Here is a 390,896-nt window from a genome sequence, read left to right as displayed (position 1 = left end):
GTTTAAGACTAAGACGTTGATAGGCTGGGTGTGTAAGTGCAGCGATGCATTGAGCTAACCAGTACTAATGACCCGAGAGGCTTAACCTTACAACACCAAAGGTGTTTTAGATTGACTCTGTGCAGACCGAGATTTTTCAGCTGATTGTTCCGAGATTGGTTCGTAGTGCAAGCCTGAGAGAGGGTGAGCGGTATGAATGAAACAGAATTTGCCTGGCGGCAGTAGCGCGGTGGTCCCACCTGACCCCATGCCGAACTCAGAAGTGAAACGCCGTAGCGCCGATGGTAGTGTGGGGTCTCCCCATGCGAGAGTAGGGAACTGCCAGGCATCAAATTAGTTCCTTTTCCCCTGACAAGGAAAATAACAGGAACAAACTTGTATCAGACGATTGCTGATATGAGTGAAAGAACCGGTGGAGCGGTAGTTCAGTTGGTTAGAATACCTGCCTGTCACGCAGGGGGTCGCGGGTTCGAGCCCCGTCCGTTCCGCCACTAATTGCATAGACCCTGAATCGAAAGATTCAGGGTTTTTTGCATTTTTAAAATCTGTAAAAAATTGGGTGTTATACGTACTGGATTTCTTATTTAAAGATTTTTTATCGGGTTGAAAACTCTGTGTGATATTTTAAATCAATCGATTAACTTTCTGTTGAAGATTAATCTATATAATCACTGTTCTTATTTTATGAGAATAATAATGTTTTCCCAATTTAACCCATTATAATTTCGCTGACTTTAATTTCATAAAAACCTCAGATGCTATTTCCCACTATAAAATTAAGATTTATCAGATATGTATTCTGGTCGGTAATATCTAAATTGTTGTAAAAATAACTAAAAGACATCATTCAGCGCAATAGCCTGTCAGATTACTGATGCAACTTTTAATAAAATATCATAAAGTCTTAATTCGGAAGATTCGCGAAGATTAATCATTATGAAATTCTCACTGGATATACTTGACTGGCAGGCGGTTGCTCCTGGTATCAATAATTGTGCCGATTGGATCCAATGGGCGCAATGTTCCGGTGTGGATGCATTTTCAGGTGAAATCCCAAAGAGCGCGCAGATCCCAATGATGGCTGCGCGTCGTATGAGTATCGGAAGTCGTTTTGCCGTCGATGCCGGTTTGTCCTTACTTACGAAACATCAGGTTGATGCCGCAATTTTTACCAGCCGCCACGGTGAACTTGAGAGAACGGGGCGCATTTTACATGCGCTTGCAGAAGACGACGCTATTTCCCCCACCGAATTTTCGATGTCTGTCCATAATACCGCCGCTGGCTGGTTAACCATTATCAGTAAAAATACACTGCCGGTGACCTCACTGGCCGCCGGTACGGACAGTTTTCAGCAAGGTCTGCTGGAAGCGCAATCTATGCTGGCAAGCGGTGCTTCGCGCGTCATGCTGGTCGATTTTGATGGCGAAATTCCCTCCCTTTATGCTGAATCGGTAAATTCCGAGTTTCTGCCTTACGCGATGGCAATAATATTGGCGGATGGCGATACTTTGCAGTGCCAGCGCATTTCAAAAAACGGCGAAATCGATCCGCTTGCTCTTTCGCAGGGTTTGCAATTCCTGCGGGGTTATCTGTCCTCATCACGTTCATTTATTGTCAGTGCTGATAGTCGCCATCACTGGCAATGGACGCGTGCATTGTGAGGAAAGAATCTGCCTTAATGGAAGACGTTTCCTCTTTGCCGGACCGGATGTGGCGATGGTCTGTTACAGGCATGTTTTTTGCGCTTTTCGGAATTGGCGGACTGCTGCTTTCTTTGTTCTGGTTTACTCTGTTGCGGTTAATCATACGTCAGCCGGAAAAATTGCATCGGATGACACTGAACAGCATTCGTAATAGCTTTCGACTTTTCCTCGGAGGATTACGACTTTTTGGTGTGATGGATTACAGGTTCGTCGGCGATGAAAAGTTTCAGGAGGATACCGGATGCCTGATTGTTGCGAACCATCCCAGCCTTCTTGATTATGTCATTCTGGCTTCACGAATGCCGCGCTGTGATTGCATCGTCAAACAGGCGTTGCTGAAGAACCCATTTTTGGCCGGCGTCATCAAAGCAGCCGGATATCTGGTGAACTCAGGGTCTGATGAGTTGCTTCAGGCTTGTGAGGCGCGCCTCAAGGCAGGTGGAACGTTGCTGGTCTTCCCTGAAGGGACGCGTTCTTTGCCTGAGAAACCGATAACGCTACAGCGTGGTGCAGCAAATATCGCGCTGAGAGCCGGTTGTGATGTACGGATTGTTCATATTTCCTGCCAGCCACCCATGCTGACCAAACAGGGGAAATGGTACGAAATTCCGCGGGTAAAACCTCAGTTTGTCATCACTGTTGCCGATAAGGTAAAGGCTGAGGATTTTTTTGATGAACAGGATCTTTCGCCTGCGTTGGCAGCAAGGCGTCTGACACAGCATTTGCGCTCTGAACTGATGCACGGTAATACTCAAAATAACGAGAAATAAGTCATGGATTCATTAAGTAACGACATTAAAGAACTTATCATCGCGACGCTCAATCTGGAAGGAATGACGCCAGACGAGATAGATACGCAAGCGCCTCTTTTTGGCGACGGGTTGGGGCTGGATTCTATTGATGCCCTTGAATTAGGCCTGGCATTGAAAAAGCAATACGGCGTGATCCTTTCGGCTGAAAGTCAGGAAATGCGTGAGCATTTTTATTCCGTTGAAAGTCTTAGCCAGTTTATATCAGTTCAGCGTGGTTAAAGAGATTCCTATGCAGAAGCAAGAAATTTATCAGCAGATTAGCGCGTTATTAATCAAGCTATTTGAAATTGATGAAAGTGATATCAGCCCTGATGCCAAACTTTACGAAGATTTGGAATTAGACAGTATTGACGCTGTGGATTTGGTTGTTCATCTGCAGAAATCGACGGGCAGAAAAATTAAACCTGAAATGTTCAAATCAGTACGAACCGTTCAGGATGTTGTTGATGCCATCGATGAATTACTTAACACGCCAGCGCAATAGTTGCTGTGTCTGAAACCCGGTGCTTTTCCCTTCAGCTTGTCGCAGCGTTCGCTCGCTGGGCAATGCCCGTGGCGATTATTGCTTATCCGGTAGCGGTCTGGTGTGGCTTAAAAAATTGGGGAATGAGTATTCTTGCTCCCCTTCTGATTATTGCGTTTATTCTGCGGTTGCTCACCTTTCGCGGAAAATTAAATCAGCTCACTTTTTTCGGTAAAGCGATGGCCGTCGCTGGCATTGTGCTGGTCATCACCAGCGTTTTACTGCGCGAAACGTCGATGCTGTTGTATTACCCGGTGGCGGTGAATTTCCTGCTTCTGAGCCTGTTTTTTAGTTCATTGTTCGCCCGGCAATCACTGGTTGAGCGCCTTGCCCGGCTGAACGAGCCCGACTTACCGTCCGAAGGGGTTGTCTATACGCGACGCGTGACACAAGTCTGGTGCCTGTTTTTTGTTTGTAATGGATCTTTTGCTTTATATACCTGCCTGAAAGGCGATGTGTCTTTGTGGGCGCTTTACAACGGCGGGATCAGTTATCTGCTGATTGGTTTATTAATGGGTATTGAATGGATAGTCAGAAAGCGTCTGCGCAAGCCGTGACGCTGCCAATGTGCCAATGGCTGGGCACGGAAAGAGCAGACGATCATCTGGTTGCCTGGAGTGCAACCCGTGAGTACAGGCAGCGCGACTTCCGTCGGGATGTCGCGACGCTGTTTGCCAGTGTCAGTGTGACTCCCTGTTCGCGCTGGGCGCTGTGTCTGGAAGATAACTATTCGTTCGCTGTGGCTTTACTGGCCGTTCTTTACAGCGGGAAAACCCCTGTTTTGCCCGGACATTTTCGTCAGGCTCAGCTCTCTGAGCAATGCGATGAATTCGATGCGCTGATTACCGATCTGCCGTTGCAGCTCAATTGTCCTGTTCTCCGCTTCCCGTTTGTTACCCTTGAACCGCTTTCCGTTTTACCTGCATTTCCGGAAAATGCATCGCTCGTCCTCTTCACGTCCGGATCAACCGGAAAACCGCAGAAGATTATCAAACCAGTCTCTTGTCTTGAACGTGAAAGCCAGTGGCTCAGTGCGCAATGGGGCGCAGAACTGGCCGGTTCCCGGTTCGTCGCCACGGTCGCGCCTCATCATATGTACGGCCTGAGCTTTGCGTTCATGTTGCCGCTGTCACTTGGCCTGCCGTTTGCGGCCACCAGCGTCCAGTATCATGAGCAGCTGCATTCACTCGCAGTAAAAACCCCGCTGGCGTTTGTCAGCAGCCCGGCCTTTCTCAAACGTCTGGACTCCACATTAGCGCCGGTCACGCTGCGTGCAGTTTTTTCCGCAGGCGGCCCTCTGGAAAGCGATGCAGCGCAATCAGTGAAAGCAACATGCAGTTGCCTGCCAACAGAGATTTATGGCACCACCGAAAGTGGCATTATCGCATTTCGCCAGCAAACCCGGCCTGGCGAAGCCTGGGCGTTGTTCAACAATGTAGATTTACGCCCTCAGCCCGATGGCAACATTGCAGTGATTTCTCCGATTATTCCGCAGCCGGAAGGCATTGCTCTTAGTGATGAGATAAAACTGTCGTCTGACGGTTCACGTCATTTTGACCTTCTGGGTCGTAAAGATCGGATCGTTAAAATTGCTGAACAGCGGATCTCGCTGGATGAAATTGAGCAACGCTTGTGTGCGCTCGATCTTCTGGCTGACGCCTGCGTTCTGACGCTCGAAAAACAGGGCAGGGTTTCGGTTGCGGCATTGATTGTACTGACCCCGGCGGGCGATGCGCTGTTGCAGGTCGAAAACCGCAATGTCCTGTTTGGGCAGATCCGCCATGCTTTGCGGGAATGGGTATCTCCGGTGTCACTGCCGCGATACTGGCGTATTGTTCCGGCGATCCCTCTCAATCAGCAAGGTAAGCGCGCAGCCGCTGAATTACAGGAAATGTTTTTATGATGAAGCCTGAAGTCCTGAGCATGCATAAAAGCAGCGACACCAGCCTGATCCTCGAATTGCGACTCTCAGCGGATTTAGTCTGGTTTCGCGGACACTTTCCCACGTATCCGCTGCTTCCGGGTGTCACGCAGGTGAACTGGGTGATGGAGTATGCGGGGGAGATTTTACGGCTGGATAAGGCTTTTTCAGGGATGGAAGTGGTGAAGTTTCAACGGCCACTTTTGCCGGATGAAACTGTCAGTCTGCACATTGACTGGCTGAAAGAAAAACACCGGCTGGTTTTCCGCTATGCCCTGGGCGAAACCATTGCCAGCAGTGGAAAAATCACATTATGTCCGTAATATCCTCAGCGCTGTTTTCGCCCTGTCTGATTATCCCGTGTTACAACCACGGGCCGATGATGGCCGGTGTGCTGGATAAACTCCGGTCTCTCGGATTGCCGTGCATTGTGGTTGATGATGGCAGCGAGGCACAAACTGCGGATGAATTACAGCGTCTGGCGCAGATCACGCCGTGGATGAGCCTGACGCGCCAGTCGCCAAACCAGGGAAAAGGTGCCGCCGTCATGGCCGCCTTACGGCTGGCTGCGGAAAAAGGGTTTACCCACGCCATGCAGGTTGACGCAGACGGTCAGCACCAGCTTTCCGACGTTCCTCTCATGCTGGAGGAAGCGCGAAAACACCCGGATTGCCTGATCTCCGGTCAGCCGGTGTATGACGAAAGTGTGCCGAAATCGCGCCTTTATGGCCGTTATGTCACGCATTTTTGGGTCTGGGTCGAAACCCTGTCATTTTCCCTCAAAGACAGCATGTGCGGATTTCGCGTTTATCCTTTGCAGGCTTGCCTGAGTCTGATTGACAAACAGCCACTGGGTTTACGCATGGATTTCGATACCGAAATCATGGTGCGGCTTTACTGGCAGGGGACGCGCAGCCGATTCCTGCCGACGCGCGTCACATACCCGCAAGACGGCGTTTCGCATTTTGATGCGATGAAAGACAACATTAAAATCTCGTGGATGCATACCCGCCTGTTCTTCGGCATGTTGCCGCGCATTCCTTTTTTGCTGCGCCAGAGACAAACGCTGCAAAGCGATCCGCACTGGTCGGTAACGCGCGAACGTAAAGGGCTGTGGGGCATTCATCTGATGCTGAAGATTTATCGCGTGCTGGGCTACCGCGCTTTCCAGTTACTGCTTTATCCGGTGATTGGTTACTTCTGGCTGACGGGTGGAAAACAGCGCAAGGCGTCGGCCGCGTGGCTTGAACGCGTCCGCGACGTTGCAGCTCAGCGCAAAATCGCGTTGCCTTATCCGTTAAGTACATTCCGGCATTTCATGCGGTTTGGCGAATCGATGCTGAGCAAACTGGCGAGCTGGCAGGGCGATAAAACTCTGAATGATGCGGTGCTGGTGAATCCCGACGTCTGCGAAGCGCATATTGCCTCCGGGCACGGCACGCTGATCCTCGCCTCGCATCTTGGCGACATCGAATCCTGCCGTGCTATTGGTGCGGTAAATCACCGGATCACCGTGAATGCGCTGGTTTTCACCGAACATGCCGAACGGTTTAATCAGGTGATGAAAGAAATTAACCCGCAGGCGCTTGTGAATCTGATTCAGGTGAGCCAGATGGGGCCGGACACCGCCATGTTATTGCAGGAAAAACTCGATGCCGGCGAATGGGTGGCAATTGTGGGCGACAGAACGTCCGCCAGCCGTCATCAGCGCGGTGAGCATTCCCGCGTCATCTGGAGTGATTTTCTCGGTAAACCGGCGGCTTTCCCACAGGGACCTTTTATTCTGGCCGCCGCCCTGAAAGCGCCGGTGATGCTGATGTTTGGCATCAGACAGGAACGGCGTCTGCATATTTACTGTGAATCTTTTGCCGATCCGCTGATTCTGCCCCGCGCAAATCGTCTGCCTGCACTGCAGGAAACCGTCGACCGCTACGCTGCGCGCCTTGAATACTACAGCCTGCTGGCGCCTCACGACTGGTTCAACTTTTATGATTTCTGGCAGCATCCCGCAGATGACGCCTCTGACAGGAAACCTGACTGATATGACTTCCAAACTTGATCCGCGCTTTAACGACCCGCGCTTTTCCACCGTGGTGGAAATCACCGTGCCTTTTCATGATGCCGATGCCATGGGCGTTGTCTGGCATGGCAATTATTTCCGTTATCTCGAAGTTGCGCGCGAGCAATTGCTGAAACAGTTCGATTATGGCTATCGTCAGATGGAAGCCTCCGGTTATGTGTGGCCGATCGTGGATACGCGCGTGAAATATATTGCGCCCGTCCTGTTCGAACAGCGCATTGCCGTTCACGCGCAGCTGGAAGAAATCGAAAATCGTCTGCGTATCGGCTATCAGATCTATGATATTGAAACCGGAAAACGGACAACGACGGGTTACACGTTACAGGTCGCCGTGGATGCTGAGACCAAAGAGATGTGTTTTGTCTCGCCGCAGGTTCTTTTCGATAAAACCGGAGTCAGCCTGTGAAATCACTTCTGTTTGTTTTACTCGCCGCGTTCAGCGTTGCTGCCCAGGCCGTGACGCTCGATGATTTGCAGCAGCGCTTCAGCCAGGTACCGGTGTTGCGCGCTGAATTCGCCCAGCAGAGAACCATTAGCGGGATGGCTCAGCCGCTGAACTCCGGCGGAAATTTACTGATTGCGCAAAAACAGGGGCTTTGGTGGCAGCAGGAAAAACCGTTCCCTCTGACGTTACTTCTGACGGAAACCCGCATGGTGCAAATCATGGCGGGCCAGCAGCCGCAGGTGATTACGGCCAGCAATAATCCGCAGATGTTCCAGTTCAACTCCCTGCTGAGCGCGCTGTTTCATGCAGACCGCCGCGTGCTGGAAGAAAACTTCACGCTGGATTTCGCAGATAAAGGGCAGGGCGCCTGGACGCTGGTGCTGGTGCCAAAAGTCTCGCCGCTGAACCGCCTTTTCCGCCGCATTACACTCAACGGGGAAACCTTCCTGAACAAGATTGATATCGATGATATGCAGGGCGACGCGACGCATATCCGTTTCTTTAACCAGAAAACGACGCCCGCTGAACTGACTGACGCCGAGAAACGCCATTTTGCATCCTGATCTTCACCGCCGGCTGGCGCAAATCTGGCTGCTGATTATTGTGTTGCTCATCGCCGCGCTGGTCTGGTTACTCCCGCGCAGCCAGATTAACAGCAGCGTGCTGGCGCTTTTGCCGCAGCAACAGACGGCGGGTCTTCCTCCGGCGATTTCTGACGGCTTTACTCAGCGGCTTGACCGCCAGTTAATGTGGCTGGTCAGCCCGCCGGAAGGCGCGGGAACAAAACCTCTTGAAGACTGGCTGAAACAGCTGCGATCGCTTCCTGCGCTGAGTCAGGTGGAAGGGCCGATGGATGAGGCGCGTCAGCAGGAATGGGGCGCGTTCTTTTTCAGGCATCGTAATGCTTTCCTTGATGACGCCACCCGTCAGCGCCTGAACGCCGGTGCTGAACAGCAAAGCCAGTGGATCATGGGGCAGGTTTATTCCGCCTTTGCCGGTGTCAGCGGAAAAGAGCTGGCTAACGACCCTCTGTTGCTGGTGCGTGCCTCACAAATGGCGCAGCAGCAAAGCAGCGGCGGCATGAGCCTCGATCAGGGCTGGCTGATGACGCGAGATCCGCAAGGGCGCAGCTGGTATTTACTTCACGGCGAGCTGAATACGTCGTCCTATGACATCACCAGCGCGAAGCACACTGTCGCTGAGCTGAATGCGGCGAGGCACGCTTTTGAAGTGCGCTGGCCGGGCGCGAAAGTGCTTGAGCGCGGTACGATTTTTTACAGCAATTATGCCAGCCAGCAGGCTGAACATGATTTATCTACCATTGGCGCGGCTTCGGTTATCGGCGTCTTTCTGCTGATTTTACTGATGTTCCGCTCCGCGCTGCCGTTACTGCTCAGCCTGCTTTCAATCGGTATTGGCGCGCTGTCGGGCACGGTATTTACCCTGTGGGTCTTCGGTGAAATACACGTGATGACGCTGGTGCTGAGCGCCAGCATTGTCGGGATTTCTGCCGACTACACCCTCTACTTCCTCACTGAACGCCGCGTTCACGGTGAAACCAGCACGCCGCTCGAAAGCCTGAAAAAGCTGTTCCCGGCGTTGTCTGCTGCGCTGCTGACAACGGTCGCGGCTTACCTGATGCTGCTGATTGCGCCGTTCCCCGGTCTGCAACAGCTGGCGGTTTTTGCCGCCGCCGGGCTGAGCGCCGCCTGTATCACCGTCATGTGCTGGTATCCGTATTTATCGGCGCATTTGCCGGTCGGTCCGACGCCCGGGCTGGCGCTGATATTGAAATGGTTGCTGGCATGGCGCAGCCGTAAACCGGTTCGAATCGGGCTGCCGGTTTTGATTTTCATGCTGGCGGCGGGCGGAATTTATCAGCTTAAAATCAATGACGATATTGCCGATTTACAAACGCTGCCGGCAGATTTACAGCAGCAGGAACAACAGATTGCCGCGCTGACCGGACAAACCAACGATCAGAAATGGCTGATCGTTTACGGCGATACGGCGGAGCAGACGCTTCAGCGTCTTGAAGCTTTGCGTCCAAAACTGGAGCAGGCGAAAACGGATGGCGTGATTGCCGGTTACCGGGCGCTCAGCCTGCCGTCGCAATTACAGCAACAAAAAGATCTCTCGTTACTCCGCCAGCGTGCGCCGCAGATTATTGCGCAGTTGCAGCAGTCAGGGGTTTCAGTCGCCATGCCGGATCTCAACCCGCAAACGGTTGATGTCCCGCTCTGGTTAAACAGCGTGGTCAGTCAGGGCTGGCGCTTACTGTGGTTGTCTTTGCCGGACGGACGCAGCGCGACGTTAATCCCGGTCAATGGCGTTCACGACACCGCTGCCGTGGCGGCGCTGGCGGCGGCGTCTCCGGGAACCGGCTGGATTGACCGCAAGTCTGAATTCAGTGAGCTGTTTTCTCAGTACCGCGTTTACCTCACTTATCTGCTCGGGCTGGCGGTGGCGGTGATTGCCGCGATTTATCTCTGGCGTTTCCGTCTGCCGCACGGGCTGATTTGTCTGGTGCCGACGCTGCTTTCGCTGGGAATGGGCATCGCCGCGCTCGGTTACAGCGGTCACCATCTCAACCTGTTTTCATTGCTGGCGCTGATTCTGGTTCTGGGGATTGGCATCAACTACACCCTGTTTTTCACCAATCCGCGCGGCACGCCGACCACTTCGATGTTTGCCATTTTTATGGCTGTCGCGACCACGTTGCTGACGTTCGGTATGCTTGTATTCAGCTCCACGCAGGCGATCAGCAGCTTTGGCATTGTGCTGAGTTCCGGCATATTGACGGCGTTTTTACTTTCGCCGCTGACGTTGCCCGCTAAAAAAAGAGGACGTAAGAAATGATCCGCTTCACGCTGCCGGTTCTGGCACTGCTGATTTTGATGTCTGGCGGCTGCGCCTCGCGCCCTCCAGCCCAAACGCTGCCTCAGGCGTGGCTGAAACCGGGCGTACAGGTGAAATTACCCGCGCCGGTGCTGGCAGCACCGGTCAGTCAGCAGCAATTGCTAACGGCAACGGTCAACGGAAAACAGCAGTCTTTGCTTGTGCTGCTTAACGCCGACGGCAACTCTCTACAGCTGGCGGGGCTCTCGCCATTGGGGATCCGTCTCTTTAAAGTGGTCTACGATCAAACCGGCATCCATACTGAACAGGCAATAAAGATTGAGGGTTTGCCTCCAGCAAATCAGGTTCTGGCCGATATTATGTTCAGCTACTGGCCGGTGGGAAGCTGGCAGCCGCTGTTGCCGCCGGGCTGGACGCTGAAAGACCAGCCTTTACGCCGTACGTTATCGGATGACAAAGGCAACGCGATCACCCGGATTGACTATCTGCCAGAAGGCAAATCACGACGGCCTGTTTCGATTACGCAGATGGCGTTCCATTACCAGATCACTATCCAGAATGTCGGTGAATAACATGATTTACTTTTCGGCCGTGGGCATGGTTAACGCGCTGGGAAACAACAACGCGCAGATTGCTGCCAGCCTGACGGCGGGTGTTTCACCGGGCATGTTTGTGCAGGAAGGCTGGCTGACGGAAAATCGCCCGGTCTGGCTGGGCGCTGTCACGGGCTATTTACCGCCGGTCCCGGAATCGCTTTCCGTGCACCGCAGCCGCAATAACCAGCTGCTGCTGGCCGCGCTGGCGCAAATTGAAACGCCGGTCAGCGAGGTTATTGCCCGCTATGGTCACGAACGCGTTGCGGTGATTATGGGCACCAGCACCTCCGGCATTGCCGAAGGGGAAGACGCGGTGCGCCATCTGCATCAGCAGGGGACTTTCCCGCAAGGCTATGACTATCAGCAGCAGGAACTCGGCGATCCTTCGCAATTTATGGCGGAACTGCTGGAGCTGACAGGACCGGCATACACGTTATCGACGGCGTGTTCATCCAGCGCGAAAGCCATTATCAGCGGGATGCGCCTGATTGAGTCCGGCCTGGCTGATGCGGCAATTGTCGGCGGGGCAGACAGCTTGTGTCGGATGCCGGTCAACGGTTTCAACAGCCTTGAGTCGTTCTCCCGTGGCCGCTGTACGCCCTTCGGACAGGATCGCGATGGCATTAATATTGGTGAAGCGGCGGCGCTGATTTTGCTGACGCGTGAACCGGCGGATGTCGCGTTGCTGGGCACCGGTGAGTCTTCCGATGCCTGGCATATGTCCGCGCCGCATCCGGAAGGGGCGGGCGCAGAGCGGGCAATCCGCATGGCGCTGCAACAGGCCGGACTTGAGCCACAAAACGTCGGCTACATCAATGCGCACGGCACGGCAACACCGCTCAACGATCAGGTGGAATCGGCGGTGATCCACCGCGTATTCGGCAGCCAGATCCCGTGCAGCTCGACCAAACATCTTACCGGTCACACGCTGGGCGCCGCCGGTGCGACAGAAGCGGCGCTGAGCTGGCTTATTCTGACGCAAAATCTCAATCTGCCACCTCAGGATTTCAGTATTACGCCACGTGATGCCAGTCTGCCGGATATCCGGCTGGTTGATGCACCACAAAGGCTGGAACGTCCGGTCATCTTGTCCAACTCATTTGCCTTTGGTGGCAACAACGCCAGCATTGTGATCGGGAGGCCGTCATGAGCATTCTGACCGCCGCCGGTTATTTACCGCACGACACGCCGATGGTGTTGCTGGAAAACGTCGTCAGCGTAACGGAAGAAACCGCGATCTGTGACGTTGTCGTCTCACCTGACGGCGTGCTGGCGCCTTTTCTGAATGCACGCGGCGCATTGCCCGCCTGGTACGCCCTTGAACTTATTGCACAGACCATCGGCGTCTGGAGCGGCTGGCACGGTGCGCAATCCGGACAGCCCCCGCAGGTTGGCATGTTGCTGGGCGGCCGTGCGATAAAATGCAACGTGCCTGAATTTGTGGCAGGCAGTGAATTGCTTATCAGCGTTTCAATGGTATTACGCGATGAAAAACTCGCGAGCTTTGAAGGTGTTATCAGTATTAAACAGGAAAAAGACAACCTTCAGGTTGCTCAGGGAAGGCTGAACACGTATCAGCCAGCAAAGGACGAACTTATTACGCTCACACAGGGGAAAAAGGAATGACGCGTTCGGTATTAGTGACCGGAGCCAGCAAAGGGATCGGTCAAGCGATAGCCTGCCAGCTGGCGACGGACGGCTTTGAGATTGTCGTTCACTATCACAGCGATAAAAGCGGGGCAGAGCACACGCTGCAACAAGTGCGGGCATCTGGCGGCAGCGGTCGCCTGATTCAGTTCGATATCAGCAACCGCCCGCAGTGCCGCGAAGTGATTGAGGCCGATATTGAAGCGCATGGCGCTTACTACGGCGTCGTCAATAATGCCGGTATTATCCGCGACGCCGCGTTTCCGGCGCTGACGGATGAAGACTGGGACGGTGTGATCCACACCAATCTCGACAGCTTCTACAACGTATTGCAGCCCTGCATCATGCCGATGATCGGTCTGCGCGCGGGCGGACGCATTATCGCGTTGTCTTCGGTTTCCGGCTTGACGGGCAACCGCGGGCAGGTGAATTACAGCGCGGCTAAAGCCGGAATTATTGGCGCATGCAAAGCGCTGTCCCTGGAGCTGGCGAAACGCAAAATTACCGTCAACTGCATCGCGCCGGGGCTGATTGATACCGGCATGCTTGATATAGAAAAACCGGCGCTGGACGCTGCGATGAGCATGATCCCGCTGAAACGTATGGGCAGTGCGGAAGAAGTGGCCGGGCTGGCGAGCTATCTGATGTCCGACATCGCGGGGTATGTCACCCGTCAGGTGATCTCCATTAACGGAGGCATGGTATGACTCAGCGTGTTGTTATTACGGGTATGAAAGGCATCACGGCGTTCGGCAACCACTGGGATGACGTGAGTGCGCGTCTGCAACAGGGCAAAAATGCCGTCCGCCACATGGATGAATGGCTGATTTATCAGGGGCTCAATACCCATCTCGGCGCGCCCGTTGATGATTTCGAATTGCCTGCGCATTACACCCGAAAACGCATCCGCTCGATGGGGCGCGTTTCCCTGCTTTCGACCCGCGCGACCGAACTGGCGCTGGAACAGGCCGGTTTGCTGGATGATCCGATCCTGACCAACGGCGAAACGGGCATTGCTTTCGGTTCCTCCACCGGCAGCACCGGACCGGTCAGTGAATTCGCCACCATGCTGACGGAAAAACACACCAACAACATTACCGGCACGACGTATGTGCAGATGATGCCGCACACGACAGCGGTGAACGCCGGACTGTTTTTTGGCCTGAAAGGGCGGGTGATCCCGACGTCGAGCGCCTGTACGTCTGGCAGTCAGGCCATCGGCTATGCGTACGAAGCCATTAAGCACGGCTACCAGACCGTAATGGTGGCAGGCGGCGCAGAAGAACTTTGCCCGTCGGAAGCGGCGGTATTCGACACACTGTTTGCCACCAGCCAGCAAAACGATCGCCCGGAATTATCGCCGCGTCCGTTTGATTCGCAGCGCGATGGTCTGGTGATTGGCGAAGGTGCCGGGGCGTTAATTCTCGAATCGCTCGAACATGCGCAGGCGCGTGGCGCAAAGATTTACGCTGAAATCACAGGTTTCGCGACCAACTGCGACGCGGCGCATATCACCCAGCCGCAGCAATCCACCATGCAGATTTGCATTGAAAAAGCGCTGAAAAATGCCGGGATCCCGGCGGCTGAAATCGGGTATATCAGTGCGCACGGCACGGCAACTGACCGTGGCGATATTGCTGAAAGCCATGCAACGGCTGCCGTGTTTGGCAATCAGACGCCGATTTCGTCGCTGAAAAGTTATTTCGGTCATACGCTGGGTGCCTGCGGCGCGCTCGAAGCCTGGATGTCGCTGGAAATGATGCGTGAAGACCGCTTTGTGCCGACCATTAACCTGACTCAGCCAGATCCGCTTTGCGGCGATCTGGACTACATCATGGGGGAATCGCGTCATATTCAGACCGAATTTATCCAGTCGAACAACTTTGCGTTTGGCGGCATTAACACGTCGCTGGTTTTCCGCCGCTGGCCGTAGATGACCAATTCTGCGCGCATTATCACCGCGTCGCTGGACGACACTTTTCCGCTGTCACGGCTGCCCGCAGAACTGCTGGCGGAAAGTGAAAACCTGCATCCTGCCCGCCGCCAGCAATGGCGTGCGGGCAGGGCGCTGCTGGCCGAAGCGTTGTTTGCTTTCAGCGGACAGGAAATGCTGCCAGAAATGCAAATTTCCGCGCGGGGTAAACCGTCTTTTACCGATCCTTCATTGCCCCATTTTTCCCTCAGTCACAGCGTTAACAGCCTGCAACTGGTGCTGTGTGCCGCGGGAGAAACGGGCGGTGACGTCGAACAGATACGGCCACGGGCGCGGTATCTGGACGTGGCGAGGCAGGCATTCAGCGAAACCGAATTTTGCTGGCTGACGGAACAGGAAAACCCGCTAAATGCGTTCTGGCAATTATGGTGTCTGCGCGAAGCCTGGCTGAAACAGCAGGCCGGAAGCGTGTGGCAGATGGAACGGATCCGGCTGGATCCCGCTGCCGGGCAATTTTCCCCCGAATCCGCAACGGACAGCAAACTGTGGTGGGCCGCAGGAGAAACCGTTATGTCGGCAATGGCATTGCCTGCCTGCGTGACGACATGTGAAGAGTATATTTTCGATGCCCGCAACGGGTCTATTATCCCGCAGCTTATTCCGCGAATCCCCCGCCGCTGGTCTTGTTATTCGCTGGCCTGATTATTGTTTTTAAAGCAAAAGTCTTGTAGCAAACCTGTCGTTTTTATCCATGAAAAGCCGGTCCATACTCTCCCGCATTGCTGACCTTTTAAAAACAAAGAGAGAATATGATGAGCATTCCTGCATTCGGTTTGGGTACGTTCCGTCTGAAAGATGACGTGGTAAAAGCATCGGTGAAAACCGCAGTGGAACTGGGCTATCGCGCGATTGATACGGCGCAAATCTATGATAATGAAGCAGCGGTTGGCGACGCGCTGGCGGAAAGCGGCGTCCCGCGTGAAGAACTCTATATCACGACCAAAATCTGGATTGAAAACCTGGCGGCAGACAAGCTGATCGACAGCCTTAAAGAGAGCCTGTGCAAACTGAAAATGGATTATGTTGATCTGACGCTGATCCACTGGCCGTCTCCGGGACAGGCCGTCAGCGTGGCAGAAACGATGCAAGCGCTGGTTGAAGCGAAGAAAATGGGTCTGACCCGCGAAATAGGTATTTCCAATTTTACCGTCGCACTCATGCAGGAAGCGATCGACGCCGTCGGCGCTGATCAGATTGCGACCAACCAGATCGAACTTTCTCCGTTCCTGCAAAACCAGACCGTCGTCGATTTTGCCCGTGAAAACGGCATTGCGGTGACTTCCTACATGACGCTGGCTTACGGCGAAGCGTTGAAGGACGCGACGATTATCGCGATCGCCGAACGTCACAACGCCACGCCAGCGCAGATCGTTCTGGCCTGGGCGCTGCATCTGGGTTACGCGGTGATCCCGTCATCGACGAAACGTGAAAACCTGGCGAGCAACCTGCTGGCGCAGAAACTGGTATTGTCCGATGCCGACATGCAGGAGATTGCTGCGCTTGAGAAAAATGGACGATTAGTCAGCCCTGAGGGCCTGGCGCCAGCATGGGATTGAGCACCTTCCGGTAAGCTGGCGGTGCTGGACGGAGATGATTTCGGTTTTTCACTTGCCGTGAGGGCTGGACCGTGAATATTTCGGTTTCTCAAGAACAGTGATCACCCGGCTTTTCAACACGCGCTGTCGCTCGAACGATGGACATGTTCTTGAGAAAGCCTCTGGCCGCTTCAGAAAGTTTGCTGAGTGAGTGTTTCGAGGCCCCAGGCTCGAAGACCGACACGAAGGGACCGCGCAGCGGCAAGCTTTCGCGGCAATAGCATGAGTTTCTGAAACATAGCCAGCGAGCGACAGCGCGCAGTTAAAAAAACGCAGGATTCCAAAGGGTTTCGTTTAAAACCCTTTGGGCCAGTTTGGGCGGCGAGCCCAGGGTCTTGACCTGATTGAAGCGATCACTGCACGTGAGAAACCGAAACTCTCTCGATCAGGATTAACTCTGGGCTTGCCCTAATTTTTCGCTCAGAAAATCAATAAAACACCGAATCCTCGTACTCACCGTCTGATCACTGTAGTAAACCGCATGCAACGGCATCGCAATCCGCATGACATCCGGTACCAGCAACTTCACCAGTTCGCCGCGATGTACATCCTCGTCAGTCATGAAATCAGACAAACAGGCGATACCGTTTCCCTGCAAACACAGTCTGCGCAGGGTTTCGCCGCTGCCTGAGCTGATAAACGGTGTGACCGTCAGTTGCTGGCCGTCAGCACACAGCAGCGGCCATTTGTTCAGTGCGACCACTTCGTTAAAGCCCAGGCAGCGGTGTTTCAGCAGCTCATCGGCGGTTTTGGGCGTGCCCCATTTTTTAAGATATTCCGGCGACGCCAGTACGTTCCGGTGGCTCAGCATCAGTTTTCGTGCCCGCAGGCTGGAATCTTCCAGTTCCCCTACCCGGATTGCCACGTCCACTTTATGGTCGATCAGGTTGATGTTGCTCTCGGACGAAAACAACGCCAGCGACATCTTCGGGAAACGTTCGGTAAATTCAGCCACCAGCGGAGAAATGACGTGCAGGATCACCGGCGTTGCGGCGTCGACGCGCAACAGACCCTGCGGATCGTCACGATTCTCCAGCAGATCGTCTTCGGCTGCCGCCATTTCATGCAGGATTTTTTGCACACGGACGAAATAGCGCTCGCCTTCGTGCGTCAGGTTGATCTGACGCGTGGTGCGGTTGAGCAGGGTGATGCCCAGTTTTTGCTCCAGACGTTTCAGCGTCCTGCTGACCACAGAATTATCCTGCCCCAGCTGTTCTGCCGCGCGGCTGAAACTGCCACTTTCCACTACCGTGACAAAAGTGATCAACTCTTCAGAACTGGCTCGCATTGTTGTTACTCCAGCATAAATGATTTGATACTTTGGTTATTTCTGTCATTTAAGCACAAGCCGATAATAGCCGCCATCAAATCGAAATTCATTGTGGAGTAAAGGTTATGCCGCTTGCACTATTAGCACTGACCATCAGTGCGTTTGCTATAGGAACGACAGAGTTCGTCATCGTGGGCCTGGTGCCGACAATCGCCGAACAGCTGGGCGTCAGCGTCCCGTCAGCGGGTTTACTGGTATCTATTTACGCACTCGGCGTGGCGATTGGCGCACCGGTGCTGACGGCGCTGACAGGGCGTGTACCGCGTAAAGCGCTGCTCATCGGCCTGATGGTGCTGTTCACGCTGGGCAATCTGCTGGCGTGGCAGTCACCGAATTACAACACGCTGGTCATCGCGCGTTTGCTGACCGGGCTGGCGCATGGTGTGTTCTTCTCGATTGGCTCGACGATTGCCACCAGTCTGGTGTCAAAAGAAAAAGCCGCTTCGGCCATTGCGCTGATGTTCGGCGGGCTGACCGTGGCACTGGTCACCGGCGTGCCGTTGGGGACATTTATCGGGCAGCATTTTGGCTGGCGTGAGACGTTCCTCGCGGTATCAATGATTGGCGTGATTGCCATTATTGCCAGCGCGATCCTGGTGCCAATCAACATCAAAAACAAACCGTCGGCGCGTATTTCCGATCAGGTTAAAGTGCTGATGAACCCGCGCCTGATGCTGATTTACGCCATCACCGCACTGGGCTACGGTGGCGTGTTCACTACATTTACGTTTCTTGCCCCGATGATGCAGGAGCAGGCCGGTTTCTCCGCCAGCATGGTGAGCTGGATCCTGCTTGCCTACGGCGTTTCAGTGGCCATCGGTAATATCTGGGGGGGAAAACTGGCTGACCGTCATGGTGCAGTCAAAGCGCTGACCATTATTTTCGCCGCCCTGGCCGCGCTGTTACTGATTTTCCAGTTCACTTCAGGTTTCGGTATTCCGGCGTTAATCACGCTGCTGGTGATGGGGATTTTCGCCTTCGGCAATGTACCGGGATTGCAGGTTTATGTGGTGCAGAAAGCCGAGGAAGTGACGCCTAATGCCGTCGATGTGGCGTCTGGTCTGAACATTGCGGCGTTTAACGTCGGTATCGCCTTAGGTTCTGTGATTGGCGGGCAGGTGGTTTCCACGATAGGGCTGGCGCAAACACCGTGGATTGGCGCAGTGATTGTCCTCGGCGCGCTGCTGCTGATCCGCCTCAGTGGTCATCTGGACAGAAAGTTAAAACCTGCTGTTGCCTGAACTTAGCAACATTTACTCTCTGCACGGCTCGCCTCTGGCGGGCCGTTTTTGTTTTTATGCTAGCCTGTAGATGTGACCGGGTTGTATACCAATGTAAACAGATTTGGCCTCAGCGCCTGCGGGCGTATACTGAACTTTCGCTGTGAGAAACTCTCTCATATAGCATCGATACAACGGGTAACAGGCGATTAGCGTGCGGAAAAAAACATATGCAATGAGGTATGTCGCAGGTCAGCCCGCAGAGCAAATCTTCCCTGGGGTCCTCGCACATTTAGGGCCGGATTTGCCGCCGGGTGCTGCGCTACCCAATTCGAATACTTTGCGCGTCATGGTGTGGAATATCTTCAAACAGCAGCGGGCTGACTGGTTGTCAGTTCTGCGTGATTACGGTAAAGACGCGCAGCTGGTGTTACTTCAGGAAGCGCAGACGACGCCAGAACTGATACGTTTTGCCACATCCAACTTTCTGGCGGCCGATCAGGTGCCGGCGTTTATGCTGCCTCAGCACCCCTCTGGCGTGATGACACTCTCTGCGGCGCATCCGGTTTATTGCTGCCCGCTGCGTGAGCGTGAGCCGCTTCTGAGGCTGTCTAAATCGGCATTAGTGACAGTCTATCCGCTTCTGGACGGTCGTTTACTGATGGTGGTGAACATTCATGCGGTGAATTTCAGTATCGGTATCGACGTTTACAGTAAGCAGCTTGACCCGATTGGTGAGCAGATTGCCAACCACAAAGGGCCGGTGATTATGGCGGGGGATTTCAACGCCTGGAGCAAGCAACGCATCAATGCGCTGTTCGGCTTTGCGGGGAATATTCAACTGGAGGAAGTGCGTTTCCCCTCCGATTACCGCAAACGGGCATTCGGCAGGCCGCTGGACTTTATCTTCTACCGCGACCTGAGCGTGACCAACGCATCGGTGATGGAAACACGCGCCTCAGATCATAACCCGTTGCGGGTGGAATTTATGGCCAGCAAACCGCTGACGTTGTAGCGCTTAATTTTTTCATCAAAAGAACCTCCGCCATAAAACGCAGATATAAAAAAAGCACCCGGAATGTTCAGGGTGCTTTTTTATTGCCGGTACCGGTCAGAATCAGGTATCAGGACTCATCTTATTGCTGACGAACAACGTTAACTTGTTGCCCGGTTGCAGGTTGTCCGCATTCGTGTTCCAGCGCATCACATCTTTGATGTTGACGCCGTGACGTTTGGCAATGCTCGACAATGAATCGCCTTTACGCACCTGATAAGTGATGCTGCCACCGCTGACACTGGTATCGCTGACGCTGTTATCCGCCACTTGCAGGGTTTGCCCAACTTTTAACGCGCCTGCTGAGCGCAAATTGTTCCAACGCTGTAAATCACGGGTTTTCACATTCAGCCGGGCTGCAATGCTGGACAAGCTGTCGCCGGAGCGAACCTTGTACGCCTTTGCACCTGACGGAGTGTTGCTGGCCAGTTTCGTTTCCTGCACTGCGGCAATATCGCCATCAGCCAGAGAATCTTTCAACTGGTCGGCATGCGCCTTCGGCAGAACAATGTAATGCGGGCCATTCGGCGCGGTCACATTCTTCTTGTAGCCAGTGTTATACGATTTCAGCTTCGTCAGGGACATCCCGGCCATTTCAGCGGCCTGGGTCAACTGCATCTGCTGACCGACTTCAACACGCGCCAGGGCTCGGTCTTCACTCGGTTGCGGCAGGCTGATACCGTATTTCTTGCTGTGCTTTAAAATATCGCTCAGCGCTAACATCTTAGGCACGTAAATTGACGTTTCACGAGGAAGCGCCAGCGCCCAGAAGTCAGTCGAGCGACCTTTTGCTTTATTAGCTTTCACCGCTTGCATCACGCGGCCTTCACCACTGTTGTACGCGGCAATGGTCAGTAACCAGTCACCACCAAACATTTTGTTCAGGCGTTGCATCATATCAAGCGCAGCGGTCGTCGACGCCACAACATCACGGCGTCCGTCATACCACTGGTTTTGTTTCAAACCATAGTTGCGACCCGTCTGTGGCACGATCTGCCACAACCCGGCAGCGTTAGCTGATGAGGTTGCTTTTGGGTCAAAAGCGCTCTCCACTATGGGTAGCAGTACCAGTTCCATCGGCATATTACGTTTCTTAATCTGCTCGGTGATCCAGTACATGTACGGCTCTGCCCGTAATGTTACATCGTGGAGATAGCTCTTATTTTTTAAATACTTAACTCTTTGTTCGCGGATCCGGGGGTTATCCGGAACCTTCATCTTCAGCTCGTCGCCTATGAAGTTCCACAGATTTTGTTGGGAGACGGCGTCGTTTCCATCCAACCATCCCCCAGAGGCCGCTCGGCCATCATCTGTGTACTGTCCTGCTTCACTTTGACTTGCCGAAGACAAACTCTGTGCATGTTGCTCGGGTACCTTCACGCCCTGCCTGGACGCCTGGCAACCTGTGAGCAACATGGAGGCGATTATTAGGATCGCGTTTGCCTTCATGTGTGTGTCATAGTTGCTTAAAAGACGAGCGATAATACTTTGCTTCGAAAAAAAACACAACCTTTGGGTCTAAAAGCTGTCCTTGAGTGCCCTTAAATGGGCGAAAACCTGTGAGCCTGTCTTTAAGGGATCGTTAAGGTTTAATTTGTTTTGTAAATCAACATCATCGCAGCGTAAAAAGACGTTAATTTTACGCTCAAGACCCAGGGTTGAAGGCAGGGAAGATTGTCCCTTTTCCCGCATTTGTTGCACTTTGTGCTCATGAGAATGAATATCATGATCCTCCGGTAAAATAGAGCGTGCAAACTTAAGATTTGAGAGAGTGTACTCGTGCGCCGCACAGACTAATGTTTCGTCAGGTAGCGCCGCTAACCGTTGAAACGACTGGTACATTTGCTCCGGCGTTCCTTCGAACAGACGGCCACAACCGGCGGAAAACATCGTGTCTCCGCAGAAAAGATAAGGTGCGCTATAGTATGAAATGTGACCAAGCGTGTGGCCGGGCGTAGCAAAGATCTGCCATTCCAGACCGCCAATTACCAATTTATCGCCGTTTTTAAGACTAATCTGACTAAATTTGTTCTCAGTTTCGTGAGGTCCGTACACTTTCAGACCCGGAAAATGGCCGGAAATTTCATTTACGCCGCCCACATGGTCGTGATGATGATGCGTCAGAAGGATGGCGGTAGGCGTTAAATTCGCCATTTTCAGTGCGGCTAAAACAGGCGCCGCTTCGCCGGGATCCACAATCAGACAATGGCCTTTCTGGTCATCGAGCATCCAAATGTAATTGTCCTGCAGGGCAGGAATACTGATAAGATTCATGGCAACCTCTCTTTGGCAACTGCTTGAAAGAAGATAATAAAATATGCGACCAGCCCGCGCCCGTAAGACCATTGTTGCACCGGCATCCTGGGAAGATATTCCCTGCGGCGACTATTACCGTGCCGCGCTTGAGCAACAACTGCAACCCTGGTGGGGAAAACTCTATGGTTTTCACCTGCTGAAAATCGGCGCATTAAGTGCCGAAATCAACGCGGAAGCATGTCCTATCTCGCATCAGGTCAATTTCGCACCGGAAGGCGAAGGGCTGCATGTCAGGGGCGAACCCTACTATTTACCGTTCTCCGCGAAATCGGTCGATGCCTGTCTGCTGAGCCATACGCTGGCGTATGCTGATGACCCGCACCGCATACTGCGTGAAGTTGACCGCGTGCTGATTGATGACGGCTGGATGGTGCTGAGCAGCTTTAATCCGCTGAGTCTGTTAGGTATCGGGAAACTGATGCCGTTCTTTCGCAAACGTCAGCCCTACAGCAGCCGTCTGTTTACACAGATGCGGCTGCTCGACTGGCTGTCGTTGCTCAATTACGAAGTGATGGTTCACCGGCGTTTTCATGTGCTGCCGTGGAAAAAGAATGGCGGCAAATTGCTGAGCACGCATCTGCCTGCGCTGGGCTGCATGACGTTAATTATCGCCCGCAAACGCACGTTCCCGCTGACGCCTACGGCGAAAAAAGTTCACGCGCAGAAACAGAAAATACAGCAGGCCGTCGGGGCGACAAAAAGCTATCGGGAAGAGCATCGGGACTGAGTGTGCCCGATGCGCGTCTGTTTAACTCTCTGCCTGATAACCCACATCTTCCAGCGTCGGATTGCCCGCCGCTTCTTTTGCCAGCACGTCGCAGCGTTCGTTCTCAGGATGACCTGCATGGCCTTTTACCCACATCCAGTTCAGCTGGTGAGTCTGAATTGCGGCATCAAGACGCTTCCATAAATCGACGTTTTTCACCGGTTTTTTATCCGCAGTTTTCCAGCCACGTTTTTTCCAGTTATGGATCCAGGTGGTAATGCCCTGGCGCACATACTGACTGTCGGTGCTTAACGTGACTTCGCACGGTGTGGAAAGGGCTTCGAGCGCAACAATGGCGGCCATCATTTCCATGCGGTTATTCGTGGTCAGGCGGAAACCCGCGCTGAACTCTTTTTCGTGTTGCTTATAGCGTAAAATTGCACCGAAACCGCCGGGGCCGGGGTTGCCGAGGCAGGAGCCGTCGGTGAAAATTTCTACCTGTTTGGTCATCTCTGGCAGGCTCTTTCATCAAATATAAAAACCAAGTCTGACATAAACCATCCTGCCGGGCACAGTAATATCTTGGGGTGCAACTGTCTGAAAGCGGGGTACTGAGGTACCTTTGTAACAGGTTTGACCGTCACTAATGACTCTTTTGGCTGGAGAGCGCTGTCTTTTGCAATATAATAGGAAAAGGCAGAGTGGCAGTTCAAAACTCTGAGTGAGTTCCGTCTTTCATGGTTTTTTCACTGCAAATTTTTCAATGCTTTAAGGATGTCTGATGAGAAATGTAACGGTTTCTGCAACACAAATGAGCTGCAGCTGGGATTTGGAAAAGAATATTGTTAATGCCGAAAAACTGGTTCGCGAGGCACATTCCAAGGGCGCGCAAGTCATTCTGATTCAGGAACTTTTTGCCGCACCGTACTTCTGTATCGATCAGAGCCCGGAACACTACGGCCTGGCGCAGGAACTGACTAACAGTCCGCTCATCCGTCATTTCTCAGTACTCGCCAAAGAACTGGAAGTGGTGCTGCCGCTGAGCTTCTTCGAGAAGTGCAACAACGCTTATTACAACTCGCTGGTCATGATTGATGCTGACGGCAGCGTGCTGGATGTTTACCGTAAAACACACATTCCGAACGGCCCTGCCTATCAGGAAAAACAATTCTTCATTCCCGGCGATACCGGTTTCAAAGTCTGGAATACCCGTTACGCAAAAATCGGCGTAGGGATTTGCTGGGATCAGTGGTTCCCGGAAACCGCACGTTGCCTGGCCTTACAGGGTGCAGAAATTATCTTCTATCCGACGGCGATTGGTTCAGAGCCAGCGTATCCGGAAATCGACAGCCAGCCACACTGGACCCGCGTTCAGCAAGGCCACGCAGCGGCAAACCTGGTGCCGGTGATTGCGTCGAACCGCATCGGTACGGAAAAGAGTAAATTTATCCCCGATTATGAAATGACCTTCTACGGTTCTTCATTCATTGCGGATCAGACCGGCGAACTGGTAGCTCAGGCCGGTAAAACAGAAGAAACCGTGCTGGTTCATACTTTTGATCTGGATGCGATTGCCGCGCAGCGCGCGTCATGGGGCCTGTTCCGCGACCGTCGTCCTGAAATGTATGGCGCTATCGCCACATCCGACGGTTCAACAAGGAAATAACTGATGTCTTCAATTGATATCAATCCTCAGGCTGAAGGTTTTGCGATGCCCGCTGAATGGGCACCGCAGCAGGCTGTCTGGATGATCTGGCCTTACCGTCAGGACAACTGGCGTTCAAACGGACGCCCTGCGCAACAGGCTTTTTCTGCCGTTGCGGCGGCTATTTCCAGCACCACGCCGGTCATTATGGCTGTCCCTGCTGCGGAAATGGAGAAGGCCCGTGGCCTGATGCCTTCGCAAATTACGCTGGTGGAAATGGAAAGTGACGACGCCTGGATGCGCGACACCGGCCCGACCATTGTGGCCAATGCAAAAGGTGAGCGTCTGGCGATCGACTGGACGTTTAATGCGTGGGGCGGTCTTAATGGCGGCCTGTATTCCAGCTGGGATCGTGACCAGCTCGTTGCCCGTCAGGTGGCGAACTATCATCACATACCTTACCTTTCCACAAGTCTGGTACTTGAGGGAGGTTCAATCCATGTCGATGGCGAAGGTACGCTGCTGACCACGGCGGAATGCCTGCTTAATCCCAACCGCAATCCGGATCTTTCGAAGTCAGAAATTGAAGCGAAATTGCAGGAATATCTGGGCGTTAAGAAAATCATCTGGCTTGAAGAAGGCGTGTTCAACGATGAAACCGACGGTCACATCGATAACATGTGCTGCTTTGTTCGTCCGGGTGAAGTAGCGCTCCACTGGACTGACGATCAGAACGACCCGCAGTACGCGCGTTCTGTTGCCGCTCTGAAAGTGCTGGAATCGTCGAAAGATGCGCAGGGGCGCAGCCTGAAAGTCTGGAAAATGCCGTCGCCGCCGACGCTGTTTGCCAGCGCGGAAGAGACCATTGACGTGTTGCCGGGAACGGCGATTGAACGCCACGAAGGTAACCGCCTGGCGGCGTCTTACGTCAACTATCTCATCAGCAACCGGCACATTATCTTCCCGCTGCTGGATCCGCAAACGGATAAACAAGCCGAAGCGGTATTCGCTGAAATGTACCCTGATTTCAAAGTGACCGGCGTTCCGGCCCGCGAAATCCTGCTGGGCGGTGGCAACATTCACTGCATCACTCAGCAAATCCCCGCGTAAGATAAAATGCCCGTAGCGCGATGCTGCGGGCTCATCAACTTCTCCGGCGAAATGACTTGAGCCTCCACCTGATGGTATTCTGTGACGCATTCACGATATCTCTATCGTCCGGGTTTCGTTTCAAAATGATCGGCAGGGTTGGGTAAATAACCATGGATTTACAAAACACATCTAACAGGATCGTCGTTCTCGATACCGAAACCACCGGTATGAACAAACTCGGCGTCCATTACGAAGGGCACCGGATTATCGAAATCGGTGCTGTTGAAGTAATTAACCGCCGTCTGACAGGGCGCAATTTCCACGTTTATCTCAAACCCGATCGTCTGGTCGACCCTGAAGCTTTCGGCGTTCATGGGATCAGTGACGAATTCCTGGCCGACAAACCGGTGTTTGCCGACATCGCCGACGATTTTATCGAATACATTCGCGGTGCAGAATTAGTCATTCATAACGCAACGTTCGACATCGGCTTTATGGATTACGAGTTCGGCATGCTTGGCCGTAATCTGCCGAAAACCGAAACCTTCTGCAAAATCACCGACAGTCTGGCGATGGCGCGAAAGCTGTTTCCCGGCAAGCGTAACAACCTCGATGCGCTGAGCGATCGCTACCTGATCGACAACAGCAAACGAACGCTGCACGGCGCATTGCTCGACTCCGAAATTCTTTCAGAAGTTTATCTGATGATGACCGGCGGGCAGACCAGTATCAAATTCACTCACGAAGGTGAGCAGAATACCGGGGCAGACGGGTTGGGGATCCAGCGCGTGGCGCGTCCGGTGTCCGGGTTGAAAGTCATTACGGCTTCAGAGCAGGAGCTGGCGTGGCATGAAGAACGGTTAGATTTAGTGGTGAAAAAGGGCGGCAGCTGTTTATGGCGTTCGTGATGCGTATTTTCTGCAATTTGTATTGAAAATATCCGGTGTGTGGAAAAACTGTGCAGTCGGTAGAAAATATCAGGAAAAGCATTGACGTAATGGCGGGTATTCCTTAATATCCGCCTCGTTCTTAACCAGAACAAAACGCGGAGCGGTAGTTCAGTTGGTTAGAATACCTGCCTGTCACGCAGGGGGTCGCGGGTTCGAGCCCCGTCCGTTCCGCCACTATTCAGAAGCCCTGAGTGAGAAATCACTCAGGGCTTCGTCGTTTCAGCCTTCCTGGCTTTTTCCCCTGTTACAACGATTTATTCCACTTCTGTTTTCATATAGCCCATTGCGTTACCTGTCGCGCGGTCATGACGGGCGATATAGCGATAAAAACCGCCCGCCAGAAATGCCCCGATGAACCAGCTGAAATTCGCCACCTGATGCAGGCTCGGCGTAAAGCTGATGACCAGACCAATCAGCACCGCAGGCACCAGCGCGCCGATGGCTTTCGGGTTGAACCCGTTGCGGTACCAGTAACGGCCGGAAGGGGAGGCGTTAAAAAGCGCATTGACATCCATATGACCGCGTTTGATCAGGTAATAATCAGCCAGCAGAATGCCAAACAGCGGCCCGATGAATGCCCCGAGAACATCGAGCGTGTAGTGGATCAGCTCCGGTGACTGGAACAGGTTCCACGGTGTCAGTAAAACAGAGCCGACGGCGGCAATCATCCCACCGGTACGGAAACTGATTTTCTGCGGCGAACAGTTAGAGAAATCGAACGCCGGTGATACGAAGTTCGCCACAATATTGATACCAATCGTCGCGATGATCATGGTCAGTAGCCCGAGTGCCACGGCTACGCTGTTACCCACGCGGCTGACCGTTTCAATCGGGTCAGTAATCATCTGGCCAAACAGGGATTGTGTACCGGAAACAATCACCACGGTCACAATCGAGAACAGCAGGAAGTTAAACGGCAGGCCCCAGCGGTTACCGCGACGGATTTCGCTCATGCTTTTGCCGTAACGTGAAAAGTCACCGAAGTTGAGCAGCGGGCCGGAGAAATACGAGACGACCAGCGCCGTGGCGGTCAGCATTTCCCAGCCCTGCTGGCCGACGGTCAGCGTTTTTGTCGACAGTGTGAAAGAGATATTGCTCAGCCCGGTTTTATACAAAATCCATCCGGCCAGCATCAGCATCACGACATAAACCGCCGGTCCCGCCACGTCGATAAAGCGCTTAATTGCGCTCATGCCGTGCCAGAACACCATCGCCTGCAACACCCACATAATGCCGAAGCAAATCCATCCCAGCGCAGATAAGCCCAGCCAGTGCGGCACGGTCAGCGGCGTCAGGGACGGGAAGAATTTGAGCAGCACCAGCATTAACGCGCTGGCCGCCAGATAGGTCTGAATGCCATACCACGCGAAGGCGATCAGCCCGCGGATCACCGCCGGAATATTCGCCCCGAACACGCCAAATGCCTGACGGCAAATCACCGCGTATGGCACGCCAGCCTGCTGGCTCGGCTTCGCCACCAGATTGGCACAAATCTGCACGATACAAATCCCGCACAATAAACACAGCAGCACCTGCCAGCTGGTCAGCCCGAGCGTGAAGAAACTCGCTGCGACCACATAGCCGCCCATACTGTGTACGTCGGACATCCAGAAAGAAAAAATGTTGTACCAGCTCCAGTTTTGGTCACGAGTGGGAGCTAAATCATCATTACACAGCCGCGGGCTGTAATAAGGTTTGATGATCCCGGCGCCTTGTTCGGATGACGCCGTGGCGGAGGTGATTTCCTGATTTGGCATAAATCGTGCTCCTGTCATTAACAACATGTAAAAGTCGGAAGCCGGTGACCGGCTGCCCAAAGGTGAAAAGCAGTCACAGGAGCACTGCACGAATCAGGCCATATTTCATTTTTGTATACAAAAAATAATTTTCATGTATACGATTAATCTATCGAACGGTATACGGAGTAACGGCAATGACCAGTTGGAGCGGGCTGAATACGGCCTATTTTACCGAGGATAAGGACGACCACATTTACAACGCGCTGGTGAAATCGATTGTTGAACACCAGCTTTTGCCGGGCAGTAAATTGCCGGAAGAAGCGCTGGCTGAAGTTTTTTCTGTCAGCCGGACGGGCATCCGGCGCGTGTTGCAGCGCCTTGCCGCAGTGCAACTGGTCACGCTGTTGCCCAAGCGTGGTGCGCATGTCACCACGCCGGATGCAGAAGAATCCCGCGACGTTTTCACCACCCGAAAAATTCTTGAATGCGCCAACCTGCCGCTGGTGATCGCGCATTGCCAGTCCACGCATCTGGTGGCGCTGAAAAAACTCGTACAGGAAGAAAAGCGCGCCCACGACGAACGTAATGGCCCGGCCGCAATCCGGCTTTCTGCTGCTTTCCACGTCCAGCTTCAGGCGATTTCCGGCAACAAAGTGCTGACCGAATCGGTTTCTCAGCTCACGCTGCGTTCTTCACTGGCGATTGCCGCCTGGGGCGCGCCGTGGCAACAGGGCTGCCGGTGTCATGATCACGATGATTTACTGGAACTGATGAAAAAGCGGGACGTTGCCGGGCTGACGCAAAGCATGTCGCATCACTTCGACAGCATCGTTTCCAGCCTGCGTTTTGAGCAAAATAAAGGGCAGGTGCCTGATTTCGCGAATATCTTTTCCTCTCATCTTCTGGTCGCCGGAAAGGAGCCAGAGTGATGACAAAACCGCTTTGTATACAATTGATCAACCCGAACACCAGTCTGGCGATGACAGAAGTCATGGCGCAAACCGCGCGCTCTGTTGCTGCCGGGGATACACAAATTGTGGCGGTTTGTCCGCAGGAAGGCGCGCCGTCGATTGAAGGGCATTTTGATGAGGCGATTGCCACGCTCGGTGTTTTGCAGCAGGTGAAAGCCGGGCGCGAAGCCGGCGTGGACGGCCATATCATTGCCTGTTTTGGCGATCCGGGCTTACTGGCCGCGCGTGAGCTGGCGCGTGCGCCGGTCATCGGCATTGCCGAAGCGGCCATGCATCTGGCCACGATGCTGGCGACGCGTTTTTCCATCGTCACCACTTTGCCAAGAACCCTCACTATTGCCCGCCATTTACTGCATCAGTACGGTTTCGAGCGTCATTGCGCGGCGCTGCATGCGATCGATCTTCCGGTGCTTTCGCTCGAAGACGGCAGCGGGCTGGCGCAGCAGAAAGTGCGTGAACAATGCATCGCCGCGAAAAAATCGGATGGCAGCGGGGCGATTGTGCTGGGCTGCGGCGGCATGGCCGATCTGGCGCAGGAACTGACGCTGGAGCTGAATATTCCGGTGATCGACGGCGTCAGTGCGGCGGTCAAAATGGTCGAGTCGCTGGCCGCACTTCGCCTGACCACCAGTAAGCACGGTGATCTGGATTATCCGCTGGAAAAACCCTTGTCTGGCCGCTTTGCCGGACTGAATCTGAGAGATAACCATGCCTGAATTCGATAACGGTTTTACTGAAAATTATCCGCGCGACCTGATTGGCTATGCCGGTCGTCCGCCACACGCAAACTGGCCGGGTAATGCCCGGATTGCGGTGCAGTTCGTCCTCAACTATGAGGAGGGCGCGGAAAATAACGTCCTGCACGGCGACGCCGGTTCGGAACAATTTCTCTCGGATATTATCGGTGCAGCCAGTTTCCCTGATCGCCATATGTCGATGGATTCACTGTATGAATACGGCTCACGCGCCGGTTTCTGGCGGATCCACAATGAATTCCAGAAGCGCGGCCTGCCGCTGACCGTTTTCGGTGTCGCGATGGCGCTCGCGCGTAACCCGGAAATCGTCAGCGCCATCAAAGCCGCGGATTACGACGTCGTGAGCCACGGCTGGCGCTGGATCCACTATCAGAACATGAGCAAAGCCGAAGAGGCGGAGCACATGCAAAAAGCCATCACTGTACTTCGCGACCTGTTCGGTAAAACGCCATCCGGCTGGTACACCGGCCGCGACAGCCCGAACACCCGTCAGCTGGTCGCCGAATCAGGCGGATTCCAGTACGACAGCGATTACTACGGCGATGACCTGCCGTTCTGGACGCCGGTAAAACTGGAAAATGGCGAAACGAAACAGCATCTGGTGATCCCGTACACGCTGGAAACCAACGACATGCGGTTTGCCTCCCCGCAGGGTTTCAATACCGGCGAGCAGTTCTTTACCTATCTCAAAGATACTTTTGACGTGTTGTACGAAGAAGGCGAAACGTCACCCAAAATGATGTCGGTCGGGATGCATTGCCGGATCCTGGGTCGCCCCGGGAGATTTCGCGCTTTACAGCGGTTTCTCGATTACGTGGAATCGCATGATCGCGTTTGGGTGTGTAAGCGGCAGGACATTGCCGACCATTGGGTTAAACATTTCGGTGTTTAATCTCGAAATTCAAATTCAAATTCAAATTCAAATTTAAAATCAAATTCAAAACCTTGGGCTCGCCGCCCAAACTGGCCCAGAGGACGCGTAAGCGCGCGCCCTCTGGACTCCCGCGCTTTTTCACTGCGCGCTGTCGCGGGCACGACGGACATGTTCTGTTGCTTTAGTGGGTGGCGAAAATCCAGGTGCTTCGCACTACCTTCTCTCGGTCTTCAAGCCATAGGTCTTGAAGCCGCTCCGTTCAGCTGAATTTTGAGCACGCCAATCCACTTTTCTAAAAGATGAAAAACAGTCTGCCGTTAATTTTAAGATGGTGCGGGCGATTCAGAAATCTTGCTGAACGGAGCGGCCTGAAGACCTGAGGCTTCAGGACCGAGAGAGGGAACCGCGTAGCGGCAAGATTTCCAGCCTGTCACTGCGGTTGCTGAAACATAGCCAGCGAGCGATAGCATGCAGTTAAAAGACGTGGGAGATCCAAGAGGGGCCCGTCCTGGCCCCTTTTGGGCGGTTTCGGCGCAGCGTGAAAAGTGATCGCTGTTATTGAGAAACCGAAAATGTCACCGTTCAGATTTCCCCTCGGTGGGAACCGAAAATTCCACAACTCATTTTTATCCCGGTTAAACCGAAAAAGGTTTCCTCAGCTTTCCAAAGCTGAACCGCCCAATGGTTCGGTCAAACCATCAGACTCACATGGGCGGCCACAATCTTCCATCCGCTCGCCATTTTCACCCATGTCTGCTGCTGACGCCCGATTTTGTCCGTGCCTTCACGGCGAAACTCCGTGCTGGCGACGGCCATGTCATCACCAAATGTGGTGATGGTCGTATTGACCAGTTCCCTGTCTAACCCTTGCGCCGATCGCGCTGAGCGAAATGCCCGGATGGCTTCGATGCCGTAAAGATTTTCTCCCGCGCCAAAGCGCACGGTGCGCGGGTCGTGCCAGAACAGTTCGTCGAGGACGGCGGTATCGTTGGTGATCAGCGCCTGTTCATAGCGATAAAAGGCCGCATTCATTTCGGCAAGGATCGCCGGGCGGTCGATATGTTCAGTTTTCATGATTCGTCTCTTTACTCTTTTGCTTCACCCTGGAAAACGGGATGCAGGTTGTTACGCGGGCATCACCGGAGAACTGCTGACTTTCACTATGCCCTGAAGTTCGAGCGCCCGTGCTGCACGCAGACACAGGTCTTCGCGCCACGGCGGCGCAATCAGTTGTAATCCTATTGGCAGGCCGGTCGATGTCGTGACCGGCACCGTCACTACCGGTAAACCGAGGAACGAAATTGGCTGCGTCAGCATACCCATATTGGCACGTGTCGGCAGATCCTGACCGTTAATTCTGATGGTGTCCTGACCAATCAGCGTTGCCGGGCATGGCGTGGCAGGGGCAATCAGAATGTCCCAGTGATCAAACAGGGGCAAGATTTGTTCCTGAAAATGCTGACGAAAACGCTGTGCCTGCACGTACCATGCCGCCGGGATCATCGCGCCGGCCAGTAAACGCTCGCGCGATAACGGTTCAAACTGTTGCGGGATACTGCGCAGTTTTGGCAAATACTGATTGCCGCCTTCAGAAGCACTGATGATAAATGCCGCTGAACGCGCCAGTTCGGCCTGCGGCATTTCAACTTCTTCCTGCGCTTCAAGAGCCTGAGCAATCTGGCGCACGGCAGCTTTAGCGTGGTCGTCGCACCAGGTAGCAAAATAGCCGCCCAGCACCGCAGTACGCAAACCCTGCTGGCCGCGTCCGAGCTGAGAAAAAGTGGCAGTCACGGGTTTATCTGCCTGGAAGTGATCTTGAGAGTCTGTGCCCTGAATCGCGTCATAGGCCTGCGACAGATCCTCGCTGCACCTCGCCATCGGACCGATGTGATCAAGACTGGCGACAAACTGCTGGCTGCCGCGGCGGGAGATCCGTCCGAAGGTCGGTTTCAGGCCGAGAATACCGCTCAATGATGCAGGCACGCGAATGGATCCGTTGGTGTCGCTGCCGAGCGTAAAATGCACCAGACCGGCAGCGACGGCAGCAGCAGAACCGCCGGACGATCCTCCGGCGACGCGTGCCAGATCACGCGGGTTACGGGTGGCACCATAATGGCTGTTTTCGGTAGTGAAACCGTAGGCGTAAGCATCCATGTTCAGCATGCCGGAAAGCATCGCGCCCTGTGCGGCGAGGCGTGAAACGGTCCAGGCATCATGACGTGCGGCGGCGTTGCTGCTGTTGAGGCTCGCACCCGCCAGCGTAACTTCACCGGCGACGTCCAGCAGGTTTTTCACCGCATACGGAATGCCTGCCAGCGGTGCCAGTGCGGTTCCGCTGGCGCGGGTTTTATCCACTTTAGCGGCCTCACTCAGCATGCGTTCGCGGGTGATATGCGTATACGCGTTGATGACCGGATTGGCCTGTTCAACGGCGTCCAGCGTGGCGCTGGCAATTTCTGTGGCTGAGATTTCACCCTGCGTAATGGCCTGATGAAGCTGATTAATCGTGAAATTATCAAACGATTTCATGCTCTGTACACCCCGGCGATTTCCAGTCGCGAATCGAGCGGTAAATCCATCAGCGGTTGCGCCATTTGCGCGATACGGCTGAACTGCACCAGCAGTTCCTGACGGCGTACATCGTCGAGTTCCAGCGCCAGAACGGACTCCATCTGGCGGATGTAAGCGGCCCAGTCTGTGGCCGCAGGCGTATTTTTCATGATCAGTTCCTCAGTTTAAAAACCGGCCGCGCTGCCGTTGCTGCGCGGGTCGGAAGCGCCTTCAAACATGCCGTTGGTGTGGCGGACAATGGCTCCGGCATGGCCGACGGCTTCACTGAAATCCGGCAACAGTTCGACATCGTGACCGCGCTGTCTCAGTCCGGCCTGCGTCGGATAGGCGAAACGGCCTTCCAGTTTCAGGGAGTCCGAGCTTTCCCCCCATGTACGACCCAGCAGCCAGCGCGGCCCGCTGATCGCCTGCTGCAAGGATTGTCCCTGCACCACATGGCGGATAAACACCGCAGCCTGCGTTTGCGGCTGACCGTCGCCGCCCATCGAACCGTAAACCATGGTGCGCCCGTCGTATAAACGTGCGGCGGCAGGATTCAGGGTATGAAACGGTTGTTTACCCGGCGCCAGTGCCAGTAAATGGCTGGCATCGAGGCTGAATGAGGCGCCACGGTTTTGCCACAGCACGCCACTCTGGGGCAGAACGACGCCACTGCCGAACTCATGATAGATGCTCTGAATAAACGATACCGCCAGCCCGCTGCTGTCCATCACGCCCATCCAGACGGTATCGCCCGGACCTTTACCTTTGCCCCAGCCGGCGGCGCTGTGCGGTTTGATGCGGGTGGCGAGGGCGTCGAGATACTGCGGATCCAGCAGGCTTTGCGCGTCCTGCGTCATCATGCGCGGATCGGTGATATAGCGGTCGCGCAGGCCGAACGCCAGCTTGGTAGCTTCGACAATGCTGTGTATCGTCGCGCTTTCATCCATGGTCTCGAGCGGCAGACGGTCAGTCAGACCGAGGATCGCGAGTGAAACTAACCCCTGCGTCGGCGGTGTCAGGTTGTATATTTCGCCTTTGCTGTGTTTGAGACGCAGCGGCACGCAGCGCCGGGGCTTGTAAGCGGCCAGATCGGCACGGGTGACCGGCATGCCGAGCCTTTCCATGTCGGCGGCCATATTGTCGGCCAGTTCACCGCGATAGAAACTGTTCAGCCCGTCTTCGCACAGCATGGATAACGTCTGTGCCAGCTGCGGCTGGGTGAAGCGGTTACCGGCGCGCGGCACTTCGCCGTTCGGCATAAAAACGTCGGCAAAAGCGGGCAAGTCTTTCAGCTCATGTTGTTTGGCACGGGTGGCGGCTTCCTGAGAAGCCGTTACCGGAATGCCATCCGCGGCGTAACGGATGGCATCGCGCAGCAGGCGTGAAAGGGGTTTTTGATCGCCGCCAAATTCAGCCGACACATTCAGCGCTTCCTGCCAGCCACCGACCGTGCCTGCGACCGTCAGTGCCGCTTTCGGCCCACGGTGCGGAATATGCGATTCCCCGGTGTAGAAATCGAGAGAGGCCAGCGAGCCGGCGGCACCGCTGGCGTCTATCGCCACCGGATTGCCCTGCGGCGGCACAATCAGCCAGAAGCCGTCGCCGCCCAGTCCGTTCATGTGCGGATAGACCACCGCAATTGTTGCGGCTGCGGCCACCATCGCCTCGATGGCATTACCGCCTTCCCTCAGTACCGCAAGCGCACTCTGGCTTGCCAGATGATGAGGTGTGACCGCCATGCCCAGCGGCGCGCTGTTACTGTTAATCATGCTATGTCCTTTTTTGAGACGCTTTTTTATGCTGCCCGCGCTTGCAGGGTTGTGGGCGCGTAGGGATAGAATTAAGCAAGAGGTGTTCCACATCGGCAGAGTCTTGCGTTTTTCACGCTAATTTCTATTGCACTGGCAAGCATAGTGCATGGTATGTTCCGATGAAACATTGGTTACAAAAGGGCCAGAGATGAAACAGATTGATGAGCGTCTGCGTGACCATTACGCAGAGCTGACACCGCAGGAACAGCGGGTGGCCGACTTTATTTTTGCCAGCATCGACGACCTGATGAGTTACAACAGCGCAGAGCTGGCGCGGCTCAGCGGCGTGTCGAAAGCCACGGTCAGCCGCCTGTTCAAACGTCTCGGTTACCCGAGCTATCGTGATATGCGCGATGAAATGCGCACCCTGCGCCAGAGCGGAATGCCGCTGACCGACAGCCGTGACGCGGTGCAAGGTAACACCTTGTTATCACGGCACTATAAGCAGGAAATGGCGAATCTTACGCAGTGGATTAACCAGATTGATAGCGCTCAGTTTGGTGCGCTGATTTCAGCGCTGAGTCAGGCGCGACAGGTGCGCCTGCTGGGCTTTCGCAACAGTTATCCGGTGGCATTGCATCTGCGCCAGCAACTGATTCAGGTGCGGGCAGGAGTACTGATGATGCCGCAACCGGGGCAGACGCTGGCGGAAGAACTGGTGGATCTCACCGCGCAGGACGTGGTGATTTTCGTGGCCTTCCGCCGCAGGCCGCGCATGGCGAAGGAAATACTGACGCAGTTACAGTCAGCTGGCGTACCGGTGCTGCTGATTTGCGAGCCTCAGGCGCAGACGCTGACCCCGCTCGCCACCTGGCATCTGGCCGCGCCGCTCGACAGCGTTTCGGCGTTTGACAGCTACTCTTCTGCCATGAGTCTGGCGAATTTACTCAGCAATGCGTTGTTGCACGATATGCTCGCGTCAGGCCGTCAGCGTATTCATCAGATAAGCGATATGTATAACGCGCTGGATGAGCTGGAGCAGCGCTGATTCCCGTTTACAGAACAAACTGAGCGCTTTTCTGGTGCTTTCGCACAATTTTAGTGCGTATGTGTTTTCATAGACTCCCATTTTTTGCCCTGATTCAGGGCAAAAAAACCACTTCTGATCCCGCGAGCATTTTTATAATCCCTTGTCATACCGTGACTTTGCGCACATTTTTTCTGCGGCGTTGCTTTTGGCACATTCGTTGCAAAGTTTTAAATATAAGAATCTATCGTTCCAAAAACTTTTCACCGGAGATAATCTATGAACATGAATAAACGGCTGTTGGCTTGGGCAGGTGCGGCAATGCTGGTGCTTCAGGCATCCGGCGTGATGGCCGATCAGTTGCAGGATATTCAGAAGCGCGGCGTGCTGCGCGTGGCCGTACCGCAGGATTTCCCGCCGTTTGGTTCGGTAAGCAAGGATTTGCAGCCGGAAGGTTATGACATCGACATGGCGCATTATCTGGCCGATAAGATGAAACTTAAGTTGCAACTGGTGCCGGTCACCAGCGCCAACCGCGTGCCTTATCTGCAAACGGATAAAGTCGATCTGGTCATTTCCAGTCTCGGCAAAAATGCTGAGCGCGAAAAAGTGATCGACTTCAGCAACGCTTACGCACCGTTTTTCCTCGGCGTGTTTGGCGCGCAGGGGGACAAACTGGCGGATCTGAAAGAACTGTCCGGTAAAACCATCGGCGTGACCCGCGGGGCGGTGGAAGATCTGGCGCTGACCGATGTGGCACCAAAAGATGCCAAAATACAGCGTTACGAAGACAACAATACTACGCTGTCGGCATACCTGTCCGGTCAGGTGGAATACATCGCGACGGGTAATCTGGTGGTGGCGGCGGTGGCCCGTATGAATCCGGCCAAAGCTCCGGTATCGAAAGTCATGCTGAAAGATTCGCCGTGCTACGTCGGGCTGCGTAAAGACGAAACGGCGCTGAAAGACAAAGTGAATGAACTGATCGCCGAAGGCATTAAAGATAAGACGCTGAATACGCTGTCTGAAAAATGGATGAAGGCACCGCTGCCGGCTTCCATCGGCGCGTGATCAGGGTTTTGACGGAGATCATTCATGACCTATCAGCTTAACTTTAGCGCGCTGTGGCCTTACATGCCGGAACTGCTGGCCGGATTATGGACCACCATTGAGCTGACGGTACTGGCGACGGTTGGCGGTGTCGCAATAGGAATTTGCGGCGCAGCCATCCGCTGCGGCAACCATAAAATTCTGCGGACCGTCTGGGGCATGTATGTCGAAGCCATCCGTAATACGCCGTTTGTTGTGCAGTTATTTTTCATCGTCTTTGGCCTGCCTGCCATCGGCCTGAAGATGACCGCAGGTGAAGCGGCGTTGCTGGCGATGCTGATTAACCTCGGGGCTTACAGCACCGAAATTATCCGCGCCGGTATTCAGGTGACGCCGAAAGGCCAGTGGGAAGCCGGACGCGTGCTGGGATTAACCCGCAGCCAGACATTCCTGCGCATCGTGCTGCCACCGTCGCTGAAACGTATTTATCCGTCGCTGGTCAGCCAGTGCATTATCGTGATGCTCGGATCTTCCGTGGTATCGCAGGTGTCCTATGAAGAACTGACGTTTGCGGCGAACTTAATTCAGTCGCGCACTTTCCTCAGTTTTGAAGTGTATCTGGTCACCACGTTATTTTATTTGTTGTTATCGGTTGCGATGCGTCAGCTGTTGCTGCTGGCCGGACGCCGGGTCTTTGGGAGTGAAAACTGATGATGACTTTCACCGACTGGGACATTGTGCGCAATCTCCTGCTGGCGGCCCGCTGGACCTTGCTGCTGTCGCTGACCGCATTTATTGGCGGTACGCTGGTGACCTTGCCGCTGCTGTTGCTGCGCCTGACTAAACGCCGCTGGCCGACGCGTTTTGTGCGTCTTTATTCCGAATTGTTTCAGGGTACGCCGCTGCTGATGCAGTTGTTCCTGGCGTTTTTCGGGCTTGGCCTGTTTGGTATCAACGTCAGCCCGTGGACGGCCGCCGCGCTGGCGCTCACGCTCTACACCAGCGCCTATCTGGTGGATATCTGGAGTGGCAGTATTGCCGCGTTACCGAAAGGCCAGTGGGAAGCGTCGCGCTGTCTGGGTCTGAATTTCGGCCAAACGTTATGGCGTGTTATCACCCCGCAGGCGCTGCGGATTGCCATCGCGCCAACCGTCGGGTTTTCCGTGCAGGTGGTGAAAGGCACCGCGCTGGCCTCAATTATCGGTTTTGTCGAGCTGACCAAAGCCGGAACCATGCTCAACAACGTGACGTATGAGCCGTTCAAAGTGTTCGGATTAGTGGCGCTGGGCTACTTCCTGATGTGCTATCCGCTGTCGCGTTACAGCCAGCATTTAGAAAAATCATTGCGTGGAGAGAAACAGTAATGCCACTGATCACCATCAATCAGGTTCAGAAGTTTTACGGTCAGAACCACGTGCTGAAAGGCGTGGATCTGGATATCGACAGCGGCGAAGTGATTTCGATTATCGGCCGCAGCGGTTCAGGGAAAAGCACGCTGTTGCGCTGCATGAACGGGCTGGAAGGCTATCAGGAAGGCAGTATCAAACTGGGCGGAATGACCATCACCGACCGCGATTCTCAGGCGCGCGATATCAGCCGTTCCGTCGGCATGGTGTTCCAGAGCTTTAATCTGTTCCCGCATATGACTGCGCTGGAAAACGTCATGCTGGCGCCGCGCCGCGTGCTGAAAAAGTCCGCCGCCGAATGCCGGGAACTGGCCGCGCAGATGCTGGCGAAAGTCGGACTGGCAGATCGTATGGATTATTACCCGTCGAATCTTTCCGGCGGCCAGCAGCAACGCGTGGCCATTGCACGCGCACTGGCGATGAACCCGAAAGTGCTGCTGTGTGATGAAATCACTTCCGCACTGGATCCGGAATTAGTCGGCGAAGTATTGAAAGTGCTCGAGCAACTGGCGAAAGAAGGCATGACGCTGGTGCTGGTGACGCATGAAATGAATTTTGCCCGTGAAGTGGGCGACCGCGTGGTGTTTATGCATCAGGGCACCGTGTGGGAACAGGGCGAAAGCCGCGCGCTGTTTGCTAATCCGCAAACTCCCGAGTTAAGACAGTTTATCGCCTCCGTACGCGGCCTGAATGAGGCTGCTGCAAGCTAACAGTGTAAAGGATTAACTATGTCAGATTTCATCTCTCCCGGACAAATCAACCCGCCAACCCGTCTGCTGATGGGGCCGGGGCCAATCAACGCCGATCCGCGCGTGCTGCGGGCGATGGCGAGCCAGCTGGTCGGGCAATATGACCCGGTGATGACCGGCTACATGAACGAAGTGATGGCGCTGTACCGCGCGCTGTATAAAACCGAAAACCCGTGGACCTTACTGATCGACGGCACTTCACGCGCCGGTATCGAAGCCGTGCTGCTTTCCGGTATTCGTCCGGGCGACAAAGTGCTGGTGCCGGTGTTTGGCCGTTTCGGACATCTGCTGTGTGAAATCGCTCGCCGGTGCCGCGCCGAAGTACATACGATTGAAGCGCCCTGGGGGGAAGTGTTTGACCCGCAGCAAATCGAAGATGCGATTAAATCAGTAAAACCGCGCTGGCTGCTGACCGTGCAGGGCGACACGTCTACCACCATGCTCCAGCCGCTGGAACAACTGGGTGAAATCTGCCGCCGTCACGGCGTACTGTTCTACTCCGATGCGACGGCGTCGTTTGGCGGTAACCCGCTGGAAACCGACGCGTGGGGTTTAGACGCGGTGTCTGCCGGTTTGCAGAAATGCCTCGGCGGCCCGTCCGGCAGCTCGCCGGTCACCATCAGTCCGCGCTTTGAAGAACAAATCCGCCGCCGTAAATGTGTCGAAGAAGGGATCCGCACCGCCGATCACGCCGACGGCGATGAAGAGATGATCTACTCCAACTATTTCGATCTGGGCATGATCATGGATTACTGGGGCCCGGAGCGTCTGAATCACCATACCGAAGCCACCAGCATGCTGTTTGCCGCCCGCGAGTGCGCGCGCATCATTCTGGAAGAAGGGCTTGATAACGGCATCGCCCGCCACAAACTGCACGGCGGCGCGCTGCTGGCGGGGATTCAGGGGATGGGGCTGGAAGTGTTCGGTGACCTTAACAACCGCATGAACAACGTGCTCGGCGTGGTTATTCCGCAGGGCATCCACGGCGAACAGGTGCGCCAGATGATGCTTAACGATTTCAGCATTGAAATCGGCACGTCATTTGGTCCGCTGGCCGGGAAAATCTGGCGTATCGGCACCATGGGTTATAACGCGCGTAAAGACTGTGTGTTGCAAACGCTGGTGGCGCTGGAAGCCGTGCTTAATCGTCTGGGCTTTGCGTCGAAATACGGCGCAGGGGCGCAGGCTGCCTGGGATCATTACGCAGGAGGTCAGTAATGGCAGAAGCCTTTACGCTGGCTGCGGTTTCCGAAAGCGCCAAACTGGCTGCTGAGCGGGTGATGGCGCGCTGCGACGCACTCGCCGCCATCAGCGAAACACCGGGACAGCTGACCCGCGTCTATCTTTCCGCCGAACATTTACAGGCCAACCGTCTGGTGGGCGAGTGGATGGAAGCGGCCGGTATGCGCGTCTGGCAGGACAGCGTGGGTAATATTTGCGGACGTTATGAAGGGCGTGATCCGTCGGAGCCAGCCATCCTGCTCGGTTCGCATCTCGACAGCGTGCGTAATGCGGGAAAATATGACGGTCCGCTCGGCGTGCTGACGGCGCTGGAAGTTGTGGCACATTTGCATCAGAACGCCATCCGTTTGCCGATGGCGGTGGAAGTTGTCGGCTTCTGCGACGAAGAAGGCACGCGCTTTGGCATCACGCTGCTGGGCAGTCGCGGGCTGACCGGCACATGGCCCGCTGACTGGCTGGAGCGTGAGGACGCGCAGGGTATTTCGGTGGCGCAGGCCATGCAGAATGCCGGGCTGGACCCGCTGAAAATCGGCGCGTCACAGCGTACGGTCAGCGATTTCTGCGCGTATCTGGAATTGCACATCGAGCAGGGGCCGTGCCTGCAATCGGCAAACGTACCACTGGGTGTGGTGACGGCGATTAACGGTGCGCGACGTCTTAATTGCGAATTTACCGGTCACGCCGGTCATGCCGGAACCGTGCCGATGGGACAACGTCAGGACGCCCTGACCGCCGCCGCGGAATGGACGCTGGCGATTGAAAACATCACCACGGCCACAGGCCGCAATCTGGTGGCGACAGTAGGCACACTGGAATGCCTGCCGGGCGCGGTGAACGTCATTCCGGGGCAGGTGAAACTGTCTTTGGATGTGCGCGGTCCGCGCGATGATGATCTCTCTGCGCTGCTGGAAACGCTGCTGACGAAAGGCCGGGATATCGCCACACGGCGCGGGCTGACGTTTACCGCCGAACAGTTTTACGGCATCAGCGCGACAGAGTGCGACGAAAGTTTGCAGCACCGCCTGAGCCAGAGCGTTTTGCATTTACAGGGGCAGGTGATGTCGCTGCCAAGCGGCGCCGGGCACGACGCGATTGCTATCGCCGGATGCTGGCCAGTCGGCATGCTGTTTGTGCGCTGCAAAGACGGCATCAGCCATCATCCTGATGAATCTGTTACTACCGGCGATGTGGCTTACGCGGTGCAGGCGTATATCAATACGGTGCTGAGTTTCGACGGAGGCCATCTGTGACGCCTGAGGAATTTAATGCGCTGTCTGAATTTGAAGCCGTGGCGCTGTTACGCCCGCTGGTGAATATTCCTGCCTGGGCGAAAACGGTCAGCGACGGGCGGCCTTATTCATCTGTGGAAGACGTGCTGCAAGCTGCCGGATCCGCCTGCGAAAACTGGCGGCCTGAAGATATTGCTCAGGCACTGTCAGCGCATCCGCGTATCGGCGAACGGGCGAACGGCAACGGTAAAGAAGCGCAGCTTTCCCGTGGCGAACAGGCCACACTCGATATCAGCCAGCAGTCTGTTATTGATGCGCTGTATGACGGCAATCAGCGTTACGAACAGCGCTTCGGGCGGGTATTTCTGATCCGTGCCAGAGGGCGCAGTTCAGAAGAAATTCTTGATAACTTGCAAAGACGTCTGAAGAATTCGCCGGATGCAGAAGATCACGAAACGGCGCAACAACTCAAAGAAATTACCCTGCTGCGTTTAAAGGAGATATTCCAGCCATGACCCGCATTACCACACATATTCTTGATACGTCTCTGGGCCAGCCCGCGGCTGACGTGCGCGTCTGGCTGGAAAGCCTCGACGGGCAGAAAATCACGCGTATCAGCGAAACCCAAACCGACGCCGACGGGCGCGCCGCGAAATTAACGCCGGAACCGGTGGCGTCCGGGCATTACCGTTTGTGTGCTGATATCGGCGCCTATTTTAAAGCAACAGGTCGCGAGACGCTTTACCACACGGCGATCGTTGATGTGATGATCGACGGTGAGCAGGATCATTACCATCTGCCGCTGCTGATCAGTCCGTATTCTTATTCAACGTATCGCGGCAGTTAGATCTTTGTGTTATTCAGCCCATCAGCAGGTGCGGATGCTTTAACCGCACGCTTTGGGTCAGCGCCGCGTGGCTGACATCCCGGTCACGATTGCCCTGGCGCACCTGTTGCAGGAACGCCATCAGCAACGGATTCGGGCGCTCGCGGCGCGACATCAGTTCCGGTTGTCCCTGAACACCCATAAAGAACGGATGATTATTGAGTTCCACCGCCTGCGCCTGTAGCCCGCTTTCGTCATAACCTGAAATCAGTAATCCCGAACTTTCCAGTTCCGCCAGTAAATGCGGATTCAGATAGCGGCGCTGGTTGTAACGCAGCGTAAATTCCTCACCCATTTTATTCGCCAGCAGACTGCCGCTGCGGGTGACGACCGGATGATTTCCCAGACGCGGCTGCGCGTGCTCGGCGAGCGGCAGCCCGGTTTGCAAACTGCCCAGCATGGACGGGCCGTGCATCACCACGCTGTCCTGCCCGAGTGTTTTCTGACCCAGCGCCGTCACCATCTGATGCATACCCTGATTGATGCCCAGTACCGGCGTTGCGTTATCCAGTGCCCAGCGGGCGGTCGCCAGCGGGCTGGCCTGGTGATCGCCCGGCGTTAATGTTGCCCCCGGTAAAATAATGCCATCGACGTCGAAAAGCGTGCAGTCGAGCTGGCTGCCCATTAACCCCGCTGTCACATAAACTACGTCAATGTTCATTGCCAGTGCATCGGCGGCGTCTCCCAGTGCAGCGAGCATCGCCGGATAGCTGTCGCGCTGCTCACAAAAATCGCCAACTATCGCCACGCGCAGGGTCTTTCCGGCGCGCATTACCGGCTGTGAAACCGAGCCGAGCGCCCAGCGGCCAAACGCATCGCGTCCCCAGCCGTTACTGCGAATTTTACCGGTATCGCAGTCTTCGAGTTGAAATTTATCCTGATTGCGGACCACGTTTAATGACTCAACGCCGATGCCGTGTCCGGCGATTTCGGCGGCCACCGCCGGGGATAACGGTTCGCGCAGCGGCACCACGACATCCTCCTTAAGTGCCCGATAAATCAGTGATTCCAGACCAGACTCTTCACCCGCACCGCGCCCGGTCAGGCGCTCCAGCCAGACCAGCCCGCTGGTCAGTGCGTGCCCCTGCGCCGTGACGTGCTGACGGGCATTCGGATAACGTTGTGCATCATGACTGACGGGAAAGTGACACAGCGGCAAAGCGCGTAATTCAGCAAGTATCGCTGCCATCGCGCCGTACAACGCAGGTTCGGGCGTGGAGTGTGCAATAAAGGTGATGGTCATCAGGTATCCTCTGTCAGATGTTTTTTGCGGGAGTATTGAATGCAAGAAGCGATCCACCCCGGCCTGCGTTTACATGCTTTGACAAAAAGGGCGCGGTAAGTCGCAAATGCGAATTTAAGCCGCCACGGACTACTACAAAACGCCACGCTGTTTAGACCATAACGCGCTAATGTATCGCCGGTTGTTCTAACCCCATTCATTAAGGAAGCATCATGTCAGCATCTCTGTATGGCAGTACGGCGGCACAGTTTGTTCGTGGTTTAAAGAATCTTTCAGCATTGCTGGAGAAGGGCGCGGCATGGGCAAAGGAAAACGGAAAATCGGAAGAAGAAGTGCTGAATACCCGTCTTGCCGATGATATGTATCCGCTGGCGCGTCAGGTGCAAATCACCAGCGATATGTCAAAAGGCGCGATCGCCCGTCTGTCCGGTGTGGCAGCACCGGCGATGGAAGACAATGAAGTGACGTTTGCCCAGTTGCAGGAACGTATTGCCAAAACCCTGCGTTTTATCGAAAGCGTGGATGTCGCGAAACTGGAAGGCGATGAATCCCGTGAGATCGTGGTGAAAGGTAAAAATCATGAACTGAAATTCACCGCGCACAGCTACGTCACCACATTTGCGGTACCGAACTTCTACTTCCACGTCACCACCGCCTACAACATTCTGCGCCATCTGGGCGTGAATATCGGCAAGTTTGATTTTATCGGGCAGGTTTAAGTCCGGTTTTATTTAATTACCTGAATCGCTAATTAAATATCCGCCCTGAAATATATAATTCAGGGCGGTATTGTGAAATGTATATTCATCAAAATTATAACAAAATTAATTCCTCTCTGAATATATTCAGATTTATAAAATAAACCCGGTGCCATCGCTGGCACAACACCTTCCGTTTCTTTAATACAGATGAATTTGTCACGATGCAGTCTCTTTAATTCCGGCGTGTTTATAAAATCACGTTTCGCGAATTACTGAATCTTAATCAATACACTTAATCTAACGGAAGGAATTAATATGTGTAATTGCAACTGTGATTCATTAAAAGCCACAGCGGTTAAAGCGGGCGAAACGTATGTGACCGTCGAAGCGGCGGCCACTGCTGCGGCAGAACAGGCGCTGGTGGCCTATTGCCAGAATACATTCAGCGTCGGCGGTGTCATGCTCGATGCCAGCGGTAATGTGCTGAATGCGATTAATAATAACGTGGTTAAAAATAATATGACCAGTGATCCGACGGCTCATGGTGAACGTCAGTTAATTGACTGGTATTACGCGCAAATTGAAGCAGGCGAGGAAATGCCGCCACCATCTGATATTACCATCGTGACGTCGCTGGATCCGTGCTGCATGTGTACCGGTTCGATTATTACCGGCGGATTTAACGTTATTTCTGCCGCTTTCGATACTTATTCAGGTATTAACTGGGATACGCAGGCGGATTTCCCGACGCTTTCGCCTGAGCTGGCTCAGGTGGCAAAAAATACTTTCAGCTATCCGGCAGTTAACGGGAATAACTGTTTCACCCGCGACGCCAGTTCAGCGCCGGTGCCGGCTTTCTTCGCCGACGCCGTTATGGATGTTCAGACGGTAGCACTGTGCGAAACGGCTTTTGACGCCACGCTGACACAGGTTAAAGCCAGCATCAACACAGATTTAACGCCGGATCAGCTGAAAGATATCAAAGATTTGCCTGCCGGTGATCCGGTTGTGGTGGCATTAAAAGCCCTTTATCCGGACGCGCTTAGCTACACCGCGCCATCCCGCGGTCAGCCGGATGAAGGGCTGGCACCTTATCTGATTGCAGCCGCAAATCAGGATATTGCACAGGGCGGCACAGGGAATGCCGTGGCGTTTCTCGATTATTACGGCAACCTGCTGATGTGTTTGTCGGGTAACGAAAAAGCCTCGCTGATTCAGACGGCGTTTTTACTGGTCACCCGTAATTATGCGCAGCTGCGTTATAACCTGCGAAGCAGCCTGAGTGACGATGAAGTGTTGCCTTATCTCGCTCACCCTAAATACGGCACATTTGTATTTGCGCATGGTCCGGATGAGTCTTCGCACAGCCTGATTGAACTCGGTGCCTACGGTTCCACCATGGAAGGGGCCTTGCCGCCGGATAATATGAATTCATTCCAGTATGGTGTGCCGACAATTGCACAGGCCGATCTGGATGCCTATTGCCAGAAATTGCCACCGTTATACAGTTCGGAGATCCAGGTTCATCCGCAGCAGGTGACGAACTCTGATCTGATCAACGCACTGATCGCCGGTTTGCCGAAACCGTAATTTTTTTTATCATCATCAATAATTAAAAGCCCACCCGCTGCAAATACAGCGGATGGGCTTTCTGATGTTTATGCGTTGCCGCTTTCTTCAATCGTGAAGCAGGAACGTATCGGAATCACGCCACGCCGGGAAGGCTTCGCGATAATCCTGTAACGCTTCAAGAGACAGTTCGGCGTCGATAATCATCGCTGAGCCTGGCTCGGCGCGCGCCAGCTCTTCGCCCTGCGGATTAATAATCAGGCTGTCGCCGCTGTAGTGATGGCCGTTATCGTCATCCCCGACGCGGTTGCATCCGGCGACGTAGGCCTGATTTTCAATTGCACGCGCGGTCAGTAACGTTTGCCAGTGATGGCTGCGGCGCGCAGGCCAGTTGGCGACGTAGAGCGCGAGATCGTAATCCTGTTTATTGCGCGAATAGACCGGAAAACGCAGGTCGTAACAGACTTGCGGCAGAATACGCCAGCCGCGCCATTCGACGATTTCACGGCGTTTGCCCGGCACGTAATAATTATGTTCGCCCGCCATGCGGAACAGATGGCGTTTATCGTAGGAATGCACTTTGCCCTGCGGCTCGACCAGCAGGAAACGGTTTACCGCGCCTTCCGTCGTGCTCAGCGCCACGCTGCCGCCAATCATTGCACCGAGTTTTTTCGCCCACTGATGCAGCCATTCCACCACGCGTGACTGTGGCAGCGCGCTGCCCGGCGCCTGCATGGCGAAACCGGTGGTGAACATTTCCGGCAGAATAATCAGGTCGCGGCCGGTCAGTGAACCCAGCAGACCGTCGAAATGCGCGAGATTGGCCTCGCCGTCCAGCCACACCAGTGGTTGTTGCAATACGCACAGTTTTAAAGTTGACACAGGCGCTCCGCAGCAGCGTCCAGCGTGGCTTCCTGTTTGGCAAAGCACAGCCGGATCAGTTTATGTGGGAAGGGCGCGGCGCAGAATACCGACATCGGAATGGCCGCAACGCCCACATGTTCAGTCAGCCAGTGGCAGAATGCAACATCGTCCAGATCCGAGACTTCGCTGTAATCCACCAGCAGGAAATACGTGCCCTGGCTCGGCAACACTTTCAGACGGCTGTTCGCCAGCCCTTGCGCCAGACGGTCACGCTTGGCCTGATAAAATGCCGGTAATTCCTGCCAGTGTTCCGGCGCTTCACGCAGCATATCCGCCAGTGCCAGCTGAACCGGTGTGGTGATCGAAAACGTCAGATACTGGTGAACTTTGCGCAGTTCTGCGCTGATAATCGCCGTGGCGATACAATAACCCACGCGCCAGCCGGTCATGTGATAAGTCTTGCCGAACGATGACACCGCAATCGCACGTTGGCGCAGTTGCGGGTGGCGCAGCACGCTGGCATGGCCTTCCGGCGCAAAGCAAATGTGTTCATATACTTCGTCGCTGAGCACAAAAATGTGTTTATCAGCAATGGTTTGCCAGAGCTGCTCAACGTCGCTGTGGCTCCAGACCGTGGCCGACGGATTGTGTGGCGTGTTGATGATGACAAGTTTCGTGCGGTCGGTTATCTGATCGGCGAATTCCGCCCAGTTAACCTTGAATTCCGGCGGCTGCAGCTGAATGCGTTTCATCACGCCGCCCGCCAGTTCTACCGCAGGCGCGTAGCAGTCGTAGCTCGGGTCAAACGCAATCACTTCATCACCTTTCGACACCAGCGCGGTGATGGCGATGTACAAAGATTCGGTGGCGCCGGCGGTGATCGTGATGTCGGTATTGGCGTCAGGCGCGTAGCCGTAAATATGTTCAGTTTTTGCGGCAATCGCTTCACGCAATGGCGCGGTGCCGGTCATCGGCGCGTACTGGTTCGCGCCCTGACTGACGTGATACGCCAGACGGTTGCGCAGATACTCGGGGCCATCGAAATCAGGGAAACCCTGAGACAGGTTAATGGCGTTGTGCTTTTGCGCCAGGGCACTCATCTGAGTAAAAATGGTGGTGCCGAGGGAAGGAAGCTTACTTTCGGGGATCAGTGCGGCTGTGCTCATGGCGGGTCAATACTCCTGGACCGGTACAGATAGCGATGTTGCTCACAATATAACACGATGTTAATATTTGGCAATCGAGACGCTTAGATGGCTAAATGCTAATTCAATCTAGGCCATATCAATTATTTATATATCGCGGTTTTCACTCCGAACTCAGGCCCTCAACGCACGATTTTTCAGGATTACGATGACAGAGAATTTGCAACTGGGCGCGCTGCTGGCGGCCTGTCACTGGATTGGTCAGAAGGGCTGGAGCCCGGCGACAGGCGGGAATATGTCTGTTCGCGAAGGTGATGCTCATTGCCTGATCACCGAATCAGGAAAAGACAAAGGATCGCTGACCGCAGAAGATTTTCTGCTGGTTGAACTGGAAAGCGGACTGGCACCCAGCGGTCGTCGTCCTTCCGCTGAAACCGGCCTGCACACCATGCTGTATTCCCGCTATCCTGAAACAGGGGCGGTGCTGCATACACATTCGGTGAATTCGACCGTTTTGTCCCGCGTGGAACGCAGCGGCGCGCTGGTGCTGGAAGGCTACGAAATGCAGAAATCGCTGAGCGGCCAGACGACGCACCTCGATCAGGTGGTGATCCCGATTTTCGACAACAGCCAGGACATCTCAGCGCTGGTGCAGAAGATTATTGCCAGCTCGGAACACGCGCCGTTGCAGTATGGTTTTTTGCTGCGCGGCCACGGTCTGACCTGCTGGGGACGGGATGTGGCGGAAGCACGCCGCCATCTGGAAGGACTGGAATTTTTATTCCAGTGTGAACTGCAACGTCGCCTGCTGGAGGCTAAATGATCCGCGCCATCGTCACTGATATTGAAGGCACCACCACGGATATCCGTTTTGTGCATCAGGTGTTATTCCCGTATGCCCGTCAGCGTCTGGCCGAATTTCTGCGTCATCAGCACGAAGAGCCCGAAGTGGCGGCTGCGCTGAACGCTTTGCGAGCCGAAATCGACCGCCCGCAGGCCAGCGTCGAGGCCCTGATTGAGCAACTTTTTACCTACATGGACAACGACGTCAAATCGACGTCGCTGAAAGTCTTGCAGGGTATTATCTGGCGCACCGGTTATGAGAACGGTGATTTCCGCGGGCATTTGTACGCGGATGTTGCGCCGCAGTTAGAAGCCTGGAAAGCCGACGGTTTGCAGCTTTGCGTGTATTCTTCCGGTTCCGTTGACGCGCAAAAACTGCTGTTCGGCTACAGCGATGCGGGCGACCTCACGCCGCTGTTCAGCGGATATTTCGACACCCGCGTTGGTGCCAAGCGTGAAACAGAGTCCTATCAGAACATCGCCGAACAGCTGATTTTACCGCCCGCTGATTTACTGTTTTTATCGGACATCCGTCAGGAACTGGATGCCGCGCGCCTGGCGGGCTGGCACACCTGCCAGCTGATCCGTGACGACGCTGACGAACTCAGCGACCACCTGCAAGTTAATCGTTTTGATCAGATAGCCTTAGAAACATTCTTATAAGAGGGTTGACCATGAGTGCATTGACGATTTTTAGTGACCAGGATCCTTCCGCGCCAGTTTGGGAAAGCCGGGACGGCGACGCCATCGCCGCAGAGCTGAGCAAAATTGATGTACGTTTCGAGCGCTGGCAGGCCGACCGTGATTTAGGCGAAAATCCCCAGCCGCAGGACGTGATCGCCGCCTATCAGCATGAAATCGACAAACTGGTCGAAGAAAAAGGCTACCAGAGCTGGGACGTGATCAGCATGCGTCCGGATAACGAACAGCGCGACGTGCTGCGCACTAAATTCCTCTCCGAGCATACTCACGGTGAAGACGAAGTGCGTTTCTTCGTCGAAGGCGCCGGGCTGTTTTGCCTGCATCTGAACGGTAAGATTTTCCAGATCCTGTGCGAGAAAAACGATCTGATTTCTGTCCCCGCCAATACCCGCCACTGGTTTGATATGGGCGGATCTCCGTCGTTTACCGCGATCCGCGTGTTTGATAATCCGGAAGGCTGGGTGGCGCATTTTACAGGCGACGGTATCGCGGATAAGTACCCGAGGATGGGGGAGTAAGCCTTTTAGAAAGGCTCCAAAGGTGATAGGTCAAGACCTTGGGCGCGCCGCCCAAACTGGCCTCAAGGGACGCTTAGCGTAAATTTCGGTTTTTCATATGCGGTGATCGCTTAGCGGCTCGCGCCGAAACCGACCAAAAGGGGAAAGTGCTTTTCCCCTTTTGGATTTCCCCACGCTTTTTCAACACGCGCTACGCTCGCTGGCCATGTTTCAGCAACTCCGGTTAGTGCCGCAAACGCCGCCGCTGCGCGGTACTCTCACTTCAGGTTCGAACCTGCTTGAAAAAAGACTCTCGCTGTTTCTCACCGTTCATTCGACGTCGTTTTGAAAGCGGCCAGGGGCTTATCTAAATTCAAAAGCAGAATGGTTTATCTTTTAAAAAAGCCTCCAGCCGCTTTCAGAAAGCTTGCCGAGCTAAGTGTTTCGAGACCTGTGGCTCGAAACCGAGTGAGGGTACCGCGCAGCGGCAAGTTTTCGCGGCAATAGCGCTGGCCCCTGAAACATAGCCAGCGAGCGATAGCGCGCAGTTAGAAAGACGCGGAGATTCCAAAGAGGCCCCGTCCTGGGCCTCTTTGGTCGGTTTCGGCACGAGCCGCTAAGCGATCACCGAACATGTAAAACCGAAATTTCCGCAATACCGCCTTAGCGCTACATGTTGCACATGTAAAATCGAAATTTCCGCAATACTGCCTTAGCGCTACATGTGGCACATGTAAAACCGAAATTTCCGCAATACCGCCTTAGTGCTACATGTTGCACATGTAAAACCGAAATTTCCGCAATACCGCCTTAGCGCTACATGTTTGCACATGTAAAACCGAAATTTCCGCAATACCGCCTTAGTGCTGCCCGCGGCTCAGCCCAGCCGCCAACGAAGCCGTGAAGACCCCTTCGCGCACCTGCGCTGGCGTCACCACGCCCACATCCAGCACCCATCCGCTGATCAACTCCGCAGGAGTGACATCAAACGCCGGATTGTAAACTTTCGCATCAAGCGGAGCCCACTGCACGGAACCAAAACTGCCGGAAACGCCGGTGACTTCTTGGGCGTCGCGTTGTTCGATAGGGATCGCAGCGCCGTTCGGACAATGCGGATCGTGCGTGGTGTGCGGCGCGGCGACGTAGAACGGGATGCCGTGGTATTTCGCCAAAACCGCCAAGCTGTAAGTGCCGATCTTGTTGGCGACATCGCCATTCGCTGCGATGCGGTCAGCGCCGACCCAGACGGCGTCAACGCGTTTTTGTGCCATCAGGCTGGCGGCCATCGAGTCGCAAATCAGCTGATACGGAATGCCCAGTTCGCCCAGTTCCCACGCGGTGAGACGGCCACCCTGCAATAACGGGCGCGTTTCATCGACCCAAACCTGTTCGACATTCCCCTGTTCATGCGCACGGCGGATTACGCCAATGGCCGTGCCGACGCCAGCTGTCGCCAGCCCGCCGGTGTTGCAGTGGGTCAGCAAACGGCTGCCCGGTGTCACCAGCGTAGCGCCGTGCGTCGCAATGCTGTCGCACAGCGCGCGGTCTTCATCCACCAGACGCAGCGCTTCAGCCGTCAGCGCGGTGACGAAATCGGGCTGCTGCAACGCGGCTTTCATCCGGTCGAGATTGTTCATCAGATTGACGGCGGTCGGGCGTGAAGCACGCAGTGTTTCCAGCGCATGATGCAATTCATCCTGCGCCATTCCACGTTCGGCCAGCAGCGCCAGCAGCAGGCTGGCGGATAAACCAATCAGCGGCGCACCGCGCACGCGCAGGGTGCGGATATGATCCACCAGTTCGCTGACGTCGCGGCATTCGCGCCAGTCAGATTGCTGCGGCAGGGCCTGCTGATCGAGGATCCACAGTTGGTTTTCGCGGATACGTAAACTGGTGGTTGTGAGGCTTTGCATTGTTGGTTAAATCCTTGTTGCCCGGTTGCATCTGTTCACTTATTCTGCCAACATGTTTTATGGATGTATAGACGTCTAAACACTTTTAAGGCTAAAAGAAAATTTCGAGAGGTCAGGATGTCGCGCTACTACACATTTACCGCCGAAGATGCTGTTGAATATGCCCGTAAATACGGTGGCGTAGCAGATCCGCAATCTCTGGTCACCGCCGATGAAATCGGTGACGGAAACCTGAATCTGGTTTTTAAAATCCGCGATACCACGGGCAAAAGCCGCGTAATCGTGAAACAGGCTTTGCCGTACGTGCGCTGCGTCGGGGAATCCTGGCCGCTGACGCTCGACCGCGCGCGCATCGAAGCGGAAACGCTGATTATTCACGGTCAGTATTGCCCGCAGCATACGGTGCAGGTGTTGCATCACGACGCCGGACTGGCGGTGATGGTGCAGGAAGATTTGTCGGATCATCAGATCTGGCGCAGCGAGCTGGTGCAGGGAAAATACTTCCCGCAGGCCGCCAGCCAGCTGGGTGAATACCTGGCGCAGACGCTGTTTCATACCTCGGATTTTTTCCAGAACGCGCAGACCAAAAAAGCCGAAGTATCCCGTTTCACTAACCCTGAACTGTGTCAGATCACCGAAGATCTGTTTTTCACCGATCCTTATGTCGATCACGAACGGAATAATTTTGACCCGGTTTTGCAGCCGGAAGTCGATGCGCTGCGTGCCGATAAACCGCTGCGTCTGGCGGTGGCGGCGCTCAAGCACCGTTTCCTGAGTAAAGCCGAAGCGTTGCTGCACGGCGATATTCACAGCGGTTCGATTTTTGTGGCCGAAGGCAAGCTGAAAGCCATTGATGCCGAGTTCGGTTATTACGGCCCTGTCGGCTTTGATCCGGGCTCGGCTATCGGTAATTTGTTGCTGAACTATTGCGGTTTGCCAGGGCTGGTGGGCGTGCGTGAAGCCGCCGACGGTCGCGAGCAGCGCCTGAAAGATGTGCGCGAACTGTGGCTGAGCTTCTCCGAACGTTTCCTGCAACTGGCGCGTGAAAAATCACAGGATCCGACGCTGGCCGAGCCGGGCTACGCCGACGTTTTCTTGCAGGAAGTCTGGCACGACGCGGTAGGTTATTGTGGCGCGGAACTGATCCGTCGCACTATCGGGCTGGCGCACGTAGCCGATCTCGATACCATTAAAGATGCTGCGATGCGTGCTGACTGCCAGCGACACGCGCTGAGTCTCGGAAAATGGCTGATTCTGACAGCGTCGCGAATCAGTGATGTGGAATCCTTTATCGCGCGCATCCGCCAGTTCAGCTAATTCTGTCGGTTTCTTGTATAATGCCCGCCTTCGAGGTGCGTAGGGGTAAACCCGGTGGCATTTCCTCGGTTTACTTTTAACAGGAATACAGAATTATGATGCATAACCATGTCTTGCGCAGCGTGCGCTACATGCTGGATTTGAGCGAAGGTCAGTTGATTGAAATCCTCAAAACCACCGGCACGCCGGTCAGCCCTGAAGTGATGTCCCGTTATCTGAAAAAAGAAGACGAAGAAGGGTATATGGAAGTGCCGGACGAAGTCATGGCGAACTTCCTGAACGGGCTGATTGTGTTCAAACGCGGTAAAGACGATCGTTTCCCGGCACCGGAAGTGGAAAAACGTCTGACCAACAACATTATGCTGAAAAAGCTGCGTGTGGCATTTGAGCTGAAAACTGAAGACATGATTGCCGTGCTGACGGCGGCAGATTTCAAAGTCTCCGAAGGCGAACTGAGTGCATTCTTCCGCAAGGAAGGGCACAAAAACTATCGTCCGTGCGGCGATCAGGTTCTGCGCTATTTCCTGAAAGGGCTGACCGCGAAAATTCGTCCTAAGAAAAGCTAAGCTTTAAACATTTGGCTGATAAATATATTCGGCGCAATGTATATGAAATGAATAATAAGCGGGGTGCTGAGAATGTCAGTGCCCCGTTTTTATGTTTATTGGTTTTGTAAGGATGAAATTTCGTTATTACAGTTTTACTTCACGTTTCCCCGCTTTATTTTTGACAGTTTATTCGGCCAGAACCTATCTTCATTTCTCATTATGAAATCTCCGGGCACTATTTTAATAAAAACAAAACAACGTCGTTAATTTATATCGATGGTTTGATTTTGTATTGAAAAGGATATCGTAATTATGAGAAAGATTAAGACGCTGGCATTATTAGTGGGGATCGCCGTGTCGGGTTCTGCGATGGCAGCAGGCTCTTCAGCCAGTCTGGAAGCCCGTATGGCACAGCTTGAAGAGCGCCTTCAACAAGCGGAAGCGCGCGCAGAATCGGCTGAAAAACAAATTCAGCAGCTGAAAAAACAAGATGTGAAGCGGGAACAGTAAATTGCCAGCGTGAAAGAATCCACGCCGGTAGAAGTAAAAACAGACGGTATCTCGAAGGATAAACTTTTAACGCTTAATGGTTTCGATAATCTCAAATTATACGGTGACGTAGAATTTAACGTCGACGGCGCAAGCCGCAGCGGGCAATTAATTTCGGCCAAAAGTGGCGATGATAATAAATGGAATGGCGGCAATGAACGCTGGGATGTCAATGGCCGTTTACTGATCGGGCTGGATGGTTATCGCCGGAATGATAAAGGGCAATTCTCCGGGTTCTCCGTTCAACCTACTGCCGATTTAAATGGGACGATGGGTGTCGATGATGCGGCCTTCTTCTTCGGGGAAGAAAAAGACTGGATGGCGAAAATCGGACGCTTTGAAGCCTACGATATGTTCCCGCTTAATCAGGATACCTTCATCGAATATTCCGGCAATACTGCCAATGACCTCTACGCTGACGGCTACGGTTATGTCTACATGATGAAAGAAGGGCGCGGACGTAGCGACAGCGGCGGTAATATTCTGCTGAATAAAAATATCGGTAACTGGTATTTCGAACTCAATACTCTGCTTGAAGACGGCACTTCGCTGTTTGCCGAAAATAACTATCACGGAAACCATCTTGAACAGGATAAAAACGTCGCGTATCTGCGGCCGGTTATTGCCTGGAAAGGCGAGGCGTTCTCCGTCGCTGCGGCGATGGAAACCAATATCGTCAACAATGCTTACGGATACAAGAACGATCAGGGCGAAACGATTGATCAGTCCAAACGTAACGGTTACGGCATGACCATGACCTGGAACGGGCAGAAAGCGGATCCGGAAAACGGCATCGTAGCGAACCTGAGCACGGCGTACATGGACGCCTCCGACGAGAAAGATTTCACGGTCGGCACTAATGCCCTGTGGAAAAACTTCGAACTGGGTTACATCTACGCGCATAACCGCATTGAAGAGTTTAATGCCAACGGTTTACGGCCAATGAATAACGAAAACGCCGGTGATGACTGGTTCAGCGAGCCGGGGAGCTACGATATTCATACGATCCACGCCAGCTATCTCATCCCGAACGTGATGGACATGAATAACTTCAATGTCTATCTGGGCGCGTACGTGTCGATGCTGGAAGCGGATAAACATTACAGTAACGATAATGACAGCGATCAGCGCTATGGCGGGCGTGTAAGATTCAAGTATTACTTCTGATTACCCGTTATCCAGAAAAGAAAAAGCCTGAGTGCGTAAACACTCAGGCTTTTTTTAACCGTAAATTTTAAGAATTAAGCGGCTTCGGTATGGCGCGGTTTGGCGTCATCCTTTTTTGCGCTTTCTTCCTCCACGTCCTGCTTTTTCGCGGCCAGTTCGTGTGGCTCAAAATCATCGACGTTAATAGAACGCAGGCGGCTTTCTTCCGCACGGCTGAGAATGCGCGCATCATCGGCGCTCAGGTGACAGGCATCCAGACCTTTTTGCGCCAGAATATCCAGACGAGTGAACGGCAGTTTTTTACCCATCGCGTCGCACAGGCGTTTATGCACCGGTTCGGCGGCCAGAATATCCAGTAACGCTTCTTCCAGCAGCCCGACCGGGTTGTGCTCGCTTGGCGTCAGATACTGACCGCGACCAATGCGGCTGCGGGTCGCAGAAGGCACCTGAAGAATACGCGCCAGTTCATGATCAAGACGATCTGACGGTGCCGCGTGTGAACGGCCCAGCGGGAAAATCACCAGGCGCATCACGCCCGCCACAAACGCATTCGGGAAGTTACGCAGCAGGTCGTCGATAGCCACTTCGGCCTGATGCAGACAATCCTGCACGCCCCAGTGAACCAACGGTAAATCAGCCTCGTTGCAACCTTCTTCATCAAAGCGTTTCAGGGTCGCCGTCGCCAGATACATCTGGCTGAGGATATCGCCGAGCCGGGCGGAAATACGTTCGCGACGTTTCAGGCTGCCGCCCAGCACGCCCATGGACACGTCAGCCAGCAGCGCGAGGTTAGCGCTCAGACGGTTAATGTGCTGGTAATAACGCGCGGTTTTATCGTTAACCGGCGTATCGCTGGTGCGGCCGTTGGTCAGACCGAGCCAGAAGCTGCGCACTTTGTTGCTGCCGACGTGGCCGATATGCCCGAACAGCGCACGGTCGAAATCGTCCAGATCATTTTTCTCAGCCGCCGCCATTTCACGCAGAACGTAAGGATGGCAACGGATAGCGCCCTGACCGAAGATGATCATGCTGCGGGTCAGAATGTTGGCGCCTTCCACGGTAATCGCAATCGGCGCGCCCTGATAGGTACGGGCCACGAAGTTGCTTTTACCGAGCATGATGCCTTTACCGCCGGTGATATCCATCGCGTCCATGACAGCGCGCTGACCACGGTGGGTACAGTGATATTTCACAATCGCCGACAGCACTGCCGGTTTTTCACCGAGCATAATGCCGTTGGTGATGAGTGTTGCAGCGGCGTCCATCACATAAGCGTTACCGGCAATACGCGCCAGCGGTTCTTCGATGCCTTCCATTTTACCGATAGGCAGTTTGAACTGACGGCGAATGTACGCGTAAGCGCCGGTCGCCATCGCAAGTGATTTCAGGCTGCCGGTGGAGTTAGACGGCAGGGTAATGCCGCGGCCCACGGACAGACATTCCACCAGCATACGCCAGCCCTGACCGGCCATTTTCGGGCCGCCGATGATGTAATCGATCGGAACGAAAATATCGTTACCGCGGGTCGGACCGTTCTGGAATGGCACGTTCAGCGGGAAGTGGCGGTGGCCAATTTCCACGCCCTGGGTGTCCGTAGGGATCAGCGCACAGGTAATACCCAGATCCGTTTCACTGCCGAGCAGATGGTCGGGGTCTTTCAGTTTAAACGCCAGACCGAGCACGGTGGCGATAGGTGCCAGCGTGATGTAACGCTTGTTCCAGGTCAGGCGCATACCGAGCACTTCTTTGCCCTGCCACTGGCCTTTACAGACGATACCGAAATCCGGAATTGCGCCGGCATCAGACCCGGCTTCCGGGCTGGTCAGGGCGAAACAAGGGATTTCCAGACCTTGAGCCAGACGAGGCAGATAGTGGTCTTTCTGTTCTTCGGTGCCGTAATGTTGCAGCAATTCGCCCGGACCGAGGGAGTTCGGCACGCCGACGGTGATCGCCAGAATTCCGGATACACCCGCCAGTTTCTGTAACACGCGGGCCTGAGCGTAAGCGGAGAATTCCAGACCGCCGTACTCTTTCTTAATGATCATCGCGAAGAAGCGGTGCTCTTTCAGATACGCCCACAACTCCGGCGGCAAATCAGCCAGTTCGTGCGTGATCTCAAAGTCGTTCGCCATGCGACAGGCTTCTTCAACCGGGCCGTCGATAAAGCGCTGCTCTTCTTCGGTCAGGTGTTGTTCAGGGTAATCCTGCAATTTTCTCCAGTCCGGCTTACCGCCGAACAGATCGCCTTCCCACCAGGTCGTACCGGCTTCAATCGCTTCTTTTTCGGTACGCGACATGGCGGGCATCACTTTACGGAAGGTGCGAAGTGCTGGCGCGGAGAACAATGCGCGGCGCAGTGCGGGCACATTGAACGGCAGCAGAATAATCGCCAGTGGCAGTAACAGCCACAACGTCCAAAGATGAATGGCGCCCATGGCAGCGGTAAATGCCAGTAAAATCAGGCTGCTAAAGGCAAGATTGACCTTGTGATAGAACAACGCACCAAGGATCACGACAAATGCAACAATGCTAAGAACCATCATAGTAAAGCTCCTGAGTAGTAGGAGGTCTGACCTGTTGTAGGGATACAATGGTTTTAGTTCATGCTCATTTCTTTATCAATGTGTTTACATACTAATTACAACACAGCTCACAAACCGGCCGCACGAAGCGTCAAAAACGGAAACTATAAGAATCATTACCGCTTCTTGGCTTCTCGCTGTTTCGGCTTTCCGTTAAACTGCTCAGCGGAAAGTTTTATTGCTATCGGCCAGCTACAGCTGGCTGCAAATGGACATAAAAGAGGCTGCTATGTACCAGGATATTATCCGTACTGAACTGAACGAAGCTGCTGCTACGCTGAATAAATTCATCGGCGATCCGGCAAATATTGAGTCTATTCAACGTGCAGCAGTGCTGCTGGCCGATTCATTCAAGGCGGGCGGGAAAGTGATTTCCTGCGGTAACGGCGGTTCACACTGTGACGCCATGCACTTTGCAGAAGAACTGACCGGCCGCTACCGTGAAAACCGTCCGGGCTACCCGGCGATTGCGATTTCTGACGTCAGCCACATCTCCTGCGTGGGCAACGATTTCGGTTACGAATATATCTTCTCCCGTTATCTGGAAGCCGTGGGTCAGAAAGGCGATGTGCTGTTGGGCATCTCCACATCCGGCAATTCCGGTAACGTGATCAAAGCGATTGAAGCCGCGCGCGCCAAAGGTATGAAAGTTATTACCCTGACCGGAAAAGACGGCGGTAAAATGGACGGTTCTGCTGACGTGGAAATTCGCGTGCCACACTTTGGCTTCGCTGACCGCGTGCAGGAAATCCACATTAAAGTGATTCATATCCTGATCTTATTAATCGAAAAAGAGATGGCGAAGGCGTAATGCCTTTGCTGTAAAGGAGGCGGAAGATGTGCGAATTGCTCGGGATGAGCGCTAACGTTCCAACTGATATTTGCTTCAGTTTCAGTGGATTAGTGCAGCGCGGTGGCGGGACAGGCCCGCATAAAGACGGCTGGGGCATTACCTTCTACGAGGGGAATGGCTGTCGTACTTTTAAAGATCCGATGCCGAGTTTTAATTCGCCTATTGCCCGCCTTGTTCAGGATTATCCGATCAAATCCTGCGCGGTGATTTCCCATATTCGTCAGGCTAACCGTGGCGAAGTGGCGCTGGAGAATACCCATCCGTTTACCCGCGAACTGTGGGGCCATAACTGGACTTACGCGCACAACGGCCAGCTTCGCGGTTATCGTCAGCTGGATACCGGTACGTTGCGTCCGGTCGGGCAAACCGACAGTGAATACGCATTTTGCTGGTTGCTGCATAAACTTACGCAGCGTTATCCGCGTCGTCCGGCCAGCTGGCCGCCGGTGTTCCGGTATATTGCGTCGCTGGCAGATGAGTTACGGCAAAAGGGCGTGTTTAATATGCTGTTGTCGGACGGGCATTTTGTGATGGCCTATTGTTCGACCAATCTGCACTGGATCACGCGGCGGGCGCCTTTCGGAAAGGCAACGTTGTTGGATCAGGATGTGGAAATTGATTTTCAGCAGCAGACGACACCGGATGATGTCGTCACCGTGATTGCCACGCAACCGCTGACGGCAAACGAAACCTGGAACAAAATTGCTCCAGGTGAATTCGCATTATTTCACCGGGGCGAACGCCAGCTGTGAAGGCAGCGGGATGTTTGACAACGGTTGCAGCACTTCATATTTCCCATTAGTCACCACAACGTTCGGTGGCTGATGGTGCTTCTCAAAGTACGCAAAGCCCGGTTGTAGCTGACGCCAGAACGTGATGTAGCTTGAGTTTTTGTGCGACTGCATGTTGGCATCGGTCATTTTGAACGGATAAATGCTGATCTGCACGTTGCGCTGGCCGAACTGGAAGGCCGCCTGCACGTAGGTGAAGATTTCATCCATATAACCGTCAGTCATCGCGTAGCAACCAATAGATTTGCAGTTGCCGTGGATCATCAGATACTTACCTGAATAACCTTGCGAGATGTCATAGGCGTTGGGGAAACCGATGTTGATGGCGCGATAAAAGCGGCTGTCTGGTTTCAGGTGGTGAATATCCACGTTGTAGAAACCTTCCGGGCTTTTAAAATCACCTTCACGACGTTTATTTCCTAAACCGCCAGAAAAATCGCAGATGCCGTAACTGCCGATCAGACGATATTCGCCGTCGAGCTGAGCATACAATTCGAGTTTACGTTCTTGTTTGAAAATCTGGATATAAACGGGAGCACCTAACAATTGTTTTTTAAGTGCCGCGTTAACCGGGACAGCATCGCTGGCCACGGCGTAATTTGCTGTAAATAAAGGCAAACTGAGGAGCATCGCAAGAAACAGCGCGATTCTGATCATTCTAAGTCCTGCTCGATAATAATTTTGATTATTTTGTCTACAGATGAACTGCCTGTAAGACCGCCACTGATTTTCTTCTTATGTACTGCCTGTCTGAAACGTTGCCATATTAATACTGATTAATTTTTTAGCAATCACCAAATATTGAATTCTCGCTTCAGGAAATGTAAATACTTTCTGATGCCATTAATGGTGATTAATTAAGCCAAATTAACCGTCATTTTCTGTGTTTGAAATCTCCTGATTCAACTGTATACTTATACAGTCATTGGGGGAGGGCTATGCGCAAAATCATTCATGTGGATATGGACTGCTTTTTCGCGGCCGTCGAGATGCGCGATGATCCTTCCCTGCGCGACATTCCTATCGCCATCGGTGGCAGCCGTGACCGGCGTGGCGTCATCAGCACCGCCAATTATCCGGCACGCAAATTCGGCGTACACAGCGCGATGCCGACCGGAATGGCGCTCAAACTTTGCCCGCACCTGAAAGTGATTCCCGGCAGAATGGAAGCGTATAAAGAAGCGTCCAACCATATTCGTGAAATCTTCGCGCGTTATACGCCATTAATCGAGCCGCTGTCACTCGACGAAGCTTATCTGGATGTTTCAGAATCGACCCAATGCAATGGCTCCGCGACGCTGATCGCCGCTGAAATCCGTCAGGCCATTTTTGAGGAAATTAATCTGACGGCCTCAGCGGGCATTGCGCCAATCAAATTTCTGGCAAAAATTGCCTCAGACCTGAATAAACCCAACGGCCAGTTTGTGATTACGCCAGACAAGGTCGAAGCTTTTTTACTGGATCTGCCGCTGAGTAAAATCCCCGGCGTTGGCAGAGTCACCGCCCAGCGATTGCAGGAGCAGGGGCTGATCACCTGTGGCGATGTGCAGCGCTATGATTTAGCGAAATTGCTCAAGCGTTTCGGGAAGTTTGGCCGCGTGCTGTGGGAGCGCTGTCAGGGCATCGACGACCGTGAGATTTCAGCCGAGCGGCTGCGGAAATCTGTCGGCGTGGAACGCACGCTGGCGGAAGATATCCACAGCTGGGAAGAGTGCGTGGCGCTGATCGAACGCTTATATCCTGAATTACAAACGCGCCTGAGCCGTGTCAGCCCGAATTTACGCATCGCGCGTCAGGGCGTGAAACTCAAATTCCATGATTTCCAGCAGACGACGCAGGAACATGTCTGGCCGGTGCTCAATAAAGAAGATTTACTGAAAGTCGCGCGTGAAGCGTGGGAACAGCGGCGCGGCGGGCGGGGAGTCAGGCTGGTGGGGTTGCATGTCACGTTGCAGGATCCGCAGATTGAGCGGCAACTTCTTCTTCCCTGGGAGTAATCCCCGTCATCCTTCAAACTGTCTCTGCGTTGGCTGCCTTCGCAAATTCCGGTCACCTACTTGTGTATGCTCCCGGGTATTTACTCAATTGCCGCCTTGATACAGCCCGAATGATTCAGGGGATTGAACGAGTATTAACCGCGTTCAGGAATCGCTTTCAGCAGAGCTGTCAGCAGTTTCCAGTACAACTCAACGCTGGCGATTTCAACCTGCTCGTCCGGCGAGTGTGGCCCGGTGATGGTTGGCCCGATGGAAACCATGTCCATGTCCGGGTACGGTTTTTTGAACAGACCGCATTCCAGACCGGCGTGGATCACCATGATATTCGGGGTTTTGCTGAACAGCGTTTCGTAGGTTTCACGCACCAGCGTCATCACCGGAGAGCTTGGTTCAGGTTTCCAGCCAGGATAGCTGCCTTTTGCCAGACTTTTCGCGCCTGCCAGTTCGCTCAGCGACTTCAGCATGCTAACGACGTATTCTTTGCCGCTGTCGATAAGGGAACGGATCAGGCTGTTGATCGCGACTTCGTCATCTTTCATGGTGACAACGCCGACGTTCAGGGAGGTTTCTACCACGCCTTTGACGTCATCGCTCATGCGGATCACGCCGTTTGGCGTCGCGTTCAGCAACGCAATGAATTTGCCCTGGCTGTCTTTGCTCAGCGCTTTCGCAGTACTTTCTGCTGCTTCCACGACAAAAGCGATTTTCTTCTCAACCGCAGACAGCTCGAACTGAATCGTTGCCAGGAATTCCTGTGCAGCGGCTTTCAGTGCGTCTGCTTTATCGGCTGCAATCGCCAGTGTGGCGATGGCTTCGCGGGGAATGGCGTTACGCAGCGTACCGCCGGTGAAATCCAGCAGGCGCAGGCCGAGGGTGTCGGCGTGTTCTGACAGGAAGCGCACCAGCAGTTTGCTGGCATTGCCCAGACCGAGGTGGATATCCGCGCCGGAGTGGCCGCCTTTCAGTCCCTTCAGGGTCAGTTTCAGCGTGGTGAAACCGGCCGGAACCGCTTCGCGGCTCAGTGGCAGAGTGGCGGTAAAATCAATCCCGCCGGCGCAACCCATGTAGATTTCGCCTTCGGTTTCAGAATCGGTGTTGATCAGAATTTCAGACTGTAACCAGTTTGGTTGCAGGCCGAATGCGCCCGCCATGCCGGTTTCCTCGGTCATGGTCAGCAGCACTTCCAGCGGCCCGTGTTCTACGCTTTCATCAGCCAGAACCGCCAGTGCAGAAGCCAGGCCAATACCGTTGTCTGCGCCCAGCGTGGTGCCGCGGGCTTTTACCCAGCCGTCTTCAATGAACGGCTGAATCGGATCTTTAGTGAAATCGTGAACAGTATCGTTGTTTTTCTGCGGCACCATATCGAGGTGAGCCTGCAGGGCAACGGCTTTGCGGTTTTCCATGCCTTTGGTGGCCGGTTTGCGCAGCAAAATGTTGCCAACTTCATCACGCTCAGCGTGGATACCCTTTTCCTGAGCCCATTCAACGATGTGTTTTGCCAGCGCTTCTTCATGATAAGAAGGGTGCGGAATTGAACAGATTTTGGCAAAAATATCCCACAACGGTTGTGGCGAAAGCTGAGACAGTTCAGACACTATAAGTCTCCTGTAACAGTCAGCTCATTCAGGCTCCATTTGCAGGGGAACTGATTGAGATGCTGTAGGTTTAAGGTTAAGTAATCCCCGCCAGACTGTGTGGCGAGTGGCCTGACAGAATATCACTTAATCTTAACCTGTGCGCGGGCGGGGGGATAAATTCCGGTTTTTTTGGGCCCCTGAGGCCAGATAATCGCTGGTTTTTGTGAGCCGGACTCACTATAATCTCGCGCAACCTTTTTCCCCGAATACACCCGTCATACTTCAAATTGCAGATGCGTTGGCCGCGTTCGCTCACCCGAATCACTGACTTATGTCAGCTCATCGGGATTCGTTCACTTGCCGCCTTCCTGCGATCCGAATTATTTAGGGTTTAAATTTTTAGAAGCCGTTAATTCACTGGCTGGGACACCTTTATGAGCGAAAAATACGTTGTAACCTGGGACATGCTGCAAATCCACGCCCGCACGATGGCTAAACGTCTGCTGCCGGCAGAACAATGGAAAGGCATTATTGCCGTCAGCCGCGGCGGTCTGGTTCCGGCAGCGTTACTGGCTCGCGAACTGTGCATCCGTCATGTGGATACCGTATGTATCTCCAGCTACGACCACGACAATCAGCGTGAAATGCAAGTGCTGAAACGCGCAGAAGGTGACGGTGAAGGTTTCATCGTAATCGACGATCTGGTCGATACCGGCGGTACTGCAAAAGCGATCCGCGAAATGTATCCGAAAGCGCATTTCATTACGATCTTCGCCAAACCGGCCGGTGCGCCGCTGGTTGACGATTACGTGGTTGATATCCCGCAGAACACCTGGATTGAACAGCCGTGGGATATGGGCGTGGTGTTCGTCCCGCCATTGGTCGGTAAGTAAATCCTCGTCATCCTTCGCGCCGCCTTTGCAGCACGAAGGATTTAGGGGATGCAATGACCCCCTTTTAACGCCTGGCTAATTGCCGGGCGTTTTGCTTTTGCTGACTTGAAATCCTTTCCGCTTGACCTCACTCCTGTCTTGTCGCAACGTGGGCGGGTTATAATCCCTGCCTGAAACGTTCGCCTGCGGGCGAAAAGCTGCTTGCTAACGGAGGATCTTGCATCATGGCTCCAGCCAATCTCACGGAAAAACTGTTCAAACCGTCATTCAAATATCCGGAAACTTCGACACTGGTTCATCGCGTTCATCATCACAATACGCACCCGCCGATGCACTCAGCGCTGGAAGGGGATACCGTGAATTGTTGGTACCGGACAATCAACCGTCTGATGTGGATGTGGCGCGGCGTTGATCCGCTGGAAGTGGAAGAAGTGCTGTCGCGCATTGCCGTATCTCAGGCCGAACACAGCGACCCGTTATTGCTGGATACCGTCATTGGCTATCGCAACGGTAACTGGATTTATGAATGGTCCAATCAGGCCATGCACTGGCAGCAAAAAGCCGCCGATGAAAAAGACGCCAATCTTGCCAGCGAATACTGGCTGAAAGCCGCGAACCTTTACAGCATTGCCGGTTATCCGCATCTGAAAGGCGATACGCTGGCAGAGCAGGCGGAAGCGCTGGCTAATAAAGCGTTTGAGAAATCCTCCGAACATTCGCCGTATGATCTGAAAGAGCTGGAATTCAAAATTCCGGGCGGTGCTCCCATCACCGGTTTCCTGCATCTGCCGAACGAAGGCAAAGCGCCGTTCCCGACGGTCATGGTTTGCGGCGGTCTGGACACGTTACAAAGTGACCATCAGTGCCTGTTCCGCTCTTATCTCGCGCCGATGGGCATCGCGATGCTCACCATCGACATGCCGTCGATCGGTTTTTCCTCTAAATGGAAACTGACGCAGGACACCAGCTTTCTGCATCAGCAGGTCCTCATGCAGCTTTCTGATGTGCCGTGGGTAGATGCGAGCCGCGTGAGCTTGCTGGGTTATCGGTTTGGGGCGAACGTCGCCGTGCGGCTGGCGTATCTCGAACCGCGCCGCGTACGGGCTGTGGCGACGCTGGGCGCGCTGGTGCATTCGCTGCTGAGCGACCCGAAATGTCAGGAACAGGTGCCGGATATGTACATGGACGTGCTGGCGAGCCGCATCGGAATGTCGACGGCGTCGGACTCCGCGCTGAAAACCGAACTTAATCGATATTCTCTGAAAACGCAGGGATTATTAGGGCGCAGAACACCGACGCCAATGCTTGCCGCCTACTGGGAAAGCGATATCTTCAGCCCGAAGAGCGAAGCCAGGCTGATTGCGGATTCCTCCTCCGAAGGCAAGATTCTGACCATCAAAAGTGAGCCGCTTTATCAGCACTTTGACAGCGCGTTACACGAAATTTGTGAATGGCTGGAAAAGCATATGCGTTAACTTAACAGTTGCTAATTCCTAACGTTTTGCTAAAAAGGATCGTCTTTCTATGGAGGTTGTACTATGACGTTACCAAGTGGTCATCCTAAAAGCAGGCTAATGAAACGTTTCGGTACGCTGGGGCCGTACATTAGAGAAGGGAAATGCGAGAACGACCGCTTTTTCTTTGACTGCTTAGCTGTTTGTGTGAACGTGAAGCCCGCACCGGAGAAGCGTGAATTCTGGGGCTGGTGGATTGAGTTGCAGGCTGAAGACGAGCGTTTTACCTATGTTTATCATTTCGGTTTGTTCGATAAAGATGGCATCTGGAAAGCGCAAAACATTAAAGATGCTGAAGTACGTGAGAAGCTTGAGACGACGTTGAAAGGGTTCCACAAGAATCTCAACAAGATGATCGAAGAGATGTCCCTCAGACTGGAGCCTGCTGATGATTTCAGCGAGGAACCGGTAAAGCTCTCCGCCTGACACCTTCTGTACTACCCATTCCCACGATGAATACTGCTATTATAGCGTTATGCCGGTTGGCATAACGCTTCTCCCCTGTTACAAAGACAACGAAGCATTTCTTATTTCACCTTAATGGAAAGACTAATGAGTGGCAGTCAGACACTGGTTGTAAAACTGGGCACCAGCGTGCTCACTGGCGGTTCACGCCGCCTCAACCGTGCTCACATTGTTGAGCTTGTCCGCCAGTGCGCGCAACAACATGCGGCAGGGCACCGGATTGTGATTGTAACGTCGGGCGCGATTGCCGCCGGGCGTGAACATCTTGGCTACCCCGAACTCCCCGCCACCATTGCTTCCAAACAGCTGCTGGCTGCCGTCGGGCAAAGCCGTTTAATCCAGCTCTGGGAGCAATTGTTTTCGATTTATGGCATCCACATTGGTCAGATGCTGCTGACGCGTGCCGATATGGAAGACCGTGAGCGTTTCCTTAACGCCCGCGACACCATGCACGCGCTGCTCGATAACCGTATCGTACCGGTCATTAACGAGAATGATGCGGTGGCGACGGCGGAGATCAAAGTCGGCGATAACGACAATCTTTCCGCGCTGGCTGCCATTCTGGCCGGTGCCGATAAACTGCTGCTGCTGACTGATCAGAGCGGGCTTTTCACCGCCGATCCGCGCACCAATCCAGAAGCCGAACTGATCCGCGAAGTCATGACGATTGATGACGAACTGCGTGGCGTGGCGGGCGACAGTGTTTCCGGTCTGGGCACCGGCGGTATGGCGACCAAATTGCAGGCCGCGGATGTCGCGTGCCGTGCGGGTGTCGACACTATTATTGCTGCGGGCAGCCTGCCGGGCGTGATTGGCGATGTGATTAACGGCGTTTCCGTCGGCACGCGCTTCCACGCAATGGAAACCCCGTTGGAGAACCGCAAACGCTGGATCTTCGGGGCACCCCCTGCCGGTGAAATCACCATCGACGACGGCGCGGTTTCCGCCATGATGGAGCGCGGCAGTTCCCTGCTGCCAAAAGGTATCCGCGAAGTGAAAGGCGATTTCTCGCGTGGCGAAGTGATCCGCATCCGCAACCTGAACGGGCGTGACCTCGCGCACGGTGTCAGCCGCTACAACAGCGATGCGATGCGCATGATTGCCGGTCATCACTCTCAGCAGATCAGCGAAATTCTCGGTTACGAGTACGGCCCGGTTGCCGTGCATCGTGACGACATGATTGTCAGTTAAGGAGTAATACATGCTTAACGAGATGGGCAAGGCCGCGAAAGCCGCGTCCTGGCAGCTCTCCACCCTCAGCACTGCGCAGAAAAACCGTGCCCTGATGCTGATGGCCGATATGCTCGAAGCCAACAGCCAGAGCATTATTCTTGCCAACGAACTCGACATGGCCGCCGCACGTGAAAGCGGGATGAGCGAGGCATTATTAGACCGCCTGCTGCTTACGCCCGCGCGCTTATCAGCGATTGCCAGCGACGTGCGTGATGTCTGCCGCCTGAGCGATCCGGTCGGGCAGGTGATTGATGGTTCGCAGCAGGACAGCGGTTTACGTCTCGAGCGCCGCCGTGTACCGCTCGGCGTGATCGGCGTGATTTATGAAGCCCGCCCGAACGTGACTATCGACGTTGCCAGCCTGTGTCTGAAAACCGGTAACGCCGTTATTCTGCGCGGCGGTAAAGAAACGCACCACACCAATCAGGCGACGGTTAACGTCATTCAGATGGCGCTGGAAGAGTGCGGATTGCCGAAAGCGGCCGTTCAGGCGATTGAAAGCCCGGATCGCGCACTGGTAGCGGAACTGCTGCGTCTGGATAAATACGTCGACATGCTGATCCCACGCGGTGGTGCGGCGCTGCACAAACTGTGCCGCGAACAGTCCACTATTCCGGTGATCACCGGCGGTATCGGCGTGTGTCATACCTTTGTGGATGAAAGCGCTGATTTCGACAAAGCGCTGACCGTGCTGGAAAGCGCGAAAGTACAGCGTCCGAGCGCCTGTAACAGCCTGGAAACCGTGCTGGTTCATCAGGCGATTGCAGAACGTTTTCTGCCGGAGCTGAGTGGTCGTATGCACCGTGCGGGCGTCACGCTGCACGCCAGCGAATCCGCCATGCCGCATCTGCAAAACGGCCCGGCGAAAGTGCTGGCGGTGACCGAAGAAGATTACTCGGATGAATGGCTGTCGCTGGATCTGAACGTTACCGTCGTCGCCGATCTGGACGCCGCCGTGGCGCATATCCGCACCTACGGCACCGAACATTCGGATGCGATCCTCACCCGTTCCATCAGCAGCGCTGACAGATTCGTACGTGAAGTGGATTCTTCGGCCGTTTATGTCAACGCCAGCACCCGTTTCACAGACGGCGGACAGTTCGGTTTAGGCGCAGAAGTAGCGGTCAGCACGCAAAAACTGCACGCCCGCGGCCCGATGGGATTAGAAGCCCTGACGACGTATAAATGGATTGGTTATGGCGACGATTTAGTGCGTCCGTAACGGTCAGCACCGGTGGATTTTTAGTCATGAAGCCGGTGCTAAATCCCTATTTCGCATAGGGTGACGAGAAAAACAGCAAACGCACTTCAGGGGGCTTGACGGCAGCGTCAGATTTCACTAATTTAGCACCCCGTAGTTCCCCGGTAACACTTCAAAAAGCCGACTTAGCTCAGTAGGTAGAGCAACTGACTTGTAATCAGTAGGTCACCAGTTCGATTCCGGTAGTCGGCACCATTTTTAAGATCCTAATCCCAGAAATATCAAAACGTTAATATTCTACGCTCCGGCGATGTCCTGCTGTTATCAGCCCGCTTTTTCACGCCAAAATAAACTCAATATCCATAACGTGCGCAGGGTGATTAAGATCTCACCAAACGTTCTGTCAGAGCCTTGACGGGCGCCGTCGGTAAGGAATAAGTTGTCACTCCGTAGTCTTCCGGCAATCCCTCAAAAAGCCGATATAGCTCAGTGGGTAGAGCAGCGCATTCGTAATGCGAAGGTCGTAGGTTCGACTCCTATTATCGGCACCAATTAGTGTTCCAGATTATCCCTTCAGGAAATAAAGGTTAGCTCCGACATTATGTTGATCAAAAGACTCAAGGAAGCGCGTCTGCGTTCGGGACTTTCTCAGTACAAACCTGGTGTACTCGCGGGGCTCGATGAAGCTTCTGAATCAATATGAGAAGGGCAAGCATCAGCCCGATCAGGATACGGTGAGCCGAATCGCCAAAGTATCAGATGTGCCCGTTGCCTATTTTTATGCAGAGTAAGACGAGCTGGCTGCGCTGATTATTGAATTTCATGAAAGTAAAAAGCCGTCTGATACTGTTCAATCTTAGGAATCACCGGCTATCAGCCAGAAACTGTAAGCCTTTGCCCGGCTATGTACAAAAGGCAAAATTTCATTGCCTGACTGTTTTCCTGGCAGGGCATATACAAGCGGCAGATAGAAATCTCTGCCGTTTCTAACCCCGTCGCTCATTCCCCCTAAACCGTCAACTCCCTCGCATAACGAATAAAATCCGCCAGAGCTTTATTTTTTTGGTGTCGCTGCCAGCTCAGGGTCAGGGTGGATGTCGCGCCTGAGTCGGTCAGGAAGCAGTAGTTCACGTCGGGGATCATCACCGATCTCTGCGTTTCCGGCACCAGCGCGACGCCCATTCCCATTGAGACCAGCCCGATAGCCACTGACACATCCCGCGTAAACTGAATTTTCTGGGGGACAAATCCGGCTTTCTGGCAGGCGTTCATCGCGGACCACCCAAGGCCGACGCCGGGCGGATCTCTCTGGATAAGGAAAGGGCATTCGGAAAGTGAGGAAAGGGCGATTTTTTGATCGGAAGCCAGCGGATGATTGCGCGGGAGAACGGCAATCAGCGGGCGGGTTGCGACGTCAAGATATTCCAGTTCCGGGTACTTCGGTACCGGCGAGCGGACGAGGGCGATATCAAGTTGATAATTGAGCAGAAGTGTTAGCTGCTCGTGAACGTTATGTTCTTCAATAACGATCTCAATATCCGGTTTTTTCTTGCGGTAACCATTAATTAACAGCGCCAGCGCCGGATCCAGAATCGACGATCCGACGTAGCCGAGCTTCAGCTGTCCTTTAAAACCCTGCCGTAAACTGCGCGCATTTTCGAGAAATTTCTCGTAATGGTTGATGGCAATCCGCGCTTCTTCTACCAGCTGCTGCCCCTCGAAAGTCAGCGCCACATGGCGCTTGTCGCGGGTAAAAAGCGGTATCCCCAGTGACTGTTCGAGCGCCTTGATGTGCTGGCTTAATGCGGGCTGCGCGATGTTGAGTTGCAGGGCGGCTTTACCAAAATGCAGCACTTCTGCCAGCACCACAAATGAGTGTAATTGTCGGTAATCCATACGTTCTCCGTGTCGTTTTTCTCATAGTAATCCCTTATCAAAGAGCCGGGTAATGTTATTGGACTCTTATCACCGATTCTTTGCAAACTGACCGGGCAGCGGCAAAGAAGCACATTCCGCTGCACCCCCGATTACCTGACTTTAAGGGCCATTGAGATGTCTGAAGAACAAAAAAAAGTGACTGATCTCCGTTCCGCACTGGAGGTCTTAAGCCAGTACGACGACGAACTGATCTACACCGATGAACCCGTGGATCCGATCGCGGAATTATCTGGTGTATACCGCTACGTAGGCGCCCACGGCACCGTTAAACGTCCGACCCAAATCGGTCCGGCAATGATCTTTAATAAGGTCAAAGGCTATAACGACATGCGGGTGCTGATTGGCCTGCTGTCTTCACGCAAACGCGTGGCTCGTCTGTTCGGCACCACACCGGAAAATCTGGCGTTTATGCTGAAAGATTCCGTGTCGAATCCTATCGCGCCCATCGTTATTCCACGCGAAAAAGCGGTGTGTCAGGAAGTGGTTCATCTGGCGACTGACCCGGATTTCGATATTCTGAAAATCCTGCCAGCGCCGACCAATACGCCGGAAGATGCCGGTCCGTATTTCACCCTCGGCATGTGCTACGCCTCCGACCCGGAAACCAGTGAGCATGACGTCACCATTCACCGCCTGTGCGTGCAGAGTAAAGATGAAATCTCCATGTATTTCGTGCCGGGCCGTCATCTGGACGTGTTCCGTCAGAAAGCCGAAGCGGCCGGTAAACCACTGCCAATTTCAATCAGCATCGGTGTGGATCCGGCGATTGAAATCGGTGCGTGCTTTGAGCCGCCAACCACGCCGCTGGGTTTTGACGAACTGTCCATCGCGGGAAGCCTGCGCAATCAGGCCGTAGAACTGGTGGATTGCCTGACCGTGAATGCGCGTGGTATCGCTAACGCCGAAGTTGTGATTGAAGGCGAACTGCTGCCGAACTACCGGGTTCGCGAAGACCAGAACACCAATACCGGCAAAGCGATGCCTGAATTTCCGGGTTATACCGGTGCCGCGCAAGCCGAAGTGCCTGTGATTAAAGTGAAAGCGATCACTCACCGCCGCCATCCGATCCTGCAAACCTGTATCGGGCCGAGCGATGAACACACCAATATGGCGGGCATTCCGACTGAAGCCAGTATTTTGCAGATGGTTGAACGCGCGCTGCCGGGCTTTGTGCAGAACGTTCACTGTCCGTCACCGGGTACCGGTAAATACCTGGCGGTATTGCAGGTGAAAAAACGTTTTGCGGCTGACGAAGGTCGTCAGCGTCAGGCGGCACTGCTGGCGTTCTCAGCGTTCTCCGAGCTGAAACACGTCATGCTGGTGGATGAAGATGTCGATATCTTTGATCTCAATGACGTTATCTGGGCGATGACCACCCGCTATCAGGGCGATGTCAGCACCATCTTTATTCCGGGCGTGCGCTGCCATCCGCTCGATCCGTCATCCGATCCGGCTTTCAGCCCGTCGGTGCGCGACCACGGTATTGCCTGCAAAACCATTTTCGACTGCACAGTACCTTATAACCTGAAAGCGAATTTCCACCGCAGCGAGTTCCTCGAAGTGGACGTAAACCGCTTTATCCCGGGTTTTACTAAAAAGTGATCAGTAATAAACAATAAGGAAACAGCATGTCAGGGTCTGCATTAAAGGCACCACAGAAACCCCGCGTTATCGTCGGGATCAGTGGCGCGTCCGGGTTCTCTTATGGCGTTCAGGCGTTGCGTTACCTGCGCCAGCTGGATGTGGAAACGCATCTGGTGATCTCCCCGGCGGGGCACCTCAACCGTGAGCACGAAACCACGCTGACTGAAACGGATGTGGCGGAACTGGCGGATGTGGTTTATCCCTTCCGCGCGGTGGGGGCGGCGATTGCCAGCGGGTCATTCCGCACGCTCGGCATGCTGGTGGCGCCTTGTTCGATGCATACCCTGGCGGCTATTTCGACCGGCCTGACGGATAATCTGCTGACGCGGGCGGCTGATGTCGTATTAAAAGAACGGCGCCGGTTGGTACTGATGGTGCGTGAAACGCCGCTGCATGCGGGGCATCTGCGCAACATGCAACAGGTGACGGAGTCCGGCGCAATTGTTTTTCCGCCGGTGCCTGCCCTGTACGCAAGGCCGACAACTGTTGAAGAAATTATTGCGCATAGCGTGGCGCGCGCGCTGGGTCTGCTGGATCTGGACTGTGCCGATTTGCCTCGCTGGGGTGAAAACATGAAGTTAATGACCAGGAGTAAAGACTCATGATTATCGGACCTTATATCAACGGCTCCGCCGTATTGATTGGCGGCATTGTCGGCGCGGTGCTCAGTCACCGCCTGCCGGAGCGCATCCGTACGTCTATGCCCTTGATTTTCGGCGCGGCGTCCATGTGTATGGGCGTCGTTCTGGTGGTAAAACTCAGCCATATGCCGGTGATGGTGCTGTCGGTGATCCTCGGCGCGCTGCTCGGTGAACTGTGTTATCTGGAAAAAGGCATCGGCAAACTGGGCAGTAAAGCCCGCAGTCTGGTTGAGGTGTTTGTGAAATCCGATCCGGGCGATCAGGAATCTCAGGAGAAATTCCTGCAAAGCTACGTGGCAATCATTGTGTTGTTCTGCGCCAGCGGCACCGGGATTTTCGGGTCGATGCACGAAGGCATGACCGGCGACACCAGCGTGCTGATTGCCAAATCGTTTCTGGATTTGTTCACTGCGGCGATCTTTGCCACCACGCTCGGTTTTGCCGTCGCCGTGGTGGCGGTTCCGCAATTAATCATCCAGCTGCTGCTGGCGTACGGTGCGGTGTTTATCCTGCCGCTGACCACGCCCGCCATGCAGGCCGATTTCTCCGCCGTTGGGGGTGTACTGATGTTCGCGACCGGTTTTCGAATCTGCGGTATTAAGATTTTCCCGGTGGCCAATATGTTGCCCGCGCTGTTACTGGCGATGCCAATATCCGCCCTGTGGACTCACTTTTTCTAACTAAGCAGCAGACAGTAACAGACGTTAAACCGCATGTTCGGGCGACTGCGCGTGCGGGAAATAAAAATGATGGATGACGTTATTTCAGAAAGCCATGTTTGAAAATTAAATACACCAGTGATTTCAATCGCACGCGGTGGCTTGCTGCTGCGTCCTTTCTGAGAATGACAGGGATCCAGGGACTGGAAATAATGCGTTTTTATCTAAGAAGAAACAGGTTCTGTCATGATAAAAAATAAACTTTCCGTTACGCTGGCATTATTAATGCCTTTGACTTCCTTTGCAGCAGAAACGATTAATTCCGCACCAGAAGTTTTAAAAGTTACCTCATCCGCCGATGATGGCAGCGCAGGCACATTGCGCTGGGCACTGGAGAAAAATAACCAGAACGCCGGACATTATCGCATTGAGCTTCAGTCCCCCGATAATCAGCCGCTAGTGATTAAACCGGTTAAACCGCTGCCGGAAATTCTCGGGCCGGTGGATATCATAAATCTCGACTGGCAGAAAAATGGCAAATACGCTGCCATCGACGGTTCCGGTTATATCAAAGGCAGCGAACCGCAATCCTGTCCGGGTGCGGTCAGCGGCCAGTATGGCGCAAACGTCCGCACTACCACCATGCCAGGTCTTGTTTTACGCGATACCCATGACGTGACTTTGCAGGGCATCGAAGTCCGCAACTTCTGCATCGGCATTCTGATTAACCGCGCTAAAAATAACGTCATCGAAGACAGCCGTATCGTGGGCAACCACGGTGGTGCTGGCATCATGATGACCGGCGATGACGGCAAAGGGAATTCCACCGCGACCACCACCGAGCGTAATAAAATTATCCGTAATACCTTCATTAATAATGGTGATGCGATGGAAGCGACGCGCGGTGCGTCATTTAACCTGATTGCGGAAAACTTTATTACGACCGACGACGTAAATAATAAAGAACCTTCTCAGGGGCTGGAAATGCTGTGGGGGAATGATAACGAAGTGCTGCATAACCATTTTGAAAACTATTCCGACGGCGTGCAGCTTAACTGGGGGAACCGCAATTATATCGCCGGTAATACCTTCACCAATCTGTCCTCTGCCGTCACGCTGAGCGGCACCGGAAATATCGTCGACAGCAATATCATGACCGGCAACCGCGTAGCCGTTTCCGTGCGTCCGCAGGGCGAACCGGGTAAAAATGGCGCGTTCGGCATCAACCGCATCACCGGACCTGCGGTGAACCGCATTACGGCTAACATCATGGTTGATAACGGTAAACCGGTTAAACGCTGCTTTGCCGGCGGCAGTTGTCTGGACGGTTTTGCAGGCGCTATCGTCTTTAACGTGCCGGGTCTGGAACACGCGGCCTTCACCGGCAACCGTGGCGGCGGTATCAGCAACGACACCAGCAAACTCGAAAAAATCTGCGCGATTGACGGCCCGTCAGCAGACTGCGAGAAAACCCCGAATAAAGATCAGCAGGCTCCGGCGATTACCCGCGTAAGCCGCAGCCAGAACGCGCTGACCATCGACGGTCAGGTGAAAGGCGAAGCCAATACGCTGTACCGCGTTGAGTTCTTCTCCAACAGCAAATCCACACAGGATGAAGCTGAAAATTATTTGGGTTATCAGATGGTGCCCATCAATGCCAAAGGACAGGGCGTCATTCACGACCAGATTAACGTCGCGGCAGATTTGCAGGTGGCGAATGTTACCTCAACCGCCACTACCAGCGACGGTGCCACTTCCACACTGAGTAAACCGGTTGCGCTGAAGTAAAACTTTTGTCCTGACAACGTGCATTCCCTGCAAATAAAAAACGTCGCCGGCTGGATTTTCCACCCGGCAGACGCGTCACGATGGTCAACAGGAAAAACGATAATGAGTTTAACCAAAAGTTTATTAGCTCTTTCCCTATTACTCAGTCTCCAGGGTACCGCGATGGCTGCCCAAACCAGTGCACCAGAGGCGGCAGTCTTGCAACGCCACGCGGTGCCTATCACCATTCGTAATACTGTGATTGGCGAAGGCGTGCCAAAAATCATCATTCCGACAACCGGAAGCACGGCAGAACAGGTCCTGGCCCAGGCTAAATCTATCGGCGCTGACGCCGATGCATCCCTGATTGAATACCGTATCGACTACCTGGATTTCGCCACTGATGCCGCCAAAGTGGGCGCATTAGGCAAACAGGTTGCCGCGGCCGCTGACGGTAAACCGCTGATCCTGACGTTCCGCACACAGACAGAAGGTGGCGTGAAAAGAATCAGCGATAAAGCGTATGGCGACTTGTATCTGTCGCTGACCAAAGACCATTTCATCGATATTCTCGACGTCGAAATGTTCCGCGATGCAAAAGTGGTTAAGGAAGTCGTTACCGCCGCACACAAAGCGGGGATCAAAGTGGTGATGTCCAGCCATGATTTCCACAAAACGCCATCGGTCGCCGAAATCGTTACCCGACTGCGCAAGCAAGACAGCATGGGCGCGGATATCCTGAAAATCGCCGTGATGCCGCACAATCCTGAAGATGTTGTCACCCTGATGGACGCCACTGCGCAGATCCGCGATAAGTATTCCCTCAAACCGTTGCTGACCATGTCGATGGGCGGTCTGGGTGCGGTATCGCGTCTTTCCGGTGAAGTATTTGGCGACGATCTCACCTTCGGGATGCTTGGCACGCCGTCGGCACCGGGGCAGATAGAAGCACATCAGCTGGACGTAGAAATGCAAACCCTGCACGCCGCTATCGCAAACCACTGATATTCCTGCGGCAGAGCGTTTACCGCCTCTGCCGTTTTTCAGTCTGTTCATCCCTTTCCTGCCCGCTTCAGAACGCGATCGCACATTTAGTTAACGGTCATTAAATAAATATCTTGCACAAAGTCTCATCAGCCCTTAGTATTTACTTATCGAACGTTAATTAATAAATAACGTTGACCTGAAACCGGGGTTTCTGAAGAAGGCATCCCAAACTAAATTAACGAACAGGAATTAACATCATGAAAAATATCGCAATGACCATCGCCGCTCTGACTCTGGCTACCGCTTCATTCACCACTCTGGCAGCAACTGAGGTTCAGTCCGCACCTGCCGGTCAGCAAACCATAGGTGTGGTCAGCGCATCAACATACGGTTCACTGCCAAGCCTGCAATCACAACTGAATGCCAAAGCTGAACAAGCCGGTGCAAGTTCATACCGCATCATCGGTGCTTCCGGTAATAACCAGATGTACGGTACTGCTGAACTGTATAAATAAGATGTCACAGTAATAAGCAGAAGAGGCGGCGGTTGCCGCCTTTTTCGTGTCTGCAATTTACGAAATCATGCCGTGCTCAATGATACTTGTGGAAATAGTTATTGCGGATCTTGCGGTTGATAAAGCCATGGAGGCCGCTGCCTGCTTTCGCCATCGCTTTCATGCGGTCCACATCTGCCAGACCGGGGCGAATGGAGTTGTAGATGTAATGCCAGCCATCTTTAAACTTCACCGTAATTGAATCTTCCGTTGTTAAAAAAGCGACGATACCCGAATTACCTCCACGATTTTGGTACCTTTCCATTCCCACCTCCCTGCCAGTGACATTCGATTTAAGCCAAATTATCTTATCCACGAACTTTTTCCGTTTATGTGAGCCACTCGGCTTTTTTAAATGTATCGGATGTTTGCAGGAGGTCGAATCTGCTTAAGCCGTCTCTGTGGTCAGTATCCGGAAACTGACGGCCTGAGGTTTAATGAAAGCTCAGGTAAAAATGATCGTATAACGCCTTTATCCGCAATCTGCGGTAATCCTCAATGACGGGCTTTATCCGCAGATTGTGGTGTCCGGAATGCGGCGTTTTGACTTCCACCACCTGACATCCTGCGGCCTGAACTGACGTTAATCCTGCGATTGAATCCTCAAACCCGATACATTCTGACGGCTCAACGCCGAGGCGGCTGGCACCCAGCAAAAATGGCTGCGGATGAGGTTTTCCCCAGGTGATGTTTTCACTGGTGATCAGAATTGGCGGGGGAGGCAGAGCTGAACAGGCGATCCGTGCAGATGCGACGTTGAATGATCCTGAAGTCACGATCCCCCACGGCACACCCAATGTATTTAATTGCGCAAGAAATTCCCTGGCGCCGGGCAATGCGGTAATACCTTCGGTATGCGTCGCCTCATAATCTTCCAGTGTCAGGAAAATATCCTGCAACTGGGCTTCTCCGGCATCCGGAAGAAAATGTCTTAACGTCGCCATCGCTGGTTTTCCGTGCAAAAAGCGGCGCACTTCTTCGATATCGAGTCCGTATTGCGCAGCCCAACGATTCCATGAGTGTTCGACAAAATCGAGAGAAGTCACGAGTGTTCCATCCAGATCAAACATCAGCGCGTTGCAGTGCATATTGCCACTCCGTTGAAAAATGTCTGACCTTATCTTAGTGAGCAATATGACAATTAAAATAGTAATAAAACGGCCTTTATATAAATAAAATGACCTCTCTGTGTTTTTTACAACCTGTGATGAAGATCCCAAAAAATGATCGGAGAATAAATTTATAAATTATTTATTAAAAATCATAGTATTAAACGTGTAATTCTAAAAGGTTAAATTGGGATGACAATCACACTTTTACAACGATGAAATTCAGCTACAGCAAAGGATACAAAATTACTATATTCAGGCTTGCATTCTCCCACGAGGATAGAGTCATGGATGGCAAATAATAAAATGTCGTCAAATATTCTCAACGCGGAGTAGATATGGCTGAGCAATTAATTTATCGCTGTAAATTGAACGAGGGGATCCATGCCCGTCCTGCCGGACATATTGAGCGCTTGTGCAATACCTTTCGCGCGGAGATTTTCTGGAAAAACTCCCGTACCGGGATAACCGCCAATGCAAAAAGTGCGCTGGCGCTTGTGGGTACAGATACGCTATTGAACGATCTCTGTGAGATTGCTTTTTGTGGTGAAGATGAGTTTGATGCCAGCCTGCAACTTTCTGACTTAATGGAAAAATTATTGTTTCTGGAAGAGGCGGTGCAGGAAGATTCCCCGATAACGGCGTCACCGGTGCCACGTACTCTGCGTGAATTACATCCGGCTTGTTTTCACGGTACCCGGATCTGTGGTGGGGTTGCGATTGCGCGTCCGTTGATTTGTCAGAGCATAAGTTTTGCTCAACTTGAAAATCAGGCTCCTAAAGAATTCCTCGGGGAAAAAGAAGAAATATTACGTTTCCGCGCCGGGATCAATATGCTGAAAAAAGAAAAAATCCTGCGTCTGGAAAATATTTCAGGCGTGGAGCGCGATATTGTTGAGGCTCATTTGTCTGTGATTAACGATATTACGTTTTCAACACAGGTTGAAGATAATATCCATCAGCACCTGAATGCTTATTCTGCCGTAGTTTCTGCCGCAAGTGTGTTCAGTGAAATTCTCAGTCGTTCCGCCAGTAAATATATCCGCGAGCGCGTGCTGGATGTTATGGATATTACCCAGCAGATCCTGATGAAAATTCACGCTGAACTGGTTTTGCCACACTCAGAACTCCGTCTTACAGAACCCACTCTTCTTATTGCCGACCGGCTGACACCGGGAAAGTTTTTAGCGCTCGATAAATCATTTCTGGCGGGATTGGTGCTCTCTCATACCGGCAAAACATCACATACCGCAATTCTGGCCCGTTCTTTGGGGATCCCGACTATCACTGACCTTGATGATGCGCTTCTGGCGGGTGACACACGGCAGGTCATGGTGCTTGATGGCAACCTCGGCTTGCTTATTCCCGCACCGGATGCGGCCGTTCTCGGTTATTACGAAAGCGAACTTGCGGTGTCTGCGGTAAAGCAGCAACAAATGCTGGCAAAGGTGTCTGAGCCTGCACTGACCGCTGATGGCCATCGTCTGGAAGTGCTGGCCAATATTGGCAGCAGCGCTGAAGTGGAAAACATTTTTCGCTTTGGCGCTGAAGGGATCGGGTTATACCGGACTGAAATGGCTTTCATGGATCGCCCGCAGCCTCCTTCGGAAGAAGAGCTTTTCTGGCATTACAGCAAAGTGCTGCAAAGGGCAAATGGAAAGCCTGTGATATTTCGTACGATTGACATCGGCGGGGATAAACCGGTTGAGTATCTGAATATTCCAGAAGAAGAAAATCCTTTTCTCGGTTATCGGGCGATCCGTATTTATCCAGAGTTTATCGGTCTGTACAGGACGCAGTTGGCGGCTATTTTGCGCGCCTCGGCAGAGGGGAATGCAAAAATAATGATCCCGATGATTGCTTCTGTTGAGGAAGTCATCTGGTGTCGCAGCGTGCTGGAAGAGGTCAAAGCAGAACTGAAATTGCGCGCTCTGCCATTTAACGATGCCATCGAAATGGGCGTCATGCTCGAAGTGCCTTCCGTGTTGTTTGCCGTTACCGAAATTGCCCGACATGCCGATTTTTTCAGTGTTGGCAGTAATGATCTTACCCAATATCTTTTTGCCGCCGATCGTGGAAATACGCGGGTTGAGAAGGTTTATGACCATTATTCTCCGGCTTTCCTTCGTGCCCTTAAATTTGCTGTGGATGGCGTACACCGGGAAGGACGGTGGATAGGCATTTGCGGTGAGCTGGCGGCGGATCCCCTTTTATTGCCCGTGCTGGCCGGGCTCGGATTCGACGAATTAAGTATGAGCGCTTCGGCGATCCCCGCGATTAAAAATGATATTTCAGGGCTGAGCCTGGTGAAATGTCGGTCGCTGGTGGCGAAAGTTTTGGCCGCCGGGAATTCCTCTGAAGTGAAATCTCTTCTCATCAGCCCGGATGTGGCTGTAGATATTCCCCGCGTAATTCTGACACATGACTGTATTTTGCATAACGTTGCGGCCGGCAGCCGTAATGAAGTGATTAAAACATTAACGGACAACCTCTGGTTACAGGGCAGAACGGCGAATCGTGAAAAACTGGCTGAAGATATCTGGAAGCGTGAGGATTCATTCCCTACGGCCGTGGGATTTGGTTTTGCAATACCGCATACGAAGTCAGATTTTATTTCTCACTCAACCATCAGTATTGCCAAATTACAGGAGTCCGTTCAGTGGGCAGAACAGTCCGTGAATATTGTCATTATGCTGACTATTCGCAAAGACAGCACCGACAATGACCATATGAAATATTTCTCCCGGCTCGCCCGAAAAATAATGAATGAGGATTTCCGAAATGAAATAAGCCGCAGTGAAACGGCCAGTGAAATTTATAAGGCAGTCTCTCAGGCAATAGACGTTGAATTCTAATTATTAAAATAATCATTACCTCTCACCCTACATGAGGTCTCTATGCTCAGTTTATTGAAAAATACCAAGCGCCATTTTATGACCGGCGTTTCATACATGATCCCCTTCGTGGTTGCCGGAGGGGTGTTGCTGGCATTGTCGGTGATGTTGAACGGGAAGGCCGCCCTACCTGATCAGGGTTTTCTTAAAGCTATGTCGGTTATTGGCATCGCAGGCCTGAGCCTGTTTATCCCAATTCTGGCTGGATTTATCGCCTACTCAATGGTGGAAAAACCGGGTATCGCGCCGGGAGCTATCGGCGGTTATCTGGCGAACCAGATGGGCGCAGGATTTCTCGGTGGCATGCTGGCGGGGATAATCGCCGGGCTGGTGGTCTGGATGCTGCTGCAAATAATTGCCCGCCTGAAAGTGCCTGATTTCCTGCGTATGGTTCTGCCGATTTTCGTGATCCCTCTGGTCGGTACCTTTATTACCGGCATCGCGATTTATTACGTGGTCGGGGATCCGGTGGCCTGGATCATGAAATCATTGAGCATCTGGCTGGCAGGAATGCAAGGTGCATCCTTTGTGGTTCTGGGGATTATTCTTGGATGCATGATCACCTTCGACATGGGCGGGCCGGTCAATAAAACCGCCTTCTTCTTTGCCGTAGCGCTCATCACCACCAATCCACAGCTCATGGCCGCTGTCGCGGTTCCTGTCTGCACGCCTCCGCTTGGCCTTGCGCTGGCGACATTCTTCTTTAAAGGCATTTTTAATGATGAAGAGCGTGAAGCGGGCAAGCCTGCTTTCGTCATGGGGCTTATCGGCATTAGTGAAGGCGCCATTCCCTTCGCCGCCGCTGACCCGATGCGCGTCATTCCGGCCAATATGTTCGGCGGAGCCGTCGGATCCATCATCTCATTGTGGTTTGGGGCAACCAATGCCGCGCCCTGGGGCGGGTTAATCGTTCTGCCAATTATCGGCAATCCAGTGGGCTATGTTATCGCCGTGATTTGTGGGTCAGTCGCAACAGCAATCGCCGTCAAAGTTTTGAAAACCTTAATGAAACCGAAGTTTAAAACAGAGAAAGAACTCGATATTTCTTTCGATTGATTAATAACTGGAGAAACTATGAAAAACACACTCAAGCAGTATGTTGACTACATCGTTAAAGGCGGAAAATCCTCAATGCTCGGGATTGGGCCGATGTCACCTGCATTGATTCAGGCCTGTTTCGAACTGGGTAAAGAGAAAGATTTACCCCTGATGTTTATTGCCAGCCGCAACCAGGTGGATGCCGATGAGTTCGGTGCCGGGTACGTGAATAACTGGGATCAGTTCCGTTTTGCCGCCGATCTGAAAGCGGTCGCGGAGAAAGTGGGCTTCGACGGCGATTACTTCCTGTGCCGCGACCATGGAGGCCCTTGGCAGCGTGATAAAGAACGTAAAGATCATATTCCCGAAAGTGAAGCCATGGTACTGGCGCGCCGTTCTTACGAAGTGGATATGGATGCCGGTTTCGATCTGCTACACATTGACCCGACGAAAGATCCGTATGTCGTTGGCCAAGCCATTGATATCGAAATTGTTCTGCAACGCACAGTGGAACTCATTCAGTTCTGTGAAGATTATCGTCAGAAAAAAGGGCTTAAGCAGTTTTATTATGAAGTAGGAACCGAAGAGACCAATGGTGGGCTGACATCCATTGAAGTGTTTGAAGAGTTTATTATCGAACTCAATACGCGTCTTGATGTGGCCGGTTTGCCACGCCCGCTATTTATCGTGGGCCAGACGGGCACCCTGACACGCCTGACGCGTAACGTCGGTCATTTTAATGATGTTCAGGCCAACCAGTTGTCGGACATCAGTAACCGCTACGGTGTCGGCTTGAAAGAGCATAACGGTGATTATTTGCCGGATGATATTCTGCTCAAACATCCGGGGTTGGGTATTACGGCCATGAACGTAGCTCCGGCTTATGGCACCTGGGAAACCCGCGCGTATCTGACACTGCATGAAGTGGAGAAAGATCTCGCGTCCAAATCTCTGATCCCGGCTGCGTCGAATTTCAAAACGGTGCTGACCCGAGCCTGTGTGCTGAGCCACAAATGGGAAAAATGGATCACTGATGAACATAAAAATAAATCTGAGGAGCAGATATTCAATGAGCCGGATTTATTAAAAGAAATTCTCGAACTTAGTGGGCATTATAATTACGAGAAAAATGATGTTGTCGCCGAAATGAAAAAAATGTTTTCTAATCTTTCACGTTTCGGTATAGAGCCACAGCGTTATGTGGTGAATAAAATTAAAGATGTTATCCAGAATGAAGCCGAATGCTTTAATATGCCAGGGCTGACAAGTCGCGTATGTAAGGCGTAATTTACACGTTGTATCCTTTCAGGATTTAAAATATGACTCTGTTAATTGCTGTAACGGCATGCCCTACAGGGGTTGCGCACACTTATATGGCGGCGGAAGCATTATTGACTGCTGCGCAGAAAAAGGGGTGGTCAATTAAAGTAGAAACCCAGGGAGCCAGTGGCGTGGAGAATGAATTAAATTCTTCTGATATTGAAAATGCAGATATGGTTATATTGACTAATGATGTCAGCATTAAAAATGAAAACCGTTTTACGCATAAAAAAATAGTCCGCGTAGGTTCCAATACGGCCGTGCGGCACGCGGATAAGATCATGGTAAAAATCGCTGAGAATCTCGGTATTGTTTGAGCGCTCAGGCGCGTTTCCCACCGTAAAGCAGAGCGTTATCTGGCCTGATGCCTCCGAACGCTGAACTTCTGTGAGTCGTGTCGTAAAGCTTGAGTAAAACACAATAACGTTATGTTAATGATTATGTAATAGTGAGGAGTTACCCGGCAGATGCAGGATTTGAGACGCCATGAGCGCATTTATTCAATCGATACTCAGTGAATTCAGCAGCATTTACGCGAATGCCAGTTCGGTATTCGTCGCGAACGGCCGTGCTGAACCGCCGGGAATGGCATATCGCCTGCATTTGCCTCGCCTCGAACTTACGGTGAAAGGGGTAATGAACATGTTGGTGGCCAAAGGCTCTGACAAAATTATTAAATTTGAACAGCCAGTGGGGACCATGACGTATATTCCGGCCAATGGCTGGAATCTTCCTGACTGGTCAACTCCGGTGATTTCATTGTCACTGGTATTCTCACGGCAGGATATTGGTTTTAGCATCATTAATTGGGATGGACATCAGTTCAAAGAGGTCGAGAAATTTGCCTTACAAAATGCCAGTGTGAATATTCGCGAACCTATTCTTCAGCTCATCGAAGAACTTGCCTGGGAGCAGGATTCCACGACGGAAACCTTTTCTCATCTGGTGCTGGCGCTGGTCAATAATATTTATGACCAGCTTAATCATTCGCCTTCTGCAACGCCCAATTCTTCACTGATAGAAGATATTAAACGGTATATCGACAATAATTATGACAGTGGCGTTAATCGGGATTCTGTCGCCGCATTCTTTAATATCTCTCCCAGCTATCTTTCACGGCTCTTTGCAAAATCCTCAGACTGTAAATTTAGTGCATATCTTACGCAGACACGTATCGCTAAATCCAGGCTGTTACTGACGAATACCACGCTGAAGATACGGGAAATTTCTGTGAAAAGCGGGTTCACGGACAACAATTATTTCTGTAAGGTTTTTAAAGAAATCAACGAGTGCACGCCTCTTGAATACAGAAAAATCAACCGTAATCACTCATTCACGAATAAACCTTAAATAAGGAGGCGATATGTCGTTAAAAACAGGAACCTCAAAAATTAATATCCTCGCGATCACCGCCTGCACTACCGGCGTCGCGCATACCTACATGGCCGCAGAAAAGCTCGAAAAGCTTGCCAGGGAGTATGATTTTGGCGTCAAGATTGAAACACAGGGAGTATTGGGGATTAAAAATAAACTGTCTGAAAAGGACATTGAAACCACCGATCTTGTCATTATCGCCGCCGATATTGTCATTGATAACCCTGACCGGTTTACCGGCTGCCGGGTGATCAACGTCAGGATCAGTTCACTGCTCATGAACCCTAACCAAGTGTTGATCACAATTAAAAAAATACTGCATTACCCGAAAGGCAAAACCATTGATATCTGATCTGGGATGCGGTTCTTCCATGATGCCGCACCCTGAAACGGGAAGCTCACTTCCCGCATTCGTCCGCTGTCTTATTTCCCCGGCAACAATCTGCCGCTCATCAGCAACAACAGCGTTTTCACGATAAGCCCGGCCAGCAGAAGATTGGCGAGCGAAAATAAAATCCACGACAAAATCTGCATATCGATGACTTGCCGGCTGTGCCGAAGGCCATGGCGCAGATAAAGTTGGCGGCAACCGTTGGCAGATAAAAACCGGGGGTGGTGGCTTCTGAAGCAAATTCGCCGCGCCAGAGCGGGGCGCAGCGCCAGGCGGAAAATATCAGTTGCCCGGTGGCACCGGCGGTCATCAGCGTGTTCGCCAGCAGCAGGTTGTACGGATGCAAGCCTGTCGAAACCAGCACGCCGCCCGCGGGCAGTAGGCTGATGAAGCTGAACTGGTTATTATTGAGAAACTCTTCGCGCACGGCTTTCGGTTCGGTCAGGCAGCGAACGACGTAAATCAGCGTCAGCGTCAGCCAGATGAAACTTCCGGCAAAGATGAGCATTTCACCCAGCCAGGCGGGCCCCAGTCCCAGCGTGGCGGCATAGCGCCAGGCGCTGCCCAGCCCGAAAACCCCCAGAACCATCCCGAAAAAACTGACGGGAACCCGATGAACAAACTGCGAAAATGACATAGCGATTAACCGGAAGTGAAATGACCGGCAAAGTTTATACGCAAAAAAAGCCCTCAGCGATAAGCCCGGTCAATGTTCCGCTGTAAATCAAAACGCAGGCCAAACGAGGCGCATTTTTAGGAAACCATGAGTAGATAACCGAAAGCGTTGGGGAATAGAATCGCCGCGTTGTCTTACTCTTTCCACGAAGGTTCAGAATGAAAAAACTCTTATTCATCATCATGGTAACAGCGCTGTCGGGCTGTGTGAATCATCATCACGAACCGCAAAGACGTCAGACCGGAATGGCGAATCCGGCGGCGGTTTATTGCCATGAAAGAGGCGGCAGATCGGTGAATATTGAAACGCAGCAGGGCGTCAGGACAGATTGTGTATTTCCTGATGGCAGACACATCGACGAATGGGAGCTGTACCGCCACGACCACCGCTAGGGCAGGATTCTTAGCTCCGCGAAAGGCTTTCCCTGAAAGAGGAAAGCCTTTTTTATGGGTGCGTTGTAAGCGTTCACTAACTGATAGGGAAACGTCATTCCGGCCAGTGCGTTAGCGGTGCCCGGAAGGATATCACCCATGCGGATATACCGCGCCGGAAAGAGAAGAGACAGCGTTTCCGCGACTGCGCCCATTCATCCGTCATTTTCAGAATGAATGCGGCTGTACTCCTGGTTTCTGACGCGGGCAGAACGAACAGATGAGTGCCCGCGCGAGTTTCTGAATATTTCTTAACTGACGGTGGTTTTTTCGAAACCAGTCAGCAGCGCAGATCGGCTCTCCATTTTTGTCATCTGACCGCCATACACGTCGATGGCGCTTTTCAGCCGCATCGCCTGATAGTTCAGCGTTTCAGCCGATTCAGAAGATTGTGCCACCATCCCGGCATTGTCTTGTGTCATGATTTCAATCTGCGCCAGCGACGTATTAATCAGTGAAAGCGCCGATGTCTGCTCGCGGGTGGCGTGACTGATTTCTTTAATCAGCCCCGACATCTGCACCACTTCACCGATAATTTCGCTGATCTGTTGACCGGCGCTTTCTACCATCTGACCGCCGGTTTCAACGCTGTGCATATTCGCTTCGATCAGTGCTTTGATTTCTTTGGCAGCGGTAGCAGAACGTTGCGCCAGCACGCGTACTTCCGAGGCGACCACGGCAAATCCGCGGCCTTCGGTTCCGGCGCGGGCGGCTTCCACGGCGGCATTGAGCGCCAGAATGTTGGTCTGGAAGGCAATGCCGTCAATCACGGAAATAATGTCCACGACTTTGCTGCTGGCCTGCGAAATTGACTGCATCATGCCGATAGTGTCCTGCATGATTTCGCCGCCTTTCTTCGCCACGGATGCGGCGCTGTCCGCCAGTTTGCTGGCCTGAATCACGGTGTCGGCGCTTTGCCCGACGGCACCGGCAATCTCTTCAATCGCCGCAGCGGTTTGCTGAAGATTGGCCGCCGTTTCTTCGGTACGTGCGCTGAGCGCCGTGCTGTTTTTTGACATCAGATTGCTGATATTTGAAATCCCGCCGACCTGCGCCCCGACATCTTCCACCAGAGAATGCAGATTCAGGCCAAACTGATTCACTGAACGCATCAGCAAACCAATTTCATCGACGCGGTTAAAATGCACGGAATCGGCTTTTTTCCCGGAGACTACCTGCTGCGCCTGACCCAGAATCGTTTTTATCGGATTGCGGATTTGTGTTTGCAAAAAGAGATCGGCGAGCAGTAACAGGACCATAGTTGAAATAGCTACCCATGTCTGACCGGTCCCCGTCAGCGGAAATAACAGCGGGAAAATGCCCGCGATAAATAATGGTAAACGTAAACGCCAGCCTACCGGCAGTTTTTGTAATACCGAAACGAGTGAAAATAAACCGGTGCGCACCACCAGACCTTTATAAAACTTCCGGCTTCCGGCATTTTTATCTTTAACTAATTTGTATAATTCTTCTGCGGTTTTAATTTCGTGCTCTGTGGGTTTATTGCGCACGGAAATATATCCCGTCAGTTTATCCTGATGATGTACCGGCGTGACGTTGGCGCGAACCCAATAGTGGTCGCCATTTTTACGGCGGTTCTTCACCAGCCCCGTCCAGCTGTCGCCCTGTTGCAGGGTAAACCACATGTCGGCAAAGGCTTCGACTGGCATGTCCGGATGGCGGACTAAATTGTGGGGTTTGAAGATCAGTTCGTCTTCGGAGAATCCGCTGACATTGATAAACGCGGAGTTCGCATAAATAATCCGGCTGTTGACATCCGTCGTGGACATTAATGTGGTGTCGGGATCTAAACCATATTCCCGTTGTGTCACTGGCATGTTTACGCGCATGAGGAACCTCTGTGTTATTAAATAATATTTAATAACGTTGTTATATTGTTGATTTGCTGTGTTATGACCTGTTTATAACGTCCAAATGATTGTTAGCACACTCCATGACGAAACTACTATGCAATGATTCATTGTTACTGACCAGAAATATTTAAATTACAAAACCAGGTTGGTGGCGTGAGATAATATTAAAGGTTAATTTTATTGTTGAATTAATATAAATGTAATTTTTATGTGGAATGAAAGTTTTAATGTTGATAAAGATAAAAAACTGTATTAAGGCAAATTTCATGCAGGAGGGAGCGGTAATATAACTTAGCAATTCTGAATAACGATTGCGCGCAATAAAAGTACGATTTCAGGGGCGTTTTTCATTCAAGCACAACTGAATGATCCGGCAAATACTGGGCAAATTCTGAAAATGCGCAAGGCGGGCAAATCCGCATCCTCTGACCAGCGATGGGGGCCTTATTTGACGTTTAACCCAATCGTTCTGAATGTGATACTTTAAATTAACAATGTGCCCGCGGGTCAGGCCCGCCGCACTGAATTCAGATCAGCACAGAGGGTTTATGGCGGTCATTTCCGAGCAGATTATTAAACAAGCCAAACAGTTACGCCGTGAACTCCACACCCGGCCAGAGCTGGGTCTGAATGAACATCATACTTCGCGAAAAATCAGTGAACTGCTGCTGTCTTTCGGCCTGGACGTCCACACCGGACTCGCCGGAACAGGTATTGTCGCGACCCTGCGCAACGGCGACGGGCCTTCAATCGGCCTGCGCGCGGATATCGATGCGCTGCCGATTCAGGAACTCAATGATTTCGAACACGTCTCGCAAAATCCCGGCCTGATGCATGCCTGTGGCCACGATGGCCATACGGCGACGTTACTCGGCGCGGCGCGACATCTCAGTGAAAACCGCCATTTTCGTGGCACGGTACATTTCATTTTCCAGCCGGCGGAAGAGAATGCCGGGGGCGGCCAGATGATGGTTAATGAAGGGCTGTTTGAACATTTTCCGATGCAGGAAGTGTACGCGCTGCATAACTGGCCCGGCCTGCCGGTCGGTGAAGTGGCGGTCAGCCAGGGCGCGATGATGGCGTCGCAGGATAATTTTCACATCACGCTCACCGGCAAAGGCTGCCATGCGGCGATGCCGGAACTGGGTGCGGATCCGGTGGTGGCCGGCGCGCAGCTGATTTTGTCGCTGCAAAGTCTGATTTCACGTCGCCTGTCGCCGCTGGAACAAACGGTGATCAGCCTGACGCAATTACAGGCGGGCGAGGCAATCAACGTGATCCCGGAAACGCTGCACATGTCCGGCACGCTGCGCTGCCAGAGCAATGAAACGCGCATGACCTGCTGGCGGTTGATTGAAGAATACGTCAAGTCCGTGCCGCTGCCGTTTGGTGTTACAGGCGAAGTTCGCTGGGAGTTCGGTTATCCGGTCACGAAAAACCATCCGGCGCAGGCCGAAAATGTGCGCGAAGCCGCCGAGCACTCGCCGGGCGTAACAAAAGTGCATTTCAATAATCCGCCCTCGATGGCGGCAGAAGATTTTGCGTATTTGCTTGAGCGGTGTCCCGGGGCTTATTTCTGGCTGGGTGCCGACGGCGCAGAACCTTCCGCGTCGCTGCACAATGCCCGTTTCGATTTTAATGATGATCTCATTCCTCTGGGCATCGGCATCTGGGTAACTCTGGTGGAAAGACAGCTGAAAGATGCAGACGCTTAAACGGCGGACGACGGACTGATAAACGTCCGACACAAAAAAGCCAGGCACATAAGTTGCCTGGCTTTTTTTGTGTTCACTCCGGGCGATCAGATCCCCAGCGCTTTTTTCACCGTGCTTTCTGCCGGTTGACCGTCGCGGGTGGTCACGCCGTTCAGCCAGCCGGTCAGCAGTTCCGGATGTTTCGCCAGTTCGGCGCGGGCGGCGTCTTCCGGGCTTTGCTTGTCATCGAGCACGCGGGTGATGATGGCGTTTTCCAGCGGTACGTTAAATTTCAGCTGCGTGAAGAAACGGTTGAGATTCGGGCACTGTCCGGCAAAACCTTTGCGCGTCACGGTGTTCACCGTCGCACTGCCATAGTTCGCACCAAACCATTTATCGCCACCGCTCAGATACGTCAGCTTAAAGCGCGTGTTCATGGCATGCGGTTCCCAGCCGAGAAACACAATCCATTGCTTGCGATCCACTGCCCGCGTTACCTGCGCCAGCATGCCGCTTTCGCTCGACTCCACCAGATTCCAGTTTTGCAAACCAAAATCATGCTGGTCGATCATCTTCTTAATGTTCTGATTTGCCGGTGCGCCCGGCGCGATGCCGTAGATCTTGTGATCAAACTTATCCGCGTATTTCTCCAGATCGGCGAAATCCTTCACGCCCGCTTTTGCCACGTAATCCGGTACGGCCAGCGTAAATTTGGCCGCCGGTAAATTAGCGCCGATGACGCTGATGTCATCGGTGAATTTCGCGATAACCGGTGCCTGTGCGGGCATCCAGTTACCTAAAAACACATCCAGCTGGCCGGTTTTCAATCCCTGAAATGCCAGCGCGACGGAAAGGTTTTGCACTTTTTGCTGATAACCCAGCGCGTTCAGCACCACGCCGGACACGGCGTTGGTCGCCGCAATATCCGTCCAGCCGGGGTCGGACTGATTAACGGTGGCGCATCGGGCGTCGTCAGCGGCGAAACTGCTCTGCGGCAGCAGGCTGGCACTGGCCAGAAGCATCAGCGTGGTGAGTCTTTTTATCATCATCTTATTCCCCGGTCGGGTGTTTATTAGGGCGCGGGTAACGGGCAAAAGCTTCCTGCTCGTCCAGCGTCTGGTGGTTACGGATAAAACGGTGCGAAGCGGCCTGATGCGGCTGGAAATCCCATTGCGGAATGGCATCCCGCCCGGCGATTTCGGTCAGATACAGCCGTTTTAACTGGCTGGCGCGAACCTGTTTATTCAGGGTATTTAAATCCCAGCGGGCGGCGATTTCGGCCGCAAACGCCGCGACGGTATCGCGATGTTCGGCCAGCGCTGCGAGGTTTTTCAGCTCAAACGGATCCTGCTCAAGCTGGTACAAATGTGGCGCTTCAGTCAGCGAATGAATGTATTTCCACGGCCCGCGGCGGATCATCACCATCGGCTCAATCGCGCCTTCCGCCAGATATTCAGCGCAGGCTTCGTCCGGCCCCGGCTGGCCGTTAAGATGTGGCACCAGACTGTGGCCGTCGAGCGGTGCAACCGGGTGCTCAAGGCGTTCCGCGCCGCCCGCCAGTTCGGTGAACGTCGGCAGTAAATCCACCAGAGAGACGTTGCCGCCGACGCGGCGGGGCGCAAAGCGTTTCGGATTATGGACAATCAGCGGTACGCGCACGGCACCTTCGAAGAAGGTCATTTTGTACCACAGCCCGCGTTCACCCAACATTTCGCCGTGGTCGGCAATCACAAATACCACAGTGTTTTCTGCCTGACCGGTTTCTTCCAGCGTGCGGACCACTTCACCAAAACAGTCATCCACGTAGGCAATTGAGCCGTAATAGGCGTGACGGGCGCGGCGGATTTGTTCGTCGCTGAGCAAACCGTCTTCGAGCTGATACATGGCGCGCAGGCGCTGCGAGTGCGCGTCGTCTTCCACATCGCCCGCGCCGGTTTTCGGCAGATCGATATCTTCCTGCGCAAACCGGTCGAGATAACGGCGCGGAATGGCAAACGGATCATGCGGATGCGTCAGTGAAAGCAGGAGCAGAAACGGCTTATCGTCCGGTTTCCGTGCTGCATCGTACAACCGCTGGCGCGCCATAAACAGCGCTTCATCATCGAAATCCAGCTGGTTAGTGCGTACACACTCACCGGCTTCCAGCACTGAACTCATGTTGTGGAACCAGTCCAGACGGCGTTCCGGGTTTGCCCAGTCCGGCGTCCAGCCAAAATCTGCCGGATAAATATCGGTGGTCAGGCGCTCGTCAAAACCGTGCAACTGATCCGGGCCGCAAAAATGCATCTTGCCGGAAAGCCAGGTCTGGTAACCCTGTTCGCGCAGGTAATGGCAGAAGGTCGGCGAGTCGGCGCGAAATTCAGCGGCGTTGTCGTAGACACCGTTGTTTGACAAAAACTGGCCGGTCATCAGCGCCGCACGGGAAGGGGCGCACAGCGGGCTGTTGCAGTAGGCGGATTCAAAGACCACGCCTTCGTCGGCCAGTTTGTCGATATTGGGCGTCAGGCTGACATTATTTCCGTAGGTGCGTAATGCCCCGGCGGTTAACTGATCGGCCATGAGAATAACGATATTCGGTTTATTTATAAGCATAGTTAGCCTGAAAGAAAAATTAATTAGCAAATCGTGATATTTTTATCGCATGCCTTTTTAATTCTGTGAAGAGGTTATTAAATTATCATGGCATAAGGTGGGTTTATGGCAGGAAAATTAGAATTGCCTCCGTTGCAGGTTTTAGTGGTATTTGAAGCGGCCGCGCGACACGGTAATTTTACCGCAGCGGGAAATGAGCTCGGACTTTCGCAACCGGCGGTCAGTCAGCGTATTCAGATGCTGGAAAATCTGCTCAACGGACCGCTGTTTGAACGGCGTCACCGGGGCGTGCAACTGACCGAATCGGGCAGTGCGCTTTACCAGATTGTCCGCGCCAGCCTGAGCGACATCAGCGAGCAGATAGAACGCACGCGATATCAGCGCAGTACGCTGCGGATTGACACCGATATGGGCTTCGCCACCTACTGGCTGATGCCGCGGATGAACGCGATTCAGGCACTGATCCCGGGTGTGGAAGTGCAGGTGTCGACTTCGCCGAATGACTATAATTTTCGTGATAACAACGCCCATCTGGCGATCTATTTTGGCAACGGTAACTGGCCGGGGACGCATGCGCAAAAGCTGTTTCCCGAGGATGTTATTCCTGTCTGTAATCAGGTGGTTATGGATAAACTTGGCGATAATCCGCTGCCGGAAAAACTGATGAATTTCCCGCTGCTGAAGCTGCCGGAAACCCGTCCGCAGCGCTGGCTGACGTGGGAAGACTGGTTCCGTTCGCAGGGCTTGCCTGCACAGCATCACGCCGGATCGCGCACCTTTAATGCGTACTCGCTGGTGATCCAGGCCGCGGTCGAAGGACAGGGGATTGCGCTCGGCTGGCGGCCGCTGATTTCGGCGCTGCTGGAAAGCCGTCAGTTGTTCGTTTGCGGGCCGGAAGTGCGCACAGAACGGGGCTATTATCTCATCTCTTCCGGCAGTAAACCGGCGTCCGTACAGCAGGAAAAAGTGACCCGCTGGCTGTTAAATGAAGCATGGAATTTTCATCATCATTCCGCCCCTGTTTCCCGGCAGAAATAGAGTGTATTTCACAAATGGTCATAAGCTAATGCGAAATAACTCTATATAGAATCCCAAAAGACATCACTTATTTTATTATTTTGAGTTAGCGTGTCAGGATAATTAACAGAGTGCGAAACCATTATGACGCAATCCATCATCGAGTTACGTCGTGTTTTTAAAAGTTATTCTCCCTCTACCGGAAAGAAACTGTTTTCCCGCGAGGAGAATAAACCGCCGGTCAATGCGCTGGACGATATTAGTTTGCAAATAACAGCCGGTGAGATTTTTGTTATTGTCGGGCTTTCCGGCTCGGGGAAATCGACGCTGCTGCGCACGCTCAATTTTCTCATTCAGCCGGGTTCCGGCGATGTCCTGTTTCAGGGGCAGGCGCTGGGCAGCCTGAATGCCCGCGAAATGATTGAACTGCGCCGCAGCCAGATTGGCATGGTTTTTCAGTCGTTTGCGCTGTTTGACGAACGCACCGTGCTCGATAACGTGGCGTTCGGGCTGGAGGTGTCGGGCGTCAGCCGTGACGAACGGCACAAACGGGCTCACGCGATGCTGGAAAAAGTCGGGCTGGCGCACGTTGCCGCGCAGTATCCGCATCAGCTTTCCGGCGGCATGCAGCAGCGCGTCGGGCTGGCGCGGGCGCTGGTGGTGAACCCTGCGGTGTTGCTGATGGATGAGGCGTTCTCGGCGCTGGATCCGATTATCCGCCGTGATATGCAGTCATTGCTGCTGGTACTTCAGGCAGAACAACAGCGCACGGTGGTTTTCGTTACCCACGATATGGAAGAAGCGCTGCGTCTGGGGACGCGCATTGCGATTATGGAAGAGGGCAAACTGGTGCAGGTCGGAACGCCGGAAAACATCATTAACGCTCCGGCGTCGCCTTACGTCCGACACTTCTTCTCCGGCGTGGATACCTCGCGCTGGCAGCTGGCAGAATCTTTCGCCGATGTCTGGCAGCCGACTCTTTAAGTCTTTTATGCAGAGAACGTTATGGCCTATCCCTTAGATTTTAGCCGTCAGATCGACAGCGCCATTCACGCACTGCTGGTGCATGCCGGTGGTTTTTTTGATGGCCTTTCGGCTGGCATCGACGCCGTTGCCGGCGGCCTCGAAACCCTGACCGGCTGGCTCTCGCCGTGGGGGCTGGTGTTTCTGGCCGTCGCGATTGGCTTCTGGCGTATTGGCAAAGGCTTCGCGCTGTTTGCATTGCTCGCCACGCTTTACATCGTTTACAGCGGCTACAGCGATCACGCGTCCATCACGCTGGCGCTGACGCTTTCCTCGACATTTTTCAGCCTGCTGTTTGGCATTCCGCTGGGGATCTGGAGCGCACGCCGCGCCACCGTCGGCAGTGTCGTGCGTACGCTGATGGACTTCATGCAGACCATGCCCGCATTTGTTTATCTGATACCCGCGACCATTTTGTTTGGCCTCGGGCGTCCGCCGGGCATTTTTGCCACCATCTTATTTTCCATGCCGCCGGTGGTGCGCCTCACGGATCTGGGGATCCGTCAGGTGAGTCAGGCGCGTATCGAAGCCGGGCTGGCGTTCGGCTGTACGCCGTGGCAGCTGCTGTGGAAAGTGCAGCTGCCTGCGGCGCAACCGGCAATTATGGCGGGCGTGAACCAGACGATTATGATGGCAATGTCGATGGTGATTATCGCCTCGATGGTCGGAGCCGGTGGTCTGGGGAATGATATTCTCAGCAGTATTCAGCAGCTGGATATCGGACTCGGGTTACAAAGCGGAATTGTGGTGGTGCTGATGGCGATTTTGCTGGACCGGCTGTCGGCCAGTTTTGCCCGTAAACAGGGCGGCAGGGCGTAAAAAAGGCCAGACGCGTGACAGCGTCTGGCCTTCTGATTTCATCAACAGAACTTACACGCGGAAATGCCCGACGGCGAGTGCCAGACCGGTGGCCTGTTCCTGCAAGGCTGACGCCGCGCCGGTAGATTCCTGAACCATCGCCGCATTCTGCTGCACCATGCCATCAAGCTGGGTAATCGCCTTGTTGATTTCATGAATGCTCAGCATCTGTTCTTCGGACGCGTGGGTGATTTCCATCATCACGCTGCTGACGTTCGAGACGTTACTGACGATTTCACTCATGCTGTCGCTGGCCAGCCGCACCTGCGCGGAACCCGACGCCACGCTGCTCACCGTCGATTCAATCAGCACTTTAATTTCTTTTGCTGCCTGCGCGCTGCGCTGTGCCAGACTGCGCACTTCGCTGGCGACCACGGCAAATCCACGCCCCTGTTCCCCTGCACGCGCGGCTTCAACCGCGGCGTTCAGCGCCAGAATGTTGGTCTGGAACGCAATGCCGTCGATGACACCAGTGATATCGCCGATTTTTGACGACGCGCTTTCAATCGTTTCCATCGTCGTAATGACTTTCGTCACCACTTCGTCGCCACGTGTGGCGGCTTCTGAGGCGGATTTCGCCGTCGCGCTGGCCTGTTTAGCGGAACTGGCAGACTGAGAAACCGTAGCGGTGATCTGCTCCAGCGACGCGGCGGTTTGTTGCAGGCTGGCTGCCGCGGATTCGGTACGGCCCGACAAATCGTTATTCCCGGCGGCAATTTCGTCGGCGGCAATTTTAACGGATTCGCTGGTGGTGCGGATTTCGGACATCACCTTGCTGAGTTTATCCACGAACGTATTGAACGCATGGGCGATTTGCGTCACCTCGTCGTGGCCGTCGGTCGGTAAGCGCTGGGTCAGATCGTCCTCACCGGAGCTGATGGCGTTAAGCGTATCGCGCACCACCGACAAACGGCGGAACGATCGGGTGATGATCAGGCCAATCACGGCGGCCGAAATCAGCATGATCACAATCAGCGTAATCACCGAAGAGGTCAGCAGCGAACGCATACCCGCCGTTGACTCCCTCTTGTCCTGCAATACAAGCGTGTACCATTCGGTGCCCGCGACCGGCAGAGCCCGAACGCGCTTTGTTGCGCCATTCAGCTGAATATCCACCGGCGTTTTCGCTGCGAATAAATCCTGCAAATTCACGCCTTCCGCCAGCGAGCTGAACGGTTTCAGGGCCAGCTTATCGTCCGGGTGCGCGATGATGACACCGGACTTATCCACCAGCATCCCGAAACTGCCGGGCGTCGGATGGAGGGTATTGACGTTATTCACCACGCTGTCCATCGAGACATCACCGGCGACAATGGCTTTCAGCGTGCCGCCGTCCATCACGGGTACGGCGAATGTGACCACTAACTTACCGGTGCCGGCATCAATATACGGCGGCGTGGCGACCGGATGCCCGGCTTCGGCTGCCTGCCTGTACCACGGGCGGCCGGTCGGATCGTAATCGGACGGCACGCCGGTCGGATCGGAGAATTTTGCGGTTTTATTTGCATAACCGACGTAGACGTTAGTAAACCCGCCCGCGCTGGCAATTTGTTTAAGTACCGGAACCGGATCTTCCGTTAACGCAACTGACTGAAGTGAAACAATCATCCCTGTTTTTGAACTGACCCAATCGCTGATCCCTTGCGTGTGGCTGGAGGTCAGGGCGTTCAGCGTGGTATCTGTCGCCTGACTGTTGTATTTAGCTGCAACGGTGTAACTGAGGAAGGTATTGATCACCAGCGAGCAGGCCACAATGGCGATGCAGGCTGTAATAATGCGCGAACGGATGGTCTTTAACATGGGCGTTTCCCTGGAAGGAATCTTAAGATTTAGATAACGGCAGAAAGGCGAAAAACTTGAGGTGTGTCACAAAAAATAATGGATGAGGAATGAAGGTGTGATAGCTGTAGTCGTAAGGTATTTGTTTTAAAAATGTTCCTAACATATTGATTTAGATCGAATTATTGAGTTTCGTGTGATTTTGGCGTCTAATTAAAACCCCTTTTTTGTATGCGGTTTTTATTCGATCTCACGGAACACATCATGACTAAAATGGACTTTTCGCAAACAGCCGCCTTTATCTGGTCGGTGGCTGATTTGCTGCGCGGTGATTTTAAGCAATCCCAGTATGGCCGCGTGATTTTGCCGTTTACCTTACTTCGCCGCCTCGAATGTGTGCTGGAAAAAAGCAAAGACGCGGTGGTGGCGCAGGCCGGAAAAATCAAAAGCATGAACCTGCCGCAAGAGGCGCAGGAAAAGCTGATTTTACGCGCCGCAGACGGTTTGTCGTTTTTTAACACCTCGCCGATGAGCCTCAGTAAACTCGGGCAAAACGGCATCCGCGATAATCTTGAAAACTACGTTCAGAGCTTCTCCCAGGACGCCCGCGAAATCTTCGAGTATTTCAAATTCAGCGAGTTTGTCAGCCTGCTGGACGAAGCCAATCTGCTGTTCAAAGTCGTACAGAAGTTTGCCACCACCGATTTAAGCCCCGCTGCCGTGTCCAATCATGACATGGGATTTGTGTTTGAAGAGCTGATCCGCCGCTTCGCCGAAGGCTCGAACGACACCGCCGGTGAGCACTTTACGCCGCGCGACATCGTGCGCCTGACCACTGCGCTGGTGTTTATGAAGGACGACGAAGGGCTGACGCGCGACGGGATTATCCGCACGATTTATGATCCGACGGCGGGAACCGGCGGCTTTTTGTCGGCGGGCATGGAATACGTTAACGAGCTGAATCCGAACGCCGTGATGCGCGCCTTCGGCCAGGAACTGAACCCCGAATCCTACGCCATCTGCAAAGCCGACATGCTGATCAAAGGGCAGGACGTCAGCCTGATTAAACTCGGCAATACGCTCTCTAACGATCAGCTGCCGGCAGAAAAATTCGATTACATGCTCTCCAACCCGCCGTTCGGCGTGGACTGGAAGAAAATCGAAAGCGACATCACCGCCGAGCATTCTGTGAAAGGCTTTGATGGCCGTTTCGGCGCCGGGCTGCCACGCGTCTCCGACGGCTCGCTGTTATTCCTCCTGCACCTCATCAGCAAAATGCGCGATAACGGCAGCGCGGCGGGCAGCCGCATCGGGATTATCCTCAACGGTTCGCCGCTGTTTACCGGCGGCGCAGGGAGCGGCGAAAGCGAAATCCGCCGCCATATTCTTGAAGCCGATCTGCTCGAGGGCATCATCGCGCTGCCGACCGACATGTTCTACAACACCGGCATTTCCACCTATGTGTGGATCCTGTCGAACCACAAAGACGCGGCGCGCAAAGGCAAAGTTCAGCTGATCGACGGCTCGAACTTGTGTGGCAAAATGCGCAAATCCCTCGGTTCCAAACGCAACCTGATGGGCGCGGACGATATCGCGCTGATCACCCGCACATTCGGCGATTTCAGCGCCACCGGCCCGACGCCGTTACACGAGCTGGGGCTGGAGAAAGCGCCGGAGCAAAAGTCTGGCCGGGGGCGTCAGTCCGCCAGCAGCAAAAAAGACGCACCGAAAACCTTCGCCAGCAAAATCTTCGCGAGTACGGATTTCGGTTACCGCCGCCTGACCATTGAACGCCCGCTGCGCCTGACGTCGCAGATTACCGACGACGCCATTGCCGCGCTGCGTTTCGCGCCAAAGCCGCTGAACGCGCCGATGGAACGGTTGTATCAGGATTTCGCCGCGCCGTGGAATGCGCAGACTTACGGCGATTTCAGCGATGTGGAAACCGAAGCCCGCGCCATTATCAAAGCCGATTTCCCCGAGCTGAAAGAGAAACAGATTAAAGATCTTCTCGATCCCAACCTGTGGCTGGCGCAACGGACGCTGATGGAGAAAGCCCGTCAGATCCAAAGCGCGTTTGGTGTTACCGAAGGCGGTAAACACAACGCCAGCAATAATTTCAATCAGTTTGAGAGCTCACTGAAAACGGCAATCAGTATCGCTTGCGTAAAGCTGGATACCAGAGAGAAAAAGCAATTCATTGATGCCGTGACTACCAAAAATCCTTCAGCCGAACCGGTGGTGAAGAAAGTCCTGAAAGAGAGTGAACAGCCGTTGTATGGCGCGTTTCGCTACAAAGGCAAAGTCGTCGAATTCGAGCCCGACGGCGAGTTACGCGACAACGAAAACGTCCCGCTGAATCCTTCTGTAAAAACCAGCGTGCTGATTGAAACCTACTTCAACCGCGAAGTGAAACCGCACGTCCCCGACGCCTGGATCAACGCCGACAAACGCGATGCCAAAGATAACGAGATTGGCGTCGTCGGTTATGAAATCCCTTTCAACCGCCATTTCTATGTCTATCAGCCTCCGCGAGATCTGAAAGAGATCGACGCCGATCTGGACGCCGTCAGCGCCGAAATCATGAAGTTGTTGCAGGAGGTGCATTCATGAGCGGGCGGTATAAGGCATATGGGGAATATAGAGTTGTGAAACTTAATGGGATAGAAAAATTCCCCTCTCTTTGGGAGATAAAACAAGTACGCTATTTGCTTAAAGACGGATATGAAGGAATTAAAATAGGCCCATTCGGGAGTGCCCTCAAATTAGATGACATGGTTGAAGAAGGTGTAAGGGTTTACGGACAAGAAAATATCATTAATAAGGATTTCTCTTTAGGTAGCCGGAATATTAGTTTTAATAAATATAAGGATATGGTTTCTTATGGGGTTTCGGTCGGAGATATATTGATAACTCTGATGGGCACTAGTGGTAAATGTGAGATTTTTCCTTATGAAGCAAAAAAAGGAATAATTGACTCTCATTTGCTGCGTATTCGTGTTAATAAGAAAATTATAATTCCAAGATTTTTTAAATTATTAATTGATGAGTCACCTGAGATAAAGCATCAAATGCTCATTCAAGGCAAGGGCTCAATCATGCACGGATTAAACTCAGGGGTTATTAAGGGGTTGAATTTGCCTCTTCCAACATTTCTTGAGCAAAAATTAATTTTAAATTTCCTCGATCACGAAACCTCCAAAATCGATACCCTGATCGAAAAGCAGCAACAACTGATTGAACTGTTGAAAGAAAAACGTCAGGCGGTGATCAGCCATGCGGTGACCAAAGGGCTGGACCCTGATGTGCCGATGAAAGATTCGGGGGTTGAGTGGTTGGGGGAAGTTCCCCAAACATGGGAAATGTGGAAACTGGCACATGCTTTTGAAGTCATTGGTTCTGGGACAACCCCATCATCAGATAATGACAGTTGGTTTGAAGGGGATATTCCTTGGGTGACCACAGGGGAATTAAGAGAAACAGTCATAACGCATACTGTTAAAAAAGTATCCAAATTAACCTTAGAGCGTTTTTCTGCGTTAAAAATACATCCTGTTGGCTCGGTTGTTATTGCAATGTATGGTGCGACAATTGGTAGGTTAGGTATCTTGGGAGTTAAATCTACGACAAATCAAGCATGCTGCGTATTGACATTTTCTAGAGTAATAGATAATAAGTACCTATATTATTGGTTGGGTGGTTACAAAGATAATATTATTAGGCTTTCATCCGGAGGTGGTCAGCCTAATATTAATCAAGAGAAAGTTGCATCATTAAAAATATCATCACCTATTTTAAAAGAACAAACTCAAATCGCCGCCTTCCTCGATCACGAAACCGCCAAAATCGACAAATTGATCGACCTGCAACTGCTACAAATAGAACTCCTCAAAGAACGTCGCACCGCCCTGATTTCCGCCGCTGTCACCGGCAAAATCGACGTGCGTGACTGGCAGGTTCCTGTCACGCAAACCGAATCCGACGAGGTGATGGCATGATGTCGGATCCTACCAGAGAGCGGATTTTTCAGGATGAAATGGTTGCGCAGATGGTTGCCAGCGGCTGGAAAACCGGCAAAGGTGAGGGCTACGATCGCGTGCGGGCGCTGTACACGCAGGATGTGCTGGCTTTTGTGCAAACCACGCAGCCGAAAGAGTGGGAGAAGCTGGCGCGGGTGTATCCGCAGGAGGCTGAACGGTATTTCCTCGATGCACTGGTCGCGCGGTTGCAAAAAGCCGGTGAGAATGACACCGACAAACATTCGCGCACATTTGGTACGCTCGGCGTGTTGCGGCATCCCCTCAATATCCGTAACGCCAGTTTTAAACTGTGCCAGTTCAAACCGGAGCACGGGCTGAACCCCGACACGCTGGAGCGGTATCAGCAAAATATCTGCCGCGTGGTGCCGGAGCTGATTTACAGCCCGTATGCCAGCGCGGAACATTTTGCGGCCACCGGCAGTAAAGCTAAAAACTGGCGTATCGATCTGGTGTTGTTCGTCAACGGCCTGCCGGTTGCGACGCTGGAGCTGAAATCCGAATTCAAACAGTCGGTGCAAAGTGCGATTTCACAGTACAAAACGACGCGCCTGCCAAAAAATCCGCAAACCAAAAAGCCCGAACCGCTGCTGACGTTTAAACGCGGCGCGCTGGTGCATTTTGCCGTCAGTCAGTTTGACGTGTTTATGACCACCCGGCTGGCGGGCGGTGAGACGTTATTTCTACCGTTCAACAAAGGCACAGCGGAAGGTGCAAAAGGCAATCCAGCGCCAGCGGACACCAATACCTACGCGACCGCGTATCTGTGGAACGAAGTGCTGCTGCCGGATAATTTGCTGACGCTCCTGGAATGCTACGTCCATCTGCAAATCGAAGAAAAAGAAGACTGGCAGGGGCTGAAATTCAAAAAAGAGACGCTGATTTTCCCGCGCTATCATCAGTGGGATGTGGTGAGCAAACTGGTGCGCGCCGCGACGCAAGAGGGCTGCGGGCATAAATACCTGATTCAGCACAGCGCCGGTTCCGGGAAATCCAATTCAATTGCCTGGGTGACGCACCAGCTTTCCCGGCTGTATGCCGCGAACGGTGAAAAACAGTTTCACTCGGTGATTGTTGTCACCGACCGCACGGTGCTCGACGATCAGCTTCAGGACACCATCGATCAGTTTGAACATGCCGACGGCGTGGTCGGGCGGATCAGCAACAAAATCGGTGACGGTTCGAAAGCCGACAAACTGGCGGCGGCGCTGGAAAGCTCGCAGCCGATCATTATCGTGACGATCCAGACTTTCCCGTTTGTGCTCAAAGCCATTGAAAACAGCCTGAGCCTGAAACAGCGTCAGTACGCAGTGATTGCCGATGAGGCGCATTCGTCGCAAAGCGGGTCGACCGCGCGGCAGCTGAAAGAAGTGCTGATGCTCGAAGCCACGGACGACGACGCGGAGTTGTCATCCGAAGATATTATGGACGCCACCATGGCCGCGCGTCGCGGCAGTCACAATCTCAATTACTACGCGTTTACCGCCACGCCGAAAGCCAAAACCCTCGAGCTGTTTGGCCGGTTACCCGACCCGAATGCACCGGCGTCAAAAACCAATAAACCGGCGGCTTTCCACGTTTATTCCATGCGTCAGGCGATTGAAGAAGGTTTTATCCTCGATGTGTTGAAGAATTACGTCACCTATTCCGTGGCATACAAACTGGCGCAAAAGCAGGCCAACGCCGATAAAGAGGTCGACAGCAAACGGGCGAAAACCCGCCTCAGCCAGTGGGTGCGCCTGCACGATTACAACATCTCTCAGAAGGTGAAAGTGATCGCTGAACACTACAAAAATCACGTCATGCACCTGCTCGGCGGGCAGGCGAAAGCCATGGTCGTGACCCGTTCGCGCAAGGAAGCGGTGCGCTACAAACTGGCCTTCGATAAATACATCAGTGAAAACCATTGCGGCAAAATCAGTGCGATGGTGGCGTTCTCCGGTGAAGTGGAATTTCGCGAAAGCGATCCGGACAGCGCGGCGTACCTCAACCAAAAATTCACCGAAATGAACATGAATCCCGGCCTGAAAGGGCGCGATATGCGCAAGGCGTTCGACAGCGATGATTATCAGGTGATGCTGGTGGCGAACAAATTCCAGACCGGTTTTGATCAGCCGAGGCTGTGCGCGATGTACGTTGATAAACCGCTCGGCGGCGTCGAATGTGTGCAGACCTTGTCACGGCTGAACCGCACATATCCCGGTAAAGCAGAATCAGGCACGTTTATTCTCGATTTCTACAACCAGCCCGATGATATTTTGCAGGCATTCCAGCCCTATTATCAGACCGCCGAACTGCTCGATATCAGCGACCCGGCACTGGTGTTCGAACTGTTCGAAAAGCTGCGCACCAGCGGAATTTTTAACTGGAGCGAGGTGGAACAGTTTTGCACGGCGTTCTACACGCAGAATAAATCCAGCGCGGCGCTGAGCAACATCTGCAAACCCGCCGTGAACCGCTGGGATCAGCGCTATCTCTCGGCGACGGACGCCTATCTGCTGGCTAAAAAGATGTTTGAGCGCACCCAAAAAACGCAGGATCCGGTGCTGATCGTCAATGCGGAAAATGCGTTTAAAGAGTGCAAACAGGAAAAAGACCGGCTGGAGATTTTCAGAAAGGATCTGGGCAGCTTTGTGCGTTTCTATGAATTCATTTCGCAGATTGTTGATTACGACAATAAAGATCTCGAAAAACTCAGCCTGTTCGCCCGCCATCTGCGCCCGCTGCTCAGGGATTTGAAAGTGCAGGAAGACGACGTCGATTTGAATAACGTCGTCATGAGCCATTACCGGCTGTCGAAGATCCGCGAGCAACATATCAGACTGAAAGCGGGAAACGAGGGTGAGGGTTTACCGCCGGGCAACGATGTCGGAACGGCAAAACCGAAAGACAGGAAAGAGGAGTTTATGTCGCAGGTTTTGGGAAGGCTAAATGAGCTGTTTATCACTGACAACCTGACTGACAAAGATCTGATCAGCAGCTTGCACGCGACGTGTGGCAAAATTTCTGAAAATAAAAACGTCATGAAGCAGATTGCCAATAACACGCCGGAGCAGGCGATGCTGGGCGATTTCATCAAAGCAGTTGATGAAGCGGTGATGGACAGTAATGCCGCGCAGCAGAACATAATGATGCAATATCTCTCCAACCCTGCCGTCTCGAAAGGCTATGCAAAGATCATTTTCGATATGCTCAAAGCCGGATAACCGGCACCCTTTCATCCGCCTGACGCTGATTATTTGCAGCTCATTTCGTGAAACTCCTCTCAAATCTGATCACAAAACCTGCAGGGGATCTTGCGGGTTTTTTCGTCTGGTGATAGTAATGCACTACTTCACTAAATAATGTGAAGAAGGAAAGTACATTACGAATCAGTTTACAAAGGACACCCCATGTCAGAACTTAAATTTGCCACACGTCTGAACTCGTTTGCCTCGGGGGCTTATCTTTACTGGCCGGAACTGAAAGGCAAACCTTCAGTGCTGCAAATGATCGAACGTGCAGCTACGGTTAAAGGATTGACACATCTTGACCTGAATTATCCTCAGCACATGACTGATGACGTTAAAACCATGCGTCAGAAAATTGAAGAAGTCGGGCTGGCGGTCAACGGGATGCAAATGCGCTGGGATGCTCCGGAATTTAAAATCGGCGCATTCACTAACCCGGATCCCAAAATTCGTCGTCAGGCGATTGAATTAACCAAACGCGGCATCGACGCGGGGCGGGAATTCGGTGCCAGCATCATGACCCTGTGGATGGGGCAGGACGGTTTCGATTACTGCTTCCAGGCTGACTACAAAAAAATGTGGGAAGACGCGGTCAGCGCAGTGCGCGAAGTGGCGGAATATGCGCCGGACATCGACGTCAGCATTGAATACAAACCCAACGAACCGCGCGCTTACAGCATCTTCCCGAACGCGACCACCTGTCTGCTGGCGGTGGAAGAAGCCGGTTGCAAGAATTTAGGGATCACGCTGGATTTCGCGCACGTGCTGTTTGCCAATGAAGTCCCGGCGTTTGCCGCGGCGATGGTGGCGCGCCGTTCACGCCTGCTCGGGCTGGATCTCAACGATGGCTGGGGCAAACGCGACGACGGCCTGATGGTTGGCTCAGTGAACCCGCGCGCCACGCTGGAATTCCTGCTGCAAATGAAACGTGACGGCTATAAAGGTGCGTATTACTTCGATACGTTCCCGGACGCCAGTGGCCTGGATCCGGTTCGCGAAGCGGAAACCAATATCGCGACCGTGATCCGTTTACTGAAACTGTGTGAAAAGCTCGAAAACAACCCGGCGCTGAATGAAGCCATCAGCAGGCAGGATGCCGTCGCCTCTCAGCAAATCGTGAACAACGTGATGCTGGCGCAATAATAAAAGCGACCGCCACAGCGCGAGTCGCTGTGATAACCATAAAAATAACAATCCGAAGGCCAGATGATGAAAAAACTCTTACTGTCTGTACTCACCTCTACACTGTTTTGCTCCAGCCTTTATGCGGCGGATTTACCGCCCCTGCAATCCGACACCGAACCGGATCGCACTGACTGGACACAACTGACCGCCAAATATGGCCCGTTACCGGCTATCGATAAATCGCTGAAAATCGGCGGAGTATCGAAAACGCTGACCAACGAATACTGGCGTTCCCTCGGCCAGGGCTATAAAAACTTTGCTGATAAACACGGCTTCACCGTGGAATATCAGGCCGCCGCCAATGAAGACGACCAGCTTGGCCAGTTATCTATCGCCGAAACGCTGATTTCACAAGGCTTCAACGGCTTGCTGGTGTCGCCGCAAACCGACGCAAACCTGCAACCGGCGTATGAATCTGCCAAAAGCAAAAACATTGCCGTGGTGAACGTCAATGACGCCGTGATGCCAAATGCAGCGTATTACGTCGGTAACGTGCAGAAAGATAACGGCGTTCGCGTGGCGGGCTGGTTTATCAAAAAACACCCTGAAGGCGGCAAGGTCGCGGTCATCGAAGGCCAGCCGGGCGTGTATGCGGCAACGCAGCGCACCAAAGGCTTTAAAGAAACGATTCAGGCCAGCGGGAAATTCACCGTGGTCGCCAGCGTTCCGGCCAACTGGAGCCGCGAAAATGCGTACAACGCCGCAGCGACAATTTTACAGCAACATCCTGATCTGATTGGCTTCTATGCCAATAACGACGGCATGGCACTGGGCGTGGTGGAAGCCGTTGCAGCTGCCGGAAAATCGAAACAGGTTGCCGTCTTTGGCACCGACGGGATTTCCGATGCGTATGCGTCAATCAAACGCGGCGAGCTGACCGGTACGGTTGACAGCTTCCCGGTGCTGACGGGGGAAGTGGCGATGGAAGTGGTTGTCCGCCTGATTAATGGTCAGAAAATTTCCCGCGTGGTGTCCACTCCGCAGGCGCTGATCACCAAAGACAACGCCGACGCGTTCTCCACCAAAGATAACGCGAAGATTCGCCAGTTGCTGGCGCAGCAACAATAAGTCTGGCGTCAGAGAACAGGGCGAGGAGAGTTTATGGAACAGTATTGTTTGACGATGCGCGGCATCAGCAAAAGCTACAGCGGCGTGGCGGCGGTTCAGGGGGTTGATTTCTCCGTCAGGCCGGGCGAAGTCCACGCGCTGATCGGTGAAAACGGCGCCGGAAAATCGACGTTGCTCAATATCCTGTCAGGCGTCCGGGCCGCCGATTCCGGCGAGATCCTGGTGGAAGGGCAGGTGATTCAGATGAAAAACCCGCTGTCTGCACGCCATGCCGGTATCGCAATGATTCATCAGGAGTTGCAACACGTTCCTGAACTCTCCGTCGCCCAGAATATGTTTCTCGGGCGGCCCCTGACCAAAATGAAAGGGCTGTTTGTTGACCGAAAGGCGCAGTACAAACGGGCGGTGGCGATCCTGCGCCGTCTGGATCCGAGCATTAACCCGGATGAGCCGATCAAAAACCTGAAAGTCTCGCAGCAGCAGATCGTCGAGATCGCACGTGCGCTGCTCGATGAAGCCAAAATTATTGCGATGGATGAACCGACGTCGAGCCTGACGCCGACGGAATTTGAGCGCCTGGCTGAACTGATTTCTGATCTGAAATCGATGAATGTCTCGCTGATTTACGTCTCGCACAAAATGAATGAAATCTTCAAAGTCTGCGACCGCGCCACGATTTTGCGCGATGGTAAACAGGTCGGCGTGGTGAATATCTGCGACGAAACCGAAGAAACGATCGTGACCAAAATGGTCGGTCGCAAAATCGAAAAAGTGCAGCATCATTCGTATGCCACCGAACGCATCGTGCTGAGCGTGGAAGATTTGAGCCGCGATAAAGCCGTGCGTAACGCCACGTTCAGCGTTAAAGCCGGCGAAGTGCTGGGCATCGCCGGGCTGGTGGGCTCCGGTCGCACCGAGTTGCTGAAACTGATTGCCGGCATCGATGCCAAAACCGGCGGCAACATTGAAGTGGAAGGCGTCGCGGTGAAAAAACATAACGTCAGTTCCGCCATTCGCGCGGGGATTGGCCTGGTGCCGGAAGACCGCAAAAAAGAAGGCATCATTAAAGAACGCGCCGTCAAAATGAATATGGCCCTGCCGTCGATGGCGCGCTTTACCCGTTTTGGTCTGCTCAAAAAAAGTCAGCTGAACCAGACCGCGCTGGATGTGATGACGGATTTGCGGTTACGTCCGCTCAATATCGAAAAAACCATTGGCACGCTGAGCGGCGGGAATCAGCAAAAAGTGATTATTGGCCGCTGGGTGGCCGCCGATAATAAGGTGTTTCTTTTTGATGAACCGACCCGTGGAATTGATATCGGTGCCAAGTCTGAAATTTATAATCTGATTGAAAAACTCGCGCAGCAGGGAAAAGCCATAGTGGTGGTTTCTTCCGAAATGCCGGAAATCATTCGTATCTCAGACAGGGTTCTGGTCATGCGGGAAGGGCAAATAACGAAAGAACTTAACGGCGACGATATCACCGAAGAAAATATCGCGCGTTATGCCATTAATGATGTGAAAAAAGCCGTCTGAATTTAACGATACTTTCCGACACCTACCGATTTTTAAGGCCATTATTATGACGACTCAAGGTAATGTTCAGCCAAAGGCTTTCCCTCTGGCATTATTTAAATTCAATGTTCGCGATGCCGGTACGCTGATTGGTTTACTGATTATTGTGATCACGTTCTCTTTTCTGTCGCCGGTATTTTTTACGCTGCCGAACCTGCTGAATATTTTGCAACAGTCTTCGATTAACGGAATTATTGCGCTGGGGATGACCCTGGTGATTATTTCCGGTGGCATCGACTTGTCCGTCGGGCCAACGGCGGCGCTTTCTGCGGTACTCGGCGCGACGCTGATGGTGGCGGGCGTGCCGGTTCCGCTGGCGATTATGGCGACGCTGGGCGTCGGCGCGCTGTGCGGCGTTTTCAGCGGAATGTTAGTCGCCTATGCCGGTTTACAGCCCTTTATCGTCACCCTCGGCGGCCTGTCGCTGTTCCGTGCGCTGGCGCTGATTTTCACCAACGGTAACCCGATTTTCGGCATCCCGATGGAGTTCCGGACCGTCATCAACAGCACGGTGTTCGGGGTTCCGGCACCGATTGTGATTGTTATCGCCATCGCGGCAATCCTGTGGGTGGTCATGAATAAAACGCCGCTGGGCGAATACATCCTGGCCGTCGGCGGTAACGAAGAAGCCGCGCGCGTTGCCGGTGTGCCGGTCAAAAGAACCAAAGTGACGGTGTTTGTGATCTCCGGCGTGCTGGCGTCTCTGGCCTCACTGATTCTGATTGGTCGCCTGGGCGCTGCCGAGCCGACAATGGGGAATTTATGGGAGCTGGACGCGATTGCCGCGGCGGCCATTGGCGGAGCTTCGCTGATGGGCGGCAAAGGGAGTGTCATCGGTACGCTGATTGGCGCTGTTATTTTGGGTTCATTACGAAATGGCCTGACACTTCTCAATATTCAGGCGTTTTATCAATTGCTTGCCACCGGCCTTATTATTATCATAGCGATGTTGATTGACCGGGCGACACGAGGCAAGTAATGAATCAGGATCCGCGAGCCATAGGCGCTCAAATTCGTATGAAATTGCCACATCTGACGCCACTGGAAAGAAAAGTCGTCGACGCAATCACGTCCAAAACTGATTTTTCTGAGCAAACTTCTTTAAAAGAAATTGCGCTGGAAAATAATGTTTCTGAGGCGATGATTGTTAAATTGACGAAGAAATTGAATTTCTCAGGATTTAGAGATTTCAGAAGCAGTTTGATTTATTACAACTATTCTGAAGTGGCAAATTTACATGCGGAAATTGAGCCGGGAGACTCGTCGGAGCAATTACTTGAAAAGGTATTTCGCACATCTATTCAGGCAATAGAAGAAACATTATCTATTGTCGATGTGTCGGAATTTAACCGCGCCGCTGACATTCTTTTTAAAGCCAGGCACATCGATTTATATGCCGTCGGGGGTTCTGCCGCCGTCGCCAGAGATTTGTCGCATAAGCTCCTGAAAATCGGGATCAAAACGACGGTCTACGATGATGCCCATATTATGCTGATGTCAGCAGCAGTCTTGTCGGACGATGATGCGGTGGTCGCTATCAGCCATTCCGGCGCCACCCGTGCGGTGAATGACCCGATTAAACTGGCGGCGCGCAACGGCGCCAAAGTTATCGCCATCACCAATTACGCCGAGTCGCCTATTGCGCGCAATGCGCATGTGGTTCTCAATTCAACCTCTCAGGGATCGCACTTGCTCGGGGAAAACGCTGCTGCCCGCATCGCCCAGTTAAATATTCTGGATGCCTTATTTGTGGCGATTGCGCAGAAGGATTTGAAGACAGCGGAGAAAAACCTGATGAAAACCCAGCAGGCGGTTCAGGACCTTCGGGAATACTAGAATGGGTAAAATTTTAGTCACGGGCAGCCTTCATTACGACATCGTGATCCATGCGCATCACCGCCCTGAAAAAGGTGAAACGGTGATGGGCAGCGGCTGTTCGTACAAATTTGGCGGCAAAGGTGGCAATCAGGCGGTATCCGCTGCGAAAGCGGGCGCGCAGGTCAGCTTTGCCGGTGCTGTTGGCGCAGATACACAGGGCGACTTCCTGCGTTCCGTGCTCGATGAAAACGGCGTGAATACGGATTTTGTGGCCGTCAGTGCAGACGTGCCGTCGGGTATGAGCGTGGCGCTGATGGACGCGGAAGGGGATTACGGCGCGGTCGTTGTCTCCAACGCCAACAACCGGGTGGACGCCACGCAATTTGGCCACGACGCCGTCTGGCAACAGGTTGAGATGTTGCTGCTGCAAAACGAAGTGCCGGAAGCGGTCAATCTGGCGGCAGCCGAAGCGGCAAAACAGCGCGGCATCCGCGTCTGCCTGAACGCCGCCCCGGCGCGTGCGATGTGCAGCGCGATGCAATCCGCCGTCGGCTTGCTGGTGGTCAACGGAGTAGAAGCCCGCGACCTGAGCGGAATTGCTGTGAATACTTTATCCGACGCCCGCGCCGCCGCCGAATGGCTCGGCGGCCATTATCCGGCTGTGGTCGTCACGGCAGGTGAACACGGCGTCGCGTGGTGCGAAACCGGTGAACGCAGCCAGTCTATGCCCGCCGAAAAAGTCGAACTGATCAGCACGCACGGCGCAGGCGACTGCTTTATGGGCATGCTGTGTACGTCACTCTTGCAGGGCAAAACGCTGGCCGATTCCGTGGCAAAAGCCAACCGCGCCGCCGCCGAGCACGTTTCACGTAAAGAGTAGTGTTGGGGTAAAAAATAAGGCAGGGAGATCTCTGCCTTATTCATTTATTCCGCAGAATCCGTTCCCGCCTCAGGTATTTTCTTCTTATCCACATGCCCCAAATCCCGGTCGGGGAAGCAGATATCGCGCACGCGCTGTTTAAGCAAAGCGGCGTCCGGAAAACCGCCGTCTCTTTTGCGTTCCCAGATAAGCTCGTCATCGACCTTAATCTCGTAAATTCCACCCGTTCCCGGCACCAGCGTGACGGACGCCAGATCGGTACTGAACGAATTCAACAGTTCCTGTGCCATCCACGCGGCACGCAACAGCCAGTTGCACTGGGAACAATAAGTGATGGTCACTGCCGGACGTTTTTCCATGGAATAACCCTTCTGTGCGCGGTTTTATTGCCGCATTTTTTAACATGTGAAAAGCAGATGAAGCCTTTAAAATATCATGATGTGGCGCGATTTACTCCCCGCTGCACGCCTGTGCCAGAAGCTGACGCAGCCACTGATGCGCCGCCGATAAATGCGAGCGCTCGTGCCACGCAGCGACTTTGGTAAAACCGGGGATCGTCAGTGGTGGCGGCAATACCTCAAGCCCTGCGACGTTGCGCACCAGACGCTCCGGCACCACGGCAATCAGGTCAGTGGTTTGCAACACCGGCGGCAGCACCAGAAAACTGTTCACCGACAGCACGACGTTACGTTTTTTTCCCAACGCCTGGAGCGCCTTATCGGTCACGCCTTCGAAATTCTCGCCGCTCAGCGACACCAGCGCGTGATCGTACCGGCAGAACGTATCGAGAGAAATTGCGCCGTTTATCAGCGCCGGATGGCCTTTGCGCAGCGTACAAACATAACGTTCGTCGTACAGATGGCGAATGTGTAAATCAGGTGGCGTGGTATCCGGCGTCAGCAGCGCAAGGTCGATTTCGCCACGTTCCAGTCGCCCCTGAACCGTGGCCTCTTCGGCGCGCTGTACCGACAGATGAATGCCCGGCGCAAGCTGTTGCAGCAGGGAAAAGAACGGCACGATAATCACACTCATTGCGTAATCCGTGGCCGCCAGCGTGAATGTCATTTCGCATTTTGAAGGAATAAAGGCTTCCGGCTCCAGCAGCGCTTCAATCTGCGCCATGACCCGTTTTACCGGTTTTGCCAGCGCCAGTGCGCGCTCCGTCGGCACAATGCCGTAACGTGAACGGACAAAAAGCGGATCATCAAAACTGTCACGCAGACGTGTCAGCATACTGCTGACGGCAGGCTGCGTCAGGGAAAGTCGCTCGGCGGCGCGGGTGACATTCCGCTCGTCGAGCAGTGCGTCGAAAGTCTTTAACAGGTTGAGGTCGAGACTTTTAAGGTTGCGCATCGGCAGGGCACTCTTTGAGTTATAACGAAATATTATGTGCACTATAATATTTCTTCACTTCCGCATATAGCTGTCCGACGGCACTCTGATCGCCGGATGCCAAACTCACCGGGAAAAAAATTATGTCCGCACTCTTTACGCCGTTTACGCTGAAAGACGTCACGTTAAAAAACCGTATCGCTGTTCCGCCGATGTGCCAGTATTCTGCCACTGACGGCGTGCCGAACGACTGGCATCAGGTGCATTACGCAACGCTTGCGCGCGGTGGCGCAAGCCTGGTTATCGTCGAGGCGACCGCCGTTTCGCCTGAAGGCCGCATCACCCCGGGATGTCTGGGGATCTGGAACGACGCGCAGGCCGCTGAACTGGCAAAAATCGCCAAATCCATCAAAGCCGCGGGGGCTGTTCCGGGGATCCAGATTGGTCACGCAGGCCGCAAAGCCAGCGCCAATCTGCCGTGGGAAGGCGATGATCATATTCCAGAAGGCGATCCGCGCGGCTGGGCGACTATCGCACCTTCTGCGGTTGCGTTCGGCAAACATCTTCCAAAAGTGCCGAAAGAGATGACAAAAGCGGATATCCGGCGTGTTATGGCGGATTTCGTCGCGGCAGCCCAACGCGCACGCGATGCCGGTTTTGAATGGCTGGAACTGCATTTTGCCCACGGCTATCTGGCGCAGAGTTTCTTCTCCGTGCATTCCAACACCCGTACTGATGAATACGGCGGTGATTTCGCCGGTCGCAGCCGTTTCCTGATTGAAACCTTCGACGCCGTCAACGCGGTCTGGCCGAAAAACCTGCCGGTCACTGCGCGTTTTGGCGTGATTGAATACGATGGCCGCGACGAAGAAACGTTGTCCGAGTCCATCGAACTGACGCGTATTCTGCGTGAGAAAGGGCTGGATCTGCTCAACGTCAGCGTCGGATTCTCCACCTGGGAAGCGCAAATCCCGTGGGGCGCAGGCTTCCTGGCTCCGGTTTCGCGCCGCGTGCGCAAAGAAGCCGGTTTGCCGGTCGCCAGTTCCTGGGGCGTGGCGTCTGCGGACGTCGCCGAACGCTGCATCAGCGAAGAAGACATGGATCTGGTGATGATTGGCCGTGCAATGCTCGCCAACCCGCATTATCCGTATGCGCTGGCGAAAGAGCTGGGTGTGGAAAATCCTTCCTGGGTTCTTCCTGCGCCTTATGCGCACTGGCTTGAGCGTTACAGCATCAGCTAAAACTTCAGTGATAACATCCGCGTAAAATAGCGGTGATCACAGCAGGCAGAAGCGATCCTTCTGCCTGTTTTTTTGTGTGTCATCCTGATATAAAAATAATCGATGTTTATCATCACAAGTGATGATTTCAGTAATATCTCGCCATTACGTATCTTGTGCTCAACGCCAGCCTGCGGGCCGGACGCTTAATACTAAGGAGCTCAACATGAACGCAATACTCTGGCCGGAAGGTTTTATCCCCGGCGAAACCGACAACTTCGCGTCTAACGAAATGATCATCACCGGCCTGACCGTGGAAGAACTGTGGGCGCAACTCGACAACACCGCCGCATGGCCGGTGTATTACAGCAACGCATCGGATATCTTTTTCCACGACGGCACCGGTCCGGGCCTGAGCGACGGCGCACGTTTCCGCTTCAGCACGTTCGGTTTTCCGGTCGAAGCGCAGGTCAATGAATACGTACCACCGGTAAAAGGCCAGCCCGCACGCATGGCGTGGCACGGCTGGGCAGAAGGCGACACCGAAACCCGGCTTGACGTCCATCACGCCTGGCTTTTCGAAGAACTCTCCGGCGGTCGCGTCCGCATCCTGACGCAGGAAACGCAAAACGGTAAACCCGCCCGTGAACTCGCGAACACGCGCCCGAACCCGATGATCAACGGCCATCAGGAATGGCTGGATGGGATGATCGGCGCGGCTCGCAAAATGCGTGGCTGATTTTCAAAGAATTACATTTTGTTTCGGGGCAGGCCGCAGGGTCTGCCTCTTTTCTTTTCAATTCTTTCAATCCTTTCCAAATCAACGCAAAATCTGTCTTCTTGAGCGGCGACAATAAGGGATGCGGGCGTGAATTCAGGTTTGATGGTGTTACACGGAAATCACTCAGAGGCGCTGAGGGATATTCTGGTGTCGTGGATGGCGGCGCATCCGCTGTCTCCGCTGGAAAACGAAGTGATTCTGGTGCAAAGCAACGGGATTAATCAGTGGCTGAAACTGGCGCTGGCGCACGATGTGTCCGAAGGCGGCTGCGGGATCGCGGCGGCGCTGGATATTAAACTGCCTGCGCGCTTTTTCTGGCAGGTTTACCGCGCGGTGCTGGGCAAAGATCAGGTGCCGGATTCGTCGCCGTTTGACCGCCCGCTGCTGACCTGGCGGCTGATCCGTCTGTTGCCGGAATTACTGCCTGAACCGGTTTTTGCTCCGCTGGCGCGTTTCTTAAAAGACGACGGTGATATGCGTAAGCTGCATCAGCTGGCACAGCGTCTGGCGGATTTGTTCGATCAGTATCAGGTTTATCGCGCCGACTGGCTGGAAGACTGGGGCAACGGGCTGGACGTGCTGCGCACCAGCCGCAAAGGCAGTGAGCCGTTGCCGGAAAACCTGCTGTGGCAGCCGCAATTGTGGCGCGCTTTGCTGGCCGATGTGCCTGAAAGCGAACGGGGGACCAGCCGCGCCGCGCTGCATCAGCGTTTTCTGCAACATGCCCAAACCATTCCTGAAGACGAGCGTCCGGCCGGTCTGCCTGCGCGTCTGATTGTCTTCGGGATCTCTTCGCTGCCGCAACAATCATTAGAAGTTCTGGCCGTGCTGGGCCGCTGGACGCACATCTTTATGTGTGTGCATAACCCGTGCGAACACGACTGGAGCGATATTATTGCCGATAAAGATCTGCTGCGCGCGGAACGTGCGCGTCAGCGACGTAAACCGGGCATGCCGCAGGTGATTGCCGAAGGCGATTTACATCAGCATGCACATCCGCTGCTGGCGGCGTGGGGCAAGCAGGGGCGCGATTACATCGGCCTGCTCAATGAATATGACAACCATGAATCCTACGCGTCCACGCTCGCGCCGGTGATCCCGCGCATTGACCTGTTCACCTCCAACGGCGAAGACACTTTATTGCATCAGTTGCAGGAAGATATTCTGCAACTGCGGCCGCTGGCGGAAACGCAGGAAAAATGGCCGGAGATTGATACGCTGAAAGATGAATCCCTGCGTTTTTCGATTACGCACAGTGCCCAGCGAGAAGTGGAAGTGTTGCACGACCGCCTGCTGGCCGCGCTGGCCGCCGATCCGACCCTGAAAGCGCGCGATATCATCGTGATGGTGCCGGACATTAATGGCTATGCGCCGCACATTCAGGCGGTATTTGGCCTGATGGAACGCAGCGATCCGCGCTATATCCCGTTCACCGTGGCCGATCAGGGGCCGCGTCAGAATAACCCGCTGCTCGGTGCGCTCGAAAGCCTGCTGACGTTGCCGCAGTCGCGTTTTGCCGTCAGCGATTTACTGGATTTACTCGATGTGCCGTCGGTGCGTCAGCGATTTGGCATCGGCGAAGAACAGTTGCCGCTGCTCCACCGCTGGATAAGCGCCGCCAACGTACGCTGGGGGCTGCATGCGGAACAGCGTCAGAGTCTGGAACTGCCGCTATCGCCGGAGCAAAACAGCTGGTTCTTCGGTCTGCAACGAATGCTGCTCGGTTACGCCGTCGGCAGCGGTGACGCCTGGCAGGGCATTGAACCGCTGGACGAAATCGGCGGGCTGGAAGCGGCGCTGATTGGTCCGCTCTCGCATCTTTTAAATTGCCTGGATGAAACCTGGCGTCAGCTGTCTGAACCTGCGCCGCCGCAGGTGTGGGGCGAACGTTTGCAGGCGTTGCTGAGCGGTTATTTTGCCGAAGATGACGGCGACGACGGCTTTATTTTAGTGCGTCTGCATACCGAGCTGGAAACCTGGCTTCAGGCCTGTGAAAGCGTCAATCTTCAGGCCGAATTGCCGCTGTCTGTCGTGCGCGAACACTGGCTGGCGCAGTTCGACCAGTCCGGCCTGACGCAGCCATTCTTTGGCGGTGCCGTTACGTTTGCCACACTGATGCCGATGCGCGCTATTCCGTTCCGCCATGTCTACCTGCTGGGGATGAACGACGGTGATTACCCGCGCAACCGCGTGCCGATGGATTTTGACCTGATGGGGCGTGATTACCGGCCGGGAGACCGTTCGCGCCGTGAGGATGACCGTTATCTGTTCCTCGAAGCATTGCTGTCGGCGCGCGAACGCCTGCATATCAGCTGGGTCGGGCGCAGTATTCACGATAATACCGAACGTCCGCCGTCGGTGCTGGTGGCGCAACTGCGCGACCATCTGGCCGCGGGCTGGAAAGCACAGAACGACGGTGATCTGATTCATGCGCTCACCGCCGAACATCGCCTGCAACCCTTTAACCGCGATTACTTCAGCAAGGGCAGTGAGCTTTTCAGCTACGCCCACGAATGGCGCGCCGGGATGGACGCGGATATCAGCGCTGATGCGCCGCAGCCATTGCCGCCGGTCGGGCAGGAAGGGGCGCTTACGCTGCGTCAGCTGGCGGATTTTCTGTCCGATCCGGTGCGCAGTTTCTTCCGCCAGCGGCTGAATATTTACTTCGAACTGGAAGATGCGGGAAGTGAAGATCAGGAGCCGTTTGATATCAATGCGCTGGAAAACTGGCGTTTGCAGGATGAACTGATCCGCGCGCAGAAATGGGCGCTGGAGGCCGGAGAGTCGCGTCAGGATATTTTGCGTCAGCAGCTTGAACGCATCGAACGGCGCGGTGAACTGGCACCGGGCGAATTCGCCGCCGTGCTGAGTGAAGATCTCGCCGAGCCGATGGAGACGCTGTTCGCCAGTTATCAGAGCGTGCTTGATGAATGGCCGCAGACGCTGGCGAATGAAGCGCTGAGCGCTGAAACCGCAGGCGTGATTGTCTCGGACTGGCTCGGTGATTTACGTGCGAACGCCAGCGGGGATCGCGCCCGCGTGGTGCTGGAAAGCATCGGCATCATCAAAGACCGCAATTACCGCCTTGACCGTTTGCTTCCTTATTGGGTCGCGCATCTGGCCGGACACCTCGGCGGACAGCCGATGCACAGCATTATTATCAGTAAAAACGGGACGGCAGAATTACCGCCGCTGGAGATTGCCGACGCGCAGGCGCTCTGGGAGCAACTGATCGAAACCTGGCAACAGGGACAATTAAGGCCGTTGCCGCTGGCGGTCAAAACGGCCTTTGTCTGGCTGAAAAAAGACGGCACCGCGCAAAGCCTGCCGGACAGCGATGCCGGGCTTGCGGCCCGCGACGCCTATGAAAATCACGATCCCGCCAATATGAAATTTGGTGAACGCGACAGCAATCCGTATCTGGCACGCGCGTGGCCGGATTTCGCCACGCTGTGGTCCGGCGGCGAATTCGCCGAACTCGCGGATAAACTGCTGGCACCGCTGAAAAATCATCTTTCCCGCAGCAGCAAAAAAGGAGCGAAAGAATGAAGGAACGCATTTTTCCCTCTGCGCTGAATGTACTGAATTTCCCGCTGACAGGCAGCCGCCTGATTGAGGCCAGCGCAGGGACGGGTAAGACCTTCACCATCGCCGCACTGTATGTGCGGCTGGTGCTTGGTCACGGTGGCGGGAACGCGTTCGGCCGCCCGCTGACACCGCCAGAAATTTTGGTGGTGACGTTTACTGATGCCGCGACCAAAGAGCTGCGCGACAGGATCCGCGAACGCTTGTCCAGAGCGGCGGCGTGCTTTCTGAAGGAGCCTGACCAACCGTCGGCAGGCGACGAATTTTTGCTGAACCTGCGTGCGGAATATCCGCCGGAAGAGTGGGCGGGATGCGCGCGTAAGCTGCAACTGGCGGCGGAATGGATGGATGAATCAGCGGTCTCCACCATTCACGGCTGGTGTAACCGCATGCTCGGTGAACATGCTTTTGACAGCGACAGCCTGTTTACCCAGACGCTGGAAACTGACCAGACCGAACTGCTGATGAACGTGGTGCGCGATTACTGGCGCAGCTTCTATTTTTCCCTATCGGAACCTGACATCAGGACGCTGCGCGCGTGGTGGCGTTCGCCGGAAGACCTGCACAAGAATGTCTCTCCGCTGCTGGAATACGCTGAGATGCTGGGTACCGACGAAACCCCTGCTGTCATTTTTGAGACAGTGAAGCAGCAAAAAGCCGCAGAGCTGAGCGAGCTGAAAGCGGGCTGGGTGCAATGGATAAAGGAGTTGAAAGTCCTCTTAGATGATGCGTCTGCTAAAAAATTGTTAAATGGGACCAAACTCCGGCCTGCCTATTATGATCCATGGTTCGACAAGCTCCATAGTTGGGCTACTTCAGATGAAATTAAACCTGAGTTAAATAGAGGCTGGGAGCGGTTAACTAATGCGGGTCTTAAAGATGCGTGGAAGGGCGAACCGCCTGCGCATCCGGCGCTGACGGCAATGGAAACGCTGAAAGCGCGTCTGGAAACGTTGCCCGATGCCCGCAGCGGCCTGCTGCAACATGCCTGCCGCTGGATTGAAAACCGTTTTGACGTCGAACAGAAAAAACGGGCGCAGATGGGCTTCAACGATTTGCTGACCCGCCTTGACGCCGCGCTGCGCAGCGATAACGGCGAACGGCTGGCGGAGATTATCCGCACGCAATTCCCGGTGGCGATGATCGACGAATTTCAGGATACCGATCCGCTGCAATACCGGATTTTCGACACCGTTTACCGCGTGGCCGAAAACGCGCCGGAGCAGGGGCTGATCCTGATCGGCGACCCGAAACAGGCGATTTATGCCTTCCGCGGTGCCGACATTTATACTTATCTGCGCGCCCGTCGTGACACCGGTGGACGTCACTACACGCTGGCGACTAACTTCCGTTCTACCCGTGCGATGGTGGCATCAGTTAACAGCGTATTTTCGCTGGCCGAAGACCGTACTGCCGGAGAAGGTGCATTCCTGTTCCGCCGTGGCGATGAAAATCAGGTGCCGTTCCTGCCGGTGGACGCTCAGGGACGCAAAGAAACCTGGGAGATTGACGGAAAAGAAGCCGCGGCCATGACCTTGTGGTATCCGGAAAATCAGACCGACGCGCTGCCGAAAACGCAATACGCCCAGCTGATGGCCGAAGGCTGCGCGACGGAAATTGTCCGTTTGCTGCGCCTCGGGCAGCAGGGCGCGGCCGGTTTCAGCCAGCCGGAAAAACCGTTTAAACCGGTCGAGCCGGGAGACATTGCCGTGCTGGTGAATACCGGTCGGGAAGCGGCGGCGATCCGCACGGCACTGTCCAAACGCGGCGTGCGCAGTGTGTACCTTTCTGACAAAGAATCCATTTTTCAAAGTGCGCAGGCGGGCGAATTGCAGTTCTGGCTGGCGGCCTGCGCCGCACCGGAAAACGATCGTCTTCTGCGCGCCGCGCTGGGCACGCCTTCGCTGCATTTAAGCTGGGAAGCGCTGGATCGCCTGAATCAGGATGAAAACGAGTGGGAACGCTACGTTCAGCAGTTCCAGCAACTGCGTCTGTGCTGGCGCAAACAGGGCATTTTGCCAATGCTGCGGCGTCTGATGTGGGAGTTTGACGTACCGCGTCATCTGCTCGCGCACGGCGACGAAAGGGCGCTGACCGATTTGCTGCACCTTTCCGAATTGCTGCAACAGGCCAGCGTGCAGCTTGATGGCGAACATGCACTGCTCCGCTGGCTGGCGGAGCAGTGTCAGGATGAAAATCAGGGCGGCGATGCGCGCAAGCTGCGTCTGGAAAGTGACGCAGCGCTGGTAAAAGTGGTTACCGTACATAAATCCAAAGGGCTGGAATATCCGCTGGTGTTCCTGCCGTTTGCCTGCGCATTCCGCGCGGTGAAAAAACAGGATTCGCCGCTGAAATGGCATACGCCGGAAGGTGAACTTGAAATTGCGCTGAGCGCCACGGAAGAGCTGCGCGAGCTGGCAGACCGCGAACGTCTGGGCGAGGATCTGCGTAAATTCTACGTGGCGCTGACCCGCTCGCGCTACGCGCTGTGGCTCGGCATGGCGCCGCTGAAAGAGTTTGAGAAAAGCGCGCCGGGTTACCTTTTTCACGGCGGCGAACCGGTTGAGGCTGAAGAGTTGCCCGCCAGTTTGCAGGCGCTGGAAACGGAAAATATTCAGGCGTGGCCGCTGCCGGTGCCGGTCGGCGTGGTGTACCGCAGCGAGCAGGCGTTGCCGGAGCTCGGGCCGCGTCCGCCGTTGCGCACGCACAAAGGCCCGCGCTGGTGGGTATCGAGTTTTTCCGGCCTGCAAATCGCGCCGGCCGGTACTTATATTGTGCCGGAAGGGCTGAACCGTGAACCGCCGGTTGAAATCGAAAGTGCCGCGCAGGACAGCTATTTAGAAGATAAAAAGTCAGAGAACAAAGAGCCTGCCGACGGGCTTTTGCAGCCGATGACCGGTGAGAATTTATATGCTTTCCCGCGCGGGCCTGCGCCGGGTAATTTCCTGCACGGTTTGCTGGAATGGGCGGGCGATGAAGGTTTTGCCGCACTGGCGGAAAACCCGGAGCGAATCGCCGATCAGGTGGCGCGGCGCTGTAATACGCGTGGCTGGGAGCAATGGATTGTTCCGCTGACCGGCTGGCTGACCGCGTTGCTGACACAGCCGCTGGCGTTGCCGGGCGGAGAGAGTTTCACGCTGGCCGCACTGCCGCCGTATCAGGTGGAAATGGAGTTCTGGTTCTCGCTATCGCAGGTGTCCACGCGGCGTCTTGATACTGTCGTTCAGCACTTCACTCTTGAGGGCGCAGAGCGCGCACCGCTGCTGGCGGAAGAGCTTAACGGCATGCTGAAAGGTTTTATCGATCTGGTATTTGAGCACAACGGGCGTTATTACGTGCTGGATTACAAATCCAACTGGCTTGGCGATGATGCCACCGGTTATGACCAGACGGCCATGACGCAGTCGATGCGGGATCACCGTTACGATTTGCAGTTCACGCTCTATTTGTTTGCGCTGCATCGCTTGCTGAAATCCCGTTTGCCGGATTACGACTACGATCGCCATATCGGCGGTGCGGTGTATTTATTCCTGCGCGGCAGCCACGCGCCGGGCAACGGGGTCAGCGTCCAGCGGCCGGATAAAGCATTAATGGAAGAACTCGACGTTCTTTTCAGCCGCACTGAGGAACGCGCATGAAAATCAACAGCCGTGAAGATATTTTAAAACTGCTGGCCAGCTGGGTTGAGTGCGGCTGGCTGCGTGAACTGGATCGCGCGCTGGTGACGTTTCTGGCAAAGGAAGTGCCGGATGCACACCCGCTTTTATTACTGGCGACGGCGCTGACCAGCTACCAGCTGGGGCGCGGCCATGTGTGTCTGGATTTACAGGCCACGCTGGCGGACAGCGCGTTTTCGCTCTCGCTTCCGCCCGATGGCGATCACTCCGGTGGCGCGATTTCCCGTCCGTCGGCGGTGCTTGACGATCTGAGCCTGGAAGAGTGGATGGCGGCGCTGGTGAACCCGCAACTGGTGGGCAGCGGCGATGGCAATTCGCCGCTGGTGCTCGCCGGACATCGCCTGTATCTGCGGCGTTACTGGCAGTACGAGCAGAATGTGCGCGAGGCCGTTGAACACCGCCTGAGCCGCACGCAGCTTAATGCGCTGCCTACTGAATCGCTGCGCATGTCACTCGATGCCCTGTTCCCGCAGGCCGGAAATGCAGGGCAGGTGAACTGGCAGAAACTGGCATGCGGGCTGGCGGCGGGGAGTGCGTTCAGCATTATTACCGGCGGCCCCGGCACCGGGAAAACCACCACGGTTGTGCGTCTGCTGGCGTTATTGCAGGCGCTGGCGCTGGAAGAAAACGGCCAGCCGCTGCGTATCCGGCTGGCTGCGCCGACCGGTAAAGCGGCGGCACGTCTGAACGAATCGGTGGCCGGCGCGGTTTCCCGGTTAGATCTGCACGCGCTGAACAACGGCGATGCGGTGCGCGACAGCATTAATACCGACGTGGTGACGCTTCACCGTCTGCTCGGCAGCAGACCGGATACCCGGCATTTCCGGCATCATGCGGGCAATCCGCTGATGCTCGACGTGCTGGTGGTGGACGAAGCGTCGATGGTTGATCTGGAAATGATGGCAGCACTGCTGGCCGCACTGCCGCAGAATGCGCGCCTGATCCTGCTCGGCGATAAAGATCAGCTGGCCTCGGTGGAAGCCGGTGCGCTGCTCAGCGAGTTATGTCAGCGTGCCAGCAGCGGGCACTATCTGCCACAAACTCGTGACTGGCTGCAAAGCGTGACGGGGGAAAAAATCCCGGATGCGCTGGTCGATCCGGCGGGAACGGCGATGGATCAGGCCGTGGTGATGCTGCGCCACAGCTACCGTTTTGATGCGCAAAGCGGCATCGGACAGCTGGCGGAAGCGGTCAACGACGGCGATGTCAAAGCGCTGAAACAGGTCTGGAAACAGGGCTATGCCGATCTTGCTCAGCTTACGCTTAACGCGGATGACGATACCGAACTGCGTGACTGGGTCATTAACGGCGCGGCGGGGCGGTTTCCGGCTGCACAAAGTCGCAAAGGCGTCGAGCCGCCAGTCGGTTACCGCCATTATCTGAACGTGATGACAGATGAACGTCCGGCCGATGATGCGCCGCCGGAAGCGTTCAGCGCCTGGGCGGCGAAAGTGCTGCTGGCGTACAGTCAGTTTCAGCTGTTGTGCGCTTTGCGTGGCGGACGCTGGGGCGTGGAAGGGCTGAACCTGCGGATCGCGGAAATTCTGTATAAAGACGGGCTGCTGAAAGCATCGGTCGGTTGGTTCCCGGGGCGTCCGGTGCTGGTGACGCGCAATGATTACAGCCAGCGGCTGATGAACGGCGATATCGGTATCACGCTGGAAATTCCTCACCGGCTGGTGGATGGTTCCGTGGTGCCGGTGCTGCGCGTGGCATTTCTGACCGGCGACGGCACTCAGGATATCCGCTGGGTGATGCCGGGGCGGTTGCAGGCAGTCGAAACGGTGTTTGCCATGACAGTGCATAAATCGCAGGGTTCTGAATTTACCCATACGGCGCTGCTACTGCCGGACAATCTCAGCCCGATCCTGACACGCGAGCTGATTTACACCGGTATTACCCGCGCGCGTCATTGGTTCAGTCTGGGATGTGTGGGAGGAATTAACGCGGTGCTGCCGGAAGCCGTTCAGCGCAGGGTGCTGCGCGCCAGCGGGCTGATTAATTAAAACTCGTATTCGTGCATTTTTGCCGGTTTACGCAGCGGGCGGGCTTTCGGGCCCGCGACTTTCGTGGCTTTGTGCGGATCGCCCGCAACAAACTCCAGCGTCGGCGAGTAGTAAAAAGGCAGCCAGCCGCCGTAGCCATTCTCCCACTCCCAGCGAACCGGGCAGGGCCACAGAATGTCTTCGAACATAATGTAATAGGTCCATCGCCCGTGCGGACGACGCGGTTTGCGGTTATTCATAAGCAGACGGTCAGGCTCTTAAACATCACGGGGTATATTTTCGCCTGCACGGCATCAGGTTTCAAGCCCGCTGGCCGATTTGTTGATTATTTAATCAGCAAGACGTGACCAACAGACGTTCAGTACCGCAGCGGTTAGCCTGAATCAGGGCAAGATATTTGGGCAGGAAGGGCGGAGTGAAAACTGAAATACGGGATAAAGTCAGGGGCGGCGCATTTCTTCCAGAAAGATGAAGAACTGGCTGATCCGCAGGCTGATACTGCCGATATCAAACAAAACCATTCCCCAGACAATCATGATCAGGACTAACAGAACTTCTGCCACACGGAACATGCCGTGTTACCTCCTTGTATTCACACGGGAAATAACTTAACTCAAATTGATAGTGTGGACAACCCGTCCGGGGAGATTATCCCCAGATCATGGCGGCCCAACGGAGGAGCATCAGCGCACCACAGATGCAAAGAAGCACCACCACCATTTTCCAGTGTTTGGCCATCATCCGTTTTGTCACCATTTTTCCTCCCTGTTTTGGGGGGCATTTAGCCCGCCATATGCTGATCGACATAGTGAACAACATGTTCTTTGAGTTCTGGCACCGTCTGATCGGCGAGCCATTCGAAGGCCATCAGCAGCAGGGCTGCTGTGGCCAGAACGGTTAAGAACAAACCCGCTTTTTTACGCGCTTCCATGGATCTCATTATTTCTAATTTGCCTGTTTTTTACTCTACCAGAACAGGCCGGGATCCGGGAAGAATTCAGGCGTCTGGTTCGGGAAAGGTTTAAGAAATTATACCTTTTGTGCCTTTCCGAAACTTTGATCCTGCGCCTGATGCGCGTGAGAATGCCGCGGGCCGGGCCTGAAGCCCTGTTTTCTGGCACACCAGGCAATCAGTAAACCGGCGACCAGCAGAATCTGCATTGCCCACGGGAAGACACCAATCCCGGCGATTTCCAGCAGTATTCCGCCGGACAAACTGCCGCCTGCAATGGCCAGATTCCAGGCCACCACGACCATCGATTGCGCCATGTCTGCGTGTTCACCTGTGGCATCGGCAATCGCGGTTTGCAGTAACGTCGCCGCGCCGCCGAACGTCAGCCCCCACACCGCAACACACAGCGTCACGATGAGCGCGGAGTGGCTGCTGAGCGCCAGCACCAGTGAGATCACCGCAAACAGCGCCAGGCTGGTGAGCAATGTCTGGCGCAGACGTTTATCCACCAGCATGCCGGTCAGCCCGATTCCCGCCAGTGCGCCAATGCCAAACACCAGCAGGATTTGATCCGCATGACCGGCCAGACCGGAGAGCCGAAGGAACGGCACGATGTAGGTATAAAGCAGGTTGTGGGTCAGCATCCACAGCAGGATCACCGCCAGAATGCTGCGCACGCCCGGCATCTGAATGACCTGTCGCAGCGACTGTCGCTCTCCGGCTTCCTGACCGGGATAATCCGGCACCTTGCGCAGCACCCAGACCACCAGCAGTAACGTCATCGCAGACATCACTCCGAAGGCCATCCGCCAGCCGAGCAGCGTACCCATCCAGGTTCCCAGCGGCACGCCAACCGACAGTGCCACCGGCGTGCCCACCATGGCAACTGACAGCGCGCGCCCCTGCTGATGTGCGGGTACCATGCGCCGCGCGTAGCTGGCCAGTAATCCCCATGCCAGTCCGGCGGCGGCACCGGCCATCCAGCGGGCAAACAGCGTCAGGGCAAAATTCGTTGAGAACGTGGTCAGCGTGTTGAAAATCAGGAAACCGGCGATGGCCGTCAGCAGCGCCGTGCGGCGGTTCCAGCCCCGCGTCAGGGCAACCAGCGGCAGTACGGCCAGCAGAGAACCGGCGGCATACGCGGTAATCATCTGACCCGCCATGGCCTGCGACACGTCAAGGCCATCGGCAATTTGCGGCAATAATCCTGCGGGCAGCGTTTCCGTCATGATGGCAATAAAACCGGTCAGCGCCATCGCCAGCAAGGCAGAGAGCGGAAGCGGCGTCTTTTTCGGTGTCTGATTCATGACTTCACTCCATATACCGCATCGCGTAATTCATTTACAAAAGCACCCGACATCCCTTCGTACAATGTGTTGGTGAAGGCGACAACGCTCAGCCCGGCGGCGCGATCGACAAACCAGGAATGACCGTAAGCGCCGCCCCAGCGCCAGGTGCCGGAGGATTCCGGCGACGCAGCTGCCTGCGGATCGCGCAGGACGGAAAAGCCCAGTCCGAAACCGGTGCCCGGCATGTCCGGCAGTTCAAGGCCGCCGGTCTGGTCGCGACCCATTTCATCCACCTGCACCGGTGTCAGTAACGGGTATCCACCCTGACGAAGCATTTCCAGCATTTTCATCACGTCGTGCGCGCCGCTGATCATTCCGGCTCCGGCAGACGGGAAAGCCTTTGCATCCAGCGCCCTGAGAGGCGAATACGCGATGCCCACGGTGTCTTCGAAGGCGGCGACCTTTTCGCCTTCCTGCAAGCGGTGAGGCACGGGGGAATCGCTGACATACGGCGTCGCCAGTCGCGCCGGATTGGCGGTATAAAACGCGGTGTCGTTCATGTCCAGCGGGCCGGTCAGCAGGTTTTTCACCACGTCGCCGAGCGGTTGCTGACAAACCTGTTCAAGCATTGCACCAAGCACGTCTACAGCAAGGGAATATCCCCATGAGGTGCCCGGCGCATACAGTAAAGGGACAGCGGCCAGACGACGCAGGTTTTCCTCCAGCGAAATCCCGCTGTTATCCATGCCGTCAGAAACACCGGCAAGTGCATACGGACCCTGCTCATCAGGCTCGAAAAAGCGGTAACTCAGGCCGGCTGTATGGCTTAATAAATTTCGCACGGTGATCTGCGCGGGCTGGCCACCGGCAAGGGAAGGGGAAAATTCCGGCAGCCATGTCTGAATATTGTCATCGAGCGCCAGTTTACCTTGTGAAACTAAGATCATCGCGACGGTTGATACGATGGGTTTGCTGACTGACGCCAGACGGAACAGCGTATTTTCTGTCATTGGCCGCCCGGCCTCGCGGTCAGCCAGCCCGGCGGCGTGGTGATAAATCAGCTCGCCTTGTTTAGCGACCAGCACAACGGCACCCACAAGGCGTTGTGAGGCGATCGCCGTTTCAATGACGAGGTCGAGGCGGGATTTCAGCGTGGAGGAATTCATGGTGTTATCTCAGTTTCTGAATGTGTTAAATCACGATAGAGAACTCCTCAGTACGGAAAAAGTAGGGTAGATTTCCAGAATATACGGACACAAATGTCCGCAATGAGAGGTGGCAGTGGAAAGTCTGAGCAGCCTGAATGTGTTTGTACACGTCGCGGAAACCCGCAGTTTTGTTGCGGCCGGTCGCCTGCTGGGCGTTTCCGCCTCGGCGGTGGGCAAAACTATTGCGCGCATGGAAGCCAAGCTGAATGTTCGCTTGTTTCACCGCAACACCCGCAGCGTGACGCTGACGGCAGAGGGCGCGCTGTTTCTCGAGCGCAGCCGCCGGATTGTTGCTGAACTGGAAGCGGCGGAAAGCGAGTTGTTGCAGCTTTCCGAATCCCCGCGTGGTCGTTTGCGGCTGAGCCTGCCGCAGGTCAGCACGCTGCTGTTGCCAGTGCTGGGCGAATTTATGCGGCGTTACCCGGATATCGAACTGGATCTTGATTTCACCGATCGCATTGTGGATGTGGTGGACGAAGGGTTTGACGCCGTGGTGCGCACCGGTCAGATGGCGGATTCGCGCCTGTCAATGCGTAAACTGGGGACGTTTCGCCATTTACTGGTGGGTTCACCGGCGTATTTCAAAGAGTATGGCGTTCCGGTTTCGCCGCCCGATTTGCTGAACCACCGGTGCCTGCATTTTCGTTTCCCAAACAGCGGAAAGCTGGAAACCTGGCCGCTTTCGGGATATCAGGATCTGGCTCTTCCGGTTTCGATGGTTTGTAATAATATCGAGACGCGCCAGTGTTTTGCGTTGCAGGGCCTGGGCATTACGTGTCTGCCGGATTTCAGTATCCGCAAAGAGCTGGCAAAGGGGCAACTGGTCACCGTGCTCAATGAGTATGTCAGCCGCAGCGCCGACTTTTTCATTCTCTGGCCGTCGGGTAGGTATATGACGCCGAAACTGCGGGTGCTGATCGACTTTCTCAGCGAGCGGGTTTTCCCTGAAATCCCGGAACTGGCTTTACTCTGTCCTAATTAACCGTGTCTGTAATGTAGGGAGTTTTTTGATGAACAACGCTGTTGTAATTGAACGTTTTTCTGCCGCTGACCAGCGCGGCGTGGTAGAGGTGATTTTGCCTATTCAGAATCAGGAGTTTGGTATACCGATCACTGAACACCAGCAGCCAGATCTGAGCGATATTCCGCAGTTTTATCAGCAAGGTTCCGGCGATTTTTGGGTGGCCAAAAGTTGCGGAAAAGTGGTGGGTACGCTGGGGCTGAAGGATATCGGTAATGCGCAGGCGGCGTTGCGCAAAATGTTTGTCAGTGCGCCCTACCGTGGTCGGGAATTTGGGGTGGCTGCATTGCTGCTGAATACGTTGTTGCAACACGCGCAGTCTGAAAACGTCAGGGACATTTTTCTGGGTACAACCGACAAGTTTCTGGCGGCGCATCGCTTTTACGAAAAAAACGGATTTGAGGAAGTGACAGTACCTGAACTGCCGCAAGCTTTCCCACGGATGGCTGTAGACAGCAAGTTCTATAAGCTAACTTTCTGATTGTAAAAGTTGTCACTAAGCTGTCGTGTAGATGTCAGGTTGCTGACGTGTTGATTGCCGGTCACGTCTTGCATGCTGTTTCTGTGTTCAACATTCACGTAAAGGTAAGAATATGAATCAGAGCAAAATCAGACAACTCAGGATCTCCCGCGCGTGGTCGCAGGAACAGCTGGCAGAACTTTCTTCACTCAGCGTGCGCACCGTTCAGCGTATCGAAAACGGCGAACAGGCGAGCCTTGAAACGCTCGGTGCGATTGCGGCAGCGTTTGATATCAAGGTTTCAGAACTGACAGAAAACGATCCGCAATTTGGGGCGACGCCCGAACAGGCGCTGGACGGTCAAATCGAAAAAGCCAGAAAGCAGGTTGAGGAAGAAAGCGGGTTTTACCGTTCGGTGGTCTTCTGGGCGGTGATCAATATCGGTTTGTTTGCGATTAACCATTACACCTCGCCTGATACCCTCTGGTTCGTCTGGCCGCTGTGTATCTGGGGCGGCATTTTGCTGATCCGCGGACTGGGGATTTTTGTGTTCCGCGGCTCCGTCGAACGCTGGCAAAAAGCGCGTTTACAGAAACTGATCCGCAAGCCGTGATGTGCGGGCGTCATAATTAGGACAGAGTGCTGCCTGCAAATTCAAAGAAGACCGCCCTGACTGAGACATATCAAATTTCCGGCTGAACATGCTGCTATCCTCTGTAGTATTCATGGTTATCAGCTCAACGGACAGAGAATGGATCAGCCCCGGCGGTTTGCATTTACTCTTAAAAGACTGATATTGCTTCTGGCTCTGGTGAGTACGCTCATCATTTTGCTCAGCAGCTATCTGGCTATTTTTCAGGTCGAGAGAAAACTTCTTATCGATTCCTCGCTGCGCGCCAGTCAGTCCTACGCGGCGCGACTGTCCCTGACGGCCGATCTTTTCTTCAATGCGGCGCAAAAACAGCTGGTCTTCAGCGCCGGTTTGCTGGGCGAAGAGTTCGATAATCTTTATGCCATCGCCGAAGAAGCGGACCGTTTGCAGATCCAGAGCAAGCGCTACAGTTCTGTTCTGGTGGTGGACAAATCCGGCGTGGTTCGCGCGGCGTCGAGAAACTCCGCCAATATGACCGGTCTCAGGCTGGTGTCAGACGCCAACACGCAGGCGCTGACCACGCAAAATCCGGTGATCAGTTCCCCTTTCCGCACCGCACAAAATAATCACATTATTGCCATGTCAGTACCCATCCGTAATACGCGGGGAAAGTATCTCGGCTACCTGGTGGCGGAAATTACCCTGCAACAGGGCGGCATTATTGATTCGCTGATCAACGCCCGGAATTACCGCAAGGACGCGTATATCTACGTGATCGACAACGAAGGCGACGTGTTGTACCGCGCCGCTGACGGCTGGACGGAAAGTACGCCTCAGGGAAACGTGAACAAAGCGCTGCTCGAAGGCCGCGATCAGGGTTTCCTGCACATGAAAAATTTGCAGGGCGAAGATTCTCTGGCCGGGTTCTCCACGATGGAAATCTCAGGCTGGACGGTGCTGGTGCTGCATCCGGCGCGGGCTGACGTCGTGCTGCTGTATCAGGTGATGTTGCAGGTTCTGATTTATACGCTGCCATTTGTCATTCTGGTGTTTATCGTGATCTGGCTGCTGGCGCGCTACATTTCCCGTCCGCTGCGCCAGCTCGCGTCGAAAGCCGACACTATGGATTCACAAGATGTGTCGGCAGAAATTCAGCAAATTAACGCCTGGTATTATGAAGCGTCGAAGCTGAAAAGCGTGATGTTGCAGGGCATCCGCCTGTTACATCAGCGCATTGAGAAGCTCAGTACGCAGGCGCATACCGACCCGATGACCGGCCTGCTGAACCGGCGCGGGTTGTATGAACAGGTGGATAAGTTGCTCGGCGAGGAGTCGCAGATCGGGGTGGTCACCCTCGATATCGATCACTTTAAGGTGATCAACGATACGTTCGGGCATGACGTGGGAGACGCAGTGATTACGCAGCTTTCGCGTCTTATTTTGGGAAACTCGCGCGATGACGATTTGCTGTGTCGCATGGGCGGGGAAGAGTTTCTGTTGCTGCTGCCGGGCACCTCGCTGACGCGGGCGGTTCAGCTGGCGGAACGGTTGCGGCGTCAGGTCGCCGGGCAGAATTTTGAAGGTGCAGGAAACGTGACGATTTCGCTGGGCGTAACCCATTTTAATCCCGCAAAAGTGAACATCGACAGCGCGCTGAAATCGGCAGACAAGGCTTTGTATCAGGCGAAAAATGACGGGCGGAACCGCGTGGTGAGCCGTTAATGCGTTGAAGGGAGTTATCGTAAGGTTACTGTAAAAAGGCCCGGTTTTTGACCTGGCCTTTTGTATTGCGTATCGCTTAGCGGCTGCCGGGCAGCAACGATTCTGCACATTTGAAGACATCTTCACGGAATTTCCGCGAGGCGTCGTCCAGATCGGCCTGATTGGCGACGTCGGCACGGTTAGCTTCCAGCGCCTGATTGACGGCCACGGTAAAGGCATTTTCCTGACTGGCGTTCAGCACGTTGCCCACGCTGCCAAACAGCAGGCGCATGGCGGAAATCTGCACCAGCAGTTCACGGTTTACGCGTTCAAGCTGGTCTACACGTTTCGTCAGGGTTTCGTCGTTCATGGGTGTCTCCTTATTTAATTGCCGCACACCATAGCAAAAGCACCGGCATGAAAAAACCACCTTGCGGCGGCGATGGGGACGTCTTCCGGTTTAACGCACCATTTGCTGCATCTGGCGGCTCAGTTGCATCAGCTGCGCATTCAGCGGCACCAGTTGCTGCTGGATGGCGTTGTATTTATCCAGCTGTTTCTGGTTGGCAAATTGCAGGCGATTGCCGGTAATGGTGACATTTTTGCCCTGACTTTTGATGAAGTCGGCTTTTGCCACAATCAGGTTGAGCACCCGGGGCAGCAAATCAAAGACTTGTTCGGTGACGGCCGCCGGTTTGCTTATCGTTTTCTCATAGGCCAGGTCGTACACTTTTTTCAGGTCATTTGGCTGCCTGAGCGCCGCGTGCTGAGTGTCGGCCTGCGTTTTGAGCAGCACGATTTTCTCTTTCCAGTTCGCGCTGCTGTCGGCCATTTTTTTCAGGTCGTCGCGTTGATCAAGCAGGTTATTCACACTGTTAACGCCGTTCATTCCGGCAAAAACCGGCACCAGCGAGGAATCCAGCTCGATATTCATCTGATGATGGAAGCCGGTAATGATCGCGTAATCTTTGCTGTAATCCCCAAACTCTTTGGTTTGTGCCTGAGTCAGTTGAGGGACGGCTAAAACCGGCTTGTCCAGAATGCGGGACTGGAGAAAATCCATGAAGGCTTTGCGCTGGGCCGGTTCTTTGTCGCCACATCCGCTGACCACAAAAATCATCAGCAGCAGCATAAAAGGCATCAAAAATGCGCGGCTAAAGTGTGAGTTCTGCATAAATTCCTTGCTCCCTAAGCTCCGTTATCTGGATCCTAACCTTACTGAGAAAGGCTATTTTTTGCTAGATAGTTGCCGATATCTTCGTTAACGTCTTCGGCAAAGCCATTGATTCAGGGAATGTTTAACGTTGAACGTAAAGCGATTTTCAATTAACCGATCTGCCGTGATGCTGGCTGTGATGATCCTCGCCGGATGTACAACGGGAAAGAAAACCGAAGCGCCTGTGCAGAATCCGCGTGACGTCAAAGCCGATATCGTGCGGCTGATGCCGTCTTCCGCACCGGACAGAAAAGGCTGGGCGACGGACATTACCGCCGCATTCACCGCGCAGGGTATTCCGGCGACGACGGAAAATATCTGTTCGGTGCTGGCGGTGGCGCAGCAGGAATCGAATTTCAATGCTGATGCGCCGGTACCGGGGCTGGGAAAAATCGCGTGGAAAGAAATCGATCGTCGCGCGGATGCGGTTCATGTGCCGAATTTCCTGGTTCACACCGCGCTGCTGATTAAATCTCCGAACGGAAAGTCCTACAGCGAGCGGCTGGATAACGTAAAAACCGAGAAGCAGCTAAGCGCCATTTTTGATGACTTCATCAACATGGTGCCGATGGGGCAGAAGTTGTTCGGGAATCTGAATCCGGTGCATACCGGCGGGCCGATGCAGGTCAGCATCGCGTTTGCCGAAGAACATGCCAAAGGCTACCCGTACAAAATTGACGGCACAATCCGCAATGAAGTGTTCAGCCGTCGCGGCGGCGTCTATTTCGGCGTGAAGCATCTGCTGGGGTATCCGGCAAGTTATTCCCAGCCGCTGTACCGTTTTGCTGATTTTAATGCCGGGTGGTACGCCAGCCGGAACGCGGCTTTCCAGAGCGCGGTGAGCAAGGTGACGGGGATTCCGCTGGCGCTGGACGGTGATCTGATTAACTACGGCACCGATAAACCGGGCGGCACGGAGCTGGCGGTGAGAACGCTGTCGAAGCGGCTGGACATCAGTCATTCCGCCATACGTAAAGCGCTGGAGAAGGGCGAGCAGCCGGAGTTTGAGGAAACCAACTTGTACAAACAGGTTTATGCGCTGGCGGATAAAACCACCGGTAAGCGTCAACCCCGCGAGTTGTTGCCGGGGATTACGCTCGAAAGCCCGAAAATCACCCGTAAGCTGACCACCGCCTGGTTCGCAAAGCGGGTAGACGGACGCCGCGCGGATTGCATGAAACGCGCCTCTGCCGGGTAATCCACTGGGGGAATATTCCTAAAGCCCGCTGATTTTCAGCAGGCTTTAGGTTTTATCATCAGCCTGTAGCCACCGTCAGCGGCGGGTTGCGCGTTATTTCCCAACGAATATAAATTGCGTCAATATAATAGCGATGAAATAAAAGCTTGCTTAATAAATCCCCCTGTGTGTAAATAGCGTCAACGGTTTGTAGTTAAGACCTATTTATGTAAGACATTTTAGTAAAGTAGTTCCTGGTTCAAGTGATATAGCAAATCCTTTCTCCGACGAATTTCCTTCTCTGATGCATCCATAAGTATTTCAAATAAAAACAGACCCCTATTGCCCTATGGCATCATAAAATAAAAACGAAGAAGGTATTTCCTATGTCTACTAAAATGACTGGTTTAGTAAAATGGTTCGACGCTGGTAAAGGTTTCGGTTTCATCAGCCCTGCAGACGGCAGCAAAGACGTGTTTGTTCACTTCTCTGCAATTCAGAGCAATGATTTCAAAACCCTGGACGAAGGTCAGAACGTTGAGTTCACCATCGAACAAGGCCAGAAAGGCCCATCAGCCGGTAACGTTGTCGTTCTGTAATGTCGCCAGATATTGAAAGTAATCACTCTGCAATAGCGAAGATGGGGCAAACCCGGAGCAGCCAGAATAATTAATTCAGTATCGACATGAATAATGACAAAAATAAGCCCTGGCCAACGCCGGGGTTTATTATTTAAAAGCTTCCAGAATTATTTCGGGAGCCACAACAGAAAAGCCGGTTAGCATATTTTATTCATTTAGCCGTTTTTTCTGTTGTGACAAGGCCGTGCTCAGGCCGCGTAATGTTGGAGTGTACGATGAACGCTTACGCCATAATGTGACAGCCGGGAAAGCACCGGCAAATTCCCTTCATCCTTTGGGCTGGCTCTGCGTTGGCTGCCTTCACTCACCCCAGTCACATACTTATTGTATGCCCCCGGGGATTCGCTCCGTTGCCGCCTTGATCCCACCCAAATGATTTCGGGAATTGGCTACGGTGTCTGTGTTTCAAAATCTAAAAATTTCCTGAAAAAAAGCCAAAAAAAAGCCCGCACACGGCGGGCAAAATAACAGGGTTCTACAGGGGTATTACACAGGGACTTAACACAGGAACATCACACAACATTTGATGGATTTAAGATAACAAACGCTGTGTATGGTTTTGTCATTGTCCGGTAATGTTACTCCAGTAGATGTAAGCCTTATTTGTCTGCGTAATGACCAATGATCTGATCTATTTTGGCGTCAGCCATCGCAATTCCCTTCTGTATCAAAGACTCAGAGCCGATACTCGCCAGCACAATAACCGCAGCAACAATCATTAATCCTTTCCAGGTCATGATTTTCCCTTCCGTTTGTCACAGTGAATGGCAGCATTATGCGGCGATACGCAAAGTATCGCCACCGGGCAGGGCAAAACAATGAAAAGGCGTTAAGCGCCTAAGTGGCCGACGGTGAAGTAAGTGACCAGGCCGACGATGACCAGCAGCGCAATCGCCGCAGCGGTGTAGAGGATGATGCGTTTGGGGCTGTAAAATGCCATAAAAATATCCTTATTTATCCGTGGTGTTCAACGTTGCTGGATTAGAAAAGTTCCATCATCAGTGCCATCACGTAGCCGATTCCTACAGAACCGCCCGCCATGATTAACCAAAATGCTGTTGCCTTCATTTCACACTCCTTGTGCGTGTTGCGGGACAAATCGCCCGAATGATCGATTTCAGGACGTGATTATAACAAACATATAATCCGTATGGATAATTATCCGTTCTAATTTTAGACACTTTACCGGAGTAAGGATGGCTTTTGTGATCTTATTTCAGATAGTCGCTGCGGGAAGTCAGTTTGCTGTGTGCGCTGGAGTCCAGTGTGGTGGACGGGCGGGAACCGCTTTCGCTGGCTTTGCGGCTAAGTTCAGAAGCCACTTCCTGTGCGCTGGAAGGGTAAGCCACGGCGAAACTGTTCATGGCGGTCATCGCCAGCATAAGACTGAAAAGAGCGAGGGTGGTGCGTTTCATTAACGGGTGTCCGGTCTGTTCACATTTGTTCATAGGATTCTCGTGAATCAGCTACCGGCTTTATATGCTTCACTCATAAGAAACGGGAGCAAATTATGCTCCCGTTCATCATTTATGATGCGTACAGCTGCTGCTTTACACGTGCTGGAGCGTATTATGACCGGCTTCTGATTTATTCGGTAAGCGAATCGTGGCAGAAAGAACCAGTGATACGATCAATAGTGCGGTGATGATGCTAAACGTTACTGCGAAGCCGCCGAACAAAGACGCCACCAGAGAAGCGAAGATGCTGCCGATACCGAAGCCGAGGTAAAGCAGACCGTAGTTTTTGGTCATGTTGTTCAGGCCGAAGAAATCGCTGACCAGTGAAGGATACACGGTGATGGTACCGCCGAAGCTGAAGGCCACACAGGCAACGGAGATGAAGAACATCGTTTCGTTCATGTGGGTGAACAACATCATGCTCATACCGGCCAGGGAAACGATCTGTGCGATGGAGATAACGCGGATACGCTGCATTTTGTCAGACAGAACGCCCAGAACCAGACGGCCGCTCAGGTTAGCAATCGCTATCACGGTCACGGCGTTCGCGGCAGTCAGTGCGTCCAGTTTAACCAAACTCTGGCCGATATCTTTTGCCACACCAATCACGTACAAACCGCTCATGCAGGCTGTCAGGAACATCAGCGCCAGCATCCAGTATTGCGGAGCGCGCACCGCTTCAGCCAGCGTGAAATCACGGCTGTCATTGCTGCTATCGTTCAGGCTGTTTTCTTCGCGGGTCACATCGGCGGTTTGCTGTTTCGGCGCATCTTTCATCATCATCGCACCGACAATCACCATCACCATCGCCACGCCACCCCAAATCATGAAGGTGTTTTGCAGGCCTTCGGTTGCCAGTAAATGCCCGCAAACGAATTTGAATAACAGGCTGCCTAAACCGTAAGCACCGATTGAACAGGCTGAAATCAGGCCTTTACGTTCAGGGAACCATTTTACGCAGTTGGTCAGTGTCAGCAGGTAACCGGCGCCATCTGCCAGGCCGACCAGCACACCGGCGCTGATGTACAACATGATCACGTTGTCAGAATGCGCGGTCAGGAAGAACCCGGCGGCCATCAGTATACCGGCGGCGATAGTCACGGTACGTACACCGAAACGTTCCTGAAGTTTGCCGGCGACGGAAGAGGCGAGAGCCAGACACAAGCTCAGGATCCCGAAAGTCAGTGCCACACGGCTGATAGGTTCGCCCAGCTTCTCGGACAACTGGCCGTTGAACAGGCTCCAGGTGTAAACGGAACCCAGAGCAAGCTGAGTAAGAATGGTACCGACCAGTGTCAGCCAGCGGGTACGGTTGGTGTTCTGCATGTCAGATTTGTCACTCATAGCGGGTTCTCCCGAGCGAAGTAGATTCAATTAACTGTCGCTATGATAGTCCTCGTGAATAAACGCAGTTCATTTGCGGCGTGAGATGCATGAGTTGTGGAATGAAATGCATCTCACGAGGCATGAGTCGCCATTTTGGCGTCAAAAACACCCTGAAATTGGACTTAAAACGTGGCTGCAGCCCTTGCGGGGCGCGGGTTTTAGTTGATCTGGATCACTAATCCTTCAATTAACCTTTTCGTGCATTCTCACAAGTTTTGTTACAAACCTTTCGTTGTATCATTTGGTACATAACGTTGTGCTCACGGTCATTTGGTCGTACCCTTCCGGCACTTCCTCTTTTTACTTTCAGTGCTAATTAAATGACTTCTTCAGCGGAACGGGCGCGCGCGTCACATTTTCAACGTGCCCGTATTCTGACGCCATCGCGGATTTTTATTCTCAGCCTGCTGCTGTTACTGGGCGGAATCATGTATTCACTGACGATTGGCCGATATCCGATTTCATTTGCTGAGCTGATTGGTTTTTTCCATGCAGATGCGTCAGCACCGCGATATGGGCTGTTGCACAACATCATTATCGATTCACGCCTGCCGCGCATTCTGGCCGCGGTGCTGGTCGGTGCCGGTTTGTCCGTTTCCGGCGCGGCTTATCAGGCCGTATTCCGCAATCCTCTGGTGTCGCCCGGTTTACTCGGCGTGCTGAGCGGCTGCGCGTTTGGTGCATCGCTCAGCATTGTGTCCGGGCTGAACGGTTTGTGGATCCCCGCGCTGGCTTGTTTGGCCGGTTTACTGGCGGTCGTACTCGGCGTGGCGATTGCCAGCCTGTTTGCTTCACCGTCCATTCTTATGCTGATTCTGGGCGGCATTATCAGTAGTGCGCTGTTCACCGGATTGCTGTCGATCGTCAAATATGTCGCCGATCCGCAGGATCAGTTGCCAACCATTATTTACTGGATGTTGGGCAGTCTGAGTGCGGTAGACAATCATGCGTTGTGGGTGACGGCCCCGGTGCTGGTTATCGCGATTGCGCTGCTGGCGGGGCTCGGACGGGTGCTGGACGTCATGACGCTCAGCGAAGATGAAGCTTACAGCCTCGGTATTCCGGTTCGTTTTTATCGCTACGGCATTATCGTGCTGGCGACGCTGATATCTGCCCTGACTGTCAGCATTGCGGGCATGGTCGGCTGGGTCGGATTGCTGATCCCGCATCTGGCACGGCTGCTGGTGGGTGCGAGTAATGTCTGGCTGTTGCCGGTTTCAGTGTGTCTCGGCGGCTGTTTTTTGCTGTTGTGTGACGGGCTCGCACGCACGCTGGCTCCGGGGGAAATTCCGCTGGGGATCATTACCGAATTACTCGGCGCACTGGCGTTTATTGCTTTACTGAAATACGTCCGCGGGGGCTGGCTATGATTATCTCCGCCCGCGACCTCTGCTATTCACTGCCTCAGCGCCCGCTGCTCAGCGATATCTCGTTTGATCTTTATGCCGGGGAATGCGTGGCGCTGCTCGGTGCTAACGGTGCCGGGAAAAGCACGCTGCTGAAGCTGCTTTTGCGGCTTTTGTCACCGGAAAGCGGCAGTCTCCGGCTGGCGGGAAAACCACTGGAAACCATGAAACGCCGCGAAATCGCCCGGCATATCGCTTATGTGCCGCAACATCATCAGCCGCATTTTCCGTTTACCGCCTGGCAGGTCGTGATGCAGGGCCGGTTGCCGGTGAACGGCCTGGCTCGCAGCCCTTCGCCACGGGACATTTCCCGCGTTGAAAATGCGTTTGAAGAGAACGGTATTGCGCATCTGGCTTCGCGGATTTACACCCATCTTTCCGGCGGTGAGCGCCAGCGCGTGCTGATCACCCGCGCATTAGTGCAGGACACGCCGGTGATTTTGCTCGATGAACCGGTGAATGGCCTCGATTATGGCCACCAGCTGCATCTGCTTTCGCAACTTAAGACCCTCGCCTCGCAGGGCTACACGTTGCTGATGATTACCCATCAACCTGAACACGCACTGATGGCCGCCAGCCGGGCATTAGTGCTGCATGAAGGTCGGCTGATAGCCGACGGTGTGCCATCCGATGTCGTGGATAGCGCGCTGATTTCCCGTATTTATCAGGCACAGGTACAACAAATCGACCTGAACAGCGGACATCGTTTTTTTATTCCTTAAGGGATTGATTACAAATGCAAAGAAAAATAAAAGCGCCGTTAGTGGCTGGCGCCTGTGGTCTTCTATTGTCTGCAGGTACTGCGCTGGCCGCAGTAACGACCGACACGATGACTGTGAATGGCACTGTGAAAAATGAGGAAACGGCGTCGGGTGACCCTTCGGCCTCAGATTCACAAACCGCGACCGTCGGCGTTCTGGGCAAACGTGATGTGCTGAATACGCCGTACTCCGTGCATTCTGTGCCGGAAAGTATCATTACCCGCCAGCAGGTAAAAAGCGTCAAAGACGTTTATAAATATCTGCCGTCCGTGCAGGGTGACGGCGCCCGCCCGCAGACACGCGGGATCCAGGGCAGTGTGGTGCAAAACTCTATGATCGACGGCCTGAACGTCGTCTCCACCACAGATTATCCGGCCGAGCAGTTCCAGCAGATTGAAGTGCTGAACGGGCTGGCGGGATCGCTTTACGGCCCGGCAAACCCGGCAGGGATGTTTAACTTCGTTTCCAAACGCCCGGGATATAGCACCAAAAACAGCATTACGCTGGGAATGGGCACCGGGATTTCCGGTCTGGGTGCGCTGGATTTAAGCGGTCCGCTTGATGATGGCGAACGTGTTCGTTACCGGCTGAATCTGCTTAACGATCAGGGCGGCAGCTATACCTCCGGCAGCCGCAAGAAACGTCAGCTCGCCAGCCTGGCGCTGGATTTTCAGCTGACGGATCAAACCGTGCTTGAAACCAATTTCAGCTATTACCGTTATGAGGAAAAAGGCTTGCCGGGCACGTTTGCGCTGGCAAGTGGCGTAGCCTTCCCGAAAGCCATGAACCCGACGCAGCGTAACCTGGGGCAAACGTATGCCGGGAATGACAACCACACCAGCACTTACAGCGCTCATCTTAAACATGATTTTGATGGCAACTGGCAGTCTGATATCGGTTTCCTGCATCAGGTGGCTGACCGTCAGTCCACGGCGGTGACCAATACGCTGGTCAACAATAAAGGGGATTACAAAACTACGGTATCCAGCGCCACGGCGACCCGTTTTGTGATCAACAGTTATATGGCGACGTTGAACGGTTCACTGAATACCGGCTGGCTACAGCATGATTTATCTTTCGGTATGCGCGGTTTTGTGTGGAAAAACTATAACCCGATCAACGGTGGTACGGCGACGCTGGGCAGCGGAAACATTAATAATCTGCAAAGTTTCCCTGAACCCGCATATCCGGACTTCTCTAACCGTTATCAGTCTGCAACCAGCACTCAGCAGGCGTTTTCCGTCGGTGATACGCTGACCTTCTCGCCAAAATGGAGCCTGCTGGTGTCGGGCAGCGAAAGTTTCCTCACCTCTGCCAACTACGCCAAAACCCGTCAGCGCACCAGCGATTCGAACGACAGCGGTTTCAGCGGTTCAGCCAGCCTGATGTATAAGCCGGTTGAAAACCTGACGCTCTATACAACCTATGCCGACAGCCTGCAACAGGGCGATACAGCTCCGGCTGGTTCGACCAACGCCGGGCAAATCACCGCGCCTTACCGCAGCAAACAGATTGAAGTCGGCAGCAAACTGCGCGTCGGCAAGACCAATCTGTCGGCGGCGCTGTTCCAGATTGATCGCCCGTTTGCGTACACGCTGGAAGACGGCGAATTCGCCAACGACGGCAATCAGCGTAACCGCGGCCTTGAGCTGATGGCCGACGGCAACGTCAGCCGCGACGTGCATATTTACGGCGGCGTGACGATCCTCGATCCGAAACTGCGCGATACGGCGTCCTCTTCCAGCGATAACAAACAGATCGTCGGGTTATCCCGCGTGACCGCAAACCTGCTGACCGTCTGGAGTGTGCCAGCCGTCGAAGGTCTGGATCTGGATACCAACGTGCATTACGTCGGCAAACGTCCGACAGACAATGCCAACGACAACTGGGTCGGCAGTTACGCCGTCTTTGACGCCGGCAGCAGCTACCGCACGCGTCTGTTCAATACCAACACCACGTTCCGGTTTGACCTGACCAACCTGACTAACCGCCATTACTGGACCAACATCGTGCCGGGCGGCCTGAACGGTTACAGCGGCGCGGGCAATGCGTCCGCACAACTGGGTGCACCGCGTATGGCGCAGGTTTCCATGCAGCTCGAGTTCTGAGGATAAAATGAAATTACCGACACGTTTGATTCTGGCGGGCGCGCTGAGCCTGCTAAGCCTGAGCGGCTACAGCGCCACCCGCGAAGTGACTGATGATGCGGGCCATCAGGTTATTCTGCCCGCGAAAACTGACCGGATCGCCGACGCCTGGTACGCACATCATTCTTTGCTGATGACGCTGGGCGCGGGCGGCAAGATTGTGGCGACGGTCAATCATCCGGAAAGTCAGCCGTGGATGTTCCGCGTTCAGCCTTCGCTGAATCAGGCGTTGTCGGTAAAAGGCACCACGTTTAATGCCGAAAGTTTGCTGGCGGAAAAAGTGGATGTGGTGTTTGTCAGCGCGGGCAACCGGGATGCGGTGGCCTTGCGGCAGGCGGGTTTACCGGTTATCGAAATGAAATTTACCGATTTTGATTCAATGAAACATTCCCTGCGCACAACCGCGCAGGTGCTGGGAACGCCTCAGGCGGCGCAGCGTGCCGGAGATTACATTCATTATCTTGACGACAATCTTCAGGCCATCAGCGCAAAAACGGCAAGTCTGACCCAACAGCAACGCCCGCGAGTGCTGCACATTCAGTCACTTAATCCGCTGAAAGTCGATGGCAGCGATACGCTGATTGACCAGTGGATCCGCGTCGCCGGTGGCCGGAATGCCGCCGAAGGGCTGAAGGGCAACATGCAGCCGGTTTCTGCCGAGCAACTGCTGGCGTGGCAACCGGATGTGATCATTCTGGCGGCCAGTGCCGGGGATATCTCAACCTCCGCTTATGCCAGCCAGTTTGCATTGCTGGACGCAGTGAAAGCGGGGCGTGTGTGGCGAAATCCGGCAGGCGTTTTCCCGTGGGATCGCTACGGCACTGAAACGGCATTACAGATCCAGTGGGTTGCACAAAAACTGCATCCGCAGCTTTTCCCGACGCTGGATATTGTGAAAGCGACGCAGGATTTCTACAGCCGGTTCTTCGATTATCCGCTGACGCCAGGGGAAGCGGAGGAGATTATCGCAGGAGAGTTTTGAGGGCGAAATCAGGTGAGGATATATATTTTTCCTAATGTCATTTTTTCAAGGTTTTCGCCACTGATGCGGGGATACACTTCCGGCGTGCATGAGGACGTATGCATATGGCTGTTGACGAATGTCAACGGGTGATTATACTACAGCCACAGGAGGCCAATGAAGGCGCATCCTAATAAGCATATTCACGCAGCCGTTGAATATGCCATTTCTAAAGGCTGGCATTTTGTCGCTGGCGGCAGCAGTTCACACTGTTTCGGACGGGTTCGTTGCGGTATTCCTGCACATCGCGAACATATGATGAGCATCTGGTCTACCCCGCGAAATCCGGAAAACCATGCCGTGCAAATTATCAGAAGGGTTGATCATTGTTCTCCTGATAAGACATAACACTCAGGCGGGAAACCGCCTTTTTAGCAATTATCCGGACAACGAGGTTTTGTGGCACCTTTTAACTTCACGCTGACGCTTTCAGGCGTTACATCTGATACAGAAAAACTGGAAGATGCGCTCTTTGAGAGCGGCTGCGATGACGCGCTGATTTCTTTCTATGGAACGTCGGTCTATCTGGAATTTGACCGGGAAAGCACTTCATTCGCGAAAGCGCTGCTGACGGCGATCCGGGATATTGAATCTGCGGGCCTGAATGCACGTGTCGAGTCGGTCGATTCGGCGCTGGTCGGGCTCAGCGATATTGCGGACCTGACCGGGCTGACCCGCCAGTCGGTGGCATTATTGAAAGACGGATCTCGCGGATCCCGTAATTTCCCTAACCCTGTTCAGCGGCTCAAAGGAAACTCACCGCTCTGGCGCTGGAAGAGTGTGGTGGATTGGCTGGTCGCAGAGGGAAGATTACCCGCCGGAGATCATCGTGTGGAAGGTTCCCGCATCCTGGAAAATATCAATCTGGCGCTACAGTTACGTTCTTCTTCTGAGCCCAAACAGGTTAAGCAATTTGCACACCTGCTTGAGCATCAGAATGAAATGACCGATTTGTAATACGTACTTATAAAACTTCTGCATTCAGCGCCGCATTGATTGCCGCCGCGACGCCGGTGGGATTTTCCCACATCATCGAATGACCTGCCTGCGGTACCACGGTGGTATGCACACCATGCTGAGGCAAAATCGCGACATCAGGTTCTGGCAGTGAAAACTCGCCAAACAAAACGGTGGCCGGCATTTCCAGGTTGTAGAGCTGTTCGCGCCACGACGTCGGTTCGCCATTGACCAGCCCGACGGCTTGGCGGTGAATGGCCAGCGGAGACGCCACGCTCATCGATCCCGCCCAGACGGGATCATTGCTGCGCACGGCGACATTAATCAGATGCGCGTGGCCTTTAGCCAGATAGTCTTCTTCTGAATATTCCGCGACTGCGCGGCTGAATATTCCGCCGCCTGCATCGAGATTGGGTTCAGCAACAATCAGGCGCTGAATCAGGTCAGGCCGCTGCGCCGCTACCATGATGGCAATACTGCCGCCCATGCTGTGGCCGATTAAATTGACCTGCGGTACGCCGAGGCTTTCCAGTAATGCGATGACGCACAGCGTATGATCCTGCAGGCTGTAGCTGAAATCCTGCGGTTTATCACTGAAACCGGAACCGGCTAAATCCAGCAGGAACGAACGGCGCGGGCGCAGTGATGCATCGGTCGCGACGCGTGGGAAATCGCAGGATGCCGCGCATCCCAGACCGTGGATAAAGACCAGCGGGACGCCCAGACCTGACAACTCATGGAAACGTAAGACCATTTCCGTTCCGGGTACTTTGAAAGATTTCATCTCAATCCTTTGTTAACTGCTCAAGTGCAATCTGCGGATTATAGGCAGGATTTTTCTGAGCAGCAGTACAAAAAACAAGTAAACGAACAGAGCCATCCGTTTTACTTCGAAGTGTTCACGCATTCATTTATCAGATTTCTGTTTCAGTTAAATTTTGGAATATTCCCGACCGCCTCCGGCGGGGTAATCAGTAGCGATAATCGTCAGCGGATCCTCTGCATGTAGCTTCATATTTGTCTAAAAAAACGCCGTTCATACCGCGTACAGTCCCGAATTTGGCTTAAAGTATTTAGCCCGTGAAAATATCTTTTGCGGGCTCTTTTCATCGGGCAGCCAAGTGATAGCATGGAACTCTTGCTCACTTTATGGATTTATCTGATGGTCAGGTTAGGCGGTTGTGTGGCGGTTGTCTTGGCGCTGGCGTCGTTTTCAGCATCGGCTGTCACGCAGTATCAATGTGTTTTAACGCATCATACGCAGTCGGATGACGGCAATGATGTTTCTGAAGTTGTGAATAAAGATGCGCGTGTTTATGACGCCGGAAATACGTTCAGTTTTTCCCCGGACGGCAGCAAAATGGTGACCAGTCCTGAACTGACGGACATTATCGGTAAAGACAATCAGCCGATGAAAGCCGGTGCGCAGGATAATCTGATGTATATCCATGTAAAAGACAGCTTCGTGGTTGCGACGCAAACCGAAGGTTATGTTTATGGCGACTGCAAGGTCAACACGGCGAAGTGATGCGCGGCATATTTCGCCGGAATAACCTGTCGTTAATAAATAGAAACACTCCTGCCACTTCATTAGCACACTTCTTATAGTCGCCCGTTTCCCGACGGGCTATCCTTGCGCACTTTTCCAGCCCCGAATTTTTCTTTTTTTCGCCCGCTTTAAGAAGCAGACAATAAAGGTATTTGCCCGCTTATGGCCTTACTTAACGACGAAATCCGCGACCATACCGCAGAGTCCGTCCTTTTCGTTCGTCGCGCCGTGATCGCGTTTCTGGTTGTGGCCTTAATGTCTGCCGCTCTGGTCTTCAATCTGTATCATTTGCAGGTCGGAATGCATGATTTTTACCAGACCCGCTCGAATCAGAATGACATCAAAATGCTGCCGATTGCCCCGAGCCGCGGGTTGATCATGGACCGCAATGGCGTGGTGCTGGCGCAAAATATTACGCTTTACCAGATTCAGGTGATCCCCGGAAAAGTGCCGGATCTTAAAGCAACCCTGAATGCACTCAAACCCATTGTCGATCTGACGCAGGACGATCTGGACAGCTTCCATGACGCGATGATTCATGGCCGTCACTTCGCGCAAATACCGTTAAAACTGGCGCTGACCGACGTCGAAGTCGCCCGTTTTTCTGTGAACCAGTTTGATTTCCCCGGTGTTTCAATCAGTACTTATCAGCAGCGTCGTTATCCGTACGGTGCGGAGCTGGCGCATGTCGTCGGTTATGTGTCGAAAATCAACGATAAAGACGCGAAACGCCTCGATGAAGAAGGAATTGCGGAGAACTACGCGGCTGACCACGATATTGGTAAACAGGGCGTTGAAAAGTATTACGAGAATATTCTGCATGGCCGCACGGGTTATCAGGAAGTGGAAGTGGATAACCACGGGCACGTCGTGCGCCTTCTCAAAGAAGTGCCACCGCAGGCCGGGCAAAATATCTACCTGACGCTGGATCTCGGTCTACAGCAGTACATCGAGAAAGTCCTGAAAGGGCAACGCGCCGCCGTGGTGGTGATGGATCCGCGGGATGGTGGCATCAAAGCAATGGTCTCGAGCCCGAGTTATGATCCGAATCCGTTTGTGAACGGAATTTCCAGTAAAGAATACAGCGCGTTGCTGAAAAACCCGGATCTGCCACTGATTAACCGCGTGACACAGGGACTGTATCCTCCGGCCTCGACGGTTAAACCGTTCATGGCAACGTCTGCCTTATTTGAAGGGGTGATTACACCGCAAACCACTTTCTTCGGCGCACCGACCTGGACGCTGCCGGGCACCGAGCGTCATTACCGCGACTGGCTGAAAACCGGCCACGGCCTGCTGAATGTCACCAAAGCCATCGAAGAATCCGCCGATACGTTCTTCTATCAGGTGGCGTATGAAATGGGCATCGACCGCATTCATACCTGGCTGAGCAAGTTCGGTTACGGGCAGTCCACCGGTATCGATCTCGACGAGCAATATAATGGTGTTCTGCCAAGCCGCGAATGGAAGATGAAGGTTCATAAAAAAGGCTGGTATCAGGGGGATACCGTTTCGGTGGGCATCGGCCAGGGTTATTGGGTTGCGACGCCAATCCAGATGGTGCGTGCGCTCAGCGCGCTGGTGAATAACGGCAAACTTGAAACACCGCATCTGCTCTATTCTTCAAAAAGCGGAAAAGTGATTACGCCCTATAAAATGCCGCCGACGCAGCAAATTGCCGATGGCAAATCGCCAATCTGGGGAATAGTGAAAAACGGTATGTTCGGAATGGCGAATTTCCCGAACGGTACCGGTTATAAACTCTTCCACACCGCGCCTTATCAGATCGCCGCGAAATCAGGGACGTCTCAGGTATTCAGCCTGCGCGAGAATCAGGTCTATAACGCCAAAATGACGCCTGTCCGCCTGCGTGACCATATTTTCTATACGGCATTTGCGCCCTATAAACATCCGACAGTGGTGATGGCGCTTATTATGGAGAACGGTGGGGGCGATGGCGTGGTCGCCGGGCCGACGGCGCGCGCCATTCTTGACCATATCTTCCTGCCGCCGCAGGCCACGATGTGTGACCCGGCGAAAGCAGACAATCCGGCAGACTGCGAACAACCGGTACCAACCCCGAATTCACTGGGGTTCAGCGAGCACTGACAGGCTCTTAATCAATCACTGATAACGTGATGTCATTAAATGGCGACAGATGCAGTTTGTTGTGTCGCCATTTGGCGACATTTAAGCAAATGATTAAAAACAACTTTATATTTAAGTAAAAAACATGTTGGGAAATGACGACAGCAAGCGTGATTTTTATGCAAAGATCGCAGCCATTTTTTGAATGAGATCTTCACTGATAAATAAAAGTTGTTAACTATCAGTTACATGTAATTTAAATATTATAACTGGCACGCTTCGTGCTATATTCTGGCAGTTGCTCATTCACCTGATTATGACTTGCTCACGCGAAAGCGTTGATATGCTCATAATGCCCGAATGACGCCAAAGAAACGGTGCCTATCGTTCACCCCACCGATAATCGTTGCGTAAGCACGTTATCAAGCATCGAACGACACGTTGAGTGAGGCACCACCTCTTCCGGTTTGCTGGATATCCATCAGGATATCCAGCAATACCACTCCTTCGGATGCTTCCTGTTTCTTTCAAATCCTCTTTCACAATCTCTGTGACGCACTGGCTGTTCAAACCGTTGTCAGTTAGCATGCTTTATCTGTGGAAAATGAGATGAATGCGTTGAAAAGAGGACGTTTATTCCCCGGTTCTTTACGTCAGCTGGTATTGATGGCGTTCCTGTTAGTTCTGTTGCCGTTACTGGTGCTGGCCTGGCAGGCTTATGACAGCCTCGACCAGCTCAGCCGTCAGGCGGCGCATATTAACCGCACGACATTAAGCGATGCGCGCCGCAGCGAATCCATGTCCAGCATCGCGCTGGAAATGGAACGCAGCTATCGCCAGTATTGCGTTCTCGACGATCCGACGCTTTCCCGCCTTTATCAGAATCAGCATAAACAATATTCGCAGCTGCTGGATGCGCACGCCTCTGTTCTGCCGGATTTACGTTACTACCAGACGCTGCGCACATTGCTGACGCAGCTGACCGAACCCATCTGCCACAATAATGCGCCGGATAATGACTCTTCCGCGCGGCTGGAAAATTTTTCGCGCACGAATGCCGAAATGGTTCAGGCGACCCGTGAAGTGGTCTTTTCCCGCGGCCAGCAACTTCAGCGTGCGATTGCCGAACGCGGCCAGTTCTTTGGCTGGCAGGCGCTGGTGCTGTTTCTGCTCAGCGGGGCGCTGGTGGTGCTGTTTACCCGTATGATTATCGGGCCGGTGAAAGGCGTGGAGAGAATGATCAACCGGCTGGGCGAAGGGCGTAATTTGGGGGATGTCACGCGGTTTAAAGGCCCGCGCGAAATCCGTTCTCTGGTGCAGCGTATCGTCTGGCTGAGTGAACGTCTGGCGTGGCTGGAATCACAGCGACACGAATTTTTACGTCACATTTCCCATGAGCTCAAAACGCCGCTCGCCAGCATGCGCGAAGGCACGGAGCTACTGGCCGATGAAGTCGCCGGACCGTTGACGCCGGATCAAAAAGACGTGGTGGCGATACTCAACAGCAGCAGCCGTCACCTGCAAACGCTGATCGAACAATTGCTCGATTACAACCGCAAACTGGCAGATGCGCCCGCGCTGAGCGTGGCTGTCGATCTGAAAACCTTAGTGAATGACGTCGTGATAGCGAACAGTCTGCCCGCGCGCGCCAAAAAGATCCGCAGCGAAGTCGTTATCGAAGCGTCACAATGTCTGGCGGAACCTACACTGCTTAAGCGCGTGCTGGATAATCTCTATTCCAATGCGGTGCACTACGGGGCTGAATCCGGTACTATTTGGGTCCGCAGCCGGGAAGAAGCAGGGCGGGTGGTTATTGAGGTGGCAAACACCGGAACCCCGATCCCCGAAGCCGAGCGCGTGATGATTTTTGAACCTTTTTACCAGGGTAGCCAGCAACGAAAAGGGGCTGTAAAAGGCAGCGGTCTGGGATTGAGCATTGCTCAGGACTGCATTCGCCGCATGCATGGAGAGCTGCAACTGGTTGCCGTTGAAGGTGCGGACGTTTGTTTTCGCATTGAATTGCCCCTGACGGCTGAGAAAAATTGATAATGATCCTATTTGCAGGCTGGTGCGGCCAATGAACGCATTAACCTTTATGTCGAAATTCGTTTCCCGTCTGGTGCGCGCCGTCGCTCGCCGCCGGGTTCTCCTTCTGAGTGCGCCACTGGCGCTGGCGGGCTGTGTGCAACATTCCGCCGATAACCGTTATTACCAGCAAGTTTCCGACCAGATTGTCCCTGACAGCAAAGTGATCGACTTCCGCATCGCACCCTGCGAAACCCTCTGGGCGCTTGATGACAGCGAAGCGATGACCAACTCACTGTACTGGCTGCGGGCGATGGATTGCGCCGATCGTATGAGCGATGCACAGGCGCGTTTCCAGGCACAGCAGATTTCGGCGACCAACTGGCAGCAGGCTTTCAAACAAAGTATTCTGCTGTCAGGTGCTGAACCGGATCAACAACAGCGCCGCGCATTGCTGGCTAAAGTGAGCGAATTCCGTGGTCAGATGCCGGGATCCATTCGTCCTCTGGTGCAGTTGTGGCGTGAGCGTCAGAATCTGCAAGTTGTGCTCGGTGATGAAAAAGCCCGCAACGCACGCCAGCAGACTGTCAATGAAGACAAACTTCAGCTGATGACTGCCGAACAACTGGTGCTGGAAAATAATTTAGCCGATACCCGCCGCAAGCTGGAAAACCTGACCGATATCGAGCGTCAGCTTTCCTCGCGTAAGCAGATCCAGGGCGATCTGCCGGACAACGACGCGACCTCGTCGTCAAAACCGGCCACCGGATCCACGGTGAAACCGGCAGAAACCTACGTGCCGCCTCCAAAGGAATCGAACGCAAAATGACGATACGTAAAGCAGCCAGCCTGTTGCTGGTGGACGACGATCCCAGCCTGTTAAAGCTGCTGGGCATGCGTCTGACCAGTGAAGGTTTTCGTGTCACCACCGCTGAAAGCGGTGCTGAAGCGTTGCGCGTATTGCACCGTGAACGAATCGATCTGGTGCTGAGCGATTTACGCATGGATGAAATGGATGGCATGGCGTTGTTCGCTGAAATCCAGAAATTCCAGCCGGGAATGCCGGTCATTATTCTGACGGCGCACGGCTCGATTCCCGACGCGGTTGCCGCCACACAGCAGGGCGTTTTCGGGTTTCTCACCAAACCGGTCGACCGCGATGCGCTGTATAGAGCCATTGATGAAGCACTGGCACAGTCCAGCCCGTCGGTGGATGAAAGCTGGCGCGAGTCGATTGTGACCCGCAGCCCGTTGATGTTGCGTTTGCTGGAGCAGGCCAATATGGTCGCGCAGTCTGACGTCAGCGTGCTGATCAACGGCCAGAGTGGAACGGGTAAAGAAGTGCTGGCACAGGCGATCCACGGCGCCAGCCCGCGCGGAAAGAACGCATTTATCGCCATCAACTGCGGCGCGCTGCCGGAACAGTTGCTGGAATCTGAATTATTCGGCCACGCCAAAGGCGCGTTTACCGGTGCGGTCAGCAGCCGTGAAGGGCTGTTCCAGGCAGCCAACGGCGGTACGTTGTTCCTCGATGAAATCGGCGATATGCCGCTGTCATTGCAGGTCAAACTGCTGCGCGTTTTGCAGGAGCGTAAAGTCCGCCCGCTGGGCAGCAATCAGGATATCGACGTCGATGTGCGGATTATTTCTGCCACGCACCGCGATTTGCCTAAAGCGATGGAAAAAGGCGAGTTCCGCGAAGATCTGTTTTATCGTCTGAACGTCGTGAGCCTGAAATTGCCAACGCTGAGCGAAAGGGCGGAAGACATTCCGCTGCTGGCAAATCACCTGCTTCGCGTGGCGGCGCAGCGGCACAAGCCGTTCGTCCGCAGTTTTTCCACCGATGCGCTGAAACGGCTGATGGCGGCGAGCTGGCCTGGCAATGTGCGTCAGTTGGTGAACGTGATTGAGCAATGTGTTGCGCTGACTTCTGCGCCGGTCATCAGTGAAGCGCTGGTTCAGCAGGCGCTGGAAGGCGAGAACACTGCGCTGCCGACGTTTGCCGATGCGCGTAATCAGTTCGAACTGAATTATCTGCGTAAGTTGCTGCAAATTACCAAAGGCAATGTGACGCAGGCCGCCCGTATTGCCGGGCGTAACCGCACCGAATTTTACAAGTTGCTTTCCCGCCACGAGCTGGAAGCCACGGATTTTAAAGAGTAACGGGAATTTACTTTCAGCGGCATCGGGTACATTCCTGCCGCTGAACTATGATACCTTTAGCGCCTTCGCATGCTACGGCATCCGAAACTAGACTGTGAACCATGCTGCCGCTCAGGAAGGCGGAGAGCAAACGAATGATTATAAGGGTCCGCCATGAAAAAGATTGATGCGATTATCAAGCCGTTCAAACTCGACGACGTCCGCGAAGCACTGGCTGAAGTTGGGATCACCGGGATGACCGTGACCGAAGTGAAGGGTTTTGGTCGTCAGAAAGGTCATACCGAACTGTACCGTGGTGCGGAATACATGGTCGATTTCCTGCCAAAAGTAAAAATCGAGATTGTTGTGGCAGATGACATCGTGGATACCTGTGTTGAAACTATCATGACTACCGCGCAGACCGGCAAAATCGGCGATGGCAAAATCTTCGTGTTCGACGTGGCGCGCGTAGTGCGGATCCGCACCGGCGAGCAGGACGAAGAAGCAATCTGATTTCATTGCGCGTCTGAAACAGAAAAGGCTGACATTGCGTCAGCCTTTTTGCTTTTCAGCGCGGGTATTCTCAAAGTCAGATGACTTTATGCGGGCCGAAACATTCGTAGTGAATGTTGGCTTCGGCAATGCCCAGTGCCAGCAGTTGTTTTGCGGCAAACTGCATGAAGCCCACCGGACCGCACAGGTAGAAGTGCATCGCCGGATCACTGATTTTATCGCTGACTTTGCTCAGATCCATTAGTCCCTGGTATTGAAAATCTTCGCCTGGCAAGTCATTCGTCCGGGGCTGGTTATACCAGACATGGCTTTCCAACTGCGGGAGTTGCGTCTGCGCGCTTTTCACTTCACCGGCAAATGCATGAACCGCGCCATTTTCGGCGGCGTGAAGCCACTGAACAGGCGCTTTATGGCCACGCTGCGCCAGCGTGTTGAGCATGCCTAACATCGGTGTCTGACCGACACCGGCGGAAATCAGCGCGACCGGTGTGGCCTCGCCGACATCCATAAAGAAATCACCGTGCGGTGCGGCAACATGAATGATGTCGCCCGGCTGCGCAAAGTGATGCAGGAAGTTGGACACCGCGCCCTGACCTTCACGTTTTACCGCGATGCGGTACGTTTTGCCGTTCGGTGCCTGCGTCAGGGAATACTGACGGATTTCCTGATTTTCCAGGGAAGCATCGCGGATATACACCGCCAGATATTGTCCCGGCTGGAAATCCACTACCGGTAATCCGTCTACAGGTTCCAGCAGGAAAGAGGTGATGAGCTCACTTTGCGGTTGTTTTTCGGCAATACGGAATTCACGGGTGCCGCTCCAGCCACCGGTTTTTTCGGCGCTTTCTTTATAGATTTCTGCTTCACGATTGATAAATACGCCCGCCAGAACGCCGTAGGCTTTGCCCCACGCATCCAGCACTTCCTGACCCGGACTGAACATTTCATCCAGAGTCGCCACCAGATGACCGCCGACAATATCGTATTGCTCAGGCCGGATCATGAAACTGGTATGTTTTTGCGCGATACGTTCAACCGCCGGTAACAGTGCAGCCAGATTTTCAATATTGGTGGCATAGGCGCAGATGGCATCAAACAGCGCCTGACGCTGATCGCCGTTGCGCTGGTTGCTCATATTGAAGATGTCTTTAAGCTCGGGATTGTGTTCGAACATGCGGTCATAGAAGTGTGCGGTCAGTTTCGGGCCGGTTGCTGCGAGCAAAGGAAGGGTGGATTTAACGGTAGCGATAGTGGCTGAATCAAGCATAGTGAACTCCGTGTCTTTTTAAATTTCATTAAACATGTATTTTAAATGCATCTTATATAAATCCACAATTTCTGTAAACACCCCCTAAAGGGGTAAGGGCTTTTTAAGGTGACGTGTGCGGTGAGGGCTGAGTCACAAAGCTGAAATTTGAGCATGTTCAGTTGAAAATTTATCCCTTGATTATGGGCAGAGGTTCGCAGATCAAAGCCTTGCTGTATCTGGAGCCAATCGTTTGCTTAAAAACCTGAAACTGACCCTATCCGAAGGCGGCCTAAACATTTACACTGTTGCGCAGAACCCGGAAGGGGCGTTTATTTTTAGTTTGTTGAGTCAGGAGATGCGGATGTTAAAGCGTGAAATGAACATTGCCGATTATGATGCTGAGCTGTGGGCAGCAATGGAAAAAGAAGTTGTTCGCCAGGAAGAACATATCGAGCTGATTGCGTCAGAAAACTATACCAGCCCGCGCGTTATGCAGGCTCAGGGTTCGCAGCTGACCAACAAATATGCCGAAGGCTACCCGGGCAAACGTTATTACGGTGGTTGTGAGTACGTCGACATCGTTGAACAACTGGCTATCGACCGCGCAAAAGAATTGTTCGGTGCAGATTTCGCTAACGTTCAGCCACACTCCGGCTCACAGGCGAACTTCGCGGTTTACACCGCATTGCTGCAACCGGGCGACACCATTCTGGGGATGAACCTCGGCCATGGCGGTCACCTGACACACGGTTCACCGGTCAACCTGTCCGGTAAACTGTATAACGTAGTGCCTTACGGCATCGACGAAAGCGGCGACATCGACTATGACGACGTTAAGCGTCAGGCCGAAACACACAAACCAAAAATGATCATCGGCGGCTTCTCAGCCTTCTCCGGTATCGTTGACTGGGCAAAAATGCGCGAAATCGCAGACAGCGTTGGCGCGTACTTCTTCGTCGATATGGCACACGTTGCCGGTCTGATTGCTGCGGGCGTTTACCCGAACCCGGTTCCGCACGCGCACATCGTGACCACCACTACGCACAAAACGCTGGCTGGCCCGCGCGGCGGTCTGATTCTGGCGAAAGGCGGTGACGAAGAGTTCTACAAAAAACTGAACTCCGCCGTCTTCCCTGGCGGCCAGGGCGGCCCGCTGATGCACGTGATTGCCGGTAAAGCGGTAGCACTGAAAGAAGCGATGGAACCTGAGTTCAAAACTTACCAGCAGCAAGTGGCTAAAAACGCCCAGGCAATGGTGGCTGTGGTTCTGGATCGTGGCTACAAAGTGGTTTCCGGCGGCACTCACAACCACCTGTTCCTGATGGATCTGGTTGATAAAAACCTGACCGGTAAAGAAGCCGATGCTGCACTGGGTCGCGCTAATATCACCGTCAACAAAAACAGCGTGCCTAACGATCCGAAGAGCCCGTTCGTGACTTCAGGCGTGCGAATCGGTACTCCGGCTATCACCCGTCGTGGCTTTAAAGAAGCTGAAGCGCGTGAACTGGCTGGCTGGATCTGCGACGTGCTGGACAACGTGAACGATGAAGCCACTATCGAACGCGTTAAACAGAAAGTTCTCGACATCTGTGCACGCTTCCCGGTTTACGCGTAATATTTGCGAAGCCGTAAAGCTGCTAAAACCCGCTCCGGCGGGTTTTTTTATGGGCATGTATCAGAATTTGTGAGCTGGCAGACATTACTGGAGTAATAAAGCGTCTGCGGATTGCTAGCGATTGTGAGCTTTGTCAAAGTATTGGCCTCACACCGGAGGATTTATGGAATTGCGTTCCACGCGCTGGCTTGCACTCAGTTATTTCACCTATTTTTTCAGTTACGGTATTTTCCTTCCCTTCTGGGGTTTGTGGCTAAAGGGCGAGGGCATTTCCTCCGAAAGCATCGGCCTGTTGCTTGGCGCTGGTTTAGTCGCCCGTTTTCTCGGCACGTTAATCATTTCGCCTTCCATCAAAGACCCTTCGCATCTCATCACCGGTTTGAGGATCCTGGCGTTGCTCACGCTGGCGTTTGCGGTCGGCTTTTGGTTCGGCAACGGCTGGGCATGGCTGATGATCAATATCGCCGGTTTCAGCCTGTTCTTCGGCCCGCTGGTGCCGCTGACCGATGCGCTGGCGGGCACGCTGCAACGCCAGATCAATATGGATTACGGCAAAGTGCGCGTCTGGGGCTCGATTGCGTTTGTGATTGGCTCGGCGGTCACCGGCAAACTGGTTGAGGTCTACGGGCATAACGCAATCCTCTATACGCTGACGGCTGGCGTGGCGGCAATGCTACTGGGGATGTTGCTGCGCCCGAGTGTGAAACCGGTCGGTGAACCACGAACCAGCGGCGCACCGGCCATTTCATGGAAAGCATTGCTCGGCGAAAAACCGGTCTGGCGGTTCCTGTTATGCGTGACGTTATTGCAGGGCGCACATGCCGCTTACTATGGTTTCAGTGCGATTTACTGGCAGGATGTCGGCTATTCCTCTACCACCATCGGCTATTTGTGGTCGCTGGGCGTAGTGGCGGAAGTGCTGGTCTTTACCTTCAGCAAACAGCTTTTCAGCCGCTGGTCGGCGCGGGATCTGTTGTTACTTTCCGCCATCTGCGGCGTGGTGCGCTGGGGTATGATGGGCGCGTTCACCGGGCTGCCGTGGCTGATTATGATTCAGATTTTACACTGCGGCACGTTCACGGTTTGCCATCTGGCGGGAATGCGGTTTATCGCGGCGCGTCCGCGTGATCAGGTGATCCGTCTGCAATCGGTGTATTCCGCGCTGGCGATGGGCGGCGGCGTGGCGGTGATGACGATGGTTTCCGGCTTCCTGTTCGAGCATCTTCACGCCGGATTATTCTGGGTGATGGCGCTGCTGGCGGTACCGGCGATTTTCCTGCGTCCGCAGGTCACGCCGTCCGTACCGGAGGCGTCAGCCAGCTAGGGCGCTTCGAGCAGCGAGCGGATACGTTTTCGCTGCTCTTTCGCCAGCGGCAGTTGAGTGTGGATGACTAAAGGATCGGCGTCGGTGCTGCGGATGGCGTAAGGTGTGACAATCATCGCCACGCCGCCCGGCGCACCGAACTGATAAAAATCTGCCAGCGTCTGATACTTGATATTGAGCGGCAGCAGCGTGGCTTCGCGCAATTGCTGCTCGACTGCTTCTTCCAGCTGCGGATTGTTATGCGTCAGCAGCAAAATCTGTTTTTCCTGCAAGGCATTTCCCTGCATCAGCCAGGCGCCAAACGTAATCGCCACCAGCCCGATTTCATCTTCTGAAAGACTGATCAGGTATTCGTGTTCAAACCCTTTCAGCGCTTCGCGCGTGGTGCGTACCAGACGCGGATACATCCTGTTCACTTCTTCCTGCATCAGATTATCGATACCAATACCGAAATGGCAGCGCTCAATGGCCGGGCCGAGATGCGCGAAAAGCTGGCCGACCAGCCCTTCGTAGCTGCTGAATTTCATGCCGGCGATTTCCTGAAAGCGCGCCACCATATTTTCAATTTCCAGCAGCAGACGCTGATCTTCCGTCGAACCGGAACTCTGGTAACTGTGGTTTTTTAACATGCGCAGCATCAGGGTAAAAAATTCGCACTCGCAGTCATCCAGCAACCCGTTACTGAGGCTTTGCAGCTGAACATAAATTTCACGCGCTGCTGCGTATTCCGGTTTTTCCCGCAGCCAGCGGCGCTGTTGTTCCGTGAAATTTAAGCCGGTGGGGCGGTCGTTTTGCCATAAACAATACTGGAGGCAAATCTGCATCAGCTGGCGATCGTGCCCGCTGAGCGGTTTGGGCAACAGCGCGCCGCAATCTTCCAGGACCATGCCCAGAATGTCGGTGCGCAGCGCGGCCTTCGGGCAGGTCTGGCCCTCAAACGCGATGTGCAGCCAGGGAATAAAGTGGCGGGAGACGAAATCCGGTGAAATACGTAAGGTGCGGCGTAAGCCCTGAAATAAACACAGACGCTGGGCGAGACTGTCACCCTGAATGCGGCACTGTTTTTCACTGTACTGCAACACATCCAGGTGATGGATGCGCTGAATTTCACAGGTCACTTCCGCCAGATCTTCCCAGGTTGTGGTCAATCCGACGCCGTTAATTTCACTGATGATCTCCAGCTGAACCGCCGTCAGCGGCGCGTACAGCATCAGCAACACGTGGCAGCGGCGTTGCGTAGCGGAAAGCGCAGGGGAGGGCTGTTTTTCTGGATTCATATCACCTGCCAAAAAGGTATCGCCTGAAATTATTAGTCAAGCATAGCAAAGCGGATGCCCGCAATAAGGCCGCGGGATTGGGTTTTACTCCGGCTTACAACTCAGATCACAGATATTTTTGACGACTGCTTAATTGCACAGCAAAATAGTGTTACTAAGTAACAATATCATGGCACTTTATAGGGATGTGACTTTGAATCCGAACAGGAACCGGCCCCTTTTTCGTAATGCAAAACGTCATGCAAAATGGCTGGGATTAGCGCTTTTTTGCCTGCCTGCCAGCGTCATGGCGCACCCGCACAGCTTTATTGATATGCAGACGACGCTGGTGGCCAATGAAACCTCGCTCACCGGGTTGAAAATGGTATGGACGATGGACGAAATCACCTCGGCAGATTTGCTCTACGACGCGCAGAACGCCAAACCCGGTTCCGATATCTGGAAGAAACTGGCGGCTGAAGTGATGGCAAGGGTGCTCAGCCAGCACTACTTCACGGATTTTTATCGTGAAGGAAAACCAGTGAAATACCTCGATTTACCGAGCGAGTATCAGCTGTCGCGTAAAGGCGATCAGGCGGTGCTGGAATTTGTGTTGCCGCTGGCAAAGCCGCAAGTGCTGCAAGGCAAACCGATGGAATTCTCCACCTTTGATCCTTCGTATTTTGTGGATATGACGTATAAAGACAACACCGCGCTGCATCTGCCGCCTGAGCTGGAAAAACGCTGCACGCTGGCGTTGTTTACGCCAAAACCCAATGCCTCGCTGCAAAACTATGCGCTGTCTCTGGATAAGGCTGATGCGCCGCCGGAAGATATGGATCTTGGTCAGCAATTTGCCCAGAAGGTCACACTCGAATGTCATTAATTACAACGCCATCGAAAACCTTTTCCTGGCGGGATTTATGGCCGCTGGCGGTATTTCTGATCCTGCTGACGGGCGGGGCGTTTGCTCTGTTTCATTACTGGCCGCGAATTCTGCTCAGCAGCATTATCTGGCAACGCGAACTGCATCAGGAACTGGCCGGTTTGCTACGGCAGGTGAAAGAAAACCCCATGCAGTCGGGCATAACGCTCGCGGGTTTCAGTCTGATTTATGGCGTGATCCACGCCATCGGGCCGGGGCACGGAAAAATCGTTATCACGACCTATCTGGCGACGCATCCGTCACGCCTGAAAAACAGCCTGAAACTGACGTTTGCCTCGGCGATTGTTCAGGGACTGGTGGCGATTTTGCTGGTCAGTGTGGTGCTTGGCGTTTTACAGCTTTCTTCCCGTCAGCTGCATCAGAGCAGTTTCTGGATGGAGCGGGGCAGTTTCATTCTGGTGATTCTTCTCGGATTATTGCTGTGCTGGCGGGCGCTTAAAAGGGTCTGGCAGACGATAAAAAGTTTGCAGCCAGCACCGGCCATGCGTATCCACAGCCTTTCTCTGCTGGACACTCAGCCGCACGTTCATGACGAGCACTGTGGCTGCGGGCATCAGCATGTCCCGAGCGATCAGCAGCTTCAGGCGGGCGGCGATTTACGTACGCAAATCGCGATTGTGCTGGCGATGGGGCTGCGTCCGTGCTCCGGCGCGATCATGGTTCTGCTGTTCTCCAAAGTGATCGGCGTTTACAGCTGGGGCGTGATTTCTGCCATCACGATGGCTATCGGCACGTCGCTGACCGTGTCGCTCATCGGCGTACTGGTATTTTACAGCCGTTCGCTGGCGGTGAAGCTGAGCGCAACGCGCACCCCTGCGGCCTGGCAGCGGATCACCTGGTCGCTGCTGGCGCTCACCGGCGGGATTGTGTTGCTGGTGGCAGGGATTTTACTCTTCAGCACCGGCGGCGGAGACGTTTCGCCGATCACCGGCGGTCCCTTCAGGGGATAACTTTCGCCGCAGAAATCGCAGGCATAAAAAAACGGACGCCCGATGGACGTCCGTTTTTTTTGGATCTTACGATCCGAAACCGGCGAAATTATCGCTTCAGCGCTTCGCTCAGTTCATCACGCATGGTCATCAGAATACCTTTAACGACGCGTGGGTTACCGGCAACGATGTTACCGGAAGAGAAATGGTTATGGCCGCCAACGAAGTCAGTCACAACGCCGCCTGATTCACGAACCAGCAGCTCGCCACCGGCGAAATCCCAAGGTTTCAGGGCGATTTCGAAGAAACCGTCAACGCGGCCAGCAGCTACGTAAGCCAGATCCAACGCAGCAGAACCGGTGCGACGGAAATCAGCACATTCGGTGAACAGTTTGCCCACGACGTTCATGTAGCTTTTTGCGTGTTGTTTGGCTTTGAACGGGAAACCGGTCGCCAGAATGGTGCCGTCGAGATCTTTCGCGTTAGTGCCGCGCAGACGGTAACCGTTCAGCTGTGCGCCCTGACCGCGGGTCGCGGTGAACAGTTCGTTACGCATTGGATCGTAAACTACCGCGACTTCAGTGCGGCCTTTGATGCGCACGGCGATAGAAACAGCGAAATGTGGGAAGCGTTTAACAAAGTTGGTGGTGCCATCCAGCGGGTCGATAATCCATTGTACGTCTTTGTCTTCGCCTTCCAGCTCGCCACACTCTTCACTGATGATGGTGTGTTTTGGATAGGATTTGCGAATGACATCGATAATCATGTGCTCTGCATCGCGGTCTACATTGGTAACAAAATCGTTGGTACCTTTTTGGGTAGATTCTACAGAGTCTGGCGTTTCGTAATGTTTGGCAATCAGGTTACCGGCCTTGCGCGCAGCGCGCACGGCGATGGTGAGCATCGGATGCATGGATATCTTCCAACTAGGATGTTAAAGAACGGGAATACGGGAAACGGCGCGCAGTATAGCAGGGGTTCTGAAAATTAACTACCGTTGTGTTAGGCTGTTGTGATTTTCCGTCTGGTAAGAGTTCCTATGCTGCCCAATATCCGCATTGTATTAGTAGAAACGTCCCACACTGGCAATATGGGCTCTACTGCCCGCGCCATGAAAACCATGGGTTTATCAAGTCTTTACCTGGTTAATCCGCTGGTAAAACCTGACTCTCAGGCTATCTCTTTGTCTGCCGGTGCCAGCGATGTGATCGGCAACGCCACCATCGTTGATACCCTGGACGAAGCTCTTTCCGGTTGTAGTCTGGTTATCGGTACCAGTGCGCGTTCCCGCACACTGCCGTGGCCGATGCTTGAGCCGCGTGAATGTGGTGAGCACAGTGCCAAAGCGGCACAAACCGCGCCGGTTGCGCTGGTCTTCGGGCGCGAACGCGTCGGGCTGACTAATGAAGAGCTGCAAAAATGTAACTACCACGTCTGTATTCCGGCGAATCCTGAATACAGCTCGCTGAATCTGGCGATGGCCGTGCAGATTATTGCGTATGAAGTGCGCGTGGCTCATCTGGCGTTACTCGAAGCCGCAAAACCGCAGGTAGAATACGAAGAATCGCCGTATCCGCTGGTCGACGATCTGGAGCGTTTTTATCAGCATCTGGAACAGACACTTCTGGAAACCGGCTTCATTCGCCAGGCTCATCCAGGGCAGGTGATGAGCAAATTACGCCGTTTATTCACCCGTGCGCGACCTGAATCTCAGGAGTTAAACATCCTGCGCGGCATTCTGACGTCGATTGAAAAGACTCATAACAACAAAGAATAAGCCTGTTTTTGGGGTTATTAAGGCGACTTTTTGTTATGTGAATCATTGTGTTGCGGTGCCATTACTTTTGGAGGCAAAAACGCCTGTTTTTCCTCAGTGTAATACTTGAGTAAATTACTCGGTTAAATAGTTGACTGATTTACTCGGGAATGTCAGACTCATTTGCATCAACCGCATTCGTGCGTTTTTAAAAGACATTTAAAACAGGTAACCATGCTATGAGACTGACATCCAAAGGCCGTTATGCCGTGACCGCTATGCTCGACGTTGCACTGCATTCACAGGAAGGACCAGTACCCCTGGCTGATATTTCTGAGCGTCAGGGTATTTCTCTTTCTTATCTGGAGCAGTTGTTCTCGCGTTTACGTAAAAATGGTTTGGTTGCCAGTGTTCGTGGTCCGGGCGGTGGTTATCTGCTGGGTAAAGATTCCGGTGATATCGCCGTTGGCGCGGTGATTACTGCCGTTGACGAATCTGTCGATGCGACCCGTTGTCAGGGTAAAGAAGGATGCCAGAACGGCGAACGTTGCCTGACGCACACATTGTGGCGTGATCTGAGCGAGCGCATCAGCGGTTTCCTCAACAACATCACACTGGCAGAGCTGGTCAACAACCAGGAAATCCTGGAAGTGGCCGACCGTCAGAACGGTGAAATCCGTCGTCAGCCAAATGGCCGTCAGATGGAGACGATCAACGTAAATCTCAGAGCGTAATCTCTTCATTTACATTTGATCGATAGTTATAAAAGCCCGTGGGAATTCACATTTCCGCGGGCTTTTGCATTTTCAGACGCCAATACTTACCGTTTAGTGCCCGCAAAACGTCATTTCCCTTTTAAGAATTCGTGAAGCCGTTTTAAACTGGGTGTCGTTTTTTAAATTCTTTCGTTCGCAACAGAACGCGCAGTCCGGAGCTTGCCTGCCATGAAATTACCTATTTATCTCGATTACTCTGCCACTACGCCGGTTGATCCGCGCGTCGCTGAGAAAATGATGCAGTGTCTGACACTGGACGGTACTTTCGGTAATCCGGCTTCCCGTTCTCACCGTTTTGGCTGGCAGGCAGAAGAGGCTGTGGATGTGGCGCGCAACCAGATTGCCGAGCTGATTAATGCCGATCCGCGTGAAATCGTATTCACTTCTGGTGCGACAGAATCCGATAATCTGGCGATCAAAGGTGCCGCGCACGCGCAACGCGAAAAAGGCAAACACATTATTACCAGCCAGACTGAGCATAAAGCGGTGCTTGATACCTGCTATCAGCTGGAAACTGAAGGTTTTGACGTTACGTATCTGGCACCCCAGGCTGACGGTTTTATCGCGCCGGTGGCGATCGAAGCCGCGATGCGTCCGGATACGATCCTGGTATCTATCATGCAGGTGAATAACGAAATCGGCGTGGTGCAGGATATCGCGACCATTGGCGAACTGTGCCGCAGCCGTGGCGTGTTGTTCCACGTGGATGCGACCCAGAGTGTGGGGAAAATTAATATAGATCTCAGCGAGTTGCCGGTCGATTTGATGTCGTTTTCCGCGCACAAGATTTATGGCCCGAAAGGCATCGGCGCGTTGTATGTGCGTCGCAAACCGAAAGTCCGCATCGAAGCACAAATCCACGGCGGCGGTCATGAGCGCGGTATGCGTTCAGGTACATTGCCGGTACATCAGATTGTCGGAATGGGCGAAGCGTATCGTATCGCAAAAGAAGAAATGGCCGCTGAAGTGGTGCGTCTGACCGCACTGCGCGATCGCCTGTGGAAAGGTATTCAGCAGCTTGATCAGGTGTTTCTCAATGGCGCACCGGAACATGCTGCGCCAAATATTCTCAACGTCAGTTTTGCCGATGTTGAAGGTGAATCCCTGATTATGGCGCTTAAGGATCTGGCGGTGTCGTCTGGCTCAGCCTGTACGTCCGCCAGCCTTGAACCCTCTTACGTGCTGCGCGCGCTGGGACTAAGCGAAGAGCTGGCACACGGCTCAATCCGTTTTTCTCTCGGGCGCTGGACGACGGAAGAAGAAATTGATTATGCGGTTGCGCTGGTGGTGAAATCAGTCCGCCGCCTGCGTGAATTGCCCCCTGTTTATACGAAATGAAGTGCCACCCGCTGAAAGGGTGATTTGCCTGTCATTGATAAAGAATATTCATTGAAGATAAAAACAATCAGGAGTCCTGTTATGAGTTCCGAAGTAACGACCAATGAAGCGATGTCCGTTTTCCTTTCGTCTGAGCCCGCTGATGCACGCTGGGGCGAAAAGGCAATCCTGAGCACGGATTCCGCCGGTATGACCATTCATCTGAAAGACGGTGACGCGCTGACCGCAATTTCACGTGCTGCACGCCGCATCGACGGTCAGGGCGTGAAAAACGTCAGACTGGCGGGTGAGGGCTGGGATCTGGAAAACAGCTGGGCATTCTGGCAGGGCTTTCGTGGTCCGAAAGGCACCCGCAATGTTGAATGGGCCGAATTGTCTGAAGATGACGCGAACACGCTGAAACAACGCCTCAAAATCATCGACTGGGTACGTAATACGATTAATACCCCGGCGGAAGATTTATCTCCTGAACAACTGGCCACCCGCGCCGTAGATTTAATGTGTGAGTTTGGCAACGAGAAAGTCAGCTACCGCATCACCAAAGGCGACGATCTGCGCCAGCAAAGTTATATGGGTATCCACACTGTGGGCCGTGGCTCTGACCGTCCGCCGGTCCTGCTGGCACTGGATTACAACCCGAGCGGTGACGCGGATGCCCCGGTGTATGCCTGTCTGGTCGGCAAAGGGATTACCTTCGACACCGGTGGTTACAGCCTGAAACCGAGCGCTTCCATGGATTCCATGAAAGCCGATATGGGCGGTGCCGCCACCCTGACTGGCGCACTGGCACTGGCGGCGGCAAATGGCCTGAACAAACGTGTAAAACTGTATCTTTGCTGTGCGGATAATATGGTCAGCGGTAACGCACTGAAACTTGGCGATATTATCCGTTACCGTAATGGCAAAACTGTTGAAGTCATGAACACTGATGCCGAAGGCCGTCTGGTGCTGGCCGATGGCCTGATCGACGCGTCTGCGCAAAACCCGGAACTGATTATTGATGCGGCAACGCTGACCGGCGCGGCTAAAACGGCGCTGGGTAACGATTACCATGCGCTGTTCAGCTTTGACGATGCACTGGCAGGCGAACTGCTGGAAAGCGCGAAAGCTGAACACGAACCGTTCTGGCGTCTGCCGCTGGAAGAGTTCCACCGTTCACATCTGCCGTCTAACTTTGCCGAGCTGAACAACATTGCCGGCCCTGCGCACACTGCGGGCGCGAGCACGGCGGCAGCCTTCCTGTCTCATTTCGTGACTGAATATAAGAAAGGCTGGCTGCACATCGACTGTTCTGCCACTTACCGTAAAAGCGCGGCGGATCTGTGGTCTGCCGGTGCAACAGGTCTGGGCGTGCGTACCGTTGCTAACTTATTGTTAGCCAAAGCGAAGTAAGTTTCAGAAAGTAATGAATGCATGATGCACAACGGGGCGCTTAACGGCGCCCCGTTTTATACGATTAGCGGAGTTAAGAATCATGAGTGTCCCACACGATCATCTTCCTGCTGGCGCAGCGGCGACTGACGGTGAAAACGAGCTGGAGCGCCTGCTTCGTCTGTCGGTGACCGCACCGGCCTGGCGTCCGGCGTTTTACCAAACCTTGCTGGAATCTACCGTTTTTGTGCTGGGCGATGCAGGGCAGGATGAGGCTGAAAAGCAGGGCAGTGTGGCGATCACCGCTGGCAGTGAACTGAATATTTTGCACTGGGAGAAGCAGGACGGCAGTTCGATCATTCCTTTCTTCTCGTCAGTTGATGTGCTTGAAAAAGCCAGCGCGGGCGAAAGCCCCGACGAGCAGGCGTTTGTTGCGTTGCCTGCCCGTGTGTTATTTGAAATGACGCAGGGCGATGAGCTATTTCTGAATCCTAAATCCGAATACGGAAAGGAATTCACGCCAAACGAAGTCACGCTGCTGCTGAGCAACGGCGGATTGCATGCGCCGTCTGAGCTGGTGCTGGACAAAGAGAGTCAGTTACTGATTGGTCAGCCGGAAGAATATCCTTCAGCAATGATTGATGCGCTAACGACGCTGTTTACCCAGAAAAAACCGGTGCGCCGGGCATTTATGGCGCTGATCCACGATAAAGCGGTGGACGACCAGCCGAACCTGCTGATTGGTTTGGAAGCGGATGGTGACGAGCAGGAAATCGATGCGCTGATCCGTGAGGCGGGCAATGTGGCGAGTGAAACCTCTCCCGACGATCGTCCGGTGGATTTCTGCATAGTTTCTGAAAAGGAACGCGGTATCAGCCATTATCTGATCAGCCACACCCAGCCTTTTTATCAGCGCAAGTGGGGAAGCTGGTTACGGAACATTATTCCGTCGTCGGGCCAGGCATAAATTTGCGGATAAAGCAGGGCAGAGCATCGTTTTGCCCCCGTTTTGTTTAAGGGAAATGGGCGGTTTGGGTGCGATAGTGAATCAATGACACATTTTTTTAATTAAATGTTGTGATTCGGGTAGGCAATCTTAACTTCGCTCCCTATAATCACCGCCATTTTACGGCAGGTATAACATTAAATTAACCGGCCCTACCTATAAAAGTCAGACAGAGGTTTTTTCATGACTATCGAACGTACTTTCTCCATCATCAAGCCAAACTCCGTAGCCAACAACGACATCGGGGCTATCTACGCACGTTTCGAACGCGCTGGTTTCACCATCATCGCGTCTAAAATGCTGAAGCTGACTAAAGAACAAGCTGAAGGCTTCTACGCAGAACATAAAGGCCGTCCTTTCTTCGACGGTCTGGTTGAGTTCATGACCTCTGGCCCGATCATGGTTCAGGTTCTGGAAGGCGAAAACGCTGTTCAGCGTAACCGTGACATCATGGGCGCAACTAACCCGGACAACGCTCTGGCAGGTACCCTGCGTGCAGACTTCGCTGACAGCTTCACAGCTAATGCGGTTCACGGTTCTGACGCTGTAGAATCTGCACAACGCGAAATCGCTTACTTCTTCACCGAAAGCGAAATCTGCCCGCGTTAAGATTTTTGGGCAAGCTTCGCTGGAAGATGTGCCGCAAATTCGCAAGAATTTTGTAACAGTCACTTTCCAAACATGGCAACTTTGCCCTAAAATTTGTACAATGTTGCGCCCCGAATGAGCCAGCCTCTTCGGGGCGCAATTTATTTGCAGGCCGCCAGTTTCCGAAAAAGTGCCGGCTCTGCACTTCCAATACGCCATAACGTGTAACAACGAGGCCATTTTTCATCATGTTAGAATCAAACACGCCCGAGCATATCTTGTCTGAGAACACTCCCTTATCCGCAGAAGCCGTGAACACTGTTGTGCCGCCTGCTGCCGCAAAAATTAACCTTCTGGATCTGAACCGCAAACAAATGCGTGAGTTTTTTATCAACATGGGCGAGAAACCGTTCCGTGCTGATCAGGTCATGAAGTGGATGTACCATTATTGCAGCGATGATTTCGAGCAAATGACCGATATCAATAAGCCACTGCGTGAAAAACTGGCCCGCGTTGCAGAAATTCGTGCGCCTGAAGTGGCGTCCGAACAACGCTCAACCGATGGCACCATTAAATGGGCTATTCAGGTAGGCGGACAGTTGGTCGAAACCGTGTATATCCCGGACGGCGACCGTGCGACGCTTTGCGTTTCTTCTCAGGTAGGTTGTGCGCTGGAATGTACTTTCTGCTCAACCGCCCAGCAGGGCTTTAACCGTAACCTGCGCGTGTCCGAGATTATCGGCCAGGTATGGCGTGCGGCAAAAATTATCGGTGCCGCAAAAGTGGCCGGTACACGACCTATCACCAACGTGGTGATGATGGGCATGGGCGAACCTTTGCTGAACCTGAACAACGTGGTTCCGGCAATGGAAATCATGCTCGACGATTTCGGGTTTGGTCTGTCAAAACGTCGCGTTACGCTCTCCACCTCAGGTGTTGTGCCTGCGCTGGATAAACTCGGCGATATGATTGACGTGGCTCTGGCCATTTCTCTGCACGCGCCAAATGACGCCATCCGCGACGAAATCGTCCCGATTAACCGCAAATACAATATCGATACTTTCCTTGCCGCTGTTGAGCGTTATATCGGTAAATCCAACGCCAATCAGGGCCGCGTGACCATCGAATACGTCATGCTCGACCATATCAACGATGGTACAGAACATGCGCATGAGCTGGCAGAACGTCTGAAAAATACGCCTTGCAAGATTAACCTCATCCCATGGAACCCCTTCCCGGGCGCACCCTATGGCCGCAGCTCCAACAGCCGTATTGACCGTTTCTCGAAAGTGCTGATGGATTACGGTTTCACGGTGATAGTACGTAAAACCCGTGGCGACGACATTGATGCCGCATGTGGGCAGCTGGCGGGTGACGTAATCGACCGTACTAAACGTACGTTGAAGAAAAAAATGGCAGGCGAGCAGCAGATTTCCGTAAAAGCCGTGTAGTCGCCATAAGCCGTAAGGTGTACGAGGGGGCACTGTGCAGTGCGGGTAAGCCCCCCGTTTTGTTGTCGATGGCAAGATAAAGGGAATTAAGCATGACAATGAATGGCAGTGTGAAGTTGCTGATTGTAGCGGGAATTTCTGTTGCGCTGCTGGCGGGTTGTTCCGGTACGCCGAAAGAAACGCAACAGGCCACGGGCGCAGCGCAAACGCGTCTGGAGCTGGGGATGGAATATCTTTCTCAGGGCAATATGGACGCGGCGAAGCAAAATTTACAGAAAGCCGTGGATGGCGCGCCGGATGATTATCGCACTCAGCTCGGAATGGCGCTTTACGAGCAAAAAAACGGCGATCAGAATGCTGCGCAAAGCCGCTACCAGCAAGCGCTGAAGCTGGCACCGCAAAATGGCACTGTGATGAATAATTACGGTGCGTTTTTGTGTAGTTTAGGGCAGTATGTACCCGCACAACAGCAGTTTAGCGCCGCAGCTAATGCACCTGATTACGGTCAGGTAGCTGACAGCCTGGAAAATGCAGGCTACTGTTTTCTGAAGGCCAATCAGAATGAGGAAGCGCGAGTGTTACTAAGCCGGGCATTAAAAGTTGATCCCGATAAAGGCGCACCCTTGCTGACTGAGGCAACCAAAGAATTTGGGGAAGGGAACCGCGCTCAGGCGAAACTATTACTGGATGTATATCAACATGTTCTGCCAGCCACTGCTGAAAGTATCATGTTACAAATTCGATTCGCTGCGTTAGCGGGCAATCCGGATAGCGTTCAACGCTACGGTAAGCAGCTTGCGCGTAGTTATCCACAATCTAAACAGTACCAGCAGTTCTTAGCTAATGAATACTGAAGCCTCCCAAGAAAATAATGCAAAACTGACCACAGGCGAACGTCTGCGTCAGGCTCGTGAACAGTTAGGTCTCAGTCATCAGGCCGTTGCAGAACGCCTGTGTCTGAAAGTCTCAACTATTCGCCAAATCGAAGAAGAAACGACGCCGGCCGATCTTGCGCCGACTTTCCTGCGTGGTTATCTGCGCTCTTACGCCAAGCTGGTGCACGTTCCTGAAGAGGAACTGTTAGGTCTGATTGGTAAACAAGCTCCCATTAAAGTGCCGAAAGTTGCTTCAATGCAGGGTTTTTCCCTGGGTAAGTCTCGCAAAAAACGCGATGGCTGGCTGATGGGCTTTACCTGGCTTGTAGTGTTTGTGGTGATCGGTCTGACCGGTGCGTGGTGGTGGCAAAATCATCAGGCGCAGCAGCAAGAAATCGCCACCATGGCTGACCAGTCTTCTGCGCAACTGAATCAGGATAATGGTCAGGGTCAAGCGGTTCCTCTGGGTGATAACGCGAACTCTGCGCCGACCACAGAAGATACGTCTTCTGCGCAGGCGACCGAGCCGCAGCCACAAAACAGTATTCCGCTGAATACCACACCGGCTCCTGCTACCACCGCAGGCACTACACCGGCTGTAACGGGTTCACAGGAACCGGCAGCGGTTTCTACCAGCCAGCCAGCAACAACGGCTGAGAATGGTCTGCCTACGGGTGACGCACAAACTGCGGCAGCAGCAGGTGCAGATCCACAAGCGGTTGCTTTGACTTTTAAGGCTGACTGCTGGTTACAAATCGATGACGCATCAGGTAAAACCCTGTTCAGCGGCATTAAAAAAGGCGGCGAGTCACTCAGCGTTAAGGGCACTGCGCCGTATAAGCTGAAAATCGGTGCTCCGGGTGCGGTGGATATCCAATTCCAGGGCAAACCGGTTGATTTAAGTCGTTTTGTAAAATCAAGCCGTGTTGCACGCCTGACCTTAGCTGCCGAGTAATCGGCAGTTTGTCAGACGCTTGTAACGATGGAGAGTGAAGTAATGCATAACCAAGCACCCATTACCCGTCGCAAATCAACCCGGATTTATGTCGGCAAGGTGCCTGTAGGTGACGGCGCGCCGATTGCAGTGCAATCGATGACCAACACCCGCACCACAGACGTAGCGGCGACAGTCGCACAAATCAAATCACTGGAACGCGTTGGTGTCGATATTGTCCGCGTTTCTGTGCCTACAATGGATGCCGCTGAGGCGTTCAAACTTATCAAGCAGCAGGTTAATGTCCCGCTGGTCGCTGATATCCATTTTGATTACCGCATCGCGCTGCAAGTAGCAGAATACGGCGTGGATTGCCTGCGTATTAACCCGGGCAATATCGGTAACGAATCCCGCATCCGCTCCGTAGTGGATTGCGCCCGCGACAAAAATATTCCTATCCGTATCGGTGTGAACGGCGGCTCTCTGGAAAAAGATATCCAGGAAAAGTACGGCGAACCTACGCCGCAAGCGCTGTTGGAATCTGCGATGCGTCACGTCGATATTCTCGATCGCCTCAACTTTGATCAGTTTAAAGTCAGCGTGAAAGCGTCCGACGTTTTTCTGGCCGTTGAGTCTTATCGCCTGCTGGCCAAACAAATTGTTCAGCCATTGCACCTTGGGATTACGGAGGCGGGCGGTCTACGCGCCGGTTCCGTCAAGTCGGCTATCGGGCTGGGTTTACTGCTGTCAGAAGGTATCGGCGACACGCTGCGTATCTCATTGGCGGCCGATCCTGTCGAAGAAGTGAAAGTCGGTTTTGATATCCTGAAATCATTGCGTATCCGTTCCCGTGGGATCAACTTCATTGCCTGCCCGACCTGTTCACGTCAGGAATTTGATGTCATCGGTACGGTGAATGCGCTGGAACAGCGTCTGGAAGATCTCATTACGCCAATGGATGTTTCGATCATCGGTTGCGTGGTGAATGGCCCGGGAGAAGCGCTGGTCTCCACGATTGGTGTTACGGGCGGTCATAATAAAAGCGGTTTCTACGAAGATGGTGTTCGTCAGAGAGAGCGTTTTGACAACACAGATATGATCGACCAGTTAGAAGCAAAAATTCGCGCCAAAGCGGCGATTATGGATGAGAGTAAACGTATCGTTATCAATCATCTTGAAAAGTAACATCGGTTGCGGGCGTCTGCGGACGCCTGCATTATATTGAACCCGGTAGGGGATAGTGTCTGCGCGTTGAACCGTAGGGCACAAAACCCCTATAATCGGGTTCATTTTTTATAAAACGATAGAGAACTGACGTGGCAAAGAATATCCAGGCCATTCGCGGCATGAACGACTATCTGCCTGAAGACACGGCATTATGGCAGCGTATCGAAGGTACGTTGAAACAAGTGCTCGGCGGTTACGGCTACAGTGAGATCCGTATGCCGATTGTAGAGCAGACCCCATTGTTTAAGCGCGCTATCGGTGAAGTGACCGATGTCGTGGAAAAAGAAATGTATACCTTTGAAGACCGCAACGGTGAAAGCCTGACGCTGCGTCCTGAAGGTACGGCTGGCTGCGTCCGTGCCGGCATCGAACATGGTCTGCTGTACAATCAGGAACAACGTCTGTGGTACATCGGCCCGATGTTCCGCTACGAGCGCCCGCAAAAAGGCCGCTATCGTCAGTTTAATCAGCTGGGTGTTGAAGTCTTTGGCCTGCAAGGCCCGGATGTTGATGCCGAACTGATCCTCCTGAGTGCCCGCTGGTGGCGTGCGCTGGGTATCGCTGAACACGTTACGCTTGAGCTGAACTCTATCGGCTCTCTGGAAGCCCGCGCCAATTATCGTGATGCGCTGGTGGCTTTCCTTGAGCAGCATAAAGACAAGCTGGATGAAGACTGTAAACGCCGCATGTACAGCAATCCACTGCGCGTTCTGGACTCTAAAAATCCGGATATTCAGGCGTTATTAAATGATGCGCCGAAGCTCGGTGATTATCTTGATGATGAATCAAGAGAACACTTTGCAGGTCTGTGTGAACTTTTAGAGCAGTCTGGTATCCCATATACGGTTAATCAGCGACTTGTGCGCGGTCTGGATTATTACAACCGCACCGTGTTCGAGTGGGTAACCAGCAGCCTGGGGGCGCAGGGCACCGTGTGTGCTGGTGGCCGTTATGACGGGCTGGTAGAACAATTGGGTGGTCGTGCAACACCTGCCGTCGGTTTTGCTATGGGACTGGAGCGCCTGGTCTTACTGGTTCAGGCTGTAAATCCAGATTTCAAAGCACCTGCGACGGTAGATGCTTATGTGATTTCTTCTGGTGCGGGTACGCAAAGTGCGGCGATGCAACTGGCTGAAACGCTGCGTGATGCACTGCCTGAACTGAAAGTGATGACTAACTACGGTGGCGGTAACTTCAAAAAGCAATTTGCCCGTGCTGACAAATGGGGTGCTCGCATTGCCCTGGTGCTGGGTGAAGATGAAGTCGCAAACCTGCAGGTTGTTGTAAAAGATCTGCAAAGTGGAACGCAAGAAACGCTGGCGCAAAGCGAACTCGCCGCGCGTCTGGCTTCGATGTTGGGTTAAGGAGAAGGACACTGTGGAAGTCTATACCACTGAGAATGAACAGGTTGATGCTGTACGTCGCTTCTTTGCCGAGAACGGTAAAGCGCTGGCCATCGGCGTGGTTCTGGGGATTGCAGCCCTGAGTGGCTGGCGTTTCTGGCAGAGCCATCAGGACTCAGCCTTGACGGAAGCCTCTGCCTCTTTCCAGAAAGCTAATCAGTCGCTGACCGCGAATAGCGCTCAGGGTGTTGCTGACCTCGAAAAATTTGCGCAGAGCAATGACAACAATTACGGGGTGTTTGCTGCCCTGCAACTGGCCGATCATTTCGTGGAAGCGAAAGATTTCGCGAATGCTGAAAAGCAGCTGGCGCAGGCACAAGGCTTTGCAAAAGAAGATAATTTACATTCGCTGGTGAATTTACGTCTGGCTCGTGTCCAGATGCAGCAAGGCAAATTTGATGATGCACTCAAAACGTTAGACGGCGTGAAGGGTGAAGGCTGGGTGGCAATGCAGCAAGGCATCCGCGGTGATGTTCTGCTGGCAAAAGGCGATGCAAAAGGCGCTCGCGAAGCCTACAGCAAAGGAATTGATTCTAAACCCTCTCAAACGCTGCAAACCATGCTGCGTATGAAATTGAACAACTTAGCCAGCTAAGGGGAACCCCGATGCAATTGCGTAAAACACTCTTGGTAGGATGGGTTTCTGTTGCCCTGCTGAGTGGCTGTTCATTGTTTAACAGCGAAGAAGACGTTGTGAAAATGTCTCCGCTGCCAAAAGTTGAAAACCAGTTCACTCCGACGAAAGTCTGGAGCAAGTCTGTCGGCAATGGCGTAGGCGAATACTATTCCAACCTGCATCCTGCCTGGCAGGACAGCACCATCTATGCCGCCGACCGCTTTGGTGTGGTGAAAGCGCTGGATGCGGACAGCGGGAAGGAAAAATGGAGTGTTAACCTGTCTGAAAAAACCGGTTTCTTCTCCAGCAATATCTCGGCTCAGCTTTCCGGTGGCCTGACAGTTTCCGGTGATCATGTTTACGTCGGCAGCGAAAAAGCTGTGGTTTACGCATTGAACACGGCAGATGGTACCGTGGCATGGCAGACTAAAGTGGCGGGTGAAGCGTTATCCCGCCCGGTAGTCAGCGATGGTCTGGTTCTGGTTCACACCGGTAACGGTATGTTGCAGGGTCTGAGTGAGTCCGATGGTACAATCCAGTGGACCGCTAACCTTGATATGCCAACGCTCTCTCTGCGTGGTGAATCTGCGCCTGCGGTTGCGTTTGGTGCGGCTATCGTCGGCGGTGATAACGGTCGCGTAAGCGCCGTGCTGATGAAAGAAGGCCAGTTGATCTGGCAGCAACGTATTTCTCAGACTACCGGTACGACTGAAATCGACCGTCTTAGCGATGTGGATACTACGCCGGTTATCGTTGATGGCGTTGTGTATACGCTGGCTTATAACGGCAATCTGGTGGCGATGGATCTGCGTTCTGGTCAGATTGCGTGGAAACGTGATGTGGGTTCCGTGAATGACATCATCGTTGATGCTGGCCGTATTTATCTGGTCGATCAGGATGACCGCGTTATGGCCCTCGACACTCAGGGCGGCGTGAGCCTGTGGCGTCAAAGTGAATTGCTGCACCGTAACCTGACGGCACCTGTACTGTATAATGGTTACCTTGTGGTCGGTGATTCCGAAGGTTATCTGCACTGGATCAACACCACGGATGGCCGTTTTGTTGCTCAGCAGAAAGTTGACAGCGATGGCTTCCTGAGTGCGCCGATTGTGGCAAGCGACAAGCTGGTTGTGCAGGCGAAAGGCGGCGAAGTTTACTCCTTTACACGCTGATATCGCGACCCGCGTCTGGCTTTGAGATCGCTTGATCCCGGCCTTTAAAACGGCTCCTGAATTGCTCAGGGGCCGTTTCGTATTCTGAAAATAGCGTAATGACTCATTGAGAATTACGGCGTAAGAAATTGAATTATAGCGGTTTGCCTGAATTTACAGGCGTGCCGTCTATTTGCGTTTAGCTCTATATATAAAAACTGAGGCTTCAAAATGATACCTGTCGTTGCGCTTGTTGGGCGCCCGAATGTGGGTAAATCCACTTTATTTAACCGTTTAACCAAGACGCGTGATGCGCTGGTTGCGGATTTCCCGGGGCTTACGCGTGACCGCAAGTATGGTCGTGCAGAAATTGAGGGTAATGAATTCATCATCGTTGATACCGGCGGTATCGACGGTACCGAAGATGGCGTTGAAACCCGTATGGCCGGGCAGTCACTGCTGGCAATCGAAGAAGCCGACATCGTCTTGTTCATGGTGGATGCGCGCGCGGGCCTGATGCCTGCCGATCAGGGCATTGCCCAGCATCTGCGCAGCCGTGAAAAAGCGACGTTCCTGGTCGCCAACAAAACTGACGGTTTAGACCCTGATAGCGCCACCGGCGATTTCTATTCCCTCGGTCTGGGCGAAGTATACGCGATTGCCGCTTCCCACGGCCGTGGTGTAGCACAACTGATTGAACACGTTCTGGTGCCGTTTGTTGGTGAAAAACCTGTAGAAGTTGAGCTGAGTGAAGAAGAAGCCAACGCCGCTTACTGGGCTGAACAGGAAGCAACCGGTGATGAAATCCCGGAAGACGAAGAAGATAATTTCGACCCGACAACATTGCCTATCAAACTGGCTATCGTCGGGCGTCCGAACGTAGGTAAGTCCACACTGACTAACCGCATTCTGGGCGAAGAGCGCGTCGTGGTATACGACATGCCGGGCACCACGCGCGACAGTATTTATATTCCGATGGTGCGCGACGAACGCGAATACGTTCTTATCGACACCGCCGGTGTGCGCAAACGCGGTAAAGTTACTGAAACGGTTGAGAAATTCTCCGTTATCAAAACGCTGAAGGCGATTGAAGACGCGAACGTCGTGATGCTGGTTATTGATGCCCGTGACGGTATCTCCGATCAGGATTTGTCACTGCTGGGCTTCATCCTCAACAGCGGGCGTTCACTGCTGATTGTGGTGAACAAGTGGGATGGAATGAGCGAAGAAGCGCGTGCGCAGGTGAAAGACCAGTTAGATCTGCGCCTCGGTTTCGTTGACTTCGCGCGTATCCACTTCATCTCAGCCCTGCACGGCAGCGGCGTGGGTAACCTGTTCGAATCCGTGATTGAAGCTTACACCTGCGCGACTACGCGTGTGAGCACTTCCTTACTGACACGTATCATGCAAATGGCGGCAGACGATCACCAGCCACCGCTGGTCAATGGCCGTCGCGTTAAGCTGAAATATGCGCACGCGGGGGGGTATAACCCGCCAATCGTGGTAATTCACGGTAACCAGGTGAAAGATCTGGCTGATTCCTACAAACGCTACCTGATGAACTACTTCCGTCGCTCACTGAAAGTGATGGGTACGCCAATACGTATTCAGTTCAAAGAGGGTGAGAACCCGTTTGAAGGCAAGCGTAATACCCTGACGCCTAACCAGATGCGTAAGCGTAAGCGTCTGATGTCTCACCTGAAAAAAAGCAAATAATGATTTACGGGGTGCATGAAAATGCGCCCCATTTTTTTATCTCTTTTTACCCTGCAAGGAGCTGGCTGGATGTTCTGGCAGACCTGGAGTTTTGCGTTTGGCGTTACTGTTCCGAATTTACTGATCTTACTGCTGGGCGTGATGCTGCGCCGCACAGGCCTGATGGACGACAATTTCAACGAGAAAGCCAGCCGGTTAGTGTTTAACATTGCGCTGCCTTGCCTGCTCTTTTTCAGCGTTGCGCAGGGGCACGACTCCTCCGGCTCAAACCTGCCGCTGGCGCTTTACGGCGGGGTCGCCACCGTCGTTTCATTTTTACTGCTGGAGCTGGTCGCCCTTAAGCTGGTGAAAGATCCCCGCGAACGCGGCATCTTTGTGCAGGGAGGATTCCGCGCCAATACCGGTATCGCCGGTCTTGCGTACGCCTCGCTGGCATTTGGTAATGAAGGCATTGCCTTAGGATCGATGTATCTGGCGGTGACGGTGATTCTGTTCAACGTGCTGTCCGTTATTACGCTGACCCGCAGCCTGAAAGGCGGGCAGGGGAAACGGATCGGGATGAAGCCGATTTTGCATGGGATAGTGACTAACCCGCTGATTATTGGTCTGGTTCTCGGCCTGGCATTTCAGTACAGCCATTTACCGATGCCGGCGACGATTGCCAGCACAGGTGATTTTATTTCCGGCATGGCGCTGCCGCTGGCGATGCTGTGCGCCGGTGCAAGTCTGGACTGGCGCGCGATGTTCCGCAGTTCTAACGTGGCGGCCTGGTCTTCGGCGTCGCGTGTTATTTTTGTCCCTGCACTGATGACGTTCGGCGCATGGCTGTTCGGTTTTCGTGGCGCCGCGCTGGGTGTGATTTTTCTCTTTTCATGCACACCGACGGCGGCTGGTAGCTATGTGATGACGCGCGCGATGGGCGGTAACGCCACGCTGGCGGCCAATATTATCGCCGTCACAACGCTGGGATCATTTTTCACGACGGCGCTGGGGCTGTATTTACTGCGCACACTTGGCGTCATTTAGAGGAGATATACGATGGATGCGCTCTGTCCGGTCTGCGGTCAGCCGATGAGCTGGGTAAGTGGTCACTTTCACTGTGACACCTGTCATACTGATTATAAGCAAACGGCGTTATGCCCGGATTGTCAGCAACCGTTGCTGGAACTGAAAGCCTGCGGTGCGGTCGATTACTTCTGCCAAAACGGGCATGGCATGATTTCGAAAAAACGGGTGATTTTTACCTGTTCACTTTATTCAGAAGAGTGATCGTCGGGCTGAGCCTGTTTCCATAAATCGACCAGTTCTTCAGGTGTCTCAGTTTCGGGAATAATGACCACCAGACTGGCGGAGTGCTCTGCTGACGTGTAATAAATTTCGAGACGGAAATAACGCTGGTCACCCCGACCAGCGTTTTCTTTTTCCTGAGCATAAGGCAGGGCTTTATTGATGAGCTGGCAAATTTCCCGCCGTTTGTCATCACTCATGCCTGAAAGCTCAACCCGTCGCGGTCCGCTGAGTTTGGGGATAAACGCGACCCCGCCCTCACGGTAGATTTCAATTACCGTATTACTTTCCAGCGAATCTAAAGGTTTCATTTACATCACTCCAACCTGCTCCCAGGCTTCACGAACCGCTTGCGCAACCGAATCGTCAAAGCGTTTGCCCGCATTTTTGACCGTCAGCTGTGCGAAGGCGACAAAGTCAGCATCTTTCGCCAGAGATTTATCGCAGACCGTGTCGTACCAGACATACCCCGCGCGCTCCCAGGCATTGCCTCCCAGTTTAGTGGCTGCCAGATAAAATGCGCGGTTAGGGATCCCTGAATTGATATGTACGCCGCCATTATCGTCGCGGGTATTCACATACCCTTTCATGTCGGCTGGCTGCGGGTCTTTACCGAGCAGCGGGTCATCGTAGGCCGTTCCCGGGTGTGACATTGAACGTAAGCCGGTGCCGTGAATGCCTTTTGCCAGCAGGCCTTCGCCGATAATCCAGTCGGCTTTATCTGCCGTCTGCTTCAGATGAAACTGCTTCACCAGCGAACCGAACACATCCGACAGGGATTCATTCAGCGCACCCGATTGCCCGTTATAATCCAGACCCGCCTCGCTTTCGGTCACGCCGTGGGAAAGTTCGTGACCCACAACGTCAATCGCAATGGTGAACCTGTTAAAAATCTCACCGTCGCCGTCGCCAAACACCATCTGCTGACCGTTCCAGAAAGCGTTCTGATAGCCTTTGTCGTAGTGAACGGTGCCCAGCAACGCCAGCCCTTTATTGTCCAGGGAATTACGCTGATACGCCTGCCAGAAGAAATCATAGGTTACACCGAGATAATCATAGGCTTCATCAACAGCCACATCGCCGTTACTGGCCTCACCTTCTTTACGTACCGATTCACCCGGCAGTTTTGTGGTGTTCTTAGCGTCATAAATATCACGCTCAACCTGACCCGCTTTGGCGGTCACAATCTTTTGGGGTTTAGCATAAGGCTGCGCCATTAACGTATTGACGTGGACGAGCGTTTGTTTCGCGCACCGGCGCTGAGGTTCTGAGCCGTGCTCGATAATACGGTTAAGCATGTACGGAGGGATAACGCTGTTGTAACGCTTCGCTGAACTGTGATTCATCGTGAATCTCCTTATCAAGTGCCACCCGTGGGTGAAAGAAAGGCGTTCTGACTGCCTGATACTGAAAGGAGGCTAATGATTAGCCGTCTCCTGTCAGTATAGGACTGCGCTGCGTGATGTCCGTGAAAGATGAGATTTATCTGTCCGGCAGAGGGTCATACAAAAGATGCGGGCGTGGAGTCACGGCACGGCCGGTGGCTTTGCGCACCGAATTGCGCACCACCAGTTTTCCCTGCAAAAGCTGAGTGGTGTGAGGCGCATCCGGACGCAACATTCTGCGTTGCAGCAGGGCGATGGCTTCCGCGCCCAGTTCGTCACGCGGAACGTGAACGGCGGTCAGCGGGACATCGTGAATTTCAGCCAGATTAAATCCGTCGGTGCTGATGACGCTGATATCGCCGGGCACTGATAACCCTCTTTTCGCCAGCGCGGCTACCACGCCTGACGCCATAAAGTCGCCACCGGCCAAAATGGCGGTTGGCAACGGCTGTTCCGGTGACAGTGAATCGAAGTATTCCAGCAGCGCCTGTTCACTTTCCTGTGCGCCAAATCCTGACGTATTCAGCAAATGCTGGCTGTCGCTGAACGTCTGATGATGGCGGGCGAACGCCTGTTTAATGCCGGTCAGGCGCAGCTCCATGGTATGACGACGCAGACATTGCACTGTCACGATATGGGTATGACCCTGCGCGAACAGATAGTCGCAGGCGAAATCGCCCATCGTCTGGTGATCGGGGCTGACGCTGTCGTGACGCATATGCCGGTCATGGCAATTGACCAGCACACAGGGTTTTGCCATTTCTGCCGCCAGCTGATGAATATGCGGGTCGTCGATGCCGACCAGTAAAACGGCTTCAGTCAGCGGATCGGTCATTTTGGCGATGAAAAGTGCGGCGTCGGCGTTTTCTTCTTCCATCGCACAATAGCGGACACGCACTTCGTGACTGGCCGTAGACGCCAGAATGCCCTGGATCACTTTGTAGTAAAAAATATCACTGCGTACATCAAAGGCGCGGGCCGGGGCGAAAATGATGAGATTGTTGAGCATCAGCCTGCCGGTGGACAGTTCGTCAAAAACGCCCTGCGATTTGGCACATTTAAGCACAAGGTCACGGGCTTTGGTGCTGGTGTTATTTTTTCCTGCCAGAACACGCGAAACCGTGCTGATCGACAGCCCCGTCTGGTCGGCAATTTGCTGGATATTTAACTTTCCTTTCAAACTGTGATCTCCTTCAAAATCGCTCCTGCAAAATTTTTCACCCAGGAAGATGGCTACCCCATAAGCTTTTGCCAGCTCCCGTTTCGCCACGAAGTTATAGCGTGAAAGCTTTTGCAAAAAATCACGTTTCGCTCACAAATCCGTCTGCCTACTCTGCGGAAGTACCTCAAATAACACATCATCTGCGGCAACGGCCGACGGATGGGAGAACAGGCATGACAATTCAAATCAACACCGAGACTGCCGCCGTGACAGGGCGTCGTAAAATAAAAGCGTTACGCTGGTGGATGCTGGCGCTGTTCCTCCTCGGCGTGACGGTTAACTACGTCACCCGAAATTCCCTGGGTTTACTGGCTGCTGAACTTAAAACCAGCCTGAACATGACGACCGAACAATATTCCTACATCGTGGCGGCGTTTCAGGCGGCCTATACGATATTCCAGCCGTTGTGCGGCTGGCTGATTGACGTCATCGGGCTGAAACTCGGCTTTCTGATTTGTGCGTCAATCTGGGCCGTAGTCTGTATGTTGCACGCGGGGGCGGGCAGCTGGATCCAGCTTGCTGTTTTGCGTTTCTTCATGGGGAGCGCCGAAGCGGCGGCCACACCAGCCAATGCGAAAGCGATTTCTGACTGGTTCCCGCGTAAGGAACGTCCAGTTGCGGCGGGCTGGGCGGGAGTCGGTTTCTCCATCGGGGCGATGCTGGCACCGCCAATTATTCTGGTGGCGCACATATCATTTGGCTGGCGTGGCGCCTTCTTGTTTTGCGGCGTGCTGTCGATGCTGTGGGTTCTGCTGTGGTGGAAATTCTACCATTCTCCGGAGACGCATCCGAACCTGAGTAAGGACGAACTGGCACTGATCCGTCAGGATAACGAACCCCAGCAGGAACGCCTGCCTTTCATTAAATCCCTGAAAATTGTTTGTAAGAACAAGAAATTCTACGGTATCGCCATCCCGGCATTTCTGGCCGAACCGGCGTGGGCCGTCTTCAGTTTCTGGGTTCCGCTGTATCTGGCCAACGAACGCGGCATGGATTTAAAACACATCGTGATGTTTGCCTGGCTGCCGTTCCTGGCCGCCGATCTGGGCAGTATTGCCAGCGGTTATCTCACCACGCTGTACCGCAAAGTGTTTGGTTGCACCCGCATTAACTCGATTGTCGCAAGCTCTGTCACCGGTGCATTCATGATGCTTTCTCTGGCGCTGGTCGCAGTCACACAAAGTCCGTACGCCGCGATTGCGCTGATCTCCATCGGTGGTTTTGGTCATCAGGTCATTTCCTGCATGCTCAGTGCGGTTGTCGTTGAAACATTTGATAAAAGCCAGGTTGCGACCGTCAACGGAATGCGCGGTTCTTCCGCATGGATCGCCAGCTTCCTGTTCTCACTGCTGATTGGCGCAGTGGCTGATTCGATAGGTTTTAATCCGCTGTTTATCGCTATGGGATTCTTTGATTTGATTGGCGCAGTCTTCCTGATTGCCCTGATCGCAGAACGCCGCAATCCGGCAAAAAGGGAGAGTGTATGAAAACGTTAAAACACTGGGAGCTTGCCGGGCAGGATAACGCAGGCGTCGATCTGCGGGTCGAAGGTAAGCATCTGTTTTGTCTGCGGGTGCTTGAAGAGGGGCTGATTCGCGTCTTTATTCAGCGCAACGGCGAACTGGCGCTGGACAGAACCTGGAGCATCGCGCCACAAGACGATGTGCCGTGGGAAGGGCGTGACCGCCTGAGCAACGAAGGTTTTTCGCAGCCGGGCTACCAGCTGTCGCAAGATGAAGACTCGCTGACTTTAACCACTGAGGTGCTGCGCGTCACGGTTCATCAGCCGCTGTGGCTGGAGTGGGAATACAAAAATGACACTGGTGCGTGGCTGCCGCTGGTGAAAGACCGTAAAACCGGCGCATATATGCTCGGTGTTAAAAACGAAGCGTCGGCGCATTATCAGCTACGCGAGGCGCAGGATGGCGTTTACGGGCTGGGCGAAAAAGCCGGTGATCTCAACCGCAGCGGCCGCCGTTTTGAAATGCGCAATCTGGATGCGATGGGCTACAACGCCGCCAGCACTGATCCGCTGTACAAACATATTCCATTCACGATGACCCGCCGGAATGACGTCAGTTTTGGTCTGTTCTACGACAATCTCAGCAATGTCTGGCTGGATCTGGGAAATGAGCTGGATAACTACCATTTGCCATATCGCCGTTTCAGCGCGGAAGCGGGCGATCTTGATTACTACCTGTTTATCGGGCCGACGTCACTGGACGTCACCAAGAAACTGGTGAAGCTGACCGGTAAAACCACGTTTGGCCCGAAATGGAGCCTCGGTTACAGCGGCTCGACGATGTATTACACCGACGCACCGGATGCCCAGCAACAGCTGATGAAATTCATCACGCTGTGCCAGCAGCATGAAATACCGTGCGATTCCTTCCAGCTTTCATCGGGTTACACGTCGATTGGCAACAAACGTTACGTGTTCAACTGGAACTACGACAAAGTGCCTGAGCCGGAAGTGATGTCGAAAGCGTTTCTCGACGCGGGTATTCGTCTGGCCGCCAACATCAAACCTTGCTTGTTGCAGGATCACCCGCAGTACGGGCAGGTGGCGGAGCAAGGCTTGTTCATTCGCGATAGCGAAAGCAACGTGCCTGAGCGCTCGGTTTTCTGGGATGACGAAGGATCGCATCTCGATTTTACACATCCGTCCGCCGTGCGCTGGTGGCAAAAAGGCGTGACGCAGCAGTTACTGGAAAAAGGCATCGGCTCGACCTGGAACGACAACAACGAATACGAAGTCTGGGACAGCGACGCGCGCTGCCACGGTTTCGGCAAATCGATCGCCATCAAACACATCCGCCCGGTTATGCCGTTGCTGATGATGCGTGCGTCATTTGAAGCGCAGCAAAACTTTGCGCCGGAAACCCGTCCGTACCTTATTTCGCGTTCCGGCTGTGCGGGCATGCAGCGTTATGTGCAGACGTGGAGCGGCGATAACCGCACTAACTGGCAGACGCTGCGTTACAACACACGGATGGGCATCGGGATGAGTTTGTCGGGTTTGTACAATGTCGGGCACGACGTCGGCGGGTTCTCCGGCGATAAACCGCAAGCCGAGCTGTTTGTCCGCTGGGTACAAAACGGCGTGATGCATCCGCGCTTCACTATTCACTCATGGAATGACGATAACACCGTGAATGAGCCGTGGATGTATCCGCAGGTGACGCCACTGATCCGCGATGCAATCCGCCTGCGTTACCGTCTGTTGCCGTATTTCTACACGTTGCTGTGGCAGGCGCATGCGGAAGACGAACCGATGCTGCGTCCGACGTTCCTCGATCACGAGCATGATAAAAATACATTCGCTGAAACCGATGATTTCCTGATGGGGCGCGACTTGCTGGTCGCCAGCGTTGTCGAAGAAGGCCAGCGCGAACGCCGCGTTTATTTGCCGGATAACGGTATCGGCTGGTGTGATTTCTATACTGGCGAATGGTTTGCCGGTGGTCAGACAATCACGCGCGATGCGCCGCTGGATCGCCTGCCGCTGCTGGTGCGCGCCGGTGCTGCGCTGCCGCAATCTTCCCGTCTGGCGCACGTTGACGCCAGCCGCGATATGTTGCGTGAATTGCATGTTTATCCGGCCGCAGGCCAGGCGAAATCGAGCGGTTTGTTGTTTGAGGATGATGGCGAAAGCCATCGCTGGGAGCAAAATCATGCGCTGTGGGTGAACTGGGAAATTACCAGTAACGCGCAACGTATTGATCTCACGCTGACTCAGCGTGGTGATTTCAAACCCGCCTGGAAAACCCTGAGTATCGTGCTGCCGGAAAGCGAAGCGCGTGAGCTTTGGGTAAATGGCGTGAAGACAAATAGCTATAATCTGTAAGCTTTTCAAACGCCTCCCCCTGCGTTAAGGGGGAGGTTTCAAATCTGATACTTATTTAACCGCACGTTTCCGCGCTTTCTTCTCCAGCACAATCGATTTCACTTCACTTTCAATCCAGCCATCGGCCAGACGTGTTTTCAGCGTATCGCCCGGAGCGGTCTGCGTAGTTTTCTTCAAAAGCGCACCCTGTGGCGTAGTGGTTACGCTATAGCCGCGGGCAAGGGTCGCCAGCGGACTGACGCTTTCAAGTTGCGTGCAGGCGGTGCCAAAACGCTGACGACTTTCCGCCAGCTGCGATGACATCGCCTGTTGCAGCCGGTATTGCAGCTGCTGAACCCGTTGCTGGGCGCGGTGAATTCGGGGCTGGGGTTGTTGCTGATTCAGACGCTGTTGCAGCCTGTCAGTACGGCGCAGCATCTGGCGCAGCTGGTTTTGCATCGCTTCATCCAGACGGCGGTGCAGTTTGAACAGCGCGGTCTGCTGTCGCGCGAGACGTAAATGCGGATGCTGTTGTTGGAGGCGGTGATTCAGGCGCGAAAAACGCTGCGCCAGTTGTGCGAGATAATAATCCATCGCCATTTCAAGACGCTGCTGCTGTGACTGAATCTGGCGCAGCAACTCCAGCTGATTGCGGCTGATCAACTCTGCGGCGGCCGACGGCGTCGGGGCGCGTAAATCTGCCACAAAATCGGCAATTGTTACGTCAGTTTCATGGCCGACGGCGCTGACGATGGGAATGCGGCTGGCGAAAATCGCCCGCGCCACGCGCTCATCGTTAAAGCTCCACAAATCTTCCAGCGAACCGCCACCACGCCCGACAATCAGTACATCGACTTCTTCGCGGGCATTGGCGAGCGCAATGGCGCGGACAATTTGCCCCGGCGCATCTGCACCCTGAACGGAGGTCGGATAGATAATGACGGGCAGGGAAGGATCACGGCGTTTGAGCACGTTCAGCACATCGTGCAGCGCGGCACCGCTGGCCGAAGTAATGACCCCGACACATTTCGCAGGCGAGGGCAGCGGCTGTTTGAACTGCGCATCGAACAACCCTTCGGCGGCCAGCTGCTGCTTCAGTAAATCGAATTTCTGCTGCAATAAACCGTCACCGGCTTCCTGCATACTCTCGGCAATCAGCTGATAATCGCCGCGTGGTTCATACAACGTAATGGTCGCGCGGACCAGAACCTGCTGACCGTTTTGCGGACGAAACGTGGTGCGTCGATTGGAATTGCGGAACATCGCGCATTTGACCTGAGCACGGTCATCTTTGAGCGTAAAATACCAGTGGCCGGAGGATGGCTGAGAGAAGTTTGAAATCTCACCGGAGAGCCAGACCTGACCCATTTCGTTTTCCAGCAACTGTCGGACCGTCTGATTCAGGCGGCTTACGGTAAAAATAGGAGGCGAAGAAGGTAGTGGCATGTGATCCAGATCAAATTCAAAAACAGAGACTTAATCGACTGATACTACATACCCTAAAAAGGTAATCAAGAAGTTTTTTCAAATAGTGCTGGTCGGGATGCGCACTCACCTGTATACTCCCGCTGCAATATTTTATCTTTTCCGCATCCACCTTGGTGAGATATTGCCCATGCTACGTATCGCAAAAGAAGCACTAACGTTCGACGACGTTCTCCTTGTTCCAGCTCACTCCACAGTTCTGCCCAATACTGCCGACCTCGGTACTCAACTGACCGCTAAAATCCGTCTGAATATCCCTATGCTGTCCGCAGCAATGGATACCGTGACTGAAGCGAATCTGGCGATTGCTTTGGCGCAGGAAGGCGGCCTTGGTTTCATTCACAAGAACATGTCTATTGAGCGTCAGGCGGAAGAAGTCCGTCGCGTGAAGAAGCATGAAAGCGGCGTTGTTGCTGACCCTAAAACGGTGACTCCGGCGACCACTTTACGTCAGGTTAAAGAACTCACTGAAATTAACGGTTTTGCCGGTTACCCGGTTGTGACCGAAGAAAACGAACTGGTCGGTATTATTACCGGTCGTGACGTGCGCTTCGTGACCGATCTGGAACAGCCTGTGACCGCAGTAATGACGCCGAAAGAACGTCTGGTTACCGTGAAAGAAGGCGAAGCCCGTGAAGTCGTCCTGCAAAAAATGCACGAAAAACGCGTAGAGAAAGCGCTGGTTGTTGACGCGCAATTCCATCTGCTCGGTATGATCACCGTAAAAGACTTCCAGAAAGCCGAACGTAAACCAAACGCCTGTAAAGATGAGCAGGGCAGCCTGCGCGTCGGTGCTGCGGTTGGCGCAGGCGCTGGCAACGAAGAGCGTATCGATGCGCTGGTTGCGGCCGGTGTTGACGTTCTGCTGATCGACTCCTCACACGGCCATTCTGAAGGCGTTCTGGAACGTATCCGCGCCACCCGTGCAAAATACCCGGATCTGCAAATCATCGGCGGTAACGTCGCGACGGGCGCAGGTGCTTTGGCACTGGCTAAAGCTGGCGTGAGCGCGGTTAAAGTCGGTATCGGCCCTGGTTCAATCTGTACCACCCGTATCGTCACCGGCGTCGGTGTTCCGCAAATCACTGCCGTTTCTGACGCGGTTGAAGCGCTGGAAGGCACCGGTATTCCGGTTATCGCTGATGGCGGTATCCGCTTCTCCGGCGATATCGCAAAAGCTATCGCTGCCGGCGCAAGCTGCGTGATGGTCGGCGGTATGCTGGCTGGTACCGAAGAATCTCCTGGCGAAATCGAACTGTATCAGGGGCGTTCATACAAATCTTACCGCGGCATGGGATCCCTGGGCGCGATGTCCAAAGGCTCTTCTGACCGTTACTTCCAGACTGATAACGCCGCTGACAAACTGGTTCCGGAAGGCATCGAAGGTCGCGTCGCGTATAAAGGCCGTCTGAAAGAAATCATCCATCAGCAAATGGGCGGTCTGCGCTCCTGTATGGGGCTGACCGGTTGTGCTACCATCGACGACCTGCGCACCAAGGCTGAGTTTGTCCGCATCAGCGGTGCAGGGATCCAGGAAAGCCACGTGCACGACGTGACGATTACCAAAGAGTCACCGAACTACCGCATGGGTTCTTAATCCCATAGTCGCTGCTGCGCGTCGGCGAGCCGGCGCTGGAAGCTGGCTCAAAATGCTCATTTACGTCATGTAAACTGCGCTTTTTCGCCAGCTTCCGCCTTGCCTCACCTTAACTTGCGAGCGCCTGGATCGAGTCACTACAAATTTATACCCAGCCCGATATTTCCGGGCTGATTAATATTCCGTTTTAACGCTTTTATTGCTTTCTGGAAAACGCCCCCTCATGAGCGAAAATATTCACAAGCACCGTATCCTGATCCTCGATTTCGGCTCCCAGTACACCCAACTTGTTGCGCGCCGCGTGCGTGAACTGGGTGTCTATTGCGAACTCTGGGCCTGGGACGTAACCGAAGCCCAAATCCGCGAATTCAACCCGAACGGGATCATCCTGTCCGGCGGCCCGGAAAGTACCACCGAGCATGACAGCCCGCGCGCCCCTGATTACGTCTTTGAAGCCGGCGTACCGGTTCTGGGCGTCTGCTACGGCATGCAAACCATGGCAATGCAGTTAGGCGGCCATGTTGAAGGTTCAAACGAGCGCGAATTTGGTTATGCGCAGGTTGAAGTTCAGACTGAAAGCGCGCTGATCCGCGACATTCAGGATGCCCTGAGCGAAAACAATAAACCGCTGCTCGACGTCTGGATGAGCCATGGCGATAAAGTCACCGCAATCCCGTCTGATTTCGTGACCGTTGCCAGCACCGAGACGTGCCCGTTTGCCATTATGGCCAACGAAGAAAAACGCTTCTACGGTGTGCAGTTCCATCCGGAAGTGACGCACACCCGTCAGGGCCTGCGACTGCTCGAGCGCTTCGTGATGGATATCTGCGAGTGTGAAGCTCTGTGGACGCCAGCGAAAATTATCGAAGACGCCGTTGAACGTCTGCGCGTGCAGATTGGCGACGACCACGTGATCCTCGGCCTGTCCGGCGGCGTTGACTCCTCCGTCACCGCGATGTTGCTGCACCGCGCCATTGGCGACCGTCTGACCTGCGTGTTCGTGGATAACGGCCTGCTGCGTCTTAACGAAGCGGATCAGGTGCTGGAAATGTTCGGTGACCGTTTCGGTCTGAACATCGTTCACGTTGCTGCGGAAGACCGTTTCCTGTCTGCGCTGGCCGGTGTTGATGAACCTGAAGCCAAACGTAAAATTATCGGTCGCGTGTTCGTTGAAGTCTTCGACGAAGAAGCCTGTAAGCAGGATGAAGTGAAATGGCTGGCGCAGGGCACCATCTACCCTGACGTTATTGAATCTGCCGCTTCTGCCACCGGTAAAGCACACGTCATCAAATCGCACCACAACGTGGGCGGTCTGCCGAAAGAAATGAAACTGGGTCTGGTTGAGCCGCTGAAAGAGCTGTTCAAAGACGAAGTGCGTAAAATCGGTCTGGAACTCGGCCTGCCGTACGACATGCTTTATCGTCACCCGTTCCCGGGCCCGGGTTTAGGCGTTCGCGTACTGGGCGAAGTGAAGAAAGAGTACTGTGACCTGTTGCGTCGCGCCGATGCTATCTTCATCGAAGAACTGCACAAAGCCGACCTGTACAACAAAGTCAGCCAGGCGTTTACCGTCTTCCTGCCAGTCCGTTCCGTTGGCGTGATGGGCGATGGCCGTAAATACGACTGGGTGGTTTCCCTGCGCGCAGTAGAAACCATCGACTTCATGACCGCGCACTGGGCGCATCTGCCGTACGATTTCCTCGGCCGCTGCTCTAACCGCATCATCAACGAAGTTAACGGCATTTCCCGCGTGGTTTATGACATCTCCGGTAAACCACCGGCGACGATTGAGTGGGAATAAGTTTTAGAGAAATCTAAAATTTAGCGCAACAAAAACGCCAGCAGGATCGCAAGATCGGCTGGCGTTTTTTTATGTCTGAAACTCTCAGAATGTTATTTCAAATGCGCCGCAAACCCGCTTTTCTCCGGCGTGATTTCAGCTTTAAGCGTCAGTGAAGGAATATCATAGTCGCCGCCATTTTGCTGACGGAAGGCGATTGGTGTTGTGGTTTCCAGCGTATCCAGCCGGGTCGCCAGTTCATCGCAAAGCTGATGAAAGCGTGCTTCATCCGTGCGGCCTGTGCGGTAGAAGACCAGTGGCGGGAGCACGGTAAAGCCCGGATAATGCAGGATCCCATGATGGATGGGGAACAGTAAATCGTCTATGGAACCGTTGATACCTCGTGCACTGTAATGTGGTTCCCAACCGCCGGTAGTGACCATCAGCATGGCGCGTTTACCGGCCATTTTACCTTCTCCGTAACGGTCCCCCCAGTGTGTGTCGGAATGCTCACCGACGCCGTAAGCAAATCCATAGGCATAAACGCGTTCCACCCACCCTTTCATAATCGCCGGCATTGAGAACCACCACAGCGGAAACTGAAAAATCACCGAATCCGCCCACATTAACTTTTCCTGCTCGGCGGCGATGTCCGGACTTTGCGTCCCGTTTTTGAATGCCCGCTGTGAATCCTGCGAAGGATTGAAAGGGGTATCCGTCGAAGGTGATGTGTTGTCAGCGGCGTCCAGCGGAGCTTTCCATTGCATGGCGTACAGGTCAGAAATCTGCACGCTATGACCGGCGGCCTCCAGGTGTTTTACTGCGAAATCTTTCAGCGAACCGTTCAGAGATTTTGGTTCCGGATGGGCGTAGACGATTAAAATATTCATGGCGAACTCTCCGTTAAGTGATGAAAGCAGAGTAGGCCGCCGTCAGGTATAGTTAAAATGAATTTAAAATATACCAGGTATAGTTATGAATAATTTCGGACGTCTCGATCTCAACTTGTTGCTCACGCTGGATGTCCTGCTGGCGGAGCACAATGTCACGCGGGCGGCGCAGCGGCTGAACCTTTCGCAACCTTCAATCAGTGTTCAGCTGGCTAAATTACGTGAGTTTTTTGACGATCCGTTACTCTTGCCGGGCCCGCGCGGCATGCATCCGACAGCGCGGGCTGATGAGTTACGGGAACCTCTGCAACAGGCGCTGGCTGCTCTGGCGTCTGCGGTTTCTGCCGGTGACGTTTTCGATCCGTCGAAGGCAGAGAATACCTGGAATCTGGGCGCGGCGGATTATGGCGAATCCACCGTTGTATTGCCTGTGCTCCAGGCATTCCGCGCTGTTGCGCCCGGAACAAAACTGGCGATTTTTGAGACATCACCGGTGCGGATTATGCGGAAAATGCAGCGAGGAGAACTGGATCTGGCATTTCATACGGGGGAAGCGGTGCTCAAGGATTTACACAGCACGTTATTGTTTTCCGAACGTTATGTGCTGGTCGGCAGGAGAGGACATCCGCAGCTCGCGAAGCCCGTCACTATGCCGGTGTTTTGCTCGCTTGAACATGTGATCGTTTCGCCTGATGGTGGTGGATTTCAGGGCATAACCGACAGCTCGCTGGCAGAAACCGGATTATCGCGGCGCGTGGTGCTCTCCGTGCCGCATTTCCTGTTTGTCATTCAGGTTCTGCTGACCACCGATTTAGTCTCCATGCTTCCCGAGCGTCTGGTGCGTGGCAACCCCGCGTTGCACCTTACCGAACCGCCCGTGAAAGTTCCCGGTTTTGAGATGCACATGTACTGGCACGAACGCTCGCACCGCGACCCGGCGCATATCTGGTTACGGGAATTCATGAGCAGTGCGGTGTGAAGAAAGCGGCATAAAGAAAATAAAAAAGGCAGCCTTCTGGCTGCCAGGAAAAAGATGTTCAACGCACAGCTTCAGTCGTGAACCGCCTGAATCAACGTGTCGTTAATCCATTGATTGACACTTTTACCTGATACTTCTGCGGCGACATTGATTGCTGCATGGACTTCCGGCTGTATACGCAGGCTTATTTTCCCGCTGGCCGGACGCTGAGGTTCGCGACCTTGCTCTGAACAATAGCTCAGGTAATCCTCCACGGCGTCTTCGAAAGCAAGCCTAAGGTCCGTGACATTATCAGCGTGAAAACCGATGACATCCTGAATTCCGGCTATACGACCGACGAGACATTTGTCTTCATCGCTGTATTCAATTTTTGCAGCATACCCCTGATAGGTCATAGTACTCATGGTTTTACTCCTATAGCCTCAAGGAATGTTTTGGCATCACGTACCTGATAAATTTTTGCTTCTTTCTCCGGGTGCGGTCGATGAAAAGAGGCAACAACATTATTGATTTCAAAACGAACCCGCGACCCTTTTCCTTCACTAACTTTGGCACCTAAGGCGATAAACAAAACTTCCATTTTTCTCCATTCCACCGCTGAAGATGTAGGCAAGGAAAAAATGAGATGTAACGTTTTCAGGTGTCCGCTATTAAGCATGTTCATGATTAGTCGATCCTTCGATAATGGCTGAGTCGACAGAACATGAAAATGATATCATTATTTGATATCAAAAAGTATTCTTATCAATAAAAAAGGCAGCCCTCTGGCTGCCTCTCAAAAATGCTGACTAACGCGCCTGACTTAGTTTGACTGGAACAATTTGGTGTCGGTCGCCAGGCCATCGACGACAACTTTCAGATCATTGGCGGTCACTTTCTGGGTGTCGTTGGAGACTTGTTTACCAAACCCTTTACGGACAACTTTCATGACCGGTTTACCGGTGCTCGCGTCGATCAGCTCGCCTTCAAAGAATACTTCGGTATCGCGGGTACGGTGTCCGCTGGCGGTTTCAGCCCCGGCAATCACCAGTGCCACCGGGATCACTTCATAGAATTGCAGGCCTTCCGCTGATGTATTCACACCGGTAATCGCACCTTTGAAAATCAAAGTGCGCGGACCTGCATGATCGGTCAGTTGCAGGCGTTCTCCCATGGCCGGTTTCAGGCGGCTGTTGGCGTAATCCAGCACACCCTGCAGCGTTTCTTTACTGATTTGTGGAGTCGGTTGTGGTTCCGGATAGAATTTGATCGGCTCATACATCAGGTAAGAATAATTTGACGCTTTAAAGGAAGGATCAATCCAGCGCAGCACAGGTGTGCCTGATGCAGTTTTGGTTTCTTTAAGGTTGGAGTAATCGCCGAGGAAGCCAGAGAATTTTTCGCTCTGGGTTACATGGCTGGTACAGCCTGCAAGGAACAGGGCGCCGGTCACCAGTGCGGCCTGCATCAGTTTTATTTTTTTCATTCGTACCCTCGGAAATTTTAAGGAAGACAGAGTATGTATAGCACCGCTGTGGAATTTAACCTCTTAACTACAAAGAAAAATTGATGTTAGTCAGGATCGCGAAAAAATGGCCATGCGCACAAATGATTAATGATCCAATTATTTGCAAGGTGAATGAAATAGATAATACTCACCTTTCGGACTTTCGCCGGTAGAGATAATGATCCAGCCTTTTGACAGATAAAAACCAACTGAATTTGTACTCTTTACCAGACATTTTAGAGAGCCTCTGCGGGTAAAGGTGGTCTCGGCGGCGTGCAACAAAGCCGAGCCTGCACCGGTCCCCTGAAACTGCGGATCGATAAACAGGTTATGCAGGAAATTCTCCTGTGTAAAAACAGAGGCAAATCCCAGCAGATGCCCGTCCCGTTCAGCGACCAGAATCTTTTCGCCGATGACCGCACGGTCAAAATCTTCCAGCTGAAAATCGTCTTCCAGCCATGTCCAGGTCTGTTTGCGTGAAGCCAGGTACAGCGTGCGCAAAAAGGGGCGATCGGCTTCTTCATAAGGCCGGATGTTAAGTGGGGATGTCAAAGCATAGTCTCCCTCAAAGCAAATTCTGTAAGAATGTCTATCGCATCCATGATGTGTGATGCGATAGTAATGCTTTATATTACATATAAGATTTTAATTATTGAATGGATTACTCCACATCGGTCCGTAAATTTTAAACGAGAATGTCGCCTCTGCACTTTTGTTATCAATATATGCCTGGCCTCCCTCATATTGTTTGGTATTTAATTCTTCAGGACCATATATTGTGCCATTATACATAGGGTAGGGATTGGGTTTTTTATAAGCATACCAGGTAATTGCATTACCATGTGTGCTGTCAGGGGATGATAATCTAAGTATATATCGTGAACCTTTAATTAAAGGCGTTGATTTGAAATTAAATTCTAACCAGGCGTTATCACTAATCTTACTTATATTAATTTTGCTTTTAGCTATTATAGTGCCTGATTGATCTGCTATCTCCAGAGACAGTGTGCCTGTATTTTTCCTTGCATAAGTTGCGAGATTAAGATCAACCCTCTCCACCGAATTGTACTGTGCAATGAAATCTTGCTCAAAATCATTCTCTTTTGTGAGTTCGCCGAGAACAGAATTGATATTGGTTTGCCCAAAGTAGGGGTGGATAATTTTAATGACTGAAGGATAGAATGCCGGATAAAATGATAATAAAGTTGTGCATGATATTAACAGGCCTAGGAGGATTTTGATAATGTTGTTTTTAATACACTGAAGAGCTAAGGCGTAAATGATAACCATAGCAGGTAAGAAACCAAAAAAATATCGAGCCTGCATCGCTCCAGTATATCCCGTTTTAACATTTAAACTATGTATAGTCAAGAAGTAGAAAAGCATAAAGAGTGTGAAAGATATCAAACTTAATGCAATAAATCGCCATTGTGGCGAGTGTTCTTTTATTTTCTTATAAATTACCGTGAAAGATAAAATTGGCAGTAAGCTTAAGGTCAGCCCAAGGAGTTGTCTTCTTATGTTCCAGTCATCGAATGTTTTGTGGCCATATGGTGTTAATAAAGTGCTTAGATTTGACTGATAAAAAGCAGCGAGGTACTCCATTTTTGTAAAGCGCGGGGCATCAGGATAAGCGGCGTGGAACCAATCGCTTGGATCTCCCTGAGGAGCTGGGAAAAACTTGCCATAGGTGACATGCATATAAAGATAATAACCCAAGACACATAACATTGAAAGAAGTATGTAAATAAAGTCCAGGCATTTTAATTGTCGAAATTTTATGATCAGTTTTTTGTTTTCAATGATGCAGAATACAAAAAGAATACAAACAACAGACAAAGCCCCGGTCGCCTTCGTCAGAGAAACGATAACACCTCCTGCTAATATATAATGGAGTGTTTTTCTGACAGAATAATCATTATAGTAAAGACTAAGTCCATAAAAAGTTAGCGCACACCCTAAAATCATCAGTGGATCATTATTTATTGAAGCACTAAGCAGGACAAACATGGGTATACTAATAAGCACAAATGTTGAAAGAATTATAGATTCATTATTTACTTTAAAAGAGTGAAGGCTTTTGAAAATGAATAGTAACGTAAGTGATGATATGAAAAAATTAATAATACGTAAAGTTTTATAAAGAGACGAACTGAGTAAGATGGCTATCTTATCTATAATACCCGCGAGCACATAATAAAGAGCGGGATGTTCAAGCCTGTTTAATTTTATAGAGTTGTATGTTTTCCCGCCTGCATAATCAGGAAATCCATTTTTGGCGACATCGAGAACATACCCGAGATGCGGATTTTCATCAGGAAAAGAGCCTAAACTCGAGTTTAAATAATACCCTGAGCAAAGTATCAAAAAAATCACAATAATGATTATGGCCATTTTATTATTATTCAACAGGCTCATGACTTTTATCCTTCTTGATATTTGATAGGGTATGTGCATAAAAATAGAAGATGACATCGCCGATAACTGTGACAAAACGGCCCAGTACCACAGCTATTAATAATTCAGATTCTGGGATAATAGATTGCAGGAAAAAAACGATAACCAACTCTCTTATACCCACTCCTGCTGGTGCCCCAGGAGTGACTAAACCGGCGAGCCATGCAATGGTATAAGTACCAAATATATAGATATAATGGCTTGGTTGAATCGGATCCTTGAATGATATCTCTGTTAAAATAAAGGTAAATATTATTGCTGAAATAGATAAAAATAGTAGTTGTAATAAGAATGCATATGATAGTTGTTTGCTAAAAAATATTTTTATGACAATGAAGGTCACGATGATGCTTAACGCCGTTAATATTATACCTGCAAATTGTGATACGGTTGGTAAGATCAGGGGAATGATTAAAAATATAGAGGTGCTCCCCGCTAATGCTATTAATACTAATTCATACACATTGGATTTTAGAACTCTTTTTGAAGGATACCCGGCAGCCATGGCAATAGCCTGCCTGCCTGCGATATGAAAAATATTACCGGGAATATATTTTGCCAATTGAGATATGCCGTACGTTTTGATTGCCCATTTTTTTTTGACTGAAATCCCGAAGTGACGCAATATATCTTTCCATGCGACAGCAAGCAATAAATTTATCATGCCATAGGATATAGCCATTACCGCAATTAATATCCAAGATGAAAATGGTAAAAATCCAATATGAGCCTTTTGCCAATAACTCTGTAAGCGCGCCACGACAAATATGACACCAATTATTGCTAACCCACTCCCCAGTAGATTCAGCACGATATTAATCGTGGTTTTATTGATTTTTAACGCTGGCGACATAAAATCATTGTCCATGGTAATGGGTTTTTCACTTCTACAATAATGAAGTGTTTTTCAACTAGTTTAATGAATGATTTTTTTGACCAGTGTTGCAAGTGCCCGGGGGTGTTTCCCAGGTCTGTGACATATTTGCCGCGGGCAAGGTTGAGTGCCCGCCATATAGGTTCTCTGGGAACACTTAATATAACATAATTTTCTGCGACTCTTTTTATGGCCTTTAATCCTGCTTCAGGATCTTCCAGGTGCTCAAGCACCTCGCAGCAGACAATCAAGTCGGCAGAATCTTCACTTTTATTGAGGTCATAAATACTTCTTGTTTTAAATAATGAAGGTTGAACTTGCGCATAGTTGGAGTTTTCTTGTGCGATATTTATAACTTGCTGTGAAAAATCACATCCTCTCGCATCAATCCCTTCTTTATTCCATTTTAGTACCCAATACCCTTCACCACATCCTACTTCATGGATCGTTTTAGGAGAAACAGTTGCGACAAACCCTGAAAGAGAATTCTCGAAACCTTTCATCATCCTACGTACTATTGGATTTTTAGATGCATATTTATCATAATTATTGCCAACAACAATACCATTTTCGGTTTTTCCACCAGCGATTTTTATGGTCATCATTTTTCCTATTTCAATAATATTCTATTTTTTATGGATTTCTTTTTCAAAATGAGGATTTTTAGTGCTCAAGCATTGAGAATCTCTATTATACGACTGTGCAGTTTTAAATCGTAAATCTTCTAGCAGTTTCCTGTTCGCTGAAAGTAAATCTGCAACGAATGCAATCAGTAATGTCTGAAATCCCATGCCTAATAATATGGAGGCTAAAATTAAAGATTGTATATTTCCTGAACCATCTCCCGTAAGGTATTTTATTAAGAAACGCACTCCGATCAAGAATCCAATGATGAAAAGTGTCAGGCCAATTGTCCCAAAAAATCTGAACGGACGATAGATAACAAATATCCTTACAATTGTAATTACACTTCTTTTGATATATGAGAATGTACTCTTAACCAGTCGCGAGGGGCGTAAATCTTCATTTACCCTGATAGGAACAGATGTTATAGATATATTTTTCTGCCCGGCCTGGATAATGGTTTCCAGTGTGTAAGTATAATCACTAAAGACTATGAGTTTTTGAGCCGTTTCGCGATTTATTGCACGAAAACCGCTTGGCGCATCTGGAATGTCTGTTTTACTGGCCGTTCGCACGACCCAACTTCCCATTTTTTGAAGTAATTTTTTTAGTGGAGAAAAATGCTCAATAGCTTGAATTGGCCTTTCCCCAATGACAAATTCTGCCTGAGAAGCCAATATGGGGGCAACTAATTTGGGAATATCATCAGCATTATATTGGTTATCTGCATCGGTGTTGACGATGACGTCAGCACCGAGTTTCAAACAAGCATCAATGCCTGTCATGAAGGCGTAAGCCAAGCCCTTGTTTGTTTTATGCTTGATGATGTGATCCACACCATTATTTTTGGCCACTTCAGCGGTGTTATCCAGGCTACCATCATCAATGATGAGCCATTCCACGCAATCAAAACCCTCCACATGCCTTGGTAGCGAATTTAGCGCAATAGCTAAAGTCTCACTTTCGTTAAAACAAGGTATTTGTATGATTAATTTCAAACCACATTCCTCTGCTATTTCGGATTCAGAATATCAATAAAATGAATGCAATTAATTTAATAATTCATAAAACTTATATTTTACAGGACATATGTGAAATCAGCTTATGCCAGTTACAGATTAGCAGAAGAATCATATTTATCTAAAAAATACCTCTTAAAGAAGGAGGGTATAGTCATGACTGTATTCACTGCGTTAAATCAACCATGGTGGAATAGGCTGGACTTAGATGTCAGTGATTTTTGTATCAATTGATGATTGATCTTCTGCCCGTCGCCACCAATAATGCTTCCTTGACTCGGGGTGCCGCTCTTGCAAAAGAACGGCTGAGATTTTACCCGTACCACCTGATCTGGATAATGCCAGCGTAGGGAAGTCAGGTATCTCTCCCGATACCGCCTTCTTTAGCGCCGGTGGGGAGAACTATGAATACCCGACCTTCCGTGTTTCCCGGCGCAACATCCGCCGCTTCTTTACGACAACTTCGTGCCTCCGCGCCGCTGGTTCACTGTCTGACCAACGATGTGGTGCAATCCTTTACGGCCAATGTTCTGCTGGCGCTCGGTGCCTCACCGGCAATGGTGACTGACCCGGCCGAAGCCGCGCAGTTCAGCGCGGTGGCCGATGCCTTACTGGTGAATGTCGGCACGCTGACCCGTCCTCATGCTGAGGCGATGCTGGCAGCGATTCACGCAGCAAATCAGGCCGGAAAACCCTGGGCGCTGGATCCGGTTGCCGTCGGCGGCCTGAGCTGGCGCACGGAGTTTTGCCTTGAACTCATCAAACTTACACCCGCCGCCATCCGCGGAAACGCCTCTGAAATCCGTGCGCTTAGCGGCCTGAGTGCGTCCGGGCGTGGCGTAGACAGCGGCGATGATTCGCTGTCTGCCTTACCGGCTGCACAGCAACTGGCGCTGGAAACCGGCGCGGTGGTGGCTGTCACCGGTGAAACTGATTACGTCACCGACGGCGAACGCAGCTGGTCTGTTCCCGGCGGACATCTGATGATGACCCGCATCGTCGGCACCGGCTGTTCGTTATCAGCGGTTGTTGCGGCGTTTGCCGCATTGCCCGGCAAACGTCTGGATAACGTTGCCGCGGCATGTCGCGTCATGTCTTGTGCCGGTGAGCGTGCCTGCGCAGTGGTGAAAGGGCCGGGCAGCTTCACGCCAGAGTTTCTCGATAACCTGTATTTGATGCGCGAAGAGTGGCTGAACGGGGAAAAAATCGGATGAAAAGAGTCAATGCCCTGACCATAGCAGGTACTGACCCGAGCGGCGGCGCGGGGATCCAGGCAGATCTCAAAACCTTCTCGGCGCTCGGCGCGTATGGCACGAGCGTTATCACGGCGCTGGTGGCGCAAAATACCCGTGGCGTGCAGTCTGTTTACAACATTGAGCCGGATTTCGTGGCCGCGCAGCTCGATTCCGTACTCAGCGACGTGCGAATCGACAGCACTAAAATCGGCATGCTGGCGAACAGCCAGATTGTTGAAGCGGTCGCTGAAAGGCTTAAGTATTATCAGCCGCCTTTTGTGGTGCTTGATACCGTCATGCTGGCAAAAAGTGGCGATCCGCTGCTGTTGCCGGAGGCCGTTGATGCCGTGCGCCGTTTGCTGATTCCGCAGGTTTCAATTATTACCCCCAACCTGCCGGAAGCCGCTGCGTTACTGGAATGCCCGGTGGCGCTGACTGAAGCAGAAATGCGTGAACAGGGCGAAGCGTTACTGGCGATGGGATGTGAAGCGGTGCTGATGAAAGGCGGTCATCTGAGTGATGAAGAAAGCCCGGACTGGTTGTTTATGACCGGTTCACGCGAGCGGTTTACCGCACCGCGCGTGAATACCCGGCACACGCACGGAACGGGGTGTACATTATCGGCCGCGCTGGCGGCACTGCGACCGCGGCATAACAACTGGGCCGATACCGTACGCGAAGCAAAAGAATATCTCCAGCAGGCACTGATGCAGGCCGACTCACTGGAAGTCGGCCACGGCATCGGGCCTGTGCATCATTTCCACCGCTGGTGGTAAAACCGCTCAGGCGCGGCGCTGGGTTTCGCTCAGCGCCTCTTCTGCCTGGTGATACATCGTCAGCGCCTGTTGCAGATGCACGGCGTCAAACGGGTTTAGCGGGTAGAATTTCGCTTCTTTGCGCGGTCGCAGCATTATACGGATCTTCGTGGCCGAAACACGCTCAAACCGGTAGCTGGCAATATCCTGATTTTCCTCATCTTTCCACGACAGCAACAGCGCCGCGTGCTCACCGGTACGACGCCCGATAAACTGTTCGTGCAGCCACAATCCTTCGCATTCACCGTCTTTTTGCAGCTTCTTGCCGCTGAACCACGCGGATTCTGCCTGCATCAGCAGCGACTGTGGCGTGATTTCTTCACGCAGCTTGCGCCACAGTGGCTGGTTATTCTCCATCTGCCAGCAAGCCATGCCGAGATAATCATTCAGCTCACGCCAGTCGCTTTCCAGCTGCTCTTTCAGCTCAGGTTCCTGAATATGCATAAACTGTTGCAGACCGGTAGCCTGTTCACCCAGCTTGTTGTAAGCAATTACGGTCATGGTACGTGGCTTGCGGCGAAACGTAATCCATAGCAGAAATTTGGGAATGCGGAAGGTAATGGCCTGAATGGTCAGTTTATAGCGGTTGCCGCGTGACATGACAATTCCGTTAGACGTCCCGCGTTTGTCCTGATAATTCCTCACCAGTACCACACTGTTCTGACCCATCCAGCCCGTGACGTAGTGCTCTTTTTCGCTTTCAGCCACGTCCAGATCGCGCACGACCTGGCTGATTTTCTCGACATCGAGCTGCGATAAGGACAGCGACTGATCTGCGCTGTAGTAGCTTTTTTTCAGGGGGGATGCAGAAGGCATAAAAGTATCCACGATATTAATGTGGTTTACAGCTTACACCAAGTTGTCATACAAATTTTGGGGCTACGCCGCAAAACGGGCATCTTTTTCGGATTACGTTAACCATGATGACGAAATTTTCCGAGGCGTCTCGTATTACACCGTCTGAATACAAGGAAAAGTTTATGGATAAGCCCGTTCAGTGAACACCACGCGAGCTAGATCTGGTGGATATGCGCGTTGGCTATTTGAGATATTGTGAAGAGAACTACAGCAGTCTGGATGACGATAAACTTGGCGCATTTGGTCCGCCGGAAGCCTTCTACCATCCGCAGAAGGACTGGACCAAACTTCCCTGAAACGCGTTGTACCCCGCCCGCTGGCATTGCGCTAAAACGCGGGGAAAACTGTTTTGCCAGATCTATTCCGCATCAAACCAGTCGCTGTTTTGCTCAGCAATGGGCGTGATGGTGGAAATCATCTCCTGCAAATGAATGCGGATGGCTTTTTCGGCCGCGTCCGGATCGTGCGCTTTCAGTCCGTCAAAAATGGCGTAGTGCTGCGCGATGAGATTTTCCGGCGGCGACACTTTACTGAGCGTCAGAAACCGTACGCGATCCATCGTGGCTTTAATGTGCTCGACGGTTTCCCACGCCAGGCGGCAGTCAATAATCTGCGCGATGGTGCGGTGAAATTCATCGTCGAGTAACAGGAATTCCTGTGTTTGCTGGCTTTTTGCCGCCAGCGTCTGCCGTTCAAGATTGTGCTCCAGCAGCGCGAGATCTTTATCCGTCGCGACCATGGCGGCGCGGCGGACGACGGCGGTTTCAACGGCTTCACGAATAAAACGGCCGTCGGCCACCCGTTTGGAAGAAATTTTCATCACGTAAGTGCCGCGCTGTGGCAGAACCTGTACCAGCCCGGCTTCAGCCAGTTTGATAAAGGCTTCGCGAACCGGCTGGCGGGAAACATTAAAACGCGTGGAAATTTCTTTCTCCGACAGGAACGCCCCCGGTGCGATGGCACAGGTGACAATGTCCTGACGCAAGGTGCGGTAAATCTGCTGATTTACCGGCACATTACTGAGAAATTCAAAGGAGTCTGTCATGGGCTAAATTTGTCTTCAGAATCAGGAGAAGATAATACTAACATGAGTTTTCTCAGGATTTTGAGATTGTTAGCGCAAGGTTTTATCAAATTATTGGGAATTAATATGCTCGCGGCAATAGAGTTTTTTATAGGCCGCTGGCGTAATCCCCAGCAGCTTGCGAAAAACCCGACGAAAATAGGCCACGTCGTTAAACCCCGTCTGCCGGGCAACATCCGCAACATTGCCGGTATTACTCAGCAGTAGTTTTTCGGCCGCGGCAACCCGTTGTTTATGCAACGCATCCGTCAGCGTCATCTGAAATGTCAGGCGGAAAACCCGCCCGAGATAATCAGCGTTGCAGTGTAATCGGTCTGCCAGCTCAGAGGTCCCGAGCGGCAGATGATACTGGGTGGTAATCAGCTCACGTGCCTTGTACGCCAGCGCGACACCCGGACCGCCGGGTTCCAGATTTTCAGGCCAGGCGCGGGAGACTTCCTGCAACAATAAAATCAGAAACAGCTCCAGCGAATTTCCGCCGCGCTCCTGCTCATATAAAAATAATCTGAACAGGGTTAACAATGTTTCGGTGTCTCTGACTTTGCAGTGTTGTGGAATATCCAGCTGTAAAGAGGGATTAATTTGCTGTGATTTAATTATTGTCGTATTTTTCACAATATCAAAGTGCAGCCAATAAAACTTTAACTCAGGATCAAACGTCGTCACGCCTTTATGTTCCCTGCCGGGAAATAACAGTAAACTTTCTCCTTCATGTAAATCAAAACGGGTATTTTCTTCCTGAAGGGAGAGTGTGCCACGCACAACGTAAATCAGCTCGTGCGAACTGAGTTGCCGGGTCGGATGTGTCCCCATTCCGCGGGAAATAAACAAACCGCCATTCTGAACTTTAACCGGATAATTAACGGGAAATGAAAGCATTTCAGGCACTCATCGGGCAGGTCATGCCTGACATTAGCACAGCGGACGCGCTCTGCCAGCAGGCAGACTGGAGGGTTTGATCTGCTTCACAGATTCTGTCTGTGAGTCGGAATTGTCCCGTTTAACTACTTTATCCTCCTCTTGTTGGTTTGAGAGCCCTGTGCCAGATTGAAGGCGTACCTTATTTATCGCCCGACTGATATTCAATTTCAGCCTTATTTAACACGTTCCTGAAGCTTATAAATAACGATATAAAAGCGAGGAAAATACAATGCCAACCGATTCTATAAATACCGGCTCATCGCCGGTACGAGGCACTGACGTCATTGTGTCTGCAAACACCAAACTTTCGGTCAGTGAGAAAATTGGCTATGGATTAGGTGATGCCGGAGGCACGATAATTACCTGTCTCATTGGCAGTTTTCTCACCTTTTTCTATACCGACGTATTCGGGCTGACGCCTGCTATTGTCGGCACACTGTTTATTTCACTGCGCGTCATTGATGCAATTTCCGATCCGTTAATGGGGGTTCTGGCCGACCGGACGCAAAGCCGCTGGGGCCGTTTTCGCCCGTGGCAGTTGTGGATTGCGCTGCCGATCGGTGTGGTCGGTTTCCTGACGTTTACGGTGCCGGGTTTCAGTGGTGACGCCAAAATTGCCTATGCGTTTTTCACCTATTTTCTGTTATCCATTTCTTACACCGCGATTAACGTGCCGTATTGCGCTCTGATCAACACCATGACGACGGATCACCGCGAGGTGATGTCCTGTCAGTCCTGGCGCTTTGTCTTGTGCGGTGTGGCAGGTTTTCTGGTGTCGGTCGGATTGCCATGGCTGGTGCAGGTACTGGGAAAAGGCAATGCGGCGGTGGGTTATCAGCAGGGCGTAGGTTTGCTGTGTGCGGTTGCCGTGGTGATGTTCCTGTGGTGCTTCTTTGCCGTGCGGGAACGCCTGCCGCTGGCGCTGCTCGGGCAGTTCAGCGTCCGTGAACACATTCGCGGAATGCTGAAAAATGACCAGCTTTTGCTGGTATTGCTGATGTCTTTCCTGCTGATCAACGTGTTCAATCTGCGCGGCGGCGGTTATATGTACTTCATCACGTACGTGCTGAAAGGCGGCGCAGGTTACGCCTCGATGTTCTTCGGTATGGTGACGCTGGCGTCGATTCTCGGGGCGGTGATCGTCAATCAACTGACAAAGTTCATCGACAGCGTGCGTCTCTACATGCTGACCAATCTGGTGCTGGCGGTGTTTTCCCTGCTGTTGTGGTTCGTGCCAGTGGGCGAACAGTGGCAGACCCTCTGGCTGGGCATCATTTTCGGCCATTGCGTCATTCTTGGCTTTACGCTGCCGCTGCACTTTTCCCTGATGGCGTTTGCCGACGACTACGGCCACTGGAAAAACGGCATCCGTTCTTCCGGCATGAACTTCGCCTTCAACCTTTTCTTCATCAAACTTGCGTGGGCATCCAGCGCCGGGATCATCAGCCTGGTCTTCGTGCTGGTTTCTTATCAGGCCGGTGCAGATCACCAGACCGCAGCCTCGCTCGGCGGTATCACACTTCTCGAAACCCTGCTGCCTGCGGCAATGCATTTGCTGCTGGCGGGCACTCTGATTTTCTGCAAGCTCAACAACACATTGCTGACGCGCATGTCGCGTGAGCTGGCGGCCAAAATTTAAATGACAATAACGATTCAGGAGGTTGTATGTCTTTTTCTCCGGTTGATTCTTTAGAAGTGCCTTTGCACAAGGTGAATATTTCCGATGCGTTCTGGCTGGAATACCAGCGTCTGGTGAAAGATGTGGTCGTGCCGTATCAGTGGAAAGCGTTGAACGATGAAGTGGCGGATGCGGAGCCGAGCCACGCCATTGAAAATTTCCGTATCGCGGCAGGGCAGAGCGATGGCGAATTTTATGGGATGGTTTTTCAGGACAGCGATGTCGCTAAATGGCTGGAAGCCGTGGGCTATTTGCTGGCGAAAACGCCGGATCCGGAGCTTGAAGAAACCGCTGACCGCGTCATTGAGCTGGTCGGTGCGGTGCAGCAACCGGACGGTTATCTGAATACCTATTTCACGGTTAAGGAGCCGCAGCAGCGCTGGACAAATCTGGCGGAATGTCACGAGCTTTACTGCGCCGGACATCTGATTGAAGCAGGCGTCGCCTACGCGCAGGCCACCGGAAAAACGCGTTTGCTGGAAATCGTGTGTAAGCTTGCCGACCATATTGGTGACGTTTTCGGGCCGGGCGAGAAGCAGCTGCACGGCTATCCCGGTCACCCGGAAATCGAGCTGGCATTGATGCGTTTATACGAAGAAACCGGCGAAACGCGCTATCTCGAACTCACGCGTTATTTCGTCGAACAGCGCGGTGTACAGCCGCATTTCTACGATATCGAGTATGAAAAACGCGGCAGAACGTCGCACTGGAATACCTACGGTCCGGCGTGGATGGTGAAGGATAAAGCCTACAGCCAGGCACATTTGCCGGTGGCGTTGCAGACCACGGCCATCGGGCATGCCGTGCGGTTTGTGTATTTATACGCTGGCGTCGCGCATCTGGCGCGGCTGAGTCAGGATCAGGAAAAACGCGAAGTCTGTCAGCGCTTATGGGAAAACATGACGCAGCGGCAGATGTACATCACCGGTTCTATCGGTTCGCAAAGCAGCGGCGAAGCGTTTTCATCGGATTATGATTTGCCTAACGATACGGCGTATACCGAAACCTGCGCGTCGATTGGCCTGATGATGTTTGCCAACCGCATGTTGCAGCTCGACGCCGACAGCCGTTACGGCGATGTCATGGAGCGCGCGCTTTACAACACGGTGCTTGCCGGCATGGCGCTCGATGGCAAACATTTCTTCTACGTCAATCCACTGGAAGTCCACCCGAAAAGCATTCCCTTCAACCATATTTATGACCATGTAAAACCGGTCCGTCAGCGCTGGTTTGGCTGCGCCTGTTGCCCGCCCAATATTGCGCGGCTGCTGGCGTCTCTCGGTCATTATATATACACCCAGCGACCGGACGGCGTGGACATCAATCTCTACATCGGCAGCGATGTCGAAGCCATGATTGGCGGTAAGCCGCTGCGCCTCAAACAATCCGGCGGCTATCCGTGGGCTGAAAATGTGCTGATTGAAGTCGATACCGGTGAACCGCTCGACGCCACGCTGGCGCTGCGTTTACCCGACTGGTGCGCCAGCCCGCAGGTGACGCTTAACGGCAAGCCGCTGGACGTCGCCGCCCGTACTTCGCGTGGATATTTGCGTCTGACGCAGGAATGGCAAAAAGGGGATCGCATTGAAATGACGTTACCGATGCCGGTCACGCGTGTGAAAGGCAATGCGCTGTTGCGGCATGTCGCCGGGAAAGTCGCGGTGCAGCGCGGGCCGCTGATTTACTGCCTCGAGCAGGCCGACAACGGCAGTGAATTGCATAACATCTGTTTGCCGCAACATGCGCAGTTCCGTCTGATTGCGGGCAGCGGAATATTTGCCGGTAAAACGCTTTTACAAACGCAGGGTAAGCGAAGGACATCAAACCACGCAGAGCAGCAACCACTTTACCGTTTCAACCCGGCCACTGAAGAGGCGGTGCCGCAAACCATGACGTTCGTGCCGTACTTTACCTGGGCAAACCGCGGAGAAGGGGAGATGCGCGTCTGGGTTGATGAGGCGTAACCCGACATCCTTCGGGCTGCCGTTTCGGGCAGCCCGAAGTGATCCGTGCGGGATTACTGTTTCCAGCTGTGGTATTCACTCTTTCTTCTGCCCGGCGCGGTTTCCGGCAGCAGGGCAAGGCCGATCACTGAGATGGCGCCGAGAACAATCATGTATATCGCCAGCCCGTGATAATCGCCGCCGGTCATTTGCAGGATTTTCACCGCCACCAGCCCGAGAATTCCGCTGCCGATGAGTGATCCGATCTGCCAGATTAACGCAATGCCACTGCAACGGATCCGCGTCGGGAACAGTTCAGGGAAATATGAGGCCTGCGGGGCGTAACACATGCTGTGGCCGAAAGTCAGCGCGAGGATCATGGCAATCTGTGTTATCCAGAACGTGTCCATTTTCAGGGCCAGAAAGAAGGGAATGATTCCCACCGCCAGCAGCACCGCGCCGGCCATATACACCGGCTTACGGCCAATATGATCGGAGAGTTTGCCCATCATCGGGATGGCGAATATCTCCAGAATGACGGCTACAATCATGGTTTGCAGCAGGATACTTTCGCTCAGATGATTGGCCTTACCGAATGCCAGCACAATGACCGTGAACATGGCGAATGCGCAGGCTTCGATCAGTTTGGCGCACACGCCTTTGACGATGATCCCCGGATACAATTTGATGACTTCCACGACCGGACGCGATTCCACCGCCTTGGTTTTACGAATTTCAGTAAACACCGGCGATTCATCAATCCGCAGACGGATGAACAGCCCGACGATCACCAGCAGCAGGCTGAGCAGGAAGGGAATACGCCAGCCCCAGTCAAGCATTTGTGCGGCAGATAACTGCGATGTCAGCAGCGCAAATAAGGCCGACGGCAGAAGAAAGCCCAGCGGTGCGCCGATTTGTACCCAGCTGGCAAAAAAGCCCCGGCGTCCCGGCGGGGAATATTCGGCAGTCATCAGCACGGCGCCTGCTTGTTCTCCGCCCACGCCAAACCCCTGCAATACGCGGATTAAAATCAGCAGAACCGGTGCCCAGAACCCGATTTTTTCGTAAGTCGGTAGCAGGCCGATGCAGAAAGTCCCTAAACCGACAATCAGAATAGTGATCACCAGCGCTTTTTTGCGTCCGACTTTGTCGCCAATATGGCCAAAAACAATGCCGCCTAACGGACGGGCAAGAAACCCGACGGCGTACGTGGCGAAAGCGGCCAGCGTGCTGATCAGCGGGTCGTGGCTCGGGAAAAACAGCTGACCGAAAAACAGAACGGCCGCCGTGCCGTAGGCAAAAAAGTCGTAATATTCGGCAGCGGTGCCGATAGCGGAAGCGGCTGCGACGCGTCTTAATAATCCACGCTGTTCTTTTTCGGCAGCTTCAGAGAGAGGCTGCGATGAAATCTGTGACATGGTGAAATACTCCGGATAAACAGCAACAGTGTCGGCAAAATGCCGCGCCTTTTAGTCACGCGCGGCATTTTCATTCAGAACGTTAGCCGTGGGATAATTTAGTGGCTGGTGAATGCTTTGGGGCTTTAATCACAAAGAACACCAGAATCGCGCCGAGTGCGGCGACGCCGCCTGCGAGAATAAAGGCGCTGTCGAAATGACCGGTGTTTTGCACAATAAAGCCTGTTACGACCGGCCCGACGATACCTGAAACGCTGCCGACCAGATGGATAAAGCCGCTCGTGCCGCCAACGCGGGATTTATGCACGACGTCCTGAATAATCGCCCAGTAAATTGCGCCGGTGGTATACAGGAAGAAAATAGAAACAGACATCAGTACCACGGCAGGAACCACGCTGGTGACGATACCGGCCAGTGCGACGCAAATAGCGGCGGCAGACAGGCTGAAGACCAGAATAATTTTGCGCGACAGCAGTAAGCGGCCGGTAATATTGAAAATCTTATCGGAGATATAACCGCCCAGCGCCAGACCGACGAATCCGACAATCCACGGGATCACGGTAGTCAGGCTCATTTCTTTAATATTCAGGCCGTGTGCCTGAACCAGATAAGACGGGAACCAGCTGAGGAAGAAGAACAAAATATAGTTGTAGCAGAAGAAGGCAAACGCCGTGACCAGAATAATTGGCTGGCGTAAATAATATCCCAGACCATGCGCGGCGTGCGCCAGATCGTCTTCTTCGCTGATATTTTCATTCTTCATCTCATCGACTAAACGTAATTCTTCCGGCGAGACGCGTTTACTTTTCAGCGGATTATCCGCCACGGTAAAGAACCAGATTGCCATCCACACAATCCCGATGGCGGCAATCACCATAAAGGCCGGACGCCAGCCAAAAGACAGCGCAAGATAGCCGACGATCGGCCCGGCAACGGCGCCGCCCAGAGGCGAACCGGCGCTGAGAAGCCCTACCGCGGTGGCGGCTTTTTTCTTCGGGAACCAGCCGTTAATCATCTTATTGGCGGAAGCGCAGATCGGGCCTTCGGCCATACCGAATAATACCCGCAATATCAGCATGGAATAAAAGCCGGTGGCGATGGCAGTCATTCCGCAAAATAGAGACCACAGCCCGACGGCTAATCCCATCACGACCGTTGGCCCGAATTTATCGACGGCCAGACCACCAATGAAATTGAATATGGCATAACCAAAGAAGAAACTGCCGAATATTATCCCGAACTGCTCAGGATTAATGGTCAGTTCTTTTTCTATCATCGGTACCGTAATAGACAGCGCTACACGGTCGAGATAGTTGATCATATAAACCATGAACAGCAGGAATACGATGATCCAGCGTAGGTTCTTAAACATAGGTAAGGTGCTCCACTTGGTGTTGTTTTAATAGTGTTGCGTTCTTTGTAGGTAGAATATGAGGTACGGTTTGCGGAAAGATTTAAAAATCCTCCCGCAGTTTCAAACAATTAAAATAAAAACGGTCTTCAGAACGTCAGCAGAACTTTGCAGCAGGAACGTTGATCTTTTTCAAACAGCGTCAGTGCAGCTTCCACATCTCCGGCGGGCATCCAGTGCGTCACCAGTTTTTCAGGCGTGATTTTTCCCTGTTCCATCCATTCAATGACCTGCGGGAACCGGTGACTGTTCAGGCGCGAAGAGAACAGCGAAATCTCTTTGCTGGTAATACTTTGCTGCGTGATGGTGCTCGGCTCGCCAGAGAAGCCCATCATGCCGATACGCGCGGCCGGTGAAGCCAGCAAAATGGCTTCCTGCAAAATCGCCGGATGGCAGGCAGCATCAACGATAATCGTCGGGCGCACGCCTTCAGCGGACAGCACCTCAGCCACATTGCGTTCGCTGTTATTGATGGTCCAGTCGGCACCGCTGTCGAGTGCCATATGCAGACGTTCTTCAATGCGATCGGTGACGATCACATTCTTAACGCCGTACACACCTTTCAGCACCTGAATCACCGTCAGCCCCATCGGGCCTGCGCCGTACACCAGCGCGGTATCCTGAGGAGTCGGTTTCAAAAATGCCGTGATATTGGCGGCAATGGTGAAAGGTTCGACCATGCTGGCGAGTTTGTCAGGAATGGACGCCGGGACGTTATAGGCGTTTTTCGCCGGAGCGCAGGCGTAATCGCTGAAACCGCCGTCGCGGTGAACGCCGATCACCTGTAACTCGTTGCAGACATTAGGCCGCCCGACGGAGCACGGATAGCAATGTCCGCAGCTTACCACCGGGTCAATGACCACACGTTCGCCGATGCGTGCCGTATCAACGCCTTCACCGACGCTGTCGATATGGCCGAAGAACTCATGGCCGATTACGCGCGGGTATTTCGCGAACGGATTGTGGCCGTGATAAATGTGGACATCGGAGCCGCAAATGCCTGCGTAACTCACCCGAACTCGTACCTCGCCGGCGGCAGGTACCGGCAAAGCACGTTGCTCGATGACTAATTTTCCCGGTTCTTGTATCACGACGCTGTTCATTTTTCGTTCCCTCACCAGTTCCACAAAGTGCCGTCTTCAAGACGGGCCACCGGCAGATAGGCCGGTTCATACGGATATTTCGCGGCGAGTTTTTCGTCAAACTCAATGCCCAGCCCGGGTTTTTCGCCAGGATGCATGTAGCCGTTATCGAAGGTCCAGTTATGCGGAAACACTTCCAGCATCTGTTCGGAATAGCCCATGTATTCCTGCACGCCAAAGTTCGGTACCCACAGATCGAAGTGCAGGGCAGCCGCCATGCAGACTGGCGAGAGGTCAGACGGGCCGTGCGAACCGGTTCGCACCTGATAAAGCGACGCGAAATCGGCGATGCGGCGCATCCCCGTAATGCCGCCCGCGTGGGTCAGCGTGGTACGGATATAGTCGATCAGCTGTTCTTCAATAAGCTGTTTGCAATCCCAGATACTGTTGAAGACCTCGCCGACGGCAATGGGTGTGACCGTGTGCTGGCGGATCAGGCGGAAACATTCCTGATTCTCGGCAGGCGTCGGATCTTCCATCCAGAACAGGCGATATTCTTCGATGCTTTTGCCAAAACGCGCGGCTTCGATGGGCGTCAGGCGGTGATGCATGTCGTGCAGCAGATGTTCGTCAAAACCGAATTTGTTGCGCACGGCTTCAAAGAGTTTTGGCGTGAAATCGAGGTATTTTTCCGTGGACCACAGTTGCTCTTCCGGCCAGTTACCTTTGGTGGCGGGTTCGTACGCCAGACCTTTGCCTTTCGCCATGCCGTAAGTAGTTTTCATACCCGGCACGCCGCACTGGGCGCGGATCGCCTTAAAGCCCAGCTCTTTGTGTTTGGCATAATCATCGAGCACTTCGTCGATGGAATGACCGGTGGTGTGGCAGTAAACCATCACGCCGGTGCGGGATGCGCCGCCGAGCAACTGATACAACGGCATATTGGCGGCTTTTGCTTTAATATCCCACAGCGCCATATCGACCGCCGAAATGGCCGACATCGTGACCGGACCGCGACGCCAGTACGCGCCTTTGTAGAAGAACTGCCAGATGTCTTCAATCTGATGCGCGTCGCGCCCGATAAGCTGCGGGCAAACGTGATCTTTCAGATAAGATGCGACCGGCAGCTCCCGGCCGTTCAGGGTGGCATCGCCGATACCGGTCAGACCGCTGTCGGTAGTGATTTTTAACGTCACAAAGTTGCGACCCGGGCAAGTGACAAAGACTTCAGCATTCACGATTTTCATCGGTTACGACCTTTTGCAGTAAATGTTAGATGCATTTTCTTTGGTTATAAATACGCCTTAAGCTAACTACCATACAAGTATGTAAATTTGTTTTGCCGGAGGCGATCACATTTTGAGCGGAGATTTATGCGGAAAAACTCCGCCAGGCAGAAATGAAAACGCCTGCAACAGGCAGGCGTTTCAGAGGGTGAGCAGGAAAAGACTATTCGGCCAGCCTCATCACTTCATCCCAGACGGCATCGTCGACGGGTATACCAAGACGGCGGTTTTGTTCGCGGTTTAACGCCGCCGTCTGGCCGGGATAGCGTACATCGCGGTTGTTTTCGGCGGGCTCTGACTGATTCACGTAATCCGCCACGCTGTCGGCCATGTGTTCGGTGAATTGCGTACCGCCAAGCTGCACCGGGTCGAAGACCATGAAAATCTGGCTCGCACCGGTGCAACTGCCTTCGCCAATTTTATCGATTTCATTGGTCGGTGAACCGGCGGAGAGCAGTGCGGCCATGGCGTCGAGCACAATCGCCAGTCCGGAACCTTTCCAGTAACCGGCGGGCAAAATACGCATGGAAGCCTCTATCGGGCCGGGATCGTCAGTGAGATTTCCCTGGCTGTCATAGCCGCCGGGATACGGCAATTTTTCATTTTTGAGCCGCGTCACCTGCAACTTGCCGTAGGAATATTGCGACATCGCCATATCCAGCACGATCGGGCCTTTGGCTCTCGGTACCGCCATCACAAACGGGTTATTGCCGATGCGGGTATTTTTGCCGCCCCAGGCGGGCATGCACGATTCGGTGTTCGTCCAGCAAATAGCAGCCAGCCCGCGTGTGGCGGCGTGCCAGCCATAACTTCCGCCGCGCATCCAGTGGCTGCTGTTTTTCATTGCCACAATCCCGACGCCGTATTCTCTTGCCATTTCGGCGGCTTTTTCGACGGCAAACAGTGCATTGGTGATGCCGATCCCACGGTTGCCGTTATAAATGGCAATGGCGCCAAGCGATTTTTCCTGCACGGGTTTGGCGTGAATATTGATCCAGCCTTTCTGAACGTAATCGACAAAGCGTGCCACCCGGTTCAGGCCGTGCGAAGCAATGCCGTCGCAGCTTGATTCGGTGTGGATCCGCGCACACGTCCGCGCGCTTTCTTCATCCAGCCCCGCTTTGAGCAAGGCGCGCTGGATGGTTTCTTGCATCAGGCTGAATTCAATTCTTTGCATTATCGGCTCCGGTAGAAAGTTCAGGTGAGGTCAGCGGGGAATAGTCTTCTGTCTGGCTAAGAATATTGTTATTACCCCAACATTTTTCGTAAGGCCAGCCGGTCAGTTGCTCGGCGATTAAACGGGTTTCCGGTGCCACATCATATTTACTGCCACCGGCTTTCAGCCGTTCAATTTCATTGACCAGCAGGGAATGGTTATGGCGGGTAAGGCGAAACTTCATGGAGCTGTAAAGGCCAATCAGCAGAAAGACCACCGAGCCAGTGCCAAATACCAGCGTAATTCCGTACACCGCTTCCGCGGGTTGTGTCGCGCTTTTCGGCGTAAATCCGTAATGTTGTAATAACAGGCCTACGGTAAATAACGCCACGGCCTGAACGGCTTTACGCACAAAAGTCATCACGCCGGCGAAAATACCTTCTCGGCGTTTCCCTGTCAGCATTTCATCGACATCAGGAATAAAACTGTAGATATTCCAGCAGACATAACTGGTCCCGGAACGTCCGACGCCCATTAAAATAACGGAGAGATAAATCAGTGCCATATTAAAAGGCAGTTGCAGCAGATGAATAGATAAAAATAACCCGACGCTCGCCAGCATAAAGAGTTGTGCAATCCGATACGCTGAGCCGTTACCTAATTTCATACACAGGAAAATAAATAAGGCCACGCAGATAAACTGAATCAGTGTCATAAGCGTCATCGCATTGGACGCCGTTACGGCATTTTGCCCGAGGACAAAAATAATGTAGTAAGCGAGAACGGCACCGAGGACATCCAGCGCGACATAACCGCCCAGATACATCCCGACGTGCTGGCGAAAAGTCCGCACTTTCATGGTGGAAACCAGGGATTTAAACAGGTGCTTCATGTCACGGCGGAAAGACAATTTCGGCGTGGCCACATCAACGGGGATCGGGCGTTCCCAGGTGTAGAAATAGAGCAGCAGGATCACCACGGCGAACAGCACGCCAAATATCACGCCCATAATCAGAAATGATGAAGACGAATCTTCTCCGAGATACGCAATAATTCGTCCCGGAAGCCAGGCGGCTAATATTGCAGCGCCGGTTGAAAAGAACATTCTGACGCCGGTGAGTTTGGTGCGCATTTTAAAACTGGAGGTCATTTCAGCCGCCAGCGTTTCATAAGGCACAATCGCCAGCGTGTAAGCTGCGTAAAATAAAATATACGTCAGCAGGTAATACCAGAATCCCATGCCGCTGATCCACATAATAATGTAGGTCACCATAATCAGCGGAGCGCCAAATAAGAAGAAGAACCCGCGGCGGCCATACTTTTTACCCAGAGGGTTACGGTAAAAATTATCGGTCACATATCCCATCAGCGGATCGAAAAATGCATCCAGCAACCGGGCAGAAGCAATAACAGCACCGGCCTCCGCCGGGCTTAATCCGGCGTAGGTGGTATAGAAAAACATAATCCATAAACCTAATACCGCAAAACAACCACCGCCGAAGAAATCTCCTCCGCCATAGGCCAGCATATTTTTGAGTGATATCGGTCTTTCTTTATGATGATTAATCATAATACCCCTGTGTTCCGTATTATTTTTGGCGATATCGGATAAGTGAGAGTCGTGAAAACAAACTTATTGGGATGCCGCAGACGTTCAGGAATAAAAAATCCGTTGGCGTCAGCAGAATAAAACTAGGCAACTGGTATCTACCATACAAGTATGTGAATCAGGATTTATCGGAAGGGATCACAAAAATAAACGCAAATTTCCTCTGTACTGTAAGGCAGATCACAGTACAGAGAATGAGCAGTCAGGGCAGGGGAAGTTCGGGGAATTAGCCGAGTAACTCGCAGTTTGGCGGCAGACGGCACTGAATCGCGTTGGGAAGAACTTCGATGCGGAACCGTTTTCCGGTCAGCGGCTCGCCGTCGAGATTGAACGTCATGTCGTGCGGCGCGTTGATTTCCAGCCACGGCAGACTGGCGGAAACGATGTTCTTATTCTCTTCGTTGTTGATCAGGCTGCGCAGGAAAGAGGGCAACAGCTCTTCGGAGGTCAGCAAACGCAGCTGCAACAGACCGTCGTTAATCAGCGCGTCCGGGCAAATTTGCTGCCCGCCACCGGCCTGGCGGCCATTGCCGATACCGATGACCAGCGCGTCGCCCTGCCAGCTGAAATCCGGCCCTTTGATTTCGCAGCTGTCCGCTTTCAGCGTATCAAGACGTAAAAGTCCGTGAATAAAATAGGAAACGCCACCCAGTGCGGCTTTCAGTTTTTCCGGCGTTTCGGTGGTGATCCGCGTGCCAAATCCACCGGTCGCCATGTTAATAAAGAAGTGCTGGTCGTTTACTTTCGCCAGATCGATATCCACGACGCGGCCTTTCACCGCCAGCTGAAGCGCCTGTTCCGGTGAGAGCGGAATATTACAGCCTGTCGCGAAATCATTGGCCGTGCCCAGCGGGATAATACCGAGTGCCGGTGCATCTGCGCCAAGCTGGGCCAGCGCGCCCGCGACTTCGTTGATCGTGCCATCACCGCCACCGGCAATCACCGTCTCGCAGCCCAGCTCTACGGCTTCTGCCACATAGCGCGCGGCGTCTCCGTATTCCCAGGTGACGCGCACGCTGAGTTTCACGCCTTCTTCACGCAGCGCACCGACGGCTTCCCGCAGTTCTTCATTCCCTGCCCCTTTTCCGTTTAAGATCAGCAGTGCAGCGCCCGTGTCCTTCATATCATCTCCTTATCATTCATAGGCTTTAACAATAGATGATAAAGACCGTATTTGGCTATCGGATTAATCACTTAATAATTTAATCGCCTGTTAAATAATTTCGGTTAAATTAATTCAAAAAATGGCGTATTTATCGGGCGGGAGTTAATTAAAGTGAAGGGAAAGTAAAACGTTATTCTTCTCAATAACAGGAAAAAAGAAAGAGATTGAATACAAAAAGAAAAGCCAGCTCAAGGGAGATTGAGCTGGCCAAGGAGGTGGTTCCTAGTGTGGTCCGGTGCATTATTTTGCATTCGAAGTAAATTGCGAATGCATACTAGCCAACTTAAATTAAAAGAGTTGTGACCGGATTCTTATTTTCACTAAAAGCCTTATTTCAGGTGCGGATTGCGTGTATCCGTTTCTTCCAGATTTCGCAGCAGAATGGCGAATTCCAGGCTGATGTCTTCCGGCAGGGCGACATACACAATATGCCCGTTACCCGGCGCGACTTCCGTCGGCTGGCCTTTCTTGTTGCGCAGCGCTTCAAGCTTGAACTGAATATTACCCTGTGGCGTCATCATTTCCACGCTATCGCCAACGCTGAATTTATTTTTCACGTCGATTTCAGCCCAACCGTCCACGCGGTTGCCGGTGAATTCGCCGACAAATTGCTGACGGTCGCTGACGGAAAAACCGTATTCGTAGTTTTGCTGCGCGTCATGGGTATGGCGGCGCAGGAAACCTTCGGTATAGCCGCGATGCGCCAGCCCTTCGAGGGTGGAAAGCAGCGCCGGGTCGAAAGGTTTTCCGGAAACGGCGTCGTCGATGGCGCGGCGGTAAACCTGTGCGGTACGCGCGCAGTAATAAAATGACTTGGTGCGGCCTTCAATTTTCAGGGAATGCACACCCATTTTGGTCAGCGCTTCAACATGCTGAATGGCGCGCAAGTCTTTGGAATTCATGATGTACGTGCCGTGTTCATCTTCGAATGCACTCATGTATTCGCCGGGACGCATGGCTTCTTCGAGCATAAACACTTTATCCGTCGGCTGACCGATGCCGAGCGTCGGTTCCGGCGCGTCGACCTGCTGAACCGGGATCGGTTCGTACTGATGCACGATATTGCCGATGGCGTCTTCTTTGCCTTCCTGAACTTTATATTCCCAGCGGCAGGCGTTGGTACAGGTTCCCTGATTCGGATCGCGTTTGTTGATGTAACCGGAGAGCAGGCAGCGGCCGGAATACGCCATACACAGCGCGCCGTGGACGAAAATCTCGATTTCCATGTCCGGCACCTGCGTGCGGATTTCCGCAATCTCTTCCAGCGACAACTCGCGGGACAAAATCACGCGCGTCAGCCCCATTTGCTTCCAGAACTTCACCGTCGCCCAGTTCACCGCGTTTGCCTGTACCGACAGATGAATATCCATCTGCGGGAAAGCTTCGCGAACCATCATGATCAGGCCCGGATCGGACATGATCAGCGCGTCCGGCCCCATGTCGATGACCGGCTGTAAATCGCGGATGAAGGTTTTAAGTTTGGCGTTATGCGGCGCGATATTCACCACGACATAGAATTTTTTACCGAGAGCATGGGCTTCGTTAATGCCGATTTCCAGATTCTGGTGGTTAAATTCGTTATTGCGCACACGCAGGCTGTAGCGCGGCTGTCCGGCGTAAACGGCATCCGCGCCATAGGCGAACGCGTAACGCATATTTTTCAGGGAGCCGGCAGGGGAAAGCAGTTCCGGAACAAAAGAATCAGGGGTAAACATAGTCAATCTCAGTCTGATCACAGGTCAGGGCCGTCCCGGATGCGGGGCGACGAAAGGTCAGAATTGTAACGTCTGAGTTGATCAAAAGCAGCCGGTTAGTGTGGGTATTTCAGCTTTTATGGGGTCAGATCAATTTTTGAATCGGGAGGTTGCAGCGCAGAATGCCGCAACCTCCGCAAAGGAGGAATCAGGCAGTTTGCTGGGTGAGATCGCGGATATCGGCCGTTGGCCCGTTTTTCACAACCGACAGGATGCCTTTTTTCGCGGCGCTTTCCGTGGTGTACATTTCACTCACACCGATAACCTGGTGGTTTTTCGCTTTCAGCACAAAATAAAATTGCCCGTCTTTTGACGGTTTCACTTCGTATTGAGCCTCATGCGGCGCGTTAGCCTGCACCGACGAAATGCCATTTTCCGCCGACGCTTTACTGGCATACATCTCGCTGGTGAGAATAATCTCTCCGTTCCCCGCCTTCAGGTTAAAGTGAAACTGTCCATTCTTCGCTTTTTTCAGATCATAGTGACCGTTAGCCATAAAGGTAATCTCCAGTAGAAGGGTTTTTTCCAGAGATAAGTGTAGTTAAGGGAAACTTTTTCGCGGGGAAAGGGAGTATTTAAGACATTAAATGTGAACTGGCCGACAGACTTTCAGTAACTTTACAAATCTGCGCTGCCGGCCTTTCAGGTATTCAATTCTGTGCGTTACACCAGATGGCAGGGCTCTGCTTCCCAGCGATAACCCACGCCGTAGACGGCGCGGATAAACGCCTTCTCGCCGTCCAGCGATTCGAGTTTCCGCCGCAGGTTTTTGATGTGGCTGTCAATGGTGCGATCCGTTACCACGCGGTAATCGTCATACAGGTTATTAAGCAGGATTTCACGGGTGAAGACATAGCCGGGCTTGACCGACAGCGTTTTCAGCAGACGAAATTCCGCTGGCGTCAGCTCAAGCTCATGCCCCTGGAACGTCGCCTGAAAACGGGCTTCATCAATATGCAGCCCGGTCTCTTTGGTCACATGTTCGTCAGGACGCACACAGCGGCGCAGGATCACTTTCACGCGCGCAACCACTTCACGCGGGCTGTAAGGTTTGCAGATGTAATCATCGGCACCAATTTCCAGCCCGAGCAGGCGGTCGATTTCTTCTGTTTTTGCCGTGACCATCATGATTGGCACATCGGAAAACTGACGGATATCGCGGCAGATGGATAAGCCGCTGCTCCCCGGCAACATCAGATCCAGCAGGATCAGCGCCGGGGGATTGGTTTTCACCTGCGCGATCACTTCGTGGCCGTCGGGCAACCATTGTGTCGCGTAACCCGCCGCTTCGAGATAGTCGATCAGCAGTTGGGCAAGTTTCGGTTCATCTTCCACGATCAGAATTTTTAACGGCGCAGGGCCGGACAATACAGAGTCGTTCATTCAGTTTCTCGGGCCATGTGGAATGGAAAGCGGCAGGACAATCGTTATGCGAACGCCACCCGCCGGAGAGTGGCTGGCGCTTATCTGCCCACCGTGCGCTTCGACAATATTCTGGCAAATTGCCAGACCTAAACCAGAACCACCGCTGGCGCGATTGCGCGAGCCCTCGGTGCGATAAAAACGCTCGAAGATTCGTACCAGCTGTTCATCACTGATGCCAGGTGCGCTGTCCTGGAAATTCAGATGCAGCGATTTATCACGGATTTCGCCGAGAATTTCCAGGCCGCCGTTGGGGTCAGTATAGCGCAGGCTGTTTTCCAGCAAATTATTGAAGAGCTGCGACAGACGCTGCGGGTCCCCAAAGACTTCGGCGCTTTCCGGCAGACGGCTGGTCAGGGTTAGCTGTTTACTGTGGAAGCGGTCGCGCGAACCGGCTTCCGCCAGCTGAATCAGATGCACCACGTCCGTTTCGACTTTGCGGTACGCCAGCGCACCGGCATCCGACAGCGAAAGCTGGTGCAAGTCATCCACCAGTTTCGTGAGGATCGAGACTTCAGATTGCAGGGATTCCAGCGACCCCATCGTCATTTTGCGCACGCCGTCCTGCATCGCTTCCAGCTCGCCGCGCAACACCGCCAGCGGCGTGCGCAGTTCGTGGGAAATATCAGCCATAAAGGCGCGGCGCATCTGCTCGTTTTTTTCCAGCGTCATCGCCAGCTGGTTAAAGTCCTGCGCCAGTTTGCCCAGTTCGTCTTCGCTGTCGACTTCAACGCGCGTGCTGAAATCCCCGGCGGCCAGCTGATGCGTGCCGTTGACCAGACGCTTAACCGGCGCGAGCATTCCCCGCGAAAGTACCCAGGTCACGGCGGCTGCCAGTAGGGCGGTAAACGCCGTGATAATCCAGCTGGTGCGGCTTTGCTGGTGCTCGAAATTGATGTCTGCATCGCGGGTCAGGCGCTCGGCAGGCGTGGAAATCACCGAGCCTATCATCACACCGTCAACGGTCATCACGCGGCGCGGCCCCTGAAGATCAGCAGGAACCGGTTGATCGTAACCGCCGATGCGACGGTCATGGCTGTCGAGGATCCAGAACTTTGTCCGCCATCCCTGCGGCGGCATTTTCTGGCTGCTGTTCTGATCAAATGAGCGCATCAGCTGATAAATCAGGCGGTCATTTTTTTCCAGAAAATCCCAGTTGCCGTGCAGTTTGTACTGCTCTTGCAAGGTGTCGGCCAGCAGTTCAACGCGCGATTCATTACTCTGGCGTATGTAATCGATAAAGCCCCGTTCGAAGCTCATCCGCACGCCCCAGTTCATGGTGATTAACACCAGTGCGCAGGTGCAGAAAATAGCCATAAACAGTTTGGCGGTAATACCTGGTTTCATGATTTTCTCATCGGGTCGGGAGATCCGGCCGCGGCACGGCGGCGATCGATAACGGCATTTTTCTGCATGTCCGGCGGCACTTTCGAAAAGACCCAGGCGGGCAGGGCGATCACCAGCGCCATCGACATATAGCAATACAGGAAAGCAGTGTGCATGGTGCTGCTGTCAGGCGTTATGGCCTGCTGATGCGCGAAGAGGCCAATCAGCAAACCGGCGACGCTGACCCCGAGACTCATCGACAACTGCATAATCATCGACAGCAGGCTGTTGCCGCTGCTGGCCAGACGCGGCGGTAAATCTTTCAGCGTCAGCGTATTCATGGAGGAGAAGCGCAGGGAGTTCACCATGCCCTGGAAGAACAGCACCACCGGAATCATCCACACAGCGCCGTAAATCGCCACCAGCGGGAAGATAAGCGTAATCAGCGCGAGCAGTAAAGTGGCGCTCACCAGCGCGGCGCGATACCCGAGCTGATTCACCAGACGCACGACCACGCGCTTCATCCCCATGCTGCCAAGCACCATCGGGATCATCATCAGCCCGGCGTGGAATGGCGTAAAGCCCATCCCCAGCTGTAAAAATACCGGCGTCATAAACGGCAACATTCCGCTGCCGATGCGGCCTAACAGGCTGCCGATCAGGCCGATTTTAAACGTTGGCGTGTGGAACAGGCGCAGGGAAAACAGCGCGGAAAGATTGCCGCGGGCGTGCATCCAGTAAACGCCTAACGCGCCTAAACCGACGACCACCAGCAGCACTAATTCAAGCGCGCTAAGGCCCATGCTGCGGCTGCCTTCCAGCGCCAGCGTGAGCGTCGCCATACAAACCGCCAGCATGACAAAGCCGCTGATATCAAAGCGCCGTGTCTGCATTTTGTAATTCGGCATAATCATCAGCGTGGCAATACAACCGGCCAGACCGACAGGCAGATTGATCAGGAAAATCCAGTGCCAGCTGGCGTACTGCACCAGAAAACCACCCAGCGCCGGGCCGAGCAGCGGGCCGACCTGGCCGGGCAGGGTGACCATGGTCATGGCGGCCATGTATTCGCTGCGCGGAACGATTTTCAACACCGTCAGCCGCCCGACGGGCACCATCATCGCGCCGCCAATCCCCTGAACGATACGTGACAGTACCAGTTCGCGCAGACTTTCGGACTGCGCGCAGAGTAGTGAACCGACGGTGAACAAAACGATGGCGGAAAAGAAGACCCATTTCACCCCGACTTTATCCGCCAGCCAGCCGCTGGCGGGCAACATCACTGCGACGGTCAGCACATAAGCGACCACCACCGAATGCATATGCAGAGGATTTTCACCCAGGCTGCGGGCCATTGACGGTAACGCAGTATTCACAATCGTAGTGTCGAGCGCCTGCATAAAAAAGCCAAAGGCGACAATCCACAATTGCCAGCGTACCGACGGTGGCAGCGGGGCGGAAGGCGGTAAGGTGTCAGTGTTTTCAGATTTCATGGGTTCGCATCAGCACAATCATTGTCGCGGCATTTCAGGGGGAGTACCACCTTCAGACCAGGCTTACAGTGTAGCCAGAATGCTTCAGCAGAAAATGGAGGAAATAAGGAGAGTCTTTCCCATTTTTTGACAATTCTTCTGACAATAAAGAATAGAGTTTAAGCCTGACATTTTATATCAAAATGCTAAGGTTGACCTTTGATCACGAATCGTTCGCACGCAAAGCATGTTTAATCTGACCTTCTCAAAGGGAGAGAATGATGAGTAAAAGAGAACTGGGCCGTTCAGGAATTCAGGTGCCGTTGCTGACTTTCGGCGGCAATGTGTTTGGCTGGACTGTCGATCAGGCAGCATCCTTTAATCTGCTCGATGCTCTTCTGGATCATAAACTTAACTTTATCGACACCGCTGATGTGTATTCGAGCTGGGTCGAAGGCAACCACGGTGGCGAGTCGGAAACCATTATCGGCAACTGGCTGAAAAAAACCGGCAAGCGCGACCAGATCATTCTTGCGACAAAAGTCGGTAAACCGATGGGTGAAGGGAAAGTTGGCCTGTCGCCACGTTATATCAAAGAAGCGGTGGAAGCTTCTTTGAAACGCCTGCAAACCGACTATATCGATTTGTATCAGTCACATGACGATGATGCGGATACGCCGCTGGCAGAAAGTCTGGCCGCGTTTGATGCGCTGATCAAAGAAGGCAAGGTGCGCGCTATCGGCGCATCCAACTACAGCGCGCCACGTCTGGCCGAAGCGCTGAAAGTCAGCAAGGAAAACGGGCTGGCGCGTTATGAAACGCTGCAACCTCAGTACAATCTTTACGACCGCAAAGTGTATGAAGAAGCGCTGGAAAAAGTCGTGACGGACAATGGCCTTGGCGTGATCAATTTCTATGGGCTGGCTGCCGGATTCCTGACCGGGAAATACCGTACGAAAGCCGACGCCAGCAAAAGTAAACGTGGCGAAAACGTGGTTGCACGTTGCCTGAACGAACGTGGCCTGAAAGTGTTGCAGGGGCTGGATCAGGTCGCAGAAAAACACGGCGCACAGCCGGGTCAGGTTGCGCTGGCCTGGCAAATCGCCCGTCCGAGCATCACGTCCCCGATTGTCAGCGCGACCTCGCTGCAACAGCTCAATGAACTGGCGCAGGCCGCTACGCTGAAACTCGATGATGCCGATATCCGTACGCTTAACGACGCCAGCGCATGGTAACCAAGTCTTTGTAAAACGTAATTTGCCGTATCGCCATAAACAAAAAAACCGCCTTAACATCAGGCGGTTTTTGTTTTTGTGAAGCCGTTAATTAACGGAACAGCGTTTGTGCCCAGCGCGCCAGACCGGCAGTGACCGAGCCAAAATCATTGCCCCCGACCAGCGGGATCCCCGGCAACTGTGCCTGCAATGCGGCACGTAAAAGCGGAGAACGGGCGCTGCCACCGGTCAGATAAATCACATCCGGTTTAATTTCGCTGCTGGCCAGTGCCAGAGCAACCTGTTCCTGAATGCGTTCCAGCGGCTGAGAAATCGCGTCACTCAGCTGCTGCTGGCTGATGGTTTCTGCCAGACCGGATTCAATGAAGTCCATTGTCGCCGTGACGCTTTCGCGCTCGGAGAGGGCAATTTTACTTTCTTCTGCAGCACGCACCAGGCGGTAGCTCAGGCGCTGTTGTTGTACTTTCAGCAGGCGCTTAATGAGATCCGGCTGCGCGGCGTCGCGGATCAAATCACGCAACATGCGGCCATTCGCCACGCTGTAGAAATCCAGCTGTGCAGGAACATCATTGGTTGCAACCGCATTCCAGTAAGGTAATGCCGGGATCGCGATACCTTTTTGCGTTTCGCTGCCCATGCCGAACTGAGGCGTCAGCTGTTTAAACGCGGTCATGATGTCCAGATCGTTACCGCCGACGCGGCAACCACTGTGGCCGAGCAGGCTGTTCTGGCGTTCCGCTTTATCGCGCCACTGCGGGCCCATCAGCAGAACGGAACAGTCGGTCGTTCCGCCGCCGATATCGACGACCAGCACTGTTTTCTCATCTGTCAGGGTGGCTTCAAAATCCAGACCTGCCGCTACCGGCTCAAACTGGAAAGCAATATCACGGAAACCGGCACGTTCAGCGGCGCGCTGTAAAATCCCCTGCGCCTGACTGTTCGCTTCCTCACCGCCCATGCCCTGGAAGTTGATCGGACGGCCAATCACCGTCTGCTCAATGCTTTCCTGCAAAACAGATTCTGCCTGACGTTTGATGTGATACATCATCGCGCAAACCAGATCTTCGAACAGGGCAATCTGCTGTGGCTTCAGGCCGTTTGCGCCAAGAAACGATTTCGGAGAACGAACGAAATACACTTCTTCCGGATCTTCCATGTAGGTCGCCAGCGCCTGCAAACCAAAGTTCACGCTGTTGGCGTTAACCGGAATATCTTCCTCGCGGTTAAAGCTGATACTACGACGCAGCAGCGCCAGATTTTCATCACTGCCTGTCGGCACCTGTCCGTGGCGGTTCAGCCATTCGCTGACAGCTTCACGGGATGGCGCACAGAGCATGGAGGGTAAATAAGGATCATTATTTTCTAACGCCAGAAGTTGGGCGTTATTATCGCGCATCACTGCGACTGAGCAATTCGCTGTACCGTAGTCAAATCCAATAAACATTATTGATCCCCATGCCAAAGAAGGGACGGGACTTTACCGGAGAGGGGCAGATTCATCAAGCAGGAAGGGGGCAGATGTGAGATTTTTAGCCAGCATTTCCCCCTCTTTTTACAGAGAGGGAAATGTACCGGAGATTACTTCAGCAGTGCCTGTGCTTTTGCGACTACGTTATCCACGGTAAAACCGAACTCTTTGAACAGCAGTTCTGCCGGAGCGGATTCGCCGAAGGTGGTCATACCGACAACGTCGCCGTTCAGGCCGACATACTTGTACCAGTAATCTGCAATACCCGCTTCGACCGCCAGACGCGCGGTCACGGCTTTTGGCAGTACGGATTCGCGATACGCCGCGTCTTGTTTGTCGAAGACATCGGTCGACGGGATGGAAACCACGCGCACTTTGGTGCCCGCTGCCGTCAGTTTGTCCGCTGCTTCAACCGTAATGCCCACTTCCGAACCGGTCGCAATCAGGATGATTTCCGGCGTGCCATCGGAATCCTTCAGCACATAACCGCCGCGCGCCACGTTTGCCAGCTGTCCGGCAGTACGCGGTTGTTGCGTCAGGTTCTGGCGGGAGAAGATCAGTGCTGACGGGCCGTCTTTACGCTCAATCGCAGTTTTCCAGGCGATGGCGGATTCGACCTGATCCGCAGGACGCCACAGGCTCATGTTCGGCGTCACACGCAGGCTGGCCATTTGTTCAACCGGCTGGTGCGTCGGGCCGTCTTCGCCCAGACCGATGGAGTCATGGGTATACACGAATATGTTGCGGATTTTCATCAGTGCCGCCATACGTACCGCGTTACGGGCATATTCGACGAACATCAGGAAGGTTGCGGAATAAGGCAGGAAACCGCCGTGCAGGGTGATACCGTTGGAAATTGCGGTCATCCCGAACTCGCGAACGCCGTAATGAATGTAGTTACCGGCCAGATCGTCACCGAGCGATTTTGAACCGGACCACATGGTCAGGTTGCTCGGAGCCAGGTCAGCGGAGCCGCCAAGAAACTCAGGCAGAATTTTGCCAAAGCGTTCCAGCGTATTTTGGGACGCTTTACGGCTGGCGATATTTGCCGGATTAGCCTGCAATTCTTCGATAAATTTCTGCGCTTCGGTTTCCCAGTTAGCCGGCAGTTCGCCGCTGACGCGACGTTCAAATTCAGCCGCCAGTTCAGGATGATCTTTGGCATAAGCCGCGAATTTATCATTCCACGCTTTTTCTTTGGCTTTACCGGCTTCTTTGGCATCCCATGCGGCATAAATATCCTGAGGGATTTCAAACGCCGGATAATTCCAGCCCAGCGCCTTGCGGGTTGACGCCACTTCGTCTGCGCCCAGCGCCGCGCCGTGCGCATCGTGTGTACCGGCTTTATGCGGGGAACCAAAGCCGATCACAGTTTTGCACATCAGCAGGGAAGGCCGGTCGGTGACTTTATGGGATTCTTCAATCGCCGCTTTAATGGCATCTGAATTGTGGCCGTCAACGCCCCGGATCACGTGCCAGCCATAGGCTTCAAAACGTTTAGCTGTGTCATCGGTGAACCAGCCTTCAACGTGGCCGTCGATGGAGATGCCGTTGTCATCATAAAACGCGGTCAGTTTGCCGAGTTTCATGGTGCCAGCCAGCGAGCAGGCTTCATGGGAAATGCCTTCCATCATGCAACCGTCGCCCATAAAGGCATAGGTGTGGTGGTTCACAATGTCGTGATTATCACGGTTAAACTGAGCGGCCAGCGTGCGTTCTGCAATCGCAAAACCGACGGCGTTGGCAATGCCCTGACCCAGCGGGCCGGTGGTGGTTTCAACGCCCGGCGTGTAGCCGTATTCCGGGTGGCCCGGCGTTTTGGAATGCAGCTGGCGGAAGTTTTCCAGCTCTGTCATCGGCAGGTCATAGCCGGTGAGATGCAGCAGGCTGTAAATCAGCATCGAACCGTGGCCGTTGGACAAAATGAAACGGTCGCGGTCTGCCCATTTCGGGTTGGCCGGGTTGTGATTCATGTAATCACGCCACAGCACTTCAGCGATGTCCGCCATGCCCATCGGGGCACCCGGGTGACCGCTGTTTGCTTTCTGGACGGCGTCCATGCTCAGTGCACGGATAGCATTGGCTAGCTCTCTGCGAGAAGGCATATTTTTCTCCGGTTAATGGTCGCTGATTCTGTGCAGCGACCATCGAAAAAAGGGGGATGAAATTACAGTTGAGCGGACAACATGTCTTCGAGTTTCTTCTGGTCGACGGCGAACAGGCGGATGCCTTCGGCCAGTTTCTCGACGGCCATGGCGTCCTGATGATGTTCCCAGAGGAATTCAGCCTGAGTCAGCGGCGCAGGCTTTTTACTGCCCTGCGACGAAGGTTGTAACTTGCGTTCAACCGGCGCGCTGCTGGCTTTAAGCTCTTCAAGCAGGTTTGGTGAAATGGTCAGGCGATCACAACCGGCCAGCGCCAGAATTTGTTCCACTTTACGGAAGCTGGCGCCCATGATCACGGTCTTGTAGTCATGCGCTTTATAGTATTCGTAAATCTCACGGACCGATTTCACGCCCGGATCTTTCTCAACGTCATACGCGGCGTTCGGCTCTTTGGCTTTGTACCAGTCATAGATGCGACCCACGAACGGCGAAATCAGATAAACCCCCGCTTCGGCACAGGCACGCGCCTGAGCAAAGGAGAAAAGTAGCGTCAGGTTACAGTTGATGCCTTCTTTTTCCAGCGCTTCGGCGGCTTTGATACCTTCCCACGTGGAAGCCAGTTTGATCAGGATGCGCGATTTATCGATGCCTTGTCCCTGATAAAGACCGATCAGCTTACGGGCTTTGGCAATGCATTTTTCGGTGTCAAATGACAGGCGGGCATCGACTTCGGTCGAGATGCGCCCCGGCACGCTTTTCAGAATTTCTGCGCCGATGTTCACGGCCAGCTTATCGGTGGCGTTAATCACCTGATCGTCTTTGCTGCCCCCTTGTTTACGGGCATAAGCGACGGCGTCTTTGATCAGATTTTGGTATTGCGGCAGGTCTGCGGCTTTGAGGATCAGCGAAGGATTGGTGGTCGCATCCTGAGGCTCGAAATGACGGATAGATTCAATATCACCACTGTCGGCAACGACAGTCGTTACCTTTTTAAGTGCGTCTAACTGGTTCATCTCTTAGCTCCTTGGCGAAAAAAACGATACAGCAATAAGGTCGTACGACTCTATTTCGTTGGGCTCCTACCCTGCATCATTCGGTTAACAAACTGAATGCGCTTTTTCTGATTGTTGCGATGGGTCATAACAATGGCAGCCCTCGTCGCAGCTCAGACTGCGGGGCGAGAGAGGAAAGCGCAAGGTCAAACTTTAAGCTTAGTCGAAATTTGCGAGACGTCTTCCGTGAACGAAAAGCAAACAATGTAACGGCTAAGTTTTGGTCGTTATCCGGCGTTTATCGTGGCAGGTTATCTATACTGTCATCGGGTAAAACTGATGGTGATGTTGCATCCGTTTCCTGCTGTCTCTACAAAATATAAGAAACAAAAAAGGACCCTACGATGGACGAACAACTCAAGCAAAGCGCACTCGATTTTCATGAGTTTCCGGTGCCCGGAAAAATTCAGGTTTCGCCAACCAAGCCTCTGGCCACGCAGCGCGATCTGGCGCTGGCGTACTCTCCGGGCGTGGCGGCGCCCTGTCTGGAAATCGCTAAAGATCCGCTTGCGGCCTATAAATACACCGCACGCGGAAATCTGGTAGCGGTGATTTCCAACGGCACCGCGGTACTCGGGCTGGGCAATATCGGGGCGCTGGCCGGAAAACCGGTGATGGAAGGTAAGGGCGTTTTGTTCAAGAAATTTGCAGGTATTGATGTTTTTGATATCGAGGTGGACGAGCTTGATCCCGACAAACTGATCGAAGTGATCGCCGCGCTTGAACCGACGTTTGGCGGTATCAATCTCGAAGACATCAAAGCGCCTGAGTGTTTTTACATTGAGAGCAAACTGCGTGAGCGAATGAATATTCCGGTATTTCACGACGATCAGCACGGGACGGCAATCATCTGTACGGCGGCGGTGCTCAACGGTTTACGCGTGGTCGGGAAAGATATTTCGGATGTGCGGCTGGTGGTGTCCGGTGCCGGTGCGTCGGCCATTGCCTGCCTGAATTTGCTGGTAGCGCTCGGGCTGAAACGCCACAACATCACGGCCTGTGATTCCCGCGGCGTGATTTATCAGGGCCGCGAAGAGAACATGGCCGAAACCAAAGCGGCCTATGCCATTGAGGACAACGGGCAGCGCACTCTGGCGGATGCGATACCGGGTGCGGATATTTTCCTCGGCTGTTCCGGCCCTGGCGTACTGACACAGGACATGGTGAAAACCATGGCGAAATCCCCGCTGATTCTGGCGCTGGCAAACCCCGAACCAGAAATCCTGCCGCCGCTGGCGAAAGCGGTGCGCCCGGATGCGATTATCTGCACGGGTCGTTCGGATTACCCGAATCAGGTGAACAATGTCCTGTGCTTCCCGTTCATTTTCCGCGGTGCGCTGGACGTCGGGGCTACGACCATCAACGAGGAAATGAAGCTGGCCTGCGTGCACGCGATTGCCGATCTGGCGATGGCGGAGCAAAGCGATGTGGTCGCGTCGGCTTACGGGGAAGAAGAGCTTTCATTTGGCCCGGATTACATCATTCCCAAACCTTTTGACCCGCGCCTGATTGTGAAAATTGCGCCTGCGGTAGCGAAAGCGGCGATGGATTCCGGCGTGGCAACGCGGCCGATTCCGGACTTCGATGCCTATGTCGAAAAGCTGTCGGAGTTTGTCTACAAAACCAATCTGTTTATGAAGCCGATTTTCTCTCAGGCCAAAAAAGACGCCCGTCGGGTGGTGATGGCCGAAGGGGAAGAGGAGCGCGTTTTGCAGGCGACGCAGGAGCTGATTTCTCTGGGATTGGCAAAACCAATTCTGGTCGGGCGGCCAAGCGTGATCGAGATGCGTATCAAGAAACTCGGTTTGCAGATTGAAGCTGGCCGGGATTTTGAAGTGGTGAATAACGAATCAGATCCGCGTTTCAACGAATACTGGCGTGAATACTATGAGCTGATGAAACGGCGCGGCGTGTCGCAGGAGCAGGCGCGGCGGGCGGTTATCGGCAATCCTACGCTGATTTCCGCCATCATGCTGCTGCGCGGCGAGGCTGACGCAATGATTTGCGGAACGGTCGGTACCTATCACGAGCATTACGATATCGTTGAAAAAGTGTTCGGGTTCCGCGAGGGCGCACACGTTGCCGGCGCGATGAATGCGTTGCTGCTGCCGAGCGGGAATACGTTTATTGCGGACACTTACGTCAATGATGATCCGACTGCAGAACAGCTGGCCGAAATCACGCTAATGGCGGCGGAAACGGTACGGCGGTTTGGTATCGAACCAAAAGTGGCTCTGCTGTCGCATTCCAGTTTTGGCACTTCTGACAGCCCGGCAGCGCTCAAAATGCGGCGGACGCTGGAGCTGGTGAATGCGCGTGAACCTTTGCTTGAAATAGACGGCGAGATGCACGGCGACGCAGCGCTGGTCGAAAGTATCCGGCAGGACATCATGCCGGACAGCCCGTTAAAAGGGGCGGCGAATATCCTGATCATGCCAAACATGGAATCGGCGCGTATCAGCTATAACTTGCTGCGGGTGTCGAGTTCGGAAGGGGTCACGGTAGGGCCGGTGTTAATGGGCGTGGCGAAACCGGTGCATATTCTGACGCCGATCGCTTCGGTCAGACGCATTGTGAATATGGTGGCTTTAGCGGTAGTGGAAGCGCAAACCGAGCCTCTTTAATTTCCCCGTCATCCTTCGCGCTGCAGATGCGTTGGCTGCACTCGTGAACCCGAATCACTGACCTGTGTCAGCTCATCGGGTTTGCTCAATTGCCGCCTTTTTGCAGCACGAATGATTTAGGGGAAAGCTTCTCTTCCTAAGTAAATCAGTATTTCACTTCGCCGATACGCTCGAGCGCATCAACGATTAAATCCCAGAAACGCTGATGGTCGAGTTTTACCGCGACCTGCGTATGGCAATCGGGCGGCGGCGGTGAACGGAAGTCAGCAACCGTCATGCCGAGCGTTAAGGTGCCGGTTAGCTCAATGTCTACCGGGACTTTTTGTACGGTCATTACGTTCGGGTCGATGACGTAGGCCACGGCGCACGGATCATGAACCGGCGGGGAGTCAAAGCCCTGGCGATCTTTGTAGCTCAGGCCGAAGAAATCGAGCAACTCACCGACGAATTTCGCCGGTTGTGTGCCGACAGCGGCGATTCGTGCGGCCACTTCTGGTGTGGCTAATGCCTGATGCGTGAGGTCTAGCCCGACCATGGTCAGCGGCCATTTTTCGTTGAAAACAATGTGCGCGGCTTCGGGATCAATCTTGATATTGAATTCAGCCACGGCGCTCCAGTTACCCACATGGTAACCGCCGCCCATCAGTACGACTTCTTTCACGCGTTCGGCGATGCGCGGTTCTTTTCGCACGGCCATGGCGATATTGGTCAGGCCGCCGGTCGGGACCAGCGTGATGGTTTTGGGCGGATGCGACATGATCAAATCAATGATCAGGTCGATGGCATGAACGGGTTCAAGCGTGATGGCCGCTTCCGGTAAAACCGGGCCGTCAAGGCCGGATTCTCCATGGATTTCGTCGGCCACTTCGATTTGCCGCACCAGCGGGCGGGTGGCTCCGGCGGCAAACGGGACGCCGGTCAGGTTGATGACGCGGGCAACGGCCAGCGCATTACGGGTGACTTTTTCCAGCGTCTGATTGCCGACCACGGTGGTGACGGCGAGCAGTTCGATATCGGGATTCCCGTGGGCGAGTAACATCGCGATGGCATCGTCGTGCCCCGGATCGCAATCCAGTATGATCTTTTTGACCATTTTTATTATTCCTTTAAATGTAGTGGTACAGCAGGTTCCTCTGACCGGATTTTAGCGTTTGGCCTGTTGCAGCCACTTATCCAGTTCATTGGCGAATTGCTGGCGGTCACGCTGATTAAGCGCAGGCGGTCCGCCGGTTTGCACGCCGCTGGCGCGCATGGTGTCCATAAAATCGCGCATGTTCAGGCGTTCTTTAATGGTTTCAGTGGTGTAACGCTCGCCGCGCGGGTTCAGCGCAACGCCCCCTTTTTCGATGACTTCCGCCGCCAGCGGAATATCCGCAGTGACCACCAGATCACCGGGTTCGGTGCGTTTGACGATTTCGTTATCGGCGACGTCAAAACCTGCTTCGACGCGCAGGGTTCGCAGGAATTTCGACGGTGGCGTGCGGATCGTCTGGTTTGCCACCAGCGTCACCATCATGCCGGTGCGTTCGGCGGCGCGGAACAACACTTCTTTGATTACGTTCGGACAGGCATCTGCATCAACCCAGATTTGCATCAGCGTTTCTCCCCGTTCAGCCAGTCGCGAACCGGCAGGAAATAGGTGTACAGCGCGGCTTCCGGGCTGCCTGCTTCCGGCTGATAACTATATTCCCAGCGAACCAGCGGCGGCATGGACATCAGAATTGACTCCGTGCGGCCTCCGGTTTGCAGGCCGAACAACGTGCCACGATCCCACACCAGATTGAATTCCACATAGCGGCCACGACGGTAAAGCTGGAACTGGCGTTCACGTTCTCCCCACGGCATCGCTTTGCGTTTTTCGACGACCGGCAGATAGGCGTCGGTGAAGCCGTTGCCCACCGCCTGCATGAACGCAAAGCAGGTGTCAAAATCTGGTGTATTCAGGTCATCAAAGAATAATCCGCCGATGCCGCGCGCTTCATTGCGGTGTTTGATAAAGAAGTAATCGTCACACCATTTTTTGTATTTCGGATACACGTCGTCGCCGAACGGCTGACAAAGTTGTTGTGCGGTCTGATGCCAGTGGCGGGCATCTTCTTCAAAACCGTAGTAAGGCGTGAGGTCAAAACCGCCACCGAACCACCACACCGGCGCTTCACCGGGCTTTTCCGCAATGAAGAAACGCACGTTGGCATGGCTGGTGGGCACGTAAGGATTGAGCGGATGAATAACCAGCGAAACGCCCATTGCCTGGAAACTGCGACCTGCCAGCTCAGGACGATGCGCGGTGGCTGATGCGGGCAATGTGGCACCGGAAACGTGCGAGAAATTCACCCCCGCCTGTTCGAAGACTGCGCCGCTGGTCAATACCCGGCTCTGGCCGCCACCGCCTTCTTCGCGAACCCACTGGTCTTGCGCGAACTGGCCTTTGCCATCGGCGGCAGCCAGCTGCTGGCAGATGTGGTCCTGAAGCTTGAGCAGGAAGGTTTTGACTTGTTGTATGTCGGGGATCGATTGGCTCACGGGCAAACTCACAGACGTTGACTGAAAAGACATTCAGCGCCTTGCGGGCGCTGAATGATAAAAAAGTGGTGGTTATTATAACCCCAAAACCTGTCGGATCGCCCAGAACAACCCGCGCATCTGCGGCGCGAAGCAGGAAGGTTATCGTGGCTTACGTTCGTTGGCGTCGAAATAGCTGAAGAAATTCACAATTCCCTGAGAAATGGCCTGCGCGATTTCACGGCGGAACGCGGTGGTGCTGAGCAGCTGTTCTTCCTGATGATTGGTGATGAACGAGGTTTCTACCAGAATCGACGGAATTGACGGGGATTTCAGCACGGCGAACGCCGCCTGTTCTGTCTGCTGGCTGTGCAGATGGTGGATCGGACGGATCCTTTCGAGAACGTGATGGCCGAGCGTCAGACTGTTTTTAATGGTGTCGGTCTGGACCAGATCGAAAAGCACCTGTTGCAGATAATTATTGTCTTCTTTGGCGTATTTCGCGCCCGCAACCAGATCGGCATCGTTCTCTTTTTTCGACATATACCGTGCCATAGCGCTGCTCGCACCGCGGTTTGACAGCGCAAATACCGATGCACCGGAAGCGCTCGGGCTGGTGTAACCGTCGGCATGAATCGAGACAAATAAATCAGCCTGATGCTGATGTGCCAATTCCACACGCTGATAAAGCGGAATGAAGTGGTCTGAATCGCGCGTCAGCCGGACCTCAATGTGGCTCTGATCGCCGAGGAATTCACGCACGTAGTTGGCGATTTCCAGCACCACATGCTTTTCTTCTGAGCCTTCATGGCCGACAGCACCGGAATCAATCCCGCCGTGGCCGGGGTCAATCATCACCAGCTTTTTAGCGCCTGGCGGTTTCGGTGCCGGGGCAGATTTCGTGATGTGTTCCTGCTGCGCGGCGCTGGCGGAACGGGAACCAAACGCGGCAATCGCAAGCCCCAGGCCGGACAGCAACAATTGGCGACGGGTGGCGGCAGCGGGAAGAGGCTGGAAATGCAAAAATTTGTTCAGGGGGTTTAACATCAGTCCATTACCGTCAGAAAAAAAGCAGAATGCCTTATGTTATAGAGTATCTATTTTATAGTTTCGATCTGAGAACTATTACTTTTTATGAATAATGTGTCGCGAATGAATATTTCGACGAATAAATATCTGTTCAGTGAATGGCTTATAAGATCCATAACCGGTGAAATTCATCGATAAAATACGGTCGTTTATCCTCCAGCTTGTGATTTTGATGTTGCGTATCAAGCAGATCACGCGATAATTAAATAAACCCTCATTAACAGCGGCGAACAGTGATGGAAATTCGCGTATACCGTCAAGAAGATTTCGAAGAAGTTCTGACCTTATGGGAGCGCTGCGATCTGCTGCGTCCGTGGAATGATCCTGAACTGGATATTGAACGCAAAATTAACCACAGCCCGGAGTTTTTCCTGGTGGCGGAAGTCGGTGGTGAAGTGGTAGGTACGCTGATGGGTGGCTACGACGGCCATCGTGGCTCGGCGAATTATCTGGGAGTTCACCCGGATTATCGCGGGCGCGGGATTGCGAACGCGCTGGTGAATCGTCTCGAAAAGAAACTGATTGCGCGCGGCTGCCCGAAAATGAATTTAATGGTGCGTGCCGAAAATGATGCGGTAGTCAGCATGTATGAAAAACTGGGTTACGAGATTTCAGATACGTTATTGCTCGGCAAGCGTCTGATTGAAGATCAGGAATACTGAAACCCCGTTGAATTCCGGCAATAACAGATAATAAAAAGCCCCGGCGGATAACTCACCGCCGGGGCTTTTTTACGTCAAATGCTTAACGAGCGATTACTTGATCACTTTTACGCTTTTGACGTCCACTTCCACAGAGTTCCAGTCTTTATCGACTTTACCTTCAATGCGGATTTTATCTTTTGGCGAGACGTTCTGACCCTGCCAGCGTTTACCGTCGATCTCCACGTTGAGCGTACCGGTGCTGTCGCGGAAAATATATTTGTCGTGATCGACGCGCTGATCGAGGAAGCCTTCGAGCATCACCCACTGCTCGTCTTTCATCGTCTGCACATCTTTCACTGTGCTGAGCGCGGTAGTGCCGGTGAATCCACCCTGTGCCGCCGGTTGTGTTTGGGCTTCCTGCGCGGAAGGGCCGCTGAACCCGCCTGTTTGTTGTGCGAACGCTGTCGCTGAACAAAGTGTAATGAGGGTTGCCAGAGTGATCTTCTTCATCATAATAGGTCGTCCTTAATTTAACGTTTCCAGAGTACATTCCGGCAACAGTGAGATTTTTAAAGCCTGTTGCCGCGTTGAGAAACAGTAAAGCAGATTGTTCTTAACAGTTTCTTAAGCTGCGTTGATTATTGTTCAATTTCACTTTGTTTGAAGGAATGTGTTTCACGTTTATGAATCCGGATGATTATAACGATCACGGTATGTTGCGGTTACCTCTGTGGTTCTGGACAATCCTGATTTTGCAGGCCCGCACGTGGCTGCTGTTCGTCATGGCGGGTGCCTCGCGCCAGCAGGGCAGCGATATGCTGTCGCTGTTTTACCCTGATCCGCAGAGTTTCTGGTCCGGGATGTTGCTGGGTTTACCGCCCGCACTGGTTTTCCTGCTGAGCGGACGCCGGCATCTGTGGCCACGCACCTGGCAGGCGGGGTACTGGCTATTGCTGGCGGGGATGTTCGCGACCTTTGCCTTGCAGGGTTTAGGCGTGTGGCAAAGTACCGATACTCTGTCGGCGATGGATATCATACTGGCGCTGCTCGATGCGGCCGCGCTGGCGTACTGGTTGCTCAGCCGCCGTTTGCGCGCCTGTTTCGATGCCGCGCGCCGTCTGGCCTGATGCCATTTCCCAGCCCGCGCTGAACTTTTTCGGAAAGAAAGTACTCGAACTGGCGCTTAACAACGATTTCCAAATAATAAATACGCTGCTGATTTATCCGTCAGGCCGCCCCGGTTTGCGGAAATTTGCAGGAAAGGAGTGTACCGAATGACTGTTCGCTTACGGGCCCGCCCGATGTTGCTGGCGTTACCGCTTTTTCTCGCCGGTTGCTCGTCAATGCCGTCCATGCCGCATATGTCATGGTCAGGTCTGAACCCGCTTAACTGGTTTGGCAGCAGCCTGACCGTGACCGATCAGGGCGTTGGCGGTATCACGGCCAGCACGCCACTGACGGAAACCGCCATCAAAGACGGGCTCAACGGTAACTATTCCCTGCGCAGCGGTATGTCGATGAGTGATGGCAAAATGCTGAGCTTCTTCCAGGCGATGGACGGCAAAGACGTGAAATTGTCCGTCAGCGGCGAGCCGAAAGGTAACGTGCAGCGGGTGGATGTGATGGATCCTGAAGTGGCGAGCGAGTGGGGCGTGAAAATTGGCACGTCGTTCAGCGATCTCTATACCAAAGCGTTTGATTCGTGCGTGAAAGGTGAAGGCGACGATGCGCAGAACGTGGAGTGTAAAGCGCCGCAAAGCGCGCATGTCACCTATGTGTTTAGCGGGATCTGGCACGGCCCGGAATCCCTGATGCCTTCTGACGACGCCCTGAAAGACTGGAAAGTCAGCAAAATCGTCTGGCGCGCGAATCCGCTGCAAACCGGTCAGGCGCAGTAACGCCGCTTTTCCCTTCCCGGCGCTTTAGCCTGCAAAAGAAGCCCTCAATGCCTTGCCTTCGCGCAAGGCATTTTTATTGACATCCGGTATGATGGCGCCGGTCAATTTAACGAGGATGAGAAAAATGACTCAGGTTCAGAGCGGCATTTTGCCCGAACATTGCCGTTTCGCCATTTACATTGAAGCGAAAGCTCAGGGCGACCTGGATGCGCTCAGGCAGGGCTGCCGTGCATTTGTGGCCGCATTAAACGATATGCAGCAAAAATTCCCCGCTGAACATGTGGGTGCGGTCGTGGCTTTTGGTCACGACGTCTGGCGCGACCTGTCCGGTAATCAGGGCGCAGACGAGCTGAAAAACTTTGAGCCGCTGGGCAAAGGGCTGGCTCCGGCCACGCAGCGCGACATGCTGCTGCACATTCAGTCATTGCGCCATGATGTTAACTTCGCACTCGCACAGGCCGCCCTGAAAGCGTTTGGCGGTGCGATTGCGGTGCAGGAAGAAACTCATGGTTTCCGGGCCCTCGAAGAACGTGACCTTAGCGGTTTTGTCGACGGCACTGAAAACCCGAAAGCCGACGCCCGCGCCCAGGTTGCCATCATTCCTGAAGGTTCTGTGGATGCAGGTGGCAGCTACGTGATGGTTCAGCGCTGGAAACATAATCTGGTGCAATGGGAACGTTTCTCCGTGCAGCAGCAGGAAGAAGTGATTGGCCGCACGAAGGACACCGACGAAGAATTGGATCCGGAAACGCGCCCTGAAACTTCCCACGTCAGCCGTGTGGATCTGAAAGAAGACGGCAAAGGCCTGAAAATACTCCGCCAGAGCCTGCCTTATGGCACCGCCAGCGGCGAGCACGGCCTGTATTTCATCAGCTATGCCGCGCGTTTATGGAACATTGAGAAACAGCTGCTCAGTATGTTTGGCGATCTGGATGGCAAACGTGACGCGATGCTGCGTTTCACCCGTCCGGTGACCGGCAGCTATTTCTTCGCGCCGTCCCTGACCCGTCTGGCTGCACTGTAAGTTCTCTTTGCCGTAAGCTCTCTGTGCTGTAAAAAATATGCGTTCAGCGCGTCCGTTTCCGGGCGCGCTTTATTCCTTCCCTTCGTGTTTCTCCCTGCGTTTGTTAATGCCTTATAGCTTTTCATGCTTGAAAATCACCAAATGGTATATAAAACCGTTACAGCCTGAACCTCAGTTATAAATACACTGTGTGATATTGAGCGGCTTTTTTGACGCCGCATATCGGTTCATTCACCTGAGGCTGAGCATGAAAACGACGGATTTTGCTGGAAATTTGCTGAAAGGTTCGCTGGCTGCATTGTTGCTGACCAGCGGGGCGGCGTCTGCCACCGAATTGCTGAACAGTTCTTACGACGTTTCCCGCGAACTTTTTGCCGCGCTGAATCCGCCTTTTCAGAAACAGTGGGCAGATCAGAACAACGGCGACAAGCTGGAAATCAAACAGTCGCATGCCGGTTCATCCAAACAGGCGCTGGCCATTTTGCAGGGTCTGAAAGCCGACGTGGTGACTTACAACCAGGTGACGGACGTCCAGATCCTGCATGACAAAGGCAATCTGATCCCCGCTGACTGGCAAAGCCGTCTGCCGAATAACAGTTCCCCGTTTTATTCCACCATGGCGTTTCTGGTGCGCAAGGGAAATCCCAAAAACATCCACAGCTGGGATGATTTAGCCCGTCCCGGCGTCGCTCTGGTGTTCCCGAATCCGAAAACGTCCGGCAATGGCCGTTATACCTATCTCGGTGCATGGGGCGCTTACAATATTGAAGACAACAAAAATACCGCACAAACCCGCGCGAAAATGGCGAGTTTCCTCAAAAACGTGCAGGTGTTTGATACCGGCGGTCGCGGTGCAACAACGACGTTTGTGGAGCGCGGTCTGGGCGATGTGTTAATCAGCTTCGAATCCGAAGTGAACAACATCCGCAAGCAGTATGGCGATGACAAATACGAAGTCATTGTGCCGAAGGTCGACATTCTGGCGGAGTTCCCGGTGGCCTGGGTCGACAAAAATGTCGAGAAAAACGGCACGGAGAAGGCAGCAAAAGATTATCTGAATTACTTGTGGAGCCCTCAGGCGCAAAAAATCATCACCAGTTTTAATTACCGCGTGTATGACAAAACGGCGATGTCGGCGGCAAAAGGGCAGTTCCCGGACACCAAACTGTTCAAGGTTGAGGACCAGTTCGGCGGCTGGCCACAAGTGATGGAAACCCATTTCAGTACCGGCGGTGAGCTGGACAAACTGTTAGAGCAAGGTCACCAGTAATGTTGTTGACGAGCAAACGCGTATTACCCGGATTTACCCTGAGCCTCGGCAGCAGCCTGCTGTTCGTCTGTCTGGTGTTATTGCTGCCTCTGAGTGCGCTGGTGATGCAGCTTTCCCAAATGACGCTGGCGCAATACTGGGATGTCATTACCAATGGTCAGGTGGTGGCGGCGTATAAAGTCACGCTGCTGGCGGCGGGCGTAGCGAGTATTTTCAACGGTTTATTCGGCATGCTGATGGCCTGGATCCTGACGCGTTATGAGTTTCCGGGCAAAAGCCTGATTGATGGCCTGATGGATTTGCCGTTTGCGTTACCGACCGCCGTGGCCGGTCTGACGCTGGCCGGGCTGTTTTCCACCACCGGTTTTTACGGCCAGTGGCTGGCGCATTTTGATATCAAAGTGGCCTACACCTGGCTGGGTATCGCCGTGGCAATGTCATTTACCAGCATTCCGTTTGTGGTGCGCACCGTGCAGCCGGTTCTGGAAGAACTGGGGCCGGAATATGAAGAAGCGGCCGAGACACTGGGCGCATCACGCTGGCAGAGTTTTCGCCGCGTAGTGTTGCCGGAAGTGATGCCTTCGCTGCTGGCGGGCACGGCGCTGTCGTTCACCCGCAGTCTGGGGGAATTTGGCGCGGTCATTTTCATCGCCGGAAACATTGCCTGGAAAACGGAAGTAACCTCGCTGATGATTTTCATCCGCTTGCAGGAATTTGATTATCCGGCGGCCAGCGCCATTGCGTCGGTGATCCTTGCGGCGTCGCTGCTGTTGCTGTTTGCGATTAACACCTTACAGAGCCGTTATGGCCGTCGTCTGGGAGGCCAGTAATGTCTGATATTCCGGCTTTTGCAGGCGAAACCCGCCAGCGTATCGACTGGGTTAAATGGCTGCTTATCGGCACCGGCGTGCTGATTTGTGTTCTGCTGCTGGTGATCCCGATGTTCAGCATTTTTGTGCTGGCGTTTTCGGACGGCATCGCGGCGGTCTGGAAGAATTTGTCAGATTCCGACATGTTGCATTCCATCTGGCTGACCGTGCTGATGGCGCTGATCACCGTGCCGGTTAACCTGATTTTCGGCACGCTGCTGGCCTGGCTGGTGGCGCGGTTTAACTTCCCGGGGCGTCAGTTGCTTCTGACGCTGATCGACATCCCGTTTGCCGTCTCGCCTGTGGTGGCCGGTTTGCTATATCTGCTGTTCTACGGCACCAACGGCCCGCTCGGCGGCTGGCTCGATGCGCACAACATTCAGTTTATGTTCGCGTGGCCGGGCATGGTGATGGTGACGATTTTCGTGACCTGTCCGTTTGTTATCCGTGAGCTGGTGCCGGTGATGCTGAGCCAGGGCAGCCACGAAGATGAGGCAGCGGTGTTGCTCGGGGCGTCCGGCTGGCAGATGTTCCGCCGCGTGACGTTACCCAATATCCGCTGGGCTTTGCTGTACGGCGTGGTGCTGACCAATGCCCGTGCGATTGGCGAGTTCGGTGCCGTGTCGGTAGTGTCCGGTTCTATCCGTGGCGAAACCTACACGTTGCCTTTACAGGTTGAATTACTGCATCAGGACTATAACACTGCGGGCGCGTTTACTGCCGCCGCGCTGCTGACCCTGATGGCGATTGTCACACTGTTTCTGAAAAGCGGCCTGCAATGGCGTCTGAAGCGCCACAACGACCGTCTTGAGCGGGAGGAAAATCATGAGCATTGAAATTAACGGTATCAACAAATACTTTGGCCGCACGAAGGTGCTCAATGATATTTCGCTCGATATTGCTTCCGGTGAGATGGTTGCGCTGCTCGGGCCATCCGGTTCCGGCAAAACGACGCTGCTGCGCATTATCGCCGGTCTGGAGAACCAGAGCGCCGGTCGCCTGAGTTTCCATGATAAAGACGTGACCCGCGTGCATGCCCGCGATCGTCAGGTCGGTTTTGTGTTCCAGCATTACGCACTGTTCCGCCACATGACGGTGTTCGACAATATTGCCTTTGGCCTGACTGTTTTGCCGCGTCGCGAGCGTCCGAACGCCGAAGCGATTAAGCAGAAAGTGACAAAATTGCTGGAGATGGTGCAGTTAAGCCATCTGGCAAACCGCTATCCGGCGCAGCTTTCCGGTGGTCAGAAACAGCGTGTTGCGCTGGCGCGTGCGCTGGCCGTCGAACCGCAAATTCTGCTGCTCGATGAACCGTTTGGCGCGCTCGATGCGCAGGTGCGTAAAGAACTGCGCCGCTGGCTGCGTCAGTTACATGAAGAGCTGAAATTCACCAGCGTGTTCGTGACTCACGATCAGGAAGAAGCCATGGAAGTGGCGGATCGCGTGGTGGTGATGAGCCAGGGCAATATTGAGCAGGTAGGCGCGCCGCAGGAAATCTGGCGTGAACCGGCGACCCGCTTCGTGCTGGAATTCATGGGCGAAGTGAATAAAATCAGCGGCGACATTCGTGGCTCACAGCTGTATGTGGGCGCACATCACTGGCCGCTGGAGAACCCGCCGCTGCATCAGGGCGCGGTGGATTTGTTCCTGCGTCCGTGGGAGATGGAAATTACCGCCCAGAGTACGCCACGTTGCCCGCTGCCGGTGAAAGTACTGGAAGTCAGCCCGCGTGGTCACTTCTGGCAGCTGATTGTGCAGGCCGAAGGCTGGCATGACGAACCGCTTTCCGTGGTACTTTCTGATACTCACGGCAACGCGGCTCCGCAGCGCGGCGATCGTTTTTATGTCGGCGGGCTGAACGGACGCCTGTATGCGGGCGATCAGCCGCTACAACCCGTTGCGTTAGCGAAGAGCGCCTGATATTTTTTAATCAGCAGGTTTCTCCGGGCGGTCTCTGAGCCGCCCTTTTTATCGTCTGATATCTCTTTATGTAGTTTTTATCAGTTCATAGTTCGTTTTGATATAAGGCAAGCCCCGTGAGTACGCTCGAACATTACATCGGTAATACACCGCTGGTGAGATTACAGCGATTACCCAAAGATCTGGACAGTGAAATTTGGGTCAAGCTGGAAGGCAATAATCCTGCCGGTTCGGTCAAGGATCGCGCTGCGCTGTTTATGATTGAACAGGCAGAAAAGCGTGGTGAAATCCGTCCGGGCGATACGCTGATTGAAGCGACCAGCGGAAATACCGGGATCGCGCTGGCCATGATTGCCGCGCTCAAAGGTTATAAGCTGAAATTGCTGATGCCGGAAAATATGAGCCTGGAACGGCAGGCGTCAATGCGCGCCTATGGCGCAGAGCTTTTGCTGGTCAGTCGTGCGCAGGGCATGGAAGGCGCACGCGATCTGGCGCTGGAAATGGAAAAGCAGGGGCTGGGTAAGGTGCTGGATCAGTTTAATAATCCGGATAACCCGCTGGCGCATTTCACCACCACCGGCCCGGAAATCTGGCAACAAACACACGGGCGCGTCACGCATTTTGTTTCCAGCATGGGCACTACGGGCACAATCACCGGCGTCAGCCGCTTTTTGCGCAGCCAGCATGCGGGCGTGCAGATTATTGGTCTGCAACCGGCGGAAGGCAGCAGCATTCCGGGCATCCGCCGCTGGCCGCAGGCGTATCTGCCCGGCATTTTCAATCCTGAGCTGGTGGATGAAGTGATGGACATGGGGCAGGGCGAAGCAGAAGACACGATGCGCGCACTGGCGCGTGAGGAAGGGCTCTTTTGCGGCGTGAGTTCGGGCGGCGCTGTAGCAGGCGCGCTGCGCGTTGCCAGAAGCCATCCGGGCAGCGTGGTGGTCGCGATTATCTGCGATCGCGGCGACCGTTATCTCTCGACGGGCGTTTTTTCTGACTAAGAACTCCTGACGTAAAGCGTGGTCACATTTAACAGGCAGGCCTTTGCGCCTGCCTTTTGCTTTCTGTTAAACGCTAACAGATTGATTTTAATCTTCTATAATAGTGATAGCGTAAAACACGTTACCTTTATTCCTTACACTCGGGTTTCTGCGGGATGAAATTCTGTCAGAGACTGTGTAAAAAAAGAGTAAAAGCGGCTGCGTAATGCAGGCTTAGTGGTAAAAATGACCAAAATTTTAGCCAGGCGGAAATAAAGAATGAAAATTTTGTTAGTCGATGACGATCTTGAATTAGGCACCATGCTCAGTGAATACCTGATCGCAGAAGGTTTTGACGCCTCTCTGGTGCTGACCGGTAAAGCGGGCGTGGAAGGCGCGATGTCTGGCGAATATACCGCAATGATCCTCGACATTATGCTGCCGGATATGAGTGGTATTGATGTACTGCGTCAGGTGCGCAAAAACAGCCGTCTGCCGATTATCATGCTGACGGCCAAAGGCGACAATATTGACCGCGTGATCGGCCTGGAAATGGGCGCTGACGATTATATGCCAAAACCGTGCTATCCGCGTGAACTGGTGGCGCGCCTGCGTGCGGTGCTGCGTCGTGTTGAAGAGCAGCAGGAGTCGCATTCTGATTCCTCATCGGTTAACTACGGCGACCTGACGCTGAATCCGGCGACCCGCAGCAGCGAATGGCGCGGTGTTCCGTTTGACCTGACGGCTTCAGAATTCAATCTGCTGGAACTGCTGCTGCGTTCGCCTGAACGCGTGGTGTCCAAAGATGAGCTGTCGGAAAAAGGTTTAGGGCGTCCGCGTGAAGCTTACGACCGCAGTATTGATGTGCATATCAGTAACATCCGTCAGAAACTGGGGTCACTGGAAGGTGGCGATATTCTGACTATTGAAACGGTGCGAAGCATTGGCTATCGAATCCGCTAAACGTCTGCGCGGAAGGTTGTTCTGGAAAATCCTCCTGGGATTCTGGTTTACCTTCGTGGCAATCACTCAGGGGCTCTGGGTGGTTTTTGCTTTCTATAATCCGCATGAACCGCCGGAAAGTGGCATTGCCCGGCGCTTTGTAAAGCTACAGATTACCTCGGCAGTTTCCACGCTCCATTCCGGGGGCCTGCCCGCGCTAAACGCCATGATGGCCGACTGGCCGGAAGATGATCGTCAATTCTTCTCGGTAACGCCTTCACTGCTTCCTGCGCAAGGCAGCACGATACAGGATCTGGAGCCGGGTAAGATACCACATGAAGTGGTGGAGTTCGTGCAAGGGCCGGACGGTCAAGGTTACAGGCTTCGTTACGACGTCGCCGGGCTGATGGACGAGTACCGGCCAAGAAGACACCGGGAATTGCTGAACATGCCGCCGCCGTTGCTCTGGCTGGGCGGGTTAGGCGGTCTGTTATTCAGTGCGGTTCTGGCCTGGAATCTGACAAGACCGATGCTGCAAATGCGTAAAGCGTTCGGGCGGGTTGCACAGGGCGATTTATCGGTGCGTCTGTTTTCCAGTATGGGCAAACGGCACGATGAGTTGTCCGAGGTGGCGCGTGATTTCGACTCGATGGCAGAACGCCTGCAGGTGCTGGTTAAAGCGCGTGAAGAGCTGTTGCACGATGTTTCGCATGAACTGCGTTCTCCTCTGGCCCGTTTGCAGCTGGCGATTGGTCTGGCGCGGCAAAACCCGTCTAACGTTGAAACTTCTCTCAGCCGTATTGAGCATGAAGCGGGGCGTCTGGATAAGATGATTGGCGAACTGCTTGCGCTGTCGCGAACGGAAAACAGCGAAATCCCGGACGAAGAGTATTTTGATATGTACGGGCTGGTGGAAGCGGTCGTCAATGATGCCCGTTACGAAGCACAATTGCCGGGCGTGAATATCACGATGCACCCGGAAGTTCCGGATGAAATGGATTATACCGTGAAGGGCAATGCTGAGCTGATGCGGCGCGCGGTCGATAATGTGGTGCGTAATGCCCTGCGTTTTTCCGCGCGCGGGCAGACCATCGGCGTTTCTCTTGCACAGGTTGAAGAGTATTTACAGATTGAAGTGGCCGATCAGGGGCCGGGCGTGGAAGAGGATAAGCTGTCGAGTATCTTTGACCCGTTCGTACGCGTGAAATCACCGCTGTCTGGCAAAGGTTACGGCCTGGGGCTGGCGATTACCCGCAAAGTGATGCTGGCACATGATGGCAAAGTGGATGCCCGTAATGCGCAACCTCACGGGCTGGTGATCAGCCTGATGGTGCCGCACTGGAAATCCGCTTAATAATTCGAGCCGCAGAGATTCAGTTAGTAACAGGCAATAAAAAACGGCGCTGATTAGGCGCCGTTTTTAACTTCTCGCTGAACGAATTACTTCTTGATGCGGATGATTGGGGTTTCGCCCACAGTCACGCTACCCGTCAGTTTAATCAGCTCTTTGATCTCGTCCATGTTAGAGATAACAACCGGAGTCAGTGTAGACTTCGCTTTCTCTTCCAGCAGGGCCAGATCAAATTCGATTACCAAATCGCCTTTCTTGACGCGCTGACCTTCTTCGGCGATACGTTTGAAGCCTTCGCCTTTCAGTTCAACGGTGTCGATACCGAAGTGAACAAACAGTTCAATGCCACTGTCGGATTCGATTGAGAAAGCATGGTTAGTTTCGAAGATTTTACCGATAGTCCCGTCAACCGGAGCAACCATTTTGTTGCCCGCAGGTTTGATAGCAATACCGTCGCCTACGATTTTCTCAGCGAAAACAACGTCAGGCACGTCTTCTATGTTGACAATTTCACCAGACAGCGGCGCCACGATTTCAATGATGCCAACGTCTTTTTTATCATCCGAAACCAATGATTTCAGTTTATCGAACAAACCCATGATCTTCTCCTAAGCATTAATTTGGGCAGCTATACCAGCATCGCGCAATTAGCAGAGTGTTTTTTCTTCAATGAACTTGTTAACCAGGTTCATCAACTCTTGCGCCGTAGGTTGGGCCAGGGCCTGATCTGCCAGCGCTTTCACATCTTCGAAGTTTGTATTGCGAATAATTTTCTTGATGCGTGGGATAGAGATAGCACTCATGCTGAACTCATCTAACCCCATGCCCAATAGAAGAAGTGTAGCACGTTCGTCACCGGCTAGCTCGCCGCACATCCCTGTCCATTTACCGGCAGCATGAGATGCGTCAATAACTTGCTTAATTAAACCAAGTACTGACGGAGACATTGGGTTGTAAAGATGAGAAATCAGCTCATTACCGCGATCCACAGCCAAAGTATACTGAGTAAGATCGTTTGTACCAATACTGAAGAAATCGACTTCTTTCGCCAGATGATGAGCAATCACAGCCGCAGCCGGAGTTTCAACCATCACGCCCACTTCGATCGTTTCATCGAATGCCTGGCCTTTTTCGCGCAGTTCAGCTTTCAGCATTTCGAGTTCTGCTTTCAGTTCACGCACTTCTTCAACAGAAATGATCATCGGGAACATGATGCGCAGTTTGCCGAACGCAGAAGCACGCAGAATACCTTTCAGCTGGTCGTGAAGAATTTCTTTACGGTCCAGACAGATACGAATTGCACGCCAGCCCAGGAACGGGTTTTCTTCTTTTGGCAGGTTCATGTACGGCAGGTCTTTGTCACCGCCGATGTCCATGGTACGTACGATAACTGCCTGTGAGCCCATCGCTTCAGCAACGGCTTTGTATGCCTGGAATTGCTCTTCTTCGGTAGGCAGGCTGTCACGGTCCATGAACAGGAATTCTGTACGATACAGGCCGACACCTTCAGCGCCATTGCGCTCTGCACCGGCGACGTCGCGCACGGTACCGATGTTGGCACAAACTTCAACCTGATGACCATCCAGCGTAATTGCTGGCAAATCTTTCAGTTTAGTCAGTTCGTCTTTTTCTGAAATGTACTGGTTCTGAACGGCTTTCAGCTCATCAATAACGTCTGCTGTCGGGTTCACATAGATTTTATTGTTTACAGCGTCGAGGATCAGATAGTCATCATTTTTGACTTGTTTGGTCACGTCGCTGGTCCCTACTATTGCAGGTAATTCCAGGGAACGCGCCATGATCGAGGTGTGAGAAGTACGGCCACCCAAATCGGTAATGAAGCCCAGAACCTTGTTCAGGTTCAGCTGCGCGGTTTCTGACGGCGTCAGATCGGTCGCTACCAGGATAACTTCGTCCTGGATTGAGCTCAGATCAACGATGGTCATGTCGAGAATGTTGCGCAGAAGACGTTTACCGATGTCACGCACGTCAGCCGCACGTTCTTTCAGGTATTCATCATCAAGCTCTTCCAGGGCTTTCGCCTGACCTTCAATGACAGAGTAAGCCGCCGCATCCGCAGAAGCGTGCTCGTCTTTGATGAGGGCTATGATTTCCTGTTCAAGCTCTTCGTCTTCCAACAACATGATGTGGCCTTCGAAGATGGCTTCTTTCTCTTCACCGAAGGTCTCACCGGCTTTGGTCTTGATCACTTCCAGCTGGGCTGATGCTTTCGCACGGCCAGCAAGGAAACGTTCAACTTCCTGATCAACCTGATCAGGAGAGATTTTTTTCCGGTTGATGACAATTTCATCTTCTTTCAACAGAAGTGCTTTGCCGAAAGCGATACCGGGAGATACTAAAATGCCTGAAATCATAACCCTACCTTTCTCTTGACTGGTTTAAACTATATAAGAGCGGCTGTTGTTACTCGAGCTCTGCCATCAGTTTTACCAAGTGTTCAACGGCTTTTTGCTCGTCTTCACCTTCAGCTGAGAGGGTCACAACGGTACCTTGGGTCAGGCCCAGAGTTTGCAGTTTGAACAGGCTTTTAGCACTGGCGCTTTTACCGTTTGAAGTCACGGTGATGTCAGAAGCAAAACCTTTGGCTTCTTTCACGAACTGTGCAGCAGGGCGAGTGTGCAGACCATTAGGAGCGGTAATAGTAACTTCTTGCTGGAACATTGTTGTTTCCCCAACTTATTAAAGTAATGTTGTGGGACTAAAGTTTAGCTTATAGGCTTCACTTTAGCCTGTAGAGATTAGCGCCTGACTATGGTTCAGGGGCAGGTTCAGATGCAACAGAAAAGAGAAAATAGCGCACTCAGCGATAAAACACTTTGCCCTAGATCCAAGCTTTCCTGTTATTCCGCCATTATGCCGTTTTTTTCCCTCATGTAACAAATCGATAAATCGATTCAGCGGGCGGCGTCATGGATGCGATTAATTTCACGCAGCGAAATAATTGTCCGGTTAAATACTAAACCTGGCGCGTAAAATCAATGATGGAGTGGTATAAACTTTGACGTAGCCCACAAAAAAGCACCCCGAAAGGTGCTTTTTTAATCGCTTTTAAGGATGTGGCATTATTGTTGCAATTCTTTTTCCGTAAACAAATCTGCAAACAATGCGGTACTCAGATAGCGTTCGCCGGAGGATGGCAGGATAACGACGATAGTCTTATCGGCAAATTCCGGTTCTTTTGACAATTTCACGGCGGCTTCAACGGCTGCACCGGAAGAAATCCCCGCCAGTATGCCTTCTTCTTCCATCAGGCGACGTGCCATCTGGATTGATTCGTCATTAGTGATCAGCGTGACGCGATCCAGCAGTTCCAGATCCAGGTTGCCCGGAATAAAACCGGCACCGATACCCTGAATTTTGTGCGGGCCTGGTTTTACTTCTTCGCCATTCAGTGTTTGAGTAATTACCGGAGAATCGGTTGGCTCAACGGCTACCAGCGTGACGCTGCTTTTTTTACTTTTCAGATAACGGCCAGTACCTGTGATAGTGCCGCCGGTGCCGACACCTGCAATCAGCACGTCAACCGCGCCATCGGTATCTTCCCAGATTTCCGGGCCGGTGGTTTGTTCGTGGATCGCCGGGTTTGCCGGGTTGCTGAACTGCTGAAGGATGAGGTAACGATCCGGATCGCTGGCCTGAATTTCTTCGGCTTTCGCAATCGCGCCTTTCATGCCTTTCGCGCCTTCTGTCAGAACCAGGTTTGCACCCAGCGCTTTCAGCAGCTTACGGCGTTCAACGCTCATGGTTTCCGGCATGGTCAGCGTGAGTTTATACCCGCGCGCGGCTGCGACGTACGCCAGCGCAATCCCGGTGTTCCCGCTGGTCGGTTCAACCAGTTCGATATCCTTGGTCAGAATGCCGCGTTTTTCAGCATCCCAAATCATGTTCGCGCCGATGCGGCATTTCACGCTGAAGCTCGGGTTACGTGACTCGACCTTAGCCAGAATACGACCATTACCGATACGGTTCAGGCGAACCAGTGGCGTATGGCCAATTGTTAATGAATTGTCTTCATAGATCTTGCTCATAACCCGTCCTTTAACTGTATGAAATATTCACGGTGTGAAGCTTTCAACACTATGAAATTAGTGGGAATCAGAAAAGCATACGCGAACGGCTTTCCGAGTGAAGTAAGGTTTTGGTATTTGCTATACCGATCCGTTATTAAGAAATAAGTTTGGGATAAAAAAGTCAAGCATAGCAAACAGCCGCACGGAGGCGGCTGTTGAGGAAAAAATACAGTTGAAGTGCGGATTGTGCCGCTATTTTCGCGTGGTATTGACGTCGATATTATTTTTTACATACACCACGCGGTAACGGTCGCACCACATGGCAGTGGCCCCGCAAACGGCGACGGGCAGGATCACCAGATTCAGCACCGGAATCATGGTGAACAGGCTGACCAGCGATCCAAACTGCATGTTGTCGATTTTGTTGCTGCCGAGCGAGCGGCGCATATCGGCAAAGCTGACTTTGTGGTTATCGAACGGGTAGTCGCAATACTGAATCACCACCATCCACGCGCTGAAGAAGAACCACAGCACCGGCGCGATGGTCTGGCCAATCACCGGAATGAAATACAATGCAAACAACAGCACGGCGCGGGGCAAATAATACGCCAGTTTCTGCCATTCGCGTTTCATGATGCGCGGCAGATCTTTCATGATGTCCCAGATACCGCTGTCAGGCAGCGGTTTGCCGGTCAGGCGCGCTTCGAGCTGTTCCGCGAGTAATCCGCTGAACGGCGCGGCTATCCAGTTAGCAATCGTGCTGAAGAAGTAGCTGAACACCAGCAGCACCGAAAGCACGACGATCGGCCAGACCAGATAATCCAGCCAGCTGAGCCAGGCCGGGACTTTACTCATCATCGCCGGGATCCACTCTCCCAATTTGGTAAACAGCCACCAGAACGCGCCGCCCATCAGGACAACGTTCACGGCCAGCGGTAAAATCACAAAACGTCGTATCCCGGGTAAGGAAATGAGCGTCCAGCCCTGCCTGAAATAATGCACGCCGTTTTCCTGTCTGGCGGTTTGCGATGAAGTCATAAACGAAATTTTCTCTCTGAGTTGAATGACATGGGCTATCATATCGGTATGATTTTCCACTGGCTAGCGGTGGATTGGCTGAAAAAACAGCAAAAAAAGGTGCAACTACCCTATTTATTAGCAGAAAGTAGAGTCGAGACTTGCACTTATCTACGTGGGCAAATAGAGTTAATATTGTGAATGTTTGCCGTGGTGGCAATGAATTAGAACAACAGAGATAGCAATGATGCAGGATTTGCGTCTGATATTAATCGTTGTTGGCGCGATCGCCATAATAGCGTTGTTGTTACACGGTTTGTGGACCAGCCGTAAAGAACGCTCTTCGCTTTTTCGTGATCGCCCAGCTAAACGTGTGAAAAAAGAACGGGAGCAATCTCCGTCTGACGATTTTGTCGATGGGGTGGGTGAAGTGCGCGTGCGTCCTGCTTATCCTCAGGATGAACCGACTTTCGGTCAGTATGACGACGAGCCGGAACAGACTGCACCGCCACGTCAGCCGCAGGTTCCACCTGCGCAGCCAGCGCCTGTTGCCCGTCCTCAACAACCGGTTCGCCCGCAGCAACATGCTGTGCAGGAGGACCCGTTGCTCAGTGGCTATTCCGCCGCTGAACCTGAGGCAACGCGTCGCGAACCTGTCGCTGATTTTGCCCCTGAGGTAAAACCGCACGCGCCGGTTCCACCGCAGGAGATTCATGCCGAGGCCGCACCGGCGGCGAAAGCAGAACCTCAGCCAGCGCCTTTTGCGCCTGCTGAAGAAGCGCCAGCAGAGAAAGCTAAACTGAAAGAAACCGTTCTTGTTCTGCACGTTGCAGCGCATCAGGGCGGCGTGATTGGCGGAGAAGTGTTGCTTAACAGCGTGCTTCAGTCCGGCTTCCAGTTTGGCGCTATGAATATTTTCCATCGTCACGTCAGCCCTGCTGGCAGCGGTCCGGTATTGTTCAGTCTGGCCAATATGGTCAAACCGGGGTCGTTTGATCCTGACAATATGTCCGACTTCTCCACCCCTGGCGTTACGTTGTTCATGATGGTGCCTTGCTACGGCGATGCGCATCAGAACTTCAAATTGCTGCTGCAGTCAGCCCAGCGTATTGCCGATGATGTCGGTGCGATGGTGCTTGATGATGAGCGTCGTATGATTACGCCGCAGAAGCTTGAAACGTACAAAGCCCGGATCCGTGAGGTCCTCGAGGCGACCGCCTGATTCTGGCGTTCGTGAAACACCCATTCCCCTAACCCCCGCTTGCCGGGGGTTTTTTATCTCCACGGTGAGTCATGGCCACTATCGAAGAACAGATCAATCATTTACGCACTCAGCTGCGTCATCACGAATATCAGTATCACGTTCTGGATGCCCCGGAAGTGCCGGATGCCGAATATGACCGCTTAATGCGCGAACTGCGCGAGCTGGAAACCGCGCATCCTGAGCTGATTACTACTGACTCGCCGACTCAGCGCGTGGGCGCCGCGCCGCTATCTGCTTTCGAGCAGGTGAAACACCGTGTGCCGATGCTGTCGCTGGACAACGTTTTCGATGAAGAAAGCTATCTTGCGTTTTATAAACGCGTTCAGGACCGGCTGAAAACCGCTGAACCGCTGACATTCTGCTGTGAGCTGAAGCTCGACGGCCTGGCGGTCAGTTTGCTGTATGAGAATGGCGAACTGGTGCAGGCGGCAACGCGGGGTGACGGCACAACAGGCGAGAACATCACGGCCAATGTGCGCACTATCCGCGCCATTCCGCTGCGTCTGCACGGTGACAATATTCCTGAGCGTCTGGAAGTGCGTGGCGAAGTCTTTATGCCGCAGCCGGGCTTTGAAGCGATGAATGAAGAAGCACGGCGTACCGGCGGGAAAGTGTTCGCGAACCCGCGTAATGCGGCGGCAGGTTCTTTGCGCCAGCTCGATCCGCGTATCACGGCTAAACGCCCGCTGACCTTCTTCTGCTACGGTGTTGGCCTGCTGGAAGGCGGTGAACTACCACGCAGCCACTATGAACGCCTGCAACAATTCAAAGCCTGGGGATTACCGGTCAGCGACCGTGTCCGTGTGTGCACCGGCAGCGATGATGTGCTGGTGTTTTACCGTCAGGTTGAAGCCGATCGCCCGTCGCTAGGTTTTGATATCGACGGCGTGGTGGTCAAAATTGATTCCCTGGATATTCAGGAAACGCTGGGCTTTGTGGCGCGTGCACCGCGCTGGGCAACGGCGTTTAAATTCCCGGCGCAGGAACAGATTACGCTGGTGAAAGACGTGGAGTTTCAGGTCGGGCGTACCGGCGCGATCACGCCGGTGGCACGTCTGGAGCCGGTGCTGGTCGCGGGCGTGATGGTCAGTAACGCCACACTGCATAATGCGGATGAAATCGAGCGGCTGGGTCTGCGTATCGGCGATACTGTGATTGTCCGCCGTGCCGGTGATGTTATCCCGCAGGTGGTGGGTGTCGTGCTGGATGAACGTCCTGAGGATGCCCGTGAAGTGGTTTTTCCGACGCATTGCCCGGTCTGTCATTCAGACGTTGAGCGTGTCGAAGGCGAAGCCGTGGCGCGTTGTACCGCTGGCCTGATTTGTGGCGCGCAGCGCAAAGAGGCGCTGAAGCATTTCGTTTCCCGCCGCGCGCTGGACGTTGACGGTATGGGCGACAAAATTATCGATCAGCTGGTGGAAAAAGAGTACGTCAAAAACCCGGCGGATCTGTTTCGTCTGACTGCAGGAAAGCTCACCGGGCTGGATCGCATGGGGCCTAAATCTGCCCAAAATGTAGTGAATGCGCTGGAAAAAGCCAAAGAAACTACGCTGGCGCGATTCCTCTACGCGCTCGGTATTCGTGAAGTCGGCGAAGCCACTGCGGCCAATCTGGCAGCGCATTACGGTTCGGTGGAAGCCTTGCGGGCTGCAGATATTGAATCGCTGAAAACCGTGCAGGATGTCGGTGAAGTGGTCGCGAAACACGTGGTGAATTTCCTGTCGGAAGAGCATAACCAGCAGGTGATTGATGAGCTGTTAAGCCCCGAAATCAACATTCACTGGCCGGAAGTGCAGGTGATTGTGCCGGAAGAAATCGACAGTCCGTTTGCCGGTAAAACCGTGGTGCTGACAGGATCGCTGTCCATTTTGTCGCGCGATGAAGCGAAAGATCGTCTGACTGCGCTGGGGGCAAAAGTGTCCGGCAGCGTGTCGAAGAAAACCGATCTGGTGATCGCCGGTGAAGCGGCGGGATCAAAACTGGCGAAAGCGCAGGAACTTGGCATCGAAGTCATCGACGAAGCGGAGATGATCCGCCTGCTGGGCGAATAAAATGGAAAAAGAAGATCTGATTAAAATCGCCAATACAGTGATGCCTTTTGGCAAATATGCCGGAAGGGTGCTGATTGATTTGCCTGAGGAATATCTGCTGTGGTTCGCCCGCAAAGATGAATTTCCGGAGGGGAAACTCGGCGAGCTGATGCAACTGACGTTGGCGATTAAAAGCGAAGGGCTGCAAAGCCTGATTAATCCGCTGCGCCGTAACAGGCCAGGCTTGGGCGGTACGGACGAATAACAACGTTTCATGCTGATGCTAAAGGCGCTGATTTCAGCGCCTTTTTTTTGCCATTACTCCGCCACCTGCGCCTGTCTGAGCGCCACTTCCTTTTGCTTTCTCTGATAGCGTTTCGCCAGCATCGCACAGGTCATCAGTTGCACCTGATGGAAAATCATCAGCGGCAGAACCATCATGCCAATCGCACTGACCGGGAAGAGGATATTGGCCATCGGAATACCGTTCGCCAGACTCTTTTTGGAACCGCAGAACACAATGGTAATTTCATCCGGTTTACTGAACCCCAGCCAGCGTGCGGCGTAGGTATTGATCACCAGAATAATGGCCAGCAGCACCAGACTGAATACCACGATAAACAGCAGCGAACCGAGGCCCACCTGATGCCAGATCCCCTGCGTGACGGCTTCACTGAACGCGGAGTACACCACCAGAAGGATCGACGTCTGGTCGGTTTTACCGATTATCTTACGGTGACGTTCCACAAAGCCACCGATCAGCGGACGCAGCAAATGCCCGGCAATAAACGGTACCAGCAGTTGCAGAACGATATGCCCGACCTGCGCCAGACCATTACCGGTTTCGCCCTGAACGTGCATCAGCAAACTGACCAGCAGCGGCGATACAAATATCCCCAGCAGGCTGGACGCCGACGCGCTGCACACCGCCGCCGCGACGTTTCCGCCCGCCAGAGAGGTAAATGCGATAGCTGACTGAACGGTCGCTGGCAAAATACACAGATACACAAATCCGCTGTAAATCTGCGGGCTGACATCGACCGGATGCCACCACTGGAACAGCAGGCCGAGGATCGGGAACAGAATGAAGGTGCTGAACATCACCCACAAATGCAGCCGCCAGTTATTGCTGCCCTGAAAAATGGCTTCGCGCGACAGCTTGGCGCCGTGCATAAAGAACAACAAGCCGATGGCGAAAATAGTCAGATTGTTGAAAAAGGCGACAAACATCCCGCTGGCAGGAAAGAATGTGGCGAGTAAAACGGTGGCGATCAGCGTTAAGGTGAAACGATCGGGTAAGAAGCGCATGCAGATTCTCTGAAAAGTCGTAATGGAATTCCGCTATTTTGAGCGCTTGCGATACAATTAAAAAATTGATTTATTTAATCCATTGATGTGGAAAATTCATGAATTACTCTCTCAGGCAGCTTCGGGTTTTTGTTGCGGTAGCGCGCTATGGCAGTTTCAGCCGGGCAGGGGAAGCGATCGGTCTTTCACAGTCTGCCGTCAGCCACAGTATGAAAGAGCTGGAAGCCGAAATGGGCGTCCGGTTGCTGGACCGCACAACGCGGGAAGTTGTGCTGACCAGCGCGGGGCTGAGTTTGTCAAAGCGGGTGGAGCCGTTGCTCGACGAACTGCACGCAATGCTGCTCGATACCCGGAGCTTCGGAACACAGCACAATGGCCGCGTCAGAATCGCCTCCAGCCAGACCATTTCCGCGCAACTGATGCCGCAATGTATCGCCAGCGGGCAGGCACAATATCCCGATATTCGCATTTTGTTGCGCGACCAGGCGCAGCAGCTGGTGCTGAGCAGTGTGAGAAATGCGGAAGTGGATTTCGGCATTGTGATCGACCCCGGTGAGAGCACGGATCTTGACTGTGAGCCGATCTTGCATGAGCCTTTTTTGCTGTTGTGCCGCGGGGATCATCCTTTTGCCGTACAAACGGCTGTCGGCTGGCCGTCGCTTAACGGTTGCAAACTGGTGTTGCAGGACTACGCATCAGGTAGCCGGATACTCATCGACGGCGCGCTGAAAGCGCAGAAAGTGAAGGCGGAAATCGTGCAGGAAATTGGTCATCCGGCCACGTTATTCCCGATGGTTGAAGCAGGCATTGGAATCAGCGTGTTGCCTGCACTGGCGCTGCCGATGCCGGAGGGCTGTCGTCTGGTCATAAAACCGCTGGTGCCGGAAATTAACCGCGTACTGATGCTGGTGAAACGCAAAAACCGTTCGCTCTCGCCGGCGGCGCAGGCCATCTGGCAAGTCGTGAAAGAACAGGCGGATTTACTGAGGGAAAAACGCAGCCAGCAGGGCGTTTACAGCTTCTGACGTCTTGCTGGCTGTTTGGATATTTACTGCGATCAGACGTAGATATCAATGGCGTTCGTGTCGGACGGTTTGTTCACGCCTTCTTTCTTCGTTTCAGCGGCGGCTTGTTGCTGCTGTTGCTGCTGAAGCGCTTTCTGAGCTTGCTGCTGTTCGATTTGCGCAATTTGCTGTTGCAGCAATTCGATCTGTTGTTGCAGAAGTTCCTGTTGTTGCTGAACATCTTCAGTGCTGCCGCCTGAGCTGCTCAGGTTTTTGACCTGTTCAGTCAGCTTCGCAATCTGTTTGGTTAACTGAGCAATCTGGCTTGAGCTGCCGGAGTCACTGGTGGACGCCGAGCTCACCGAACTGCTGGTGGCGCTGATAGTAGTCATAATACCTCACTGTGTTGTCATAACGGTGCTGCCATAAAATTTTGCACGTAAGAGTGCTTAACAGGTATCGGCAGCCATCAGCCCGGCTTTACTGAGTTTTCATATTCCTTACAGTGTTAACGCATTTCTTGCACTCTTAGCTCCGGCCATAACGCCAGCCAGCCTTTGTCATTCACGCGTTGCGCGAAAACAGAAGGGATGGCGTGGCGCGGATTCGGCGTGATACTAAAGGCAAACAGCGCTTCCAGCCCTAAAGGCGCGATCAGTTCAATTTGCCCGTCGGCGTTAATTCTCGCGCCGATGGCGGTTTCCACTTCCACCCAATGACTCATCGCTTCTGCGCTGGAAGAATAGGGCGCGTGCCCGTGACGCTCATGCATCCGCGCCTGATTTTTCACCGACCAGGGTAATTCGGGCGAATCTTTCATCAGACGCTGTTCGTAGCGTTCGTCAGCCTGCGCGCTGCAATCCTCGCGATTGAAATACACCACGTCGATGTCATTGAGCGGCGTGGCTTGCGCGTGGCCATGCAGCCGGTCCCAGACCAGATTGCGGATGAATCCCGCCGCCAGCCACGCATCATTGAGTTCCAGCTCCCTGACCTGCAAAAGTGCTTTCAGGTGCAGCGGCTCCTCTGCCAGCCAGGTTGTAATTTGTTGTTCCATTTCCGTCACGCGAAACCTCCCGTTTTGTTGAGCTCAAATTGTAGCGTCTGTGGATGACATTTTCCCACGCACCGTTTCGGGCAATGCCCTTTACTTCGGCGCGCCAAAATGAAGCAAGCCGCCCCGTGGCCAGGCTACAGGCCGCGCCGGCTCTGCCTTTCTTAAGTGGTACAGCCTTTGCAATATCCCCTGCGGGCAAAACAGCTGAAATACTCTTCGAACAATAATTGCATTATCACCGGGCAGGGGATCACATATGCAAACCACGAAAGTCACACCTGTTTTAAAGCGTACGCTGGGCAGTTTTAAACTTTGGGGCATTGCCGTCGGACTGGTTATTTCGGGCGAATATTTTGGCTGGAGTTACGGCTGGGCGCAGGCGGGCACGCTGGGATTTCTTATTACCGCGCTGGTGATTGCCGCCATGTATTGCGCCTTTATCTTTAGTTTTACCGAACTCACCACATCAATTCCGCACGCAGGCGGCCCTTTCGCTTACGCTTACCGCGCATTCGGCCCGACGGGCGGGTTCGTTGCCGGATTCGCCACGCTGGTGGAATTTGTTTTTGCGCCGCCCGCGATAGCCATGGCGATTGGTGCCTATCTCAACGTGCAGTTTCCGGCGATTGAACCGAAATGGGTGGCGGTCGGCGCGTACATTGTCTTTATGGTGCTCAACATACTGGGCGTCAGCATTGCGGCAACGTTCGAATTGCTGGTGACGTTACTGGCAATATTCGAATTGCTGGTCTTTATGGGCGTCGTTGCACCGGGTTTTGAGATATCGAACTTTGTACACGGCGGCTGGGCGGGCAGCGATACCTTCAGCCCGGCGGCATTCTCCGGCATTTTCGCCGCCATTCCTTTTGCCATCTGGTTCTTTCTGGCAATTGAAGGCGCGTCGATGGCCGCAGAAGAAGCCAAGGATCCGCAGCGTACCATTCCGAAAGCGTTTATCGGCGGGATCCTGACCCTGACCGTTCTCGCGCTGGGCGTCATGCTGTTTGCCGGTGGCGTGGGCGACTGGACCAAACTTTCGAACATCAACGACCCGTTACCGCAGGCGATGAAACTGATTGTCGGCAGCAACAGTGGCTGGTTACACATGCTGGTCTGGCTGGGGCTGTTCGGCCTGATCGCGTCATTCCACGGCATCATCATGGGGTATTCACGGCAGATTTTTGCGCTGGCGCGGGCGGGTTATCTGCCTAAACGGCTGTCGAGCGTGAATGCGCGTTTCCAGACGCCGCATCTGGGCATTATTGCCGGTGGTATTGTCGGGATTGCAGCGATTTTCTCTGATTCCCTGATTGTAATTGGCGGGCAACCGTTGACGGCGAATATCGTGACAATGTCGGTGTTTGGCGCGATTGTGATGTACATCATTTCGATGGCCGCGCTGTTCAAACTGCGTCGCAGCGAACCGAACCTGATCCGTCCGTTCCGTGCGCCACTCTATCCTTTTGCGCCTGCACTGGCGCTGGTGCTGGCGGTAGTCTGTCTTATCGCTATGATCTACTACAACACCTTATTGTTTATGATCTTCGCCGCCATGATGTTGCTGGCTTACGCCTGGTTCCGCCTGACCCATCAGGCTCGCGCTGATGCCGCTGAAGATCTGCAATTACGCGGGCTACAGCCGGTTCCGGCCAAAAATGGCAAATAATCCGGCCTGCTAAGGAGTGCTATGTTTCAGACGACATTGAGCCACCGCCGCTATCAGTTTGCGGATTTACGCGAACTGATGGCAAAAGCGTCCCCCGCACGGTCGGGGGATTATCTGGCCGAAGTGGCGGCCGCCAGCGCGGAAGAGCGTATGGCGGCAAAAATGGCGCTGGCGGAGGTTCCGCTCAAGACGTTCCTGCAACAACTGCTGGTGCCTTATGAAGAGGATGAAGTCACCCGGCTGATTATTGATACGCACGACGTCACGGCGTTTGCCGCGATTTCCCATCTGACCGTGGGCGATTTCCGTGACTGGCTGCTCAGTGAAAAAACCGACAGCTTCACGCTGGCCGCCGTGGCAAAGGGCATTACGCCGGAAATGGCGGCGGCGGTCAGTAAGCTGATGCGCAATCAGGACCTGATCCTGGTGGCAAAAAAATGCCGGGTGATCACCAAATTCCGCAATACCATCGGGCTGCCGGGTCATATGAGCGTGCGGCTGCAACCCAATCATCCTACCGATAATTTGCAGGGCATTGCGGCCAGCATGCTCGACGGTTTGCTTTACGGCTCCGGCGACGCGGTGATTGGTATCAATCCCGCCAGTGACAGTTTGCCGTTGCTGGAAAATCTCAATTACATGCTGGATGACATCATCACTCGCTTTGAAATTCCCACGCAGTCTTGTGTGCTGACGCACGTCACCAATACCATCAAACTGGTGGAGCGCGGCGCCCCGGTCGATCTGGTCTTTCAGTCGATAGCGGGAACGGAAGCGGCGAACAGCGGTTTCGGCATCAATCTGGCGCTGCTGGCAGAAGCCCAGCAGGCGGCGCTCAGCCTGAAACGTGGCACACTTGGCGACAACGTGATGTATTTCGAAACCGGGCAGGGTAGCTGTTTATCCGCCAATGCGCATTTCGGGGTCGATCAGCAAACCTGCGAGGCGCGTGCCTACGCCATCGCCCGCCATTTTTCCCCGTTGCTGATTAACACCGTGGTCGGTTTTATCGGGCCGGAATATCTGTATGACGGCAAACAAATTATCCGCGCCGGTCTGGAAGACCATTTCTGCGGAAAATTGCTGGGCGTGCCGCTCGGCTGCGATGTGTGTTACACCAACCACGCCGAAGCCGATCAGGACGATATGGACACTTTGCTGACGCTGCTGGGCGCCGCCGGGCTGACGTTCCTGATTGGCGTGCCGGGCGCGGATGACATCATGCTTAACTATCAGAGCACCTCTTTCCATGACGCGCTGTACATCCGCGAATTACTCGGGCTGAAACATGCGCCGGAATTTGCCGTCTGGCTGGAGAAAATGAAAATAATCGATCCGCAGGGCGCGTTGCAGGATACCCGCGCATCGCATCCTTTACTGCGCCAGTTACCGCAACTCAACTGAGGTCTGCGCTGATGAAGAAAGAAAAAGAGCAGGGGTTATCGCCGCTGGTGCATAACAACCCGTGGGAGACATTGCGCCAGTTTACCGCCGCACGTATTGCGCTGGGACGAACCGGTTCGAGTCTGCCGACGGATGAACTGCTGCGTTTTGGTCTGGCTCACGCACAGGCGCGGGACGCGGTGCATCAGCCGTTCGACAGCCAGTCGCTCGAGCCGGAATTATTTGCACTGGGACTGGAAACCCTGACTGTCGCCAGCGCCGCGCCTGACAGGGCAACGTATCTGTGCCGGCCAGATCTCGGGCGCAGATTGTCCGAAAATAGCCGTCAGGCTTTGCAGCGGCTGACGGCGGAGCCCGCCGACGTGGTACTGGTGATTGCCGACGGGTTGTCATCAAAAGCTGTTCACCGGCAGGCTGTGCCGCTGATTGCGGCGTTATTGCCGTATCTGCGTACCCTTGAGCTGAAATTAGGACCGGTGGTGTTGGCACATCAGTCGCGGGTCGCGCTGGGCGATGACATTGCGCAGGCAATGAAAGCCAGAGCGGTGGCGATTCTGATTGGAGAACGTCCGGGTTTATCTTCACCGGACAGTCTCGGGATTTACATGACCTGGGGGCCGCACACCAAAAGGCTGGAATCGGAACGCAATTGTATTTCGAATGTGCGCCCGGAAGGACTGAACTATCCGCAGGCGGCTTTTAAGCTGGCATGGCTGCTCGAACAATCGTTTCAGCGCAAATTATCGGGCGTGAACCTGAAGGATGAAAGCGATAACCCGGCGCTGCACAATAAAGTGGTGCCGATGTTTAAGCTGGAGTAGGGGAGGGGAAAGGGTTACCGAAGTACAGATGCGAAAAAAGCGCCTAAAGGCGCTTTTTTCTGAATTGGTGGGCCGTGCTGGATTCGAACCAGCGACCAATTGATTAAAAGTCAACTGCTCTACCAACTGAGCTAACGGCCCGCAGAAGTGGTGGGCGATGACGGGCTCGAACCGCCGACCCCCTCCGTGTAAAGGAGATGCTCTACCAACTGAGCTAATCGCCCACTTCTGGGTACTTCCCCATGTAAGAAGAAACGTGCTGAGAAATGGTGGGCGATGACGGGCTCGAACCGCCGACCCCCTCCGTGTAAAGGAGATGCTCTACCAACTGAGCTAATCGCCCATTTCTCAATTCTTCCTACTTATCACAACGCGGCACTCTTAAAGAGTGGTGGGCGATGACGGGCTCGAACCGCCGACCCCCTCCGTGTAAAGGAGATGCTCTACCAACTGAGCTAATCGCCCCCGTCGTGATGGAGTCGCATTATAGGGATACTTGAAATTACGTCAACGCTTTTTAAAAACAAAAATGATCGTTCGGCTTATTTTTAGTCAACCTGACGCGTTTCTCGCCCGCGTAGTCGATTCTTTACGCATTCATGGCCTTAAACAAGGTTACTGCCCTTGTATCAGCGTTGAGGAATCAGGGCAGAGTGGTAGAATGTCAGCCACTTTTTGTTAATTGATAGCGACGTTTTACGGCGTTGCGTTATTAAGGTTGCACCCAGATGAAAATCAAAACCCGTTTTGCCCCAAGCCCGACCGGCTATCTGCACGTCGGTGGCGCCCGTACCGCGCTTTATTCCTGGCTTTTTGCCCGCAACCTGGGCGGCGAGTTTGTGCTGCGTATCGAAGACACCGATCTCGAACGTTCCACTCAGGCTGCAATTGACGCGATTATGGATGGCATGAACTGGCTGAATCTGGACTGGGATGAAGGCCCGTATTTCCAGACCAAGCGCTTTGACCGTTATAACGCGGTGATTGATGAAATGCTGGAAAACGGCACAGCGTATAAATGCTATTGCTCTAAAGAGCGTCTGGAAGCGCTGCGTGAACATCAGATGGCCAATAACGAAAAGCCTCGTTATGACGGTCGTTGCCGCGACAGCCACGAACATCACGCCGCTGATGAACCTTGCGTGGTGCGTTTTCGTAACCCGCAGGAAGGTTCGGTCATCTTTGATGACCAGATCCGCGGCCCGATCGAATTCAGCAATGACGAGCTTGATGATCTGATCATCCGCCGTACCGACGGTTCCCCGACCTATAACTTCTGCGTGGTGGTGGATGACTGGGATATGGAAATCACTCACGTTATCCGTGGCGAAGATCATATCAACAACACTCCGCGTCAGATCAACATCCTGAAAGCGCTGGGCGCACCGGTACCGGTTTACGCGCACGTTTCTATGATTTTGGGCGACGACGGTAAAAAACTGTCTAAACGTCACGGCGCGGTTGGCGTCATGCAGTACCGTGATGACGGTTATCTGCCGGAAGCGCTGCTGAACTATCTGGTGCGTCTGGGCTGGTCCCATGGCGATCAGGAAATTTTCAGCCGTGACGAAATGAAAGCGCTGTTCTCACTGGAAAACGTCAGCAAATCTGCCAGTGCGTTCAACACTGAAAAACTGCAATGGCTGAACCACCACTATATCAATACGATGGATCCGCAGTATGTGGCGACCCATCTGCTGTGGCACGTGGAGCAGGCCGGTATCGAAACCCGCAACGGCCCGCAGCTGTTCGAAATCGTTACTTTGCTGGGCGAACGTTGCAAAACTCTGAAAGAAATGGCGGAGTCCTGCCGTTACTTCTACGAAGATTTCGCAGAGTTCGATGCCGATGCGGCGAAGAAACACTTGCGTCCGGTTGCACGTCAGCCGCTGGAAGTGGTTCGCGCGAAACTGGCTGCCATTACTGACTGGACGGCTGAGAATATTCACCATGCGATTCAGGGCACGGCGGATGAGCTGGAAGTCGGGATGGGTAAAGTCGGGATGCCACTGCGCGTTGCTGTCACCGGCGCGGGTCAGTCTCCGGGCGTGGACGTGACCGTTCATGCAATCGGTCAGAGCCGTGTACTGGCGCGTATCGATATGGCGTTAGCCTTCATTGCTGAACGTGAAACACAAGCGCAGTAATCGCTGTTAAATAGCGATAAAAAAAGCCAGCGCGGGAAACCGGCTGGCTTTTTTGCTTTCTGTGAAACGCTTGCCTGAAAACGTCTTAATTAACGTTGTTCAGTCGCAGGTGCTGCAACGGTAGGACGGTAGGCCAGGAAATACATCAGGCCCACGAAGCCCGCGCCGCCGACCGCGTTGCCGAGGAACACGGCTGCGAAGTTCGGGAAGTACTGAGACCAGCTCAGCGCACCGGCAAAAATAGCCGCGGGCACGATGAACATGTTTGCAACGACGTGCTGGAAGCCGATAGCCACGAATGCCATCACCGGGAACCACATCCCGATCACTTTGCCGCCGACTTCTTTACTGGCGAACGCCAGCCAGATCGCCAGACACACCAGCCAGTTGCAGCCAATTCCGGAAATGAAGGCATGCATAAAGTCTGCATTCACTTTTGCGGTGGCGGTGGCAACGGTTTTGCTCAGGAAAGCGCCTTCGGTCAGCCCCAGAACGTGGCCGAAGAAATAGGCCACGGCCAGACTGCCCAACAGGTTAGCGAGGGTCACCCAGAACCAGTTGCGCAGAACAGCGTAAAGGCTGATCTGACGCGCGAACCAGGCGATAGGTAAGGTCATCATATTACCTGTCAGCAGTTCTCCCCCTGCTAAAACGGTCAGAATAATCCCTACCGGGAACACGGCGGCGCCCAGTAAGTTACTGAATGATCCCCAGGATGCAGGTAACGTCCCTATTACGTGCAGATCCAGCAGGAAACCGGTGGCGATGAATGCGCCGGCCAGAAAGCCCAAAATTAACAAATTCAACACGGAAGCATGGCTTTTATTAACGCCTGCCGTGACAGCGATGGATGCGATTTCTTTAGGTGAATACAAGGACATGAGATTGCTCGAAGTAGTAAGTTATGATTATTGCGCGAGCAGTCTATTCTTAGAATTATCTCAAAACAAGCCGATCTTCATAGTCTGCTAACATTCCATTAATCATTCAGACATAGATGTTAAGAAAATGCATAGGCAGATCATAAAGCTAGTCACCACGCGGGCTGGCGGGCAAATTGTAAAACAATTCATCACACCAAAAATTTCGGTGAGGGCAGAGGTTTTTTCCCTGCAAAATGGGGTATTTGGCGGCTTTTTCAGCGCTTGAATTGAGAAACGGATTTAGCCGTTGACAGGGTTAGCGACGTTTCATATTATGCGCCCCGTTCACCCGTTTTTACGGGCACGAATTGGGGGTATAGCTCAGCTGGGAGAGCGCTTGCATGGCATGCAAGAGGTCAGCGGTTCGATCCCGCTTATCTCCACCAACTTACTTACCAGAGTGAATGGGTGAGTTCCTTAAAAGGGAACACAAGAAGTACAATGTGGACGACCTCGTGTGGGGGTATAGCTCAGCTGGGAGAGCGCTTGCATGGCATGCAAGAGGTCAGCGGTTCGATCCCGCTTATCTCCACCAAATATTAAAGAAACCCGCTTCGGCGGGTTTTTTGTTTTCTGCTATATCCCTTTCGGTTCCCTGAATTGCAGGCATAAAAAAAGGCGCCGGAGCGCCTTTCTTTGTCGTTCTGTTGCTACTTACTACGCCAGTACCAGACCCGCGATAGAAGCTGACAACACGCTGACCAGCGTTGAGCCGTACAGCAGTTTCAGGCCGAAGCGTGAAACTACGTTGCCCTGGTGTTCGTTCAGGCCTTTGATAGCGCCGGCAACGATACCGATAGACGAGAAGTTGGCGAAAGACACCAGGAACACGGACAAGATGCCCACGCCGCGTGGTGAAAGTTCGGTCGCCACTTTTTGCAGATCCAGCATCGCAACGAATTCATTGGAAACCAGTTTGGTTGCCATGATGCTGCCGACCTGCAACGCTTCGTGACTTGGCACGCCCATCATCCATGCGAATGGATAGAAGACATAACCCAGCACGCCCTGGAAGGTGATACCGAACACCACATCGAACAGCGCATTCAGGCAGGAAATCAGAGCGATGAAACCAATCAACATGGCTGCAACGATGATCGCGACTTTGAAACCGGCCAGGATGTATTCACCCAGCATTTCAAAGAAGCTCTGACCCTGGTGCGTGTTACCGATTTGCAGGTCTTCTTCTGAATCAACTTTATAAGGGTTAATTAACGACAGTACGATGAAGGTACTGAACATGTTGAGCACCAGCGCAGCAACAACGAAGCGCGGTTCCAGCATGGTCATGTACGCACCCACAATCGACATCGAAACGGTCGACATAGCTGTGGCTGCCATGGTGTACATACGTTTTTCAGACATTTTGCCCAGAATATCTTTATACGCGATAAAGTTTTCTGACTGACCCAAAATCAGGGAGCTGATGGCGTTGAAAGATTCCAGTTTTCCCATGCCATTAATTTTCGACAAGACTGTACCGATGATACGGATGACGAAAGGCAGTACGCGAATGTGTTGTAAAATACCGATCAGTGCGGAAATAAACACGATCGGACACAAGACTTTCAAGAAGAAGAACGCTAATCCTTTATCGCTCATGCCTCCAAATACGAAGCCGGTCCCTTCCGCAGCGAATCCTAATAATTTCTCAAACAAGTCTGAGAAGCCTTTCACAAAACCTAAACCGATTGAAGAGTTCAGGAAGAAATAGGCTAATAAGACTTCGATGACCAACAGCTGAACAATGAAACGTAAACGGATATTCTTCCGGTCACGGCTCACCAGTAAAGCGAGTGCAGCGACAACGGCCAACGCTAATACAAAGTGCAATATTCGGGACATGGGTGCTCCAAATTAGAGGCAGGCTATATTTCGACGGACATTTTATGTAACGCGTACATTTAAAACGTGAAGTCGCTTGCAAATATAGAAATTACAGACACGAATTGCAACAAATCGAGGCCTATCACACAAAAAATCAAGATGTTAATAAAACTAAGCACAGTTAGCATTCTTGTGCTAGTTTTATCATGTGCCGTAATGCGTTCTGAATCTGGCCAGTAAATGTCTGTTTTAGGAAAAAGCGTTCTGTAAGTCTTTATGAAAGCTCACAGAATGATTAACCACTCAGTTCACACTTTGCCGCTTACGCTACTGCCTATCAAAGTAATTACTCAGATCATTCTAAATGCACTTGATAATCATTATCAATTAGCTATGATTTATGTAAGCGTAACAATCGTAAGGGTTAACTGACTATGCTGAACAGCCGGGCCGAATCTACAGGCCGCGCAGCCAGAAAGATGAAGCTTTCACTGATGGGACCGGCGTTTATTGCCGCCATCGGTTACATCGATCCGGGCAACTTTGCGACTAACATTCAGGCCGGTGCCTCGTATGGTTATCAGTTGCTGTGGGTGGTGGTCTGGGCCAATGTCATGGCGATGCTGATCCAGCTCTTGTCTGCCAAACTGGGTATTGCCACCGGGAAAAACCTCGCCGAACACATCCGTGACCGTTTCCCGCGTCCTGCCGTCTGGGCTTACTGGGTGCAGGCAGAAATCATCGCGATGGCGACCGACCTCGCTGAGTTTATCGGTGCGGCGATCGGCTTCAAATTACTTCTCGGGGTTACCCTGCTTCAGGGCGCCGTGCTCACCGGGATTGCCACCTTTATTATCCTGGGTCTGCAAAAACGCGGGCAAAAACCGCTGGAACTGGTTATCGCCGGTTTGTTGCTGTTCGTGGCCGCCGCCTATATTGTCGAGCTGTTTTTCTCTCAGCCAAGCATGGTAGCGCTGGGCAAAGGCATGCTGATCCCTGCACTGCCCACCAGCGATTCCGTCTATCTGGCCGCCGGTGTGTTGGGCGCGACCATCATGCCGCACGTCATTTATCTTCACTCTTCGCTGACTCAGCGAGGCGGTAAGGCATCGAAAGAGCAGCGTTATTCCGCGACAAAACTGGATGTCGGTATCGCGATGACTATCGCCGGTTTCGTTAATCTGGCGATGATGGCGACCGCCGCCGCTGCGTTCCATTTCAGCGGACACAGCGGGATCAGTGAACTCGATGAAGCTTATCTGACGCTGCAACCGCTGCTCGGCCACGCCGCTGCGACGACATTTGGCCTGAGCCTGGTCGCTGCCGGTTTATCCTCAACCGTGGTGGGTACACTGGCCGGTCAGGTGGTGATGCAGGGCTTTGTTAAATTCTACATTCCGCTGTGGGTGCGCCGTACGGTCACTATGATGCCGTCTTTTATCGTGATTCTGATGGGGCTGGATGCCACGCGAATTCTGGTCATGAGCCAGGTACTGCTGAGTTTCGGGATTGCGCTGGCGTTGCTGCCGCTGCTGGCGTTTACCGGTAACCGCAGCCTGATGGGCGAAATGGTGAATACCAAAACCGTGCAGTGGGCGGGGCGCATCATCGTGCTGATTGTCGTCAGCCTCAACCTTTATCTGCTGATCGGTATGCTGAAATAATATCCGGCTGAAAGATTCAGGCCATAAAAAACGGGACAGTTTGCGCTGTCCCGTTTTTGTTTGTGTCATTCACTGAATTAATGGCGATGATCGCCATGCCCGCCGCGGTGATCCCGGTCGTGTCCGTGACCGCGATCCGGTCCGCGGCCGTGGTCATAATGCGGACGTCCGTGGTCGCCATGATAATAACGCGGCGGCGGCATCGGACGACGTGGTGGATGGCGATGATTCCACCAGCCCTGATCGCGCCAGCGGTAGCCGTCCCAGTAATCCCCGCGCGGGCCACGATGACCATAATTGTGACCACGGTAACTGTTCCACCAGCTCGGGTTGCGCCAGTCGTACCCATCCCAGTAATAACCGCGACGGTCACGGTCGCCAATGCTGATGGAAAGACCGGGTGTATTGAGACTAAAGTTGCTGGCCTGTACAGCAGGCGCTGCGGCAGGCAGCAAAGCAAACAGCAATGTCCCGAGAAGTATTGGCTTAATCATAGACGGCCCCAGATTCCTTATAATTTATGCTGACAGTTATAAGGGGAAGAGGGGGCGGGTTCTATTGCTTACAATCCTGTTTTGATTGATTTACGCGCCTTAACGGAAACCTTACGAAAACTCCATAAAGGCGCGTTTATTAAGCAGATGGGTAACCGTTTACACTAAAATCGCTTCGATGGCCGCCAGTTCTTCCGGGCTGAAATGACGGTTAGCCATCATGCCAACCGCATCATCAATTTGCCCGGTTTTGCTGGCGCCAATCAGCACAGACGTCACGCGATCGCCGCGCAGCACCCAGGCCAGTGCCATCTGGGAAAGTTTCTGCCCGCGCGCCTGCGCAATGTCATTCAGCTTACGCACTTTCGCCAGTTTTTCTTCCGTCAGCTGTTCGGCGGTCAGGAATTTACTGTCGCTGGCCGCGCGGGAATCTTCAGGAATGCCCGCCAGATAGCGGTCCGTCAGCACGCCGCCCGCCAGTGGCGAAAAGGCAATCGAGCCCACGCCGTAATCCGCCAGCGTATCGAGTAAATCGGCTTCAACCCAACGTTCAAACATCGAGTATTTCGGCTGGTGAATCAGGCACGGCGTACCGAGCTGTTTGAGGATCTCAAAGGCTTCTTTGGCGCGCGCAGCGGGATAATTGGATAAGCCGACGTACAGCGCTTTGCCCTGACGTACGATCAAATCCAGCGCCGCCATGGTTTCTTCCAGCGGTGTGTCCGGATCCGGGCGGTGATGATAGAAGACATCCACGTAATCCAGCCCCATGCGTTTCAGGCTTTGATTCAGGCTGGCAACCAGATATTTTTTCGATCCCCAGTCGCCGTAAGGGCCGTCCCACATGGTGTAACCGGCTTTCGAAGAGATGATCAGCTCGTCGCGATACGGCAGCAAATCTTCCTGCAAAATACGGCCAAAATGCTGCTCGGCAGAACCCGGAGGCGGGCCGTAGTTATTGGCAAGGTCAAAGTGGGTGATCCCGTGGTCGAAAGCGTGGCGGATAAGCTTCCGGCCATTCTCAAAGTGAGCGTTATCCCCGAAATTGTGCCAGAGGCCAAGGGAAACGACAGGGAGTTTTAGCCCGCTCTGGCCACAGCGGCGGTATTCCATTTTCTCGTAACGATTGGGACTCGCTAAATACGGCATAGAGACCTTTCTTTTAAATTGTATGAATCATGTAAGAATGAGGTAAAAAGCCCTTTTAGTGTATGCGCTTTCACACGCATTTCCAGATATTCAGATCACATCCGGAACAATCCTTATTTCCTGTTTACGTAACGCTTGTTTGCATGAATAAAGGCGCAGCAGCTTAAATCCCGGATTCTTTTTCTATTACCGTAACTGCTGAACAAAGACGCCTGCGTGATCTCAGTGCAATGCTGTAACTCTGCGTTTCCACATTCTATTTCGAATAATAAATATCCTATTCCCCGGTTTGGAGTAATACTTAGGCTAGTGGGATTAACTGTTTACTCTATTTTTAACAGAGGATCGTCATGGATAATATCTATACCGTAGGTGACTATCTCTTAGACCGCTTATCATTTAGCGGGATCGCCGAACTGTTTGGCGTGCCGGGGGATTACAATCTGAAATTCCTCGACAGCGTGATTAATCATCAGCAAATCACCTGGGTCGGCTGCACTAATGAACTTAACGCCGCGTATGGTGCAGACGGATATGCGCGTACCAAAGGCATCGGCGCGCTCCTGACGACCTTTGGCGTGGGCGAACTGAGCGCGCTCAATGGCATTGCGGGCAGCTTTGCCGAATATGTTCCGGTGATCCACATTGTCGGGTCACCGGCGCTGACCTCGCAGCGCAAAGGCGAACTGATGCACCACACGCTGGGCGACGGCAATTTCGGCCACTTCATGCGGATGTCGCAACCGGTGAGCGTCGCGCAAGCCGCGCTGACGCCGGAAAATGCGCTGTCTGAAATCGACCGCGTGATTGAAGAAGTGATCTACCACTCACGTCCGGGCTATATTTTGCTGCCCAGTGACGTCGCTGCGTTGCCGGTCACAACCCGAGCCCACGCGCTCCCGGCGCGTCAGCCGCCATTTTCGCCATCTTCTCTGGAAGCTTTTGTTGCCGCCGCTGAAACTCAGTTGCGCGATGCAAGACGCGTTTCGCTGCTGGCAGATTTCCTTGCCGACCGCTTTGACCTCAAAGCCGCGCTGGAAGAGTGGATGGAAGAAGTGCCGCTGCCGCACGCCACCTTGCTGATGGGCAAAGGGCTGTTTAACGAGCAGCAAACGAATTTCGCCGGAACCTATTCCGGCGCAGGCAGCGCGGCGTCAACCCGCGAGGCCATTGAAGGCGCGGATGTGGTGATTAACGTCGGGGTGAAATTTACCGACACGATCACCGCCGGATTTACCCAGCAACTCCCCGACGGCAAATGCATTGATCTCCAGCCATTTTCTGCCCGCGTGGGCGATCAGATTTTCCACCAGTTACCGATGGCTAAAACCGTCAGCGTCCTGCATCGCCTGACCGCGGAACTCGCTTCCGGCTGGCAACCCTACCCGGTGAAACGCACGGCGCTGCCTGCCTCGCACGAAGGACATTTCGGGCAATACGAATTCTGGCAGCAGATTCAGGATTTCCTGCAACCAGGCGATATTCTGGTCGCCGAGCAGGGCACCGCATGTTTCGGCGCGGCGGCGCTGAACCTGCCGGAAGATTGCCAGTTTGTCGTCCAGCCATTGTGGGGCTCGATTGGTTTCACGCTGCCCGCCGCGTTTGGCGTACAGATTGCGGCTCCCGCGCGCCGCGTGGTGTTGCTCATCGGCGACGGTTCTGCACAACTGACCCTGCAGGGGCTGGGCGCGGCGATCCGCTATGGTTTGCCGCCAGTGATTTTCGTCATTAATAATGACGGCTATACGGTTGAGCGGGCGATCCACGGCGAAACGCAGCGCTACAACGACATTGCGCAGTGGAACTGGACGCAGTTCCCGTCGGCGTTTGGCGGCAATGATGTTTTCACCGCGCGGGCCGATTCTCCGCAGGCGCTGAAAGAGGCGATCGAAAAAGCCGGTGCGCATCGCCAGATGGCCTGGATTGAAGTGGTTCTGCCGAAAATGGATATCCCCGAACTGTTAAGCTCGGTGACAAAATCGCTGGCGAAACGTAACTCAGGGCAATAAATCGTCGTCCGTTTCCGGCGGGTCAATCAGCTGGTCGATGAACCAGCTTCCCGCCGGGCCGGGCTGATTATTTTTACTCCACACCGCATCCACGGAAATCTTTTTCGGCCAGCCGCGCAACGGCAGCGTCACCAGTTTGTCATGCCCGAACTGTTTCACCAGCCAGTGGGGCAGCGTCGCCCAGCCAAATCCCTGTTCCGCCATTTCCAAAAGCATCAGATAACTGGGCGCTGACCACACCTGGCCCTGCGCGCGCGGCATTTCGCGACGGCTGTATGGCTGTAAACACAGCTCGCGAAACGTGTGTAACTGCTCGGGTTGCAGGCTCTCCATTTTCACCAGCGGGTGTTCACGGCTGCAAAAAATCGACATATCCGTCTGCTCGGGCAGACGCGCCGCGCCAATATCCGGCGGATAACTTGCCTGCGCTTCCACCATGCCGATATGCGCGCGACCTGACTGCAACAGCTCGATGACGTCCTGATCTTCGGCAATCTGACATTCAAATTCGATATCCGGATAACGCTGCTCAAACCGGCGCAGCAGCGCTTCATGGTGGGTCGGCTGATAGGTATCGGAAAGCACAAACGTCAGGCGGGTTTCTGGCTGCGTGGATAACCGCACGGCCAGCTCATCGAGGCGCTCGCTGGCGGCCAGAATGGCCTGAACGTGGCTCAGAACGCGCTGCCCGGCAGGCGTCAGCACCGGATGGCGGCTCTGGCGATCAAACAACGTCACGCCTAAATCCACTTCCAGATTGGCAATCGCCGTGCTGACCGTCGACTGGCTTTTGCGCAATTTGCGCGCGGCGGCGGAGAAAGATCCGGCATCGGCGGCCTCTACAAACGCCGTCAGGGCTTCCGGTGAATAGCGCATAAACAACTCTCCTGTGATTTCAATCCATCTATTTTATCGATACTTACTATCTTTCATCCATCTTATTTAGTGATGATAATGCCCGCCTGTGACAACCGTCACCCATTAATTATCAGGAATCAGGCAGGTTTTTATGTCTAAGCAAACACGCAATTCATCTCAGAAAACATTGGGCGAGCGCATCTTTCATGCCGTCGGCTTCGAGACGCTGGCCGTCCTGATCTCCGCCCCGGTCGCCGCATGGGCGCTGAATAAACCGATCTGGGAAATGGGCGCGCTGGCTATCATGTTGTCGACGACGGCAATGGTGTGGAACATCATTTACAACACCTTCTTCGACAAATTCTGGCCGGTGACCCGCGTGGTGCGAACGCTGAAAATCCGTATTGCTCACGCGCTGGGTTTCGAGGGCGGTTTCATTCTGATTGGCCTGCCGATTGCCGCGCTGTGGCTGGGTATCGGCCTGCTCGATGCGTTTATGCTGGAAATCGGGTTCTTCCTGTTCTTCCTGCCGTACACCGTGGCGTATAACTGGCTGTACGACACGGTGCGCCAGCGCTGGATGCAGCGCCGCGAAATGGTTCAGGATTGCCCGGCGAAGCATTAATTCCCGCTGACCTTCGTCCGGAAAAAGCCCGCAGACATTTTCTTTGTTTGCGGGCTTTTTGTCGGTTATGGTTTTGTCACGCAGACAAAAGGGAAGCAGAAATGAAAACGTTAGGGCTGATTGGCGGCATGAGCTGGGAATCCACCGTGCCGTATTACCGGATGATTAACGAACACATAAAACAACAGTTGGGCGGATTACACTCGGCCAAACTGTTCCTCTACAGCGTCGATTTCTACGAGATTGAAAAGCTGCAAATGGCCGGTGACTGGCAGCAGGCGGGCGAACTTCTTGGCAACGCGGCCCGCTCGCTGGCGCGCGCCGGGGCTGATGTCATTGTGGTCTGCACGAATACGATGCATAAAGTGGCCGGTGATATTGAGCGGATTGGCGGCCTGCCGTTGCTGCACATTGCCGATGCTACCGCCGGAAAAATCAAAGCGCACGGGCTGAAGAAAATTGGCCTGCTGGGCACGCGTTTCACCATGGAACAGGATTTTTACCGCGGACGTTTACAGGAACTGCATCAGATTGATGTCGTGACGCCGGATGCCGGTGACCGCGAAATCATCCATCGGATCATCTACGAAGAGCTCTGTCTGGGGATTATCCGGGACGACTCACGCGAGGAATACCGGCGGATTATTGCCAGCCTGGAACAGCAGGGCGTGGAAGGCATTATTTTCGGCTGTACCGAAATCACCCTGCTGGTCGGCGCTGAAGACGCGGACGTTCCCGTTTTCGATACGACTGCCATTCACGCGCTGGCAGCGGCCGAGTTCGCCCTGAAAGACCATTAACCGGCGTCAGGATCCTGACGGCGTAATGACTGTTTCGCCACCAGCATCATCGGTTTACCGGCCAGCATCAGCCAGGCTGGTAACATCACGATACACAGCAGCGGCAGCAATTTAAGCCCCGGTACCACGGCGGCAGCCATAAACAGGCTGAGCCAGCCATCGCGCGTGACCACTAAAACCATGCCCATCACGGCGCAGGAAACGGTGACCGCTGCCGGCACATCCGGGGCATATTGATGCAACATCAGACCCAGTGAAACCCCGACGAACACCGCCGGGAAAATACGCCCGCCACGAAAACCGCAGGCCGCCGCGACCACTAACGCCGCCAGCTTGGTAAGCGTGATCGCCAGCAGCGGCCCCATCTCAAACAGCTGATTCGAATGCGCCAGCTCCTTCATCTCATCAAGCCCTTTGAACAGCGTGATTTCTCCGCCAATCAGCGCCAGCAGCCCGAGCACAAACCCGCCGAGACCCAGCCGCAGCACAGGATTCTGGATACTGTTAAACAACCGGTGCATATGCGGAAAGAGCCAGACGGCGAGCATCCCCAGCGCAATCGCAATTAACACGACCACCGAACCGCTGAAAATATCAATCAGCCGTGAGCTGTCATAAGCCGGAATGGTCAGCGAGAAGTCAGGCTGGAAAAACTGATCGGTGGTAATCGCCCCCGCACCCGCGGCGAGCAGCGGCGCGAAAAGCCGGTCCCACAGCGGCACATCTTTATTGGTGCCCAGCGTTTGCGAGAAAATCAGCGCGGCGGCAATCGGTGTACCAAACAACGCGCCGATGGTTCCGGCGGCAGCCAGAATCACCCAGTCGGTGGTCGGTACTTTCGGCATAAACCGCGCGCCAAACGCGGCGGCCAGCGCAATGTTAATCACGGTAATCGGATATTCAGGACCGAGACTGACGCCCCCGGCCAGCCCGAGCATTAAGGCTAACGCCAGACCGGTCAGTGAACTGACTGCAACCGGCGCGCCAATCAGCGATTCGGTCGCCGGATCCGGCCCCGCGTGGCCCGGCATATATTTAATTAATGCGCCCACGCCGACCCCGGTCAGCGTCAGCATGAACAGCGTCCAGCTGGAGGACTGAGTATTCACATTTAAAACCGCAGGAATGTTTTGCCAAAGCAAAGTTTGTAACGCACCGGCAAGCATCATAATGGCGACCAGAATCAGGCTCGACAGCACGCCGATAATGATCGCAGGCAACGCAAAGGCCAGCATGAGTCTGGCGCGGGGATGAAACATGCAAGTATTTCCTTATTTTATAGTTTTGTTTGCCCTAATAGCTTAGATGAAACTCAGCAAGGTCTGTTTACCGGCGGTCGACATTATTTTGTGTGACATGCCGCATAAATGTGCGTTGGTTCAAAACTGCGTTGCAGCGTATAGCAATTACCGCTATTTTGCCCACACGAATCTGTAAGCTTTGCCCCGCTGGCAGGCTTTCGCCGGTCGTTAAGTGATGTGCAGCTTACATCAGCACGCCCGGCAGCGTACTCTTTAGCACAGCAACTTTTGCGCGGGTGTGCAGCATAACGAATTTACTTTTTGTGGAGAATAACATGACCAAATACTCCCTGGTGGGCGATGTCGGGGGCACCAACTGCCGCCTGGCGCTTTGCGCTTTGGACAGCGGTGAGATTTCTCAGTCGAAGACCTTTTCCGGGCTGGAATATGACAGCCTCGAAGCCACGGTTCGTGAGTATCTTTCGCAGCAGCAACAGGAAGTTGAGGATGCATGTATCGCGATTGCCTGCCCGATTACCGGCGACTGGGTTGCGATGACTAACCACACCTGGGCCTTCTCCATTGCGGAGATGAAGAAAAGCCTCGGGTTGAAACATCTGGAAGTGATTAACGATTTCACCGCCGTTTCCATGGCGATCCCGATGCTCAAAGAAGCGGATTTGCTGCAGTTTGGTGGCAAAAAAGCGCAGGACGGCAAACCGGCGGTGATTTACGGCGCGGGCACCGGTCTGGGGGTTGCGCATCTGATCCACGCCAACAAACAGTGGATGAGTTTGCCGGGCGAGGGCGGTCACGTTGATTTCGCACCAAACAGCGAAGAAGAAGACATTATTCTGGAACAGCTGCGCACCGAAATGGGCCACGTTTCTGCGGAACGCATTCTGTCAGGACCGGGGCTGGTGAATCTGTACCGCGCTATTGTGAAATCCGATAACCGCGTACCGGAAAACTTCAAACCTAAAGATGTCACCGAGCTGGCGCTGTCAGACGAAAACGTCGACTGCCGTCGTGCGCTGTCGTTATTCTGCGTCATCATGGGGCGTTTTGGCGGCAATCTGGCGCTGAACATGGGGACGTTTGGCGGTGTGTATATCGCGGGCGGGATTGTGCCGCGCTTCCTGGAATTTTTCAAAGCCTCCGGTTTCCGTGCGGCGTTCGAAGATAAAGGGCGTTTCAAAGATTATCTGATGGATATTCCGGTGTTTCTGATCACCCACGATCAGCCGGGATTACTGGGCGCAGGTGCCTATCTGCGTCAGTCGATTGGTTTGACGATTTAATGTTTACGGCCTCCCTTGTAAAGGGGAGGCCGTAACATCAGAACCGCATTAACTGCCTGAATTCCTTTACCTTGCTCCGGCTGACCGGCACTTCGAAATCCAGATCACTTAACCGCAAAATGTAGGTGTTGTTAAACCACGGCACAATCTCGCGGATTTTCGACAAGTTCACGCAATACGAACGGTGGCAGCGGAAAAAATGCTCTTCCGGCAGGCGGTTGCACAGTTCGGTGATATTCATCGGCATGGTGAATTCTTCTTTGCGGGTATACACCTGCGTCACCTTTTCCTGCGCGGCTGCGTAATAAATATCGTTAATGTCCGTCACGATAATGCGCTCATCTTTGATGAGATTAATGCTGTGGCTGACGCGCGGCGCGTTACTCGGCGCGGGCGCGGAAGCTTCCTGCTTATCCTGGCTGTCACGCTGAAAATGCGATTCGAGTTTTTGCAGCATCGTGACGATACGGGATTCGTGATACGGCTTGAGAATGTAGTCAAACGCTTCAATTTCAAAGGCTTCGGCGGCGTGTTCTTTGTAGGCGGTGATAAAGACAATGTAAGGCTTATGCGCAAATTTACTGATATTTTGCGCCAGCAAAACGCCGTCGAGCGAAGGAATGCTGATATCGAGGAAAATCGCATCGACTTCATTCGTTTGCAGATATTTCAGCACATCCAGCCCGTCATCGAATATCGCTTCAATTTTGATGCTGCTGTGCGTATTAATCAGATAACTCAGTTCTTCCTGAGCCGGTATTTCATCTTCGACGATAATGGCTTTCATGGAATATTCCCCGATGCGTTCGCCCGAAACGCGGGCGGCAGGTTAAATGCTTCAAAAAATGATAATTAGCGAACAGTAACTGCACGGGTCTTCCGCTTCAGGCTATTTTGCTCTCAAGGGCATTTGCCACTGCGGAAGAGGCCTTGGTGATTAAAAATGAAATATCCGTCCCCGGTTCAAGGCGGCGGATTGTCAGCCCCTGGCCGTATAACAGCGAAACGCGGTGATGCACATTTAGCAGGCCGATTTTATTGCCCGGCATTTCGTTGCGCTCAACGCGGTCAATGGTTTCCTGATTGATGCCGTGGCCGGTGTCTTTCACAGAAACCTTCACGCCGTCAGGCTGATGCTTCACTGAAATCACCACCACACCTTTTCCGCTGCACTTCTGGATCCCGTGGACAATAGCATTCTCCACCAGCGGCTGGATCAGCAGGCTGGGGATTTTCACCGAAATATCGTCATCAATGTCATAAATCACCGTCAGCTTGCTGCCAAACCGCGCCTGCTCGATGGCGATGTAATCCTGCACCTGATGCAGTTCCTTGCGCAGATCAATCAGCTCATCGTTCAGTTCCAGGTTATAGCGCAAATAGCGGGAGAGATTGATGATCAGCTGCCGTGCGACGTCAGGGCGGGCGCGAATTGAAGACGATATGGCATTCAGTGCGTTAAACAGAAAATGTGGGTTAATTTTACTTTGCAGGGCGCGCATTTCAGCTTTATTCGCCATCTCACGCAGCTGCTCGGTGCGCGAAACTTCCATCTGCGTCGACATAATTTGCGACAGCCCGATCGCCATGACTTTCAGGGAATAGGTTATTCGGTGCGGGTCGCAATAATAGATTTTCAGGGAACCGGTCACTTCGCCTTTTTCCCACAGCGGGATAATAATCAGCGAGTGAATTTGTGGTGTGCGGTGCATCTCGTCGTTATTTTTGACGGTAATCTGGCCGCTTTCCAGCGTAGCCTTGGTGATCTCGCTGAGCGCTTCGTGGCCGATATTGTATTCTTCCGCACCCGTGCCGACGTACGCAAGAATGTTCCTGGTATCGGTAATAGCGACGGCATCGGCGTCGATATCATCGCGGATAATCCGGCAGATGCTGTCTAACGATTCAGCATTGATATTCCTGAAGTAGGGCAGCGTTTTATTGGCGATATCCAGCGCGAGCCGCGCCTGCCGGGCAGCAATAACTTCTTTTTCATCCTCGACGCTTTGCACCAGAATCACGATAAGGCCAATCGAACTGGCACCGAGGATCAGCGGCGCGGCGATATTCATCACGATATCCAGCCCGAGCGAAAACGGCCGGGCCATCAGTAAAATCAGGATCATGGTCAGCGTTTCGCACAGCATGCCGGCCAGAATACCGACTTTCCAGTGCAGTGCTTTTTTGACTTTTTTATTGATATAGCCGGAAAGAAAACCGGCGGTAATACTGGTGATCAGACACGGAATGGACGTCGGCCCGTGAATGTCGATAAGAAAACGGTGAGTACCCGAAATCACGCCGGTAATAATACCGACCCACGGCCCGAACAGAATGCCGCCGGACATAATGGCGATAGTCCGCACGTTAATCAGCGAGCCTTCAACGTTTATCCCCGAAAGTGTGCCGAAAATCGCAAACAGCGAGAAAATCGCGGTGACCGCCGCCAGTTCCAGCGCCGTATGATTATCATTTTCTTTGTGCAGCAGTTTACGGAACAGCGGGGTACGCGTGAGGAAGAACAGACAGATGAGCATCAGCGCCGCACGGTCAAAGACCGCCAGCAGCATATCAAACATGTGAGGCATGGTGATTTCTCTGCACAGTAATACATATCTGTGCCAAATGGATTCAGCCGTTATTATAAATAAAAGGTCAGAGATTCACCACCAAAGGACGGAATGCGGTCCGGTTCAGGTCCAAAACGCTATCTAAAAATGGAGAACAGCCAGAAATGATCTCGTTATCAACGCCGCGGCTTATCATGCAGCCAATCCAGACTGACGACTGGGCGTTCTTTTTGCGGTTGTACCAGACGCCGGAAGTCATGCGTTTTATCGGCGATATCGAAACGCCCGCGCAGGTTCACAGCCGTTTTGAGCAGCGTCTTGGCAACTGGGATCGTTACTGCGATTTCTGGCTCTGCCTGCTGATCCGCGAAAAAGAAACCGGCGCGGCGGTGGGGCTGACCGGATTTTTCCCCGACTGGCGTCCGTATCAGCAGGGCGAAGTGGGCTTCATTCTGGCACCGGAACATCAGCGCAAAGGCTATGCGGTCGAGTCATTACGCGAAGTATTAAATTTTGCTTTCGACCAGTGCGGATTCCACCGTTTGCAGGCCAACGTGCTGGAAGGTAACGACGCATCGCGACGCGTGCTGGAGAAATGTGGTTTTCAGTATGAAGGAAGGCTGCGTGACAGCTACCGCATTGGCGACGAATGGAAAAATGACTGGCTGCTGGGGCTGCTTGCCAGCGATACGCGCCTTTAGTTAAAGATCTTAGCTAAAAACTTTAGTTAAAAAAATGTTGCTCAATCTCTCGACAGATTTTTTCCTCTGCGATATGTTCGTTGAAGGCCGCAACGCGGCCAGCGTCGCTCGGACGGTCCGGGCGCTTACGTATCCCAGAGGAAATTATGGCTGATTCCAGTTCACCCCGTCGTTTTTCGCGCATTGATCGTCTTCCCCCTTATGTTTTCAACATTACTGCTGAGCTGAAAATGGCTGCACGCCACCGTGGCGAGGACATTATCGATTTCAGTATGGGGAATCCTGACGGCCCGACACCGCCGCACATCGTGGAAAAGCTGGTGCAGGTTGCACAGCGTGAAGACACGCACGGTTACTCGACATCCCGCGGCATTCCGCGTCTTCGCCGGGCGATTTCCCGCTGGTATGCCGACCGCTATCAGGTTGAAATCGATCCGGAAAGCGAAGCTATCGTCACCATCGGGTCGAAAGAAGGGCTGGCGCATCTGATGCTGGCGACGCTCGATCACGGTGATACCGTTCTGGTGCCAAACCCAAGTTATCCGATCCACATCTACGGCGCAGTGATTGCCGGTGCGCAGGTGCGCTCCGTGCCGCTGGCGGAAGGTGTGGATTTCTTTGCCGAGCTGGAAAAAGCCATTCGCGAAACCATTCCGCGACCGAAAATGATGATCCTCGGTTTCCCGTCGAACCCGACGGCGCAATGCGTGGAACTGGATTTCTTCGAGCGCGTGGTGGCGCTGGCAAAACAATACAACGTACTGGTGATCCACGACCTGGCGTATGCCGATATCGTGTATGACGGCTGGAAAGCGCCGTCGATCATGCAGGTGCCGGGCGCAAAAGACATCGCGGTGGAATTCTTCACACTGTCCAAAAGCTACAACATGGCGGGCTGGCGTATCGGCTTTATGGTCGGCAATCCTGAGCTGGTCAGCGCGCTGGCGCGTATCAAGAGTTATCATGATTACGGCACATTTACCCCGTTGCAGGTGGCGGCGATTGCGGCGCTGGAAGGCGACCAGCAATGCGTGAAAGACATTGCCGAACAATATCGTCAGCGCCGAAACGTGCTGGTGCGCGGGCTGCACGAAGCGGGCTGGATGGTGGAAAATCCGAAAGCGTCGATGTACGTCTGGGCGAAAATCCCGCCTGCGTATGCCCACTTAGGCTCGCTGGAATTCGCCAAACGTCTGCTGGCGGATGCGAAAGTCTGCGTGTCGCCGGGCATTGGTTTCGGTGATTACGGCGATACCCATGTGCGTTTCGCGTTAATCGAAAATCAGGATCGCATCCGTCAGGCGGTGCGCGGCATTAAAGCGATGTTCCGCGCCGATGGCCTGCTGGCACCGAAAAAAAACGGTAACGAACCGCCGGCTGAATCTGAATAATTTTCTGACGCGTTAAAAGCGGAAAACATCAAAGCCAGTCATCTGAGGTGACTGGCTTTTTTATTCACTCTTTTTATTAACGGCTCTTTGTTTAACGGATGTCAGCAGGTGAACAGCCAAACCGCTCGCGAAAACGCAGGGAAAACCGCGAACTGGCGCGATAGCCGCACGCATCGGCGATTTGTGACAGGCTCCAGCGCGTGGTTTGCAGCAGGGTCATGGCGTGATGCATGCGGATATCCTGCAACAATGTCCGGAAGCTGATTTGCTCTTCCACCAGCCGCCGCCGCAGCGTGGCTTCACTCATAGCCAGTTGCTGGCTGGCGCTGGCGGCGGTCCAGGCAAATTCCGGCGCGGAAGCCAGCAGCGTGGTCAGCCGGGTGCCCAGCGGTTCACCGGCGCGCGGCATGAATAAAATTCCGCGCTCCGCCAGTGCGATCAGCACGCCGGTCAGACGGTTTTGCTGCACCGCCGTGCTGGCCGGATTTTTCAGACCGTGCAGACAATAATCCAGCGTTTCCTGTAATTCATCGTCCAGCGGTACGATCTGAAAGCCGTTAAGCGGCGTGAGGGGCGACAGAAGCGGGGCGTTATCGCGGTAAAACCCGGCGATCAGCGCAGGCGAAAACCCGAGAAACAGCGACGAGAAAATCCCGCTTTCTGCACTGACGGTTTTGCTGACGTGCGCCTGCGTATGTTGCGAAATCACCATCAGATGCGGCGTGTTTCCCAGCTTCACCGGCGCGTCGTGCTCCTGACTCAGCGTCAGTTGCCCGGAATTCACCCGCAGCAGCGATGGCTCGAAAAACCGGAAACTGGACACCTGATGCGGCTGTTGCAGATAAGGCCGCGCCAGCGAAAAAAGCCGGTCGTGGATGACCGGCAGTTGGTTTGGCAGAAGATTTTCTGCATTGCTGCGACCTTCAGAGGGCATAGTTTCTCCTGCCAGAGGGCATTACTTCACGTCCGGATTTAAGGTGTAAGTCCCGGTCAGGCTGGCCTGTGCCAGAACGTGGCCTTCGATAGCGGCCAGCACATCCGGGCCGTAGAATTTATCCTGTAATTCCAGTGAAGGAATATCCAGTGCATACAGCGTAAACACGTAGTCGTGCGCAATTTCATCATTCCACGGCGGGCAGGCACCGTCGTAACCGTAGTAATCGCCGCCCATATTTTCGTCGTCGCCAAACCACGCGGTATAACCGTTGATGCCATGACGCATTCCGGCTTCAGCGGGCAACGCCGGTTTACCTTTTGGCGTCACGCTGTCGCTGTGGCTGCCTTCGGCAATCTCACGGGTATCAGCAGGAATATCCACCAGCAGCCAGTGGAACAGATCGATACGCGGCAATGATGCGGAAACCACCTTGCCTTCCTGATTCACGTCGTCCGGACGGCCCGGCACATGCGGATCCACACAAACCAGCGCAAACGAACGGGTGTTTTCCGGTACGTCGCTCCAGGCTAAGTGCGGGTTACGGTTGGAGGAAAGCGCCAGGTGGTTTTGTGCATCCTGAACGGCAAATGCCAGCTCGCCCGGCATCGGTGCGCCGTTCTCAAAATTCTGACTGATCAATTTCATTGGAAAATCCTCTGCATGTCATTGGACTGGGGTATGGAGAGATTCTATCGCGATGCGCTTCCGGCAGGATGACATATCCCGTCAGATTATTCACTTTTCCCGTCATAATGACCGGAAGGGTGAGTCCTGCGGTCTTCATAAAGTCTGCGTATTTATTTCCTATACTCATTTTTCGTGCCGATGGTTCCCTGATACTTATCTCCGGACAGGAAACGATTTATGAAAACCCGTTATTCGCTTTCCCAGATAAGCCTGCACTGGGCGACGTTACTGATGATTATTCTGACCTACGCCGCCATGCTGACCCGCGATTATTTCCCGGAAGATAATCAGCCGCTGGTGCGATTGCTGCATTTCAATTTCGGGATTTGCGTCTGGCTGCTGATGTGGGTGCGCATTTTCCTGCGCACGCGAAATACCACGCCGGCCATCACGCCGCCGCTGCCGCGCTGGCAGATTGCGGCGTCTCACGCCGTACACGCTGTTTTGTATCTGCTGTTTCTTTCGCTGCCGGTGCTCGGCGTGCTGACGCTGGAATTTGGCGGGCGCGACTGGGTTTTGTTTGGCTGGCAGGTGCCGCAGTTTATCTCGCCGGATCCTTCTGCGCGCCGCACGGTACGCACGGCCCATGAATTCCTGGCGAACTGCGGGTATTACCTGATTGGCTTACACGCGCTGGCGGGGATTTATCATCACTATTTTCGCAAAGACGATACCTTTACGCGGATGCTGCCGGGAAAATAGTCCGGGGGAATGCAAATGCGGGAAGCTTCACCGGCAGGGCGTCTGCCGGTGAAGAAATCAATCAGTCGTTATCGCTGTTGTAGTGGATCACCCGACGCTTGCCGTCGATCTGCACGTCTGCCCATTTCCGTTGTACAGGCCTGACCTCACCGTTGCGCAGCGCCTGAATCAGCGCGTCTTTATCCTTCCCTTCATACAGATAAAGCTCTCCGGTTTGTGCCCATTTTCCGGCCTGACGGGCGAAAATCCGGCAGTTGATGGACGGCGTATCAAACGTATTACAGAAGAAAATTTCTTTCTGCTTATCGTTGTTCAGATCCAGCGTATTGATGATGCATGCGCCTTCTAAACTCAGACAATCGCGCAGGGTACTTCGGTAATTCTCTAGCTCAGGCAGGCTTTTCCACCAGGAGTCATCCGGCTGCGATGCGCCTTTGGCCAGGAGGATCTGTTTTTTCGCGTCTTCAATGCGGTAGTTTTTCGCGGCATTTTCAGCCTCTTTAACGCTGTAAGCCCCCCAGCGGGAAGTTTGCGCCATCATGTTTTTCAAGGACGCCTGCAATCGTGGATCCCGGGTGAACGCCGGATTCTCCTGGAGTTTCACCAGCGCCTCATTCCCCCGTCGGCCGGTGTCGAAACGCAGCAGATTCAGTGAGAGATCTTTAGCCTGCGTTTTCCCGCTGTCCAGCCGCGCAATCTGGCTATTCACGCTGATGCGGTAAGGATCCAGCAGCGGGCTGTTGCAGGCAATCACCAGTAAAACCACCAGCAGCGACAGTGGTTTGTTGAACTGCGTAATGCGCGGCAACCAGTCCGGGCGCTTATCGATAACGGAAAAACTGTAGCAAACCGACGCGATCAGCGTGACGACAATAATCTGCATCGCCCAGATCCGCGACGGCGTCCAGCCGTATTGCGACACGCGCAGACCGGTGGCGTACAGCGCCAGCGCGGCATACACCGGCAGCAGCAAAATCGCGGCGTTGACCATCAGGCGGATGGCTCGCGGATAAGGCTTCACCGGGCTGTCAGTTTCCCGCACCACATTTACCAGGATCAGCACGCTCAGCGCCATGGTGGTCAGCAGACTTGCCGCCGACCACGCCTGAGACAGCGCGTTCAGGCCGGTAAACGGCAGCGCAAACAGGAAAATCAGCGCGATAAACGCCACCAGCGGCAACAGACCTTTCAGGATAAAACGGATGATGTTGCGCGTCGTGTTCATCAGCGAAGGCTGGGTGCGGCAGGTGACAATGCTGATGCCCAGAAGCACGCCGTAAAGCAGCCAGCCGACCAGCGGCGTATCGTAAAACAACTGGTGGAAGTATTCGATGCCGATCAGCCGGAACAGTGCCGCCCACAGCGCGACCACCGCAACGGCCAGCAGCATCAGCAGCACCGTTAACATCACGCACAGAATATTCTGGCTGTAACAGGCCGCCAGATGGATGTAGCGGTAGCGCGTCTCCGGCGGGAAAGCCTGAACCTGAAGCCACGGCAAAATAAAGAACGTCAGTAACCCCAGCGACAGCTGGAATGGAACAAGAATGCTGTCCGTCATATTTGCAAAAATATTACTTTTTGCCCATGCCGCCAGCCCGGCCAGCAGCAGGGTGAAGACGATAATACTTGCCCAGAACCGGCCGTCTTTCAGCCGCGTAACCGCCAGCGAAATCAGCACCGGTAATACCAGTGCCATAGTTTGCCCGTAAATATTATGCGTAAAGCGAATCAGCGCGGGCGTTTCCGGGGCAGAGAAAAAGAAATACAGCAACAGGCCCTGCAACAGGCATATCGCCATGATAAAAGCACGTGCGGGCGAAGGAACAGGGGGCATTGCGCTTCCTGCCCGGTTGAACTGAGGCATCCGTGACTCTCCAAAGTGTAAGGGGACATGATCAGAAAATTCTTGCCAGTGTAGAGAATTCCGCGGCTGAGTGCAGAAAACTCTTCTCCGGACGGTACTGGCAATTTTGTGAGCCTCACCGCATAACTGGCAAAATCAGCGGCAGTCACTAGGCTTAAATATTGGATGGAGAATTTCGAGGTGAAAATGGCTGAACACGAACTGAAAGAAAAACGCATTGAAATCGTTAAGAATTTCTACGCCAAACTGGATCAGGCGGATGCTTCATTGTTAGATCTCTTTGCTGAAGACGTCGTGCTGTTCTTCCCGAAATTTGGTACCGCCCAGGGTAAATCGTCATTGGGAGAGCTGGGCAAACGTTTTGCGCTGGAGATAGACAAAATTCAGCATATTCAGGATGCTTTCGCCTTTCTGAGTGATGGCGACACGATTGTGCTGGAAGGACAGATGCGCGGCGTGATGCAAAACGGCGACCGCTGGCCAACGTCAGAAGCGGGGCGTCATCATTTCTGCACGGTGTTTGTGTTCGAGGATTTACTGATAAAACGGGTCAGTATTTATCTGGATCCGGACTTTAATCTTGAGGACAAAAAGCGCGTCAGCAATTACCGCCAGACAGTGAAAGCTGAACCATCTTAAAAAAGAAGGGAAGTGGCTTCAACCCGCCACTTCCCTTCGCAACTCCCCTCCATTATCAGGAATCGGTGGGGACAACGCTGTTTTTGTAGCGTTGCAGGATCGGAGAATTGATATCCGAAGGATTCTGCAACTGCCACAGATTGCGGTCGATACCATCATTCACCAGATAAATTACACCCGACTCAATGGCCGACATCAGGCACAACATCACCGGTTCGTTGGTGGTGTAACCGAGTTCGCCTTCCAGCAGACGCTGGTAATCGATAAAGCGGAACACCCCGGCCTGCACTTCATACGACAGGATTGTTTTGCTGGTATTTACCGATGACAACACTTCCCCGGTATTGACGTCGACCGCGCGCAGGTTCACCGCAATCTGATCCAGCTGATACTGCGTGCTGGCGCCAATGCCGAAATAACGTGCCCCGATCCCGCCTGATTTCACATTGCTTTCATAGCCAATAATCGAGCCTTCAATCAGGATATTCGCGGCCACCAGAGAGGAAAGCGGGCGCTGGTTATTGATGGCGACGCTGCCGTTATCCTGTGCGGCACGGATAATTTTGCGTTCATTGAGCAGGTTTTGCAGACCCTGACGTTCCAGAGGAATAAACCATTTCGAATCTTTCAATGCGGAAACCAGCATGGCCGTGGCGCTCTGCGGTACTGCCGTCGAGAAGTTACTCGCCGGATACGGTTTGAACTGGCCCGTTTCATCCTGAATATTGTAAACCGAGACAAAAATTCGCCCTTGGGGTGACGGGAGATGCGTCAGATCCGTATAACTTTGTGCTCTCGGCAATAACGTGGGTTTGGCGGCTTCTTTCGGTGCTGCTGTGAGGCACCCGCTCAGCACAAAAACTGCGATGAGTAATAAATAGCTGCGCATGATGTTGTTCCTGTTTTTATTGGTCATCGGAATCAGTTAGTCGTTGCAGACAAACCCTGAACCTGAATAGTGGAAATTTTGCCGGTTTTGCGGTCAGTGACATTCATCACCAGCTGCCCGTCGGTATTCTGGATATCCACAATAAAGTCCTGTGTCACCAGCCGCCCCGGTTTCCCCTGATTCACGTTACCCATCAGGCTGCCCAGTAATTGCGACTGGATAGACGCGGTAAAGTTATCCAGCGCTGAAGTACTGGACGTGCCGAAATCATACGCATCGGGGTCTTTATACGAGTTTTGCGCCTGCGCCTCATTGAGCAGAAACGCGCCATTATTCGGGTTGCCGCCGAAATTCGGGTTGATGAACTGGAAAACCATATTGCCGCCCCAGGACAACGGGGACGCCGTCAGCAATGCCAGCAGCATCACCGAACGCGGGACAGAGACTGGAATATTCACGATGCTCTCCTTAAAAGAGGCTGTGCATTAAAATTCGTCATGGGCAAGATCCCCGGTGCCAAGTAGTGCTTTGTCTAGCTGCCGCCGTGATAAGGCTTCCGTGACCCCGGCAATGGCGGTATCGATGTCCTTATTAAAATTGCGACGGTTCGGAAACAGCAGAGTCTGATACAAGGTGTCCTGACCTATTTTTATGGTGATCCAACTGCCCCAGCGGGCGCTGGGTCTTTCTGAAATAGTGATCGTTTCCGGGTAGTTCTGATCCCAGCGGTCGGTAAAACCACGGTAAAAATCGTGACCCACCGACGTCACCGTGCGGTCGGTAATCAACCCCGGATCCCGTACATCAGCGGCCTGGACATGTACGCAGGTAGCACAAAGCAGCGCCAGCCAGAGCCAGAACGATTTCATACAAGGAGTCATGATGTCAGCGCTTGAGATTGTCGTTAGCCCAGGAAGCCGCCTGAGTACGGTTCTTGACGGAAATTTTCCTAAATAAATTATAAAGATGCGTTTTGACGGTGTTCTCGCTGATAAACAGCAGACGTGCGATTTCCGTGTTCGACGCGCCAACACGTAACTTATTCAGGATCTCTTTTTCACGGTGGGTCAGACCGGTGTCTTCACTGTGAAGATGGCGGAAAGCGCCGGACTGATTGATCAGATAGCTGGCGAACCCCTGAGAGAAATAGCATTCCCCGCGGATCACGCTTCTGATACCTTCCACCAGATGCTCTTCATCGGTCGAAAGATAAAAAACGGCGCTGATCCGTGGCCAGGTTTCGATTTCACGGAAATGATAATTATCGGGCGTATTCAGCAGCAGTAACTTTACGCTGCTGTGATACCGGTTAATGGCTGACTGCCAGGATTCAATGGTCCTGCGGTCCGCTTCCATCATATCGAAGAGAATTAATGTCTCCTGAAGATATTGATCGTCCAGAGACTTATGAATATTGTGCAACCGGGTATTAACGTAAAGTTGTTGTTTTAATTGCTGCAATAAAGCGCTGGCTTGTAATGATGGTTTGGTCACTAATAAAAGAATATTATTATTGATTGCTGCTTCATTACTCATAATGAAACCCTGCCCTGATTTATTATCGCCACAGCCGGCCAATGCCTGACAATTAAAACAGGCATAAAATAGACTGTGATTTTATTTTGCTAAATCTATAGCTGTATGTTTGCTGTGTATATCTGAAAACTGAAAATATACGCAACCTGAGGCACATAATATTTCAGGTCGTTTTATGTGCGGTACAGACTCAATTTAGCTTTTGGTTTCCCTTACGCAAGGCTTATTTATGTTTCAAAATGTAACGTAAAATGTATAAAATTTTCTTAATGTATTGTATTAATTTTTCAGCGCCCAGCTTAAAGAGAATTTAAGTAATGAACTTACACAATCTTAACGTTCGTCCTTGTTAAGGCTGCGAATTTAAGGATTACTTAACGCAAATATCCCTCCGGAAACTGCAACGGTCTGCATGATTCATCGTGAATAAACCCATTATCAGCCTGTCATACATTTGATTTAGCTTAGGTGAGGCAGTGCAAAAGCCCTTTTGCGGCCAGATAACGCGGGGTGAAGCAAGCTGAACAGGAGCTTTACGGGCAATGTTAAGGGTTGGAAATGTGCGAAAGATCTCTTTTATGGCCGAATGCGTGTCAGTATTTTATTAAGAATAGTTGCATTTGTGTGATTATTTGGCCGGCTATTTTTTAGCACTTTAGGATTAATGCCATGGGGTAGATTAGCCGCGCTGACCTTTTACTTAAATGTTCTGGTCAATCCGCATGAGAAGTACATCCTCATACTTTTTGATGAAGCTGGAAATTAAAATACGACGTGCGGGTGAGTTTCTTATTCGGATGAAACACCATAATCAATTCGTCAGCAGCAATAAAACCGGCGAGCTTATTATCAGGCGTCGGGTTTAAAAAGGTGACGAAATGAAGAAGACATTACTGACCCTGGCGTTACTTTCCATATCCTGGGTCGTTCACGCACAACAATCTGACATGGGTTACTCAGATTTAAATTCTGACAGTCCGGATCAGTATTTTGCTGGCGCGAGAAATTCATCAGGGAATTCATCAACGATTTACCAGAACGGTAACAGTAATGTGGCCTATACGAATCAGACGAGTTCCGGCAGTTCAAGCGTTATTCGTCAGATAGGTACAGAAAATACCGCGGTGGTAAATCAGAGAGGTAATGGGAATAACGCTGATATTTCCCAAAGCGGCAGCGATAATTTTGCCTACATATCGCAAAGCGGCGGCGGGGATGCATCCATTACGCAACAAAATTTTGGCAATACGGCTTACATTCTGCAAAAAGGCCGGAGTGTGACGGAAATTCGCCAGAATGGTACGAACCAGAGCAGCGGTGTCGTACAAAACTCGTCAGGAATGGCGATTAGAGTGACACAGCATTAGCAAACATACGTTCTTATGACATGACATCCGATATTAAACCAATGGGGTAGCATCATGAAACTTTGGAAAATTGTGGCAGTCTCCGCTTTAGTCGTCAGTGGCAGTGCATTTGCAGGTGGTGGTTACGGTGGGGGCGGTTCTGGCCCATCCGGTCCGTCCACTCCTCCGTCAACAGTACCCACATTCTCGACGACTCAGTGGAACTCTGAAATCCAGATCTATCAGGAAGGTAACGGTAACTATGCCAATGCTGACCAAAGCGGGGTTAAGAATTCACTGACCGCTATTAATCAGAATGGCTACAAAAATGCCGCAACCACGTCTCAAACCGGTGATAAGAGCCTGATCAGCATTATTCAGAAAAATGGCGGTCTTAACACGGCTAACGTGAACCAAAGCGCCGATCAGAGCCAGGTTCTGGTATCTCAGTCTGGCTGGGCCAACTTGTCTCAGAACAGTCAGAGTGCCAATGGCAGCCTGACCAGTGTGACTCAGGTAGGCACTTCAAACGTGGCTTATACTAACCAGCACTAAGCCTGCGCGCGAAATGAAAAACAGGGCACGAGCCCTGTTTTTTTTCGACTGGATCCAGAGGATAAATGTGATGCACTTACTTCTGATTGCTGCCGTAATGTCCAACCAGCTCTGGTTTGATACCCATAATGACGCCCAAACCTACACGGTAACGCCGATGGTCAGCCTCACCAAAGCCTGCGCTTGTCAGGTGGCGGTGTCCGTTTCGCAGGAAAGCACCGCCGGAACCAGCACCAGCCGCCAGAGCCAGAACATGAATCTTTCCGCCAGCCAGGCGCAACCGCTCGGGCAAATGCGTTTTGCCGTCAGACCCGGTGGGAAAACGCAAATCATGATTACGGTTACGGACGGCGATAAACTGCGGCTGGAAAAACAGCTAACGCTGCCCAATGACGCATAGCGGTTAACATATAGAGCAGACGGCGTTTTAACGAGTCAGACCGCCAGACTGTCGTAGCCTTTGCGGCGATAATTGAGGGCGGAAATGCCCCAGAACACCACAAAAATTGCCACGGCGGCATACCCGACGCTGCCCATATTGTCATTGAGTTCTCCGACAACGCGCCAGAATGCGCCGTGCAAATCCAGCTTGTCCGCCATCAGCCCGAGCGCTTCCAGCCCGCCGATAAACAGGGCGATAAATACGCTGGTGGCTGTAATAGTCATATTGTAATAGAGCTTGCGAACCGGTTTATCAAACGCCCAGCCGTACGCGCCCACCATGACAAAATTGTCGAGCGAGTCGACAAGTGCCATGCCGCTGGCGAACAGCGCCGGGAAAATCAAAATACTCCAGACGGACATCCCGGAAGACGCGCCCGCCGCGGAAATGCCCAGCAGACCGATTTCCGTGGCGGTATCAAACCCCAGCCCGAACAAAAATCCGACCAGATACATCTGCCAGCTTTTATTCACCAGATTAAATGCGAAACTGAAAATCCGGCTCATGATGCCGCCCTGAACCTGATTCAGCTCTTCTTTATCTGAGAAAGTCTGCCCTTGTTTAACTTTCTGAAAACGACGATATACATCCCGCAAAATCAACGCATTCAGCAGCGCCATCATCAGTAAAAACAGTGCAGAAATCAGCGTGCCGAGGGTGCCGCCATAATCATGCAGCCAGCCGATTTTATTGCCGAAAACCAGCGATGTGGCGGCGATCGCCACACAGGCCAGCACCACAATGCTGGAATGCCCGAGTGAGAAAAATGCCCCGACCGCCACCGGCCGCTGTCCCTGTTGCATCAGCTTGCGGGTCACGTTATCGATAGCCGCAATGTGATCCGCATCGACCGCGTGCCGCAAGCCATAGCCGTAAGCCAGCAACGCCGCTGCCATCAGTGCCGTATGATGGCGAAACACCAGAAATGCCCAGGCCCAGGCCAGTAAATTGATGACCACCAGTCCGGTTAAAAGCCAGGAAGCGCGGCGGTGTGTGTGGAAAATGTCACGGCTAATCATGGGGATCCTTATTGTTTTGATAAAGAAGTTGAAACAGAAGCTGAAACAGAAGCAGAAATAAAAGAAGAGAACTGAAGGCGCGCACAGGCGACCACCGCCTGACCCAGCGCCAGCCCGCCGTCACCGGCCGGGACGTTTTGCGGCATCAGCACCCGCAAGGGCGACAGATGATGGTGCAAACGCTGGCGCAGCAGGCGGTTATGCAAAACACCGCCGCCGAGTGCAACGGTACGGATACCGGTGCGGGCACAATGAAAACGGGCGAGGGCGGCAAAACCCTGCGCGAGGGCGTCATGAAAAGCGAAAGCCCGTGCAGCAGGCGGTGCCTGCCAGGCGAGCCACTGCTGCCAGAAAGTGGCTAAATCCAGAAATACGCCACCGGATGTATGGCACAGCGGGAGCGTAACCGGATGCGAAATGCCTTCCGCGCGGTGAGCCAGTGCTTCAAGCCGGCAGGCGGCTTCGCCTTCCCAACTCAGCTGCGCCGGTGCACAGCCGAGCGCGGCAGCGACGGCATCAAACAGTCGCCCGCAGGAAGACGCCAGCGGCGAATTCACTCCGGCGGCGATGGCTTTCGACAACGGCAGCCACGGGTGTTCATCCAGCACGCGCGATTCGTGCAGCGACTGCCAGCCGGGCACGAAAGCCTGCCACTGTGCCAGCAAATTGCGCCACGGTTCACGCGCCGCGCGGTCGCCACCGGGCAGCGCTACGGCAGGTAAACCTCCTAAATGTTCGCAATGCAGATAATCCACCTGCAAACATTCACCGCCCCACAGCGTGCCGGTTTTGCCTGCCGGAATGCCGTAACCCAGCCCGTCCAGCGCCAGCCCGATGACTTTTCCGCCGTCCAGCGGCCAGCCGTTTTCTGCCAGACACGCCGCGAGATGCGCGTGATGGTGAAATACATCAACCACCCGTATTCCGTGGCTTTCTGCCTGAACGTGGCTGACATAAGCAGGATGCGCATCGCGGGCAATCGCCACCGGCGTGCATTCATAAAGCTGCCGGAAATGCTCCATGGCCTGCTGTTGCTGGCGGGCAATATCGCCGTCAGCCAGCGATCCGAAATGCGCGCTGAGAATGGCCTGATTGCCGCGTACCAGACAAAACGTATTTTTGAGGTCGCCGCCCAGCGCCAGCACTGGCGGCTGGGTGTTGAAACCGGCGGGCAGTGGCAGCGCATCCGGCACAAAACCTCGCGCACGACGCAGAACTTCGGTGCCCTGCGGTGTCAGGCGAACCAGCGAATCGTCGGCGCGCTGAACGATGTCGCGGTTATGCAACAGGAAGACGTCGGCAATTTTGCCGAGCTGACGAAGTGCATCGTCATTGTTTAAAACCGGCGCACGCCCTGCCGCATTCCCTGACGTCATCACCAGCGGGGTGCCGCAGGCCTGCATCAGCAAATGATGCAACGGCGTAAACGGCAGCATCAGCCCGACTTCATCCAGCTCCGGCGCCACCGCCGCGCACAAAGGCGACGTGGTGCTTTTTGCCGTCAGCACAATCGGCGCGGCAGGCGAACTCAGAAGCTCCCGCAACGCAAACTGCGGACTGTCGTCACTGCATTGCGCCAGCCAGCCGATATCCGGCAGCATTACCGCCAGCGGTTTTGACGGGCGATTTTTGCGTTCCCGCAGCCGCATAACTGCATTCTGTTGCGTGGCATCGCATGCCAGATGAAAACCGCCCAGCCCTTTGATCGCAACAATTTCACCCGCCTGCAATGCGGCCACGGCGTAGCTGAGCGCTGCATTTCCCTGCACCCGCGTTTCGCCGTTTTGCCGCGTGGCGCGCACTTGTGGCCCGCAGTCCGGACAGGCGACCGGTTGTGCGTGAAAGCGCCGGTCGGCCGGGTTTTGATATTCCCGCTGACATTCCGGGCAGAGCATGAATTCCGCCATGCTGGTGGAAGGACGGTCGTAAGGCATGGCGCGGATCAGCGTAAAACGCGGACCGCAGTGCGTGCAGTTGGTAAAGGCATAGCCGAAACGGCGGTCGCCGCGGCGGGTGATTTCCTTCAGACATTCCGGACAGGTCGCCGCATCGGGTGCCACTTGCGTGTCCATCTGGCTCTGGCGGCTGGGCGTGATGGTGAAATCCTCAGGAGGCGTTTGCCAGTCGAAAGGGTCGAAACGGATACTGTCGATGCGCGCCAGCGGCGGACAATCGCGTTTTACCTGAGCGATAAAAGCGTCGATATCGCCCGGCTGAAAAAGTCTGATTTCCACGCCCGCACTGTCATTACACACCTCGCCGCGAAGCTGCATCCGTTCTGCCAGTTGCCAGATAAAAGGCCGGAAACCGACGCCCTGAACCTTGCCGCAGATACGGATCACGTGAGAATCAAACATACAGCCTCTTGGGATTTTGGGTGTGCTCCTCCCCCTGCGCAGGGGAAGGAGCTTAAAACCCTCTATTTTGGGAGTTAAAAAAACTAAACCTCAATCACCGGGATCACATCCTCAACGGCGCTGCGCAGACGCGCTTTCATGTCGCTGTAGGTTTGCTGTGCGTAGTTTTCCGCCCAGCGCTGGTCGGCAATCTGCTGAACGTTAACGGCGCAATACTTGGTTTCCGGCGTTTTAGAGACCGGATCCAGATTATCCTGCGTCAGTTCGTTACAGGCACCAATCCACCACTGATAGGTCATGTACACCGCGCCGATATTGATACGTTCATTGAAGTTGGCGCGTGAAATGACTTTGCCACGGCGCGAGGCGACCCAGACCAGTTGCTGGTCGCGGATGCCGAGCGCTTCGGCGTCCTGCGGGTGCATCTGCACAAAGCCCGGTTCGTCGGCCAGTGTTTGCAAAGCGGCGCAGTTGCCGGTCATTGAGCGGCAGGAATAGTGACCGACTTCGCGGACGGTACACAGCACCAGCGGATAACTGTCATCCGGCACTTCTGCCGGTGCGCGCCACGGTGCGGCAAACAGCTGGCCTTTGCCGGTTGGCGTATCGAATCGGTTGTCGGCGTAAAGGTACTGCGTCCCCGGGCTTTCGAGGGTGGTGCAAGGCCACTGAACGTGCCCAAGTTCGCCCATTTTTTCGTAGGTTGCGCCGTAGAACAGCGGGCACAGCTCACGCATTTCGTCCCAGATTTCCTGGTTATCGTTGTAATGCATCGGATAACCGAGTTCTGTCGCCAGCAGGCTGATGATTTCCCAGTCGCGTTTGACGTTGTATTTCGGTTCGATGGCTTTTTCGAAACGCTGGAAGCCGCGGTCAGCACAAGAGAACACACCGCCGTGTTCGCCCCACGACGTGGCAGGCAGAATGACGTCGGCCTGTTCAGCGGTTTTGGTCATGAATATGTCCTGCACAACGACAAATTCCAGCGCCTCGAAGCCTTTGCGCACCAGACCTAAATCAGCTTCGGTCTGCAACGGATCTTCGCCCATGATGTAGTAGGCTTTCACGTGGCCTTCAATCGCCAGGTGCGGGATTTCGGTGATGCGGTGGCCGACTTCCGCGTCCATCTGGTTAACGTCAATGCCCCACGCATCGGCGAATTTCGCACGAACTTTTGCGTCGGTGACAGCCTGATAGCCGGGGAATTCATTCGGCAGAACGCCCATATCACAGGCACCCTGCACATTATTTTGTCCGCGAACCGGCCCGACACCGACGTTGGCTCGGCCCAGATTACCGGTCAGCAGCGCCAGCCCGGCCAGCCCTTTCACCACGTCTACAGCCTGACCAAACTGAGTCACGCCCATGCCCCACATGATGGTGGCAGAAGGGGCGGCGGCGTAAGTGCGCATCGCCTGACGGATTTGCTGTGCAGAAACGCCGGTCTGTTCGGCGACCGCTTCCGGTGAATAATCGGCAACGTTTTTGCGGTATTCCTCGAAGCCTTCGGTGTATTTCGCCACGTAGTCGTGGTCATACAGGTTTTCTTCGATCAGTACATGGGCGAACGCGTTCACCAGCGCCATGTTACAGCCGTTTTTGATTTGCAGATGCTGATCCGCAATGCGCGCGGTTTCGATGCGGCGCGGATCACAGACGATAATCTGTGCGCCTTTTTCTTTGGCTTTGATCACGCGGCGCGCGACGATCGGGTGGGAGTCCGCGCAGTTATAGCCGATTACCAGCAGGCATTTTGAATTCTCGATATCGCCGATGGAGTTACTCATTGCGCCGTTACCGAGCGTCGCCTGCAAACCGGCAACGGACGGGCCGTGGCACACGCGGGCGCAGCAGTCGACGTTGTTGGTGCCGATGACCGCACGGGCAAACTTTTGCATCACATAGTTGGTTTCGTTGCCGGTACCGCGGGAAGAACCGGTATGCATGATGGCGCGCGGGCCATGTTTTTGTTTGATTTCTTTCAGGCGCTGCGCGGTATAGCGAATGGCTTCATCCCAACTGACGGCTTCAAATTTTCCGCCTTTCTGACGGCGGATCATTGGCTGCGTCAGGCGCGGGGTCAGCAGTTTGGTATCGTTAAGGAAATCCCAGCCGTAATAACCTTTCAGACAGAGTTCACCCTGATTAGTGACGCCATTGGCGGCTTCGGCGCGAATGATTTTTCCATTATCCACAACCAGATTCAATTTACAGCCGGCCCCGCAATACGGGCAGACGGTGGTGATTTTTTTCATGTGATTACTTCCTCTATCCGGAGTTAAAACAGCAGGGGAGATGTGCTGTCGAGCGCAGCGCGGCGGCGTTTTTCTGCGTTCATTTCCTGTAAGTGATTACGGTCGATGGCGTAAAGCGCCTTGGTCGGGCAGATTTCCATGCACGCCGGGCCTTCTGCGCGGGTGTGGCACAGGTCGCATTTATGCGCTTCAGCTTTGTCGGACGTGGCAACCATTGCGGCACCGTTCTGGCGGAAAATCGGTTTGGTGACCACTTCCATCGCGCCATACGGGCAGGCGACAACGCAGGTTTTGCAGCCGATGCAGCGTTCCTGCATCACCTGAACGTGGTCGCCGGTGCGCAGGATCGCGCCATTCGGGCAGACGTTGGCGCAGGGCGCGTCTTCGCACTGGCGGCACATCACCGGCGTACTGAGATTCACGCCTTTAATGACGTGCAGGCGCGGGGCGAACGTGGCGGCGTTCAGCAGCGAGATATCCTGAGAATCGCTGTGCGCCATGACGCAGGCAATTTCACAGGTACGGCAGCCGATGCATTTTTTAGGGTCGGCGATAATGAACCGGTTCATGTCTACTCTCCAAATCCCCGTCGTCCCTGGCACCGCAGGTGCGTTGGCTGCGTTCACCCGACCGAATCACTGACGCATGTCAGCTCATCGGGACTCCTTCGCTTGCCGCCTTCCTGCAATGCCAGTGCCTTAGGGGATTTCTGTGTACTTAAATTGAAGTGGTTAAAAGTTTTCATCTACTGCTATACATAAACCATGCCAGTTTTATGGTTTTATTTTTATACTTGTCTTTCAATGAGTTAATGATTCTCTTGCCTGCCGATGACGACGCGTGTCACTGACGTCATGTCCGCGTCGTCACCACATCGACAGTTATGTCGACAGCAAGGTCAGGCGGTTTCTGCCTGAAAAGGCGCGATGCCCATGCCCTGTTCCAGCGCCGGTAACAGCTGATGCAAACGGATGACGGCCTGTTCCACGGCGTCGCTCATCGGGTAATAAAACGCGACGACGTCCGGCTGAATGCCGACAAACGTGATTTGCGGGATATCCTCACGCAGCTGCTGCATGAGAAACGTCAGCGGCAAATTGTGGGTGGTCATCATGAACATTTCGCTGATGTCGCTTTCTTCGAGAATGCGCATCTCACCGGGCATCAGCCCCATGTCGGTGGCGTCCACGATCACCAGATGCGCCGGGTGCAGCTCGCGTAAATAGCCGATGTCGTTTTCCGGCGCGGCACCGCCGTCAACGACTGTCCAGCCGCTGAGCGGTTTTTCTGCACACAGTTCTGCCAGCCGGGGCCCGGCCCCGTCATCGCCCATCATGCTGTTGCCCACACAAAGCAGCGCGTAGCGGGAAGTGGAATCAGGCATCGTATCTCCTGACCATCAGGTACATCGCGGGGTCACTTTCGATTTGTCCGAGCAGGGCGATGAGCTGGTCGCTCCAGCCCTGCTGTTCTTCATTCATCTGCGGGCGGGCATCGCGCAGCGCCAGCGCCAGTAAATGGGTGTGGCTGCTGTCGATATTGATTTCGCCAAAACGCTGTACACCCGCCAGTTTTCGGTAAGCTTCCCCCTGTTCTGGCAGGCAGCTGACCCATTGCTGGTAACCGGTCAGCGTACATTCGAGGCGGGATTTCAGGCAGTCGATCACCCCGAGGTGGTGGCCGATCGCCAGGCTGTAATACACCACTTCCTGCACTTTCTGCGAGCTGCGCTTTTGCGCACTTTTCTCGTCGACAAATTTGCTGCTCAGTGAGTAAAAAATCACTTTGTTCTTTTCGGCCTGATGACCGGAAAAAGGCTGATGCTGCGCGTAGCGCTGGTCGTTTCCTGATGTCATCACAGACGCACCTCCCCGCGCAGAACCTGTTGATAAATTTGTTGCAGGTTGCCGATAATTTCAGTGAGCCGCAGGTCGCCGCGTTCACTGAGGTAGGTTGAAACGCGCTGTTCCACCGGCTGAAGACCGGGCGCGGCCACGATATTCATAAACTCATCGGCAATCTGGCGGCCATAACGGTAACCGGCCATGCGGCGCGCTTCGCGGTCGAGTAAAACGCGCAACGGCTGCGGCAGATCCGGATGCAGTAATTCCGCCTGCGTCGCTGCGGCGTCGTCGTGCTGCTGTCCTTTGATTTTCTGATCCAGCAAACCGAGCGCCATCGCGAAGCCGTAAATGGTGGCAGCCGGTGTCGGCGGGCAGCCCGGAATATACACGTCGACCGGTACGATTTTGTCAGTGCCGCCCCAGACGCAGTAAAGGTCGTGGAAAATGCCGCCGCTGTTGCCACAAGCTCCGTAAGAAATGCAGATTTTCGGATCCGGTGCGGAATCCCAGGCGCGCAGTGCGGGCATACGCATGGCGCGGGTGACCGCGCCGGTGAACAGCAGAATGTCGGCATGGCGCGGTGACGGGACGACTTTGATGCCAAAACGTTCGGCGTCGAACAGCGGTGAAATCGCCGCGAAAATCTCAATCTCGCAGCCGTTACAGCCGCCACAGTCCACGCGGTAAACGTAGGCGGAGCGGCGGATGCTGTGCAGCAGGGTGGATTTCAGTTTTGCGATGCTTTCATCAAGCGTGACGGGCACCGGCAGGCCATTTTCGTCGCGCGGTGCAATCGGGTTATGACTCATGAACGGGCCTCCGTGGTCATATGGCGGCCGATATCAATACGGTCGGTGGAAGAAAGACTGTGCATTTTCTTGCATGACGGACAGGTTTCGTACTGCACGCGGCGGTCGGCGATTTGCCGGTCACTCAGCGCGGCGCTTTCCTGCAACAGGCTGAGCGCGAAGTCGATTTCCTTTTGCACGGCGTAAGGTTTGCCGCATTCACGGCAATGGCAGATGGGGAAATCCGCTGTTTCGTACAAATCTTCTTTGCGCCATACCGCCAGTTCAAATTCCTGCGACAGTTTGATGGCTGCCGTCGGGCAGACTTCCTCGCAGCGGGCGCAGAAAATGCAGCGGCCTAAAAACAGTTGCCAGCGCAGGATTTCACCGTCTTCCGCCGTGGTCATGGTCAGCGCGTTAGACGGGCAGGCGTTGGCGCAGGCCCCGCAGGCTATACACTGCTGCGCGGTGTATTGCGGCTTTCCGCGAAAATTCGGTGCCAAATCCAGCGGCGTGAACGGATAACCCACGGTGGCTGTGCCCGTTTTCAGCACTTTTTTAATCAGTTTCAGCATGATTTAAGTGATTCCTTAAAGCGGCGAGTTTTTGCGTTCGATGCCGTAACGTTCGATCTCTTTATAAGGCACGACGATGGTCGTTTTCTTACGCACATCGACCACGGTCATGCGGTCGGTGCAGGAATAACAAGGATCGAGACTGCCGATAATCAGCGGAGCGTCGGAGACGGTATTGCCACGCAGCATATAGCGCAGCGTCGGCCAGTTGGCGTACGTCGCCGCACGGCATCGCCAGCGGAAAAGCTTCTGGTTGTCGCCGGTCATGCTCCAGTGGATGTCATCGCCGCGCGGGGCTTCGGCAAAACCGAGGGCAAAGCGGTGCGGAATATAGGTAAACCCTTCCACCGCCAGCGGGCCGCCCGGCAGGCTTTGCAGGCCAAACTCAATCATATTCAGGGCGTTATAAACTTCGTGGATGCGGACTTTAAGACGGGAATAGACGTCGTTGCCGGTTTCGCTGCAAATCTCAAACGGCAGTTTGGCGTAACCGGCATAAGGATGATCCTGACGCATATCCCGGCGGTGGCCGCTGCCGCGCACCATCGGGCCGACGTTGCTGAAATCACGCGCGACCTGCGGATCCAGAATGCCGACGCCGACGCTGCGTTGTTCGGTATTCGGCGTGCTGAGCAGAATATCCACCAGCTCACCGAGGTCACGACGCATGCTGCCCGCCAGCGCAATGGTCTGGATCATGTCGTCTTTTAAGATGTCGCGGCGGATCCCGCCGATCAGGTTCATGCCGTAGGTTTTGCGAGCGCCGGTCAGGATTTCGGCCATTTTCATGGACTGTTCGCGGATGCGGAAAAACTGCATAAAGCCGGAGTCAAAACCGACGAAATGGCAGGCCAGCCCGAGGTTCAGCAAATGGCTGTGCAGACGTTCCACTTCCAGCAGTATTGAGCGGATCATCTGGGCACGTTCCGGCACCACAATCCCCATCGCATTTTCCACCGATGAGGTATACGCCACGCTGTGGGTAAAACCGCAGATGCCGCACACGCGGTCAGAAAGGAACGTGACTTCGTTATAGCCCATGCGGGTTTCGGCCAGTTTTTCCATCCCGCGGTGGACGTAAAACAGACGGTAATCCGCGTCGATAATGTCTTCGCCATCGACAAACAGACGAAAATGTCCGGGTTCGTCAGAAGTGACGTGCAGCGGGCCAATCGGCACAATTTTGCTGCCTTCTTTGGCTTGCGAAATAAACGGATAGGTTTCGTCGTCGGTCGTCGGTGCCGGGCGCTGACGGTAATCCATTGAATCTTTGCGCAGCGGATATAAATCATCCGGCCAGTCGTCCGGCAGCACCAGACGACGCTCGTCCGGCAACCCGACCGGGCGTAAACCATACATATCACGAACTTCGCGTTCACCCCAGACTGCCGCGGGCACGCGCGGCGTCACGGACGGGAATTCCAGCGAAACCGGATCCACTTCGGCGCGCACGGTGATCCAGCACTTCACGCCTTTTTCCATCGACAGCACGTAATACAGCGCATAGTTGCCACACAGCGTGCGTTCATCATTGCCGAATAACACGGAAAGCCAGCCGCCTTGCTGGTAATACAACCACTCGACCACTTCCGGCAGCGCGTTCAGCTTGATAGTCACCGTCGCCTGCGTATCGGTCTGCCATTCGCTGCCTGAAATGGCCGCCGGGAACTGCTTCGCCAGCGCAGCAAGATAATGTTTGCCGACCGGGTTTTGATTTAATGCGGTATTGAACTCACTCATTGCAAAGCCTCTTCCCGCCGTGGCGGGATAAGAAAAATGTCAGGTCAGCCTGCGACCAGCCAGGAAACCAGCGCCAAAAATGCCAGCCCGAAGCCCGCCCATGTGGTGCGGGAGGTTTTGAGAAAACGCAGACGGGCGACGCTGTTCTCGACAAGTGCCACCAGAAAAACGGCGATCAGCAGTTTCACCAGGCTCAGCACCACGGCAGTCAGCAATGCCACCGGCGTGATGTGATCCACCTGCCCGAACGGGAAGAACAGGCCGAGAAAAAGCTGCAACACCACCAGCTGTTTCAGGCTGATGCCGATTTTCAGCACGCACAGCGCGGCACCGGAATATTCGGTCAGCGGGCCTTCCTGTAATTCCTGCTCGGCTTCGGCCATATCAAACGGCAATTTGCCCATTTCGATATACGTGGCAAACGCGCAGGCCAGACCGGCCAGAATGAGCGTCAGGGAAGATGACACCGGCCAGTGCAGCACGCGGGTGGCAATCGCGCCGAGCGAGGTGGAACCCGCCACCAGCGCGGCGACCCACAGGCCGAGCAGCAGGATCGGTTCGACCAGCACGCCCAACACTGCTTCACGGCTGGCGCCGATGCCGGTGAACGTGCTGCCGGTATCCAGCCCGGCGATGGCAAACACAAAGCGCACCACGGCAAACAGATAAATCACGGTAATCAGGTCACCTGCTGCGCCCATCGGCGAAGCCAGCGTCACCACCGGCAGGGCGGTGGCGATAACCAGCAATCCGCCGGTCAGCAGATACGGCATGCTGCGAAACGCCGGGCCGGACGCCGCCGGTGCCACACTCTGACGTTTGAGTAATTTGGCGATATCACGGTATTCCTGTAATACCCCCGGCCCGCGGCGGTTGTGCATCCGGGCGCGCATGACGCGGCTGAATCCGGCAAACAGCGGAGCCACCGCCAGCAGCGAGAAGGCCTGAATCAGCGCCAGCGGCCACAGAGAACCGTTCAGCAAAAAGGGAAAATTCATAGTCAGTTCCTCAGGCAAAAGCCACGACCAGCAACACGGCCAGTTCAATGAAAGCCAGACGACGGCAGAAAGCCCCGAGCCAGCCCTGATGCAGCGTGCTCACCAGTTTTGCGGGCATGACGTACTGGCGCAGGCGGTACAGCGGGCCAAACATCACGCGCAGTGGCTGGGTAAAACCGGTCGCAGTGACCACCATGTCAGCGGAATGCCCGTAACCACAGGCCCAGGCCTCGCCGCGCAAACGGTTCGGCATGCGGGCACCGCGCAGAACGGCGGCAATAATCCACGGCAATAAAGGCATCCCCAAAAGCAGGAGCGCCACCATCGGGGCGGAAACAGCGGAAGTCGGGGAGAACACAGCACCGTGCTGCGCGGTTTGCAAAACAGGCGTGTTCAGAACGGAAGCGGCAACGGCGGCGAAGTGCGGAATAATCCACGGTGAGGCGACACCGAAAATGACGCACAGCAGTGCCAGCAAAACGCTGCTCAGCGTCATAGCCAGCGGGGCAGGCGTCGCATCTTCTGCCGCCTTGCTGCGCGGCGCGCCAAGAAACGTCACGCCGAAAACTTTCGCCACGCACATCAGGGCCAGCGCGCCGGTGAGCGCCAGCCCGACGGCCAGCAGCGGGCCGAGCAGACGTGCGATAAACAGCGGCGCGGCGCTTAGCTGGAACAGTGACTGATACAGCAGCCATTCGCTGGCAAAGCCGTTAAGCGGCGGCAGCGCGGCCATCGACATCAGCGCGACAAGCATCGCCACGGCGGTCCACGGCATCAGACGGGCGATACCGCCGAGCTTTTCCATATCCTTTATGCCGGTCTGCATTTCAATTTCACCGGCACCGAGGAACAGCGCGGTTTTAAACAGACCGTGGTTGAACAGATGGAACAATCCGGCCAGCAGCGCCAGCGCCGCCAGTTCCGGCATATTCAGCGCCACGCCGGTCATCGCACCGCCGACGCCAAGCAGAATAATCCCCACGTTTTCCAGCGTGTGATAGGCCAGCAGACGGCGGATATCGTGTTCCATCAGCGCGTACAGCCCGCCAATAAACGCGGTCAGGATTGCCAGCAACAACACCAGCAGGCCCCACCAGAGTGGCGGTGCGCCGAGCAAATCCAGACCGACTTTTACGATGCCAATAATGCCGATTTTCATCAGCACGGAAGAGAACAGCGCTGCGGCATGCGCCGGTGCGCTGGAATGAGACTGCGGCACCCAGGCGTGCAGCGGAATAATCCCGGCGTAAAGCCCGAAGCCCGCCAGCGCCAGCAGGAAGGCCAGCGATTTTGCGCCCGCCGGGAAGGTGGTGTGGCGCAGAACGTCAAAATCCAGACTTCCGCTGACGTGATGTAAAACCGTGAACGCCAGCATCAGGCAAACCGTGCCGAGGCGGCCGGATAAAAACTGATTCAGACCCGCACGGCGGCTTTTCACATCGTCGGTTTGTACGATCAGGAAGTAGGCGCACAGCGCGGCCAGTTCCATCATCACCAGCAGTTCAATGGCGTTATTCGCGACTGCCGCCGCCGTCAGCGCCGCCGTCAGGAAGTTGCACAACAAGCCGGTGCGGCCGCGTTTTCGTGACGTCGTTCCCGCCAGCCACGCCCAGGCGTACAGGCTGCAAAACAGCGCCGTGACTGACATTGCCAGCAATAATAATCCGTTCAGCGGGCTGAGTTCAGCGGTGAAAGGCAGCGCGGGCAACGCGACTGTCTGCACCGCGGTGCCGCGGTGAACGGTCTCAAAAGCCGCGACGATGGCCGCCGCAGAAGCCAGCATGCCGCCCAGCCCGCAAAGCAGGCTGCTGAGCCGTGCGGCGGCAGAAAATACCCAGCCCGCCACGCCGCTCACCAGCCAGATAAGTAGCGCCAGCGCCAGCAAAGAGGCGGGTTCTAAAGCAAACAAAGCCGTCATTATTTGGCCCCCGCGTCAGGCGTGGTGAAAGTGGAATAACCGTCAGGGAAAGCATTCATCGCATTCAGGCGTTTTTGCTGGCTGCTGTGTTCGGCCAGACTGGCGGTAACCAGCGTGATGGCCTGCGTCGGGCAGGTCTTGATGCACGCCGGTCCGTCCGGGCTAAAGCTGCATAAATCGCATTTCACGGCCACGGCGCGCAATCCGGGTACGCAATCCAGGAACGGGCTGACGGCGCGCGGCGCGCGCGGGGCGGGCAGCGCTTTTGAGGTATTACAGTTGTGCGGAATATCCAGCGGCGAACTGCCGGAAAAGGTGATCGCGCCAAACGGGCAGGCAATTCCGCACAGTTTGCAGCTCACGCACAGGCTTTCGTTGAGGTGAATGGCCTCGTCCTGACGGGTGATGGCATTGACCGGGCAGACTTGCGCACACGGCGCATCTTCACACTGGTGGCACATGACCGGCGCGGAATCCAGCCGGTTGCGCATCACCTGCAAACGGGGCGCAGACTGCAAGCCGTGCAGCTGATGTTCCTGCGAACAGCTGGCCATACAGGTGTTGCAGCCGATACACAATTTCGGATCGGCTATCACATATTGATTCATGGCGGCGACGCGACTCATGAAGTCTCCTTTTCATTTCGTCAAAGGTGACGAAATCGGCACTTAAATTGACATTTCGACATTTATGTCGGAATTAATCCCCGTAAAAACCGGTAATCAAATGACGCGGGAAAACATTTCCGTCAGACCGGCGTAATAATGTATTTCTGCATATGAATCAGGCGTGGCTAAGTAATTTTTCTAATTGCGCCGCAATAGGCCGATTGTTGTGCAGGGAGTCGTAAATACACTGATAAATTGCGGAAATCTTATTTAAATAATGTTCCAGAACGGCGTTTTTATCGTGGATATCCACAGTGTCGTCGATCTTACCTTCTTCGCTCAGCGCGGCGTGGGCAAAGGTTTTGAAATCAGGCTCTTCACCGTTGTGCGCCATGTTCAGGCTGTACACGATGTCCTGACTGTAGAAGTCATCGCTCAGGTGAATGCTGACGGTGAAATAGTTGAACAGCGTGAAGCGGATATCCTGATCTTCGCCACAGGAGAACTCGTGATTAATCTTCTTATTTGAATGAGTTACCGCCTGAATCAGGCTGTTCTGGTAAGCGCGCCACTGTGATTTCAGATGGCTGTTTTTGCTGGCAATATAATCGGCCTTCGTGGTCAGTTCGCTGAGAGTGCTCATGTCATACCCTGTTATTGTGTTGTGCGTGAGTGTCATTTTTCATCGCCCCGTGACGACTGAAAAATGGCGCATAACCCTCTAAGGGCATAAAGCGTGCCAGTTTCGATATTTATTTTATTAATGATTATAAATCAGTGTATTAGGTGTTTTTCGCCCGTTCGTGGTTCAACGCGGGCGAATAAAGGGTGTGTCGATGACACGTTATTTCGACAGTTATGACGCACTAATTCCGTCACCGGAAAAGTCCGGTCTTTTAATAAGCGTCATGAAATCTGGCATTAATATTGCAGAAGTCCTTTTATCTGACTCCATCGGGAGGGGAAATCATGCACGAAATAACGTTGTGCCAGAATGCCGTGGAAATAATGCAGGAATTTGGTCAGCAAAATAATGCGCGGAGAATAACCGCGGTATGGATGGAAATTGGGGCTTTTTCCTGCGTCGAGCCGGAAGCGCTGCAATTTTGTTTTGAGCTGGCGTGTCGGAAAACACTGGCCGAAGGCTGCGCGTTGCATCTCGATACGCCCGCGGCGCAAAGCTGGTGTCACGATTGCCAGAAAGATATCCGCCTGTTTCGCCCCGACGTGCTGCTTTGCCCGGAATGCGGCGGCCGAAATGTGCGGGTAATCGCTGACGACGGTATGAAAATTAAACGTATTGAAATCGAATAACGGGTATCAGAAACCCGGGGGAGAAAACTATGTGCAGTACCTGCGGTTGTGCCAGCGGCGAGCTTCGGATTGAAGGCGTCAGCAGTGAACATTCTCACCACGATCATTCGCATCCACATGAGCACGGCCATTCGCACGGTTTGCCGTTTGCGCCGCGTCGGCTGGTGGATATCGAAATGGATGTGCTGGCGAAGAACAATCATATCGCCGCGCATAACCGCGAGCATTTTGCGCAGGCCGCCATTCTGGCGCTGAATCTGGTCTCCAGCCCCGGTTCCGGCAAAACGACGCTACTGACCAGCACGCTGACCCGTCTTGCGCCGTATTTCGACTGCGCAGTGGTGGAAGGCGATCAGCAAACCACCAACGATGCGGATCGTATCCGGGCGACCGGCGTTCCGGCGATTCAGGTGAATACCGGCAAAGGTTGCCATCTCGATGCGCAGATGGTGCATGACGCGGTACATCAGCTGTCGCCGAACAATAACAGCCTGCTGTTTATAGAAAACGTCGGCAATCTGGTGTGTCCTGCCAGTTTTGATCTCGGCGAACGGCATAAAGTGGCGGTGCTTTCCGTCACTGAAGGCGAAGACAAACCGCTGAAATATCCGCATATGTTTGCGGCCTCGCGCCTGATGATCCTCAATAAAATCGACCTGTTGCCGTACGTCAGTTTTGACGTCGAAACCTGCATCGCCAATGCGCGGCAGGTCAACCCGGAAATTGAAGTGATCCGCCTTTCCGCCACCACCGGCGAAGGCATGGACGAGTGGCTGGCGTGGCTGGAGCAGCAGCGATGTGCATAGGCATTCCGGGGCAAATCGTTGCGCTGCATGAGCAACAGCCCGATCACGCGTGGGCAGAAGTTTGCGGCTTACGGCGTGAGGTGAATATCGCGCTGGTTTGTGAAGGCATCAGCGAACGCGAACAGCTGATTGGCGGCTGGGTGTTAATTCACGTCGGGTTTGCGCTGAGCCGTCTCGACGAGCACGAAGCGCAGGAAACGCTGGCGGCACTGCACGCCATGGAAGAAGTGGAAGCCGATGTCGCGCTGTTTCTCGGCGCGGGGGAGGCCAGATAATGCGTTTTGTCGATGAATTCCGCGACCCGAAGCTGGCGAAAACGCTGATTGAACGCCTGCATAAACGGGCGGCACAACTGCCGTATAGCGCTGAAAAGCCGATGCAAATTATGGAAGTCTGCGGCGGTCATACGCACGCTATTTTCAAATTTGGTCTGGATAAACTGCTGCCTCCGCAGCTGGAATTTATCCACGGCCCTGGCTGCCCGGTGTGCGTGTTGCCGATGGGGCGGATTGACGCCTGCTGCGAAATTGCGGCGCACCCGGACGTGATTTTCTGCACCTTTGGCGATGCGCTGCGGGTGCCGGGAAAACAGGGTTCGCTGCTGAATGCACGCGAACGCGGCGCGGATGTGCGGGTGGTCTATTCGCCGCTCGATGCCCTGAAACTGGCGCGGGAAAACCCGCAGCGGCAGGTGGTATTTTTCGCGCTCGGTTTTGAAACTACGCTGCCGGTAACGGCGGTCACACTGCAACAGGCGCGGCGCGAAGGGCTGACCAATTTCAGCGTCTTTTGCCAGCACATCAGCCTGATCCCGACGTTGCGCAGTTTGCTGCAACAAGACGATGTCCGCATCGACGCTTTTCTCGCGCCCGGCCACGTCAGCATGGTGATCGGCACCGCGCCGTACCATTTCATTAATACGCAATTCGGCAAACCGCTGGTGGTCAGCGGGTTTGAACCGCTGGACATGCTGCAAGGCGTTTTAATGCTCGTAGAACAAGTTTGCGAGGCATCGTGTAAAACCGAAAACCAATACCGGCGCATCGTGCCCGAAGAGGGTAATGTGCTGGCACAAAACGCGATCCGCGAAGTCTTTCAGCTTTCCGGCAGCAGCGAATGGCGCGGGCTGGGCCTTATTGAGGCGTCGGGAATTTCCCTGACGGAAACCTATTCTGCCTTCGATGCCGAACGCCGTTTCAGGCCGCAGACACAATCGGTGGCCGATGATCCGCGTTCGCGCTGCGGCGACGTGCTGACAGGGCGCTGCAAGCCGCATGAATGCCCGTTGTTTGGCACCGGCTGCACGCCGCATAACGCGTTTGGCGCGCTGATGGTCTCCTCAGAAGGTGCCTGCGCCGCCTGGTATCAGTACCGGTATCTGGAAAATGAACCCGCACAGGAACAGCAAGAGATGAAACAGAAGGTGGCAGGATGAGCGAGCGCAATGACGTAGTGACGATGGCGCACGGAAGCGGTGGTCGCGCGATGCAGCAGATGATTGAAAGACTGTTTCTCAGCGCATTTGATAATCCGTGGCTCAACGAACGCGAAGACGGCGCACGGTTATCGCTGGCCGCGATGAGCGAGCAGGGCGATCGTCTGGCCTTTACCACCGACAGCTATGTCATTGATCCGATTTTCTTTCCCGGCGGTAATATCGGCAAACTGGCGGTGTGCGGCACGGCAAACGATTTGTCCGTCAGCGGTGCAATACCGGCGTATCTCTCCTGCGGATTCATTCTGGAAGAGGGGCTGCCGATGGACGATTTGCAGAAAATTGTCAGCCTGATGGCGCAAACCGCGCGCGAGGCGGGGATCGCCATTGTCACCGGCGATACCAAAGTCGTGCAGCGTGGCGCAGCCGATAAAATTTTCATTAACACCGCCGGGATCGGCGTGATCCCCGGTGATGTGGCGTGGGGGGCGGGGCAGATTCAGTGCGGCGATAAAGTGATCGTCAGCGGCACGCTGGGGGATCACGGCGCCACCATTCTCAATCTCCGCGAGCAGCTGGGAATGGATCTCGGTATTCAGAGCGACTGCGCCGTGCTGGCGCCAATGGTTGCGCCGCTGCGCGCCGTTTCCGGCGTCCACGCCCTGCGCGATGCGACGCGCGGCGGGGTTAACGCGATTTTGCATGAGTTTAGCGAGGCCAGCGGTTTCGGCATTTCCATTGATGAAAATGCACTACCGGTCAAATCCGCGGTACGGGGAATTTGCGAACTGCTGGGGCTGGGGCCGCTGAATTTTGCCAATGAAGGCAAACTGGTAGTGGTGGTAGCTGCGCAGGCGGAAGAAAGGGTACTGAATTTATTGCGAAATCACCCGCTGGGTACGGACGCCGCGACGATCGGCGAGGTCACCGAAAATCCGCAGGTCTGTCTGCGCGGCGCGCTGGGTGTCTCCCGACAGCTGATGCTGCCACATACCGAACCTTTACCCCGCATTTGTTGATCTCATCAGGGGGGCTGAGTCCCACGAAAGGGGTAGACTTTTCCGTATTGCCCTTTTTTCAGAAACTACGTTATCCAGAGCTAACGCTATGCAGAGTGCAACCATGAGCACGACAAAACACAAAGGATTGCTGGAACTGACGCGCACACTGCTGCTGCAACAGACCATGACCTCGCTGCTGGAAACTCTGACCCAGGTGGTACAGAGTGCCGGCATTGCAGAATCGGTGACGCTGGTTCTGTTTGACAGCACCAGCGAACGCGTCAGTTTTTACGGCATCGATCCGCATCATCAGCCGGTAAGTTACGAAGACGAAACCCTGCTTGCCACCGGGCCGGTGCATGCGCTGCTCAGCAATCCGAAAACGCAGGTCTGGCGCAGCGATGCGCTGCATTTGCGTTACCCGCAGCTGGCCGCGCTCAACCTGTATCCGGCGTTTACCGATTACTGTCTGGTTCCGTTGTTGGCGGCTTCCGGCCTGCTGGGCGGTTGTGAATTTACCCGTCAGCACGCGGTAACGTTCAGCGAAGAAGATAAAAACGGGCTGCACGAACTCTGTATGCTGGCGGCGATTGCGGTTGAACAGATTAAACTGCGCGAAAACGCGCTGCTTCAGCAATCGCTGTTGCGCCACGAACGTGACGATTTCCGCATTCTGGTGGACATCACCAATGCGGTGCTTTCCAAGCTGGATCTCGACGAACTGACCGGCGAAATCGCTAAAACCATTCATCACTTTTTCCACATCAACGCCATCAGCATCGTGCTGTGCGACGCCGACAAAGACAGCGAACAGGCCAGCGTTTACGCCACGCATTATATACAAACGCATGTTGCCGAACGCGAACAATCGCGCATGACGCTGGCGGGATCGCTGGAACAGCAGGTGATGAAAAACGGCGAAATGTTGCTGACCAACGTGCGGCCTTCCGAAGAACCGGACGACGACGAGAGTACGCTGTTCCAGTTGTTGTGGCGCGATCAGACCAAAACGCTGTGCATTCTGCCGCTGCGTTTCGGGCATAAAACGCTGGGCGTTCTCAAACTGGCGCAGTGCCAGCCGGATAATTTCAATTCTGCCAATCTGCGGGTTTTGCAGCAAATCGCCGAGCGAATTGCCATTGCGGTGGACAACGCGCTGGCCTATCAGGAAATCAAAAGCCTGAAGGAAAAACTGCAACACGAAAACCTCTATCTGACCGAGCAGATTAACAGCAATAACCCGGATTTCAGCGACATCGTCGGACGCAGTCCGGGCATGTCTGCTGTGCTTAAACAGGTCGAGATCGTGGCGAAAAGCGACTGTTCCGTGCTGATCCTCGGGGAAACAGGCACCGGCAAAGAACTGATCGCCAGAGCGATTCATAACCTCGGCGATCGCCGTGATCAGCGGATGGTCAAAATGAATTGCGCGGCAATGCCCGCCGGGCTGATGGAAAGTGACCTGTTTGGTCATGAAAAAGGCTCGTTCACCGGCGCGACCGCCCAGCGTATGGGGCGTTTTGAACTGGCGGATCAGGGCACGCTCTTCCTCGATGAAGTCGGGGAAATCCCGCTGGAGCTGCAACCTAAACTGCTACGTATTTTGCAGGAACGTGAATTCGAAAGGGTAGGCGGCAACAAGCTGATCTCAGTGAACGTGCGCATGATCGCCGCGACCAACCGTGACCTGCGGCAAATGGTGGCCGACAAAGAATTCCGCAGTGACTTGTATTACCGGCTGAACGTCTTCCCGATTGTGATCCCACCGCTGCGCGAACGACCGGAAGATATTCCGCAACTGGTGAAATTTCTGACCTACAAAATCGCCAAGCGAATGAAACGCACCATCGACAGCATTCCGGCGGAAACGCTGCGTCTGCTGAGCCGCATGCCGTGGCCGGGGAATGTCCGTGAGCTGGAAAACGTCATCGAACGGGCGGTGCTTCTGACACGCGGAACGGTATTGGATCTGCAACTTCCCGAGCTGAATTACCCGTTGCCGGTGGCACCGGTTGCCGCACCGGCATTCTCTGAACCTGCGCCGCCGGTGAACGCAGACGACGAGCGCGAGCGTATTATCGCAGTATTGAAAGAAACCAACGGTGTGGTCGCCGGGCCGCATGGTGCCGCGCAGCGTCTGGGATTAAAACGCACCACCTTGCTGTCGCGCATGAAAAAATTAGGCATTGCAGCGCACTGACCCTCTTTGAATGGCATAAATAACAAAGCCCTGAGACAGATTCAGGGCTTTTTTATTTCTGCAAAAAACCTCAGTCACTTATTTATCTGTTACGCGGAAGACGTCACCGTGGCTGAACGACCAGTCTTCCGGCTGGGTGAAATTCACCACTACCATGATATCCGCCGGATCGATGGCGATCTCAGTGTGCAATCTTTCATTCAAATAACGATACAGAGCGGCTTTCTGTTCGATATTTCGGGGCTTCCCGGCTGTGATGTGGAACAGCAGAAAATCGTCTGAACGACGGCTGTCCGGGCCTGCCAGATACGTCGGGTTGATTACCCGCTGGCCGTGGCTTGCCGGTTCAAACAGCTGGAAACAGTCGTCTTTGGGAACGGAAAACGTAGTGACCAGCGCGTCCTGCAAAACAGTAGAAATCATGTTTCGCCAGCCTTCAAGGCGGTGTTCAGGGATTGAAATTCGGGTAAACGGCATGATGATTTTCCTCAGTTATTGCGGGTCGAGCGCTGCGAAACGGGTCAGTGCGGTAGCAGCGGCGGGCCATCCGGCATAAAACGCCAGATGCGTGATCACTTCGCTCAGTTCGCCGTGCGTCACTCCATTTTTAACCGCCAGATCCAGATGAAACGGCAGCTGTTCGCTGCGGTTCAGCGCAATCAGTGCGGCGACGGTAATCAGGCTGCGGTCGCGTGCAGGCAGCTCGCTTCGTTGCCACAGGTCGCCAAATAAAACCTGTTCAGTCACCTGCGCGAGTTTTGGCGTCAGGCGCGTCATAGCTTCAGGCGGCAGCATAGGGGAGGGGGTCTTGATGCTCATGTCAGGTTCCTTTTCGCGGGTGTGAAAATGAGCATAAGGCGTTATTATTATCCTTAATATCGAAAATATCAGCAGTATTAATCCATAAAAACGGGATGATTAAACGTGGCTAAACGACCGGTAACTTTTGATGCAGAAGCGCTGCGCAGTTTTGTCACCGGCATCGAACTGGGAAGTTTTGTGCTGGCGGCTGATCGCCTCGGGCGCTCGACGTCGGCGGTCAGCGCACAGCTGAAAAAGCTGGAACAGCAGGCAGGTACGGAGCTGGTGCAAAAAGCCGGAAGGCATCTGATTCTGACTGCGCAGGGCGAAGTTATGCTCAGTTATGCGCGACGGATTTTGAGTCTCAACGATGAAGCCAGCGCGGCGTTATCAACCAGCACGCTGAGTGGCAGCATTAACCTCGGTATGCAGGAAGATTTCGGCGAGGCGCTGTTACCGGCCATTCTCGGCACGTTTACCCGTGCACATCCGCAGGTGCAGTTATCCGCCAGCATCACGCGCAATCAGCAATTGCTCGACGGGATCCGGCATAACGAATTCGATCTGGCGGTGTGCTGGCAGGCGGATGATATTCCGCTTTTCCCGAGCAGCCGGGCGCTGGGCCGCATTCCGCTGCGCTGGATTGGGCCGCAGAATTTCTCACTGGCGCATTATCTGGAAACCGGCGAACCGCTGCCTTTAATGGTTTTTGAAGCGCCGTGTCTGATGCGAAGTGCCGCAACGGCGGCGCTGGATAAAGCGGGGATCCCGTGGCGGATTGCTTTCACCAGCCGCAGCCTGGGCGGGATTTGGGCGGCGCTGTCCGCCGGTTTGGGGATTACTTTACGGACGGACTTTGGCAGACCGGCAGCCCTGAAGGTTCTGGAAGATTTACCCGCGCCGGGCGAAATCGGTATTACTCTTCATCAGAGCCAGATGCAGCCGGGCGAACCGGCGACGTATCTGACTGATGCCATCACCGGTTTTTTCGCCACCGGGCAGTAACGGGTTTTACTTTCTAGCGGGCTGGCTGCGGTAGTATTCAAGTCGTTCGCGAAAGTATGCACGCAGATGCTCCGGCTGTTCCATCTCAACGGCTTCCGCGTTGACGGGAAGGTTATTGCGCTCGCGTACGGCGACGGTTCCGGCCGCCAGCCCGGCGCTCACTTTTTCCATTTCTTCCTGGGTAAGACCTGCGAGATTATTATTCATAGCGTCTCCTTTTGACTGAACGCAGTTTAGCACTGTCGGCGGGCAAAAGGCGGTGGTGCGCGTCGTATTGAAATCCAATTTCACAATCAGTTTACAAAACAGTCAAAATCAGACCATTATTTAGGCTTCGAATTTCTGAAACGGAGCCTGACGATGACGCGAATGACAGCCAAAGATTTTCCGCCAGAACTGCTCGAATACTTTGATTTTTATGTTCATGGCAAAATGACAAAACGCGAGTTTCTCGATCTCTCGGCAAAATTTGTGGCGGGTGGCCTGTCGCTGGCGGCGCTCTCCACGCTGATGACGCCCAACTATGCCTACGCTGAACAGGTGCAATTTACCGACCCCGATATTGTGGCGGAATACATTCAGTATCCGTCGCCGCAAGGGCACGGTAGCGTAAAAGCCTATCTTGTGCGTCCGGCCAAAGCCACGGGGAAAGTCCCGGGCGTGGTCGTGGTGCATGAAAACCGGGGCCTTAATCCGTATATCGAAGACGTCGCGCGCCGCGTGGCGAAAGCCGGATTTGTGGCGCTGGCACCGGACGGCCTGAGTTCTGTCGGCGGTTATCCGGGGAACGATGAGAAAGGCCGCGAGCTTCAGCAGAAAGTGGATCCGGCCAGGCTGATGAATGACTTTTTTGCCGCCGTGGAGTTTCTGATGCACCACGAAACGGGGACCGGAAAAGTGGGCATTACCGGTTTCTGTTATGGCGGTGGCGTGGCGAATGCGGCTGCGGTGGCATACCCGGAACTGGCTGCGGCGGTGCCATTTTACGGACGTCAGCCAAAAGCCGAAGACGTGCCGCGCATCAAAGCACCGTTATTGCTGCACTACGCCGAACTGGATAAGCCGATTACCGACGGCTGGCCCGCTTATGAGGCTGCGCTCAAGGCGAATGATAAAGTGTATCAAGGGTATGTATATCCCGGCGTAAACCACGGATTCCACAACGATTCGACGCCGCGCTATGACAAAGCGGCAGCCGATCTGGCGTGGGATCGCACCATCGCCTGGTTTAAAAAGTACCTCGACCCGCAAACTGAAACGGCATAAATGAAAAGAGCAGGATCGAATCCTGCTCTTTTTGCATTCTGACTCAATCCGGTATGGATCAGGATTTCAGTTTGTCATCAAAATCTGACGCGTCATGGCGTTCTGCCAGTTGCTGATCCGGCTCGCCCCAGGTGCGGTTAACAATACGGCCGCGTTTGACCGCCGGACGATCCGCCACTTCCGCCGCCCAGCGCTGGAAGTTTTTGTAGGACTGGATATCCAGGAACTCGGCGGAATCGTACAGACCGCCCTGCGCGAGGCTGCCGTACCAGGTGAAAATGGCGATATCGGCAATCGTGTATTCTTCACCGGCAATAAAGCGGTGACCGGCTAACTGTCTGTCCAGCACGTCGAGCTGGCGCTTGGCTTCCATCGTGAAACGGTTGATTGCGTATTCGATTTTGACCGGCGCGTAGTGATAAAAGTGCCCGAAACCGCCGCCAAGATATGGCGCGGAGCCTTGCAGCCAAAACAGCCAGTTCAGGGTTTCAGTGCGTCCCGCGAGGTCTTTCGGCAGGAATTGACCGAATTTTTCCGCCAGATACAGCAGGATATTGCCGGATTCAAACACGCGGATTGGCGGTTTGGCCGAGTTGTCCAGCAGTGCGGGGATCTTCGAATTCGGGTTCACATCAACAAAGCCGCTGGATAACTGATCGCCTTCGTTAATGCGGATCAAATGTGCGTCGTACTCTGCACCGCTTTCGCCCAGCGCCAGCAACTCTTCCAGAAGGATCGTCACTTTCTGGCCGTTCGGTGTACCCAGAGAATAAAGCTGCAACGGATGTTTGCCGACCGGCAAGGTTTTCTCGTGAGTCGGGCCTGCGATCGGGCGGTTGATGTTTGAGAACTTGCTGACTTCGTCTTTATTCCAGGTCCAGACTTTGGGTGGCTGATACTGTTCTGACATGACATTCTCCGCAGCGTTTTTTTGAGGTTAAGACTCAAAAGTTTAGCAGGAGATAATCAACGATGACGCTGAGAATGTGCCCTGACGAAATCAGGGCACGAAGAGGATTTAATCCTGCATTAAGGCACTGCGTCCGCCATCCATAACGATGGTGGTGCCGGCAATAAAACCGGCGACCGGACTGGCCAGATACAGACAAAGTTCGCCCACTTCTTCTGATGTGCCGATGCGTCCGACCGGGTGTTTACGGATGGTGTCCTGACGCGACTTTTCGCCGTCTTCGTGCGAGTCAAACCACACCTGGTTTCCGGCGGTATCGATAAAACCGGGGGCAATGCCGACGGTTCGGATGGCCCGGCCCCATTCGATGGTCAGGCTTTGTACCAGCGAGAGCAGGGCGCGTTTGGTGATGTTGTACGGTGCGCAGCCCGGCATAGTGGAAAAGGCGTGGTTGGAGGTCATCACCAGAATGACGCCTTTGGATTTTTCCAGCATCTCACGGCAGCATTTGGCAATGTACCAGTGCGAGCGCAGATTCAGATCGAGGTTGTGATGCCAGTCTTCCAGTTCGCAATCAATGCCTTTGAATACGTTTTTGCCGGCATTGGATACCAGTACGTCAAGGCGTCCAAAGCGGGATTCGACGTCACTGATAAACCCGGCGATGCTTTCGGTTTGGGTGATATCCACAGAAAAATAGAAGAATTTTTCGGGATATTGCGCCAGCAGTTCCTGCGCGTGAGGTGCATTTTCCGGGGATGAAAACGCACAACCGATCACAATATCGCCATGATTCAAAAATGTCTGCGCGATAGCGTGGCCGATGCCCTGGCTGGCGCCGGTCACAATAACGACGCGGGGTGAGTGGTCAGAAGTAGTCATAATTTATCCCTGAATTAAAGCGCGAAAGTGGTGATGAACGTGTCGATCATCTGATGGTCTTCGGCGGTCAGCGTCCAGCCCGGATGGCGGCAGTAATCTGTCGCGATGATCCCGCGTTTGTGCAAAATGGTTTTCTCCACCTGAATAATATATTCACAATGGGTCATCCAGCGGCGGATCCACGGCAACAGCTTCCCGTGCAGTTCCTGTGCTTCATGCTGTTTTTCCGCCTGCCAGAGCCGGTAAATCTGCACGTAGACTTCGCTAAATGAGCAGCCGGGCATGACGCCTTTTCCGCCCGCTGCCAGCATTTCCAGCATATACAGACCGGCGTAGCCGTTGAGAACACTGGCCTGTGGCGCACGTTTCAGAAATTCACGGGTGTAATCCACCGGCGGATTGCATTCGATTTTAAAGACCGCATGCGGATAACGGGCCGCCACCTCGCTCAGTTGTTCGGGTGTGATGGCCAGACCCGTTTCCCCCGGCGCGTATTGCACCATCACCGGAATATCGACGGCTTCCAGCACCGAGAAAATGTGGTGCGAAATCGCGTCGGCGTCGGGTTGTAAAAAGAACGGCGGCAGCAGCATCAGGGCATCAGCGCCACGTTTCTGATAATCCCGCGCACGTTTCACCGCCACTTCGGTGCTGTGGTCGGTCACAGACATCGCGCGAAAAATGCCGCTGCCTTTCAGGTCTGAGAGAAAACAATCGGCCAGCAACAGCCGCTCGCTGTCGTCGAGTTTTGGGAATTCGCTGGCGATGCCAAATAGCGTCAGTCCCTGAATGCCGGTAGCCGCCAGGTGTTCCAGCAAGCGGCTGAAACTGGTGTAATCCGGCTCGCCCTGTGCCGTGAAGGGCAGGGCGGCAATCGGGTTAACGCCGCAAATATCAGAAGATGTGTACATGATTACTCCTCGTCGCGGTCAGCTAACACCGCACCTTGCGCCGCAGGCAGCGCCCAGCGGCGGTATAAACGCAGGAATCCCCGTGGCACCTGTTTTTCAACCGGCACCCAATGCTTACGGCGTTCGGCCAGAATGTCCGCGCTGACGTTGAGCGTCAGTTCGCGGGTGGGAATATTGATGGTGATGATGTCGCCGTTTTCGACCAGCGCCAGATCGCCGCCGTCGCTGGCTTCTGGCGAAATATGCCCGACGAATAAGCCGCGGTTGGAACCGGAAAAACGTCCGTCAGTGATCAGCGCGCAGCTGTCAGACAACCCCATACCTTCCAGACATTTCATCGGCTTGTACATTTCCGGCATGCCCGGTCCGCCTTTCGGCCCTTCATAACGCAGCACCAGCGTGCTGCCCGGTGCAATTTCGCCGGAAAGAATGGCATCTACGGATTCCTGTTCGCTGTTAAATACCACCGCCGGACCGCTGAAAATCATCAGGTTTTCCGGTACGGCAGCCGGTTTCACCACACAACCGAGCGGCGAAATATTGCCATGCAGAACGGCCACTCCCGCTTCGTTACGCACGGGAATAGCCAGCGTGTGAATCACTTCCGGGCGACGGGTTTTTGGTGCTTCTGCCAGCCATTCGGCTTTGGTTTTGCCGCTGACCGTCAGGGCGCTGAGGTCCATCAGCGAACTGATTTCTTTTTCTACCGCAGGCACGCCACCGGCTTCCCAAAAATCAATCATGTCGTATTCAGAAGCCGGATAGAGGGCGGCCACCAGAGGGACATGATGGCTGAGTTTATCGAACTCCAGCAGCGGCAGATGGCCATATTCCGCTTCGTAGTGAATGGCCTGTAAATGCAGAATGGCGTTGGTGGAACCCCCGGTCGCTAGCAGATAAATCATGGCGTTACGGATGGATTCCGGTGTGATTATCTGGCGCGCGTTCACTCCGCGTATCACCAGATCTACAGCCTTCTGACCGGTGGCATAAGCACATTCGCGGCGTTCTTTCGAAATGGCCGGCAACGTACTGCTGCCCGGTAAACTCATGCCCAGCACTTCGGCAATACAGCACATGGTGTTGGCCGTACCGTACATGGTACAGGAGCCCGGACCCGGCTCGGCGATGTCTTCGATGTGACGGAATTCCGCTTCATCAATTTCACCGCGTCGTTTCCAGCCAATGGCTTCCGTCACGATGTTGCCGTCCCAGTCTTTGCCTTTATAGTGCGCCGGATACATCGGGCCGCCATTGACCATAATGGCCGGAATATCCAGACGCGCCGCCGCCATCAGCATGGCCGGGACAATTTTGTCGCAAGAGCCGAGCAGCACCATACCGTCGAAACGGTGGGCGCGCATCATGACCTCAATAGAACTGGTGATCACTTCGCGGGCAGCCAGGATATAGCGCATCCCCAGATGGCCTTCGGCGATGCCGTCGCACGGCGCGATAGTGCCGAATACCATGCCGACGCCACCGGCTTCGTCGATTCCTTTCAGGACTTCCGCGGTCAGTTCATTAAGATTGACATGCCCTGCGGTGGCGTTGGTGTAACTGTTCACGACGGCTATCACCGGACGGCGCAACTGTTCGTCGGTATGTCCCATGGATTTGTACAGCGCACGTTTCAGCGCGCCGTCATCTCCGCTCAGTACCGGATTGAAGTGCCCGTCACCGCCTCCACATCCGTTACCACATCCGTTGCCACATCCACTCATAAGCTGCCTCGTTTTAATGATGGTTCTGCGTCGCGTTCCGCCGTTTTTTCAGGGCTGCGACGAGGGTTAACCAGTCTTGCTGGTAATAAAAATATCAGGGGGGCGCACAGCAGCAGGAACGCGGCCAGGATATACAGGCCGGTATTGGTGCTGCCGGTGTTGTCTTTCAGCCAGCCAAGAACGGTCGGGCCAAAGAATCCGGCCAGATTGCCGACCGAGTTGACCAGCGCTATCCCGGCCGCAGCGGCCGTCCCCGACAGCAACGTGCCGGGCAGGCTGATATAAGTCGGGATCAGGGCCAGCGTTCCGGACATCGCCAGGCAAATCCAGGTCATCATCCACACCGTGGAGCCGCTGCACCAGGCGCTCAGGCTCAGACCCACCGCACCGATAATGGCCGGGATGGCGATGTGCCAGCGGCGTTCGCAGCGTAAATCGGAATGTCGGCTGTTCCACACCATAAACAGTGCGCCGAAAACATAGGGCAGGGCAGCCAGCAGGCCGATGTGAAAATCATCGGTGACGCCGGAAGTTTTGATAATCGACGGCAGCCAGAAATTAATGCCGTAATAACCGATGTTGAAGCTGAAGAAGATCAGCGCCAGCAGCCAGACATAGCCGTTCTTAAACATCAGTTTCAGGCTTTGCGGCGGCTTACCGGCATTGGCGTCCAGACTGCGCTGACGGTCGGTTTCCAGATCGGCTGCCACAATCTTTTTTTCTTCGTCTGTCAGCCAGCGGGCTGATTTAACGTCATTATCGAGAAATTTCAGGACTACAAACGCCAGCAGGAAAGAGGGAATGGCTTCGACCAGAAACAGCCATTGCCAGTTGTGCAGGCCATCGACGCCTTCAAAAGCTTTGAGGATATAGCCGGACAGCGGGCTGCCCACAATGGTGGAAAGCGGGGTGACCAGAATGAATAACCCCAGCGTGCGCGCCGAACGCCATGACGGGAACCACAGTGTCAGATAGAACACGATGCCGGGGAAAAAACCGGCTTCGGCCACGCCGAGCAGAAAACGCAGCACGTAAAACTGAGTGGGTGTTTTTACGAAGATCATCGCTGCGGATAAGACGGCCCAGCTGATCATGATGCGCGCAATCCAGAAACGCGGGCCGAAACGCTGCATCATCAGGTTGCTCGGCAGTTCAAACAGGAAATAGCCGATGAAGAAGATCCCGGCACCGAGGCCGTAAACCGTATCGCTGAAATTCAGCGCATCCTGCATGTGCAGTTTGGCAAACCCGATGTTGACACGATCCAGATAAGCAAAGAAATAACACAGGATCAAAAAGGGGATCAGGCGTCGGGTAATCTTGCTATAGACCGCACTGACCTTACTCTCAGATTTTAAAGATGCCATTTGTCTGACCTCTTAATATCCCCTCCGGGTGGAGGGGAAGGGTTAATCAGCGTGAGCTGCCAATGCTTCTCAGCGGCAGACCGGCCATCAGGTTTTTCTCGATGTTTTCAAGCGAGATGTTTTTAGTTTCAGGTACAAAAATCAGGGTCAGGACGATGCAGACGACGTTAAGTGCGGCGTATAGCCAGAACGTGCCCGCGCTGCCGACGGTGTCGATGAGCGTCAGGAATGTCGCGCCGATGATCATGTTGGCAATCCAGTTCGCCATCGTGGAGCAGGTGACGCCAAAATCGCGGCCTGCCAGTGGCTGGATTTCAGAGCACAACACCCAGATCAGCGGCCCGGCGCTCATGGCAAATCCGACGATGAAAATCAGCAGCAGCGTGACGGCCACGTATTGTTGGGTCAGGCTGGTGATGCCGGTGAAGAACATCCAGCCCATCAGCGTCATACAAATTGCCATTACGCTGAAACCCAGTTTAAGAATCGGTTTACGTCCCCAGCGATCGACCAGACCGATGGCGATAAAGGTCGCCAGCACGTTGGTTAATCCGGCAATCACCGTTCCCCACATTTGTTGCTGCGTGGAAGCGAAACCGGCAATCGCGAAGATTTTCGGGGCGTAATACATGATGACGGTCATGCCGGTGAACTGCTGCATGAACTGCAACAGCACGCCGAGACAGGTGGTGCGGCGAAAATTGCTGTTAGCGCGGAATAAGTGCCAGCCGCGCTGTTTCATCTGCACGCTCTGGCGGATGGCTTCCAATTCGATGTGCGCTTCGGATTTTGTTGAGCGCAGCAACAGCAACACTTTTTCCGCCAGCTCACTTTTGTTTTTCATCATCAGCCAGCGCGGGCTTTCGGGCAGCGTTAAAACACCGGCAAACAGAATCAGTGCGGGGAACGTAATAATGCCCAGCATCCAGCGCCAGTTGCCGCTGCTACTGAACGCAGTATCAGACAGAAATGCCGCCAGGATCCCGATGGTGATCATCAGCTGATACAGGGAAATCATGCTGCCACGGATGTGTTCGGGCGCGATTTCGGAGAGATAAAGCGGTGCCACAAATGAGGCCACGCCGACCGCTGCGCCCAGCAGGAAACGCGAGACGATAAGGATCTGCAAATCAGGCGCAAAGGCACAGCCGATTGAGCCAGCAACAAAAAGTGCTGCGCCAATCAGAAGCGTTTTTTTACGTCCGATGCGAGAGCACAGTGGCCCGCTGCATAGCGCACCGAGCGCCGCGCCGAGCATCATCACGCTGACCACCATTTCCTGCTGATGGCTGCTCAGGCCGAATTCCTGCGCCAGAAACGGTAACGCGCCCGCAATCACGCCCATATCCAGCCCGAACAGCAGGCCCGCCAGCGCGGCCAATAAACAGACCAGCAGGGTCTGCCGGTTGGTGTGCGGCACCGCCCGGGGAATGATATTCGTCGTCATAAGTCACCTTTGAGATTATTTTGATTTTATGGGGTTTTACAGGGTGAACAGGGAGGCCCGCTGTCCTGTGTAGGGCGTTTCGTAGCGCAGCAAAGCGCCGTCCGTGGCGGACGGCATTCTGAGCCCATCGCGCGCCGAAGTGATGTACAAATCCTGAAAATTCCTGCCGCCGAAAGCGCAGCTCGATGGCTGCATGACGGGCAAAGGCAACGTCGTGAGAAATTGCGGGGCATAATCATTAAGCTGATAAGCCGCCAGACAAGCCCCGCCCCAGCGGGCATTAAGCAACAGGCCTGTATTGGTTACGGCAGAACCGTCGGCAAAAACATCGTCCGGCAGCGGCCAGGTGCGCAGCGTCGGATGTGTGATAAGGCTGGCCGGGCTTTGGTAAAAGCAGTGCGCAAAAGTATCGATAAACCAGGCGTGGCCGCCGTGCCATACCAGCGTGTTAGGCACATGCTGATCGCCGAGCATTTTCACCGGCTGCGCGTCGCCAGTGGCGAAGCGATACCAGCTGCCGAGGGCGTTTCTGGCGGTGGTGTCCATTGTGCTGAACCACACGGAACCGTCCGGCGCGACGGCCGCTTCGTTCGGGCGCGTGGCGGCGGTTTCCGGCCAGCCGCACAGCGGATAACGGGTCATGCTGTGATAGTCATACAGCAGGATGCCTTCGCCGGTGATGAGCAAAAAATGCTCCGGTCGGTCGGTCAGTAATACCGCGCTGCACACAGAAGGTAAGGTGTGGATTTCAAAACGATCGTCCTGCTCCGGCCAGTAACGCAGTAACCGCCGCTGCACAATATCGACCCAAATCAGCGACTGTGAGCTGAAACACCAGACCGGCGTTTCGCCCAGCTCGGCACGGTAATCACCGATAACTGATAAATTTTTCAGCGCAGAGCTTTTCGGCAGAGGGTTTTTCATTTTTGCGCTGCCAGCAGCCATGTCGCCTGATACGCCAGCGCCCGTTCGCGAAGGGCAGACAGTGTAATGCCCGGCTGATACAGCCCGCCGCCCAGACCAAATCCGTTTGCGCCCGCTTGCAGATAGGCGCGCATTTGCCCGGCATCGGCATTCACGCCGCCAACCGGCAGGCAAACCACTTCCGCCGGTAAAACCGCACGCATTGCCCTGGTGACGGCAGGTGTCATTAACTCGGCAGGGAAAAATTTCAGCGCGCTGGCACCCGACCGCAGCGCCGTAAAAGCTTCACCCGGCGTGGCGATGCCCGGCAAACTCAGCAGCCCGAGTTCAAGAGTGGCGCGGATCACCGACGGCTCCATGTTCGGGGAGATAATCAGCTGTCCGCCAGCCTCTGCGACCTGATGCACCTGATGTTCTGTCAGCACGGTTCCTGCGCCGACATAACCTTTGTCGCCCACAGTGTTCGCCATGATGGTGATGGATTCCAGCGGACGCGGGCTGTTGAGCGGCACTTCCAGATAGGTAAAGCCGCATTCGAGCAGCGTTTGCGCCACGCCCTGCGCTTCCTCCGGCGTGATGCCGCGCAAAATAGCAATCAGCGGCAACGTGCATTCCTGCCAGCGGCGGGAAAAATTCAGGTAATTCATGACGACTCTCCGTGAAGACACTGATAAATCTGCGTCATGCCCTGAATGAAGCACGCATTGCCGTCGGCAGAAGTGAGGGTGATCCCGAGCTGTTTTGCGGCGCGGGTATAGCGTTCCGTTAAGGCGGGCGAACCGACGATCCACGCTTCTTTGCCCGCAACGGCATATAATTCCGCGCCAATCAGTAAACCGGAAAGATAGCTGGCGACCTGCGCGGGAGTGAGTTCGCCGTTCAGCCGCAAAGTGCGGGCTGAAAACAGCGCATTGCTCAGGTGTGGCGCGTGCAGTGCGTTGGTGACGCCAAGAGCAAAAGCCCGGGGATCTTCTGGCGATTCCGGTACATCACGCCCCAGCAATGAATGGCTGAGCATTACCGAATAAATCTCACCGGTCATGAATGTGCTGAACCGCAGGATCTCACCGTTATGCAGTTCGGCGTGTTTGCTGTGCGTGCCGGGCAGGATCACGTACTGGCTGTTTTGCGGATCGGGATGCAGCGCCGCCAGCCCGAGCAGCTGAATTTCTTCGCCGCGCATGACGTCCGGTAAACCGAATTCATTCTTCCCGCTGACACCCGCGACAATCTGGCACGGGCTTCCCCACGGTGTTTTCAGCGAGGCGGTACATTGCGCCAGCTGCCGCGAACTGGCGGGCAGCGCGATATACGGCACTTCCTGCCAGCCCTGCTGCGAGCCCACCATGCCCGCCATCAGCAGAGGCAGTTGTGGATGCAGCGCCAGCCAGCGGGCGATCAGCGGTTTAAGCGCAGCGGCAAACTGGCGGTCGGGCACATGCAGCAAGCCGCACTGCGCGCTGACAGTGTCGAGGCATTGATGTTCTTTCATCAGGAACGCCCGAAAATTCGAGGTTCCCCAGTCGATGGCAATCCAGTAATTTTTCATTCTTGAGTTACAACCAGTAAAATCTTGTATGACAAGAATGATGAGGAAAAAATAACCTTATAACTGTGATGGAGATCCAAAGTTAGCTAACGGGGATAAAAAAGATCGTTAAAAGAAGTGCTGATACTTTTCGGGGATTTCGCGCCAGATGTGTTTGTGGGCGGCGCTCAATAGGATGTGGCGCATACATTTACGTGCGGAATCAGCTTGTTTAAGGCGGATCGCTTCCAGTAAGTCGCGGTGCTGCTGTACGGCTTCCTGCGTGAGTTGCAGGTCAGCTTCGAGGGTTTGCTTGAAAGACAGAAGCATAGCTGCCGACAGCGCGTTACCGACTGACGCCAGAAAAGGGTTATGGCACGACTGCAAAACGGCGGTGTGAAATGCCAGATCGCCTTGTTCGAATTCTGCAGCAGAATTGTTTTTCTGGCCGGACTGCATGGTCGCCAGCGCATCTTCAATCGCGGCCAGATCATGACCGGTAGCATTGAGCGCCGCCATGGCCGCGACGTCTGGCTCAAAAATCAGGCGCGTGAGCATCAGTTGTTCTACCAGTTCCGATTCGATACCGACATCTTCGAGCCACGACAACACTTCTGCATCCAGAAAACTCCACTGCTCGCGCGGTGTAACGATACTGCGTCTCTTGGCCTGGATCAGTAACATGCCTTTCGCCCCGAGCACCTGAAGCGCATTTCGCACCGACGTACGCGATGCCTCATACTGCTGCGCCAGCTCGTTTTCCCCCGGGATCGGTAACCCGACAGCCAGTTCGCCGCGAATAATGCGCAGCGCCAGATCACGGGTAATGGATTCAGAAACGGAAGAAGTGAGTTTGTTCATCGGAGTCTCAGCAGTGAGTTTCAGGGGAGGGCTGGCGCGATAATCGTAACATCTTACTGAATTTCCTCCACCATCCAGTCGTGAAATGCCTTCACTTCCGGGCGTTGTAAGGATTTTGCAGACCTGACGAGATAATAAGACCAGGTGATTGGCAGCGACATTTGCGGGAATAACTGCACCAGCCGGTGAATATCTAAATCCTGCTGCACCAGCGCTTTGCGTACCAGCGTGATGCCCTGACCACTGAGCACGGCCTGGATCACCGCGGCGGTGGAATTGATATGCTGATGAGACTGACGCACGCCGTCCAGCCCGCATTTTTTCAGTACGCTTTCCCACAGCGGGAAATTCGCGCCGGGGTGCGGCGTGTCGTCGTGGATAAGCTTTTGTTCATAAAGCCAGTTGTGGCTGATTTTCTTATCGGCGGGCAGCAGAGACGGGCTGCACACCATCACCACTTCTTCATCCATCAGCCAGGTTGCGTGTAAACCTGACCAGTTTCCCGGCCCGCAGCGGATACCAATATCGGCTTCACCGTGTGCAAGATCGGTGAGCCGGTCTGCGACGTCCAGACGGATATCAATATTCTGATGGCGTTCTGAAAAACGGTTAAGCCGCGGCATCAGCCAGTTCATCACCAGCACCTGCGAGGCGGTGACCACCACCACGGAGCGCGCACTGCGCCCGCGAAGTTTTGTCAGGCCGCTTTCCAGTTTATCCAGCCCGAGCGAGATGTCATCGAGCGCATCATGCACATCGCTGAGCAGCGTGAGGCGTTCACTGCCGGAGCGGGTGCGCGTAAGCAGCGGATGTCCGACCCATTCTTCCAGCGCCCGCACCAGCTGGCCGACCGCAGCGGGTGTTACGCCCAGCTCATTCGCCGCGCCGGTAAAACTGCCGTGTCGCGCGGTGGCTTCAAAAGCTTGCAACCATTTCAGTCTGTTGAGGGTTCGCATGATGTTCTCATCGTCGGGGAAATTTTTTGCAAAGTACCAGCGCACAGTAATGAGATAGTTTTTCTTTGTCGATGACTTATTTATTATGCGTCGCTGGCGGTGCGCATGGCTGGCATGATGACCTCATCAGCCGGAACGACGAACTGCTCCGGTTACACAGACAAAGAAAATATTGCGGAGATAAAAATGATGAGCAACACATTCAGCGGTAAAAAATTACTGGTTGTTGGTGGTACAAGTGGCATGGGGCTGGAAACCGCGCGTCTGCTGCTGGAGCAGGGCGGCAGTGTGGTGCTGGTCGGTAACCGTCAGGAAAAAGCCGACGCCGCGCAGCGTGAGCTTTCCGCACTCGGTCCGGTTTCCGTGCTGGTGGGGGATCTGATGACGGAGCAGGGCATGAATCACATCCGTTACGCGATTAACGCGGAGCATCAGGATATCAGTCTGCTGGTGAATGCCGCGGGTGTGTTCTTCCCGAAACCTTTTGCGGAGCATGAAGAAGCCGATTACGACATGTATATGAACATTAACCGCGCGACGTTTTTTATCACCCGTGATGTGGTGAAAAATATGCTGGCAGCCGGAACGCGCGGTTCGGTGGTGAATATCGGGTCGATGTGGGCGCAGCAGGCCATCGGTGCCACGCCTTCTTCCGCCTATTCAATGGCTAAAGCCGGGCTGCATGCGCTGACCAAAAACATGGCGATTGAGCTGGGCGGTCACGGCATCCGTGTCAACGCCGTGTCTCCGGCGGTGGTGCAGACGCCCATTTATGAAGGTTTTATCGCGAAAGATGAAGTGGAAGGTGTGATGAACAGCTTCAACAGTTTCCACCCGATTGGCCGCGTCGGTAAGCCGCGTGATATCGCTGAAACCGTCGCGTTTCTGCTGAGCGAAAAAGCGGGCTGGGTCACCGGCGCCATCTGGGATATTGACGGCGGGGTGATGGCCGGTCGCAACTGATCATCATCTTCTGATTATAAACCGGAAGGCTGCGGATATAACCCTTTACGCTTCCATTTCACATCCGCAACTGATTGTCCGGTGTGGATTTTGCCCTGCAACAGCAGGTTAAATTTCGCGCCTGATGGCCGCGTCAGGCGGCTTTGCAGGATGTACACGGCCTCGCTGCCCAGCTCGCGGCAGGGCAGAAGGACGGAGGTGAAATTCATCGGCGAGGTGAGTTTCATGTCGTGCTCGAAATCCATGCTCATGACGGAAATGTCTTCCGGCACCTGGATGCCCTGATCCCGCAACGCTTCCACGGTGGCGTGCGCAATCGGCGTGCTGCCGCAGATAATGGCTGACGGCAGGCATTCGCGGTTGCGCTCTTTCAGGTATTTATCGAAGCATTTGCGCGCCTGCTCTTTGCCGTTGCCGTGATTGATCAGCAGATGTGTCGCTTCGTCAAAAATGACGTGATGCTCAAGACAGGCGCGTTTGAAGCCGTCCAGCCTTTGCATCATGGTTTCGCGGCGCAGGTCAGTGAAGAGCAATACCGGCCGGTGGCCTTTCTGGAAAAGGAAATTCGCCGCGCAATAACCGATCGAATAGTGATCCGCTGACACGCAATCAAGGCGCATTTCGCTGTCTTTCGCATTCAGCATCACCACCGGTTTATTCGATTCCGCCGCCAGACGATAAAGCATCACGTCATCAATTCCGATGATAACGACGCCGTCCACGTCGGACAGATTCAGCGCCTGCATAAAAACCGCGATATCAGGGTCATTTACCGACAACGCGCATTTACGGATATGAATATCAAAGCGCGCCACTTCAGCGGTAATTTCCTGAATGGCTTCGTAATAATAGAGATCTTCACGCTGGGAAAATGCCGCAGGCGGCGCGCAAATTAACAGGGTATTCATTAACAAACGGCTGGCGGGAATGTCGCGCAAAATACCCATGGTTCTTGCATGGGTAAATACCTTTTCTTTTGCCCGCGGGCTGACATTCGCTTTACCAGCAAGGACACGGGAAACAGTGCTCGGAGAAAGCCCGGTGAGCTCCGCAATTTGCCTGATTTTTAATTTTCCCGTCATTGTGTGATCAACGCCTCATTAGAGTATGGACTTATTACCACGGTTAACTGGTTGTAATTCTTAAGCTATTCGCAATCATAGCAAAACCATTCTGCCGCACTGCAATTCCTGTCACAAATAGCGGTTGTTGGAAAAAAAAGTCGTTACTACTCTCCTGAATAACAACGTCAGAGAAAAAATATCGTATTTGCCTGCCCTGAATTATTAATAAATTCAGCAAGGTGACGATCGCCCTTAGGTTTTTATCGGGAGTAGGATAATGCTTAAAATAGCCATTATTGGTACGGGTAATATTTCACATAACCATATTCAGGGATATTTGCAGTTTGCCGATCGCTGCCAGGTGGTCGCGCTGGTGGATATTTATCCGGAGAAAGCGGAAGAGAAAAAACGGCATTACGGGCTCACTGACGCGAAGGTTTACGCCAGTCATCAGGATATTCTTAATGATTCGGACATTGACGTTTTTGACGTCTGCACGCCGCCGTATGTGCATGCCGAAATCTCTGTTGACGCGCTGAACGCCGGAAAGCATGTGCTCTGTGAAAAACCGATGGCCGCTTCCTTGCAGGAGTGTGACGCGATGATCCGCGCCGCGCAGGAAAGCGGTAAAACGCTTTCCATCATTGCGCAAAACCGTTTTACCGATGCGTTCTGGCGGCTGAAACAGGTGCTCGATTCCGGCGAGGCGGGAAAAGTTTGCCACGCGCAGGTGGATTCGTTCTGGTGGCGCGGCCATTCCTATTACGATTTGTGGTGGCGCGGAACCTGGGAAAAAGAGGCGGGCGGCTGCACCCTCAATCACGCGGTGCACCATATTGACGCCATTCAGTGGATGCTCGGTTTCCCTTCCGAAGTGGTGTCGATGATCACCAACGCCGCTCACGATAATGCCGAAGTGGAAGACCTTTCGGCGGCGATTTTCAAATATGACACTGGTGCGCTGACGCAGCTGACGGCTTCCGTAGTGCATCACGGTGAAGATCAGAAAATTGTCATTCAGGGCGAAAAAGCCCGGGTTTCTGCACCATGGGATAAATTCGCCAGCATTTCTGCCCCGAACGGTTTTCCGGTGGAAGAGCGTGATACCGCGCGTGAAAACCGCCTCGAGGATGTGTATCAGTCCATTCCCAAACTCACTTATACCCTGCACACCGGCCAGATAGACAACTTCCTCACCGCGCTGGAAACGAAAAGCGCCCCGCTGATCGACGGCGTTCAGGGCAAGCGTTCGCTGGAACTGATTGCCGCGATTTATAAATCGGCCATTACGCGCAGCATTGTGACGCTGCCGCTGGTTCAGACCGATCCTTTCTATCAGACCGGCGGGCTGGTTTCGCTGGCCCCGCACTTTTACGAGAAATCGGCTTCCGTGGAAAACTTCGCCAACGAAGAGGCAATCCCGCTGGGTAAAAACATGGATACAGGAGCGTAAATATGAGCATCAAAGACGGAATGAACTATGCACCTGTCGGGAAACCGCAGCCGGTGGTGAAACCGGGCGAATTCGTGATTGCCGCCGCCGCGCTCGATCACGGGCATATTTACGGCATGTGCAACGGGCTGATTGAAGCCGGTGCCAGCCTGAAATGGGTTTACGATCCGGATCCGGCAAAAGTGGCGAAGTTCGTCAGCCAGTATCCGCAGGTGACGGCCGCTCCATCGCTGAGCGCGATTCTCGATGATAAAGAGGTGCAACTGGTGGCTGGCGCGGGAATTCCGTCGGAACGCTGCGCGCTCGGGCTGAAAGTGATGGGCGCCGGAAAGGATTATTTCACCGACAAAGCGCCGCTCACCACGCTTCAACAGCTGGCGGCAGCAAAAGAAAAGGCGGCGAAAACCGGGCGTAAATATGCGGTGTATTACAGCGAACGTCTGCATGTGGAAAGCGCAGTATTTGCCGGGCAACTGGTGCAGGAAGGGGCGATTGGTCGCGTGGTTCAGACGCTCGGTACCGGCCCGCACCGCGAGGGTGAAGGGCGGCCTGACTGGTTTTACGAAAGGGAGAAATTTGGCGGGATCCTGTGCGACATCGGCAGTCATCAGATTGAGCAGTTTCTGTTTTATACCGGCAACGGCAATGCCCGCGTGGTCGCGGCGCAGGCGCTGAATTTCAACCATCCGCAATACCCGAACTTTGAAGATTTTGGCGATACGATGCTGGAAGGTGAAAACGGCGCACGTGGATATTTTCGCTGCGATTGGTTTACGCCGGAAGGGCTCAGCACCTGGGGCGACGGGCGTCTGACGCTGCTGGGCACTGAAGGTTACATTGAGGTGCGCAAATATGTCGATATCACACGTGGCGAACAGGACGTGGTGTACCTGGTGAATAAGGAAGGCGAATTCCGTTATCCGGTTTCCGGACAGGTCGGATTCCCGTTCTTCGGCCAACTGATCCTCGATTGTCTGAACCGCACTGAAAACGCCATGACGCAGGAGCATGCGTTTAAAGCCGCAGAGCTTTGCGTGCGGGCGCAGATGCTGGCGAACGGGACACGCTGAAACGGGAGGCATGATGAATATGATTAATGCCGCCGTCATTGGCTGTGGTGCCATCCATTCCTGTCACGTGGCGGCGATAGAACAGGAACCTGCGAGCACGCTGCGGGCGATTGCAGAAATTGATGTTGAAAAAGGGCGTGCGCTGGCGCAGCGGTATAACTGCGATTTTTATGCCGATTATCATGAAATGCTGCGCGACCCGCAGATTGATGTTGTGCATATTTGTCTGCCGCATCATCTGCATCAGGAAGCCATTCTTGCCGCACTGGCCGCCGGAAAACATGTGTTCACCGAAAAACCGGTGGCACTGAATTCCGGGGAAGTCGCCGCCATCAGGCAGGCCTTGACGGAAACAGACGCCCGGCTGGGTGTCTGTTATCAGAACCGGCTAAACCCGACGAGCCGTGAAATTAAAGCGCTGCTCGAAAGCGGGCAGCTCGGCAAAATGCTCAGTATTAAAGCCGTGCTGACATGGTCGCGCAGCGGCACGTATTACACCGAAAGCCCGTGGCGCGGTCGTTTCGAAACAGAAGGTGGCAGTTTGCTGATCAACCAGGCCATTCATACGCTGGATCTTATGCAGTGGTTTGGCGGCGGCGTGCTGGCGGTGAAAGGCGTGGTGGAGAGCAGTTTTCTCAGCGAACTCACCGAAAATGAAGATACCGCGATGGCCAGTTTTAAACTCGGTAACGGCGCGCGCGGGCTGTTCTATGCGACCAACTGCCACAGCACGGATTCTCCGTTGCTGCTGGAAATTCATTGCGAAAAAGGGCTGTTGCAGCTGCATCACAACACGCTCTGGCTGATTGACGGGGAAAACAAAACGCTGTTAATCAGCGATGAAAATCCGTCGGGCAATGCTAAAAGCTACTGGGGTGACAGCCATCGACAGGCGGTATTTAATTTCTACCTGTCAGTTCGTCATTCAGGGAATACTCTTTATAACCAAAACAAAAACTATACCGATATTTATGACGCCGAAATATCCCTGAATATTGTCGGGGCTATTTACCGGTCATCTCAGTTGCGGAAATGGATAACGCTTACCGATTAAATAATTTTAATAATAACCCTACACTGACAGGATAATAAAAATGAAACCAACTGAGCGCAGAGTCGGTTATGGCACGGCCATCGGGTATGGCGTGACCGATTTATTTGGTGGCGGCGCTTTTGCCGTTATTGGTACCTGGCTATTATTCTTCTATACCACTTATTGCGGATTATCTGTTTTTGAAGCCGGTTCTATTTTCGCTATTGCCCGCGTTATCGATGCGATATTAAGCCCGATTATGGGCTATATCACCGATAATTTCGGCAACACCTGGCTGGGGAAAAAATTTGGCCGCCGCCGTTTTTTCCTGCTGATCAGCGCTCCTTTGATGTTCCTTTACGCGCTGGTCTGGGTCACAGATATGAGCTACTGGTACTACCTCGGTACCTATCTTTCTATTGAATTGCTGTCCGCGATGGTGCTGGTGCCGTGGGAAACACTGTCGGCGGAAATGACCAACCGGTTCAGCGAACGCACCCGTCTTTCGGGCGTACGCATGATTTGTTCCCAGCTCGGCGGTCTGCTGGCGGTGTCGATTCCGGGCATACTGATGCAGTTCACCGGCAAAGATAATTCCCTGACGTACACCTACACCGGTATCATTTTTGCCTGCATCTTCTGCGTGGCGGTATTCACCACCTGGATGTGTACGTGGGAAGCGAAAGACGTGCGTGAAGAGTTTGAACCGGAGCCGGTCACCGCCGGTGGCGGCAGTTTGTGGCACCATTTAAAAAGCCTGGTATTAGATCTTTTTTCCTCGTTCAGAATACGCATGTTCCGCCAGCATATCATTATCTATATCTTCTCGTTTACCGCACTGGACGTTTTTGGTGCCGTATTCACCTATTATGTGGTTTACGGATTGCATCAAAGTGCCTCGTCGGTTTCAGGGTATTTAAGTGTGGCGGCGCTGGCTTCCGTACCTTCGACGTTTATATTTATGATGTTGCTTGAAAAATTAAATATGTCGCCTTCGGGTGCACTGCGGCTGGCGTACGGCATTATATTCTGCGTACTGGCTTTCCTGTTCTATGTCTATATCACCGAAATGGCGGTTTCCCTGCTGCTGTTCTCAGCGGTCTTTGCCATATTCGGTTTCGCGCGCGCCGGTCTTTATTATATTCCGTGGAATATCTACAGCTTTATTCCGGACGTGGATGAAATCGTCACCAAAAAACGCCGCGAAGGGATATTTGCCGGTGTAATGGTGTTAACACGAAAAAGCACGGTCGCGCTGGCGATTATGCTGATTGGTGTGGTGCTGGAAGAAAGCGGTTTCGTTAAAGGCCAGGGTATTCAGCCGGAAAGCGCGCTGCACGCGATTATCGGGCTGATGGTTTTTGCTACCGGCATCCTGCTGGCCGTCAGTTTCTATATGACATTTAAATTTAAGCTGACGCGGGATACGCACAGAACGCTGATCAAAGAAGTCGCGCGCCTGAAACTCGGCGGCGAACTGAATGACTGCACGCCGGAGTGTCAGAAAGTGATCAAGGATCTGACCGGTTACGACTATCAGGAAGTGTGGGGCGGCAGTGCGACGCACAAAACCGCCGGAGCAAAATTAGCCCCCGCGCCCGGTGACGCGGTCGGGCTCTGAAAGGCGTTATTCCGGCGGCGTCTGGTCGCCGCCGCCTAACGGGCGCTGCATAAATACGGTATCCAGCCAGCGCCCGTGTTTAAAACCGACGGATTTCAGGGTGCCGGTAACACTAAAACCGGCCGCCAGATGAAGGTGAATGGACGCCTGATTCTGGCTGTCGCCGACGTTGCCAATCAGCTGGCGATACCCCTGCATTTCCGCCCAGTCCACCGCCCGGCGCAGCAAGGCTTTTCCCGCCCCGCGTTTCTGAAAACCGGGATCAATATAAATAGAATCCTCCAGCGTATGCCGGTAGGCGTAACGCTCGCGATATCGCCCGAGGTAGCAATAGCCTTTCACTTCCCCTTCATGCAGAACCACCAGCCAGAGCAGCCCGGCGTCTTTGATTTTCTTCAGGCGCGCGGCCATTTCATCCACAGAAGGCGGCTCCGTTTCAAAGGACGCGGTGCCGTGTTTAACATGCCAGGCATAAATTTTCTGCATTTCGGGAACGTGCTGTTCGTCCGCTTCAATAATTTCCATTCTTCCGGGCTCTCGTCAGTCAGTTTCCTCCAGCCTACACGTTTCGGAAAGAATCGGGCAGGGGAGTGCTGCGCATTATTTACGGGTTATGCTTTTTTCTTCTTATTGATGCTTTTTTCGTTTTTTAAGCCGCTACCCTGACCCTGCTATAGTCAGCTTCACTTTGGATTAGGGCTTATTTTTTAAGGAAAAACCGTGAAACTGACAATGCCTCATTTTCGGACAGGCGCTTTCATATTACTCGCAGGATTGGTGCTGGCGGGTTGTGATCAAAAGGGCAGCGATGCGAAGCACATCAAGGTCGGTGTGATTAACGGCGCGGAGCAGGATGTCGCCGAAGTCGCCAAAAAAGTCGCGAAAGAGAAATACGGGCTGGATGTCGAGCTGGTCGGGTTCAGCGGTTCATTGTTGCCGAACGACGCCACGCAGCACGGTGAGCTGGATGCCAACGTTTTCCAGCATCGCCCGTTCCTCGATCAGGACAATAAAGCGCATGGCTACAATCTCGTCGCCGTCGGTAATACGTTTGTGTTCCCGATGGCCGGTTATTCGAAAAAAATCAAAACTGTCGGTCAGCTGAAAGACGGCGCGACGGTGGCGATCCCGAACGATCCGACTAATCTGGGCCGCGCGCTTTTGCTGCTGCAAAAAGAGAAACTGATCACTCTGAAAGAGGGTAAAGGTCTGTTGCCGACGGCGCCGGATATCGTTGAGAACCCGCATCATCTGAACATTATGGAGCTAGAAGGCGCGCAGTTACCGCGTGTGCTCGACGACCCGAAAGTCGATGTGGCGATCATCAGCACCACTTACATTCAGCAAACCGGGTTATCGCCGGTGCACGACAGCGTGTTTATCGAAGACAAGAACTCGCCTTACGTGAACCTGCTGGTGACGCGCGAAGACAATAAAGACGCGGAGAACGTGAAGGAGTTTCTGAAATCTTATCAGTCGCCGGAAGTGGCAAAAGCCGCAGAGAAAATCTTCAACGGTGGCGCAGTTCCGGGCTGGTAACAGGCTTTAAAGAGATGAATAAAATTTGACGCTTTTGCCTGAAAGTCCAACGTCAGGCAAAAGCGTTTCTGTATTTTACAAGATAACGATTTTACGACTTATGCTGTTTCGCAAACTCGTCTTTGGCTTTCTGCAATTGCTGCTGGAAAGCGGTGTTGGTGTGCAAAGTGGCGACGACCGCCGAGCCGACAATACGCGCTGCATCGACATCGCTTTGCCAGTGATATCCGCAAATCACGCGGCTCTGGCCTAAATCGAACCCGCGCTGAAGGATTTGATCCTGACGCTGCGGGTTAATTTCCGTCAATACCAGTGCCGTTGCCCAGCCGATGGAGGTGTGACCCGACGGGTAAGATCCATTCTTAGACAGCTTATCCTGCTCGGTCGTGTTGCACGTCGGTACGCCGTAGAACGCGAACGGACGAATGCGCATGTACTTCTCTTTCGCCGAACGGGTCGCAAGATCGCCCGCATCTTCAATCATATTGGTCAGCAGCTTATGCAGCTCCGGTGTATCTTTTGCCGTAATCGGTGAACCAAACGCCGTGGAGAACGCATTCGCAACGCCGCCCGCACTCAGGTTGGCATCTTCAGCCGCCAGCTTGCCGCGTTCCGTCGAGCGCAGAAGACGCCCTTGTTCGTACATCGCCTGATCGTTGAGAAACGCAATGCTGCCCACAGCCGGTGGCGGCGGAAGCAGCGCCAGGCTGTTGATTGCCTGGTCGTTTTTCAGATAGTACAAGTCTGGTTTGGTGGTCGCATCATTGCCGGTCAGGGCAAAAGCATTGACAGAGAAAAGTCCCGCGAGACAAAAAGTAGCTACAATTTTCATGAAGGTTTCCTTACGGACATTAGAATTTTCATTACGAACTCATTTTCGTAACATTTGTTAACATGTGTAAGTAAAACAAATTCTTCATCAAAAAAAATGCGCGAGATCTCAAAATTGGGAATTTGTGGGTATGGGGGAATTTGCAGTAAGGCAGGTAAATTCACAGGATTTTGTTGGAGATGCTTGGTGTCCCCTACAGGAATCGAACCTGTAACTAGCCCTTAGGAGGGGCTTGTTATATCCGTTTAACTAAGGAGACACGGACGCCAGTGGAAAGCGCCCGCGTAGTATACCCTTTTTTCTCTCAATAATAAGGCGTTAGCCTGCCGTTTGGTCGTTTCGTCGCCAGTTCTGCGCTTTTATCTCTCTTCACGGTTTCGCCGCTTCCTTCTTCGCGGCTTCCTGTTCTGCCTTTTTAACTTTGGCTTTCTTCTGATTACTCATGTCGTTACGGATTTGTGCGTGGCTGATCAGCGCAAAGATAAAGGTACCGCCCGCGATGTTTCCGGCCAGCGTCGGCAGGGCGAAAGGCCAGACGAAGTCAGTCCACGGGATTGCGCCGGAGAAGACCAGATAGAGGACTTCCACTGAGCCGACCACGATGTGTGTCAGGTCGCCGATCGCCACCATGTAAGTCATCAGCATAATTACCCACAGTTTGGCGGCACCTGCGGAAGGGATCATCCAGACCATGGTGGCAATCAGCCAGCCGGAAACCATGCCGCCGACAAACATCGCGCCAGGGCCTTTTTCCATAATTTCCATGCTGATCTCGTGAAACGCTTTGTCGGTCTCCGGATCAAAAAATGGCACCAGATGAAATGCCAGCGCTGCAAAGCCGCCGCCGATGATATTTCCGATCAGCACCAGCCCCCACAAACGCAGCAAGAGCGCGACGTTTTTGCCGGTCAGTTTTTGCATGACGGGCAATACGGCGGTGACGGTGTTTTCGGTGAACAGCTGCTGGCGCGCCATGATGACGATAATGAACCCGACGGTATAACCGATGTTTTCGATAAAAAACCGTTCGGGCGAATCGGGCAGCCGGGCGTGAAGAATGCCTTTCGCCATCAGCGAAGCACTGATCGAAAGCCCGGCGGCAATCGCTGACCAGAGCAACGCCTGTCCGTCACGTTCCAGCTCTTTCTCGCCTTCCATACGGATAACTTCATGCACGGCGGCCGCTTTGGAGGGCAGATTCTCTTCACCGGTTTCGATTTTCTTGCCCTGCGAATGCTCCTCGCTGTCAACATCGGTGCTGCTCTCATGTTTTTTATCGTCGCTCATCGTTCTCCCCCGAAAAAAAATCAAAGTGATAAAAAAGTACGTCATGCATAAGCATAGGCGAGGCCGGGAATTTATGAGCAGATATACAAATAAGTTACAAATCGTTAACCCATGAACCTTATGGGTCATTTTTGGGGCAATGTCTGCGATATCAGACTTTTCTGGCGGGCGTTTATATGTAATAACGTACCGCTCCCTAAGCTGCGTCGTGCCGGACGCCTGTGATATGATGCGGACTTGTGAAAAATAAGAGACATCTCCATGTTTGAAGCCCTTAACCTGAGCTGCGTTCGCGATGAGCGGACCTTGTTTAGTGGCTTGAGTTTCACGGTTTTACCGGGCGAAATGGTGCAGATTGAAGGCAGGAACGGTGCCGGTAAAACCAGTTTGCTGCGTATTCTGGCCGGGCTGTCCTCTCCGGACGCCGGTGAAGTCCGCTGGCAGGGCGTCAATACCCGCCGTCAGCGCGATGTTTTTCATCAGGAACTTCTGTATCTCGGTCATCAGCCCGGCATAAAGTCAGTGCTTACTGCGTTTGAAAACCTTGCCTTCTATCTGTCTGTCAGCAGTCCGTCTGTTCGCGGTGACGCCGCATCGGAAGCTATTTATCAGGCACTCGAAAATGTCGGCCTGCTGGGTTACGAAGATGTCACGGTCGCGCAGATGTCCGCCGGGCAGCAACGGCGCGTGGCGCTGGCGCGTTTATGGCTGAGCAATGCGCCGCTGTGGATCCTCGATGAACCGCTGACTGCCATTGATAAGCAGGGTGTTGCGACGCTGATTGCGCTGTTCGAACAGCATGCGGAGCAGGGCGGAATGGTGCTGCTGACCACGCATCAGGATTTGCAGGGCGTTAACCGCGACGTGCGGAAAATCCGACTGACCGGCGCAGCGCTGGCGTGACGCGAAAGGGAAAGAGACGGAATGTTTACTAAGGTTCTGAGCCGCGAACTGAAAATTGCTTTTCGAAAAAGCGCAGAAATTATCAACCCGCTGTGGTTTTTCCTGATTGTTATTACGCTGTTTCCGTTAGGAATTGGCCCGGAGCCAAAACTGCTTGCCCGGATCGCCCCCGGTATTGTCTGGGTTGCAGCGCTGTTATCGTCCCTGCTGGCGCTGGAAAGGTTGTTTCGCGATGACTATCTCGACGGCACGCTTGAGCAACTTTTGTTATTACCCTCGCCGCTGGCACTCACGGTTCTGGGGAAAGTATGTGCTCACTGGGTGGTGACCGGTTTGCCGTTACTGATCCTGTCTCCGCTGATTGCCCTGTTACTTTCGCTGGATTTTGAGACCTGGAAAGCCGTCGCGCTGACGATTTTACTGGGGACGCCGACGCTGAGTTTTATCGGCGCCATCGGTGTGGCGCTCACCGTCGGGCTGCGCAAGGGTGGTGTGTTGCTGAGTCTGCTGGTTCTGCCGTTGTATATTCCGGTGCTGATTTTTGCCACCGGTGCCATTGATGCCGCGTCGATGTCGATGCCCATCGGCGGGTATCTGGCGATCCTCGGTGCGATGTTAGCGGGCAGTGCGACGCTTACGCCGTTTGCTACCGCAGCCGCATTAAGAGTCAGCGTTCACTAACCGTTTGTGTCTGTAAGTGCGCTGGCGCGGATTTATTTTACGTGCCGTTACAATAGAGAAGAAAAAACGCAACCTTTGACTAACATCACACTTCTCTATAGTGAACAATAGACATGCCAACAATAAGTGCGGGGAATTTCCTTCCGACCGCACAAGAGCCCACCGAGGTTCCACGGCAACCCACACAGTGACATTTTAAAGTGAGCAACGATAACAATGTGGAAATGGTTACATCAACTTGCGCGGCCTGAACGGCTTTACCACGTCTGTGGCCGGTTCATTCCGTGGCTCGGGCTTATCGGTATTGCCTGTCTGGTGATCGGCTGGGTTTGGGGTTTTGGCTATGCGCCGCCCGACTATCAGCAAGGTAACAGCTACCGGATTATGTACATTCACGTCCCGGCGGCGATCTGGTCGATGGGGATTTACAGCGCAATGGCCATTGCGGCATTCATCGGCCTGGTGTGGCAGATGAAAATGTCAGATCTGACCGTTGCTGCGATGGCGCCGGTCGGTGCCGTTTTCACGTTTATCGCGCTGGTTACCGGCTCGGCCTGGGGCAAACCGATGTGGGGCACCTGGTGGGTCTGGGATGCGCGTCTGACGTCCGAACTTGTGCTGCTGTTCCTCTATCTCGGGGTGATTGCATTATATAATGCCTTTGACGATCGCCGTCTGGCGGGGCGCGCTGCGGGGATTCTGGTACTGGTCGGCGTGGTCAATATTCCTATCATTCATTACTCCGTTCAGTGGTGGAACACGCTGCATCAGGGTTCCACCAACATGCAGCAAACTATCGACCCGAGTATGCGTTATCCGCTGCGCTGGGCGATTTTCGGTTATCTGTTCTTCTTTATTACTCTCACGCTGATGCGTTTACGCAACCTGATCCTGAATCAGGAGCGCCTGCGTCCGTGGGTGGCTGGCCTGCTGAAAAAGGAGCCTCGCGGATGAGCCCTGCATTCTCAAGCTGGCACGATTTTTTCGCCATGGGCGGATATGCCTTTTATGTCTGGCTGTCGGTGGCGGCAACCCTGATTTCCCTGATTGCGCTGGTGGTGCATACCCTCGTGCAGCATCGTCAGATTCTGGACGATGTGAAACGCCGTCAGGCTCGCGAAAAACGCATTAATCAGTCCACGTCTAAAAAACAGCAAGGCGCACAGACGTCACCGCTGGAACCGGACACATCCGGGGAGAAGTTATTGTGAATCCACGTCGTAAGAAGCGCCTGTCGCTGGCGCTGGTGGTGCTGATCGGCCTCGGCCTGAGCATTTCACTGGTGATGTATGCGCTGCGTTCCAACATTGATTTGTTCTATACACCGAGTGAAATCTTGCAGGGCAAAGGCGAAAACCACGAAATGCCGGAAGTCGGCCAGCGCCTGCGCATCGGCGGCATGGTGATGCCCGGTTCGGTAAAACGGGATCCGAAAAGCCTTCAGGTGAGCTTCAAGATTTATGATGCACGCGGCGCGATTGCGGTGACGTACAACGGCATTCTCCCGGACCTGTTCCGTGAAGGACAGGGTGTGGTGGCGCAGGGTGTGATGGAGCCGGGGAATGTCGTGAATGCGATTCAGGTTCTGGCCAAACACGATGAAAAATATGTGCCGCCGGAAGTTGCCGACGCCATGAAAGAAAACCACAAAGGGCCCGCTTCTGCCTACGTGGGTAACGATAAAGGAAATAACCGCTCATGATGCCGGAACTGGGAACATTTGCACTCTGTCTGGCGTTAGGGCTGGCGGTTTTACTGAGTATTTACCCGCAATGGGGCGCGGCGCGACAGGATAACCGGATGATGGCGATGGCGCGTCCGCTATCGTACGGCATGTTCGCCTGCATCGTGCTGGCGTTTGCGATTCTGGTTCACGCGTTTGTGGTGAATGATTTTACCGTCGCGTATGTCGCTAACAATTCCAATACCCATTTGCCGGTGTATTACCGCGTGGCGGCCACCTGGGGCGCGCACGAAGGATCGCTGCTGTTATGGGTGTTGCTGCTGAGTTGCTGGACGCTGGCCGTTGCGTTGTTCAGCCGTCAGATGCCGCAAGATGCCGTGGCGCGCGTGCTCGCCGTGATGGGCATGATCACCGGTGGTTTCCTGCTGTTTATTCTGCTGACGTCGAATCCGTTTATCCGCTCTTTACCGAATTTCCCGGTGGATGGCAGTGACCTGAATCCGGTGTTGCAGGATATCGGGCTGATTTTCCATCCGCCATTGCTGTACATGGGTTACGTTGGTTTCTCGGTGGCATTCGCGTTTGCGATTGCTTCGCTGATGGCTGGGCGGCTTGATACCGCGTGGGCGCGCTGGTCGCGTCCGTGGACCACGGCGGCGTGGGTGTTTCTGACCATCGGCATCGTGCTCGGTTCTGCGTGGGCATATTACGAATTAGGTTGGGGCGGCTGGTGGTTCTGGGATCCGGTCGAGAACGCCTCATTTATGCCGTGGCTGGCGGGAACCGCGCTTATCCACTCGCTCGCCGTGACTGAAAAACGCGGGACATTCAAAGCCTGGACGGTTCTGCTGGCGATCACCGCGTTCTCGCTGTGTCTGCTCGGGACTTTCCTGGTGCGTTCCGGTGTGCTGGTATCGGTTCACTCGTTCGCCTCAGATCCGGCGCGCGGCATGTTTATCCTCGCGTACTTAGTGATTGTTATCGGCGGCTCCTTGCTGCTGTACGCCTTTAAAGGCAACTCGGTGCGCGCACCGAGCCGTCATGAACTGCATTCGCGCGAAAGTTATCTGCTTGGCAATAATGTTTTGCTGGTCGCCGCCATGCTGGTGGTTTTGCTCGGCACGCTGTTACCGCTGATTCATAAACAGCTCGGGCTGGGCAGCATTTCCATCGGCGAACCGTTCTTTAATACGATGTTTACCTGGCTGATGGCGCCGCTGGCGCTGTTGTTAGGCATCGGCCCGCTGGTGCGCTGGCGTCGTGACGAACCGAGCAAAATGTGGCGTCGTCTGGGCGTTGCGCTGGTGGTGACGCTGATTCTGTCGATTCTTCTGCCGTGGTTGTTGCAGGACAAAATTGTTGGCATGACCGTTGTCGGCCTGCTGATGTCGGTGTGGGTGATTGTGCTGACGCTGATGGAGCTGCATGAACGCGCCACGCACCGTCATTCGTTCTGGCGCGGCCTGACCAAACTTTCCCGCAGCCACTGGGGCATGGTGCTCGGTCATCTGGGCGTGGCAGTCACGGTGATTGGTATTGCGTTCAGCCAGAATTACAGCGTTGAGCGCGATGTGCGCATGAAAGCCGGTGATACCGTGGATATTCATAATTATCACTTTGTCTTTCGTGACGTTCGCGACATTACCGGCCCGAACTATACCGGCGGTGAAGCGAACATCGACGTCACGCAGAACGGCAAAAAAGTCACCACGCTGCACGCGGAAAAACGCTTTTACAGCGTGGCGCGCAGCATGATGACCGAAGCTGCCATCGACGGTAATCTGGCGCGTGACTTGTACGCCGCGCTGGGCGAAGAGCTGGATGACGGCTCGTGGGCGGTGCGTTTGTACTACAAACCGTTTGTCCGCTGGATCTGGCTGGGCGGGCTCTTTATGGCTGCCGGCGGCGTGTTGTGTATTCTCGATCCGCGATACCGCATGAGCAAAAAACTGAAGAAACAAGGCAAGGCGGAGGCTGAAGCATGAACCGTAAACTTCTTTTTATTCCGCTGGTTCTGTTTCTGGCGCTGGCGGCGGCATTTTTAGTCCAGCTGACGCGCAACGCCAACGGCGATGATCCTACGTTGCTGGAATCTGCCCTGATCGGCAAACCGGTGCCGGTATTCAAGCTGGAATCGCTGGCGCAGGCCGGAAAAACTTACGATCAGTCAGTGTTGCGTGACGGCAAACCGATATTGCTGAACGTCTGGGCGACGTGGTGCCCGACCTGCCGCGCCGAACATGATTATCTCAATACCCTGGCGGCGAAAGGCGTACGTGTGGTGGGGCTGAACTACAAAGATGACCGGCAGAAAGCGGTGAACTGGCTGAATACGCTGGGTAATCCGTACATGCTGAGTCTGTACGACGGCGACGGAATGCTGGGGTTAGATCTCGGCGTGTACGGTGCGCCGGAAACTTTCCTGATCGACGGACAGGGCATTATCCGCTATCGCCATGCGGGTGATTTGAATGAGAAAGTCTGGCAGAGCGAAGTGTTGCCGTTGTACAAAAAATACGGTGGCAACGCATGAAAATCTTACGTGCATTGCCTGCGTTAATGCTCGGTGTGGCACTGAGCTTCAGCGCTTTCGCCGCCATCGATACCTATCAGTTTAAATCGCCACAGCAGGAGCAGGATTACCGCGAGATCACCGCGCAACTGCGCTGCCCGAAATGCCAGAACACCAATATTGCAGCGTCCGATTCAATTATCGCGGCGGATATGCGTACCAAAGTTTTCCAGTTGCTTGAGCAGGGCCAGAACAAACAGCAAATCGTGGCTTACATGGTCGCGCGTTATGGCAATTTTGTGACCTACGAACCGCCGGTAACGCCATCCACCTTTATATTGTGGCTCGGACCGGTGCTGGTGGTCATTATCGGCGCGGTGATGATTTTTATGCGTTCCCGCCGTGGCGAAGTGCGTTTGAAAAATATGACCGAAGAAATGTCAGAACAAGAGAGACAGCGCCTGGCACAGTTACTTAAAGACAGCGACAGGACAGGATCATGAGTATTTTTTGGCTGTGTATTTTGGTGATGCTGGTGATCGCGCTGGCGCTGTTTATCGTGCCGGTGATCCGTGGCGATCGCGCGGAACATACATCGCGCGATGCGCTGAACAAAGCGTTTTATCATCACCGTTTGAGTGAGCTTGAAGAAGACGAAGCGCAGGGCGTGGTGGATGAACGTCCGGCGCATATTCAGGAATTGCAGGAAAACTTGCTGACTGATATCCCTGACGGCTACGCACCGGCTGCATCACAACCGATCGGCCGCTGGACGCTGGTACCGGGTGCGATTTTGCTGGTGATCATCACGCTGGGCCTCTATTTATATGCGGGCGGATTAGGGCAGGTGAGTGCGTGGAATCAGGTGATGCAGCACATGCCTGATTTGCGTCATCGTATCGCGGATGACCACGGTACGCCGCTGACCGCAAGAGATGTGCAGGATTTAGGGCTGGGATTACGGACCGATTTGCAGGCCGATCCGAAAAATGTGCAGGACTGGGTGATGCTTGGCCGCGTGGGGATGGCGCTCAATAACGCCGCTACGGCCACGCAGGCTTACGGCCATGCGTATGAACTGGCCCCGAATGATATGTCAGTAAAACTCGGTTATGCCGAAGTGTTAACCCGTTCGTCTGATCCGCAAGATAACCTTACCGGCGGCAATCTTTTACGCAGTATGCTGGAAAAATCTCAGGGTGATCTGCGTGTATTAAGCTTGCTGGCCTATAATGAATATGAACAAGGTCACTATCCGCAAGCTATTGGCGCGTGGGAAGTTATGCTGAAAATTCTGCCTGCGGGTGATAAACGGCTTGAGATGGTTCAGGCAAGCATTGAACAGGCAAAGCAGAAAGCGGGAATCGATCAGGTTAAACTGGCGGTAAACGTAACGCTTTCTGCGGATGCTCAGCAGAAACTTCCGCAGGATGGCACGGTCTTTATCTCGGTGACTGATGGCAGCAGTCCGGTGCCGGTTGCAGTGAAAAAGTTGCCGATGAGCCGCTTCCCGCTGGCGATTACCGTGGATGACAGCAACGCGATGATGCCGGAACGCTTGCTTTCTTCGCTGCATCAATTAAAAGTACGCGTTCGTATTTCACAAAACGGCCTGGCAACACCGGCCACAGGTGACTGGTACGGCGACAGTCCGCTGACCCATTTTGCCGGTAACGGCCAGGTCAGCATTGAAATTAATCAGCAGGTTCCTTAATCAGGAACCGACGATCAAAAACAGGGAGATATCCATGAACTTACGCCTGACTGGGCTGGCGTTTGCGACAGTTTTGCTGGTCGGTTGTGCCGGCACGTCCGGATCATCGGACAGCGAACAGCAGGGACGATCTGATCCGCTGGAAGGTTTCAACCGCGCGATGTTTAACTTCAACTTTAACTACATGGACCCGTATGTACTGCGTCCTGTGGCTGTTGCCTGGCGTGATTACGTGCCCCAACCGGCGCGTAACGGCACCAGTAATTTCCTGAGTAACCTTGATGAACCGGCCAGCATGGTGAACTCCTTGCTGAAAGGCGATCCGTACCGTGCGGCGATCCACTTCAACCGTTTCTTCCTTAATACCCTTCTGGGGATGGGCGGTCTGATTGATGTGGCGTCGATGGCGAACCCGAAACTGGCACGCGAAGAAGCGCAAGGATTCGGCAGTACGCTGGGACATTACGGGGTGGGTTACGGCCCGTACGTGATGTTGCCAGCTTACGGCAGTGCGACAATTCGTGATGAAGGTGGCGATCTGGTCGATGACCTGTATCCGATGCTCAGCTATCTGACCTTCTGGATGTCAGCCGGTAAGTGGGTATTGCAGGGCGTAGAAACCCGTGCTGAATTGCTCGATTCTGACGGCCTGATCCGAAACTCTTCCGACCCTTACCTGATGATCCGCGAAGCGTACTTCCAGCGCCATGACTTCCTGGCGAGAGGCGGTCAGCTGACGCCGCAGGTGAACCCGAATGCTGCACTGATTCAGGGTGATCTGAAGGATATCGATTCAGAGTAATCTTCTGATCAAGTTTATCCGTTTCAGATTCAGTGCCAAAAAAAGCGCCTTTCGGCGCTTTTTTCATTTATGTGCTCTGTCGTGAAAACCGGTTAGAAGCTGTAGTTAAAGTTCGCACCGTACAACATCGCGGTACCTTTAGCTTGGAACTCATAGTTAGGTACGCCGTCAGCCACTTTCTCGCTGATATTCACAGTCTGGCCATGCATGTAAGACACACCGACATCGACGGAAGCATCTTTATTGAAGGCATAAGTGGTACCGGCTGAAATCCAGAAGCGGTCCTGATCCGGGATAGAAATGGTGCGGTTATCTGCCGGAACCGGGCTGTCATCGAAGGCAATACCGGTACGGAATGTCCAGTTATCATCGTAGTAATAGGTGGTACCCAACGCGATGCGGTAAGCATCATGGTAGCCTTCATCTTTCTGGAACAGGGTCTGGCCGTTAGACCCGGTGGCTTTCAGCTCCTGGAACTGGCTCCAACTGGTGTAAGCCAGGCTGTAGTGAATCGCCCATTTCGGTGCCACTTTGTTATAACCGGACAGTTCCCACATTTCTGGCAGGTTCAGGGTCAGGGAACCCGGAACGGTATGGCCGCCCGTGCCGCCTAACGCTTGCGGAATGCCGTTGCGGTATTCACCGTCGAAATCGATTTTGACTTCAGAGCGGTAGGTGAAACCGTAGCGGTTATTATCATCCACTTCATACAAGATACCGGCGTTCCAGCCGTAGCCCCATTCGTTGCCTTTCAGCTTAGCGGCTTCGGTATCTGCCGGCAGCAAACCGCCGGTTTTAAGCGGCACCAGTTCGCCCGCAGTACGGCGGATTTTCGCTTTCGCGTAGACGGCATCAAAGCCCACACCGAAGCTGAAATTCTGGTTCAAACGGTAAGCAACACTTAAGTTAGTGTTAACGGTAGTGAGGTCTGTTTCACCACCGATCGGGCCTGCCGGATAACTATCGTTAAATTCTGTCGCCAGACCGTAGTTAGACGTCGCAGATGCGCCGACCGCCCACTGGTCATCCAGCGGCATAATAAAGTGGATATTTGGCACCCACTGATTAGGCGCAATGTTACCTGCATCAGTACTGGCACCGGTGACCGGGGATTTGCCCGTCACACTGACGTCCGGATCGACGTAAACCGCGCCCATAGAAAACGCCGGGCGGTTAAACATGGTCATGGTTGCCGGGTTACGGCTGCCGGATGCGGCGGTGTCAGCGATAGCACCTTCGCCTGAGAAAGAACGACCTAAACCCGCAGCAGTATATTCATTTAACTGAAAACCTGCTGCGTATACGTTGGAGGAAACAATTGCCACTGCAGCTGCCAGAGCTGATCTTTTAAACAGGTTTTTCTGGTTCATGACCAAAACCTCAATTTTATGTTTTTTATCAAACAATGTTACATGAAGTAACAATGAGCGCGGGATTGTAGGGTTCGTTATCAGTCTGACAAATCAGACCAGTGAGCGAAGTATAGGTCTGACCTGTGGTGTAGTTGCAATAATGTTTCATTGATATTTATAAAATGATGCAAGAAATTGGATCCACTTAACAAAAAACCAACAATAAAAGTTCAATTAAGAAACGTTAAAGTGATAACGATGACGTAGTTTTAATCGATTACTTACATATACGTGATCTGGATCACTTCAAAGGCACATAATAAGTAAGTGCTAGTGTGTTGTCAGAACGGCGGCGTAAAATACAGGCTGGAAATAAAACTTTATTCGCAAACAGGCCAGACGGTGGACGTTGCCGTTGATGCCGGGGAGAAAATTATGTCTGACGTAACCATGTCCTCTAAATCCACTCAACCTCTGCACTCCATTAACAAATGCGGCGCAGAAGAAACTGCGGCCTGCTGCTGTGTTGATGTGGGTACCATCATGGACAACACCGATTGCACCGCTTCTTACCTGCACGTTTTCGAAACCGAAGCGCAGGCCAAAGAAATGCTGCAAACTCTGACCGAACGCGCACGCGGCGTTGAATCGGAGCCGTGCGAAATTAACAGTAAGATTGAAAAAGTTGACGATGGCGTTGAGCTCAAAGTGGATTTCACTTTCTCCTGCCAGGCAGAGACCATGATCTTCCAGCTCGGATTACGTTAATTAATTCTGCTTTTAAAATGCCGCTGCCAGACAGCGGTATTTTTTTGTCTGCTATTTTTTACAGCCTCTTTTTTCTCACTCTCATTTCAGAAAAATTTGCTGTTGCTCGCACTTCAAACCCTTTCACTTTGCCAAATGTAAATACATAGTTAACACTGAGTTATCAGGTCTGACCTCTTAAGACCCTATTTACTCAGGAGCTTGTATGAACAAAGTCATTCCACTGGTTACGCGTGAAGGCGATCGCATTGCGATTGTTGATGGTTTGCGCACGCCGTTTGCCAAGCAGGCCACCGCCTATCACGGGATCCCCGCTGTGGATTTAGGTAAAACCGTGGTCAGCGAGCTGCTGGCGAAAAGTGGAATCGATCCGAAAGACATTGATCAGCTGGTGTTCGGACAGGTTGTCCAGATGCCCGAAGCGCCGAATATTGCGCGCGAAATTGTGCTCGGCACCGGAATGAATGTTTCGACCGACGCCTACAGCGTTTCCCGCGCCTGCGCGACCAGTTTTCAGGCGGTGGCGAACGTTGCCGAAAGTATTCTCAGCGGCACAGTGCGCGTCGGGATTGCGGGCGGGGCTGATTCCTCATCGGTGCTGCCGATTGGTGTCAGTAAACGCCTCGCCAGAGCACTGGTTGATGTCAATAAAGCGCGTACGCTGTCGCAGCGTCTTGCGATTTTCAGCAAACTGAAATTACGCGATCTGCTGCCGGTTCCTCCGGCGGTGGCGGAATATTCCACTGGCCTGCGCATGGGTGATACCGCTGAACAGATGGCGAAAAGCCACGGTATTTCCCGCGAACAGCAGGATGAGCTGGCGCACCGTTCGCACACGCTGGCCGCGCTGGCCTGGGAACAGGGTTATCTGAGCTCACAGGTAATGGCGGCGCAGGTTCCGCCTTATCGTGAAGTGCTGCAAAAAGACAACAACATCCGCCTGAATTCAGAAATCGGGCAGTACGCGAAACTGCGTCCGGCATTTGACCGTAAACACGGCACCGTGACGGCGGCAACCAGTACGCCGCTCACCGACGGTGCCGCCGCCGTTCTGATGATGAGCGAATCCCGCGCCCGTGAATTAGGGCTTGAGCCGCTGGGCTATCTGAAGAGCTTTGCGTTTTCCGCTATTGACGTCTGGGAAGACATGCTTCTCGGCCCGGCATACGCCACGCCGCTGGCGTTAGATCGCGCCGGGCTGACGCTGGCGGATCTGGATCTGATTGATATGCATGAAGCCTTTGCCGCGCAGACGCTGGCAAATATCAAAATGCTGGCCAGTGATGAATTCGCCCGCGAAAAACTGGGGCGCAGTCAGGCAGTTGGCGAAATCGACTGGGATAAATTCAACGTTTTAGGCGGTTCGCTGGCCTACGGCCATCCGTTTGCCGCAACCGGCGCACGGATGATCACGCAAACGCTGCATGAATTACGCCGTCGCGGCGGAAAATACGGGCTGACCACCGCCTGCGCCGCCGGGGGCCTGGGTGCCGCAATGATTCTGGAGGCAGCGCAATGAGGGACAACATGGACAATTCCGTGCTGGCAGAACAGTCATCCGCAGAACCGGTTTCTGCATTCTCGCTGATGTTTACGGCAGAACATGTGGGCATCATCACCATTGATGTTCCCGGTGAAAAAGTGAATACCCTGAAGGCTGAATTTGCTCAGCAAATCTGCGCTATTTTGCAAAAAGCGCAGCAATATCCGAATCTGAAAGGTCTGGTGCTGGTTTCCGGTAAAAGCGATTCATTTATTGCCGGTGCCGACATCACGATGATTTCCGGCTGCAAAACGGCGGCTGAAGCCAGCGAACTGGCGCAAAAAGGCCAGACGGTGATGTCGCAGATAGCCTCGTTTTCCGTGCCGGTTGTGGCGGCTATTCACGGTGCCTGCCTGGGTGGCGGACTCGAACTGGCGCTGGCGTGCCATTCCCGCGTCTGTTCCCTTGATGATAAAACTCAGCTCGGCCTGCCGGAAGTTCAGCTCGGGCTGTTACCCGGTTCGGGCGGCACGCAGCGTTTGCCGCGGTTAATCGGTGCGCCGAAAGCGCTGGATATGATGCTCACCGGGCGCAGCATTCGCGCGAAACAGGCGCTGAGAATGGGGCTGGTGGACGACGCCGTGCCTTATTCTATTTTGCTGAAAACGGCGCTGGAACGTGTCGCCAAAGGTCGCAAATCCCGGCCACCTTTGCCGTGGCAGGCGCGGCTGGCGGGCGGTCCGCTGGGAAAAAGCCTGTTGTTCTCTTTTGTGCGTAAACAGACCCGCGCAAAAACGCACGGTAATTATCCGGCCACGGAAAAAATCATTGATGTGGTGAAAACCGGTCTCGATCAGGGCAGCGGAAACGGCTATCAGGCCGAAGCCAAGGCGTTTGGCGAACTGGTGATGACGCCGCAATCTGCCGCGCTTCGCGGTTTATTCTTTGCCTCGACGGCGCTGAAAAAAGAAAAAGGCGCTCACGCTGAGCCGTTGCCGGTCCACCGCGTCGGTATCCTGGGTGGCGGGCTGATGGGCGGCGGTATTGCGAATGTCACCGCGACCCGCGCCGGGCTGCCGGTGCGGATTAAAGATATTAATCAGGAAGGCATCCGCCATGCGCTGAAATACAGCTGGGATCTGCTGGAGAAAAAAGTCCGCAGCCGCAGGCTCACCCGTAACGAACAGCAGCGGCAGATGATGCTGATTTCGGGGACTACGGATTACAGCGGTTTTTCGCAGATTGATATTGTGGTGGAAGCGGTATTTGAAGACCTTGCGCTCAAGCAATCCATGGTAGCGGAGATCGAGAAAAATGCGACACCGCGTACCATATTTGCTTCAAACACCTCTTCTTTGCCGATTCATCTGATTGCGGAAAAGGCCACAAGGCCTGATCAGGTTATCGGCCTGCATTATTTTAGCCCGGTAGACAAAATGCCGCTGGTGGAAGTTATTCCCCATGCGGGCACCAGTGCGCAGACGATTTCGACCACGGTCTCGCTGGCGAAGAAACAGGGGAAAACGGCAATTGTGGTCGGTGACAGCGCCGGGTTCTACGTAAACCGCATTCTTGCTCCTTATATCAACGAAGCGGCACGCTGCCTGCTGGCTGGTGAGCCTGTCGATCACATCGATAATGCGCTGGTGAACTTTGGTTTTCCGGTCGGGCCAGTTCAGCTTCTCGACGAAGTGGGCATTGATGTCGGCACTAAAATTGGCCCGATTCTGGTGGAGGCGTTTGGCGATCGTTTTGCCGCCCCATCCGGCTTTGATGCAGTCCTGCAAGACGACCGCAAAGGCCGTAAAAATGGCAAAGGTTTTTATCTCTACGGCCAGAAAGGGCGTGGGGCGAAGAAAAAACAGGTCGATCCGTCGGTCTATCGTTTACTGAATGTCACGCCAAAAGCTCAGCAGTCAGGCGAAGAGATCGCACAGCGCTGCGTCATGCTGATGCTGAATGAAGCCGTCCGCTGCCTGGATGAAAATGTTATCCGCAGTGCGCGTGATGGTGATCTCGGGGCAGTCTTTGGTATTGGTTTTCCGCCGTTTCGTGGCGGGCCGTTCCGTTACATCGACACGCTCGGTGCTGCCACCGTGGTGAAAACGCTGGAACAACTGGCCCAGCGTTACGGTGAGCATTTCACGCCGTGCGACGCTCTGGTACGCAGGGCGGAGCAGGGCGAACGTTTTTATCCAGCGGAGGGCACCAGCGAAAAGGTCAGTAAAGTGTGACTGTGGTCACTGCTTATTACTGAGTTTCGCGGGAATCTGGAATGGATCCTGCTTGTGGCCAGACAAGGCCTGCGGGATCTTTTTTATAGTGAGACTGACTTTGTACAGAAACGATCCCAACCGATTGATCTACAACCGGAGTGGTTAAATAATCGCCTGAATAGTTTACAAGCGGTAAGTGTTGGTGTAAAAAACAGCGTTTTCTTTACGTGAACTTTCAGGCAAAATGCCCGACCGCTGATACTTACCATGCAAAGCATGTGGGCACAGCCGGTTAAGTGGATGTACTGCCTTACAGCTATCTTGTAATGAGAAAGGTCATTTTAAACATGATGAAAAACAGCTGGGCAATGGGTAATACAGCACGCACGGCGTTTCTGTATAGCGCTATTTTTGTTAACAAAAGCGGTGCAATATGCAAGTTGTAATTATGCGTCACGGTGATGCAGTTCTCGAAGCTGCCAGCGATTCAGTTCGCCCGTTAAGCGAATGCGGATGTGACGAATCAGTCCATATGGCGGCCTGGCTGAATGGTCGTGGCGTCAAAATTGATCGCGTCCTGGTCAGTCCGTACCTGCGTGCGCAGCAGACGCTTGAAAAAGTTCGCCAGTGTCTGTCTCTGTCTGAAAACGTAGAAATTGATATTCTCAAAGAGCTGACGCCGGGCGGTGATCCTGCTCTGGTCGCCAGTGAACTGCAACATCTGGCGCTGACCGGCGTCAGCGCTGTGCTGGTGGTTTCCCACCTGCCGCTGGTCGGCTATCTGGTCGCAGAATTGTGCCCGGGAGTTTGCCCGCCGATGTTCGCCACCTCTGCCATGGCAAGTGTGGAGTTGAATGCGCAAACCGGGCAGGGCAGCTTTGACTGGCAGTTTAGTCCGTGCCAGGTCATGGCTAAGGTTTAGTTTTCCGGGACGGAAAGCTAAACAAAGAAAGGCACAGCTTCGGCTGTGCCTTTCTCGTTTCTTGAAATCGATGTTTGTACGGGGTCAGCTTATTTTGTCGTCCAGTTCCACCAGCACCAGCAGGGCGGCGGTGCCACCCAGTTCTTTCGGGGCCTGATGGAACGCTTCGACGTCCGGATGTTGCGCCAGCCAAAGCGGGGTTTGCTGTTTGAGAATATGTTTGCCGTGACCGTGCATCACACAGGCGCAGTGAACATGTTCGCGGCGGCAGGCGGCGATCAGCGCCCCTAATTCCTGCTTGGCTTCTTTCTGCGTTAAACCGTGCAAATCAAGAAACAGCTCGGGGGAATAATCTCCGCGGCGCAATTTCTTCAATTCAAAATGGCTGACGTCTGGCCGGATGTGACGAACCGGGCCTTCTTCCTGCAACATCGGCTGGAATTCATCAGAAAAATAATAACTGGCGTCCACCTGCTCCTGAATCAGCTTTTTTGGTGACAACTCTGACACTTTTTTTCGCAACGGACGGTGAGTAATTGTATCGTTTTTCAGGCGCTTGACGCCCGGAACGGCTTCACGAAACAGGGCCGCTTCCTCCGGGCTCAGTCGGTGTTTTTTCTTCATTTTTTTATCGTCATTTTCGCTCAATTCCGACAGTGTACCTTCCGTCACCCTGCGGTTTAAAGAAAACTCAGGGTTAAATTCTTCGAGGCATCGCGCAAGTGCGTTGACTAGCTACTGATTTGTGGCGGGCTTCGTGGCAAACTATGCGGAAAATTACGGGTTAAACGTCTGTTAAAAACCCTGTACTGCCTGGAGAACAAAATTGGACAAAATTTTCGTCGACGAAGCCGTCAGTGAACTGCATACCATTCAGGACATGCTGCGCTGGACCGTCAGCCGCCTCAATGCGGCCAATGTTTATTACGGTCACGGCACCGATAATCCGTGGGACGAAGCCGTGCAGCTGGTTTTGCCAAGCGTGTTTTTACCGCTCGACATTCCTGAAGACATGCACACGGCGCGTCTGACCTCCAGTGAGCGTCATCGTATTGTTGAGCGCGTGATCCGCCGCGTCAACGAGCGCATTCCGGTCGCCTATCTGACCAACAAAGCCTGGTTCTGCGACATGGAATTTTATGTCGATGAGCGCGTTCTGGTGCCGCGTTCACCGATTGGTGAACTGATTAGCCACCGCTTCTCCGGCATTTTGCACGACAAACCTCAGCACATCCTCGACATGTGTACCGGCAGCGGCTGTATTGCGATTGCCTGTGCTTATGCTTTCCCGGAAACGGAAGTGGACGCCGTGGATATTTCTGCAGACGCGCTGGCCGTGGCCGAACGCAATATCGACACGCACCGTATTGAGAACTGGGTTACACCAATCCGTTCTGACCTGTTCCGTGAACTGCCGCCGCTGCAATACGACCTGATCGTCACGAACCCGCCGTACGTTGACGAAGATGACATGTCCGATTTGCCGCAGGAATACCGCCACGAACCGGTGCTCGGTCTGGCCTCCGGCAGCGATGGCCTGAAACTGACCCGCCGCATTCTGGCCTGCGCGCCGGATTACCTGACCGATGACGGCGTGCTGATTTGTGAAGTGGGCAACAGCATGGTACATCTGATGGATCAATATCCTGAGATCCCGTTCACCTGGCTGGAGTTTGAAAACGGCGGTGACGGTGTCTTCATGCTGACTAAACAGCAACTGCTTGATTGCGCAGAAGAGTTCCGCGCTTACCGCGACTAGACACCCTGTTGACCGGCTGTTCGTCAGCCGGTCATTTTGCAAATAAACAACTTATTAATGGTTAAGGAGCCGTGATGGCAGGGAACAGTATTGGGCAGTTTTTCCGCGTCACCACCTTCGGCGAATCTCACGGTGTGGCACTCGGCTGCATCATTGACGGCGTACCGCCGGGCATCTCGCTGACAGAAGCAGATCTTCAACACGACCTCGACCGTCGTCGTCCGGGAACCTCGCGTTACACCACGCAGCGCCGTGAAGCGGATGAAGTCAAAATCCTGTCCGGCGTCTTTGAAGGCGTGACGACGGGCACCAGCATCGGCCTGATTATCCAGAATACCGATCAGCGCTCGCAGGATTACAGCGCGATCAAAGACGTATTCCGTCCTGGCCATGCCGATTACACCTACGAACAAAAATATGGCGTACGTGACTATCGCGGCGGCGGGCGTTCTTCTGCCCGTGAAACCGCAATGCGTGTGGCCGCAGGCGCGGTAGCGAAGAAATACCTGCTCGAAAAATTCGGCGTTAAAGTGCGCGGCTATATGTCCCAGATGGGCGACATTCAATGTGAACTGAAAGACTGGGATCTGGTCGAAACCAACCCGTTCTTCTGCCCGGATGAAAGCAAGCTGGAAGCGCTGGACGAACTCATGCGCGCGCTGAAAAAAGAAGGCGACTCGATTGGTGCCAAAATCACCGTGGTTGCCGAGCATGTGCCGGTTGGCCTTGGCGAGCCGGTATTCGACCGTCTTGATGCAGATCTGGCGCATGCGCTGATGAGCATTAACGCCGTGAAAGGCGTGGAAATCGGTGACGGTTTTGCCGTAGTCAGCAAACGTGGCAGCGAAAACCGTGACGAAATTACGCCAAACGGTTTTGAAAGCAACCATGCAGGTGGCATTCTCGGCGGGATCAGCAGCGGCCAGCCGGTGGTTGCGCATCTGGCGCTGAAACCGACGTCCAGCATCACCGTTCCGGGACGCACTATTAACCGTGAAGGCGAGCAGGTTGAGATGATCACCAAAGGCCGTCACGATCCGTGCGTGGGGATCCGCGCTGTGCCGATCGCCGAAGCCATGATGGCGATTGTGCTGATGGATCACCTGCTGCGTCAGCGTGCCCAGAACGGCGACGTTCATTCGACCGTGCCACGCTGGTAAGCCTTCGATGAAATTCTTACGTAACGTTCCTGCGTTTAAAACCGCCTGCGCCAGTCTTCTGGCGCTTGCGCTTTGCGCACCGGCCATGGCGGCAACGCCCTGGCAGAAAATTACTCAACCGATTTCCGGCGCGCCGCAGGCAGTGGGAAGTTACGCCAACGGATGTCAGATTGGCGCACAACCTTTGCCGCTGAATTCACCGGATTATCAGGTAATGCGTACCGATCAGCGTCGTTATTTCGGCCAGCCAGATTTACTGGCGTTCATCACGCGACTCGGTACTCAGGCACAGCAAAAAGGGCTGGGTACCATGCTGGTCGGCGATATGGCGATGCCTGCGGGCGGGCGTTTTAGCAGCGGCCATGCCAGCCATCAGTCCGGGCTGGATGTGGATATCTGGCTGCAACTGCCGCGTCAGCGCTGGAGCGAGCAGATGCTGCTCAAACCACAGCCTATCGATCTGGTCAGTGCTAATGGCAAATCTATTGTGCCGAGCCAGTGGCAACCGCGTATCGAAACGCTGATCAAAATGGCCGCGCAGGATAAAGACGTGGTGCGTATTTTTGTGAATGCGGCGATCAAACAACAGCTTTGTCAGGATGCGGGTGCAGACCGTGAATGGCTGCACAAAGTGCGTCCGTGGTTTGGCCATCGTGCGCATATGCATGTGCGTCTGCGTTGCCCTGCGGGGAGCACCGAATGTGAAAATCAGGCTCCGCCTCCTCCGGGTGACGGATGTGGTGCCGAGCTGCAAAGCTGGTTCCTGCCACCGAAACCTTCGACAGGTAAACCGGTGAAATCTGAGCCACCTCCGCTGCCGCCAACTTGTCAGGCGCTGCTGGATAAACACGTTCTTTAACAACGTTTCAATACCTCTTCGCCACGTAAAGCGGGACTGATAGAAAAATGGACTGGTTGATTGTTGCCCCCTGGGTAGTAGGTGTTCTGTTTTTAGTAGCGTTAGTGGCGGGATTTATTGACTCAATCGCAGGCGGGGGCGGCCTTATCAGCCTGCCTGCATTGCTGGCAGCCGGGGTATCTCCGGCCCAGGCGATTGCAACCAACAAGCTTTCGGCGGTAGGCGGTTCTTTCTCCGCCAGCCTGTATTTCGTGCGCCGGAAAGTGGTGGATCTTAACGATCAGAAGCTCAACATTGCCTGCACGTTTGTGGGGTCTGTGCTGGGAGCGATCCTGATCCAGCGCTTACAGGCCGATATGCTGCGTCAGATCCTACCGCTGCTGATCATCTGCATCGGGCTATATTTCCTGCTGACCCCGAAGCTGGGCGAAAGCGATCGCCAGCGACGTCTTTCTGCGCTGCCTTATGCGCTGGTCGGTGGCGGCTGCGTCGGGTTTTATGATGGCTTTTTCGGCCCCGGAGCCGGTTCGTTCTACGCATTAGGCTTTGTGACGTTATGCGGTTTTAACCTCGCTAAAGCTACGGCGCACGCCAAAGTTTTGAACTTCACCTCAAACTTTGGTGGTCTGCTGTTCTTCATTCTGGGCGGCAAAGTTGTCTGGGGATTAGGATTTGTGATGATGGCAGGGCAGTTTATCGGCGCGCGTCTCGGCGCACGCATGGTGCTCACCAAAGGCCAGAAGATGATCCGCCCGATGGTGGTGGTCGTTTCGGTGGTGATGAGCTGCAAACTGATTTATGACAATCATGGTGCAGAAATCCACCAGTGGTTAAGCCTGCATTTATAATGTCAGCAGCAGCAAAATGCTTGCCTGAAGTCATGAAAATACGCGTTTAAACAGGGGTATATTGTCGCCCCTGATCTTACTTTAATGAGTTTCACTGCAATTATGTCTGATTCGACTGCAACACATAACTATCATCAATTGATCGACATTTTTGATTCCTGCTTCTTTGAGGAATTTAACGTTCGCTTAGTGAAAGGCGACGAAGAACCGATCTATCTGCCTGCTGATGAACAAGAACCGTTTAACCGCATTGTGTTCGCACACGGTTATTACGCCAGTGGCATGCATGAAATTTCGCACTGGTGCGTGGCCGGTGCTGAGCGCCGCAAGCTGGTCGATTTTGGCTACTGGTACTGCCCCGACGGTCGTGACGCACAAACGCAAAGCGAATTTGAAAAAGTGGAAATCAAACCGCAATCTTATGAATGGCTGTTTTGCGCGGCGGCGGGTTTTAATTTCAACGTCAGCTGTGACAATCTGAGCGGCGATTGCGAGCCAGATCGCGTGGGCTTCCAGAATAAAGTCCGCGAAGAAGTGCTGCGCATGCTGGAGCAGGGCATTCCTGAAAGACCGGCGCGCTTTATTAAAGCGTTACAATCGTTTTACAATACGGCCCCTTTGACGCCTGCAGATTTCCCTGCATTGCAGCCGGTCGAATAAGAACTGAATACGAGAGGAAGAGTGATGATCGCAGAATTTGAAACGCGGATTTTAACGCTGATCGACGACATGGTCGAAAGCGCCAGCGACGATGAATTATTTGCCAGTGGCTATCTGCGAGGCCATCTGACCGTCGCGGTTGCCGAGGCGGAAGAGAATGGCGAACATACCGCCGAAGCGCTGAAAATTCGTGTTCAGGATGGGCTGGATAAAGCCATTAAAGCCGGAGAACTTTCGCCGCGCGATCAGCTTCTCGTGCAGGGGATGTGGGAAAATCTCTATCAGGCTTCCCTGCCAAACTAATCTTCTTTTCAGTAAAAATAAGCGCAGTAGCGGATTAACCGGCTGCGCTTTTTTATTGCCTGAGAAAGAGCAAATTATTGCGATTCGACCGGACGGCCTTTCAGCAATTTTCTGACCCACATACGGTTTGGATTGAGAGCTGCCAGCGTTTCGCTGTCCAGAGGTATGGGCTCACCGGCGATTTGCGCGGCCAGAATTTCTGCTCCAAGCGGCGCGGAACTCAGTCCGCGTGAGCCGAGCGCGCCAAACAGGAACAGATTTTCGTATACCGGTGCAGGCGCAACCGGACGGTTGCGCTTAACATCCAGATCGAGCTTTTGATAGCTTTCCAGCAGCGCGTCGTAATCAGATACGGAACCAATCATCGGCAGGTGATCGCGTGTTGCACAGCGTACGCCGTTGCGGGCTTCACCTTCACGGACATCCACGTCATGCGGCCATTGCTGTTGTGGCAGACAGTTAATCAGGCGCTGACGGTTTTCCTGCTGATCGTCTTCGCGGTAATCCGTACATTTATCGGCGCGATGATAGCTGGCACCGATGCAATGATGCTGGTTCTGCGGGCTGACTGGCGTCATATAACCGTCGTAACACAGCACCTGCTTCAGCTTGCTCAGCGCCGGTGTGGTCGGAATATGTGAAACCTGACCGCTGACCGCGTAAACCGGGAGTTTTTCACTCTGGGTGAAATCAGTGATATCCGCGCCGTTTGCCAGCACCACGGCCTGATGACGGGTTTCATGTCCGTCAGCAAACTTCAGCGTCCAGTTTTCGTTTGCATCGCGGCTTAACGCCTTGACCCGCTGACGATAATGCACCGCTAATCCCTGCGTTTGCGCCAGTGCGAGCAGCGAGGCGGTCAGCTCCGCCGGACACAACCATGCACCGAGCGGATACGTGATGCCGCCGCTGCCGCACGGTAATCCGCACAACGCTTCTACATTTTTTTCGCTCAGCCCCTTTGCCAGTTCTTCCGGCCAGCCACCTTTGAGTATGCCGTCAATTTTGCCCTGACTTTTTTCGTCATAACCGAGCTGCGTCACGCCGCTCCAGCCGTGGTCGAAAGGCACATCCTGCTTTTCCAGCTGCGCATACTGACGGCGGGCGAAGGTGAAGGCGTGCGCAAAGAAATTTTCCAGTGTGTCGCCACGGCCATTGAGCAGCGGATAAACAGCGCCCTGACGGTTACCGGATGCGCCAAGCGCCGGTTTTTCATCGGCGCAGTACAGCGTTACGGCATAACCACGACGCAAAAGCGCCAGCGAAAGTACGGCGCTGGCGACGCCGCCGCCAAGAATCGCAAATTCAGTGGCATTTTTAGCGGGCGGGCGGAAATACCACGGCGCAGAATGAGGAATATCAATTCCTGCAGGCAGAACGCCGGATAACATATGCCGCTTTTCACCGAATCCGGGCACTTTTGCGATGTCGAAACCGGCGTCCTGCAATCCGCGGCGTACAAAACCGGCGACGGTGAAAGTGGCGAACGTTCCCTGCGGGCGGGTCATTTTGGCCATCGAACGGAAAAGTTCTTCCGTCCACATGTCCGGATTCTTTGATGGCGCAAATCCGTCCAGGAACCAGGCATCGACCTGCTGATTCATACTGGTGTCACATGCGGGCAGCAGGGTAGTCACATCGCCGAACCACAGGTCGAGGGTGATACGTCCGTCCGCCAGCAGAAGGCGATGGCAGCCGGAAAAAGCCATCGGCCATTGTTCGCAAAGTTGTGCTGAATACGCGGCGAGTTCCGGCCATTGCCTATGCGCTGTCGCCAGATCACGGGCAGACAGCGGGAATTTCTCGTAGCTGATGAAATGCAGGCGTTGCAGGGTGGCGTCGGGATGTTCCTCGCCAAAAGCGTCGAAGGCCTGCCACAGTGACAGAAAGTTCAGGCCAGTGCCAAAACCAGTTTCGGCAATGATGCAAAGCGGGCGAGGATGGGCGGAAAAACGCGCCGGAAAATGGTTGCCGTTGAGAAAAACATGACGTGTTTCCAGCAGGCCGCTCTGATTGGAAAAATAGACGTCATCAAAATGTCGGGAAACAGGTGTACCCTGTTCGTTCCAGCTTAATTCAGCGGGCGTGATCGGGCTGTGGCTCACGTGAAACTCTCTCAGTTCAAGGCGATGCCGGAGTTTAACGCTGCGTTTGACCTCGCGCAAATTTACCGCGATTTACACAAGGAATTGCTGATCGGACTTGTTCGGCGTACAACTGTACGCTAGAGTGCGTGACGAAATCCCAAATGGTGAATAGTACAAGAGGTATTAAATGAAACGTGCAGTGATTACTGGCCTGGGTATCATCTCGAGCATCGGTAACAACAAGCAGGAAGTTCTTGCATCTCTGCAGGAAGGTCGCTCTGGGATCACCTTCTCGCAAGAGCTGAAAGATGCCGGGATGCGTAGTCACGTCTGGGGTGATGTCAAATTAGACACCGCAGGCCTTATCGATCGTAAGATTGTGCGTTTCATGAGTGATGCCTCGATCTACGCTTACCTGTCCATGCAACAGGCGATTGAAGACTCCGGTCTGACGCCTGAAATGGTCTCCAACGAACGTACCGGCCTGATTGCAGGTTCCGGCGGCGGTTCTCCACGCAACCAGGTTGCGGGTTCTGACGGCATGCGTGCCAAAGGCCTGCGCGGCGTTGGCCCTTACATGGTGACCAAAGCGATGGCTTCCGGCGTTTCTGCCTGCCTGGCAACTCCGTTCAAAATTCGTGGCGTTAACTATTCCATCAGCTCTGCCTGTGCAACCTCTGCTCACTGCATCGGTAACGCGGTAGAAATGATTCAGCTCGGCAAACAGGACGTTGTCTTTGCCGGTGGCGGTGAAGAACTGTGCTGGGAAATGGCGTGTGAGTTTGACGCGATGGGCGCATTGTCCACCAGCTACAACGAAACCCCTGAAAAAGCTTCCCGTACCTACGACAAAGCGCGTGACGGTTTCGTCATTGCAGGCGGCGGCGGTATGGTCGTGGTTGAAGAGCTGGAACACGCTCTGGCACGTGGCGCACACATTTACGCAGAAATCGTTGGCTACGGCGCAACGTCTGACGGCGCAGACATGGTAGCTCCATCTGGCGAAGGCGCAGTGCGTTGCATGAAAATGGCAATGAACGGCGTGGATACCCCAATCGATTACGTTAACGTTCACGGGACTTCTACCCCTGTCGGCGACGTGAAAGAACTGGGTGCAATCCGTGAAGTGTTCGGTTCCAAAACTCCGGCACTGTCTTCCACTAAAGCCATGACAGGTCACTCTCTGGGTGCCGCGGGCGTGCAGGAAGCTATCTACACCTTGCTGATGGCTGAACACGGTTTCATCGCGCCAAGCATCAACATCGAAAACCTCGATGAGCAGGCAGAAGGCATGGACATCATCACTAAACCGACTCAGCGCGAGCTGACGACTGTGATGTCCAACAGCTTCGGCTTCGGTGGCACCAACGCCACTCTGGTGATGCGTAAGCTGAAAAACGACAAATAATTCCTGTCGTTAAGCTAAAAATAAAGCCTGCTTTCGAGCGGGCTTTTTTACGTCCGTTGTTTATCCCTTCTGTTATATTTCAACAATTCAGGTACAATTTCGCCGCTTATTATTTTCACCTTGTTGACATAATGCTCTCACTCCAACGCCTTCATCACCGACATCGGCACTTCCCAGCCTGGCTGGGTATTGTGGCGATTTTGATGTTGTTTATCGCACCGGTGGTTTCTAAATCACGGGTGGCTGAGGGTGCGCAGCACATGATGATGCCCGGAATGGTGATGTCCGATATGGACATGCCTGACGGGGAAATGGCTGATATGGGGTGGTCAGACACCGAAACATCAGGTGAACATTGCCATCCGCAAGCCTGTAAAACGGCGCAACATGACACCGTGAAAGGGCTGATTTCCGGCGACATGAGCGATGCTGCCTGCGGTTATTGTGTGCTGCTGGCGCATTTACCGCTGCTCGGTTTGCAGGCCATGCCGATGCTCTGGTCGCTGGAGCTTTCCAGCCGTGCGCCTCCGCGTTCTCTCAAACAACGTTATGTACCTTCGCTGTTCTTTACCGATTCACAAGCCCGCGCTCCGCCTGTTTTCTGAATCTTCCCTTTTTAAGCCATTTCTTTTCAGGTTAACGACGATTTTTCGGCGTTAGCGATGTGCTATTTGAAATTCAGGAAATCAGATTTATGAACCAGCCTGCAAACCTGCGTGCAAACGCAGGGGAAAAACTGTCTGCGCAAACCGCGTTTCTCGCCCTGTTGCGGCGTCTGCATTTTTATATAGGCCTCTTTGTCGGGCCGTTTATTTTCGTCGCTGCGCTGACCGGCACGCTGTATGTGCTGACGCCGCAGCTCGAAAATTACCTGTACTCGGACGCGCTATTCACCGATTCACAGGGCGCATCACAGCCGCTTTCACGTCAGATCGCGTCGGCGACAAAAGTGGCAGGGGTAAATCCAAAAATTTATGCCGTCAGACCTGCGCCGGAACGCGGAGATACCACGCGGGTGATGTTTTCTGATCCGCAACTGGGCGCATCCAAAAGCCGGGCAATATTCATCGACCCGGTGACGCTGGCGGTAAAAGGCGACATGACAGTTTACGGAACCAGCGGGATTCTGCCATTCCGCACCTGGCTGGATGATTTACATCGCGGGCTGTTACTGGGCGATATTGGCCGCGTGTACAGTGAACTGGCCGCCTCATGGTTATGGGTAGCCGCGCTGGGCGGTGTCGCGCTCTGGTTCACCGGACGCCGAAAACTCCGTACGTCACGCAAACTGAGCGAAAAAATTGAAAAGCAGCAGCGCAGCCGCCACTGGCACAGCACGCTGGGCGTGATTCTGCTGGCAGGACTGTTGTTCTTTTCGGCAACGGGGCTGACGTGGTCGCAGTGGGCAGGGGACAATATTGGTGTCTTGCGTGCCTATATGGGCTGGATGACACCGGCGGTCAAAACCAGTTTATCTCCTGAGTCAGTGGCTGCTCCTGCAAATGAACATGCAGAGCATCATGCGCATATGGATGAGATGCCGGATATGCCTGGCATGAATATGTCAGGAGACAAGATGCCCGCCTTACCGGCTGCCGTGGCGGTTTTCGCACTCACTTTCGATGGCGTTGTTAAGGCGGCAAGGGCGTCAGGTATTGAGGCGCACCGGATAGAAATCCGCCCGGCTTATACTGCCGATAAAGCGTGGACGGTGACGGAAGTTGACCGCAGCTGGCCGACACAGGTTGATGCGGTTTCGGTCGATCCGGTTTCATTACAGATTACCGACCACGTGCGTTTTGCGGACTTCCCTCTGCTGGCGAAACTCACGCGTTGGGGCGTTGATGCTCACATGGGCATCCTGTTTGGCATCTGGAATCAGGTCATTCTGGTTGCTTTTGGCACCGGGCTTTGCACGATGATTGCCTGGGGATACCGGTTGTGGTGGCTGCGCCGTCAGGGCGACGTCGGCAGCAGCAGCCCGGCCATCACCTTGTTGCAAACCTGGAAACGGGTGCCTTTTGCCTTGCAATGCCCGATAGCGCTGGTCACTCTGGGTTTAGCAATTTCCTTGCCGGTCATGGGCGGCAGCCTGCTGATATTCCTGCTGATTGATATCGTGCGCTGGCAGCATCAGAAAAAGGCGCTGAAAACGGCTTCAGCCCTGAGCTGAATTCGGGCTTTTTAAGCTGAATTCTCTTCCGGCGCTGCAATATTTGCAGCGCCGGTTTTTTATTTGCGCGATGCCTCGGGGAAATCATTTTTGGAGTGGCAGCGATTAATTTCTTCGGGTAACGTCAGCGCATCGGATAACCGGCTTTTTAATTAAGAAGAACCATGCTTATAACGGCTTTCAGCACAGTTTTTAAACCCTTTCTACGCGACAGATTCTTGCATCTTCTGGTGTTGCTGGGCGTCGCCCTGATGCTGTTCCAGACTGAGAAAATCATGCAGTTTCCGCTGTTCGTGGACTGGGACACCATCATCACCTTGCTCGGCCTGCTGATGCTGACCAAAGGCGTGGAAGTCAGCGGCTACTTTGATTTTGTTGGCCGCAAGATGATCAATGCCATCGACAATGAACGCCGGCTGGCACTGTTTCTGGTGATGGCGGCGGCGGTGCTTTCCACGTTTATGACCAACGATGTGGCACTGTTTATCGTGATTCCGCTGACGATTACGTTGAAAAAACTGACGTCACTGCCGGTTACGCGGCTGATTATCTTTGAAGCGCTGGCGGTGAATGCCGGATCCTTACTCACGCCGATTGGCAATCCGCAAAATATCCTTTTATGGAATAAATCCGGCCAGTCATTCCTGCATTTTATCGGGCAAATGGCTCCGCTGGCGCTGGTAACGCTGGTTGCATTGCTGATTGTCACCGGCTTTTGTTTCCCGTCGCGCAGCCTTAAAAAAACGGCGAACAATCAGGGCTATCCGTTTCAGAAACGCCTTTTAGCCAGCTGCGGCGTGCTGTATGTCGTGTTTATTGCCTGCGTGGATCTGGGGCTGGCGCTGTACGGATTGCTGGCGGTGATTTTGTGTTTTCTGCTGCTGGCGCGAAAAGTCCTGCTGCGGATCGACTGGCCGCTGATCCTGGTGTTTATCGTGATGTTTATCGATGTACGCCTGATTGTCGGATTAGACGTTTTACAGCCGGTCTTCGCGCGAATTAACGGGCTGCCGGATTACGGACACTATCTGCTGAGCATCGGTTTATCTCAGGTGATCAGCAACGTTCCGGCGACAATCCTGATGATCAACTACCTGCCTTCCGGCCCGTTACTCGCTTACGCTGTGAACGCCGGTGGCTTTGGTCTGGCGATGGGATCGCTGGCTAATCTGATTGCGCTGCGCATGGCGAATGACCGAAAGATCTGGCTGAAATTTCACTTTTACTCTTTCCCGTTTCTGCTCTTCAGCGGTCTTACCGGCTGGTTCCTGCTTCCGTTAGTCAGCTGATCGCGCCGGTATCGAGAGCCGCCAGCCGGTTAACGGCGAAGGTGATTTCAGCGGGCGTAAGGGCAGAAAAGCCCAGAAGCCAGCCATCACGATGCAGCGCATACGGTTCGCTCTGATTGAGAAACAGCGGTGAAAGCCGCGGTGTTTCAACCCCCGCTTTTGCGGCCAGTGCGCTGAGTCGCTGCTCTTGTCCTGCGGGCAAATGCGCCGCAAGCTGTAAGCCTCCGGCTGCAACCTGCGGGGTCAGCCAGTCAATTTTTTGCCGGATTTGCTCCAGCAGATGATCGCGGCGGCTGTGATAAAGCTGACGGGAAAGACGCAGGTGCGAGGCGAAATGGCCGCTTTGCATAAATTCAGCCGTCACCGCCTGCATGAGCTGTGAAGAATGGCCGTCACTGACGGTGCGCAGCGTCACCATCGGTGCGACAAGTGACGGAGGCAGCACGATATAAGCCAGACGCAGCGACGGGAATAAAACCTTCGAGAAGGTGCCCAGATAAATAACCTGCTGATGCTTATCCAGCCCCTGCATGGCCGGAAGCGGGCGTCCGTCGTAATGCAGTTCGCTGTCGTAATCATCCTCGATGATCCAGCTTTCGTGACGTCTGGCGTAATCCAGCAAATGCAGGCGTCGGGGCAGACTCAGGCTCACGCCCGTGGGGTAATGGTGAGAAGGCGTGAGATAGATCAGGCGCGGCGAAGGAGAGTCGGCAGCAGGATTGATGCCCTGTTCATCCACCGGTATTGCACAAAGTCGCGCGCCGGCGCTGGTAAACGCATTACGCGCTCCCGGATAACCGGGTTCCTCAAGCCAGACCGTATCGTTGGGATCAATCAGCAACATCGACAGCAGTTGCAGCGCCTGCTGGGAACTGGTGGTGATCATGATGTGATCAGCGGAACACAGCACACCGCGTGACTGTTGCAGATAACCGGCAATCGCCTGGCGAAGGGGCGAATATCCCTGCGGATCGCCATAACCCAGCAAACGTTCGCCGTGCGTGCGCAGCTGTTTAGCGGTGATTTGCTTCCAGACTTTCAGGGGAAACGCGCGTAAATCCGGGGAGCCCGCTGCAAAAGCCTTGGGGAACAGCGGGTCGTTGCAGCCGCCGGTTGCCACAATATTCCGGCCACGTGCTGAAAGCGTGGAAAGTTTCGCTGGTGCGCTGCCGTTCGCACGCGGTGCGGAAGGGCGGGGAAGCGACTGGCTGACGAACGTGCCTTTTCCGGTCTGGCGCTGCAAATACCCTTCGGCCTCAATCTGCGCATAGGCTGCTTCCACTGTAATGCGTGAGAGTTTTAAATCGGCAGCCAGCATTCGGGAAGAAGGAAGCCGCTGCCCGACAGCCAGCGCACCGGTATTAATGGCCTGCCGCAGAACCGTGCAAAGCCGGTCGCGCAGACCGGGCATTTCGCCGGCGTTTTCAAAAAGAGTAATCAGTGCTGACGGTTGAGGCAGGATAGTCATAATGGGTCTTATTGATGGACGTAAATTGGTATTAATCATAAGGCCAAAACCAGAGATGATGGACCTGTTTTCAACACAGTAAATTGCAGAGGAAAATTTTATGTCACAGACGTCTTATGTTCTGGCTTACGAACCGCCTTCTCCCGAAGTCAGCGCGGCCTATTTACAGTCAAAACTGAGCTTTTATACCGATGCCGCGGATGTGGCAGCCGATTTACAAAATGGCGTGACCGGCATTGTGGTTATTGATACCCGTTCTGCTGAACATTATGCGCGCGGTCATGTGCCCGGTGCGGTCAGTTTTCCGCATAAAAATATGACGGCAGAAAGCACCCTCGGCCTAAATAAAGACGTCGTGTATGTGACGTATTGCGACGGGATTGGCTGTAACGGTTCTACGCAGGGCGCGTACAAACTGGCGAAGCTAGGGTTTCGCGTGAAAGAAATGATCGGCGGGCTGGATTTCTGGACTCGTGACCGGCATCCGGTCGAGAAGGGCGAAGCGCGCGGAGTTTATCCGGCGGACTCCGCCCCTGAAGATTGCGGCTGTGCGTGAGCAGCGTCTTAAAAGACCGCCCACAGTAGCAATACGACGACCACAAAAGCGATAAACACTAACGGTTTGCCGCCGAGCGCTTGCATGGAAGGCGGCAACATGGCCACGAAAGGATTCATGATCGGCTGCGGATCGGTACGTGAGACGGTGGTAAAGCTGTCATCGATGTCTTCCGCGTGCGGGGAGCGGTCAACGCGCTGGCTGAACAATACGCCAATCAGGTCACTGACCTGAACCGGCGTCAGCGGCGTGGATAACGTCGCGCTGAAACGGTTTTCGACATACTCGGTGAGCTGACGTATTTCATGCGTGCTGGCCGGTTGTTTCAGTACGCTCAGCAGTGTTGTCAGCGTCGGCGCAGTGGTTTGCTGGCTGAGTGACGCTTTTACCTGCATGAACTGGCTTAACAGCTGAAAATGCTTAGCCGGGATCGAATCGCCGACTTTTACGCCCACCAGATTGAATAGTTCCTGCCAGACTTTGACCGGCGCTTCACCGGTAGCCGCGCTCAGACGTGTGACCAGTTGTTGCAGGCTGTTATGTTCCGCAGGTAGCAGTGGGCGATCGGTGACCGGCGTCTGCTGAGGTTGTGGAATATTCATCTGGCGTGTCTGGATCAGATCCAGCACTTGCTGAAGCTGCGGATGCGTCAGCTGGCTCAGAACAGTATGACCAAAGTTCTGGCGAATAAAATCACTGACGGCCTGACGATTATTGCCCTGCGGCAACAGCTCGGTCAGCTGCAACATCAGCTGGCGGGTCGCGTGGCTGTCCTGCGCCTGAGTCAGTTTCCCCTGCAACAACGTCTGCGCCTGAGGAAATTGTGATGAGGTGATTTCCGCACCATGAGGCAGCGAAAGATCGTGGCGCAGGTTGGCCCAGATCTCAGCAGATTTTATGGGAGTCAGCGCCATCAGTTTCACAATCAGCTTTTCCAGCGTGGTGCGCTGTGCCGGTGTGAGCGGTAATTCGCCTCCCGGTTTAACCGGAACGGTCTGACCCTGGGGCTGTGTTCTGTTGTCGCCAACCGGCATGCCCGGGCCGCTCAAAGGTTGCATATCACCGTCCTTCGCTGGAAATTTAAACGTCGCTTGATGAGTAAGCGCGGTGCAAAGCGCAGAAGCGCCTCATCATACCTGCAAAGTGTTTTAACCGACACCGTGAATAGCAGCCCAGTGAACATTCATGAGGATATTGTTTCTGAAAACGGCGGGTAAAAACATCTTACTGTACGCAAAAGCGTAAAAGGGGAAGGTGCCATCCCCCTGAACGGGGGATGGCAGTGAGGTTTAACGCGTTTCTTTGTGCCGTTCGCCGGATGTGCGGCCAAACAAAGGCTTACGCAGACGCTGTGCAAGGATAACCCCGACCAGCGTGATGCCGCCGCCGATCAGATGGTAGCTTTGCAGGTGTTCATGCAGGAACAACACCGCAATTATTGCTGTGAAAATGGGTGACAGGTTCATGAAAATAGAGGCTTTGTTCGCGCCGAGGCGGATAACGCCCTGTATCCACAAAAAAGGCGCAATGATTGACGCGGGGATCCCCGCGAAAACCACCAGCGGAATATTGTGTATGGTCAGGCTGACATCTTTCGCCATCAGGAAGTTAGGCAGCAACAGTAAGACGCCGAAAATTATCTGCACATACAACGACTGCCAGTTCGGCAGCGGGATCGCCCATCGTTTGGTCAGGACGCCATACAGCGCGTAGGACGCCGATGCGGCAAACATCATCAGCTCACCGGTGCCGATACCGTGTTGCAGCAACTGCGCCGGATCCCCCGCACTGACCAGCCAGATTAATCCGCTGAGAGAAACAATGCTGCCCACGGCCACACCGACCGTCGGTACCACGCTCAACATAAACAAGCTAATCAGAACGGTCAGCAGCGGGATCAGGGAGTTAAGGATCCCCATAAACAGGGCGCTGACGCTGTGCGCGGCGTAATACGCCAGGCTCTGATAAAGCACCATTCCGAGCAGGCCAAGGATCAGCAGTTTCCACCAGTATTGTCTGACGGCTTGCAGGTTACGCAGAACGCCGGGCAGGACAAAAGGCGTTAGCGTCACCAGCGCCAGAAGCCAGCGGTAGAAAGAGATAGCAGCCGGGTCTATCGTACCTGAGGCTGCCTTGCTGACGACCGCATTCAGTGACCAGATCAGCACGGCCAGCAGCGGAAAAAGTACATTCATTGGAAATTGTCTCTGAGTAAATCGTAACGCAAGTGTACGATTGTCTTATTTGTTAGAGATAACGATAATCAGACAACTGTTCACGCAATTAAGACAATTGCAGTATCGCTCACAGACAATAGGGTTTTATGCCAACTCCACGTGCTTCATCTCAACATTCGTCGTCTCCCCGCTATTATCCGCCGTTGCCGGAAAAAGTGCCGGTGACACTGTTGTTTCGCGGCGAGATTGTTGAAGGGAATTCCGAGTATGTTCAGCATTCACATCCGTGGAGCCAGATTATCTGCGTGAAGTCCGGCGTTCTGGCGATGCTGGTCGGGGGGAAGCGCTATCTGGCACCACGCGAGTTTGCGATCTGGGTGCCCGCCGGCGTGGAGCATTCCAGTTATAACCGCAAAACGACGCGATTTTGTGCGATTGATATCGCTCCGGCGCTGAATCAAGATCTGCCTTCCACGCCGTGTTTGCTGACGCCGACGGCCATTTTCAATGCGATTGCTGATGACTGCTTTTCGCGCAATATGTCGGAGCCGGTCACCGAAGCGGACCTGCGCATGTGTCGCGTGCTGCTGGATCAAATCAGTCAGGCACCGCGTCAGAATACCTATCTGCCCACTTCCGAAGATAAATTGCTCTCGCCGGTGCTGAGTGCGCTGGAAAAAAATCCGGCGGATAATACGCCGCTGGCCCAATGGGCGACGCAGGTTTATACCACCGAACGGACGCTTTCGCGCCGCTGCCAGCAGGAGTTAGGCATGGGATTTGCGCAGTGGCGTCAGCGGTTGCGCTTTCTGCATGCCATCTCGTTGTTAGAGCAGGGTAAAACCGTACATGAGATTGCGCTGGATGTAGGATATAGCTCGGCGTCGGCGTTTATTGCCATGTTCCAGCACATTTCCGGCACCACGCCACAACGTTTTCGTAACGACAGGTAAACCCGGTTGGGATCTCATTTCATATCGTGGCAAAATCAGTGTCCTCTTTATTTTCTATTCTTTCTTAGGCCTTGCTGCCGGAGACAAACGTGAAAATCCTGGTTGATGAAAATATGCCGTATGCCGTCGAGCTTTTTAGCCGGCTGGGGAACGTGCAGGCCGTGCCTGGCCGCCCAATTCCACAAGATGCGCTCAATGATGCTGACGCGCTGATGGTGCGGTCCGTGACGAAAGTGAACGAAAGTTTGCTGGCGGGAAAACCGGTGAAATTTGTAGGTACCGCAACAGCGGGTACCGATCACGTTGATGACGCATGGCTTGCCACGCAGGGTATTGGCTTCTCGGCGGCGCCGGGTTGCAATGCGATTGCGGTAGTGGAATATGTCTTTTCTTCGCTCCTGATCCTTGCGCAGCGCGATGGTTTTCAGCTGCGCGACAAAACGGTCGGGATCATAGGCGTCGGTAATGTGGGTTCGCGCCTGAACGCCCGTCTGGAAGCGCTGGGTGTCCGTACGCTGCTTTGCGATCCGCCGCGCGCCGATCGTGGCGATGCCGGTGAATTCTGGCCGCTGGAAAAACTGGTCGCCGAAGCCGATATTCTGACGTTCCATACTCCGCTGAACATGTCAGGCCCTTATGCCACGCATCATCTGGTCGACGCGGATTTACTGGCGCGTCTGCCGGGTGACCGTATTCTGATTAACGCCTGCCGTGGTGAAGTTGTCGACAACGCCGCGCTGCTTGAAGCACTTAACGGCAGCAAAAAACTGACCGCCGTGCTGGATGTCTGGGAACCGGAACCTGATTTATCGCTGGCGCTGCTGGATAAAGTCGCCATCGGGACGGCGCACATTGCCGGTTACAGTCTGGAAGGCAAAGCACGTGGCACCACGCAGGTTTTCGAAGCGTTCAGCCAGTTCATCGGACAACCGCAAACCGTGCCGCTGGAATCCTTACTTCCTGCTCCGGAATTTGCCGAAGTGATGCTCAGTGGCGCGCTCAGCGAAGCCAAACTGCTGCGGCTCATCCACTTAGTGTATGATGTGCGCCGCGATGACCGGCCTTTGCGCCGTGTGGCCGGGAAACCGGGCGAATTCGATAAGCTGCGTAAGTTCTACGAAGAACGTCGTGAGTGGTCATCTTTGCGGGTGATTTGCGACGATGCGGCAACTGCTGATGTGCTGAAAAAACTGGGCTTTAACAGCGTTACGGGCTAAGCCTTAACGCGCCCTTAAGCTTTTTAGCCTACAGTGACGCGATAACCATTTGAAAGCAGGGCGGTGATTATTCATCGCCCCTTGTATTTTGTACTTTTATTTCTGGAGAATACCAACATGTCTGATGGCTGGAATATTGCGCTGCTTGGCGCGACGGGTGCAGTCGGTGATGCGTTACTGGAATTATTGGCTGATCGTCAGTTCCCGGTTGGTGAGCTCTTCCCGCTGGCCAGCGACCGCAGTGCGGGTCAGACCGTGCGCTTTAATGGCAAAAGCCTGCGCGTGCAGCTGGCATCCGGGTTTGACTGGTCCCAGGTTCAGCTGGCGTTCTTTGTTGCCGGTACCGAAGCCTCGACGTTGTATGCCGAAGAAGCCGCCAATCAGGGGTGTCTGGTGATTGACAGCAGCGGTCTGTTCTCACTCGAAAACGATATTCCGCTGGTGGTGCCGGGCGTGAACCCGGACGCGCTGTCCCATTATCGTAACCGTAATATCGTGGCGGTTGCTGACAGCCTGACCAGCCAGCTTCTGACGGCGATCAAGCCGCTGACCGAACAGGCCGGTCTTGCCCGCCTGCACGTCACTTCTCTGCTCTCTGTTTCCGCGCTGGGTAAAGCCGCCGTGGACGATCTGGCCGGGCAAAGCGCCCGTCTGCTCAACGGCATCCCTGCAGAAGAAGGTATTTTCACTAAGCAGCTGGCGTTTAACCTGTTGCCGCTGGTGAGTGACGAAGAGGGCAGCGTTCTTCAGGAACGTCGTCTGGTCGATCAGGTTCGCAAAGTTCTGCAAAATGACGGTCTGCCAATTTCCGTCAGCTGTGTGCAGTCACCGGTATTTTACGGCCATGCGCAGGTTGTGCATCTTGAAGGTTTGCGTCCGCTGTCTGCGGAAGAGGCGCGTACTGAACTCGAACGTATCGATGATATCAGCCTCAGCGAAGAAGATGATTTCCCGACACAGGTCAGCGACGCTTCCGGTAACGCGAATCTGAGCATCGGTTGTATCCGCAATGACTACGGCGTGCCTGAATTACTGCAATTCTGGTCAGTGGCTGACAACGTGCGTTTCGGCGGTGCCCTGATGGCGGTTGAGACCGCAGAAAAACTGATTAACGAATACTGGTACTGATAATGTCCGATGATGTAATTGCTGACGTCGCGGCTCCGGTTGTTGCGGGTCGCGTAGCGTTAGGCATTGAGTACAACGGCAGTGAATATTATGGCTGGCAGAGACAGCAGGGCGCGGCGAGCGTCCAGGAATGTCTGGAAAAAGCCCTGAGCCGCGTGGCGGATGCGTCAATTGTGGTGCTCTGCGCCGGGCGTACCGACGCGGGTGTCAGTGCCACCGGGCAGGTGGTGCATTTCGATACGCCGGTTTTGCGCAAAGATGCCGCATGGACGATGGGCGTCAATACCCATCTGCCGAAAGATATTGCCGTGCGCTGGTGTGCCAGTGTTCCTGAAGATTTTCATGCACGCTTCAGCGCCACGGCACGCCGTTATCGCTACGTAATTTACAATAATCGCTACCGTTCGGCGATTTTGCATACCGGTGTGACGCACGTCCACATGCCGCTTGATGTGGAAAAAATGCAACTCGCCGGGCAGGCATTGCTCGGGGAAAACGATTTTACGTCGTTCCGTGCGTCCCAGTGCCAGTCGCGCACGCCCTGGCGTTATGTGATGCATCTGAATGTCAGCCGCCACGGTAATTATGTGGTGGTCGATATCAAGGCGAACGCCTTTGTACATCATATGGTGAGAAATATTGTTGGCAGCCTGGTCGAAATCGGTGCAGGAAATCAGCCGGTAGGCTGGATGGCAGAATTGCTGGCAGCGAAAGATCGCAATCTGGCTGCGGCGACCGGAAAACCGGAAGGGTTGTATCTGGTATCTGTTGATTACCCTGAGAAATTTGCATTACCTCAGGTCAGTATGGGCCCCTTGTTCCTGGAAGATTAGGGAACAGTACACGTGATTTTTACGCCACGTTTTTAAGAATACATGGGACGGTAAATCAAATGAGTTTTATCCACTTTATTATTGATTTTATTCTTCATATTGATGTGCATTTAGCGGAGCTGGTTGCGCAGTATGGCATCTGGGTTTACGGGATTTTGTTCCTGATCCTGTTTTGTGAAACGGGTCTGGTGGTGACGCCGTTTTTACCGGGCGACTCGCTGCTGTTTGTGGCTGGCGCGCTGGCGGCATTGCCGGGTAATGACATTAACGTACATGTGATGGTGTTGCTGATGGCAATTGCGGCGATCCTCGGCGATGCGGTGAACTACACTATCGGACGGGTGTTTGGTGAGCGGCTGTTCAGCAATCCGGATTCGAAAATTTTCCGTCGCAGTTATTTAGACAAAACGCACAAGTTTTACGAGAAACATGGCGGCAAAACGATTATTCTTGCGCGCTTCGTGCCAATCGTCCGGACTTTTGCGCCGTTTGTAGCGGGTATGGGGCATATGTCCTACCGACACTTTGCGGCCTATAACGTGATTGGTGCGCTGATTTGGGTGCTGCTGTTTACCTACGCGGGCTACCTGTTTGGCGATCTGCCAATTGTTCAGGAAAATCTGAAATTACTGATTGTTGCCATCATCGTGGTTTCTATTCTGCCGGGCGTGGTAGAAGTCTGGCGGCACAAACGCGCAGCGGCGAAAGAAAAGCGTCAGCAGGATTAATCTGCGGCGATTTTTTGCGCAAGCGCTTTAAAATTTAAGACATTAAACCAGAGGGTGGACCAGTTTTTTATCCACAGTGTCTGGCCGTTATGGTTTAATGAGCGACAATTTATGGTCTGTTCCTGCGAACAACCCTTCTGCAATGCGGTGTGTGAGGTTTTTTGACACTCCGTGCGCAGGCGTATTTGGGTAGGTTTCAGGGGACTTGTTACAGCATGAACAGCGGACTGGCTTCGGCCGGGTTCAAACAGAAAGGTTATCGATGAGCTGGATTGAACGAATTCTTAGTAAGAGCACTGACTCGCAAACCCGTAAGGCAAGTATTCCTGAGGGCGTCTGGACTAAATGTGACAGCTGCGGGCAGGTTCTTTACCGCGCCGAGCTTGAGCGCAACCTCATGGTTTGCCCTAAGTGTGACCACCATATGCGTCTTACCGCGCGTATGCGTCTGTCCACTTTCATGGACGAGGGTAGTGAGGTTGAATTAGGCAGCGAGCTTGAGCCTAAAGATGTTCTGAAGTTTAAAGATTCCAAAAAATACAAAGATCGTCTGGTTGCTGCACAGAAAGAAACCAACGAAAAAGACGCCCTGATCGTCATGAAAGGCACGCTGTTCGGTATGCCAATCGTGGTAGCTTCTTTTGAATTTGCCTTCATGGGCGGTTCAATGGCGTCGGTGGTGGGGGCTCGCTTTGTGCGTGCCGTTGAACAGGCGATGGAAGATAACTGCCCGCTGGTATGCTTCTCTGCCAGTGGCGGTGCGCGCATGCAGGAAGCGCTGATGTCGCTGATGCAGATGGCGAAAACCAGCGCCGCATTGGCGAAATTGCAGGAACGCGGTCTGCCGTACATTTCTGTACTGACTGATCCGACCATGGGTGGCGTTTCTGCCAGCCTGGCAATGCTGGGTGACATCAACGTCGCTGAGCCGAAAGCGCTGATCGGTTTCGCCGGTCCACGTGTTATCGAGCAAACAGTTCGTGAAAAGCTGCCGCCGGGCTTCCAGCGCAGTGAATTCCTGATTGAGAAAGGCGCGATTGATATGATCGTGCGTCGTCCGGACATGCGCGCCAAACTCGGCAGCGTTCTGGCGAAACTGACCGGGCACCCGGAGCCGAATGTGGTTGACGTCCATGTTCCTGTCAACGGTTCTGCCGCTGACCATCATCAGGATGCCTGATCGGACGAGGTAAAAGCCGGTCAGTTTTCGGGCGGTAACCTGTTTTATGCCGCCCGGCACCTCCTGGCTGTGCTTTTACTCTTCGTCAGTTCTGACAAAGAGGGCATTGCCTGCTATCACAGTCTGGTGATGTAGTGTCGAAGTGAACCTAACTCAGGTTGAACGGGACTCATGCAAAATCAACTTATCCCTCAAGCCACGTCGCCTTTGGCCACGTGGCTTTATTATCTTGAAAACCTCCATTCTCAGGCTATCGAGCTTGGCCTTGACCGGGTCAAAGCGGTGGCGACAAAACTTGATTTGCTGACACCTGCGCCGCGCGTCTTTACCGTCGCAGGAACCAACGGCAAAGGCACTACCTGTGCGACGCTGGAAGCCATTCTGATGGCCGCGGGTTACCGTGTGGGCGTTTACAGTTCCCCGCACCTTGTCCGCTATACCGAGCGCGTCCGTATTCAGGGCGCAGAGTTGCCTGAGTCTGCGCACTGCGCCTCTTTTGCGCTGCTGGAAGCCGGGCGGGGCGATATTTCCCTGACCTATTTCGAGTACGGCACGCTGTCGGCGTTACAGCTGTTCAAACAGGCGAAGCTGGATATTGTTATCCTCGAAGTCGGGCTGGGCGGGCGTCTGGATGCGACCAATATCGTTGATGCGGACGTATCGGTCGTCACCAGCATCGCGCTGGATCATACTGACTGGCTCGGCTCAGATCGCGAGAGCATTGGCCGCGAGAAAGCCGGTATTTTCCGTTCAGGCAAACCAGCCGTAGTCGGTGAGCCGGATATGCCGCTATCTATTGCCAATGTGGCAAAAGAGAAACATGCAGATTTATACCGCCGGGGTGAGAGCTGGAATTTCGCGGCAAACGCCGGAAACTGGCGCTGGGCGGCTTTGCAGGATGGCGAAGAAGTCACCATACTGGACGGATTGCCGCTGCCGAATGTTCCGCTGCCGAATGCCGCGACGGCACTGGCCGCGTTGCATTATTCAGCGCTGGATATTCCTGAAGAGGCGTTACGCAGCGGCTTACAGCGTGCTGCGCTGCCGGGGCGTTTCCAGACGGTCAGTGAATCGCCACGCCTGATCCTTGACGTCGCGCACAACCCGCACGCCGCGGCTTATCTGGCCGGACGCCTGGCTGAACAGCCGCGCCATGGAGGGAAAGTGCGTGCGGTGGTGGGAATGTTGAAAGACAAAGATATTGCCGGTACGCTGGCTTGTCTTTCGCCTCAGGTGGATGAATGGTATTGCGCACCGCTGGAAGGGTCACGTGGCGCCAGCGTTGAAGAACTGGCCTCGCACCTGCATCAGGCGCGCCGGTTTGATGATGTGGAGTCTGCCTGGAGACAGGCTATGCAGGAGGCGGCTCCTCAGGATATTGTGGTTGTCTGCGGTTCGTTCCACACCGTAGCTCACGTAATGGATGCTATCGACACGGGGAAAACCAGTGGCAAGTAAGTTTCAAAATCGTCTGGTCGGGACGGTCATTCTGGTGGCGCTGGGCGTTATCATTTTGCCCGGTTTACTCGACGGCAAAAAAAAGCATTATGAAGACGAATTTGCGTCTATTCCATTGGTGCCAAAACCGGGTGATGTTGAGGAACAGGATTCTGTACCGCCTGTCACGCAGTCATTGCCCGCTCAGCCGCCGGAAGGCGCAAATCAGGCTATGAACGGTGCGCAGGACATCGACAGTGCGGCAACAAATACCAATGCCGCAAATCATGGCAACGTAGCGCCGGGGAATACGACGGTCGAAGCACCGCCGGTCACGACGCTGCCTGAGCAGAGGAAACCGGTGCAAACGGCGCCAGCAAAACCTGTTCAGCAGAAGCCAAAAACGATTGAACCTAAACCGCTGGCGGAAGCCAAACCGGTGGTGAAACCAAAACCGGTCGAACAGCCGAAGCCGGTCGAGCAACCGAAGGTCGTCGCTGAACAGCCGAAACCGGTTGAACAACCGAAAGCCGTGGAACAGCCTAAGCCTGCGCCGGAAGAAAAAGCGCCGGCGGGTCAGTCTTATGTTGTGCAGCTCGGCGCATTGAAAAATGCGGCGAAAGCGACCGAGATTGTTGCGACTCTGCGGCTTTCCGGGTTCCGTGCTTATTCTGTTCCGGCGACGCCGGTGCAGGGACAAATCACGCGGCTTTATGTGGGCCCGGATGCGTCAAAACAAAAACTGGAAGCTTCACTTCCTCAGCTGCAACAGCTCAGCGGGTTAGGCGGACAAGTGCGTGCTTATTCGGCGCACTAATCTTGCGGTTCCCCGTGAGAGCGGGGAAGCCGGAAGGCACTAAAAACACAAAAAATACCAGGGAGGGCACAAGCGATTTGTGCCCTTTTTCTATAAGATCGCCGGGTTGGGATTTTATAGGTTTATGCTGCGGTTGAGGTTTTTTTAATCGCTATTATTAATTTGTCTGACCGGCTGATTTCCGCTACGCAAACGTTTTCTTTTTCTGTTAGAATTCGCAGCGATTTGGATGCCGGGGTAGACGCGACTGGATTAGACACTGGAATTGTTAATGGTCTGGATTGATTACGTCATCATTGCGGTTATCGGATTTTCTGCTTTAGTCAGTTTAATCCGTGGCTTTGTACGCGAGGCTTTATCACTGGTTACCTGGGCTTGCGCCTTCTTTGTAGCCAGTCATTATTACCCGTATCTCGCCATCTACTTCACGCGTTTCGAAGATGAGTTAGTTCGAAACGGGATCGCAATTGCCATCTTGTTCATCGCGACGTTGATCGTAGGTGCAATTGTCAACTATGTGATCAGTTCACTGGTTGAAAAAACCGGGTTGTCCGGCACTGACAGGGTGTTAGGTGTGTGCTTCGGCGCACTGCGCGGCGTACTTATCGTCTCCGCGATGCTGTTCTTCCTGGATACCTTCACCAGTTTTTCGCAAAGTGACGACTGGAAACAATCCCAGTTGATCCCACAGTTCAGTTATATCATCAGGTGGTTCTTTGACTACCTGCAGAGCACGTCGAGTTTCTTGCCAAAACATATTTAGTTCTGGCAGCGCTGAAGAGGAAAAGACAACATGTGCGGTATTGTCGGTATCGCCGGTTTCATGCCGGTAAACCAGTCGATTTATGACGCGTTAACGGTGCTACAACACCGTGGGCAGGATGCTGCTGGCATCACCACCATCGATGCCAATAACAATTTCCGTTTACGGAAAGCCAATGGCCTGGTGAAAGATGTTTTTGAAGCCCGCCATATGCAACGCTTACAAGGCAACATGGGTATCGGCCATGTTCGCTATCCAACGGCTGGCAGTTCCAGTGCCTCAGAAGCTCAACCTTTCTACGTCAACTCTCCGTTCGGCATCACACTCGCCCACAACGGTAACCTGACCAATGCTCACGAATTGAGAAGCAACCTGTTCGAAGGCCAGCGCCGTCATGTGAACACGACTTCCGATTCTGAAATCTTGCTCAATATCCTGGCGAGTGAACTGGACCGTTTCCAGCATTACCCGCTGGAAGCCGACAACATTTTCGCCGCTGTAGCTGCCGTGAACCTGAAAATTCGTGGTGCTTATGCCTGCGTGGCGATGATCATCGGCCATGGTATGCTGGCGTTCCGCGACCCGCACGGTATCCGTCCGCTGGTTATCGGTAAACGTACGCTGGAAGATGGCCGCAACGAGTATATGGTCGCATCTGAAAGCGTAGCGCTTGATACGCTGGGCTTCGAGTTCCTGCGTGACGTCGCGCCGGGCGAAGCGGTGTACATCACCGAGAAAGGCCAGCTGTTTACCCGCATGTGTGCTGAGAATCCTCAGTACAATCCGTGCCTGTTCGAGTATGTGTATTTCGCGCGTCCGGACTCCTTCATCGACAAAATTTCCGTCTACAGCGCCCGTGTCCGTATGGGTGAAAAGCTGGGCGCAAAAATTGCCCGTGAATGGGAAGATCTGGATATCGATGTGGTCATTCCGATCCCGGAAACCTCCTGCGATATCGCGCTGGAAATCGCGCGTATTCTGGATAAACCGTACCGTCAGGGTTTTGTGAAAAACCGCTATGTAGGCCGTACCTTTATCATGCCGGGCCAGCAGGAACGCCGTAAATCTGTACGTCGTAAACTGAACGCTAACCGCGCTGAGTTCCGTGATAAAAACGTGCTGCTGGTCGATGACTCCATCGTGCGCGGCACCACCTCTCAGCAAATTGTTGAGATGGCGCGTGAAGCCGGTGCACGACGTGTTTATCTGGCCTCTGCGGCGCCGGAAATTCGTTTCCCGAACGTTTACGGCATCGATATGCCAAGCGCAAATGAACTGATTGCCCATGGTCGCGAAGTCAGCGAAATCAACCAGATCATTGGTGCCGATGCGTTAATCTTCCAGGACCTGAGCGACCTTATCGCCGCAGTGAAAGAAGACAATACCGACATCGAGAAATTCGAATGTTCCGTGTTCGACGGTGTATACGTCACCAAAGACGTTGACCAGAACTATCTGGAATACCTCGAAGCGCTGCGCAACGACGACGCTCAGGCGTTGCGTGGTCAGCAGGAAGCGGAAAACCTTGAGATGCACAACGAAGGCTGATTAGCCGGTTGCTGACATCCGCTTAAACGCGCTCCTCCGGTGAACTCCGGGCGGGCGCGTTTTTTTATGTCTGAATTTATGTCAGTATTGGCGGCATCAGGTCCGGTAACATTTTCTAAGGCAGTGTTCATGAAACGACTTATTGTCGGTATTTCCGGCGCCAGCGGCGCAATTTATGGTGTCAGGCTTTTGCAGGTTTTGCAGAGCGTACCGGATATTGAAACCCATCTGGTGATGAGCAATGCCGCCCGCCAGACGCTGACGCTGGAAACGGATCTGACACTGCGCGATGTTCAGGCGCTGGCCGACGTCGTGCATGATTCCCGCGATATCGCCGCCAGTATCTCCTCCGGCTCATTTAAAACCACGGGCATGGTGATTTTGCCTTGTTCGGTCAAAACCCTTTCCGGCATTGTGAACAGTTATACCGACGGTTTACTGACGCGCGCGGCGGATGTTGTGCTCAAGGAAAGGCGACGCCTTGTACTTTGCGTGCGTGAAACCCCGCTGCATCTGGGGCATTTACGGCTGATGACGCAGGCAGCCGAGCTGGGCGCGATTATTATGCCGCCGGTTCCGGCGTTTTATCACCGGCCGGCAACCGTGGAAGATATTATCGATCAGACCGTCAACCGGGTGATCGACCAGTTTGATATCGAGCTTCCGCAAGACTTATTTGTTCGATGGCAGGGCAGTCACTAAACTTTCTCACCGCGTTACGCACCTCTTTTGCGCAACACCGTTACATTGCACCAACAATGATCACAATTTGATTCATTAAGGTGCAGTGTTCACGGGCGCTTCAGCTATTCTTCCTTCAGACCTTTGAAAACTTTCATTATCCCGATGCTTTTTTGAACGGTTTTCGTTCTTCATGAGATGAAAATCACCTTACGGAGAAACGGCACGGAACGTGCATGAGAAAACCTGGCAAAAAGCCATTTGCGCCGTTCAGCAAACTATAAAAAGACGTTCATTCACGCACACACAACCACAACAGATGAATAATCACTGAGGCTAATGTATGAAAAAGTTGTTCAAGGTTCTTCCGCTGGTTCTGGTCTTAGCCAGTGCAGGTAGTGCATTTGCTGCCGCGCCTAAAGCAATTAATATCGGTACTGATCCGACTTACGCCCCATTTGAATCAAAAGACTCCAGCGGCAAGCTGGTAGGTTTTGATATCGACCTGGCTAACGAGATGTGTAAACGCGCAGCCATCAAATGTACTTACGTTGAAAGTGACTTTGATGCGCTGATCCCTTCTCTGAAAGCGAAGAAAATTGATGCGATTATCTCTTCCCTGTCGATCACTGAAAAACGTCAGCAGGAAATTGATTTCACGGAAAAACTGTACGCGGCTAACGCCCGTCTGATCGCGCCAAAAGGTTCTAAAATTCTGCCAACGCTGGACGCGCTGAAAGGCAAAAACGTCGGTGTTCTGCAAGGTTCTACTCAGGAAGCCTATGCCAACGCAATGTGGCAGCCAAAAGGCATCAACGTGGTGGCTTACCAGAACCAGGATCTGATCTACGCTGATCTGGCCTCAGGTCGTCTGGATGTGGCTTTCCAGGATGAAGTGGCAGGCAGCGAAGGCTTCCTGAAACAGGCTGCCGGTAAAGATTACGCGTTCGCGGGTCCTTCCGTGAAAGACGATAAATTCTTCGGTGTGGGCACAGGCATGGGTCTGCGTAAGAACGAAACCGATTTGCAGGCTGCGCTAAACAAAGCATTCGACAGCATGCGTAAAGACGGCACTTACGACAAACTGGCCAAAAAATACTTCGATTTTGACGTTTACGGCGGCTGATTTGCGCTGTGAGATGTGCCAAAGGGAGCGGTTCGCCGCTCCCTGCGGTTCTGACGCAGGGTTAGCGTAACCTGTGCCGGGATCCACTGAAGACAGGACAAATACATGCTGTATGGGTATTCCCAGGTAATTATCCAGGGCACATTGGTGACACTGGAGCTGGCGATTTCGTCAGTGATTTTAGCGTTGGTGATCGGGCTTATTGGGGCTGGCGGGAAACTGTCAAAAAGCCGGGTTATTTCGGGTATTTTTGGTTGTTACACCACGCTTATTCGCGGCGTCCCTGACCTGGTTTTAATGTTGCTTATTTTCTACGGATTGCAGATTGCGCTTAACAGCCTGACTGAATCCTTAGGTTTTTCTCAGATTGATATCGATCCTATGAGCGCGGGTATTATTACCCTGGGTTTTATTTACGGCGCTTATTTTACCGAGACGTTCCGCGGTGCTTTTATGGCGGTTCCCCGCGGTCAGATTGAAGCCGCGACGGCGTTTGGTTTCAGCGGCTCGCAGATTTTTCGTCGTATTTTATTCCCGGCCATGATGCGTTTTGCGCTGCCCGGCATTGCCAACAACTGGCAGGTTATATTGAAAGCCACCGCGCTGGTGTCCCTGCTTGGCCTGAATGACGTGGTGAAAGCGACGCAGCTGGCAGGCAAAGGCACGTATCAGCCTTTCTACTTCGCGATTGTCGCGGGTGTGGTTTATCTGATTTTCACCACGCTGTCGAACGGCGTGCTGGTCTGGCTTGATCGCCGTTATTCGCTGGGTGTGAAGAGGGCAGACCTATGATCGAAATTTTACAACAATACGGCATGTCCTTGCTGTACAGCGACGGTTACCGTTTTACCGGACTGGCGATCACGCTGTGGCTGTTAATAAGCTCGGTCGTGATGGGCGGATTACTGGCGGTGCCGATGGCGGTTGGCCGCGTTTCCTCCAACAAATTCCTGCGCTATCCAATCTGGCTTTATACCTACGTTTTTCGCGGTACACCGCTTTACGTGCAGCTGCTGGTGTTTTACTCCGGCATGTACAGCCTGGAAATTGTGCGTGGCACAGACTTCCTCAATGCTTTCTTCCGCAGCGGGCTGAACTGTACGATTTTGGCGCTGACGCTCAATACCTGCGCGTACACCACCGAGATTTTTGCCGGCGCGATCCGCTCCGTTCCGCACGGTGAAATTGAAGCGGCTAATGCGTACGGTTTCTCACGCTTTAAACTGTATACCTGCATTATTTTGCCGTCGGCTCTGCGCACCGCGCTGCCTGCGTACAGTAACGAAGTGATTCTGATGCTGCATTCCACCGCGCTGGCCTTTACCGCCACGGTGCCGGATGTGCTGAAAATCGCCCGTGATATTAACTCCGCGACCTATCAGCCTTTTTACGCATTCGGGATTGCGGCGGTGATTTATCTTTGTGTTTCTTTTGTCCTGATTGGTCTGTTCCGCAAGGCGGAAAAACGCTGGCTGGCGCACGTGAAGCCTCAGTCAAGCCACTGATAAAAATAACCATTGCGGATATAAATATTATGCCAGAAAACAAATTAGCGGTTCTCGACTTACACAAACGCTACGGTGACCACGAAGTGCTGAAAGGCGTGTCTTTGTCTGCGAATGCGGGCGATGTCATCAGCATTATCGGTTCGTCCGGTTCCGGAAAAAGTACCTTTTTGCGCTGCATTAACTTCCTGGAAAAACCGAGCGAAGGTTCGATCAGCGTCAATAATCAGGATATCCGTATGGTGCGCGACACCGACGGGCAACTGAAAGTTTTCGACAAAAAACAGCTGCAACTGCTGCGCACTAAACTGACGATGGTCTTCCAGCATTTCAATTTGTGGAGCCACATGACGGTGCTGGAAAACGTGATGGAAGCGCCGGTTCAGGTGCTGGGATTAAGCAAAGCCGAAGCGCGCGAACGTGCGGTGAAATACCTCGATAAAGTGGGCATAGATGCCCGTGCGCAGGGGAAATATCCGGTAAACTTGTCAGGCGGACAGCAACAGCGCGTGTCTATCGCGCGTGCACTGGCGATGGAACCGGAAGTGCTGCTGTTCGATGAACCGACGTCAGCACTTGACCCTGAACTGGTAGGCGAAGTCTTGCGCATCATGCAAAAACTGGCGGAAGAGGGGAAAACCATGGTGGTGGTCACACACGAAATGGAATTTGCCCGTCACGTTTCCAGCCATGTGATTTTCCTGCATCAGGGCGTTATCGAAGAGCAGGGTGATCCTGATGAAGTCTTTGGCAACCCGAAAAGTGCCCGTCTGCAACAGTTCCTTTCAGGTGCATTGAAGTGATATCCGTGCTCCTTCCCCTCTCACGAGGGGAAGGCTGGGATGGCGTGTGGGTTTTTCTCAACTAAAGCAGGATCAGCCTTTCGCAGCCAACAGGCAAAGCTGTACGGTCAGTTCATAGGATTTCACAAACGAATTCACCGGCAGGAACTCATATTTCGAGTGGAAATTATGCGCGCCGGTGAAGTAGTTTGGCGTCAGCAAACCTTTCGCTGACAGCGCTGCGCCGTCGGTACCGCCGCGCATCGGGATCACTTTCGGCTCAACGCCAATCTCTTTAAGACCCGCAAAAATCAAATCAATCGCACGACGGTCTTCGCCGATGGCGCTGCTGATATTGCTGTAGGTGTCGCTGATTTCAACTGACACTTTTGCCGCCGGATATTGCGCGGCAATGTCTTTCGCGACGTCGTGAATTTTCTGCTTACGTGCAGCAAAACTGGCGCTGTCAAAATCGCGGATTGACGCGTTCAGCTTAGCCCCTTGCTGCGAGGCGCTCATGCCGTTAAACCACACATAACCTTCGCGGCCTTCGGTATTTTCCGGCGTCTCAGCGCGGTCGAAATGACTGATGAAGTCCTGTGCCATCAGCAGCGGATTCACCAGCACGCCTTTGGCGGACATCGGATGCGCGGTGACGCCGGTAAAGGTAATTTCAGCAGCAGCAGCGTTGAAGTTTTCGTATACCACTTCGCCAAGCTCGCAGCAGTCTATGGTGTAGGCGAAATCCACGTCAAAACGGGCGAGATCCAGCGCCTTTGCGCCGCGCAGGCCGATCTCTTCATCAGGGACAAACGCTACCACGATATCGCCGTATTCCTGGTCTGCGCCGAGGTTTTCCAGCAGCGTCATCACCACGGTGACGGCCGCTTTATTGTCCGCGCCGAGTACGCTGGTGCCATCACTGAAAATAATCTCTTCGTCCAGATACGGTAAAATCTCAGGCCTTTCCGCAGGTCGCAGCCAGATATCCTGTTCTTTATTGAGACACAAATCATCGCCGGTGAAACGCAGCGTTTGCGGGTGAATGTCAGGGCGCAGGCCGACATCCACGGTATCAATATGCGTAATGAAACCGATGCGCGGGCCACCTTTTTTCGTGCCCGGTTTAACGGCAGTAACGGTCGCGTGTTCGTCAATCTGAATGTTTTCCAGACCGAGCTGGTGCAGCTCATCGGCCAGTAAACGCGCCATATCATGCTGCCCCGGCGTACTCGGCAGCGTAGTCGCACTGGCATCACTTTGTGACGTCACGGAGAGATAGCGGTAGAAACGTTCGGTAAGCTGTTTTGCGATTTGTGTCGACATCTTGACCTCTGAATGATCGCCAATAAGGTGTGTTGTTATAAGATTTTCATATATAACAAAGCATTACTAGGTGTTATCCAGATGTTAATCTGTTTTTGCTTTATGTTCCACGATGAAGAAGATCTAAACACTCTCCGGACAGGGAAAATAGGGAAAAGAATGAAACACAACATCTTAAAAATAAGCACAGGTTTACTGGCATTAGCCCTCACCGGCGGCGCTTCGGCGAAAACGCTGGTTTACTGCTCTGAGGGTTCGCCGGAGCAATTCAACCCGCAACTTTACACCTCGGGCACCTCGGTGGATGCCAGCGCCGTGCCGATTTACAATCGTCTGGTGGATTTCAAAACCGGCACGACGGAGCTGGTGCCAAGCCTGGCGGAAAGCTGGGATGTCAGCCCGGACGGCAAAACCTACACGTTCCATCTGCGCAAAGGCGTGAAATTCCAGAGCAGCAAACTGTTCACGCCGACCCGCGACTTTAATGCTGACGATGTTATCTTCTCGTTCATGCGTCAGAAAGACGAAAATAATCCTTACCATAAAATCTCCGGCGGCACGTATCTGAACTTCGACAGCCTGAAATTGGGTGATCTGATTGGCAGTATTGACAGGGTGGATGATTACACCGTGCGCTTCAATCTGACCCGCCCGGAAGCGCCATTTGTCGCCGATCTGGCCTGGTATTTTGCGTCTATCCTCTCGGCAGAATATGCCGATCAGATGCTGAAAGCCGGTACGCCGGAGAAGGTGGATCAGAACCCGATCGGCACCGGTCCGTTTGAGCTGGTGCAGTATCAGAAAGACACGCGCCTGCTGTACAAAGCGTTCCCGGATTACTGGCAGGGCAAATCTAAAATCGATCGTCTGGTGTACACCATCACGCCAGACGCCTCGATGCGCATGGCCAAGCTTGAGAAAAACGAATGTCAGGTGATGCCGTTCCCGAATCCGGCCGATCTTGATCGTCTGCGTGCCAACAAAGACATTAATCTGATGAGCAAATCCGGCCTGAACACCGGTTTCCTGTCGTTCAACACCCAGAAGCCACCGCTTGATAATGTGAAAGTGCGTCAGGCGCTGAGCATGGCGATCAATAAGCCGCAAATCATCGACGCTGTTTTCCACGGCACCGGAACTGTCGCCAAAACGCTGCTGCCAACGGGTGTCTGGAGTTATAACGATAAGCTGGTGGATTACGATTATTCGCCGGAGAAAGCTAAAGCCTTGCTGGCAGAAGCCGGGATGCCGAACGGTTTTGATATCGATCTGTGGGCGATGCCGGTTCAGCGTCCGTACAACCCGAACGCGCGCCGCATGGCGGAGATGATTCAGGCTGACTGGGCGAAGATTGGCGTGAAAGCGCACATCATCAGCTATGAGTGGGGCGAATATCAGACCCGTATCCGTAACGGCGAACATATGGCTGCGCTGATGGGCTGGACAACGGCCAACGGCGACCCGGATAACTTCTTCGGCCCGCTGTTTACCTGTAATGCGGCAAAAGGCGGTTCAAACTCCGCGAAATGGTGTTATCCGCCGTTCGACCAGCTGATTACCGAAGCCAAGGAAACCACCGACCATGCGAAGCGTGTCGCGCTCTACGAGCAGGCTCAGCAGATGATGCATGATCAGGCACCTGCGGTGATGATCGCGCACTCGACGATTTTCGAACCTGTACGGAAAGAAGTGAGTGGGTATGAGATTGACCCGTTTGGGAAACATGTTTTTTATCAGGTGGATGTGAAGCAGTAAAACGATCCGTGTAGTCAGCTCCTCCCCCTTTGCAGGGGGAGGAGCAACGCCAAAACGGTTTTTCTTCACATGCATGAGCAAGACTTGCCCAATCACCCCAGCAAATCCACCAGGGCTTCTTTCAATTCCTGATGCTTAAACACAAATCCAGCTGCTTCCAGCCTGCGCGGCACGGCCCGCTGGCCTCCCAGCACCAGTACGGCGGATTCCCCCATCAGCAAACGCACTACCGGACCTGGCGCGCGCATAAACGCCGGGCGGTGCAGGACTTCACCGAGCAGGGCGCTGAACTGTTCATTGCGGGCAGGATAAGGTGAAACCATATTGAACGGGCCGGAGAGCGTTTCGTGCGTCAGCAGGAAAATGATGCCATCAATCATGTCATCGATATGGATCCACGGCATATATTGCTGGCCATCGCCCAGCGGACCGCCCAGACCGGCGCGGAAAGGCAGCACCATTTTGGCCAGCGCGCCGCCTTTTTCAGCCAGAACGATACCGGTACGCAGCAGACAAACGCGGGTGCGCGGGCTTTCGGCAGTCAGCGCGAGCGCTTCCCAGCGGGCGCACAGTTGCCAGGTAAATTGCTTATTCGGCGGTTCATCCTCCGGCACCAGCGCCTGACCCTGATCGCCGTAATAACCCACGGCGGAGCCGGAAATGAAGACCGAAGGCGGCGTCTGGCTGGCGTTGATCAGCGTCACCAGCTTTTCCGTTAACTGCCAGCGGCTTTCGCACAGCAAGGCTTTATGCTCTTTCGTCCAGCGTTTGTCGGCGATCGGCTCGCCCGCCAGATTAATTACCGCGTCAAAACCGTCCAGCGATGTCTTGCCGTCGAGGGTTTCCCAGATCTGAACCTGTGGCCCCAGCAGTTTTGCCGCACGTTCAGGCGCACGGCTTAGCGCAGTAATCTGATGAGATTGCCCGAGAAGCCGTTCCGTGAGTTTACGGCCAATAAGCCCGGTAGCGCCGGTAATCAAGATCTTCATATCGTGATCCTTAACTGTCTGAATACGCGGATGAACTGTCTCTAATCATAGATGAGTCATCACCATTAACGCGCGATATGGAGCACAATTAGGAATTATTTATTCAGCGGAAATCAGAACGCCTCCGGCAGATACCGGAGGCGGGAGGGCTTATTGCACAGAGGCCAGCGCGTAGGCTTTTTGGGTGGCCGGACGCGCTTTAACTCGTTCGAACCAGTTGCGGACGGCCGGGTATTCAGCCAGATCAACGCGCTGACGCTCGTGCGCCACCACCCACGGATACGTGGCGATATCCGCAATGCTGTAATGGTCACCGGCGATATAGGCGTTTTTTTCCAGCTGGCGGTTCAGAACGCCGTACAGACGCCGGGTTTCCTGAAGGAAACGTTCGATGGCGTAAGGCACCGGCTGCGGGGCGTAATGCGTGAAGTGATGGTTCTGGCCAAGCATCGGACCAAATCCGGCCACCTGCCAGTAGAGCCATTCCAGCGTGGATGTGCGCTCGCGCAGCTCTTTACTCAGGAATTTCCCGGTTTTTTCTGCCAGATACTGCAAAATGGCGCCGGATTCAAAAACGCTGACGGGCGCGCCGCCGTCAACAGGCTGGCTGTCGACGATGGCCGGGATTTTGTTGTTCGGGGATAGGGCGAGGAATTCAGGTTTGAACTGGTCTCCGGCGCTGATATCAATGCGGTGGAGCCGGTATTGCAGGCCACTCTCTTCAAGAAAAAGAGAAATTTTATGGCCATTGGGTGTTGGTGCATAATAAAGATCAATCATATTGCCTCCTGCGTTGTTTTAATCACTCTTGGCGATTTGCGGGGCGAAATGCGCCTATGTGTTACTGCTAATCACAAGCTTATTATCAGATTTAATAGGGTAACATAACGTGGGTAAATAGGAGTCTATGTCAGAGTTGTCTGATGGCGAACTTTGCGCCATAACTTAGCTTTTACCATGCACCAATGCATCCATGGCTATTGAAGCAACCCCGCAGACCCAGATAGAATCTCCGAACATTATCGACGTGTTGCAAAATCACTGCGCACAGACTTATTGCGCACAGACCAGCGCTTAAAAGAGAAGGTTCATCGGATGTCAGAACAAGAGCAAAACATCAGTACGGATGAATGGGTAGATATCGTCAACGAAGAAAACGAGGTCATTGCCCAGGCCAGCCGACAACAAATGCGCGCTCAGGTCCTGCGTCACCGTGCCAGCTATATTGTGGTTCATGACGGCATGGGCAATATTTTGGTTCAGCGCCGAACTGAAATTAAAGACTTCTACCCGGGCTGGCTCGATGCCACGGCCGGCGGAGTGGTACAAAGCGGTGAAAATATCCTTGATTCTGCCCGCCGTGAAGCGGAAGAAGAGCTGGGCATTGCCGGTGTTCCGTTTGCTGAACACGGGCAGTTCTACTTCGAGGAAGAGAATAAATGCCGCGTCTGGGGCGCACTATTTAGCTGCGTTTCACACGGGCCTTTCGCTTTGCAGGAAGAAGAGATTGATGCCGTCCGCTGGATGACGCCGGAAGAAATTACGGCACGCTGTGACGAATTCACCCCGGATTCCCTGAAGGCATTGTCCCTGTGGATGACGCGCAACAACGAAAAAGAACACGGTAAACCGCTGACGCGCGAACCGTCTGTGTTAGCCCCGGAAAGCGTGCACGATGAAGACAGCGCGCGCTCTGAAGGTGACGCGGAGTAAGGCCGCCGGCGGACGATGTAAAGTTGTCCGCCGCTTTTCTAGCAACTGTCCCGCTTACACAATGACGAGGCGATCGTCACTTCTTCCCATTCTTCGTCGTTAATCCTCGCCAGCAGTGCCTGCGCGGCGCGTATTCCAATTTCTTTATGCGGGATCGCTATCGTCGTCAGCGGCGGCTGGCAGACTTTGCTCACATCTGCGTTACCAAACCCGACAACGGCCAGATCGTCCGGCACTTTGATGCGACGTCGCTGACATTCGTACAGTGCGCCGCAGGCCAGATCGTCAGAAACACACACCAGTGCGTCAATTTCCGGCCAGGCGAGCAGGAATTCCGGTAACTGCTGTGCACCAGTTGAGAAGCAGGCCGGTTCAGCCGCGTTAATTACGCGATGCGGCGACATGTGCGCCTTGAGCATCGCCTTGCGCCAGCCTTGCAGGTGTTGCTGGAAAATCCACTGTTCCTGATTGGCACACAGCATACCGATGTTCTGATAACCCTTTGCCACCACGGTTTGCGTGAGCTGAAACATGGCTTCAACGTAATCAATCCCAATATTCATGTCTATCGGGGAGTCAGTCAGCGCACCAATTTCAAGAACCGGAATAGTCAGATTATCCAGCCACTGACGCACGTTAGCGGAGTGTTCGACCGACAGCAAAATAGCGGCAGCCAGATTATAAGAGAGCAGGGTTTCCAGCAGCTTTTCTTCACGCTCGATCCGGTGCTGGGACTCGGCGAGCATGATCTGATATCCGGCGGGTTGCAGCACTTTTTGCAGACCGGCGAACATCTCGGCGCAACCGGATTCAGAAAGGCTCGGCACAATCATCGCAATAGTATTGGAGGACGCTGAGGCCAGCGAACTCGCGGCCTGATTGGGCAGATATCCCAGCTGACTGACCGCTTCTTCAATCTTTTCCCGCAGCTTATCGGAGACCTGTTCCGGCGTTCGCAGTGCGCGTGAAACGGTCATGCTTCCCACGCCCGCAAGCTGCGCGACATCGGCCAGCGTCACTCTTCCGGTACTGCGTCTTTTTTTGTTAATGGACATTCACGATCCTGGCTGCGCATCTTGCGCACAAATTATACCCGCAGGCATAGCGAAAAAAACAGGCCGCAGCAGGACCGGTATCGAACAGCAACCACGGCAGAATTCGGTAAATTATCGGCAATTTCCAGACAAAGTATACCGTTATTTGTGCGGCCAGCGGGCTGATGGTTCCGCAATGGGACTATTTTTGATAGCGCTATCACAGATCTTAATGATAGAAGTTTGGTAGCGCTATCTTTGTGAGTTGTATCACAGATGTTAACGCTACCGCTGAAGTAGAGTCTGGATCGTTGGTGGTGTCTGGGGGAAATTCGACCCGCCATCTTAAAAAAATAAACCGGAGCCATAACTATGCTGAATGATTGGCTGACTTCTGAGAGGATTCAGATCAGAACAGATATCACTGACTGGCGTCAGGCTGTGGAAGTGAGCGCTGAACCGTTGCTGAAAGAAGGGACGATTACGCCCGACTATCTGACGGCAATTTTTGCTCAGCGTGAAAAACTGGGACCGTATTTTGTTCTGGCACCCGGCATTGCGATGCCACATGCCAGGCCGGAAGAGGGCGCTAACGGATTAGGATTGTCTTTACTGACATTGCCGCACGGGGTGAAGTTTAATTCGGCAGATAACGACCCGGTGTATACGGTCGTGATGTTATCTGCACCCGATAAGCACAGCCATATTGAGCTTATTTCCGAACTGGCGGAATTGTTCTCCAGTGAAGAAGATATGCAGAAAATATTCCATGCCAAAGCCTTACATGAAATACAGGAAGTCATCGCCCGTTATTAATTTAGGTTAAGAGTTGTTTTAATTATTAACAGGCCGACGATTTCACTCTCAGAAAAATAGTGTTTTTCATATGCATTATCCTGCGTAGCGGATACGTGTACCCTACGCCTTTCAAAACAGATAAAAATCAGGTGAATTTATGAAGATTATGGCGATTTGCGGTTCCGGTTTAGGCAGCAGCTTTATGGTAGAAATGAATATCAAGAAAGTCCTGAAGAAATTAAACATTCAGGCCGATGTTCAGCACTCCGATTTGTCATCAGCTATCCCGGGTGAAGCGGATCTCTTTGTTATGGCGAAGGACATTGCCGCCAGTGCCAGTATTCCGGAAAACCAGCTGGTAGTCATTACGAATATTATTGATATCAATGAACTTGAAACCAAACTGATTGCGCATTTTGAAAAACACCCAGTGTCCTGACCGGCACTGAATAACCCTACAAATAAAACGAATAGACAAACGAGGTGGATATGTTTATCCAGGAAACGCTCAAGTTTGTGGTTGATATATTAAAAGTGCCTTCTGTACTGGTCGGGCTTATTGCATTAATTGGCCTGGTTGCGCAAAAGAAAAACTTTTCAGATGTCGTCAAGGGAACCGTTAAAACAATACTGGGCTTTTTAGTATTGGCTGGCGGTGCCACCGTATTAGTGGGCGCATTAAATCCACTCGGCGGCATGTTTGAACATGCTTTTAATATCCAGGGTATTATTCCAAACAACGAAGCCATTGTTTCCATCGCACTTGAGAAGTTTGGTGCACCGACGGCATTAATTATGGCGTTCGGTATGGTGGCAAACCTGGTTGTGGCGCGCTTTACCCGTCTAAAATATGTGTTTCTGACCGGACATCACACGTTTTATATGGCCTGTATGATCAGCGTTATCCTGACCGTTGCCGGTTTTGAAGGGGTTGCACTGGTTTTCACCGGTTCCCTGACGCTGGGCCTGATCATGGCGTTCTTCCCGGCACTCGCGCAACGTTATATGCGTAAAATCACCGGCAGCGACGATGTGGCATTCGGCCATTTCGGCACCATCGGTTATGTTTTATCGGGCTGGATCGGCAGCAAAGTCGGCAAGGGCTCACGCTCAACCGAAGAAATGAACTTGCCTAAAAACCTCAGTTTCCTGCGTGACAGCTCAATCTCCATCTCGCTGACCATGATCATCATTTACCTGATTATGGCGGTGTTTGCCGGGCAGATTTTCGTCGAGCAAACCTACAGCGCTGGCCAGAACTATCTGGTGTACTCCATCATCATGGCGATTACCTTTGCGGCCGGTGTGTTCATCATCTTGCAAGGTGTGCGTCTGATTCTGGCTGAAATCGTTCCGGCGTTCGTCGGCTTCTCCGAAAAACTGGTTCCGAATGCCCGCCCGGCGCTGGATTGTCCGGTTGTGTATCCGTACGCGCCAAATGCTGTGCTGATTGGTTTCTTGTTCAGTTTCCTTGGGGGGCTGGTCGGACTGTTCCTGCTAGGCCAGATGCATCTGGTGCTGATCCTGCCGGGTGTTGTACCGCACTTCTTCACCGGAGCAACGGCGGGCGTGTTTGGTAACGCAACCGGTGGTCGCCGCGGCGCGATGGTCGGTGCTTTTGCCAACGGCGTGCTGATTACCTTCCTGCCGGTTCTGCTGTTGCCAGTGCTTGGCGCGCTGGGCTTTGCCAACGCGACATTCTCAGATGCGGACTTCGGCGTCATCGGCATCCTGCTGGGTAATCTGGCCCGTTTCATGTCGAAGGAAGGCATCATGGCGCTGATTGTCGGCATCTTCGCGGTACTGGTTGCCTGGAACTATCTCGGCAAAAAACCAGTGGCTGATAAAGAAGTCACTGAGAAGTAATTCCCTGCATCAATACGTTTCTTAAATCCATCCGGGAAACACTGTCCTGCCTGTTAGCAATAACAGGCCAGGATAAGTGCTCACTAAAATAAGGACCCATCAAGATGAAAGATGTCCAGGAGGTTCGTGAACTGGCCCGCCATATCCGCATCGAGACGCTGAAAATGCTGACCGGTCTGGGGTTCGGGCACTACGGCGGCAGTATGTCAGTGGTGGAAACGCTGGCTGTTTTGTACGGTGATGTGATGCGTATCGACCCGAATAAACCGGACTGGCAGGAGCGCGATTATTTCGTGCTTTCCAAAGGCCACGCGGGCCCGGCGCTTTACGCCACACTGGCGCTGAAAGGTTATTTCCCGGTCAGTGAGTTGCAAACGCTGAACCAAAACGGCACCCGTTTGCCGAGCCATCCGGATCGTCTGCGCACCACGGGTGTGGATGCCACAACCGGATCACTTGGGCAGGGCGTTTCCATCGCGGCGGGCATGGCGCTTTCCCATAAACTGGCCGGCCGTTCCAACCGCGTTTTCTGCATCCTTGGCGATGGCGAACTCAACGAAGGCCAGTGCTGGGAAGCCTTCCAGTTCATCGCTCACCACAATCTGCACAACCTGACGCTGTTCATCGATTACAACAAACAGCAACTCGACGGCACGCTGGACGAAGTGATTAAGCCGTTTGATCTGGCAGGAAAATTCAGTGCGTTCGGGTTTGATGTTCAGACCATTAAAGGCGATGACGTGGTGGCTATCAGTGAAGCCGTTACGCCGGTTCGTCATGCAGAGCAGCGTCCGCTGGTGGTGATCCTCGACAGCATAAAAGGGCAGGGCGTGAAGTATCTCGAACAACTGGCGAACTCCCATCACCTGCGCTTAACGCCGGATGTAAAACTGGAAATTGAAAACGCTATTGCTGAGCTGGAGGCCGCCCATGTTTGAAGTCACGCTGGAATTGCAGAAAGATGCGGTTGAGATGCGTAAAGTCTATGCCAATACCGTTCGCGAGAAGATTGTCGAGAACACGCCGATTATCGCGCTGGAAGCGGATCTGATGAGCTCAATGGCAATGGACGGCGTGCATAAAGACCACCCGGATCACGTGATTAACTGCGGCATCATGGAAGCCAACGTGATTGGCGTGGCGGCCGGTTTATCGCTGACCGGACGCGTGCCGTTTGTGCATACGTTTACCGCTTTTGCCAGCCGCCGCTGTTTCGACCAGCTTTTTATGTCGCTGGATTACCAGAAGAATAACGTCAAAATCATCGCCTCGGATGCGGGCGTCAGCGCCTGCCACAATGGCGGGACTCACATGTCTTTTGAAGATATGGGCATTGTGCGCGGGCTGGCAAGCTCGGTGGTGATGGAAGTGACCGACGCGGTGATGTTCCGCAATATCCTGTTGCAGCTGATGGATCTGAAAGGGTTTTACTGGGT

365 protein-coding genes, 11 tRNA genes, 2 rRNA genes, 2 pseudogenes and 1 riboswitch (1 of these 381 running past the window's edge) are annotated in these 390,896 nt (G+C 53.7%); of the genes and pseudogenes, 234 read left to right on the top strand and 146 right to left on the bottom strand.

Features of this window, described 5'->3' with window-relative positions:
• The 21 genes from GW579_RS09200 to dkgB all read left to right on the top strand — a co-directional run.
• Positions 1-89, top strand: a 23S ribosomal RNA gene (locus tag GW579_RS09200); the annotation flags it as partial.
• Positions 90-211: 122 nt separating this feature from the next.
• Positions 212-327, top strand: a 5S ribosomal RNA gene (rrf, locus tag GW579_RS09195).
• Between the two features lie 87 nt (positions 328-414).
• A tRNA-Asp gene (locus tag GW579_RS09190) sits at positions 415-491 on the top strand.
• Positions 492-936: 445 nt separating this feature from the next.
• Positions 937-1,662 (top strand): beta-ketoacyl synthase chain length factor, encoded by a 726-nt coding sequence (locus GW579_RS09185; RefSeq protein ID WP_165058647.1) that lies wholly within the window; start codon positions 937-939, stop codon positions 1,660-1,662.
• A gap of 17 nt (positions 1,663-1,679) precedes the next feature.
• Positions 1,680-2,474 (top strand): lysophospholipid acyltransferase family protein, encoded by a 795-nt coding sequence (locus tag GW579_RS09180; RefSeq protein ID WP_235937328.1) that lies wholly within the window; start codon positions 1,680-1,682, stop codon positions 2,472-2,474.
• 3 nt (positions 2,475-2,477) lie between these two features.
• Entirely contained in the window at positions 2,478-2,735 is a 258-nt protein-coding gene (locus GW579_RS09175) for a phosphopantetheine-binding protein (protein ID WP_152324700.1), read from the top strand.
• A gap of 10 nt (positions 2,736-2,745) precedes the next feature.
• Positions 2,746-3,000, top strand: a complete 255-nt coding sequence (locus tag GW579_RS09170; protein WP_152324699.1) for an acyl carrier protein — start codon at positions 2,746-2,748, stop codon at positions 2,998-3,000.
• 122 nt (positions 3,001-3,122) lie between these two features.
• Entirely contained in the window at positions 3,123-3,596 is a 474-nt protein-coding gene (locus tag GW579_RS09165; RefSeq protein ID WP_405047816.1) for a COG4648 family protein, read from the top strand.
• Complete coding sequence (locus GW579_RS09160) at positions 3,563-4,942, top strand: AMP-binding protein (RefSeq protein WP_235937327.1); 1,380 nt, start codon at positions 3,563-3,565, stop codon at positions 4,940-4,942. Before GW579_RS09165 ends, GW579_RS09160 begins: the two co-directional genes overlap by 34 nt.
• On the top strand, positions 4,939-5,283 hold the full coding sequence (locus GW579_RS09155) for a 3-hydroxyacyl-ACP dehydratase FabZ family protein (protein ID WP_165058643.1): 345 nt from the start codon (positions 4,939-4,941) through the stop codon (positions 5,281-5,283). Before GW579_RS09160 ends, GW579_RS09155 begins: the two co-directional genes overlap by 4 nt.
• Positions 5,274-7,001, top strand: a complete 1,728-nt coding sequence (locus GW579_RS09150) for a glycosyltransferase family 2 protein (RefSeq protein WP_165058642.1) — start codon at positions 5,274-5,276, stop codon at positions 6,999-7,001. The genes GW579_RS09155 and GW579_RS09150 overlap by 10 nt, the downstream gene beginning before the upstream one ends.
• Position 7,002: 1 nt before the next feature.
• Positions 7,003-7,446 (top strand): acyl-CoA thioesterase, encoded by a 444-nt coding sequence (locus tag GW579_RS09145; protein ID WP_152324695.1) that lies wholly within the window; start codon positions 7,003-7,005, stop codon positions 7,444-7,446.
• On the top strand, positions 7,443-8,048 hold the full coding sequence (locus GW579_RS09140; RefSeq protein WP_152324694.1) for a LolA family protein: 606 nt from the start codon (positions 7,443-7,445) through the stop codon (positions 8,046-8,048). Before GW579_RS09145 ends, GW579_RS09140 begins: the two co-directional genes overlap by 4 nt.
• A complete protein-coding gene (locus tag GW579_RS09135) occupies positions 8,038-10,344 on the top strand; it encodes an MMPL family transporter (RefSeq protein ID WP_165058640.1) in 2,307 nt (768 codons plus the stop codon). The genes GW579_RS09140 and GW579_RS09135 overlap by 11 nt, the downstream gene beginning before the upstream one ends.
• The gene (locus GW579_RS09130) at positions 10,341-10,916 is read left to right on the top strand and encodes a DUF3261 domain-containing protein (RefSeq protein ID WP_165058638.1); all 576 of its coding nucleotides are present in this window, start codon (positions 10,341-10,343) and stop codon (positions 10,914-10,916) included. Before GW579_RS09135 ends, GW579_RS09130 begins: the two co-directional genes overlap by 4 nt.
• Position 10,917: 1 nt before the next feature.
• On the top strand, positions 10,918-12,090 hold the full coding sequence (locus GW579_RS09125) for a beta-ketoacyl-[acyl-carrier-protein] synthase family protein (RefSeq protein ID WP_165058636.1): 1,173 nt from the start codon (positions 10,918-10,920) through the stop codon (positions 12,088-12,090).
• Complete coding sequence (locus tag GW579_RS09120) at positions 12,087-12,566, top strand: hotdog family protein (RefSeq protein WP_165058634.1); 480 nt, start codon at positions 12,087-12,089, stop codon at positions 12,564-12,566. Before GW579_RS09125 ends, GW579_RS09120 begins: the two co-directional genes overlap by 4 nt.
• On the top strand, positions 12,563-13,294 hold the full coding sequence (locus GW579_RS09115) for a 3-ketoacyl-ACP reductase FabG2 (RefSeq protein WP_165058632.1): 732 nt from the start codon (positions 12,563-12,565) through the stop codon (positions 13,292-13,294). The genes GW579_RS09120 and GW579_RS09115 overlap by 4 nt, the downstream gene beginning before the upstream one ends.
• Positions 13,291-14,520, top strand: coding sequence for a beta-ketoacyl-ACP synthase (locus tag GW579_RS09110; RefSeq protein ID WP_152324688.1), 1,230 nt, complete (start codon positions 13,291-13,293; stop codon positions 14,518-14,520). The genes GW579_RS09115 and GW579_RS09110 overlap by 4 nt, the downstream gene beginning before the upstream one ends.
• Positions 14,521-15,222 (top strand): 4'-phosphopantetheinyl transferase superfamily protein, encoded by a 702-nt coding sequence (locus GW579_RS09105; protein WP_165058630.1) that lies wholly within the window; start codon positions 14,521-14,523, stop codon positions 15,220-15,222.
• 110 nt (positions 15,223-15,332) lie between these two features.
• Positions 15,333-16,136 (top strand): 2,5-didehydrogluconate reductase DkgB, encoded by an 804-nt coding sequence (gene dkgB / locus GW579_RS09100; protein ID WP_165058772.1) that lies wholly within the window; start codon positions 15,333-15,335, stop codon positions 16,134-16,136.
• 430 nt (positions 16,137-16,566) lie between these two features.
• Here dkgB and yafC read toward each other — a convergent pair whose 3' ends face one another.
• Complete coding sequence (gene yafC / locus GW579_RS09095; RefSeq protein WP_152324686.1) at positions 16,567-17,463, bottom strand: DNA-binding transcriptional regulator YafC; 897 nt, start codon at positions 17,461-17,463, stop codon at positions 16,567-16,569.
• Between the two features lie 107 nt (positions 17,464-17,570).
• Here yafC and GW579_RS09090 point away from each other — a divergent pair, with 107 nt between their 5' ends.
• Positions 17,571-18,746, top strand: a complete 1,176-nt coding sequence (locus GW579_RS09090) for an MFS transporter (protein WP_165058628.1) — start codon at positions 17,571-17,573, stop codon at positions 18,744-18,746.
• A gap of 193 nt (positions 18,747-18,939) precedes the next feature.
• Positions 18,940-19,740: an endonuclease/exonuclease/phosphatase family protein gene (locus GW579_RS09085; protein WP_152324684.1), complete on the top strand. Its 801-nt coding sequence runs from the start codon at positions 18,940-18,942 to the stop codon at positions 19,738-19,740.
• A 102-nt stretch (positions 19,741-19,842) separates the two neighbouring features.
• On the opposite strand, the gene mltD is transcribed toward GW579_RS09085, so the two are convergent.
• Positions 19,843-21,228 (bottom strand): murein transglycosylase D, encoded by a 1,386-nt coding sequence (mltD, locus tag GW579_RS09080; protein WP_165058626.1) that lies wholly within the window; start codon positions 21,226-21,228, stop codon positions 19,843-19,845.
• A gap of 69 nt (positions 21,229-21,297) precedes the next feature.
• Complete coding sequence (gloB, locus tag GW579_RS09075) at positions 21,298-22,053, bottom strand: hydroxyacylglutathione hydrolase (protein WP_152324682.1); 756 nt, start codon at positions 22,051-22,053, stop codon at positions 21,298-21,300.
• Between the two features lie 43 nt (positions 22,054-22,096).
• On the opposite strand from gloB, the gene GW579_RS09070 reads away from it, so the two are divergent.
• Positions 22,097-22,822, top strand: coding sequence for a methyltransferase domain-containing protein (locus GW579_RS09070; protein ID WP_152324681.1), 726 nt, complete (start codon positions 22,097-22,099; stop codon positions 22,820-22,822).
• A 21-nt stretch (positions 22,823-22,843) separates the two neighbouring features.
• Here GW579_RS09070 and rnhA read toward each other — a convergent pair whose 3' ends face one another.
• Positions 22,844-23,311, bottom strand: a complete 468-nt coding sequence (rnhA, locus tag GW579_RS09065; protein ID WP_101079833.1) for a ribonuclease HI — start codon at positions 23,309-23,311, stop codon at positions 22,844-22,846.
• A gap of 271 nt (positions 23,312-23,582) precedes the next feature.
• On the opposite strand from rnhA, the gene aguB reads away from it, so the two are divergent.
• The 4 genes from aguB (at position 23,583) to GW579_RS09045 (ending at position 26,662) form a co-directional block, all read left to right on the top strand.
• Positions 23,583-24,467, top strand: a complete 885-nt coding sequence (gene aguB, locus GW579_RS09060) for an N-carbamoylputrescine amidase (RefSeq protein ID WP_165058624.1) — start codon at positions 23,583-23,585, stop codon at positions 24,465-24,467.
• Positions 24,468-24,470: 3 nt separating this feature from the next.
• Complete coding sequence (gene aguA, locus GW579_RS09055; protein WP_152324679.1) at positions 24,471-25,556, top strand: agmatine deiminase; 1,086 nt, start codon at positions 24,471-24,473, stop codon at positions 25,554-25,556.
• Between the two features lie 152 nt (positions 25,557-25,708).
• Positions 25,709-26,446 (top strand): DNA polymerase III subunit epsilon, encoded by a 738-nt coding sequence (dnaQ, locus tag GW579_RS09050; protein WP_152324678.1) that lies wholly within the window; start codon positions 25,709-25,711, stop codon positions 26,444-26,446.
• Between the two features lie 139 nt (positions 26,447-26,585).
• A tRNA-Asp gene (locus GW579_RS09045) sits at positions 26,586-26,662 on the top strand.
• Between the two features lie 80 nt (positions 26,663-26,742).
• Here the strand turns inward: GW579_RS09045 and GW579_RS09040 are convergent.
• Positions 26,743-28,245 carry an NCS1 family nucleobase:cation symporter-1 gene (locus tag GW579_RS09040; protein WP_165058622.1) on the bottom strand — a complete coding sequence of 501 codons (1,503 nt, stop codon included), beginning with the start codon at positions 28,243-28,245 and terminating at the stop codon, positions 26,743-26,745.
• A 176-nt stretch (positions 28,246-28,421) separates the two neighbouring features.
• Between GW579_RS09040 and GW579_RS09035 the strand changes: the two genes are divergently transcribed.
• Genes GW579_RS09035 through puuE form a run of 3 tightly spaced genes read left to right on the top strand, consistent with a single transcriptional unit; the run spans position 28,422 to position 30,845 of the window.
• Complete coding sequence (locus GW579_RS09035) at positions 28,422-29,156, top strand: GntR family transcriptional regulator (RefSeq protein ID WP_165058620.1); 735 nt, start codon at positions 28,422-28,424, stop codon at positions 29,154-29,156.
• The gene (locus tag GW579_RS09030) at positions 29,156-29,914 is read left to right on the top strand and encodes an aspartate/glutamate racemase family protein (RefSeq protein ID WP_165058618.1); all 759 of its coding nucleotides are present in this window, start codon (positions 29,156-29,158) and stop codon (positions 29,912-29,914) included. The genes GW579_RS09035 and GW579_RS09030 overlap by 1 nt, the downstream gene beginning before the upstream one ends.
• A complete protein-coding gene (gene puuE / locus GW579_RS09025; RefSeq protein ID WP_165058616.1) occupies positions 29,907-30,845 on the top strand; it encodes an allantoinase PuuE in 939 nt (312 codons plus the stop codon). Before GW579_RS09030 ends, puuE begins: the two co-directional genes overlap by 8 nt.
• 672 nt (positions 30,846-31,517) lie before the next feature.
• Here puuE and hpxZ read toward each other — a convergent pair.
• The 4 genes from hpxZ to GW579_RS09005 are packed head-to-tail and all read right to left on the bottom strand — an operon-like array spanning position 31,518 to position 35,149.
• Entirely contained in the window at positions 31,518-31,901 is a 384-nt protein-coding gene (gene hpxZ, locus GW579_RS09020) for an oxalurate catabolism protein HpxZ (RefSeq protein ID WP_152324673.1), read from the bottom strand.
• A gap of 51 nt (positions 31,902-31,952) precedes the next feature.
• The gene (locus GW579_RS09015; protein WP_165058614.1) at positions 31,953-33,356 is read right to left on the bottom strand and encodes an AtzE family amidohydrolase; all 1,404 of its coding nucleotides are present in this window, start codon (positions 33,354-33,356) and stop codon (positions 31,953-31,955) included.
• The gene (hpxX, locus tag GW579_RS09010) at positions 33,353-33,547 is read right to left on the bottom strand and encodes an oxalurate catabolism protein HpxX (protein ID WP_165058612.1); all 195 of its coding nucleotides are present in this window, start codon (positions 33,545-33,547) and stop codon (positions 33,353-33,355) included. Before hpxX ends, GW579_RS09015 begins: the two co-directional genes overlap by 4 nt.
• 15 nt (positions 33,548-33,562) lie before the next feature.
• Positions 33,563-35,149, bottom strand: coding sequence for a gamma-glutamyltransferase family protein (locus GW579_RS09005; protein ID WP_165058610.1), 1,587 nt, complete (start codon positions 35,147-35,149; stop codon positions 33,563-33,565).
• 190 nt (positions 35,150-35,339) lie between these two features.
• Between GW579_RS09005 and GW579_RS09000 the strand changes: the two genes are divergently transcribed.
• The 9 genes from GW579_RS09000 to uraH all read left to right on the top strand — a co-directional run bounded on the left by GW579_RS09000 (position 35,340) and on the right by uraH (position 42,681).
• The gene (locus GW579_RS09000) at positions 35,340-36,179 is read left to right on the top strand and encodes a MurR/RpiR family transcriptional regulator (RefSeq protein ID WP_165058608.1); all 840 of its coding nucleotides are present in this window, start codon (positions 35,340-35,342) and stop codon (positions 36,177-36,179) included.
• Between the two features lie 258 nt (positions 36,180-36,437).
• Positions 36,438-37,229: a transporter substrate-binding domain-containing protein gene (locus GW579_RS08995; RefSeq protein ID WP_165058606.1), complete on the top strand. Its 792-nt coding sequence runs from the start codon at positions 36,438-36,440 to the stop codon at positions 37,227-37,229.
• A 24-nt stretch (positions 37,230-37,253) separates the two neighbouring features.
• Positions 37,254-37,919, top strand: a complete 666-nt coding sequence (locus tag GW579_RS08990; protein ID WP_165058604.1) for an amino acid ABC transporter permease — start codon at positions 37,254-37,256, stop codon at positions 37,917-37,919.
• Between the two features lie 2 nt (positions 37,920-37,921).
• Positions 37,922-38,572, top strand: coding sequence for an amino acid ABC transporter permease (locus tag GW579_RS08985; RefSeq protein ID WP_191996181.1), 651 nt, complete (start codon positions 37,922-37,924; stop codon positions 38,570-38,572).
• Positions 38,572-39,324, top strand: a complete 753-nt coding sequence (locus GW579_RS08980; RefSeq protein WP_095923152.1) for an amino acid ABC transporter ATP-binding protein — start codon at positions 38,572-38,574, stop codon at positions 39,322-39,324. Before GW579_RS08985 ends, GW579_RS08980 begins: the two co-directional genes overlap by 1 nt.
• 18 nt (positions 39,325-39,342) lie before the next feature.
• Positions 39,343-40,581, top strand: a complete 1,239-nt coding sequence (locus tag GW579_RS08975) for a pyridoxal-phosphate-dependent aminotransferase family protein (protein ID WP_165058600.1) — start codon at positions 39,343-39,345, stop codon at positions 40,579-40,581.
• Positions 40,581-41,855, top strand: coding sequence for an allantoate amidohydrolase (gene hpxK, locus GW579_RS08970; protein WP_165058598.1), 1,275 nt, complete (start codon positions 40,581-40,583; stop codon positions 41,853-41,855). The genes GW579_RS08975 and hpxK overlap by 1 nt, the downstream gene beginning before the upstream one ends.
• Entirely contained in the window at positions 41,852-42,349 is a 498-nt protein-coding gene (gene uraD / locus GW579_RS08965; RefSeq protein ID WP_152324664.1) for a 2-oxo-4-hydroxy-4-carboxy-5-ureidoimidazoline decarboxylase, read from the top strand. The genes hpxK and uraD overlap by 4 nt, the downstream gene beginning before the upstream one ends.
• Complete coding sequence (gene uraH, locus GW579_RS08960; RefSeq protein WP_165058596.1) at positions 42,346-42,681, top strand: hydroxyisourate hydrolase; 336 nt, start codon at positions 42,346-42,348, stop codon at positions 42,679-42,681. Before uraD ends, uraH begins: the two co-directional genes overlap by 4 nt.
• Before the next feature lie 13 nt (positions 42,682-42,694).
• Here uraH and GW579_RS08955 read toward each other — a convergent pair whose 3' ends face one another.
• Positions 42,695-43,963: a glutamine amidotransferase-related protein gene (locus GW579_RS08955; protein WP_165058594.1), complete on the bottom strand. Its 1,269-nt coding sequence runs from the start codon at positions 43,961-43,963 to the stop codon at positions 42,695-42,697.
• 212 nt (positions 43,964-44,175) lie between these two features.
• Between GW579_RS08955 and GW579_RS08950 the strand changes: the two genes are divergently transcribed.
• Together GW579_RS08950 and GW579_RS08945 are read left to right on the top strand one after the other, a co-directional pair.
• Complete coding sequence (locus GW579_RS08950; protein WP_165058592.1) at positions 44,176-44,682, top strand: DUF1993 domain-containing protein; 507 nt, start codon at positions 44,176-44,178, stop codon at positions 44,680-44,682.
• A 297-nt stretch (positions 44,683-44,979) separates the two neighbouring features.
• On the top strand, positions 44,980-46,254 hold the full coding sequence (locus GW579_RS08945; RefSeq protein WP_165058590.1) for a nucleoside deaminase: 1,275 nt from the start codon (positions 44,980-44,982) through the stop codon (positions 46,252-46,254).
• A gap of 87 nt (positions 46,255-46,341) precedes the next feature.
• On the opposite strand, the gene GW579_RS08940 is transcribed toward GW579_RS08945, so the two are convergent.
• Together GW579_RS08940 and GW579_RS08935 are read right to left on the bottom strand one after the other, a co-directional pair.
• Entirely contained in the window at positions 46,342-47,115 is a 774-nt protein-coding gene (locus GW579_RS08940) for an amidohydrolase (protein WP_152324659.1), read from the bottom strand.
• A complete protein-coding gene (locus GW579_RS08935) occupies positions 47,103-48,263 on the bottom strand; it encodes a pyridoxal phosphate-dependent aminotransferase (RefSeq protein ID WP_165058588.1) in 1,161 nt (386 codons plus the stop codon). Before GW579_RS08935 ends, GW579_RS08940 begins: the two co-directional genes overlap by 13 nt.
• Positions 48,264-48,450: 187 nt before the next feature.
• On the opposite strand from GW579_RS08935, the gene GW579_RS08930 reads away from it, so the two are divergent.
• Genes GW579_RS08930 through GW579_RS08920 form a run of 3 tightly spaced genes read left to right on the top strand, consistent with a single transcriptional unit; the run spans position 48,451 to position 50,305 of the window.
• Positions 48,451-49,065 (top strand): methylthioribulose 1-phosphate dehydratase, encoded by a 615-nt coding sequence (locus GW579_RS08930; RefSeq protein WP_165058586.1) that lies wholly within the window; start codon positions 48,451-48,453, stop codon positions 49,063-49,065.
• Positions 49,062-49,748, top strand: a complete 687-nt coding sequence (mtnC, locus tag GW579_RS08925; RefSeq protein WP_152324656.1) for an acireductone synthase — start codon at positions 49,062-49,064, stop codon at positions 49,746-49,748. Before GW579_RS08930 ends, mtnC begins: the two co-directional genes overlap by 4 nt.
• An 11-nt stretch (positions 49,749-49,759) precedes the next feature.
• A complete protein-coding gene (locus GW579_RS08920; RefSeq protein WP_152324655.1) occupies positions 49,760-50,305 on the top strand; it encodes a 1,2-dihydroxy-3-keto-5-methylthiopentene dioxygenase in 546 nt (181 codons plus the stop codon).
• Positions 50,306-51,144: 839 nt separating this feature from the next.
• Here the strand turns inward: GW579_RS08920 and mtnA are convergent.
• A complete protein-coding gene (mtnA, locus tag GW579_RS08915) occupies positions 51,145-52,197 on the bottom strand; it encodes an S-methyl-5-thioribose-1-phosphate isomerase (RefSeq protein WP_165058584.1) in 1,053 nt (350 codons plus the stop codon).
• Positions 52,198-52,314: 117 nt separating this feature from the next.
• Between mtnA and mtnK the strand changes: the two genes are divergently transcribed.
• The 3 genes and pseudogenes from mtnK to GW579_RS08900 all read left to right on the top strand — a co-directional run bounded on the left by mtnK (position 52,315) and on the right by GW579_RS08900 (position 55,778).
• Positions 52,315-53,514, top strand: a complete 1,200-nt coding sequence (gene mtnK, locus GW579_RS08910; protein WP_152324653.1) for an S-methyl-5-thioribose kinase — start codon at positions 52,315-52,317, stop codon at positions 53,512-53,514.
• A gap of 95 nt (positions 53,515-53,609) precedes the next feature.
• The gene (locus tag GW579_RS08905) at positions 53,610-54,080 is read left to right on the top strand and encodes a YehS family protein (protein WP_152324652.1); all 471 of its coding nucleotides are present in this window, start codon (positions 53,610-53,612) and stop codon (positions 54,078-54,080) included.
• A 294-nt stretch (positions 54,081-54,374) separates the two neighbouring features.
• Positions 54,375-55,778: pseudogene (locus GW579_RS08900) on the top strand (carbohydrate porin).
• A gap of 74 nt (positions 55,779-55,852) precedes the next feature.
• On the opposite strand, the gene fadE reads toward GW579_RS08900, so the two are convergent.
• Complete coding sequence (gene fadE, locus GW579_RS08895; RefSeq protein WP_165058582.1) at positions 55,853-58,321, bottom strand: acyl-CoA dehydrogenase FadE; 2,469 nt, start codon at positions 58,319-58,321, stop codon at positions 55,853-55,855.
• 268 nt (positions 58,322-58,589) lie between these two features.
• Between fadE and lpcA the strand changes: the two genes are divergently transcribed.
• Both lpcA and GW579_RS08885 read left to right on the top strand, forming a co-directional pair.
• Complete coding sequence (gene lpcA / locus GW579_RS08890) at positions 58,590-59,171, top strand: D-sedoheptulose 7-phosphate isomerase (RefSeq protein WP_152324649.1); 582 nt, start codon at positions 58,590-58,592, stop codon at positions 59,169-59,171.
• 26 nt (positions 59,172-59,197) lie between these two features.
• The gene (locus GW579_RS08885) at positions 59,198-59,965 is read left to right on the top strand and encodes a class II glutamine amidotransferase (protein WP_152324648.1); all 768 of its coding nucleotides are present in this window, start codon (positions 59,198-59,200) and stop codon (positions 59,963-59,965) included.
• Here the strand turns inward: GW579_RS08885 and dpaA are convergent.
• Positions 59,936-60,661, bottom strand: a complete 726-nt coding sequence (gene dpaA / locus GW579_RS08880; RefSeq protein WP_152324647.1) for a peptidoglycan meso-diaminopimelic acid protein amidase — start codon at positions 60,659-60,661, stop codon at positions 59,936-59,938. The two genes, GW579_RS08885 and dpaA, sit on opposite strands and share 30 nt — an antisense overlap.
• Before the next feature lie 281 nt (positions 60,662-60,942).
• Here dpaA and dinB point away from each other — a divergent pair, with 281 nt between their 5' ends.
• Entirely contained in the window at positions 60,943-62,001 is a 1,059-nt protein-coding gene (gene dinB, locus GW579_RS08875; RefSeq protein WP_165058581.1) for a DNA polymerase IV, read from the top strand.
• A gap of 134 nt (positions 62,002-62,135) precedes the next feature.
• Here dinB and pepD read toward each other — a convergent pair whose 3' ends face one another.
• Positions 62,136-63,596, bottom strand: coding sequence for a beta-Ala-His dipeptidase (gene pepD, locus GW579_RS08870; protein ID WP_165058579.1), 1,461 nt, complete (start codon positions 63,594-63,596; stop codon positions 62,136-62,138).
• 416 nt (positions 63,597-64,012) lie between these two features.
• Between pepD and gpt the strand changes: the two genes are divergently transcribed.
• From gpt to GW579_RS08830, 8 genes and pseudogenes are all read left to right on the top strand, one after another.
• Positions 64,013-64,471: a xanthine phosphoribosyltransferase gene (gene gpt / locus GW579_RS08865; RefSeq protein ID WP_056781475.1), complete on the top strand. Its 459-nt coding sequence runs from the start codon at positions 64,013-64,015 to the stop codon at positions 64,469-64,471.
• Between the two features lie 224 nt (positions 64,472-64,695).
• A complete protein-coding gene (gene frsA / locus GW579_RS08860) occupies positions 64,696-65,946 on the top strand; it encodes an esterase FrsA (RefSeq protein ID WP_165058577.1) in 1,251 nt (416 codons plus the stop codon).
• A gap of 63 nt (positions 65,947-66,009) precedes the next feature.
• Positions 66,010-66,411: a sigma factor-binding protein Crl gene (gene crl, locus GW579_RS08855; protein ID WP_152324643.1), complete on the top strand. Its 402-nt coding sequence runs from the start codon at positions 66,010-66,012 to the stop codon at positions 66,409-66,411.
• Positions 66,412-66,537: 126 nt separating this feature from the next.
• On the top strand, positions 66,538-67,641 hold the full coding sequence (gene proB, locus GW579_RS08850; protein WP_152324642.1) for a glutamate 5-kinase: 1,104 nt from the start codon (positions 66,538-66,540) through the stop codon (positions 67,639-67,641).
• A gap of 10 nt (positions 67,642-67,651) precedes the next feature.
• Positions 67,652-68,905 (top strand): glutamate-5-semialdehyde dehydrogenase, encoded by a 1,254-nt coding sequence (gene proA / locus GW579_RS08845; RefSeq protein WP_165058575.1) that lies wholly within the window; start codon positions 67,652-67,654, stop codon positions 68,903-68,905.
• A 158-nt stretch (positions 68,906-69,063) separates the two neighbouring features.
• A tRNA-Thr gene (locus GW579_RS08840) sits at positions 69,064-69,139 on the top strand.
• Between the two features lie 220 nt (positions 69,140-69,359).
• A tRNA-Thr gene (locus tag GW579_RS08835) sits at positions 69,360-69,435 on the top strand.
• A 50-nt stretch (positions 69,436-69,485) separates the two neighbouring features.
• Positions 69,486-69,675 (top strand): annotated as a pseudogene (locus tag GW579_RS08830) (helix-turn-helix domain-containing protein).
• Positions 69,676-69,892: 217 nt separating this feature from the next.
• Here the strand turns inward: GW579_RS08830 and GW579_RS08825 are convergent.
• On the bottom strand, positions 69,893-70,780 hold the full coding sequence (locus GW579_RS08825) for a LysR family transcriptional regulator (RefSeq protein WP_152324640.1): 888 nt from the start codon (positions 70,778-70,780) through the stop codon (positions 69,893-69,895).
• A gap of 156 nt (positions 70,781-70,936) precedes the next feature.
• Here GW579_RS08825 and GW579_RS08820 point away from each other — a divergent pair, with 156 nt between their 5' ends.
• The 6 genes from GW579_RS08820 (at position 70,937) to bhsA (ending at position 77,035) form a co-directional block, all read left to right on the top strand.
• Positions 70,937-72,424 carry a UbiD family decarboxylase gene (locus GW579_RS08820; protein ID WP_165058573.1) on the top strand — a complete coding sequence of 496 codons (1,488 nt, stop codon included), beginning with the start codon at positions 70,937-70,939 and terminating at the stop codon, positions 72,422-72,424.
• 26 nt (positions 72,425-72,450) lie between these two features.
• Complete coding sequence (locus GW579_RS08815) at positions 72,451-73,071, top strand: UbiX family flavin prenyltransferase (protein ID WP_152324638.1); 621 nt, start codon at positions 72,451-72,453, stop codon at positions 73,069-73,071.
• On the top strand, positions 73,068-73,787 hold the full coding sequence (locus tag GW579_RS08810; RefSeq protein WP_152324637.1) for a DUF554 domain-containing protein: 720 nt from the start codon (positions 73,068-73,070) through the stop codon (positions 73,785-73,787). Before GW579_RS08815 ends, GW579_RS08810 begins: the two co-directional genes overlap by 4 nt.
• 225 nt (positions 73,788-74,012) lie before the next feature.
• Complete coding sequence (locus GW579_RS08805) at positions 74,013-75,554, top strand: NosD domain-containing protein (RefSeq protein WP_152324636.1); 1,542 nt, start codon at positions 74,013-74,015, stop codon at positions 75,552-75,554.
• Between the two features lie 102 nt (positions 75,555-75,656).
• Positions 75,657-76,538 carry a type I 3-dehydroquinate dehydratase gene (gene aroD, locus GW579_RS08800; RefSeq protein ID WP_165058571.1) on the top strand — a complete coding sequence of 294 codons (882 nt, stop codon included), beginning with the start codon at positions 75,657-75,659 and terminating at the stop codon, positions 76,536-76,538.
• A 239-nt stretch (positions 76,539-76,777) separates the two neighbouring features.
• Complete coding sequence (gene bhsA, locus GW579_RS08795) at positions 76,778-77,035, top strand: multiple stress resistance protein BhsA (protein ID WP_152324634.1); 258 nt, start codon at positions 76,778-76,780, stop codon at positions 77,033-77,035.
• A 76-nt stretch (positions 77,036-77,111) separates the two neighbouring features.
• Here bhsA and GW579_RS08790 read toward each other — a convergent pair whose 3' ends face one another.
• Complete coding sequence (locus tag GW579_RS08790) at positions 77,112-77,390, bottom strand: hypothetical protein (protein ID WP_307803314.1); 279 nt, start codon at positions 77,388-77,390, stop codon at positions 77,112-77,114.
• A 118-nt stretch (positions 77,391-77,508) separates the two neighbouring features.
• Positions 77,509-78,162 (bottom strand): HAD-IA family hydrolase, encoded by a 654-nt coding sequence (locus tag GW579_RS08785; RefSeq protein WP_165058569.1) that lies wholly within the window; start codon positions 78,160-78,162, stop codon positions 77,509-77,511.
• A 359-nt stretch (positions 78,163-78,521) separates the two neighbouring features.
• Here GW579_RS08785 and ptsP point away from each other — a divergent pair, with 359 nt between their 5' ends.
• The 6 genes from ptsP to GW579_RS08755 all read left to right on the top strand — a co-directional run bounded on the left by ptsP (position 78,522) and on the right by GW579_RS08755 (position 85,161).
• Positions 78,522-81,038 (top strand): phosphoenolpyruvate--protein phosphotransferase, encoded by a 2,517-nt coding sequence (gene ptsP / locus GW579_RS08780; protein ID WP_165058567.1) that lies wholly within the window; start codon positions 78,522-78,524, stop codon positions 81,036-81,038.
• A gap of 42 nt (positions 81,039-81,080) precedes the next feature.
• The gene (locus tag GW579_RS08775; RefSeq protein WP_165058566.1) at positions 81,081-82,133 is read left to right on the top strand and encodes a PTS fructose transporter subunit IIC; all 1,053 of its coding nucleotides are present in this window, start codon (positions 81,081-81,083) and stop codon (positions 82,131-82,133) included.
• A gap of 18 nt (positions 82,134-82,151) precedes the next feature.
• Positions 82,152-83,402, top strand: a complete 1,251-nt coding sequence (locus GW579_RS08770; protein ID WP_165058564.1) for a class II D-tagatose-bisphosphate aldolase non-catalytic subunit — start codon at positions 82,152-82,154, stop codon at positions 83,400-83,402.
• A 32-nt stretch (positions 83,403-83,434) separates the two neighbouring features.
• Entirely contained in the window at positions 83,435-83,752 is a 318-nt protein-coding gene (locus GW579_RS08765; RefSeq protein WP_152324629.1) for a PTS fructose-like transporter subunit IIB, read from the top strand.
• A gap of 169 nt (positions 83,753-83,921) precedes the next feature.
• Positions 83,922-84,785 carry an AraC family transcriptional regulator gene (locus tag GW579_RS08760; protein ID WP_165058562.1) on the top strand — a complete coding sequence of 288 codons (864 nt, stop codon included), beginning with the start codon at positions 83,922-83,924 and terminating at the stop codon, positions 84,783-84,785.
• 13 nt (positions 84,786-84,798) lie between these two features.
• A complete protein-coding gene (locus GW579_RS08755; protein ID WP_152324627.1) occupies positions 84,799-85,161 on the top strand; it encodes a PTS fructose transporter subunit IIB in 363 nt (120 codons plus the stop codon).
• Between the two features lie 118 nt (positions 85,162-85,279).
• On the opposite strand, the gene GW579_RS08750 is transcribed toward GW579_RS08755, so the two are convergent.
• On the bottom strand, positions 85,280-85,837 hold the full coding sequence (locus GW579_RS08750; protein WP_165058560.1) for an SLAC1 family transporter: 558 nt from the start codon (positions 85,835-85,837) through the stop codon (positions 85,280-85,282).
• Positions 85,838-86,034: 197 nt separating this feature from the next.
• Here GW579_RS08750 and GW579_RS08745 point away from each other — a divergent pair, with 197 nt between their 5' ends.
• Positions 86,035-86,268 (top strand): putative hemolysin, encoded by a 234-nt coding sequence (locus GW579_RS08745; RefSeq protein ID WP_152324625.1) that lies wholly within the window; start codon positions 86,035-86,037, stop codon positions 86,266-86,268.
• A 290-nt stretch (positions 86,269-86,558) separates the two neighbouring features.
• Here GW579_RS08745 and GW579_RS08740 read toward each other — a convergent pair whose 3' ends face one another.
• On the bottom strand, positions 86,559-88,157 hold the full coding sequence (locus GW579_RS08740) for a methyl-accepting chemotaxis protein (protein WP_165058558.1): 1,599 nt from the start codon (positions 88,155-88,157) through the stop codon (positions 86,559-86,561).
• A gap of 572 nt (positions 88,158-88,729) precedes the next feature.
• Here GW579_RS08740 and GW579_RS08735 point away from each other — a divergent pair.
• Positions 88,730-89,896, top strand: a complete 1,167-nt coding sequence (locus GW579_RS08735; RefSeq protein WP_165058556.1) for a M20 aminoacylase family protein — start codon at positions 88,730-88,732, stop codon at positions 89,894-89,896.
• An 86-nt stretch (positions 89,897-89,982) separates the two neighbouring features.
• Here the strand turns inward: GW579_RS08735 and choX are convergent, their stop codons facing one another.
• Both choX and betC read right to left on the bottom strand, forming a co-directional pair.
• On the bottom strand, positions 89,983-90,924 hold the full coding sequence (choX, locus tag GW579_RS08730) for a choline ABC transporter substrate-binding protein (protein WP_235937326.1): 942 nt from the start codon (positions 90,922-90,924) through the stop codon (positions 89,983-89,985).
• Position 90,925: 1 nt separating this feature from the next.
• Positions 90,926-92,467 carry a choline-sulfatase gene (gene betC / locus GW579_RS08725; RefSeq protein ID WP_165058554.1) on the bottom strand — a complete coding sequence of 514 codons (1,542 nt, stop codon included), beginning with the start codon at positions 92,465-92,467 and terminating at the stop codon, positions 90,926-90,928.
• Positions 92,468-92,572: 105 nt separating this feature from the next.
• Here betC and GW579_RS08720 point away from each other — a divergent pair, with 105 nt between their 5' ends.
• The 3 genes from GW579_RS08720 (at position 92,573) to GW579_RS08710 (ending at position 95,326) form a co-directional block, all read left to right on the top strand.
• Positions 92,573-93,505 (top strand): LysR substrate-binding domain-containing protein, encoded by a 933-nt coding sequence (locus GW579_RS08720; protein ID WP_165058552.1) that lies wholly within the window; start codon positions 92,573-92,575, stop codon positions 93,503-93,505.
• Positions 93,506-93,628: 123 nt separating this feature from the next.
• Positions 93,629-94,468 carry an ATP-binding cassette domain-containing protein gene (locus GW579_RS08715; protein ID WP_152324619.1) on the top strand — a complete coding sequence of 280 codons (840 nt, stop codon included), beginning with the start codon at positions 93,629-93,631 and terminating at the stop codon, positions 94,466-94,468.
• A gap of 21 nt (positions 94,469-94,489) precedes the next feature.
• Positions 94,490-95,326: an ABC transporter permease gene (locus GW579_RS08710; RefSeq protein WP_165058550.1), complete on the top strand. Its 837-nt coding sequence runs from the start codon at positions 94,490-94,492 to the stop codon at positions 95,324-95,326.
• Positions 95,327-95,377: 51 nt separating this feature from the next.
• Here the strand turns inward: GW579_RS08710 and GW579_RS08705 are convergent, their stop codons facing one another.
• A complete protein-coding gene (locus GW579_RS08705) occupies positions 95,378-97,165 on the bottom strand; it encodes a methyl-accepting chemotaxis protein (protein ID WP_165058548.1) in 1,788 nt (595 codons plus the stop codon).
• Positions 97,166-97,408: 243 nt separating this feature from the next.
• Here GW579_RS08705 and GW579_RS08700 point away from each other — a divergent pair, with 243 nt between their 5' ends.
• The 9 genes from GW579_RS08700 to GW579_RS08660 all read left to right on the top strand — a co-directional run bounded on the left by GW579_RS08700 (position 97,409) and on the right by GW579_RS08660 (position 110,937).
• Positions 97,409-99,757: a type I restriction-modification system subunit M gene (locus tag GW579_RS08700; RefSeq protein WP_165058546.1), complete on the top strand. Its 2,349-nt coding sequence runs from the start codon at positions 97,409-97,411 to the stop codon at positions 99,755-99,757.
• The gene (locus GW579_RS08695; protein ID WP_165058544.1) at positions 99,754-101,142 is read left to right on the top strand and encodes a restriction endonuclease subunit S; all 1,389 of its coding nucleotides are present in this window, start codon (positions 99,754-99,756) and stop codon (positions 101,140-101,142) included. The genes GW579_RS08700 and GW579_RS08695 overlap by 4 nt, the downstream gene beginning before the upstream one ends.
• Positions 101,139-104,387, top strand: coding sequence for a type I restriction endonuclease subunit R (locus tag GW579_RS08690; RefSeq protein WP_165058542.1), 3,249 nt, complete (start codon positions 101,139-101,141; stop codon positions 104,385-104,387). Before GW579_RS08695 ends, GW579_RS08690 begins: the two co-directional genes overlap by 4 nt.
• Before the next feature lie 186 nt (positions 104,388-104,573).
• Positions 104,574-105,554: a TIM barrel protein gene (locus tag GW579_RS08685; protein ID WP_152324613.1), complete on the top strand. Its 981-nt coding sequence runs from the start codon at positions 104,574-104,576 to the stop codon at positions 105,552-105,554.
• 66 nt (positions 105,555-105,620) lie between these two features.
• Positions 105,621-106,664 (top strand): sugar ABC transporter substrate-binding protein, encoded by a 1,044-nt coding sequence (locus GW579_RS08680; protein WP_165058770.1) that lies wholly within the window; start codon positions 105,621-105,623, stop codon positions 106,662-106,664.
• A 33-nt stretch (positions 106,665-106,697) separates the two neighbouring features.
• On the top strand, positions 106,698-108,200 hold the full coding sequence (locus GW579_RS08675) for a sugar ABC transporter ATP-binding protein (protein ID WP_165058540.1): 1,503 nt from the start codon (positions 106,698-106,700) through the stop codon (positions 108,198-108,200).
• A 46-nt stretch (positions 108,201-108,246) separates the two neighbouring features.
• Positions 108,247-109,218, top strand: coding sequence for an ABC transporter permease (locus GW579_RS08670; protein WP_101076406.1), 972 nt, complete (start codon positions 108,247-108,249; stop codon positions 109,216-109,218).
• A complete protein-coding gene (locus GW579_RS08665) occupies positions 109,218-110,075 on the top strand; it encodes a MurR/RpiR family transcriptional regulator (protein WP_152324611.1) in 858 nt (285 codons plus the stop codon). Before GW579_RS08670 ends, GW579_RS08665 begins: the two co-directional genes overlap by 1 nt.
• A 1-nt stretch (position 110,076) precedes the next feature.
• Entirely contained in the window at positions 110,077-110,937 is an 861-nt protein-coding gene (locus GW579_RS08660) for a ribokinase (RefSeq protein WP_152324610.1), read from the top strand.
• Between the two features lie 44 nt (positions 110,938-110,981).
• Here the strand turns inward: GW579_RS08660 and GW579_RS08655 are convergent, their stop codons facing one another.
• Positions 110,982-111,296 (bottom strand): Rdx family protein, encoded by a 315-nt coding sequence (locus GW579_RS08655; protein WP_152324609.1) that lies wholly within the window; start codon positions 111,294-111,296, stop codon positions 110,982-110,984.
• 91 nt (positions 111,297-111,387) lie between these two features.
• Positions 111,388-112,290 (bottom strand): LysR family transcriptional regulator, encoded by a 903-nt coding sequence (locus tag GW579_RS08650; RefSeq protein ID WP_193333086.1) that lies wholly within the window; start codon positions 112,288-112,290, stop codon positions 111,388-111,390.
• A 122-nt stretch (positions 112,291-112,412) separates the two neighbouring features.
• Here GW579_RS08650 and GW579_RS08645 point away from each other — a divergent pair, with 122 nt between their 5' ends.
• The 5 genes from GW579_RS08645 to recD all read left to right on the top strand — a co-directional run bounded on the left by GW579_RS08645 (position 112,413) and on the right by recD (position 123,538).
• Positions 112,413-113,510 (top strand): NADH:flavin oxidoreductase/NADH oxidase, encoded by a 1,098-nt coding sequence (locus GW579_RS08645; protein WP_165058538.1) that lies wholly within the window; start codon positions 112,413-112,415, stop codon positions 113,508-113,510.
• A gap of 205 nt (positions 113,511-113,715) precedes the next feature.
• Complete coding sequence (locus GW579_RS08640; RefSeq protein ID WP_165058536.1) at positions 113,716-114,228, top strand: SRPBCC family protein; 513 nt, start codon at positions 113,716-113,718, stop codon at positions 114,226-114,228.
• Between the two features lie 144 nt (positions 114,229-114,372).
• Complete coding sequence (recC, locus tag GW579_RS08635) at positions 114,373-117,819, top strand: exodeoxyribonuclease V subunit gamma (protein ID WP_165058768.1); 3,447 nt, start codon at positions 114,373-114,375, stop codon at positions 117,817-117,819.
• Positions 117,816-121,493, top strand: a complete 3,678-nt coding sequence (gene recB, locus GW579_RS08630) for an exodeoxyribonuclease V subunit beta (protein ID WP_165058534.1) — start codon at positions 117,816-117,818, stop codon at positions 121,491-121,493. The genes recC and recB overlap by 4 nt, the downstream gene beginning before the upstream one ends.
• Complete coding sequence (gene recD, locus GW579_RS08625) at positions 121,490-123,538, top strand: exodeoxyribonuclease V subunit alpha (protein WP_165058532.1); 2,049 nt, start codon at positions 121,490-121,492, stop codon at positions 123,536-123,538. Before recB ends, recD begins: the two co-directional genes overlap by 4 nt.
• Here recD and GW579_RS08620 read toward each other — a convergent pair.
• From GW579_RS08620 to GW579_RS08600, 6 genes are all read right to left on the bottom strand, one after another.
• Positions 123,535-123,777, bottom strand: coding sequence for a hypothetical protein (locus GW579_RS08620; RefSeq protein WP_193333085.1), 243 nt, complete (start codon positions 123,775-123,777; stop codon positions 123,535-123,537). The genes recD and GW579_RS08620 overlap by 4 nt on opposite strands.
• Before the next feature lie 201 nt (positions 123,778-123,978).
• A complete protein-coding gene (locus GW579_RS23890) occupies positions 123,979-124,110 on the bottom strand; it encodes a hypothetical protein (RefSeq protein WP_256443914.1) in 132 nt (43 codons plus the stop codon).
• A 76-nt stretch (positions 124,111-124,186) separates the two neighbouring features.
• Positions 124,187-124,294: a small membrane protein YniD gene (gene yniD, locus GW579_RS08615; RefSeq protein WP_095923072.1), complete on the bottom strand. Its 108-nt coding sequence runs from the start codon at positions 124,292-124,294 to the stop codon at positions 124,187-124,189.
• A 25-nt stretch (positions 124,295-124,319) separates the two neighbouring features.
• Positions 124,320-124,469, bottom strand: a complete 150-nt coding sequence (locus GW579_RS08610) for a hypothetical protein (RefSeq protein ID WP_165056865.1) — start codon at positions 124,467-124,469, stop codon at positions 124,320-124,322.
• 98 nt (positions 124,470-124,567) lie between these two features.
• Positions 124,568-125,797 (bottom strand): MFS transporter, encoded by a 1,230-nt coding sequence (locus GW579_RS08605; RefSeq protein ID WP_165058530.1) that lies wholly within the window; start codon positions 125,795-125,797, stop codon positions 124,568-124,570.
• Positions 125,794-126,945, bottom strand: a complete 1,152-nt coding sequence (locus tag GW579_RS08600) for a serine hydrolase domain-containing protein (protein WP_152324602.1) — start codon at positions 126,943-126,945, stop codon at positions 125,794-125,796. The genes GW579_RS08605 and GW579_RS08600 overlap by 4 nt, the downstream gene beginning before the upstream one ends.
• Before the next feature lie 115 nt (positions 126,946-127,060).
• Between GW579_RS08600 and GW579_RS08595 the strand changes: the two genes are divergently transcribed.
• From GW579_RS08595 to GW579_RS08580, 4 genes are all read left to right on the top strand, one after another.
• Positions 127,061-127,969 carry a LysR family transcriptional regulator gene (locus GW579_RS08595; protein WP_152324733.1) on the top strand — a complete coding sequence of 303 codons (909 nt, stop codon included), beginning with the start codon at positions 127,061-127,063 and terminating at the stop codon, positions 127,967-127,969.
• 28 nt (positions 127,970-127,997) lie between these two features.
• Positions 127,998-128,489 (top strand): GNAT family N-acetyltransferase, encoded by a 492-nt coding sequence (locus GW579_RS08590; protein ID WP_165058528.1) that lies wholly within the window; start codon positions 127,998-128,000, stop codon positions 128,487-128,489.
• Between the two features lie 112 nt (positions 128,490-128,601).
• On the top strand, positions 128,602-129,081 hold the full coding sequence (locus GW579_RS08585; protein ID WP_152324600.1) for a 2TM domain-containing protein: 480 nt from the start codon (positions 128,602-128,604) through the stop codon (positions 129,079-129,081).
• 138 nt (positions 129,082-129,219) lie between these two features.
• On the top strand, positions 129,220-130,782 hold the full coding sequence (locus tag GW579_RS08580; RefSeq protein ID WP_165058526.1) for a sensor domain-containing diguanylate cyclase: 1,563 nt from the start codon (positions 129,220-129,222) through the stop codon (positions 130,780-130,782).
• Positions 130,783-130,858: 76 nt separating this feature from the next.
• Here GW579_RS08580 and GW579_RS08575 read toward each other — a convergent pair whose 3' ends face one another.
• Together GW579_RS08575 and GW579_RS08570 are read right to left on the bottom strand one after the other, a co-directional pair.
• Entirely contained in the window at positions 130,859-131,131 is a 273-nt protein-coding gene (locus tag GW579_RS08575; RefSeq protein ID WP_165058524.1) for a hypothetical protein, read from the bottom strand.
• A 90-nt stretch (positions 131,132-131,221) separates the two neighbouring features.
• Positions 131,222-131,935 (bottom strand): DUF3053 domain-containing protein, encoded by a 714-nt coding sequence (locus tag GW579_RS08570; RefSeq protein WP_165058522.1) that lies wholly within the window; start codon positions 131,933-131,935, stop codon positions 131,222-131,224.
• A gap of 169 nt (positions 131,936-132,104) precedes the next feature.
• Here GW579_RS08570 and GW579_RS08565 point away from each other — a divergent pair, with 169 nt between their 5' ends.
• Together GW579_RS08565 and cspE are read left to right on the top strand one after the other, a co-directional pair.
• Positions 132,105-133,175: a DUF1615 domain-containing protein gene (locus GW579_RS08565; protein WP_152324732.1), complete on the top strand. Its 1,071-nt coding sequence runs from the start codon at positions 132,105-132,107 to the stop codon at positions 133,173-133,175.
• A gap of 365 nt (positions 133,176-133,540) precedes the next feature.
• Positions 133,541-133,753, top strand: coding sequence for a transcription antiterminator/RNA stability regulator CspE (gene cspE / locus GW579_RS08560; protein WP_101076387.1), 213 nt, complete (start codon positions 133,541-133,543; stop codon positions 133,751-133,753).
• A gap of 641 nt (positions 133,754-134,394) precedes the next feature.
• On the opposite strand, the gene GW579_RS08555 is transcribed toward cspE, so the two are convergent.
• The 3 genes from GW579_RS08555 to GW579_RS08545 all read right to left on the bottom strand — a co-directional run bounded on the left by GW579_RS08555 (position 134,395) and on the right by GW579_RS08545 (position 136,596).
• A complete protein-coding gene (locus GW579_RS08555; RefSeq protein WP_165058520.1) occupies positions 134,395-134,532 on the bottom strand; it encodes a hypothetical protein in 138 nt (45 codons plus the stop codon).
• Positions 134,533-135,006: 474 nt separating this feature from the next.
• Positions 135,007-135,210: a hypothetical protein gene (locus tag GW579_RS08550; protein WP_152324596.1), complete on the bottom strand. Its 204-nt coding sequence runs from the start codon at positions 135,208-135,210 to the stop codon at positions 135,007-135,009.
• A 135-nt stretch (positions 135,211-135,345) separates the two neighbouring features.
• Positions 135,346-136,596 carry an L-lactate MFS transporter gene (locus GW579_RS08545; protein WP_165058518.1) on the bottom strand — a complete coding sequence of 417 codons (1,251 nt, stop codon included), beginning with the start codon at positions 136,594-136,596 and terminating at the stop codon, positions 135,346-135,348.
• A 362-nt stretch (positions 136,597-136,958) separates the two neighbouring features.
• Between GW579_RS08545 and GW579_RS08540 the strand changes: the two genes are divergently transcribed.
• The 6 genes from GW579_RS08540 to GW579_RS08515 all read left to right on the top strand — a co-directional run bounded on the left by GW579_RS08540 (position 136,959) and on the right by GW579_RS08515 (position 142,930).
• Positions 136,959-138,008 (top strand): FecCD family ABC transporter permease, encoded by a 1,050-nt coding sequence (locus GW579_RS08540; protein ID WP_152324594.1) that lies wholly within the window; start codon positions 136,959-136,961, stop codon positions 138,006-138,008.
• Complete coding sequence (locus GW579_RS08535) at positions 138,005-138,766, top strand: ABC transporter ATP-binding protein (protein ID WP_165058516.1); 762 nt, start codon at positions 138,005-138,007, stop codon at positions 138,764-138,766. Before GW579_RS08540 ends, GW579_RS08535 begins: the two co-directional genes overlap by 4 nt.
• Before the next feature lie 14 nt (positions 138,767-138,780).
• On the top strand, positions 138,781-140,913 hold the full coding sequence (locus GW579_RS08530) for a TonB-dependent receptor (RefSeq protein WP_420821534.1): 2,133 nt from the start codon (positions 138,781-138,783) through the stop codon (positions 140,911-140,913).
• A 7-nt stretch (positions 140,914-140,920) separates the two neighbouring features.
• Positions 140,921-141,934 carry an ABC transporter substrate-binding protein gene (locus GW579_RS08525; protein WP_165058514.1) on the top strand — a complete coding sequence of 338 codons (1,014 nt, stop codon included), beginning with the start codon at positions 140,921-140,923 and terminating at the stop codon, positions 141,932-141,934.
• Positions 141,935-142,090: 156 nt separating this feature from the next.
• Positions 142,091-142,321, top strand: coding sequence for a hypothetical protein (locus GW579_RS08520; protein WP_152324591.1), 231 nt, complete (start codon positions 142,091-142,093; stop codon positions 142,319-142,321).
• Between the two features lie 51 nt (positions 142,322-142,372).
• Complete coding sequence (locus GW579_RS08515; RefSeq protein WP_165058513.1) at positions 142,373-142,930, top strand: DNA-binding protein; 558 nt, start codon at positions 142,373-142,375, stop codon at positions 142,928-142,930.
• A gap of 7 nt (positions 142,931-142,937) precedes the next feature.
• Here the strand turns inward: GW579_RS08515 and GW579_RS08510 are convergent, their stop codons facing one another.
• Positions 142,938-143,714 carry an alpha/beta fold hydrolase gene (locus tag GW579_RS08510; RefSeq protein ID WP_152324589.1) on the bottom strand — a complete coding sequence of 259 codons (777 nt, stop codon included), beginning with the start codon at positions 143,712-143,714 and terminating at the stop codon, positions 142,938-142,940.
• 345 nt (positions 143,715-144,059) lie between these two features.
• Between GW579_RS08510 and GW579_RS08505 the strand changes: the two genes are divergently transcribed.
• From GW579_RS08505 to glnB, 6 genes are all read left to right on the top strand, one after another.
• Positions 144,060-144,458, top strand: coding sequence for a hypothetical protein (locus tag GW579_RS08505; protein WP_229893528.1), 399 nt, complete (start codon positions 144,060-144,062; stop codon positions 144,456-144,458).
• 183 nt (positions 144,459-144,641) lie between these two features.
• Positions 144,642-146,588 (top strand): penicillin-binding protein 2, encoded by a 1,947-nt coding sequence (gene mrdA / locus GW579_RS08500; RefSeq protein WP_152324588.1) that lies wholly within the window; start codon positions 144,642-144,644, stop codon positions 146,586-146,588.
• 588 nt (positions 146,589-147,176) lie between these two features.
• Complete coding sequence (locus GW579_RS08495; RefSeq protein ID WP_165058511.1) at positions 147,177-148,613, top strand: sensor histidine kinase; 1,437 nt, start codon at positions 147,177-147,179, stop codon at positions 148,611-148,613.
• A 31-nt stretch (positions 148,614-148,644) separates the two neighbouring features.
• Complete coding sequence (gene qseG / locus GW579_RS08490; protein WP_235937325.1) at positions 148,645-149,421, top strand: two-component system QseEF-associated lipoprotein QseG; 777 nt, start codon at positions 148,645-148,647, stop codon at positions 149,419-149,421.
• The gene (gene glrR / locus GW579_RS08485; protein ID WP_152324586.1) at positions 149,418-150,755 is read left to right on the top strand and encodes a two-component system response regulator GlrR; all 1,338 of its coding nucleotides are present in this window, start codon (positions 149,418-149,420) and stop codon (positions 150,753-150,755) included. Before qseG ends, glrR begins: the two co-directional genes overlap by 4 nt.
• Before the next feature lie 153 nt (positions 150,756-150,908).
• Positions 150,909-151,247 (top strand): nitrogen regulatory protein P-II, encoded by a 339-nt coding sequence (gene glnB, locus GW579_RS08480; RefSeq protein ID WP_013574351.1) that lies wholly within the window; start codon positions 150,909-150,911, stop codon positions 151,245-151,247.
• A gap of 76 nt (positions 151,248-151,323) precedes the next feature.
• On the opposite strand, the gene hmpA is transcribed toward glnB, so the two are convergent.
• Positions 151,324-152,514 (bottom strand): NO-inducible flavohemoprotein, encoded by a 1,191-nt coding sequence (hmpA, locus tag GW579_RS08475; RefSeq protein ID WP_165058509.1) that lies wholly within the window; start codon positions 152,512-152,514, stop codon positions 151,324-151,326.
• Positions 152,515-152,857: 343 nt separating this feature from the next.
• Here hmpA and glyA point away from each other — a divergent pair, with 343 nt between their 5' ends.
• Together glyA and GW579_RS08465 are read left to right on the top strand one after the other, a co-directional pair.
• Positions 152,858-154,111, top strand: coding sequence for a serine hydroxymethyltransferase (gene glyA / locus GW579_RS08470; RefSeq protein ID WP_152324584.1), 1,254 nt, complete (start codon positions 152,858-152,860; stop codon positions 154,109-154,111).
• Between the two features lie 163 nt (positions 154,112-154,274).
• Positions 154,275-155,435, top strand: coding sequence for a 3-phenylpropionate MFS transporter (locus GW579_RS08465; protein ID WP_165058507.1), 1,161 nt, complete (start codon positions 154,275-154,277; stop codon positions 155,433-155,435).
• Here GW579_RS08465 and csiE read toward each other — a convergent pair.
• Positions 155,432-156,712, bottom strand: coding sequence for a stationary phase inducible protein CsiE (gene csiE / locus GW579_RS08460; RefSeq protein ID WP_165058505.1), 1,281 nt, complete (start codon positions 156,710-156,712; stop codon positions 155,432-155,434). The two genes, GW579_RS08465 and csiE, sit on opposite strands and share 4 nt — an antisense overlap.
• Positions 156,713-156,998: 286 nt before the next feature.
• Here csiE and GW579_RS08455 point away from each other — a divergent pair, with 286 nt between their 5' ends.
• On the top strand, positions 156,999-157,577 hold the full coding sequence (locus tag GW579_RS08455) for a DUF1007 family protein (RefSeq protein ID WP_235937357.1): 579 nt from the start codon (positions 156,999-157,001) through the stop codon (positions 157,575-157,577).
• Entirely contained in the window at positions 157,568-158,587 is a 1,020-nt protein-coding gene (locus GW579_RS08450; RefSeq protein ID WP_165058503.1) for a nickel/cobalt transporter, read from the top strand. The genes GW579_RS08455 and GW579_RS08450 overlap by 10 nt, the downstream gene beginning before the upstream one ends.
• 88 nt (positions 158,588-158,675) lie before the next feature.
• Here the strand turns inward: GW579_RS08450 and suhB are convergent, their stop codons facing one another.
• Entirely contained in the window at positions 158,676-159,479 is an 804-nt protein-coding gene (gene suhB / locus GW579_RS08445; protein ID WP_104921062.1) for an inositol-1-monophosphatase, read from the bottom strand.
• 126 nt (positions 159,480-159,605) lie between these two features.
• On the opposite strand from suhB, the gene trmJ reads away from it, so the two are divergent.
• The 16 genes from trmJ to GW579_RS08365 all read left to right on the top strand — a co-directional run bounded on the left by trmJ (position 159,606) and on the right by GW579_RS08365 (position 176,043).
• On the top strand, positions 159,606-160,343 hold the full coding sequence (gene trmJ, locus GW579_RS08440; RefSeq protein WP_152324579.1) for a tRNA (cytosine(32)/uridine(32)-2'-O)-methyltransferase TrmJ: 738 nt from the start codon (positions 159,606-159,608) through the stop codon (positions 160,341-160,343).
• 218 nt (positions 160,344-160,561) lie between these two features.
• A complete protein-coding gene (gene iscR, locus GW579_RS08435; protein WP_101076364.1) occupies positions 160,562-161,056 on the top strand; it encodes a Fe-S cluster assembly transcriptional regulator IscR in 495 nt (164 codons plus the stop codon).
• 210 nt (positions 161,057-161,266) lie between these two features.
• On the top strand, positions 161,267-162,436 hold the full coding sequence (locus tag GW579_RS08430; RefSeq protein WP_165058501.1) for an IscS subfamily cysteine desulfurase: 1,170 nt from the start codon (positions 161,267-161,269) through the stop codon (positions 162,434-162,436).
• A gap of 81 nt (positions 162,437-162,517) precedes the next feature.
• A complete protein-coding gene (gene pepB / locus GW579_RS08425) occupies positions 162,518-163,828 on the top strand; it encodes an aminopeptidase PepB (protein WP_165058499.1) in 1,311 nt (436 codons plus the stop codon).
• Between the two features lie 82 nt (positions 163,829-163,910).
• Positions 163,911-164,774, top strand: coding sequence for an enhanced serine sensitivity protein SseB (sseB, locus tag GW579_RS08420; RefSeq protein WP_152324577.1), 864 nt, complete (start codon positions 163,911-163,913; stop codon positions 164,772-164,774).
• Positions 164,775-164,996: 222 nt separating this feature from the next.
• Positions 164,997-165,422 (top strand): nucleoside-diphosphate kinase, encoded by a 426-nt coding sequence (gene ndk, locus GW579_RS08415; protein WP_013574367.1) that lies wholly within the window; start codon positions 164,997-164,999, stop codon positions 165,420-165,422.
• A gap of 227 nt (positions 165,423-165,649) precedes the next feature.
• Positions 165,650-166,852 (top strand): dual-specificity RNA methyltransferase RlmN, encoded by a 1,203-nt coding sequence (gene rlmN / locus GW579_RS08410; protein ID WP_152324576.1) that lies wholly within the window; start codon positions 165,650-165,652, stop codon positions 166,850-166,852.
• Positions 166,853-166,944: 92 nt separating this feature from the next.
• Entirely contained in the window at positions 166,945-167,706 is a 762-nt protein-coding gene (gene pilW, locus GW579_RS08405) for a type IV pilus biogenesis/stability protein PilW (protein ID WP_165058497.1), read from the top strand.
• Positions 167,696-168,682, top strand: a complete 987-nt coding sequence (rodZ, locus tag GW579_RS08400) for a cytoskeleton protein RodZ (protein ID WP_152324574.1) — start codon at positions 167,696-167,698, stop codon at positions 168,680-168,682. Before pilW ends, rodZ begins: the two co-directional genes overlap by 11 nt.
• A gap of 42 nt (positions 168,683-168,724) precedes the next feature.
• Positions 168,725-169,846, top strand: a complete 1,122-nt coding sequence (ispG, locus tag GW579_RS08395; protein WP_104921069.1) for a flavodoxin-dependent (E)-4-hydroxy-3-methylbut-2-enyl-diphosphate synthase — start codon at positions 168,725-168,727, stop codon at positions 169,844-169,846.
• Between the two features lie 131 nt (positions 169,847-169,977).
• Entirely contained in the window at positions 169,978-171,252 is a 1,275-nt protein-coding gene (hisS, locus tag GW579_RS08390) for a histidine--tRNA ligase (protein ID WP_165058496.1), read from the top strand.
• Positions 171,253-171,265: 13 nt separating this feature from the next.
• The gene (locus GW579_RS08385; RefSeq protein ID WP_152324571.1) at positions 171,266-171,886 is read left to right on the top strand and encodes a YfgM family protein; all 621 of its coding nucleotides are present in this window, start codon (positions 171,266-171,268) and stop codon (positions 171,884-171,886) included.
• A gap of 11 nt (positions 171,887-171,897) precedes the next feature.
• On the top strand, positions 171,898-173,079 hold the full coding sequence (gene bamB / locus GW579_RS08380; RefSeq protein ID WP_152324570.1) for an outer membrane protein assembly factor BamB: 1,182 nt from the start codon (positions 171,898-171,900) through the stop codon (positions 173,077-173,079).
• Positions 173,080-173,289: 210 nt separating this feature from the next.
• A complete protein-coding gene (gene der, locus GW579_RS08375) occupies positions 173,290-174,774 on the top strand; it encodes a ribosome biogenesis GTPase Der (RefSeq protein WP_152324569.1) in 1,485 nt (494 codons plus the stop codon).
• Between the two features lie 69 nt (positions 174,775-174,843).
• Complete coding sequence (locus tag GW579_RS08370) at positions 174,844-175,800, top strand: AEC family transporter (RefSeq protein WP_165058494.1); 957 nt, start codon at positions 174,844-174,846, stop codon at positions 175,798-175,800.
• Positions 175,801-175,812: 12 nt separating this feature from the next.
• Positions 175,813-176,043, top strand: coding sequence for a zinc ribbon domain-containing protein (locus tag GW579_RS08365; protein WP_165058492.1), 231 nt, complete (start codon positions 175,813-175,815; stop codon positions 176,041-176,043).
• Here the strand turns inward: GW579_RS08365 and GW579_RS08360 are convergent.
• The 3 genes from GW579_RS08360 to GW579_RS08350 all read right to left on the bottom strand — a co-directional run bounded on the left by GW579_RS08360 (position 176,028) and on the right by GW579_RS08350 (position 178,626).
• Positions 176,028-176,372 (bottom strand): protealysin inhibitor emfourin, encoded by a 345-nt coding sequence (locus GW579_RS08360; protein ID WP_165058490.1) that lies wholly within the window; start codon positions 176,370-176,372, stop codon positions 176,028-176,030. The genes GW579_RS08365 and GW579_RS08360 overlap by 16 nt on opposite strands.
• Entirely contained in the window at positions 176,373-177,407 is a 1,035-nt protein-coding gene (locus GW579_RS08355; RefSeq protein WP_165058488.1) for a M4 family metallopeptidase, read from the bottom strand.
• 136 nt (positions 177,408-177,543) lie between these two features.
• Positions 177,544-178,626 (bottom strand): LacI family DNA-binding transcriptional regulator, encoded by a 1,083-nt coding sequence (locus GW579_RS08350; protein WP_165058486.1) that lies wholly within the window; start codon positions 178,624-178,626, stop codon positions 177,544-177,546.
• A 215-nt stretch (positions 178,627-178,841) separates the two neighbouring features.
• On the opposite strand from GW579_RS08350, the gene GW579_RS08345 reads away from it, so the two are divergent.
• A complete protein-coding gene (locus tag GW579_RS08345) occupies positions 178,842-180,155 on the top strand; it encodes an MFS transporter (RefSeq protein WP_152324563.1) in 1,314 nt (437 codons plus the stop codon).
• A complete protein-coding gene (locus GW579_RS08340; RefSeq protein WP_165058484.1) occupies positions 180,152-182,515 on the top strand; it encodes a glycoside hydrolase family 31 protein in 2,364 nt (787 codons plus the stop codon). The genes GW579_RS08345 and GW579_RS08340 overlap by 4 nt, the downstream gene beginning before the upstream one ends.
• Positions 182,516-182,566: 51 nt before the next feature.
• Here the strand turns inward: GW579_RS08340 and xseA are convergent, their stop codons facing one another.
• A complete protein-coding gene (gene xseA, locus GW579_RS08335; protein ID WP_165058483.1) occupies positions 182,567-183,940 on the bottom strand; it encodes an exodeoxyribonuclease VII large subunit in 1,374 nt (457 codons plus the stop codon).
• A 169-nt stretch (positions 183,941-184,109) separates the two neighbouring features.
• On the opposite strand from xseA, the gene guaB reads away from it, so the two are divergent.
• Positions 184,110-185,576 carry an IMP dehydrogenase gene (gene guaB, locus GW579_RS08330; RefSeq protein WP_152324560.1) on the top strand — a complete coding sequence of 489 codons (1,467 nt, stop codon included), beginning with the start codon at positions 184,110-184,112 and terminating at the stop codon, positions 185,574-185,576.
• A 223-nt stretch (positions 185,577-185,799) separates the two neighbouring features.
• Positions 185,800-187,377, top strand: a complete 1,578-nt coding sequence (guaA, locus tag GW579_RS08325) for a glutamine-hydrolyzing GMP synthase (RefSeq protein ID WP_152324559.1) — start codon at positions 185,800-185,802, stop codon at positions 187,375-187,377.
• Between the two features lie 92 nt (positions 187,378-187,469).
• On the opposite strand, the gene GW579_RS08320 is transcribed toward guaA, so the two are convergent.
• Complete coding sequence (locus GW579_RS08320; RefSeq protein WP_165058481.1) at positions 187,470-188,246, bottom strand: NAD(P)H-dependent oxidoreductase; 777 nt, start codon at positions 188,244-188,246, stop codon at positions 187,470-187,472.
• Positions 188,247-188,331: 85 nt separating this feature from the next.
• Here GW579_RS08320 and GW579_RS08315 point away from each other — a divergent pair, with 85 nt between their 5' ends.
• The gene (locus GW579_RS08315; protein WP_165058479.1) at positions 188,332-189,225 is read left to right on the top strand and encodes a LysR family transcriptional regulator; all 894 of its coding nucleotides are present in this window, start codon (positions 188,332-188,334) and stop codon (positions 189,223-189,225) included.
• A 71-nt stretch (positions 189,226-189,296) separates the two neighbouring features.
• Here GW579_RS08315 and GW579_RS08310 read toward each other — a convergent pair whose 3' ends face one another.
• From GW579_RS08310 to GW579_RS08275, 8 genes are all read right to left on the bottom strand, one after another.
• Positions 189,297-189,629: a type II toxin-antitoxin system HicB family antitoxin gene (locus GW579_RS08310; protein ID WP_165058477.1), complete on the bottom strand. Its 333-nt coding sequence runs from the start codon at positions 189,627-189,629 to the stop codon at positions 189,297-189,299.
• On the bottom strand, positions 189,626-189,889 hold the full coding sequence (locus GW579_RS08305) for a type II toxin-antitoxin system HicA family toxin (protein WP_152324555.1): 264 nt from the start codon (positions 189,887-189,889) through the stop codon (positions 189,626-189,628). Before GW579_RS08305 ends, GW579_RS08310 begins: the two co-directional genes overlap by 4 nt.
• Positions 189,890-190,027: 138 nt before the next feature.
• Entirely contained in the window at positions 190,028-190,690 is a 663-nt protein-coding gene (locus tag GW579_RS08300; RefSeq protein ID WP_165058475.1) for a DUF3313 domain-containing protein, read from the bottom strand.
• Positions 190,691-190,828: 138 nt separating this feature from the next.
• Positions 190,829-191,263: a GNAT family N-acetyltransferase gene (locus tag GW579_RS08295; protein WP_165058474.1), complete on the bottom strand. Its 435-nt coding sequence runs from the start codon at positions 191,261-191,263 to the stop codon at positions 190,829-190,831.
• Positions 191,264-191,356: 93 nt separating this feature from the next.
• Complete coding sequence (locus GW579_RS08290; protein WP_165058472.1) at positions 191,357-193,129, bottom strand: ArnT family glycosyltransferase; 1,773 nt, start codon at positions 193,127-193,129, stop codon at positions 191,357-191,359.
• A complete protein-coding gene (locus GW579_RS08285; protein ID WP_165058471.1) occupies positions 193,113-194,021 on the bottom strand; it encodes a hypothetical protein in 909 nt (302 codons plus the stop codon). The genes GW579_RS08290 and GW579_RS08285 overlap by 17 nt, the downstream gene beginning before the upstream one ends.
• Complete coding sequence (locus GW579_RS08280; RefSeq protein WP_235937324.1) at positions 194,006-194,647, bottom strand: class I SAM-dependent methyltransferase; 642 nt, start codon at positions 194,645-194,647, stop codon at positions 194,006-194,008. Before GW579_RS08280 ends, GW579_RS08285 begins: the two co-directional genes overlap by 16 nt.
• 21 nt (positions 194,648-194,668) lie before the next feature.
• Positions 194,669-195,664 carry a glycosyltransferase family 2 protein gene (locus GW579_RS08275; RefSeq protein WP_165058469.1) on the bottom strand — a complete coding sequence of 332 codons (996 nt, stop codon included), beginning with the start codon at positions 195,662-195,664 and terminating at the stop codon, positions 194,669-194,671.
• A 289-nt stretch (positions 195,665-195,953) separates the two neighbouring features.
• A riboswitch (TPP riboswitch) is annotated at positions 195,954-196,055 on the top strand.
• A gap of 34 nt (positions 196,056-196,089) precedes the next feature.
• Between GW579_RS08275 and thiM the strand changes: the two genes are divergently transcribed.
• A complete protein-coding gene (thiM, locus tag GW579_RS08270) occupies positions 196,090-196,899 on the top strand; it encodes a hydroxyethylthiazole kinase (RefSeq protein WP_165058467.1) in 810 nt (269 codons plus the stop codon).
• Positions 196,896-197,696 carry a bifunctional hydroxymethylpyrimidine kinase/phosphomethylpyrimidine kinase gene (gene thiD / locus GW579_RS08265; protein ID WP_165058465.1) on the top strand — a complete coding sequence of 267 codons (801 nt, stop codon included), beginning with the start codon at positions 196,896-196,898 and terminating at the stop codon, positions 197,694-197,696. Before thiM ends, thiD begins: the two co-directional genes overlap by 4 nt.
• A gap of 6 nt (positions 197,697-197,702) precedes the next feature.
• Here the strand turns inward: thiD and GW579_RS08260 are convergent, their stop codons facing one another.
• Complete coding sequence (locus GW579_RS08260; RefSeq protein ID WP_165058463.1) at positions 197,703-198,551, bottom strand: hypothetical protein; 849 nt, start codon at positions 198,549-198,551, stop codon at positions 197,703-197,705.
• A 212-nt stretch (positions 198,552-198,763) separates the two neighbouring features.
• On the opposite strand from GW579_RS08260, the gene GW579_RS23885 reads away from it, so the two are divergent.
• A complete protein-coding gene (locus GW579_RS23885; protein ID WP_268959564.1) occupies positions 198,764-198,889 on the top strand; it encodes a hypothetical protein in 126 nt (41 codons plus the stop codon).
• 62 nt (positions 198,890-198,951) lie between these two features.
• Here the strand turns inward: GW579_RS23885 and GW579_RS08255 are convergent, their stop codons facing one another.
• Together GW579_RS08255 and GW579_RS08250 are read right to left on the bottom strand one after the other, a co-directional pair.
• On the bottom strand, positions 198,952-199,638 hold the full coding sequence (locus GW579_RS08255) for a GntR family transcriptional regulator (RefSeq protein ID WP_013574394.1): 687 nt from the start codon (positions 199,636-199,638) through the stop codon (positions 198,952-198,954).
• A gap of 90 nt (positions 199,639-199,728) precedes the next feature.
• Positions 199,729-200,556, bottom strand: a complete 828-nt coding sequence (locus tag GW579_RS08250; protein WP_206738765.1) for a helix-turn-helix domain-containing protein — start codon at positions 200,554-200,556, stop codon at positions 199,729-199,731.
• A 271-nt stretch (positions 200,557-200,827) separates the two neighbouring features.
• Here GW579_RS08250 and GW579_RS08245 point away from each other — a divergent pair, with 271 nt between their 5' ends.
• Positions 200,828-202,237, top strand: coding sequence for an MFS transporter (locus GW579_RS08245; RefSeq protein WP_165058460.1), 1,410 nt, complete (start codon positions 200,828-200,830; stop codon positions 202,235-202,237).
• A gap of 26 nt (positions 202,238-202,263) precedes the next feature.
• A complete protein-coding gene (locus GW579_RS08240; RefSeq protein WP_165058458.1) occupies positions 202,264-204,240 on the top strand; it encodes a glycoside hydrolase family 127 protein in 1,977 nt (658 codons plus the stop codon).
• A 53-nt stretch (positions 204,241-204,293) separates the two neighbouring features.
• Here GW579_RS08240 and GW579_RS08235 read toward each other — a convergent pair whose 3' ends face one another.
• From GW579_RS08235 to mdtD, 12 genes are all read right to left on the bottom strand, one after another.
• Positions 204,294-205,637 (bottom strand): MFS transporter, encoded by a 1,344-nt coding sequence (locus tag GW579_RS08235; RefSeq protein ID WP_152324543.1) that lies wholly within the window; start codon positions 205,635-205,637, stop codon positions 204,294-204,296.
• 82 nt (positions 205,638-205,719) lie between these two features.
• A complete protein-coding gene (locus GW579_RS08230) occupies positions 205,720-207,009 on the bottom strand; it encodes an MFS transporter (protein ID WP_165058456.1) in 1,290 nt (429 codons plus the stop codon).
• Positions 207,010-207,137: 128 nt separating this feature from the next.
• Entirely contained in the window at positions 207,138-208,151 is a 1,014-nt protein-coding gene (locus GW579_RS08225) for a Zn-dependent oxidoreductase (RefSeq protein ID WP_152324541.1), read from the bottom strand.
• A gap of 11 nt (positions 208,152-208,162) precedes the next feature.
• Positions 208,163-209,377 carry a starvation-sensing protein RspA gene (gene rspA / locus GW579_RS08220; protein WP_152324540.1) on the bottom strand — a complete coding sequence of 405 codons (1,215 nt, stop codon included), beginning with the start codon at positions 209,375-209,377 and terminating at the stop codon, positions 208,163-208,165.
• Between the two features lie 202 nt (positions 209,378-209,579).
• Positions 209,580-210,593 (bottom strand): 3-dehydro-L-gulonate 2-dehydrogenase, encoded by a 1,014-nt coding sequence (yiaK, locus tag GW579_RS08215; RefSeq protein ID WP_152324539.1) that lies wholly within the window; start codon positions 210,591-210,593, stop codon positions 209,580-209,582.
• Positions 210,580-212,142 carry an MFS transporter gene (locus tag GW579_RS08210; RefSeq protein WP_152324538.1) on the bottom strand — a complete coding sequence of 521 codons (1,563 nt, stop codon included), beginning with the start codon at positions 212,140-212,142 and terminating at the stop codon, positions 210,580-210,582. The genes yiaK and GW579_RS08210 overlap by 14 nt, the downstream gene beginning before the upstream one ends.
• 265 nt (positions 212,143-212,407) lie before the next feature.
• Positions 212,408-213,304, bottom strand: a complete 897-nt coding sequence (gene yegS / locus GW579_RS08205; RefSeq protein WP_152324537.1) for a lipid kinase YegS — start codon at positions 213,302-213,304, stop codon at positions 212,408-212,410.
• Between the two features lie 371 nt (positions 213,305-213,675).
• Positions 213,676-215,061 carry a prephenate-dependent tRNA uridine(34) hydroxylase TrhP gene (gene trhP, locus GW579_RS08200; protein ID WP_165058454.1) on the bottom strand — a complete coding sequence of 462 codons (1,386 nt, stop codon included), beginning with the start codon at positions 215,059-215,061 and terminating at the stop codon, positions 213,676-213,678.
• Between the two features lie 187 nt (positions 215,062-215,248).
• The gene (locus tag GW579_RS08195) at positions 215,249-215,596 is read right to left on the bottom strand and encodes a YegP family protein (protein ID WP_152324535.1); all 348 of its coding nucleotides are present in this window, start codon (positions 215,594-215,596) and stop codon (positions 215,249-215,251) included.
• 167 nt (positions 215,597-215,763) lie between these two features.
• Positions 215,764-216,483, bottom strand: a complete 720-nt coding sequence (gene baeR / locus GW579_RS08190) for an envelope stress response regulator BaeR (protein WP_152324534.1) — start codon at positions 216,481-216,483, stop codon at positions 215,764-215,766.
• On the bottom strand, positions 216,484-217,869 hold the full coding sequence (gene baeS, locus GW579_RS08185; RefSeq protein WP_165058452.1) for an envelope stress sensor histidine kinase BaeS: 1,386 nt from the start codon (positions 217,867-217,869) through the stop codon (positions 216,484-216,486).
• Positions 217,866-219,341 carry a multidrug transporter subunit MdtD gene (mdtD, locus tag GW579_RS08180; RefSeq protein WP_152324532.1) on the bottom strand — a complete coding sequence of 492 codons (1,476 nt, stop codon included), beginning with the start codon at positions 219,339-219,341 and terminating at the stop codon, positions 217,866-217,868. Before mdtD ends, baeS begins: the two co-directional genes overlap by 4 nt.
• 260 nt (positions 219,342-219,601) lie before the next feature.
• Here mdtD and GW579_RS08175 point away from each other — a divergent pair, with 260 nt between their 5' ends.
• The gene (locus tag GW579_RS08175; protein WP_152324727.1) at positions 219,602-220,555 is read left to right on the top strand and encodes an aldo/keto reductase; all 954 of its coding nucleotides are present in this window, start codon (positions 219,602-219,604) and stop codon (positions 220,553-220,555) included.
• Between the two features lie 91 nt (positions 220,556-220,646).
• Here GW579_RS08175 and yegD read toward each other — a convergent pair whose 3' ends face one another.
• From yegD to tal, 3 genes are all read right to left on the bottom strand, one after another.
• Complete coding sequence (gene yegD / locus GW579_RS08170) at positions 220,647-221,999, bottom strand: molecular chaperone (RefSeq protein ID WP_165058451.1); 1,353 nt, start codon at positions 221,997-221,999, stop codon at positions 220,647-220,649.
• Between the two features lie 134 nt (positions 222,000-222,133).
• Positions 222,134-224,128: a transketolase gene (tkt, locus tag GW579_RS08165; protein ID WP_165058450.1), complete on the bottom strand. Its 1,995-nt coding sequence runs from the start codon at positions 224,126-224,128 to the stop codon at positions 222,134-222,136.
• A 62-nt stretch (positions 224,129-224,190) separates the two neighbouring features.
• The gene (tal, locus tag GW579_RS08160) at positions 224,191-225,141 is read right to left on the bottom strand and encodes a transaldolase (RefSeq protein ID WP_152324529.1); all 951 of its coding nucleotides are present in this window, start codon (positions 225,139-225,141) and stop codon (positions 224,191-224,193) included.
• A 383-nt stretch (positions 225,142-225,524) separates the two neighbouring features.
• On the opposite strand from tal, the gene maeB reads away from it, so the two are divergent.
• A complete protein-coding gene (gene maeB, locus GW579_RS08155) occupies positions 225,525-227,804 on the top strand; it encodes an NADP-dependent oxaloacetate-decarboxylating malate dehydrogenase (protein WP_152324528.1) in 2,280 nt (759 codons plus the stop codon).
• Between the two features lie 145 nt (positions 227,805-227,949).
• Here the strand turns inward: maeB and uriH are convergent, their stop codons facing one another.
• From uriH to amiA, 4 genes are all read right to left on the bottom strand, one after another.
• Positions 227,950-228,897, bottom strand: coding sequence for a uridine-preferring nucleoside hydrolase UriH (uriH, locus tag GW579_RS08150; RefSeq protein ID WP_104921112.1), 948 nt, complete (start codon positions 228,895-228,897; stop codon positions 227,950-227,952).
• A gap of 51 nt (positions 228,898-228,948) precedes the next feature.
• Positions 228,949-229,398, bottom strand: coding sequence for a YaiI/YqxD family protein (locus tag GW579_RS08145; RefSeq protein ID WP_101076283.1), 450 nt, complete (start codon positions 229,396-229,398; stop codon positions 228,949-228,951).
• On the bottom strand, positions 229,398-230,360 hold the full coding sequence (hemF, locus tag GW579_RS08140; protein WP_165058448.1) for an oxygen-dependent coproporphyrinogen oxidase: 963 nt from the start codon (positions 230,358-230,360) through the stop codon (positions 229,398-229,400). The genes GW579_RS08145 and hemF overlap by 1 nt, the downstream gene beginning before the upstream one ends.
• 108 nt (positions 230,361-230,468) lie before the next feature.
• Positions 230,469-231,353 carry an N-acetylmuramoyl-L-alanine amidase AmiA gene (gene amiA / locus GW579_RS08135; protein ID WP_165058446.1) on the bottom strand — a complete coding sequence of 295 codons (885 nt, stop codon included), beginning with the start codon at positions 231,351-231,353 and terminating at the stop codon, positions 230,469-230,471.
• 278 nt (positions 231,354-231,631) lie between these two features.
• Between amiA and GW579_RS08130 the strand changes: the two genes are divergently transcribed.
• Complete coding sequence (locus GW579_RS08130) at positions 231,632-232,057, top strand: GNAT family acetyltransferase (RefSeq protein WP_013574419.1); 426 nt, start codon at positions 231,632-231,634, stop codon at positions 232,055-232,057.
• A gap of 93 nt (positions 232,058-232,150) precedes the next feature.
• Here GW579_RS08130 and GW579_RS08125 read toward each other — a convergent pair whose 3' ends face one another.
• Positions 232,151-232,549: a YgiW/YdeI family stress tolerance OB fold protein gene (locus GW579_RS08125; protein ID WP_206738840.1), complete on the bottom strand. Its 399-nt coding sequence runs from the start codon at positions 232,547-232,549 to the stop codon at positions 232,151-232,153.
• Between the two features lie 173 nt (positions 232,550-232,722).
• Here GW579_RS08125 and GW579_RS08120 point away from each other — a divergent pair, with 173 nt between their 5' ends.
• The 10 genes from GW579_RS08120 to GW579_RS08075 all read left to right on the top strand — a co-directional run bounded on the left by GW579_RS08120 (position 232,723) and on the right by GW579_RS08075 (position 242,296).
• The gene (locus GW579_RS08120; protein WP_165058442.1) at positions 232,723-233,166 is read left to right on the top strand and encodes a DUF2919 domain-containing protein; all 444 of its coding nucleotides are present in this window, start codon (positions 232,723-232,725) and stop codon (positions 233,164-233,166) included.
• A 147-nt stretch (positions 233,167-233,313) separates the two neighbouring features.
• The gene (locus GW579_RS08115) at positions 233,314-233,937 is read left to right on the top strand and encodes an RpoE-regulated lipoprotein (protein ID WP_165058440.1); all 624 of its coding nucleotides are present in this window, start codon (positions 233,314-233,316) and stop codon (positions 233,935-233,937) included.
• Positions 233,938-234,061: 124 nt separating this feature from the next.
• On the top strand, positions 234,062-234,961 hold the full coding sequence (locus GW579_RS08110) for a Dyp-type peroxidase (RefSeq protein WP_165058438.1): 900 nt from the start codon (positions 234,062-234,064) through the stop codon (positions 234,959-234,961).
• 247 nt (positions 234,962-235,208) lie between these two features.
• On the top strand, positions 235,209-236,231 hold the full coding sequence (locus GW579_RS08105) for a sulfate ABC transporter substrate-binding protein (RefSeq protein WP_152324521.1): 1,023 nt from the start codon (positions 235,209-235,211) through the stop codon (positions 236,229-236,231).
• The gene (gene cysT / locus GW579_RS08100; protein WP_101076275.1) at positions 236,231-237,061 is read left to right on the top strand and encodes a sulfate/thiosulfate ABC transporter permease CysT; all 831 of its coding nucleotides are present in this window, start codon (positions 236,231-236,233) and stop codon (positions 237,059-237,061) included. Before GW579_RS08105 ends, cysT begins: the two co-directional genes overlap by 1 nt.
• Complete coding sequence (gene cysW, locus GW579_RS08095) at positions 237,061-237,936, top strand: sulfate/thiosulfate ABC transporter permease CysW (protein ID WP_165058436.1); 876 nt, start codon at positions 237,061-237,063, stop codon at positions 237,934-237,936. Before cysT ends, cysW begins: the two co-directional genes overlap by 1 nt.
• Positions 237,926-239,020, top strand: coding sequence for a sulfate/thiosulfate ABC transporter ATP-binding protein CysA (gene cysA, locus GW579_RS08090; RefSeq protein ID WP_165058434.1), 1,095 nt, complete (start codon positions 237,926-237,928; stop codon positions 239,018-239,020). Before cysW ends, cysA begins: the two co-directional genes overlap by 11 nt.
• Before the next feature lie 116 nt (positions 239,021-239,136).
• Positions 239,137-240,021 carry a cysteine synthase CysM gene (cysM, locus tag GW579_RS08085; protein ID WP_152324518.1) on the top strand — a complete coding sequence of 295 codons (885 nt, stop codon included), beginning with the start codon at positions 239,137-239,139 and terminating at the stop codon, positions 240,019-240,021.
• Between the two features lie 258 nt (positions 240,022-240,279).
• A complete protein-coding gene (locus GW579_RS08080; RefSeq protein WP_101076260.1) occupies positions 240,280-240,963 on the top strand; it encodes a response regulator transcription factor in 684 nt (227 codons plus the stop codon).
• Positions 240,944-242,296 (top strand): HAMP domain-containing sensor histidine kinase, encoded by a 1,353-nt coding sequence (locus tag GW579_RS08075; protein WP_152324517.1) that lies wholly within the window; start codon positions 240,944-240,946, stop codon positions 242,294-242,296. Before GW579_RS08080 ends, GW579_RS08075 begins: the two co-directional genes overlap by 20 nt.
• An 86-nt stretch (positions 242,297-242,382) precedes the next feature.
• Here the strand turns inward: GW579_RS08075 and crr are convergent, their stop codons facing one another.
• The 5 genes from crr to cysZ form a co-directional block, all read right to left on the bottom strand.
• Positions 242,383-242,892 (bottom strand): PTS glucose transporter subunit IIA, encoded by a 510-nt coding sequence (crr, locus tag GW579_RS08070; protein WP_152324516.1) that lies wholly within the window; start codon positions 242,890-242,892, stop codon positions 242,383-242,385.
• A 48-nt stretch (positions 242,893-242,940) separates the two neighbouring features.
• On the bottom strand, positions 242,941-244,668 hold the full coding sequence (ptsI, locus tag GW579_RS08065) for a phosphoenolpyruvate-protein phosphotransferase PtsI (RefSeq protein ID WP_152324515.1): 1,728 nt from the start codon (positions 244,666-244,668) through the stop codon (positions 242,941-242,943).
• 49 nt (positions 244,669-244,717) lie between these two features.
• On the bottom strand, positions 244,718-244,975 hold the full coding sequence (gene ptsH / locus GW579_RS08060) for a phosphocarrier protein Hpr (RefSeq protein WP_013574433.1): 258 nt from the start codon (positions 244,973-244,975) through the stop codon (positions 244,718-244,720).
• 401 nt (positions 244,976-245,376) lie between these two features.
• Positions 245,377-246,342 (bottom strand): cysteine synthase A, encoded by a 966-nt coding sequence (gene cysK, locus GW579_RS08055; protein ID WP_152324514.1) that lies wholly within the window; start codon positions 246,340-246,342, stop codon positions 245,377-245,379.
• A 234-nt stretch (positions 246,343-246,576) separates the two neighbouring features.
• Entirely contained in the window at positions 246,577-247,362 is a 786-nt protein-coding gene (gene cysZ / locus GW579_RS08050; protein WP_152324513.1) for a sulfate transporter CysZ, read from the bottom strand.
• 223 nt (positions 247,363-247,585) lie between these two features.
• On the opposite strand from cysZ, the gene zipA reads away from it, so the two are divergent.
• The 3 genes from zipA to GW579_RS08035 all read left to right on the top strand — a co-directional run bounded on the left by zipA (position 247,586) and on the right by GW579_RS08035 (position 250,900).
• Positions 247,586-248,563, top strand: a complete 978-nt coding sequence (gene zipA / locus GW579_RS08045) for a cell division protein ZipA (protein ID WP_165058432.1) — start codon at positions 247,586-247,588, stop codon at positions 248,561-248,563.
• A 71-nt stretch (positions 248,564-248,634) separates the two neighbouring features.
• Complete coding sequence (ligA, locus tag GW579_RS08040; protein ID WP_165058431.1) at positions 248,635-250,656, top strand: NAD-dependent DNA ligase LigA; 2,022 nt, start codon at positions 248,635-248,637, stop codon at positions 250,654-250,656.
• A gap of 1 nt (position 250,657) precedes the next feature.
• Complete coding sequence (locus GW579_RS08035) at positions 250,658-250,900, top strand: DUF3820 family protein (protein ID WP_165058429.1); 243 nt, start codon at positions 250,658-250,660, stop codon at positions 250,898-250,900.
• Positions 250,901-250,953: 53 nt separating this feature from the next.
• Here GW579_RS08035 and GW579_RS08030 read toward each other — a convergent pair whose 3' ends face one another.
• Positions 250,954-251,943, bottom strand: a complete 990-nt coding sequence (locus tag GW579_RS08030) for a bile acid:sodium symporter family protein (protein WP_152324509.1) — start codon at positions 251,941-251,943, stop codon at positions 250,954-250,956.
• Between the two features lie 98 nt (positions 251,944-252,041).
• On the opposite strand from GW579_RS08030, the gene GW579_RS08025 reads away from it, so the two are divergent.
• A complete protein-coding gene (locus tag GW579_RS08025) occupies positions 252,042-252,968 on the top strand; it encodes a LysR family transcriptional regulator (protein ID WP_165058427.1) in 927 nt (308 codons plus the stop codon).
• A gap of 32 nt (positions 252,969-253,000) precedes the next feature.
• On the opposite strand, the gene GW579_RS08020 is transcribed toward GW579_RS08025, so the two are convergent.
• Together GW579_RS08020 and GW579_RS08015 are read right to left on the bottom strand one after the other, a co-directional pair.
• Entirely contained in the window at positions 253,001-253,339 is a 339-nt protein-coding gene (locus GW579_RS08020) for a FlxA-like family protein (protein ID WP_152324507.1), read from the bottom strand.
• Between the two features lie 116 nt (positions 253,340-253,455).
• Positions 253,456-254,004: a nucleotidyltransferase family protein gene (locus tag GW579_RS08015; protein WP_165058760.1), complete on the bottom strand. Its 549-nt coding sequence runs from the start codon at positions 254,002-254,004 to the stop codon at positions 253,456-253,458.
• A gap of 256 nt (positions 254,005-254,260) precedes the next feature.
• Here GW579_RS08015 and eat point away from each other — a divergent pair, with 256 nt between their 5' ends.
• The 3 genes from eat to eutC are packed head-to-tail and all read left to right on the top strand — an operon-like array spanning position 254,261 to position 257,895.
• Positions 254,261-255,670 carry an ethanolamine permease gene (gene eat / locus GW579_RS08010; RefSeq protein WP_152324505.1) on the top strand — a complete coding sequence of 470 codons (1,410 nt, stop codon included), beginning with the start codon at positions 254,261-254,263 and terminating at the stop codon, positions 255,668-255,670.
• 21 nt (positions 255,671-255,691) lie between these two features.
• Complete coding sequence (locus GW579_RS08005; RefSeq protein ID WP_165058425.1) at positions 255,692-257,074, top strand: ethanolamine ammonia-lyase subunit EutB; 1,383 nt, start codon at positions 255,692-255,694, stop codon at positions 257,072-257,074.
• An 11-nt stretch (positions 257,075-257,085) separates the two neighbouring features.
• Entirely contained in the window at positions 257,086-257,895 is an 810-nt protein-coding gene (gene eutC, locus GW579_RS08000; protein WP_165058424.1) for an ethanolamine ammonia-lyase subunit EutC, read from the top strand.
• Between the two features lie 65 nt (positions 257,896-257,960).
• Here eutC and GW579_RS07995 read toward each other — a convergent pair.
• The 4 genes from GW579_RS07995 to GW579_RS07980 all read right to left on the bottom strand — a co-directional run bounded on the left by GW579_RS07995 (position 257,961) and on the right by GW579_RS07980 (position 258,360).
• Positions 257,961-258,036: transfer RNA gene (locus GW579_RS07995), tRNA-Lys, on the bottom strand.
• 7 nt (positions 258,037-258,043) lie between these two features.
• Positions 258,044-258,119: transfer RNA gene (locus tag GW579_RS07990), tRNA-Val, on the bottom strand.
• Between the two features lie 43 nt (positions 258,120-258,162).
• Positions 258,163-258,238 (bottom strand) — tRNA-Val (locus tag GW579_RS07985).
• 46 nt (positions 258,239-258,284) lie between these two features.
• Positions 258,285-258,360: transfer RNA gene (locus GW579_RS07980), tRNA-Val, on the bottom strand.
• Positions 258,361-258,623: 263 nt separating this feature from the next.
• Between GW579_RS07980 and gltX the strand changes: the two genes are divergently transcribed.
• Positions 258,624-260,042, top strand: coding sequence for a glutamate--tRNA ligase (gene gltX, locus GW579_RS07975; protein WP_165058422.1), 1,419 nt, complete (start codon positions 258,624-258,626; stop codon positions 260,040-260,042).
• Positions 260,043-260,131: 89 nt separating this feature from the next.
• Here gltX and GW579_RS07970 read toward each other — a convergent pair whose 3' ends face one another.
• A complete protein-coding gene (locus GW579_RS07970; RefSeq protein ID WP_165058420.1) occupies positions 260,132-260,923 on the bottom strand; it encodes a formate/nitrite transporter family protein in 792 nt (263 codons plus the stop codon).
• A 352-nt stretch (positions 260,924-261,275) separates the two neighbouring features.
• On the opposite strand from GW579_RS07970, the gene GW579_RS07965 reads away from it, so the two are divergent.
• A tRNA-Ala gene (locus GW579_RS07965) sits at positions 261,276-261,351 on the top strand.
• Between the two features lie 73 nt (positions 261,352-261,424).
• Positions 261,425-261,500, top strand: a tRNA-Ala gene (locus tag GW579_RS07960).
• A gap of 122 nt (positions 261,501-261,622) precedes the next feature.
• Here GW579_RS07960 and GW579_RS07955 read toward each other — a convergent pair.
• Complete coding sequence (locus tag GW579_RS07955; protein WP_152324500.1) at positions 261,623-262,810, bottom strand: NupC/NupG family nucleoside CNT transporter; 1,188 nt, start codon at positions 262,808-262,810, stop codon at positions 261,623-261,625.
• A 416-nt stretch (positions 262,811-263,226) separates the two neighbouring features.
• Between GW579_RS07955 and GW579_RS07950 the strand changes: the two genes are divergently transcribed.
• On the top strand, positions 263,227-264,456 hold the full coding sequence (locus GW579_RS07950; RefSeq protein ID WP_152324499.1) for an Nramp family divalent metal transporter: 1,230 nt from the start codon (positions 263,227-263,229) through the stop codon (positions 264,454-264,456).
• Between the two features lie 77 nt (positions 264,457-264,533).
• Here GW579_RS07950 and GW579_RS07945 read toward each other — a convergent pair whose 3' ends face one another.
• Together GW579_RS07945 and mgrA are read right to left on the bottom strand one after the other, a co-directional pair.
• Positions 264,534-264,950 carry a DUF2502 domain-containing protein gene (locus GW579_RS07945; RefSeq protein WP_152324498.1) on the bottom strand — a complete coding sequence of 139 codons (417 nt, stop codon included), beginning with the start codon at positions 264,948-264,950 and terminating at the stop codon, positions 264,534-264,536.
• Positions 264,951-265,109: 159 nt separating this feature from the next.
• Positions 265,110-266,099: an L-glyceraldehyde 3-phosphate reductase gene (gene mgrA, locus GW579_RS07940; RefSeq protein WP_165058418.1), complete on the bottom strand. Its 990-nt coding sequence runs from the start codon at positions 266,097-266,099 to the stop codon at positions 265,110-265,112.
• 350 nt (positions 266,100-266,449) lie between these two features.
• Here mgrA and GW579_RS07935 point away from each other — a divergent pair, with 350 nt between their 5' ends.
• The gene (locus tag GW579_RS07935; protein ID WP_165058416.1) at positions 266,450-268,108 is read left to right on the top strand and encodes an alpha-keto acid decarboxylase family protein; all 1,659 of its coding nucleotides are present in this window, start codon (positions 266,450-266,452) and stop codon (positions 268,106-268,108) included.
• Here GW579_RS07935 and GW579_RS07930 read toward each other — a convergent pair.
• Complete coding sequence (locus GW579_RS07930) at positions 268,097-268,984, bottom strand: LysR family transcriptional regulator (protein WP_165058414.1); 888 nt, start codon at positions 268,982-268,984, stop codon at positions 268,097-268,099. The two genes, GW579_RS07935 and GW579_RS07930, sit on opposite strands and share 12 nt — an antisense overlap.
• A gap of 133 nt (positions 268,985-269,117) precedes the next feature.
• Between GW579_RS07930 and GW579_RS07925 the strand changes: the two genes are divergently transcribed.
• Positions 269,118-269,591 (top strand): multidrug/biocide efflux PACE transporter, encoded by a 474-nt coding sequence (locus tag GW579_RS07925; protein WP_165058412.1) that lies wholly within the window; start codon positions 269,118-269,120, stop codon positions 269,589-269,591.
• A 101-nt stretch (positions 269,592-269,692) separates the two neighbouring features.
• Positions 269,693-270,391: an aspartate/glutamate racemase family protein gene (locus GW579_RS07920; protein WP_165058410.1), complete on the top strand. Its 699-nt coding sequence runs from the start codon at positions 269,693-269,695 to the stop codon at positions 270,389-270,391.
• Here GW579_RS07920 and GW579_RS07915 read toward each other — a convergent pair.
• Positions 270,388-271,650 (bottom strand): ion channel protein, encoded by a 1,263-nt coding sequence (locus tag GW579_RS07915; protein WP_165058408.1) that lies wholly within the window; start codon positions 271,648-271,650, stop codon positions 270,388-270,390. The two genes, GW579_RS07920 and GW579_RS07915, sit on opposite strands and share 4 nt — an antisense overlap.
• Positions 271,651-271,967: 317 nt before the next feature.
• Here GW579_RS07915 and glk point away from each other — a divergent pair, with 317 nt between their 5' ends.
• A complete protein-coding gene (gene glk, locus GW579_RS07910) occupies positions 271,968-272,933 on the top strand; it encodes a glucokinase (protein WP_152324491.1) in 966 nt (321 codons plus the stop codon).
• Between the two features lie 37 nt (positions 272,934-272,970).
• Here glk and GW579_RS07905 read toward each other — a convergent pair whose 3' ends face one another.
• The gene (locus tag GW579_RS07905) at positions 272,971-273,720 is read right to left on the bottom strand and encodes a LytR/AlgR family response regulator transcription factor (RefSeq protein ID WP_152324490.1); all 750 of its coding nucleotides are present in this window, start codon (positions 273,718-273,720) and stop codon (positions 272,971-272,973) included.
• A 97-nt stretch (positions 273,721-273,817) separates the two neighbouring features.
• Positions 273,818-275,521: a sensor histidine kinase gene (locus GW579_RS07900; RefSeq protein ID WP_165058406.1), complete on the bottom strand. Its 1,704-nt coding sequence runs from the start codon at positions 275,519-275,521 to the stop codon at positions 273,818-273,820.
• Positions 275,522-275,667: 146 nt separating this feature from the next.
• On the opposite strand from GW579_RS07900, the gene GW579_RS07895 reads away from it, so the two are divergent.
• Together GW579_RS07895 and alaC are read left to right on the top strand one after the other, a co-directional pair.
• Positions 275,668-276,204, top strand: coding sequence for a GNAT family N-acetyltransferase (locus GW579_RS07895; protein ID WP_152324488.1), 537 nt, complete (start codon positions 275,668-275,670; stop codon positions 276,202-276,204).
• Between the two features lie 146 nt (positions 276,205-276,350).
• Positions 276,351-277,595, top strand: coding sequence for an alanine transaminase (gene alaC, locus GW579_RS07890; protein WP_152324487.1), 1,245 nt, complete (start codon positions 276,351-276,353; stop codon positions 277,593-277,595).
• Between the two features lie 91 nt (positions 277,596-277,686).
• On the opposite strand, the gene GW579_RS07885 is transcribed toward alaC, so the two are convergent.
• Positions 277,687-278,529 carry a helix-turn-helix transcriptional regulator gene (locus GW579_RS07885; protein ID WP_165058404.1) on the bottom strand — a complete coding sequence of 281 codons (843 nt, stop codon included), beginning with the start codon at positions 278,527-278,529 and terminating at the stop codon, positions 277,687-277,689.
• Between the two features lie 21 nt (positions 278,530-278,550).
• Positions 278,551-279,177, bottom strand: coding sequence for a YbhB/YbcL family Raf kinase inhibitor-like protein (locus GW579_RS07880; RefSeq protein ID WP_165058402.1), 627 nt, complete (start codon positions 279,175-279,177; stop codon positions 278,551-278,553).
• A 219-nt stretch (positions 279,178-279,396) separates the two neighbouring features.
• On the opposite strand from GW579_RS07880, the gene GW579_RS07875 reads away from it, so the two are divergent.
• Complete coding sequence (locus GW579_RS07875; RefSeq protein WP_165058400.1) at positions 279,397-279,921, top strand: cytochrome b; 525 nt, start codon at positions 279,397-279,399, stop codon at positions 279,919-279,921.
• A gap of 61 nt (positions 279,922-279,982) precedes the next feature.
• Here GW579_RS07875 and GW579_RS07870 read toward each other — a convergent pair whose 3' ends face one another.
• Complete coding sequence (locus GW579_RS07870; protein WP_235937323.1) at positions 279,983-281,758, bottom strand: DUF4153 domain-containing protein; 1,776 nt, start codon at positions 281,756-281,758, stop codon at positions 279,983-279,985.
• 216 nt (positions 281,759-281,974) lie between these two features.
• On the opposite strand from GW579_RS07870, the gene GW579_RS07865 reads away from it, so the two are divergent.
• Positions 281,975-282,427 carry a nuclear transport factor 2 family protein gene (locus GW579_RS07865; RefSeq protein WP_152324482.1) on the top strand — a complete coding sequence of 151 codons (453 nt, stop codon included), beginning with the start codon at positions 281,975-281,977 and terminating at the stop codon, positions 282,425-282,427.
• Between the two features lie 55 nt (positions 282,428-282,482).
• Here GW579_RS07865 and csgG read toward each other — a convergent pair whose 3' ends face one another.
• The 4 genes from csgG to csgD are packed head-to-tail and all read right to left on the bottom strand — an operon-like array spanning position 282,483 to position 284,852.
• Positions 282,483-283,316 carry a curli production assembly/transport protein CsgG gene (gene csgG / locus GW579_RS07860; RefSeq protein WP_152324481.1) on the bottom strand — a complete coding sequence of 278 codons (834 nt, stop codon included), beginning with the start codon at positions 283,314-283,316 and terminating at the stop codon, positions 282,483-282,485.
• A 32-nt stretch (positions 283,317-283,348) separates the two neighbouring features.
• Positions 283,349-283,741 carry a curli production assembly/transport protein CsgF gene (csgF, locus tag GW579_RS07855; RefSeq protein ID WP_152324726.1) on the bottom strand — a complete coding sequence of 131 codons (393 nt, stop codon included), beginning with the start codon at positions 283,739-283,741 and terminating at the stop codon, positions 283,349-283,351.
• 60 nt (positions 283,742-283,801) lie between these two features.
• Positions 283,802-284,185: a curli production assembly/transport protein CsgE gene (csgE, locus tag GW579_RS07850; RefSeq protein ID WP_152324480.1), complete on the bottom strand. Its 384-nt coding sequence runs from the start codon at positions 284,183-284,185 to the stop codon at positions 283,802-283,804.
• A gap of 16 nt (positions 284,186-284,201) precedes the next feature.
• On the bottom strand, positions 284,202-284,852 hold the full coding sequence (gene csgD / locus GW579_RS07845) for a biofilm master transcriptional regulator CsgD (RefSeq protein WP_152324479.1): 651 nt from the start codon (positions 284,850-284,852) through the stop codon (positions 284,202-284,204).
• Positions 284,853-285,730: 878 nt separating this feature from the next.
• Between csgD and GW579_RS07840 the strand changes: the two genes are divergently transcribed.
• The 3 genes from GW579_RS07840 (at position 285,731) to csgC (ending at position 287,153) form a co-directional block, all read left to right on the top strand.
• Positions 285,731-286,219, top strand: coding sequence for a curlin (locus GW579_RS07840; RefSeq protein WP_152324478.1), 489 nt, complete (start codon positions 285,731-285,733; stop codon positions 286,217-286,219).
• 54 nt (positions 286,220-286,273) lie between these two features.
• Entirely contained in the window at positions 286,274-286,753 is a 480-nt protein-coding gene (locus GW579_RS07835; RefSeq protein ID WP_152324477.1) for a curlin, read from the top strand.
• A gap of 70 nt (positions 286,754-286,823) precedes the next feature.
• Positions 286,824-287,153 carry a curli assembly chaperone CsgC gene (gene csgC / locus GW579_RS07830; RefSeq protein ID WP_165058397.1) on the top strand — a complete coding sequence of 110 codons (330 nt, stop codon included), beginning with the start codon at positions 286,824-286,826 and terminating at the stop codon, positions 287,151-287,153.
• A gap of 35 nt (positions 287,154-287,188) precedes the next feature.
• On the opposite strand, the gene GW579_RS07825 is transcribed toward csgC, so the two are convergent.
• From GW579_RS07825 to GW579_RS07765, 13 genes are all read right to left on the bottom strand, one after another.
• Positions 287,189-288,214, bottom strand: coding sequence for a HoxN/HupN/NixA family nickel/cobalt transporter (locus GW579_RS07825; RefSeq protein ID WP_165058394.1), 1,026 nt, complete (start codon positions 288,212-288,214; stop codon positions 287,189-287,191).
• Between the two features lie 8 nt (positions 288,215-288,222).
• Entirely contained in the window at positions 288,223-290,571 is a 2,349-nt protein-coding gene (hypF, locus tag GW579_RS07820; protein WP_165058392.1) for a carbamoyltransferase HypF, read from the bottom strand.
• Positions 290,572-290,654: 83 nt separating this feature from the next.
• A complete protein-coding gene (gene fdhF, locus GW579_RS07815) occupies positions 290,655-292,826 on the bottom strand; it encodes a formate dehydrogenase subunit alpha (RefSeq protein ID WP_165058390.1) in 2,172 nt (723 codons plus the stop codon).
• A gap of 23 nt (positions 292,827-292,849) precedes the next feature.
• The gene (gene hydN, locus GW579_RS07810; protein ID WP_152324472.1) at positions 292,850-293,395 is read right to left on the bottom strand and encodes an electron transport protein HydN; all 546 of its coding nucleotides are present in this window, start codon (positions 293,393-293,395) and stop codon (positions 292,850-292,852) included.
• A 329-nt stretch (positions 293,396-293,724) separates the two neighbouring features.
• A complete protein-coding gene (hycI, locus tag GW579_RS07805; protein ID WP_165058388.1) occupies positions 293,725-294,210 on the bottom strand; it encodes a hydrogenase maturation peptidase HycI in 486 nt (161 codons plus the stop codon).
• Positions 294,203-294,682: a formate hydrogenlyase maturation HycH family protein gene (locus GW579_RS07800; protein WP_165058758.1), complete on the bottom strand. Its 480-nt coding sequence runs from the start codon at positions 294,680-294,682 to the stop codon at positions 294,203-294,205. Before GW579_RS07800 ends, hycI begins: the two co-directional genes overlap by 8 nt.
• On the bottom strand, positions 294,682-295,479 hold the full coding sequence (locus GW579_RS07795; protein ID WP_165058387.1) for an NADH-quinone oxidoreductase subunit B family protein: 798 nt from the start codon (positions 295,477-295,479) through the stop codon (positions 294,682-294,684). Before GW579_RS07795 ends, GW579_RS07800 begins: the two co-directional genes overlap by 1 nt.
• Positions 295,476-296,033: a formate hydrogenlyase complex iron-sulfur subunit gene (locus GW579_RS07790; protein ID WP_165058385.1), complete on the bottom strand. Its 558-nt coding sequence runs from the start codon at positions 296,031-296,033 to the stop codon at positions 295,476-295,478. Before GW579_RS07790 ends, GW579_RS07795 begins: the two co-directional genes overlap by 4 nt.
• A 15-nt stretch (positions 296,034-296,048) precedes the next feature.
• Positions 296,049-297,773, bottom strand: coding sequence for a hydrogenase large subunit (locus GW579_RS07785; protein WP_152324468.1), 1,725 nt, complete (start codon positions 297,771-297,773; stop codon positions 296,049-296,051).
• Between the two features lie 44 nt (positions 297,774-297,817).
• The gene (locus GW579_RS07780) at positions 297,818-298,771 is read right to left on the bottom strand and encodes a respiratory chain complex I subunit 1 family protein (protein WP_165058383.1); all 954 of its coding nucleotides are present in this window, start codon (positions 298,769-298,771) and stop codon (positions 297,818-297,820) included.
• Positions 298,772-298,781: 10 nt separating this feature from the next.
• The gene (locus tag GW579_RS07775) at positions 298,782-300,689 is read right to left on the bottom strand and encodes a proton-conducting transporter transmembrane domain-containing protein (RefSeq protein ID WP_165058382.1); all 1,908 of its coding nucleotides are present in this window, start codon (positions 300,687-300,689) and stop codon (positions 298,782-298,784) included.
• Positions 300,689-301,297: a 4Fe-4S dicluster domain-containing protein gene (locus tag GW579_RS07770; protein ID WP_165058756.1), complete on the bottom strand. Its 609-nt coding sequence runs from the start codon at positions 301,295-301,297 to the stop codon at positions 300,689-300,691. The genes GW579_RS07775 and GW579_RS07770 overlap by 1 nt, the downstream gene beginning before the upstream one ends.
• Before the next feature lie 175 nt (positions 301,298-301,472).
• Positions 301,473-301,940: a formate hydrogenlyase regulator HycA gene (locus GW579_RS07765; protein WP_165058381.1), complete on the bottom strand. Its 468-nt coding sequence runs from the start codon at positions 301,938-301,940 to the stop codon at positions 301,473-301,475.
• A gap of 326 nt (positions 301,941-302,266) precedes the next feature.
• Here GW579_RS07765 and hypA point away from each other — a divergent pair, with 326 nt between their 5' ends.
• The 6 genes from hypA (at position 302,267) to flhA (ending at position 308,053) form a co-directional block, all read left to right on the top strand.
• Positions 302,267-302,611, top strand: coding sequence for a hydrogenase maturation nickel metallochaperone HypA (gene hypA, locus GW579_RS07760; protein WP_152324464.1), 345 nt, complete (start codon positions 302,267-302,269; stop codon positions 302,609-302,611).
• Positions 302,612-302,640: 29 nt separating this feature from the next.
• Positions 302,641-303,417, top strand: coding sequence for a hydrogenase nickel incorporation protein HypB (gene hypB / locus GW579_RS07755; protein ID WP_165058380.1), 777 nt, complete (start codon positions 302,641-302,643; stop codon positions 303,415-303,417).
• On the top strand, positions 303,408-303,692 hold the full coding sequence (locus GW579_RS07750; protein ID WP_104921178.1) for a HypC/HybG/HupF family hydrogenase formation chaperone: 285 nt from the start codon (positions 303,408-303,410) through the stop codon (positions 303,690-303,692). The genes hypB and GW579_RS07750 overlap by 10 nt, the downstream gene beginning before the upstream one ends.
• Entirely contained in the window at positions 303,692-304,852 is a 1,161-nt protein-coding gene (gene hypD, locus GW579_RS07745; protein WP_165058379.1) for a hydrogenase formation protein HypD, read from the top strand. Before GW579_RS07750 ends, hypD begins: the two co-directional genes overlap by 1 nt.
• Complete coding sequence (gene hypE / locus GW579_RS07740) at positions 304,849-305,871, top strand: hydrogenase expression/formation protein HypE (RefSeq protein ID WP_165058378.1); 1,023 nt, start codon at positions 304,849-304,851, stop codon at positions 305,869-305,871. The genes hypD and hypE overlap by 4 nt, the downstream gene beginning before the upstream one ends.
• 103 nt (positions 305,872-305,974) lie before the next feature.
• Complete coding sequence (gene flhA, locus GW579_RS07735; protein WP_420821533.1) at positions 305,975-308,053, top strand: formate hydrogenlyase transcriptional activator FlhA; 2,079 nt, start codon at positions 305,975-305,977, stop codon at positions 308,051-308,053.
• Between the two features lie 78 nt (positions 308,054-308,131).
• Here the strand turns inward: flhA and GW579_RS07730 are convergent, their stop codons facing one another.
• Together GW579_RS07730 and GW579_RS07725 are read right to left on the bottom strand one after the other, a co-directional pair.
• Entirely contained in the window at positions 308,132-308,530 is a 399-nt protein-coding gene (locus GW579_RS07730) for a tautomerase family protein (RefSeq protein ID WP_165058376.1), read from the bottom strand.
• Between the two features lie 15 nt (positions 308,531-308,545).
• Complete coding sequence (locus GW579_RS07725) at positions 308,546-308,872, bottom strand: carboxymuconolactone decarboxylase family protein (protein WP_206738764.1); 327 nt, start codon at positions 308,870-308,872, stop codon at positions 308,546-308,548.
• A 105-nt stretch (positions 308,873-308,977) separates the two neighbouring features.
• Between GW579_RS07725 and GW579_RS07720 the strand changes: the two genes are divergently transcribed.
• Complete coding sequence (locus GW579_RS07720) at positions 308,978-309,859, top strand: LysR substrate-binding domain-containing protein (RefSeq protein WP_165058374.1); 882 nt, start codon at positions 308,978-308,980, stop codon at positions 309,857-309,859.
• A 6-nt stretch (positions 309,860-309,865) separates the two neighbouring features.
• Here the strand turns inward: GW579_RS07720 and GW579_RS07715 are convergent, their stop codons facing one another.
• Entirely contained in the window at positions 309,866-310,066 is a 201-nt protein-coding gene (locus tag GW579_RS07715) for a DNA polymerase III subunit theta (RefSeq protein WP_165058372.1), read from the bottom strand.
• A gap of 153 nt (positions 310,067-310,219) precedes the next feature.
• Here GW579_RS07715 and yghX point away from each other — a divergent pair, with 153 nt between their 5' ends.
• On the top strand, positions 310,220-311,125 hold the full coding sequence (gene yghX / locus GW579_RS07710; protein ID WP_152324456.1) for a YghX family hydrolase: 906 nt from the start codon (positions 310,220-310,222) through the stop codon (positions 311,123-311,125).
• A 58-nt stretch (positions 311,126-311,183) separates the two neighbouring features.
• Here yghX and yghU read toward each other — a convergent pair whose 3' ends face one another.
• The 11 genes from yghU to GW579_RS07655 form a co-directional block, all read right to left on the bottom strand.
• On the bottom strand, positions 311,184-312,035 hold the full coding sequence (yghU, locus tag GW579_RS07705; protein WP_165058370.1) for a glutathione-dependent disulfide-bond oxidoreductase: 852 nt from the start codon (positions 312,033-312,035) through the stop codon (positions 311,184-311,186).
• A 108-nt stretch (positions 312,036-312,143) separates the two neighbouring features.
• Positions 312,144-312,917, bottom strand: coding sequence for an SDR family NAD(P)-dependent oxidoreductase (locus GW579_RS07700; RefSeq protein ID WP_165058368.1), 774 nt, complete (start codon positions 312,915-312,917; stop codon positions 312,144-312,146).
• Positions 312,918-312,931: 14 nt separating this feature from the next.
• Positions 312,932-313,828, bottom strand: coding sequence for a dihydrodipicolinate synthase family protein (locus GW579_RS07695; protein WP_165058367.1), 897 nt, complete (start codon positions 313,826-313,828; stop codon positions 312,932-312,934).
• A gap of 2 nt (positions 313,829-313,830) precedes the next feature.
• Positions 313,831-315,552, bottom strand: coding sequence for a dihydroxy-acid dehydratase (gene ilvD, locus GW579_RS07690; RefSeq protein WP_152324452.1), 1,722 nt, complete (start codon positions 315,550-315,552; stop codon positions 313,831-313,833).
• Positions 315,549-316,919, bottom strand: coding sequence for an MFS transporter (locus tag GW579_RS07685; RefSeq protein WP_152324451.1), 1,371 nt, complete (start codon positions 316,917-316,919; stop codon positions 315,549-315,551). The genes ilvD and GW579_RS07685 overlap by 4 nt, the downstream gene beginning before the upstream one ends.
• A 46-nt stretch (positions 316,920-316,965) precedes the next feature.
• Positions 316,966-318,366 (bottom strand): sugar porter family MFS transporter, encoded by a 1,401-nt coding sequence (locus tag GW579_RS07680; RefSeq protein WP_165058364.1) that lies wholly within the window; start codon positions 318,364-318,366, stop codon positions 316,966-316,968.
• A gap of 36 nt (positions 318,367-318,402) precedes the next feature.
• Positions 318,403-319,290, bottom strand: a complete 888-nt coding sequence (locus GW579_RS07675; protein WP_165058363.1) for an SMP-30/gluconolactonase/LRE family protein — start codon at positions 319,288-319,290, stop codon at positions 318,403-318,405.
• On the bottom strand, positions 319,287-319,937 hold the full coding sequence (locus GW579_RS07670) for a 2-dehydro-3-deoxy-6-phosphogalactonate aldolase (protein WP_152324448.1): 651 nt from the start codon (positions 319,935-319,937) through the stop codon (positions 319,287-319,289). The genes GW579_RS07675 and GW579_RS07670 overlap by 4 nt, the downstream gene beginning before the upstream one ends.
• Entirely contained in the window at positions 319,934-320,839 is a 906-nt protein-coding gene (locus GW579_RS07665) for a 2-dehydro-3-deoxygalactonokinase (protein WP_165058361.1), read from the bottom strand. The genes GW579_RS07670 and GW579_RS07665 overlap by 4 nt, the downstream gene beginning before the upstream one ends.
• A gap of 108 nt (positions 320,840-320,947) precedes the next feature.
• Complete coding sequence (locus tag GW579_RS07660; protein ID WP_152324446.1) at positions 320,948-321,679, bottom strand: FadR/GntR family transcriptional regulator; 732 nt, start codon at positions 321,677-321,679, stop codon at positions 320,948-320,950.
• Between the two features lie 53 nt (positions 321,680-321,732).
• Entirely contained in the window at positions 321,733-322,635 is a 903-nt protein-coding gene (locus GW579_RS07655; protein WP_165058359.1) for a LysR substrate-binding domain-containing protein, read from the bottom strand.
• Positions 322,636-322,824: 189 nt separating this feature from the next.
• Between GW579_RS07655 and GW579_RS07650 the strand changes: the two genes are divergently transcribed.
• Positions 322,825-323,598: an SDR family NAD(P)-dependent oxidoreductase gene (locus GW579_RS07650; RefSeq protein ID WP_165058752.1), complete on the top strand. Its 774-nt coding sequence runs from the start codon at positions 322,825-322,827 to the stop codon at positions 323,596-323,598.
• A 14-nt stretch (positions 323,599-323,612) separates the two neighbouring features.
• Here GW579_RS07650 and GW579_RS07645 read toward each other — a convergent pair whose 3' ends face one another.
• Entirely contained in the window at positions 323,613-324,680 is a 1,068-nt protein-coding gene (locus tag GW579_RS07645; RefSeq protein ID WP_152324444.1) for a LacI family DNA-binding transcriptional regulator, read from the bottom strand.
• 259 nt (positions 324,681-324,939) lie between these two features.
• Between GW579_RS07645 and GW579_RS07640 the strand changes: the two genes are divergently transcribed.
• Genes GW579_RS07640 through GW579_RS07625 form a run of 4 tightly spaced genes read left to right on the top strand, consistent with a single transcriptional unit; the run spans position 324,940 to position 329,839 of the window.
• Positions 324,940-326,115 carry a Gfo/Idh/MocA family protein gene (locus tag GW579_RS07640; protein ID WP_165058357.1) on the top strand — a complete coding sequence of 392 codons (1,176 nt, stop codon included), beginning with the start codon at positions 324,940-324,942 and terminating at the stop codon, positions 326,113-326,115.
• A gap of 2 nt (positions 326,116-326,117) precedes the next feature.
• Positions 326,118-327,185, top strand: a complete 1,068-nt coding sequence (locus GW579_RS07635) for a Gfo/Idh/MocA family protein (protein WP_165058355.1) — start codon at positions 326,118-326,120, stop codon at positions 327,183-327,185.
• 13 nt (positions 327,186-327,198) lie between these two features.
• Positions 327,199-328,239, top strand: a complete 1,041-nt coding sequence (locus GW579_RS07630) for a Gfo/Idh/MocA family protein (protein ID WP_165058750.1) — start codon at positions 327,199-327,201, stop codon at positions 328,237-328,239.
• Positions 328,240-328,279: 40 nt separating this feature from the next.
• Positions 328,280-329,839: an MFS transporter gene (locus GW579_RS07625; protein ID WP_165058353.1), complete on the top strand. Its 1,560-nt coding sequence runs from the start codon at positions 328,280-328,282 to the stop codon at positions 329,837-329,839.
• 6 nt (positions 329,840-329,845) lie between these two features.
• Here GW579_RS07625 and GW579_RS07620 read toward each other — a convergent pair whose 3' ends face one another.
• On the bottom strand, positions 329,846-330,364 hold the full coding sequence (locus GW579_RS07620; RefSeq protein WP_152324440.1) for a GNAT family N-acetyltransferase: 519 nt from the start codon (positions 330,362-330,364) through the stop codon (positions 329,846-329,848).
• Between the two features lie 195 nt (positions 330,365-330,559).
• Here GW579_RS07620 and nlpA point away from each other — a divergent pair, with 195 nt between their 5' ends.
• The gene (gene nlpA, locus GW579_RS07615; protein WP_152324439.1) at positions 330,560-331,378 is read left to right on the top strand and encodes a lipoprotein NlpA; all 819 of its coding nucleotides are present in this window, start codon (positions 330,560-330,562) and stop codon (positions 331,376-331,378) included.
• A 91-nt stretch (positions 331,379-331,469) separates the two neighbouring features.
• On the opposite strand, the gene phoC is transcribed toward nlpA, so the two are convergent.
• The 3 genes from phoC to GW579_RS07600 form a co-directional block, all read right to left on the bottom strand.
• A complete protein-coding gene (phoC, locus tag GW579_RS07610; RefSeq protein WP_101076177.1) occupies positions 331,470-332,210 on the bottom strand; it encodes an acid phosphatase PhoC in 741 nt (246 codons plus the stop codon).
• Between the two features lie 184 nt (positions 332,211-332,394).
• Positions 332,395-332,469, bottom strand: a tRNA-Arg gene (locus tag GW579_RS07605).
• 110 nt (positions 332,470-332,579) lie between these two features.
• A complete protein-coding gene (locus tag GW579_RS07600; protein ID WP_165058351.1) occupies positions 332,580-333,497 on the bottom strand; it encodes a formate/nitrite transporter family protein in 918 nt (305 codons plus the stop codon).
• A 261-nt stretch (positions 333,498-333,758) separates the two neighbouring features.
• Between GW579_RS07600 and ccmA the strand changes: the two genes are divergently transcribed.
• The 10 genes from ccmA to mlaA all read left to right on the top strand — a co-directional run bounded on the left by ccmA (position 333,759) and on the right by mlaA (position 341,793).
• Positions 333,759-334,400, top strand: coding sequence for a cytochrome c biogenesis heme-transporting ATPase CcmA (gene ccmA / locus GW579_RS07595; RefSeq protein WP_165058350.1), 642 nt, complete (start codon positions 333,759-333,761; stop codon positions 334,398-334,400).
• A gap of 21 nt (positions 334,401-334,421) precedes the next feature.
• Positions 334,422-335,081, top strand: coding sequence for a heme exporter protein CcmB (gene ccmB / locus GW579_RS07590; RefSeq protein WP_152324424.1), 660 nt, complete (start codon positions 334,422-334,424; stop codon positions 335,079-335,081).
• A gap of 216 nt (positions 335,082-335,297) precedes the next feature.
• Complete coding sequence (locus GW579_RS07585) at positions 335,298-336,035, top strand: heme ABC transporter permease (RefSeq protein WP_165058348.1); 738 nt, start codon at positions 335,298-335,300, stop codon at positions 336,033-336,035.
• Positions 336,032-336,292, top strand: coding sequence for a heme exporter protein CcmD (gene ccmD, locus GW579_RS07580; RefSeq protein WP_152324422.1), 261 nt, complete (start codon positions 336,032-336,034; stop codon positions 336,290-336,292). Before GW579_RS07585 ends, ccmD begins: the two co-directional genes overlap by 4 nt.
• Positions 336,289-336,783 carry a cytochrome c maturation protein CcmE gene (ccmE, locus tag GW579_RS07575; RefSeq protein WP_101076162.1) on the top strand — a complete coding sequence of 165 codons (495 nt, stop codon included), beginning with the start codon at positions 336,289-336,291 and terminating at the stop codon, positions 336,781-336,783. The genes ccmD and ccmE overlap by 4 nt, the downstream gene beginning before the upstream one ends.
• A complete protein-coding gene (locus tag GW579_RS07570) occupies positions 336,780-338,750 on the top strand; it encodes a heme lyase CcmF/NrfE family subunit (RefSeq protein ID WP_152324421.1) in 1,971 nt (656 codons plus the stop codon). The genes ccmE and GW579_RS07570 overlap by 4 nt, the downstream gene beginning before the upstream one ends.
• A complete protein-coding gene (locus GW579_RS07565; RefSeq protein WP_152324420.1) occupies positions 338,747-339,298 on the top strand; it encodes a DsbE family thiol:disulfide interchange protein in 552 nt (183 codons plus the stop codon). The genes GW579_RS07570 and GW579_RS07565 overlap by 4 nt, the downstream gene beginning before the upstream one ends.
• The gene (locus GW579_RS07560) at positions 339,295-339,780 is read left to right on the top strand and encodes a cytochrome c-type biogenesis protein (protein ID WP_152324419.1); all 486 of its coding nucleotides are present in this window, start codon (positions 339,295-339,297) and stop codon (positions 339,778-339,780) included. Before GW579_RS07565 ends, GW579_RS07560 begins: the two co-directional genes overlap by 4 nt.
• Positions 339,777-340,991, top strand: coding sequence for a c-type cytochrome biogenesis protein CcmI (ccmI, locus tag GW579_RS07555; protein WP_165058346.1), 1,215 nt, complete (start codon positions 339,777-339,779; stop codon positions 340,989-340,991). Before GW579_RS07560 ends, ccmI begins: the two co-directional genes overlap by 4 nt.
• Before the next feature lie 34 nt (positions 340,992-341,025).
• Complete coding sequence (gene mlaA / locus GW579_RS07550; protein WP_152324417.1) at positions 341,026-341,793, top strand: phospholipid-binding lipoprotein MlaA; 768 nt, start codon at positions 341,026-341,028, stop codon at positions 341,791-341,793.
• Between the two features lie 92 nt (positions 341,794-341,885).
• On the opposite strand, the gene fadL is transcribed toward mlaA, so the two are convergent.
• Complete coding sequence (fadL, locus tag GW579_RS07545; protein ID WP_152324416.1) at positions 341,886-343,163, bottom strand: long-chain fatty acid transporter FadL; 1,278 nt, start codon at positions 343,161-343,163, stop codon at positions 341,886-341,888.
• 417 nt (positions 343,164-343,580) lie between these two features.
• On the opposite strand from fadL, the gene GW579_RS07540 reads away from it, so the two are divergent.
• From GW579_RS07540 to sixA, 4 genes are all read left to right on the top strand, one after another.
• Positions 343,581-343,913 (top strand): YfcZ/YiiS family protein, encoded by a 333-nt coding sequence (locus GW579_RS07540; RefSeq protein WP_165058344.1) that lies wholly within the window; start codon positions 343,581-343,583, stop codon positions 343,911-343,913.
• A 205-nt stretch (positions 343,914-344,118) separates the two neighbouring features.
• On the top strand, positions 344,119-345,432 hold the full coding sequence (gene fadI / locus GW579_RS07535) for an acetyl-CoA C-acyltransferase FadI (RefSeq protein WP_165058342.1): 1,314 nt from the start codon (positions 344,119-344,121) through the stop codon (positions 345,430-345,432).
• Positions 345,429-347,630, top strand: coding sequence for a fatty acid oxidation complex subunit alpha FadJ (fadJ, locus tag GW579_RS07530; protein WP_165058340.1), 2,202 nt, complete (start codon positions 345,429-345,431; stop codon positions 347,628-347,630). The genes fadI and fadJ overlap by 4 nt, the downstream gene beginning before the upstream one ends.
• A 415-nt stretch (positions 347,631-348,045) precedes the next feature.
• Positions 348,046-348,534 carry a phosphohistidine phosphatase SixA gene (gene sixA / locus GW579_RS07525; protein WP_165058338.1) on the top strand — a complete coding sequence of 163 codons (489 nt, stop codon included), beginning with the start codon at positions 348,046-348,048 and terminating at the stop codon, positions 348,532-348,534.
• A gap of 84 nt (positions 348,535-348,618) precedes the next feature.
• On the opposite strand, the gene smrB is transcribed toward sixA, so the two are convergent.
• Positions 348,619-349,158 carry an endonuclease SmrB gene (gene smrB / locus GW579_RS07520; RefSeq protein WP_104924666.1) on the bottom strand — a complete coding sequence of 180 codons (540 nt, stop codon included), beginning with the start codon at positions 349,156-349,158 and terminating at the stop codon, positions 348,619-348,621.
• A 202-nt stretch (positions 349,159-349,360) separates the two neighbouring features.
• Between smrB and prmB the strand changes: the two genes are divergently transcribed.
• The 6 genes from prmB (at position 349,361) to GW579_RS07490 (ending at position 354,123) form a co-directional block, all read left to right on the top strand.
• Positions 349,361-350,293, top strand: a complete 933-nt coding sequence (prmB, locus tag GW579_RS07515; protein WP_165058336.1) for a 50S ribosomal protein L3 N(5)-glutamine methyltransferase — start codon at positions 349,361-349,363, stop codon at positions 350,291-350,293.
• Positions 350,294-350,367: 74 nt separating this feature from the next.
• Positions 350,368-351,453: a chorismate synthase gene (aroC, locus tag GW579_RS07510; protein ID WP_165058334.1), complete on the top strand. Its 1,086-nt coding sequence runs from the start codon at positions 350,368-350,370 to the stop codon at positions 351,451-351,453.
• 85 nt (positions 351,454-351,538) lie between these two features.
• On the top strand, positions 351,539-352,312 hold the full coding sequence (mepA, locus tag GW579_RS07505; RefSeq protein ID WP_101076466.1) for a penicillin-insensitive murein endopeptidase: 774 nt from the start codon (positions 351,539-351,541) through the stop codon (positions 352,310-352,312).
• 47 nt (positions 352,313-352,359) lie between these two features.
• Complete coding sequence (locus GW579_RS07500) at positions 352,360-353,160, top strand: sulfite exporter TauE/SafE family protein (protein ID WP_152324410.1); 801 nt, start codon at positions 352,360-352,362, stop codon at positions 353,158-353,160.
• Positions 353,161-353,262: 102 nt separating this feature from the next.
• Positions 353,263-353,820, top strand: coding sequence for an elongation factor P hydroxylase (locus GW579_RS07495; RefSeq protein WP_152324409.1), 558 nt, complete (start codon positions 353,263-353,265; stop codon positions 353,818-353,820).
• Positions 353,821-353,844: 24 nt separating this feature from the next.
• Positions 353,845-354,123 (top strand): YfcL family protein, encoded by a 279-nt coding sequence (locus GW579_RS07490; protein WP_152324408.1) that lies wholly within the window; start codon positions 353,845-353,847, stop codon positions 354,121-354,123.
• A gap of 74 nt (positions 354,124-354,197) precedes the next feature.
• Here the strand turns inward: GW579_RS07490 and mnmC are convergent, their stop codons facing one another.
• Entirely contained in the window at positions 354,198-356,228 is a 2,031-nt protein-coding gene (mnmC, locus tag GW579_RS07485; RefSeq protein ID WP_165058330.1) for a bifunctional tRNA (5-methylaminomethyl-2-thiouridine)(34)-methyltransferase MnmC2/FAD-dependent 5-carboxymethylaminomethyl-2-thiouridine(34) oxidoreductase MnmC1, read from the bottom strand.
• Positions 356,229-356,397: 169 nt separating this feature from the next.
• On the opposite strand from mnmC, the gene fabB reads away from it, so the two are divergent.
• The 4 genes from fabB to GW579_RS07465 all read left to right on the top strand — a co-directional run bounded on the left by fabB (position 356,398) and on the right by GW579_RS07465 (position 361,080).
• The gene (fabB, locus tag GW579_RS07480) at positions 356,398-357,618 is read left to right on the top strand and encodes a beta-ketoacyl-ACP synthase I (RefSeq protein WP_101076146.1); all 1,221 of its coding nucleotides are present in this window, start codon (positions 356,398-356,400) and stop codon (positions 357,616-357,618) included.
• Positions 357,619-357,749: 131 nt separating this feature from the next.
• Positions 357,750-358,223 carry a DUF2946 domain-containing protein gene (locus tag GW579_RS07475; protein WP_165058328.1) on the top strand — a complete coding sequence of 158 codons (474 nt, stop codon included), beginning with the start codon at positions 357,750-357,752 and terminating at the stop codon, positions 358,221-358,223.
• Positions 358,224-358,312: 89 nt separating this feature from the next.
• Positions 358,313-359,791: a PepSY-associated TM helix domain-containing protein gene (locus GW579_RS07470; protein WP_152324405.1), complete on the top strand. Its 1,479-nt coding sequence runs from the start codon at positions 358,313-358,315 to the stop codon at positions 359,789-359,791.
• Between the two features lie 164 nt (positions 359,792-359,955).
• Positions 359,956-361,080 (top strand): SLC13 family permease, encoded by a 1,125-nt coding sequence (locus GW579_RS07465; RefSeq protein WP_165058326.1) that lies wholly within the window; start codon positions 359,956-359,958, stop codon positions 361,078-361,080.
• Here GW579_RS07465 and pdxR read toward each other — a convergent pair.
• The gene (pdxR, locus tag GW579_RS07460) at positions 361,073-362,548 is read right to left on the bottom strand and encodes a MocR-like pyridoxine biosynthesis transcription factor PdxR (RefSeq protein ID WP_235937321.1); all 1,476 of its coding nucleotides are present in this window, start codon (positions 362,546-362,548) and stop codon (positions 361,073-361,075) included. The genes GW579_RS07465 and pdxR overlap by 8 nt on opposite strands.
• A 100-nt stretch (positions 362,549-362,648) precedes the next feature.
• Between pdxR and GW579_RS07455 the strand changes: the two genes are divergently transcribed.
• On the top strand, positions 362,649-363,104 hold the full coding sequence (locus tag GW579_RS07455) for a rhodanese-like domain-containing protein (RefSeq protein ID WP_152324402.1): 456 nt from the start codon (positions 362,649-362,651) through the stop codon (positions 363,102-363,104).
• A gap of 8 nt (positions 363,105-363,112) precedes the next feature.
• Here GW579_RS07455 and flk read toward each other — a convergent pair whose 3' ends face one another.
• Both flk and GW579_RS07445 read right to left on the bottom strand, forming a co-directional pair.
• Positions 363,113-364,162: a flagella biosynthesis regulator Flk gene (gene flk, locus GW579_RS07450; protein WP_165058323.1), complete on the bottom strand. Its 1,050-nt coding sequence runs from the start codon at positions 364,160-364,162 to the stop codon at positions 363,113-363,115.
• A 231-nt stretch (positions 364,163-364,393) separates the two neighbouring features.
• A complete protein-coding gene (locus GW579_RS07445; protein ID WP_165058321.1) occupies positions 364,394-365,299 on the bottom strand; it encodes a DMT family transporter in 906 nt (301 codons plus the stop codon).
• Between the two features lie 128 nt (positions 365,300-365,427).
• Here GW579_RS07445 and GW579_RS07440 point away from each other — a divergent pair, with 128 nt between their 5' ends.
• The 15 genes from GW579_RS07440 to hisP all read left to right on the top strand — a co-directional run bounded on the left by GW579_RS07440 (position 365,428) and on the right by hisP (position 380,000).
• Positions 365,428-366,234 (top strand): AraC family transcriptional regulator, encoded by an 807-nt coding sequence (locus tag GW579_RS07440; RefSeq protein ID WP_165058319.1) that lies wholly within the window; start codon positions 365,428-365,430, stop codon positions 366,232-366,234.
• An 89-nt stretch (positions 366,235-366,323) separates the two neighbouring features.
• Complete coding sequence (gene pdxB / locus GW579_RS07435; protein WP_152324398.1) at positions 366,324-367,451, top strand: 4-phosphoerythronate dehydrogenase PdxB; 1,128 nt, start codon at positions 366,324-366,326, stop codon at positions 367,449-367,451.
• Positions 367,452-367,568: 117 nt separating this feature from the next.
• The gene (locus tag GW579_RS07430) at positions 367,569-368,579 is read left to right on the top strand and encodes an aspartate-semialdehyde dehydrogenase (RefSeq protein ID WP_165058317.1); all 1,011 of its coding nucleotides are present in this window, start codon (positions 367,569-367,571) and stop codon (positions 368,577-368,579) included.
• A 2-nt stretch (positions 368,580-368,581) separates the two neighbouring features.
• On the top strand, positions 368,582-369,412 hold the full coding sequence (gene truA / locus GW579_RS07425; RefSeq protein WP_165058315.1) for a tRNA pseudouridine(38-40) synthase TruA: 831 nt from the start codon (positions 368,582-368,584) through the stop codon (positions 369,410-369,412).
• A 59-nt stretch (positions 369,413-369,471) separates the two neighbouring features.
• A complete protein-coding gene (locus GW579_RS07420) occupies positions 369,472-370,140 on the top strand; it encodes a DedA family protein (protein ID WP_152324395.1) in 669 nt (222 codons plus the stop codon).
• A 262-nt stretch (positions 370,141-370,402) separates the two neighbouring features.
• The gene (accD, locus tag GW579_RS07415; protein WP_152324394.1) at positions 370,403-371,320 is read left to right on the top strand and encodes an acetyl-CoA carboxylase, carboxyltransferase subunit beta; all 918 of its coding nucleotides are present in this window, start codon (positions 370,403-370,405) and stop codon (positions 371,318-371,320) included.
• 171 nt (positions 371,321-371,491) lie between these two features.
• The gene (folC, locus tag GW579_RS07410; RefSeq protein ID WP_165058314.1) at positions 371,492-372,778 is read left to right on the top strand and encodes a bifunctional tetrahydrofolate synthase/dihydrofolate synthase; all 1,287 of its coding nucleotides are present in this window, start codon (positions 371,492-371,494) and stop codon (positions 372,776-372,778) included.
• Positions 372,768-373,574, top strand: coding sequence for a cell division protein DedD (dedD, locus tag GW579_RS07405; RefSeq protein ID WP_152324392.1), 807 nt, complete (start codon positions 372,768-372,770; stop codon positions 373,572-373,574). The genes folC and dedD overlap by 11 nt, the downstream gene beginning before the upstream one ends.
• Before the next feature lie 271 nt (positions 373,575-373,845).
• Positions 373,846-374,337, top strand: coding sequence for a colicin V production protein (gene cvpA, locus GW579_RS07400; protein ID WP_104921249.1), 492 nt, complete (start codon positions 373,846-373,848; stop codon positions 374,335-374,337).
• 30 nt (positions 374,338-374,367) lie between these two features.
• Positions 374,368-375,885, top strand: a complete 1,518-nt coding sequence (purF, locus tag GW579_RS07395) for an amidophosphoribosyltransferase (protein ID WP_152324391.1) — start codon at positions 374,368-374,370, stop codon at positions 375,883-375,885.
• Between the two features lie 129 nt (positions 375,886-376,014).
• Positions 376,015-376,587: a UbiX family flavin prenyltransferase gene (locus GW579_RS07390; RefSeq protein WP_152324390.1), complete on the top strand. Its 573-nt coding sequence runs from the start codon at positions 376,015-376,017 to the stop codon at positions 376,585-376,587.
• A 322-nt stretch (positions 376,588-376,909) separates the two neighbouring features.
• Positions 376,910-377,692 (top strand): lysine/arginine/ornithine ABC transporter substrate-binding protein ArgT, encoded by a 783-nt coding sequence (argT, locus tag GW579_RS07385; protein ID WP_101076128.1) that lies wholly within the window; start codon positions 376,910-376,912, stop codon positions 377,690-377,692.
• Between the two features lie 105 nt (positions 377,693-377,797).
• Positions 377,798-378,484 (top strand): histidine ABC transporter permease HisQ, encoded by a 687-nt coding sequence (locus GW579_RS07380; RefSeq protein WP_152324389.1) that lies wholly within the window; start codon positions 377,798-377,800, stop codon positions 378,482-378,484.
• On the top strand, positions 378,481-379,197 hold the full coding sequence (locus GW579_RS07375) for an ABC transporter permease (RefSeq protein ID WP_152324388.1): 717 nt from the start codon (positions 378,481-378,483) through the stop codon (positions 379,195-379,197). Before GW579_RS07380 ends, GW579_RS07375 begins: the two co-directional genes overlap by 4 nt.
• Before the next feature lie 29 nt (positions 379,198-379,226).
• A complete protein-coding gene (gene hisP / locus GW579_RS07370; protein ID WP_152324387.1) occupies positions 379,227-380,000 on the top strand; it encodes a histidine ABC transporter ATP-binding protein HisP in 774 nt (257 codons plus the stop codon).
• 72 nt (positions 380,001-380,072) lie between these two features.
• On the opposite strand, the gene pepT is transcribed toward hisP, so the two are convergent.
• Positions 380,073-381,305, bottom strand: a complete 1,233-nt coding sequence (gene pepT, locus GW579_RS07365; RefSeq protein WP_152324386.1) for a peptidase T — start codon at positions 381,303-381,305, stop codon at positions 380,073-380,075.
• Positions 381,306-381,464: 159 nt separating this feature from the next.
• Here pepT and GW579_RS07360 point away from each other — a divergent pair, with 159 nt between their 5' ends.
• Positions 381,465-383,060, top strand: coding sequence for an ABC transporter substrate-binding protein (locus GW579_RS07360; RefSeq protein ID WP_165058312.1), 1,596 nt, complete (start codon positions 381,465-381,467; stop codon positions 383,058-383,060).
• Between the two features lie 92 nt (positions 383,061-383,152).
• Here GW579_RS07360 and GW579_RS07355 read toward each other — a convergent pair whose 3' ends face one another.
• Entirely contained in the window at positions 383,153-384,049 is an 897-nt protein-coding gene (locus tag GW579_RS07355; RefSeq protein WP_165058310.1) for a TIGR01777 family oxidoreductase, read from the bottom strand.
• 150 nt (positions 384,050-384,199) lie between these two features.
• On the bottom strand, positions 384,200-384,829 hold the full coding sequence (gene yfcG, locus GW579_RS07350; protein ID WP_152324383.1) for a GSH-dependent disulfide bond oxidoreductase: 630 nt from the start codon (positions 384,827-384,829) through the stop codon (positions 384,200-384,202).
• Positions 384,830-385,144: 315 nt separating this feature from the next.
• Between yfcG and yfcD the strand changes: the two genes are divergently transcribed.
• Positions 385,145-385,762, top strand: a complete 618-nt coding sequence (gene yfcD / locus GW579_RS07345; protein WP_165058308.1) for an NUDIX hydrolase YfcD — start codon at positions 385,145-385,147, stop codon at positions 385,760-385,762.
• Positions 385,763-385,800: 38 nt separating this feature from the next.
• Here the strand turns inward: yfcD and GW579_RS07340 are convergent, their stop codons facing one another.
• Positions 385,801-386,817 carry a LacI family DNA-binding transcriptional regulator gene (locus tag GW579_RS07340; protein WP_152324381.1) on the bottom strand — a complete coding sequence of 339 codons (1,017 nt, stop codon included), beginning with the start codon at positions 386,815-386,817 and terminating at the stop codon, positions 385,801-385,803.
• Positions 386,818-387,168: 351 nt separating this feature from the next.
• Between GW579_RS07340 and GW579_RS07335 the strand changes: the two genes are divergently transcribed.
• From GW579_RS07335 to GW579_RS07315, 5 genes are all read left to right on the top strand, one after another.
• Entirely contained in the window at positions 387,169-387,612 is a 444-nt protein-coding gene (locus tag GW579_RS07335; RefSeq protein ID WP_152324380.1) for a PTS sugar transporter subunit IIA, read from the top strand.
• 139 nt (positions 387,613-387,751) lie between these two features.
• Positions 387,752-388,033, top strand: a complete 282-nt coding sequence (locus tag GW579_RS07330; RefSeq protein WP_013574575.1) for a PTS sugar transporter subunit IIB — start codon at positions 387,752-387,754, stop codon at positions 388,031-388,033.
• Between the two features lie 50 nt (positions 388,034-388,083).
• Complete coding sequence (locus GW579_RS07325) at positions 388,084-389,460, top strand: PTS ascorbate transporter subunit IIC (RefSeq protein WP_165058307.1); 1,377 nt, start codon at positions 388,084-388,086, stop codon at positions 389,458-389,460.
• A 104-nt stretch (positions 389,461-389,564) separates the two neighbouring features.
• On the top strand, positions 389,565-390,398 hold the full coding sequence (locus GW579_RS07320; RefSeq protein WP_165058305.1) for a transketolase: 834 nt from the start codon (positions 389,565-389,567) through the stop codon (positions 390,396-390,398).
• A protein-coding gene (locus GW579_RS07315) for a transketolase family protein (RefSeq protein ID WP_165058303.1) crosses the window boundary here: on the top strand, positions 390,391-390,896 show its 5' portion. The gene runs 448 nt beyond the window's last position; the window shows 506 of its 954 coding nt (coding positions 1-506); it begins with the start codon at positions 390,391-390,393; its stop codon lies beyond the right edge, outside the window. The genes GW579_RS07320 and GW579_RS07315 overlap by 8 nt, the downstream gene beginning before the upstream one ends.

The organism is Rahnella contaminans, from assembly GCF_011065485.1.
In the GTDB taxonomy this organism is placed as follows: Bacteria; Pseudomonadota; Gammaproteobacteria; order Enterobacterales; family Enterobacteriaceae; genus Rahnella; species Rahnella contaminans.
The sequence above is the reverse complement of the archived record's forward strand: the minus strand, read 5'-3'. Positions and strand labels throughout refer to the sequence as shown.

Bases quoted from the DNA above. Each gene is read 5' to 3' on its own strand.
- GW579_RS09185 (WP_165058647.1), top strand. From the start codon at position 937: ATGAAATTCTCACTGGATATACTTGACTGGCAGGCGGTTGCTCCTGGT.
- GW579_RS09180 (WP_235937328.1), top strand. From the start codon at position 1,680: ATGGAAGACGTTTCCTCTTTGCCGGACCGGATGTGGCGATGGTCTGTT.
- GW579_RS09175 (WP_152324700.1), top strand. From the start codon at position 2,478: ATGGATTCATTAAGTAACGACATTAAAGAACTTATCATCGCGACGCTC.
- GW579_RS09170 (WP_152324699.1), top strand. From the start codon at position 2,746: ATGCAGAAGCAAGAAATTTATCAGCAGATTAGCGCGTTATTAATCAAG.
- GW579_RS09165 (WP_405047816.1), top strand. From the start codon at position 3,123: ATGAGTATTCTTGCTCCCCTTCTGATTATTGCGTTTATTCTGCGGTTG.
- GW579_RS09160 (WP_235937327.1), top strand. From the start codon at position 3,563: ATGGATAGTCAGAAAGCGTCTGCGCAAGCCGTGACGCTGCCAATGTGC.
- GW579_RS09155 (WP_165058643.1), top strand. From the start codon at position 4,939: ATGATGAAGCCTGAAGTCCTGAGCATGCATAAAAGCAGCGACACCAGC.
- GW579_RS09150 (WP_165058642.1), top strand. From the start codon at position 5,274: ATGTCCGTAATATCCTCAGCGCTGTTTTCGCCCTGTCTGATTATCCCG.
- GW579_RS09145 (WP_152324695.1), top strand. From the start codon at position 7,003: ATGACTTCCAAACTTGATCCGCGCTTTAACGACCCGCGCTTTTCCACC.
- GW579_RS09130 (WP_165058638.1), top strand. From the start codon at position 10,341: ATGATCCGCTTCACGCTGCCGGTTCTGGCACTGCTGATTTTGATGTCT.
- GW579_RS09125 (WP_165058636.1), top strand. From the start codon at position 10,918: ATGATTTACTTTTCGGCCGTGGGCATGGTTAACGCGCTGGGAAACAAC.
- GW579_RS09120 (WP_165058634.1), top strand. From the start codon at position 12,087: ATGAGCATTCTGACCGCCGCCGGTTATTTACCGCACGACACGCCGATG.
- GW579_RS09115 (WP_165058632.1), top strand. From the start codon at position 12,563: ATGACGCGTTCGGTATTAGTGACCGGAGCCAGCAAAGGGATCGGTCAA.
- GW579_RS09110 (WP_152324688.1), top strand. From the start codon at position 13,291: ATGACTCAGCGTGTTGTTATTACGGGTATGAAAGGCATCACGGCGTTC.
- GW579_RS09105 (WP_165058630.1), top strand. From the start codon at position 14,521: ATGACCAATTCTGCGCGCATTATCACCGCGTCGCTGGACGACACTTTT.
- dkgB (WP_165058772.1), top strand. From the start codon at position 15,333: ATGAGCATTCCTGCATTCGGTTTGGGTACGTTCCGTCTGAAAGATGAC.
- yafC (WP_152324686.1), bottom strand. From the start codon at position 17,463: ATGCGAGCCAGTTCTGAAGAGTTGATCACTTTTGTCACGGTAGTGGAA.
- GW579_RS09090 (WP_165058628.1), top strand. From the start codon at position 17,571: ATGCCGCTTGCACTATTAGCACTGACCATCAGTGCGTTTGCTATAGGA.
- mltD (WP_165058626.1), bottom strand. From the start codon at position 21,228: ATGAAGGCAAACGCGATCCTAATAATCGCCTCCATGTTGCTCACAGGT.
- gloB (WP_152324682.1), bottom strand. From the start codon at position 22,053: ATGAATCTTATCAGTATTCCTGCCCTGCAGGACAATTACATTTGGATG.
- GW579_RS09070 (WP_152324681.1), top strand. From the start codon at position 22,097: ATGCGACCAGCCCGCGCCCGTAAGACCATTGTTGCACCGGCATCCTGG.
- rnhA (WP_101079833.1), bottom strand. From the start codon at position 23,311: ATGACCAAACAGGTAGAAATTTTCACCGACGGCTCCTGCCTCGGCAAC.
- aguB (WP_165058624.1), top strand. From the start codon at position 23,583: ATGAGAAATGTAACGGTTTCTGCAACACAAATGAGCTGCAGCTGGGAT.
- aguA (WP_152324679.1), top strand. From the start codon at position 24,471: ATGTCTTCAATTGATATCAATCCTCAGGCTGAAGGTTTTGCGATGCCC.
- dnaQ (WP_152324678.1), top strand. From the start codon at position 25,709: ATGGATTTACAAAACACATCTAACAGGATCGTCGTTCTCGATACCGAA.
- GW579_RS09040 (WP_165058622.1), bottom strand. From the start codon at position 28,245: ATGCCAAATCAGGAAATCACCTCCGCCACGGCGTCATCCGAACAAGGC.
- GW579_RS09035 (WP_165058620.1), top strand. From the start codon at position 28,422: ATGACCAGTTGGAGCGGGCTGAATACGGCCTATTTTACCGAGGATAAG.
- GW579_RS09030 (WP_165058618.1), top strand. From the start codon at position 29,156: ATGACAAAACCGCTTTGTATACAATTGATCAACCCGAACACCAGTCTG.
- puuE (WP_165058616.1), top strand. From the start codon at position 29,907: ATGCCTGAATTCGATAACGGTTTTACTGAAAATTATCCGCGCGACCTG.
- hpxZ (WP_152324673.1), bottom strand. From the start codon at position 31,901: ATGAAAACTGAACATATCGACCGCCCGGCGATCCTTGCCGAAATGAAT.
- GW579_RS09015 (WP_165058614.1), bottom strand. From the start codon at position 33,356: ATGAAATCGTTTGATAATTTCACGATTAATCAGCTTCATCAGGCCATT.
- hpxX (WP_165058612.1), bottom strand. From the start codon at position 33,547: ATGAAAAATACGCCTGCGGCCACAGACTGGGCCGCTTACATCCGCCAG.
- GW579_RS09005 (WP_165058610.1), bottom strand. From the start codon at position 35,149: ATGATTAACAGTAACAGCGCGCCGCTGGGCATGGCGGTCACACCTCAT.
- GW579_RS09000 (WP_165058608.1), top strand. From the start codon at position 35,340: ATGAAACAGATTGATGAGCGTCTGCGTGACCATTACGCAGAGCTGACA.
- GW579_RS08995 (WP_165058606.1), top strand. From the start codon at position 36,438: ATGAACATGAATAAACGGCTGTTGGCTTGGGCAGGTGCGGCAATGCTG.
- GW579_RS08990 (WP_165058604.1), top strand. From the start codon at position 37,254: ATGACCTATCAGCTTAACTTTAGCGCGCTGTGGCCTTACATGCCGGAA.
- GW579_RS08985 (WP_191996181.1), top strand. From the start codon at position 37,922: ATGACTTTCACCGACTGGGACATTGTGCGCAATCTCCTGCTGGCGGCC.
- GW579_RS08980 (WP_095923152.1), top strand. From the start codon at position 38,572: ATGCCACTGATCACCATCAATCAGGTTCAGAAGTTTTACGGTCAGAAC.
- GW579_RS08975 (WP_165058600.1), top strand. From the start codon at position 39,343: ATGTCAGATTTCATCTCTCCCGGACAAATCAACCCGCCAACCCGTCTG.
- hpxK (WP_165058598.1), top strand. From the start codon at position 40,581: ATGGCAGAAGCCTTTACGCTGGCTGCGGTTTCCGAAAGCGCCAAACTG.
- uraH (WP_165058596.1), top strand. From the start codon at position 42,346: ATGACCCGCATTACCACACATATTCTTGATACGTCTCTGGGCCAGCCC.
- GW579_RS08955 (WP_165058594.1), bottom strand. From the start codon at position 43,963: ATGACCATCACCTTTATTGCACACTCCACGCCCGAACCTGCGTTGTAC.
- GW579_RS08950 (WP_165058592.1), top strand. From the start codon at position 44,176: ATGTCAGCATCTCTGTATGGCAGTACGGCGGCACAGTTTGTTCGTGGT.
- GW579_RS08945 (WP_165058590.1), top strand. From the start codon at position 44,980: ATGTGTAATTGCAACTGTGATTCATTAAAAGCCACAGCGGTTAAAGCG.
- GW579_RS08935 (WP_165058588.1), bottom strand. From the start codon at position 48,263: ATGAGCACAGCCGCACTGATCCCCGAAAGTAAGCTTCCTTCCCTCGGC.
- GW579_RS08930 (WP_165058586.1), top strand. From the start codon at position 48,451: ATGACAGAGAATTTGCAACTGGGCGCGCTGCTGGCGGCCTGTCACTGG.
- mtnC (WP_152324656.1), top strand. From the start codon at position 49,062: ATGATCCGCGCCATCGTCACTGATATTGAAGGCACCACCACGGATATC.
- GW579_RS08920 (WP_152324655.1), top strand. From the start codon at position 49,760: ATGAGTGCATTGACGATTTTTAGTGACCAGGATCCTTCCGCGCCAGTT.
- mtnA (WP_165058584.1), bottom strand. From the start codon at position 52,197: ATGCAAAGCCTCACAACCACCAGTTTACGTATCCGCGAAAACCAACTG.
- mtnK (WP_152324653.1), top strand. From the start codon at position 52,315: ATGTCGCGCTACTACACATTTACCGCCGAAGATGCTGTTGAATATGCC.
- GW579_RS08905 (WP_152324652.1), top strand. From the start codon at position 53,610: ATGATGCATAACCATGTCTTGCGCAGCGTGCGCTACATGCTGGATTTG.
- fadE (WP_165058582.1), bottom strand. From the start codon at position 58,321: ATGATGGTTCTTAGCATTGTTGCATTTGTCGTGATCCTTGGTGCGTTG.
- lpcA (WP_152324649.1), top strand. From the start codon at position 58,590: ATGTACCAGGATATTATCCGTACTGAACTGAACGAAGCTGCTGCTACG.
- GW579_RS08885 (WP_152324648.1), top strand. From the start codon at position 59,198: ATGTGCGAATTGCTCGGGATGAGCGCTAACGTTCCAACTGATATTTGC.
- dpaA (WP_152324647.1), bottom strand. From the start codon at position 60,661: ATGATCAGAATCGCGCTGTTTCTTGCGATGCTCCTCAGTTTGCCTTTA.
- dinB (WP_165058581.1), top strand. From the start codon at position 60,943: ATGCGCAAAATCATTCATGTGGATATGGACTGCTTTTTCGCGGCCGTC.
- gpt (WP_056781475.1), top strand. From the start codon at position 64,013: ATGAGCGAAAAATACGTTGTAACCTGGGACATGCTGCAAATCCACGCC.
- frsA (WP_165058577.1), top strand. From the start codon at position 64,696: ATGGCTCCAGCCAATCTCACGGAAAAACTGTTCAAACCGTCATTCAAA.
- crl (WP_152324643.1), top strand. From the start codon at position 66,010: ATGACGTTACCAAGTGGTCATCCTAAAAGCAGGCTAATGAAACGTTTC.
- proB (WP_152324642.1), top strand. From the start codon at position 66,538: ATGAGTGGCAGTCAGACACTGGTTGTAAAACTGGGCACCAGCGTGCTC.
- proA (WP_165058575.1), top strand. From the start codon at position 67,652: ATGCTTAACGAGATGGGCAAGGCCGCGAAAGCCGCGTCCTGGCAGCTC.
- GW579_RS08825 (WP_152324640.1), bottom strand. From the start codon at position 70,780: ATGGATTACCGACAATTACACTCATTTGTGGTGCTGGCAGAAGTGCTG.
- GW579_RS08820 (WP_165058573.1), top strand. From the start codon at position 70,937: ATGTCTGAAGAACAAAAAAAAGTGACTGATCTCCGTTCCGCACTGGAG.
- GW579_RS08815 (WP_152324638.1), top strand. From the start codon at position 72,451: ATGTCAGGGTCTGCATTAAAGGCACCACAGAAACCCCGCGTTATCGTC.
- GW579_RS08810 (WP_152324637.1), top strand. From the start codon at position 73,068: ATGATTATCGGACCTTATATCAACGGCTCCGCCGTATTGATTGGCGGC.
- GW579_RS08805 (WP_152324636.1), top strand. From the start codon at position 74,013: ATGATAAAAAATAAACTTTCCGTTACGCTGGCATTATTAATGCCTTTG.
- aroD (WP_165058571.1), top strand. From the start codon at position 75,657: ATGAGTTTAACCAAAAGTTTATTAGCTCTTTCCCTATTACTCAGTCTC.
- bhsA (WP_152324634.1), top strand. From the start codon at position 76,778: ATGAAAAATATCGCAATGACCATCGCCGCTCTGACTCTGGCTACCGCT.
- GW579_RS08785 (WP_165058569.1), bottom strand. From the start codon at position 78,162: ATGCACTGCAACGCGCTGATGTTTGATCTGGATGGAACACTCGTGACT.
- ptsP (WP_165058567.1), top strand. From the start codon at position 78,522: ATGGCTGAGCAATTAATTTATCGCTGTAAATTGAACGAGGGGATCCAT.
- GW579_RS08775 (WP_165058566.1), top strand. From the start codon at position 81,081: ATGCTCAGTTTATTGAAAAATACCAAGCGCCATTTTATGACCGGCGTT.
- GW579_RS08770 (WP_165058564.1), top strand. From the start codon at position 82,152: ATGAAAAACACACTCAAGCAGTATGTTGACTACATCGTTAAAGGCGGA.
- GW579_RS08765 (WP_152324629.1), top strand. From the start codon at position 83,435: ATGACTCTGTTAATTGCTGTAACGGCATGCCCTACAGGGGTTGCGCAC.
- GW579_RS08760 (WP_165058562.1), top strand. From the start codon at position 83,922: ATGAGCGCATTTATTCAATCGATACTCAGTGAATTCAGCAGCATTTAC.
- GW579_RS08755 (WP_152324627.1), top strand. From the start codon at position 84,799: ATGTCGTTAAAAACAGGAACCTCAAAAATTAATATCCTCGCGATCACC.
- GW579_RS08750 (WP_165058560.1), bottom strand. From the start codon at position 85,837: ATGTCATTTTCGCAGTTTGTTCATCGGGTTCCCGTCAGTTTTTTCGGG.
- GW579_RS08745 (WP_152324625.1), top strand. From the start codon at position 86,035: ATGAAAAAACTCTTATTCATCATCATGGTAACAGCGCTGTCGGGCTGT.
- GW579_RS08740 (WP_165058558.1), bottom strand. From the start codon at position 88,157: ATGCGCGTAAACATGCCAGTGACACAACGGGAATATGGTTTAGATCCC.
- GW579_RS08735 (WP_165058556.1), top strand. From the start codon at position 88,730: ATGGCGGTCATTTCCGAGCAGATTATTAAACAAGCCAAACAGTTACGC.
- choX (WP_235937326.1), bottom strand. From the start codon at position 90,924: ATGATGATAAAAAGACTCACCACGCTGATGCTTCTGGCCAGTGCCAGC.
- betC (WP_165058554.1), bottom strand. From the start codon at position 92,467: ATGCTTATAAATAAACCGAATATCGTTATTCTCATGGCCGATCAGTTA.
- GW579_RS08720 (WP_165058552.1), top strand. From the start codon at position 92,573: ATGGCAGGAAAATTAGAATTGCCTCCGTTGCAGGTTTTAGTGGTATTT.
- GW579_RS08715 (WP_152324619.1), top strand. From the start codon at position 93,629: ATGACGCAATCCATCATCGAGTTACGTCGTGTTTTTAAAAGTTATTCT.
- GW579_RS08710 (WP_165058550.1), top strand. From the start codon at position 94,490: ATGGCCTATCCCTTAGATTTTAGCCGTCAGATCGACAGCGCCATTCAC.
- GW579_RS08705 (WP_165058548.1), bottom strand. From the start codon at position 97,165: ATGTTAAAGACCATCCGTTCGCGCATTATTACAGCCTGCATCGCCATT.
- GW579_RS08700 (WP_165058546.1), top strand. From the start codon at position 97,409: ATGACTAAAATGGACTTTTCGCAAACAGCCGCCTTTATCTGGTCGGTG.
- GW579_RS08695 (WP_165058544.1), top strand. From the start codon at position 99,754: ATGAGCGGGCGGTATAAGGCATATGGGGAATATAGAGTTGTGAAACTT.
- GW579_RS08690 (WP_165058542.1), top strand. From the start codon at position 101,139: ATGATGTCGGATCCTACCAGAGAGCGGATTTTTCAGGATGAAATGGTT.
- GW579_RS08685 (WP_152324613.1), top strand. From the start codon at position 104,574: ATGTCAGAACTTAAATTTGCCACACGTCTGAACTCGTTTGCCTCGGGG.
- GW579_RS08680 (WP_165058770.1), top strand. From the start codon at position 105,621: ATGAAAAAACTCTTACTGTCTGTACTCACCTCTACACTGTTTTGCTCC.
- GW579_RS08675 (WP_165058540.1), top strand. From the start codon at position 106,698: ATGGAACAGTATTGTTTGACGATGCGCGGCATCAGCAAAAGCTACAGC.
- GW579_RS08670 (WP_101076406.1), top strand. From the start codon at position 108,247: ATGACGACTCAAGGTAATGTTCAGCCAAAGGCTTTCCCTCTGGCATTA.
- GW579_RS08665 (WP_152324611.1), top strand. From the start codon at position 109,218: ATGAATCAGGATCCGCGAGCCATAGGCGCTCAAATTCGTATGAAATTG.
- GW579_RS08660 (WP_152324610.1), top strand. From the start codon at position 110,077: ATGGGTAAAATTTTAGTCACGGGCAGCCTTCATTACGACATCGTGATC.
- GW579_RS08655 (WP_152324609.1), bottom strand. From the start codon at position 111,296: ATGGAAAAACGTCCGGCAGTGACCATCACTTATTGTTCCCAGTGCAAC.
- GW579_RS08650 (WP_193333086.1), bottom strand. From the start codon at position 112,290: ATGCGCAACCTTAAAAGTCTCGACCTCAACCTGTTAAAGACTTTCGAC.
- GW579_RS08645 (WP_165058538.1), top strand. From the start codon at position 112,413: ATGTCCGCACTCTTTACGCCGTTTACGCTGAAAGACGTCACGTTAAAA.
- GW579_RS08640 (WP_165058536.1), top strand. From the start codon at position 113,716: ATGAACGCAATACTCTGGCCGGAAGGTTTTATCCCCGGCGAAACCGAC.
- recC (WP_165058768.1), top strand. From the start codon at position 114,373: ATGGTGTTACACGGAAATCACTCAGAGGCGCTGAGGGATATTCTGGTG.
- recB (WP_165058534.1), top strand. From the start codon at position 117,816: ATGAAGGAACGCATTTTTCCCTCTGCGCTGAATGTACTGAATTTCCCG.
- recD (WP_165058532.1), top strand. From the start codon at position 121,490: ATGAAAATCAACAGCCGTGAAGATATTTTAAAACTGCTGGCCAGCTGG.
- GW579_RS08620 (WP_193333085.1), bottom strand. From the start codon at position 123,777: ATGAATAACCGCAAACCGCGTCGTCCGCACGGGCGATGGACCTATTAC.
- GW579_RS23890 (WP_256443914.1), bottom strand. From the start codon at position 124,110: ATGTTCCGTGTGGCAGAAGTTCTGTTAGTCCTGATCATGATTGTCTGG.
- yniD (WP_095923072.1), bottom strand. From the start codon at position 124,294: ATGGTGACAAAACGGATGATGGCCAAACACTGGAAAATGGTGGTGGTG.
- GW579_RS08610 (WP_165056865.1), bottom strand. From the start codon at position 124,469: ATGGAAGCGCGTAAAAAAGCGGGTTTGTTCTTAACCGTTCTGGCCACA.
- GW579_RS08605 (WP_165058530.1), bottom strand. From the start codon at position 125,797: ATGAATCAGACACCGAAAAAGACGCCGCTTCCGCTCTCTGCCTTGCTG.
- GW579_RS08600 (WP_152324602.1), bottom strand. From the start codon at position 126,945: ATGAATTCCTCCACGCTGAAATCCCGCCTCGACCTCGTCATTGAAACG.
- GW579_RS08590 (WP_165058528.1), top strand. From the start codon at position 127,998: ATGAACAACGCTGTTGTAATTGAACGTTTTTCTGCCGCTGACCAGCGC.
- GW579_RS08585 (WP_152324600.1), top strand. From the start codon at position 128,602: ATGAATCAGAGCAAAATCAGACAACTCAGGATCTCCCGCGCGTGGTCG.
- GW579_RS08580 (WP_165058526.1), top strand. From the start codon at position 129,220: ATGGATCAGCCCCGGCGGTTTGCATTTACTCTTAAAAGACTGATATTG.
- GW579_RS08575 (WP_165058524.1), bottom strand. From the start codon at position 131,131: ATGAACGACGAAACCCTGACGAAACGTGTAGACCAGCTTGAACGCGTA.
- GW579_RS08570 (WP_165058522.1), bottom strand. From the start codon at position 131,935: ATGCAGAACTCACACTTTAGCCGCGCATTTTTGATGCCTTTTATGCTG.
- GW579_RS08565 (WP_152324732.1), top strand. From the start codon at position 132,105: ATGCTGGCTGTGATGATCCTCGCCGGATGTACAACGGGAAAGAAAACC.
- cspE (WP_101076387.1), top strand. From the start codon at position 133,541: ATGTCTACTAAAATGACTGGTTTAGTAAAATGGTTCGACGCTGGTAAA.
- GW579_RS08555 (WP_165058520.1), bottom strand. From the start codon at position 134,532: ATGACCTGGAAAGGATTAATGATTGTTGCTGCGGTTATTGTGCTGGCG.
- GW579_RS08550 (WP_152324596.1), bottom strand. From the start codon at position 135,210: ATGAAACGCACCACCCTCGCTCTTTTCAGTCTTATGCTGGCGATGACC.
- GW579_RS08545 (WP_165058518.1), bottom strand. From the start codon at position 136,596: ATGAGTGACAAATCTGACATGCAGAACACCAACCGTACCCGCTGGCTG.
- GW579_RS08540 (WP_152324594.1), top strand. From the start codon at position 136,959: ATGACTTCTTCAGCGGAACGGGCGCGCGCGTCACATTTTCAACGTGCC.
- GW579_RS08535 (WP_165058516.1), top strand. From the start codon at position 138,005: ATGATTATCTCCGCCCGCGACCTCTGCTATTCACTGCCTCAGCGCCCG.
- GW579_RS08530 (WP_420821534.1), top strand. From the start codon at position 138,781: ATGCAAAGAAAAATAAAAGCGCCGTTAGTGGCTGGCGCCTGTGGTCTT.
- GW579_RS08525 (WP_165058514.1), top strand. From the start codon at position 140,921: ATGAAATTACCGACACGTTTGATTCTGGCGGGCGCGCTGAGCCTGCTA.
- GW579_RS08520 (WP_152324591.1), top strand. From the start codon at position 142,091: ATGAAGGCGCATCCTAATAAGCATATTCACGCAGCCGTTGAATATGCC.
- GW579_RS08510 (WP_152324589.1), bottom strand. From the start codon at position 143,714: ATGAAATCTTTCAAAGTACCCGGAACGGAAATGGTCTTACGTTTCCAT.
- GW579_RS08505 (WP_229893528.1), top strand. From the start codon at position 144,060: ATGGAACTCTTGCTCACTTTATGGATTTATCTGATGGTCAGGTTAGGC.
- mrdA (WP_152324588.1), top strand. From the start codon at position 144,642: ATGGCCTTACTTAACGACGAAATCCGCGACCATACCGCAGAGTCCGTC.
- GW579_RS08495 (WP_165058511.1), top strand. From the start codon at position 147,177: ATGAATGCGTTGAAAAGAGGACGTTTATTCCCCGGTTCTTTACGTCAG.
- qseG (WP_235937325.1), top strand. From the start codon at position 148,645: ATGAACGCATTAACCTTTATGTCGAAATTCGTTTCCCGTCTGGTGCGC.
- glrR (WP_152324586.1), top strand. From the start codon at position 149,418: ATGACGATACGTAAAGCAGCCAGCCTGTTGCTGGTGGACGACGATCCC.
- glnB (WP_013574351.1), top strand. From the start codon at position 150,909: ATGAAAAAGATTGATGCGATTATCAAGCCGTTCAAACTCGACGACGTC.
- hmpA (WP_165058509.1), bottom strand. From the start codon at position 152,514: ATGCTTGATTCAGCCACTATCGCTACCGTTAAATCCACCCTTCCTTTG.
- glyA (WP_152324584.1), top strand. From the start codon at position 152,858: ATGTTAAAGCGTGAAATGAACATTGCCGATTATGATGCTGAGCTGTGG.
- GW579_RS08465 (WP_165058507.1), top strand. From the start codon at position 154,275: ATGGAATTGCGTTCCACGCGCTGGCTTGCACTCAGTTATTTCACCTAT.
- csiE (WP_165058505.1), bottom strand. From the start codon at position 156,712: ATGAATCCAGAAAAACAGCCCTCCCCTGCGCTTTCCGCTACGCAACGC.
- GW579_RS08455 (WP_235937357.1), top strand. From the start codon at position 156,999: ATGGCGCACCCGCACAGCTTTATTGATATGCAGACGACGCTGGTGGCC.
- GW579_RS08450 (WP_165058503.1), top strand. From the start codon at position 157,568: ATGTCATTAATTACAACGCCATCGAAAACCTTTTCCTGGCGGGATTTA.
- suhB (WP_104921062.1), bottom strand. From the start codon at position 159,479: ATGCATCCGATGCTCACCATCGCCGTGCGCGCTGCGCGCAAGGCCGGT.
- trmJ (WP_152324579.1), top strand. From the start codon at position 159,606: ATGCTGCCCAATATCCGCATTGTATTAGTAGAAACGTCCCACACTGGC.
- iscR (WP_101076364.1), top strand. From the start codon at position 160,562: ATGAGACTGACATCCAAAGGCCGTTATGCCGTGACCGCTATGCTCGAC.
- GW579_RS08430 (WP_165058501.1), top strand. From the start codon at position 161,267: ATGAAATTACCTATTTATCTCGATTACTCTGCCACTACGCCGGTTGAT.
- pepB (WP_165058499.1), top strand. From the start codon at position 162,518: ATGAGTTCCGAAGTAACGACCAATGAAGCGATGTCCGTTTTCCTTTCG.
- sseB (WP_152324577.1), top strand. From the start codon at position 163,911: ATGAGTGTCCCACACGATCATCTTCCTGCTGGCGCAGCGGCGACTGAC.
- ndk (WP_013574367.1), top strand. From the start codon at position 164,997: ATGACTATCGAACGTACTTTCTCCATCATCAAGCCAAACTCCGTAGCC.
- rlmN (WP_152324576.1), top strand. From the start codon at position 165,650: ATGTTAGAATCAAACACGCCCGAGCATATCTTGTCTGAGAACACTCCC.
- pilW (WP_165058497.1), top strand. From the start codon at position 166,945: ATGACAATGAATGGCAGTGTGAAGTTGCTGATTGTAGCGGGAATTTCT.
- rodZ (WP_152324574.1), top strand. From the start codon at position 167,696: ATGAATACTGAAGCCTCCCAAGAAAATAATGCAAAACTGACCACAGGC.
- ispG (WP_104921069.1), top strand. From the start codon at position 168,725: ATGCATAACCAAGCACCCATTACCCGTCGCAAATCAACCCGGATTTAT.
- bamB (WP_152324570.1), top strand. From the start codon at position 171,898: ATGCAATTGCGTAAAACACTCTTGGTAGGATGGGTTTCTGTTGCCCTG.
- der (WP_152324569.1), top strand. From the start codon at position 173,290: ATGATACCTGTCGTTGCGCTTGTTGGGCGCCCGAATGTGGGTAAATCC.
- GW579_RS08370 (WP_165058494.1), top strand. From the start codon at position 174,844: ATGTTCTGGCAGACCTGGAGTTTTGCGTTTGGCGTTACTGTTCCGAAT.
- GW579_RS08365 (WP_165058492.1), top strand. From the start codon at position 175,813: ATGGATGCGCTCTGTCCGGTCTGCGGTCAGCCGATGAGCTGGGTAAGT.
- GW579_RS08360 (WP_165058490.1), bottom strand. From the start codon at position 176,372: ATGAAACCTTTAGATTCGCTGGAAAGTAATACGGTAATTGAAATCTAC.
- GW579_RS08355 (WP_165058488.1), bottom strand. From the start codon at position 177,407: ATGAATCACAGTTCAGCGAAGCGTTACAACAGCGTTATCCCTCCGTAC.
- GW579_RS08345 (WP_152324563.1), top strand. From the start codon at position 178,842: ATGACAATTCAAATCAACACCGAGACTGCCGCCGTGACAGGGCGTCGT.
- GW579_RS08340 (WP_165058484.1), top strand. From the start codon at position 180,152: ATGAAAACGTTAAAACACTGGGAGCTTGCCGGGCAGGATAACGCAGGC.
- xseA (WP_165058483.1), bottom strand. From the start codon at position 183,940: ATGCCACTACCTTCTTCGCCTCCTATTTTTACCGTAAGCCGCCTGAAT.
- guaB (WP_152324560.1), top strand. From the start codon at position 184,110: ATGCTACGTATCGCAAAAGAAGCACTAACGTTCGACGACGTTCTCCTT.
- guaA (WP_152324559.1), top strand. From the start codon at position 185,800: ATGAGCGAAAATATTCACAAGCACCGTATCCTGATCCTCGATTTCGGC.
- GW579_RS08320 (WP_165058481.1), bottom strand. From the start codon at position 188,246: ATGAATATTTTAATCGTCTACGCCCATCCGGAACCAAAATCTCTGAAC.
- GW579_RS08315 (WP_165058479.1), top strand. From the start codon at position 188,332: ATGAATAATTTCGGACGTCTCGATCTCAACTTGTTGCTCACGCTGGAT.
- GW579_RS08310 (WP_165058477.1), bottom strand. From the start codon at position 189,629: ATGAGTACTATGACCTATCAGGGGTATGCTGCAAAAATTGAATACAGC.
- GW579_RS08305 (WP_152324555.1), bottom strand. From the start codon at position 189,889: ATGAACATGCTTAATAGCGGACACCTGAAAACGTTACATCTCATTTTT.
- GW579_RS08300 (WP_165058475.1), bottom strand. From the start codon at position 190,690: ATGAAAAAAATAAAACTGATGCAGGCCGCACTGGTGACCGGCGCCCTG.
- GW579_RS08290 (WP_165058472.1), bottom strand. From the start codon at position 193,129: ATGAGCCTGTTGAATAATAATAAAATGGCCATAATCATTATTGTGATT.
- GW579_RS08285 (WP_165058471.1), bottom strand. From the start codon at position 194,021: ATGTCGCCAGCGTTAAAAATCAATAAAACCACGATTAATATCGTGCTG.
- GW579_RS08280 (WP_235937324.1), bottom strand. From the start codon at position 194,647: ATGATGACCATAAAAATCGCTGGTGGAAAAACCGAAAATGGTATTGTT.
- thiM (WP_165058467.1), top strand. From the start codon at position 196,090: ATGAATACCCGACCTTCCGTGTTTCCCGGCGCAACATCCGCCGCTTCT.
- thiD (WP_165058465.1), top strand. From the start codon at position 196,896: ATGAAAAGAGTCAATGCCCTGACCATAGCAGGTACTGACCCGAGCGGC.
- GW579_RS08260 (WP_165058463.1), bottom strand. From the start codon at position 198,551: ATGCCTTCTGCATCCCCCCTGAAAAAAAGCTACTACAGCGCAGATCAG.
- GW579_RS23885 (WP_268959564.1), top strand. From the start codon at position 198,764: ATGCGCGTTGGCTATTTGAGATATTGTGAAGAGAACTACAGCAGTCTG.
- GW579_RS08255 (WP_013574394.1), bottom strand. From the start codon at position 199,638: ATGACAGACTCCTTTGAATTTCTCAGTAATGTGCCGGTAAATCAGCAG.
- GW579_RS08250 (WP_206738765.1), bottom strand. From the start codon at position 200,556: ATGCTTTCATTTCCCGTTAATTATCCGGTTAAAGTTCAGAATGGCGGT.
- GW579_RS08245 (WP_165058460.1), top strand. From the start codon at position 200,828: ATGCCAACCGATTCTATAAATACCGGCTCATCGCCGGTACGAGGCACT.
- GW579_RS08240 (WP_165058458.1), top strand. From the start codon at position 202,264: ATGTCTTTTTCTCCGGTTGATTCTTTAGAAGTGCCTTTGCACAAGGTG.
- GW579_RS08235 (WP_152324543.1), bottom strand. From the start codon at position 205,637: ATGTCACAGATTTCATCGCAGCCTCTCTCTGAAGCTGCCGAAAAAGAA.
- GW579_RS08230 (WP_165058456.1), bottom strand. From the start codon at position 207,009: ATGTTTAAGAACCTACGCTGGATCATCGTATTCCTGCTGTTCATGGTT.
- GW579_RS08225 (WP_152324541.1), bottom strand. From the start codon at position 208,151: ATGAACAGCGTCGTGATACAAGAACCGGGAAAATTAGTCATCGAGCAA.
- rspA (WP_152324540.1), bottom strand. From the start codon at position 209,377: ATGAAAATCGTGAATGCTGAAGTCTTTGTCACTTGCCCGGGTCGCAAC.
- yiaK (WP_152324539.1), bottom strand. From the start codon at position 210,593: ATGCAAAGAATTGAATTCAGCCTGATGCAAGAAACCATCCAGCGCGCC.
- GW579_RS08210 (WP_152324538.1), bottom strand. From the start codon at position 212,142: ATGATTAATCATCATAAAGAAAGACCGATATCACTCAAAAATATGCTG.
- yegS (WP_152324537.1), bottom strand. From the start codon at position 213,304: ATGAAGGACACGGGCGCTGCACTGCTGATCTTAAACGGAAAAGGGGCA.
- trhP (WP_165058454.1), bottom strand. From the start codon at position 215,061: ATGTTTACCCCTGATTCTTTTGTTCCGGAACTGCTTTCCCCTGCCGGC.
- GW579_RS08195 (WP_152324535.1), bottom strand. From the start codon at position 215,596: ATGGCTAACGGTCACTATGATCTGAAAAAAGCGAAGAATGGACAGTTT.
- baeR (WP_152324534.1), bottom strand. From the start codon at position 216,483: ATGAACGACTCTGTATTGTCCGGCCCTGCGCCGTTAAAAATTCTGATC.
- baeS (WP_165058452.1), bottom strand. From the start codon at position 217,869: ATGAAACCAGGTATTACCGCCAAACTGTTTATGGCTATTTTCTGCACC.
- mdtD (WP_152324532.1), bottom strand. From the start codon at position 219,341: ATGAAATCTGAAAACACTGACACCTTACCGCCTTCCGCCCCGCTGCCA.
- GW579_RS08175 (WP_152324727.1), top strand. From the start codon at position 219,602: ATGAGTAAAAGAGAACTGGGCCGTTCAGGAATTCAGGTGCCGTTGCTG.
- yegD (WP_165058451.1), bottom strand. From the start codon at position 221,999: ATGTTTATTGGATTTGACTACGGTACAGCGAATTGCTCAGTCGCAGTG.
- tkt (WP_165058450.1), bottom strand. From the start codon at position 224,128: ATGCCTTCTCGCAGAGAGCTAGCCAATGCTATCCGTGCACTGAGCATG.
- tal (WP_152324529.1), bottom strand. From the start codon at position 225,141: ATGAACCAGTTAGACGCACTTAAAAAGGTAACGACTGTCGTTGCCGAC.
- maeB (WP_152324528.1), top strand. From the start codon at position 225,525: ATGGACGAACAACTCAAGCAAAGCGCACTCGATTTTCATGAGTTTCCG.
- uriH (WP_104921112.1), bottom strand. From the start codon at position 228,897: ATGGTCAAAAAGATCATACTGGATTGCGATCCGGGGCACGACGATGCC.
- GW579_RS08145 (WP_101076283.1), bottom strand. From the start codon at position 229,398: ATGCAAATCTGGGTTGATGCAGATGCCTGTCCGAACGTAATCAAAGAA.
- hemF (WP_165058448.1), bottom strand. From the start codon at position 230,360: ATGTCTTTTCAGTCAACGTCTGTGAGTTTGCCCGTGAGCCAATCGATC.
- amiA (WP_165058446.1), bottom strand. From the start codon at position 231,353: ATGTTAAACCCCCTGAACAAATTTTTGCATTTCCAGCCTCTTCCCGCT.
- GW579_RS08130 (WP_013574419.1), top strand. From the start codon at position 231,632: ATGGAAATTCGCGTATACCGTCAAGAAGATTTCGAAGAAGTTCTGACC.
- GW579_RS08125 (WP_206738840.1), bottom strand. From the start codon at position 232,549: ATGAAGAAGATCACTCTGGCAACCCTCATTACACTTTGTTCAGCGACA.
- GW579_RS08120 (WP_165058442.1), top strand. From the start codon at position 232,723: ATGAATCCGGATGATTATAACGATCACGGTATGTTGCGGTTACCTCTG.
- GW579_RS08115 (WP_165058440.1), top strand. From the start codon at position 233,314: ATGACTGTTCGCTTACGGGCCCGCCCGATGTTGCTGGCGTTACCGCTT.
- GW579_RS08110 (WP_165058438.1), top strand. From the start codon at position 234,062: ATGACTCAGGTTCAGAGCGGCATTTTGCCCGAACATTGCCGTTTCGCC.
- GW579_RS08105 (WP_152324521.1), top strand. From the start codon at position 235,209: ATGAAAACGACGGATTTTGCTGGAAATTTGCTGAAAGGTTCGCTGGCT.
- cysT (WP_101076275.1), top strand. From the start codon at position 236,231: ATGTTGTTGACGAGCAAACGCGTATTACCCGGATTTACCCTGAGCCTC.
- cysW (WP_165058436.1), top strand. From the start codon at position 237,061: ATGTCTGATATTCCGGCTTTTGCAGGCGAAACCCGCCAGCGTATCGAC.
- cysA (WP_165058434.1), top strand. From the start codon at position 237,926: ATGAGCATTGAAATTAACGGTATCAACAAATACTTTGGCCGCACGAAG.
- GW579_RS08080 (WP_101076260.1), top strand. From the start codon at position 240,280: ATGAAAATTTTGTTAGTCGATGACGATCTTGAATTAGGCACCATGCTC.
- crr (WP_152324516.1), bottom strand. From the start codon at position 242,892: ATGGGTTTGTTCGATAAACTGAAATCATTGGTTTCGGATGATAAAAAA.
- ptsI (WP_152324515.1), bottom strand. From the start codon at position 244,668: ATGATTTCAGGCATTTTAGTATCTCCCGGTATCGCTTTCGGCAAAGCA.
- ptsH (WP_013574433.1), bottom strand. From the start codon at position 244,975: ATGTTCCAGCAAGAAGTTACTATTACCGCTCCTAATGGTCTGCACACT.
- cysK (WP_152324514.1), bottom strand. From the start codon at position 246,342: ATGAGCAAGATCTATGAAGACAATTCATTAACAATTGGCCATACGCCA.
- cysZ (WP_152324513.1), bottom strand. From the start codon at position 247,362: ATGACTTCATCGCAAACCGCCAGACAGGAAAACGGCGTGCATTATTTC.
- zipA (WP_165058432.1), top strand. From the start codon at position 247,586: ATGATGCAGGATTTGCGTCTGATATTAATCGTTGTTGGCGCGATCGCC.
- ligA (WP_165058431.1), top strand. From the start codon at position 248,635: ATGGCCACTATCGAAGAACAGATCAATCATTTACGCACTCAGCTGCGT.
- GW579_RS08035 (WP_165058429.1), top strand. From the start codon at position 250,658: ATGGAAAAAGAAGATCTGATTAAAATCGCCAATACAGTGATGCCTTTT.
- GW579_RS08030 (WP_152324509.1), bottom strand. From the start codon at position 251,943: ATGCGCTTCTTACCCGATCGTTTCACCTTAACGCTGATCGCCACCGTT.
- GW579_RS08025 (WP_165058427.1), top strand. From the start codon at position 252,042: ATGAATTACTCTCTCAGGCAGCTTCGGGTTTTTGTTGCGGTAGCGCGC.
- GW579_RS08020 (WP_152324507.1), bottom strand. From the start codon at position 253,339: ATGACTACTATCAGCGCCACCAGCAGTTCGGTGAGCTCGGCGTCCACC.
- GW579_RS08015 (WP_165058760.1), bottom strand. From the start codon at position 254,004: ATGGAACAACAAATTACAACCTGGCTGGCAGAGGAGCCGCTGCACCTG.
- eat (WP_152324505.1), top strand. From the start codon at position 254,261: ATGCAAACCACGAAAGTCACACCTGTTTTAAAGCGTACGCTGGGCAGT.
- GW579_RS08005 (WP_165058425.1), top strand. From the start codon at position 255,692: ATGTTTCAGACGACATTGAGCCACCGCCGCTATCAGTTTGCGGATTTA.
- eutC (WP_165058424.1), top strand. From the start codon at position 257,086: ATGAAGAAAGAAAAAGAGCAGGGGTTATCGCCGCTGGTGCATAACAAC.
- gltX (WP_165058422.1), top strand. From the start codon at position 258,624: ATGAAAATCAAAACCCGTTTTGCCCCAAGCCCGACCGGCTATCTGCAC.
- GW579_RS07970 (WP_165058420.1), bottom strand. From the start codon at position 260,923: ATGTCCTTGTATTCACCTAAAGAAATCGCATCCATCGCTGTCACGGCA.
- GW579_RS07955 (WP_152324500.1), bottom strand. From the start codon at position 262,810: ATGTCCCGAATATTGCACTTTGTATTAGCGTTGGCCGTTGTCGCTGCA.
- GW579_RS07950 (WP_152324499.1), top strand. From the start codon at position 263,227: ATGCTGAACAGCCGGGCCGAATCTACAGGCCGCGCAGCCAGAAAGATG.
- GW579_RS07945 (WP_152324498.1), bottom strand. From the start codon at position 264,950: ATGATTAAGCCAATACTTCTCGGGACATTGCTGTTTGCTTTGCTGCCT.
- mgrA (WP_165058418.1), bottom strand. From the start codon at position 266,099: ATGCCGTATTTAGCGAGTCCCAATCGTTACGAGAAAATGGAATACCGC.
- GW579_RS07935 (WP_165058416.1), top strand. From the start codon at position 266,450: ATGGATAATATCTATACCGTAGGTGACTATCTCTTAGACCGCTTATCA.
- GW579_RS07930 (WP_165058414.1), bottom strand. From the start codon at position 268,984: ATGCGCTATTCACCGGAAGCCCTGACGGCGTTTGTAGAGGCCGCCGAT.
- GW579_RS07925 (WP_165058412.1), top strand. From the start codon at position 269,118: ATGTCTAAGCAAACACGCAATTCATCTCAGAAAACATTGGGCGAGCGC.
- GW579_RS07920 (WP_165058410.1), top strand. From the start codon at position 269,693: ATGAAAACGTTAGGGCTGATTGGCGGCATGAGCTGGGAATCCACCGTG.
- GW579_RS07915 (WP_165058408.1), bottom strand. From the start codon at position 271,650: ATGTTTCATCCCCGCGCCAGACTCATGCTGGCCTTTGCGTTGCCTGCG.
- glk (WP_152324491.1), top strand. From the start codon at position 271,968: ATGACCAAATACTCCCTGGTGGGCGATGTCGGGGGCACCAACTGCCGC.
- GW579_RS07905 (WP_152324490.1), bottom strand. From the start codon at position 273,720: ATGAAAGCCATTATCGTCGAAGATGAAATACCGGCTCAGGAAGAACTG.
- GW579_RS07900 (WP_165058406.1), bottom strand. From the start codon at position 275,521: ATGCCTCACATGTTTGATATGCTGCTGGCGGTCTTTGACCGTGCGGCG.
- GW579_RS07895 (WP_152324488.1), top strand. From the start codon at position 275,668: ATGATCTCGTTATCAACGCCGCGGCTTATCATGCAGCCAATCCAGACT.
- alaC (WP_152324487.1), top strand. From the start codon at position 276,351: ATGGCTGATTCCAGTTCACCCCGTCGTTTTTCGCGCATTGATCGTCTT.
- GW579_RS07885 (WP_165058404.1), bottom strand. From the start codon at position 278,529: ATGCCCTCTGAAGGTCGCAGCAATGCAGAAAATCTTCTGCCAAACCAA.
- GW579_RS07880 (WP_165058402.1), bottom strand. From the start codon at position 279,177: ATGAAATTGATCAGTCAGAATTTTGAGAACGGCGCACCGATGCCGGGC.
- GW579_RS07875 (WP_165058400.1), top strand. From the start codon at position 279,397: ATGAAAACCCGTTATTCGCTTTCCCAGATAAGCCTGCACTGGGCGACG.
- GW579_RS07870 (WP_235937323.1), bottom strand. From the start codon at position 281,758: ATGCCCCCTGTTCCTTCGCCCGCACGTGCTTTTATCATGGCGATATGC.
- GW579_RS07865 (WP_152324482.1), top strand. From the start codon at position 281,975: ATGGCTGAACACGAACTGAAAGAAAAACGCATTGAAATCGTTAAGAAT.
- csgG (WP_152324481.1), bottom strand. From the start codon at position 283,316: ATGCGCAGCTATTTATTACTCATCGCAGTTTTTGTGCTGAGCGGGTGC.
- csgF (WP_152324726.1), bottom strand. From the start codon at position 283,741: ATGCTGCTGGCATTGCTGACGGCGTCCCCGTTGTCCTGGGGCGGCAAT.
- csgE (WP_152324480.1), bottom strand. From the start codon at position 284,185: ATGAAATCGTTCTGGCTCTGGCTGGCGCTGCTTTGTGCTACCTGCGTA.
- csgD (WP_152324479.1), bottom strand. From the start codon at position 284,852: ATGAGTAATGAAGCAGCAATCAATAATAATATTCTTTTATTAGTGACC.
- GW579_RS07840 (WP_152324478.1), top strand. From the start codon at position 285,731: ATGAAGAAGACATTACTGACCCTGGCGTTACTTTCCATATCCTGGGTC.
- GW579_RS07835 (WP_152324477.1), top strand. From the start codon at position 286,274: ATGAAACTTTGGAAAATTGTGGCAGTCTCCGCTTTAGTCGTCAGTGGC.
- csgC (WP_165058397.1), top strand. From the start codon at position 286,824: ATGCACTTACTTCTGATTGCTGCCGTAATGTCCAACCAGCTCTGGTTT.
- GW579_RS07825 (WP_165058394.1), bottom strand. From the start codon at position 288,214: ATGATTAGCCGTGACATTTTCCACACACACCGCCGCGCTTCCTGGCTT.
- hypF (WP_165058392.1), bottom strand. From the start codon at position 290,571: ATGTTTGATTCTCACGTGATCCGTATCTGCGGCAAGGTTCAGGGCGTC.
- fdhF (WP_165058390.1), bottom strand. From the start codon at position 292,826: ATGAAAAAAATCACCACCGTCTGCCCGTATTGCGGGGCCGGCTGTAAA.
- hydN (WP_152324472.1), bottom strand. From the start codon at position 293,395: ATGAACCGGTTCATTATCGCCGACCCTAAAAAATGCATCGGCTGCCGT.
- hycI (WP_165058388.1), bottom strand. From the start codon at position 294,210: ATGCCTGATTCCACTTCCCGCTACGCGCTGCTTTGTGTGGGCAACAGC.
- GW579_RS07800 (WP_165058758.1), bottom strand. From the start codon at position 294,682: ATGACATCAGGAAACGACCAGCGCTACGCGCAGCATCAGCCTTTTTCC.
- GW579_RS07795 (WP_165058387.1), bottom strand. From the start codon at position 295,479: ATGAGTCATAACCCGATTGCACCGCGCGACGAAAATGGCCTGCCGGTG.
- GW579_RS07790 (WP_165058385.1), bottom strand. From the start codon at position 296,033: ATGCTGAAACTGATTAAAAAAGTGCTGAAAACGGGCACAGCCACCGTG.
- GW579_RS07785 (WP_152324468.1), bottom strand. From the start codon at position 297,773: ATGAGTGAGTTCAATACCGCATTAAATCAAAACCCGGTCGGCAAACAT.
- GW579_RS07780 (WP_165058383.1), bottom strand. From the start codon at position 298,771: ATGAATTTTCCCTTTTTGCTGAACGGTTCTCTGTGGCCGCTGGCGCTG.
- GW579_RS07775 (WP_165058382.1), bottom strand. From the start codon at position 300,689: ATGACGGCTTTGTTTGCTTTAGAACCCGCCTCTTTGCTGGCGCTGGCG.
- GW579_RS07770 (WP_165058756.1), bottom strand. From the start codon at position 301,297: ATGAATCAATATGTGATAGCCGATCCGAAATTGTGTATCGGCTGCAAC.
- GW579_RS07765 (WP_165058381.1), bottom strand. From the start codon at position 301,940: ATGAGCACTCTCAGCGAACTGACCACGAAGGCCGATTATATTGCCAGC.
- hypA (WP_152324464.1), top strand. From the start codon at position 302,267: ATGCACGAAATAACGTTGTGCCAGAATGCCGTGGAAATAATGCAGGAA.
- hypB (WP_165058380.1), top strand. From the start codon at position 302,641: ATGTGCAGTACCTGCGGTTGTGCCAGCGGCGAGCTTCGGATTGAAGGC.
- GW579_RS07750 (WP_104921178.1), top strand. From the start codon at position 303,408: ATGTGCATAGGCATTCCGGGGCAAATCGTTGCGCTGCATGAGCAACAG.
- hypD (WP_165058379.1), top strand. From the start codon at position 303,692: ATGCGTTTTGTCGATGAATTCCGCGACCCGAAGCTGGCGAAAACGCTG.
- hypE (WP_165058378.1), top strand. From the start codon at position 304,849: ATGAGCGAGCGCAATGACGTAGTGACGATGGCGCACGGAAGCGGTGGT.
- flhA (WP_420821533.1), top strand. From the start codon at position 305,975: ATGAGCACGACAAAACACAAAGGATTGCTGGAACTGACGCGCACACTG.
- GW579_RS07730 (WP_165058376.1), bottom strand. From the start codon at position 308,530: ATGCCGTTTACCCGAATTTCAATCCCTGAACACCGCCTTGAAGGCTGG.
- GW579_RS07725 (WP_206738764.1), bottom strand. From the start codon at position 308,872: ATGAGCATCAAGACCCCCTCCCCTATGCTGCCGCCTGAAGCTATGACG.
- GW579_RS07715 (WP_165058372.1), bottom strand. From the start codon at position 310,066: ATGAATAATAATCTCGCAGGTCTTACCCAGGAAGAAATGGAAAAAGTG.
- yghX (WP_152324456.1), top strand. From the start codon at position 310,220: ATGACGCGAATGACAGCCAAAGATTTTCCGCCAGAACTGCTCGAATAC.
- yghU (WP_165058370.1), bottom strand. From the start codon at position 312,035: ATGTCAGAACAGTATCAGCCACCCAAAGTCTGGACCTGGAATAAAGAC.
- GW579_RS07700 (WP_165058368.1), bottom strand. From the start codon at position 312,917: ATGACTACTTCTGACCACTCACCCCGCGTCGTTATTGTGACCGGCGCC.
- GW579_RS07695 (WP_165058367.1), bottom strand. From the start codon at position 313,828: ATGTACACATCTTCTGATATTTGCGGCGTTAACCCGATTGCCGCCCTG.
- ilvD (WP_152324452.1), bottom strand. From the start codon at position 315,552: ATGAGTGGATGTGGCAACGGATGTGGTAACGGATGTGGAGGCGGTGAC.
- GW579_RS07685 (WP_152324451.1), bottom strand. From the start codon at position 316,919: ATGGCATCTTTAAAATCTGAGAGTAAGGTCAGTGCGGTCTATAGCAAG.
- GW579_RS07680 (WP_165058364.1), bottom strand. From the start codon at position 318,366: ATGACGACGAATATCATTCCCCGGGCGGTGCCGCACACCAACCGGCAG.
- GW579_RS07675 (WP_165058363.1), bottom strand. From the start codon at position 319,290: ATGAAAAACCCTCTGCCGAAAAGCTCTGCGCTGAAAAATTTATCAGTT.
- GW579_RS07670 (WP_152324448.1), bottom strand. From the start codon at position 319,937: ATGAATTACCTGAATTTTTCCCGCCGCTGGCAGGAATGCACGTTGCCG.
- GW579_RS07665 (WP_165058361.1), bottom strand. From the start codon at position 320,839: ATGAAAAATTACTGGATTGCCATCGACTGGGGAACCTCGAATTTTCGG.
- GW579_RS07660 (WP_152324446.1), bottom strand. From the start codon at position 321,679: ATGAACAAACTCACTTCTTCCGTTTCTGAATCCATTACCCGTGATCTG.
- GW579_RS07655 (WP_165058359.1), bottom strand. From the start codon at position 322,635: ATGCGAACCCTCAACAGACTGAAATGGTTGCAAGCTTTTGAAGCCACC.
- GW579_RS07650 (WP_165058752.1), top strand. From the start codon at position 322,825: ATGAGCAACACATTCAGCGGTAAAAAATTACTGGTTGTTGGTGGTACA.
- GW579_RS07645 (WP_152324444.1), bottom strand. From the start codon at position 324,680: ATGACGGGAAAATTAAAAATCAGGCAAATTGCGGAGCTCACCGGGCTT.
- GW579_RS07640 (WP_165058357.1), top strand. From the start codon at position 324,940: ATGCTTAAAATAGCCATTATTGGTACGGGTAATATTTCACATAACCAT.
- GW579_RS07635 (WP_165058355.1), top strand. From the start codon at position 326,118: ATGAGCATCAAAGACGGAATGAACTATGCACCTGTCGGGAAACCGCAG.
- GW579_RS07630 (WP_165058750.1), top strand. From the start codon at position 327,199: ATGAATATGATTAATGCCGCCGTCATTGGCTGTGGTGCCATCCATTCC.
- GW579_RS07625 (WP_165058353.1), top strand. From the start codon at position 328,280: ATGAAACCAACTGAGCGCAGAGTCGGTTATGGCACGGCCATCGGGTAT.
- GW579_RS07620 (WP_152324440.1), bottom strand. From the start codon at position 330,364: ATGGAAATTATTGAAGCGGACGAACAGCACGTTCCCGAAATGCAGAAA.
- phoC (WP_101076177.1), bottom strand. From the start codon at position 332,210: ATGAAAATTGTAGCTACTTTTTGTCTCGCGGGACTTTTCTCTGTCAAT.
- GW579_RS07600 (WP_165058351.1), bottom strand. From the start codon at position 333,497: ATGAGCGACGATAAAAAACATGAGAGCAGCACCGATGTTGACAGCGAG.
- ccmA (WP_165058350.1), top strand. From the start codon at position 333,759: ATGTTTGAAGCCCTTAACCTGAGCTGCGTTCGCGATGAGCGGACCTTG.
- ccmB (WP_152324424.1), top strand. From the start codon at position 334,422: ATGTTTACTAAGGTTCTGAGCCGCGAACTGAAAATTGCTTTTCGAAAA.
- GW579_RS07585 (WP_165058348.1), top strand. From the start codon at position 335,298: ATGTGGAAATGGTTACATCAACTTGCGCGGCCTGAACGGCTTTACCAC.
- ccmD (WP_152324422.1), top strand. From the start codon at position 336,032: ATGAGCCCTGCATTCTCAAGCTGGCACGATTTTTTCGCCATGGGCGGA.
- GW579_RS07570 (WP_152324421.1), top strand. From the start codon at position 336,780: ATGATGCCGGAACTGGGAACATTTGCACTCTGTCTGGCGTTAGGGCTG.
- GW579_RS07565 (WP_152324420.1), top strand. From the start codon at position 338,747: ATGAACCGTAAACTTCTTTTTATTCCGCTGGTTCTGTTTCTGGCGCTG.
- GW579_RS07560 (WP_152324419.1), top strand. From the start codon at position 339,295: ATGAAAATCTTACGTGCATTGCCTGCGTTAATGCTCGGTGTGGCACTG.
- ccmI (WP_165058346.1), top strand. From the start codon at position 339,777: ATGAGTATTTTTTGGCTGTGTATTTTGGTGATGCTGGTGATCGCGCTG.
- mlaA (WP_152324417.1), top strand. From the start codon at position 341,026: ATGAACTTACGCCTGACTGGGCTGGCGTTTGCGACAGTTTTGCTGGTC.
- fadL (WP_152324416.1), bottom strand. From the start codon at position 343,163: ATGAACCAGAAAAACCTGTTTAAAAGATCAGCTCTGGCAGCTGCAGTG.
- GW579_RS07540 (WP_165058344.1), top strand. From the start codon at position 343,581: ATGTCTGACGTAACCATGTCCTCTAAATCCACTCAACCTCTGCACTCC.
- fadI (WP_165058342.1), top strand. From the start codon at position 344,119: ATGAACAAAGTCATTCCACTGGTTACGCGTGAAGGCGATCGCATTGCG.
- fadJ (WP_165058340.1), top strand. From the start codon at position 345,429: ATGAGGGACAACATGGACAATTCCGTGCTGGCAGAACAGTCATCCGCA.
- sixA (WP_165058338.1), top strand. From the start codon at position 348,046: ATGCAAGTTGTAATTATGCGTCACGGTGATGCAGTTCTCGAAGCTGCC.
- smrB (WP_104924666.1), bottom strand. From the start codon at position 349,158: ATGAAGAAAAAACACCGACTGAGCCCGGAGGAAGCGGCCCTGTTTCGT.
- aroC (WP_165058334.1), top strand. From the start codon at position 350,368: ATGGCAGGGAACAGTATTGGGCAGTTTTTCCGCGTCACCACCTTCGGC.
- mepA (WP_101076466.1), top strand. From the start codon at position 351,539: ATGGCGGCAACGCCCTGGCAGAAAATTACTCAACCGATTTCCGGCGCG.
- GW579_RS07500 (WP_152324410.1), top strand. From the start codon at position 352,360: ATGGACTGGTTGATTGTTGCCCCCTGGGTAGTAGGTGTTCTGTTTTTA.
- GW579_RS07495 (WP_152324409.1), top strand. From the start codon at position 353,263: ATGTCTGATTCGACTGCAACACATAACTATCATCAATTGATCGACATT.
- GW579_RS07490 (WP_152324408.1), top strand. From the start codon at position 353,845: ATGATCGCAGAATTTGAAACGCGGATTTTAACGCTGATCGACGACATG.
- fabB (WP_101076146.1), top strand. From the start codon at position 356,398: ATGAAACGTGCAGTGATTACTGGCCTGGGTATCATCTCGAGCATCGGT.
- GW579_RS07475 (WP_165058328.1), top strand. From the start codon at position 357,750: ATGCTCTCACTCCAACGCCTTCATCACCGACATCGGCACTTCCCAGCC.
- GW579_RS07470 (WP_152324405.1), top strand. From the start codon at position 358,313: ATGAACCAGCCTGCAAACCTGCGTGCAAACGCAGGGGAAAAACTGTCT.
- GW579_RS07465 (WP_165058326.1), top strand. From the start codon at position 359,956: ATGCTTATAACGGCTTTCAGCACAGTTTTTAAACCCTTTCTACGCGAC.
- pdxR (WP_235937321.1), bottom strand. From the start codon at position 362,548: ATGACTATCCTGCCTCAACCGTCAGCACTGATTACTCTTTTTGAAAAC.
- GW579_RS07455 (WP_152324402.1), top strand. From the start codon at position 362,649: ATGTCACAGACGTCTTATGTTCTGGCTTACGAACCGCCTTCTCCCGAA.
- flk (WP_165058323.1), bottom strand. From the start codon at position 364,162: ATGCAACCTTTGAGCGGCCCGGGCATGCCGGTTGGCGACAACAGAACA.
- GW579_RS07445 (WP_165058321.1), bottom strand. From the start codon at position 365,299: ATGAATGTACTTTTTCCGCTGCTGGCCGTGCTGATCTGGTCACTGAAT.
- GW579_RS07440 (WP_165058319.1), top strand. From the start codon at position 365,428: ATGCCAACTCCACGTGCTTCATCTCAACATTCGTCGTCTCCCCGCTAT.
- GW579_RS07430 (WP_165058317.1), top strand. From the start codon at position 367,569: ATGTCTGATGGCTGGAATATTGCGCTGCTTGGCGCGACGGGTGCAGTC.
- truA (WP_165058315.1), top strand. From the start codon at position 368,582: ATGTCCGATGATGTAATTGCTGACGTCGCGGCTCCGGTTGTTGCGGGT.
- GW579_RS07420 (WP_152324395.1), top strand. From the start codon at position 369,472: ATGAGTTTTATCCACTTTATTATTGATTTTATTCTTCATATTGATGTG.
- accD (WP_152324394.1), top strand. From the start codon at position 370,403: ATGAGCTGGATTGAACGAATTCTTAGTAAGAGCACTGACTCGCAAACC.
- folC (WP_165058314.1), top strand. From the start codon at position 371,492: ATGCAAAATCAACTTATCCCTCAAGCCACGTCGCCTTTGGCCACGTGG.
- cvpA (WP_104921249.1), top strand. From the start codon at position 373,846: ATGGTCTGGATTGATTACGTCATCATTGCGGTTATCGGATTTTCTGCT.
- purF (WP_152324391.1), top strand. From the start codon at position 374,368: ATGTGCGGTATTGTCGGTATCGCCGGTTTCATGCCGGTAAACCAGTCG.
- GW579_RS07390 (WP_152324390.1), top strand. From the start codon at position 376,015: ATGAAACGACTTATTGTCGGTATTTCCGGCGCCAGCGGCGCAATTTAT.
- argT (WP_101076128.1), top strand. From the start codon at position 376,910: ATGAAAAAGTTGTTCAAGGTTCTTCCGCTGGTTCTGGTCTTAGCCAGT.
- GW579_RS07380 (WP_152324389.1), top strand. From the start codon at position 377,798: ATGCTGTATGGGTATTCCCAGGTAATTATCCAGGGCACATTGGTGACA.
- GW579_RS07375 (WP_152324388.1), top strand. From the start codon at position 378,481: ATGATCGAAATTTTACAACAATACGGCATGTCCTTGCTGTACAGCGAC.
- hisP (WP_152324387.1), top strand. From the start codon at position 379,227: ATGCCAGAAAACAAATTAGCGGTTCTCGACTTACACAAACGCTACGGT.
- pepT (WP_152324386.1), bottom strand. From the start codon at position 381,305: ATGTCGACACAAATCGCAAAACAGCTTACCGAACGTTTCTACCGCTAT.
- GW579_RS07360 (WP_165058312.1), top strand. From the start codon at position 381,465: ATGAAACACAACATCTTAAAAATAAGCACAGGTTTACTGGCATTAGCC.
- GW579_RS07355 (WP_165058310.1), bottom strand. From the start codon at position 384,049: ATGAAGATCTTGATTACCGGCGCTACCGGGCTTATTGGCCGTAAACTC.
- yfcG (WP_152324383.1), bottom strand. From the start codon at position 384,829: ATGATTGATCTTTATTATGCACCAACACCCAATGGCCATAAAATTTCT.
- yfcD (WP_165058308.1), top strand. From the start codon at position 385,145: ATGTCAGAACAAGAGCAAAACATCAGTACGGATGAATGGGTAGATATC.
- GW579_RS07340 (WP_152324381.1), bottom strand. From the start codon at position 386,817: ATGTCCATTAACAAAAAAAGACGCAGTACCGGAAGAGTGACGCTGGCC.
- GW579_RS07335 (WP_152324380.1), top strand. From the start codon at position 387,169: ATGCTGAATGATTGGCTGACTTCTGAGAGGATTCAGATCAGAACAGAT.
- GW579_RS07330 (WP_013574575.1), top strand. From the start codon at position 387,752: ATGAAGATTATGGCGATTTGCGGTTCCGGTTTAGGCAGCAGCTTTATG.
- GW579_RS07325 (WP_165058307.1), top strand. From the start codon at position 388,084: ATGTTTATCCAGGAAACGCTCAAGTTTGTGGTTGATATATTAAAAGTG.
- GW579_RS07320 (WP_165058305.1), top strand. From the start codon at position 389,565: ATGAAAGATGTCCAGGAGGTTCGTGAACTGGCCCGCCATATCCGCATC.